Origin of the sequence: Stenotrophomonas maltophilia group sp. msm4, from assembly GCF_032025605.1 — a bacterium.
GTDB classification, from domain to species: domain Bacteria; phylum Pseudomonadota; class Gammaproteobacteria; order Xanthomonadales; family Xanthomonadaceae; genus Stenotrophomonas; species Stenotrophomonas sepilia.
In genome coordinates this window covers 307672-761763 of sequence record NZ_JAVSKK010000003.1, presented here as the reverse complement: position 1 = coordinate 761763, position 454092 = coordinate 307672, and the positions used below count along the sequence as shown (strand labels likewise).

Genomic DNA, 454092 nt, shown 5'->3' with positions numbered 1-454092 from the left:
CCAACGAGGTTGCCGTGGGATTTGCCGGTCGCGTCTCGCGCATCGCACTGATTCATCAGGAAGGCCGTGCCGACGCCGTGAGCAAGGGTGGTCCCCGCGTGACCTATGCCCGCCGAAAGCTGCTGGGCTTCTCCCCAGCCGACGAACAGCTGGTGCGTGATCTGATCCTCGACCATCTGCGCGAGCCGTAGCGTAATCACCACCGCTACACGGCCTGCGCGATGACCACGCGCGCGCGCGATGGGAAGCTGCAACCACGCTCCCAGCCGATGCCGCCGTGTCTACTTTTACTGCCGTTGACCTGTCCCGACTGCCGCTGCCTGCGGTGTTTGAACCGCTACAGTTCGAGCAGCTGCTCGCCCGGCGCGTGGCCGAGTTCAAGCGGTACATGCCCGACTACGACGCCTTGGTCGAATCCGATCCGGTCTACAAGGTACTGCAGGCCAGCGCCTACCGCGAACTGGTGCTGCGCGAGCAGTTCAACCAGCGTGCACGTGGCCTGTTCCTGGCCTATGCGATGGGCGCAAATCTGGACAACCTCGCTGCCCCGTTCGGTGTCACCCGCAAACAGCTGGCCCCTGCCGATCCCGAAGCCGGGACGCCGGCCGTGTTCGAGACAGATACCGAGTTTCGACGCCGCATCCAGCTGGCGCCCGAAGGGCTGTCGGTGGCCGGGCCAGAGGGTGCCTACATCTTCCACACGCTTTCTGCCGACACCGCCGTGCTCGATGCCAGCGCCACCAGCCCGGCGCCGGGGGAGGTCGTGGTAACCGTACTCGGACGGGAGGGCGACGGGACGCCTTCGGCCGCGCTGCTGGCCAGGGTCAATGACCGACTCCAGAGCGGCGAAGTCCGGCCGCTTACCGATCTTGTGACCGTCGCGCCGGCGCAGATCGTCCGCTACACCGTCGATGCGGACCTAACCACCTTTGACGGCCCGGATGCGGCCGTGGTGATCGCCGAGGCCAGACGACGGCTGGCTGCTTACATGAGCGAGGCGCACCGTCTCGGCCGCGATATCGCCGTATCGGCCATCTATGCCCAGCTGCACACAGAGGGCGTGCAACGCGTTCGCCTGCGCAGTCCCACGGCGGATCTGAGCATCAGCCGCACGCAGGCCGCGTATTGCGCCTCGGTCACGGTGAACCACGTGGGCACCGATGAGTAGCGCCAGCCTGCTACCGCCCAACGCAACGCCGTTGGAGCGCGCCTTGGAAGCGGCAGACGCCACGGTGCTGACCATGCCCATGCGGCACGGCCAAATCAAAGACCCGTGGACGTGCCCGGCCGAGTTCCTGCCGTGGCTGGCGTGGGAAATGTCGCTCGATACCTGGGACAGCGCCTGGCCTGAGCACATCAAGCGGCAGCGCATTGCCAGCGCCATCAATATCCAGCGTCACAAGGGCACCGCCGGCAGCGTACGTGAGGTGATCGAATCATTCGGCGGATCTGTGGTCATCCGTGAGTGGTGGCAGCAGGAGCCGCGCGGCGTGCCCCACACCTTCGAGCTGGTGCTGACCCTCTCTGGCCGTCCCGGCGCAGATCCATCGGCCAAGTACGTTGAGGACGTAATCGCCGAGGTCACCCGGACAAAGCCAGTGCGCTCCCATTTCACCTTTACCCAAGGCACCGAGTTCGCAGGAAAGCTCGGGCTGGTCGCGGCCCTTCAAGCCACCTCCTACCGACGTCTGCAGATGACCACTGAGGATTGATCCCATGCGATTGAAGTTCACCACCCGTGGCCGCGCTGCCCTGGTCAATGCCGCGCACACCGGCACCAAGGCCGTCACCGTGACGCAGATCGGCGTGACCGATCGATCGTTCACGCCAGACCCTGCAGGTGGCGACCTGGTACTGCCAGGCGAGCGCAAGCGGCTGACCACCTTCGGTGGCAAGGCCGTTGCCGATGACGTGGTTCACCTGACGGTGCGCGATGAATCGGACGATTCCTACCCCTTGCGCGGAATCGCCGTCTATCTGGAAGACGGCACCCTGCTGGCCCTGTACGGGGGCTCGGAGGTGATCCTCGAAAAGTCCTCGCAGGCCATGATGCTGCTGGCCCTCGACTGGCTCCTGGCCGACATGGACGCCAACCAGATCCAGTTCGGCAATACCGATTTCCTCAATCCCCCTGCGACAACCGAGGTGCAGGGCGTGGTCGAGCTGGCAACGGCGGAAGAGGCCATCACCGGCAAGGACAGCCAACGCGCAATAACCCCCAGCGCGCTACTGGCCACGCTGGACGGAAGGCTTGGGAAAGGCGCGCCATCAACGCTGGGCAAGGCGATGATGGGCCGAGGCGACGCCGCAGAGGTGCGTGCTGATCTCGGGCTCAGGGGCGCTGCACTCAAGGATGAGGGAAGTGGTAAGGGTCTTGATGCTGACAGCGTGGACGGCAAGCACGCCGACGACTTCGCATCCAAGAGCCATATGCACAAGCTGGCCGATATCACCGACCTCTCGCTGACCCAACTCGTTCCGCCAGGCATCGTCGGGCATTTCGCCATGGATACCCCCCCGGAAGGCTGGCTGCGTTGCAACGGCGCCGACGTGAGCCGCACCACCTATGCGGCCCTGTTCGCTGCCATCGGTACGCGGTTTGGAAGTGCCAACGGATCGACCTTCCGCCTTCCTGACCTTCGCGGAGAGTTCATCAGGGGGTGGGATGCTGGACGGGGCATCGATCCTTCACGTGCCTTCGGATCGACCCAATCGGACTCGATTCGGACCCACGAACATCCTCTGTATGCAGCAGCCGGTGGAGGCGACCGATGGCGCCTCAGCAAGGATCTTGCCGGCGCCGTCGGCGTTGTCTCCTCAGATGGCAGCACTGTTGACGACTACGGGCTCTACCTTGGCACTGCACGCGGGACCCTTGGCGACGAAACGCGTCCGCGTAACGTGGCGCTACTGGCCGCGATCAAGTATTAGGAGAGGCGATGAAGACCAAGACTGTGTGGCAGTGCGATCCGAACGGCTACCTTGTCGGCCCAACAGTGGCAGATGAAAGCCCTCTCGAATCCGGTACCTACCTTATCCCCGCAGGTGCGGTGGCTATGAAGCCTCCCCACCTGCTGACCAGCAAGCAAGAATGGCGATGGGATGGCAAGGCGTGGCAGGCCGTGGACGCTCGCCCGCCGGTTCCTGTGTTGACACCGGCAGAGCGCCTGGCCGCGTTCTTGAAAGCCAACCCTGATGTAAGCGCGCTGATTTCCGGCTGACACCGTGTAGGCGCGGGAGTTACGCAGCACGCTACGTGCGCGCGCGAACGCTGCCGGCGAGCATGGCCACATGGATAGCGGCCTGCCACAGAAAGTAAGCAACCTGATGCGCGACGGCGTGGTGACCGAGGTCGATCACGCCGCCGCGCTCTGCCGTGTGCGCAGCGGTGAACTGGAAACCGCGTTCATCCCATGGCTGACGCCCGCCGCAGGCAGGGTCCGGGTGTGGCTACCGCCGAGCCGCGGCGAGCAGGTCCAGCTGCTCTGCATCGACGGTGACCTGGCCAACGCGGTCGCCGTGCCCGGAATGTTCAGCAATGCGTTCCCAGCGCCGTCCAGCAACCCGGATCTGGTGCTGATCCAGTTTGCAGACGCCGCCACCGTGGCCTATGACAGCGCCGCCCACGCCCTCGCAGCCAACCTGCCCGCCGGCGGCACCGTCAGCATCGTGGCCAACGGCGGCGTGCATATCACCGGGCCGGTCACCATTGATGGCAACGTCTCCATCACCGGCAAGGCCGATGCCAGCGAGGATGTGATCGCCGGCGGCGTCAGCCTCAAGCAGCACAAGCACCGCGACGTGCAGCCCGGCGGCGGTACTTCGGGACCGCCGGCGTGATCGGCATGGATGCCATCAACGGTGGCAGCGCCGAGGGCACTGCACACCTGGTGCAGTCCATCCGCGATGTGCTGACCACCCCACTCGGTTCGCGCATCCAACGCCGTGAGTACGGTTCGCTGCTGCCGGAACTGATCGACCAGCCGTTCAACGATCACACCCGTCTGCAGCTGTTCGGTGCTACCGCCACCGCCCTGATGCGGTGGGAGCCACGGATACGGCTCACCCGCGTTGCGCTCGCCCAAGGCGATGCCCCCGGCGTCTTTGTGCTCGACCTGGACTACCAGCACGCGGGTAGCCGCCAACCACAGCGCGCCACCGTCCCACTTCGCTTCCAAACCCCATAACCGCAGGAGTTACTCATGGCTCAGGACTATCACCATGGCGTGCGCGTCATCGAACTCGATGGCGGCATCCGTCCCATCCGCACCGTCGCCACTGCCATCGTCGGCATCGTCTGCACCAGCCAGGATGCAGACGATGCAACCTTCCCCATCGACACCCCGGTACTGCTGACCGATGTGCGTGGCGCCATCGCCAAGGCGGGCACCAAGGGCACGCTCGCAGGTGTGCTGAGCGCCATTGCCGACCAGTCCAACCCGGTAACCGTGGTGGTGCGCGTGGATGAAGGCGAGGATGCTGCGACCACGACCAGCAATGTCATCGGCACCGTTGCAGGTGGTCGCTACACCGGCCTGCAGGCGCTGTTGGTGGCCGAGAGCAAGCTGGGCGTGAAGCCGCGCATCATCGCCGCACCGGGGTTGGACACCGAGGCGGTCACCACCAGCATCGCCTCGATCTGCAAGAAGCTGCGCGCCATCGCCTATGTCGGCGTGGGCGAGGCCAAGACCGTCTCGGAAATCCTGCTCTACCGCAAGAAGTTCGGCGACCGCGAACTGATGATGATGTGGCCCGACTTCCTGACCTGGGACACCACGGCCAAGAAGGAAGCCGTGAGCTACGCCACGGCCCGCGCCCTCGGCCTGCGCGCCCTGATCGATCAGCAGACCGGCTGGCACAAGACCCTGTCCAACGTGAAGGTGCAGGGCGTTACCGGCATCAGCGCCGACGTGACCTGGGATCTGCAAGACCCGCAGACCGACGCCGGGCTGCTCAATGCCGCTGCGGTGACCACCCTCATCAACAGCCAAGGGTATCGCTTCTGGGGTTCGCGCACCTGCAGTGATGATCCGCTGTTCGCCTTCGAGTCGGCCACGCGCACTGCGCAGATCCTGGCCGACACCATCGCCGAGGCGCAGATGATCTACATCGACAAGCCGCTTCACCCGTCGCTGGTGAAGGACATGATCGAGACGATCAACGCCAAGTTCCGCGAGTTGAAGAACGGCGGCTACGTGATCGATGCCAACGCCTGGTACGACGAAGCGGCCAACCTGCCTACGCAGCTCTCCAGCGGCCAGCTGGCCATCGACTACGACTACACCCCGGTACCGCCGCTGGAAAGCCTGAATCTTCGCCAGCGCATCACCGACCGCTACTTCGCCGACTTCGCCACCCGCATCAACACCTGATGCACTGAGGAACCACTCCCATGTCCCTGCCCAGCAAACTGAAAAACCTCAACCTGTTCAACGATGGCGCCAGCTATCTCGGCCAGGTTGTCGAGGTGAAGCTGCCCACCCTGACCCGCAAGATGGAAGAGTTCCGCGCCGGCGGCATGGTCGGCCCCATCGATATCGACCTCGGCCAGGAGAAGATCGAACTGGAATGGAAGTGCGGCGGCCTGATGCGCGACGTGCTGCGCCAGTATGGCGCCGTTCGCCACAACGCCGTGCAGCTGCGCTTCGCTGGTGCCTACCAGCGCGAAGACAGCGCCGAGGTCGATTCGGTGGAGATCGTCGTCCGTGGTCGCCACACCGAGATCGACGCCGGTACCGGCAAGGTCGGCGACGACACCGAGTTCAGCACCAAGACCTCGGCCAGCTACTACAAGCTGAGCATCAACGGCCGCACCGAGATCGAAATCGACATGGTCGGCATGGTGTTCATCGTCAACGGCGTGGACTTGCTCGCCGCCCAGCGCCGCGCCATCGGCGCCTGATCCCCCCAAGCGCCGAGCCGCTCCCAAGGCCCGGCCGCCCCCCTTCCTGAGAGAGACGCACCATGACCGCCAAGACCAACACCGCCATCGCCCCGAACACCATCGCGCTCGACTATCCCATCCAGCGCGGCGAGCAGACCATCGACACCATCACGCTGCGCAAGCCCAATGCCGGCGAGCTGCGCGGCATCAAGCTGGTGGATCTGCTGCAGATGGACGTGGGCGCGGTGGCCACGCTGCTGCCGCGCATCACCGAGCCGACCCTGACCGCTGCTGATGTGAACAAGCTGGACCCCGCCGACCTGGTCGCCATCGGCACCGCGACGGCAGGTTTTTTCTTGCCGAAGGCGCAGCAGGAATTCCTCGGTGTGTAGAGGATTACATGGCCGATATCGCGGTGATCTTTCCGTTCACGCTCACCGAATTATCGGCCCTTTCGCTGTTTGAACTGATCGAATGGCGCGAGCGCGCCCGTGTAAGAAGTGGAGCCGAGCCGTGATACCGTCCACCCATGGTCACCGTGATCGCCATCGTTGTTGCGCTGCTCCTGCTCGGGTTCGTCCTGGCGCTGCTGGTGTGGGCGTTGAGCGCGCTCTGCCGCCTGCTGGCCGCGTTCGCTCCCGATCCGTCCGATACCACGCCGCCGTAGGTGGCGCGCCGGTTGTCGTCGCATGAGCGGCGGCAACCTTCGCCTGCAGGTAGTCCTGCAGGCACTCGATCAGGCCACAGCGCCATTCCGCAAGGTCATGGCCGGCAGCAAGGGGCTGGCCGGCGCCCTGCAGGAGCAGCAGGCCACGCTGCGCCGGCTCAATAGCGCCCAGCGCGATGTGAGCGCGTACCGCCAGCAGCAACAGGCTATGCGGTCGACCCAGCAGCGCTATCAAGAGGCCCAGGTCCGCGTCGCCGCCCTGGCCCGGCAGATGGCCGCCGCTGGCACACCGACCCGCAAACTCAGCCGTGAGTTCGCTCAGGCCAAGACCGCCGCCGCCCAGCTGAAGAACCAGCATCAGCAGCAGGCCGTCGAGCTGCAGCGTCTGCGCTCCGGTCTGGACCGCGCAGGCATCAGCACGCGCCAGCTCGGCGCCCATGAGCGCAAGCTACGCACCGATATCGCTGCCGCCTCGCAGCAGATGGAACAACAGCGCACTCGCCTGGCCGCACTCGACGCGGCCAAGGCGCGTAGCCAGAAGATCCACAGCGCCGGCATGAGCGCAGCAGCCCACGGCGCTGGCGTCGCACTGGCCGCATTCGGTGCGCTGCGCGCCCAGGGTCTGCCCATCGCTCAGGCCATGGAGTTCGAGTCCGCCATGGCCGACGTCAAGAAGGTGGTCGACTTCGACACACCCGACGGCTTCGAGAAGATGGGCAACGATATTCAGGAACTGTCCCGGCGCCTGCCAATGGTGCCCACCGACATTGCCAAGATCGTCGCTGCTGCCGGTCAGGCCGGCATCGCCAGTAACGAGCTGACCCGCTTCGCTGAGGACGCCGCGAAGATGGGTGTGGCCTTCGACACCACCGCCGAAGACGCCGGCCAGACGATGGCCACCTGGCGCACCGCCTTCCGCATGGGCCAGGATGACGTTGTCGTGCTGGCCGACAAGATCAACTACCTGGGCAACACCGGCCCGGCCAGTGTCCAGAAGATCAGCGAGGTGGTGAACCGTATCGGTGCGCTCGGTGAGGTCGCCGGCCTCGGTAGCGGCCCGCTGGCGGCGCTGGGCGCCACGGTGGCCGGTATGGGCATCGAGTCGGAAGTGTCTGCCACCGGCATCAAGAACATGCTGCTCACTCTGTCCTCGGGCGAGGCGGCAACAGCCCGTCAGGTGGGATCGTTCGACAAGCTCGGCCTCAAGGCGGGTGACCTGGCCAAGGCGATGCAGGACGACGCCGGCGGCGCCATCCTCGACGTCCTGGAAAAGCTCAAGCAGCTGCCCAAAGCCGAGCAGGCCGCGACCATGACGCAGCTGTTCGGACGTGAGTCCATTGGCGCCATCGCCCCGCTGCTCACCAACCTGGACCTGCTGAAAGAGAACTTCGGCAAAGTGGCCGATGAGCAGAAGTACGGCGGCTCAATGAACGCTGAGTACGCCGCCCGCGTCGGCACCGCCGAGAACGGCCTGATCCTGCTCAAGAACAGCGCCATCGTGCTGTCACAGCGGATCGGCAAGACCCTGCTGCCCACGGTGAAGGAACTGGCCGCGCGCGTGGCCAAGGTCGCCGACCGCATGGCCGAGTGGGTCAAGAACAATCCGCAGTTGGTCGCCACCATCGCCAAGCTGGTCATCGGCGGCACCGCCTTGGCCGTGGCGCTGGGTGGCCTGCTGGTCGCCGGGGGCGTGGGAGCGATGGCGCTGACGCAGATCCACAAGGCCGTGACGCTGCTCAGCGGTGGCGGTGGCCTGGGCAAGCTGGTGGGCCAGGTGCTCTCACTCGGTGGCCGCGCTTTCCCGATGCTATTCAACGTCGGCCGCATGCTGCTGCCGCTGCTGGGCGGCATCAGCCTTCCGGTGCTGGCCATCGGCGCTGCCATCGGCGTGGTGGCTGCGCTGGTTTGGAAATACTGGGAGCCGATCAAGGCATTCATGATCGGCACGTGGCAGGGCATCCTCGACGTGGTCAATCCGATCATGGATGAACTGGCCAAGGCGCTCGAACCGCTCGGCCCGGTGTGGGACATGGTGTCCGGCGCCATGAGCAAGGCATGGGATTGGGTCAAGAAACTGTTCGCCCCGTTCGAGGCCACCAGCGAGCAGCTGCAGGGCGCCACTGATGCCGGCCGGGGCTTCGGCCACATCCTGGGCAACGTGTTGACTGTAAACCTGCGCATGGCGGTGAAGGCCATCGGTTGGCTGGTCAGTGTGTTCACCACGATTCTCCCCGCGATCCAGAACGCCATAGGCGGCGCATGGACCTACCTGCAGGGCGCATGGAATCTGATCGTGGGCCTGTTCACCGGCAATGGCGAGAAGATCCGCTCGGGCCTGAGTGCGATGTGGGCAGGTGTGAACCAGATCCTGCTCGGCTGGCCGGCGCAGATGATGCAGGCCGGCATCGACATGGTGCAGGGCCTGGTCAACGGCATCGTGTCCAAGGGTGGTGCTGCCATGGAGGCCGTCGCCGGCATCGCCTCGGGAGTGGTGGGCAAGTTCAAGGGCATGCTCGGTATCCACAGTCCGTCGCGCGTATTCGCACAGTTCGGCGACTTCACCATGCAAGGTCTGGCCGGTGGCCTCGACCGCAGCCAAGGCGAGCCGCTGCAGCAGGTAGCCAGCCTGGGCGACCGCATGAAACAGGCCGGCGCAGGCATCGCGCTGGGCGCGGCTGCAATGCCCGTTATGGCCGGCGGCGCGCCGGTGATCGCCCCAAGCGCTGCAGCGGCCGCAGCGGGCGGCTCAGGCGCTTCCAGCTACACCATCAACATCACCGCGCCGTCAGGCACCGATGGCCAGGGCATTGCGGCCCTGGTGCGCGCCGAGATCGAGAAGATCGAGCGCGACAAGGCGGGCCGGCGCTCCTCCCGTCTGACTGACTGAGATCCATCGCCATGATGATGACCTACGGCACCTTTGTGTTTTCCCTGCCTACAGCTGCCTACGATCAGCTGCAACGGCAAATGAGCTGGCGGCATGCCAGCAGCGAACGACTGCACGCGCGCCCTGCACGCCAGTATGTCGGCCTGGGCGAGGACACCATCAACCTGCAAGGCGTGATCGCGGGCGAATTGGCATCGAATCTGCACGTGCTGGATGATCTGCGCGCCCTGGCCGACGAAGGCAAACCGCAAGCGCTGGTTGAGGGCACGGGGCTGGTCTACGGCGCCTATGTACTGGTTGGCCTCAACGAGACACGCAAGGAGCTGTTCGCCGATGGCACGCCGCGCCTGATCGAGTTTCAGATGCAGCTCGAACGCGACGATGACGGCGCCGCCGCCGAGGTACCGGCATGAGGGCCCTTCCGTATCCCGTTCCGGCTTGGCGCGTGGTGCTCGATGGCGTGGACCTAACCAGCCGCCTTGCCCCGCGCCTGCTCGACCTGTCGCTGTCGGAGAGCCGTGGCGACGAAGCGGACCAGATCGACCTGCGCCTGCATGACCACGACGGACGCCTGGCGCTGCCGCGTCGCGGTGTGGAGCTGCAGGTGGCCATCGGCTGGGAGGGCGGCGGCCTGTTCGATAAGGGAACGTTCGTGGTCGATGACGTGGAGCACAGCGGGGCACCCGATATTCTGAGCATCCGTGCGCGTTCGGCGAACCTGACCGGTGCGGTGCGCAGCCGCCGCGAACGCAGCTGGCACGAAAGCACCCTGGGCGACATTCTCGGGGCGATTGCCGGCGAGCATTCCCTGCGGCTGGCGGTGGCCGCGGATCTGGCGCGCCAGCCCATTCCCCACCTCGACCAGGCCAACGAGAGCGACATCAACCTACTCACCCGGCTGGGCAAGCGCTTCGACGCGGTGGCCACGATCAAGGCCGGCACATTGATCTTCTCGCCCATCGGCGCCGGCACCACGGCAAGCGGCGAGCCGCTGCCAGGCGTTCAGATCACCCGCGCCAGTGGTGACCAGCACCGCTACAGCGTAGCCGACCGGGAGAAGTACTCCGGTGTGCGCGCGTACTGGGGCGACCGCAAGGGCGCCCGCCGCACAGGCGTGCTGGTGGGCACCTCGGAGAATGAGAAGAAGCTGCAGGCCACCTACGCCAACGCCGACGAAGCGCGTCAGCAGGCGGAGGCTGAGTTCAAACGGCTGGATCGCGGTACGGCCCAGCTGAGCTACACGCTCGCGCTGGGCCGCGCCGATATCTACCCTGAGCAGACGGTCACCGTCAGCGGCTTCAAGCCGGAGATTGATGGCACCGACTGGCTGGTGTCGAAGGTGACCCACAGCATTGAAGGCAGCAGCGGGTTCACAACCAGCCTCGAACTTGAGCGAGGCAGCTCGCCTACTCAGACGCCCATAGCATGAGCTGCCGGAATTGTCGGTACCGGACCGCTCTGTAGGCCTTGGAATGGTAGTCCTTCCACAGCGAATCCTGCACTTTCGCAACGATCCGCCCATCCGCGCTATTTCTCATCACTTCAAGCACGGCCGCATCCGGCAGTATGCACTTGTAGGATGCGTGGGGCTCCACAAAAACGGGACAGCCGGTATCCACGTCGCGGCTGCTAGGGAACCAAATTTGCCAGCTTGGATAGGGATAGCGCCGTCTGTACCGCAGTACATCAATTAGCCGGCGCCATGCGGGCACACGTGCTGGTCGGTACAGCAAGGTGATCGTCTCGATACGTACCCTGAGTGATGACACATTGCGCGCGTAGATATACATGCAGGGTCGGTCGTTCTCGAAACCCGCAACTAGGTTCACTTTCAATCGTGGCCGTGCCCTTACTACCGTCATGGCAAAGGTCAACGTCGACAGTACGGCACCCCATACGGCTAGCAAGTCAGTCAATTTCAGGCCTGACCAGTTCACTTCGCTCCCCTCGAATGTCGGTTGTGAGTAACCCTCGCAAGCAGGCGCAGCGCGTGTGACCTGAAGTAGCGCGTGAGAACACCCGCTACCAGGAACATCAGTGCATGTGCCACTGAAGAGCCGAGTGCGCCATCCATGCCGTCAGGTGCATAGACTGCCTGCCAGATTGCTAGCGCGATCAATGCGGTGGACAGCGGGCAACCGGTCTCTCTGGTTTCTCTCACGGATTCCTGTCGCGCCGTAGCTTGCTGCACCGCGTATGGACACTGCATCCGCACGTCACCCGTGAACAACTGGCCAATCGCGGCCCCCTCGAACACGGTAGTACCGCTGCACACACACACCGCCTCACCACGCTCTGCCACACCGCTGCACGCCATAGTCCCTCACTTCGGATTCCGCGCCGTACCGGCGCCCTTACGCGCGAGTTAGCGGCCTGAATGCGATGCGAGGTAAGCCTCAGCGTGCGGTCTTCTTCGATCCTTTCGGCGCCTTGACAACGATCTTTTGACCGCGCAGATCCACATCGCCGCTGATTTGCTGACCGATGCTGGTGTTCTCGAAGGAGGTACGTGGTGCGGCCGCTGCTGCGGGAGTTACGCCGCACAGTGCCGCCATCACGGCCGCGCGTGCCGAAGCCGACGCATTGCGCCAGGCATTGAGCAGGTCCGTGTCAGATTCGGACAAGCGCTCGCGCGTGCCGGTCAGCAGATACACCACATCGACGCCGAGTTCATAGGCGGCAGTGAGGTAAGCCGCACTCGCACCCACGCTGTCCATCTCATAGAAGATCTGTGTGCGCTTGGTCACTCCACACGCGACACCCATGGCCTCCTGGGTAAGGCCCAGACGCTTCCTTTCTTCCTTCAGCCTAAGACCCACACTCACGCTCAAACCTCCTTGACAGGTGAAACATGCTTCACTGAAGATAGTGAAAGATCTTTCACTGCTCGCTTAACACGGGGAATCGGAATGACCGCCATACGACGCACGACGCCCAAACTGCGTACGCCGGAGGAAGCTCGCCAGCACCTGCGCGACATGGGCATCACCGTGGTCGCATTTGCTCGGCAGAACAACCTCGACCGTCACGCGGTCAACGATGCGCTGCGCGGCGTTGGCAAAGGCAATTTCGGTAAATCGCATGAAGCGGCCATCGCGCTTGGCATCAAGCGCGACCCCAATTCTTGCACAGTTCCCGCCAATTCCCGTCAGTCGCCCACGCTGCGTGGCAAGAGTGGTAAAGCCACGACCAAGAACGCCGTCGCCAAGAAGGCGTCCAAGGCTCGAGGCAAGGCATGAGTGCCGCCGTTGGCCAGCGCGCAGTGTTCTGCTGTCCAGCCTGCAATTCGCGGCTGGTGAAGCGCACCAGCGCACTGCAGCACCAGTTCCTGCGCACCGATGCCTATGTGTGCCCGAACCCCATGTGTGGGGCGACATACACCGGCAATTCGGAGCTGACCAGCGTTGCCAGCCCGAGCGGCCTCCCCACTGCGCCTGCCTGCGAACTTCCACCGACGCCCGGTTATCAGCGCGTTTTGCTGCAGAACCGCTGGAAGCAAGACCAAGGCGAGGTGCAGCTCGACTGGATCGACGCGATAGACGAAATGCCCCACGGCGAGGGCGACCTGCCCGCCGTCTGATTCACCTTTCCCCTTCCACAACGAACTGACCTGGCGGCTGCGGCCGCCGGCTAGGGAGTGCTGTGCATGATGCGACACAAAACCCAGCGTGACGGATGGTCTACCGCCACTGCACCGAACTTCGTCAGCAGCCCCAGCGGCGTTGAATATGTTCCGTACAGCGAGAAGGCCCGAAAGGCCGCCGAGCTGCGCGCCCTGGTCGAAGCCCACATCGCCGCCGGTGGCGACTACCAGCAGCTGCCGTCCAGTGCCGCCGAACAGGTGTCCGTATGAACCCGTCCGCTGCTGAATCACGTTTCCACACTTTCCGCCATTTCCCCTTGACTTCGCCGGACAGGGAGAGCATTGTCTGCCGCAAGGAGCGTCGAAACTCCGAGGATACAGCGGCAACCGCGCCCGTCAGCATCGCGGTTTTTTTGCGCCTGCAAAGCTGGTGCACCGACGTTTTCTACGTCGGGAGGGCGGCAGTCATACAACACCCGCAAGGGGAAAGCTGCCCGCCGGTCTGTATCCCGGTTTCGAACCTCCCGACACCCTCGGTGCGACGCGTCGAAACGTCTCGCCGAGGCCATACCTCGGATACAGGAGACGTCTCCATGCCTCATGGCGCCCCTTCCACGCCCGGCAATCCTTCCGCGCGTCAAATCTCGCTCGCCTTCGGCCTGATCGCCGACACCCTCGAATGGCCCAACGATGCCTACCAGGCGTTCATTGCGCGCCTGATCGCCGTCGGCGTGTGCCCGCTCGCCATCACCCTGGGCGACATTCTCGCCGCCTACACCGCTACCCGTGACGCCAACGGCGGCGCGCCTGGCACCGACGACAAGGCGGTGCACTGATGGCGGGTGCCTCCAACGTGGTGATCCCTGATGCCGCCATGCGTCCGGTGATCGTGCTGGAAACTCAGGTGCCTGGCTTTGGCCTGCGCGCGTCCTTCGACCAACGCGGCGTGCTGTATCTGGCGTTGATACACGTCGAATCGGACGCGGCCGCTACCGTCTCCGCGCACAAGTCCAAGGATGTGCAGCGCGCCGCTACCGAAGGCATCCAGACCGGAACTGTGGTCTACCTGCTCGCCAGGGGCGAGGCCGACCGCTTCTTCCAGTGGCTGCGCACCGGCGACAGCTATCCGGGCGGGGTGAACTGATGGGAAGCCACAACGGCCACCTGCCGCCGCACCGCAATCCGCCGCCGCCTCATGCCGACCCGCACAGGCACCTGATCAGCGCCGATGATCTGACGCGCCTCTGGCGAATCTCTTACGCCGTCGAGCTGATCGCTGTCCTGCCTGCAGAGGCGGCAAAGGTGCTGGGCATCACAGCCGACCACACCTCAGCCGTGGCCGAGTACATCACCGATGACCTGCGCGGAATCCTTGCCCGCTCCAAGCCTGCAGACGAATAGCCCACCACCGCCCATGGCGGCGCACCACCGCCGCCGTGGGTAGCCAGGAGAGAGCCATGCACGCCCTCGGGCCGCCAGCCAGTACGACGTAGACCGACCACACCCGCATCCCCGGCGGCGCACCACCGCCGCCGGGGATGCCAGGAGAGAACCATGCACCACCACCACGCCGCATCTGCGGCTCGCCAAGGCTGAACCGGCATGCAGGAAGAAATCCGCCAGCAGGTACTGTCGCGCGTCGAGCGCGACTACGGCCTGAAACACCGCGCCGGTACGCCGTACATGCGCGGGGGCAAGTGCCCCCACTGCGGCAAGAAGGAGCTGTACACCAGCCACCTCACGCCATGGGTGCTGCGCTGCGGCCGTCAGGCCAAGTGCGGCCAAGAGGTGCGCGTACGCGACCTCTACGACGATCTGTTCGACGACTATTCCAAGTCCAACCCGCAGACGAAGGACGCGCCGCACGCGGCCGCTGATGCGTACCTGGCCACGGGCCGCGGCTTCAATGTCAAGGCGCTGAAAGGCCTGTATACGCAAGAGTCCTACTACGACCGCGCCAAGCGCGAAGGCACCGCTACGGTTCGCTTCCCACTGGTGAAGGGTGGTTGGTGGGAACGCCTGATCGATCGCCCCCACCGCTTCGGAAAGATGAAGGCGCGATTTGCTCCCGGCGAGAGCTATGCCGGGGTGTGGTGGAGCGCGGGCGCGAAGGATCAACTGCGTACCGCGCGCCAGGTGTGGATTGTGGAGGGCATCTTCGACGCCATCGCGCTACTGCAGCGCGGTGTCTGTGCCGTCGCGGCCATGTCCAGCAATGCCTACCCCGAGCTTTCGCTCAAGGAACTGCGCGACGCCCGCCCCAACGACCTGCCGACGCTGGTGTGGGGTCTGGACAACGAACCGAGCGCCCGCGCCTACACCGTCAAGCACGTGCGCCGGGCCGAGAAGCTGGGCTTTACCTGCAAAGCAGCACAGATCGAACAGCAGGGCGAAAAGAAGACCGATTGGAATGACCTGCACTTGCGCGCCCAAGCTGCGGAGGACGGCGATGCTGTCTGGCAGGCGGACGTGGACCTGGCTCTGCACAACGGCGCGCTGCTGCTGGCCAAGACTGCCATGGAGAAGGGCCTGATCATCTACGGGCGCGAGCAGCGCACGCAGTTTCACCTGGACCACCGCAACCGGCTCTACTGGTTTGAATTCGACCCGGTGCGGTTCGACAAGCTGTGCCGCGAGCAGGCCACCCGCAAGGAAGACATCGAGGAAGACCTGGACGAAGAACAGGTGGAGAAGATCCGCCGCGCCTGCTGCAACGTGCGCGAGATCGCCAACTGCTTCCCCAAGGCGCTGTACTACCAGCGCAACGAAGTCACCGACGATGCCTGGTACTACTTCCGCGTGGAGTTCCCGCACGATGGGGCCGCTGCCACCGGCACGTTCACGTCGTCGCAGGCGCTCAACGCACCGTCCTTCCGCGACCGCCTCGGCCACATTGCGCGTGGTGCCATCTTCGACGGCACCGCTGGCCAGCTGCTGCAGATCATGAAAATCCAGCTGGACAACATCAAAGAAGTCCATACGGTCGACTTCGTGGGCTACACCCCCGACCACCAGGCATACATCTTTGGCGACCTGGCCGTGCGCCACGGCGAGATTGCCCAAGCCAATGCTGAGGACTACTTCGACTTCAAGAAGCTGCGCATCAAGACGACCCAGCGCTCCATCCGCATGGACATCCAGCGCGACCACGACAGCTATCGCACCGATTGGTTGCAGTGGTTGTGGACCTGCTTTGGCACCAACGGCATGGTCGCCTTGGTGTTCTGGTTCGGTTCGCTGTTCGCCAACCAGATCCGCACCACGCACAAGTCCTTCCCGTTCTTGGAGGCCACCGGTGAGGCCGGTGCCGGCAAGACCACGCTGCTGACCTTCCTGTGGAAGCTGCTGGCCCGCAGCGACTACGAGGGCTTCGACCCGGCCAAGTCATCCAAGGCCGGCCGCGCCCGCGCTATGGGCCAGACCTCGGGGATGCCAGTGGTGCTGCTGGAAGCCGACCGCGACACGCCGGACAAAGCGCATGCCAGGTCGTTTGAGTGGGATGAATTGAAGGACTACTACGGCGGCGGCACCCTGGCCACCCGTGGTGTCCGCAACGGCGGCAACGAGACCTATGAGCCACCCTTCCGGGGAACCATCGTGATCAGCCAGAACGCGGCAGTCGATGCCAGCGAGGCGATCATGACCCGTATCGTCAAGCTGCATTTCCGCAAGCCGCACGCCACCACCGAGAGCCGCCAGGCGGCCGATAATCTCAACGCGCTGCAGGTCGAGGATCTGAGCTACTTCCTCATCAAGGCCGTGCGCGCCGAGGCCAAGGTGCTGAAAAAGTTCGGCGAGCGCGTGCGCTTCTACGAAGCGAAGCTGCGCGAGAACAAGGATCTGCGCATGGAGCGCCTCATCAAGAACCACTCGCAGATGCTGGCGCTGCTTGATGGGCTGCGCCTGGTGGTCGACATTCCAAAGGAGATGGTCGAAGAAACCCGCCAGAAGCTGGTGGAAATGGCCTTGGAACGTCAGTCGGCGATCAGCGCTGACCATCCCCTGGTCAACGAGTTCTGGGAAACCTACGAGTACCTGGAAAGCACCGGCAACGGAGAGCGGCCGGTGGTCAACCACTCGCGCGACTCTCAACGCATCGCTATCAACCTAAACGACTTCCTGGCCAAGGCTGCGCACCACAGCCAGCCCGTGCCGGACCTCAAGTTGCTGCGCACGTACTTGCGTGACTCGCGGCGCCACAAGCTGCTGGACCCCAATCTGACCGTCAACAGCAGCATCAAAACCAACATGAGCGGAGCCGGCGTAGCCGTTCGCTGTTGGGTGTTCCAGAAGTAAGAGAAAAAGCGGCCCGGCGGGCAGAGCACCACCTCTAACCCCAAGGCCATCCACCAACAAAGTTCAGGAGAGAACCATGCACGACATGATCAGCAAGACCGACCACACCAGGGCAAATACGAAGGTTTCCGGCACCGGACCAGAGGCGAAGGCTATCACGAGTGACGGACTGTGTGGATTTGACCCCGGCGACGCCAAGGGCTGCAGCGCAACCCTGACAATGCACATCACCCATAACAAGGTGATCGTCACCGCACAGTTGGATATGGGGGGCAACAAGACCGCCCAGCAGGTGCTTGAGCGCCGCCGGGGCAACGCGGCCGGCTGGGTGCAGACCATTGGCAGCGAAGACTTCGCCGTCGAGGCAGAGTGGATCTCCGCTGAGCTAGCCGAGCTGGCCAACCGCCTGCCTTTCCCCTTCGAGGTAGCCAACATGCTGCCGAGCGCCAAGGCCAGCCACAGCGCCGTGGCCGCTGCCGCGCAGGAGGTGGCCCATGGCTAAGCACCGCAAGCACCAGGCCATCCTGGGCCCGCAGGAACCCACCGCACCTCTGTCCAAAGTCCTTTACGGCCCCCAGGGCAGCGGGAAGACGCTGCACGGCCAGGTAATTGCCGCCAACCTGGGCTTGCGCCATGTCCGCGACCTGGACGATGTCCAGCTCACAGGCGACCGCCTGCAGCGCCACGGCTACCTGTACCTGGCCAACTGCCGGGACTACGGCCAGCGGGCGGCGCAGCTGCTCGGGAGCCGACTGCTGCACATCGACCAGGTGCTGGCCGCGATCGGCATTCGCCGCCAGGGGGTGCGCAATGCTTGAGCTGGTCCTTCTCTGCGTGGCCCCCGCATCTGCCGGCGCTGTCCTGCACAAGCTGTGGATCACCCGCCCCACTCGGCGGCGCCACAGCGGCCTGGCCGTGGGCCAGATCCCTCAGGCGCTGCGCCGCCGCGCCCCCATGGCCGTTCGCCGCACCGGAGGTGCTGCATGAGTGCGTGCGATTGCATGGACAAGGTCGACCAGCGTCTGGCTGAGGCTGGCGCCAACACACAGCTGTCCCGTTCCTTCTTCCTAGGCGCCGCCGTCAGTTCCACGGTGACCATCGCTACCAAGGCAGTGGAGAAGAAGCGCGGCCATTCGCCCTGGGCTGTAGCGCCCACGTTCTGCCCGTTCTGTGGCGTGAAGCTGTCTAGCGAGGTGACCAATGGCTGAGCAACTACTCCTCTTCCCTGGCACAACCACCGATGTAGAAGCTGCTATCCAGAAGATCCTGACCCTGCGCCGCAAGTGCTGCTGCAGCGGACAGGCTGGCGAAGACATTGATCTGATCAGAGCCGCTCTGATGCAGGAGGCCGCATGACACAGCTGCAGAAGACTGCGCCGCGCGCCCTCCCCGCCTGCCCGGATGGCCACCCGGCGCGGTACATCCATGATCTACGCCGCGCGGGCGCGGGCGGTGGCCACCTCATCGAATGCCGTTGCAGCACCACCGCGAAACACCCGTCGTTCGATCTTGCGTGGGCGCACTGGCACAAGCAACACGGCCTGCAGCCGACCGCCGCGGCAGTGGAGGAACCCTTGCCGAGCAACGTGTTGCAGATGAAATTGTTCGCCGCAGGGAGGGCTTGAGCATGGCGCAGATCCTGCACTTCACAGACCTGCAGCGGATCTGCGCTCCCGAAGGCCCGCCCCCACGGGCCGTCACCGTCCGCCGCTGGGCAGACAGGGAGGGCATCCGCTACAAGTACGACCGCCAGGGTGGAATCTGGACGACCCTCGACGCGGTGAACGCGGCGCTGGGCTTGATCGACCCGCAGCACGAAGACGTAAGAGAAGAGGACAACATCTGATGGCACGCGGCAGAAAGAGGAAGTTCAACCCGGACATTCCGGCGCACATCGAGCAGAACGCGCTGCCGCGAGGGATCTACTGGCACGACAACCGTTGGTATGTCCTTGAGGACCACGCGGAGGGTGGCCGTCGCGTCAAGCGCACGGTGGCCCACGCGACTGCGCGTTTGTCGGAACTACATGCCATCGTGGAGTCACTGACGACCGGCCAAGAACGAGGGACGGTTCGCTATCTGTTCGACCGATTCCACGAATCCAGCGAGTTCAAGGAACTTTCACTGGACACCCAGGATGACTACAAGCGATATGCCGATAGCCTGGCCAACTACGTGCGCAAGTGCGGCACCCCGTTTGGGCGCATGCAGGTGGACAGGATCACCACACCGGTGGTGCAGCGGTTGGTGGAGGTATTCGCCAGGGGACGACCGGCTACTAAGACTCAGCCCGCACTGCCGGCATTCCCTAGTAAAGCCAACCACCAGTTCCGCTACCTGCGCCGCACGTTGGCGTGGGGCGTCCGGCACGGCTACTGCAAGAGCAACCCGGCACAAGGCGTCAGACAGGCGAAGGAAGCACGCGAGCACAGGATGCCTACCCCCGATGCTTTCGCGAAGGTGCTTGCCTTCGCGCGCGAGCGTGGCGCCCGGCGTCCCCATACAAAGGGCAGCTGTCCCGCATACATCGCCCCAGCGATGGTGCTCGCATTCAGTGCGCGCCTGCGCGGTATTGAGGTCTGCACCCTTACTGATGCCCACCGGCTGGATCGTGGCGTGCATGGCGAGCGACGGAAGGGATCGCGCGCATCAGTCACGGAATGGAACGAGGAGATGGTCGAGGCATGGGAGGCGCTGGTTACTCGACGTAACGGGATCTGGAACCGCAAGGGTCGCAACTTCCCTGTGCCGATCAGGCCGGAGCAGCGCTTCCTCTTGGTGGAACAGACAGGCAACCCCATCGCCCGGTCCTCAATGTCCAGTGCCTGGCAACGCTTCATTCGCATGGCAATGAGCGAAGGAGTGATCGAGGAAGACGAGCGGTTCTCGATGCACGGTCTCAAGCACCGGGGTATTACCGACACCGAGGGCAATCGTGGCGACAAGCAGGACGCGGCCGGGCACAAATCGCCGACGACGACGGGCCGCTACGATCACGACATGCCCATCGTGAAACCACCGCGCAAGCGCTGAATTTTCCCGGCAATTTTCCCGGCAGCGCAAAATAGGCACTTGGGCGTAAGCCTAAGTGCCTGATTTAACTGGTGGGCCCATCAGGATTCGAACCTGAAACCAAGGGATTATGAGTCCCCTGCTCTAACCGTTGAGCTATAGGCCCTGCGCAGCGTCACAGTGTAGTGGAGGCCGCGCTCGATCGGCTACCCGGCAGCAGCAAGAGCCTCAGCAACACGCCCCAACCGCTTCTCCGCCGCTTCCGCGAACCACATCTGCCGCCGCAGATGTGCCTGGAACAGCGCCACCGTCCGCCCGGCCTCTTCCAGTCCCTTCTGGTTGCCGCCGTCAAAGCCCTCGACCAGTTCCGCACCAGACAACGTCAGCAACGCCAACGTCGCTCGTCGTGCGAACCCCAATGGGTCCTCGCGCTCATCACGCAGCACATCGTCCCAGTCCAACAACGGGGGAAAGTCGCAGCCACGCGTATCCGAGACACCCCAGCCGCACCCACCGCCAATCTCCGTCAGCCCCATACTCACTCTCCTACGATTCGTCGAACCTCTTCCGCCTCCTGTTGAGAGAGGCGACCGGGTGCTTCAACACGGTCGTAGGGCCGCCCGCAGCTTTTCCCCTTGCGGGGTCTTGTATGGCTGCGCGCCACCCGGCCAGAAACCCTTGGCTCACCGGAATGGCGAGTGTTGCGGATTGACCTTGGATTGCCTGCTGTTGCGGCAGACAGTCCGCCTACGACGGTGTGTTGAGCACCTGCGGAGGACTGTGTGGAAGAGAAGGTAGTGGCTTCAATTGGCGATTGCGACAGCGTCTGCGCGCAGCACTCGAAGCTGGGTACTTGGATCATTGAGCCACTTGGACTTCGGCCGGGTGACGGTCTCCTGCGACGATGAATCGCGGCGAAGGGTTCAACAATTCTCAGGCCAGTTGCGTCACAAGGTGCGGCAAGCAACCGACACCTGTTGAGAAGATCTGCCGGATACGTCATCGCGAACAGCAGCCGAGCATGGCTCGGCTCTACAGAAAAGCAGGAAGGGCAAGCGCAACGCCCAGAAAAGAAAAACCCCGCACCAGGCGGGGTTTCTCTCAACGCTTCAACAGCCGCTGGCTATCAATCGATATCCAGGAAGCTGCGCAGCTGCTCCGAACGGCTCGGGTGACGCAGCTTGCGCAGGGCCTTCGCTTCGATCTGGCGGATGCGCTCGCGGGTCACGTCGAACTGCTTGCCGACCTCTTCCAGCGTGTGGTCGGTGTTCATGTCGATGCCGAAGCGCATGCGCAGCACCTTGGCTTCCCTCGGGGTGAGGCCGGCCAGCACGTCGCGAACGGTTTCGGACAAGTTGATGTTGGTGGTGTTCTCGATCGGGGACTCCACGTTGGTGTCCTCGATGAAGTCGCCCAGATGGGAATCCTCGTCGTCGCCGATCGGGGTTTCCATCGAGATCGGCTCCTTGGCGATCTTCATCACCTTGCGGATCTTGTCTTCCGGCATGTCCATTTCCTTGGCAAGCTCCTCCGGCGTAGCCTCGCGGCCATACTGCTGGAGCATCTGGCGGGAAATGCGGTTCAACTTGTTGATCGTCTCGATCATGTGCACCGGAATACGGATGGTGCGCGCCTGGTCGGCGATCGAGCGGGTGATCGCCTGGCGGATCCACCAGGTGGCGTAGGTCGAGAACTTGTAGCCGCGGCGGTACTCGAACTTGTCCACGGCCTTCATCAGGCCGATGTTGCCTTCCTGGATCAGGTCGAGGAACTGCAGGCCACGGTTGGTGTACTTCTTGGCAATCGAGATCACCAGGCGCAGGTTGGCCTCGACCATTTCCTTCTTGGCCTTGCGCGCCTTGGCTTCACCGTAGGCCATGGCACGGCTGATTTCCTTCAGCTCTTCCAGGTCCAGCTGGGTCAGCTTCTCGATGTCGATCGTCGCCTGCTGTTCGGCGATGATCTGGTCCTTCACTTCGCGCAGGGCCGACGACCACTTCTGCTTGCGCTTCAGTGCGTCTTCCACCCACTCCAGGTTGGTCTGGTTGCCTTCCCAGGAACGGATGAAGTCCTTGCGCGGCATGCGCGCGGTGACGGTGGCCAGGTTCAGCACACGGCGCTCATGCGACTTGATGTCGGCCATGGTGTCGCGCAACTGCTTGGTCAGCACGTCGGTCAGCGGCAGCGGCAGCTTCAGGGTGACGAACACCGCCGACATCTCTTCGCGCAGGCGCGGCAGGTTCTTCTTGTCGCCCTTGGTCGCGGCCTTCTTGAAAGCGTTGAAGGCATCGCTCAGTGCCTGCATGCGCGCGGCGACTTCCTCCGGATCCGGACCGGTCGGTGCGGCTTCTTCATCGCCACCGTCGACATCGTCGTCCTCGTCCTCGTCGCCTTCGGCGTCCGCATCGGCGCTGTCATCGGCAACGACCGCCGGCGGTGCCGGCTCTTCGTCGACCAGGTCGTTGAAGCCGACGATCACTTCGGCCAGGCGCTTCTTGCCTTCCTTGTGGGCTTCGTAGTCGTTCAGCAGCGACTCGACCGAAACCGGGAACTGGCCCAGGGCCGCCTGGACCTGCGAAAGGCCTTCCTCGATGCGCTTGGCGATGGCGATTTCGCCTTCGCGGGTCAGCAGCTCGACGGTGCCCATTTCGCGCATGTACATGCGCACCGGGTCGGTGGTACGGCCACCTTCGGTGTCGAGCGCGCTCAGCGCGGCGGCAGCTTCTTCAGCCGCAGTGTCATCGACTTCGCGGTTGCCGGTGTTGCCATCGTTGAGAAGCAGGGTTTCCACATCCGGCGCAACTTCATGGACATCAATGCCCATGCCGTTGATCATGCCGATGATGTCTTCGATCTGTTCCGGGTCGACCATGTCGTCCGGCAGATGGTCATTGACTTCGGCGTAGGTCAGGTAGCCCTGTTCCAGGCCCTTGCTGATCAGTTGCTTGATTTCGGATTGGGCAGGACGTTCGTTGGCCATGTAGTGCTCGCGCCACCGGCTAGGGAGAAATAGGGAACGTAGCATTATACCAGCCCGGGGCCCCGCCTGCCGGGCGGTGGTCCCGCAGGCTCAGGGCCTGAGAAGGAAGGTCACGGGACCGTCATTGACCAGGCTGACGACCATATGGGCACCAAATCGGCCCGTTTCCACCCCGGGCGCGTGATTTTCACGACAGATCTCGACAAATCGATTGAACCCGCGTTCAGCCTCGTCCGGCGGTGCGGCGGTCGTGAAACTGGGGCGCATGCCCGAACGGGTATCGGCGGCCAGGGTGAACTGGCTGACCAGCAGCAGGCCGCCGCCGGTGTCGCGCAGCGACCGGTTCATCTTCCCGGCCTCGTCGGCGAACACCCGGTAGCCCAGCAGGCGCTCGGCCATCCGTCGCAGCTGGGCCTCGGTATCGCCCGGTTCCATGCCGACCAGGGCTAGCAGGCCGGGGCCGATCTGCCCCACCACTTCCTGGTCGACGTGGACGGCGGCCTGGCTGACGCGCTGGATCAGGACGAGCATCGTGGGCTTCCAATGAACAGGGCCGGCCACGATAGCAGCGCCCTTGGCTAAACTGGCGCCGATGAATCCGCAACGCAAAGCCCGGCTGGTCTACCGCGCCACCACCCTGTTCGCCCGCCTGCCCTGGCCAGTGCTGCGGGGATTCGCGCATGCCCTGGCGTGGACGTGGGTCCGTCTCAACGCTCGCGAGAGCCGCGTCACCCGGCGCAACCTGGAACTGGCCTACCCGGAACTGGACGGTCCGGCGCGCGACCGCCTGCACCGCGAGCTGCTGCGCTCCACCGCCCTGCAGGCCATCGAGACGCTGCGGCTGTGGAGCCAGAGGCCCGCCGACAACCTGCGCCTGCACCTGAAGCAGCGCCACGGCGAAGCCCTGTACGACGCGGCGCTGGCCAGCGGCAAGGGCGTGATCGTGGCCGCACCCCACTTCGGCAACTGGGAGCTGCTGAACCAGTGGCTGGCCTCGCGCGGGCACATCGCCATCGTCTACAAGCCACCGGAGGACGAGGCCAGCGACGCCTTCCTGCAGCTGGTGCGGGGCGGCCAGAACGTGCAGCAGGTGCGCGCCGAGGGCCCCGCCGTGCGCCAGCTGTTCAAGGTGCTCAAGGACGGCGGTGCCACCGGCATCCTGCCCGACCAGCAACCCAAGGCCGGCGACGGCGTGTTCGTGCCGTTCTTCGGCGTGCAGGCACTGACCATGACCCTGGTCAACCGGCTGGCCGAGCGCACCGGCGCCACCGTGCTGTATGGCTGGTGCGAGCGCATCGGGCCGGACATGGAATTCGCCCTGCACATCGAGCCGACCGACCCCGCCGTGGCCGACCCGGACCCGCAGGTGGCGGCCACCGCGCTCAACGCCGGCATCGAGCGCATCGCCCGCCGCGACCCGACGCAGTACCAGTGGACCTACAAGCGCTATACGCTGCGGCCACCGGGCAGCGGCGAGGAAGACCCGTACGCGACCGAAGAGCATCCGCACTGACGGTCGCACCACGCGGGCCCGTCCGGCCCCTGCGACCGGCGGCCGCACCACGTTGAATACGACGCCGTCGCCCCCATAGAGACTGCGATGTCCGCCTCCCCCGGTCCTGCCATGCCTGCTGCCTCTTCCCTGTTCGGCGACCCCGCCGCGATCCGCTGCGAACGCGCGGTGGCCGAACTGCGTGCCGGTCGCCCGGTACTGCTCCACGATGGCCAGCGCCAGCGCCTGGCGGTGATTGCACTGGACAGCGCCACTGCCAGCAGCTTTGCCACGTTCGCCGGTGCCGCGCGCGAGCGCCACTACCTGTTCCTGACCGCGACCCGCGCCCGCGTGCTCGGCGTGGAAGCACCGGAAGGCGCGCGCCTGCCGCTGGCTGGCATTGCCTTCGATACCCTGCCCTCGCTGGGTTACCTGCGCGAGCCCGGCCCCATGCCCGACGGCTGGGCAGCCGGCGACGCCTTCGATGCCGGCGCGGTGGAGCTGGCCCGCCTGGGCCTGCTGCTGCCGGCGATGGTCGCGGTGCGCCTGGACGTGGATGACCACACGTTCGACGGTGCCGCCGAGGTGGCCCTGTGCGACCTGGCCGAAGGCGCAGCACATGCGGCCCACGACTACGAACTGGTGGCGCGTTCGCCGGTACCGCTGCGCGACGTCGGCATGACCACCTTCGCGGTGTTCCGCGGCGGCGTGGCCCAGCGCGACCAGGTCGCGATCATCGTCGGCGAACCGGACCTGTCGTCGGTGGTACCGGTACGCGTGCACTCCTCGTGCCTGACCGGCGACCTGTTCGGCTCGCTCAAGTGCGACTGCGGCGACCAGCTGCGGCGCGGGCTGCGCAAGCTGAAGGAACTGGGCGGTGGCGTGCTGCTGTACCTGGACCAGGAAGGCCGCGGCACCGGCATCGCCGCCAAGATGCGCGCCTATGGCTACCAGCACGACGGCCTGGACACCATCGACGCCGATGCGCAGCTGGGCTTCGGTGCCGACGAACGCCGCTACGGCAGTGCGGTGGCGATGCTGCATGGCCTGGGCATTTCGCGCGTGGCTCTGCTCAGCAACAACCCGACCAAGGCACAGCGCCTGCGCAATGCCGGCATCGAGGTGCTGGACTGCATTCCGGTCACCGGCGAGATCACCGCCGAAAACGAACACTACCTGCGCACCAAGGCCGATCGTGCTGGTCACCTGCTGGATGTCGATGCGCTGATCCAGGCTGCCCAGTAACACAGCCGACCTGCTACCGTCTGCGCGGTGCGGCCACCGCCGCCGCCGCTCGCCCTGCCACCTGACGGAGCCCGCGTGACCGACGTCGCCCCTATCGCCCCGACCACCGAAGCCTGGCAATCGCTGCCGCAACGTGCCGCCCGCCTGGCCGCACTGGAAGGCGCCTTCGGCGGACTGTTCGTACCGGGTCTGCCACTGGCCGCAGCTGCCTGGTTCTTCGATCTGCCCGGCGGCCTGTGGACTGCCGCCCTGGGGCTGCTGATCGGCATCCTCTTCGGCGCCTGGCTCGGCCGCCGGCGACTGACCCGCACCCGCTGGCGCCTGGATGACCAGGGCCTGGGCCTGCGCCGCGACCTGATGTGGCAGCTGGAAACCCGGATTCCCATTTCGCGCGTACAGCACCTGGACCTGCGCCGGGGCCCGTTGGAGCGCCGTGCCGGCCTGGCCACGCTGATCGTGCACACTGCCGGCACCCGCATGAGCGCGGTCACCGTCAACGGCCTGGATGAAGCCGACGCCGAGCGCCTGCGCGACACCCTCTCGCACCAGCTCGACCAGGACGCCGACGCCCTGTGAGCCTGCCGCCGCCCCTGCCCGCATCGCTGCCTGCCGGTGGCGAGGACCATCGCCTGCACCCGTGGTCGTGGTTGTTCGTGCTGCTGATGCAGCTGCGACACTACTTCCTGCCGCTGGTCGCGCTGCTGGTGTTCGGCCAGCGTGGCGAGCGCGACCCGATGTGGGCGCAGTTGATTCCACTGTCGGCGATCGCGGCACTGGTGCTGGTCTCGGTGCTGCAGTACCTCAGCTACCGCTACCGCATCGGCAGCGATGCCATCACCGTGCGCAGCGGGCTGCTGGCGCGCAACCGCCGTGAGATCCCGTTCGCCCGCATCCACAACGTGGAAGTGCGGCAGAACCCGTTGCACCGGCTGTTCGGTGTGGCCGAGCTGCGCCTGGAATCGGCCGGCGGCGTGCGGCCGGAAGCCGAGATGCGGGTACTGAGGCTGGACCAGGCGCTGGCGCTGGAACGGCTGGTGCGCCAGCGTGGGCAGGCACCGCAGCCCGCCGGCGTCGTCGCCACGCCCTCGATCACCGGGACCGACACCGAACAGGTGCTGCTGCGCCTGTCGAGCTGGGACGTGGTGCGCATGGGCCTGCTCTCCAACCGCGGATGGGCACTGGCGATCGCCGCCTTCGGCGTGCTGTTCCAGACCGTGCCGCGGCCGGTGATGGACGCGGCCATCCAGCGTGGCGGCAGGGAGGCCTTCGGCTACGCAAGCCACCTGCATCCCGGCGTGGCCGGCGCCTTCCTGCTGCTGGCCGCAGCCCTGCTGCTGGGCTGGCTGGCGCTGCGGGCGTTGTCGGTGGTGCTGACCCTGCTGCGCTATCACGGCTTCACTCTCAGCGAGCAGGATCGCCGGCTGACCGTCTCGGCTGGCCTGGTCAGCCGAACCCGCAGCAGTGTCGCGCGTCGCCGCATCCAGGCCTGGACGCTGTACGAGACCACCCTGCATCGCTGGTTCGGCCTGCGCCAGCTGCGCGTCGACAGCGCCGCCGGCGGCCCTTCGCGGGATCAGGACCGCGCTCTGCGCGAGCTGGCACCGCTGGCCCCGGCAATGCGCTGCGAGCAGCTGGTGCAGCACCTGTTGCCTCAACTGCAGTGGCCGCCGGCGCAATGGCAGTCCATTCCGCAGCGTGGCTGGTGGCGGCTGTGCCTGGGCGCGCTGCTGCTGGTTCCCCTGCTGGCCGCCGCCGCGTACTGGCGCTGGGGATCATGGGGCCTGATCGTGCTGGCCTGGCTGCCGCTGGCGCTGCTTGTGGCCCACCGGCAGATGGCGCGCATGGGCTGGTATCTGGATGACCACTACGTCGCCGTGCGCGGCGGCTGGTGGAAGCGCTGGTGGCGCTGGGCCGAGCTGGACAAGGTGCAGGGCCTGCGCCTGCTGCGCTCGCCACTGGACAAGCTGCTGGGCACCAGCAGCCTGCAGCTGGATACCGCCGGCGCGCATGGCGATGTGGCATTGATCCTGCACTACCTGCCGCAGGCGCAGGCGCAACAGGTGATGGATCAACTGGCGGCCGCGCTGGCGCGGCGCAAGCTGCGCTGGTAGGTAGTGCCGGCCGCTGGCCGGCAACCGCAGACATCCCCGAGGTTGCCGGCCAGCGGCCGGCACTACCGCGGCCGGGGGCCGCGCATCCACGCATGGCGTGGATCTACTGTAGAGCCGAGCCCACGCTCGGCTTACCGCTGCGACGGCCCCCAATACCCCAGGTCCTTGCGGATCTGCAGGTCGCGCACCCAGCTGCCGAACGGCTTGCGCCGCAGCACGCCCATTTCACCGGACAGGAAATCCTCGGTAGCCGCAATCACGCGCTCGCTGGACAGGCCATCGCGGTACGGATGGATGGCATCGGCGTAGCGCACGATCTCCGCCTGCAGCGCGGCGTCGGGATGCAGCGCGCGCTGCAGCATCGCCGGCAGCTGCACCGGGTCGTCGAAGTCGATCATGTGCGGCTTGGGCACCCGGTTGCGGAAGGTCACCACCGGCTTGTGCTGGACGATGAACTCCGAAACGATCGAGGACGTATCGGACACCAGCACATCGGCGGCGCGCTGTGCGGCCATCACCTGCTCCGGCTCGATGAAGCGTGCATTGGCACCGGCCAGCGCGCGGTAGCGTTCGAACAATTCCGGTGGGCACTTCGGGTGCAGGGTCAGCAGCCAGTAGCGGTTGCCCTCGGCGATGTCGGCAGCAATCTGCGCATGCAGGTGCGGGGCTGCGCTCAGGCGTTCGGTGAAGGTCGAACCGAACAGGATCACCGGGCGTCCTCCAGCGGCGGCGCGCAGCGCGGCGCTCTCGCCACCATCGTCGCGGAACAGCGGATCCAGCTTCGGCCAGCCGGTCTCGGCCACCGCGAAGTGGCCCTGCAGGGCCGCGATCTCACGGAACGGCCCGGTGGTGGCCGGCCCCTGCGTGCAGTACAGGTCGAACATGCCGCGCACCCGGAAGTGGCCGCGCGCACTGTCCCGCTTCTCCACGTTGAAGCCATGGAACAGCTGCACCTTGGCTCCCGAAAGGAAGGTCGGCACCCAGTTGGCGGCGCTGAAAACCGCCCGCGGCCGCATTGCCAGCGCCTGCTTGAGGCCGATGTTGGGCACGCCCGGCAGCTGGCTGCCGGCCGCGCCGCCCTCGAACCAGGCCGCCACCTCCTGCCCGGAGGCGTGCAAGGCCTGCGCCAACGGGGCGAGAATAGGCAGCGCATAGCGCTCCGTCGCAAACAACAGGTACCCGGCCATCATGTCCTCCACGACCGCTCCCATCGAACGGCCTCGCATCTCGGCCTGCATTATCGCGTTCAACGAGGCCGGCCGCATCGGCGACTGCCTGGCCTCGCTGGCCTTCTGCGATGAGATCGTCGTCGTGGACTCCTACTCCACCGATGCCACCGTGGCCATCGCCGAGGCCGCAGGCGCCCGCGTGCTGCAGCGCCCGTTCGACGGCTTCCGCAGCCAGAAGGCGTACTGCGTCGAGCAGGCCGGCCACGACTGGGTGCTGTGCCTGGACGCCGATGAGCGGATCAGCCCGGAACTGCGTGAGGCCATCGAACAGGCCCGCGACGGTGGCTTCGCTGGCCATGCCGGCTATCGCTTCGCACGCCTGTCGGAGTACTTCGGCAAGTTCCTGCGCCATGGCAATGCCTACCCGGACCGGGTGATGCGCCTGTTCGACCGCCGCCGTGGCGGCTGGCGCGGCAAGCGCGAGATCCACGAGGCCGCCAGCGTCGATGGCAGTGTCGGTACCCTGCGCGGCGACCTGGTCCACTATCCCTACCGCTCCTTGCAGCAGCAGCTGGCCAAGACCGAGAAGTACGCGCGGATGATGGCCGAGCACGAGTTCGCGCGCGGCAAGCGGGCCACGCTGGGCAAGCTGGTGCTGGCACCGGCCTGGCGGTTCTGGCGCGGCTTCGTGTTCCGTGGCGGCTTCCGCGACGGCTGGCATGGCCTGGTCTACGCTTATGTGCGCGCCAACTACGTGCGCCAGAAGACCATCATGCTGTGGATGCTGGGCAACGGCCAGGCCGTGGCCGACCCGCCGAACCCCTGATCGCCGGGCCCTGCCCGGCGCGCCGATGCGTCACGCCCCGGTGACTGCCCGGTGGCGCGCGCCTTCGACGATCGACAGGCCGGTCAGCAGGCCGACCAGGGTCACATAGAAACTGGCCGTCATCTGGTGCGCGAACATCGACTGGGTCAGGCCGCACAGCGCATAGGTGATCACCAGCATGATGCCGGCTGCGGCCGGCCCCCGGAAGGTCGTCCGTCCGCTGCGGCGATGAAGCCGCACGAACACCCCTAGCGGGATGCCATACACCGCCAGCAACAGCAGCAGGCCCGGTACGCCCTGGGTCGCTGCCCATTCGGCAACATCGTTGTGTGCATGCCCCAGGTGGCAACGCAACTCTTCCGGATTCTCACGGCAGACCGGCACGCGCAGCATCGCGCTGTCGAAATGCCCGATGCCAACGCCCACCAGCGGGTGATCGAGGAAGGTCTCCCAGGCCACCTGCAGGCGTTCCACGCGGGCACCGGCGGAAGAATCACTGTCGCCCAGTTCCATCCGCTGCACGTCACTGTGAAGCTCGCTCAGGCGCACCTGGTGACGCAGCTCCGGTACCGACAGCAGCAGGGTCGCACCGATCGCCAGCATGCCGGCCAGCACCGACAGGCGCGCCGCACCGGTGCGCCAGCGCAGGCTCAGTGCCAGCACCACCAGCAGCGCCAGGAGGGCGGCGAACACGCCGCGGCTGCCGGTCAGCACGATGGTGCCGCAGCCGGCGGCCATGCCGAGGATCACCAGCGACCAGCGCCGCGACGGGCGACAGAACACCAGCAGCACCATCAACACCATCACGATGTCGGCCAGCACGATGGCGTTGGTGAACAACTCTGCGCGCGCGGCGCCACCCAGCACCTGCCACAGCGACATCGCGAAGGTGGCGAGCAGGCCTGTCAATGATCCGTACCAGAGCCACCGCAGGTTGGGACGCAGCGCGCAGACCCAGAGCGCGATCCACGGGATCACCACGAATCGCGAGCGGTTGTCGACGTCACGCAGGCCCTGCTCGAACAACACCACCGACAGTACGCCGAGCGCCAGCACCGCCAGCATCAGCCAGGCCAGCACTTTCACCGGCTGACCGGCCATGCCGCGCGCGCGCCACAGCAGCTCCGGCGCCAGCAGCGTGCTGAGCAGCAGCAGCAGGCCATACGGCAGCAGGTTGATCGGCACGGTCAGCACCAGTGCCGGCAGGCAGAACAGGCCCAGCTGGGCCAGGCCGCGGGCCACCCCGTGACGCCCGCCGGCGGGAACGCCCAGCGGGTCGCCGGCCAAGGGGTTCAGGTTGTCCGGTGAAGCTGGCACGTCGGGAAGTATCGCTGCAATCTGCGGGAAGAACGGGAAGGACCAACGGGGGCCGTCCCAGCCTGCTGTTTTACTGCCTTTGGGCCCGCTTGGGCAGACTGGACAAGCCGGAATCGTGGTGGCTAGTCATGTTCCTGCAAACGCCGTTCACGTTCGCGCTCCTCTGCAGTGACCACGCAGGGCACCTTCACCGCTGCTGCCGGCACCAGCCACCAGCGCCGCCGGTTGGCCACGCCGGCCAGTTCAGAACGGTTGCGGTCGACGCACGACAGCATCGCGTATTCGTGCACCAGCAACCAGCGGCGTCCGGGCGCCAGCCGCTGCCAGCGCGTGGCCGCAATCAGCTGCTCGTCCCAGTCCGTCTCGAAACCGAAGGTCGCTGCAGGACGGTCGGCCAGCAGCAGATGCTGCTCCTTCCAGGCCACCAGCCCCAATTCGGCATCCGGGCCCAGACGGCTACCAACCGTGCGCATCAGGCCGCGGGCGGAACTGGAATCGTTCAGCAGCGGATAGCCGACCAGGCTGTACAGCACCCAGACCATCCCCAGGGTCGACACCAGCGCCAGATGCCGGCGACGGCCGCAGGCCAGCAGGCTCAATCCGCCCCACACGCCCATCGCCAGGATCGTCCAGGCCAGTGCGTCGACAGCGCCGGGCGCCAGCCCGCGGCTGTGGGTCAGGCGCAGCTCGAAGGCCGGCTCGCCCAGCACCGCCATCGCACCGGCCAGGGCCAGGCCCAGTGACAGCAGGCCGGTGAACACCCCCACCACGGCCTGAACGTCGCGCCGCCTCAGCAATCCAGGCAACAGCGGCGCCAGCACCAGGCAGAACATCGGCAGCGCCGGCAGGATGTACACATCGCGCTTGCCGGCCGGAATCGAGAAGAACAGCACCACCATCAGCCACCAGGCCAGCGGCAGCAGGTAGCGCGGGTCGCGACGGCGCAGCCGGCGGCGCCACGCCGGAATCGCCCAGGGCAGGGCCAGGAACGCCGGGATCCACATCAGCGGCATCGTCGCCAGGAAGTACCAGGCGGGCTGGTGGTGGTCCCAGGAATGGGCGTAGCGCCGCGCCGTCTGCTGGAACAGGATGTCGTCCATGTAGGCCCGGTACTCGTCCGAGCCGGTGGCAAAGCCGGCCAGCAGCATCGGCGCCAGCCACAACGACACCGCCAGCAGGAAGGCCAGCGGCGCCAGCCAGAAACGCGCGTCGCGCGCATGCAGTCCCACCCGTGGCCACTGCAGCGCCGCGGCGATCGCCGCAGGCACGAGCATCAGCAGCGCCAGCATCCCCACGCCCTTGGTGATCACGCCGATGCCAGCAAAGAACCAGCCCAGCCACCACCAGCGCCAGCTGGGTCCCAGCAGAAGGTGGCGCAGCAGGCCGTAGTTGGCCAGGGTGATGAACAGCAGCAGCAGTGGGTCGATCTGCGCCTTCTTCGCCTGGAAGGTGAACTGCAGCGCGAACAGCAGCGCCCAGCCGGCGTACAGCCCCACCCGCCGCGTCCACAGGCGCCGCCCCAGGTCGACCACGCACCACAGCGTGCCCAGGGCCGCCAGCAGCGACGGCAGCAGGAAGGCCACGCGCCACTGCCCGACCAGGCTGTACAGCGTGGCCTGCCACCACATCAGCATCGGCGGCTTGTCCGAGTACAGCTCGGTGCCGCGATGCGGGAACAGCCACTGCCCGCTGTCGAACATCTGCTTGGCCACCAGCGCGAAGCGCGGTTCGTCCGACGGCCACGGATCACGAAGGCCCAGCCCGGCCCCCAGCACCAGCAGGGCCATCACCACGAACAACCACGTCTCGCGCGACGCGCGGGATTTCAGCATGGGACTCGGAACGTCAGCGGGGTCAGGCTGTTTTTAGCAGACGCGCGTAAAAGAAACCGTCAGCATCGTTGCCACCCGGCAGGCGCTGGCGCGCAATCCCCTCGCAATCGAGGCCGAATGTGTCATCCAGAGGCTGTGCCGCTGCGTCCGGATGCCACTTCAGGAAGGCTCGCACCTGATCGACGTTCTCGGCGCGCAGGATCGAACAGGTGGCGTACAGCAGCACGCCTCCCGGGCGCAGCATCGACCAGCAGGCCTCCAGCAGGCGGGCCTGCACGCCGACCAGCGCATCGATGTCCTCGGCGCGGCGGTGGAACATCACGTCCGGCTGGCGGCGGATCACGCCGGTGGCCGAGCACGGGGCATCCAGCAGGATGGCGTCGAACGGCGTGCCGTCCCACCAGGCCCCGGGATCGCTGGCATCGGCCACCCGGGTCTGCGCGCCCTCGCCCACACCGGTGCGGGTGTAGGTATCGCGGGCGCGCGCGAGGCGACGCGCATCGATATCGAGCGCCAGCAGGCGCAGACTGGGGTCACGTTCCAGCAGGTGCGCCGACTTGCCACCGGGCGCCGCACAGGCGTCCAGCACGCGGGCGCCGGTCGCGGGCGCCAGCGCGTCGGCTGCGCATTGCGCCGACAGGTCCTGTACCGACAGTGCACCGTCGGCAAAACCCGGCAGCTGGTTCACCGCAACGGGGGCTGCCAGGCGCAATGCATCGGCGCAGAGCGCGCTGGGTTCGGCGGCAATGCCCGCCTCGGCCAGTGCCGCCAGTGCCTTGTCACGGCCACCGTGCTGGCGGTTGGCACGCAGCCACAACGGTGCCGGTTGCAGGCTGGCGCTGAAGATCGCGTCGGCCTGTGCCGGCCAATCGCGCTCCACCGCATCGGCCAGCCATTCCGGGAAGGCATCGCGCGCCGGCTGCTCCGGGAAACCTTCGCGCTGCGCGCGGCGCAGGATCGCATTGACCAGGCCGGCCTGGCGCTCACGGCCCAGCGCACGCGCGGCATCGACCGTGGCCGACAGCGCAGCATGCGCCGGCAGTTCCAGCACGTCCAGCTGGGCAAAGCCCACCATCAACAGGGTGCGCAGGTCGGCGTCGCGCGCCGACAGCGGCTTCTGCATCCACGACTGCAAGGCAGCGTCATAGGTGCTGCGGCGACGCAGGACCGCAAAGCACAGCGCTTCCAGCAAGGCACGATCGCGGCTGTCGGCCAGCTTCGGCAGCGCCCAGGCCAGTTCGGCCTTCAATGAACGGCCCCGGGTGAACACCTGTGCCAGCACACGCGCGGCCAGCATGCGCGTGGCCGCGCCCGGCGCCGCCTTGGCCACGGAGAAATCGTTCTGCTTCGACACCGCTTATGCTCCCACGCGCAGATCACGGCGGGCGTTGAGGTAGTCGGCGGCGGTGATCGCCTTGCCGCCTTCGCGCTGCAGCGTACGCAAGCGCAGTGCGCCCTGGCCACAGGCGATGTCGATGCCATCGCGGCTGGCCGCCAGCACCGTGCCCGGCGCTTGGCCGTGGGCCTCATCCAGCGCCACCGCGCCATGGATGCGCACGCGTTCGCCAGCCAGCGTCGCTTCGGCGATCGGCCACGGATTGAAGGCACGCACGGTACGCGCCAGCACATCGGCGCCCTGCGCCCAGTCCAGACGGGCTTCGGCCTTGTCCAGCTTGTGCGCATAGGTCACGCCCTGCTCCGGCTGCGGCCGCGCGATCGGCTTGATGCCGGCCCGCAGCAGGCCCAGGCCGTCGGACAGGACCTGTGCACCCAGCTCGGCCAGCTTGTCATGCAGCTGGCCACCGGTATCGGTCGCAGCGATCGGCAGTTCCTGGTGCAGCAGCACCGGGCCGGTATCCAGGCCCGCTTCCATCTGCATCAGGCACACACCGGTCTTTGCGTCACCGGCCTGGATCGCGCGCTGGATCGGCGCAGCACCGCGCCAGCGTGGCAGCAGCGAGGCATGCACGTTCCAGCAGCCGTGGGTCGGGATCGCCAGTACCGCCTTGGGCAGGAGCAGGCCGTAGGCCACCACCACCATCAGGTCCGGCTGCAGGTCGCGCAGCTGCTGCTGTGCAGCCTCGTCCTTCAGTGATTCGGGCTGGTAGACCGGAATGCCACGGGCCACGGCCTCGAGCTTGACCGGCGACGGTGCCAGGCCACGGCCACGGCCGGCCGGCCGGTCAGGCTGGGTATAGACGGCCACGACCTCGTGGTGGCGCGCCGCGGCGCGCAGCGACGACACCGCGAATTCCGGCGTACCGGCAAAGACAATCCTCATGGCTACCCCACTTGCAGGATGGATTCGTGCAGGAAAGAAAACGGCGCCGTCGGCCGGCGCCGTGCAGCCCGCGCGCGTCGCGCAGGCACGGGCCACCCGAAGGGCGGCCCGGATGGGCGATCACGCCACGTGCTTGCGCTGCTTGGCCAGCTTCTTGCGGACCATCTCGCGCTTGAGCGGCGACAGGTAGTCAATGAACAGCTTGCCGTCCAGGTGGTCCATCTCATGCTGGATGCAGGTGGCCAGCACTTCACCGGCCTCCAGCTGCTGTTCCTGGCCGTTGCGGTCCAGGTACTTCACGGTGATGGTGTCGGCGCGGGTGACGTCGGCGAAGATGCCCGGGACCGACAGGCAGCCCTCCTGGTACACCCGGCCCCCGTCCCTGGCGACGATTTCCGGGTTGATGAACACATGCGGTTCATTCTTTTCTTCGCTGACATCGATGACCATGAAGCGCTTGTGCACGTCCACCTGGGTGGCCGCCAGGCCGATGCCCGGGGCGTCGTACATGGTCTGGAACATGTTGTCGATCAGTTCCTGGAAGGCCGGCGTGGTGACTTCGGCGGCGTCGATCAACGCAGCCTTGGTACGCAGGCGCGGATCGGGGAACTCGAGAATGGGGAGAAGGGCCATGGCTGTTTCCGGATAGGGGGCCGGCACGCCGGCATACGTCGCAGATTCTAGCTCCAACGCTTGCCTTGCGCCCCGGTTTCTGGACTATAGTGCGCGGACCTGTTGGGGAATCAGGGCTTCACACCTATGTTGCTTCGTTTTCGTACGGTCGTCGCCGCGGCGATGCTGACCGTGGCTGCCTATGCTACCGCCGTGGAAGTGAATGGCGGGCACCCGGACACCTATGTGGTCCGAAAAGGGGATACGCTGTGGGATATCGCCGCACGTTTCCTGCAGAAGCCTTGGCTGTGGCCGGAGATCTGGCAAGCCAATCCGCAGATCGCCAACCCGCACCTGATCTATCCAGGTGACGTGCTGAGCCTGGCCTACCTGGACCGGGTGACCGTATCCCAGGCCGGCCCGCGCCAGGAGGCCCCGATCGACGCCATTCCGCTGGCCCAGGTCGAGCCGTTCCTGAAGCAGCTGAGCGTTGTCGACAGCATCAAGCAGCTGCCCTACGTGGTCGGCCTGGAGGACAGCCGCCTGCGCGTGTCCGGCGGTGACACCGTCTACGTGCGCCTGGCCGATGCCCAGGTGGGCCAGCGCTGGGCCGTGGTACGCCCGACCGTGCGGTACGCCCAGCCCAAGCCGACCGAAGACCTGACCGCCAATGGCGACGTGACCCCGGGCAGCGGCAACCTGTGGAAGGCCTACAACGCGCCCAACGCCCGCCGTGGCGTGCTCGGCTACGAGCTGGCCCAGGTCGCTACCGGCACCATCACCCAGATTGCCGGCGGCAAGGTCGAGGCCTCCACGCTGGTGCTGGACAAGAACGACGGCGGCCGCGAAGTGCGCGCCGGTGACCGCCTGGTGCCGGTCGAAGCCAAGCCGTACGACCTGCAGTTCATCCCTCATGTACCCGCTGCCGGTGTCGAGGGTGTGGACGTGCGCGTGCTGGCCGTCACCGACATGTTCAACGCCGGTGGCCCGCGCGACGTGATCGCGATCTCGGCCGGCCGTGCCCAGGGCGTGGACAACGGTACCGTGTTCTCGCTGTGGCGCCCGGGCCGCCATGTGGCGCACCGCATGAAGTACCCGGGCTCCTCGCGCATGGACGACTCGCTCAGCACCGGCGCGGGCCGGGTCTCGCTGCCGGACGAGTATGCCGCGCACGCGATGGTGTTCCGTACCTTCGACAACGTCAGCTACGCGCTGGTGATGCAGGGCGTGAAGCCGGTGCAGGTGGGTTACAACGCGCTGCACCCGGACGCAAAGTAACCGTTGCCGGGCGTGCCGGCCGCTGCCCGGCAGGCGTCTGCGGGAAAACCTGACGATCACATGCGAAGGCGCCCTAGGGCGCCTTTGTTGCGTGCGGCCGATAGTGGGGGATGACCACGCATGCATATGAGGCGCTGCTGCGCCTGTTGATGGCGGGAGGCGCACTGGCGCCACGACGGGCCCTGCTGCAGGCCGCGGGCGGTGCGCAAGCCGCCATCGCGCAAGGCCCGGCGAACTGGCGCGCGCACGGCTGCACGCCGGAGCAATGCGCCGCGCTGGAACGTCCCGACGCCCGGGCGTGTGCATCCGCCCTGCGCTGGCTGGAACAGGACAACCATCACCTGCTGCCCTGCACCGATCCGGCCTTTCCACCCTCGTTGCTGGAGGTGCCCAACCCGCCGCTGGCGCTGTTCGTCGCCGGAGACCCCAGCCTGGCCTGGCGCCCGTCGGTGGCGCTGGTCGGCAGCCGTTCCCCCACCCCGGGCGGGCGCGCACTGGCCGCGCGTTTTGCCGGCTGTTTCGTCGAGGCGGGCCTGGCGGTGACCAGCGGCCTGGCCGCAGGCATCGATGCGGCTGCGCACCAGGCCACGCTGGAGGCCGGTGGCTGCACCGTGGCGGTGATCGGCACGGGCCCTGACCGCGCCTATCCGGACAGCCACGCCCGGCTGCAGGCGCGCATCGCCGCCGAGGGCGTGGTGCTCAGTGAGTACCTGCCGGGTACGGCGGCCCGCCCAGGCCACTTCCCCGCGCGCAACCGGCTGGTAGCCGGGCTGGCGCTGGCCACCGTGGTGGTCGAGGCCGCGCAGCGATCGGGAGCGCTGATCACCGCGCGCCTGGCCGCCGAGGCAGGCCGCGAGGTCTGTGCCCTGCCCGGATCGGTGCTCAACCCGCGCGCGGCGGGCTGCCACCGCCTGATCCGCGAGGGCGCGGCGCTGGTCGAGCGCCCCGAGGAGGTTCTGGAACTGCTCGCCCCCGCCCTTCGCCAGCAGCTGCCGGGCTTGCAATCGCGGCTGGTCACCCCCACTGAACAGGCACTGCCGGCCCTCCTGCCGGCGCGCTGGGCCGACGACCCTGACTACCAGTGCTTGTGGCGAGCCCTGGACCACAACCCAAGCGGTATGGATTCACTGATCACGCGCTGTGGATTGACGGCGTCCCAGGTGTCCTCCATGCTGCTTGCCATGGAACTGGCGGGAATCGTGGTGTGCGTACACGGCCGCTACTGTCGAACTCCCTAGTTTCTTCACCTCCACAGCGTCGCGCGACGCAGGCCGAGGGGCAATGAAAGAGAGCATCCTGGATGTACTGCTGTACCTGTTTGAACACTATTTCAGCGAAGATGCGGACCTGATCCGTGACCGCGATTCGCTGCAGAACGGCCTGATCCAGGCCGGTTTCAGCCCCACCGAGATCAACAAGGCGTTCGACTGGCTCGATGCCCTGGCCGCCCAGCGGCCGAGCGTGGCCCAGGCGCGGGTCGACGGCCCCGTGCGCATCTACCATGGCCCCGAGCTGGACAAGCTGGATGTGGAATGCCGCGGCTTCCTGCTGTACCTGGAACAGCACGGCATCCTCGACGCCGACCAGCGCGAGCTGGTGCTGGACCGGGCGATGGCCCTGGACCAGGACGAACTGGACCTGGACGACCTGAAATGGGTCGTGCTGATGGTGCTGTTCAACCAGCCCGGCTCCGAAGCGGCCTATGCCTGGATGGAGACGCAGATGTTCATGGACGAGCCAGAACCCCTTCACTGACCGTACACTTGGGGGCATAGCGCATTCAGGAGCGTCCCCGTGAGCGAGTGGTTCCATGCAGAAGGCAACCGGCAGCAAGGCCCGCTGCCGGCGGAACAGTTGGTCGAGTTGTTCCGAAACAACCAGATCTCCCTGGACACCCTGGTCTGGCGCGACGGCCTGCCGCAATGGCAGCCGTTGCGTACCGTGGTCGACGAGCTGGGCCTGATCGTGCCGGCACTGGACGTTGCTGCGCCGGCCCAGCAACCCGAGCCGGAACCGGAACCGGTGGCCCCCCCTCCGCCGCAGCCGCCTGTGCTGCCGCCGTCCACGCCCTATGCCACCCAAGCGGCAGCCGGGGTTCTGCCACCGCCGAAGAAGAAGCTCTCCGGTTGCGCCCTGACCGCGATCATCGGCGGCGGCCTGCTGCTGGTACTGGTACCGATCATGGCCATCCTCGCGGCGATCGCCCTGCCCGCATACAACGACTACACCGTGCGTGCCAGGATCGCGACCGCGGTCAATGCCCTGCAGCCGCTGAAACAGCAGGTGCAGCACTTCGCCGACGATGAAGGCCGCTGCCCCGGCGCCAACGATGCCGGTTTCCCGGCCCCGGGTGACTTCACCCAGGCCGGCCTGTCGGCGGTGAACATCGGCCGCTTCAACAACGGTCACTGTGGCATCGAAGCAACGCTGGCCGTGCCCGGCAAGAGCCTCGATGGCGACCTGCTGTGGCTGGAATATGATCGCGACAGCGGCCGCTGGGAATGCAGCGGTGAAAGCGACGACAAGTACCTGCCGACGTCGTGCCGCGGCTAAGCCACGCGCACGGCAGCACCTCCAAGGACGATCCAACAGGGAACATGCAATGACTGAGTGGTACTACGCCGTAGGACAGCAACGCCAGGGCCCGCTGTCGGTCCAGGAGATCCGCCAGCGCTTCCAGCGCGGCGAACTGAACCTGGACACCCTGGTCTGGCGCGAAGGCATGGCCCAGTGGGCTGCACTGCGCCAGGTGGTCGATGAACTGGGCCTGCAGACGCTGGCCGACGCCAGCACCGCCACTGCCAGTGGCGGCTTCGACCTGCGCAGCGACTACGCCGCCATCGACAACGGCACTGCGCCGCTGCCTGGCACGGGCGCGCTCAGCAGCTCGCCCTACAACGCCCCGGCCGCCGCCGCTGCCGGTGGCGCGCGGCCGGTGATCGGCGGCGAGGTGGTCTACGCCGGCTTCTGGAAGCGCGTCGCGGCCTACATGATCGACTACTTCGTGCTGGCCGTGCCGGGCGGCATCATCGGCGCCATCATCGGCGTGGTGCTTGGCGCCAGCATGGGCGCGGTGGGCAGTGGCGAAACCTCCATCGAAATCGTCGCGCAGCTGGCCAGCGCGCTGATCAACATGGCCATCGGCGTGGCCTACTACACCTGGTTCCATTCCTCGCCGGGCGGCGCCACGCTGGGCAAGATGGCGGTCGGCATCAAGGTCGTGCGCAGCAACGGTGACCGCCTGACCCGGGGCCGCGCCTTCGGTCGCTACTGGGCCATGCTGCTGAGCAGCTTCACCCTGGGCATCGGCTTCCTGATGGCCGCCTTCACCGAGCGCAAGCAGGGCCTGCACGACATGATCTGCGACACCCTGGTGGTCGACCGCTGGGCCTATACCGACCAGCCGCAGCTGCAGCGCCATGAGCTGGGTACGGTCACCATCGTGATCCTGGTACTGACCGGCCTGCTGACGGTGGCGGGCCTGGTGCTGCTGGTGGCTGCGGTCGGCTTCATCGCCAAGATGGCCTCATGAACGGCCATCCTCACGTCTGGCTGCTTGACAGGGGCTGGCCGGGCGTGATTCCTCTAATAAGGTGAAACCTGAACGCCCGGCACACTACCGGGCGTTCAGCGTATTGATTTGTCCGTGGCCGCTTCACTAATGCGGCCGTTTGCTCCACCCTAGCGGCCCCTTCCCTGCGGCTCGCCCCACAGACACTGCTGCCATGCCCAAGCACCTGCTCATCGTCGAATCGCCGGCCAAGGCCAAGACGATCAACAAATACCTCGGCAAGGACTACACCGTCCTGGCCTCGTATGGGCATGTGCGTGACCTGATTCCGAAGGAAGGCGCGGTCGACCCGGACAACGGGTTCGCCATGCACTACGACGTGATCGACAAGAACGAGAAGCATGTCGATGCGATCGCCAAGGCCGCCAAGGGCGCCGACGACATCCTGCTGGCAACCGACCCGGATCGCGAGGGTGAAGCGATCAGCTGGCATATCGCCGAGATCCTGAAGGAGCGCGGGCTGGTCAAGGACAAGCCGATGCAGCGCGTGGTGTTCACCGAGATCACCCCGCGCGCCATCAAGGAAGCGATCAGCCAGCCGCGCGCGATCGCCAGCGACCTCGTCGACGCCCAGCAGGCCCGCCGCGCGCTGGACTACCTGGTCGGCTTCAACCTGTCGCCGGTGCTCTGGCGCAAGGTGCAGCGCGGCCTGTCCGCCGGCCGCGTGCAGAGCCCGGCGCTGCGCATGATCGTCGAGCGCGAGGAAGAGATCGAAGCCTTCATCGCCCGCGAGTACTGGTCGATCGCTGCCGAGTGCGCGCACCCGTCCCAGCACTTCAATGCCAAGCTGGTCAAGCTGGACGGGCAGAAGTTCGAGCAGTTCACCGTCACCGATGGCGACACCGCTGAAGCGGCGCGCATGCGCATCCAGCAGGCCGCGCAGGGTTCGCTGCACGTCACCGACGTCGCCAGCAAGGAGCGCAAGCGCCGCCCGGCGCCGCCGTTCACCACCTCCACCCTGCAGCAGGAAGCCTCGCGCAAGCTCGGCTTCACCACCCGCAAGACCATGCAGGTGGCGCAGAAGCTGTATGAGGGCGTGGCCATCGGCGACGAAGGCACCGTCGGCCTGATTTCGTACATGCGTACCGACTCGGTGAACCTGTCGCAGGACGCGCTGGCGGAAATCCGCGACGTGATCGCCCGCGACTACGGCATCGCCTCGCTGCCGGACCAGCCCAACACCTACCAGACCAAGTCGAAGAACGCCCAGGAAGCGCACGAAGCGGTGCGCCCGACCTCGGCCCTGCGCACGCCGTCGCAGGTCGCCCGCTTCCTTACCGACGACGAGCGGCGCCTGTACGAGCTGATCTGGAAGCGTGCGGTGGCCTGCCAGATGATCCCGGCCACGCTCAACACCGTCAGCGTCGACCTGTCGGCCGGCAGCGAACACGTGTTCCGCGCCAGCGGCACCACCGTGGTCGTGCCCGGCTTCCTGGCCGTGTACGAGGAAGGCAAGGACAACAAGAGCGCCGAGGACGAAGATGAGGGCCGCAAGCTGCCCGCGATGAAGCCGGGCGACCGCATCCCGCTGGAACGCATCCTGGCCGAACAGCATTTCACCCAGCCACCGCCGCGCTACACCGAAGCGGCGCTGGTGAAGGCGCTGGAAGAGTACGGCATCGGCCGTCCCTCGACCTACGCCTCGATCATCCAGACCCTGCTGTTCCGCAAGTATGTGGAAATGGAAGGCCGCAGCTTCCGCCCGTCCGACGTGGGCCGCGCGGTGTCCAAGTTCCTGTCCAGCCACTTCACCCAGTACGTGGATTACGACTTCACCGCCAGGCTTGAGGACGAGCTCGATGCCGTCTCGCGCGGTGAGGAAGAATGGATCCCGCTGATGGCCCGTTTCTGGGAGCCGTTCAAGGAACTGGTCGAAGACAAGAAGGAATCGGTCGACCGCGCCGAGGCCAGTGGCGCGCGCGAGCTCGGCACCGACCCCAAGACCGGCAAGCCGGTCAGCGTGCGGCTGGGTCGTTTCGGGCCGTATGCCGCCATCGGCAGCACCGCCGAGGACGCCGAGGAAAAGCCGAAGTTCGCCTCGTTGCGCCCCGGCCAGTCGATGCACACCATCTCGTTGGAAGACGCGCTGGAACTGTTCCTGATGCCGCGCGCGCTGGGCGAGGACAATGGTGAGCCGGTCAGCGTCGGCATCGGCCGCTTCGGCCCGTTCGCCAAGCGCGGCAGCACCTACGCCTCACTGAAGAAGGAAGACGACCCGTACACCATCGACCTGGCCCGCGCCGTATTCCTGATCGAAGAGAAGGAAGAGATCGCGCGCAACCGGATCATCAAGGAGTTCGAGGGCAGCGACATCCAGGTGCTGAACGGCCGCTTCGGCCCGTACATCAGCGATGGAAAGATGAACGGCAAGATCCCCAAGGATCGCGAGCCGGCCTCGCTGACCCTGGCCGAAGTGCAACAGCTGATGGAAGAAACCGGCAAGCCGGTGCGCAAGGGCTTCGGCGCCAAGAAAGCCGCCGCGAAGAAGGCGCCGGCCAAGAAGGCTGCAGTGAAGAAGGAAGCAGCGCCGAAGAAGGCCACGGCCAGGAAAGTGCCGGCCAAGAAGGCGGTGAAGAAAGCTGCCGCAAAGAAGGCACCGGCGAAGAAGGCCGTCAAGAAGACCGCTGCAAAGAAGTAGGTCCACGCCATGCGCGGATGAGAGGCGGTGCCGTCCGTTGGCCGGCAACACCTGGAAGCCTCGGATGCCGGCCAGCGGCCGGCACTACCGAGCGGGCGCGTTCCACCCCTTCTGCACGCAGCGGAGGGATAATGGAGGCCCACGCCGGGCCGGTCGCCGTCATGAAAGAACTCACCCTGAACTCTGCTGTCGCCACGCTCCGCGCCGGTGGCGTGATCGCCTATCCGACCGAAGCGGTCTGGGGCCTGGGCTGCGATCCGTCACATGAAGCCGCGGTGCACGCGGTGCTGCGGCTGAAACAGCGCCCGATCGAGAAGGGCATGATCCTGGTCGCCGCCGAACTGTCGCAGCTGGAGGGCTGGGTCCGCCTGCAGGCGCTGCCCGACGCCCGCCAGCGCGCGGTTCTGGCCAGCTGGCCGGGCGCCAACACCTGGATCCTGCCGGCCGGTCCGCACGCGCAGCCCTGGGTCACCGGCGAACACAGCGGTATCGCGGTGCGCATCAGCGCCCACCCGCTGGTCGCCGCCCTGTGCCGCGCCTGGGGTGGCCCGCTGGTCTCCACCAGCGCCAACCTGGCCGGTGAGCCACCGGCCCGCAGCCGTGCCGAGCTCGATCCGCGCCTGCTGCGCCTGCTCGATGGCCTCCTCGACGGCGAGACCGGCGGCCTGGCCCAGCCAACCCCGATCCGCGACGCGCTCAGCGGCAACGTGCTGCGCTCCTGAACCGACGATTGCACTGCCGCGGACAATCACGCACCCTGCCGCCATGAACCTGCTGCGCACCGCCCTGGGCCTGTGCCTGTTGCTGCCGTGGACCGCACCCGCCGCCGAGGACGTGCGCGTATACCGCTGTGTCGCCAGCAACGGCGCCGTGGCCCTGCAGGACAAGCCATGCAGCAGTGGCCGGCAGGAAGTGCGTGACCTGCAGCGCCCGCGCGACCCGGCCCCCCGGGTGGTGCGCAGCGACGCGGCACCCGCCCGGCCGGACGAGGTTCCGGTGATGCGGGATCGTGAGGTCCGCCACGTCTACCTCCAGCCACCACAACCGTTGTACGAGTGCGTAAGCGACGACGGTCGCCGCTACACCAGCGACAACAACGAGGGCAATCCGCGCTGGGTGCCGTTGTGGACCAGCGTCTGGCTCCCGCATGGGCACCACGGCCCGGTCCATCCCGGCCCACGCCCGGCCTTCGGCACGCCGGTCGGCGCCCCCATCGGTGAAGGAACCGGCTACCGGCCGCCAGCGGTGGGTGTCGGTGTACAGGTTCCGGCCGGCAGCGTGCTGGTCCGCGACAGCTGCCATGCGCTGCCGCCACAGGAAGTCTGCGCGCGCCTGCGCGACCGCCGCTGGGAACTGGACCGCCGCTACAACAGCGCGCTGCAGAGTGAACGCACCGCCATCAGCAACGAACAGCGTGGTATCGACGCGCGCCTGTCGCGCGACTGCGAACGCTGAGCGCAGCACCTGCCGTGGCATGTACGCTGTGCGCATGAAGAACCTGATCTGGCTGGCCCTGGGCCTGTTCGCCGGCAACGCAGAGGCCGACGACGGGGTGATCTACCGCTGCACCTCCAGCAACAGCGATGTGCCCACCCTGCAACGTACGCCCTGCCCTGCCGGCAGCAAGCAGCAGGTGGTGCGGATTCCGGCCGCTGCCAGTGCGCCGCCCACGCCGGCCCCTGTGCCGTCGCCACCCGAACCGGCGGCGGCGGGTATGCCGCCGGCTTCCGCGCCCAGCCCCCGCCGCCCCGGCGAAGGACGCACGATCATGGAAGCCGGCATGGTCGAACGCGAAGGCGGCGATCTGATACTCGACAGTGCATCGCTGCCACGCCAGGCCGATGCCGCGCCGGACAGCAATGCGCCGCCGAAGCCGCCGCTGCCGCCCATCTTCCAGTGCACCGACGGCCAGGGCGGTGGCTACCTGCACGAATACGAGGCTGCCCCCGGCCGCTGCGAACTGATGACCGTGCAGGGCCTGGGCGGCGCCACACCGGTCAACGCTGCAGGCTGCGAAGTGGTGCGCGACCGCTGCGAGGAACTGCCGGACGCGCAGCGCTGCAGCAGCTGGCAGCAACGCTTCCGCGACGCACGTGGCCGCGAGCGGTTCGCCTCGCCGGAGAACCGCGACAAGGCCCGGGGCGAACGCGAACGGTTGCAGGGCGTGCTGGAGGCCAGCAACTGCCCGGTACCGGGGTGACTGCCATGCGGTAGTGCCGGCCGCTGGCCGGCAACTGCAATCACCTGAAGATCCCGTGGTTGCCGGCCAGCGGCCGGCACTACCACCGCATGATCAGAACCCGTAGCGCAGGAAGCCGCCATCCACTGCGATGCATTCGCCGGTGACATAGCTGGCCGCCGGCAGGCACAGGAAGCCTACCGCGGCAGCCACTTCCTCCGGCTCGCCGATGCGACGCATCGGCGTGCGATTGATGACTTCTTCGTAGTAGTCCGGGTCCGACAACGGACCGGACGTGCGCCGCGTGCGGATGTACCAGGGCGCCACCGCGTTGACCCGGATGCCATCCTCCGCCCACTCGACGGCCAGGTTGCGGGTCATCTGGTGCATCGCGGCCTTGGTCATGCCATAGACCACGCCACTGCGCACGTGGGTCAGGCCGGACACGCTGCCGACGTTGACGATGGACGACGACGCATGCCGCGCCAACAGCGGATGCGCGTAGCGCGACAGCTCGAAGGCCGAGAACAGGTTGGTCTCGAAGATCTTGCGCCATTCGTCCTCGGAATACTCCGTGGCCGCCTTGGTGACGTTGCCACCAGCGTTGTTGACCAGGATGTGCAGGCCATCGCTGTGGTCTTCCACCCAGTCCAGGATCTGCCGGCGGTCCTCGTCATCGGAGACATCGGCAGCCAGCGCGTGCACCTGGTGCTGCGGATACACGTCCAGCAGTTCGTCGCGCGCCGTCTCCAGCATATCGATGTCACGGCCCACGATCATCAGGTCGGCGCCGAGGCCGGCCAGTTCGTGCGCGATGGCCAGGCCGATGCCGGCGCTGGCGCCCGTAATCAGGGCAGTCTGGCCGTCCAGGCGCCACCGTTGCTGGGTCATGTGTCCTCCGGGGCCGCGCCCGCTGTGTTTCGATGCCGCAAGGATACGCGCTCACGGCAGGGCGTTGCCGGAGATGCGACACTGCGCGAACGCCCACCGCGGAGTACCGCCATGCGCATCCTGATCCTGTCGTTGTCCCTGCTGGCCATCGTGCTGCTGGTGGCCTGCCAGCGTCCGCCGACGCCGAACCCGGAGAAGCCACCGGTACCCAAAGCGATGTCGCGTGCGATGCAGGAGCCGCTGGACCGCGCCAAGGGCGCGCAGAAGGCCGTGGACGAAGCCGCCGCACGCGAGCGCAAGGCCGAGGCCGAGGCCGACGCGGCGCGATGACGAGTGGCCTATGGGGTCAGAGCCCTTTGCGAAGCCAAGGGATCCGACCCATGAACGAGAACGCCCGGCCAAGGCCGGGCGTTTCGCTGTCCAGTAGTTCCACGCCTTGCGTGGATGGCTTCCGTCAGAACCCGCAGAAGCAGTAAGCAAGCGCCTTCACCGGTGCGCCATTGCCCTTCTCGCGGGCCGCGTTCTCGACAAAGCGCAGCTGCGTATCCACTTCCGGCATCGTGCGTGCCAGCATCATCCGTGCCATGCCCGAATCGGACAGCATCCAGGCACCGGCGCGGCTGCCGGCGAAACCGCTGACGAACTGTGCGAACGGCGTGGCCGCCTTCTCGATGTAGCGCACGCGATAAGCGTCGGCCTTGCCCAGCTTGGCACGGCTGGCAGCGTCGGCCACGGCATCCTTCAGGCCACCGAAGGCATCGACCAGGCCGCGTTCCTTGGCCTGCGCACCGCTCCACACGCGGCCGCGAGCCACCTCGTCCACCGCCTCGACCGGCTTCTTGCGGGCGTCGGCGACGCGGCCGGTGAAGTCGGCGTAGCCCTTGTTGATCACCGACTGGATGACCTGGCCCACGGCCGGATCCATCGGGCGGGTGACATCGAATGCACCGGCGAAACGGGTGGTGCCGACACCATCGGTGTGCACGCCGATCTTGTCCAGCGCGCGGCTGAAGTTCGGCACCATGCCGAAGATGCCGATCGAACCGGTGATGGTCGACGGATCGGCGTAGATGCGATCGGCATTCATGCTGATCCAGTAGCCACCGGAGGCAGCCAGGTCGCCCATCGACACCACCACCGGCTTGCCGGCAGCCTGCAGCGCCACCACTTCACGGCGGATCTGCTCGGAGGCGAACACCTCGCCGCCCGGCGAATCGACGCGCAGCACCACGGCCTTCACGTTGTCGTCGTCGCGCGCGGCGCGCAACAGCGCTGAGGTCGACTCGCCGCCGATGCGGCCGGCCGGCAGGTCGCCACCGCTGATCTCGCCGGCAGCCACCACCACGGCCACCTGCGGACGCGAGTCCACCGGGTTGCGGCGCGCGTCGAGCAGGGCCAGGTAACGCCCGAAGTCGACGTTGCGGAAACCACCGTCGGCGTCTTCGTCGGCCACGCCGCGCTCGATCATCAGATCCTCGAACTCCTCGCGGGTCTTCAGCGCGGTCACCAGCTTCTGCTGCAGCGCGAACTTGGCCAGGTCGCCACCGGCGGCGGCAATGCCTTCCGGCAGCGTGTCGATGCCGGCAGCCAGCTGCGCCGGATCCAGGCGGCGCGCCTTGGCGATGTCGCCCAGATAGCGCTGCCACACATCGTTCATCCAGAACAGGTCGGCTTCCTTGGAGGCCGGCGACGCGGCGTCGAGCACGTACGGTTCGGCCGCGGACTTGTACTCGCCCACCTTGAACAGGTGCACGTCCACGCCCAGCTTGTCCTGCAGGCCGGTGCGGAAGTACTGGCGGTAGCGGCCGAGGCCTTCGAGCACGACCGAACCCATCGGGTCCAGGTAGACCTCGTCGGCCTGCGCGGCCAGCAGGTACTGCGACTGGCCCATGCTCTCGCTGTAGGCCACCAGCTGCTTGCCGGAGGCACGCAGATCCTGCAGCGCGGCGGCCACTTCGCGCAGCGAAGCGAAGCCGGACGGCTGCAGCTTGTCCAGCTCCAGCACCACGCGCTCGATCTTCTTGTCGTCCTTGGCCGACTCGATCACCCGCAGCAGATCGCGCAGCTGGATCTCTTCGGCACCGTTGTCACCCACTGCCTTGGCCAGTGCGCGGCTGACCGGATCGGCACTGAACTGCTCGACCAGGCGGCCCTCCGGCGCGATCACCAGGGTGGTGCGGTCCTGCAGCGACTTGCTGGCACCGGCGCCCATGCCGGCGGCGATGACGAACATCACCAGCAGCAGGAACAGCAGGCCGAAGAACACCAGGTTGAGGATCAACCGGCGGGTGAAGTTCATGACGTCCCACAGCCCGATGAAGAAACTGGCGACGGGGTTGCGACGCGCCGGGGGCAGCGGGGGCACGGGTTGATTCATGGAACGCTCCGGATGGCTTCTTGCCGTGGTACCAGCATAGCCGGTGCCGCGTGATGCAGCATCGGACACAAGTCAGGGGATCGCCCGTCACGGGTGAACGTGGCGGGCACGAAGATCAGGACAGCGCGGACTGCCCGATGCGCTGGCTGCTGCGGCGCAGGCGCCAGCCCATCAGGATGGCAGCGGCAGTCAGGCCGACGATCAGGCCGATCCACATGCCCTGCGGGCCCATGCCCAGCCCCAGGCCGAGCCCGGCGCCGAGCGGCATGCCCAGGCCCCAGTACGCGAACATGGCGATGAACATCGGCACGCGGGTGTCCTTGAGGCCGCGCAGCGCGCCCGCCGACAGCACCTGGATGCCGTCCGGGAACTGGAAGGTGGCCGCGTACAGCAGCAGGGTCGAGGCCAGGCCGGCCACTGCCAGGTCGTTGGTGTACACACCGACGATGGCATCGTGGCCGAACAGCAGCACCGCCGCTGACAACGTCTGCGTGCCCATGATGATCGCGTAGCCGGCCCAGGCCGCACGCCGCACGCCGAAGCCGTCACCACGGCCGACCGCATGGCCGACGCGCACGGTGGTGGCCTCGGCCACGCCCATCGGGATCATGAAGCACAGCTGCGCGACGTTGATCGCGATCTGGTGTGCCGCCGCTTCATTGGCGCCCAGGCGGCCGATCAGCAAGGCGGTGACGATGAACAGGCCGCCTTCCATCAGCACGGTGATGCCGATCGGCAGGCCGGTGCGCAGCAGCTCCCAGATCGCCTTCCAGCGCGGTCCCTCGAAGTGCGAGAACAGCTGCAGATGGGCGAAGCGCTTGGTCCGCCACAGATACAGGGCGAATGCGGTTGCCTGCAGCCACATCATCACCGCCGAAGCGATGCCCAGGCCCTCGGCCCCCAACTCCGGGAAGCCGAGCTTGCCATTGGCCAGCACGTAGCCCATCGGTGCCAGCACCAGCAGGCCACCGAAGCCGAGCAGCATGGTCGGCAACGTCCAGTGCATGCCCTCGCTGAGATAACGCATGCAGAAGTACAGGGTCAGCGCCGGGCCACCCCAGCGCACCGCATGCAGGAACGCGGTCGCCCCCGGCACGATGTCCGGCGCGATGCCGAAGGCCGGCAGCAGCGGCGGCACCACGGTGAGGAAGGTGAACATGATCAGCCCCAGCCCCAGCGCCAGCCACAGTGCCTGGCGGAACAGCGGGCCGATCTCGCGCTCGCGGCCGGCGCCGTGCAGCTGCGACACCGAAGCGGTGAGCGAGATCAGGGTGCCGATCGGAATCAACATCGGCAGCCACAACAGCGCCGTACCGATGGTGACTGCGGCAAGGGTCGCCGTAGCGTGGTGGCCGGCAATCACGTTGTCGACGAAGGAGATCAGACCGGTGGACACATGGCCCAGCACGAGCGGCAGGGCGAGCAGACCGGTGGCGCCGACTTCCTTGCTGAAGCGCGGCGTGGAGGTTGCAGTAGACATAAGGTGCTTGACGCGAACTGCGGTTGCGCGCGAAGGGCACAGGCACCGGGTTGCGGGCGCTCATCTTACGCGGGCGGCGCCTGCATTCCCATGACATGGCGTGAATGCTGGGTTTCAGCCGCCCCACACAAAAAAGGGGACGGAGGGGATTAAGTCGTATCAGGCCAGTCAGTGCCGAATGCGACTTAATCCCCTCCGTCCCCTTTTCTACTGGCCGGCCTGGCGCTTCAGCCAGCTGTCGCGCTCGGCGGTGGGCACGGCGAGGAAGGCGCTGCGTACCGTGTCGCGTTCCTGCGGCGGCGTGCGCTGCGCGACCAGGGCCAGCTGGGCCAGCTGCGCCGGGTTGAGCTGGCGCAGCACGGCCAGCGCGGTCTCGCGTTGCTCCGGTGGCACGAATCCGAACAGTCCGTGCAGCTTGGGGAATTCCAGGCCCAGCTGCGGGCCCAGCCGCCATCCGTCGCGGAACGCCTGATCCTGCGCCTGGAATTGCTGCCGCATGCGCTGCTGTTGATCGGCCGGCAGCGAATTGAAGCGCGCAGCCGCCTGACGGATGCGCTCGCGCTCTGCTTCCGGCAATGCGCGCCAGGCGGCGTAGTCGGCACGGCGCTGTCGCTGCTGCTGCGTATCCAGCTGGGCGAATTCCGCAGGTGCTGTTGCAGCGGCCGACGCCGGCGTGGCCGGCGAACTGCCCGGAACTGGTGGCGGCAACGGCACACTCAACGGCTGCGGTGCGGCGGACAGCGACAGCGGCAGGGCCAGCAGCAGGCTGGCGAGCACGGACTTATTCATCGGCGGCAGCCGTTTCCAGCGTGGCACTGGCCGGCTCCGGCCGGCTCGGCTTGGCTTGCGATTCATCCACCGGCAGCGGGCCGCCCGCGGCAATCCACGCGTACAGGTCGGCATCGGCGACCAGCGGGTAGTCGCGGTCTGCCAGCATCGCTGCGTCATCATTGGCTTGCGCCTGGCCCGCGTCCGGTGTGGCGTCGACCTTGCTCGGTGGCAGGGCTTCCACGGTCACCGGACCGGCTTCGCCCACCACGCCCTCCGGCAAGGGTGCATCGCTGCCGAACGAATGTCCCTGCAGGTAGCGCCAACCCAGCGCCGCGGCCAGCAGCACCGCCACGGTCGCCAACAGGATCAGCGGACCGCGCCAGCGCGGCTTGGCACTCGCCCGACGGCGCTTGGCGTTGGCGGCCGCACGCTCGTCCCGCTGCGGTGCGCGCCAGCTGGAGGCCGGTGCTTCATTGTGGGTGGTGGGTGCGGCCGGCTGCTGCAGTTGCTGCAGGCGCGCGGCCGGCAGGTCACGGACACGCGCCTGTACCTGCTCGGCCAACTGGCGCCAGGCCACGGCATCGGGCCGGCCCTGGGCGTCACGCGGGCAGGCATCGGCCAGCAGGTGCTGGTAGCCGGCCTCGTCCTGGTCGAGCACGCGCATGGCGATGCCCTCGTCCAGGCTGCCGCCCACCCGCAGCAGCAGCGCCAGTCGTGGAAGTGGCGGCATCGCGCCCAACGCGGCCAACGACGGCGCCCACTGCCCGCCCGCCGGCTCGCGCAGCGCCTGGCGCTGGCCCAGCAGGGTCCAGAAGCGGGTCGGCCATTGCGCCATCGGCAGGTCGCTGGCGACCGCCGCAAACGCGCGCATCACTGCCACCAGGGTCTGCTCGGCACGCGCGGCATCGCCGCACTGCAGTTCAGCCACCACCAGGGCGCGGCGTTCGACGCCACGCAGGAACGCCGACAGCGCGCCGGCCGCGGTCGAGGAAACAGGGGCGGGCACAGCCGTCATCGGTCACTCCAAAGGTCTGCCGGCATGATAGCGGCAGCCCATCGGCACCCGTAGGACTTGCGCCCACAGGCACTTCGTGCTGCAGGTTGTGCACAGCACCACGCTCCCCGCGCGGGAAATTGCGGCATGCAGCTGAATTCACTCTGTTTCAGCAATGTTTCACACTCAAGTTGTTGATTTTGAATGCCTTTCAAGTGTGGCGATTTTTTGACCAACACAAGCGTGAGCTCGTCGCCATCGGCCTCCTGGGTTGCCGTCGACCGGTAACGCACAACGTTATCCACAGAACATGTGGATAAGACTGAATCTCCAATGGACACCGATATTTAGGTGACATTTATGATTCAGCGGTCGTCGCCCGGGCACGTCTCCCCTGCCATTCGCGCGCGCATGGCCCGTTACACTGGCCCGATGCTTTCGCCCATTCCGACCCTGCAGGTCGCCCTGCCCGTCCCCCTGCCGCGCCTGTTCGACTACCTGTCGCCGGAGGGCGATGGCCCCACGGCCGCGGTCGGCTGCCGCCTGAAGGTGCCGTTCGGCAACCGCGAGCTGGTCGGCGTGGTGGCTGGCCACGGCCAGACCGACGACGGCCAGGGACTGCGCCAGGCGCTGGCCTGGTGCGACCGGCAGCCGCTGCTGCAGGGCGAACTCTGGCAGAGCCTGCAGTGGCTGGCGCGCTACACCCATGCGCCGCTGGGTGAGGTGCTGAGCACCGCCCTGCCCGGACCGCTGCGCCATGGCGAGGCCCTGCCCGACACACATCACTGGGGTTGGCAGCTGACCACCGAAGGCCACGCCCAGCGCGAAAAGCTGCGCGCCGGCAGCCGTCCGCGGCAGCTGGCCGAGCTGCTGGCCGGAGCGATCGTGGATGAGGACGTGCTCGGCGAACGCATGGCCGACTGGCGCACCGCTGCACGCAGCCTGGCCAAGCGCGCGCTGGCCGAGCGCGTGGCGATGACGGTGGCACCGCAGCATGCGCAGCCGCTGCCCGGCCCCACGCTCAACCCGGACCAGGCCGGGGCGGTGGCTGCGATCAACGCTGCCGACGGCTTCCAGCCGTTCCTGCTGGACGGCGTGACCGGCAGCGGCAAGACCGAGGTCTACCTGCAGGCGATCATCCATTGCCTGGCGCAGGGCAGGCAGGCGCTGGTACTGGTGCCGGAAATCGGCCTGACCCCGCAGACCCTGGCACGTTTCCGCGGCCGCCTGGGCATCGCCGTGCACGCCTTGCATTCGGGGTTGAACGACAACGAGCGCGCGCGCGTCTGGGCGGCCGCCTCGCGTGGCGAAGCACGGGTCATCGTCGGCACCCGCTCGGCGGTGTTCACGCCATTGCCGCAGGCTGGCCTGCTGATCGTCGACGAGGAACACGACGGCAGCTACAAGCAACAGGACGGCATCCGTTACCACGCGCGCGATTTCGCCCTGGTCCGGGCCAAGGCACTGGGCATTCCGGTGCTGCTCGGCAGTGCCACCCCTTCGCTGGAAACGCTGCATAACGCCTACGCCGGGCGCTACACGCACCTGCGCCTGAAGCAGCGCGCCGGCGATGCACGGCCACCGCGCGTGCGCATCCTCGATGTACGCAAGCGGCCGCTGCACGATGGCCTCTCGGCCGATGTGCTGGCCGGCATCGGCGAACACCTGCAGCGTGGCCAGCAGGTGCTGGTGTTCAAGAACCGCCGCGGCTATGCACCGGTGCTGCTGTGCCACGACTGCGGCTGGACCGCGCCGTGCCAGCGCTGCGATGCGCCGATGACCGTGCATGGTGGCGGCCGACGCCTGCAGTGCCACCACTGTGGCGCGCGCCAACCGGCGCCGTTGGCATGCCCGGCCTGCGGCAGCCTGGCGCTGCAGCCGCAGGGCATCGGCACCGAACGCCTGGAAGAACACCTCACCGCCGCCTTCGCCGATTTCCCGGTGGTGCGCATCGACCGTGGCACCACCTCACGCCGCGATGCGCTGGAACAGCAGCTGGCGAAACTGGGCGACCAGCCCGGCATCCTGGTCGGCACGCAGATCCTGGCCAAGGGCCACGACCTGCCGAAGCTGACCCTGGTGGTGGTGGTCGGCATCGACGAAGGCCTGTTCTCCGCCGACTTCCGCGCCAGCGAGAAGCTGGCGCAGCAGCTGATCCAGGTGGCCGGTCGTGCAGGACGTGCGCGTGACCCCGGCGAGGTCTGGCTGCAGACCCATCACCCGGGTCACCCGCTGCTGGAAACCCTGGTGAGCGGTGGCTACCACCCGTTCGCGCAGGCCGAGTTGAACCAGCGGCAAGCCGCAGGGTTCCCCCCGTTCGCGCACCTGGCGTTGATGCGCGCCGAAGCGCAGCAGGTGGAGCATGCCAATGCGTTCCTGCTGGCTGCGCGGCAGCTGCTGGGCGAGCAGAACGTGGTGGAGGCGTACGGCCCGATGCCAGCGCCGATGCCGCGGCGCGCGGGCTACCAGCGCACACAGCTGCTGCTGTCGGCGCCGCAGCGGCCACCCTTGCATGGCGTGCTCGCGCAGCTGGTGCCGCAGCTTTATGCGCTGCCGGAAGCGCGCAAGGTGCGCTGGTCGCTGGATGTGGATCCAACGGACCTGTATTGATCCCGTAGAGCACTGCCGAGCATGGCTCGGCACTACCTTAGAGCCGAGCCGTGCTCGGCTGCGTTTCAGTACCGGGCAGTGCTTACGTCAGCGGCGACATCACGCCGCGCTGGTAGGCCGGCCGCTCGCGCAGGCGCGCATACCAATCCGCCAGGTGCGGAAGCTCCGGTCGCTGGATCGGCAGTTCGAACCAGGCATAGACCAGCGAGCCCAGCGGGATGTCGCCCATCGCGAACGTCTCGCCCGACAGCCACGGCTGCCTGGCCAGGGTGGCGTCGGCCATCGCCAGGTAGTCACCGGCGCGCACGATGGCGGCATTGATCCGCGCTTCGTCGCGGTCGGCCGGCGCGGTGCGCATGATGCCCCAGACCAGGTCGCTGTACAGCGGCGCCATCCGCGAAGTGCTCCAGTCCATCCACTTCTCGGCCTGGGCGCGTTCCATCGGGTCCTCGGCGTACAGGGTGCCCAGCGCGTAGCGGGCGCTCAGGTAGCGCACGATGGCGTTCGATTCCCACAGCGGCAGGCCGTGGTCTTCGATCACCGGCACCAGGCCGTTGGGATTCATCGCCTGGTACTCCGGCGTCTGCGTGCCGCCGTGGCTGCCACCGACCTCGATGGATTCGTACGGCAGGCCGATTTCCTCAGCACACCACAGCACCTTGCGGACGTTGCTGGAATTGCGGCGGCCCCAGATCTTCAACATGCGGGTTTCCTTTGCTGGCAATGCGAGCGGCAACGATACGCCTGATCGTTACGGGTGTGTGCGTGCCGGATGCGGGATCTTGCGTCTGTAGCATGCCGGCCAGCGGCCGGCACTACCGGTTCTTTTGCCGGCACTACCGGTTCTTTTTTGGCAGCGCGCGCACGTAGGAGGACTTGCCATCCTTCTTCAGCTCGAACAGGCCGATCGCCGCCAGCAGGTCGCTGAGCTTGCCGTAGCCATAGTTGCGCGGATCGAACGAAGCCTGGTTGCCGATCTGGCTGCCGACCGGGCCGAGGTGCGACCAGCCATCCTCACCCTCGGCCGCGGACACCGCACGGCGCAGCATCTTCACCAGCCGGGTGTCACTGCGCATTTCCGCACCGCTCTTGCGCGGACGCGCATCGTCGTTGGCCACCGGCTCGTTCGAGGCCTGCTCGCTGGACGCCTGTTCGGCATCCGGCACGCTGGCATGGGTCTGGCCCAGTGCCTCCAGGTAGGTGAACTTCGAGCACGCATTGACGAATGGCTCGGGCGTCTTCTTCTCGCCGAAGCCATATACCTTCACGCCATCGGTCAGCAGGCGCATCACCATCGGGGTGAAGTCCGCATCGCTGGAGACGATGGCGAAGCCATCAAGGTTGCGCGCGTACAGCAGATCCATGGCATCGATCACCATCGCCATGTCCGAAGCGTTCTTGCCCTTGCTGTAGGCGAACTGCTGGATCGGGCGGATCGCATACTCATGCAGCACCGCTTCCCACCCCTTCAGTCGCGGGCTCTTCCAGTTGCCGTAGGCACGGCGCACGTTGGCCACGCCGTAGCGGGCGACTTCCGCCAGGACCTCGTCGATCTTCGAGGCCGGCGCATTGTCGGCGTCGATCAACAGGGCGATGCGCTTTTCCGGTTCGCTCATGGGCTCCTCACGGGCCGTTGCCTGAACCCGAGTATCGCCGATCCGGGCCGGCGCTGACGTGACAGGTGGCCGCCGTGCGAAGATGCCAGGCGCTTCCCCCGATGCCCCCACTGGAGTGAGTCGATGAGTCGCGAACGCGTTCCCCACCTGGTCGTTGTCGGCGGCGGTTTTGCCGGTCTCTGGGCCACCCGTGCCCTGGCCCGCGAGCGCATACGCATCACCCTGGTCGATCGCCGCAACCATCACCTGTTCCAGCCGCTGTTGTACCAGGTGGCCACCGCCGGCCTGTCCGCGCCGGATATCGCCGCACCGCTGCGCCACATCCTCGGCCACCAGCGCAATGTGGAAGTCCGCCTCGGCGAAGTGGTGGCCATCGACAAGCAGGCGCGGCAGATCCGCATGGCCGATGGCAGCACGCTGGACTACGACAGCCTGCTGCTGGCCACCGGCGCCACCCACGCCTACTTCGGCAACGATCAGTGGGCCGATGATGCGCCCGGCCTGAAGACGCTGGACGATGCCATCGCGCTGCGCCGCAAGCTGCTGCTGGCGTTCGAACGCGCCGAGGCTGAACCGGATCCGGCGAAGAAGGCGGCGTGGCTGAGTTTCGCCATCGTCGGTGGTGGTCCCACCGGTGTCGAACTGGCCGGCACCCTGGCCGAGATCGCGCGCCACACGCTGCGCAACGAATTCCGCCACATCGACCCGGCCAGCGCCAGGGTGCGGCTGGTCGAGGCTGGGCCGCGCGTGCTGTCCTCGTTCCCGGATGTGCTTTCGCTGAAGGCGCGCCGCCAACTGGAAAAGCTGGGCGTGGAAGTGCTGACCGGAACCCCGGTGAGCGACATCGACAGCCAGGGCTTCAAGCTCGGCGAACAGTTCATACCGGCGCGCACCGTGGTCTGGGCCGCCGGCGTGGCCGCTTCACCGCTGGCGCGCACGCTGGACGTGCCACTGGACCGCGCCGGACGCGTGCCGGTGCAACCGGACCTGACCCTGCCCGATCACCCGGAGCTGTTCGTGGCCGGCGACCTGGCCGCACTGAGCCAGGCCGACGGCAAGCCGGTTCCCGGTGTGGCACCGGCCGCCAAGCAGATGGGCAAATACGTGGCCGAGGTGATCCGCGCACGGCTGCACGGCAAGCCCGAGCCCGGTCCGTTCAAGTACGCCGACTACGGCAACCTCGCCACCATCGGCCGCATGGCCGCGATCGTGCACCTGGGCCGCCTGCAGTTGTCGGGTGTGCTGGCGTGGTGGTTCTGGCTGGCCGCGCATGTGTTCTTCCTGATCGGCTTCCGCAACCGCATCGTGGTGCTGCTGAACTGGGCGGTCGCGTACTGGAGCTACCAGCGCAGTGCGCGCATCATCTTCGGTGATGACCGCGACGACCGGCGGCCAAGGCGGTAGGGCTGCACGCAACGGGGTCGGATCCCTTTCCGCAGGAAAGGGCTCTGACCTCGTCAACACCCTCCACGCATGGCGTGGATCTACTGGTTCATCGGGCCACCGGACACCCGCCGTTTCGACCAGGTCCGGCAGAAGTCCTCCTTCCTCGCGGTGTCGGCAATCTGCGCGGTACTCCAATGCCGGGTGATCCAGATCGTCAATGCGGTACTGCTGAGATGCCAGCGCAGCATGCCGCGCTGCGGTTGCCGCCACAGGTGGCGCCGGGCAATCCAGAAGGCCTCCCGCTCCACTTCGGGCATCTTCTTCATTCCGTCCTTGTCAAAAGACTCAGCGGTGAAGTGCCAGGGATTCATCGGTTGGAATCCCGCCCGTGGTTCGCTGCTGCACGCTGCCACACCACTGGGCGCGCGTTCGGCCGGCTTCGGCCGACCGCCTGCCAATGCCAGCCCGAGCAGGTACAGCAGGCCAGGCAACAGCGCGATGCCGGCGACCAGCACGACGACGGAGATCCATGCTTTGCCGGCGGCACGCATCGCTCACTGTGCCTTCGGCTTTGGATACCACAACGCGTTGACGATGACCCAGCGCTGGTCGAAGCGCCCCATATGGAAGTAATCGACGAACCACGGGGTCTCCAGCCGCACCGAGGCCGCGTTGCCGGTCACGTCCAGCACCGTGCAGAGACGATCCCATTGATCCTTCGGGGTCTTCAACGCGCCCTGCTTCGTCAGCGAGACCAGTTCTTCCTTCGACATCCGGCGCAGGCCCAGGCGTTCGTCGGGTGTATCGCCGAGCACAGCGCGCTTGGCCAGGTCCGGGTGCAGGGAACGGGCGACGCGCTGTGGGTCCGCCTCCAGCTGGCCATCGACGTAGTCATGGCAGGTGGCTTCGATGGCCGCGAGGGTGGCCGGGTCGGCGGCAGGGCTCGTTGCTGCGGAAAGAGCGAACAGCAGGGCGATCGTCGACATCCGGGTCTCCAGCTCTGGGCGCGGGGCGATCATCGCATGGGCCGGGTAGCCCATCCACGCGTGGCGTGGATCTACTGTAGAGCCGAGCCCATGCTCGGCTTCACCATCAGGCAGCAGCAACAACAGCCGAGCGTGGGCTCGGCTCTACAGAAGCGCAGGATCCAACGCCTGCAGCCAGGCCAGCTTGCGTTCGCGGGGCTGCTGCTTGAGTTGCCACTCGGCGCGTGAGGCGGCGGCCCGGTCCGGGTATTCGCGCACGGCCAGCACGCGCAGCGGTGGCCGGGCCCGGGTGTAGCGCGCGCCCTTGCCGGCCTGGTGGGCGGCGAAACGCGCGTCCACGTCGGTGCTGATGCCGGCGTAATAGCTGCCATCGCGGCATTCGAGCAGGTACAGGAACCACGGGCGGGCGGAAGGGGCCATGCCTGGATTATGCCGTGCTGCACTGCAGCGGATATACTGGCGCCCGAATGCAGGAGAGAGGCGCCGCGCTGGCGCCCGCCGAAGGCGCAGGCTCCCATGATCGCTCAGGCCGGTGGGCTGGAATCCCACCAACCATGCATTCGACTCGCCGAGCTGGAGAGAGGTCACCGGGCATGCCCGGGACGATCCGCCGAAGGGGCACGCGGCCAACGCCGCTGAACTCTCAGGCAAAAGGACAGCGGGAGCGGCACCGGTCATCGTCATCCCGTCATTGCGCAGGCAGTGGTGGCAGTTGCGCATGGCCGGCCCCACCGCGCCCGGAGCCTGTTCCATGCTGCTGTCCATCATCTACCTGATTGCCATTTCCGCCGAAGCCATGACCGGTGCACTGTCTGCCGGCCGCCGCCGCATGGACCTGTTCGGTGTGGTCATGATCGCCTGTGTCACTGCCCTCGGTGGTGGATCACTGCGCGACATCCTGCTCGGCCACTACCCGCTGGGCTGGGTGAAGCATCCCGAGTACCTGGGGTTCACCGTATGCGCGGCGCTGATCGCCACTTGGGTGGCACGCTGGATGCACCACTTCCGCCGCACCTTCCTGGTACTCGACGGACTGGGCCTGATCGCCTTCACCCTGATCGGCTGCTCGATCGCGCGCGAAGCCGGCCATGCGATGCCGATCGTGCTGATCGCCGGCATGCTGACCGGGGCGTTCGGCGGCGTGCTGCGCGACATCCTCTGCAACGAGGTGCCGCTGATCTTCCAGAAGGAGCTGTACGCGATCATCGCGCTGCTGACCGGCGCGGCGTATCTGTTGCTGCTGCAGTGGGGCGTGGCCGACGCCACCGCGATCCTGTGCTGCCTCGGCGGCGGCTTCGCGCTGCGCCTGATGGCGATCCACTACCGCTGGGAAATGCCGAAGTTCGTGTACCACGACGAAGTGCATTGAGGTTCGCGTTCGCCTGGGGTTCCATGCTGGGCGCGGATCGACTGCACCACCCCGGCGATGTACCTGGCGCTGTCGCTCATGCGCAGCGCCAGGCGCATCGCCGGTGCAGATGGGCCGGTCTCCAACTCCGGCCGGCCCTGATCGCGGCCGCACCCCCGCAGGCGCTGGCCGCCATCCACACACGTGCCGCCATCAGGCGGCTTCATTCACGCCGCTTCGGACACCTTCACTTCACGACGGGCACGCACGGCCGCAGCCAGTCGCTCCAGCACGGTCACGGTGGTGTCCCAGTCGATGCAGCCATCGGTGATGCTCTGCCCGTAGACCAGCGGCTGGCCTTCCACCAGTTCCTGGCGGCCCCCGACCAGATGGCTCTCGATCATCACGCCCACGATGCGCTGTTCGCCGTCTTCCATCTGAGCGGCGATGTCGTCGATCACCTTCGGCTGGTTCTCGGGGTTCTTCAGGCTGTTGGCATGGCTGGCATCGATCATCAGGCGCGCCGGCAGCTTGGCCTTGGCCAGCACCTGGCAGGCCTCAGCCACGCTGCCAGCGTCGTAGTTCGGTTGCTTGCCACCGCGCAGGATCACATGGCAATCCGGGTTGCCGGTGGTCGACACGATGGCAGTGCCACCCTGCTTGGTGACCGACAGGAAATGATGCGGGTTGGATGCCGCACCCACCGCGTCGGCGGCGATCTTCACGTTGCCATCGGTGCCGTTCTTGAAGCCGACGGGGCACGACAGCCCCGAAGCCAGCTCGCGATGCACCTGGCTTTCGGTGGTGCGTGCGCCGATCGCGCCCCATGCCACTAGGTCGGCGATGTACTGCGGCGAGATCACATCGAGGAATTCAACACCGGCCGGCAGGCCGAGCTTGTTGATGTCGCGCAGGAGGCCACGGGCGACGCGCAGGCCCTTGTCGATCCTGAAGCTGCCGTCCAGGTCCGGGTCGTTGATCAGGCCCTTCCAGCCCACCGTGGTGCGCGGCTTCTCGAAGTACACGCGCATGACGATTTCCAGCTCGCCAGCCAGCGCGTCGCGCAGCGGCTTCAGGCGCTGGGCGTACTCGATGGCGGCCTTCGGGTCGTGGATCGAGCACGGGCCCACCACCACCGCCAGGCGGTCGTCACGGCCGTGCAGGATCTGGTGCAGGGCCGCGCGCGAGGCGCTGACGGTGTCGGAAGCCTCATCGTCACAGGGCAGCATCGCCAGCAGCTGGGCGGGCGGTGTCAGCGGTTCGATGGTGCGGATACGCAGGTCGTCGGTGTGCGGGGGCATTGCAGGAGATCTCCGGAACGTTGGGGGTCCCCAGCGTGGCGGCATGAAAAAAGCCGCCAGGTTCGCTGGCGGCTTTCGGGAATGCGTCTGAAGCTTTCTTCAGGGTGAGCGCAGTCCTTCCTCCGCCAGTGGCTTCGGAAAGTAATACCAGTAAAAGCGGGTGGCGGCTGCGTTCATGGGATCTATTGATAGCACAGCTTTTGCGCAGTGCAAAATGTTTCATCCGCAACTGGGCGCGCGGTTCAGTGATGCGCCTGACCGCGCAGCCCACGCGGTGGCCGCCGTGCAAGGTCGCTCATCTGCCATGCACTTCCACGTCCAGCAGCAGGCCTTCGTGGATGTCGGCCCAGCGCTCCAGCACGCGGTCCAGCTCCTGCCGGGCCTCGTCCAGCTGCTCGGGATTGAGCAGGGAACGGGTGGTGTAGAGATCGGACACCAGCCGGCGCAGTACCGCTTCCGGGATGGCCACCGAGGGCCCTTCCATCTGCGGCAGCTGCAGTGCCGGCGTATCGCCCTGCGGGCCGTACAGCGTTACCTGGAGCGTGCTCTGCATGATCAACTTCCCTGCGGATGGACATGGGCAATGTCCTGTTTACCGCGTCCGGGTGACAGACGCATGTGCCGTGCGCCTCCGGAGGCGCTGTTACAAGGTGGCCAGAGCGGTGTAGAGCTCGATGAGGGTGTAGGACATGGAAGGCCTTCCTTGAGGTTGATGAGGTTGCCGGCCAGCGGCCGGCACTACCGCAACGAGCGCATGGCGCGTTTGCGGATGTAGGCATTGGCATCGCCAGGGTGCTGCTGTTGCCATCGTGCGCACAGCTCACGCAGCCACTGCGGTTGAGTCTTGCCGGCATCGTTGAGCCAGTTCCCGACCGAGTCCTGCACGTAGCGCTCCGGGTCGTTGGCCATTGCTTCCAGCATCGGCAACGCGAGTTCTGGATGCTGCTTGAACAGCGCGATATGCGTGGACCACACGCCTCGTGGGCGCAGCGCTTCGCAGGCGAAGCGGCGCAGGTAAGGCGATGCTTCCTGCGTCCACACCTGCAGGTACTCAAGCGCCTGCAACGGTGCGGCAACGATGTCGCTGCGCAGCGCCAGCCATGCCCATTCGCGCACGCCGAAGTGCGGGTCGTCAGCCAGCGGACGCATCGCCCGCAGCTTGGCCGGCAGCGCCGCGCTGGCATCGCTGCCAATCAGGTAGCAGGCCCAGCCACGCACGGTGTCTGATGCGTGTGCCTGCCAGTGCGCGGGATCACCCTGGCCGGCTTCGTGCAGCAACCGCGCCGCCAGCGCCATGCGCTGGGTGATGCCCTTGCCGGAGGCGTCGCGCATACGTTGCAGCGCTTCCGGCTCGAGCACAGGTGCCACCCCCTGCAACAGCGCGGCGAAATCCACTGCCAGGCATTCGGCCAGATGCGTGGCAGCGGCACCACCGCTGTTGAGTGCACGCAGCCGTTCCGCGGGAATGGGCGTGCTCATGCGGCGGCTTCCCGCCCGGTGTCCGTGTGCTGCCAGACCTTGTGCAGCAGTTGTGACAGCTGCTGCCGTTCATCAGCATCCAGGCCGTTGAACAGGCCGCTGATCCATTGAGTGTGCCGCTCGAACAGCGACTCGGCCAAACGCTTGCCCGGTGCGGTCAACACGATCTGCAGACGACGGCCATCCTCGTCATCGCTGCGACGCTGCAGCAGGCCTTCGCGCTGCAGGCCATCGAGCAGGCCGCTGATGGTGGCCCGGGTCACGCCAGCGCGCTCGGCCAGCGCGTGCGGCGCCAGTGCGCCGCCGGCCCCGTGCAGCAGGAACAGCACGATGAAGCGACCCTCGCTGAGCCCGTGCGGTGCCAACCGTGCAGCGCAGTCGCGATCGATCGACGAGGACAACGAGAGCAGCTGGAAGCACAGGCGCAGCTGCGCGATGTTGGCGTGGCCGCGCCGCTGCGCTTCCTCCAGCAACGCCTGATGCTTGGCTTCGATCATCCTTTCCTCACTTCATGATTAGGCGCCTAATCATATGGAGGAGTGGCCAGTGGAAGCAAATCGGAGTTGACTCAGGAAGTGCGTCCCAGCAGCAGCCGCGCGATCAGCCCCCCGCCCTCGCGGTGCAACAGCTGAAGTTCGCCCGCGTGGCGCTTCGCCACGTTGGCAGCCACGGCCAGTCCAAGTCCGGCGCCCCCGGTGGCGCGGCTACGCGAGCCCTCGCTGCGCTGGAACGGTTGCAGCAGGCGTGCGCGATCGATCTCGGCGATGCCAGGGCCGCGGTCCATCACGTCCAGCTGCACTCCATCACCCGCCGTGGCGACCCACAGCTCCACGGCGCCCGCGTAGCGCTCGGCGTTGTCGATGAGATTGTCGACCGCGCGCCGGAGCAGCAGCGCATCGCCATGCCACGGCAACGTATCCGGGCCCTGAAGGGAAATGTCGACCCCGCGCAGCAGCGCCGCCTGCACGCAGTCCTCCAGCAGCGCTGAAAGATCCAGCATCCGCATCTGCAACGGCTGCAGCTCACCGCGTGCGTAGTCGAGCACCTGCTCGATCATCGTATCCATGCGCTCGATGTCTGCCACCATCCTGGCGGCCTGTGGCGCGGGAGCGAACTCCGCGCGCAGGCGCAGGCCGGTCAAGGGCGTGCGCAGGTCATGCGCCACGGCCGCCAGCATATGCGTCATGTCCCGTGCCTGGGCGCGCAGACGTTCGCGACCGGTGCTGATCGCTGTGGCCAGTACCTGCACTTCGCGTGGACCGTCATCAGGCAATGGCGTTTCGGCCTGCAGGTCGACCCGTGCGCTGGCTTCAGCCAGGCGTCGCAGCGGGCGCCCCAACCGGATCGACGCCCACGCCGCCAGAGGGGCCAGCAGGATCGCACCGCCCAGCAGGGCGAGCATCACCTGGCGGCGCCAGGCCGCCAGGTCACTGTGGTCGCTGCCGACCACCCGCCATCGGCCATCGGCTTGCCGCATCCCCAGTTCGAACGGCGGCCACTGCATGGCGGTCAGCAACGCGGCCTGCGATTTCAGCACGCCAGCACGAGCGGAGGCGTCCAGTACCGCGCCACCCTCGATGACCTGCACATCGGGCGCCCTGCCCTGCCCCGTCCACACCAGGCGTACATTTCTGGCCGGCAGGTCCATCTGCAGCGCCACCAACTGGGTGAGCCAGTCACTGGCGCTGCCCCGGGGTGGCGCGTCCTGCGTCGACATATGCAATCCCAGTGGCGCCGGCGCCAGTTCCCCACGCAGCACCTGCATCGCATAGTCCAGCCGCATCGGTGGCGGCGCGGGCCGGGGCATCCACCCCACTACCGCCACGCTGACCAGGGTTGCCAGCAGCAGGCTGGCCAAGGCCAGCATCGCGATCCAGCGGGTGGTTGACCACCGGCTGCTCACAACACCCCTACCTCCGCGTTGAAGCGGTACCCTTCGCCACGCAGTGTCTGCACAAGGGCTTCAGCGCCGGACGCGGCCTGCCCGAGCTTGCGGCGCAGGCGGCTGATCGCAAGGTCGACGGCACGGTCCACGCTGTCGCTGGCTTCGCCGCGACTCAACTGCAGCAGCTGTTCGCGCGCCAGCACCCGCCCGGGACGTTCAGCCAGTGCCAGCAGCAGGGAGAATTCACCGCGGCTCAGCACCAGTTCGGCGCCATCCGGCGCGAACAGGCGACGCTGGTCAGGCAGCAATCGCCAGCCATCAAACCGCAGCTCGCTGGCCACCTGTGCGCGCAGCTTGTCCTGCCTGCGCATCAGCGCGCGTACCCGCGCCAACAGCTCGCGCGGGTCAAACGGCTTGGCCAGGTAGTCGTCCGCGCCCATCTCCAGGCCGATCACGCGATCCGGCGCGGCCCCCATCGCCGACAGCATCAGGATCGGGATCGCCCGCGCCTGCAGCCGGCGGCATACCGACAGGCCATCCTCACCGGGCATCATCCAGTCGAGGATGATCAGGTCAGGACGTTCAACCTGCAGCAACACGTCCAGCGCCGTTGCATCCGCCGCCACACGCACCTGGTAGCCGTGCAGCAGCAGGTGGTCGGCGATGGCGTCACGAATGCTGGCATCGTCATCGACGACGATGACGCGGATGGGAGTGTTCATTGCCTCAGTATCCCGCACCTTTGTATCAGGACGGTATCAATGCCGATATCGCAGTGATACGCCGCTGCGCGCCAATGGCCGCCCACGATCACTGCGGAGTCTCCCCTTGCGCCTGTTCCTGCTGCCCCTGTTCGCCATCCCCTTGCCGGCGCTCGCCTCCGATGCCGCCGAGCACGTCCTGCCGATGTGGATGCAGGGCGGTCATCCGGCAGTGGCCGTCTCGCTGGACGGGCGTTCAGAGCCGCTGCGCTTCGTGGTCGACAGTGCCGCCGGGGCAACCCTGGTCGATGCACGCGTAGTGCGGCGCTACGGTTTGCAGGATGCGGAAGCGGCAGTGTCGCAGGCCCAGGGCGCGAGCGCGAAGGCGGCGCAGTTGCAGCGCATGCGCAGCACAGCGTGGCAGCTGGGCAGCTGGCAATTGAAGGCCAGCGGCATGCAGGTCGACCTGTCATCGCTGGCGAAGGGCGATGATCCGGCCATTGACGGCTTGATCGGCAACGACCTGACCGGGCGCTGGGACACCCGTTGGGACTTCGGCCGCAATCAACTGGCGCTGTGGACACCCGGCGGCTTGGACCTGGAAGGGCCGGGTTGCCAACCCAATGCGCTGCCCGGCCGCGATGACGGCCTGCGCCAGTTCGGCTTCATCACGCTTGCCTTGGGTACGCCCGGCGTGGACGCCATCGCCGTGGTCGACACCGGTGCCGCGCAGACCGTCCTCAACGCCGAAGCAGCCCGCGCACTGGGCCTGCGCACTGACGGCAGCGATGCTCGGGTGCGTGCACGTGAAGAGGGCACCGAGGGGCTGGGTGGCGGTGCGCAGGCAACCTGGCTGTACACCCTGCCCGGCATGACCGGCGGCAACTGGCAGCACCCGCCGATGGAGGTCCGGATCAGCGAACTGCCGGTGTTCAGGGCGATCGGCCTGGAGGCGCGACCGGCCTTAATCCTCGGTGCCGACGCGATGCGCGGTGGCCAGGTGGACATCGGTGCGGGTGCCGCGCGGATCTGCCTGCGCCGACCCGGCTGACATCCGGCGCATGACGGCGGGAGCTGGCAGGCGTAGCATCGCGCCACGTCCCGCCAGGAGTTCCACGCATGCGCCGTGCTGTCCTGCTGTTGCTGACGCTGCTCCCGCCGGCCGTGCTGGCCGCGCCGCCGCTACCCTCGCCCGCGCGCATCGATGCCGAAGCACAGCGGCTGATGCAGGCTGCGCATGCGCGCGGGATGGCGCTGGCGGTGATCGATGGCGGCAAGGTGGTACACGTGGCCGCCTACGGCGAACGCAACGCCGCAGGCGAGCCACTGCGCACCGATACCGTGATGTACGCCGCCTCGCTGACCAAGATGGCGTTCGGCCACCTGGTCGCACAGCTTGCCCAGGACGCGCGGATCGAGCTGGACGCCAGCATCGCCACGGCGCTGGACAAGCCGCTGCCGGACTACCCGCCAGAGCCGAAGAAGTACGCCGACTACAGCGTACTGGCCGATGATGCGCGCTGGCGCCAGCTCACCCCGCGCCTGCTGCTCAACCATTCCAGTGGCTTCGCCAACTTCGGCTTTCTCGAACCGGATGGCCGCCTGAAGTTCCACTTCGATCCGGGCAGTCGTTATGGGTATTCCGGCGAAGGGCTGATCCTGTTGCAGTTCGTGATCGAGCGTGGACGGCTGGGCCAGGACGTGGGTGCATTGATGCAGCGGCAGGTATTCGACCGCTTCGGCATGGTCCGCACCAGCATGATGTGGCGTGAGGATTTCGCCGCCAACCTGGCCGATGGCTGGACAGCGGAAGGCACGGCCGAGCCGCACGATGAACGCAGCCGCGTGCGTGCGGCCGGTTCGATGGATACCACCATCGCCGACATGGCGCGCTTCGCCGCCGGCTATGTCCGCGGCGATGGGCTGTCGCCTGCAATGCGCAGGGAACTGGTGCGGCCGCAGCTGCCGATCACCACCGCCAGCCAGTTCCCCACGCTGCAGCCGGAGCTGCCCGTGGCGCAGCAACGCAAGGATCTGGCCGCGGGTTTGGGCGTGGTGACGTTCCGCGGCCCGCAGGGCGCAGGTTTCTACAAGGGCGGCCACGACGATGCGGTCGGCAACACGCTGGTGTGCATCGAACGGTATAAACGCTGCGTGGTGATTCTGGGCAACGATGTACGGGCGGAAGCTGCGTTCCCGGCACTGGTGGCATTCGTACTGGGCGATACCGGCGTGCCGTGGCAGTGGGAGTATGGCGCGGCGAAGGCATTCGTCGAATGAGGGTGCGATGACGCCTGCATGGCGAACGCGGCTGGGAGAGGAGCATCCACGCCAAGCGTGGATGGCACTCTTCAACGCGCCTGCTCGAAGAACATCAGGTATACCAGCCGGCCATTCTCCGGTCGATCACCGAACGCTGGCCCGGCGGTGTGCCAGAACCAGGGCCGCAGCAGCACCAGCCGGTTGAAGCGCATCGGAATGCGCATGGTCATTTCCCACTGGCTGTCGTCGTTGCTGTCGCGCTCGATGATGTCGCGATGCATGTCGCCGCCGTTGGCGTAGCCCAATGCGGCCAGCTCCGCCGCGTCCAGGGCCATGCGCTCGGTGCCGGTACGGCGATGGCGGAAGAACTCGGTGCCGCCCTCGCAGTGCTCCGGTGCACTCAGGTAGAGAATGCCCGACCAGTGCGAGTGGTCGGCGTGTACCTTGGCGCGGCCGATGTCGCCGGCGAGGGTAAGGCGGAACTTGCCGTGCGACTGCAGCGGGTTGACCGGCCGCAGCGGTTCGTTGACCAGTCGCGAGACCGCACCGGACAGTCCCTCCAACTCCAGCCGCTGCTGTGAATTGCGGCCGGGGAATGCGCCCTCCTGGACGGGATAGTCCAGGCCCAGTGCCGCCTGGCGCAACCCCTGCGCATCGGCGGGAGAAAGGAAGTCGTCAACGACGATGAACGAGGTAGGCATGGTTACCGAGCGTAGCGATGCACTGCGGCGACGGCAACCGGGCAACGAAAAACCCCGCCTTGCGGCGGGGTTCTTCTTTACATCACATCGGGAAGGCGTGCCGACCGAGGCCGGCAACGACCGCCGGAGGCGTGGACTTAGAAGTCCATGCCGCCCATGCCGCCCATGCCACCCATGCCACCAGCGCCGCCCATGGCCGGCTCGTCCTTCTTCGGAGCTTCGGCAACCATGGCTTCGGTGGTGATCATCAGGCCGGCGATCGAGGCCGCGTTCTGCAGGGCCGAACGGGTCACCTTGGTCGGGTCCAGGATGCCGAACTGCAGCATGTCGCCGAACTCGCCGGTGGCCGCGTTGTAGCCGAAGCTGCCGGTGCCTTCCTTGACCTTGTTGATGATGACCGACGGCTCGTCGCCAGCGTTGGCCACGATCTCGCGCAGCGGGGCTTCCATCGCACGCAGGGCAATCTGGATGCCGTGGTTCTGGTCTTCGTTGGCACCCTTCAGGCCGGCCAGCGCGGTGATCGCGCGGACCAGGGCAACGCCGCCGCCCGGGACCACGCCTTCTTCAACGGCTGCACGGGTGGCGTGCAGGGCGTCGTCGACGCGATCCTTCTTTTCCTTCATTTCGATTTCGGTCGAGGCGCCGACCTTGATCACGGCAACGCCGCCGGCCAGCTTGGCCACGCGTTCCTGCAGCTTCTCGCGATCGTAATCCGAGGAGGTGTCCTGGATCTGGGTCTTGATCTGCGCCACGCGTGCATCAACGTTGGCCTTGTCGCCGACGCCGTCGATGATGGTGGTGTTCTCCTTGGAGACCTGCACCTTCTTGGCGCGGCCCAGGTCCTTGATGGTGGCCTTTTCCAGCGACAGGCCGACTTCTTCGGAGATCACGGTGCCGCCGGTCAGCACGGCCATGTCTTCCAGCATCGCCTTGCGACGGTCGCCGAAGCCCGGGGCCTTGACGGCCACGACCTTGACGATGCCACGGATGGTGTTGACCACCAGGGTCGCCAGCGCTTCGCCTTCAACTTCCTCGGCCACGATCAGCAGCGGCTTGCCGGCCTTGGCGACGCCTTCCAGCACCGGCAGCAGGTCACGGACGTTGGAGATCTTCTTGTCGTGCAGCAGGATGAACGGGTCATCCAGGTCAGCGGTCTGCGACTGCTGGTTGTTGATGAAGTACGGCGACAGGTAGCCGCGGTCGAACTGCATGCCCTTGACCACGTCCAGCTCGTTGTCCAGGCCCGAGCCTTCTTCAACGGTGATGACGCCTTCCTTGCCGACTTCCTTCATCGCGTCAGCGATGATCTGGCCGATCGACTCATCCGAGTTGGCCGAGATGGTACCGACCTGGGCAATCGCCTTGTCGTCGGCGGTCGGCTTGGAGATGTTCTTCAGCTCGGCGACGGCAGCCGAAACGGCCTTGTCGATACCGCGCTTGAGGTCCATCGGATTCATGCCGGCGGCAACGGCCTTGGCGCCTTCGCGGATCAGGGCCTGGGCCAGCACGGTGGCGGTGGTGGTGCCGTCGCCGGCATCGTCGTTGGTGCGCGACGCGACTTCCTTCACCATCTGCGCGCCCATGTTCTCGAACTTGTCAGCCAGTTCGATTTCCTTGGCGACGGAGACGCCGTCCTTGGTGATGGTCGGGGCGCCGAAGCTCTTTTCCAGCACGACGTTGCGGCCCTTCGGGCCCAGGGTGGCCTTGACGGCATTGGCGAGAACATTGACGCCGCGCACCATGCGCGAACGGGCGTCTTCACCGAAACGAATATCCTTGGCAGCCATTGCATTTACCTCATTGGTAGCGCCGGACGATGCCCGGCGGCTGGGAGTTTGGGATCAGGTTGAAACAGGTCGCGCCGGGGCTCAGCCGATGACGGCGAGCACGTCGTCTTCGCGCAGGACCTTGTATTCGACGCCTTCGCTCTTGTACGAGCTGCCGGCGTACTGGCCGTAGATGACCTTGTCGCCGACCTTCAGCGACGGCGCGCGCACGTTGCCGTTGTCCAGCGGCTTGCCGGGGCCGACGGCCACGACCTCACCCTTGGTGGACTTTTCCTTGGCCGAGTCGGGGATGACGATGCCACCGGCGGAGATTTCGTCGGCTTCGATCGGCTTGACCACAACGCGGTCGTGCAGCGGCTTGATGCTCATAGGAGACCTCTTAAGTGATTGATTGGTCTAAAAAAGTCCGGCGATGTTAGCACTCACCCCAGGCGAGTGCCAGAACCGCACGTGAAGAAACCCGACAACGTCGGGAGCAGGGCAGAGATGGAGCCCTGCCGCCCCCTTTCAAGGGCGGAATGAAAAAATTTTTTCGCCCGCGCGCCTCGGCCAGGGCGTCGGTCCAGATCAATTTCGGTGACAAGCGTCGCACTGTCAGATATCTGACGTTCATTTACGACAAAGTGTCACTGGATCGGCCTTAGGCTCGGTCAGGCATTCCCAATCACAAGGAGTAGTCGATGCGATTGCTGTCCCCGCTTGCCGCCGCCTGCCTGCTGGCGCTGGCCGCTGCGCCGGTCCAGGCCGAGGTCTTCATCAATGAACTGCACTACGACGACAGCACCGCCGCCGGTGACGTCGGCGAAGCGATCGAGGTCGTAGCCACTGCCGGTGAGGACCTGTCCGGCTACCGCCTGTACCTCTACAACGGCAGCAACCCGTCGGCCGCCACCGTCTACGCCAACAATCCGGTCCCGGCCGGCACCGCCGCCGGCTGCGGCAGCGCCACCATCGCCGTGGTCAACTATCCGACCAACGGCCTCCAGAATGGTCCGAACGACGGCATCGCCCTGGTCGATGCCAGCGGCAAGGTGGTCCAGTTCCTCAGCTACGAGGGCGCCATCACCGCCTCCGGTGGCCCTGCCGCGGGCATGACCAGCCAGAACATCCCGGTGGCCGAAAGCAACAGCACCGCGCCGGGCACCTCGCTGCAGCTGACCGGCAGCGGCAGCCAGTACGCCCACTTCACCTGGGCCGAATCGGCCGGCCAGACGTTCGGCAGCTGCAACAACGGCCAGACCTTCAGCGGCGGCGGCACGCCAGGCCCTAACACGCCGCCGTCAGTCTCCACCACCACCCCGGCGCAGGGCAGCAGCACCTTCCCGGCTGCCGCCGACCTGGAAGTGGTGTTCAGCGAGACGGTGAACCTGGCCAGTGGCGCCTTCGCCCTGAGCTGCGGCACCTCCGGCACCGTGCCGCTGACCTTCCCGGCCAGCGGCCGCAGCGTGAAGCTGTCCACCAACACCGCGCTGGTGGCCGGTGAAGCCTGCCGCTTCGACATCCGCGCTGCGCGCATCACCGACCTGCAGGGCGCGCATCCGGCCGCCGACAGCCGCATCGCCTTCACCGTGGCCAGCACCGGCGGCAATCCGGACCCAGGCAACCCGGGCGTGCCGGCCGGCTACTACTCCAGGGTCAACACCAGCAGCCCCAGCCAGCTGCGCTGCTCGCTGCACGCCACCATCAAGGGCCATACCGCCTACCCGTACAGCGGCTCGGGCACCAGCTCCTGGACCATCCTGGAAATCGCCGACGAGGATCCGAACAACCCGAACCGCATCCTCGATGCCTACCGCAACCGCAGCTACGCCAAGGTCAGTGATCGTGCGGGCACCGGCAGCGGCCTGACCTACAACCGCGAGCACACTTGGCCGAACTCGCTGGGCTTTGCCACCACCACCGGTGACAAGGGCCTGCCCTACGCGCCGTACACCGACACCCACATGCTGTACCTGACCGACGCGCAGTGGAACGCCGACCGTGGCAACAAGCCGTTCGCCAAGTGCGATGCCAGCTGCGGCGAGCGTGCCACCGAAGCCAACAATGGGCAGGGCGGCGGCAGCGGTGGCTACCCGGGCAATTCCAACTGGGTGCGCACGCCGGACGGCAACACCGGCACCTTCGAGGTGTGGGGCAAGCGCAAGGGCGACATGGCGCGTGCGGTGATGTACATGGCGATCCGCTATGAGGGCGGCAAGGATGCGGCCACCGGCCAGTCCGAGCCGGACCTGGAGCTGACCGACGACCGCAGCAAGATCGTCAAGACCAGCAGTTCGCCGGCCTACATGGGCCTGCTGTCGACGCTGATCGACTGGCACCTGTCCGATCCGCCGGATGATGCCGAGCGTGCCCGCAATGACGTGGTCTACAGCTTCCAGGGCAATCGCAACCCGTTCATCGACCACCCCGAGTGGGCGACCCCGGCCCTGTTCACCTCGGCCAAGCCAGCCACCTGCCAGCTGGCCAACTGACCGCGCAACGCAGCGGTCCACTGCCGCCGCCGGCCCCGCCCCGGCGGCGGCCCTATACTCGGCGGTCATGCCGATCGTCGATCCCGTCCTGCTGCTGTTGACCACCTGCCCGGACCGGGCCAGTGCAGAGCGCATTGCGCACGCGCTGGTCGGCGAGCGCCTGGCCGCGTGCGTGACCCGCCTTGATGGCGCGCAGTCCACCTACCGCTGGCAGGGCGAGGTGACCACCGATGCCGAGCTGCAGCTGCTGGTAAAGACCACCGCGAGCCGCATCGATGACGCAATCGCCCGGATCGTCGAACTGCATCCGTATGAACTCCCGGAGTGCATCGCGGTCGAAACCCGGGCCGGCCTGCCGGCGTATCTGGACTGGATCCGGGCACAGACCCGGGAGGACACTGATTGAAGACTCTGTTTGCGCGTGGCGCTGCCTTGTGCGCCCTGTTGTGGCTCTCGCTGCCCGCCTTGGCCCTGGATGAGAAGGACCTGCTGCCGGTGGACCAGGCGTTCGCGCTGACCGCCACGGCCCCCGAACGGGGCCAGGTGCAACTGCAGTTCAAGATCGCACCGGGCTACTACCTGTATCGCCACCGCACCAGCGTCAAGGCGGATCCGGCATTCAATGCCGGCACGCTGCAGATGCCCAAGGGTGACAGGCACCACGATGATTTCTTCGGCGAGGTCGAAACCTATCGGGAGCGCCTGCAGGCCACCCTGCCCGGCACGCCGACGGACGCCGCCGGCACCATCAGCCTGGAAGTCCGCTACCAGGGCTGCGCCGATGCCGGCGTCTGCTACCCGCCGCAGAAGCGCGTGGTGCAGGTCACCCTGCCGGGTGCCGGTGCGGCGGCCGCGGTGCCTGCCGCGCGTACCGGTGCCGCCAGTCCGTTCAACAACCCGCTGGCCGGTGCCGGCAACAGCGGTGGCCTGCGCCTGCCGGGCGCGGCCAACAACAGCCAGGCGCTGCCGCTGCCGTCGGAACAGGCGTTCGGCTTCGATGCCATCGCCAGCGACGGCAACACCCTGCTGCTGCGCTTCAGCCCGGCACCCGGCTACTACCTGTACCGCGACCGCACTTCGCTGAAGCTGGAAGGCAGCGCCGGCGTGCTCGCCGACAAGCCGCGCTGGCCGGCCGCGCAGTCGCATCGCGACGAGCACTTCGGCGATGTCTCGGTGTACTTCAACCAGGTGGAAGTGCCGCTGCCGCTGCGCCGCACTGTTACTGATGCGGTCGACAGCACCCTGGTGGTGACCTTCCAGGGCTGCCAGACCGATGGTATCTGCTACCCGCCGATGACCCGTCGGGTGAAGCTGTCGATTCCGGCCGGCAAGCTCACCGCCGGCACCGGCCAGGCGCCAGTGCGCGAGGAAGCCGTCAATGCGCTGCACGCTGCCGGTGCGCCGCGTGAATCCGCCAATGGCGTACCGCTGCGCCTGCTGCCGACCGTACCCAACGACGGCAACGCCACTCCCGCCGCCACGGGCGGCCAGGGCGCAGGCAACGCGTTCGCCACCGACGCGCGTGGTGACAATGCGCTTCGCACGCGTCCGCCGGCGACCACCCCGAACCCGGACCGTTCGTTCGTCTGGGTGCTGCTGCTGGCGCTGGCCGGTGGACTGGTGCTGAACCTGATGCCCTGCGTGCTGCCGATCCTGTCGCTGAAGGTGCTGAGCCTGGCGCAGAGCGGCGAAAGCCCGCAGCGCGCCCGCAGCCACGCGCTCTGGTACACGTTGGGCGTGCTGGTCGCGTTCGCCGTGATCGGCGCATTGATGGTCAGCCTGCGCGCGATCGGCAACGCCGTCGGCATCGGCTTCCAGTTGCAGCACCCGGGCGTGGTGGCGGCACTGGCCTACATCATGTTCGCGGTGGGCCTGAGCCTGTCCGGCGTGTTCACCCTCGGCGGCGGCATCGGCAACCTTGGCCAGTCGCTGGCCAGCCGCAGCGGCCCGGCCGGTGACTTCTTCACCGGTGCGCTGGCCTGCGTGGTCGGCAGTGCCTGCGTCGGCCCGTTCATGGGCGGTGCGATCGCCTACGCCTTCATTGCCCCGCCGCTGAAGGCGATGACCGTGTTCCTGTTCCTCGGCCTGGGCCTGGCGCTGCCGTTCCTGCTGATCGGCTTCGTGCCAGCGCTGGCACGCCGCCTGCCCAAGCCCGGCCCGTGGATGGAAACGCTCAAGCACGTGCTGGCCTTCCCGATGTACGCCACTGCGCTGTGGCTGCTGTGGGTGCTGGGCAAGCAGCGCGGCGTGGACGGCATGGCGCTGGTGCTGGGTGGCCTGCTGCTGTTTGCGTTCGGCCTGTGGCTGTTTGAACGCAACCGCTGGACCGGCTCGCGTGCGGGGACCCTGCTCGGCGTGCTGCTGGCGATCGGTGCACTGGTTCCGGCCTGGGGCGTGACCCAGCTGGCACCGCCGGCGAGGGCCGCACAGGCCGCCAGCGACAACGTGGTCGAGTATTCGCCGCAGCTGCTGGACCGCCTGCGCGCCGACAACCGCGTGGTGTTCGTCAACATGACCGCCGACTGGTGCGTGAGCTGCAAGGCCAACGAACGTGCGGTGCTGTCACGGCCGGAGTTCAAGGAACTGCTCAAGCGCACCAATGCGGTGTACATGCGCGGTGACTACACCAACGTCGACCCGCAGATCACCACGTTCCTGGAAGAGCACAAGGCGGTTGGCGTACCACTGTACGTGGTGTACGGCCCCGGCGCGCCGCCGACCGTGCTGCCGACCCTGCTGACCCAGGCGGTGGTCGAGGAAGCGCTGCTGCGCACCGCACGATGAAGTGGCAACGGCCAGCGCTGCTGTGGACAGCGATGCTGGCCGCCGGCCTCGGCCTGTGGGCCGGGCATCGTCTGTCACCCGGCACATCAGCACCTGCCGCGCCAGCAACGGCTTCCAGGGCGACGGCCGTGAAGCCCACGCTGCAGGTGGGCGATCAGTTGCCCGCGCTGACACTGCCGGACCTGGCGGGTCAGCCATTGGTCCTGCGCGATCACTTCGCCGGCCGGCCGCTGCTGATCAACGTCTGGGCCAGCTGGTGTGCGCCCTGCGTGGAAGAGATGCCCGAACTGGCGCGCTTCGCCGGTGCCCAGGGCGACAACGGTGTGCAGGTGCTGGGTCTGGCGCTGGACACCACGGACGACGTGCGCGGTTTCCTGCAGCAGGTGCCAGTGGACTACCCGATCGTGATCGAGACACCGGGCCCGCGCGATGCCAGCGTGCAGCTCGGCAACGCGCAAGGCCTGCTGCCCTACAGCGTGTTGTTCGATGCGCAGGGGCGAATGGTAAAAGCGAAGCTGGGACCGTTCGCCCACGGCGAGATCGACAGCTGGGTGAAGTGAGGGTGTTTTTTGCAGGGCTTGCAGCCCTGCACCCGGCTCAATGCAACGCCAACAGCCAAAGCGGGCATTCCGCGGGTTGGCGGGGCGATGTCGGAGTGCGGGGACGCTGCAAGTACGTCCCTGTAAGCTTGGCAGCCGCTTGCTCGTGTGCGCTGTCCTGCGCACACGTCAAGACCGGGGTTGGGCGTCCTGCCCAACCCGCCCGAGGCATGCCTCGGGCCCATGCGGCTGACACCCCGCACTCCGACACCGCCCCACCTCTGACAGATCTTCGCGGCTGTTGGTAGGTGTCGACCTTGGTCGACACATCTGTCAGATATCGATATTCAGAACGGAATCAGACCCCGTGCCGACCAACGGTCGGCACCCACCAAAGCAGAACGCCGTTCCGACAGATCGCAGGAAACTGTCGAAGGCGGGGTGGCTCCGGTTGAGGGGGTGTCCGCGGCATGGATGCCGTGACCAAGGCTACAGGGACGTACTTGCGCCGTCCCCCGCAACCGCCCCCCCCCGCCTCCTCACAGGAAACCCGCTGTTGCTTCGGCTGTTGCTTCTGAGGTTGCCGGCCAGCGGCCGGCACTACCGCGGGTGCCGGGTGCCGCCCGGCCGGTACCTCCAGCTTGACCGCAGCCGGGGCGCCACGGAGAATTACGCGACTAATTCTCATTTGCTGTTGCGCAGGATGCGGGCGGCAGCCTCCCGGGCCCCTCTCCTTCGATGTTCAAGAACGTCCTGTTCCAACTGCACTGGCTGCTGGGCATCACCGCAGGTGCCGTCCTGGCCGTGATGGGCCTCAGCGGCGCCGTGCTGTCCTTCGAGGACGAGCTGCTGCGCGCTGCCAATCCCGGCTTTGCCGAGATCGCCGAGCACCATGCCGACGGGCAGCCTCCCCTTGCACTCAGTGAACTGGTGCCGCTGCTGCAGGCCGGCAGCGAACGCCCCCTGCAACGCCTGCGTATCGATGCCACCGGACAGCGGCCGTCGGTCGCGCGCTTTGCCGGCGGCAAGGACCACTGGGTGTACTTCGACCCGTACAGCGGTGAGCGCTTCAGCGCCCTGCGCGGCCAGGCGTTCTTTGACTTCGTCGAGGACCTGCATCGCCACCTTGCCGCGGGCGAACGCGGCAAGTGGATCACCGGCAGCTGTGCCATCGCCCTGCTGTTCTTCACCCTGTCCGGCCTCTACCTGCGCTGGCCACGACGCTGGTGGCACTGGCGCAGCTGGCTGGCAGTGGAGTGGAAACGCAGCGGGCGCGGCTTCCTGTGGAGCCTGCACTCGGTAGTCGGCACCTGGGTGCTGCTGATCTACCTGATGAGTGCGCTGACCGGCCTGTGGTGGTCGTTCGACGGGTATCGCAGTGCGGCCAGCACGCTGCTGGGCGTCCCACCGGCGGCCAAGCACCAGGTTGCCACCGATGCGTCGCTGGACCTGCACCGCATTGAAGCCACGCTGTACGCGCTGCCGGGCGTGCGCGCCGGCTTCATTGACCTGCGCCTGCCGGAGAAGCCCGGGCAGGCGCTGAACGTGCGGGTGATGGCCGGTGATCCGTCGCAGCGCGGCGGCCACCACGATCGTGCGCATGACCTGCTGCAGCTCGATCCGGCCAGCGGTGCGGTTCTCGATGCCCGCCCGTACGCACGCCAGGGCGCGGGCGGACAGCTGGCCACCAGCGTGTTCGCGCTGCATTCGGGCAGCTACTTCGGTGTACCCGGGCGCGTGGTGGTGATGCTCAGCAGCCTGGGCATGAGCCTGTTCTTCATCACCGGCTGGATGCTGTACCTGGACCGCCGCCGCAGCCAGCGTGCCGCGCGCGGGCTGCGCCAGGCGCTACCGATGCCGGCCAGCGACGCCGGCAACGCAGCGTGGCTGGTGGTGCATGCCAGCCAGAGCGGACTGGGCGAACAGCTGGCGTGGCGCGCGGCGGCCCAGCTGCAGGCGGCCGGCCATGCGGTGCAGGTGCTGCCGCTGGCGCGCATCGATGCCGCGCTCCTGCTGCGTGCATCGAGCGCGCTGTTCGTGCTGAGCACCTTCGGCGACGGCGAGCCGCCCGATGCCGCCCGGCGCGCAGCGCGGCAGTTGCTTGCACAAGCGCTGGACCTTTCGGGCCTGCAGTTCGGCCTGCTCGCGCTGGGTGACCGCCAGTACCCGCACTACTGCGGCTTCGGCCGCCGGGTCGATGGCTGGTTGATCGGAAACGGCGCGCGTGCACTGTTCGAGCGCGTCGACGTCGATGCCGCCTCGGTCCCGGCGCTGCGCCGGTGGCAGCAGGAGCTGGGTGCGCTCACCGGCATCGTCACCGATGACAGCGTGCTGCCTGCGGCTACGCAGATGCATGAGTGGCGCCTGCTCGGCCGCGACCGCCTCAACCCTGGCAGCGTCGGCGGAGCCATCTGGCGTATCCGTCTTGCCGCACCGGCCGACGTGCAGTGGCAGGCGGGTGACATCCTGCACATCGCGCCCCGCCACAATGCCCAGCACGCCGGTGCCGTGTTGAAGGCGCATGGGCTGGATCCGCTGCAGCCCCTGCTGGTCGATGGCCATCCGCGCACGCTGCTGGCGCTGGCCAGTGAACGCGAGCTGCCCGAGGCCGATGCTGCGCTGGCGGTGCAGGATGCCTGCCTGTGGCTGGCCGGGCTGCCGCTGCTGCCCAGTCGCGAGTATTCGATCGCCTCCTGCACGGATGATGGCATGGTGGAGCTGGTGGTGCGGCTGGTGCATGACGCCTCCGGTCGAGCCGGGTTGGGCTCGGGCTGGCTGTCGTTGCATGCGCCGATCGATGCCGGCATCGTCGCCCGCGTGCATCGCAACCCCGGTTTCCATCGCGTCATTGGCGCGCCGATGGTGCTGATCGGCAACGGCACCGGCATCGCCGGGCTGCGCAGCCTGTTGCGCGAAGCCGCCCGTGCAGGCGAACACGGGCACTGGCTGTTGTTCGGCGAACGCCAGCGTGCACACGATTTCCTGTTCGCCGACGAGATCGAAGCGTGGCAGGCCGATGGCCATCTCGCCCGGGTGGACCTGGCGTTCTCGCGCGATGGCGAAGGCGGTTATGTGCAGGACCGCCTGCAGGCGGCCACCGGAACGCTGCGCGACTGGGTGCAGCGCGGTGCGGTGATCCATGTCTGCGGGTCACTGAAGGGCATGGCCGAAGGCGTGGACCAGGTGCTGCGAACCGCGCTGGGTGATGAAGCGGTGGAAACGCTGCTGGAAAACGGGCGCTACCGCCGCGACGTGTATTGATTCCTGCCGCCGAACGCTGGTGTGAGCCGAGCATGGGCTCGGCTCTACAGTGTTCCTGCAGCCGATGTAGCGCCGAGCCTACGCTCGGCTGACCAGGCCGCCGCGGCGCGCGCCTGCGGCATCGACTGCAACCGGAACGCGCCCACCGCGTCGGCCAGGGCACGCACCTGGACCTGCATCTGCGCCGTGGAGGCACCGGCCTCTTCCACCAGGCTGGCGTTGCGTTGGGTACTGGCTTCCATCTGCACGATGGTCTGGTTCACCTGTGCGATGCCGGCATGCTGGTCCTGCGACGCACTGCGGATACCCGCCAGCAGCTCGGCCAGCTGCTGCACGCTGCCGACGATCTCGCCCATCGTGATGCCGGCCTGTTCGGCCTGCTGGTTGCCCTGTCCCACACGCGCCACCGAATCCTCGATCAGGCCCTTGATCTGCTTGGCCGCCTCTGCGCTGCGTTGTGCAAGCAGGCGCACTTCCGCGGCCACCACGGCGAAACTGCGGCCCTGCTCACCGGCACGCGCCGCTTCCACCGCAGCATTCAGCGCCAGGATGTTGGTCTGGAAGGCGATGCCGTCGATCAGCTGGGTGATGTCGCCGATGCGGCGTGATGCCTCGCTGATGCCCTGCATGGTCGCCACCACCTGGCCGACAGCCTCGCCGCCGCGCTGCGCCACCGCAGCCGCACCCTTGACCAGCGCGTCGGCACGGCCTGCGGCATCAGCATTGCGACCGACCGTATCGGTCAGTTCGTGCATGGAAGCGGCGGTCTCTTCCAGGTTGGCGGCCTGCTGCTCGGTGCGCTGTGACAGATCTTGATGACCGGCAACGATCTCGCCAACGCCGGTATCGATACTGGAGGTGGCGTGCTGGATGCGGGTGACGATGCGGCCCAGCTGCGCGACCGTCGCGTTGGCATCATCGCGCATGCGCGCGAACACGCCCTGCAGCTCACCCTCCATGCGCACACTGAGGTCACCACGGGCCAGCGCGGCCAGCAATGCCTGCAGGTCGCCGAGGTTGGTTTCAAACGTCGCCAGCAGGCGGTTGATGCTGGTCGACAACGTGCGCACGAAGCCCTGCTTGCCCTCCAGCGCGATGCGACCGTGCAGGTCGCCGTGTGCTGCAGCATCGACCAGCGCAGCGACCTCGGTTTCCAGCAGGGTCTCCAGCGCACGACTGCGCCATTCCACCGCTACGCCGAGGAATTGCCCTTCATCGATGACGGGGTTGGCAATCAGCTGGTAACGCGTGCCAGCATGGCCGATCTCGCGCTCTTCGCGCTGGCGCACGCCGGCCAGGCTGGCCAACGCCGGATGCAGGCGTACCGCGTCGCTGCCCACCAGCGCTTCGTTCCGCAGGTCAAGCAGCTGCAGCAGTGCCGGGTTGGCGTAGGCGACCTGCCCTTCCGCATCGATCACCATCAAACCGGTCTGCGCACTGTCCAATGCCTGGCGCACCCGGGTGTTGCCGCGCGCCACGGCACGCTCGGTCTCGATACGCGCGCGCAGGCGCTGCTGCATGTCGACCAGGCGCTGCGCCAGCTGGCCGATCTCGTCGTTGGCGTTGTAGACGCGCAGGGTGGTGTCCAGGCGGTCGTCGGCGATGTCGCTGGCGAAGTGCAGGGTGTCCTGGATCGGCTGGCGCACTGCACGCAGCACCAGCACGAGGCTGGTGATCAGCACACCGGCGACCAGCAGCACGGTCAATGCAAACAGCACGCTCATCGTGCGCGCACCAGCCTGCTGGCGGGTCTGGGCACGGGCCAGTGCCGCGGCTTGTGCCTGCTGGAATGCGGCCAGCGCAGGCGCTACGCCCGCAGCGGTATCCAGCAGCGACTGCGCTTCCACATCCAGGCCGACACGGGCAGCGGTATACCCCAGCAATGCGGTCTGATACGCCTCCATTCCGGTGCGCAGGGTGTCCTGCGCATCCGCGGGCAGGCCCGCCAGCGCGAGATCGAACGGCAGCTTTTCTTCGCTGGCGCGGTCGGCGTGGGTGGAATCACCGTCGAGCAGCAGCAGTGCCTCCTGCCGCCGCATCTTCTGCAGGGACAACGCCAGCGCATCCCGCTGCTGCGCATCCACCTGCCCCTGCAGCGTGTCTGCAGCCTGTTGCAGCTGCGCGGCGAGGCCGGCCTCACCACGGCCCATCTCGTCGACCCGTTCGAACAGGGCGGCAACACCCTGCGAGAACGCGCCTGCAGCTTCGGTCAGCGCCTGCAGGGCCTTGCGCCGGCCTGCATCCATCGGCATCGTGCGCAGCGCCCGCAGATCGTCCTGCAGCGCCTTTTGCGTGGCAAGCAGCTGCGCGCGGTCGGCATCATCGAAACTGCGTGCATACTGGATCTGCAGGCGGCGCGCTTCGGCCACCCGCGTGGCCAGGCGCGCGGCGAGGTCACTGCCGCGCTGGTAGCTGGCCTGGCTGCGCGCAGCCTGCGTGCTGGCATGCCCGGTCCAGGCGTAGACGGCTGCGATTGCGACCAGTCCCAGGCCACAGACCCACAAGGTCGCCTTGAGCTTGTTGGCTACGCTCAGCCGATGCGGTTGCAGCCACAGCAGCAGGCCGGAGGACGCCGGGCGCAGCGCCGCAAGCCGCGTGCGCAGGGACCGGAGGTGGGAGACAACGGCCGACATGACAGGCTCCAGGTAGAGGGACGCACCTGTATCGGCCGTATGCGAAGAAACTTTAGGTCCAATCTTCTTCCTCGCGGATCCGATCTCGCTTCTTGTACCGGCAACAAGCGACGATGCGATGACAGAGAACATCTCCATTTCTCATCTCCTGAGAATCCCGACTGATAGAACTACGTTTCACACAATTACCTCGGAGCAACTGCAGCCATGCTCATCAGCACGGTACCGAGTCAGATTCAGACGCTTGGCATCCCTGTCGGGATCGGTACTGTCATAGTGGTCCTCGCAACCATCGTGCGCTGGTTCTTCGGACCTCCTATGGACAGCTTCCACCGCTGGAGAGAGTCAAAGCATCGGGATCGCGAGTACTTGCTGAAGATCGCGGATCATTCAGAGGATGATCTGGAAGCAAGCTGGGTAAAGGAGTCCACATTGCAGGAGGCATTTCGAGGGCGCTATGGCCTCCTGGTCGGGCGCGAGGAGCGCCGGGCCTACTTCAGCCTCATGCGCTGCTACTCGCCAAGCATCAAATGGCGCCATATCAGGGGCATAAGTACACTGGCACGGCGCAGCATGGATGGCACCAGCATTGAATTTCACATGCCCAAGCGAGAGCGCCGCTGGCGATACGCCGCCGGTGCTACTGGCATGATCTTCTATCTGTTCGGCAGCATGCTTTGGGTTGAAGGCCTGCTTTCCGCCATGCATGGCTCTTGGGCGGGAATCGTTCTGGGGGTTCCGGTCGCAGTACTTGGCGCTTTCACAACGCGCGTATCCCTGTTCCCTCTGCAGAGCTACGATGCAATTGGGAAAGTTATCCAGCCTAACGAGCGTAATGAGTTTCTTTTGATCCCAATCCCCGAGGCAAAAAACCAGAGCCCCTCCTCTCTCAAGCCGGCATCAATTGACGCTATGCCGCGCCGCCGCGCTTGACCTCAACCCCGGTTGGGGGAGCACAGTGGACGTTCCTCCCCGCCCGGTGCCGCCATGACGACGCTCGATGTCCCCCGCTACCTGCAGCGCCTGCAGCTGGATGCACCGCCACCGCGGACGCTGGCCGGCCTGACCCTGCTGCAGCAGCGCCACAACGCAGTGCTGCCGTTCGAGACCCTCAGCTGCCTGCTGCGCGATGCGGTACCGATCGACCTGGACAGCGTGCAGCGCAAGCTGCTGGACGAGCGCCGTGGCGGGTACTGCTTCGAACTCAATGGGGGCCTGCTGTCGCTGCTGCAGGCGCTGGGCTTCGATGCGCAGCCATTGACCGCGCGCGTGCTGCTGGCTGCCCAGGACGGCGAACTGACCGCACGGACCCACCTGCTGCTGCGCGTGCAGGTGGACGGCGATGACTGGCTGGTGGATGCCGGTTTCGGCAGCCTGACCCCGACCGTGCCGCTGCGGCTGCATGATCCGCAGCCGCAGGCCACGCCGCACGAACGCTATCTGCTGCAGCGGCTGCCTGGCGAGGGGGATTTCGTGCTGTACGCCGAATCCGGTGACGGCTGGCGGGCGATGTACCGTTTCGACCTGCACGTGCCCGCACCGATCGACAACGTGGTGGGCAACTGGTACGTGTGCACCCATCCCGACTCCAGCTTCCCTGGCCAACTGCGCGCGTCGCTGACCGGGCCGGACTGGCGACGCACCATCGGCAGCGGCAACTACACCGAGTACCGCCCCGGCCAGGCACCGGACAAGCGTCCGCTGCACGATGTTGCCGACGTGCGCGACGTGCTGCAGCAACGCTTCGGCATGCAGTTGCCCGAAGACCCGCGGCTCGATCCGGCGATCAACGACTGGCTGCAGCGCTCACGCGCCGCGACCTTGTAGAGCCGAGCCCATGCCCGGCTGAGCTTGGGCGGCTGGGTCAACAGCAGCCGAGCATGGGCTCGGCTCTACGGAACCGTGCGCGCCTGCAACGCAATCCGGTTGCCTTCACTTTCGCAGATCTCGGCCACGCTCCAGGCTCACCTCCAAGTCCATGCCCACACCTGCGGCCTCGTCGGCAAACGGAAGGTAGGCCATCCTGCAGTCGTGCAGCATGACACTCCTTGCAGGGCAGCGCTGGCATGCTGGGTGCCCCTTTCCTCGCGGAGTCCTGCATGTCCCTGGCCGATCACCAAAGTGCGCTGGCACCGCAGGGCTTCCTGCGCGTGGCGATCAACCTGGGCAACCCGGTGCTGGCGCAGGGCGATGCGCACTCGCCGCGCGGACCGTCGGTGGAGCTGGCCGCGATATTGGCGCAGCGCCTGGGTGTGCAGGCACGCTTCACCTGTCACGATGCCGCAGCCTCGGTGGTCGCTGCGGCAGGCGAAGACGGCTGGGATCTGGCCTTCCTGGCCATCGATCCGGCACGTGCCGACCGCATCGCCTTCAGTGCTCCGTACGTGGAGATCGAAGGCACCTATCTGGTGCGCGAGGACAGTCCCGCGCAGCAGGTGACCGACCTCGACCGCGAGGGGCTGCGCATCGCGGTGGGCCGCGGTGCAGCCTACGATCTGTTTCTCAGCCGCGAACTGCGCCACGCCACGATCGAACGGGCCGAGACGTCGGCGGCTGCGATCACCCTGTTCGATCTGCAGCGCCTGGATGCCGCCGCCGGCGTGCGCCAGCCGCTGCAAGCATGGGCGCGGGCGCATCCCGGCCACCGCGTGCTGGCTGACCGTTTCACCGCGATCCAGCAGGCGGTGGCGGCGCCGGCATCCCGCCCCGCCGACGCGCTGCAGGCGCTGTTCGAAGAAGTGGAGGCGATCAAGGCCGGCTCGCTGCTGGAGGAGGCATTCGCGCGCGCCGGGCAGGCGGTCACGCTGGTGCGATGAGTGTAGCGTCCGCCATGTGCCGCACGTGTTCGGCAGCCTGCGCGTGCAGCCAGTCGCGGAAGGCAAGAAAGCCGCGGTGGCGGGCCGAACGCTGCGGGTAGACCAGCCAATGCGGCCAGGCGGTTTTCAGGCGCAGGTTGGACAGCGCAACCAGTTGGCCGGAATCCAGCAACAAGCGCGCCCGCGTCACCCGCCCCAGCGCCACGCCCACCCCGTCCAGCGCCGCACGGTGGTGTGCCTCCGAATCATCCAGCACCGCTACGAAGCGCGACGGCGGGGTCTGCCCGCTCAACGCGAACCAGGCCCCCCACGCGCCATCGGGGTCCCCCAGCAGTGGCCACTGGTTCAGTGGCACCCGGTCGATCCCTCCCATGCGTTCGATCAGCGCCGGGCTCGCCATTGGCAGCAGCCACTCGTCGAACAGCGGCTCAACCACCAGGCCCGGCCACTGCCCGCTGCCCAGCCGCAGCGCGGCGTCGAACTGGCGCTGCCGCTCGAAATCAATCAGGCGCTCACTCGACTGCAGGTTGATCTCGATCTGTGGGTGCTCAGCCACGAAATGCCCCAGGCGCGGCACCAGCCACGCCGACGCCATCGACGGCACCGCACTGATCGTCAGCACGTGCTCGGCGCGGGCCGCATAGGGCTGGAAGGCTTCGTTGATCGCATCCAGATGCGGGCCGACCTGGTCGAGCAGGCGCTGCCCCTCCAGGGTGAGGGCGACGCCACGCGGTTGGCGGACCAGCAGTGGCTGCCCGAGCCGCTCTTCCAGCTGGCGCATCTGATGGCTGAGCGCACTGACGGTCAGGTTCATCGATGCCGCTGCCCGTGACAGGTTGCCCAGCCGCGCGGCGGCCACGAAACCCTGCAGGGCATGAAGGGGCGGACGGGACATCAGGCTTGAATTCCTCTCAAGGCATGCTTGCGGAAATGTCGCTTTTTGCCCGCCCATGCTGCCCGTATCGTGCAATCCACTCAAGTGGAGGCACGCTCATGAACATCTTCGGCAGCCTGTTGTTCCTGCACGGCCATGTGGCCAACGCCGAGCTGGCACGCCAGCTGGCCAGTCCGTCCACCGACTCCCCTGCGTGCGCGGCGCAACCGGCCGCGCCGGTTCAGCAGCCGGGGACCCGTTGAACGCGGCTCAACCTGTGTACCAGCGTTGGACGTATTCAGGCAGCCAGGGCATTGGATCGATATCCAGTGCCCGGCAACCGTCGAGCGTGTCACGCAGCACGCCCTCGCCGGGGCCACCGGAAATCCGCAGTCCTTCCTCTTCCGGAAGCTGCACCACAGCCCAGTCGTGCAGCCGGTCCATGCGCAGGCGCATCGCCACCTGCAGCCACGCCTTCAGCGGGTAACAGCGATAGCCTTGTTCACCCAACGCAGCAATTGCGAGCGACAAGGCCTGGTTGGCACCACGTACCCATTCAGTACGACCCCCAGCCTTGTGCTGGATCGTCATCGGTGCCGGTGCGCGGTGCGCCTTGAACGGCGAACGCAGCTGCAGCTCCAGATCACGTGCATCACGCTCGCCCTCCGCTTCCACCAGCGCACCGGCATCGAGGTCGAAGAACTCGAACCAGCGCCGATGCAATGCGCTGATGCGTCCGAGCGGATCACGTGAAAAGCCGATCTTCGCGTAGTCCTCCCACGCACACGGGAAGACGTAGGTAAAGACACGACCATCGATGCGGATATCCGATTGCATGTGCGCAGGCTGCCTCCACCTCAGCCCGGGCGCAACCGGGCGCTACCGTGCACGCTGCAGCGCACCGGCAGTGCGGCTTCGTGCAGCCGGCACGAACTATTCTTGCTGACTGTCGCTGCCATCTCCGCCCGCCATGCCGTCTGCTGCGCCCGCCCCCCTACCGATTTCATCCATCACCCTGGAAGCGGCAACCTCTGCGGTGATTCACCAGCACAACGCTGAAACCGCGCGGCAACCGGCATCGCTGACCAAGCTGATGACCGCCTACGCCGCCTATGCGTGCGTCGAAGAGAACGGACGCTCGTGGGACGACCCGGTCACCATCGCCGCCGACGATGTGCATGCCGTGGCCGATGATGAAACGCGCATGGGCCTGGCGCCCGGCGAGACAATCACCCTGGCGCGCCTGCTGGAAGGGTTGATGGTGGTGTCCGGCAATGACGCTGCATTGGCGATCGCGCGCCACCTGGACGGATCGCAGGCCGCATTCCTGGAACGCATGAACCGGCACGCACGCCAGCTCGGGCTGCGCAGCACCTGGTTTGCCAGCGTGTCCGGCATCACCACACCGCACCATGTCTCCAGCGCGCGCGACATGGCGGTGCTGGCCGCCCGCCTGTTGAACGATCATCCGCAGATCCTGGCGATCACCGCGCAGCGCGCGTTCGCCCATGGCAGCTTCAACCGCAGCAACCAGAACGCCCTGCTCGGCGAAGACGGCGTGGACGGCTTGAAGACCGGCTACACCCAGGCCGCAGGCTTCTGCCTGGCCGCCACCGCGTGCCGGCCAGTACCCGGGCGGGACCAGCCGGTACGGCTGATCACCGTGGTGTTGGGCTCTGCAAGCCGCGACGCGCGCGACGCACTGGTGCGCGACCAGTTGGCCGCGGGATTCGCCGCCCTGGCCGGCGGCTGACCGCTCGTGCGGCTCAGCGCCGCTTGACCGTCGCCACGATCAGCCGCTGCAGCTCGGCCACGGCACCGGCCTTGTCCAGCGCGCCGGCAGCCACACCCTCTGAAAGGGCTTCAGCCGCACCGAGGATGGCCCAGCGCCCGGCCAGCGACACCGTGCCGTCGGCCGCGAACGGGCCCAGCCAGACCTGGCAGTTGTCGATGAAATCCTGCTGGTAGCGCCGCCGCACCTCATGCAGTTCCGGCGCCCCCACCAGCGCGGCGAGGATGCCTTGCACTTCACTGCCCTGGCTGAGGACGCAGTCGATGTAGCCGGAGGCGATAGCCGCCGCCCGATCGACCAGTTGCGCCCGGGCGCGACCGATACGCTCGTGGAAGACCACGGTCTGGCGTCCGTCATAGTCATCGTAGAGCGCCGCCAGCAAGCCATTGCGGGTCACGAAGTGATCATAGGCCACAGGCTTGGTCACGCCCGCCGCTTCGGCCAGCCGCCCCAGCGTCAACGCTCCGGTACCTTCTTCGCGGACCAGTGCCCAGGCCACATCCAGCAACTGGCGGGTGCGTTGCTCCCGGGTCATTCGGCGGCGCGTGGGGGTGGCGTTGGCGGGCATCGGCGGAGCACGGCGATCAGCGCATCGGAACACCAATTTTACGGCCGATCGCCAGCGCGGTCTGCAGATGCGCTTCAGCGGCACCGGTATCGGCGTCCAACAGCAGGTGGGACGACAGCACGCGCGCGCCGCAATAGTCGAAGATGCCCATGTCGATCTGGGTCCTCATTGCCGCGTCGTAGCCACGACGTTCGACCATGGCTGCGTCGGCGCCGCCCAAGCCGACCAGATGCACATTCAGGCGCTGCAGCTTCTTCACCAGCCTGCCCTGCGCATCCTGTGCGTAGGCCCAGTCGTTGGTGAACACACGGTCGATCCAGCCTTTCAGCAGCGCCGGGAACGACCACCAGTACAACGGGAACACCAGCACCAGGGTATCGGTGGCATCCAGCCGCGCGTGCTCGGCAGCGACATCGGCCGGTACCGCGCCGGTGCTGCGGAACAACGCCTGGTCCTGCGGGTTGAAGCGCGGATCGAAGCCTTCGGCCATCAGGTCGGCATAGGCCACGGTGTTGCCGGTGTCGGCCGCGGCAATGGCATCACCGATGCGACGCGCCATCGCGTGGGTCAGCGAACCGGGCTCAGGGTGGGCGATGACAATGAGGCTGTGCATGGAGATCTCCAGGAATCGATACTTACTAATGGTAAGTAGCGATTCCGGGGAAACCAGCGCCACCGGTGGGACGCTGTTTTCGCGTCCAACGTATAGTGCAACGATGCCCTGTGGGACATCCGGACATGGATCGACGCCTGCCCCTGGCGATACTGACGCTGCTGCTGTCGCTGTTGCTGCCATCCGTCTTCGCGGGTGAACTCAGTCCCAGTGACGCGAAAGCCCTGCGCGAAGATGTGCGCGCCCTGATGACTGCCTACGCCCGCGGGGATGCGGACTTCCTCATCGAGCGCACGCATCCCAGCCTCAAGCGGCTGGCCGGCGGCGATGAGGCCTTCCAGGCGATCACCCGCGATGCGTTGAAGAAGCAGCACAGCGGCGGCGTGGTGGTCATCAGCGAGGACGTCGGTGTGCCGACCCGGACCTATGCGGCCGGGGAGGAAGAAGTCTGCTTCGTGCCACGCCAATCCCTGGTACGGGTGCGTGAAACCCCGATGCGCAGCACCACGTTCATGGTGGCCGTGCGCCGCATTGGCGGTTCCGGGTGGACATATCTGGACGGCACGGGGCTGCAGGACAATCCACGCCTGCTTCGCCAACTGCTGCCAGCGTTGGAACCCGGCGTGATCCTGCCCAAGCGGGAGATCGAGGCGTTGTAGTCGCCGGCCCTTCCCGCCATGCAGGGCGCGGGGCTACTGGAACAACGCGTTCAAGGCCGCCCCGGACGCCGCCTGCTGCAGGCCATCGAAGCGTCCGTCCTGCACGATCGGCTGGGTCGCCTGCATCAGTCCAGCCCACGCGGCACGCGCCAGCGCACCGCCCAGGCTGACCCGGCGAACGCCAAGTGCGGCGATGTCCTGCAGGCTCAGTGCTGTGGGGCCAGCGACCAGCAGGTTCACCGGCTTGGAGCCCGCGGCGGCGACCACCGCACTGATCTGCTCGCGCGTACTGATGCCCGGTGCATACAGCACATCGGCTCCGGCCTCGGCATAGGCACGCAGGCGCCGCAGGGTGTCCTGCAGATCCGGTACGCCCACGAAGAAGTTCTCCGCTCGCCCGACCAGCAGCACGTCGCCGCCCGCGCGGTCGATGGCCGCACGCGCCGCGCGCAATCGCTCGACCGCCTGCTCGATGGGCCTCAGTGGTGCATCGGCCAGGCCGCTGGCGTCCTCGATCGACAACGCCGCGATGCCGGTATCGAGCGCCGCGGTCACCGCCTCCTCCACCGCCTGTGGCGTAGCGCCGAAACCATCACCGAAGTCGGCATTCAATGGCAACGGGGTCGCCGCCGCCATCAGTCGCAGGTGCTCCAGCGTGGCCTGCAGCGATACCGCGCCGTCCGGCCGCCCCTCACTCCAGGCGCAGCCGGCACTGGTCGTGGCCAAGGCCTGGAAGCCCTGCCGTTGCAGATAGCGCGCACTGCCGACGTCCCACGGATTGGGCAGCACGAAGCATCCTGCTGCATGCAACTGGCGGAAGCTGGCGCGCTTGCGCAGGGTGTCGGCATCAGGCGAGGCCATGGCGGGCTCCGGGGCGGCAAACCTGCACCCTAGCCCGCCGTTCGGTCGCGCTCAAGGCGACGAAGGCAGCCGTGCATGAAGTGATGCCGGCTGCTTATTGGACGCCACCGGCAGCCGTGCCCGAGCGTGGACGCCTGCCCCCCCAATGCCGCCACGGAGCACCTCATGCACCCGGACCCGCAGCCCCTCATCGACCCGGGCGACGATGACGCCCACTGGGCCGACGTGCTTTCGCCCGCCCGCCGGCGCCTGATCGCGTCGGCCGGCCTGGCCGCCGGCGGCCTGGCCAGCGCGTCCACCGCCACCGCCGCCGCGCGCGTCGGCAGCGCCGTGAACACCACCGAGCCCGGACGACCCGGCTTCCGCGCCATCGTTCCGCCAGCGTCCAAGGGCCGCAGCCCCTGGGGCCAGGCCACGGCCAGCGAACCGACCCCGCGCCCGGCCAGCGTGCGCCCCGGCGAGGCCACGTTGCCCACCGCCCCGCGCGCCTACACCGACATCAAGAGCTACCACGCCCATATCTATTTCGATGAGGACAGCTTCGAGAAGGCAGCCCTGCTGCGGCGCTGGGCCGCCGAGCGCTTCCCGGTGGAGCTGGGCAACTGGAACCTGGAGCCGCGTGGCCCGCACGTCACCCCCTCTTTCTACTTCGGCTTCACCAACGACCTGCTGCCGGTGCTGGTGCCCTGGCTGCAGCTCAACAGCCTGGGGCTGACCATCCTGATCCACCCCAATACCGGCGACGGTCGCGCCGATCACCTGTACTACGCGTTGTGGGTGAACCGCGCTCAGCCGGTGAACGCCTACAACTGGCCGGCGCCGCAGCCGGGGGAACAGGAGCCGTTGGAGGAGGTATTCCCGAACGTGGTGCCGACGGTACCGTTGGAGACCTGAGCGATCAGCTGACAGGCAACTCCCTGGTAAGGGCACAGCGGCTGCGCCCTACGCCTCCTCATCCACGCAGGGTGTGGCTCTGCCGATGAGCGGCCCGGGCGTGATCGTCGGCCTACGTGCTCGCAACCACCGCAAGCACGCCGTTCAGCGCGCCTTGATCCAGCGCCCGCCGTACGGCGACAAGCCCTGCGGCGAATTTCAAACGGACGATTGAAACGCTGCAAACTTCGCCGAACTGGACAGCATCCGCCGGTTCCGCCAGACTGCCGCCCTTTCCCGTCTTCCGGATCCCATGGCGAAGCTGCTGGTCCTGCACGGCCCCAACCTCAACCTGCTCGGCACCCGCGAGCCGGAGGTGTACGGCCACACCACGCTGGCCGACATCGACCAAGCCCTGGCCGCGCAGGCATCCGCTGCCGGGCACGCCGTGGAGAGCCTGCAGTCCAATGCCGAGCATGTGCTGGTCGACCGCGTGCAGGCTGTGCGCAACGACGGAACCGCTTTCATCCTGATCAACCCCGCCGCCTTCACCCACACCTCGGTGGCCCTGCGCGATGCGCTGGCAGCGGTGGCGGTGCCGTTCATCGAGATCCATCTGTCCAACCCGCATACCCGCGAACCCTTCCGCCAGCACAGCTACTTCAGTGACAAGGCGGTGGGCGTGGTGTGCGGCTTCGGTGCCGACAGCTACCGCTACGCGATGGACGCGGCGCTGCTGCGCGTATCCGCCACCTGATTGTCGACCCGGGCGCCCACGGCGCTCTCCTCACCTAGATAGAAACCAAAGAGGCCCTCATGGATCTGCGCAAAATCAAGAAGCTGATCGACCTGCTGGAAGAGTCGAACCTGGCTGAAATCGAAATCAAGGAAGGCGAAGAGTCGGTGCGCCTGTCGCGCGCTCCGGTCGCTGGTTATGCCGCGCCGGTCGCAGCTCCGGTGTACGCCGCCCCGGCGGCGCCGGCGGCGCAGGCGATGCCGATGCAGTCGCCGACCGAAGCGTCCACCGGCGGCACCGCCAAGCCGGGCCCGGCGCTGCCGGAAGGCCATGTGCTGCGCTCGCCGATGGTCGGCACGTTCTATGCCTCGTCCGCCCCGGACAAGCCGGCCTTCGTCACCGTGGGCCAGCAGGTCAAGGAAGGCGAAACCCTGGCCATCATCGAAGCGATGAAGATGTTCAACCCGATCGAAGCCGACACCTCCGGCACCATCGTCGCCATCCTCGGCGAGAACGGCCAGCCGGTGGAGTTCGACCAGCCGCTGTTCGTGATCGGCTGAGGGGCGCGCCATGCTCGACAAAGTCGTCATCGCCAACCGAGGGGAGATCGCGCTGCGCATCCTGCGCGCGTGCCACACCCTCGGCATCCGCACGGTGGCCGTGCATTCCACGGTCGACCGCAACCTCAAGCACGTGGCCATGGCCGACGAGTCGGTCTGCATCGGTCCGGCGCCGTCGCCGCAGAGCTACCTCAACATCCCGGCACTGATCGCCGCCGCTGAAGTCACCGACGCCCAGGCCATCCACCCGGGCTACGGCTTCCTGTCGGAGAACGCCGACTTCGCCGAGCGCGTGGAAGAGTCGGGCTTCATCTTCATCGGCCCCAAGGCTGACACCATCCGCATGATGGGTGACAAGGTCGAAGCCATCCGCGCGATGAAGGCCGCTGGCGTGCCGTGCGTGCCCGGCTCGGGCGGCCCGCTGGGCGACGACATCGTCGCCAACACCAAGATCGCCCGTGAGATCGGTTATCCGGTCATCATCAAGGCGGCCGGCGGCGGTGGTGGCCGTGGCATGCGCGTCGTGCACGCCGAAGCTTCGCTGAAGACCTCGATCGAAACCACCAAGAGCGAGGCCAAGGCCGCGTTCGGCAATGGCGAGGTCTACATGGAGAAGTTCCTGGAGAACCCGCGCCACGTGGAGATCCAGGTGCTGGCCGACGGCCAGGGCAACGCCATCCACCTCGGCGAACGCGACTGCTCGATGCAGCGCCGCCACCAGAAGGTGGTGGAAGAAGCACCGGCACCGGGCATCACCGCCGAACAGCGCGAGCAGATCGGCAAGGTGTGCGTGGAAGCCTGCATCCGCATCGGTTATCGCGGCGCCGGCACCTTCGAGTTCCTGTACGAGGACGGCCGCTTCTACTTCATCGAAATGAACACCCGCATCCAGGTGGAGCATCCGGTCACCGAAATGGTCACCGGCATCGACCTGGTGGCCGAGCAGCTGAAGATCGCCGCTGGCCAGAAGCTGTCGATCAAGCAGAGCGACGTGGTGCTGACCGGCCATGCCATCGAATGCCGCATCAACGCCGAAGACGCTGAGACCTTCGTGCCGAGCCCGGGCACCATCACCGGCTTCCATCCGCCGGGGGGCCCCGGCGTGCGCGTGGATACCCATATCTACAGTGGCTATCGCGTGCCGTCCAACTACGACTCGATGATCGGCAAGCTGATCGTGCACGGCCCGGACCGCGAAACCGCCATCGCCCGCATGCGGGTGGCGCTGAGCGAGATGGTGGTCGATGGCATCAAGACCAACATCGCCCTGCAGCAGCGGATCATGCGCGACAAGGGCTTCCAGGCCGGTGGACAGAACATCCACTACCTGGAAAAGCGCCTTGCCGAGCGCAAGAACAAGCCGATCGCGCTGACCTGATCGTCAGCCGATGCTGGACAAGGAAAGGGCGGGGATATCCCCGCCCTTTTCTGTTTTCCTTCCGGCAGCGCCGAGCCGTTCCCGGCTTGCGGGCGAGTGCAGCCGAGCATGGCTCGGCTCTACTGATGCTGCTTCAGCGCGCGTCCGCCGCCGTCGCCGGAATCTGCGAATTGGCCAGCGGCCGCACGCCATTGGGCGAGGCTGGATCGACGATCACCATGGTCTCGGTCGAGCCATCCGGCCACACTACCTGGAAGGTGCTGCCAGCCGGCAGTGAAGCGAACGGCATGCCCGTCTGCGCGCGATAGACCGCAGCGACCTGGCTGGCGCCGGCGCGGCGCACGTCTTCCTGCGCCTTCACCGTGGTCAGTTCCACCTTCGACAGATGCCGGTACCGATCCTCGTAGGTATCGATCATCAGCAGGCCGACCGCACCGGCAGAGTAGGCCACGAACAGCGCCACCCAGAACCAGAACTTGGCCCCATGCAGGAATCGACGGTAATTCATCGCCCGTCCCTCTTTCCAATCAATCGCTTGATCCATTCCTTCATTTTCCCAGCACCTTGCCGCGATACCGCAGCGTCATACACGAAATCCCGGAAATCCTGCGCTCCATCCTGCGAACAGATCCCTCCGTTCGCACAAAAACTGTTGACCAGCACGCTGTCCGCTCCACACGGTAGACCGAGTTCGCAGGCCGCAAGCCGCCATGCAAGCTCACTGAGCTGTTCGCCCGCCACCAGGCCGTCGAGTGCGCTGTCACCGGCGGCACGCACGCCCATGCCCGGCGCGATCGCCATATAGGCCTCCGGATCACGCGAAGTGCGCACGCGCTCGACCAGGTCGCGGCGGTACTCGGCACTGTCATGCAACGGCTCACCCTCGGCGAACAGCGATGCTTCTGCGGCCAGATTGCCCTGCGCGGCCGCCTTGCGGCGTTCGGCCAGCACCAGCGCAGCGCCCAGCTTGTCGCCCGGAACGAAGCCGCCACACCGCTGCGCCACGCGCTCGCGGGCCTCGATCATCGCCGGCGCCGCGGTCAGGCCCAACCCGCTCAACACGTTGTTGTCCAAGCGGTAGCCACCCGGATCGAGCGCGTACTGCGCGCAATAGTCATACACGCGGCTGAGCATCCAGCGCGCTTCATGGTTGCCGGTATCGGCCTGTACGCGCAGGCGCTGGGCGAAGGCATACAGATCGCTGGCGTCTTCGATGTCGGCGCGGAGGTCCAGCGGCAGGCCCGACGGCAGCGTGTTGCCGCGCTCGACGGTGGCCAGCCGGCGCGCCAGGGCTTCCGGCACCACCGGCAACGCCGCTCCGCTGTCGCGGCTGGGCACGACGGTCGGCAGGTCCGGCGACGGTGATGCCACGCCCGCCGCATGGCCGCTGGCCCGGTACCCGGCCACGCCCAGCACGGCCACCGCCGGCAGCACGAGCAACCAAGTTTTCAGGGTCGGGGCGAAGGCCATCGGCGGCGGTGAGCGTTCACGGCGCACAGGAAAGTGTCGAGTTTAGCAAGGCCCGGCAGGCCTGTCTGAACTGCCCCCGTTCATCTCAAGATGGCATCTCACGCGATACGGAGACGCTCCGATGGTCTAGCATGGCCCCCTTTCCCGTGATTGCCCCCACCGCCATGCCGTTCCTGGAACTGACCCTGCGCTGCACCGAAGCCACCCAGCCCCGCTATGAAAATGCGCTGGAGGACGTCGGCGCACTGGCTGTGACCCTGCTCGATGCCGAAGCCGACACCAGCAACGAACAGGCCATCCTCGAACCCGGCGTGGGTGAAACGCCGCTGTGGGACACCCTGGTGCTGAGCGCACTGTTCCCCGCCGACAGCAATGCGCTTTTGCTGCTGGCCGCGCTGGAATCGTTCGATCCGGAACTGGACTGGAGCAACGGCAGCTTCCGCGCCGTCGAGGATGAAGACTGGGAACGCGCCTGGCTGGACCAGTTCCAGCCGATGGATTTCGGCAGCCGTACCTGGATCGTGCCGTGGAACCATGAACTGCCGGACGCCGCGCAGGCCGCCGATGCCGCCGTGGTGCGGCTGGACCCGGGCCTGGCCTTCGGCTCGGGCACCCACCCGACCACCGCCCTGTGCCTGCGCTGGCTGGACCAGCTGGCCGTGGACGGCCAGTTGCAGGGCCAGCGCGTGCTCGACTTCGGCTGCGGCTCGGGCATCCTCGCCCTGGCCGCGCTGAAGCTGGGTGCCGCCGAAGCGGTCGGCGTGGACAACGATCCACAGGCGCTGGTCGCCACCGCCGACAATGCCGAGCGCAACGGCGAGCAGGCGCGCATGCACGTGTACCTGCCGCAGGACGAACCGGTCGCCACCTACCCGATCGTGGTCGCCAACATCCTTGCCTCGGCACTGGACGCGTTGGCCGAGCTGCTGGCCGCGCGCGTCGCTGCCGGCGGCCGCATCGCCCTGTCCGGCATCCTGCATGGCCAGGAAGGCGAACTGTTGCAGCGCTACGCCGCGTGGTTCGACGACCTGCAGGCGACCCAGGATGGCGACTGGATGCGCATCACCGGCATACGCCGCGCCTGATCGTGATTGAATGACCGCTGGATCCGAGCCCGCACCCTGAGCATGTCCGAGCCGAACCCGCCGCGCCGCCCCTTGGCCACCTTCCTGCGCCCCACGTCGGAAGGCGAGGCTGCACCTGCGACCGATTCACGCACGCCCGACCCGGCGATGCAGGACATCCCGCCAGCCCAAGCCCGCGCCCCCCTCGAAGCGGCGCTGCCACCGATGGCGGAAACGCGACCGAGCGATGACATCGTCAACCCCGACGAAGCGGCCGTGATCGAACCCGTCCTTGCCGTTCCGGCCCCGCAGGCCGTGGCTGGGGATGCACCGAGTTTCCTGGGCACCTCGCGGCCACGCGCACTGCCGACGCCACGCTGGCACTGGGGGCTGGTCGCCGGACTGGCACTGCTGCTGGTCCTGCAGAGCGTGCTGGCCGATCGAGCGCGACTGGCCGCCGACGCCGGCAACCGCGCCTGGCTGGGCGCACTGTGCGGCGTATTGCGCTGCAACCTGCCGGCCTGGCATGAACCCACCGCGTTCACCATGACCAGCCGCGAGATCCGCCCCCTGCCGGGCCAGGCCGGCGTACTGCAGGTGCAGGCCAGCATCCGCAACGATGCACGCTGGGCACAGGCCTGGCCGGATCTGCGCCTGTCGCTGTCCGATGCCGATGGCCGGGTGATCGGCAGTGGCGTGTTCGCACCGGCGCAGTACCTTGGCGAAAACCCCGGCGCGGCCGTGCTGGAACCGGGCCAGAGTGCACGCATTGCGTTCCGCGTGCAGGAACCCGCCGCATCCACCGTCGCATTCACCTTCGACTTCCTCTGAGCAGGATAGAGGCGACCAGCCGTGGCAGGTCGGGCACGCTCGCGCTAGACTGGCCGCCACCACCTCGTCCGGCCGCGCGCTCCGCGCGCACGGGCCAACCGAATCGGGAACCCCCTTGAACGCTGTCCTCTCTCGTCCTGACAACAGTCGTGGCGCTCCCCGGCCACCGCTGCGTGAACACGTCGCCCAGTCCGTGCGCCGCTACCTGCGTGACCTTGATGGCTGCGACGCGGACGATGTCTACGAGATCGTGCTGCGCGAGATGGAAATCCCGCTGTTCGTGGAAGTGCTCAACCACTGCGAAGGCAACCAGAGCCGCGCCGCGGCGATGCTGGGCATCCACCGCGCCACCCTGCGCAAGAAGCTGAAGGAATACGGCATCAGCGCGTAAGCGCGCGTGGGTCGTGCCGGCCGCTGGCCGGCAACCCCATGAACGATGGCAGGACCGGTAGATCCACGCCATGCGTGGATCGAAGCCCGGCAGAATCATCCGCCTCCGCCCGCCTTCCAGTAGTACCTCACTACATGGAAGAACACGGGCGCGGCGAAGCACACCGAATCCAGCCGGTCGAGCATGCCGCCATGGCCCTCGATCATGTGGCCCCAGTCCTTGATGCCACGGTCGCGCTTGATCGCCGACATCACCAGCCCCCCCCAGAACCCCATCAGGTTGATCAGCAGCGACAGGCCGAACGCCTGCAGCGGCGTGAACGGGGTGATCCACCACAGTGCCGCACCCAGCGCACTGGCACTCAGCACGCCGCCCACGAAGCCCTCCACCGTCTTCGACGGCGACAGCTTCGGCGCGACCAGGTGCCTGCCCAGCAGCTTGCCCCAGATGTACTGCAGCACGTCCGAGGACTGCACCACGATCACCAGGAACGCGAACAGCAGCACGTTGCGCGACGGGTCATGGCCAGGCACGTGCAGGTTCAGCAGCAGCGGCACGTGCGAGATGCAGAACACGCAGATCATCAGCCCCCACTGCACCTTCGCGGTGCGCTCCAGGTAGTGCGTGGTGTCACCACCGATGGTCGACAGGATCGGCAGGAACAGGAATGCGTAGACCGGAATCAGCAGCGTGTACATGCCGTACCAGTCGATCCACACCAGGTAGTACTGCCACGGCAGCACGATGTAGAACGCGGCCAGCAGCGCGTAGTAGTCGCCCGAGCGGGTCGGTGCCAGAGTGATGAACTCGCGCAGCGCGAACAGCGAGATGATCGCAAACAGTACGATCACCCCCGGGCGACCGAAGAACAGCGCCAGCCCGACCACGATCGCCATCACCCACCAGGCGCGGATGCGCGACACCAGGTTGGCGATCACTGCACTGGGCTGCCCACGCTGCCGCCAGCGCAGGGTCTCGGCCACCAGCGTGGCCAGCACCAGCACCGCGCCGACGCCGGCAAACAGCAGGCCGGTCTGCTGGCCCACGCTGCGCGCGGCCAGGTCACCGGACACGTCCATCAGATAGCTCATGCGCGCCCTCCATTCGGCGCCAGGTCCAGCAGCGCCTGCCGGCTGCGGGCCAGGAATGCGGCCTTGTCCTCGTCGGCCTGCAGCCGCAGCGGCGTGCCGAACGTAGCCGTGCACAGCAGCGGCAGCGGCAGGAACCGGCCCTTCGGCATCACCCGCTTCAGGTTGTCGATCCACACCGGCACGAACTCCAGCTCCGGCCGTTGCCGCGCCAGGTGGTAGATGCCGCTCTTGAACGGCAGCAGCGGCTCATCGCCCACATTGCGCGTGCCTTCCGGGAACAGGATCAGCGAGCACTCTTCGTCGACCGCATCGCGCAGCACCTGCAACGGGTCCTGCTGGCGATGCCCGGCCTCACGCTCTACCAGTACACCGTTGAATACCGCATCGATCAGGTAGCGGCGCAGGCGGTCGCGCTGCCAGTATTCGGCGGCGGCCACCGGGCGTACCTGTCGCCGCAGCGCGGGCGGCATCGACGACCAGATCAGCACGAAGTCACCATGGCTGGCGTGGTTGCCGTAGTACACGCGGCGCTCGCTGGACGGCGCACAGCCGATCCACAGCGCACGGGCGCCGGTCACCACGTGGATCGCGCCACTGCAGGCGCGTGCAATCAGTTCGGCGAACATCGGCCCCTCCCGTTCACGTCTGCGGCCACACTACGGCCAGCACCAGTAGTGCGGCCTGCACTGCTGTCAGCAGGTACTGGCGCAGCAGCAGCCGGCGCATGCCGGCCCAACGCACGTCCCAGCCGCGCAGCGGCGCATCGGCCGGTGTGCGGCGCAGGCCACTGTCCTGCAGCAGCTGGTCGGTAAGGCGTGCAGCGGCTTCGCCATCCAGGCCTTCATCGCACAACAGCTGCAGCAGGCTCGCGTCCAGCCCGACCCGCCATGCATGGTAGGCCTGCATGAGCCCAGCGCCCACACTGAGCAGCAACAGCCCGGCGGCGATCATCGCCAACCCCGCTTCGATGCCCAGCAGCAGCAGCGCTACCAGCAGCAGCCCGAGTGACAGCAGCGCGGGCCAGCGTCCCTGGCGCAGCAGCAGCTGCATGGTCGCCAGTTCGGGAACGGCACTCATGCGCGCCCTCCAGCCGCTGCGGTGATGGCTTGCAGATGCTCCGGGCCCAGCACGATGCCGGGGCGTGCCGCACGCACGATGGCGACCGCCGCCTCGACTTCCGCGGCACGGCCCGTGCGCAGCAGCCACGTCGCCACGCTGGCGGCACTGCGTGAGTAACCCAATGCGCAGCACACCAGCAGCGGTCCCTGTACCCGCAGCCGTTCGATGGCCTCGGCGGCCTCGCACAACTGGTGCGGCGTGGGCACCACCAGATCCAGCATCGGCACGCTGGCATACGCCGCGCCCGGCGCGCGGCAGGACAGCTCGGCGCAGGCATCGATCACGCCCACCAAAGGTGCCGGCAATACCGTGCAGGGAATCCGGCCCAGCCACACGCCGTCCAGCACCGGCACCGGCTGCGGCGCACGCCGTGTCCACAGCCGCGAGTTGATCCAGGCGGCGCCCAGGTACGGTGCCAGCAGCCAGCGTGCCGCCATGGTCAGGCGACCATCGGCGCGCTTCTGGAACACCGCCGTACCCAGACCGGCATACGCCAGCGCCACCAGCAGCAGCGACACCACCGGCCACAGCAGCCACAACGCCGTACCCCGCAGCAGGACCACCGGCACCAGCAGCACAGCGGCCCCCAGCAGGTACAGCGCAGCCAATCGCCACCGCTTGGCATGCCGCACGATGCGCCAGGCACGCAGCGGTGGCGTGCCCTGCTCCGGCCACAACCACACGCACAGCCAGCCGGCCAGCAGGCCGGTCGGGATGTCGATGAAATGATGCTGGAACGTGGTCAGCACCGAGACGCCGATCAGCAGCGCCCACACATGCAGTACCCAGCGCCCGGCACCGTGCAGGTACTGCGCGAACTTCACCCACAGCACGATCAGCAGCACGATGTGCAGCGATGGCGCCTGGTTGAACGGCTTGTCGAAACCCAGCAGCACATCGAACAGCCAGCCGAACACACCGCCGATCTCCGGCCGCTCGAAACTGAAGCGCAGCGGCCACAGCAGGAAGCAGCTCACGGCGATCAGCTGTGCACTGAACAGCCGCAATGCGTGCCGGTCCAGTTCGAGGCGCTGCCGGCACAGGAAGAAGGAGACCGCGTAGAACAGGTCGATCGACCAGTACGGCACGATCGTCCATGGCACGAACGGAATCTGCGTTTCCCAGCCGAACGCCATCACCGGCAGTTCGGCGTGGCGGCCGGCCATCCAGTTGGCGAAGCCGTAGCTGGCAAAGAAGAACGGGCCCAGCAGGGCCAGCCACAGCAGCGCGCGCCGCCAGGGGCGCCCCGCCGTGGCAAGCGGAGTTGCAGCCAGCGTCGCCATCACGCGGTCCGGCGTGCCAGCGACACAGTGAAGATGCCGAAGTCATCGATGCGCTGCGTCACTTTCTCGAACCCGGCCAGGCGCACCAGTTCATCCATTTCCTGCTGGGTGCGGCGGCGCATCACCCAAGCAGCGCCACCACGATGACTGGTCAGCGCGCGGGCGATGAACTCCAGCTGCGGGTGCCAGGGCTGGCCGGTGTAGGCCAGGTAGCCACCCATCGGCACCGTTGCGGCGATGCCCTGCAGCGAGCGCAGCACGGCGTCGTTGTCGGGGAACAGTTCGTACAGGCCCGATACCACCGCCAGCGTCGGCGCCGGGTCGACCTGCGCCAGCTGCACCGGATCGAACGCATCGCCCTGTTCGAAACGGGCGATGTCGGACGCACCGAGGCGCTCGATCAACGCCTGGCCCTGGGTCACGTTCAGACCGCTGAAGTCGCGCAGCACGATGCGCTCGGCGCGTTGCTCGCCCTGGCCCAGCGCTTCCAGTACATAACGGCCATGGCCAGCGGCCACGTCCAGCACGCGCACCGGCATGCCCTGCCCACGCAGGCGCTGGGCGGCATCGCGCAGCAGTTCCTGCAGGTGCCGACCGCGAATGCGGATGCCGCGCCAGCCGATCGCATCCAGGTAGTTGCGGTCGACCAGGCGACCCAACGGGCCTTTGCCACGTGCTTCGTCGCGATAGATGTAGTCCAGCGTGCTGCCCGAATCGAAACCGGTCTGCAGGCCCAGTGCAATGCCTTCGGACAGTCTGCCGCCAAAGCGCAGGCCACCGCGCACCACGCGCCAGCGAAGATCGGCCAGGCTGTTGCGCTCGGGCGGCCAGGCCAGGATTTCAGACTCTTCAAATGTCGGCCCATGGCGGTGCGCATCGCGGCGCGACAGCTCGCGCAACGGCTCGGCGAAACGCGCCTGGATGAAGCTGCGGATGCGCGCCAGTGCCGGTGCCCGATCACGCTCGCCCAGCGTGTCGTGGAAGAAGCCCGGCAGATGCACGCGCTCCTTGATCGGGCTGGACAGGCGCTCGTAGAAGCGGTCCTGCGGGCCACGGTGCACGACGAAGTCCGAGCCGGACACCAGCAGCTGCACCGGCACGCTGATCGCCTGCGCATCGGCGACGATGCGATCGGCCGCCTCGTACAGGCCCAGCAGCACCCGCACCGAGATTGGCCGGGTGATCAGTGGATCGGTGCGGTAGCTTTCCACCCGCGCCGGATCGTGGGTCAGCCATTGCGGCTTGACGTAACTGTTGACGAAGAAGTTGCCGCGCAGCTTCTGCATCAAGGCCAGGCCCGGGCGTGCGAACGGCACGTACAGCTTCACCTTGAACGCCGGCGAGGCCATCACCAGCGCGCGCAGGCGTGGCGCGTAGTCGTGCACCCAGGTGGCGGCGACCACGGCACCCACGCTCTGCGCGATCACCACGATGTCTTCCACCGCGATGCCATGCTCGGCGCCGATGTGGGCGATGAAGCTGTCCAGGTCGCGCACCAGCGCCGGAAAGCCCGGTGCATCGCCACGCGCGCCCGGCGAACGGCCATTGCCGCGCGCATCCCAGGCGAAGAAGGCGGTGTCAGGCAGGTCCAGCTCATCGACCAGATGGGTAACACGCCCGGAGTGCTCGTGCCCGCGGTGCAGCAGCACGATGGCCCGGGTGGCCGGGGTGGCGGTGGTGCCGGCCCAGTACCGGTAGAACAGCGGTACCTGGTCGAAGCTGTGGAATTCCCGTTCCTGCGCCTGACGCATGCAATCTCCTGATTGTCTTTTTCTATCTGCTTGATTAATTTGGCGAAACTGCGGTTTCCCGCAGTCCGCGACGGACCCGGTTGATCATCGTCAGCACGCACAGCACCGCCATGGCCGCGGCCACGCCCGTGACCGTCATCGCGCCAACCCACTCAAACGCCAGCAGCAGGCCCAGCGCACCGATCACGAAGGCGCGGTCGCTCTTGCCCATCGGACCGTCATAGCGGCGGCTGGCGCCGACCATCAGCCCCAGCACGCCGGCGTATTCGCTCAGCGCCGCGGTCCAGGCCAGCAGCCACAGCGGCTCCGGGCGCACGCCCGGCACGCTGAGCAGGCTCAGGTACAGCGCCGCATCGGCGATCACATCGCACAATTCATTCAGATAGGCACCCAGCCGCGACTGCTGGCCGAATTCGCGGGCCAGCATGCCGTCCACCGCGTTGAGCGCCATACGCAGCAGCATCCACAGCGGCAGCAGCAGGTACAGCCACGGCTGGGCCGGCGCGCAGCACCAGACGGCGCCGGCCACCAGCAGCGAGACCACGGCAGCGACCACGGTCACCGCATTGGCGGTGATCCCCACGCGGTACAGGCCGCGTACGGCCGGACGCAGGAGGTCCTGAAAACGTCCTTTCAATGCATAGATCGACACGATCCGAACCCGCTGATCCTTGGCAGTTCCCGCACAGCCTACCCGATTGGGGCAGCGCGCCCCATCGAATTGATTGCGGCCCCCCCGGCCAGACGGTGCTGAAGGCGGCCACAGGCCATCGGTGCGGGTTGATTACCACCACCAGCGCCCGCCACCGGCCCCCACCGCCTACAATATCGGCCCCGCTCCGCTGCCGATTCCGTCCCATGACTGCTGATCTGTTGCCCGTCCGCCGGGCCCTCCTCTCCGTTTCCGACAAGACCGGTCTGGTCGAGCTGGCCACTGCGCTGGCGGCACGCGGCGTGGAGCTGCTGTCCACCGGCGGCACCGCCAAGGCGATCCGCGAGGCGGGCCTGGCGGTGAAGGACGTGGCCGAGGTCACCGGTTTCCCGGAAATGATGGACGGCCGGGTCAAGACCCTGCACCCGATGGTGCACGGCGGCCTGCTGGGCCGCTCCGGCCTGGATGACGCGGTGATGGCCGAGCACGGCATCGGCGCCATCGACCTGCTGGTGCTGAACCTGTACCCGTTCGAATCGGTCACCGCCAAGGCCGACTGCACCCTGGCCGACGCGGTCGAGAACATCGACATCGGCGGCCCGGCCATGCTGCGTTCGGCGGCCAAGAACTTCGCCCGCGTGGCAGTGGCCACCGACCCGTCGCAGTACCCCGAGCTGCTGGCCTCGCTGGAGGCCAACAGCGGCCAGCTGACGGCTGCCACCCGCTTCGCGTTCTCGGTGGCCGCGTTCAACCGCGTCGCCCAGTACGATGCGGCGATCAGCAACTACCTGTCGGCGGTCACCGCCACCGACGCCGCCGTGCCGGCCCGTGCCGAATACCCGGCGCAGATGAACTCCACCTTCGTGAAGGTGATGGACCTGCGCTACGGCGAGAACCCGCACCAGAGCGGCGCGTTCTACCGCGACCTGTACCCGGTCCCGGGCACGCTGGCCACCTTCCAGCAGCTGCAGGGCAAGGAGCTGAGCTACAACAACCTGGCCGATGCCGATGCGGCGTGGGAATGCGTGCGCCAGTTCGATGCGCCGGCCTGCGTCATCGTCAAGCACGCCAACCCGTGCGGCGTGGCCGTCGGCGCCGGCAACGGCGATGCCTACGAGCTGGCCTACGCCACCGACCCGACCAGCGCCTTCGGCGGCATCATCGCCTTCAACACGCCGCTGGACGCCGCCACCGCCAAGGTGATCCTGGACCGCCAGTTCGTGGAGGTGCTGATTGCCCCGGACTACGAGCCGGCCGCGCTGGAGTACGCGCAGAAGAAGGCCAACGTACGCGTGCTGCGCATCCCGCATGGCGACGGTCTGAACAACTTCGACAGCAAGCGCGTCGGCTCGGGCCTGCTGCTGCAGTCGTCAGACAACCGCGGCATGACCCGCGACGAGCTGAAGGTGGTCAGCAAGCTGGCGCCGACCGACAAGCAGTTCACCGACCTGCTGTTTGCCTGGAAGGTAGCCAAGTTCGTGAAGTCCAACGCGATCGTCTACGCCAAGGACAACCGCACCATCGGTGTCGGCGCCGGCCAGATGAGCCGCGTGTACTCGGCCCGCATCGCCGGCATCAAGGCCGCCGACGCGAACCTGGTGGTCGAGGGTTCGGTGATGGCCTCCGATGCGTTCTTCCCGTTCCGCGACGGCATCGATGCCGCCGCTGCCGCCGGCATCAAGGCGGTTATCCAGCCGGGCGGTTCGATGCGCGATGCCGAAGTGATCGCCGCCGCCGACGAACATGGCCTGGCCATGGTGTTCACCGGCGTGCGCCACTTCCGCCACTGATCCGCATCACCAAGCCGGGCCCTGCCCGGCTTTTCTTTTCCGTATCCGAGAACCCTGTCCCATGAAGATCCTCGTCATCGGCTCCGGCGGCCGCGAACACGCCCTGGCATGGAAGCTGGCCCAGTCCTCCCGTGTCACCGACGTGATCGTGGCGCCCGGCAACGCCGGTACCGCCAGCGAAGACAAGTGCCGCAACGTGGCGGTGAAGGTGACCGATATCGACGGCCTGCTGGCGCTGGCCCAGGCTGAAGGCGTGGCGTTGACCGTGGTCGGCCCGGAAGTACCGCTGGTGGCCGGTGTGGTCGACCGCTTCCGCGCCGCCGGCCTGCGCATCTTCGGGCCGACCGCCGCCGCCGCGCAGCTGGAAGGCAGCAAGGCCTACGCCAAGGACTTCCTGGCCCGCCACAACATCCCCACCGCGTTCTATGCCGTGCACACCGACGTGGACGCTGCCCTGGCCTACATCCGCGAGAAGGGTGCACCGATCGTGGTCAAGGCCGATGGCCTGGCCGCCGGCAAGGGCGTGATCGTCGCAATGACGTTGGCCGAGGCCGAAGACGCGGTGCGTGACATGCTCTCCGGCAACGCGTTCGGCGATGCCGGCGCCCGCGTGGTGATCGAGGAATTCCTCGATGGCGAGGAAGCCAGCTTCATTTCGATGGTGGACGGCGTGCATGCGCTGCCGATGGCCACCTCGCAGGACCACAAGCGCGTCGGCGACGGCGACACCGGCCCCAACACGGGTGGCATGGGCGCGTACTCGCCAGCGCCGGTAGTGACGCCGGGGGTGCATGCACGCGTGATGCGCGAAGTGGTGAACCCGACCGTGCAGGGCATGATCGCCGACGGCATCCCGTTCACCGGTTTCCTCTACGCCGGCCTGATGATCGATGCCAGCGGCGCGCCGAAGGTAATTGAATTCAACGTGCGCTTCGGCGATCCGGAAACCCAGCCGGTGATGCTGCGCCTGCAGTCCGATCTGGTCGAACTGGTCGAAGCGGCCATCGAGGGCCGCCTGGACCAGGTAGAAGCGCAGTGGGATGCGCGCCCGTCACTGGGCGTGGTGCTGGCCGCGAAGCCCTACCCGGAAGCGCCGATCACCGGTGACGTGATTTCCGGCCTGGGCGACGTGCCGGCCAGCGCCAAGGTGTTCCATGCCGGTACGGCATTGGATGCGCAGGGCCAGGTGGTCAGTGCCGGTGGCCGCGTGCTGTGCGTGGCCGCACTGGGCGACAGCGTGCGCGACGCACAGGCCAATGCCTATGCCGGCGTGGCCAAGGTGACCTGGGCCAACGCGTTCCACCGCACCGACATCGGCTGGCGCGCGATCGCACGCGAGGGCTGAGGCCGCGCCGCGGCCACGCATGGCGTGGCTCTACTGACACTGGGTAGATCCACGCCATGCGTGGATGGGAACGCCACCAAAAAGAAAAGGCCCGGCAATGCCGGGCCTTTTCCTGGCTTCAACGCCATCCCGCCTTACGCGGTGAACAGCGCCTTCATCTTCTTCAGCGCGTTCGCCTCGACCTGGCGGATGCGCTCGGCGGACACGCCGTACTCGTCGGCCAGCTCCTGCAGCGTCACCTTGCTGTCGGCATCCAGCCAGCGACGACGGATGATGTCGCGCGAACGCGCATCCAGTTCGGCCAGGCCTTCGCGCAGCAGCTGCATCTGGTTGTCTTCGCTGTCCTCGCGCTCGTAGGCCATCGACGGGTCTTCGTCATCGGCAACCAGGAACGCAGCCGGCGACGGCGGGGCGTGCTCGTTGTCCTCGTCGGTCGGCGCATCGAAACCGATATCGCGACCGGACAGGCGCGATTCCATTTCCATGACCTCGCGCTCGGACACGTTCAGGTCCTTGGCCACCGCGCTGACTTCCGCCGCGTTCATCCAGCCCAGGCGCGTCTTCGACTTGCGCAGGTTGAAGAACAGCTTGCGCTGCGCCTTGGTGGTGGCGACCTTCACGATGCGCCAGTTCTTCAGGATGAACTCGTGCATTTCGGCACGGATCCAGTGCACGGCGAAGGAGACCAGGCGCACGCCCATGTCCGGGTCGAAGCGCTTGACCGCCTTCATCAGGCCGATGTTGCCTTCCTGGATCAGGTCGCCCAGCGCGAGGCCGTAGCCGTTGTAGCCGCGGGCCACGTGCACCACGAAGCGCAGGTGCGAATGCACCAGCTCGCGGGCGGCGTCCAGATCGTTGCCGTCGCGGAAGCGACGGGCCAGGTCCTGTTCGTCATCGACCGACAGCACCGGGATCTGGTGCACGGCACCGATGTAGGCGTCCAGCGAACCGAGCGCACTGGGAATCGGGAGATTGTTTGCCACAAGGGCAGTAGAGGTGTTCTGGCTCATAGGCACCCATCTTAGCAGTCCGGGATTTGGACTGCTAAAGGAGGAAAAAGTTCCAGCATCCTATTGATGCAACACTGGTCCCAAACAGAGCCCTACCGTAACGCGATTTGATGACAGTGGCGAGCACGCTTTTCGGGATTCACAATCCCTTTGAATTCAGGCAATTACCCGGCAGAAACCTGCCGATTTCAGTCAAGCGGAGCTGAACGGGCCGTTCTGAAGGCCCATTCAGGCCCGGAGACGTTGCCCGGTGTTCAGGCCCGGCAGCCCGCCGGTGCTCAGAGCGCCGAACGCGGCGGCAGCGACCAGTCGATCGGGGCCTGGCCGCGGCGCTGCAGGTACTCGTTGGCCATCGAGAAATGCCGGCAGCCGAGGAAGCCACGATGGGCCGACAGCGGCGACGGGTGCGGCGACTTCAGCACGCGATGGCGACGGGTGTCGATGACCTTGCCCTTCTGCTGCGCATAGGCGCCCCACAGCATGAACACCAGGCCTTCGCGTTCGCGGTTGAGCACGTCCACCACGTGATCGGTGAAGCCCTCCCAGCCACGCCCCTGGTGGGCACCAGCCTTGCCCTCTTCCACCGTCAGCACGGCATTGAGCAGCAGCACCCCACGTTGCGCCCACGGAATCAGGCAGCCGTGGTCCGGGCGCGGGATGCCGAGATCGCTCTCGATCTCCTTGTAGATGTTCAGCAGCGACGGCGGCACCGGCACGCCCGGCGGCACCGAGAAACTCAGGCCATGCGCCTGGCCGCGGCCGTGATACGGGTCCTGCCCGAGGATCACCACCTTCACCTGCTCGAACGGCGTGGCGTCGAACGCGGCGAAGATCTGCGGGCCGGGCGGGAACACCGCCGCGCCACTGGCCTTGCGCTGGCGCAGGAAGCTGGACAGCTCGCGCATCTGCGGCTGCAGCAGGTAATCGCCGACATGCTGCTTCCAGCTCGGTTCCAGCTGGATCGTCGGGGTGTCGGCTACTTCATCCATCATCGGATCAGGGGTCCATCGTTCAATCGGGCCAGGCGCAGCTGGAACAGCACCTTGGTGACCAGCAGCCGCTCTTCGATCGGCTTGAGCACCAGGTCGTTGGCACCGGACTGCAGCAGCCCGGTCTGGTTGTGCGGGTTGCCGTCACCGGTCATCACCAGCACCGGCAGGCGGCGCTTGCCGTAACCGAAGTCCACGCGCACGCGCTGCACCACGTCGCGCCCGCTCAGTTCGCCCTTCAGGGTGACATCGGTCAGCACCAGGTCGATGCGGTGGCGGCTGCGGCCCAGCGACTCGGCAGTGAGCAGGGTGAATGCCTCTTCGGCGCTGACCACGTGCAGTACGTTCAACTGCTGGCGCTCGAGCATGCGCTTGGTGGCCTCGGCCACCACGCGGCTGTCTTCGATATAGAGGATGGTGGCGCCGGGGATGGTCTGCGGCTGCACATAGCCACGGATGAAGGTCGCCAGTGCCTCATGGCCCAGCGCCTTGTCGAAATAGTCGGTGACGTACTCGGTGAAGCGTCGCTGCTCCAGGTGCTGCTGGGCATCGCCGGACACAACGATCACCGGCACATAGGCCTGGCCGGCGGCTTCGCGCACCATCCGCGCCAGCGCCAGGCCGTCGCCATCGCGCAGGGTCAGCGAGGTCGTCACCAGGTCCACCGGGCCCTGCGCCAGCGCCTGCTGCGCATCCTCGATGCTGTCGCAGCCGATCACCTCCACGCCCGGCAGGTCACGCTGCAGGACATCGGCGATCAGTTTGCGGACCAGCTTCGAACCATCGACCACCATCACCCGCGTCGCGGGCCCTTCAAGGTGCTTCAGCGCTTGCGGTTGCATGCCGGTCTCAGGTGTCGGTCGGACGGGTCTGGCGGAGGAAGTGGCCGGTCACCAGCCAGGCGCCCAGCCAGCCCAGCAGCAGCGTGCCGACCAGGACCAGGCCGCCGTGCAGCAGGTCCAGGCCATGCAGCACGAACGGGCTGCCGTAGCTGCGCGAGAGTTCGGCCAGCGGCACGCGCAGGGCGGCACCGGCGGCGCCGATCAGGGCCAGCGCTACCGCGCCGGCGCCCAGCCCGTACCACGCGCCCAGGTACAGGAACGGGCGGCGGATGAAGCCATCGCTCGCGCCGAGCAGCTGCAGCACGCCGATCTCTTCGCGACGGGCCTGGATGTCAAGGCGCACCGTGTTGCCGACCACCAGCGCGGCGCCCACGCCGAGCAGCACCGACAGCACCTGCACCAGACGTGCACCGAACGCCAGCCAGGCGTCCAGGCGCTGGCGCCACAGCGCATCGTGCTGCACCAGATCGGCCTCGGGCAGGCTTTCCAGCGCGCGTGCCAGGCGTGCGTCGTCCTTGCCCTGGCCCGGGGTGATCACCAGCAGCGAGGGCAACGGATTGTCGTTGAGCGCATCGATCGCCTCACCGAGGCCGGCATCACGCAGTTCCTGCAGGCCCTGCTCGGGTGTGCGCACATTCACTTCGGCCACGTCATCGCGGTCGCGCAGCTGGCCGGCCAGGCGAAGCGCACCGGGACCATCGATGTTGCCCTTCAGGAACACGTTGATGTCGCGCGACTGCTGCACGCTGCCGGCGAACTGCTTGAGGTTGTCCAGCGCGATCGACAGCCCCAGCGGCAACGCCAGGGCCAGCGCCATGACCATCACGGTCAGCAGGGTCGCCCACGGCTTGCGGCAGGCGCGGCCCAGGCTGAACACCACGCTGTGCACGTGGTGCTGGAACCAGACGCCCACGCGCGACGGGGCGGCGGCTTCGCTGTTTTCGTTCTTCGCCATCGGTTACTCCGCCAGGTCCTGCGGCGAGATGTCATCCACCAGCCGGCCGTGGTCGAGGATCAATACGCGCTTGCGCATGCGGCGCAGCAGCGGCAGGTCGTGGCTGACCACCAGCACGCTGGTGCCGCGCGAGGGCAGCTCGGCGAACAGGGCCATGATCTCCGCTGCCAGGGTCGGGTCGAGATTGCCGGTCGGCTCATCGGCCACCAGCAGCTTGGGCTCGCCGACGATGGCGCGGGCGATGCCGACGCGCTGCTGCTCGCCGGCCGACAGCTGCGAGGGCAGTGCCTTCTCACGATGGCCCAGGCCCATGCGCTCGAGCACTGAACGCACGCGCTTGTTGATGTCGCCACGGCGGGTACCACGCAGGATCAGCGGCAGCGCCACGTTCTCGGCAATCGAGCGGTCCATCAGCAGGCGGTGGTCCTGGTAGACCGCCCCCACCGCGCGTCGGTGGCGCGGCACGTCGCCGCCGCGCACCTTCAGCAGGTTGCGCTCGTCGAACACCACCGCGCCACGGCTGGGCCGCTCGTCGAGGTGGATCAACTTGAGCAGCGTACTTTTACCCGCACCGGAATGGCCGGTGACGAACAGCATCTCGCCCGGCGCGACCTCGAAGCTGACATCGGTCAGTGCCTCGTGGCCACCGGCGTACTGTTTGCTGACATTGTCGAAGCGCAGGACACTCATGCCCCGATTATGCAGGACCGGCGCGACGGCGTGGAGATGGTGGGGCGATTGGTGGTAGCCGCAGGAGCAGCCGAGCGTAGGCTCGGCTCTACAGGGCGGCATGGGGGCTGTAGAGCCGAGCCCATGCTCGGCTCAGTGCGGACTGAGGACCGCACGCACCATCGGCGGCTTAGTTGCCCGACAGCATCCGGCGGATCTTGCGGCCGATGCGGGTCAGGAACGAATCGCCGGTATCGGCGGCGGTACGCACCGGCTTGGCCACCACCTGCACCGGGGTCACCGGGCTCGCGCCGTTGCCGGCGTTGGCCTGCACGCCCTCGGCACCCTCTACCGGACGGCCATGGCGACGACGACGGCGCTTGCGCGGCTTGTGTTCACCATCCACGGCACCTTCCGGTGCGCCTTCGGCGCGCGGCGGGCGCGGCGGACGCGGGGCCTGGGCAGCGGCGCCTTCAGCACCGGCGACCGGGGCAGCAGCGCCCTGCTCGCCTTCCACGCGCGGCTTGCGCGGGCCGCGCGAACGGCGTTCGCCGCTGCGCTCGCCGTCACGGCCACCACGACCACCACCACTGCCGGAGCGACCGCCACTGCGGCCGCCGCCCCGACGCTCTTCCTCGGCGGCGCGGGCTTCGCGCGCTTCACGGAAGATCTGGCCGACGCTTTCGTTGTCCTCGCCTTCCTCGCCTGCAGCCGGGGCCGGGCGTTCCGGGCGCGGCAGCGGCGTCAGCAGTTCCTTGGTGACCGGCTCGGAGGGAATCTTCTGCTCGATGTAGGCCTCGATGTCCGGCAGGCCCATCGCGTAGCGTTCGCAGGCGAAGCTGATCGCATCACCTTCTTCACCCAGGCGCGCGGTACGGCCGATGCGGTGCACGTAGTCTTCGGCATCGAACGGCAGGTCGTAGTTGTAGACGTACTTGATGCCGTCGATGTGCAGGCCGCGCGCGGCGACGTCGGTGGCCACCAGGATTTCCAGCTGGCCCTTCTGGAAGCGGTTGAGCAGGCTCTCGCGCTTCTTCTGCGGCACGTCGCCGGACAGCACGCCGACGCGATAGCCGGCCTTTTCCAGCGAGCGGGCAACGCGCTCGACGAACACCTTGGTGTTGACGAACACCATGGTCCGCGCGCCTTCGCTGCGCGACAGCAGGCCCAGCAGCAGCGGGATCTTCTCGTCGTCGGCCGGGAAGTAGATGCGCTGGCGCACGCGGGCAGCGGTGATGGTCTCGGCTTCGACCACCAGCTTCTGCGGCTCGTTCATGTGCTCGTAGGCCAGCTCCAGCACGCGATGGCTGAGGGTGGCGCTGAACAGCAGGGTCTGGCGGATGGTGCGTTCCGGCATGCGGCGCAGCAGGAAGCGGATGTCCTTGATGAAGCCCAGATCGAACATGCGGTCGGCTTCGTCCAGCACGCAGATCTCGCAGGCATGCAGCGAAACCACCTTGTGCTGCTTGACGTAGTCGATCAGGCGGCCCGGGGTGGCGATGATCACGTCCACGCCCTGCTGCAGCAGCTCGCGCTGCTTGTCGTAATCCACGCCACCGTAGACCAGCGCGAAACGCAGGCCCAGGTCGGAACCGAACTTCACCGCATCCTTGTGGATCTGGATGGCCAGTTCGCGGGTCGGGGCGAGGATCAGGGCGCGGGGGTCTTCCGGCTTGCGGTCGGCCAGCGCCGGACGGGTCAGCAGGCGGTTCACGACAGCGACCAGGAAGGCCAGGGTCTTGCCGGTACCGGTCTGGGCCTGGCCGGCAACATCACCACCGGGCAGCGCGACCGGCAGGGCCAGCGCCTGGATCGGGGTGCATCGGGTGAATCCGGCTCCTTCAAGGCCGGCCTGCAGGGCCGGGTGCAGCTCGAAGGAGGAGAAGGTCAAATCGGTCAGCGGTTTGTCGCTCATGAGTCCGTCTTGGTATGGCCGCCGGCCCTTGGGGCGGCTGGCACTTCAGCGTCTAGGGGAACCGTCGCAAACTGCGGCCCCTGCGGCGGGTTGGCAGGCCGGGACCCCTCGGTCCGTGCGCCGCACAATGTCCCAGTTTAACGCACTCGGGCAGGCAAACCGGAATGCGACGTCTCATGGCATCCAGAGACGTGACCTTCACCCAGCCACACCGGACTTGAACGGCCTGCACGGAGGCGCTGGTGTCGCCCACTGCCAGCCCCATCTTCAGGAAGACAGTGAAATCCGACACATACCGGCCATCGAAGCGATCACGATACGCTGGGTTCCAGACGGCGCCTGTCCCTGCCCCGCGATAGGGGTACACTGCCGGCCGTGAGCGTCCAGGCATCCCGCCGAACGCACCGCGGCAGTGCGCCGCGAGGCAACGACGAGGGTCGCGCCACCGGGCAAGGCCCAGTTCACCCACCTCCGGCATGGCCGGGTGCAATCCAAGACGAGAAACCAAGATGAGCGACAAGGTTGTACATGTCGGCGACGCCGACTTTGATAGCGCAGTGCTGAATTCCAAGGAACCGGTGCTGGTCGATTTCTGGGCCGAGTGGTGTGGCCCCTGCAAGATGATCGCCCCGGCGCTGGACGAGCTGGCCGATGCCTACCAGGGCCGCGCCAAGATCGCCAAGGTCAACGTTGACCACAACCGTGCGCTGGCCGCGAAGTACCACGTGCGTTCGATTCCGTACCTGGTCGTGTTCAAGGATGGCGAGAAGGTCGGCGAGCAGATCGGTGCGGTGGGCAAGGCCCAGCTGGCCGGCCTGCTGGACAAGGCCTTGGCCTGATCCTGCCGGTCTCCGGCAGCCGCCGCGCGCGGCGGCCGGCGGGCGCACCACGCCCATGATGAATGCTGTTCCCGGCGACCCTTGCATGGCGCCGCAGGCCGATGATAGTGTCGGCATATCCGGCCGCGTTCGCGTGCCGCACCCTCTGGACGCAGTTTCTTCCAGACCCATTCCCAACGTTCGCCGCCCCAGCCGGGCGCTCGCACCGTCAAGCGAGGAATAACGCTCTTGTCCGATAACACTTCCGAAACCGGCAGCGCTGATGCGCCCGCCGAAAAGCGCGTGCGCAAGCCCCGCGTGAGCAAGGCCGCCGCCCCGGCAGCCGCAGAAACCAGCGCCGCTCCGGCGCAGCCGACCCTGCCGCTGGCCGCCGCGCCCGAAGCACCGGCGCCGGCCGCAGCACCTGCGCCGAGCGCGCCCGCCGCCGAGGCCCCTGCCAGCAGTGGCGGTGGCGAGGGTGGCGAGGGCCGCGAATCCGGCCAGCCGCGGCAGCAGAATCACCAGGGGGGTGGCCAGAACCAGGGCCAGAACCCGTACAACCAGAACGGCCAGCAGGGCCAGGGGCAAGGTCAGGGCAACCGCCGCGACCGCTTCCGCAACCGCCGCGACCGTGACCGCAACAACCGCTTCCGCGACGATGGCATGTCCAATGACGGCGGCGAACAGCAGCCGTTCGTGCCGCGCCCGCACGCCAACGTGCCCGAGGGCTTCCCGGTGTACTCGCTGAGCGACCTCAAGCGCATGCCGGCACAGAAGCTGCTGGAAATCGCCGAGCAGCTGCAGATCTCCGAAGGCGTGGCCCGTGCCCGCAAGCAGGACGTGATCTTCGCCCTGCTGAAGGTGCTGACCCGCCACGGTGACGGCGTCGCCGCCGATGGTGTGCTGGAAATCCTGCCGGATGGCTTCGGTTTCCTGCGCGCGGCCGAAGCCAGCTACCTGGCCGGCCCTGACGACACCTACATCTCGCCCAGCCAGATCCGCCGCTTCAACCTGCGCACCGGCGACCACATCTCCGGCCGCATCCGCTTCCCGAAGGACGGCGAGCGCTACTTCGCGCTGAACATCGTCGACACCATCAACGGCGAGCCGATCGAAGCGTCGAAGAACAAGGTGCTGTTCGAGAACCTGACCGCACTGTTCCCGCGCCGCCGCTTCACCCTTGAGCGTGGCAACGGTTCGTCGGAAGACATCACCGGCCGCATCCTCGACCTGATGGCGCCGCAGGGCAAGGGCCAGCGCTCGCTCATCGTGTCGCAGCCCAAGGCCGGCAAGACGATGATGATGCAGCAGGTCGCCACCGCCATCACCACCAACCATCCGGACGTGCACCTGATCGTGCTGCTGATCGACGAGCGCCCGGAAGAAGTGACCGAAATGCAGCGCACCGTGCGCGGCGAGGTCATCAGCTCGACCTTCGACGAGCCGGCCGCGCGCCACGTGCAGGTGGCCGAAATGGTCATCGAGCGCGCCAAGCGCCTGGTCGAGCACAAGAAGGATGTGGTGATCCTGCTCGACTCGATCACCCGCCTGGCCCGCGCCTACAACAACGTGGTGCCGAGCTCGGGCAAGGTGCTGACCGGTGGTGTGGACGCCAACGCCCTGCACCGCCCGAAGCGCTTCTTCGGTGCCGCGCGCAACGTGGAAGAAGGCGGCAGCCTGACCATCATCGCCACCGCGCTGGTCGACACCGGCTCGAAGATGGACGAGGTGATCTACGAAGAGTTCAAGGGCACCGGCAACAGCGAAGTGCACCTGAGCCGTCGTATCGCTGAAAAGCGCGTGTTCCCGGCCATCGACATCAACCGTTCCGGTACCCGCCGCGAAGACCTGCTGATCGAACCGGAACTGCTGCAGAAGATCTGGATCCTGCGCAAGCTGCTGCATCCGATGGATGAAATGGCCGCGATGGAATTCCTGCTCGACAAGATGAAGAACACCAAGTCCAACGACGAGTTCTTCGGTTCGATGAAGCGCTGATCCGCGCCATTGCATCGAAAAGAACCTGCCGCCCGCTGCGGCAGGTTTTTTTTTTGCCTGCAGGGCGACCTGCTTCACTTTGCCGCCGCTGACTTTTGGCGATAATTCGCCCCATACCCTGCCCGGCCCCAAGGGCGTGGCCACCGATTCCCGCTGTCGCCCCTTCCGGAGAACCGGTCGGGTCCAGCCTCCTGCCGGATCCGTCGACGCATGCGAACGCTGTCCCCCCGCCTCAACCTGGGCAAGCTGATCCTCGCCCTGGCCCTGCTCAGCGCCATCATTGCCCTGGCCAATACCCTGCTGGCCAGTTACCGCGTGCAGCGCGACCAGCTGGTCGGCAACACGCTGGAGGCCAACCGCGTCTATGCCACCAAGCTGGCCGAGACCACCCAGAACTTCCTGCTGGCCGCGCAGCAGGAGCTGGCCTACGCCGCCACCCGGCTCGGCCAGAATGATCTCGATCCGGCACAGGCCCAGGATGAAGCCAGCCGGCTGCAGCTGCAGACCAACAGCTTCAACTCCTCGCTGGTGGTCGACGCCGACGGCCTGGTGATCGCCACCTCGCCGCAGACCCTGCAGCTGCAGGGCGAGATCCTGCACAGCGCCGGCAACAACGCCGCACTGGCCGCGCGCCAGCCGATGATCAGCGATCCCTACCAGTCGACCACCGGCAAGCTGCTGGTCTCGCTGTCGCACCCGATCTTCGATCGCCAGGGCCGCTATCGCGGCTACGTCAGCGGCACCCTCTACCTGCGCCAGCGCAGTGCGCTGCACACGCTGCTGGGCAAGCACTACTACCGCGACGGCTCGTACCTGTACGTGGTGGACCGCAATGGCCGCCTGCTGTACCACGCCGATGGCAAGCGGGTCGGCGACTACGTGGTCGGCAACCCGGCGGTGAAGGCAGTCGTGCGCGGTGAACGCGGTGCGCAGCAGGTCCGCAACAACCTGGGCGTATCGATGCTGGCTGGCTATGCACCGGTGCCGGCCACCGGCTGGGGCATCATCGCCCAGCGGCCGACCGAGGCCACGCTGCAGCCATTGTCACGGTTGATGACCGCGGTGATCTGGAATGCGATCCCGCTCGGCCTGCTGTCACTGCTGGTCACCTGGTGGTTCGCCCGTCGCATCTCGATGCCGCTGTGGCAGCTGGCGCGAAACGTGCAGGGTGGCGAGGACACCGGCAACGCGATCAGCCACGTCAGCGGCATCCGCGCCTGGTACTTCGAGGTGGCCCAGCTCAAGCAGGCGGTGCTGCACAGCTTCAACGCGCTGCAGGACCGCATCGGCACGCTCAGCCGCGCCAACCGTACCGATCCGCTGACCGGCCTGCTCAATCGCCGCGGCCTGCAGCAGGCGCTGGATGCGCTGCAGGTGCAGGGCATTCCGTTCGCGATCCTGGCGCTGGACATCGATCGCTTCAAATCGATCAACGACAGCCACGGCCATGACGTCGGTGACGCCGCCATCGTCCATATCGCCGACCAGATGCGCCGCTACTCGCGCGACAGCGACATCCTCTGCCGCGCCGGCGGCGAGGAATTCCTGCTGCTGTTGCCGGGCATCAGCACCGACTCGGCGCGCCAAGCTGGCGAGCGCCTGCGCCAGCACATCGCCGATCACCCGTTCGAGCCGGTCGGCACCATCACCGTGTCACTGGGCGTGGCCCACTTCCCCAGCTTCCATGTCGATGCCGAGCAGGCGCTGCGGCTGGCCGACAAGGCCCTGTACATGGCCAAGGAACAGGGCCGCAACCGGGTGGTGGTCTACCCGTACGCGGACTGAAAAGCGGCCGGCCTGGCCGACCGCTTCACCGCGCCGGGCTCAGCGCTGCGCCAACGGTGTCAGCAGGCGCAGGCCGCGCTGGGTGCCATCGACCATGTACACGCCCCCGGCCGGCAGCAGATCACTGCCCGCCTGTTCGACGGCATCCGGCCTGCGCCACGGTGCGGCCTGGCGCGGGCCGGGGATGTAGGCACGCCAGCGGCCATAGCGCTCCGGCTGGGCATTGCCGTTGCTGCCGGTGTCGCTGTTCAGGGCGAAGTTCACCGGCACGCGCACGGTCCAGAAGTCGCGCGTGCTGTTCTCGCCGGTGGTCGGCGGGATGAAGGTCCACTTGCGCGCGCCGCTGATGCTGGCCTTGGCGAGCAGGTCACGCATCTTGGCCAGGGTCCGCTCCGGCGCGACCACGGTCATGTTCACCTGTTCGGCAATGACGTCGGCCACGGTCCCATCGCGGGCTACCTTGACCAGCAGCAGCACATCACCCTGCCCACCACTGCGGAAGACATCCTCGGGGTAGCGCGGTGGCGGCATGCTCTTCCGGGTCACCGAATCGGTAGCCTTCGGGTCATACTCACTGAAGTCGACACTGGTCATGCTGACTTGGTAGCTGCCGTCCTCCTGCTGCTTGCCACGCAGGCGCACCCGCAGTGGTGCGTGGACCGCCACCGGCTTGCCATCGCGCAGCGTCGGCTCGAACTGCCAGCCACGGATGGTGCCCTCCACGAATGAGGCGATACCCGGTGCGAGCATCGCCTGCTGGTCCAGGACCAGCGCGCTGACCGAACCATCGGCCGCCACGTCGATACTGCCCGACAGCGCCATGCTCATCTCGGCGGTGGCACGCACGGCGCGCGCGTTCTGGGCGACGGCCTCGGCTGGCAGCAGGGGGGCACCGGCGGAGAACGCCAGGGCCAGGGCAAGGAACAGGGGGGAACGCATCATTGCCGGATCCGTGGTGATGAAGTGAGCACCGAGCGTACCGCAGTCCTGACCGGACCGGCACGTGCTTCACGCCACGCCGTTCAGGCCAGGCGATGGGCCGCCGCGTAGGGCGGCGTATCCGGATAGTTCCCCTCGGCGAAGCGCGCCTGCAGGTCCTGCCACCACGCCGGATCGAACAGGTGCCGGTAGTGCTCCCTCACCGCCGCCAGTTCGCTGGCGGGCAGGCCCATGAACGGGCCGAAGCGCTCGGGAAACACGTCGCGTGGACCGACATGGAACCAGGGTTCATCGGCCATGGCTTCCTCCGGCGTACGCGGCTGCGGCCAGGCGCGGAACACGCAGTCGCTGACCAGGCACAGCTCGTCGTAGTCGTAGAACACGGCCCGGCCATGCCGCGATACGCCGAAGTTCTTCGGCAGCATGTCGCCGGGGAAGATGTTGTTGCGCGCCATGTCGGTGATCGCCTGCGCGTAGTCGAGTACCGCTGCGCGCACCGCCTCGCCCCCCTGCTCGCGCAGGTACAGGTTCAATGGACGGAAGCGACGCTGTACGTAGCAAAGTGCGACTTCCACATGGTCGCCATCGACCCGCACGGTCTGCGCGCATTGCTGCAGCAGCTCCTCCAGCAAGGCCGGCGCGAAGCGGTCGCGCGGGAAGCGCAGGTGGCGATACGGCTGCGCATCTAGCAGGCGGCCGACGCGGTCGAGGTTGAACACCAGCGCGTACTTCTCTTCCACCTGCTGCCGCGACATCGCCTTGGGCCACGCGAAGCGGTCGCGGATCAGCTTGAACACCAGCGGATAGCTGGGCAGGGTGAACACTGCCATGACCATGCCAGGTGTGCCTTCGGCGGGCACCAGCCGCTCCTGCGGATGCTCGTTGAAGTGGCGGAAGAAGGTCCGGTAGCGCTCGGTCTTGCCCTGCTTGGCACGGCCCAGAACGGTGTAGATCTCATCGATGGGCTTGCTTGGCAGCAGGCTGCGCAGGAACACCACCGCATCGCCCACCGTGGCGAGGTCGGCCTGGAAATAACTGCGCGACACGCCGAACAGGTGGGCGACGTCGCGGCGCCGGGTGAGCACCGCGTCGGCACGCAAGCCACGCTCATCGTTGACCAGCGCGATCACGCAGGGTGAGAAGCGGTGCTCGCCGAACACGCGGCCCACCAGGTAGGCACGGCGCTCGCGATAGAACACGGTGTCCAGCAGCTCGATGCTGCGCACCGGCGTATCGCCCCAGTGGGCCAGATCATCCTGCAGGCGCACGGCGATGGCCGCCGCGCAGCGCAACTGGTGCGCATACGGAATGTCGAAGCGGTAATCGGCCAACACGCGCTGCAGGGCCTCCACCGGCCGCGTCGGTGAAACCGCGTAGGTATGCCGCGCGACCGGATGGGTGATCGCATCGGACGGCTCGACGTCAAAGGCGATGAACTCCAGCGCCGGATCCACGCCACGGGTGGAGAACAAGCGCCGCGACAGGGTGTTGTAGAACGTCTTGTACAGTTCGGCGTCGATCAGCCCCCGCAGCAATTCGCTGTAGCGTGCATGCACCTGCAGCCACAGTGCGCGCTCCCCGATCGCTTCGCCGGCAAGGCGCCGCAGTGCATCCATCTGTTCGGCAATGCACAGGTCGTACAACGCGATGCGCTCGACTGCATCCCGGCGTGCGCCCGCCCAGTCGCGCTGCTCGAAACGCTGCCGCGCGCGGGCGGTGATCGCCGCAAAGCGGGCGTGGTACTGCTCGAAGCCAGCGTGGATGGCACCAGCGATGCGCGACGCCAGCTCGGCATCGATATCAGGCTCGGACATGCAGGACTCAGCCGGGAGGACCGGCTTCACCATACGCTGGCGTGTGCAATGGCGTCGAGTGCGAAGGTAGTGCCGGCCGCTGGCCGGCAGCACCTGGACCGTCGATGGATCGATGCAGACGCCGGCCAGCGGCCGGCACTACCGGCTCAGATCGCCAGTTCGGCCTCTACGTCCTGCACCTTGCGTCGGGCCAGTGCAAGGTTGGACTTGGTCCGGTCCAGCACGATGTAGAAGAACAGGCCCTTCTTCTTCGCGACCGGTCGCATGATGTGGTACGCCTTGCCCAGCGAGATCAGGATATCCTCGATGCTGTCATTGAGGTTCAACGAGGCAGCGGTCTTCATCTTGGCCCGGATCACTTCGGTGTTGCCGGCGGCGGCCACTTCCATGTCCATGCCGGCACCGGCTTCGCCCAGCAGCATGCCGCTTTCGTAGTCGACCAGCGCCACTGCCTGCGCGCCGTCGATGCCCATCAGTGCGTTCAACGATTCATTCAATCCAGCCACGTCGCACCCCTTGTCGATGTTGGTTCGAGCCCCTCGTTCCCCTGCGGCCGGGCTCACGATCCGCCGAGTTCGGCCAGGATCGCCTGGCCACATTCCCTGCTCTGCCACAGCACCTGCCCGATCACGCTGCGCTGGTCGCAGGCCGCCATCAGCAGCAGCGGCGCACGCCCTTCGGCCTGGATCGCCAGCATCAGCACCTTCCCGCCCATCGCTTCCAGCATCAGCGTCTGCAGATCGCCCAGCACCAGTTCGCGCCCCACCGCTGCGGCCAACGCCAGCATCGCGCTGGTCATCGCCGCCAGCCGTTCGCCGCGCCCGTCGGCACCGGCGCTGACCAGGGCAAAGCCATCGACGCTGGCCAGCACCACCGTGCGCACGCCTTCCACCCGCTGCTGCAGGTCCTGCAGCAGCGGCTGCAGGCGCTCACGCTGGCCCGCGTCGGGCAGTACCGCCATCTGCCCGTCACCCATGCGCAGCCACCAGTGCGTGCGCTTCCATTTCGCTCATCAGTACATCCATCAGCAGCAGTCCCTGTTCGCGGTCACGGGCATCGACGGCCAGCAACGGCAGTGGCTGGTCGTCAAGGCAGGCGTGCGTGGCCCAGTCATCCAGCGCCGCCTGTGGTGCCTGGTCCAGGTGGCTGACGGCCACGACCAGTGCCAGGGATGATGCGAACGGCTGCAGCACCTGCAGGTAGTCCTGCAGCTCGCTGGCAATGCCGGCGCGCCGTGCGTCCAGCAGCAGCACCGCGCCCCGTGCACCCTGCAGCAGGATCGGCCACAGGAAATCGAAACGCTGCTGGCCGGGCGTTCCGTACAGACGCAGGCGTTCTCCGTTGGGCAGGTCGATGTCTGCATAGTCCAGCGCGACGGTGGTGGAGGCCTTGTCGGCACCGAGGCGATCACTGTTGGCCACATCGGTGTCGACTACCGCGCCGGCCGCGATGCTGCGCACCAGCGTCGACTTGCCGCTGCCCATGCCGCCCAGCACCACCACCTTGTGCTCACGCATTGCGCTCACTCCCGCGCAAGTGCCGCCACAGGCGGGCAAGCAGTCCGTTGTCGGTGCGGGTGCCACCGGTCGCCATCATCGGCGTCGCCGGGGCGGCCTGCAGCTGCGCGTAGCCACACAGGTAGGCCGCGTGGATGAAATCGCGAACGGCCGACGCCGGCAGCTCAAGCAGCATCGCGCATTCTTCAACCGTGCACGCGCGCTTGAGCAGCAACGAGCAAAGGCGGAATCCATCGTGGTCGTGTCCCAGTACGCGGAAATCCGGCCAGCGCAGCAGCTTCACCGAAGCGCCGCGCAGGCGTTCGTCCAGTGCCTGCCAGTGGCGGCTGCGTTGCGCCCATTGCCACAACAGCGGCCGCAGCGGCTGGCGTGTTCGCTCACCAGCCAGCGCCTGCAGGCGCATTGGCGTCAGTGCATCCAGCTGCAGGCGTTCGAAAGCATCGGCCAGGCGCTCCACCAGCGCGCTCGCGGGTTCCTGCAACAGCACGGCCTGGTCGTGCTCCAGATCCATCAGCAGCAAAGGCTCGCCCGCATCACTCAACAGTGCCTGGCCATGGCGCAGCGGCAACCGCTCGCGCAGCAGGCGGGTAATGGCGTGTGCGCCATCGGCCAGACGTATCAGCGCGGGTGCGGGCATGGCCAGGGGCTCCGGTGCCAACTGCATGCGACGCAGCGCGCGGCCGATGGCACCGTCGTCGAGAACATCCTGGTGTCCGTCGCCGTCGCGCAGTTGGCCGCCGTTGTCCTCGATCCAGCATTGCAGGCGCGGTCGCTGCTGGCGCATGCGCTGGGCCGCGTTGCGCAGTGCCGGGGTATCGCGGATGACCAGCAGGTCGCAATCGTCCAGGTCCCGGCTGCGGCGGACCTGGCCGTCCGGCAGTGCCGACGCCAGGCGCAGCCGTTGCAGCAGGGCCTGCTCGCCCTGGATATCGGTTCCCACTACCAGCACGCGTGCCATCCGTGTCCCCGGGCGACCACCTCCCCGGTGGTCTCGCGTCGCCAAGGCTAGGATATAGCCGACGAAGACCGTCGTGATCGACTACTCAGATTGAAGGCGGTTGCACGCCCCCTTCTGTCGGTTCTGCGACAGCCATCGCGGGCAAGTTTCATGCCCCGTTGACGGCAGTCCGACAGCTGACGGATGTCACGGTTTCATCGCCTGGGGTCAGATCCCTTTTGCGCGCAAAAGGGATCTGACCCCCCACGGCCCCGGAAAAAGAAAACCCGCGCCGAAGCGCGGGTTTCCATGTTGCAGCAGGCGAACGGCGCAGGATCAGCCGCGCAGCTGCTCCAGCGCGGCGTTGAAGGTCGCGCTCGGGCGCATTGCCTTGCTGGCCTTGGCCAGGTCCGGGCGGTAGTAGCCACCGATGTCCACGGCCTTGCCCTGCACCGCGATCAGCTCGTCGACGATCTTCTGCTCGTTGTCGGTCAGCGCCTTGGCCAGCGGGGCGAAGCGTGCCTTCAGTGCAGCATCCTCGTCCTGCGCGGCCAGGGCCTGCGCCCAGTACAACGCGATGTAGAAGTGGCTGCCACGGTTGTCGATGCCGCCGAGCTTGCGCGACGGCGACTTGTCGTTGTCCAGGAACTGGCCGTTGGCTTCGTCCAGCGCCTTGGCCAGCACGCGGGCGGCGGCGTTGTCATAGCGGTTGCCCAGGTGTTCCAGCGACGCGGCCAGGGCCAGGAACTCACCCAGCGAATCCCAGCGCAGGTAGTCCTCTTCGACGAACTGCTGCACGTGCTTCGGGGCCGAACCACCGGCGCCGGTCTCGAACAGGCCACCACCGGCCATCAGCGGCACGATCGACAGCATCTTGGCGCTGGTGCCCAGCTCCATGATCGGGAACAGGTCGGTCAGGTAGTCGCGCAGCACGTTGCCGGTCACCGAGATGGTGTCCTCGCCCTTGCGGATGCGGTCCAGCGAGAACGCGGTCGCTTCCACCGGCGGCAGGATGCGGATGTCCAGGCCGTTGGTGTCGTGGTCCTTCAGATACTGCTCGACCTTGGCGATGACCTGCGCGTCGTGGGCGCGGGCGGCATCCAGCCAGAACACGGCCGGGGTGCTGCTCAGGCGGGCACGCTCGACGGCCAGCTTGACCCAGTCCTGGATCGGCGCGTCCTTGGTCTGGCACATGCGCCAGATGTCACCGGCTTCCACGGCGTGCTCGAACACCACGGTGCCGGCATCGTCGGTGACCTTGACCACGCCATCGGCAGCGATCTGGAAGGTCTTGTCGTGCGAGCCGTACTCCTCGGCCTTCTGTGCCATCAGGCCGACGTTGGGCACCGAACCCATGGTGGCCGGGTCGAAGGCGCCGTGCGCCTTGCAGTCGTCGATGACGGCCTGGTACACGCCGGCGTAGCAGCGGTCCGGAATGACGGCCTTGGTGTCCTGCAGCTTGCCTTCGGCGTTCCACATCTTGCCGGAGTCGCGGATCATCGCCGGCATCGAGGCGTCGACGATGACGTCGCTCGGCACGTGCAGGTTGGTGATGCCCTTGTCCGAGTTGACCATGGCCACGCCCGGGCGCTGTGCGTACTCGGCAGCCAGGTCGGCTTCGATCGCAGCACGGGTGGCTTCCGGCAGCGACGGCAGGCGCGCAGCCAGGTCACCGATGCCGTTGTTGGCGTCGAAACCGGCCTGCTTGAGTACGTCGGCGTGCTTGGCCAGCACGTCCTTGTAGAACTCATTGACCGCCACGCCGAACATGATCGGGTCGGAGACCTTCATCATGGTCGCCTTCAGGTGCAGCGAGAACAGCACGCCCTGGGCCTTGGCATCGGCGATCTGCTCACCGAGGAACGCGGCCAGTGCCTTGCGGCTCATCACGGCGGCGTCGACGATCTCGCCGGCCTTGACCGCGGTCTTTTCCTTCAGCACGACGGCGCTGCCGTCCTTGCCGTGGAAGGTGATCTTCAGCGAACCGGCGTTGGCCAGGGTGGCCGACTTTTCGCTGCCGTAGAAATCGCCGGCGGCCATGTGCGCGACGTGCGACTTCGAATCGGCCGACCAGGCGCCCATGCGGTGCGGGTGCTTGCGCGCGTAGTTCTTCACCGACAGCGGTGCACGGCGGTCGGAGTTGCCTTCGCGCAGCACCGGGTTCACCGCGCTGCCCTTGACCTTGTCGTAGCGCGCCTTGTAGTCGCGCTGCTGGTCGTCGGCCGGGGTTTCCGGGTAATCCGGCAGCGGGTAGCCCTGGTCCTGCAGTTCCTTGATGGCCGCCTTCAGCTGCGGCACCGAGGCGGAAATGTTCGGCAGCTTGATGATGTTGGCGTCCGGGGTGGTCGCCAGCTGGCCCAGCTCGGCCAGGTCGTCGCTGACCTTCTGCGCGTCGGACAGCAGTTCCGGGAACTGCGACAGGATGCGGCCGGACAGCGAGATGTCACGGGTTTCCACCACGATGCCGGCCGTGGCGGTGTAGGCGTCAACGATCGGCAGCAGCGACTGGGTGGCCAGGAACGGTGCTTCGTCGGTCAGCGTGTAGAGGATCTTGGACATGGGGGACTTGGACTCTGTAGCAATGCTCAGGGGAAGGCCGGCGCCAGCGCCGGGCCACGTGCAACCGTGTCGCGCGCGAGGCGGGGCCCCACGCTTTCCCCCGTCGCCGTCAGGGTGGGCGCGCGGCGGGGAAACCCCTGCATTGTCGCGTTTTCAGTCGCGCGGGGCAAAGCCACGCCATACGCGGCGGTACTGGATGCCGGCAACGCTGTGATCCATCGACGCCTGGATGAAGCCAACCATCGCCCAACAAAAAAGGACGCAGCCTCGCGGCTGCGTCCATCGTGAGCCCTGCCGGGAGAGAGTCGGCTGGACTTACTTGACCTCGAACTCCTGCGGCGTTCCGGCCGCCTTGCCATCGACGGTGACTTCGGCGCGGTACTTGCCGGCCGGCCAGCCCTTTGCGTTCTTGAAGGTGACGTTGGTGGTTTCCGCACCGCTGGTGTTCAGCGTGGCATTCTGTTCGCCGGCCACCTGGCCGTCCTGGTAGGTCAGCTTCGCGCCAACGGCGACGTTGTTGGCAGCACCGTCGGTCTTGACCGAGACGATGATGTCGTCCTTCGGCGCGAACAAAGCCGTCGTCGCAACCGACTTGTCGGCGGCTGCGGTCTTGCCGACCGTGACCGACGAGACGCTGACAGCAGCGGCTTCGGCCATCGGCGGCGGCGCGCCGGTCATCGGGGCCGGTGCTGCCGGTTCGGCCGGAGCAGTCGCTGCCGGAGCGGCGTTGTTGTCGGTCGACTCTTCTTTCTTCTTGCAACCGACCAGGGCGACGCTGCCCAGCAGGGCGGCGATCAGGGCGGTCTGGAGCGGGGTGGTCTTGATCATTCGGGGTTCCTCCCAGGGATTGTTGGACGGCACTCTGGCCGGCTTACTTCGGCGGCAGTTTCAGGGTCTGGCCCGGGAAGATCTTGTCCGGGTCATCAAGCACATCGCGGTTGGCTTCGAAGATCTTCTTCCAGGCATTGGCGTCGCCCAGATGCTGCTTGGCGATCTTCGACAGCGAGTCACCCTTCTGCACGGTATAGGTGCCGCCGCTGACAACGTCTGCGGTGCTGTCCACCGAAGCGCTGACGCCGGAGAAGTCCGCCTTCGGTGCCTGTTCGGCGGTACTGTCGACGCTGCTGCTGACGCCGGAGAAATCGGCTTTCTTCTCGGTACTCATCCACAACTCCCGTCTGCATGACTACGTGATTGGCACGGTGCCATGGCGGTTGTTAAATGGGGATGGTGCAGATGTGAAGCCGCCCCCGGGGCGGCTGAACAATCGGGGGAATGGACGCCCGGTAGTGCCGTCCGCTGGCCGGCGCTCGCCGGGCATGGCCCGGCACAACGGGTATCCGACTGCGGCGGTTACTGCCGCAGCTCGCGGTAGGTCGCAGCCGGGGCGGCGATGCCGGGGCTGGCACGCCAAGGGTTGATGTCCAGGCCACCACGGCGGGTGTAGCGGGCCTCAACCTCGAGCCAGTGCGGCCGGCAGCGCGCGGACACCTCGCTGAAGATCCGCTCAACGCACTGCTCGTGGAACTCCGCATGCTCGCGGTAGCTGACCAGATAGCGCAGCAGGCCCGCGCGATCGATCTTCGGCCCGCGGTAACGCAAGCTGACCGTGGCCCAGTCCGGCTGGCCGGTGACCGGGCAGTTGGACTTCAGCAGCGCCGAGACCAGGGTCTCCTCCACCACCTCGCCCGCATCGGCGGCGAGGAAGTCGGCCTGCGGCGGGCCGTAGCAGTCGATCTCCACGTCCAGCCCGTCGATGGATTCGCCGAGCGGCGTCTCTCGCAGCTCCGGCAGGCCGAACTCGACCTGGACCGGCGCACCAGCGCAGGCCGACAGATCCGCCACGATGCGCGCGCGCAGCGCCTCGGCGCTGTCGATGCGGGTGCTGTTGAGGGAGTTGAGGTACAGCTTGAACGACTTCGATTCGATCAACTGCGGCGAGGTGCACGGCACCAGCACGGTGGCGACGGCCGCCTGCGGCTTGCCGCGCGGATCGAGCCAGCTCAGCTCGAAGGCGTGCCAGCGGTCGTGGCCGACGAACGGCAGCGCTGCGTCATCGAGGCCGATCTCGGCGCGGGCGCCGCTGCGCGGGATGGGAAACAGCAGGCCGGGGTCGTACTGCGACGGGTAACTGACCTCGCGACCGAGGCTGGAATCCTGTGGGGTGTTCATGGTGGGCATTGTATCGCGCGGACGGCGGGCCTTCGGCCGGGCCGGCCAACGGCGGAGCCCCTCCGTGGTGGGGTGTTGGGTCGTCGAAAGCCTGGATTCCCGGGAGTGGGCCGGGCGGATGGGGCTGGCGGGGACGCCGTGAATCCGTCCCTGGAGGTTTAGCCGCGCCATCCATGGCGCGGATACCCCGCCAGCCCCACCCGCCCGGCCCCCCGACACATTTCTGCCGCCGATCCACCACGGGAAAGATCAGAAAATCAAAATCCGATCCTTCGGACATTTTCGATGTCTGCCATCCACGCATGGCGTGGATCTACCGGCAAGCCACGGGATCGGGTCTGGAGGAAAGCCCCCTGAGTCAGGGGGCGGCCGCGAAGCGGCAGGGGTCTGGAAGCTGGTAAGGGGGGCCCACCGTTCGCGCAGCGAACTGTGGGAGCGACAGCGCGCATGCGATGTCGCGTACCCAGGGCTGCAAGCCCTGCCGGCAACCCTCACCCCGCAGGCGAGCCGGCACCGTGCAGGTAATCCAGGCTCACCTGCAGCAACGCCCGCAGTCCCACATCCAGCGCCTTCTCATCCAGCAGGAACTTCGGCGAATGGTTGGCCGGCGCCGTCGCCGGGTCGATGCCCACGCTGGTGGATCCAACGAAGAAGAACATGCCCGGCACTTCCTTCGCGTACAGCGAGAAATCCTCCGCGCCCATCTGCAACGGCGGCTCGTACACGTTGTCCTTGCCCACGACCGCCTGCAGGCTCGGCAGCATCTTCGCGGTCAGCGTCGGGTCGTTCACCGTGGCCGGATTGCCTTCCGATTCGTAGATGTCGGTCACCGCCTTCGCACCGTGCGCGGCGGCGGTGTGTTCGGCCACGTTGCGCAGGTCGGCAAAGATCTGCTGGCGCATGCCTTCGTCGAAGGTGCGGATGGTGCCGACCATCTCCACTTCATCAGGAATGATGTTGTAGCGGATGCCGCCGTTGATCGCGCCGAAGGTCAGCACCGCCGGTTGCTTGGACAGGTTGGCGCGGCGGCTGACGATGGTCTGCGCGGTGCCGACCAGATCAGCGGTGGCGACGATCGGGTCAACACCGTTCCACGGTGCCGAGCCGTGCGTCTGGCGACCGATCACCTTGATCCCGAAGCGATCCGAGGCGGCCATCAATGGGCCGCCGCGCACCGCGATCTGGCCGGCCTGCACGCTGGAGAACACATGCAGGCCGAACACTGCCTCCGGCTTGAAGTCGGCAAACAGCCCTTCCTTCAGCATCAGTGCCGCACCGCCCTCTTCCGGCGGCGGCGCGCCTTCCTCGGCCGGCTGGAAGATCAGCATCACCTGGCCCGGCAGGTCCTTCTTCATTGATACCAGCGCTTCGGCCACGCCGAGCAGGGTGGCGGTATGCGCGTCGTGGCCACAGGCATGCATCACGCCCACGGTCTGCCCGCGGTACTGGTCGGTGGCCTTGGAGGCGAACGGCAGGCCGGTCTGCTCGGTCACCGGCAACGCGTCCATGTCTGCACGCAATGCGATCTTCGGACCCGGCTTGCCGCCTTCGATGATCGCCACCACGCCATGGTGGGCGATGCCGGTCTTCGGCTTCAGGCCCATCGCACGCAGGCGCTTGGCGACCTCGGCCGAGGTGCGCGCCTCGCGGTTGGACAGCTCCGGGTGCTGGTGGAAATCACGGCGCCATTCGACCACCCGGGCCTGCAGCCGCTGCGCGGCGGCGGTCACTTCCGGGCGTTGCCCGTCCTGGGCATGGGCAAGCGCCGGCAGGGCCAGCAGCAGGGCGGACAGCAGCAGCGAACGGCGCATCGCAATCTCCACAGCAAGAGGGTTCCAGCTGAATGTAGGGCAACACCGGCGCCACGGGAACCTCCGGCGCCGCATCCGGTCTTAGCGCCCGTCCCATCCGTCATGCAGGAAACGTGATGTGGCACAGGTATGCTTTGCGCATTGTCCCGGCGTCCCGTCCGGTCCAGCCCTCTCGGAGTCCTCGTAATGTCACGTGTTTGGAAGATCGTGCTGCTGGTCGTGGCGATCCTGGTGCTGGCCGTGGTCGGCCTGCGCGTCATCGGCGGGGGCAAGGACAAGGCTGGAAAACCTGCTGCGGGCGCGCGCCAGGGCGGCGAAGATCCGAATGCCGGTCCAGTGCCGGTGACCGTGGTGGAGGCCACGCGCCAGGACGTGCCGGTGTATGCCAGCGCGCTGGGTACGGTGACCGCGATGAACACCGTCACTGTCAGCCCGCAGGTCGGCGGCCAGCTGATGAGCCTGAATTTCCGTGAAGGCCAGGAAGTGAAGCAGGGTGATGTGCTGGCGGTGATCGATCCGCGCACCGCCCAGGCCAGCTACGACCAGGCCGCGGCAGCCAAGCGCCAGAACGAGGCCCTGCTGGCCACCGCGCGCTCCAACTACCAGCGCTCGAACGCGCCGGAGTATCGCCAGTACGTCGCCAAGACCGATCTGGATACACAGCGAAACCAAGTGGCACAGTACGAAAGCGCCGTGGCCGCCAACGAGGCAAGCATGCGCTCGGCGCAGGTGCAGCTGCAGTACACCCGGGTCACCGCGCCGATCTCAGGCATCGCCGGCATCCGTGCGGTCGACGCCGGCAACGTGGTCAGCGCCGGTACCGCGCTGGTCACGCTGACCCAGATCCATCCGATCCACGTGCTGTTCAACCTGCCCGAGCGCCAGCTCGGCGATGTGCGCCAGGCGCAGGCCGCCGGCACGGTGCCGGTGGCGGCGCTGGACCGCGCCGATTCGCACGTGCTGTCCGGCGACGGCAAGCTCGATGTGGTCGACAACCTGATCAGTGCCGACAGCGGCACGTTCAAGGCGCGCGCCGTATTCGACAACACCGACAACGGCCTGTGGCCGGGCCAGTTCGTCAACGTGCGCATGCAGCTGCGCACCATCGGCGGCGGCGTGGTCATTCCGACCCAGGCGGTGCTGCGTGGCCCGGACGGCGAGTACGTCTATGTCGTGCAGGGCGACAACACGGTGAAGATGCAGACCGTGCGCAGCGGCGTGGAAGTGGGCGACAGCCAGGTGCAGATCGCCGAAGGCCTGAAGGGCGGCGAGCGGGTGGTCAGTGAAGGCCAGTTCCGCCTGAAGCCGGGCAGCAAGGTCACCGCACTGAAGCCGGGCGAGACCCCGGCCGCACCGACCGAGGCCGAACTGAAGGCAGCCGAGCAGAAGAACGCAGGCGGCGGTGGCCGTCGCGGTGGTGGCCCGCGCTGAGCGCAGGCCACTGATCTCCCTCGCGCCGGCGGACCTGCCGGCGCCGACATTGAAGTGCCAGCAAGGATCAGTCCGTGGGCTTTTCGACGATCTTCATCCGCCGCCCGATCGCCACCTCGCTGTTGATGGCGGGCCTGTTGCTGCTGGGCATCCTCGGTTACCGCAAGCTGCCGGTGTCGGCGCTGCCAGAAATCGATGCGCCCAGCCTGGTGGTCACCACCCAGTACCCCGGTGCGAACGCCACCACCATGGCCTCGCTGGTCACCACCCCGCTGGAGCGCCAATTCGGGCAGATTTCCGGGCTGGAGCTGATGACCTCCGACTCGTCGGCCGGGTTGTCGACGATCATCCTGCAGTTCTCGATGGACCGCGACATCGACATCGCCGCGCAGGACGTGCAGGCGGCGATCCGCCAGGCCACCCTGCCCTCGTCGCTGCCCTACCAGCCGGTCTACAACCGGGTGAACCCGGCCGACGCGGCCATCGTCACCCTGAAACTGACCTCTGACACGCGCCCGCTGCGCGACGTCAACAATTACGCCGATTCCATCCTGGCCCAGCGCCTGTCGCAGGTGCAGGGCGTGGGCCTGGTCTCGATTGCCGGCAACGTGCGGCCCGCCGTGCGTATCCAGGTCAATCCGGCGCAGCTGTCGAACATGGGGCTGACCCTGGAACAGCTGCGCAGCGCGCTGACCCAGGCCAACGTCAACGCGCCGAAGGGTTCGTTGAACGGCAAGACCCAGTCCTACAGCATCGGCACCAACGACCAGCTGGCCAGCGCCGCCGAGTACCGCGACACCATCATCAGCTACAAGAACGGCCGCCCGGTGCGGCTGTCGGACGTGGCCGAGGTGATCGATGGCGTGGAGAACGACCAGTTGGCCGCCTGGGCCGATGGCAAGCCGGCGGTGCTGCTGGAAGTGCGCCGCCAGCCGGGCGCCAACATCGTGCAGACCGTTGAGCGCATCCGCGCGATCCTGCCGCAGCTGCAGGGCGTGCTGCCGGCCGACGTGCACCTGGAAATCTTCAACGATCGCACCGAGACCATCCGCGCCTCGGTGCATGAGGTGCAGTTCACCCTGATCCTCACCATCGGCCTGGTGGTGGCGGTGATCTTCGTGTTCCTGCGCCGCCTGTGGGCCACGATCATCCCGTCGGTGGCAGTACCGCTCTCGCTGGCCGGTACCTTCGCGGTGATGGCCTTCGCCGGCATGTCGCTGGACAACCTCTCGCTGATGGCGCTGGTGGTGGCCACCGGCTTCGTGGTCGACGATGCGATCGTGATGATCGAGAACATCGTGCGCTACATCGAGCAGGGCAAGAGCGGCAAGGAAGCGGCCGAGATCGGCGCACGCCAGATCGGCTTCACCGTGCTGTCGCTGACGGTCTCGCTGGTGGCGGTGTTCCTGCCGCTGCTGCTGATGCCCGGCGTCACCGGCCGCCTGTTCCACGAGTTCGCGTGGGTGCTGAGCATCGCCGTGGTGCTGTCGATGCTGATCTCGCTGACGCTCACCCCGATGATGTGCGCCTACCTGCTCAAGCCCGACGCCCTGCCCGAGGGCGAGGACGCGCATGAGCGCGCGGCAGCGGCCGGCAAGCAGAACCTGTGGACGCGCACCGTCGGCCTCTACGAGCACAGCCTGGACTGGGTGCTGGGCCACCAGCGCCTGACCCTGGCCGTGGCCGGTGGCGCGCTGGTGCTGACCGTGCTGCTGTACGTGCTGATCCCCAAGGGCCTGCTGCCCGAACAGGACACCGGCCTGATCACCGGCGTGGTGCAGGCCGACCAGAACATCGCCTTCCCGCAGATGGAGCAGCGCACCAGGCAGGTGGCCGAAGCGCTGCGCCAGGACCCGGATGTGACCGGCGTGTCGGCCTTCATTGGCGCGGGCAGCATGAATCCCACGCTCAACCAGGGCCAGCTGTCGATCGTGCTGAAGGAACGCGGCGAGCGCGATGGCCTGGATGAGATCCTGCCGCGCCTGCAGAAGGCGGTGGCGGGCATTCCGGGCGTGGCGCTGTACCTGAAGCCGGTACAGGACGTGACCCTGGATACCCGCGTGGCCGCCACCGAGTACCAGTACTCGCTGTCGGACGTGGATTCGGCGACGGTGGCGACCCAGGCCACGCGCCTGACCGAAGCGCTGCGCAAGCGCCCGGAACTGGCCGACGTCGACAACAACCTGTCCAACCAGGGCCGCGCCCTGGAGCTGAACATCGACCGCGACAAGGCCAGCGTGCTGGGCGTGCCGATGCAGACCATCGACGACACGCTCTACGATGCGTTCGGCCAGCGCCAGATCTCGACCATCTTCACCGAGCTCAACCAGTATCGCGTGGTGCTGGAAGTGGCACCGGAGTTCCGCACCAGCACCGCGCTGATGGAACAGCTGGCGGTCGCCTCCAACGGCGCCGGCGCATTGACCGGCACCAATGCCACCAGCTTCGGCCAGGTCACCTCCTCCAACTCGTCCACCGCCACCGGCATCGGCGCGCAGAACACCGGCATCACCGTCGGCGCCGGCAACATCATTCCGCTGTCGGCGCTGGCCGAAGGCAAGGTGAGCAGCGCACCGCTGGTGGTCAGCCACCAGCAGCAGCTGCCGGCGGTGACGGTGTCGTTCAACGTGGCGCCGGACTATTCGCTGTCCGAAGCGGTGCGAGCGATCCAGGAGACCAAGGACAGCCTGGACATGCCGGCACACCTGCATGCCGAATTCATCGGCAAGGCCGCTGAATTCACCGGCAGCCAGACCGATGTGGTGTGGCTGCTGCTGGCCTCGCTGGTGGTGATCTACATCGTGCTGGGCGTGCTCTACGAGAGCTACATCCACCCGATCACGATCATCTCCACCCTGCCGCCGGCCGGTGTCGGCGCGCTGCTGGCGCTGATGCTGTGCGGGCTGAGCCTGTCGGTGGATGGCATCGTCGGCATCGTGCTGCTGATCGGCATCGTCAAGAAGAACGGCATCATGATGGTCGACTTCGCCATCGAAGCCCGCCGCGCCGGCGCCAACGCGCACGAGGCGATCCGCCGCGCCTGCCTGCTGCGCTTCCGCCCGATCATGATGACCACCGCCGCGGCCATGCTTGGCGCGCTGCCGCTGGCGCTGGGCACCGGCATCGGTTCGGAGCTGCGCCGCCCGCTGGGTATCGCCATCGTTGGCGGCCTGCTGCTGTCGCAGTTGGTGACCCTGTACACCACGCCGGTGATCTACCTGTACATGGAGCGCTTCTCCGAGTGGCTGGCGCGCCGCCGCGAACAGCGTGCGCTGCGCGACGGTTCGCTGCAGGAGCCGCAGGCATGATCCACGCCCCGCTGCCGTGGGGGGCCGCACGATGAACCTGTCCGGCCCCTTCATCCGCCGCCCGATCGGCACCGCACTGCTGGCCATCGGCTTGTTCATGGTCGGCCTGATCTGCTACCTGCGCCTGGGCGTATCGGCGCTGCCGAACATCGAGATCCCGGTGATCTTCGTGCATGCCAGCCAGTCCGGCGCCGACGCGGCGACCATGGCCTCGACGGTCACCGCGCCGCTGGAACGCCATCTCGGCCAGCTGCCGGGCATCGATCGCATGCGCTCGTCGAGCTCGGAAGGCAGCTCGCTGGTGTTCATGATCTTCCAGAGCGGCCACAACATCGATTCGGCGGCACTGGATGTACAAACGGCGATCAACTCGGCTCAGGCCGACCTGCCCTCGGGCATGGGCTCGCCGATGTACCAGAAGGCGAACCCGAACGACGACCCGGTGATCGCCATCGCGCTGACCTCGCAGACGCAGTCGGCCGACGAGCTCTACAACGTGGCCGACTCGCTGCTGGCGCAGCGCATCCGCCAGATCAGCGGCGTCGCCTCGGTCGACATCGCTGGCGCGTCGACGCCAGCGGTGCGCGTGGACGTCAACCTGCGCCTGATGAACGCGTTGGGCCTGACCGCCGATGACCTGCGCAACGCAGTGCGCGCGGCCAACGTGACCTCGCCCACCGGCTTCCTCAGCGATGGCAACACCACCACGGCGATCATCGCCAACGACTCGGTGGCGCGCGCCGCCGACTTCGCCGACCTGGTGGTCAAGACCCAGGGCGACGGCCGGGTGATCCGGCTGAAGGACATCGCCAACGTCTACGACGGCCAGCAGGATGCCTACCAGGCGGCGTGGTTCGACCACAAGCCGGCGGTGGTGATGTACGTGTTCACCCGCGCCGGCGCCAACATCGTGGAGACCGTAGACCGGGTCAAGGCGCAGATCCCGGCCCTGCGCGACTACCTGCAGCCGGGCACCACGATGACGCCGTACTTCGACCGTACGCCGACCATCCGTTCGTCGCTGCATGAAGTGCAGGTCACCCTGCTGATCAGCCTGGCGATGGTGGTGCTGACCATGGCGCTGTTCCTGCGCCGGCTGGCCCCCACCCTGATCGCGGCGGTGACCGTGCCGCTGTCGCTGGCCGGCGCCGCGCTGGTGATGTACGTGATGGGCTTCACCCTGAACAATCTGAGCCTGCTGGCGCTGGTGATCGCGATCGGCTTCGTGGTCGACGATGCGATTGTGGTGATCGAGAACATCATGCGCCACCTCGACGAAGGCATGCCGCGCATGCAGGCGGCGTTGACCGGTGCGCGCGAGATCGGCTTCACCATCGTCTCGATCACCGCCTCGCTGGTGGCGGTGTTCATCCCGCTGCTGTTCGCCAGTGGCATGATGGGCGCGTTCTTCCGCGAGTTCACCGTCACCCTGGTGGCGGCCATCGTGGTTTCGATGATCGTCTCGCTGACGTTGACCCCGGCGCTGTGCAGCCGCTTCCTCAGCGCGCACGACCACAGCGCGCCGCCGTCGCGTTTCGGCCGCTGGCTGGACGCCGGCCACGAGCGGATGCTGCGCATCTACACCGTGTTCCTCGATTTCTCGCTGCGCCACGCGCTGCTGCTGTCGCTGACGCCACTGATCCTGATCGGCGTCACCATCTTCCTGTTCGGCGCGGTGAAGAAGGGCGCGTTCCCGCCGCAGGACACCGGCCTGATCTGGGGCCGCGCCAACTCCAGTGCCACCGTGTCGTTCGAGGACATGGTCGCGCGCCAGCGCCGCATCACCGACATGCTGATGGCCGACCCGGCGGTGAAGACGGTGGGTGTACGCCTGGGCAGCGGCCGCCAGGGCTCCAGTGCACAGTTCAACATCGAGCTGAAATCACGCAGCGACGGCCGCCGCGAAACCACCGCGCATGCGTTGGCGCGCCTCAGCGCCAAGGCCGATCGCTATCCCGACCTGCAGCTGCGCCTGCGCGCGATCCAGGACCTGCCCAGCAACGATGGCGGCGGCTCCAGCCAGGGCGCGCAGTACCGCATTTCGCTGCAGGGCAACGACCTGGCCGCACTGCAGGAATGGCTGCCCAAGCTGCAGGCGGAACTGAAGAAGAACCCGAAGCTGCGCGACGTCGGCACCGACGTGGACAATGCCGGCCTGCGCCAGAACATCCAGATCGACCGCGCAAAGGCCGCGCGCCTGGGCATCACGGTGGGCGCCATCGACGGCGCGCTGTACGGTGCGTTCGGCCAGCGCCAGATCTCCACCATCTATTCGGACATCAACCAGTACAGCGTGGTGGTCAATGCCCTGCCCTCGCAGACCGCCACCCCGGCGGCGCTGGATGAGGTGTACGTGCGTGCGCGCAACGGCGACATGGTGCCGATCACCGCGGTGGCCACGCAGATGCCTGGCCTGGCCCCATCGCAGATCACCCACGAGAACCAGTACACGACGATGGACCTCAGCTACAACCTGGCTCCCAACGTGAGCATGGGCGAGGCCAAGGCGATCATCGACGCGACCGTGGCCGGCATGCGCATGCCCGGCGACATCCGCCTGGCCGACGATGCGGGCTTCGGCTTCAACTCCGATCCCAGCGACATGCTGATCCTGGTGTTCGCCGCAATCCTGACCGTGTACCTGGTACTGGGCATGCTCTACGAGAGCCTGATCCACCCGGTCACCATCCTGTCCACGCTGCCGGCGGCCGGTGTCGGTGCGCTGCTGGCCCTGTTCGGCACCAACACCGAGCTGTCGGTGATCTCGATGATCGCGCTGGTGCTGCTGATCGGCATCGTCAAGAAGAACGCGATCATGATGATCGACTTCGCACTGGTGGCGCAGCGCGAGCATGGGCTGGCGCCGCGCGATGCCGCACGCGAGGCCAGCATCGTGCGCTTCCGCCCGATCATGATGACCACGATGGTCGCGATCCTGGCCGCAGTGCCGCTGGCGATCGGCCTGGGTGAAGGGTCCGAGCTGCGCCGCCCGCTGGGCATCGCGATGATCGGCGGCCTGCTGTTCTCGCAGAGCCTGACCCTGCTCAGTACGCCGGCACTGTACGTGATCTTCTCCTGCCTGGCCGAGCGCTGGCGCGCCCGTCGCGCGCGCAGGCGCGAAGCGAAGCTGCTCAAGCGCGCGCAGCAGGCGTAGCAGAGCCCATCCACGCATGGCGTGGATCTACGGGTAGAGCCCCCCCCCCCCCGCCCCCACCCCCCCCCCCCCCCCCCCGGCGGGGCCGCCCGCCCCCCCCCCCCCCGCGCGGGGGGGGGGGGGGGGGGCCGCCCCCCCCCCCCCCCCGCCTCCGGGTTTGACGTGCTGTAACGAAAAGAGAACAATTCCCCTCCAGCCATGGTCCTGCGCCCCTTCGCGGCGCCCCGCTGCCCTCTCCGGCAAGCCTGCGTGATCCCAGCCATCAACCTTTCCCCCCATGCGGGCGGATGGCGCGTGGCCGTTCGCCGAGGATGACTGAACCATGTTCCTGCACCCACTCTGCCGCCCGGCCCTGCTTGCCGTTTCCCTGTCACTGGCCTGTGCCGCGCATGCCCAGTCCGTACCCGAGCGCACCAATCGGAACCGCAGTGCCACCGATCTGGATGCGGTGAAGGTCACCGCCGAACGCACCCACGCCGATACCGGCGCTCTTGGTGATCGCGTGCCGCGTGATACCCCGTTCGCGATCACCGCCGTGGGCCGCGAGCAGATCGAGCAGCGCCAAGTGGTCTCGCTGGGCGAAGCGTTCCTGCTCGACCCTTCGGTCACCACCCAGGTCAGCGCCTATGCCAGTGGCTGGAGTTCGCCGATCCGCAACCGTGGCATCGACCTGAACTTCGACAGCTATCGCGTCAATGGCCTGCAGGTTTCCTCGTGGGGTACCGAGTGGCCGCTGGAAGTGATGGAACAGGTCGATCTGCTGAAAGGCCCGGGTGGATTCCTTTATGGTTTCGGTGCCCCCGGTGGCATCGTCGACTACATCACCAAGAAGCCGACCGATACGCCCACCTTCTCCACCCAGCTGGGCTGGCGCGAGCAGGGCATCGTCAGTGCCGGGATGGACGTCGGCGGCCGCTTCGGCAACGAGCAGATGTTCGGTTATCGCTTCAATGCTTTCGAGGAAAAGGGTGAGACCTTCAATGGTGGCCACGTCGATCGCAAGGTGGGCGCACTGTCGCTGGACGCGCGCCTGAGCGACGCACTGATCTGGACCTTCGACGGCGTGTTCCAGTCACGCGACCTGCGCGAGGAATCGCCGCAGTACTACTTCCGCGGACTGACCTCGTTGCCGCGACCGATCGCCGGGAATACCGGCAACAGTGTCCCCGGCACCTACTACGACACTCGTTCCAGCCTGTTGTCGACCCGCTTGGACTGGCAGATCAACAGCGACTGGAAAACCAGCCTGAGTTACGGCGTCACCACCTCGTGGAATGACGTCAACAAGATCTTCGCCTACATCGATTCGCCCAATGGCGACTATGACGTCAACGTCTATGAACTGGGTGGCAAGAGCGAGTGGAGGCTGGCCCAGGCGATGCTGCAGGGCAGCTTCCGCACCGGTCCGCTGCAGCATCAGGTGGTGGCAGGCATCAGTCACCAGACCGGGCTGGGCTGGGACCGTCCCTACGAATGGAGCCTGATCGGCCGCGCCAACCTGTACCAGCGCCATGCCATCCGCCATGACGCCGTCGGTTCACGGGTGATGACCCGCGGCGACGAGACCGTGCAGCAGGCCGTGTTCGCAAGCGATACCGTCGATCTCGGCAGCGGCTGGTCGGTGCTGGCGGGCTGGCGGGCTGGCGCTACAACGATTACGAGACCAAGGGCCGCTACCACACCTATCCGGTCACACCGACCTATGCCGTGATGTTCAAGCCCAGCGAGGCGGTCACCCTCTACGCCAGCTACATCGAATCGCTGGAAGCGGGCAGCCGCGTAGGCAACAACTACATCAACGCCGGTGATGTGCTCGACCCGACCCTCAGCAAGCAGTACGAGATCGGCGCGAAGGCCGAGGCCGCGCGCTGGAACGCGAACGTGGCGGTGTTCCGGCTGGAGCGTGGCGCCAACATCGATGAATTCACACCGGCCGGCAAGCGCCTGGTGCAGGACGGCATCACGCTGTACGAAGGCATCGAGGCCAGTGCCGACCTGCACCTCAGCGATGTCCTCACGATTGGCGGAGGCGTCACCTGGCTGGACCCGACCTACGACAGGCTGTCCCCGGCCAGCGCTGCACAGGAGGGCAACCGTACCGCCGGTGCGGCACGCTGGAGCGGGGTCGTGCACGCCACCTACCAGCTGCCGTGGGTGGATGGCCTGGAAACATACGCCGCGGTGCGCTACTACGGCGATGTCTGGTACGACGCCGACAACACCCTGAAGCTGCCCGATTACACGCTGGTCAATGCAGGCATCGGCTACCGCCTGCTCGCCTCCGGTCATCCGGTGACCGTGCGCGCCAGCGTCGAGAACCTGGCCAACCGGAAGTACTGGTCCAACGCCGGCACAGGCCTGCCACGCACGTTCGCTGTGAGCGTGCGGTTCGACATGTAGGGCCCGGCAGCACCGTGGGTGCGGACCGTTGGTCCGCCCTCCATATTTCACGCGCAGCCCGCAATAATGGTGGAAGACCCTTCCACCGAGCCTGCATGTCCGCCCGCCAATCCCGCCTCAGCCGCCTGTGGGCCCACGAAAAGGCCAGCTACGGCCTGCGCGTGTTCATCGCGCTGACCGCGGCCGTGGCCGTGTGCTGGCAGTTCGACGCGCTGACCGCCCTGCCCGGCGTATTCCTCGGCATCATCGCAAGCGCCATCGCAGAAACGGACGACAACTGGTGGGGCCGGATCAAGGCCGTGGTGTTGTCACTGTTGTGCTTCTGCATTGCGGCAGCCTCGGTGATCTGGCTGTTCCCGTGGCCGTGGATCTTCATCGGCGCGCTGGCACTGTCCACCTTCGGCCTGACCCTGCTTGGCGCGCTCGGTGAGCGCTACGCATCCATTGCCCAGGCCACGGTGACGCTGGCGATCTACACCATGATCGGCTTGGAGCAGCATGGCGCCAGCGACCTGCACAGCGCGCTGGACGCGGTCAGCCATCTGCTGGCCGGTGCAGCCTGGTACGGGCTGCTGTCGATCCTGTGGACTGCGCTGTTCGCCAACCGGCCGGTGCGCGAACGCGTGGCGCGGCTGTACGTTGAGCTGGGCCGCTACCTGCAGCTGAAGGCTGCGCTGTTCGAGCCGGTGCGCGAAGCCGACCTGCAACGTCGCCAGCTCGACCTGGCGGAACAGAACCGGCGCGTGGTCGGTGCGTTGAACGAGGCCAAGACCGCGATCCTGGCCCGCTTCGGCCGTTCCGGGCGGCCGGGCGTGAACTCCGGCCTGTACCTGCGCCTGTATTACATGGCACAGGATTTCCACGAGCGCGCCAGTTCCTCGCACTACCCGTATGGCGCGCTGGTGGACGCCTTCTTCCACAGCGATGTGCTTTACCGCTGCCAGCGCCTGCTCGACCTGCAGGGCCAGGCCTGTGCCCGCCTGGGCGAGGCGATCCGGCTGCGTCGTCCGTTCGTATACGGCGAAAGCAACCAGCAGGCCGGGCGCGACCTGGCCGACGCGCTCGCCTACCTGCGTGACCAGCAGCGCCCGCAGTGGCAGCGCCTGCTCGGCTCGCTGGACCTGCTGGTTCACAACCTGCGCAGCATCGAGCGCCGCCTGCTGGATGCCGAACGTTCCGAAGCCAGCCTGGACAACGTCGACACCCGCCTGCGCGACAGCAACCCGCATACCCTGCGCGAGATGGGCGTGCGCATCCGCCAGCAGCTCACGCCCGGCTCGGTGCTGTTCCGCCATGGCCTGCGCATGGCACTGGCACTGATCGCCGGCTTTGCAGCGATCCGGCTGTTCAATGCGCAGAACGGTTCATGGGTACTGCTGACCATCGTGTTCGTGTGCCGGCCCAACTTCGGCGCCACCCGCCAGCGCCTGGCACAGCGCATCGTCGGCACCGTCGCCGGACTGGTGCTGACCTGGGCACTGCTGCAGCTGTTCCCGCAGCTGCACGTACAGCTGCTGATCGCACTGCTGTCGGCACTGTTGTTCTTCTTCACCCGCACCGACCGCTACCTGGTGGCATCAGCCGCGATCACCGTGATGGCGCTGACCTGCTTCAACCTGATCGGCGATGGCTTCGTGCTGATCGTACCGCGCATGGTCGATACGCTGTTGGGCTGCGCGATCGCAGCGGCGGCAGCGTTCCTGATCCTGCCCGACTGGCAGGGCCGCCAGTTGCATCTCGTCCTGGCACGCGTGCTGGACACTGCCGCTCGCTACCTGGATTCGGTGCTGGGCCAGTACCGCAGCGGCATGCGCGACGACCTGGCCTACCGCATCGCCCGCCGCGACATGCACAACGCCGACGCCGCGCTGTCCACCGCACTGTCGAACATGCTGCGCGAACCCGGCCACGTGCGCCGCAACCTGGATGCCGGCTTCCGCTTCCTGGCGCTGTCCAACACGCTGCTGGGGCATCTGTCGGCGCTGGGTGCGCACCGCGACCAGGTGGACAGCTACGCAGGCGATCCACTGGCGCTGGCCGCGGGCGATCGCGTGCGCAAGGCACTTCAGCAGCTGGCGACGGCGCTGACCGCGCGGCAACCCGTCGCGGACGATGACAACGACGCCGACCGCGCGGTGGCTGCCGAGCTGGAGCAGATCGACGAGGCGATGCCACCGAAACTGCAGTTGATCCGTACCCAGATGGCGCTGGTACTGCGCATGCTGCCGAAGGTGCGTGCCGCGGCCAATGAGGCGGTGACCAACCTGACCTGATCCCTCATCGCTGATCGGGCATCCCATCCACGCATGGCGTGGATCTGCTGCGCCGCGTGCAACGGCGCGTTGCACCGGGCGATGCAGTTCGATCACGCCGCCACGCGGATACTGGGCAGCTCCCGCCCCGGATCATCACCATGAAAATCGAACTCAGCGGCCGCACCGCGCTGGTCACCGCCTCCACCGCCGGCATCGGCCTGGCCATCGCCCAAGGCCTGGCCAGCGCTGGTGCGCGGGTCATTGTCAATGGCCGCAGCACCAGCAGCGTCGAGCGCGCCCGCCAGCATCTGCTCGCGGCCGTGCCGGGAGCCGACGTATTGGGTGTCGCCGCCGACCTCTCCGATGCGGCCGGTGTCGATACGCTGCTGGCTGGGCTGCCGAGGGTCGACATCCTGGTCAACAACGCTGGCATCTTCGGCCCAGAGGATTTCTTCCAGACCGATGACGCCACCTGGGAGCGCTACTGGCAGACCAACGTGATGTCCGGCGTACGCCTGTCGCGTGCGCTGCTGCCAGCGATGGTCGATGCCGGCTGGGGCCGCGTGCTGTTCATTTCGTCCGAATCGGCGCGCAACATCCCGGTCGACATGATCCATTACGGGGTCAGCAAGATCGCGCAGCTGTCACTGTCGCGCGGCCTGGCCAAGCGCGTGGCCGGCAGCGGCGTCACCGTCAACGCGGTGCTGCCTGGCCCGACCCTGTCCGATGGCTTCGCGGCGATGTTCGAGGATGAACGCCGGCGCAGCGGCAAGCCGCTGGAGCAGATCGGCCGCGAGTTCGTGATGGCACACCGGCCGTCCTCGGTGATCCAGCGCACTGCCACGGTCGAGGAAGTGGCCAACATGGTGGTGTACCTGGCGTCGCCGCAGGCTTCGGCCACGTCCGGTGCGGCACTGCGCGTGGATGGTGGCGTGGTCGACGATATCGTCTGAGTCCGACGGCAGGTGTGCGGACCAACGGTCCGCACCCACAGGTCCGCACCCACAGCGGATGGGCAGGAATGCTAGGCTGCGCCGGTCAAGGAGGTTCCATGTCCGGTCACAACCAGTTTGCCCTGCTCCGCCAGCGCCGTTTCCTGCCGTTCTTCGTGGTACAGGCGCTCGGTGCTTTCAACGACAACGTGTACCGGCAAGCGATCATCAGCATGTTGCTGTTCATGGCCGTGCCAGAGGAGGAACTCGGGCTGTACGCCACGTTGGCACCGGCCATCTTCATCCTGCCGTATTTCCTGTTCTCGGCGCTGGCCGGGCAGATCGCCGACAAACTGGAAAAATCGCGGTTGATCGTGATCACCACCACCATGGAGATCGTGATCATGTCGCTGGCGGCGGCCGGCTTCCTCACCCAGAGCCTGCCGGTGTTGCTGGTCGCCCTGTTCTGCACCGGCATGCAATCGACCCTGTTCGGCCCGGTGAAGTATTCGGTGCTGCCGTCGGTGCTCAGGCCCGAGGAACTGACCGGCGGCAACGGCCTGGTCGAGATGGGGACCTCGATGTCGATCCTCTCCGGCATGATCGTCGGCGGCCTGGTGTTCACCGTGGCCGGGAGCCACGGCACGGTGGTGGCTGCGTGCGCGATCATCGCCCTGGCGATCTGCGGCAACATCGCCGCGCGCCTGATTCCCAGGGTCGATGCAGGCGACCCGACCCTGAAGATCAACTGGAACCCGTTGCCGGAATCGCTCGCGGTACTGCGCATGGCGCGCCAGCAGAAGGCCGTGCGCAACTCGATCCTGGGCGTGTCCTGGTTCTGGTTCGTTGGCACCGTGCTGACCTCGCAGCTACCGGCCTACGCGGTGACCAACCTGGGCGGCGAGCCGACCCTGTACATCTTCGCGCTGGCCCTGTTCTCGGTGGGCACCGGCGTCGGCTCGCTGCTGTGCGAGAAGCTGTCAGCCCGTACGGTGGAAATCGGCCTGGTACCGCTGGGGGCGTTCGGCATGACCGCGTTCCTGCTCGACCTGTACTTCGCCCGCAGCGGCGAAGCGACGGTGCACGGACTGACCATCGCGCCGTTCCTGCAGCAGCCCGGCAGCATCCGCATCGTCATCGACCTGGTCGGCATCGGCCTGTTCACCGGCATCTTCGTGGTGCCACTGTTCGCACTGATCCAGAGCCGCACGCCGAAGGCGCAGATGTCGCGCGTGTTCGCCGCACTGAACATCCAGAACTCGGGCTTCATCGTCGCTGCGGCGTTGCTGTCGCTGGCCGCGCACACGCTGCTGCACTGGACCATTCCGCAGCAGTTCCTGGCGCTGGCCATCGCCAACGCGCTGGTGGCGATCTACATCTTCACCATCGTCCCCGAATTCCTGATGCGCTTCCTCAGCTGGCTGATGGTGCGCACCCTGTACCGGCTGCGCCCGCACGGCATCGAGGCCAACGTGCCCGACGAAGGCGCCGCGCTGCTGGTCTGCAACCACGTCAGCTACATGGACGCGCTGATCCTGTCGGCGACGATTCCGCGCCCGGTGCGCTTCGTCATGTACTACAGGATCTTCAACATCCCGGTAATGCGCTGGATCTTCCGGACCGCCAAGGCAATCCCGATCGCCGGTGCGCGCGAAGACCCGGCACTGATGCAGCGGGCGTTCGACGAGATCGACGCTGCGCTGGCCGAAGGCGAACTGGTCTGCATCTTCCCCGAGGGTGCGCTGACCCGCGACGGGGAGATGGCGCCGTTCAAGTCCGGCGTCGAGAAGATCCTCGAGCGCCGGCCGGTGCCGGTGGTGCCGATGGCGCTGCGCGGCATGTGGTCGAGCATGTGGAGTCGCCGCGACAGCCGCCTCGGCCGCATGCGGGTGCCGCGCCGTTTCCGCGCTACCGTCGAGGTCGTGGCGGCACCGGCCGTCGATGGCCACGCCACCCGCGCCCCGGTGCTGGAGGCGCAGGTGCGGGCCCTGCGTGGCGATCACGCCTGATCGGCCCGGCGGCCGTCGGTAGCGCTTCCAGGCGATAGCCCCAATCCCCGGAATGACGGCCTCTGTCTCATGACATAGGCCCGTCAAATAGCGCCCAGTCAAGGGCCACACACACCACCATCTGACTGTAAACGCATACATGCAGCGCAGGTTGAGGTAGATTACGCACCCACAGGGGGGAGGTTCGGCCAATGCACCAAGGCCGGCCACCAAGGAATGGAGTCTTGCTTTGAATCAACCGCCACCGCTCAGCCGTCCCGTCTACATCCCCAACCATCTGGTCTGGGCGATCCTGACGACGCTGTTCTGCTGCCTGCCGTTGGGCGTGGTGTCGATCGTCTATGCCTCCCAGGTCGATGGCCGCCGCGCGGCCGGCGACCTGCCGGGGGCCTACAGCGCGTCGCGCAAGGCGGGCTGGTGGGCGGTGGCTTCGGCCGTGGCCCTGCCGGTCCTGTTGCTGTTGTGGTTCGGGCTGTTCGGCGGCTTGGCCGTACTGGGCGCTCTTTCCGACCAATGATTCACCACCACCACCCATCAAGGAGCTTGAACCCATGAATACCGCCACTCCGCAGGTCCCGAACAATCTGGTCTGGGCCATCCTGAGCACCCTGTTCTGCTGCCTGCCGGCCGGCATCGTGTCGATCGTCTACGCCGCCCAGGTCAACGGCAAGCTGGCCGCTGGCGACATCGCCGGTGCCCAGGAATCCTCGGCCAAGGCCAAGAAGTGGGCCATCTGGTCGGCCATTGCCGCCGTCGTGGTCGGCGTGCTGTACGGCATCCTGATCGTCGCTCTCGGCGGCATGGGTGCGATGAGCAACAGCGGCTACTGATCCGCGTGGACGGATCCGGCGCCTGCGCCGGATCCGTTGCTGCATGTCCGCCCTGCCCACCCGATCCCGAATGGCCCGCTGGGCACCACTGCTGGCCGCCACCGGCCTGGCCGCCGGTGCCGCACTGGTGCTGCGCAACGTCAATCCGTATGCCGCCGGCAATCCCTTGCCGAGCTGCCCGCTGTACGCGCTGACCGGCCTGTACTGCCCGGGCTGTGGCAGCACCCGCTGCCTGTATTCGCTGGTCCATTTCGACCTGCCCGGCGCGATGGCGATGAACCCGCTGCTGGTCATCAGCCTGCCCTTCCTCCTGCTGATGCTGCTGAACGTCGCCGGCATCCGTCCGCGCCTGCTGGACCCGCTGATGCGGGTGCTGGCCAATCCCACGTTCTGGCTCTTGGTACTGCCTGGGTATGCGCTGCTGCGTAACCTGCCGTGGGCACCGTTCACGGCGCTGGCACCGGTCTAGTTTCCAACCAACGGCGCAGCCCCTCGTGGTGGGCGGCGTTTGAAGGCAGAAGCCTTGGGGTCGGCCGGGCGGGATGGGTTTGCGGGGGACGCCGTGAATCCGTCCGTGGAGGCTTGGCCGCGGCATCCATGCCGCGGACACCCCCGCAAACCCATCCCGCCCGGCCACGGACAGTTTCCGTGTGCGTCCACCACGGAAAAGAAAGAGAAGATCAAAAGCGGAAGCGGATCGCTTCGCTCTGCATCCACGCATGGCGTGGATCTACCGTGTCGACCAAGGTCGACACCCACCGGCAGTCGCAGTTGACCCACCGTCATCGGGAAACTGTCGGGGGTGGGGCGGCGTGGGGCTGCAGGACCGTTGGCGCCATGGATGGCGCCATCGAGCCCCCAGGGGTGAGGGCGCTTTGCTTGCGAAGCACTGCTTCGCAAGCGCCCGAACGCACAGCCGCCAGCGGCTGGGCCGGTTTGGGGGTTTACGGCGTGTCCTGCAGCCCCACACCTCCCCGCCCAACCGTCAGCAACCCAGAGCCGCTGTTGCTGTTGCCTCTGCAGGTGCAGGGCTGCAAGCCCTGCAACAGCAACTACGTCACCCTGCCCGCAATCACCAGCAGGGCGAGGATCGCCAGCCACAGCAGCAGCATCCGCCACACCAGGCTCATCGCATCACGCAGGTCCGGCAGCCGCTGCCACACCGGCAACAGCCCCGCCTCGGTGTAATCGTGCGCGTCCTCGCGCAGCTCGGCGTTGACGCTGGCCCGCGCCACCGCGCCCAGAAACCCGATGGTGCCGACCAGGCGTTCGCCATGGGCCTGGCGCCAGGCCTTCCACGCCGTATCGAAGTTGCCGACCAGCGCCATCGAGAACGCCATCAGCTGCGCTACCGGCCACTCGATCCAGCCCAGCAGGCGCTGCGCCAGCGCCAGCGGCTCCACCGGCACGCGTGCACGCATCGGGCTTTCCGCCATCAGCGCCAGCAAGCGGTAGCCCAGCGCACCGGCCGGGCCCAGCAGCAGGAACCAGAACAGCACCGCGAACCAGCGACGCAGCGCATTGAGCACGGTCGCTTCGACCAGCGACGGCACGTCTTCGCGCAGGCTGCCACCGGCGGCCTGCAGGTTGCGTACGGCTGCCTGCCGCGTCGCGGCGTCGTCCGCATCGATGATGGCTTCGATATCGCGATCCAGGTCGCGCGGCCCCCAGCACCAGGCCAGCACGGCCACACCCAGCAGCAGCGACGGCAGGCCGAACAGCACTCCGCGCAGCAGCCACGCCAGCAGCCCCATCAGCAGCAACGGCGGCAGCAGCGCCAGCGCCACTCCAGCCGGTCCCTGCCAGGCCTTGCCACCACGCGCGTCCAGCCAGCCCAGCCAGCGCCGGAAGCCGTCGAAACGGCGCATCGAGGCGGCAGCGGCCGGGGCAACGTGGCCCAGGGCCAGCGCCACCAGCACGGCGGCCAGAGTGGTGAACATGGCAGGTCTCCCTACGAAACAGAACGCTCGGCGCCGCTACCTTACCTGTCGCAGCGGTGCCCTCGCGGGTGAACCGGACTGTAACCCGGGCCGTGTTCAGGTGGCGGCAATACAGCTGCCACGACCGGCCCGGCCGAAACGCCGACTCAGCCCCGCTGCTGGCGGTACCAGTGTTCGATCAGGCTCCGCGAAATCGAGATCGGTGGCGACAGGCGGATGCCGTGGCCGTCGTCCTCCACATCGCGCGCCAACGCGGCGCCGACCTCGTCGGCACTGAACCAGCGCGCGTCTTCCAGCTCGCCATCCACGGTCGGCAGGTCGTCATGCGCCTGTGCACGGAAGCCGACCATCAGCGCGCCGGGGAACGGCCACGGCTGCGAACCGAGGTACTGGCAGGCGGTCACCCGCACCTTGCTCTCCTCATGGACTTCGCGCACCACGGTCTGCTCGAAGGTCTCGCCAGGTTCGACGAAGCCGGCCAGCACCGAGTAACGGCGCGGGGCCCAGTTCGACTGTCGGCCCAGCAGCAGCCGGCCCTGGTTTTCCACGGCGACGATCACCGCCGGATCGACGCGCGGATAGTGTTCGGTGGAACACTGCGCGCAACGGCCGACGAAGCCGCCACGGGCAAACGCCACCGCGCCGCCGCATACGCCGCAGAAGCGGGTGCGCGAGTGCCAGTAGGACATGCCACGGGCATAGCTGAAAGCGGTGGCATCGGCCATCGGCCACAACAATGCAGCCTGGCGCAGATCGAGTCGGCGTGGCGCGCTCACGGTGACATGGGTGGCTTCGACCGAGAACCATGCCTGATCACCGCGAAGCCCCAGGAAAACTGCGGCGCCCGGGCCACCGCCGACGTCGGCGCCGGTCAGCGCCAGCGGCTGGTCGTCATCGCCGGTGAAGGCGCTGCCATCGTGATCGAGGACGAGGATGCGCGCGCCCGGCCACAGGCGCGCCAGTGCATCGGCATCTTCGCGCAGGGCATCGGCGCGCTCCAACGGTTCGCCGACGAAGGCAAAACCGGAAAGCGGCGAAGGAGTATTGGGCATCCGCCAAGCGTGCCGCCAATCGATGCAGGTGGCAAGCCGCAGGCTTTGCGGAAACCGTCTGTGGGTGTGGAGCTTGCTCCACACACCTTGTCGCGCGGGACACAGGCCCCGCGCCCTGCTTACATGCTGAAACTGCTGCCGCAGCCGCAGGTGGTCTTTGCGTTCGGGTTGCGGATCACGAACTGGGCACCCGTCAGGCTCTCGGTGTAATCCACCTCCGCGCCCATCAGGTACTGCAGGCTCAGCGGGTCGACCAGCAGGGTCACCCCGCTGGTCTGTACCGCCAGGTCATCCTCGGCACGGTTCTCGTCGAACTCGAACCCGTACTGGAAGCCCGAACAGCCGCCTCCCTCGATGTACACACGCAGGGCCAGGTCGGGGTTGCCCTCTTCCTGGATCAGGGATTTGACCTTGGCGGCCGCCGACTCGGTGAAGTTCAGCGGGCGCTCCAGCGATTGGTAATCGGGCGCGGCAACCGGGGTGGCGCCGGGCAGGGAGACTAGCGTGCTCATGCTGCGAGCATGGGGGTGCCGACGACGGCTTTCAAGCCATCGCCTCGGCCAGCTTGCGACGCGCGGCGGTATCGCCCTTGCCATCATGGGCGTCTTCGCCTTCCGGCGCCGGCAAGGCTGCCATCGGGGCGCTGGCATGGATCAGGCGGCCGTTCAGCTGCGCGCCCGCGTTCATCTCCACCACCTGGTAATGGACGTTGCCATTGACCCGTGCGCTCGGGGTCAACTCGACCTTCTCGGTAGCGTGTACATCGCCGTCCAGGCGGCCACTGATGACCACCACCTGGGCCCGGATCTCACCTTCGATCACGCCGTGCTCGGCAACCGTCAGGGTCGCACCACTGGCGCCTTCGGCGGCGATCACCTTGCCGTGGATGCGGCCTTCCACATACAGGCCCCCACTGAATTCCACATCACCGCGGATCACCACCTGGTTGCCGATCAGGGCATCCACCACCAGCTGGCCTTCACGGTTGGATTTGCTGCTTCCGAACATCTGCCTACTCCCCTTTGCTGGCCGGCGCACCGGCCTGTTTCCAGTCGAATACCTGGGTGGTACCCCCCGTACCACTCCCCAATGTCACCCGCACGCGTTGCGGGGTGAAGTCAGCCGGCAGCATCACGCTGCCGGTGAGCTGCTGGAAGTACCGGAACGAGTAGTCCTGTCCCGGCACCTTGCTGCGCTGGTGCAGATCATCCCAGCTGATCGTGGCCAGCTTGCCGTTCTTCACGCCTTCCACGGTGAAGCGCATCTGCCCCTGGCTGATGGCCCCGCGGTTGAGGTTCTGGGTCAGCACGGCGGTGTACTGCCAGGTGCCGGCCGCTTCCGGGCTGAACTCGATCGAATGGGTGTTCAGGCCCTTGCGCTGGCTGGTCGAGCCGACCAGCCGCTCATAGAAGGCAACATCGGCGCGCAGCCCGGCGATTTCCTCATCGCGCTCGGCCAACGAGGACTGCACCTCGGTATTGGCGGCACGGCTGATGCGGTCGGAGGCTTCCAGCGTGGCCTGCTTCTGGCGCAGCTCGGTCAGCTGCGCCTGCAGCGCCTCGGCACGCTTCTCGGCGGCCTGCAGGCGCTGGCCCTGGGCATCGCGCGGGGTGGCCATCCAGCAGCCGCCAAGCACCGCCAGCACCAGGCTGAGCAGCCAGATGCCGCCGATCACCAGCAGGCGGCGACGGTCGGCAGGCGGTTGCGGCGCGCCGGGCAGGCGGACCTGCACGCGCATGGGAGGACGGTTGGTCATGGGTGGTTTCCGGGGTATCGCAAGGGCGACACCGGTACGGCCCCTGTGGCAAACGACGGGCTAGTGTATGACAGGACGGGTGGGTTTCCTGCGCCGTGGCCGGCCACGGTCGGTGGCGTTCAGGCACGCCATCGTCGATAGTGTGGCCCCCTGCACAGTTCCGTCGCCGGAGCACCGCCATGACCGAAGCCCACCTGTTCGTGATCGGCATCCTGCTGGCCTGGCTGGCCGGTATCCGCGTCTACCTCACCGTGTTCGGTGTCGGCCTGGCCGGGCTGCTTGGCTGGGTCGACCTGCCCCCCGCCCTGCAGGCCACCGAATCCTGGTGGGTGCTGGGCACCTCGGCGACGCTGGCGGTGGCCGAGTTCTTCGCCGACAAGATCCCTGGCGTGGATTCGGTGTGGGACCTGGTGCAGACGCTCGCGCGCGTACCCGCCGGCGCATTCCTTGCGGCGGCCACGCTGTCGCCGGATGGCCAGCTGGGCACCGGTGCGCTCGCCGCCGGTGCCGGCGTCGCCCTGGCCAGCCATGGCCTGAAGGCCGGTACCCGCGCCCTGCTCAACACCTCGCCGGAACCGGCCAGCAACTGGGTCGCCTCTGCGGCCGAAGACACCGTCGTGATCGGTGGCCTGGCCCTCGCCCTGGCACACCCGTGGATCGCGCTGATCGTGGTGCTGGCCTGCAGCCTGGCCGGTGCGCTGCTGGTGTGGCTGGTCTGGCGCGCCCTGTGGAAGGGCGTGCGCTGGCTGGCGCGCGGTGCATCGGCAGCACCGCCAGGGCACACCGGTACCGGCTGAGCGCCGGGCTTGTCGCATAATGGACGCGAACACCAGGAGCACCGATGGCCGCAAACGAATCCCCCGCGGGCGCCCGCCCGGGACGCGCTGAAACCCCTCCGGCCGACCATTGGCAACGCTGGGCCCCCGAGACGGCGTCTCCGGCCGTGGTCCCACCGATGGCGGCGAGCCGATCCCCTGTCGCGGCCGATGCGTCCACGCCGGCCAACAGCGCGCCGCCGCCGCTGCCCGGCCCGGTCGCACTGGCCGACGCCGGCAACAACGATCTGGCCCCGTCGCCATCGGACTCGCCCTACCGCGTGCTGATCGTTGAAGACGATCGCGCGCAGGCCCTGTTCGCGCAGAGCGTGCTGCACGGCGCCGGCATGCAGGCGATCGTCCACAACGATGCCGATGCCGCGCTGCAGGCCATCAAGGAGCACCGCCCCGACCTGATCCTGATGGATCTTCACCTGCCCGGCCTGGACGGCATGCGCCTGACCGCGCTGATCCGCCAGCAGCCCGGCCTGCAGCTGCTTCCGATCGTGTTCCTCAGCGGTGATCCGGATCCGGAGCGCCAGTTCGAAGTCCTCGACAGCGGCGCGGACGACTACCTGAGCAAGCCGATCCGGCCCCGCCACCTGATCGCAGCGGTGGCCAACCGCATCCGCCGCGCACGAGCCCAGGCCGCGACCCTGCCCGGCGCCACCGGCGCACCGGCCACCAGCAATCCGGAAACCGGCCTGCCGACGCGCCACCACGTGCTGCAGCAGCTCAACACCGCACTCGCCCACCGCGATCAGGGCGGCGTGTTCTTCATCGAAGTGGCCAGCGCGCTGGGCCTGCGCGAACGCTATGGCTATGCCGCGTTTGAACGGCTGATGGTGCAGGCCGGGCAGCGTCTGGCCGAAGCCGGCCATCCGCACCTGCTGGCACGCCTGAACGACAACAGCTTCCTGCTGCTGGCCCGCAGCGCCGACGAGGACGCCCTTGACAGCATCGCTGCCAGCCTGCGCGAGCAGCTGTCGGCACGTGCCTTCGTGATCCGCGACGACGAATCCGTGCACCTGCGCGGCGTAGTCGGCTATGCACCGCTGTCACCAGGCTTCGACGATGCCAGCAGTGCGTTGGAAGCCGTCGAGCGCACCACCCTGCAGGCGCGCCTGCTCAGCGCCGGGGTGGCCGGCCATGTGCACCGCCAGGCAGTTACCGAACAGGAACACCTGGCGCTGCTGGAAGGACAGCTGGAACTGGCCTATCAGCCGATCGTCGCTGTTGCCGGCGGCAACACCGCGCAGTACCAGTTGCTGTTGCGCCTTCGCCAGGCCGACGGCACCGTGCTGGCGGCCGGGCAGGTGATCCCGGCCGCGGAAGCCGCAGGCCGCATCGCCGATCTCGACCAGCAGGTGATGGATCACGCGCTGGGGCTGCTGGACCTGTACCGCCACGCGACGCAGCCACTGAACCTGTTCGTCTCGCAGTCGCTGCGCACCCTGCAGCGCGACGCCTTCGCCGACTGGCTGCTGGAATCACTGCAGCAGCGCGACCTGCCGGGCAGTGCACTGGTGATCGACGTGCGCCTGCCGGACGCACTGATCCACACCGTGCCGCTGCAGCAGTTCTGCCAGCGCATGGCCAGTGCCGGGGTGCGCTTCTGCCTGAGCCAGTTCGAACCCAGCGGCGAGGCCGATGCCCTGCTGAACCAGCTGCCGCTGTCGTTCGTGCGCATGGCTGCGCGCTTTTCCAGCAGCCACGCCAATCCGGCCACGCGCGAGGAGCTGCGCAAGGCGATCGATCAGGCCCATGCCGCCGGGCTGCAGATCATCGGCCAGCAGATCGAGGATCCGCAGGCTGCGGCGGCGATGTGGGTCGGCGGCGTCGACTACATCCAGGGCAACATGGTGCAGTCGGCCGGCAGCGACCTGAACTTCGACTTCCACAACGCGGTGCTCTGACGTGCCGCTGTGGGGCGTGCTGCTGGTTGCCCTCGCCGCGGCCACCATCGCGCTGATGGTGCTGGGCCTGCGGCTTCGTGCGCGCGACCGTGCGCTGGCGCAGCTGCAGCGCACGCACGGCGCGCTGGCCGCTGAACGGGACCAGCTACGCCATACCACTGAACGCCAGGGCCAGCTGGAACAACAGCTGCTGCAGGCCAAGCAGGCCGCCGAGGCGGCCGTGCTTGCCAAGGGCGAGTTTCTGGCCACGATGAGCCACGAGATCCGCACCCCGCTCAATGGCATCCTGCCGATGCTGGAGCTGATCGCACGCGGGCCACTGGGCGAGGACCAGCGGCAGATGCTGGCCACCGCCTCGGCCAGCTCGCAGCAGCTGCTGCGCATCGTCGACGACATCCTCGACTACTCCCGGCTGGAAGCACAGGCGCTGGAGCTGGAAATCACCAGCTTCAACCTGCGCGATCTGCTCGACGGCGTGGTGCAGCTGATGCAGCGCGCCGCCGACGCCAAGGGCCTGGCACTGGGCCTGCAGCTGGATCCATCGGTGCGCCTGCCGGTGCGCGGCGACCCGGTGCGCCTGCGCCAGGTGCTGAGCAACCTGCTGGCCAATGCGATCAAGTTCACCGCCCGCGGCCAGGTGCAGCTGCGTGTGCTGCGCCTGGGCGAAGGTGCCGCGCAGCACCAGCTGCGCTTCGAGATCATCGATACCGGCATCGGCATCGACGACGCGCTGCAGGCACGCCTGTTCCAGTCTTTCAGCCAGGCCGACGCATCCACCACGCGCATCTACGGCGGCACCGGCCTGGGCCTGGCCATCTGCAAGCGCATCATCGACCTGATGCACGGGCGTATTGGTGTGCAGTCCACGCCCGGCCAGGGTGCTACGTTCTGGTTCGAGATCCCGCTGCTGAAGGTTCCTGGCGACCTGCCGGCGATGACGCGCGCGCCGGCACCGCTGCTGCTGTTCAGTGCCGATGCAACGCTGCAGGCACGCATCGAGCGCATCGCTGCCCACCATGGACTGCAGGTGCAGGTGCTGGCGCAACTGGACAGCGTGGTCGAGCGCCTGCGCGCTCCGGCGCGGCCCGGAAAACCGGCACCCGCCTGGCTGCTGGTCGATGCGCGCGCACGCCGCAACGGCGAGGCCACGCTGCAGCTCGCACTGGGGGAACGCGGCGACGACGATGCACTGCAGGTACTGTGGCTGCAGGAGGATGCGATTGCGCAACGCCCCCGCCAGCGCCAGCTGCCCTCCCACTTCGACGACGCCACCCTGCATGCACTGCTGGCGGCACCGGTCGCCTCTGCCCGCCCCGCTGCGCTGCTGGCCAGCGCGGAACACGAGCAACCGGCTGCCACGCTGCCGCCGCTGCATCTGCGCGTGCTGGTGGTGGAGGACAATACGGTGAACCGGATGGTGGCCGAGCAGCTGCTGCGGGTGTTCCAGTGCGAGGTGCGCAACGCCGCCGATGGCGAACAGGCCTTGGCCGCCCTCCGCGAAGGCGGGCTGGACATCGTGCTGATGGATTGCCAGATGCCGGTGCTGGACGGCTACGCCGCCACGCGCCGCTGGCGCGCCGAAGAAGCGGAAACCGGGCGTGCGCGACTGCCGATCATCGCGATGACCGCCAATGCGATGGCCGGCGACCGCGAGCGCTGCCTGCAGGCCGGCATGGACGATTACCTGTCCAAGCCGATCGCGCGCGCAACGCTGCATGCGCTGCTGCAGCGCTGGGGTGGCGGTAAAGCGGCATCACCTGCACGGCCTTCTGTAGAGCCGGGCCATGCCCGGCTGACGGCCAATTGCAGTCGCACGCCATCAGCCGAGCATGGCCCGGCTCTACAGAATCCGGAAAAGCAGGTGGCGCCAGCACCACAACCGGTGCTCGACCGCGATGTGCTGGATGAACTGCATGCGGTGATCGGCGATGCTGCCACCCAGATCGTCACGGTATTTCTTGAAGATGCGCCGGCGATGGTGCAGCAGTTGCAGCTGGCCGCGCGGAACAGCGATGAACCGCGCATGCAGGCCGTCGCGCACAGCCTGAAATCATCAAGCGCGAACGTGGGGGCGTTGTCGCTGTCGGCGATCGCGCAGCGGATCGAGCACGAGACCCGTAGTGGCAGCCTGCAGCGCCCCGCAGTGGCGGTAGCGCTGCTGGTTGCGGAATTCGCCCGGGCGCGCGTTGCACTGACGGGCTACCTGGCACAGCATCGCGCTGGCCAGGTCCGCTGATTCACTCTTCCAGCTTGCTCAGCAGGTACTTCGGCTCGCCGATGCGCTCGATCAGGTCGAGCTGGGTTTCCAGCCAGTCGATGTGTTCTTCCTCCGAGTCGAGGATCTTCACGAACAGCTGGCGGCTGACATAGTCGCCAACCGAATCGGAATAGGCCACCGCCTCGCGCAGGGTGACCACGCCATCGCGTTCCAGCGACAGGTCGCACTGCAGGATTTCGGTGGGGTTCTCGCCGATGCGCAGCTTGCCCAGCGCCTGGAAGTTCGGCAGGCCTTCGAGGAACAGGATGCGGTCGGCGAGCATGTCGGCATGCTTCATCTCGTCGATCGATTCCTTGTACTCGTGTTCGGCCAGTTCCTTGATGCCCCAGTTCTTCAGCATCTTGGCGTGCAGGAAGTACTGGTTGATCGCGGTCAGCTCGTTGTAGAGGACCTTGTTGAGGAATTCGATGACCTTGGTGTCGCCCTTCATGGGGATGCTCCTGCACGCTGAAAACGCAGGCACTGTAACGCCTTGCGTGCGGTGGTGAAGGAACGCGAATCGTGCGCATTGGCCTGCGCGGTTGCAGGTGAAGGACGCGAAAGCGCGGCGTCAACAGGCCGCGAGGAAACGATCAGGCGACCTGGGCGAGGCCCAATACCGGCAGCGGCAGATCGTGCGTCGCGCGTGCCTTGGCCAGCAGGTCGCCGGCCATGTCCAGGCACGAACCGCAGGTGGCACCGCAACCGGTACGCATGGTCAGTTCCGCCACCGTGCTGACGCCATGGCTGGCGGCTTCGCGGATCTGGTGGTCGGTGACTCCGTTGCAGATGCAGACGTACACAGGCGGGGACCGGGCTGACAGGCCAGAAGCGGCCTGTTGCGTATTCCAATGGAAACGAGAATGGTTGTCAATCAGAGACCTGAACCATTCTCGATACCGTTCAGAGTCGGATTGACCGGCCCGGCGGGCAGCCAGGTCCTGCTGGAAACAGCCGGGGGGGACGCGTTGTGACGAATCGGCCCACAGCCTGCGTGGCCTCCCATTCAAACCGCCCCGGACTCCCCCTTGGCCTTGCGCGGCCAGTAGCCGCCGCGCTTGGGCGTGCGCTTCCGGGGCCTGTCGTGGCCGGCTGCGTGGCCCGGCATCCAGGCCTCGGCGGCACTCTTGGGCATGGCGCTGACGCCCTGCCCGGCCACCCCACGCGCCAACGGCGCCAGGTGTCGCAGCGCGCGCGCATAGACGCCACGCTTGAACATCACCACGTGCTCCACCGGGTACCAGAAGTCCACCCACCGCCAGTGGTCGAACTCGGGCGAGTCGGTATGGTCCAGCTGCACATGCGATTCATCGCCGGTCAGGCGCAGCAGGAACCAGACCTGCTTCTGCCCGATGCAGACCTGCCGCTCATTGCGGCGGATGGCCCGTGCCGGCAGCTTGTAGCGCAGCCAGCCGGGCGTCGCCCCGAGCACTTCCACGTGCTCAGGCAGCAGGCCGGTCTCTTCCTGCAGTTCACGATACATGGCCTCGACAGGCGTCTCGTCGGTGTTCATGCCACCCTGCGGGAACTGCCAGCCGTCCCGGCGCACGCGTCGTGCCCAGAACACCTGGCCGTCCTGCCGCATCAGCACGATGCCGACGTTCGGTCGATAGCCGTCCGGATCGATCACGATGCGGACTCCTAAGAAAATCTACTGGTCGGGACTATCCCATGCCCTCTGTCGGCCCACAAGCGCGGCACAAAAGTGTTGACAGGGCCGATACACATCCGCAGAATAGCGAGCTCACCAAGGCTATGTAGCTCAGCCGGTTAGAGCACAGCACTCATAATGCTGGGGTCGGTGGTTCGAGTCCACCCATAGCCACCACGCTGAAAATCAAGTTGTTTTTCAGTGTGAAAAGTGAGAAAATAGTTGCACGTTTTGCCCCGTCGCCAAGCGGTAAGGCACCTGACTCTGACTCAGGCATTCGGTGGTTCGAATCCATCCGGGGCAGCCAAATTAAAAGCAAAAGGCCAGATCGAAAGATCTGGCCTTTTGCTTTTGATTTGGTCGCGCATTCCACCTTATCCCCGCGCCTGTCGGCGCGCCCCCCTTGAACAACAAGGGGGCTCTTCTCCAGAGAGAGGCCCGGGGTCGGATCCTTTTCCCAAGGAAAGGGCTCTGACCCCACCCCTTCCGAGATGCGAAACCATGGGTAGTGCCGGCCGCTGGCCGGCAACCCGGAAATGCATCCCCCCCGAAACGACAAAAGCCCGGCCGAAGCCGGGCTTTTGCTTTCCCATCCAGCGGGCTCCTGAAGGAGCCCAACCAGGCGCGGTAGATCAGCGCTTGGAGAACTGGGTGGCGCGGCGGGCCTTGTGCAGACCAACCTTCTTACGCTCGACTTCACGGGCGTCACGGGTCATGAAGCCAGCCTTGCGCAGCTCGGACTTCAGGGTTTCGTCGTACTCGACCAGAGCACGGGCGATGCCCAGACGGATCGCACCGGCCTGGCCGGTGGTGCCGCCGCCAGCGGCGGTGACCAGGATGTCAAAGCTTTCGGTGTTCTTGGTCAGCTCGAGCGGCTGGCGCACGATCATGCGCGCGGTCTCACGACCAAAGAACTCGTCCAGCGGACGACCGTTGACGGTGATGTTGCCCGAACCCTTGCGCAGGAACACGCGAGCGGTGGAGGACTTGCGGCGGCCAGTGCCGTAGTTTTGAGTGATAGCCATGATTAGATATCCAGAACCTGCGGCTGCTGTGCGGCGTGCGGATGCTCAGTGCCGGCGTAGACCTTGAGCTTGCGGTACATCTGGCGACCCAGCGGGCCCTTCGGCAGCATGCCCTTGACGGCGATCTCGATCACGCGCTCCGGGTGGCGCTCCAGCGCCTGGGCCAGGGACTCGGTCTTCAGGTTGCCGATGTAACCGGTGAAACGGTGATACATCTTGTCCTGCAGCTTCTTGCCGGTGACGGCAATCTTTTCTGCATTGATGACGACCAGGTAGTCGCCGGTATCAACGTGCGGGGTGTAGACCGGCTTGTGCTTGCCACGCAGACGGCGGGCCAGCTCGGTGGCGAGACGGCCCAGGGTCTTGCCCTCGGCGTCGACGAGGTACCAGTCGCGCTGGACGGTCTCGTTCTTGGCAGTGAAAGTGCTCATGAAGAACTCTATGTTAGGTCGGGCTCATTGCGGCGAACGGCTCGCCGGAACTCTGCCACGCGTTGTGAAAGGTGAAGCGTAAGAGGCGGGATTGTACGCAGGTCAAGCCCCCGGTGCAAGCCGGCCATGTCCCGGGTTGGCAGGGGGCCGGAGCCGGGGGAGAATCGAGGGGTCTTCCGTCCCACCGCGTACCGCCATGACCGTGCTCCGCCAGACCACACCGCTGGACCACCTGCTGACCGAAGCGCAGCGCGCCTTGGACACGGTGTTCGGCAACCCGCCGGCGGCCCGCCCCTACCCGGCCGCGGACACCAGCGAGCCGGGCATGGACAACGCTGAACGCCGCCACGCGGCCGGGCTGATGCGGATCAACCACGTCGGCGAAGTCTGCGCACAGGGCCTGTATTTCGGCCAGGCCGCCGTGGCCCGCGACCCTGCCACGCGTGAACACCTGCTGGAAGCGGCCCAGGAAGAGACCGACCACCTGGCGTGGTGCGCCACCCGGCTGGGCGAGCTGGGCAGCCGCCCGAGCCTGTTCAACCCGTTGTGGTACGCCGGCAGCTACACCATCGGCACCCTGGCCGGGCTGCGCGGCGACGGCTGGAACCTCGGTTTCGTGGTCGAAACCGAGCGCCAGGTGGAAGCCCATCTGGACGAGCACCTGGTCGACCTGCCGGCCGGCGACCTGCGCAGCCGTGCGGTCATCCAGGTGATGAAGGAAGACGAAGCCCGCCATGCGGAGCACGCCGAGCAGGCCGGCGCACGCCGCCTGCCGTTCCCGATCCCGGGCGTGATGGCGCTGGCCTCCAGGGTGATGAAGACCATCGCCTACCGCATTTGAAGGGTCGCCCGCACCAACGGGGGGGGCCTACCAGGAGGTGCGGGGGGCGACGGTGGGGCCCGACCGTTGGTCGGGCCATCCATCAGTTGGGCGACACCAGCTTCAGGCCGATCACGCCGGCCACGATCAGGCCCACGCAGGCCAGGCGGGCCGGCGACGCACTGTCATTGAACAGGTAGATGCCGAGCACAGCCACGCCCATGGCACCGATGCCGGTCCAGATCGCATAGGCGGTGCCGACCGGGATGCTCTTCATCGCCTGGCTCATCAGGTACAGGCTGATCAGGGCCGATACCACCGTGGCAACGGTGGGCAGGGGTTTGCTGAAGCCTTCGGAGTACTTCATTCCGAGGGCGAAACCGATCTCGAACAGGCCGGCCAGCAGCAGGTAGATCCAGGGCATGGGTGGGGGCTCCTTACCTTTCTTGAGAAAAACGAAACGGCCCGGTGTTTTCACACCGGGCCGTGGGTCGGTACATCACCGTGGAACTGTAACGTGTGTGGGGCACTGGTTCCACGGGGCGGGTCGTCCCGCCTGGGTGGCGATGCCTGCGGGCATCGCACATGGGACTTACTCGGACAGGTTCCGGCCGTGGAACAGCTCTTCGATCTCGCGCTTGAGCAGCGCTTCGATCTTCATGCGTTCCTTGAACGACAGGTTCTTGGCCTTTTCCTCGAACAGGTACTGGTCCAGGTCGAAGTCCTTCAGGTGCATCTTCGTGTGGAAGATGTTCTCCTGGTAGACGTTGACGTCGAACATCTCGTAACGCGACTTGATGTTCTTGGCCAGGAAGTTCTGGATCGAGTTGATCTTGTGGTCGATGAAGTGCTTCTTGCCCTTCACATCGCGGGTGAAGCCACGGACGCGGTAGTCCATGATCACGATGTCCGACTCGAGGCTCTCGATCAGGTAGTTCAGGGCCTTCAGCGGGGAAATGACGCCACAGGTGGCCACGTCGATGTCCGCGCGGAACGTGGCGATACCTTCCTGTGGATGGGTTTCCGGGTAGGTATGGACCGTGATGTGGCTCTTGTCCATGTGCGCGACCACGGCGTCGGAGATCAGCTCCTTGCCGGCCAGCTTCTTGTCGATCACCGGTTCTTCGGAGATCAGGATGGTCACCGAGGCACCCTGCGGATCGTAGTCCTGGCGGGACACGTTCAGGATGTTGGCGCCGATGATCTCGGCGACATCGGTCAAGATCTGAGTCAGCCTGTCGGCGTTGTACTCTTCATCGATGTATTCAATGTAACGCTGACGCTCCTCTTCGGTGCGCGCGTAACACACGTCATAGATGTTGAAGCTCAGCGCCTTGGTGAGGTTGTTGAAACCCTGCAGCCTCAGGCGAGGCAACGGCTTGACCACGGCGGTCGATTCCTGTGTAAGAAGGGAAAGGGGGAATTATGGGGCAAACTGCCCCCGGGGGGAACGTGAAGACGCAAGAGTTCTGGCACACTGTTTGCCCTTAACAATTGCGCTGGTTAAGCTCCGCTATCGACCCCGTGAATCCGTTCATGCGCAGAGGGAGCGCTCCTATCGTGTCAACCGTGCGCCTAGCTAGCAGTCCACTGGCCCTGGATATCGCCACAATCGATCGTTTCCTGGCGCACAGCCACAGGCGGCGATATCCCACCCGTACCGACGTCTTCCGGCCCGGAGACCCGGCGGGAACCCTGTATTACGTCATCAGCGGCTCGGTTTCGATCATGGCCGAGGAAGATGACGATCGCGAGCTTGTGCTGGGCTACTTCGGTGCCGGCGAGTTCGTCGGCGAGATGGGCCTGTTCGTCGAATCGGACCGCCGCGAGGTGATCCTGCGGACCCGTACCGCCTGCGAGCTGGCTGAAATCAGCTACGAGCGCCTGCATCAGCTGTTCCTCGGCCCGCTGTCGGCCGATGCCCCGCGCCTGCTGTATGCGCTGGGCCAGCAGATTTCCAAGCGCCTGCTCGACACCAGCCGCAAGGCCAGCCGCCTGGCATTCCTGGACGTTACCGACCGGATCGTGCGCACCCTGCACGACCTGGCGCAGGAACCGGAGGCGATGAGCCACCCGCAGGGCAGCCAGCTGCGCGTCTCGCGACAGGAACTGGCGCGACTGGTCGGCTGCTCGCGCGAAATGGCCGGCCGCGTGTTGAAGAAGCTGCAGACCGACGGCCTGCTGCATGCCCGCGGCAAGACCGTGGTGCTGTACGGCACCCGTTGATTGCAAGGCAACCCAACGCTGCCGGAGCCATCCTGTAGAGCCGAGCCGACGCTCGGCTGCGGTACGTCAAAGGCAGCCGCGCAAGGGCTCGGCTCTACACGGCCCCTGCGCGGCCCGCTGAGCTAGGCTCGGTACATGGAGCTGAGCAGCGAATTCTGGTGGTTCATCCTCATCGGCCTCGGCGCACAGCTGGTGGACGGTGCATTGGGCATGGCCTTCGGCCTGGTGTCCTCGTCGGTGATGCTCAGCATGGGCCTGCCCCCGGCACAGGTCAGCGCCAGCATCCACACCGCTGAAGTGTTCACCACTGGCGCCTCGGGGGTGTCGCACCTCGCAGCCGGAAATGTCGATAAACGCCTGTTCGTGCGCCTGGCCCTGCCCGGCGCAGTGGGCGGTGCCGTGGGCGCGTACGTGCTCACGCAGCTCCCGGGCGAGATCATCCGGCCACTGATCTACCTGTACCTGCTGGTGCTGGCGATCATCATCCTGGCCCGCGCCGCTGGGCGCTTTATGCCCAAGGGCGAGATCCGCCGGGTGCCGGTGCTGGGCTTCTTCGCCGGCCTGCTCGACGCCAGCGGCGGCGGTGGCTGGGGGCCGATCGCGACGTCCACCCTGCTCGCCCGCGGCGGCCAGGCGCGCACCACCATCGGAACAGTCAACGCAGCCGAGTTCGTGGTCACGTTGACGGTGTCAGCGACCTTCCTGTTGTCGATGGGCGTGCAGCATCTGCAGATCGTCGCCGGCCTGCTGATCGGCGGCATGATGGCCGCGCCGGTGGCGGCGATCCTGGTCAAGCGGGTGAAGGAGCGCTGGGTGCTGGTGGCCGTCGGCGTGCTGGTGCTGGGCATCAGCCTGTTCCAGATCGGGCATGCGGTGTACGGGCACCTCTACCGCTGAAGCATCCCCTGTAGAGCCGAGCCATGCTCGGCTGAGGACACACGGATCCCGCAACGAAGAGCAGCCGAGCATGGCTCGGCTCTACAACAGGCGCGGGTCAGGCCTTGTCGCCGCCGCGATCCACGCATCCCCAGTTGAGGATGCGGGTGCCGGCCGGCAGCACGCGGCGGAAAAACGCCACCCGCCCCGGCTTCGGGTTCACCACCACCGGCGCCTTGGCCGCCAGCAGCAGCGGCAGGTCGGCGGTGCTGTCGGAGTAGGCGATATCGATGTCGCCATAGCCGCGTTCGCGCAGCATGCGCATCTTCTCTTCGTTGTGGCAGTGCCGGGTCGGGCCAACACCGCCCAGCCGCGGGCCGACCTCGGTACCGATCACCGGTACGTCCTGATGGGCGACGAAGGCCAGGATCGCGCGGGCCAGCTCCGGCGGCGCGCCGGTGGCAACCACCACGCGATCGCCCTTGGCGCGGTGCGCGGCGAACACCTCCAGCGCCTGCGGCAGCAGCTTGGCGCGCATCTGCGCCTGGTTGCGCAGCACGTAGGCGTCGATCACCTTGTTGAAATCGCGCGCACGGTGCAGGCCGAAGCTGCCGATCCACACATAGACCGAGATGCCCGCGCGACGGGTCGGCAGCATCGCCACCATCGGCCCGGCAATCGGCGTGACCAGCAGCGCCGCCAGCATGCGCAACGGGTTGCGCTTGATCAGCGAGGCGAACAGGTGGGTACCCGAATCGCCGTCGTAGAGGGTGTGGTCGAAGTCGAAGACCACCAGCGGCGCATCCTCGCGCGGCGTCGGATAGTGCGTTGTCATGTTGCGAAGAATAGCTGACGCAGGCCCTCGCCCGGCTCTTCCACGCGCATGAAGGCCTCGCCGACCAGGAAGGCATGGATGCCTGCATCGCGCATCAGCGCCACGTCCTGCGGGCCGAGGATGCCGCTCTCGGTGACCAGCAGGCGGTCACGCGGCACCGCCTGCTGCATGTCCAGCGTGGTCTGCAGCGACACCTCGAAGGTGCGCAGGTTGCGGTTGTTGATGCCGATCATCGGCGCCGGCACCTGCAGCGCGCGCTCCAGCTCGTCGATGTCGTGCACTTCCACCAGCACGTCCATGCCCAGCGACAGCGCCAGTTCCGACAGCGTGGCCAGCTGGGTGTCGTCCAGCGCGGCGACGATCAGCAGGATGCAGTCGGCGCCCAGCACGCGCGCCTCGTACACCTGGTAGGCGTCGATCACGAAGTCCTTGCGCAGCACCGGCAGCGTGCAGGCTTCACGGGCCTGCTGCAGGTAGGTATCGGCGCCCTGGAAGAAGTCCACGTCGGTCAGCACCGACAGGCAGCTGGCACCACCGAACTCGTAGCTGACCGCGATATCGGCCGGTCGGAAATCGGGGCGGATGACGCCCTTGGACGGGCTGGCCTTCTTCACCTCGGCAATCACCGCCGGGTCGCCGTTGGCCACGGCCGCCTGCAACGCGCGTACGAAGCCACGTACCGGCGGGGCGCTGGCCACGGCGGCCTGCAGCTCCTCGAGCGGGCGCTGGGCGCGGCGCTGGGCCACTTCTTCGGCCTTGCGGGCCAGGATCGTCTGCAGGATGTCGCTCATCGTCTTCGATTCGGTGCGGGGGCGCTGAGGACGGCCATTATCGGCCATCGACGGGGTCAGGCTGAACCGCGCGCTCAGGCAACCAGCGCGCGGGTGGTCTCCACATACTGTTGCAGGCGCTGGCGGGCGCTGCCATTGGCGATGGCAGCACGGGCACGGGCCAGGCCATCACCGATGTCGCTGGCCACGCCGGCCACGTACAGCGCGGCGCCGGCATTGAGCGCGACGATGTCCAGCGCCGGGCCGGGCTCGTTGTCCAGCACCGCGCGCAGCATCTGGATGGACTGCTCCGGGCTGTCCACGCGCAGGTTGCGGCTGGCCGACATGGCGATGCCGAAGTCCTCCGGGTGGATCTCGTACTCGCGCACCTTGCCGTCGCGCAACTCGCCCACCAGGGTGCCGGCGCCGAGCGAGATCTCATCCATGTTGTCGCGGCCCCAGACCACCATGGCGCGCTCGGTGCCCAGCTCGCGCAGCACGCGCGCCTGGATACCCACCAGATCAGGATGGAACACGCCCATCAGCACCGACGGCGCGCTGGCGGGGTTGGTCAGCGGACCAAGGATGTTGAAGATGGTGCGCACGCCCATCTCGCGGCGGACCGGCGCGACGACCTTCATCGACGGATGATGGATCGGCGCGAACATGAAGCCGATGCCGGTCTGCTCGATGGCAGCGGCCACCTGCGCTGGCTGCAGCTCGATGGCCGCGCCCAGCGCCTCGACCGCATCGGCGCTGCCGGACTTGGACGACACGCTGCGGTTGCCGTGCTTGGCCACGCGCGCACCGGCCGCAGCCGCCACGAACATCGCGCAGGTGGAGATGTTGAAGGTGTGCGAGCCATCGCCACCGGTGCCGACGATGTCGACCAGGTGGGTGCTGTCGGCCACCGGCACCGCCAGCGCGAATTCGCGCATGACCGTGGCGGCGGCGGCGATCTCGTCGATGGTCTCCTTCTTCACCCGCAGGCCGGTGAGGATGGCGGCGGTCATCATCGGCGACACGTCGCCGCGCATGATCTGCCGCATCAGGTCGACCATCTCGTCGAAGAAGATCTCGCGGTGCTCGATGGTGCGTTGCAGGGCTTCCTGGGGGGAGAAGCTCATGGGAATGCTCCTTGGATCAGGCCGCCGGGCGCTGCAGGAAATTGCGCAGCAGGGCGTGGCCGTGTTCGGTGAGGATGGATTCGGGGTGGAACTGCACGCCTTCCACCGGGAACTGGCGGTGGCGCAGGCCCATGATCTCTTCGATCGAGCCGTCCTCGTTCTCGGTCCAGGCGGTCACTTCCAGGCAGTCCGGCAGACTGTTCTTGTCCACCACCAGCGAGTGGTAGCGGGTGGCCTGGTAGCGGTCCGGCAGGCCGGCGAACACGCCCTTGCCTTCGTGGCGGATCGGCGAGGTCTTGCCGTGCATGATGTTGCCGGCGCGGATCACGGTGCCGCCGTAGACCTGGCCGATGCCCTGGTGGCCCAGGCACACGCCGAGGATCGGCGTGGTCGGGCCCAGCCGCTGGATCAGCTCCAGCGACACGCCCGCTTCGTTGGGCGTGCACGGGCCGGGTGAGATGACGATGCGCTCGGGCTTCTGCGCGACGATCTCGTCCACGCTCATTGCATCGTTGCGCACCACCTTCACTTCAGCGCCCAGCGTCTGCAGGTACTGCACGAGGTTGTAGGTGAAGCTGTCGTAGTTGTCGATCATCCACAACATGGTCAGGTTCCGTCGCTTATCAGGAAAATGGCGTACACGTTTTCGGTGTAGGTGATGGGGCCGGCTTCGACCGACTCGGGCAGGCGGGAGCCCGTGGTCTCGATGCTGTTCATCGGTGCCTCGGGCGCGGGCGGCGAAGGCGGCGTCACCAGATCCCCACTGCTCGGCCAACTGCCGGCCTGGATGCCATAGGCAAAGTTCGGCGCTACGTCGGAAATGCTGTACAGGCCGCGCAGCCGGGTGCCGTAGGCCTTGGCCAGGCCCTGCGCGGACTCGCGGGTCCGGGCCGCCGCCTCACCCTTGAGTTCGCGGCGCAGCGCCACTTCACCCGAATAGGTTGGCGCCAGGCTGCTCACCTGTACGTTCTCGTCGGCCTTCAACGCACCCAGCACATCCTGCATCGCCTTCACGCTGGCGAAGCTCGCACGCAGCTGGCGCGATACGCGGGTACCGATGAAGACCTGCCGGTTCTGCTCATAGCGCGTCGCCGGGCCGATCCGCAGGTTGTCCGCACGCACGCTGCCGTCCACCGCCTTGTGCTGCTTGAACAGCGCCAGCGCGCGCGCCACGTTGTCCTGCACGCGGCGGCGCGCGGCGTCGGCGTCCATGTCGGTCTCTTCGATGTTCAACTGCAGGCCGAACCGGTCCGGCATCACCACCCGACGCGCCTCGCCCTTCACCAGCAGGTGCGGCTGCGACGGAATGGTATTGGCCTGCGCCCACGCAGACGGGGCCATCGTGGCCAGCAGCGACGACCACAGCAATGCGCTCAGCAGCTTCATGCGGTACTCCTTGTCTTCAACGGGAACAGCGGAAGATGCCGCGGCGCAGGCCACGGCACGGGGAGCGTCACAGGCCCTTGGCGGCCTGGGCGACGGCGCGGAACAGCGCACGGCCCTTGTTCATCGTCTCGTCCCATTCCTTGTCCGGGTCCGAGTCGTAGACGATGCCGGCGCCGGCCTGCACGTACAGGCGGCCATCCTTGATGACCGCAGTGCGGATCGCGATCGCGGTATCGGCATCGCCGTGCCAGCCGATGTAGCCGATGCTGCCGGCGTAGACGTTGCGCTTGATCGGTTCCAGCTCGCGGATCACTTCCAGCGCGCGGATCTTCGGCGCGCCACTGACCGTGCCGGCCGGGAACGTGGCACGCAGCACGTCGGCGTAGCTCAGGCCCGGCTGCAGCTGCCCGGTCACTTCGCTGACGATGTGCATGACATGGCTGTAGCGTTCGATCACGAACTGCTCGCCCACTTCCACGGTGCCGGCCTTCGAGACACGGCCGGCATCGTTGCGGCCGAGGTCGATCAGCATCAGGTGCTCGGCGCGTTCCTTCGGATCGGCCAGCAGCTCGGCTTCCAGTGCCAGGTCCAGCTCGGGCGTGGCGCCACGCGGGCGGGTGCCGGCGATCGGGCGCACGGTGACTTCGCCATCCTGAAGGCGTACCAGGATCTCCGGCGAGGAACCGACCACCTGCAGGTCGCCGACATCGAGGAAATACATGTACGGCGAGGGATTCAACGCGCGCAGCGCGCGGTACACATCCACCGGGCGCGCCTTGAACGGCACGCTCAGGCGCTGGCTGAGCACCACCTGGAAGATGTCACCGGCGCGGATGTATTCCTTGCTGCGCTGGACCGCATCGACGAAGCCTTCGCGGGTGAAGCCGGAGACGAAATCCGATTCGTCCAGCACGTCGCTGTTGAGCGGTGCCGGATAGCCGGCGCCCGGTGCACGCAGCTTCGCAGTCAGTGCGTCCAGGCGCGCCTGCGCCTGTTCGAAGGCACCGTCGACACGCGGGTCGGCGTGCACGATCAGGTACAGCCGGCCCTTGAGATTGTCGAATACCGCCAGCTCGTTGGAGTCCAGCAGCAGGATGTCCGGCGTGCCCAGCTCATCACGGCCGGCCGGCGGGGCCAGGCGCGGCTCGATGTAGCCGATGCACTCGAAGCCAAACCAGCCGACCAGGCCGCCGGTGAAGCCCGGCAGGCCTTCCAGCTTGGGCACCGAGTGGGCGCTGCGCAGCGCCTCGACTTCGGCGAAGGGATCGGCTACCTCGCGGGTGTCCACCACCTGGCCGTCTTCGCGCACGGTCAGCGTATGGCCGTGGAAGGCATACACGCGGCGCGCCGGCAGGCCGATGATCGAGTAACGACCAAAGCGCTCGCCGCCTTCGACGGATTCAAACAGGTAGGTATTGGGGCCGTCGGCGAGCTTCAGATAGACCGAAAGCGGCGTGTCCAGGTCGGACAGCACTTCGCGGACGACGGGAATGTGGGTGTGGCCTTCAGCGGCCTGCTGCTGAAACTGAGCGTGCGAGTTCAAGACGACTTTCCTTCCGGGACACAGCGTTATGGGGGCGGACGACGGCAACGGGCCACCATCGCCACCAACGGCGTGCGGAAGAAAGAGTATGCGGGGTCGTCAGGCTGGACACCCCTTGACTGTATCGCAGCTTGCGCGGCAGGGGAACCCTGGGAAACTGAACCACCGGACGCCCGCAGTGGCCACGGGGACCGATGACTCTACCCCTGCCCGTCCAGCAACGGGCATCCGGTCGGCAGATGCATCCGCACCCTGCCCGGCACGCACTCGACGCGAAAGCGACGGGCCTGCACCGGTTCGCCGTCCAGGTTGAGCGTCAACGGACGCTCGGATTCCACCTGCAGCCACGGCAACCGCGCCCGTGTGGCCAGCTGTTCCAGTGCGGCCTGGGTACCGGACTTCAGCATCTGGCCGAGGGTGGCGGTGACCTCCCCTTCCAGTTCCGGAAGCACGGTCACATCCAGCAGTCCATCATCGATCAGTGCCTGCGGGCACAGCTGCTGGCCGCCACCGGCCTGGCGCCCGTTGCCGATGCCCAGCGCGATGAAGTCACCTTCCCAGGCGAAGTCCGGGCCGGACAGCCGCGCGGCGATCGGCTCGATGCGGCCCAGCTTGGCGATGCCGGTGATCACGTAGGCCAGCCCACCGAGCATCTTCTTCAAGCCGGCATCGGTCTCCACCGTCACCTGCGTGCCGAAGCCACCACTGGCGAGGTTGGCGCACCACCAGGGCGTGCCATCGGCATCCACGCGCAACAGGTCGATGGGCCGTGCCGGCACCTGGCCGATCAGCGCGAGGGCATCGCCGGGCTCGGTGGGAATGCCTGCCGACGTGGCGAAGTCGTTGGCGGTCCCCATCGGAATCAACGCCAGCGAAGGCAGCGCTTCTGCCGGTTCCTCACGATGGGCCAGCGTCTCGGCCACCGCGCTGAGCGTGCCATCGCCACCGGCCGCCACGATCACGTCCACGCCATGATGGATGGCCTCGGCAACGTAGCGTTCAGCGTCACCGTCTTCCCAGGTCACCCGCACCTCCAGCTGCACGCCCTGCCCGCGCCAATGGCCCACGGCGTCGCGCAACTCTTCGTTGCCTGCGGATTTGCCATTGAGGATCAGGCGCCAGCGCGGGGTGGTCATGCGGTACTTCCAGGTCAGGGCGGCACAGGCTAGCAATGCACTGTTTGCCCGCAGTGAATGTCACGCAGGTGTCATTCAGCTGCTGGAGAATGGAAGGCCATAGCAGGGACGACGGATGGAGGCAGGATCAGCCTCCCACGCATGCAGCGAGGCCACGCCAGTGATTGGCGTGGCTTTTTTTTTGGGGGGGGGGGACGCAGGGAGTGCGAACCAAGGTTCGCACCCACCGGGTTGCGGTTCGCACCCACCACACGCCTCACCCGTTGGCGAAATCGTGCAGCGCCTGCCCCTGCAGCCGGTACACGGTCCACTCGTCCTGCGGTTTGGCACCGGCGGCGGTGTAGAACTCGATGGCCGGAGTGTTCCAGTCCAGCACCGACCATTCGAAACGGCCGCAGCCTTCGGCCACGGCCTGGCGTGCGATGTACTTCAGCAACGCTTTGCCGGCACCGGCACCGCGCTTTTCCTGGCTGACGTACAGGTCTTCCAGGTAGATGCCCGTGCGGCCCAGCCAGGTGGAGTAGTTGTAGAAGTACACCGCATAGCCGATGGCCTCGCCGTCGGCCTCGCAGATCAGCGCGCGGGCGGTGGCATCGGCGCCGAACAGGCTCTCGGCGATGCCGATCTCATCGGTCTGCACCGAATGCTCGGCCTTCTCGTAGATCGCCAGCTCGCGGATGAAATGCAGGATCAGGCCAGCATCGGCCACGGTGGCCGGGCGAATGTTCAACACGGCCACCGTACTCGTGGCTCAGCCCCGTGCCGCAGCGACGTTGGCGCGCATCTGCGCGATCACGTCCTGGTAGCTGGTCCTGGCGTTGAAAATGGCCGAACCGGCAACGAAGGTGTCGGCGCCGGCGGCGGCGATCTCACCGATGTTGTCGGCCTTCACGCCACCGTCGATCTCCAGGCGGATGTCCTTGCCGCTGGCATCGATCATCTTGCGCACCACCTTCAGCTTGTCCAGCGCCGAGGGGATGAAGGCCTGGCCGCCGAAGCCCGGGTTGACCGACATCAGCAGCACCAGGTCCAGGTCATCCAGCACCCAGTCGAGGATGTCCACCGGTGTGGCCGGATTGAGCACGATGCCCGGCTTGCAGCCCAGCGAGCGGATCAGCTGGATGGTGCGGTGCACGTGCCGGCTCGCCTCCGGGTGGAAGCTGATGTAGGTGGCACCGGCCTCGGCGAAGTCCGGGATGATGCGGTCCACCGGCTCGACCATCAGGTGCACGTCGATCGGCGCGGTGACGCCGTGCTTGCGCAGGGCCTGGCAGACCATCGGGCCGATGGTCAGGTTCGGCACGTAGTGGTTGTCCATCACGTCGAAGTGGACCCAGTCCGCACCGGCAGCGAGGACGTTGTCGACTTCCTCGCCGAGGCGGGCGAAGTTGGCGGACAGGATGGAGGGGGCGATGAGGCAGTGGGACATGGCCGGGCCTTGCAACGAGGGGAAAGTGGGTCAGCGCTTGCGCAGGGTCTTGATGCGGTCGTAGGCGGCATTGATCCGCCGCGACTTCTGCTCGGCCTGCTGCTGCAGCTCGGGGGCGGCGCCGCCAAGCTTGTCGGGGTGGTACTGCGAGATCAGCTTGCGGTAGGCGCGCTCGATCTCGGCATCGGTGGCCTCGGAGGTCAGCCCCAGCTCCCGGTACGGGTTCTCCTTGTTCAGGCGGAACCAGTCCGAATCGAAGGCGTGGCCAATCAGCAGGCCGACCACCGCGCCGAACAGCGGATTGGGCCGGAACAGCAGGGCGCCGGCGATGAATCCGAGCAGTTTTCCGTACCAGCGCATGGCGCTCCGGGGTCGACCGACGAAATGGACGCTCATTTTACGTCACAGCGGGCCCGGACGGCTTTACACTAGGCCGCCCGCTGGTCAGCGGGCCCGCCGGGTCCGTTGGGCAGCAGCCGTATCGACAACGCCCCAGGAGTGCCCGTGCCAACCACGCTGTTGCAATCCGATCTCCCCGGCCTGCCCTTGCGCCATCGCGGCAAGGTGCGTGATGTGTTCGATATCCCGCGCGAGCGGCTGCCAGCCGGAACCCCGCCGGGCGACTACCTGCTGATGGTGGCCACCGATCGCCTGTCGGCGTTCGACGTGGTCCTGCCCGACCCGATCCCGGGCAAGGGCGAGATGCTCTGCCAGGTCTCCAACTTCTGGTTTGCCAAGACCGCGCACCTGATGCCCAACCACCTGACCGGCATCGACGTGGCCAGCGTGCTGCCCGAAGGCGTGGACCCGGCGCTGTACGCCAAGCGCGCGGTGGTCACCCGCAAGCTGAAGCCGGTGCCGGTGGAAGCGATCGCCCGCGGCTACCTGATCGGCAGCGGCTGGAAGGATTACCAGCGCACCGGCAAGGTCAGCGGCATCGACCTGCCCGACGGCCTGCGCCAGGCCGAACAGCTGCCCGAGCCGATCTTCACACCCTCGACCAAGGCCGCGGTCGGCGACCATGACGAGAACATCGATTTCGACGCGATGGTGAAGCAGGTCGGTGCGGAACTGGCCGAGCGGGTGCGCGACGCCACCCTGCGCATCTACAAGTTCGCCGCCGATTACGCCCGCGAGCGCGGCATCATACTGGCCGACACCAAGTTCGAGTTCGGTACCGACGCCGATGGCCGGCTGTACATCATGGACGAGATGCTGACGCCGGATTCCTCGCGTTACTGGCCGGCCGACGAGTACGAAGTGGGCACCAGCCCGCCGAGCTATGACAAGCAGTTCGTGCGCGATTACCTGGAGACGCTGGACTGGGGCAAGACCGCCCCGGGTCCGAACATCCCGGCCGACATCATCGAGCGCACCCGCGCCAAGTACGCCGAGGCGCTGCAGCGCCTAGCCGGGATCAGCGTCGACTGATCCGCCTGCGCCCCTGGCCGGAAAGGCGGGGGGCGCGTTCGGTAGTGCCGGCCGCTGGCCGGCGCTTCGGTGAACCTGCAACCAGGCATGGCCTGGTCCTGGTAGTGCCGGCCGCTGGCCGGCGACGTCGCGAACTCGGCTATGCTCTGGTTTGCCGGCCAGCGGCCGGCACTACCGTTGTCCGAGGAAGCGACGCAGCATGCAGACATCCACCGAGCTTGCGCGGCCGATCGACCGCTATTTCGCCAGCTACTCCGACGACCACCGCAACGTGATCAACCAGCGCATCCACGTGGTGGCGGTGCCGGCGATCCTGTGGTCGGTGGTGGCCCTGCTGTGGTGCCTGCCGCCGCTGATCACCTGGTTCCAGTACGGCATCTGGTCGGCGTTCGCGATGTTCAGCGCCTGGTGCTTCTACAACAAGCTGTCGCGCCCCCTGGGCATCGGCATGCTCGTCCAGTTCTTCGTATTCGGCTGCCTGTGCCGCCTGCTGGAGGCCGAGATCGGCCTGCAGGGGCTGCGCTGGCTGGCGGTAGGGGTGTTCGTGGTGGCCTGGATCGCGCAGTTCATCGGCCACACGTTCGAGGGCCGCAAGCCCAGCTTCCTGACCGACCTGACCTACCTGCTGATCGGCCCGGCCTGGGTGATGGCCAAGTTCTATCGCAAGCTCGACTGGCGCTACTGATCGCCGGCGGCCGACAGCGGCTGTCGTTTCCTGAACGGGCGAATTCCATCACCCACACTCCACGGCGGCCCTGCCAGCCTGCGCCGGTGACTCGCTCCCCGCTTCCCGTCCGTTGACGGCAGCCCCTGTGCGACAGGGCCTGCGGTCTCCCTGCGTGGGCGTAGGGTGTCCCCCGAGGGCAACCGGGAGGGACCGCAGGAACGTGATGTTGCGCCGCGGAAAAAATGAATCAGCGAACGTTACATGCAATTGATCGCTGTTTGATGGGTTTCGGCGACATTTCGCAGCCTGTTATTCTCCCTGACCTGCTCGTGAATCATGGATTCCCTGCATGCTCTCCAGCCTGCCCCTGCTGCTGGCCCTGCCGTTCCTGATGGCAGCGGCTGTTGCGGCCTTCCCCCGTAGTTCGCGCTCGGCTGCTGCCTGGCTGGCGGCACTGGCGCCGTTGGGCGGGCTGGCCATCCTCGGCTGGCTGACCCCGGCGGTGCTCGATGGCCAGGTGGTCCGCACCCTGGTCCCCTGGCTTCCACAGATCGGCCTGGACTTCACCCTGCGCCTGGACGGGCTGGCCTGGATGTTCGCCGGGCTGGTGCTGGGCATCGGCGCCCTGGTGGTGCTGTATGCGCGCTACTACCTGAGCCAGCAGGACAACGCGCACCGCTTCTACTGCTACCTGCTGCTGTTCATGGGCGCGATGCTGGGGATGGTGCTGTCGGGCAACCTGCTGTTGCTGATGATCTTCTGGGAAATGACCAGCATCAGCTCGTTCCTGCTGATCGGCTTCTGGTCGCACCGCCAGGACGCACGCGAAGGCGCGCGCATGGCGCTGGTGATCACCGGCGGCGGCGGCCTGGCCCTGCTCGGTGGCGTGCTGTTGATCGGCCGTATCGTCGGCAGTTTCGACCTGGATGTGGTGCTGGCCGCCGGCGAGCAGATCCGCGCCAGCACGCTGTATCCGTACGCCCTGTTCCTGGTGCTGGCCGGCATCTTCACCAAGAGCGCGCAGTTCCCGTTCCACTTCTGGCTGCCGCACGCGATGGCAGCGCCGACCCCGGTCTCGGCCTACCTGCACTCGGCCACCATGGTGAAGGCCGGCGTGTTCCTGCTGGCGCGGCTGCATCCGGCGCTGGCCGGCAGCGACCTGTTCTTCTATACGGTCAGCGGCATCGGCGCGCTGACCCTGCTGATCGGTGCCTGGAACGCGATCTTCCAGCACGACCTGAAAGGCCTGCTGGCGTACTCGACCATTTCCCACCTGGGCCTGATCACCCTGCTGTTCGGCCTGTCCACGCCGATGGCGGTGGTCGCCGGCGTGTTCCACATCCTCAACCACGCCACCTTCAAGGCCTCGCTGTTCATGGCCGCCGGCATCATCGACCACGAAACCGGCACCCGCGACATGCGCAAACTGGGGGGGCTGCGCAGGCTGATGCCGTTCACCAGCGCGCTGGCGATCATCGCCTCGCTGGCGATGGCCGGGATCCCGCTGCTCAACGGCTTCCTGTCCAAGGAAATGCTGTTCGCCGAAGCGATTACGGCCGGCGGCCCGGGCATCATGCGCACGGCGGTGTCGATCGCTGCGTTGCTGGCAGGCGTGTTCGGCGTGGCGTACAGCCTGCGCTTCGTGCACGACACCTTCTTCGGCACTGGCCCGCACGACCTGGACCGCGTGCCCCACGAGCCGCCGCGCTGGATGAAGGTGCCGGTGGAGCTGCTGGTGGTGATCTGTGTGGCGGTGGGCGTGGCACCCGCACTGACCGTCGCGCCGGTGCTGCACGCCGCTGCGGCCTCGATCCTCGGCACCGCCATGCCCGAATACAGCCTGGCGGTGTGGCACGGCTTCAACCTGCCGCTGGCGATGAGCGCGATCGGCGTGGTCGGTGGCGTGGCGCTGTACTTCGGCCTGCGCAGGCTGATCAACCTGCATGCCGTGACCAATGTCAGCACGGGCCGCAATGTGTTCCACGCCCAGCTGGACGCCGTGTCCGCGCTGGCCATGCGCCTGACCAGCGGCATCGCCAATGGCAGCCTGCAGCGCATGCTGCTGGGCCTGGTGCTGGTGGCGATCGTGGTTGCCGCTGCGCCGTTCGTGGCCAACCCAGCCTCGCCGAACTGGACCGCGCCGCAGCCGATTCCGCTGCTGGGCTGGGTCCTGTGGCTGGTGATGATGGCCTGCGCGGTCGCCACCCTGCGCATCTACAAGCAGCGCCTGCTGGCGGTGCTGCTGGTCGGCGGCGTCGGCCTGATGGTGGCGCTGACCTTCGTGTTCCTGTCCGCGCCCGACCTGGCCCTCACCCAGCTGCTGGTGGAGATGGTGACGCTGGTGCTGATGCTGCTGGGCATGAATTACCTGCCCGCGCAGTCCGGGCCTGAGCGGCCGCGCTGGCGCAAGCGCCGCGACGCGGTGATCGCGATCATCGCCGGTGCCGGGCTTGGCGCGCTGGCCTATTCGGCGATGACCCTGCCGCCGAACACCATGGCCGGCGAGCTGCTCGCCCGCGCGTTGCCCGAGGCCTACGGCCAGAACGTGGTCAACGTGATCCTGGTCGACTTCCGCGGCTTCGATACCTTCGGCGAGATCACCGTGTTCGGCATCGCCGCGCTGGTGGTGCATGCGCTGCTGCGGCGTACGCGGATGGCACCGGAGCAGATCATGCCCGGCCCGCCGATCAAGCTGCCGGTGCCGGCCGACCTGGCGCAGATCATGTTCCCGCTGACCCTGACCGTGTCGATCTTCCTGTTCCTGCGCGGGCACAACGCACCGGGTGGCGGCTTCATCGCCGGCCTGGTATTGGCAGTGCCGCTGCTGATCCAGTACGTGATCCAGGGCACTGCATCGGTGGAGTCGCGCTTCGGCTTCGACTACATCCGCTGCATCGGCATGGGCCTGCTGATCGCCCTGCTCAGCGGCAGCGCCTCGATGCTGTTCGGCGTGCCGTTCCTGACCAGCGGCCATCTCGACCTGCACCTGCCGCTGATCGGCGACGTACCGCTGGCCAGCGCGATCGGCTTTGACATCGGCGTCTATCTGGTGGTGTTCGGCGGTGCCATGCTGATGCTGTCGATGATGGGCACGATCAAGCCGTCGCGAACCCGCACCGCCCGCAAGGGTGAGATCGACCTGCAACGCCGCTCGGCACGCACCGGGGAGATGCACTGATGGAACTGGCCCTGGCTACCGCGATCGGCGTGCTGACCGCCATCGGCATCTACCTGCTGCTGCGTGCGCGCAGCTTCGATGTGATCCTCGGCATGACCTTCCTGTCCTACGCCACCAACCTGCTGATCTTCGCCGGCGGCCGCGTGGTACTGGGCAAGGCGCCGGTGCTGCAGGAAGGCGTGGACAGCCACCTGGGCAACTACACCGACCCGCTGCCACAGGCGCTGGTGCTGACCGCTATCGTGATCGCCTTTGCGATGACCGCGGTGAGCATTGTGCTGGCCATGCGCAGCCGCAGCGACAACCACAGCGACCACGTGGATGCCCACGAGCCGGATGACGACCTGCAGGATGAGCGCGTGCCGCCGCGCCGGGGCGAGGACCGCGCATGAACCACCTGGTGATCCTGCCGATCCTGATTCCGCTGCTGGGTGCGGCGCTGTCGCTGTTCGTCGAACACCGCCGCTATGGCCCCAGGGTGCAGCGGGCGGTGGCCTGGACCGCGCTGTCGGCGCTGGCGCTGGCGGTCGGGCTGCTGTTTGCCACCACGGCCAGTGGTGAAATCAACGTCTACCTGCTTGGCGACTGGCCGTCGCGGCTGGGCATCGCACTGGTGGCCGACCGGCTGTCGGCGTGGATGCTGCTGACCACCCTGCTGCTGGCCATTCCCTGCCTGCTGCACGCCTGCTCGGGCTGGGACCGCCGCGCGCCGCACTTCCATGCGCTGTTCCAGTTCCAGCTGGTCGGCCTCAACGGCGCGTTCCTGACCGGCGACATCTTCAACCTGTTTGTGTTCTTCGAGGTGATGCTGATCGCCTCCTACGGCCTGCTGCTCAGTGGCGGCCGCGGCCTGCGCATGCGCATCGGCCTGCACTACGTGGTGTTCAACGTCACCGCCTCGACCCTGTTCCTGGTCGCGCTGGGCCTGCTGTATGCCTCGCTGGGCTCATTGAACATGGCCGAGCTGTCGCAGCGCATCGCCGAGGTACCGCCGGCACAGCTGACCCTGGTGAAGGCGACCATGGGCCTGTTGCTGCTGGTGTTCTGCGCCAAGGCCGCGCTGATGCCGCTGTACCTGTGGCTGCCGGAAGCCTATTCGCGCGCACCGGCGGCCGTGGCTGCGCTGTTCGCGATCATGACCAAGGTCGGCCTGTACTCGGTGCTGCGCATCCAGATGCTGTGGTTCGGCGACGATGCCGGCGCGATGGCCGGCTATGGCCGCGACTGGATGTTGTGGGCGGGCGTCGCGACGCTGGTGCTGGGCGGCCTCGGCGCACTGGCCGCCACCCGCCTGCGCGTGCTGATCTCCTACCTGGTGATCGTGTCGGCGGCCACGCTGTTCATCGCCTTCTCGGTGGGCACGCCCCAGGTGCTCTCGGCTGGCCTGTACTACCTGCCGCACAGCAGCTTCGTCGCTGCCGCGCTGTTCCTGGTTGCCGATCTGATCCGCCGCCGTCGCGGTAGCGCCAGCGACCGCAAGGAAGTGGTCGCGCCGATGCCGGGCAAGGAGACGCCCGCCGTGTTGTTCCTGATCGGCGCGGTGTCGGTGGCCGGCCTGCCGCCGCTGTCCGGCTTCCTGGCCAAGGCTGCGCTGCTGGCCGGCATGCCGGTGCAGTACACCGCCCCGGTCTGGACCGCTGTGCTGGTCAGCAGCCTGCTGGTGATCATGGGCCTGACCCGGGGGGGCATCCGCCTGTTCTGGCGCGTGCCGCCGGTCGATCCGGAAGCGCCGGTACCGCGCAAGGCGCGGCTGCGCCGGGTCGAGCTGTACGCGGCCTGCATCCTGCTGGCCTACGGCATCGGCATGACCCTGGCCGCAGCACCGCTGATGCGCTACACCGACGCCACCGCCGCGCAGCTGCTGCACCCCAGCGAGTACGTGCAGCAGCTGCGTGCGACTGCACCGGAGATCCGCCAGCCATGACCGCCCAGCGCTCCCTGTTCCGTCGCCTGATTCCGTCGCCGATGCTGAGCATCATGGTGGTGGCGTTCTGGCTGCTGATGTCCGACAGCTTCACCCTCGGCCAGATCGTGCTGGGCCTGCTGCTGGGCGTGGTGGTGCCGCTGTTCGCCGCACGCCTGGACCGCGAGTTCGCCCGCATCGGCACCCTGCGCCCGTTGCCGAAACTGCTGTGCGTGACCCTGTGGGACATCCTGATGTCCAACATCCGTGTCGCCCTGCAGGTACTGGGGCCGGAGAAGAACATCCACCCCGGTTTCATCTGGCTGCCGCTGGACATCGCCAACATCCATGGCATCGCTGCGCTGACCAGCATGATCACGCTGACCCCGGGCACGGTCTCGGCCGCGCTCAGCGACGACCGCAAGTACCTGCTGGTGCACGTGCTGCACCTGGAGGACCCGCAGGACCTGATCGATACGATCAAGCGCCGTTACGAGGCGCCGTTGATGGAGATCTTCCCATGACCGGTTTTGAAGTCATCCAGACCACCCTGGTGGTGTGCATGCACGTGGTCGGCCTGGCGATGCTGCTGGCCACCTGGCGGCTGTTGCGCGGGCCGACCGTGCCCGACCGCATCCTCGCGCTGGACACGCTGTCGGTGACCGCGATCGCTGAGCTGATGCTGTTCGGCATGTACCTCAACTCACCGATCTACTTCGAGGCGGCGCTGATCATCGCCATGCTCGGCTTCGGCAGCACCGTGGTGCTGAGCAAGTTCGTGCTGCGCCGGGACATCGTCGAATGATCACCGCGATCCAGATCGTCCTGTCGATCCTGCTGCTGTTCGGCTGCTTCTTCATCCTGGTCGGCGCACTGGGCCTGGTGAAGCTGTCCACCTTCTTCAAGCGCCTGCACGCACCGACCAAGGCCAGCACGCTGGGCGTGGGCTGCGTGCTGGTGTGCTCGGTGTGCTACCACATCTTCCTCGGCCAGGACCCGCAGCCACGCGAGCTGCTGATCACCGTGTTCCTGTTCATCACCGCACCGATCAGCGCGCACATGATGGCCAAGGCGGCGTTGTCGCTGCTGATGGAGACCCGCCCCAGCCTGCCGGGCAACGAGCCGGCCGCCGAGGAGCAGCTGCCGCCGCCGGAACCGGTGCGGGAAGAAGAAACCACGCAGAACCGGTAGTGCCGGCCGCTGGCCGGCAATGTGACGCCCGGTAGGTGCCGACCGCTGGTCGGCACGAACAGCAGCCGAGCATGGGCTCGGCTCTACAGCGCCGGTGCGCCGACCAGCAGCAGCTCCAGCACGAACCAGCCTACGAACGCGACCAGCAGGATCCCGCCTTCTCCACGACTGATCTTCAGGTCGCCGCGCAGCATCGGGTACAGCACCAGCGCAAACGCCAACAGCGCCGGCAGTTCCAGGCGCACGAACGAGGCCGGCAAGGCCAACGGCTGCAACACCGCCATCGCACCGATCACCAGCAGCAGGTTGACCACGCTGGAACCCAGTACGTGGCCGAGCACCATGTCACCATGCCCGCGACGCGAGGCGGCAATGGCGGTGGCCACCTCGGGCAGTGCGGTGCCGATCGCCACCGGCAACAGGCCGACCAGCAACGGCGTCCAGCCCAGTGCGGCACCGAAGTCGGCCGCAGCACCCACCACCAGGCGCGCGCCCCAGTACAGGGTTAGTGCGGCGATCAGCACGCGCAGCACGTTCAACGGCAGGCTGGTGCGGCTCAGCGCGGATTCGGCGATGGCTGCCTGCACCTCGGCGCTCTCGACGCGGCCGCGGCGCAGCAGCAGCACCTGCATGACGATGAAGCCCGCCACCAGCACGCCGCCTTCCCAGCGCACCAGGCGACCATCCAGGCCGAACAGGATCAGCAGCACGCCGGCCGCCAGCAGCGACCACCACAGCACCGCCTGCAGGCGCGCGCGCAGCAGCAGGGGGGCGGCGATGGCGGCCACCGCCAGGGTCAAGCCCAGATTGACGATGCTGCTGCCCACTGCATTGCCCAGCGCCAGCTCCGGTTGGCCGACCGCCAGCGCACGTGCGTTGACCGCCAGTTCCGGCAACGAGGTGGTCACGCCGAGCAGCAGCAACCCGGCAGTGAACGGGCTGGCCCCGAAGCGCTGGGCCAGGCCAGAGACGGCCTTGACGATGGAGTCCCCGCCCAGTGCCAGCAGCAGCAGGCCGAGCAGGAACCAGGCAATGGCAATGGCGATCATCGAGCACTTCCCAGCAGTGGTGGCGCGATTCTACGCTTGGCCCGAGCGCATGGCTGGGCGGTGGATCAAGGATCAGCCACAGCCTTCCGCATAGTCGACCTGCGGGGTCTGCCCGACCCGCCAGGCCCCCACCCGGCCATCGGCACCGAGCGCGAAGTCGATCACTGCCCCGCCCTCCTGCACCGGCCGCACGCGCAGGTGCTGGGCCTTCTCGTCGTACTTGTCGGGACCGACGTCAGCGCGCTCGGGATACAGCACCTGCAGCTCGCCCAGGGTCATGCCGACCTTGCCGCCGCCCGGTGCAGTGATGGCGGCGCTGCGCACGTCGTAGCGCACCAGCTTGCGGCCTTCGATCATCAACCGCGGGTCCTCGGCATCCTGCGGGCGCAGGAAGTAGCAGCCGTCGTTGCCGTCGTCCGCGGGCAGCGGCTTGCCGGCGGCATCGGTGCCCAGCCCCTGCAGCGGCGTGCCGAAGCCGCTGCGGACCTCGGCGATGCTGGCGCCCAGCGTGACGCCGCCGAAGCCATCCAGGCGCGCCGGGCTGTCCTTGCGGAGGTCGTTCGCCGGGCGGGCCGCCAGATCAGGATCCGTCGATTGGGCCGGACCGGTCGCCGAGGCGGTTTCCGCCGGGGTATCGCTGCCGCTGCCGGCGGCGCCCTGCTTGTCGGGGCCGCCACTGCAGGCGGCGAGCGAAAGGAGCAACAGACCAGCAATCGGGAGGTGCTTCATCGGTGCGGTTCCCTGGCACGAAGGTAGCTGCACGCTAGCGCAGCGCGCGTGCAGACGCTGCATTGTCATCGCGGTTTCATCGCCCTCGTTCAGGCTCGGCGTGCACCGACCTGGCTGTCCCTTCCATGCAACCGCGCAAGACCGAACTCGCCCGAACCGCGCTGCAGGCCCATCGCGCGCCGCTGGACATGCGCCAGCGCCGGTTGCTGATCCTGTGCGACGGCCAACGCAGCATCACCGACCTGACCGGCCTGCTCGGCCAGGATGCGCCCGCGATGGTCATCCAGCTGGTGCAGGCCGGCTACCTGAGCACCGGTACCGGTGCCGCAGCCCCGCCACCGCCGCCGGCAGCCACGGTAGCGCCGCAGCCCGCAACACCTGCCGCAGCCGCGGCCACAGCAGTCGAACGCCGCCGCTCGCTGGTGGCTGCGCGCATCTACGTGCTGGGCATCCTGGAAATGCAACGCCACCCGCAGGCGGCGGCCTTGTTCCGCGACCTGCAGCAGGCCCGCGCGGAAAGCGACGTACTGCAGGTGCTGCACTCGGCGATGCAGATGCTGCCCGGCCTGACTTCGGTGGGCTATTGCCAGCGTGTACGCCAACGCCTGCTGGAGGCGCTGCCGTTGGAGCACTGCGACGCGTTCGCCGAGGTGGCCTGAAGAAAAAGGGGACGGAGGGGATTAAGTCGCAATCAGCACACGTGTGCTTGAAACGACTTAATCCCCTCCGTCCCCTTTTTCGGGTCAGCGGAAGTTGTTGCGCAGGCCGTTCCAGCACTGCTGGTAGTCGCCCTGACGGTGGCCGGCGGCCAGGGCCTGTGCGGTCGGGCGGATCACCGCGCGGGTCTCGAACATGAAGGCCATCGTGTCCTTGATCACGTCCGCCTTGGACAGATCGGCATTGGACGCCTTGTCGAAGGTCGGTGCGTCCGGGCCGTGGCCGCTCATGCAGTTGTGCAGCGATGCGCCGCCCGGCACGAAGCCTTCGGCCTTGGCATCGTAGGCACCGTGCACCAGGCCCATGAATTCGCTGGCGATGTTGCGGTGGAACCACGGCGGGCGGAACGTGTTCTGCGCCACCAGCCAGCGCGGCGGGAAGATCGCAAAATCCATGTTGCTGGTTCCCGGCGTGTCGCTGGGCGAATGCAGCACCAGGAAGATCGACGGATCCGGGTGGTCGTAGCTGATCGAGCCAATGGTGTTGAAGCGGCGCAGGTCGTAGCGGTACGGCGCGTAGTTGCCGTGCCAGGCCACCACGTCCAGCGGCGAATGGTCGATCGGCGCACGCCACAGGCGGCCCTCGAATTTGGCGATCAGCTCGAAATCGCCATCGACATCCTCGAACGCCGCGTGCGGGGTTTCGAAGTCGCGCGGATTGGCCAGGCCGTTGGAACCGATCGGGCCAAGGTCGGGCAGCTTCAGCAGCGCACCGTAGTTCTCGCAGATGTAGCCGCGGCTCGGGCCATCGGGCAGTTCAACGCGGAACCGCACGCCGCGCGGGATCACCGCGATCTGCTGCGGCTCGATCTCGATCACGCCCAGCTCGGTCAGCAGGCGCAGCGCGCCCAGCTGCGGCACGATCAGCAGCTCACCGTCGGCATCGTAGAAGTAGCGGCCGACCATGTCGCGGTTGGCAGCGTAGAGGTGGATGCCCACGCCAGCATGCGCATCGGGCGAACCGTTGCCCCCCATCGTGTACAGGCCTTCGACGAAGTCGGTCGGCAGCTCCGGCAGCGGCAGCGGACTCCAGCGCAGCTGGTTCGGCGAGGCCGGTTGTGCGCCGAAATCACATTGCAGCTGCGACTGCGCGAACGGGGTGAACTCGCCATGGGTCACCGCCGGACGGATCCGGTACAGCCAGCTGCGGCGGTTGCTGCCGCGCGGCGCGGTGAAGGCGGTGCCGGTCAACTGTTCGGCGTACAGGCCGTGGGCCACCTTCTGCGGCGAGTTCTGCCCGACCGGCAGCGCGCCGGCGACGGCCTCGGTGGCGAATTCGTTGCCGAAGCCGGACTGGTAGCCGCGGGCGGTGAGGGCGGGGGACATGGGGGCTCCTGAAAAACGGCAAGACCGGAACGGAAAGCAGCCGAGCATGGCTCGGCTCTACAGGCAAGCAGGCGCCGGGCGTGACCCGGCGCTGCCCAGGACCTTACAGCACGCCGCGGCGGATCTGGTCGCGCTCGATGCTCTCGAACAGCGCGGTGAAGTTGCCTTCGCCGAAGCCCTCGTTGCCCTTGCGCTGGATGATCTCGAAGAAGATCGGGCCGATGCAGTTCTGGGTGAAGATCTGCAGCAGCTTGCGCTGGTGGGTTTCCGGATCGGCATCGATCAGGATCTTGTTCCTGGCCAGGCGCGGCACGTCTTCACCGTGGTTTGGCACGCGCTGGTCGATCACGTCGAAGTAGGTCTCCGGCGTGTCGAGGAAGTCCACGCCCTGCGCGCGCATCGCTTCGACCGTGTCGTAGATGTTCTCGGTGAAGCAGGCGATGTGCTGGATGCCCTCGCCCTTGTATGCGTCCAGGTACTCGTTGATCTGGCTCTTCGGGTCGGACGATTCGTTCAGCGGGATGCGCACGATGCCGTCCGGCGCGGTCATCGCCTTGGACACCAGGCCGGTCTTCAGGCCCTTGATGTCGAAGTAGCGGATCTCGCGGAAGTTGAACAGGCGCTCGTAGTAGTCCGACCACTGCTGCATGTTGCCGAAGTACAGGTTGTGGGTCAGGTGGTCGATGAAAGTCAGGCCGAAGCCCACCGGGTGCAGGTCGGCACCGGCGATCGGCTCGTAGTCGCCGTCGTAGATGCTGCCGGCCGCGCCGTAGCGATCGACCAGGTACAGCATGCAATCGCCGATCCCCTTGATGACCGGCGCGCTGACCGCCTTGCTGTCCGGCTTGAAGGCGATGGCTTCGGCGCCGTTGCCCAGCGCGGCCTGGTAGACCTCCTGGCCCGGCTTCTTGAAGCGGATGGCGAAGCCGCAGGCGCACGGACCGTGCTTTTCGGCGAAGTCGGCGGCGAACGAAGCGGGGTCTTCATTGACCAGGAAGTTGACGTCGCCCTGGCGATAGACGGTAATCGGACGCTGCTTGTGCTTGAGCACCGCGCTGAAGCCCATCTTCCGGAAGTACTCGTGCAGCTCCTGGCCACGGCCGGCCGGGGCGGCGAATTCGACGAACTCGAAGCCGTCGATGCCCATCGGGTTCTCGAAGGTGGTGACCTGCATGCCGGGGTTGGGATGCGAGGCGGTCGGGACTGCGGTATTCATGGCGTGGCTCCGAATCGGTACCGCATCGGTACAAACCAGGTGCGGGCAGGTAGGGACCCGGCGAGAATGCAGGGTCTGGACCCACCCCTTATAGTTACACTTGAAACCACCAGCAAGGTGCACCGCAACATGAGCCCCGCCGATCCTGCCTCGACCCGCCTGCGTGCCTCGCACGTCCTGCTCGACCTGGAACAGTTCCTGCCGTACCGGCTGAGCGTGCTGTCCAACCGGGTCAGCGGCAACATCGCCAAGCTATACGGCGATCGTTACGGTCTGGCGATCCCCGAGTGGCGGGTGATCACCATCCTGGCGCTGTACCCGGGCTCCTCGGCCAGCGAGGTCTCCGACCGCACGGCGATGGACAAGGTGGCGGTCAGCCGCGCCGTGGCCCGCCTGCTGGAGCGCGGCTTCATCAAGCGCGAGACGCATGGCGACGACCGCCGCCGCTCGGTATTGGCGCTGTCGGCCGCCGGTTTCGAAGTGTACGAGACCATCGCGCCGATGGTGATCGAGATCACCCGCAAGCTGATGTCGGTCCTGAGCGACGAGGAAGAGCAACTGCTGGAAAAGCTGATCCTGCGCCTGGCCGGCGAAGGTCTGGAGCGGATGGGCGAAGGGGTGTGAACGAAAAAGGGGACGGAGGTGATTAAGTCGTAATGAGCACAGGTGTGCCTGAAACGACTTAATCCCCTCCGTCCCCTTTTTTCAGCTCAAGTGCTTGCGCCGTGCGTGGATCCACGGCACGGCCAGTGCTGCGATGGCGCCGCCGGCGAAGCCCAGCGAGGCGGCAACCGTGGCGGCTTCGACGGCCCCGGGCAGCGCCAGCGCCGCAGCCACCAGCAGCAGCGACGGCAGGCCGACGAAGGTGCCCAGGAAGAAATGCCAGCGCGGTGACCAGGTATTGAGCTGCAGCAGGCTGACCGGTTGCCAGGCGTCGGACGCGGCATCCTCGGCGATCTTCGCCACCACCTTGCCCAGATCCACTTCCGGCAGCGCGCGCCCCAGGCGGGCGGTCGCCAGCAGTTCGGCCACGGCCTCCACCGGTGGGAAGCTGGACGGCCACGCCACCGGGGCCGGCACGCCGTAAGCGGTCAGCAGCGGCACGCTCAGCCACGGCGCCACCAGCGGGCGCATGCGGCGGCGGCCATGCACGCACCAGATCTGCGGCTGTCCCTGCGCGGTGACGTTGTACAGCGCCAGTTCGTTGGCGGGCGGATAACCCAGCATGGTCACCCGCGCCGCCAGACTGTCCTGGCCCATCGCACGCAGGAAGCCCGGGCGGCTGCGCCCTTCCTGCATCCACGCCAGGCCCAGCGCACCCACCAGGTACGCCTCCGCCACGTCCTTGCTGCCCGCCGTGGCGCGCTCGTCACTGGCCAGGTACCACGCCAACGACTTCGGCTCGGTGACATCCTCCAGGCCCCATCGGCTGTCATCCCCCAGCACGTGCCGCACCGGCAGACGGGCAGGCGCGGTTTCGCCACGCTCCCCGGTCTGCAGGAACGGCAGCACGCCCTGGATGAAGGTGGACAGCTCGATCGCGCGCGCGCCATGGCCCTGCCATTCCGGCGGCAGCAGCCCGGCCAGCTGGCCTTCGGCGGCCAGCGCATCAAGCCGCGCCTTCTGCTCGACCAGTTTCTGCACCGCACCCTTCAGCACCACGTTATCGGGCAGCGCGATCTGCGGCAGGCGATGGCGCGGCGGGGCCAGTTCGACGGTGTCCTCGCCGGTGCCGGCGTCGTCCAACAGGGTTTCCTGCGCCGGCAAAGTCACGCCCTCGCCTGCCCCACCCTCGGCCAGGTGGCTGGCAGGTTCGGGCAATCGTTCGGCGTGGTCGCTGTGCATGGGCGTTCCGGTAGGTAGCATCGACGGGATGTCGACTGAGGTCCTTGCCGGTAACGGCGAGCGCGTTGCGAAGTTGAGATGCCGATTCAGGGAGTGTGACGGCGCGCGCAGTAGAGCCACGCCATGCGTGGATGCGACCCGGCATCAGTGCCGGCCAGCGGCCGGCCCCTCCCCACCCTGCCGGCCCGCGGCCGGCACTACCGGTCAGGTGCCCACTGCTTGAGGAACGCGCTCACCCGCGCAGGCTGGAAGGCTTCGCCCTTGCGCAGCTCAGCAGTGGCCTGCGAGACCAGCAGGCTGCCATCGGCGTCCAGTACCAGCAGGTGCGGGTAGTCGCGCTCCATCACCGGGAACTGGGCGAAGAAGGCGGTGTTGGGCTGTTCGTCGCTGGCGTTGACCTTCACCCACACGTAGTGGGCGTCGCGGAAGCGGCGCAGGTCGCCGTTGCCTTCCACCACATCATCCAGCGCCCGGCAGCGCTCACAGGCGGCGTTGCCGATCTCGAGCAGGATGCGCTTCTTGCCGCGCTGGGCTTCCACCTTGGCGGTGGCCAGGTCATCGGCGGGGTTGCGGGCCGGGTCGAACTGCGCACCGAGCCCGGCGATGGCGGCGATATCTGCCGCCACCGGGGTGTTGCCCGAGGCCACCGGTTCGCTGGGGTCAGCGACCGGTGGCTCGGTGGGTCGGGTATCCAGCGGCTGCGTGGGCTCGGCGGTGGCAGGCGGTTGCGGTTGGGAACAGGCGCCGATCAGCGCCGCACAGACCACCACCATTGCACCACCGAGCTTGCTACGCATGCCTTCTACCCTCTCATCATTACTTGACGCCGTGCATCAGCTTGTTGATCAGCGGGGCGATCAGGAACAGCACCACGCCGGAGCCGATCAGGGCCCAGAACCCGAAGGTATACCCCTTCAGGGCCGACTCGACCGTCATGCCGCCTTCACCACTGACCACGCCAGCGAAGATGCCCGACAGGTTGTTGCCGATGCCGGTGGACAGGAACCAGCCACCCATGCCGAAGCCGACCAGGCGCACCGGGGCCAGCTTGGTCACCATCGACAGGCCGATCGGCGACAGGCACAGCTCACCCACGGACTGGATGACGTAGACCATGAACAGGGTCCAGAACGGGATCTTGCCGTCCACGACCATCTGCGACAGGGCGAACATCAGCAGCGCGAAGGCGGCGCCGTTGAACAGCAGGCCCAGGCCGAACTTGCGCGGAATGGACGGATTGGCGCGGCCCATCGCCACCCAGATCCAGGCGATGACCGGGGCCAGGGTGATGATGGCCACCGAGTTGACCGACTGGAACCACGCGGTCGGGAAGGTCCAGTCGCCGAACTGGCGGTTGACGATGTTCTCGGCCAGGAAGGTGAACGAGCTGCCGGCCTGTTCGAAGAACATCCAGAACATCACGTTGAAGGCGAAGATGATCAGCATCGCGATCACGCGGTCGCGCTGCACCTTGCCCTCGCGGATGCCCTCGACCAGCAGCAGCACGGCCAGGGCCGTGAACATCGCGCCCAGGATCCAGGCCAGCGCGGTGGCGCCGGTGGCCAGCAGGAAGTACGCGACCGGGATGGCGACCACGGCACCGGCCAGCACCATGATGATGCGGCCGAAGCCTTCAGCGCCGGCCGGCGGTGCGCCGATGCCCTTCAGGCCGGCACGACCGATGTAGAACCACACCAGCGAGATCAGCATGCCCACGCCCGAGGCGATGAACACGACCTTGTAGGACGGCATCGCATCGGTACCGAACACCTTGCGGGCCAGGTACTCGGTCAGCACCGGGGCGATCATCGCGCCGATGTTGATGCCCATGTAGAAGATGGTGAAGCCCGAATCGCGGCGCTCGTCCTTCAGGCCGTACAGCTTGCCGACCATGGTCGAGATGTTGGGCTTGAACAGGCCGTTGCCGACGATGATCGTGGCCAGGCCGAGCTTGAAGATGTGCTCCTGCGGCAGCGAGATCATGAACAGGCCGGCGGCCATGATGATCGCGCCGGTCAGGATCGAGCGCTGGTAGCCCAGTACCCGGTCGGCCACGTAGCCGCCGAAGATGGCCGCGGCGTACACCAGGGCCAGGTAGGCGCCATAGATGCGGCTGGCGTCGCCTTCACCGGCAGCGCTGCCGTTGTAGAACTGGGCAACGATGTAGAGCACCAACGCCCAGCGGATGCCGTAGAACGCAAAGCGTTCCCAGAACTCGGTCATGAACAGCATCCACAACGGGCGCGGGTGGCCCAGCGTGGTCTTGAAGTCCGGCAGTGCCGGCTCTGGGGTGTTCGCAGTGGCGTTTACGCTCATGCGGATTTCCTGGTTCGGTGGATGACGAGCACGTCCGCTGTGCAGTTGGAGCAACGCGCGAGGATCACCGACTTCTGGCGTTCACGTCAAATACACGCCGTTTGAGGCAGGTGGCAGCCTGCTCCCTGAACTTGCATCTGAAACGATCCAGCCGCGGGCCGGGAACCAAGCTGAATGGGGATCAGCCCAGCGCTGCCGGGGGCGCGGCCTGCAGGCTGGTGCGCACCTGGAACAGCTCGGGGAAGAAGGTCAGTTCCAGCGCCTTGGCCAGGAAGCCCACGCCGGACGAACCGCCGGTGCCACGCTTGAAGCCGATCACCCGCATCACGGTGCGCATGTGTCGGAATCGCCACAGCTGGAAGGCCGTCTCCAGATCCACCAGGTCCTCGCACAGCGCATACTCGCGCCAGTAGCGGTCGGTGTCCTGGTAGATGCGCTCGAAGACCGGCTGCAATGCGTCGTCGGCCACGTGTGGCTGGGTCCAGTCGTGGGCCTCGTAGACCGCCGGCACGGCATGGCCGAAGCGGGCCAGGTACTTCAGGAATTCCTCGTACAGGCTGGGCGCCTCCAGCACGGTGCGCAGCTGCGCCTGCCCGGCCGGGTCATGCTCGAACACCTGCAGCATCTGCGCGTTCTTGTTGCCCAGCAGGAATTCGATGTAGCGGTACTGCAGCGACTGGAAGCCCGACGACGGGCCCAGCACGTCGCGGAAGCCCATGTACTCGGACGGGGTCAGCGTTTCCAGCACCGACCATTGCTCGGTCAGCTGGCGCAGCACCTGCTTGCTGCGCGCCAGCACCTTGCGGCACTGCCAGACTTCATCGCGCTGCAGGAAGCCGATTGCGGCACGCAGCTCATGGCCCAGCAGCTTCAGCCACAGCTCCGAGGTCTGGTGCTGGATGATGAAGAGCATCTCGTCATGGTGCGGCGGGCTGGACAGCGGCTGCTGCGCGCTGAGCAGCTGGTCCAGCCGCAGGTAGCCGCCGTAGGTCAGGCGTCCCTGCAGGTCGGTGTGGATGCCGGCTTCGAGATCGCGTTGGTTGTTGTCGACGGACATGGGCGGGACCAGATCGGGGGCGGCAAGGGTAGCGCGTTGCCGCCGCGCTGGCAGCCGCCCGGTCCATACCGGGGCGTGCGGCTGGCCGTGGAGCATCGGCCGATGCCGGGCCTGCGCGTGGAACCGTCTGCGCCGTTGTACGGGCGGTCAGCCAGAGGCGTATTCTGATGCTTTGCAGCAACGACTGAATACGTTGTTGTTATTGGCCCCCCACCCGCCGGCAGGGGTAAAACGGGGAATCTCCGTGTTGCGGCGCAGGAAGGCTATTCCGTACGCGTTCCTTAACATGGCGATTCATATCATTTGTAACTTCTCTGTCGAAGGTGCAGTACGCAATGACGGTTGCCGCTGAATTCAATATCGAATACCTGCAGTACCTGGACACGGACGGCACGCTCGTCCGTGACGACCTGCCCGCGTCGCTGCGCGACCCCAAGGTGCTGGTACCGCTGTTCAAGCAGATGCTGTTCGTACGTACGTTCGACAGCAAATCCATCGCGCTGCAGCGCACCGGCAAGCTCGGCACGTATGCCGCCTGCCTGGGCCATGAAGCCGCGCACGTGGGTATCGGCGCGGCGATGCAGAAGGACGACGTGTTCGCGCCTTCGTACCGCGAGTATGGCGCGATGTTCATGCGTGGCGTGCGCCCGCACGACGTGCTGATGTACTGGGGCGGCGACGAACGCGGCAACGATTACGGCGGCAACGCGGCCAGGGACTTCCCGTTCTGCGTGCCGATTTCCACCCAGTGCCTGCATGCGGCAGGTGCTGCGCTGAAGTTCAAGCTCAACAAGGAACCGCAGATCGCCGTGGCGGTGTGCGGCGACGGCGGCAGCTCCAAGACCGACTTCTACGCGGCACTGAACTCGGCCGGCGCCTACAAGCTGCCGCTGATCCTGTGCATCGTCAACAACGGCTGGGCCATCTCGGTGCCGCGCTCGGCCCAGACCGGTGCCGAAACGCTGGCGCAGAAGGGCCTGGCGGGCGGCCTGCACTGCCTGCAGGTGGACGGCAACGACCTGATCGCGGTGCTGGCGGCAATGGAACAGGCGCGCGAACGTGCGCTGGCCGGCGACGGTGGCACCGTGCTGGAACTGATGACCTACCGCCTGTCCGACCACACCACCGCCGATGACGCGCGCCGCTACCGCGACGACGCCGAAGTGAAGGATGCCTGGCAGCGCGAGCCGATGCTGCGCCTGCGCAAGTACCTGATCAACGCCGGCGTTTGGAGCGAAGAAGAGGAAACCGCCTGGGTCGCCGAGTGCGGCACGCGCGTGGACGAGGAAGTGAACCTGTACCTCAACACGCCGGTGCAGCCGGTCGAGGCGATGTTCGACTTCCTGTATGCCGATCCGCCGCCGGACCTGCTGGCCCAGCGTGCCCAGGCGATCGCCCTGGAGAAGCGCCATGGATGAGATCAAGAACGGCGCGCCCGGCGCGCACACCAACGCCGCCGACAGCGCTGCGGTCGCGCGCGGAGATGACAGCATGACCACCACCCCGATCACCCTCATCGAAGCCATCACCCAGGCGCTGGCCTGGGAACTGGAACACGATCCGTCGGTGCTGGTGCTGGGCGAGGACGTGGGCGTCAACGGCGGCGTGTTCCGCGCCACTGCCGGCCTGCAGCAGCGCTTCGGCTCGGACCGCATCCTCGACACCCCGCTGGACGAAACCACCATCGCCGGCCTGACCATCGGCCTGGCCGCACAGGGCATGAAGCCGGTGGCCGAAGCCCAGTTCGATGGCTTCATGTACCCGATGGTCGACCATATCGTCTGCCACGCCGCACGCCTGCGTTACCGCACGCGAGGCCGCCTGCACTGCCCGATGGTGCTGCGCGTGCCGTGGGGCGGTGGCATCCGCGCGCCGGAACACCACAGCGAAGCCAACGAGGCGATCTTCACCAACGTGCCGGGCCTGCGCGTGGTGCTGCCGTCGTCGCCGCAGCGTGCCTACGGCCTGCTGCTGGCTGCGATCCGCGAGCCGGATCCGGTGATCTACATGGAGCCCAAGCGCATCTATCGCCAGTACAAGGAAGTGGTCGTCAACGACGGCGAAGCGTTGCCGCTGGACGTCTGCTTCGTGCTGCGCGACGGCACCGACGTGACCCTGGTGACCTGGGGCGCGCAGGTGAAGGAAGCCCTGGAAGCGGCCGACAAGCTGGCCGGGGAAGGCATCAGTGCCGAAGTCATCGACGTGGCCACGCTGCGCCCGCTGGACTTCGCCACCATCGCCGAATCGGTGGCCAAGACCGGCCGCTGCGTGATCGTGCAGGAGGCCCCGAAGACCGCGGGCTTCGGCGCCGAGATCGCCGCGCGCCTGGCCGAGGAATCGATCTACGACCTGCTGGCCCCGGTCGAGCGCGTCACTGGCTACGACACCCACATTCCGCTGTTCCGCCTGGAAATGAAGTACCTGCCGAGCGTTGAGCGGATCGTGGCGGCGGCCAAGCGCGCGGTGGCGGCCGGCTGACATGCGGGCCCGCCTTCTGGGGGCTTACCGCAGCCAGTATCCCAACCCGCTCCGGTTCCACACCGGCCAGATCGTCGAAGTAGGTGTACGTGACGAGGAATGGCCGGCGTTTGCCTGGGTACGCACCAACGATGGGCGCGCTGGATGGGCGCCCATCGCCTGGTTGCAGCTGCTGGACGAGGGTCGCGCCGAAGCCCTGTGCGACTACGACGCCCGCGAGCTGGATGTGGAAAGCGGCGAGATGGTGAAGCTTCATCACGAACACGGCGGGTGGTGGTGGTCCGAGCGCGCCAATGGCGCGACGGGTTGGCTGCCGGCCCGCGAACTGGAACTGCTGGAAGAGAACTGCAAATGAGCCAGACCAAGAACTTCAACCTGCCCGACCTGGGCGAAGGCCTGCCGGACGCGACCATCGTCGAGTGGTTCGTCAAGGAAGGCGATGTGATCAAGCTGGACGAGCCGCTGGTGTCGATGGAGACCGCCAAGGCCGTGGTGGAAGTGCCCTCGCCGTTCTCCGGCAAGGTGCTGAAGCTGTCCGGCGGCGCCGGCGACATCATCCCGACCGGCTCGGTGCTGGCCAGCTTCGAACTGGACCCGAACCTGCCGCAGCGTGCCGATGGCCAGGACACCGGCCACAGCCATGGCCACGCCGCACCGGCGGCGCCGACCCCGCCGCCGCTGCCTGCCGCAGCCGCACCGGTGGTCGCGGAAGAAGCCAAGCCCGCCGCTGCCGAGCGTGACGACGCCGGTACCGTGGTCGGCGCGATGCAGAGCTCCAATGCCGTGCACGCCGAGCAGGCGCTGGCCGTCGGTGGCGTCAAGGCCGTGCCGGCCGTGCGTGCGATGGCGCGCAAGCTGGGCGTGGACCTGAGCCGCGTGGCCGCTACCGGCACCGATGGTGCGGTGACCATGGCCGACGTCAAGCAGGCCGCCGCCAACGGCACCGCCAAACTCGGCGCCGCCCCGGCACCGGTTGCCGCCGCGTATGCCGCGCCCACCCCGGCGCAGGTGTCTGCCCCGGTGCAGAGCGAAGCCCGCACCCCGCTGTCTGCGGCCGGCAAGCCGATGCGCACCCAGCCGCCGGGCGTGGTCGCCAAGGGCCAGCCGGAACCGCTGAAGGGCGTGCGCCGCAACATGGCCCGCGTCATGGCCGATGCGCACAGCAAGGTCGTGCCGACCACGCTGAACGACGACGCCGACATCCACGCCTGGCTGCCGGGCAACGACGTCACCGCCCGCCTGGTGCGCGCCATTGTCGTTGCCGCGCAGAAGGTGCCGGCCATGAACGCCTGGTTCGACGGTGAAGCACTGACCCGCACCCTGCACGCGCAGGTGGACATCGGCATCGCCGTGGACACCGACGACGGCCTGTTCGTGCCGGCCCTGCGCAATGCCGACATCCTCGACGCGCGTGGCATCCGCGAAGGCGTCAACCGCCTGCGCGAGCAGGTGGAATCGCGTTCGATCGCCGCCTCGGAACTGAGTGGCTACACCATCTCGCTGTCCAACTTCGGCATGTTCGCCGGCCGCTACGCGACCCCGGTCGTGGTGCCGCCGTGCGTGGCCATCGTCGGTGCCGGCCGTGCCCGCCACCAGATGACCCCGGTGATGGGCGGCGTGGAAGCGCACAAGGTAATCCCGCTGTCGGTCACCTTCGACCACCGCGCGGCGACCGGCGGCGAAGCCGCCCGCTTCCTGCGCGCGATGATGGACGACCTGGCGCTGGTCAGCTGATCGGCCACCTGACCGGTAGGTGCCAACCGTTGGTTGGCACATGACTTGGAGAAAACGCCGGGCAATGCCCGGCGTTTTTTTGTGCCGCTCTACTGTAGAGCCGAGCCATGCTCGGCTGCGTTGCAATGTATCCACGTCATGCGTGGATGAAGGCAAGAAGCAAGCCGAGCATGGGCTCGGCTACAGATCGCCTGCGATCAATCGCGCGCGACCATACCCTCGGCACGGCTGTACACACGCAGGCGATGACCATCCGGATCGGCGCCGACGAAGGTGTGGCCGAATTCCAGCGTTGTTGGTGCCTGCAGGATCTGCACGCCCAGTGCGCGCCACGCATCGTGCATCTGCTGCACGGCGTCGGGGTTGGAGACCACCATCGCCAGTTCGGCGGCACCGGCCTGCGCGGACACCGGAGGCTGCACGTCATCGCGCTGCCACAGGCCGAGTGCGGCACCATCACCGAGCAGGAACAGCGCAAAGCCGGGCGACTGTTCAACCGGTGGTTTGCCGAGGATGCCACTGTAGAAGGTTGCGCTGGTGGCGACGTCGTGCACGTACTGCAGCAGGGTGCTGGGTGTGAACATGGGGAAGCTCCGTTGTTGGGAGCATTCATGGTGGTATGGGCCTGCTGACACATTCTGTCAGTAGAGGGGACTACCGGTAGAGTCGACTCTACCCCCCGCTCTCGGCTGTTGCTGTGGTTATGAGCGATCCAGCCAGTCCGGCGCGATGCCCTGGGCCTTCTGCCAGCGCCGCAGCAGGGTGGCGCGCGGCACGCGGTAGCAGTCCTCCAGCACACGCACCTGGCGGATGCGATCCAGCCGGAAATGGCGGAAATCCTCGCGGCTCTCGCACCACGCCGCCAGCATCGGCACCTCATCGAAGTAGCCCAGCGCGAACGGCCAGACGACGCGCGCGCTGCGCTGGCCGTGCGCATCCTCGTAAGCGAACTTCAGGCGCTGCTGCGATCCCACGGCTTCGCGCACAGCCTGCAGGCGTGCTGCCGGCACCTTGGCCGCAGCACGCGAAGGTCCCACGCGCAGGCCACTGTCACGCAATGCCTCGCGGCGTGCCGCAGGCAACACATGGGCGATACGCGCCAGGGCATCACGTGCGGCCTCGGCCAGCGCCGGCTCGGTGCGCGCGGCGACCCAGCGCAGGCCCAGCACCAGCGCGTCGATCTCGGCCGGTGGCAGGGTCATGGGAGGCAAGGTATCGCTGGGTGCCAGCTGGTAACCGACGCCGGCCTCGCCACGCAGGTCGGCGCCCTGCTCGCGCAGGGTCTCGATATCGCGGTACAGCGTGCGCAGGCTGATGCCCAGCGCTTCGGCCAGCGCCTGCCCGGCCACCGGCCGTCGATGACGGCGCAGCAGCTGCAGCAGCTGGGTCAGGCGCAGCGCTCGCGACATCAGCCGACCAGCGTGCGCGACGCCACCACGTGCTCGCCCGGCTGCGGGGCCAACGCAGCCTCGACCAGCGCCCTGGCAATCTCGGTGGCCGGATTGATCCGCCACGCACGCGGCAAGACCGGCCCCAAAGCGCCCAGCACCGTCAGCGCCAGGCGCTCGCCACGACGCACCTCGTTGCGCTCGCCCCCGATCAGCCCTGGGCGGACCAGGGTCAACGAATTGAAGCCCAGCGCGCGCAGGTCCCGCTCCAGCTCCCCCTTCACCCGGCTGTAGAAGATCGACGACTGTGGGTTGGCGCCGGCTGCGGAATTCAGCACATAGGTCTGCGCCCCCTGTGCTTTTGCCAGGCGTGCGAACGCCAACGGGTAGTCATGATCGATGCGATGGAAGGCCTCGCGGCTGCCGGCCTGGGCGATGGTGCTGCCCAGCGCGCAGATGACCGCGTCAACGCGCGCCCATTCTGGCGAAGTGGGCAACGCTTCGAATGCCAGCACCGGGTTCTCCAGCTTCCCGTGAGTCAACGCCAGGGGGCGGCGGGTCGGGGCAACCACGGCGCCGCAGCGCGGGTCGTCCAGCAGCCTGCGCAGGGTCAGCCCACCGACCAGGCCGGTCGCCCCCAGCAACATCACGCGCATCACCACCTCCACTGCGGCATCCTGTCGCCCATCCTAGCCGTTCAAGCCCTCGGCGGCCGCGCCGATATGCTGGAACCAGTCCCTGCCAGCCCCAGGATTCGCTCCATGACGGACCAGCCCGACCACCGCCCTGCCCCCGGTACCGCCCTTGGGCCGCCGGCACGCGTGCGCGCGGTCGTGGACGATGGGCGGGGTGACCGCGTGGTGCTGCAGGGCGGCGGTGGCGTGGCCCTGCAGCAGCTGTTCGCGGGCGCCGATGCGCCGGAACCGCTGCTGGCGGCGTTCGCCAACGGCATGGCCACCCTGCCCGGCGAACTGGGCGACATGGGCGACCGCCTGCAGTCGGCACAGGCCAGCGCCGATTGGCCGCGCTATGGGCGCGCGATGCGGCAGCTGATCGACAAGTACATCCGTACCATCGAGCAGCATTCGCCGGACGGGCAGCCGGAAAGCCTGCGCCTGTCCGAGCAGCTGCGGCTGCTGCTGGGCGGTGCGGTGGTGGCCCTGCTGCAGCACGACCCGGACCTGCGCGAGCAGGCGCAGGCGCTGGCCCTGCGCCTGCGCCAATGGCAGCCGGGCACGGCCCTGGAACCAATCGAACAGGGCGTGCGCGAACTTGGCCACCAGGTCGGCGTGCGTGCCGAAAGCTGGCAGGAGCAGCAGGCGCTGCTGCTGGAGCTGTTCGCGCTGCTGCTGGAGAACGTCAGCGAGCTGCTGGATGACCGCAGCTGGCTGCAGGGCCAGATCGCGGCGGTGCGCCAGTTGCTGGACGGTCCGTTGGAAGCCGAGGCAGTCGAGCGCACCCGCGCCGAGTTGCGCGAAGTGATCTACAAGCAGGGTCTGCTGCGCCAGGGCATCGACGATTCGAAGGCGGCGATGCGTGGGCTGATGGGCGAGTTCATCGAGCGCATGGACGGCATGGCGACCAGTACCGGCGAGTATCACGACCGCATTGGCAGCTACGCATTGCAGCTGCGCGAGGCGCGCAGCATCGCCGACCTCAACCAGCTGCTGCAGGAGGTGATGCGCGATACCGGCAAAGTGCAGCAGCAGGCCGCACAGGCCCGCGATCACCTGGCCAATGCGCGGCAGGAAGTGGAGCGTGCAGAGCAGCGCATTGCCGAGCTGGAGCAGGAACTGCGCGCCGCTGGTGACCTGGCACGCATCGATCCACTGACCCAGGCGCTGAACCGCCGTGGCCTGGACGAACTGCTGGAGCGCGAGCTGGCCCGAGCCGCGCGCAACAACTCACCGCTGGGCGTAGCGGTGATCGACCTGGATGATTTCCACCAGACCAACGACGCGCACGGGCATGCCGGTGGCGATGCGTTGCTGCAGCACCTGGTGGCCGTGTGCAAGCTGCTGCTGCGCGCCACCGACGGCATCGCACGGCTGGGCGGCGACGAGTTCGTGCTGGTGCTGCCGGAAACCCAGGGCGCCGACAGCATGGCCACCGTGCAGCGCCTGCAGCGCTCGCTGGCACATCGCGTGCTGACCGTGCAGGAGCAGCGCGTGCCGGTGCATTTCAGCGCCGGGCTGGCGCAGTGGCAGCCCGGTGACGATACCGAAACCCTGCTGCGGCGCGCCGATGACGCGCTGTATGCGGCCAAGCGGCAGGGCAAGAACCGCGTGCAGGCGGGCTGATGATCCAGCGTGCAGACGCTGTAGCGCCCGAGCCCATGCTCAGGCGGCGGCGCGCAGCGCCGTAGAGCAGCCGAGCGTGGGCTCGGCTCTACAGATCATTTCCCGCGCAGCTTCTGGAACCCGGTCACCGCTGCCAGCACGATGGCGCCGGCGATGATGCCGACCACCATGTTGCCCACCGCGCTCACCAGCCAGCCCCACTGCCCTTCGCCGCCCAGCGCCTGCACCGCGTGGTGCAGGGCCGGCACGTTGTGCACCAGGATGCCGCCGCCGACCAGGAACATGGCGATGGTGCCGGCCACCGACAGGAACTTCATCAGCCACGGCGCCGACGCCACCAGCCCGCGACCGAAGGCGGCAATGGCACCGCCCTTGCGCGACAGGTACAGCCCAACGTCATCGAGCTTGACGATGCCCGCCACCAGCCCATAGACGAACACGGTCATCGCCAGTGCGACCACGCTCAGCGTGAGGATCTGGTTGGTGAACGACGCAGTGGCGACCACGCCCAGGGTGAGCACGATGATCTCGGCCGAAAGGATGAAGTCGGTGCGGATCGCGCCCTTCACCTTGTCCTTCTCCCACGCGACCATGTCCACCTGCGCGTCAGCCAGCGCCTTGCGGCGTTCGGCCTGGCGCTCGGCATCGTCATCGGAGGAATGCAGGAAGCGGTGCGCCAGCTTCTCCACGCCTTCGAAGCACAGGAAGGCACCGCCGATCATCATCAGCGGCACGATCAGCGGCACGTTCCAGCCGCGGCTGTGCAGCCAGGCTTCCAGCGCACTGATCGCCAGCGCCGCCGGCACCAGGATGACCTTGTTGACCAGCGAGCCCTTGGCCACCGCCCAGACCACCGGCAGTTCGCGGTTGGCGTTGACTCCGGTCACCTGCTGCGCGTTCAGCGCCAGATCGTCGCCCAGCACACCGGCGGTCTTCTTCGCCGCGACCTTGGTCAGGACCGAGACATCGTCGAGCAGGGAGGCGATATCGTCGAGCAGGGCAAACAGGCTGGCACCGGCCATGGGGCGTCCAAGAATGGGAATGAGCGGATTCTGACCGATCCGCCGGCCTCTGCGATAGCTGCGGGGTTCACCGCATGCCCACCTTCCCCCGGCGACACTGCCGAATCCGGACATAGCCGGCCAGCGGCCGGCACTACCGTCCTTGCCGCATGGGAGTTCCGCTTGAGCAATCCGCCCACCGCCAATGGCAATCCTCCGCTGGTCAAAGGCATGAACCGGCGCAGCCAGATCCTGCGCCTGCTGCTGCGCTACCGCCATTCGGGCGTGTTCTCCGGCATGAACCTGGACGCCGCCAGCAACCAGGCCGACGTGCCCGCCGATGGCAACCCGGAACAGTTCGTCAGTGACCTGGAGGCCCTGGGGCCGACCTTCGTCAAGCTGGGCCAGATGCTGTCCACCCGCCCGGACATGGTGCCGGTGGAGTTCGCCACCGCCCTGGAGCGCATGCAGGAGAAGGTGGCGCCGATCCCGGTAGAGCGCATCCACGCCATCATCGAGCAGGAGCTGGGGGTGGGGGTGAACAAGCTGTTTGCCTCGTTCGATCCCGAGCCGTTGGGTTGTGCGTCGATCGCGCAGGTACATCGCGCGGTGCTGCACGATGGCCGCCAGGTGGCAGTGAAAGTGCAGAAGCCTGAAGTGGCAGCGCAGCTGCGCTCGGATCTGGAGGCGCTGCGCAGCTTCGCGCTGGCCGCCGATCATCTGACCCAGGTGGGCCGCCGCGTGCGCCTGCGCGACTGGCTCAACGAGTTCGCCAAGACCCTGATGCAGGAGCTGGACTACCACACCGAGGCCGAGAACCTGGCCCGCTTCGGACGGCATCTGCGGCCCTTCCGCCGCCTGTGGGTACCGCAGCCGATCTGGGACTACAGCAGCCAGCGCGTGCTGACCATGGAGCTCGCCACCGGCGTGCGTGTGGATGCGATCTCTGGCGTGCGCCGCACCGAGCAGGACATGGATCCGCTGGCAGCGGCGCTGATCCGCGGCTACCTGGACCAGATCTTCGTGCATGGCGAGATCCATGCCGACCCGCACCCGGGCAACCTGCGGGTGATGCCCGATGGCCGGCTGGCGATCTTCGACCTGGGCATGGTCGCGCACATGCCGCCGCGCCTGCGCGAGCGGCTGCTGAAGATCCTGTTCGCCGCCGTCGATGGCCGCGGCGAAGAAGTGGCCGACGATCTGATCAGCATCAGTACGCGGCTGGAGGCCTTCGACGAAGAGCGCTACCTGCGCGAGACCGGCCAGCTGATCGCGCGCTACGCCGCCAGTGGCAGCTTCTCGGAAGGCCGCGTGGTGCTGGACATGGTGCGCATCGCCACTGCCTGCGGGCTGCGCACGCCGCCGGAACTGAGCCTGCTGGGCAAGGCCCTGCTCAACCTGGAAACCGTGTGCCGGCTGCTGGCGCCGGAGCTGGACACGCGGCGCATCGTCGAGCGCCAGCTGCAGCACGTGATGCGCGCGCGCCTGAAGAAATCCCTGTCGGCGGCCAACATCGCCAGCGAGGCGATGGAGCTGCAGCAGCTGCTGCGCGACGGGCCGCGCAAGCTGTCGGACATCATGGCGCTGCTGGCCGAGAACCGCCTGCAGATGAAGGTGACCGGGCTGGAAGAATCACGCCTGATGGAGAACCTGCAGAAGATCGCCAACCGCGTGGCGGCCGGCATCATCAGCGCCGCGTTGATCATGGCTGCGGCAATGATGATGAAGATCGACACCGGCTGGCACCTGTTCGGCTATCCCCTCATCGCACTGTTACTGCTGTTGATCGGCGTGGTGCTGGGGCTGGGCATCGTTACCAGTGCATTGCTGTTCGATCGTCGCGCACGGGCGCGCGAGGAACGCGGGCACCGCTGATGCTTTGGCGAAAAGCCGCGTATTCATGCGGTTTTTTAATGCAATCCAACGAAGCCTTTCACGCTCGTTTTACCTTCGCGGCGTGATTGCACGCGCGTCCTTTCAACAAACATTTCAGTCAGCTTCGTGCATGCACTATCGGGTCATCGGCCTGTCATGTGGATGTGCTTGCAGCAGCGCCGGTCGGATGGACACGCGTCGGTACGACGTCCATCGCCACCACCCCGTCACTGCCGAAGCTGCCTATGCTCTGGATACTGCTGTTGTCGCTGTTGCTGCTGTGCTGGCTGTTCCTCGCGTCCGACAAGTGGGTGTGGTGGAAGGCCGGTGCATTCTCGCTGCTGTTGCTGATGCTCAGCACGTGGTGGCTGATCGACAAGCTGTCCGGTGATGGGCTCAACGCCGCCACGCTCTATCACCTCGGCGCCGACATGGAAGGCGCTGGTGTCTCCGACTTCAAGGGCTACATCGCCGGCTTCATCGTGCTGGCGCTGGTCTCGCTGCTGCCACTGTTTGCCACGCGGGTGAAGCGCTGGCGCCGGCCCGGCCACGGTGGTGCGCTGTTCGCCGGTTTCGCGACCGTGTGGGTGGCCACGATCCTGATCAGCCCGCTGGCCCGTGACGGCCAACGCCTCTACCAGCAGCTGCGCCCGGTCGATTTCGCTCGCATCGCCCCCGAATACCAGGTGCCGACGCAGCCGCTGCAGCGCCCGCGCAACATCGTATGGATCTACGGCGAAAGCCTGGAACGCACCTATCTGGACGAGGCCGTGTTTCCCGGCCTGATGCCCAACCTCAACCGCCTGGCGTCCAAGTCGCTTGACGTGCGTGGCCTGGCCTCGGCCGAAGGCAGCGGTTGGACCATCGCCGGCCTGGTGTCGTCAATGTGCGGCGTGCCGCTGACCACCTCGCAGGGCGACGAGAACAGCATGGACCGCATGGGCAGTTTCCTGCCCAAGGCGGTGTGCCTGGGCGACTACCTGAAGCAGCAGGGCTACACCAACCATTACCTGGGCGGCGCCAACGGCCAGTTCGCCGGCAAGGGCCAGTTCCTGGCCAGCCATGGCTTTGACGAAGTGCATGACCTGGCCTGGTTCAAGCAGCAGAAGAAGATCGGCCGCATCCACTACTCGGCCTGGGGCGTGCACGACGACGTGCTGCTGGACACCGCCTACCAGCGCTTCGAGCAGCTCTCGCGCGCCGGTTCACCGTTCATGCTGACCACGCTGACCATGGACACCCACCACCCGGCGGGCCACCTGCCGGTGTCGTGCAAGGGCGAGCGCTACCGGAGCGGGTACGGCAACATCGGCCTGCTCAATGCACTCAAGTGCACCGACCGCCTGATCTCACAGCTGGTCGAGCGAATCCAGGCCAGCCCGTATGGGAAGGACACGCTGATCGTGATCGCCTCCGACCACCTGGCGATGCCCAACGATCTCAGCCACGTGCTGGCCAAGCAGAAGCGCGAGAACCTGCTGCTGTTCCTTGGCGACGGCATTGCCCCGCAGCAGCTCAGTGCCGACGCTGGCACCACCCTGGATTCCGGTGCGACCCTGCTCAGCCTGCTGGACCCGAACCTGAAGACGATGGGCTTTGGCCGTTCGCTGATCGACCCGCAGCGCGCGCCCAGCGCCAGCGTGGCCGCACGCCGCGATGATGGCCGCGACTACCCGCAGTACCTGGCCTTCGCCCGTTCGCTGTGGCTGGGCCAGCCGACCCGCGAGTTGAAGATCGATGGCGATGACCAGGTGGTCGTTGGCCTGCAGCACGTGCAACCGCCGGTGCTGCTGGAGTACGACAAGGACTGGGGCCTGAAGTCCGTGTATCTGGAAAACACCTCGCGCCAGTTCGATGATGCCAACCCGGACAACACCCTGGCCTACGTCGACCGTTGCACCGCGTTCGAGGACGGCTCGGCCGACGGCGACTGGTGCGCCCTGCTCGTCAACCGCGACAACGGCATCAAGCTGTACCGCGACAACGACCTGCGCGGTGGCATCGCGGTGGATGCACCGCTGGATACGCTCCAGGGCCCGCGCCCGAGCGTGCGCCAGGCACACATGATCACCCAGAAGGGACGCCGTACGCGTGCCGGCCAGTACATGCTGCAACTGGTGGCGAGCACTCGCCCGGACCGCGGCTTCTGGATCGAAGCGGTGTCCTCGCAGCGCAAGGTGGTGCTGGCCCAGCAGTGGGTGCAGCCCGATGCCAACGGCAAGATCAACGTGTCGTTCGGGCTGGATCACGAAGTGGACGATCTGGAGATCCGCGCGTGGTTGAACCACGCCGAGAAGCTGGCGGTGGATACGTTCGCACTGGTGCCCTCGCGCAGCCGACCGCAGGGGTAGGGCTATTTGCAGGGCTGCGCCCTGCCACCCGTGGTAGTGCCGGCCGCTGGCCGGCAACCTCAGAAGCAACAGCAACAGCTGGCATTCCGTGGGATGGCGGGGCGGTGTGGGTTGGCAGGACACGCCGTAAACCCGTCCATGAAGTGACCCCCGGGAGTTGGACATCAGATCCGACCCCGAGGGATACATGAACAGATACGACGCGCGTTTCAAACTGCAGGTCGCCAAACAGGCCTGCAAGACCTCCACATCGGTCAAAGCCGTTGCTCGTCGCTACGGCCTGGAGTTCTCCACGGTCAGGCGCTGGGTGGCGACCTATCGGCTGCATGGTTGGCGGGGATTTCATCGCCAGTCCCAGTCCTATGACCTCGCATTCAAGCTGGCTGTCCTGAAGAAGATGGGCCAGGACGGCATGTCCGGGCGGGAGGCCACCACTTACTTTCAAATTGGCGATGCCGGCGCGGTGGGTCGGTGGCGTCGCCTGTATGCTCAAGGCGGCGCCCAAGCGCTGGCACCACCTCCGCCGCCGCCCCGAAAGCCGATGAAAAAGACCCGTTCGTCCAAGCCACCTGAGGAAATGAGCCGCGATGAGCTGCTCAAGGAAGTTGCCTATCTGCGTGCGGAGACCGACTACCTAAAAAAACTCGATGCCTTGATCCGGGAAGAGCAGGCGGCGCAGGACGCAAAGCGCAAGCCATCCAAGGATTGAGGCAGGTTCATCCGCTGTCGCTTCTGCTCGAAGCGGCAGAGCTGTCACGCAGTACGTTCTATTACCAGAACCATGTCCTGGCCCATCCGGATCAGGATGAGGCAGCCCTGTGCGAGCGCATCCGGGCAATCTACGATCAAAGCCAAGGGCGCTATGGGTATCGCACGGTGACGCTGGAACTGGCCAATCAGGGCCATCGGACCAATCACAAGCGGGTACAGCGCCTGATGGGGGAGATGGGCCTGAAATCACGGGTACGCGTGAAGCGCTACCGGTCCTTCAAAGGGGCCGCCAATGTTGTGGTTGGCAATGACCTCAATCGCCAGTTCCATGCCGAGCGGCCCAACCAGAAGTGGGTGACTGACGTCACCGAGTTCAAGGTGCAAGGCATGAAGCTGTACCTGTCGCCGATCATGGACCTCTACAACGGTGAAATCGTGGCTTATCAGATCAAGCGCCAGCCTGTGTTCGATCTGGTAGGTCAGATGCTGGAGGAGGCCATCAAGAAGCTTTCGCCGGATGAGCGGCCAATGATCCACTCCGACCAGGGCTGGCAGTACCAGCATGAGAACTACCGGCACATGCTGGAAAAGCACTCGTTGAAGCAAAGCATGTCCCGACGTGGCAACTGCTTGGACAATGCGGCAATGGAAAGCTTCTTCGGGACGCTGAAGTCGGAGTTCTTCTACCTGAACAGCTTTGACAGCATCGAAAGCCTGGAGGCCGGGCTGGTGGAGTACATCAAGTACTACAACCAAGAGCGAATCAGATTGAAATTGAAGGGGCTAAGCCCGGTAAAGTACCGGGAACAGGCCCAAGCAGCCGCCTGACCCCACCGTCCAAGTCTCGGGGGTCACTTCACCATGGGGGCTCGATGGCGCCATCCATGGCGCCAACGGTCCTGCCAACCCACACCGCCCCACCTTTGACAGATTCCGTGTGCTGTCGGTAGGTGTCGACCTTGGTCGACACTTTTGTCAGATATCGAAATCAATCTGGGGTCAGATCCGTTTTCCTCCGGAAAACGGATCTGACCCCAAAAGCAATTCCAACAGATCGCGGAAATCTGTCGAAGGCGGGGCGGTGCCGGAGTGTGGGGTGTCAGCCGCATGGATGCGGCTGCCAAGCCTCCATGGAAGGATTCACGGCGTCCCCGCACTCCGGCACCGCCCCGCCATCCCACGGAATGCACGCTGTTGCTGTTGCTGTTGCTGTTGCTGCTGAGCTTGCCGGCCAGCGGCCGGCACTACTGCGGATCGCGGATGATGTGGATGTCGGTCGGGGTCGACAGCGGAATGTTCCGCTCGGCCAGGATCTGCAGCAGGCTGAAGTACAGGTCGCTGCGGGTGGCGTACACCTGCCGCGGGCTGGCAACGTAAGCGAAGCTGTTGATGGTGATCTGGCCACCGGCAATGCTGTCGATGTAGACCGTCGGTGCCGGCTGTTTCAGCACGTTCGTGTGCGCGGTGTACGCATCCAGCAGCGCCTGCCGCAGATTGCCGACATCCGTGCTGGGCGGCACCGCGAACTGGATCTGGATGCGGCCCTGGTTGTTGCCCATCGTCATGTTGCGCACGGTCTTGGTGACCAGCTCGGAGTTGGGCACGATCAACGTCGACTTGTCGCCCACCTGGATCTCGGTCGAACGCAGGCTGATGCGGCGGATGTCGCCCTCCTGGTCACCCAGCTTCACCCAGTCACCGATCTTCACCGGCCGCTCGGCCAGCAGGATCAGGCCGGAGACGAAGTTCTGGGTGATCACCTGCAGGCCGAAACCGATACCCACCGACAGCGCGCTGACCAGCAGGGCCAGCTTGCTCAGCTGCAGCCCCATCGCGCTCAGCGCCCAGATCACCGCGATGATGATCCCCACATAGCGGGCAACGGTACTCACCGAATTGCGCGCGCCCAGGTCCAGCTCGGTCTTGGGCAGGTAGGTGTCGGTCAGCCAGCGCTGTACCAGCTGGGTAACGGCCAGGCCAGCCAGCAGCACCAGCACCGCCAGCACGATGCGCACCGGCTCCAGCTTGGTTCCGCCAATGTCGAATCCAGACGTGAACAGCGAGGAGAAGCGCTCCACCACCGCGCCGATGTTGCCGAACGGTGCCACCAACGCCAGCAGCGCGATCAGTACGACGATGGTGCGCAACGCCGCCGACAGCAGCACGCCCGCCTGTTCCAGCCGCGATACGCTCAGGCCGGTGCTGAGCAGGATGGTCTGGCCGACCTTGCTGTCGGCGTTGAGCATCCAGGTGCTCAGGTCATCGACGAACTTGAACAGCAGGGTTGCGGCCAGCACTACGATGCTGCCGCCGATCAGCTGCTGGTTCACGAACTTGGCGAAATTCAGGTAGCCCAGCAACGTGGCAACGATGGCGGCCACCACCGCGATGTTGCCCGCTACCCGGGCCAGTACCAGCCAGCTGCTGCGGCGCACGGGCGTGGTTGCTCCCACGCCATCGGCCTGTGCTTCCAGCTTGGCCTCGGCCTCGGCGGTCTGCCGCCGATGCAGGCGCGCCAGGGTCACCAGCATGGCCATGATCAGGCCGAGGTAGGTCAGGGCAATCAGGCCGTCCAACGCCACCGTGGTGACGTCGCTGGTGCGCGTAGCCTGGTCGAGGGCCACCAGCACCGTGCTCAGCCAGGCCAGCACCGCCGCGCCCCAGGCATACTTGCGCAGCTTCAGCGCGGCGGTGTCGTCCAGGTTCAACAGCCGCCATGACGGGCGCTTGGGCACCAGCAGGCAGGCGCTGAGCGCGGCAATGAAGGCCGCACGGAAGGTGGCGGTCTCCAGGCCGTCAGCCACCACCTGCAGGCGCGGCGCGATGGCATCGATCGCATCCAGCGCCGCCATCAGCACCACTACCGCATAACCGGGCAGCAGCGTGCCCACCAGCAGCAGCCACATCGCCAGGCCAGACCGGCGCAGTCGTCCATCAGGCGCGCGCTCGGACGCGGCGAACTGCCGCCCCAGCCTGCGCAGCCACAACCTCAGCGGGAACATCATCACCAGCGCGGCCAGCAGGCCCAGCAACGGCGTGCCCCAGCCATGGGCGCGGATGCCGGCGACCAGCGCGTCACGCCCCTGCTCGGCCAACGGCGCAACGCGCGCGATATCGATCGGCAGACGCTCGGCCACCTTGCTCCACAACGCAGGCGACAGCGGCGAGGCGACCTTCTGGCCCAGTTCTTCCGTGCGTTGTGCGGTGCGCTGCTGTTCGATGTCGGTCGCCAGCTGCTGTGCACGCACGGCACTGGCCTTGGCCTGGGCCACCGACGCGGCCAGCCCGTCGCGCTGCTTGGTTATGGCCCGTCGCTGCGCTGCCAGCTCCGGCGGCTCCGTGGTGCCCTCGGCAGGCGTTCCCAGCTGCGCCAGCTGCTCGTTGATGCGATCCAGCTGGGGCTGCAGTGCCTTTTCCAGTGCCTCGGCGTCACGCCGTGCCTGCGAGGCATTCTCGGACAGCATCGCCAGCGTCTCGGTGGCTTCCGCATCGCCACGCTTGCGCTCGACATCCTTCAACCGCGAATCGATGTCCGCCAGCTGCTGCTTGGGCGTGGGGTCCTCATCCTGTGCCAGCACCGGCGCGGACAGCAGGAAGGCAGTGCACAGCAGCAGGACCCACCAGGGCCCCCGTGCACGGATCGATCGCAGGAAAGAAGACACGCAGCCACACCGGTTCGCGCGGACCACCGCGCCTGCGCGCGACTATACGGCACAGGCGGTAAACGGCGGATGGGGGACGTGCAGCAGTATCAGTACTTCAGGCGCAGCTCTTCCACGGTCGGCTGCTGCAGCGCGTACCAGTCCTGGAACTCTTCCTCGGTGATCTCATCGGGCGCATATACCGCCACCGGGTGCCACTCGTGGTCGGTCGGCAGTGGCTGGCGCGGGCCGGCTCGCAGGCTGTAGCTGACGCCCTCGTAGTCGACCAGGTCGTCGACCTGCGGCCACTGTTCGCGCGCGAACGCGGATTCACTCTTCAACAGGATCACCTGGTACATCGGCACCTCCACCTCGGTTGGATCAGGAAAACACGGCGCTGGCGGCAGGATACCGCCATGCCGGTGACAACAGGCACGTCGCATCGGCGACGGATCGTTCTGGACGCGGCCATCGCCCCGGCTTCACCCGCCCATGGCGAGCCCATCGGCATCGTGGAGGCCCGCCCCTGCCACGATGACCGATGACCGAGCACCCGCCGCTGAAGACCGTCGCCGACCTCAAGCTGCCGCGCTACCTGGGCACCTGGTACGAGATCGCGCGCCTGCCGATGCGCCACGAGCCGGAAGGCTGCACCGATGTATCGGCGCACTACACCCTGCTCGACAACGGCAACGTCGGCGTCACCAACCGCTGCCGCATGGATGGCGAGATCGAAGAGGCCACCGGCGAGGCCTGCGCCGTCGACAACGACAGCGCGCGCCTGGAAGTCAGCTTCCTGCCCAAGGGCCTGCGCTGGCTGCCGTTCGCCAAGGGCGACTACTGGGTGATCCAGGTCGCCCCGGACTACAGCGTCTCGCTGGTCGGCAGCCCGGATCGCAAGTACCTGTGGCTGCTGGCGCGCGAGCCACGCCTGGACGCGACCGTGCAGGACCATTATCTGGCCGCGGCCCGCCTGCAGGGCTTCGATCTGTCCGAACTGATCCAGACCCCGCATACCGGCCACCCCACCGCCTGAGCACGACCACGCATGGACCTGAAAAGTGGCTACCCCTGGTGGGCAGTGCGCAACGGACTGCTGCAGGCGTTTCCCCCGCTGGAGCAGGATCTGCGCTGCGACGTGCTGGTGTTCGGTGGCGGCATCACCGGTGCGCTGATCGCCGACGAACTGTCCGCCCACGGCCACGAGGTGGCGGTGATCGAGCAGCGCGACATCGGCTGGGGCAGCACGGCGGCCAGCACCGCGCTGCTGCAGTACGAGATCGATACCCATCTGCTGGAACTGGCCGAGCGCTATGGCAACGATGCCGCCGCCTTGGCCTACCTTGCCTGTGCCGACGCGATCCCGGCACTGGCTGAAGTGGCACGCGGGCTGAAGGAGGTGGACTTCCGCCAGATGGACAGCCTGTACCTGGCCAGCCGACGGCGCGACGTGCCGCGCCTGATGGCCGAAGGAGCTGCACGCCGCGATATTGGACTGGACGCGCGTTGGCTGGACCGCGAAGCCCTGCGCGAACGCTTCGACGTGGATGCCGGCGGCGCCCTGTTGACCCGCCAGGCGGCGCGGGTCGATCCCTACTGCCTCACCTACGGCCTGCTCAAACGAGTGCGCCGTCGCGGCGGCCATGTGCACGACCGCACCGTGCTGCACACGCTGAAGCCTGGCGCGCAGGGCGTAACCGCGATGACCGAGGCCGGCGCCACGGTCCGTGCCCGCCACGTGGTCCTGGCCATGGGCTACGCCAACCAGCGTTGGCTTGAACAGCGGGTTGCGCGCAACCGCAGCAGCTACGCCTTCATCACCGACCCGATCGATGCGGACACGCTGGGCCGGCTGCAGCGCACGATGGTGTGGGAGAGCGCACGCCCGTACCTGTACCTGCGCGCCACCGGCGACCGCCGCCTGCTGGTGGGTGGCCTGGACGACGCCATCGATATCCCGGCGCGGCGCGACCGGCGCGTGCAGCGCAAGGCCGACAAGCTGATGGATCAGCTCCTGCACTGGTTCCCGCGCCTAGACCCGGTGCCCGCCTTTTCCTGGGCCGGCACCTTCGCCGAAACCGCCGACGGCCTGCCCTTCTTCGGCCCGCACCCGCAGTGGGGCCCGCGGGTGCATTTCGCCATGGCCTACGGTGGCAACGGCATCACCTATTCGATGATCGGCGCCCAGCTGCTGCGGGCCCGGATCGAGCGGCGCAAGCATGCGCTGGAAGGGCTGTTCGGGTTCGGGCGGTTGTGACCTGCAGCCGGCCGCGGCCGGCTCTACCCCAATCCGGCGCCGACAGGCATCATTCAAGCAACCCCTGCTAGCGTCGGCCTGTACCGCCGCGTGTTGCGTGGCCACCTGTCCGCTGGAGCGCCGTCATGATCCGCCCCCTGACCCTGCTGCTGTGCCTGGCCCTGCCGGGAACCGTGCTGGCCCAGTCCGCCGCTGGCGCCACCGCGCCGCAGGCTGCCGGCCTGGACCTGACGCTGCCGCAGGCGCCGCTGCGCTACCTCAACGACCCGGCCCTGCAGCAGGACCCGCCCGGCACCTATTACGGTGACAAGAGCGGCCCACGCGTGCACGACGACGCCAAGATCGCCGACGTCACCGACGACAAGGTCAAGGTGTCGGGCAGCTTCACCACTGGCATCGGCTATTCCAAGAACGGCGGCAACAGCCACTACAACGCGGCCACGCTGAATTTGAGCAAGAACTACACCACCGATGAGGGCAAGACCCACGGGGTCAACCTCAACATCCATGTGAGCGAGGGCAAGGGCCCGGGCTTCTTCGGCCCGTATGGCGGCTACTACGGCCGCGGCCCGGGCTATTGGGACTACCCGCCGCCGTACGGCTGGTAGGCCAGCCTCTGTAGAGCCGAGCCCATGCTCGGCTACGGTTGGCCGCAAAGCCGAGCATGGGCTCGGCTCTACAGAGGCCAACGTCAATCCAGCCAGCCATCGCGCTCGCTGTGCAGGATGCGGCCGTCGTAACCGCTCAGGCGCACCTCCACCTTCTGGTTGCGGGCATTGCGGGCTTCCAGCGACCAGGTCGCCCCATCGCGTTCCAGCGAATGGATCTCGCGCAGGCCATGCGACTGCGCCCGTGCCAGCACCTGCTCGGTGGTCAGCAGCGCGCGGCCGCTGTGCTCATCGAAGATCTCGCCGGTCTTCGGGTCCACGTAGACTTCGCTGAAGCGGCCATCGGCGCGGCTCACGTCGGCTTCCCACAGGCCGTCATCGCGTTCGATCTCGTGGATCTGGGTGTAGCCGGCCTTGCGCAGGGTCTGTTCGACCTGGGCCATGCCCAGCGGTGCGGCCTGTGCGGCCGGTGCAATGGCCAGCAGGGCAACGGTGGCGAGGGTGAGCGACTTCAACATGGGGGTTCTCCTGTTCGTGTTCGTGGCCGGACCATCCCGGCAACGCCACGATGCATGCCTCGGTTAACAGCGCCTTAGCCATGGCTGTTAGCCGGCTGTTAGTCATCCCCGGCACACTCGCGCCTGAACCCCTCCTTCTTTCTTTCTGCACCCGCATGCTTCCCACCCTGCCCCTGCTGCTGGCCCTGGCCGGCTCCCCGATCGCCGCCGCGCCCGTACAGGACCCGGCGCAGCAGGTCGCGCGCCGTGCCGTGCAGCAGGGCCGCTACGTGCCGCTGGAAAGCGTGGTGCGCGATGCGCTCAAGCGCTACCCGGGCCAGCTCCTGGAAGTGGAGCTGGACGACGGCGTCTACGAAGTGGAGATCCTGCGCGGCGACGGCGTAGTAGTGGAGCTGGACTATGATGCGCGCAGCGGAAAGCTGCTGAAGACGGAGCTCGACGACTGATGCGCATCCTGTTGGCCGAAGACGATGCCGCACTGGCACAGCGCCTGGTGCCCCTGCTGGAACAGGCCGGCTATGTGGTGGCGGTGGTCGCTGACGGCCGCGAGGCCGAGGAGATCGGCCAGGTCGAAGACCTGCAGGCCGCCATCGTCGACTTGGGCCTGCCCGGGCTGGACGGACTGAGCATGATCGAGCGCTGGCGCGGCAATGGCCGCAGCTTTCCGGTGCTGGTGCTGACCGCGCGGGCGCGCTGGCACGACAAGCTGGCTGGCTTCGATGCCGGCGCCGACGACTACCTGACCAAACCGTTCCAGGCCGACGAACTGGTGCTGCGGCTGCGTGCACTGATCCGTCGCAGCCATGGCCACGCCAGCCCGCGCCTGCACTGCGGCCCGCTGCAGCTGGACGTCAACGCCGGCCGCTTTGAGCTGGATGGGCAGGCGCTGCCGCTCAGTCCGCAGGAGTTCCGCCTGCTCAGCTACTTCATCCATCACAGCGGACAGGTGATCGGCCGCGACCGGCTGGGCGATCAGGTGTTCGACGGTGGCCACGACCCGGACTCCAATGCACTGGACGTGCTGCTCGGACGCGTGCGACGCAAGCTCGGCATCGACCTGATCCAGACCGTGCGCGGCCAGGGCTGGCGGCTGGCCGCGCCGTGAGCCGGCAACCATCGCTGCGACGGCGCCTGCTGCTGGCCGGCGGCGTCGGCCTGCTGCTGGTCTCGCTGCTGGCCAGCGCGTTGCTGGGCGAGCTGTTCAAGCGCAGCGCGCGCGACCGCCTCGACCACGAACTGCAGCAGGACATGCTGACCCTGCTGGCGCAGGCCGAAGTGGATGCGGACGGACAGCTGCGCCTGCGCCAGGAACCCAATGACGCACGCTTCCAGCGCGTGTTCTCCGGGGCCTACTGGCAGATCGCCGGTGCCGATGGCCGCGTGCTGCTGCAGTCACGCTCGCTGTGGGATGAAACCCTGCCGGCGCCGGTTGCCGGGCCGGCCACCCGCAACCTGCCCGGGCCGCTGCAGCAATCCCTGCGCGCACGCGTGCAGCAGGTGCGCCTGCCACGCGCCAGCGAACCGTTCGTGGCCGTGGTTGCCACTGATCGCAGTGCGTTGGATGCGGATGTCGCTGCATTCCGCAAGCGCACCGCCATCGCGCTGGGCGTGCTGGTCGCCGCCTGGCTGGCGGTGCTGGCCAGCCAGGTGCACTTCGGCCTGCGCCCACTGCATCGCCTCGGTGCGCAGCTGGAACGGGTACGGCGCGGCGATGCGCAGCGCATCGAAACCCAAGGGCTGGGCGCGGAAGTCGCACCGCTGGGGGAAGAACTCAACGCGCTGCTGGACCACCAGCAACGCATGGTCGCGCGCGCACGCACCAGTGCACAGGATCTGGCGCATGCGCTGAAAACCCCGCTGAGCGTACTGGCCACCGAAGCCGACGGCGATGGCGCGCACTGGCGGGCCACCGTGCGCGAGCAGAGTGCGCGTATGCAGGCCAGTGTCGACCGTTACCTGGCTGCAGGACTGGCCGCCGACCATCGCCAGCGGACCGGCGTGGCGGCCGTCGCTCAGGCGATGTGCCGGCTGATGGCACGCGTGCATGGCGAACGTGGCATCACGTTCACGGCGGCCGGTATCGAACCGGCGCTGCAGTTCGCCGGTGCCAGTGCGGACTTGGAGGAGATGCTGGGCAACCTGCTGGACAATGCCGGGCGCTGGGCACAGCGGCAGGTCCAGGTCAGCGCGGAAGCCGACGACGGCCAGTTGCGCATTGAGGTCCGCGACGACGGCCCCGGCCTGGCCGCAGACGCCCTGCAACGGGTCACCCAGCGTGGCGTGCGGCTGGATGAGCGCGTGGGCAGCAGTGGATTGGGGCTGGCGATCGTGGGCGATATCGCCGCCAGTTATGGCGGACGCGTGGCGCTGGAGAATGTACAGCTGGGCCTGCGCGCGACGTTGTGGCTGCCGGTGGGGTGAAACGACCAACCTGACGGTGGGTAGTGCCGGCCGCTGGCCGGCAACCACGTGGTCACCAGGAACACCCTGCGGAAGCCGGCCAGCGGCCGGCTCTACCAAGCGCCAATCCGACCGGTCGCCGTGCATCAAGCATCAACGGTGATGCATCCACCAGCAATCAATTGCGTCCAGCACGATGTGGATGATCAGACCGATGCCGAACAACCGCGTTTTCCTCGGTACGCACAGGCCCGCATAGACCGCGATGGCCGGTGCGGTGTGCAGCGGATGGAAACCAATGCTGCAGCGGTTCGGTGCATAGATCGGGTCGGCCAACAGGTGGTCCAGGTCGATGATCCAGCCCAGCAACAGCAGCAGCCACGCCGAGGCGAAGCGTTTGCGCCAGAACAGCCATGCCAGCAACGCTGGCACGGCGGCATGCAGGAACAGGTGGAAGATCGCGCGCGCGCTCATCGCAACGGTAGCGCCGGGCAAGCCCGGCGCTGTCCATCAGACCAGCGGTTCGTCGGACAAATAGGTGTAACCGGTCAGGCCGGCTTCCAACGCTTCGGACAGTTCCTGCGCGCGTTCCGGCGACAGCTGCGCTGCAGCCACGCGCTGCGCATAGGTCGCACGCAGTTCGTCCAGGCGGTAACCCACGTAGTCCAGCATCACGTCGGTGGTATCGCCACGGCGCTGCTGGGTGATGGCATAGCCATCGGCATCGGCCAGCACTTCCACCGCGTCGGTATCGCCGAACAGGTTGTGGATGTCGCCCAGGATTTCCTGGTAGGCGCCGACCATGAAGAAGCCGATGCGGTAGCTCTCGCCCGGCTTCATCTTGTGCAGCGGCAGCGAGCTGTCCAGGCTCTCGTTCTCGACATAGGTTTCCACCATGCCGTCCGAATCGCAGGTCATGTCGGCGATGATGCCGCGGCGGTCCGGGGTTTCATCCAGGCGCTCGATCGGCACGATCGGGAACACCTGGTCGATCGCCCACACGTCCGGGATCGATTCGAACACGCTGAAGTTGACGAAGTACTTGTCGACCAGGCGCTCGTTCAGTTCATCCAGTACCGGGCGATGGCTCTTCTCGTCATAGCTCAGGCGCGCACGCACGCCGTGGGCGATGGCGTAGAACAGATCGTCGATGCGCGCGCGCTGCGGCAGGTCGATCTGGCCCAGCGCGTAGCTGGCCAGGCCTTCGGCATGGAAATGCTGCGCTTCCTGGAACAGCTCCACCGCCGGGCGCACGTCCAGCTCGTCGTGGATCTCGCGCAGGTGGCGGATCGCCGCCGGCTCGTCGTCGTGCTGGTCCGGCACGCGGCCTTCCTGCGCTTCTTCCACTTCCGACACATTGGCGATCAGCACCGCGTGGTGCGCGGTCATTGCGCGGCCGCACTCGGTGACGATGCGCGGCGGGGTCAGGCCGAATTCTTCGCAGGCATTGGCCAGCGGCTGCACGATGTTGCTGGCGTAGGAATGCAGGCCGTAGTTGATCGAGCAGAAGCTGCGCGAACGGGTGCCTTCATAGTCCACGCCCAGGCCACCGCCCACATCGACGTGGGTGATCTTCGCGCCCAGGCGCGACAGCTCCACGAAGTAGCGGGTGGCTTCGCGCATGCCGTTGGCGATGTCGCGCACGTTGGAGATCTGCGAGCCCATGTGGAAGTGCAGCAGGTTCAGGCAGTCGGCGTACTCGGTGTCACGCAGCGACTTCCACAGGTCCAGCAGCTGGCGCGGCGACAGGCCGAACTTGGCCTTGTCGCCACCGCTGTTCTGCCACTTGCCGGCGCCCAGCGAGGCCAGGCGCATGCGCACGCCCAGGCCAGGCTTCACGTCCAGCGCCTTGGACTCTTCCAGCACCAGCTTCAGCTCGGACGGCTTCTCGATGACGATGAAGGTCTGCAGGCCCAGCTTGCGGCCGATCAGGGCCAGGCGGATGTACTCGCGGTCCTTGTAGCCGTTGCAGACGATCAGCCCGCCCGGGCGCGACAGCGCCAGCACGGCCATCAGCTCGGGCTTGCTGCCCGCTTCCAGGCCGAAGCCCTCGCCGTGGTGGCTGGCCAGGGTGCCGGCCACGCCGCGGGTCTGGTTGACCTTGATCGGGTACACGGCGGTGTAGCCGCCGCTGTACTCCCAGTCCTGCTGGGCCTGGGCGAAGGCCGCCTGCAGCTTGCCCAGGCGCTGGCCGAGGATGTCCGGGAAGCGCACCAGCAGCGGCAGCTTGGCGCCCGCCGCCCGCGCCGCATCGACCACCTTGGGCAGCGACACCACCGGGCCGTCCGCCCCGGTCGGTCTCACCACCATGTGCCCGGCCTGATCCACGTCGAAGTAACCGTCCGCCCAATGCGGGATCGAGTAGGTCTTGCGGGCTTGGTCGAGGGACCAATCGGTCATTTCAGTCGGCCTTGTTGGCAATAAAAGGGGGGGCATGATAACGCCTATGTGCCCACAGGTTCGTTATCATGCGCGCCCGCGCCCGTGACAGGTTCCAACCTGAACGGGCCGATCCGTCCGGATGTGGCATCTGTGCCACGCGGCCCCGCCCGCCAGCCCGGCTCCACCCCTCCGAACAGGACTGTTTTCCCATGACTGACAGCAACAACTGGTACATCGAACACTTCGAGCGCACCGGCTCGGCCATCGGCTACCGCATCACCGGCAAGCTGGACGAGGTGCAGTCGCCGTTCCAGAAGATCGAGATCTTCCAGACCACCGACTGGGGCAACCTGATGACCATCGACGGGGCCATCATGCTGACCAGCAAGGACAACTTCTTCTACCACGAGATGATCAGCCACCCGGTGCTGTTCACCCACGCCGCGCCCAAGCGCGTGGTGATCATCGGTGGTGGCGACTGCGGCACCCTGCGCGAAGTGCTCAAGCACACCGGCGTGGAGAGCGTGACCCAGTGCGATATCGACGAGCAGGTCACCGTGATGGCGCGCAAGCACTTCCCGGAACTGTGCGACTCCAACGACGACGCCCGCGCCGAGCTGCTGTTCGACGACGGCGTGGCCTACATGGCCAACTGCCCGGCCGGCAGCGTGGACGTGGTGATCGTGGACTCGACCGACCCGGTCGGCCCGGGTGAGGGCCTGTTCAACAAGGCCTTCTACGAGAGCTGCTTCAAGGCCCTGAAGGACGACGGCATCCTGGTGCAGCAGTCCGAGTCGCCGCTGATGCAGCTGGCGCTGATCAACGAAATGCGCACCGAGATGGGCAAGGCCGGCTTCGGTTCGTTCAAGACCCTGCCGTTCCCGCAGCCGTGCTACCCCACCGGCTGGTGGAGCGTGACCATGGCGCGCAAGGGCGACAGCAGCTTCGACTTCCGCCAGGCCGACTCGGCCGCCAAGACCTTCAACACCCTGTACTACACCGCCGCGCTGCACACCGGCGTGCTGGTGACCCCGCCGTTCGTGCAGGCGGCATTGAAGGGTTGATCCAAAGAAAAACCCGCGCTGGCAACAGCGCGGGTTTTCTGCTTTCTGTAGAGCCGAGCCCACGCTCGGCTGCTCTTCGGACAGGTTGCGGTAAACCAAGCCGAGCATGGGCTCGGCTCTACAGTTACAGCGCCCAGATACCCGCGATCACCGCCACCACCAAGCCCCACTTGATCAGCTGGTAGGCCACCACGCTGCGCTCGCGCAGTGCCTTGGCCTTCAGGCGCACCTTGTAGACGCTGCCGAATGCCTTGTTGACGCCACCGGTCGGGTCACCCGGCAGGTTGGGCGAGGCGCCGCCGGCCAGCAGTGTGGCCGCCACCGCGCGGTTGAACAGCCCCGGCAGGCCGAAGCGCAGCGGGCGGGCGATGTCGCAGAACAGGATCACGCGGTCCTGCTGGGTCTCGTTGTGCGCATGGTGGATGTAGGTCTCGTCGAACATCATCCACTCGCCGTCGCGCCAGCTCTTCTTGATGCCGTCCACTTCGATGTAGCAGGCATCGTCGTTGGGCGTGCTCAGGCCCAGGTGCAGGCGCAGCGAGCCGGCGAACGGGTCGCGGTGCGGGCGCAGCTCACTGCCCGGCGGCAGCTGCGCGAACATCGCCGCACGCACATCCGGGATCGACTCGATCAGCGCCGTGGTCTTCGGGCACAGCGTCTTCGCCGACGGGTGCGACGGGCCGTACCACTTCAGGTAGAAGCGCTTCCAGCCTCGGCGGAAGAACGAATTGAAGCCGGCATCGTTGAACGTGCTGGAGGCGGCGATCTTCTGCGCGTCGCGCAGCGCCAGCGCCTCGTCGCGGATCATCTGCCAGTTCTGGCGCAGCGGCTCCAGCTGCGGGAACTCCTTGCCCGGGTCCAGGAACGGCGTGGTCGGCACCTTCGAGAACATGTACATGACCACGTTGATCGGGGCCATGAAACTGGAGTGGTCCAGCAGCTGGCGCGACCAGCGCGCGCGGACCTTGCCACGGAAGTGGATGTACAGCACGCAGGCCACGAACAGCGCTGCAATGACGATTTTGATGATCAAAGCACTTTCCTCCAGCCGCGGCCGGAACGGGAAACGGGGCGATGCACGGCCAGGCGGCCAGCACCGGTGGGGAACGCGGCAGGGGACGGGGACGTGCCGGAGGGGGGCGGCCGCCGATGTCGCGGGCTAACAGCTTATGGTCGGCAGGCCGTGCGCCGGGGTCAAGTTGCCCGTGCGCCGCGTTCAGCCGGTTGTGGACGAGGCGCAGGGCTGAGCGCGCAAGCGGTTGATACTAAAGGCCAACTGGAATAAGTGAGACAGAATTGTCCGATTCTGCGCGACGAACTGTTCCAGCCACGGCCCCGACATTTCTCCGACAAATCGTGGAATAGCGAACTGGCGAGTACTAAAATTAACGAAAACTTAGTAACTCCCTGTAACACCGGTTCGCTTGACGCTTTGCGCCACCCACCGGGTCGTCCGAGACCCCGACATGCACCTTCCTGCCCTGCCATCCTCTTCCTGCGGCGATGACGCCGCCTCCCCGCTGCTGCTCAAGCGCGGCGAGCGTTTCCTGGCCCCGGATGTCTACCGCACCTGCCTGGACGGGCGCGAGGCGGTCATCAAGGACTACTCCCGCTACCGCGGCACCCCCGTTTCGCTGATCGCGCGGCTGATGGTGCGCCGTGAAGCACGCATGCTGCAGCGCCTCGGCGGCTGGAAGCATGCCCCCGCACTGCTCGGCACCCTGGGCGGCCTGGCGCTGGGCATGGAGTTCATCCCCGGCCAGACGCTCAGCACCGCGCAGGCCGTCGGCAATGAAGTGTTCGAGCAGCTGCAGCACGCGCTCAGCCGCCTGCACGCCGCCGGCATCACCCACAACGACCTGCATGGCACCAACGTGGTGGTGAGCGGAGGCGTGCCGGTGCTGCTGGACTTCACCTCGGCCTGGCGCGTACCGCGCTGGCTGCGCCGCAACCCACTCAGCCGCCAGCTCAGCCGCAGCGACATGAAGAACCTGCTGAAGATGCGCCAGCGCGTGACCGGCCAGGCCCCGAGTGCCGTGCAGGCCGCGCTGTTGGCCGACCCGGGCTGGGTGGCCGCGGTGCGCCAGGGCTGGAAGCGGTTCTACAAGTGGGCCAAGCGGCGGTAGGGGTCGAGCTCGCTCGACCGCGTTACCGCTCTTTGTAGAGCCGAGCCCGCGCTCGGCTGCTGTTCCTGCGTCGCGCGAAATGCAGCCGAGCATCGGCTCGGCTCTACAACATCCCGCCAAACGGGTTACAACGCGTCAGCGTCCAGTTCACCGGTACGAATACGCACCACGCTGCCCAGGTCGTACACGAACACCTTGCCGTCACCGATCTTGCCGGTGCCGGCGGCCTTCACGATGGCCTCAACCACCGCCTCCACCTGGTCATCGGTCACCGCCACTTCCAGCTTCACCTTCGGCAGGAAATCGACCACATACTCCGCGCCACGGTACAGCTCGGTGTGGCCCTTCTGGCGACCAAAGCCTTTAACTTCCGTCACCGTGATCCCGGTGACCCCACGCTCGGCCAGTGCTTCGCGCACGTCGTCGAGCTTGAACGGCTTGATCACCGCCATGACCATCTTCATCGTCTATCTCCTGTCTTCCGGCGTGGAGGATAGCGCCTGAACGTGGCCCGTGCGAAGCCGCTGCGGCCTGTCCGGGCAGTGGGTGCCAGCAGTATCCTTGTGTGCGAACGGCCTGCCCGCGCCGGATGCACGGGCCCACCCCCACGGAGCACCCCATGATCGACCTGAACCAAATCGATGACCTCGCCCGTCGCCTCAGCGACCTGGTGCCGCCGGGCCTGCGCGAGTCGCGCGAGGAACTGCAGGCCACCTTCAAGAGCGCGCTGCAGGCGGGGCTGGCCAAACTGGACCTGGTGACGCGCGAAGAGTTTGAAGTGCAGCGTGCTGTGTTGTTGAAGACCCGCGAGAAGTTGGATGCACTGGAAGCGACCGTGCGTGAGCTGGAAAGGCGCTCGACATCAGATTTGAGTTGACGCCACTTTCGCCAGACAGCGAGGCGAAAAGCAGACTACCGCTCATCGTCAAACGCGAAGTGCCTCACGTCCTCGAGATCGAACACGGCACGATCCTGCGTCAGCCGAATCCGGCCGGACACCTGCACGCTGGCAGAGACATTGCACAGGCCAGGACTGTTACGCTCCAGGCATATGCGCTTCTGTTCGGCGTAAAAACGTGCGACCGAACTGGCGGCCCCATGCTTGCCGATATCGAGGATTCGTGCGCCATCGCTACAGCGGGAGTTGCGCAGAACCTCTTCGTGGCGGTTATCCGTTACATATCGAGCTGACAACACGACCTCATCCCGATCATATTTGCCGGGATTCTTAGTGATGGCACACAGCACTTCTTCATGAGGATCGTCTTTTACCGCTGCCGCCCCTACACTGGCATATGCAGATAGCAGCAGGCCCAGCATGGGCACCAATGACGCAGATTTCATAGTCATTTGTCCTTCTCGGTCTTGGGCTGACGCGCTTCCCAGTTTGCAACAGAACCCTCCCCCCTTGGCCTGTTCACCCTTGCTGATGTTGATCCCAAGGCCTTTAGCAACAACCGCCTCCGTGCCGTAAGCACTCCGCTCTGTGGCACGAACCTCATCACTGGTGGCCGCGGCGCGTCCACGCTCCGCCGTATCAATATCGTGCTGATCTTCTTGGGCGATCACCTGCACCCCCGTCTTTGGGCTGTCGACCTTGCTGAGATCGACAGTGACTGTCCCCTTCTGATTGGTATTGGCGAGCGTGACTACCTGTGTTGGAAGCCCATCTGCGGCGTAACTCCAAGTCTGGCTTCCGTTCCCATCGGGGAACGTTAGCGTCGAAATCCTGTTGCGCGCATCGTACGCCCGGTCAATGACCTGTAGCCCTTTTCCTAACAAGCCCCGCCAGCCACTGCCTTTGTGCTCGAAAAGTCCTAGGGAATGGACTGAGGAAGCCATCACAAGGTTTCATGCGTGGTTTAACTCGGCGGGCTGAAGATCGAACCGGCTGTTACCCCACGGCCCCCTCCCCATGATCGACCTGAATCAACTCGATGATCTCGCCCGTCGCCTCAGCGACCTGGTGCCGCCGGGCCTGCGCGAATCGCGCGAGGAACTGCAGGCCACCTTCAAGAGCGCGCTGCACGCCGGCCTGGCCAAGCTCGACCTGGTCACCCGCGAGGAGTTCGAAGTGCAGCGCGCCGTGCTGCTGAAGACCCGCCAGAAGCTGGACGCACTGGAAACCGCCGTGCGCGAGCTGGAAGGGCGCGGCGCCGCAGAATGAAAAAAGGAGGCGCACTGCGCCTCCCGTTTACAGATTATTTCCCGGATGGGGCCTTGCAGCAAGGCCCACCGGGCGCCCTAGACTCGCCGGCCTGTCGATCCGGCAGCACAGAGAGGGGCAGCAGCGATGGCGCAGGACACCGATTGGACACCCGTTTCGCATGACACCTGCGACCAGGTCGCCGGGCCGTTCTATCACGGCACCCGCGCTGATCTGGCGGTGGGCGAGCTGCTGAGTGCGGGCTTCCGCTCCAACTATCGCGACAGCGTGGTGATGAACCACATCTACTTCACCACCATTGCCAAGGGCGCTGGGCTGGCTGCGGAGATGGCCCGCGGTGAGGGGCGGCCGCGCGTGTATGTGGTGGAGCCGACCGGGCCGTTTGAGGACGATCCGAATGTGACCAACAAGAAGTTTCCCGGGAACCCGACGCGGTCGTATCGGAGTACGCAGCCGTTGCGGATTGTGGGGGAGATTGTGGAGTGGGAGCTGTATGACGCGGAGTTCGTCCGGCAGTTGAAGGAATTTGTGGCGTCTGGAAGTGGGGAGATCATCAATTGATGGCCTGCTTGCGTTGAGCGTTGCGCATCTCTTCATCGGCTTCATGGATGTCCAGCCCGAGCTCAATGCCGCGCTCTCCCAATGCGAGCAGCGCGCGGGGTGAAAGCGAGACACCATCGTTGCTGCTGCCCATGAAGAGACCGCAGAACAGGTCAGGTCGGAAGCGTGCCAGAGACTGCCATACGGCGAGATCGCCGGTGAGCTGATCGAGGATTTCGAAGATCTGAGCGTCCAGATCTTCAGGCTCACGACGCTCCGCATCAAGTTGCCAGCTGCCAGTCCTGGCGATGCGCACGGTGCCTGATGGGTTGCCTCTGAGTTCCTGGCCCTTGTGATGCGATGCGGTTGGAGTGGATCCGAGCAAGGCACTGACTTCTTCGGGCAGGAGGTCGTCCCCGAAGAATCTGAGGGTTACCAGGGAATGATCGAATGCGGCCATTGGAATCCAGTGCGTAGGCATCGTTGATGTCAGATTACGGCCGGAACCGGATGACAGCAGCTTCAGAATAGGCCGAAGCGCGGGAATCGGCATGCGCTCAAACGGAGAGCTGGCCGGACCCTACTTGAACATATCCAACAGGTCCTTGTCTTCATGCCGCTGCTCCCCCGTGGAGAGAAAGCAAAAGCTGACCCCACTGCGCATGGCAACCCTCTGGAACGCCGCGAGCTCTTCCTTCGTGATCGGATACTCGACCGGATCAAAGTGCAGGAGCGCCCACGGCTTGAGGAGTGAGAACCCGAACGTGAGTTCCGAGAAGAGTTCCTTCAGCTTAGGCCGGATGGTGGAGAAGTCCCTGACCGGCCCCGCGCGATTGCCAAGGGCGTGGCACTGGCGGCGAATGGTTCTGTCACCACCGACCAAGCGGGCGATGAAGTGATCCTGGTGCACTTGAACGTAGAACAATTGCCGGCGAAATATCCTCATTCCCCGCATCGTCCCCCAAAAGCCCAGCCGTGCAAATCATCAAGCCCCATCCGGAAGCCGGACCTGCGCCGCGCATTCTGCCGCAACGGACCCAAGCGCTGCGCCCTTCATCCGTGAAAGTGCCGCAAGCGTACGTCGTTCATACGCCTCCGCGACGCCCGGATCTGGCTCTATGAAAGGCGATGTGCAGATATCTTCGACCTTGAATCTCCGTGCGATCAATGCCAAGACCCGCTCAGGCGCTTTGGGCAATGCATGGGCTACCGCGTAATTGATGGATAGCGAAGCGCCCGCATCTGAAAACGGCTTTAGCGCAGCCGCAACCTCAAGCCATGCTGGATCACCTGACTCGATGCCAGAGGTGACCTGCCCAAACTCCCGCTCGTGCTGCCACAGGTCCCAAAGCACCTTGCGCCCCCCTTCGTTGGCAATGCGATTGAGCACGGCCTGTGCCGAAGGGCGATCCGCCGCAACTGCAGCTGGACTGGCAAGCGCAAGCACGAGTAGGAGCGCTGTCATGTTTCCCATGGCACCTGACTCCCTGATGTATGGACCCTTGGATCCGGTCATACGACCTACCCACAAAGCAACATGTGGCGTACTTTCCCCTTATACAGCGCGATCCTAGTGCGGCTGGGGGTCGGCCATCAAGCCAGCGCATGGCCGGACCCAGGCATAGAATCAGACGCCTCGCCAATTCCACGTTCAGGACACCTGGGCCATGTCCGCTACGGGTCGCTGGCTGGTCAGTGATCCACAGGAAGTGCCCTGCGCGAGCCAATGTCCGCTCTCGGCCAGGGGTAGAAATTCGTGAACGTCATGAGTTGAGCCGCAAAGTGGCTTCAGATCGATAGAGCGCCCAAGCTCGACCAGTAGGCCTCCCTCTCGTGCGAGACCCCCTTGCTGTGCCAGTGTTTGCCGCCCCTTAAAGCTTCGTAGTGCCCAATTTCTGTGCGGGACAAAGGGCGCCAGCCAGATCCGCGGCGAAAGCCGCCTGCGACCTGGACGCCAAGGGGGAAACTGGAGAGAGCATTCTGCTGCGCTTGCGCCAGAGACTCGCCGTTGGCTCCGCCGTTGGATGTGGGGTTGGCAAGTTGTACCCCGTCATCCTCCCAGTTGCAGATCGGACATATGGCATAGGACCCGTAGAAGTCTTCCAGGGTCAGGAAGCCACATGATGGACAAGGCAGATCGATCATTGAGAACCAAGAACCTCAGGTAGACGAATCACTGGACCGGCAGGTGTCGCGCAGGGCTGAAGGGGACCAACGTCCGCTTCGGATCGAGAGCGGCCTCTAGCATTCCTGATCGCGTTGTCTGGCGCAGGCACGTTTCCTTTCAACCAAGGGCGGACATCAATCGCAAGAGCCTTCCTTATCGCGGAACTCCGGCGCGAGAGTTTGAGCTGCATCAGGCCGGCTAGATGCGCGACGCGCGGTTTTCATGCTCGGCCCTTGCCAAGCTGCTGCAAGATGATTGCAGGCTATTGGCTTTGGTCTACTCCAGCGATTCGTCACTCCCGCCCTTCCGCCTGGATATGGATAGACGAAACACCGGAAACCAAGGAATGGCTGGACCAAGCATCCAGCTCTTTCGCAATTGAACCACTCAGGTGCCATCCGCGGCCAGTGCACTGAGCCGAAGCCAGGGCAAGAACCACAAATTCAGGCCACGATTGCGCGGCATGATAGGAGCAGGCACTCACCATGAAGCCGCCCTTGTGATATGGCTCGGCGTGGAGATTGCTGACTTCAAGACCTGCTTGCTCAAACATCCGCGCCGCCACCTTGAGAGCTGCCTGCTGCGATGTGCAATTGGTGAACAAGCGCCAGTACAACTCCATGAGTCCACAATCTTCCAAAGGGCCCTCTGGGCGCGATTGCGCTACTTATAGCAGAAGGCGCGTACGACCTTTCCCCTCTTGCCACCCGGGGTGCCAGCATCAAGGAACAGATAGTTGAAGAGCGCCCACGGCTTGAACAGTGGGCACCCTGGCATGAATCCCGAGAAGATCACCTTGAGCTGGGGCCGGAGAATCGAGAAGTCCTTGATCGGCCTTCCGTGCTCCTGTCGCGCGCTCCCATCAATGCGGAAGCTGCATCTTCAGCGCGCTTGAACCCCCGCGCAGCAGATACAACGCAACCAGAAACGGCCACAACGAGTTGACCGACGAGAACAGCCGCTGTGTCAGCCCCCTGAACCCCTCCGGGTCCGCTCCCACCACGTTCAACCAGAGATAAGCGATGCCCGCGACACTCACCATAGCAGTCACGGCGTACGCCCTTCGGTTGGCAGACCACGCGCTCAATTCGATGTGCGACATCGCCGGTGCAATGATGTTTGCGATGCCGATGGCCGAGCACGCGGACGTGCGCGTGGCCCGCACGCTGCTGGAATGCTGTGCCGGGTTGGGCAATCCGCGCCTGCTACCACCCGTGGAGCGCGTGGACACGACGCCGTTGCCACTGCCCGATCTGGCCGACGTGCGCGGGCAGGCGCATGCACGGCGCGCGTTGGAAGTGGCCGCTGCCGGTGGGCACCATCTGTTGTTGATCGGCAGCCCTGGCTGCGGCAAGACATTGCTGGCGTCACGCCTGCCCAGCTTGTTGCCGGACACCGAGGAAGCCGAGGCGTTGCAGCTGGCCGCGATTGCCTCGGTAAGCGGTGAGGGGCTGGACCCGCGGCGCTGGCGACAGCGTCCGTTCCGGGCGCCGCACCACAGCGCGAGTGCGGCCGCGCTGGTGGGTGGGGGCTGTCATTAGTCACGATTGGCGCGACTAAGTCATGAAGAACGCGACTGGCTTTGACGAATACGCCTCTCTCCCTACTATGCTGCGCCCCCGCGAAAGCCAGAGAGGAGCACGAGGATCAGGGTGAGATTGAGTGCCATCGCCTGATTCAGGGTCTCGTGCATCTGGTCGGCGACCAATCTCCAGAAGGCAAGAAGAAGATTGGCTTGCCGCCGAAGGAACTTGAGGCGTACCTGCACAAGCTGGCTTCTTACCGAAAGCAGGGCGGGGGCGGAAAGGATGCAACGTGACTGGCCGTGGCCAAAAGCGGTGACAGCCTCAAGATCCTGACGAGCTCTTCGCTTGAGCAACTTCAGGAAGCTCTTCAAGAACGTGCCCGATCTCCTGCTGAGCAGCAAGATCACAGTGCCTGGCGTGGACCGACGCTTGGAAGTCGAGAAGATGACGAGCACGAACGGTGATACAAAGAAGATGATGTCGAATCCGTTTCTCCCACCCGGATGCATTCATGAGCGCATCTCTGGTCGAAATCAATTGCGAGGATGCTCGGGGTCGCAAAATTAACCTGGGTGCGATCAAGCGAGTTCTGCTGCGCGCTGTCGGGACGGAAGAGCCCAAGTAGAGCACCGCAGCACACGTTCGCTCTGCGCAAGCCCAAGCAGCCCCGCTTGCAACTTAATGGCAGGGTCTAGCACTAAGGTCATCGCCATTGGTTGTTCGTCCGACTATATTGCAGCTCCCCCTAACCAAGATCCAACTAGACAGAGAGTAATCCTTGAAAAAGAAGATGACCGCATTAGTTATCGGCAACGCTGCCTACGACGGCGACGGAAAGCTTGCCAACCCGGTGAACGACGCCACCGACATCGCCAAGAAGCTCGGCGATTACGGCTTCGACGTTGAAACGGTCACCGACGCCAACTATAAGGACATGGACAAAGCCCTGACGAGATTTAGGGCAGCTCTCGCCACCAGCGAAGTCGGCCTGTTCTTCTTCGCCGGCCATGGCATGCAGATCGATGGAGTGAATTACCTGCTGGCCATCGATACGCCGATGGACGACGAGACCGATGCCAAGCACGGATCTCTGTCTCTAGACAAAGTGATCGAGACGCTGGAGAGGTCCAAAGTCGCCACCAAGATCATCATGCTGGACGCGTGCCGCAACAATCCTTGGAAACGCGAGTGGCAGCGGTCCGCCTCCACTCTTGGCTTGGCCCCCGTGTATGCGCCAAGAGGAACCATCATCGGGTTCGCAACGTCCCCCGGCCAGTATGCGCTAGATGGCAAGGGTCGCAATGGAACCTACACCGGAGCCATCCTCCAGCACATCGATGAGGCTGACTGCTTGATCGAGACCATGTTCAAGCAAGTCCGCAATACGGTGTCGGCGGAGAGTAAGGGAAAACAGATTACTTGGGAGCACACCTCACTGTCAGGCAATTTCGCCTTCAACCAGAGCCTGAGCAAGCTCATCACCGATTACGGTCCCGAAGCGTTGGCCGATGCACTTTTCGTGATCGATCCTGCCAAGAAGTCTCACAAGGTTATCGCCGGCCTTAAGAGCCACAACTGGTACTCGCAGAACGACGCATTGGCGCTGATAACTGCAGGATCTTTGACCAAGGCGTCGAACGACAACCTGTTTGTAATGGGACGAAACATCTATCAAGCAGCATGCGGCGGCTCTCGCGCAGCCGAGGCCTTCATTAGCAACTTCATTGATAGAACAGCCCATTTCCCTGCAGAGAAGCGCAAGGCCATCTTGGACGGCATGTTGTTCGAGGTGTTCTTCGACCCCGATGGTCAACCTCGGACTGCGATCAAGGCCAACCATTTCAGCGAAGTTTTTGCCTTGAAAAAGCACAAGAACTTGCAATCGAGTTTTGATTTCATCGGATCAGCACTGGCTGCCTCCAACGCTAAACTCTACGCGATCCCAGGCAGTCCGCTTGATGTTTCTGTAACGATCACTGCAAAAGCTATCGCAAACGGCTTCCGTATTGAAGGAGTCTACGTCGATGGCGTGAACATACTCAGGCTGGAGGATGAAGCAGAAGCGTCGGACGACGAGGGGAACCCAATTTACGTACGAACTTCTGTCAGCCAGTTTGAAAAAACGTTGTCTGCCCAAATGAAGCTCCCGCCCTCTCAACTGAAATTGACCTATTCGCCGCCGGAAGCAGACGAAGCAGGTTCGCTCAGAGTGCGGGCGGGCTTTACAGTTAGCAAGTAGTGGGCCCCTACGGCTAGGCGCATCGACCAGATGATGGCTCGTACCGCTTGACACCCCCACGAGCTAGATCCCCTTACTACCGATCAGTGTCAAGCTCTCTTGCGACGTCCGCCCCCATCAGGGGGCGGAAATTTCTTACTGGACCGCGGCCACAACACGCCGCGCTGATTGACCACGAGCGAGATGCTATTCGAATGACCTGCAGAACCATGCCGAAGCCGCCTGAAAGCATGGCCTGTAAACGTTGCGTATCTCGAAAGGCGCCTATCTGACTTTGCGCCGGGATGGTTGGCTTTGCTCGGCAACGCCCTTATCGCAAATTGTCGGAGAACTCCACCAGTGCTGCATGAAGAACGCGGGCCGGATTGTCGCTCAGCGCAGCAGCAGGCGTAGCGCCATCGAGAAGAACATGGGGCGAGAGGAACCACTCCCCCCAAGCCGGTCGTGCGTCGCAGTCCATCTGGCTCTCGCTGAGATGGCCCGAAGTCGCGTAACACCGCCAGTATCTCGACGAGGTGGTCAACTGGCCTGCCGTCGGAACGAAAATGCGTTCCAACCCACCGCTTGGGAGGGATCCACCAGCCCTGTTTGGCCATGGCCTTCTTCCTGCGGGCTTAGACTTTCTGGCAACGATCTCGATTGATCGGCTTCCATCGCGCCAAGGTTGCCGCAGGCGGCACCATGCTGGAGTAGGCCATCCTCGCGACTCCAGCGACTGCGCTCAAGTGGCTGAACCTGGACAGCACCCGACCGGCCCGGTCATTGCCGTCTACTGGTAGTGTTGATGGTTGACGTTGGAGCCACAGGCATAGCAGCGCCGATAGGCACCTCCCATCCGGGCACGGCCGGCACGCTCGGGGCCGAGCGGCCCACCGCAATGAGAGCAGTCATGGCCCGCACCACGCTGCCACCTGTGCAGCCGGTAGGTAGCCGTCCCCATCAGCCCCAGGCTTGCGGCCACAAGGCCTGCAGGCACCAAGCTGGCCATGGACTTCAGACCAGCCAGCAGAGGGTTCTGGGGCCACGCTGACAGCATGGCTACACATAGCGCCGCCAGGACCAGCAGCGACGCAGCTGGACCGTACGCTCGCACCACCACCCAGTTTCCTCGTTCCATGATCCCCGCCTATCTCGTGGTTGACGGAGCGATCATCAGTATCAGGCGTCGCACAGCGTGAGATTGGACCGGCATCAGGATCGTCAGCCCAGGTTGACCATCCTCCGGCGGACGGCGCAAGGCGCACAGAGCTTCCTCGAGGCCACGCCCGCAAAAGGTCGACCTCCATCCGAGGCATCAACTCTTGGTGGTGGTCGGCTGGTGGGCTACGCCTGTGGGGAACCGCCCTACAGTCTCTGAAGGCCCAAATCTCTACCATCACAGACTCACTCTGGAACAGGGAAGTGCGACTGCATGGGTACACCGTATGAGAACCAGATCCTGGGTGCGTTCGTCTTCGCCCTTGGTGTTGAATGCGGGAAGGCAGGAGTGTTCATGCCGGCCAATCTATTCCAGCAAACCCCGTTGGACGGGACGTTCGGTGACCTAGTGGTCGGCGCGGACTGGTGTCTGGCCTTGGAGTTCAAGCGAGAGGAAGGGACCATCGACTCGGAGAAAGAGAAATGGAGCAAGGAAGCGCTCCAGGCCTTTGAGAGCGACACGCTGCTGAAAGTCGCCTCCCGCAGGGCCCACATGCTGTGTTTCAGCCGGCCCACCTCCGATGGAATCGGTCTGTTCGCTATGACCTACGCATCGGCGTTGGCACTGGGCACGTCCACGACTGAGATTGACTGCCATTGGCTGATCCAGGGTCTCGTGCGGCTGGTCGGCGACCAATCTCCAGAAGGCAAGAAGAAGATTGGCCTGCCGCCGGATGAACTTGAGGCGTACCTGCGCAAGCTCGCCTCTTATCGCAAGCAGGGCGGAGGCGGCAAGGATGCAACCTGGCTGGCCGTGGCCAAAAGCGGTGATAGCCTCAAGATCCGGACGAGCTCTTCGCTTGAGCAACTTCTCGAAGCTCTTCAAGAACGTGTCCGATCTCCTGCTCAGCAGCAAGATCACAGTTTCTGGCGCGGACCAACGCTTGGAAGTCGAGACGATGACGAGCACGAACGGTGATACATAGAAGATGATGGGGAGCCCGTTTCTCCCACAGGATGCACTCAATGAGTGCATCTCGTAGGGGGTGTCGCGAGGATGTACTGGGTCATTTTCCGCTGCCACGTGGGACCGTGAATTGGCTTGCATGACGTCCGATCCACCCGACGGCGGAAAACTTGCTGCAGCAAGTTGGCTTTCCCCTAAATAGATGGCCGATGTATCGGCATTACTATCGAGAGGAAAAATGTATGAAACAGATTCACAAACCTGGAAACGCAGTAGCGGCAGCAGCAGCCATCAAACAATTGAGCGCAACATGCTTCAGGCAGGACACCGTACTGGTTGAATGCAAGGACGCCTCAGAGCATCAAACGCTTCTCGCGCTTGCCCTGCAAGCCTTGCAGAACGGGCATGTCCGCGAGATTACGGACCACCAGAAGTCCGGATGCCTTGACATCCGCATTGAGTTCCGTCGACCTCCCATTCCAATGGAGGACGTGACGCTGCGCAACGCATGATGGTCAGCGCCCAGGTGCTGGACAAGCCAGCGCCTGGCGGCCTGTGATCAGTTCAACATGGATCAAGAAGGGATGGGCTTCCAACCACGTTGCTTGAGGTACATGATTGCCGGTGCCTTAGCGCCGTAGCGGGTTGCCATGAAGGTGCGTCCTTCACGCGACCGTGCTTCAGCCCGCCGCCTGAGTCAGCTCACAATTTCTCGTCGAGGTAGCTGTCGGTTGCCGCAACGAGATCGCAGATGAAGCGAATGTGCTTTCGCAGGTCCTCGCGATTCACGGCATGGGCCTTCGGCTGGCCTGCAGCAGGCCTGAGTGATCGATGGGCAATGTCACCACGCTTTTTTGCGATCAGGTTGAGCTGGGCCTTTGCCCTGGCAGGATCATAGTTGTTCCACGACCAGCCAGCACAGACATCGATTTGAAGGTACTTTTCGAAGATCTTGGCGACTCTGTCCGAGGTCGGGGTGTGAAAGTATTTCAGGTCGTTCTCTAAAGAGCTCAGATAAAAGGTTCTAAGCCGACCGTGGGTGCCATCTTTGCCCACGACTTGGCCCACCGCCTCGGTGATCCGGTCCTCGATGTAGGTCTCCAATGCGGCCAGTGCCATCACCAGGCTCGCACGCTTAAGTACTTCTGCGTTCTCCGGAGGGGGCTGAGCATTGATGGCATCAAAATGCCCCAGTAGGTCGACCGCATCCTGGATGATGTGATTGAACGTCTGGAATGCCTTTGATGACGTCATAGCTGAGCTCCACATGGAGGAAAACAGGTCCGAGGGACATGGCAATGGCACGGGTAAGGCGTAGTCCGCCCTTTTTGCGGGAACATAGAATGAGCGACCGCGCTGTGTCCAGCCTGAGACGCTCCGGCTGTGGAGTGGAGGGAGCGTCCGTCTGGTCCGCCGTGGCTGTTAGCTAAAGATACCTGGGCCATGCCAAGCTGATCGCACTGCAGAGAGATGCCGTAGTGTTCCCCTTAGGAAAGAACTATGCGGCGTCCTTCCCGACCCTTCACCCGTTTAGGCCGCCCGGGCAGTTGAGCAGATACGCGGGCTGCAGATCTGCCGCCGCCGCGGCCAGTCTATGGGACGTCGACCCTTGGGGCGGCCGCCCAGCAACGCCGGTGCCATGAGACAATCAAGCCTGGTTCTGAGGAGCTTGCGCAATGTCCGATCCGGCAGTCCCCAACGACCTCCACGGACCTGCTATACGCGCATTCTTCAACCTGGCTGCGGCTTGGCAGTTGACAGAGCAGGAACGGTACTCGCTTCTTGGCGAGCCCGATACGACCGATTACGAAACTTGGCGACTTGGGTTGCCAGAGCGGGTAACGCCGGAAGTGGTCTATCGAGTGAGCTACATGCTGGGCATCTACAGGGCACTCCATACAATTTTTCCAGACGCCGGCCAAGCAGACGGCTGGCTGAAGCGCCCCAATAAGGACAAGATGTTTGGAGGGCGAAGCGCGCTTGACGTCATGATCGCCGATGGCCCAGCTGGAATGATGCGGGTCCGTGATTACCTAGACACCGCAGCAGAAGCACAGGGTTAGAAGGTCGGTGACGCATCTGCTTCAGGCGCTCAAACAGATCCAATTGATGGCCGCAGATAAGGCCAGATGGCCTTCGGGTTGGGCGCACGCACAATGCTCTATAAGGAGCGCCCTGCACTGCCCTCAGATGCTCAACTACCACCGCAGTGCCAGAGCGGACCAAGGCAATCGATCTCCTTGGTCCGTTGGGTCCCTATGGGTTCCAAGTCTCGGATACCAACACGTTTCCCTGGACATCCTTCTGTATCACCGTGTTGGTCACGCGAAACCCTCTCACCGCAGTGTGCTCGGTGAACACCACAGTTCCCACCACCTTCCCATCGGCGTCTAGAACGTTGTAGTCCGAGACGTCTTCCTCGCCGGCGAAGCCTCGTGATCTCGAACTCACGAAAGCCACAGTCTCACCGTGCGCAAGCTTCAGTTTTTCCTGCATTCTTCCTCCTATGCGCTCAACTGCGGGTTCTGGCTGTCCAAGCTTCGATTAGATCCCGGCTCGGGCCAGTTAAGCAACCGGGCCAGCCTCCAAAGTGGCTCCGGTTCGATTCGCCAGCCCCACCCCCTACCAAATCTGGAGGCAGCAAGGGCCTCAACTGGTGATGGGGTGTCGCAAGTGATCGCCTGACTCTAGATGACTGCCCCTGCTATTCCACCGCTATTGGCCTAGGCACACCAGATGCCATCGGCGAACCGAGACAGGCGGTCGCGAGGTTCATCGATGCCATGCCAATTCCACTTGCAAGGGGGGGCGACCTTCAGTGTTGCCTCCATCCAGCGCCGATCTGTTCCGAGCCGTTTTATAGACTGAACGGTGTTCAATTGAAACGTTCCATGACCACTGCGGAGAAGTACCAGGATGACTGATCAGACCATCTACAGGCACACCCGATGCATTCAGTGCCTTTCAGATTCGCCACTTACTGAGGAGCACGTGTTCGCCGACGGAGCGGGGGGCACCATTACCGCCTACATCCTATGCACAACGTGCAATGGCCACTTCGGGGTGAACGTTGACTCACCGTATTTGAGGCAGCCAATGATCGAGCTGGCTCGAAACGCCTTGCGAATCGGCGGACGACGCAATGTGATTCCACAGCCGCTTAAGGGCCCTTACGTCCTCCCTGGTCCCATCGGGGAATCTATGATCAAGCTGGACATCGACTTCAAGCCTCGTGTCACGCCTCAGGTCGAAGACGTGGTGATTACCGAGGATGGAGCAATCTCGATAACCATGGTCATTGATTCGCAGGACCGCGATAAGATTCCAGGTATCGTCCGGTCAAAGTTCGAGCGATTCTTCAAGTCCGAGCGTGGGATGACCCTGGCATGGAGCGAGAAAGAGCAAGAGCACGCGATCACCTCAACCATCGACAAGTACATGCGGGCGCCTGACAACGAAACCCCCGTGGGGGTCTTGACTGGTCAAATGACGATGGACCTGGGCACGCTGTTCCTTGAGGCCGCAAAGGCGGCGTTTGAGATGGCAGCGATCGAGGATGGCGAAGCATTTGTCGATTCCCCCGAGGCTGCAAACTTCCGAGAACTTCTTGCGCGAGTGATAAAGGGAAGGATCGAGGATCTTTTCGGGTTCGTGGACATGCTTAAGGCATTCCGAGCCACTCCACTGCCCGCCGATTCGCAGGTCGCGCTCGGGATCCAGTGGCTCACCGATGGCAAGGCGATTGAGCACCATGTCGCGATATTGAATGGACGCCATGTGGTGATCTCAATGTTTGGCGACGGCTACATCTTCTCCAACCTTCGTCCCGCTTCGGGTCAGAGAGCCATCTACGTGAACAACGCGGTCACCGGAAGTATCCGCTGCATACGAGACTGACCACAGACTCGAACTGACAGGCTGCGCAATGACCATGTCCTTGTGCAGCCTGTTCTGGCAACCCTGCCTGGGCATCTTGGCTTGGGCAGACGACTCATAGATGGTATAGCCCACGCTTCCACCTCGCGCTAGGATCTTTCCCGTCCATGGGTAGCGCGATGCAGCCACAACTCGCCGGCGTACCACTTGCCTCGCCGGACAACCTCATCTTCACAACTCTTCCAAAATCTAGATTGGCGTCCAACCTAGGCGCTGCTCTATATACCGCCTGTAGTTGGTTGCGATCTGCGATGGTGCGCGGCGGATGTACTCTTCTGCTCGCTGGCGCTGCTCTCCCGTGAGCCCTGCCAGATAGGCAATGACCTGCTCCAGCTGGGCAACCTCACCATTTCGCCCATCGAACTTCGGCGGCAGCGCTGTCCAGAGTACTGCAGTGATGCCACGACGTGCTGCCCAGTGGTTTAACCCGGGAACGCCGGCAGGATCGGCCGCCCCAGGGGTCCATACCCCGATATGGCGTTCTATGTTGCGCGGTCGAACACCCTCTCGATCGCCCAGGGCCTCTCTGGCTTCCAGGATGCGCCCCTCGCCGGCGAAGGCGGTCCAGAAGGATGGAACCGGGGCTGCTTCCGGGGTGAGAACCAAGGTAAGACGTCCATTTTCTGACTGCCGAAGGAACTCTACCCGCACTGATGGCCCGTCTTCCCGCCATCCACCGGCCATTGGCAGGGCTCGCGGCTGCCACACAAGCGATCCCCATCCCAGGTACACGATCATGTCTACGTCCTCTGTCTATTTAACGCCGGGCGGGGCAATCGCCAGGCGATCCTGATCGGCTTTCCTTGAATTCCGCCGACGCCGCTACCTGATGGACCGCCAAAGTCCTGAATGCGTTCATCCCGCCTGACAGCGGCTCGCCGCACCCAGCAATGCTGTCGACTCTAACGGGTCAGAAGCGACAGCGGCTATCCAACGGTTGGAGGCGTTAGAGCCTCTCCCAACAGGGCCTCAATCAGGTCAGAAAGGGCTCTTGCAGCGCCCGGATTGGCGGCCACCAAACGAGCCATTTTGGACTCCAAGGCGGGCACCGCGTTTATTTCTCTCGCGGAGGGAGCCGTCACCAGACCATGTGCATATTTGCACACCCTTAGCGCATGACCCTCCAGCTTGACGAACCTGCCGGCGGCGATTCGCGACACCTGCGAGGCGTGGATCCCTAATGCTTTGCCTATGCTGGATCTACTGACTCCCGGCAGCGCCAGAGCTTGCTTGAGCACGCCGATACCGGTAACTTTGTCCATGCTTTGAGTATGCAAATCTGCATGCACTTATGCAAACAGAAAAGGCCCCACCCAATATGCATGGAGTTCCGATGGAGTTGGCTCCTCAGTCCGCCCAGAGTCACCCCGACCTGTGCGTCTCCTTCGATGAATGGACCCGCGGAAGGAAGATCCAATCCATTGGATCCAACGCCGGGGCCGAGCGGCTTCCCTTTCAGGGGTGGCACCACTTCAAAGAGGCCTTCGCGCCCGAAGTGATTGCCCGGGCCGTCAATGAAAGTCAGCGTGAAGTGCGCTCGTGCCTGGACCCGTTCGGCGGATCGGGCACCACCGCTCTGGCGTGCCAGTTCCTGGGCGTGGAACCGACCACCATTGAGGTCAACCCCTACCTGGCCGACCTCATTGAGGCCAAGCTCTCCAGTTACGATGCTGACGATCTGGCGCTGGATCTCTCACGAGTGGTTCGGACGACCAATGCACGTCGCCGGGGCTCCCTTTCCCGCTTTAAACACCTGCCACCTACGTTCATCGAGTCGGCCGACCAGGAACGCTGGGTCTTCAACCGTAACGTGGCTGAACGCATCGCCTGCCATATGGACGCCATCGATGAGCTGGCACGCCCTGCCCACAGGCGGCTCTTCAAGGCCATGCTGGGCGGCATGCTGATCTCCGTGAGCAATGTCCTGATCAATGGCAAGGGACGGCGCTACCGCAGCAACTGGCAGGACAGGGAAGTCTATCCCCGCTCGGTCGATCAGCTCTTCGAGGAGCGGTCACGTCAAGCTATCGACGAGATTCACGCCCATCGCATGCGCCGCCATCGCGGCTTCAACGTTCTGCGCGGCAATTGCATCGATCAGCTCGCCAACAGCTCGAAAGTGGACCTCTCGGTCTTCTCGCCGCCCTACCCGAACTCCTTCGATTACACCGACGTGTACAACGTCGAGCTCTGGATGCTAGGTCACCTGGGTGGATGGGATGCCAACCGCGATCTGCGGATGTCCACGCTCTGCTCCCACGTCCAGATCAAGCGTCAGTTTGCCCCCGCCCCCAAGGGCTCTCACCGCTTGAACCTGGTCATGGGCCAGCTGCGGAGGGTGAAGGGAGAACTGTGGTCACCGTGGATTCCGGAGATGGTGGGCGGCTACTTCCACGACATGAATCAGGTCATGGCCGGCTTGCACGGACACCTCAATGAGCACGGCGAGATCTGGGCCGTGGTGGGCGACAGCCGCTATGCCGGCGTCCGCATCCAGGTGGCCAACATCCTGGCAGACCTCGCTGCGCCCTTGGGGTTTGATGTCGTCAAGGTCGAGCCATTCCGATCAATGCGGGCATCGGCGCAGCAGGGTGGCCAGCGAGAGCTCGACGAAACACTGCTTGTGCTTCGCAAGAACTCTCGCTGACATGCCTCAGGCACGGCGAGCTTGCTGTGCCGTTGAGTAAAGCGGCCAGGCCCAAATTGCCACGTCCAGTGCTTTGGCCCGATCCAGCTCGTGCGCAATAGCGCCTGAGACATCAGGCGCTTTGCGCATGTCATAGCAACACAGCGCTGCCATTCGGCAAGAATGGTCTTTACGGTACTTGTCTGCCTGATCGAGACCATCGGTCACTGCATCGACGTTGCTTGCGGCTGGTACCGGATTGCCGCTCTCGGTAAAGCTCTTGAGGACCTTCAACTCAAGAACCGCGTGGTGAGTCCACACGGAGGGATGGACAGGATCCTGTTCCTCAAGGAAGAAGTCGTACCTCCCCATCTCGGAGGTTCCCTCCTGCCTTACAACGATAGACCCGAACCCCAGGCTCGAGGCAAGGACCGCGTGGAGAATCTTCTGAACGCCCTTCTCTGCCAAACCAATCGGGATGCTCTTACCTTTATCCTCCCAGAGATCACGAGCCAGGTCTGACGCTGTCGGGGTGATCAGCAGCCTGCTGTGCGCCCCATCCAGCATCTTCTTGATGTGCTCCAACGAAAGCTCTGATGCATTGAGCGAGAGGTCATCGAAGGTATCCGGATCAGCCAAACCGTGCGGATAGGCACGCATTACGCTGTCGTCCTGGCTGGCGTCATAGTAAATGGCAGGCCTTGAGCCCATGCCGAGCTTCTCGATGACGTAGTTGAAGCGATCAGCATCCCCACCATCTGGCAACGCAATGCCGGTCGCCCTATGCGCTTGGCTACGTAAGCGGACAGAGGTCAACGACCGTCCCGGTGAACCTGTTCCAGCAGACCCCTCTGGATGGCACATTCGGAGACCTGGTGGCAGGCTCGGAGCGCTGCCTTGCCTTGGAGTTCAAGCGAGAGAAGGGAACCGTTGAATCAGAGAAGGCCAAGTGGGCCGAGGGCAGCCTTGAACGGTTTGCAAACGACCCAGACATGATTGCAGCCTCTGAAAGGGCACATCTGCTGTGCTATGGCCAACCAGCGTTCGGCGGCACTGATATTTCAGCAATGCTCTATGTCCACGCGCTTGGCCTCACCAAGCGCGCCGAAGAGCTTCCGGCTGCAGAGATCATTGAGGGACTGTTAGCGCTTGCCGACTCGCCAGACCCGAGCAAGGGCATGGGACTGCCCCCAGACAGCCTGGAGCGCTATCTTCGCAAGCTCGCCTCGATCCGCAAGAAAGGGGGAGGTGGCAAGCGATCGACGTGGCTCGCTGCCGTGTACGTTGATGGTGGCTTGAAGATTCGCACCGCCACATCATTGTCCATGCTGCTTGGGCCAGATCCTGCGCCAGGGCGGAACCTCACACACACAAATTCGGCTTCTTCCCAGCTGGAATCGAGAAAACGCCGGGCACCGGGGCGCTAGATCACTTAGCAACAACCTGCATTGAATCGAATGCACTCGTTGAGTGTAAAGTCGCCTAGCAGCCGGGGCACGTTTCTCTGGACGGAGTTCCGTTCGTACGTTCCCAGTGCCAGTCCCTCTCTGCTGCAAGTTCGAGGTGGCAAGCGAGAACCGAGCGAGGATGCCGGGCTGTCTCCCAAGTGGATGCGCCGGCCTTGGCTTATAGCCCCTAAGGAGTACCAATGATCAGCCTACGCACCCGCTACTCTCTAGCGCAGCTCCTGGCGCTGCAGGCCCCTCATGTTTCGGCCGTGCTGTTTACCAAGTACGGGGCCGACCACGTCATGGTACTTCCGGCGCAACCGTTGGTTGGGCTGACAGCGCTCATCAACCAGGCCGATGACGCCCTGCTGATGTCGGTGATCAAGGAAGTCGTGGCCACAGCCGGGGATCTTCGCGCTCCGATCTCGCCGAAGCACCGCTTTGACGAGCGCTGGCATGACTTCACGCAGTGCCTGCTGATCGACGGCTACATCGTCGAAGGCAGGAACATGACACAAGCAGATCCATCCATCGCCGATGCCTCCCCCATGGAGGACGACCTGATCACTGCCCTGAAGAGCGCAGCGCTTCCGCGTCGCGATGCCATCGTGTCCAGGATCAATGACTCGGCTGAGGCGTTTCGCCGCAGCACGCCTGACTACAATGCTGCCCTGACCAACGCACGCGTGGCGATTGAAACGCTGGCCGGTGATGTGGCATCTGCTGTTGCTGGCGAGCAACCCCATTGGGGTCCTTACGACGCGTCCAGCTGGGGCCAGGTCATCTCTTTTCTGCGCAGAAGTGGTGAGATCACCACGGAGGAGGAGAAGGGCTTGGCGGGGGTTTTCGGATTCCTGAGCGCAGGCGCGCACCGCCCGATGGGGGTCCCGGAGAATCAAATGGCCCGTCTGGGTCGATCCTTTGCCCTCAACATGTGCTGGTTCCTCCTTCAGAACCGGTTGGCACGTGGCTCATAAAGGTCGATGGAGGATCATCAACCCGTGTCGCCACTCTTCCAACGCCCAGCACATCCGGCTGGCCAAGCAGGGCTCAAACGGAGTACGGCAAGAGACGACAACGTAACAAGGTCGTTCTTGTCACGCTTACCGGTGCTATCGGGTGCGCATAGCTAGATACTTCTAATCTTGCGCGTCGTCTGCTTGTGCTGATGCGCACCACCCACACGTTCGAGCAGGCGTTCCAAGGCGACGCTGAGTCCGTCATCATCTGGCGGATAGGGGGACCCAAACAGAGGAATCGGAACCCAGAGATGTTCCTGCCCAGGGTGAACGTAGGGATCGTGATCATCAAGCAATAGCGCCTCTCCCAGACGCGGCGATGCCTGGAGCAGGTCTTTGGTTTTTCCCTCCCACTTGATGTAGTGCAGTTCGGCGAACCAGGCAGGTGCATTTCCTTCGCCTACCAGCAGCGTAGCGATACTGCGAAAGCGATTTTCGGGAACTGTCGTGAACATCATCAACTGGTCGAAGTTCGCTTGGACAGCCTCCAGGAACTGGTAGAGCCCAGGCCTAGGAATCTGGCTGATGGCATTGGAGATGAGCGTCCCCTCAAGGTCCAGAGCCAAGATGGTGGGCTTCATAAGCTGCCTCGTACGTTGGTGCGTACTCCTACCTTGCTCCGCTGGCTGAGCGCTGTCTATCACGTGAGCCTACTGGTACGCATGGAGCGTGAGCCTACTGGTACGGCGTAACAAGCCCCTTCCCTGGTGGTGGCAGAGGATGATGCCAAGGCGGCTATAAGCATGCGGGACTCGTTGCTCGCCTTATCGAGGCGATGGGCCTGCTGAACTTGGGTAAGGCTCCTGGTGCGATCCAGTGGTATCCCACAGTTCAAACCCGCCGGCTGGTTTCAGGGCTTGTGTACCGCCGGGCCGGACCCTTCCTTCGGACAGATCAAGTGCAGTGCCATTGCCGCATTTGCGGGTTCATCCGGGACTGGGGATTCGTGGCCACCGACCGCGCATTGAAATGCGTAATACACTTGGCCCAAGGCAAGCGGCGTAGCGTCCATTTGCCCTTCTGCATCAATGCGCGCATTTGCGCGCACAACTAGCATAATTGTCCGTAACGAGCAGATTTACGCGCAAATGGAGTCGATGCCAATCCAGTCCCCTGGCGAGATTGTTGAGGCGCTGGGCCAACGCGTCAAAGCACGCCGGCTCGCGGCAAATGTCTCCCAAGCCGCTTTGGCGGACAAAGCGGGCATCTCTCGCCGGGCCTTGGTGCAGCTCGAAAGTGGTCAAGGATCCACCTTGCATACGCTCGTTAGCGTGTTTAAGGCATTGGGCTTGGATCACCAACTCAACCAGCTAGCCCCCACCCCACGGGTCAGCCCGATGGCCATGCTGAAAGCGAAGCGAACTCGTAGCCGTGCGAGCGGATCAACTTAGCCGTTGCGTTGGCCAATGCTGCCATGGCGACATCTTGTTCTGACTGGGCCCTACTAGACGCCGTTGGTCGACCTGTTTGCAGCTGGCCCTATCGGCCCCCACCGAGGGAAGCTCCTCAATTTTCGCGACTGCATGCCGCTATCAGGGCGTAACCACACCCCGCGCCAAGCATGACCGACCTCACGCACCACCCCAGCGATTCGCGCCTCTGGTTTATTCGGTGGATGGATCGGTTCAACAAGCCGCACAAGGCCTCAACGTCCACCGCAATCTGCTGCTTCCTGGCACCGCTTCCTGAACAGACGGTGGACCCGGCCGCGTTGAGCCCAGATGAGGTGGCCGGTCTTTTCGCGCAAGACACCGAGCTGTTTGAGGCGCATATCCAAGTAGGCGCGATGCCGAACTTCCGGGTGGGACAGGTCTTCCGTCAGGGCAGGCGCATCGGCGTACTGCCCGCGGTAGACCTGGATCTGGGTGAAGCAATCGCGCAGGGGGAGATGTCTGCCAAGTACGGCGCGGACCTGACACTGGACTCGGTGATCATGAGGTCATCCGGCTTTCCTATCAAAGCCGTTCCCACCCGTCAGCTCCATCTGGGGCACCGTACCCGCGCCGGCAGCCAGGTCCTGATCGTGGAGGACAAGGGTATTGAGTTCATCATCCCGCGTGCCCTGATCTTTCGTAGCTTCTACGCTCGCTCCACGTTCCTGGCTTCCGTCTTCACCTCGTCGAACTGGAACACTGCCAAGCACCGGGCGCTTCTTCTGGACAAGGAGTTTGCCGGCCATAGGACAGAGCGGAACGATGAGCTCAATACCTTCAACGTCGTTATGCAACGCGGCATGCGCCTGGAAGATGCTCACCAGATGGCGTTGCTGCACTTCTATGACTACGCTCAAGCGCAGGCCAACGCGCTGTTCAATCCCATGATCAAGGCCTTCCAGGATACCCGGCCCGGCAAGGAAACCAGCTGGTTCGCCAACGCCAGACTGCCACTAGATCCTGCACTTGGACCTTACAACGGCAAGGTCGCTGGCTACTTCCTCAAGCCTCATACCGACCATCGCCGGACACTGCGCACGTTCCTGGTGACATCACTGGTCGGGACGTCACTGCCCAATGACTTCCGGCAGCCTGGACGCATCTTGGTCAATGACGGAACACTGAAAGGAGACGTGCAAGTCACCGGCGGACCACGCCCATACGGTGGCAGTCCTGGCAATGGTGGTCGCCGCCCAGATGACATGCCTATTGCCGATACCAATAATGGCTCGACCAACCACGAATCCTACGAGGCTCCCGGTGACTCGTTTGAATGGATCCAAGCCCCTGAAGCGATAGACCTTGAGAAGCGGCACAGCAAGAAGTACCAGGGCGATCGGAACAGGAACAGTCCTCCGGACACGGAGAACGGATCGCAAGGCGACCGTGACGGATCTGAGGGATCGGACACGCCTGTCAATGGCCACGTGGCAAGCCGCCGGGATGAAGAGCACTTCAATGAGTTGGTTCGTGCGATGGAGGCGATGATTAGCCAAGGCGTCCTACGGAATTACAAGGAGCTCTACCCGGACGACTCAACCAGGGTCGCCTCCATCGGTGCCCGGTCTTGCTGGAACTTCCTTGACAAGCTACAGCGTGACACAGCGCCGGCAAAACGTCTGCGAAGAGGATGGCAGTTCCTTCACCCACCAGGTAAGAAGTCTGGCGGCCTCGAACGAGCAGCCTTGGTCCTCGTAATCACATTGCTCGATGGCAGGAAGGCCTTTTGGATTGAGATTCAGACCCGCCAAGGCGCGATGTCACCGTTACTGATCGACGATGGCTCCCACCCTCAGGAACAAGTGGGTACCGCATTGAACATCATTGCTGGTGCTCGTGGTGCAAATCTGGAGAGAGAATTCGACCGGCCAGGTGCCGCGCACTTCTTCACTCATCGATACGTAGCAAATGGAGAAGGACCTTGGGACCTCAGCTGGCTGAAGAAGTTCTTTACGGACATCAGACCACCCAGGTAGAACGCGCCTTGCTTACCAAACATGGACTGCTCGCAGCGACAACCCTTCTGCGAGCGATCGGAAATCAGGCACTCGCTCGGACAAGGCCAAGCCTGGACTTGGACCTGCACAATGGCCCTATATCTAGTCTAGTAGACCGCACGCCCTGGCCCAGTGGCTGACAACCAAGCGTAGTGCAGGTGGCACCTCCACCGGTCCGTTTGTCGTGACCAAGTCACCTGACTCTGAAAGACCGATGACTTCTCGGGCCAATTCAGGTTCGCTGAAGCCAAAAGCGAGTGCAACCGCTTGGGTCAAGAGCGTTCGGTCCGGTTCGCCCTGTCTTTCAAGCTGCTTGAGTAACCGATCCAATCGCCTGGAATCCTGCTTCAAGGCAACTGGTCCCGGTGCCTTTGGAGGCAACGTCACTGGCCAACCTAGTTCCTTCTGCACGTAAGAAACCCACGGCCCGATGTTCGTCCGAGCCCCGGGCTTGTCACTGAGGAATGCGACCAACTCAGCTTGGCCAAATGAGCCAGAGATCTGGAATCGCCGGCAGAACGCCTCTGCGGTGGTCACGTACTGGGCAACAGTACGTGGTGCGCGGCCCGACAGGCTCTGAGCATAGCCCTGAAGGTAAAGCTCCCAAGGCTCCCCCTGCGCGTCGACCAGCTTTGATGCAGTAAGTGATCTTTTCCGCTCCGCAACCCTCGCCTCGGCACTCACCAGGAATCCGTACTGCTGCTGCAGGAACGTTGATGCGTTCAGGTTTGCGCGCAGAGCCTTTGAGTCGAATACTCGTAGGAGATCATCTGCCTGCAACGGCGGCTGTGCAGTCATGTCCCTATCCAACTGCAGGAAAAAATCCAGGGAGCGCACAACATTGGCAGGAAGGCGAGGATCGCGGGGGCGGCGCATCCGACTCCACTGAGCGAAGCCGGTGAAGAGGTCGGCGACCCACTGTTGTTGGAAGTGCGGAAGGCGCAGCTCAACCTCTCTGGTCAATCGCGTTGCGATGCTGCAGGAATCGCACGTGTGTCCACCCGCACCAGGAACGGCAGCCCCGCACTCTGGACAGGAGTGCGAGACAGGCGATGCCCCCGAACAGGCCTTACACAGCGGACGGCCGCCATCCTCCGACTCAATTTTTCGGTGCTTTCGGCATCTTGAGCAGGTGGCATGCCTCTGCTTCCTTACACAGACCGGACACGCTCGAACATCCGCCGGGAGATGAGCTGCTCTACTAAGGCGAGTACTCAGCACCTCGCAGATCCCGCAGGGCTCAGGCTCACGGAAGTAAGGCACGCAGCTTGGGCAGACCGCTATGGACTGGGCGGGGCTAAGCCTGCCGTCGGTGCCCACGGGAACCTGGACCTGAACGATCAAGGCCGCCCGCGGAGTAGGACGGTGACAACGACCGCATTGGCGCTTGTCGCGCAGGCATTCCTCGCATTCTGGCTGCTCACGTTCGGCACGGTGATAACGCGTGCCGGAACCACAGGTTGGGCAGCGACCAGGCACAAAGTGCTTCTCATAGCAGGATTGGCAGTATTCAGTGCCCTTGTAGATGCGATGCGCTTTGGCAATGACCCGCTCACAGCAATCGCATGTCCTTCTGCCCTGACTATCAGTAACCATCCCGCTTTCCTGCAATATCAATGAGAATCTGAGCGCGAATGGTACGCCAACCCAAACTTCTCCCCAGTTGGGCAACCCTCGCCTGTCGCAGTCGGGTCAGACTGGGAGAGCCCAGACCGTTCATCCGGCCAAGGGGAAGCTGCCGAACCTGTTGAGCCACCCAGTCAGGGCAAGGCTGGCGAAAGCTACGCTGGGTGAGGTGAAACCGTTGAGCCATGGACAGCATCGAGTACGGCCATCGGCAGACAATCTCATCCAGAAGTTGGAGGTCCAGGTGTCGCTGATGAATCCGCCGAAGCTCGATTCGGTCTCTCGCGTGTCCAACTGCGTCCCAACACCGCACTCTTGCATCCAAGAAGGCTGAAAGCAGGAGGTGCATACCCGCCCCGTACTCCTGGCCGGTTGCCGATAGGCAAGGTTGATAGCGGTGGAGAGCAGGCAGTTGCATCGCCGCGGTGATTGCGCCCTGAGAGTCTGTTGGAATCGCAGCACGGAATGGACTGCTGGTCAGCAGCTGATGGCAATTGACACACCTGCAGATATCCAGCTGTTGCCGGTGGGGTGCCAAAGGCGCATCGCAGTGCGGACAGGCATCACGAAGCAGAAGGCCGTGAACAGGGCAAACAGTCCAATAGGACAGTCGCCAGTGCCTGTCGAAGTATCGCGTCTGATCCAGGCAAACAGGGCAGTAGCACAGGCCGTAGCGCGTCCTCGACCGATGGTAGATACCGATCGCATTGACCCACCTGCACACACCACTTCCTCCCAATGTCTCAGTTGGTCCGCCCATACCCATCAGCGTCATTTCTCTGACAGCGGTCAGCTCACAGTCCGTTGCTTGCGCAAGTCGCAGCAGAAGAGACTCGGGTGGGTTGGCATCTATGTCTCGGTTCCATACGTCCGAACCAGGAAAATTCAGCGCGACAAGACTCTGCGCGCTTAAGCCGCGAATCTGTGCCGAACGCGCCAAGTAGGAACTGAGTAGCTCATCAGGCTCCAGAGGTGGCCATCCGGCTCGCATGTCATGTGGCCGCGACCACACCCTGATAATTCTGCTTCAGGCGCTCTTCCGCCTTCAGCACGATCTCAGCGGTAATCCTCTCTTCGCCGGAGCGAATGGCCATTACCGCAGCCTCCTTGATCAAGTACACCGTCCCGCCGATGGCAACACCGCCTGCCTTGAAGATCAGCGGTGCCAACTGCTCGCTGGCAAGCTCCGAAGGCTTGGCCAGAGGCAGCAATTTTTCGTAAGTATTGAGAAAGCCACGGTAGGACCGGTCGTACTGCCACCTGGCAAGCGCAAGCGGCTTGAATCGCGATCGCATCTGGGCATCAAAGGACAGTGCGTTGATTGCAGCCTCTGTTCCAGCGGCAACAATGCTCAAGTTCAAGTCGTTGCTGAGCTTTCGAATCCCGGCCAACACGTCTGCGGCACCCTTTCGGGCATTGACCACATTGTTGAACTCGTCAATGGCCAGCACCCTGGCCTTAAGGTATCGAAGGATAGCCAGCACCTGAGCGTACTTTGACGACGCCGTGTCGCTGCGCCGATGAGTCACAGCACAGGACTCCAGAATCTCCGACCACAGCTGAGACAGGTCCGGGGTGGCTGGCATACCAATGATCACCACCGGCGCATTGGTCGTGCCATCCTCCCTCAGCAAGATGGGATGCCGAGAATGAAACTGCCGGAGGACTGCCGTCTTCCCGTTGTCGCCGCGACCCACGATCAGCCTGCACGGCGGCCGCTGGATCGTTGGGTAGGTGATGATCTGATCCAGATCGTCCAGAACATCTTTTGCGACCGGGTAAGCGATCCATCGATCGCTACGGGTGAACTCCACGCGCTCTGGTATCGAGGCCTCCATGTATCCGGCCACCTTCTCAAGCAGATGCGGATACGCGCTCATCAGCTCAGTTCTCCCACTTCAAACACGTCCACCTCGGGATCAAAAAGGTTTGCATCTGGTGCCATCGCAATAGGCGCCGCAGCTGGAAGATTAGCTGGAGATTGACCTGCATCATCGGCCTTACCGGGCTTCTTACTGGGCCGCTTAGCCACCTGACGCCGAGCTGCTTTCGTGCTAGCTGCCGAAGCATCAATGCGTTCTCGGTTGCGTTGAATGCTGCTGAAGATCCGCTCCTCGTCGACCTCCCCCTTGTTCTGCTCCTTGATCAGCCGGGTTGCCTCTCGAAGCTCGGATGCACTGATCGCTGGATGGGAAAGCGTCCTATAAGGAATCGGCGTGTATCGCTCTGCAGCAGGGTCCAGGAAGTAGATCTGGCTGATGTCGCGCGGATCTCGGGCGAACAGGAACTTGCGCTTCTGACCAGGATTGTCGGGCATGGTCGCCCCGATGTAGGGATCCAGTACCGGGTCGTAGTAGAAGACGTTCTCAAGCCGTACGCCCGATCGTTGGACCGTGATGTTGTAGTACGGCAGAAAATCCATGCGCAGTCGATCAACATCCTGAATCATAGGCGGGTAGCCGATGCCAGGTTTTCCCGCACTTCCAAGCACACCCTCACGCCAGACCTTGGAGGGTGAAGCATCGTTGAGCTGGCTATGGGGTCGCTGGTGGTAGTTGTTGACGATGAACTCCACAAGGTACTGCTCGACCTCCCTCATGGTCAGCGTCGCCTCGGCTTCGGAGTCGTAGCCTTTCCGCTGCTGGGTGTTCGAGAACGTAGCACCAGGTACCTTCTTGAGCTCTGTGGCAACTACACCCATGTAGCGCTCGATGTGCCCCCCGTAGTGCGGCTTCTTAACCGGGCGCCACTGCATGTCTATGCTGTTTGCCTGACAGCCGCGGGTCACCGCCTTACACTTGAACTCCTTGGCGTTGTCGGCATGCAGCGTTCCGATCTGGCCCCAGACAGGCCAATCGCCCTGAACCTCCAAGGAAGCCAGGTAGTCCGTCTTGGGCGTCATCGCATGAGAAATGCACATGGCCACCGAGGTAGCGGACGGTTTGTCCATGGTCACGTAGAGACCGACGACCATACGGCTGTATACGTCAATGGCCAGAGTCAGCCAGGGCCTACCCAAGGGTTGACGGTAGACACTATCCACCACCATAACATCTAGCGGCGTGTGATCGATCTGTACAACGGCCCAGGGGAAGTCTGCGCCCGGAAAAGAACCGCGGATTGGCTCGTAGTTGTCACGCGCCTTGTCGCGGTGGCCGCGGCGACGCAGAGCCATGGCGGGTGAGATCTCCTTAAGTCTGCGCCTGATAGTGCTCGGTGCCGGCGGACTGATCTTTGCCACCTTGCAACGACGCAAGACCTCCTCGACCACTTCCTTTGGCGAGTGGCGCTGCTTCTTTAGATAAATGTCCTCCACAGCGCTGCTGATCACCAGCTCCTGATCAGCAGCAAGGTGCTTCTGGCCCTTCACAGCTCCACGCTTGCGCGGTACCAAGGCCGCTACATGACCTGCATCGTGGTAAGCGGCAAGCCACTTGTAATAGGTGGCTACGTGGACGCCCGCTGCAGCGGCGAGCTTTGCTACCTCAATACGCGTTCTAACCGGGTGGTCAATCATTGGGCGCAGCGCTTCAAACCGCTTCTGCGCGACAGACCACTCTTCCTTTGAGTACTGATGGATAGGAAAGCCGCCGGCGTCAGCAGCCGACTCGGCGGCAACGATGGTCGAGAGTGTCTCAATCCGCAGCTTTGCACTCACGCCTGTGTCCAGATCCTCTGCCAGGACACTGTCGATGGAAAGCATGTGGGTGACCCGATACCTGCGAGGCCCCACGAAGACTTCAGCACCGGGTTCCACTTTGAAGAAGTTGGAGAGGGACATACTCAGGCGCCCAGTCGAATGGGAGTAGACATCGTCAGCGGCTTGTTCAGATCAGCGATGAGCTCGCCGCGCTCGATCAACTGCCAGAGGGCCGGGATAGCCATGGCCTGCTCTTCGGCTGACCAGTAAGCAGCCGCAAGCAGGGCCTGAGGCGTCGTTGGCCCAAGGACAGAGGCGGTGTACTTCAGTTGCGCCTGCCGGACCAGCAGCGGTTCCATCGAGCGGTAGCGACGAAGGAAGTTGATGTTGGCCAGCGTCGGAGTCCGGATGTGGGTCTCTGTGACGATCTTGAACTGCCAGCCCTGGCGCTTGCAGTGCGCCACCGCCGCCTTGAATCTCGGGCGAAGCTCCTGCCATTCCGCTCGAAGCTGCTCGAGCGGCTTGATCTCGTAGACGCAGGTTCGGACCCGCTTTTCCTCCCGCAGCTCTACCAGGACATCGGGCGTGTAACGCCGCCTTCCGTCCTGGGAGTCGTAGTAGATCGTGAACGGTTGCTCGCGAATTGCCTGCACCAGTGGGTTGAAATCCAGTACGCGCAGCCAGTCTCGCTCAAGCGATGACTCGAAGCCCGCCATGCCTCCATTGGCCAGATTCAGCCTTCCGGTAAGGGCGCGGCGGCTGTTTTTCAAAGGTCGAGCGGGAATGTTGGAGTTCAGTCGCGTCATTGGTGGTGATCTGGTTCGTAGTCGCGTCTATTGTGATATCTAGTCGTGCTAATTTAGGGCGAGCATGATCCAAAAGCCCTTGCACTGTAAAGAGCTAAGTCGCGGTAATCGTAGGAAATGACAGGGGCAATCCGCCCTGCCCCGGCGAGATCTCGCTGGCCCATCACGGCGTGCTGTTCCTGGATGAGCTACCAGAGTGGAACCGCAGTGCGTTGGAAACCCTGCGAGAGCCGCTGGAATCCGGCCACATCCGCATCGCCCGCGCGGCACGCAGCGTGCAGTACCCGGCGCGCTTCCAGCTGGTGGCTGCTTTTGTGAGGAATCTCACCATATAGGCATTTAGGTCGTCAGGGATGACCAATCGAGCCGACCAGTTCTTCACGGCAGACGGCAAAGAGCACCGAGCAGTCGCGACGGATACTTTATGATTGCCACAGCCCCCAAAGGGGTCACTGAGTAATCTTAGCTATTGCCGTGAGCATTCCAGGAACCAAGCCCGTCCGAAAGTACATCATTCCCCTCGCATTTCTGCTTGCCTTCGGAATGCCGCTAGTTTGCGTACTAGTAGCGAGACTGTTCGGTGATCTGTGCTGGCCGCAGAGAATCGGAGCGATTTACATCGGATTGTCAGTTCTTGTGCAGGGATACATTGCGGCTGATCAGTCAAAGGTCTGCCATGAGCTGAGCGACGGGACAACACTTCGCCAACACATCAATCAGACCGGCTTCACAATGGCCCTGTTCGGAACACTCTTCGCTGCGCTCGGGGATCTGCCCGGAAGCTACTACGGTGTTGCCATGTGCCGTGGCTAAACTCACCATCGAAATACACATTGAGGTCGCGCCCTGCTCCTCACTTTGAATGACCGTTGGACGCGAGCTTGGGCTTATCCATACAGTACTTCGTAACGTCGGAGCCCATCACAAGATGCCGACCCACGCGTCACAGCTATCGGCCGCTTTGGACCACTCAGCGTCGTCACAGCAGCTGCCCATCAATCATCGATTTCGCACTAGGTACGAGCACCCCGAAGCACGCCGGCAAAATTATTAGTCAGTTCCGCGGCCGGTGTTGCGCCGTCGAGTAGCCCATGAGGTGAAGGGAACCACTCGACCTCTCCCCCACCGGTGGTACGACGCAGACCCTACCGATCGCCAAAATGCTACCTACTATCAATCAATGGGGATACGCCCACAGCAGGTAGTTCGAGGAATCCTCGGGCACATCTGCTCCGTAGGCCGCGGAAGGAACGACGAGCGCCTCAGCAGGCACCTCTTCAACCCCGACTCCGGTCTTCCTCATGGAGTCCGCCTTAGCTACTGGGTCTACCCCTAGGCAGGACACACAGCGATTCGCGACTTCGCGCTGGGCAACTTTGCCACTGGCATTTCCAGCGTTGGGAATCTGCTCAAAAGCTACCCGCTCGCCTTCGCCAAGGCATGGAGCAAGGACTTCGTTTTGATTGGTACGCCGACATCGGGCCCGCCGACGAAGTTGATCCTCACTTGGACTTTGTGGCCCTCCTGGACAGCTATGGCCAGAGCATGTGCGAGGCAACCGCTACGCTGGCATGCACGATGAAGGAGCATTCATCGCCAAGGAGAGAAACCCCCAAAGCCTGGTGCGCAGATTGCGCCATTGTGACCGCATGCCCCAGCGGCAGGCATTCCCTTGCCAATCTACGGGATGTGTTTGGCGTAGCTACGAATGTCGAGCATCGGTACCGTTCCGAGCTCCTGCAGCCTAGCCATCAGTTCAAGCAAGAACCTTGTGGTTGCCCGCGGCCCAGCCTGCCGTTCGAGCGCGCCTTCATCGTTCATGAAGAACGTACCCGCATCTGCAATACAGCCCATATCCAGCTGTCTATTCCCGGCTTGACCAAGAACATGGTCGGCCAGGGTCTGTCCCAGCGGTGGCACCCACGGGCAGCTCAATGACAGCAACCCGGCGAGAATGCGAGCCGGCTCCTTCGCTGGTTTGGGACCATCGACTGTAGGCACCGGCATGGTGGTTCTGATCAGGCGCCTCACACTCTCTGCCTTGAATTGCGCATAGCCGATAGTCTCCGCGCTCGTTACCTGCTTGGCCTCAAAGACCGCATACACACTCTCCGCAGGAACGTAGTGCACCCCCAAGTAGGTGAACACCAATGGGGAGTATTGGCGATCGTGTATAACCACGTCGATCTGCTGACTGAAGTTCCCCTCGCTATCCACAACGTGGGCCTTGCTGACCACGTACCGCTTGGGCAAGTAGCTGCTTAGCAGATCGATCCAGACCTGTTCACTTGCATCTCCCTTGTCGGTGGGGTGATGCAACGCAAGGCGGGCAGTTCTGAGCGCGGCCTCCACCTGCTCGTGCAAGTGATCCAGAAGGTTGGGAAGTGATGGCTGATTCATTGGACGATGCTGCCCCATGTCTCTTGCGCAAGCGCAACCTGAGCGGCGCGCTCAATCGCAAGTTTGTCTGCAAACGTAAGATCATCAGAGATCGCGTTGTTCGCGTTAGCGGGGTCTGTAACCCGAGCGGCTACGAAACTATTGGCCAAGAAGCGAAGCACCACCAGAACGCGCTCGGCCAAGCTAACGGAGAAATTGAGCTGCAACGCCCGGATCACAACCAACTCAAGGTAGACCGATGGGAAGTCCAACCTGTTTTGATCCCGCCAGAGCTTGATGATCCTTGTCTCAGGCTGCATGCCGGCCGCGCGTACTACGTCAATGTGGGTTTGAACGTTGGTCTTCGTCCAAGTATCTGCCCGGCTGCGATAGAGACTATAGTCTGTGGTGAGCGCCGTTTGTTGTTTCCCAGGCACAAGATCCACATCAATCTGAGCCACCCGAATGCCCAGAGACACATCCTGCTTACGCACAACGTAGCCCGCATCTGTCAGAGCGTTGAAGAGCGTCAGGTAGATCTGCTTAAGACTATCGGGAGTCGAAGGACGCAAGGAAATAAAGAGATCCACATCAGTGCCACTCTTATTGGCTGTCCCCTTCGCGAAGGATCCGCTTGGAGTTACTGACTGCACGTACCGACCGCCCCAGGCATTGATCACCGGGGTCAGCGTTGCCCTCGCTAAGAACGCAGGGGAGAGCAAGGACGTATCGACGGCCTCTCTCGTAAGAATCGCCTTCAGGTACAGGTCTCCAGTCAAGCCCGATCTCCGTATCGTTCCTTGCCATTGTACGACTCATCCCGGCACCAGCAGCTTCATTGGTGTCCGGCTGGGCACTGTTTCGATACCTGCCATACCTGCCATACCTGCCATGCCCGCCATGCCCACCACGCCCGCCATCCATGATGGCTCTGGATCCTTCAAACCGGCGTAGCATGGCGGGAAGCGACCTTAAGGGCAGCTACCATGGGCGAACTCTCTAATGCAGAGGTGGTCAGACTTGCGGAAGCCGCTCGCCAAACCTTCCGCCAGATCGCGATGGCATGGTCCTTGACCGATCAAGAGCAAAGCGCGCTCCTTGGCAGCCGGTTGAGATCGCCTTTGCTGTCGCATATTCAAGCGCATCCGATGCTACCCGGCCAGAGACGCTTGAGCGCGTGAGCTACCTGATTGGCATTCACGCTGCACTGCACAACACTTTTCCGATCAGCGACACGCCGATGGCTGGATACGTCGGCCGAATACCGGACGTCCGTTCAATGGTGCTATCGCGCTGGCACTGATGTGCAGCGGCCAATTAATCGACCTTGCCGCGGTCCGTGAGCACTGGAGACGAACGGAATGGGGCCCCCTCTAAACTGTGCACGCACTATGCCGGCAGCCAGCTACCTTGAGTCGGCTGGTTGCGGTTGCATAGCAATGAGCATGCCGTATTGGTCGCGAGGCAACTCGAACCAGAACAGTCATTGATCAGACAAGGCCGAACGTTGGCAGCAGCTCAACCAAGAAGGTTCTTCGCTTCACAGGTGGCCCCCGCAGAAAGAGCCCACATGAATCATCTGGCTTGACGCAATCACCACCGTCGCTCGCTAGTGCCGGTCCTTAATCTGGCTGCCGCGCACGCTCTGTAGCATCTTCATGACCTGATCAGAGACCTCAGCCGGAGAGAACCCCAAGGCAGCGGCGATGAGGCAGAACTCCAATACGTCCAAGCGCCGGGCCCCAGACTCAACGGAAGAGACTCGCTGCTGAGGCCACCCCAGATGAGCGGCTAGCCGGGTTTGACTGATACCCAACGACTCACGTCGCTCGCGGAGCAGGCCGACCAACCGAAGGTACGCACTTTGGTAGATCGTCTTGGTAGCCATCAGGTCCGCCTGGAGGAGCGGAACGAAATCTATGGCCGAGCCGGGCACTACATGAAAATTGTGTAGACGACTTTCCGGTGGCTTGCTAGCATCAGAGCCGGTTGAACTGCCGGGGATCGAGTGATCTATGGTCGTGACCAACAGACCCTCATCCCTCCGTGGCCAGACCTCGATGCGCTGCTAGTATCGCTTGGGCCGTTCTACGCGTGCGCGTGGTGTGCGCTCGAGCGCTCCACTTCGATTTCCGCACCTGTGGCCGCTGACACAGCAGTTGCGCAGCACTTGCTGCTGTTCCTTCAGACAGCGGGGGTCCTAGCTGAGACGAGCTCGTCAAATGGCTCTACAAGGCGATCTCTTTACGACCCTATTAGCTGGAGCTATCGGGAGAGCAGTCAGCTGCCTGACGACCTGAGTAGTTCACTAACCCATGCACTTAGAGCATGGCGCCCCTCGCTTGGAGCACAGGACCGACAGTGGCTCTGGCGTCAGCTTTCCGACCGCGAAGCTGCTGCCTATCTCGTGTCATTGCTACGCAAGCATCGGATCCGTACTCAACACGCCGAGGAGATCCTATGTGTACAGGAAAGAGAATGGCGTGAGCTGAGTTTGGGACGCAAGCGATACGTGCTTTGGTCGTCAGTCCGGGGAGCTGCGAGTGAGTTCTTAAGCACCGGCGGCGACGAATCCGCAGCATTGACCGTGCTGAGCCGCGAGATACGCGGTCGAGCAGATTGGCTATCTCGCAAGCAAGCATCAGGAACGCTAAGCAAGTCTGACTACTGCTTTCTGCCGGACCCTGCATGGCGGCGACCGCTGATGGTCGATGTCGCGTTGGAGTGCCTACTGCCTATTGGCGACGACTACTGGCTCGCCCCTCCTATTCTGGCTCGGCAGCAAGAGGGGCCAGGACTCAGATCGCGTCTCTTACGACGCACTCAAACGTAGATAGGCTCCTATCGCATGCGCCCCAGTATCCTCGCCCTCGATCTCGAGGGAACCCTGATCTCCAATGCGGTCAGCCAAATTCCTCGACCAGGACTTCGGGATTTCCTAGATTATGCTAGAACCACCTTTGATGAGGTTGTGCTTTTCACAACGGTATCTCGGCATATGTCGCTAAGAATCGCCTTACTTCTGGCTGAGGAAGGCCATGTGCCTGGCTGGTTCACAGGGGTCCGCTACGTCGAATGGACTGGGCCTACCAAGGACCTTCGATTCGTGTCTCCACTACTTGGCCAAGCTCTGCTGCTTGACGACCACCGCCCCTACATCCACCGGGGTCAACACAAGTTCTGGGTTGAGGCCCCGCTATTCGCATCACCGTACCTTGCTGATGACAGTGGGTTGCAGGCCGCCCAGCGACGCATCGGGGAGAGAGTGTCGCTGCTTTCTAGCTCGCCTGACTAAGCATCAATCGAAGCCATCGCGCCAGAGCCGCAGACGAAGCCACGTCTAGGTTCTCTGCATGACAGAGCGCGCCATTCAATCGCCGGAGTCAGCGTGACTAGAACCAGTCTTTCCCACCCCCTTCAGATTGCGACTCTCCCGGTTGGCCATTGCGGTGGGGCCATCGGGGTGACGTTCGCGCCTGGCAAGCATCAAGTCACAGCTATGACCGGATCGTGGTCGCGAGACTTGGATATGGACCTTCAAGCTATAAGTTCATGGGGCGCAAGTCATCTCATCAGTCTAATTGAGCCTTGGGAGTTCGAGGATCTTCAGATCGCCGCTCTGCCAGAGCGTGCAGCAGACCATGGTCTACGGTGGTACGGACTGCCGATCGTGGATGGCGCCGCGCCCGATTACGGGTTCCTCCAGCGATGGAAGGAGTTGGAGACGTCCATCTGCAACGCGCTACTTAACGGCAAACGGGTTGTCGTCCATTGCAAGGGCGGACTTGGCAGAGCAGGCACTGTCGCCTGCATGCTTCTCCTCAGCACCAAGACTTCCCTGAGCAGCGAGGATGCGATCAGGCGCGTGAGAATGGTACGCCTTGGTGCCGTTGAGACATTGGAGCAAGAGGAGTTCCTGCACAACTGGGCATCTGCCTCACATCACCTCTAGGGAAGCACTGATCAGCTTCCTGTCCTTCTGATAAGACCAACCCCAACGTGTCGCTGCTGAGGATCGTCGCGTTAGGAGAGGGCGCGGCAGCAGCCGGCGCAAGTCAGTATCGGGCGACTGACCAATGCCCGGCTTCGGTCAGAGGACGATAGCCCCCTCCCCCGATAGATCTTTCTTATCCACGACTAGCCTTGAGCCTACTGGTCCCGCGGAGAAGAGAAATAAGGGGCGGGCGGATTCTGGCGTTAGCCGGATTGCCGCCAACGACCTAGATCTCTCCAAGATCCTTGAGCACGGCCTGTCCCTTCTGCAAGAACCCAGCCAGCAACCGGCCTCCCGCCACTCGCCGGCCAAGTTGCTCATTGAGGTAGCTGGCCTGCAGGCGTGCGTGGGCCAGCAGATCCTTCTGGGCCATGCTAGGAATCACGGCCCGGAGCGGTTCGCCTGGTGAGGCCAGCTGCCCCCGGATCGGCTGGACCACGCAAGGGTGCTGGCTGCCGCTCTTGGCATATGCCGTGGCCATCATCCGGTCGCTCTTCGACGACCAGCCACCAAACACCAACTCGGTCCCGAGCTGCTCGATCGGTAATCCTGCCTCGGCTGCCGCCTTCTCGTAGTTCGGCCACAGCTGGTCCACCACCAACCCCAGCTCGGCAGATAACTGTTCCATTGTGAAATCTGCGCGGTAGCTAGCCTGCAGCGCCAGCTCATAAATGCGAAGGAAGAACTGCGTAGAACCTCGCGTAGCAAACATCAGGTTGTGCTGAGGGATCAGCAGCAGCTTTGCCCCGGCGGAATGTGCCCCTGTGAGAGCATCCTCTGCCAAGGTATCCACGGCGACGACAAGGTGATCACGAGTGAGCAGAAGGTTGAGGATGCTCATGGCGGACTCGTCCAGATGTTCGCAAACTATCGCCTTCCCACCCCTTGCCTGTCCAGACTGCCATGACCTCCGAGATCACAGAAATCCTTGAGCGCCTCCACGCTTGCGAGGCCGCACTTGAGATGCACCGCGGCTACCTCAAAGCAATGGAGTATGGGTTGCGGGTTTCGTTTCTAACACACCAAGACCCGGTGATTCTGCTCGACACGTGGACCAGACTGCTCCCCTCGATCGCCCATAGCCACGAGAGGGAGGGCAGCCAGCAATTCGCCGCCGCATTCCAGCAGTCCCTGACAGTTCTCACTGAGCAGATCGGCACCGAGTGCAAGAGACCCTAAGCAGCCAAGGCGTACGGCTCAACGAGGCGGGCAATGTCCGATCTCGGCCAGAAACGGACGTCCCAGCACACGGTGCCTGCACTGCGACTTCTGCATCAATGTGGCCCGACACTTACAGCCGGGCCACATTGCCCACCGCTTACTTCTTCTTAGCGCCCGAAGCCGCCTCGGCGTCGCAACGCTCCTTCAATGCCTTGGTCTGAGAGTCATTCAGATCAACCTTGTACTTCGATCGATCAGCCAGCTGCTCGCACGTCTTTGGCTTAGCTTGTGGCGCGGCGGCCGGCACCGGATCGGCATGCAAGGCAGGATCGTGGGCAGATGCGCCTGAGGACCATGTCAGGCCGGCAACGAGGCATACAGCGAACGTATAACGCAGTTTCATGGATTGACTCCTGGGTTGGTTCCGGCGGAATGCCGGGGGTGTTACGGCTGATACAGGTCGGCCTGATAGCCATTCAGTTCGATTGTGATGATCACCGGCGAGGTACCTCGGTTCTGCCAATACCAGCCATGTGTTCCATCGAAGGGAGCGATGAAAGTCCCCTCTGCTTTCGATTGGGCGCCCTCTACGGCGTAGCTGGTCCAGGCTCCCTTCACGTCAGGTCTCTCGCCATGCATGTCCACGGCAACCGGAGCGCTGGATGTCCAGCGGAACAGCATTCCTGCACCCGTGGTCATGTGGGACTTCAGCTCCATGCCTTTGCCTGGCTCGATTTCGATGGTCATGGTGTCCTGACGCAGCGCGCCAGAACCAAAACCTACAGCCGCTGGATCAAGGGATTGCCCCTTGTTCTCTCCGAAGGCGACCTTGGCCTTCTCGGACAAGGCCGCAATGGCTTCCGGGCGCCCATTTGAGGTTTGAGGAACGGCTTCAGATGCGGAGGAATCGCCGCTCGCGGCCAGCGCATCCAAACCGAGGGCACGACCCACGCCAGTCGGGTCAATGCCGTACTCGGCGGGCAGTACGGTAGTGATCAGAATCACACCAGCGACCGCCACGGCGAGCGCGGTCGATTTGAGCAGTCGGCGAGTGCTGGGAAGTTGCTGATTGATGGAAATGGACATTGAAAGCCTCGATCAAAGGTCAGGAAACGAAGTAGCCCGTCAGTTGCATGCCCATCAGCACGAAGCCGGCACACATCAGGACGGTATTGATGCTGTAGGCCTGCCGATGGAAGGACGGCAGGCGACGCCAGAAGCCCATCAGAATCAGGATGCCGGCCAAGGCCAGCAGCTGGCCCAGCTCCACGCCGACGTTGAACGCCAGCATGTTGGGCACCAGCCCGTCAGCGGACAGGGTGAAATCCTGCAACTTCGTTGCCAATCCGAAGCCATGGAAGAAGCCGAAGATCAGCACGGCTGCTTTGGTGTTGGGCTGCACGCCGAACCAGCGCTTGAACGCCCCCATGTTGTCCAGTGCCTTGTAGACCACTGACAGTCCGATGATGGCGTCCACCACGTAGGCATTCACGTGGAAGCCACCCAACACGCCCAGCAGCAGCGTCGTGCTGTGACCAATGGCGAACAAGGTCACGTAGATGCTGACATCACGCATCCGGTACAGGAAGAAGATCACCCCGAACAGAAACAGCAGGTGGTCGTACCCTGTGACCATGTGCTTGGCACCCAGGTAGGTAAATGCAATCAGCTGGGTGCCCGTGCTGTCCTCCAGGAAGGCTTGGTCACCCTCACTGACACCGTGGGCGAACGCAGCCCAGGGAATCAACAGCGCGGCCAGCAGGAGGAGCCACGACAACGGTCTGTTCAACGGAATCAAGCGTAGGTTCCTCAACGTTGGAAAAAGGGAAAGCGTCATTCGGCTTCATCCTTGGACGTATCGCCCTCGCGATGGATGAGGCGGTAAAGCGCAGGAAGCACCAGCAGCGTCAGAAGCGTGGACGAGACGATGCCGCCGATGACCACCGTGGCGAGAGGACGCTGTACTTCAGCGCCGGCACCGACGTTCAGTGCCATGGGCAGGAAGCCCAGGCTGGCGACCAGGGCAGTCATCAGCACAGGTCGCAAGCGTCCCGCTGCCCCCTCGCTGACAGCGCGGTGGAGAGGCACACCCTGTTCCCGCAGGCTTTTGATGAAGCTGATCATCACCAGGCCGTTCAGTACCGCCACGCCCGAAAGCGCGATGAACCCGACACCGGCCGAGATGGACAGCGGAATGTCACGCAGCCACAGAGCCGCCACACCGCCGGTAAGGGCGAGCGGCACGCCGCTGAAAACGATGGCGGCATCACGTCCCGAACCAAACGCCATGAACAGCAGGCCGAAGATCATCACCAGCACTACGGGCACCACCACCATCAGCCGCTCGCTGGCCGAGATGAGCTGCTGGAACGTGCCGCCATACTCCACCCAGTAACCTTCAGGCAGCTGGACTTCATCTCCGACGGCGGCGCGCAGCTCCTCGACGAACGAGCCGAGATCGCGTCCGCGGACGTTGCTGGTGATAACCACACGCCGCTTGCCGTTCTCGCGGCTGATCTGATTCGGGCCTGGAGCCACCTCAACCTTGGCCAGCTGCCCCAGCGGAACGAAACCGCGATCAGCATCGGCCTCTGTCGAACCTGACACCGGTACAGGCAGTGATTCCAGCGTGCGCGTGTCCTGACGCAGGTTCTCGGGCAGCCGCACGACGATGTCGAAACGACGATCACCTTCGAATACTTGGCCAACGGACTCCCCACCCAATGCGACCGATACGGTCTTCTGCACATCGTCGATTGCCACGCCATAGCGCGCCAACGCGTCCAGGTCAGGCGTAATGGTCATCAACGGAAGGCCCGAGACCTGCTCCAGCTTCACGTCCGCTGCGCCGGTGATCCGGTTGGCAACGTCCTCGATCTGGCTGCCGATCTGTGCGAGTTGATCCAGATCGTCGCCATAGAGCTTGATCGCCACTTCCGCGCGCACGCCGGCGATCAGCTCATTCATGCGCATCTGCACCGGCTGAGTGAACTCGTAGTTGTTGCCGGGGATGGCTCTGACGGTCTTCTCCAGCTCGGCAATCAGCTGGGCCTTTGGTTTGCGCGGGTCCGGCCACTGGTCCCGATCCTTGAGCATGATGAAGGTGTCGGCGACCGACGGAGGCATCGGGTCGGTCGCCACCTCGGCAGTACCGATCTTGGCCACCACCTCGTCGACTTCAGGGAACTGCTTGATGGCAGCTTCCAGCTGGCGTTGCATGCCGATGGCTTGGGTAAGGCTGGTTCCGGGGATGCGCAGCGCGTGCAGGGCGATATCGCCTTCATCCAGGTTGGGGATGAACTCTGTACCCATGCGACTGGCACCGATGCCGGCCACCACGGTAAGTGCAACCGCTGCGCCGACCACCCACCTACGGGCACTGACCGCCCGCTCCAGCAGAGGGCCATACAGGCGGGTTACGCCACGCATGACCTTGGTTTCCTTCTCGGACACCTTGCCGGTGACGAACTGCGCCACGGCAGCCGGCACGAACGTCAGCGACAACGCCATGGCACCGGTGAGGGCGATTACCACGGTCAAGGCCATGGGATGGAACATCTTTCCTTCCACACCCGACAACGCGAAGATCGGGATGTACACCGCCGCGATGATGAACAGACCGAACAGGCTGGGCTTGATGACCTCGGCGCTTGCCGAAGCGGCCAGGGAGAATCGCTCCTCGCGCGTTAACAGGCGTCCCAGCGCATGCTGGCGTTCACCGAAGCGGCGCAGGCAGTTCTCCACGATGATGACCGCGCCGTCCACGATCAGGCCAAAGTCGAGCGCACCGAGGCTCATCAGGTTGGCCGATACCCGGTTCTGCACCATTCCGGAGATCGTTAGCAGCATGGTCAACGGGATGACCGCAGCGGTGATGAGCGCGGCGCGCAGATTGCCCAGCAGCAGGAACAGCACCGCGATGACCAGCAGCGCGCCCTCCAGGAGGTTCTTCTTCACCGTTTCAATGGTGCGATCCACCAGCTCGGTTCGGTCATACACCGGGTGTGCACGAACGCCCTCGGGCAGCGTGCCGTCGATCTCCTTCAGCTTGGCAGCGGTGCGCTGGGCAACGGCCCGGCTGTTCTCGCCGATCAGCATGAAGGCCGTGCCAAGCACAACTTCCTTGCCATCCTTGGTGGCGGCGCCGGTCCGCAGCTCGGTGCCTTCGTGGACATCAGCAAGATCGCCTACTCGCAGCGGCAGCCCCTCACGATTGGCCACCACGATCTTGCGCAGGCCGTCCATGTCGGCAACCTGCCCAGGCACGCGTACCAGGTATTGCTCGCCGCTCTTCTCGATGTAGCCCGCACCGACGTTCGCATTGCTGCGGGCAACGGCCTCCATGACGTCCTGCAGGGTCAGGCCATAGGCCTGCAGCTTGCGGGGGTCTGGCGTGATATGGAACTGGCGGACGTAACCGCCCACGGTGTTGACCTCGGTCACGCCCTTCAGGTGCCGCATCTGCGGGCGTACCACCCAGTCCTGCAGGGTACGCAGTGCCATTGGCGTCCAGGTTTTCTCAGCTCCTGGTTCGGCCTCCACGGTGTACATGAAGATTTCGCCCAGGCCCGTGGCAACCGGTCCCAGTGTTGGCTTCAGGCCATTGGGCAACTGGGAGGCCGCCTGCTGCAGACGCTCAGCAACCTGCTGGCGGGCGAAGTAGATATCTGTCCCATCCTCGAATACCACGGTCACCTGCGAAAGGCCGTAGCGCGAGATTGAGCGTGTGTACTCCAGACGTGCCAACCCGGCCAGTGCGGTTTCAACCGGGAAAGTCACGCGCTGCTCGGCTTCCAGTGGCGAATAGCCAGGGGCTTCGGTGTTGATCTGTACCTGTACATTGGTAATGTCAGGCACGGCGTCGATGGGAAGCTTGCTGTAGTTCCAGATGCCCAGGCCGGACAGCGCCAGCACGAGCAGCAGCACAAGCCATCGATGCGCGATGGACGCGCGAATGATTCGCTCTAGCATGGGATGCCCCTCAGTGATCGTGGCTCGCGCCAGACTTTTCGATGTCCGCGCGAATCAGGTAGCTTTGCTCGCTGACATAACGGGTACCGGGCTTGAGGCCACCGAGTACCTCGACCAGCTGCCCATCGCGCTTGCCGAGCTCAAGCATGCGCACCTCATACGTGTCGCCCACCTGTGCGAAGACCACGGTGAAGTCACGGAAGCGCTGCAGCCCGGATTCCTTGACTGCCAACGGGACCTGGGTTTCGGACAACACGACCTCGGCCGACACGGCCATACCCGGGCGCCACCGGCCGTCTTCATTGGGGATGCTGACCCGTGCGACTACGCTTTGGCCGGCACTGGCCAAGGGGAGCAGGCTCTGCACCCGTCCTTGGGTTTCATGGGCGCCAGTGGCTGAGCGAAGCGTCACCACCTGGCCTGCAGCAAGCCGCTCGGCGTCGGTGCCCAGTGCCCGCAGGTCTACCCATACCTCGGAGAGGTCGGCGATCTCGAACAACGTGTTGTCTGCCGCCACGTCCCCAACGCTGGTATTACGCGCCAACACAATTCCGCCAAACGGCGCGATGACGGCATAGCTGCGCATGCTGTCGTTGCCTTCCACCGTGGCCAGAGTCTGGCCCGCACTGACTCGCTGGCCCATCTCGACTGCAACGCTGCGCACCACGCCGGGAAAGCGTGCTTTCACTGCGGCTTGCCGCGCCGTGTTGACCGTCACGTTGCCCATCAAGGTCACTGTGTCGCGGATGCTGGCACTGCCTGCTGCTTCCACCACGATGCCCGCGTCCTTAGCTGCTTGTGGTTCGATTCGCGTACGGCCTTCATAGGAGGGGTAGTTCCAGCGATGGGACTTGCCTGCTGCGGTGGCTTCGGCCACCACATCGAACGAGTGCGGCTCAGTGACCTCCCCACTGCCGACGAGGTAGCCGTTCTCCGGCTTGAAGCTGAAGGTATTGACCTCGCCGTCCAGACGCTTGAGCTGCATGCTCGCCTGCACTTCGGAAGGCGGAATCGGTTTGTCGTTGCGATACGCGTAAAGACGGAAGTGTGGCGGCGTGTTGGTTTCGTAAACGGTGATCTCGAGGGCAAAATCGCCGTCACGCAGCATGCGCCCTCGATTCGGCCCTCGTTCGTAGTCGGCGGATGCGGCAGCTGTCTCGGTAGAGGCTTCGGTCGCGGCTTTGTCACCGCCGCAGGCGGAAAGGACCAAGGGGAACATGATCAGGAATGCGTAGCGGTTCATGGGCGGATGTCCAGAGCGGAGGCGGTGAGGCGATCTGCCTCGACCAGCAGTCGGAGATAGCGGGCGGCGGCTTCAACTTCGCGCTCGCGAAGGTCGAACAGGGTCTTCTGCGCCTGGCCCAGCGCCAGATAGGAGAATCGGCCCTCCTCGAAGCCGCGCCGGCTCTGCTTCAGTGCTGCCTCGGCCTTGGGCAGCTGGCGTTCGCGTACCGACTCGACCTCCAGCTGCGCTTGCCGCAATTGCTGGTAGATATCGAAAAGTTCCTGTTGCAGTTCAACGGCCTGCGCTTGGCGCCGGGCACTGAGGGCAGACAGCTCGTGGTCGACTTCAGAAACGGAATACGCTGATCGCTTGCGGCTGCCCAATGGGACAGAAACCGACATCACCAATCCGCTGTCTTTGGTGGCTTCCAGCCGGCGAATGCCCAGGCCCACGCTGACATCTGGCCGGGCGGCGGCAAGCGCCACGTTACGGCGCGCGGTCAGCACGCCTGCCTGGGACTCAAGAAGCTGTTGCTGAGGTGTCGAAGGCAGCTTCGCGGCCATCGCCTGGAACTGCTCAAGGGGGGGCAGCACCGAGGTATCACCAGCGACGGCGCCAAAGTCGACCGTCAACGCACCCCATGAAGCTGCGAGCGCATGGCGTGTCGACTCCAGACGCTCCAGCGCCTGATCGCGCTTGAGTTCGGCGTCGGCAACTGCGATTTCTGCCGCTCGCAGGTCGGAATCAGGATTGCGCGCCGCCGAGACCCAACGCCCGACCTCTCGCTGCAGGGCGCGCGCCATCGCGATGCGCTCCTGCGCGTGTTCCACATGCTCCTGCGCGGCCAGCACATCGATGAACCGTCCTGCGGCTCGGGTGGCGATGGTTACGCGAGTCACGTCCCCTGCCCGTTGGGCCGCGTCGATCTCCGCGCCGCCCAATGCCTGTCGCGCAGCGCGCTTGCCGCCGAGTTCCAGCAGGCGGGATACGCGGAACGTTGCCTCAGCGGCATCCATCCCTGAAACGCTGCCGCTGCCAGCAACGTTCTCCAGTTCCCCGCCCAGAATGATGGGCGCCGGCAGGCCCTCCCGGGCTGCACGGCTGCGGGTTGCCTCCAGCTGGGCGGCATCAGCTGCGGCGCTCGGATGACTGCCCAGGGCGCGGGCGACCGCTTCCTCCAGGCGCAGAACTTCGGCGGCATGGCCAGGCACGGCCATACCGCAGGCGCCGGCAATGGCCAGCGCCCACACACTACGGAATTTCACGGAAGCCTCCGGAAAGATGTTAGAACAACGCGCTGCCGCCCGCTAAGGCAGGCAGCAGAACAGGCCGCGCGGACGCGGCAGGCGTTGTCAGACGATCGGAGGCCGGAAGGGCGAGGCGGGATAACCCAAAGGCACGCGCAGCAGCCGCAATGCGGGCACGTCGGCGCTCAGTGCGAGAGCGACTACCTGGTGGTGGCCATTGAACAGGCTCCCTGCGAAGCTTGCGTCTGCCTGGTGCAGCACGCTGTGCGCACCAGAGGCGTGGTCGTCGTCGAGGTTGTCACTGGCTCCGGCCGGATGGGAATGCCCATGGTCGAACGCAGCGGCGATGTCGTGCTCCAGACCATGCAGTTCGCTCAGCTGGATCACCATCGGCCGCGCCACAACACTCAGCAGCATCAGCGCGAAAAGGCTGATGCGGGCGAGCACACGGTGGCGGGCGGAAAGACGCATGGGATCTAGGGTAAATGTGGCACGTGGCCTTGTCGAGATGGTAGGACGAATGTTTGCAGAGGAGCGTACCCGGCTGCCCCGGGCACGCCCTCCTGGCCTGGTCTTACATTTTCTTCAGCTGTTCATACTGCCCGCCCGTACGCAGCAGCAGGGTGACCGGTTCCTCGCCGCGATTGCGCCAGAACCAGCCGTGGTTGCCCGTAAAGGCGGCCAGAAGTACGCCCTGGTCGGACGCCTCACCTCGCCCCTTCTCATAGCTGATCGCACGACCACCGCCGTCACCATGGGTGTCGAAGTTCACCACCCCGCCCTGGACCGACCAAGTGTAGGTCGCACGCTCGCCTTCCTTCATGGAAAGCTTGATTTCGGTACCCTGACCGGGCGCCAGCACGACTTCGGCTTCGTCACGCCATTCCGTGGCTGCGGGCGCTGAGGCCGAAGCAGCGGCCGGCTTGGGAGTGACTTCGACTGTCTGGCGATCCCGCGTGGAGACCTGGGTGAGCACGGCGAGGCCCTCCTCGGCCCGGGCATCCATGGCCGCATCCGCTGCGGCTTCTTCGGACAGTTGCTGCTTGATCTGTCCCATCTCGGTCAGACCCAGCATTCGGCCTATACCCAACGGATCCACGGCGTGTTCCGCAGGCAGCACGACACCGATGAGAAGCACGACGGCGATGCCGGCGGCGATGAGGGTAGTGCGCGCCAGCTGGCGGCTGCTGGGGAGGTCACTTTCGAGGGGCTTGCTGTTGTACATGATGGTAGGGATCTCTCAAGGATTCAGGAAATGGCGTAGCCGGTCAGCTGCATGCCGATCAGGACGAAACCTGCGCAGAGCATTGCCGCGTTGGCGAAGTAGGCGTGCTTGAAGAAGCTGGCGGTGCGGCGCCAGTAGCCCATCACAATCAGGATGGCGCCCAGGGCAAGCATCTGCCCCATTTCCACCCCGACGTTGAAGGCGAGCAGGTTCGGAAGAAGACCATCGGGGGAGATGTCGTACTCGATGATCTTGGTGGACAGGCCAAAGCCATGGAACAGTCCGAACACCAGTGTCGCGACCTTGGTATTGGGCTGGAAGCCGAACCAACGCTGGTAGGCACCGAGGTTGTCCAGCGCCTTGTAGACCACTGACAAGCCGATGATCGCATCGATGAGATAGCTGTTGATGCCCACATTGAAGAGCACACCCAGCAGCATCGTCGTGGAATGACCGATGGCAAACAGGGTGACGTACAGCGCGACATGCTTCATCCGGTAAAGGAAGAAGATCACGCCCAGCAGGAACAGAATGTGGTCATACCCGGTGGCCATGTGCTTGGCGCCCAGGTAAGCGAAGGCGATCAGATTTACCCCTGATATCTCTTGGATGTAACCCTTGTCGCCCTCGGCGATGGCATGCGCCAGAGCACCATCGGCAGTGAAAACAAGTAGCAACATGGTTATCGCTGCGAGCAGCGTGCGCGGCCAGTGCGACGGCATGGCCATGGGATGGGTACGGGTGGATAACCCGGAATGTGGTCTGGGGATCATGATGGAGTTCTTGAGTGACATGACATGCCACGGACCTCCGCGCCGCGCCCCGCCACAGGCGCACGGCAACGCCATGCAGATGTGTGCCAGGGCACGCATGCACGTCGTTACCGCGCGGTGGCGCAGGAGTCAGCCGGATCGTGGCCGGAATACAGAGGGGAACTGCGATGCGTCTAGCCGCAAGCCAGCCGCACGCCCGCAGAAAGCAGGCAGCGCGGCAGACATGCGCCCGGCATCAGGCCGCGACGATGGGAGGCCTGAACAACGATGAGCAGTGATGGGCAATGAACGCTGCCTGGCGATGCCAGGGGTGCGCACCACGGCCGATGGCTGGATCGTGGAGTGCTACGTCCAGCAGGATGCCAAGTGACCCGCCCAGATCGGACTGGTGCAGCACGCCATGGCCGCCCGACGCGTGCAGAGGATCCCGATCTGCAGCATCACGATCGCCCGCGTGCGGATGTCCATGTTCGGCTGCGGTCTGCACCATGTGCTGCAGACCATGCAGCTCGCCAAGATGATTCAGCACCGGGCGCAGGAACATGCTCGCCACCAGCATCAGAAAGATGCTGGTGAGCAGTCGCACATTCGATATCCGGCGCAGTGATGTCATGCTCAAAGACTAGTGTGTTGCTGGATCAAAGTCGACACGAAAAAGGGGGGGTGTTCAGCGTGCGCGCGCTACTGGGCATCTCTGGTGACTCGTCGTTCATCCGGGCCAACGGGTATGGTTGTCATCGATGACAAAACGGTGCGAGTGGCCTTGTTCCGTATGCGCGTGTTCCTGCATGTGCGGGTGGTCCGCAGGGAGATCATCATGTCGGTGGGTGATTGCGTCAGGATCATTCGCAGGCCAGGTACGCCAGGCGAATAGAAGCCCCGCGCAGGCCACCACCGCGAGCGCCAGAACCGCCACCGGCATGCCCAGGCGTGCCCCCACGGTACCGGCCAGTGGGTAGGCAATCAGCCAGCAGACGTGGGAAAGCGAGAACTGCGCGGCGAACAGGAAAGGAAGGTCAGTGGACTCTGCCGAGCGCCGTAGCAGCCGGCCGCCTGGTGTCACCAAGCCGGCGTAGCTCATGCCCAGCAATGCCCAGCCGGACAGCACCAGGGGCCAGCCGATCGCGGAGGGCGTCAGCCACCACGTAACCCCCAAGGCGGTAAGCACCGCAAGCATCATGCTGGCTGCAGAGAGCATCACGCGACGGTCCGGTACGCGGTCCAGTACCTTGGGAAGAACCAACGCCATCAGCATCGAGCCGCCGCCGAACGCAGCCAGGGCCCAGGCGACCTGGGCTTCAGCACCGCCCAGCACGTTGCGCACGACCACCACCGTATTGACGAATACCATCGCACCACCCGCGGCAGCGCACAGGTTCAGCGCCAGCAGGCCTTTCAGTCGAGGCGTCTTCAGATAGATACGCATGCCACGGATGGCCCGTGCATAGGGGCCTTCCTTGCGCGGCGAGGCTGCAACGAAGGGGAATGCCGTGACCACGACCAGCAGCGCTGAGCAGACGAAGCCCACCGACGTACCGGCGAAAAGGCCATGGAAGCTGATCAGTGTCAGCAGGGCCGCCGCCAGCGCAGGGCTGAGCAGGCTTTCCAGGTCATACGCCAGCCGCGACAAGGACAATGCACGGGTGTAGTCGCGCTCTTCCTTGAGGATTTCCGGAATGGTCGATTGGAACAGCGGCGTGAAGCAGGCTGATGCCGACTGCAGAAGAGCGATGAGCAGGTACACCTGCCAGATCTGATTCACGAAAGGCAGGCACAGTGCCGCGGCCGCGCGCACCAGATCAAGCCCGATCAGGACCGGCTTACGCAGATTGGCTGGCACGACCGCGCCGGACATAGGCGCGAGCAGGACGTAGACCACCATCTTGATGGCCAGTGCCGTGCCGAGCACCTGGCCGGCCTGCGCGCCGGCCAGGTCATAGGCGAGCAGCGAAAGCGCCACGGTCGCCAAGCCAGTACCGACCAACGCAATCACCTGGGCAGCGAACAGATTCCTGAAGGTCGGAAAACGGAGAACCTCGATCATGGCTGTCCTCGGAGGAATGGAGTGCAGAAATGCCAATACCCTGCGGATCGTAGAACGATCCGCAGGGCCGGGCGTGAAACTGTGGAAGGGAACGTACTCAATCGGTTTCCGGCGCCGGCAGTGGGTCCTCGATGCCCGCTGCCTTCCTGCGCGCAGTCCTGCGCAGCACCAGCCCACACAGTGCCGGCAGGACGAACAGGGTCAGTACGGTTGCCGTGATGAGGCCGCCGATGACCACGGTCGCCAACGGCTTCTGGACTTCAGCACCCGTGCCGGTTGCGATCGCCATGGGTACAAACCCCAGTGAAGCAACCAAGGCCGTCATCAACACGGGCCGGACGCGCTCCATTGCACCCTGCTCCACCGCCTCGTTCGGCTCCATGCCGTCATGCAGACGCTTCTTGATGGCGGAGATCAACACCAGTCCGTTCAGCACCGCCACACCCGAAACAGCAATGAACCCCACTGCTGCCGAGATCGAGAACGGAATGCCACGCAAGGCCAGCGCGAAGAAGCCACCGGCCAGCGCCAGCGGTACGGCCGTCAGCACAGTGCCGGTCAACAGCCCGTTGCCGATGGCCATATACAGCACCGCGGCAATCAGGATGAAGCACAGCGGCACGATGATGGCCAAACGCTGGGTAGCTGCCTGCAGGTTCTGGAACTGCCCGCCCCACTCGATCCACGAGCCGGTCGGCAGTTGCACCTGCTGTGCGATCGCTACCTTGGCATCGTCCACGAAGCTGCCCAGATCACGCCCCACTACGTTGGCCTCTACATAGATCCGGCGCTTGCCGTTGTCACGACTCACCTCGTTCAGACCCTGCGTGAAGCGGAAGCTGACCAGCTCACGCAGCGGCACCGAAGGGCTGCCTTCCTGATTCCCCGGCGGCAGCATGACCGGCACCGCACCCAGGACGTCCAGATCACTTCGGTCGACGCGGGGCAGTCGAACCACCACATCGAAGCGGCGATCGCCCTCAAAGATCTGGCCCGCCTGGCGTCCGGCCAACGCGGCCGACACCGTATCAGCCACATCCTTAACGGTCAGGCCATAGCGGGCGATCGCTGCGCGATCAAACGCCATGTCGAAGGTCGGGAAGCCACCGGTCTGGGCCACACGCACATCCGATGCCCCGGGAATCTTCTTCAGCACAGCAGCAATTTTGTCTGCGCTGGTGGCCAAGGCCGTCAGGTCTTCGCCGTAGATCTTCACCGCCACGTCGCTGCGCACACCACCGATCAGCTCGTTGAAGCGCATCTCGATCGGCTGCGTGGCGTCGTAGTTGTTGCCCACCAGGAACGCGGTCTTCTCGCGGATGCGCTCGATGACCTGCTCTTTGGTCTTCACACCATCAGGCCACTGGTCCTTCGGTTTCAGGATGACGTAGTTGTCCGATGCGTTTGGCGGCATGGGGTCTGCGGCAAGGCTCGCCGTACCCGCCTTGGAGTAGACGGTCTGCACCTCGGGAAGCGTCAGCACAGCCTTCTCCAGGGGAAGATCGATGGCTACCGACTGTTCGATGGAGGTGGAGGGAATACGAACGGAGGACAGGTTCAGGTTCTGCTCGTCCAGTGTCGGCATGAACTCACGTCCGACGAAGGAGAACGCCACCGCGCCGGCCAGCAATACGCCCAATCCGCCGGCAAGATATGGCATCGGTTGCCGGATCGCATTGCGCAGCAACGGCTGGTAACGGCTCTTCGTGGCCGCCACTACACGCACTTCCTTCTCGGAGATGTGGCCCTTCAACATGACCGCGACCATCGCCGGAACGAATGTCAGCGAGAGGACAAAGGCCGATGCAAGCGCCAGCATCAGGGTGATCACCATCGGCGAGAACATCTTGCCTTCCACGCCCTGGAACGTCAGGCACGGAACAAAGACGAGGAAGATGACCGCCTGTCCGTAGATCGTCGGGCGGACCATCTCCTTGGAGGACGCGATGGTCTCGTGCAGGCGCTCGCTCAGAGTGAGGATTCTACCTTCGGCATGCTGACGCTCGGCCAATCGTCGCAGTGAGTTTTCGACAATGATCACAGCACCGTCGATGATCAGTCCAAAATCCAGCGCTCCCAGGCTCATCAGGTTGCCGGAGATGCCCAGCTTGTTCATGCCGATGGCGGTGATGAGCAGGGACAACGGAATTACCAGTGCAGCAATCACTGCCGCACGCCAGTTACCCAGCAACGCGAACAGGATGACCACCACCAGCAGCGCGCCCTCCGTCAGGTTCTTGGCGACGGTCTTGATGGTCGCCACCACCAACTGCGAGCGATCCAGCGTCGGGACGATGCTCACGCCCGGCGGCATGGTCTTGCTGATCTCCTTGAGCTTGTCGCCGACGGCGGCGGCCACGGTGCGGCTGTTGGCGCCCACCAGCATCAGCGCGCTGCCCACTACCGTCTCGTAGCCGTTGCGACTGGCGGCACCTCGCCGCAGCTCGCCGTCGATCACCACCCGCGCAACATCACCCACCGTGACCGGAACACCGTTGCGGTTACCCACCACGGCCCGCGCGATCTCATCCACCGAACGGATACGGGCATCAGCTCGCACCAGATAGGATTCGCCAGAGCGCTGGATGTAGTCCGCACCCACCGAAAGATTTGCATCCTGCAGCGCGTTCGCCAGGTCGGTGTAGGAGAACCCATACTCAGCAAGCTTGGCTGCATTGGGCTCGACCACATACTCCTTCACATAGCCGCCCAGGCTGTCGACGTCAGCCACGCCCGGCGTCGTGCGCAGCTGCGGGCGCACGATCCAGTCCTGTACCGTGCGCAGGTACGCTAGGCGCGCCATGTCATCGGCCAGGCGATCGCCCTGATCGGTCAGGAACGAGCCATCGCTCTGCCATCCGGGCTTGCCATCGTTGCGTGGCGCGTCCTTGCCATCGGGGTGTGTGAACTCGACGCTGTAGTGGAATACCTCGCCCAGGCCAGTGGAAACCGGCCCCATCAGCGGCTCGGCGCCTTCGGGAAGCTGCGGCCGGGCCTGGGTCAAGCGCTCGGTGACCTGCTGGCGCATGAAGTACAGATCGGCACTTTCATCGAAGATGACCGTCACCTGGCTGAAACCGTTGCGCGAGAACGAACGCGTGTTGGCAACGCCGCGCAGGCCCGCCATCGCGGTCTCGATGGGATAGGTCACCCGCTTTTCCACTTCCACCGGGCTGAGCGTGGGGATGACGGTGTTGATCTGCACCTGCTTGTTGGTGATGTCCGGGGTGACATCGATCGGCAGCATGTTCAACTGCCAGGCACCGATGACCGAGATCACCAGCGTGATGAACAACACCAGCCAGCGGTGCCGCACGGCACCTGTAAGCACCTGTTCGATCATCACTCGTCTCCGCCGGACTTGTTCATTTCCGCCTTCACCAGGAAGGCGTTGCGGGTTGCTACGCGGGTTCCTGCGGAAACACCGGAGAGGATCTGCGCCATTCCACCACTACGCACGCCTACGAACACGGGCTGGGCGTTGAACCCCTTCTCCGTGCGCACGAACAGCACGTCTTTGCCATCGATGTTCTGCACGGCTTCTTCGGGAACGGACATGCCACCGGACTGCCCGGCTGACGCCACAAGGCGCACCTGCACGCCGTCACCGACGACAAGTCCGGCGCCAGCGTTTTCCGGCGTAATCACCACGGTTGCAGCTCGAGTCAATCCTCCCACCGCCGTCGCTACAGAACGGACCTTGCCTGATACCACGGTGCCGTCAGAGCGCACGATGGTGGCAGGATCACCGGAGCGGATCCGGCTGGTATCACCCGCGCGCACCGATGCCTGCACCTCCACGCCGTTCGAGCCGGTGACGCGATAGAGGGTGGCCTGTGGTTCAACGAATACACCCAGTGTGGCCTGGGAACTGCTGATGGTCCCGGCGATGGGGCTGACCACCGAAACGCTGCCGCCGCCATCGACGTTGGCGGTGCGAGCCACCAGCGCAGCCCGTTGCGCTTCGGCCTGTGCCGACAGGTAGGCAGCTTGGCTGGCTTCGGCCTCCTGCCGGGCAAGCACCCCCTGCGCCAACAGCGACTGGTCCCGGCTGGCGTTCTTCTGCGCCAGGGAAAGACCGGCATTGGCCACGCGCAGATCTGCTGCAATGCGTGCGCCATCAGGGCTGGCGACCCGTGCAAGGACATCGCCCTTGGCGACCTTGTCGCCCACCTGGCGAAGCACCTCGGTCACGTTGCCTGCGGCCCTGGATACCACCACGGCTTCACCACCCGGAATGGCAACGACGGAGCCTGCTGCGCCAATGTTGGCTGCCACGTCGGCAGAGGTGACAGCCTCAACGGCAATACCGGCTGCTCCAAGATATGCATCGGGAATGGCAACGACCTGCACGCCGCCGTTATCTTCAGCGGCAGTGGGCGCAGCGTCTGCCGGGGCAGGCGCGCTGGAGGACTGCGAAAGGCGGGCGATGCCGAAGCCTGCGCCAAGCGCCAGCGCGGCGACGCCGAGCATGCCCAGAGTATTCACGGAAGGGGTGTTTCGCTTCATTCAACGGTCTCCGAAGACGATCTGGCCATTGGCCATTGCAAGTGATGCGTAGGCACGGACCCGGGCAAGGCGCGCATCGACCACGGTCAGCCGCGCTTCTGTCAACGTGCGGCGGCTGAGCAGCAGTTCCACCAGGGGCGTGCGGCCGGCCTCATACCCCAGACGGCCCATGCGGTAGGCCTCGGCCGCGGCTTTTTCACCCTCGGCAGCTGCCTCGAGGCCGCGTCGCGCCGCAGCCACCTGGGACAACGCGGTAGCGCGATCTGCCTGGCTCTGCAGGCGCGCAGCGTCCAATCGCGCCCTGGCCGCGTCGGTACGGGCACGGGCGGCGCTGATGCCGCCACTGTTGCGGTCGAACAGCGGTACGGACAGCGAAAGGCCCACGACCAGCGCGTCCCCACCTGCTGCAAAGCTGCGACGCCCTGCAGACACGCTCAGGTCCGGCGCACGCTTGAGCCTTTCGATACGCAGTTGGGCTTCGGTAGCGTCCACGTCCGCCTTGGCTGTCAGCACCGCCGTGGCATCGCCTGCGGTTGCGCCCACCGTTGGCCAGTCGCGCTCTAGAAGGGACTGGCCCACACCTGAGTACGTCTCGGTCTGGCCGGCCAGCACCGACAACTGCTCAAGAGCAGCCGTCGTCTCGGCATCGCGACTGGCAGCAGCCGATTGCGCCGCGCTCAGGCCGGCCTGGGCTTGGGCGGAACGAAGGCTGGCCTCTTTGCCAGCTTCCACCAGAGCCTTGGCCGCACGCAGGTCGCCCTCGGCGCGCTCCACATCCTCCTGCGCGATTGCCCGGCGAATCAGGCTGGCCTCGGCAGCGGCGTAGGCCACCGCCAGCGCTGCCGAGAACTCAACCTGCGCTTGGTGTTGCCGAGCTTCGGCCGCCTGCAGGCCCTTCTCGCCCGCCTGGATACGCGCGCTCCGCTGGCCGAAGATCTCCAGCGGCTGGGTCAGGGTGTAGGTCGTCTGGCGCTGGCTGCTGCCATTGCTTAAGGGTGCGTTGAGATTCTCGACAAGGCCGTCGATAGTGGGGTTGCGCAATGCTCTGGCCTGCCGGGCATCGCCGGCGGCCGCTGCGGTGTCGAAGCGCTTTTCCTGCAGGTAAGGCGATTGCGCCCTGCTCTGTTCCAGTAGATCTTCGTAGGTGGGCGCGTCGGCGGCCCACGCCACCGATGTGCCGAACAGCGCCAGCAGTGTCGACAAGGCAAGCAATGAGTACTTCATCCAGGGGTCCAGTGCAGTGATGCCGCATCAGCGGTCGTCTCATGCACTACGCGGCCTGTGTGCCGCTCCCCTCACATCTGGGAGATTTTTTTCTAACGACCCAACGCCGAGGCCAGTTTTGCCCGGGCGCGAAGTACGCGGCCTTCGATCGTTTTCAGGCTGATTCCCAGCGCAGCGGCCGCTTCAACCTGGGACAGACCGACGAATGCCGTCAGCACCAGTGCCTCGCGTAAGGCGGGATCGATGCTGTCGAGCACGCGCATCACGCTGGCGAGTTCAAGGCTGGAACTGGCGCTCTGTTCCGGGCCGGCCTGATCCGATACCAGCGTCCGGCCCTCTTCATCGTCGATGGGCCGGGCCTTGAATAGGAAGTAACGCACGCGGCGGAAACGCTGGGTATCGCGAACCTTGTTGATTCCGATACGCATCAACCACGGAAGCACTGGGCGAGCGGGGTCATACTCAGCCAACGCGCGCCACGCCGACACGAAAGTTTCCTGAACGACGTCGTCCACGTCGGTTTCCGGAACGCCCATGCCTCGCACCATCTGTGTGATGGCCGGCGAGTGCCTGCGCACCAGGCGCGCGAATGCCGCTGGGTCACCCGCAGCAGCTTCGACGGCCCAGTTGTTGTCTTCCTCGATCGTCACACTCAGGCCATGCTTTCAAGGGGAATCGTTGCGCAGTGCGTCCAGCAGCGCCTTGTCGTAGGCAGCGCGGTGATCGGGCTTCAGCCCTGCACGCATCTCGAAGACGTGCTCCAGCGTGATACGCTGCAGATCACCCGCCGCACGCTCGACCTCCCTGCTTGCCGCCTCTACCTGCGGACTCCAGCGAGGATCGGCCGCAATGGCATCGGCAAGTTGACGGTTGGCGATTCGCAAGCGCGCCTCGATCTCGCCCCTGCGCGTCGCAAAGAGCTGCTCTTTGGCCTGCAGGATGTCCTTCTCCGAATTGTCCAGGGGCACCACGGCGTGCAGCCGTTCATGCAGGTCGCTGTGGCCAGGGTTGAGGTAGTGCCAGCCCCAGCCGATCCCCAGGGCGCAAACCACGCCGATGACCGCGCCGGCCAAGGTCGCCAAAGGCAGGCGCATGGCGGTTCCGATAGCCATCAGCGTTCCACCAGCAGGGCGTAGGGGGACATGGCAGACGGCGCCGCGACCCAAGTGGGCCGCGGGTTGGACTGGGTGACGAGGAATGCAGAGCCCACCCCGCCACAGGTCAGCACCGCAGACAACGCAGCACAGGTCACAGCGCGGCGGAGCTCGCGGCGTCCCGCCCACTTGGCAGGTGGCGGCTCCTGGGCCAGGCGGGCCAGCAGCGCATCGGTTCCCGCGCTGGCATCTGCGCGCGTTGCGTTTGCGGCTTTTGCAAGCCAGTCATCAAGGTTGTTCATCTGCAGATCTCCTCGTCCACATACTTCATACGGCTGCCAGGGCGGCTTCCCCTCGAACACTAGCAGTTGATGAACGTGGTTTCTGAATAGGCCTTCCGGGAGCTCTGCCCCAGCGGGATTCGTCAACGATGTCTGCTTTCGGCCATAAGCGATCGTCTAACCCGGGCTAGACACCGCCCTACTCTGCCAGCGGAGCGAACGATGCTTGGCTTGGCGTCCCCATGACTTTCTGGACAAGCTCGTAACCAGAAACCTCCTCGTACCGTGAGGGTATTCTTGCCTTTAGCCCATGGAGGCGCCGGTTTGCTGTCAATGCGAGCTGGTTGTAAGTGGTCGCTGTTACCCGTCCGCGCTGGGCTCCGTTGTATTCCCGGTTATTGACAGTTGGGATATTGGATGCGACCGAATGGCCGACCACGAAGGCATGGAAGAAAGGCCCACCCTGTATGCCTCCGCTGGAGACAAGTTCATCGACATACTCTGCCGCCTGATTCATTTCTTTGCGACCGATTTCAGAACGCCCTTTTTTCAACTCGATGAGCAGGACATCGCGCATCATCACGAGCTGATCCTTGCCGGTATCAAAACTTTCCGTCCCGACGATTGAGAGAGTGGCATCGGAGAGGACGACGATGTCGGGGCGCTTCGCAGCATTAGCAAAGGTCTGATTCTGCTTTCTCGCTTTGAATAGACTGGTGGCGACTGTTCGCAGGGTGTTGTTCGATGCATACTCCGAACTGTCGAACTCCGGCCCAAATAGCCAACGCGCCTGCGTCACGAGCGGATGAAGGGTATGCAACTCGTCAGCTTCCGGGTCGCCGCTGAGCTTCTCCATGGCGGCAATGATGGACAAACGACTGTCGATCTCATCCAGAACCGTGAGCGCATCCTCCACAGTCCACTGTCCTAGCAATCGATCCAGCCCGTCGATGTCGTGCTCATCCAGCTGCATCAGCTTGTCAAGGAAACTTGAACCGCTTCGTGCCTTCTGAATCTTGATAACCGCTTTGACGACCTTGTTGAGGGTCTCCGGCGGTATCCCTGGCTGGTCATGCACCACGGTCTTTGTGAACTGGGCTACTTCAAGCATGGATCGCCTAGGTAGCGTCCGCAGATCCTCTCGATTCTTGTAGAGCGCGTCTTCTGAGTTCTCCTCGATCAGGTGGGCCGACAACTTCTCGACCATTTCCTGGGCATACCCGTTGGCCGCTTCGAAAAGGTGATCAGTTCGCTCCGTAGTCTTGAACTTCGACCAGTCTGGTTCGATTTCGGAAAGCCACTCCGATCCGCACTCAATCACGAGGGCATAGCGCTTGGCAAAGCGCACCCGCCCATCCAGAACGACCATCGGCCCAACGGTCCAACTCGGCAGCCCGACCAACCGATTGCTCACCCAAAACGCTACGCCTTGGTAGCGGGTGGATTTCGCTGTGCGTGTTGTGTCCACCACATACGCCGTGACATCAAAGCCAGGTTCGACCTGAATCTTGCGTTCCTCCAGAAGGCCCTCATGCTCAGACAGCGGGACGGACTGGCCGTTCACCGAAACGACGAACTGCGGATCGTGCAGGAAGCGTCCTGACAGGACCGTCCTGATCCGATCTGGATCTGGGCGGTGGCGTTCAACCTCCACCAACAACCGGGTGCCATGGCCCGAACGGGTGGCTGTCTCATGGCTTTGGATGTAGAACGGCGACGGCTGATTTCGGGTCCCAATCACGAAGGTAGAAAGAACGCCATTTGTCCAAGTTTCGACCGTGTAATGATCAGAAAAGCACAACAAGCCATGGCGACCAATACCGTTGCGTCCGAAGGCCATGCGTACCCAATCGTCGCGTTCGGAAGGAAACTGGACGTTCGCCCCTTGGCTTCGATGCCTGTTGTATCCCAAGGTCATCCAGCGCTTGCGAAACTGGTCCTCGGTCATCCCGTGGCCATCGTCTTCGACCGACAGCATGCCACTTGTTTCCTCCGGGATGATCACGGCAACCCTGGCAGCCCCTGCATCCCACGTGTTGGCCACCAGCTCAGTGAGCGCCATATCTGGGTCATAGCCAATCCGCCCGAGTGACCGCAGCACGTAGTCTTCCTCAAAGAGAGCTTGGTTGGCTGCCTTGCCCTTCTTGTCCATGGGAATATCCGCAAAGTACTTGATCGGTAATATGTGCAAGACTATGCCGCCTTCCGCCGAGTTTGGCAAAAAGCTAAGCCCAGCCCATCTCACCTGCCGCGACGCCAGCCGACGCGTGTGCTATTGCCGGAGCGCCGTTCAATCCCTCGCCCGCTCCGCTTGACCCACTTGGTAATCTCCGTCAGCACGCCGACCAGGAATGTGCCGTATAGACAGCCACTGAGCTAAGCGTCCGCTTTCGGCCAGAAGCGGATATCAGAGTTTCACGTCAGCAGCCCAGCTGCACCCGCTCAGCTGATGCGCTTTGGACTGGTTCCCGCGGGACGTTGAGCACAATCGGTATCGGCGCCAGCCCAAGCGCTCCTCCGGACTGTCCGGCCTCGCCCCCGCCCAAGCCGCTTTTCCAATGACCTCACCCATCCAAATAGAGTCAAATAGCGCTCCGAGAGCGGTTCGGTTCCGACCAGCAGCGCAACACGCGTGACCGAGCAATGCCTGGCCCAAGGCTCTGGGAACCTATAGCGAAGACGGTGCGGCCGACGATCAAGCACGCTACCGTTGCCCAGAATGCCTGAGCATCCAGCGGAGAGGGCACCGAGGGAAACGAGCTACACGCTCGAAGTACGACGCCAGCGAACAGCACGACCGCCAACGATTGAATTCCGGTCAGTGCAAGGGCGACTCGGAACGCGAACCATGTGCTTTCGGGCACTCACGCGCGCATCCATTATGGCTGTGAGCCCGTGTTGGTGATGCTTCGCTGGGACGCCTGGTGGGACGACCACAAGCGTGTGCATCGCATCCGCAAGGAAGAAGGCGCTTTTTACGGCGTCGCCGGCAACCGATCAAGGTGGTCACGACACCCAATACTCTGTAGGACATTCACTGTCCCCAGTGACGCCCTGTTCGATGGACGTCGCTTCCGGCTACTAGAGGTGCTGGATCGCCCGCACCACACCAACAGCAAAGGGCTCTCACCCATACCACCGGCGCCCCTGCACAAGCAGTTCATCCCAGCCCCATCCCTTGGTGGGCGAGTACACCCAGTTTCGGAGCCTTCTCAAGCTGCGAAGCAAGTGCGCTACGAACTCGGCTAAGCAGGGCTCTCCCTTCGGAGCTTTCTATCGCCGCTTCACCAAAAACCTCCAGTTCCCGGATGAGCTCGCCAATCTCCAAGGTCCCGCGGTTCTCGGCATCCGAGGCCATTTCCTGATAGGCCCAGTCAATGTAGTCCCACATGCTAGTAGGATTGGAGTGGCCGCTTAAAGAAGCCACCTGTGCGAGTACCGTTGCTGCTGCCTCAACGCCAAGAATCCCAATGTTTCGAAGCCTCTTGATCCGATCGATGACCTGAAGAGTTATGTACCTGTGTCGAAGCATATGAGCCGTAGCGCGCTCTGAAACTCCGGCAAGCGCCCGCAGATCCGAGAAAGTCTGGCTCACCGTTGCAGCAGCTAGCCTTGAACCGCTCTGAGAGCAGAAGACCCAACCCTTGTCGCGACTCCCCCGTCCGGACTTGGTATGGCGGCGCATATGCATTTCCCGTTGCACCCTGATGTACTTCATGACCTCCTGCAAAGTTAGTGCGGGAACAGGAACCAGACGTATAGGGTTCCCCCTCCTCTTCGAGGTCCGCACCTTCAGCATGCCATCACCCTTCGATGCATCAAGTACATCGGTGACCCTGATCCAAACAAGCTCTTCGCGCCTGATCCCGGTATCCGCGAGTATCAGGAGCATCGCGCGATTGCGACTCTTTACGAAGGTGCGCTTCGCGCTTCGCTCGCACTGCGCCAGGAGTCGGCGAAATACCTCAAGAGGCATTGGTCGTACGACTCGCTTTGCACCACTTGGAAGCATCGCTGCATGCCTGTCCGAGGACACCCGGTCCAGCCGTTTCGTCCTCACCACGCGCCTTTCAACCGTGATAATCGCCTGCTCACCAAGCCGGCCGATCTGGAAAGGGCCGAGACTGATACATTCGGCCCAGCCAATGAAAGCGAGAACACGTGAGAGGATACGATTGATGTGCCTTGCGCTGGACTCATCCCGAACCACCAGCCAATCAGCAAACTCGATCAGATGATCATCATCGATCTCTCTCAGCTCCAGGCGACGCAAGTACAGAAATCGTACCAGCAGGCTTAGCTCACTCGCATAGGTGGATATCGTACCTACCGTCAGCCCAAGGCGTCGGCAATGAACTAGGTACGCATTCACTTCCCAGCAAGAACGGCCGTTTGGGAAGAACACCACCTTCATGCCTCCTGCCGCGCCCCTATCGAGGAACGAGGTGACGCGTCCAACCCCCGGTAACCGGAATTGATTGCTGGCCCTCCTACACAAACCACCATCAATCTTCACTTCACTACCCGTAGGGAGCTAGAGCCGCGGTACCGATCGAAGTGTCGCTTTAGCTCATCGGCTGCGACCTCCGATCCAAGAGCCAGCCTCTTGAAGCGTTGCACGAGATCACTGTACCTAGCGGTCATGTCCAGAACAGCATCCTCCAGCCAAGCCTCATCTTCCTGCTGTGCAACAGGCTTCCTCGCGGCCCCCAGAAGCTCTCCGATGGCACGCCTAAACGCTTCCATCCCGCCTGGGTACAGCGATTCCACATTGTTCCTGAGTGTTCGAACCGACATCGGAAAGATGCCTCGAGCCTCATCATTCATCCCGGCAAGATCACTCATGCGTCTAAAGAGATCACTATGCTCTTCAAGAAGGGACCCAACTGCCACCGCCTCGTCCAGGATGGCGATGATGCCCCGAACACTCCGTTCAGCACGAAGCTGCTTGTCCCGCACACCCGCAGCTACCTGTCCTTTACTGAGCCTTGGCATCATTCCCCTCTGTGCGAAATGAGGATTGTGAACGTACTACGATCGCCGGTTGTAATCTGAATCGGCTTGACACTGATCTTTCGCTCCTCAGAGAGCATCTCCAGATACTCCAAGACATCATCATGATCGAGAACAGCGAGATCGTCGCTTCCGAAGTGCTCGAGAAGAAGCGCCTTCAATTTTTGGGCAGATTCCGAGCCATCACCTGAGTTCACAGCCGCCATCGCCAAACAGGCTTCTGCATGACTGATCTCCTTGCCCGTCATAGACTCCTTCACGTATCTCCAAGTCTCCTCGACATCATGATGACCCATGAGCCACGCGAGCGCAGGTAGAGATGACTCTTCCCCCTCCGAATGAAAGAATGTCATAGCAAAGCTCCTTCGCAGTTGATGAGGCTCAAGCACCCATCGCTTTCCGTCGGGGCCACGGAGATCAAAGTAGTCACTTATGAGCTGGAGAACGACGCGCGGATGATTCTCACTGAATGGCCTGATGCCCTGCATTCCGACGAAGAACATCACGCGATCATCCAGCAACGAATCCTCCCTGGGCATCACCCGAAGTAGTTGCGTCCTGAGATTGTTCATGATCGATATCGCCATGGCAACGATACGTGGCACAGGCTTGTCAAACCTCGGCCTCTCGTTCCCTTCCCCCCGCTTTGCCTGGTGAATCGTCAAGTGGTAGCGACCATCAGATGTCAGGAGCGCATGCAACCCCATGTCAATGATCTCGGATCTCCTTGCACAAGCAAACAAGGCCACAAGTCCAAAGCAAACACCTAGATGGATTCGGATCAGTCCGAGAACCAAAGGGAACAACCGATAGGGTTCCAAATCACAGTACCTGTCATCCCCTCTCTCCCTGAAACGCTGGGAAACGAACCTCGAACAGCGTACTAGTGGACCGGTTTCAATCAGCGCTTCCGCATCCTTCAACAATGCAGTTGGCGACCGGTGGCCAAGGTCACCACTTTGGGCGATTTCATCAATCAACCCTGCAAGGTGAGCCTCCAATGCAGGCGCCTCCTCAAGCATCCACGCACACGCTGACCTAACAAACTGCCTACAGACGGTCGGTGGCAATGTCGCCGTGCGGCCCGACTGTTCTCTGCGAAAAGGTCGGCAAGCATCGCGAACCTCGCGAACATTGCTCAAAGCCCACGCGCTTAGGGTCTGGACGGAGTGCGAGGCCTGAGCCAGTAGCGGAAAGATATCCGCATAGCCGCTGGTGGTACGAGCGCCGCGGCTTAAGTCGCGTTCTCCTCGGTACCCGTACTGGGTCAGATGGCTCCGAAATGCGGGACTACTGCGCAGCCTCTGCCAGTCCACCGATATAGCCGCGCCAATGGCGACCAAACTCAACTGGTTTGTTTCCGTCAAGCCAAAGTGGTTCCTAACCTCATCCGCGTCTAACCGTTCCAACGGAATCTCAGCCGAAAGGTAAGAGCTAAGGCGCTCAATGAACCGCCCCGTCCCGCAAGACCCCGCCTCAGCATAGGACTCCATGAATGCCTCTACGTCGTCCAGATGAGCGACTAGGAGTCCGTCACGCAGGAACTTCTCTTCGTACTTAAGGGCCAAGAACTCTGCGAAGAGAAACAGTGCGCCATGAACTGATCTGAGCGACCGGGTTGATCCACGTACCTTCGCTACGGCGATGATCAACGCCTTACATTGTTCACAGATAACTGCGTGAGATGATGTGCTCAATCGTCCCGTTGGTAGCAGTAGATCCCATCTCAGAACCTGCCCACCGCGACTCTTCTCACCGACTTGGCGCAGATCTCTCTTTCCCGTCTCAACTCTCCATACAGATTCGTGGACCGCGGATTTCAGCCACCACGGACGCACTAATGGGCTCAAACCGGTTTGGGTCCGACTGAAGAAGGACAGGACCTCCGAGGGAAGTTGAGCCATCACCGGATCTCCGGCAGCCGAATGCGAGAAATGATGACAGTCTTTCTAGCCAATGCACACTCGACAAGATCAGTGATCTCAATCAATGCCGGGGGCAATGGCGCGGTCAGCGCATCCACAAAGTCTCTCCAGAATCGCGGGGCAACTCCGGTCCGGAGATCAGGTCGATCCAGGAAGGTCGCACTGGCGCTTTCCAAGCGATCCCGGTAGAGCATTGCAACCGCCAGCGCATCAGGATCCTTACAGAGGATCAGTCCCGCGCCAGGAGAAGCGGCCTTGTACACACGGCGGGGAACCTGAGCTTCAGCAGCCTCGTCCGCGCTACCCGAGAGGAACAGGTGGAGGTCCTCAACCGTCGAGAAATCCGACACTTCAAGAAGCCGCTCGTGATCAGAAAATGCTTGAACGATCAGTCTGTTCTGGTGCCGCCTAACCTGCCTCTCAAACAAGGCGATGCGAAGGGCATTTGGGACGTAGTGCCCCAAGGTCGTCTTGACCGATCGGTGGCCAAATATCCTCGCCGCTACGACAAGATCACCATCTGCCTCAAGGAACTTTAGCACTCCGGAGTTCATTCGTAGATTCTTGTAGGTGAGCTTCTCTCTCCATGGAGCGAGCTCGGCATGGCGCTCCCCGAAGTTCGTTGCCCGGGTGACCATGCCGGCTCCCCTGACACTGCGCCAAGCTTCAGATGCACCAAGTGCATTCAGGAACGCTTTCTCCGAGAAGGCTTTCAAACGGTAGTCGAGGCTACTGATGCCAATCCAAAGATGGTTTGCATCCTTCCTTCTCCCTTCCTGGATCATCCGAGTACGTACGGGCTCGGTCCACTCGAAGACCTTCACAAGAACTCGCTGGGCAAGAGGCGAAAGCTCCACACTCTTCTCCTCGCCCGCACGCAGCTTCTCCACGCTAAAGCGGATACCCCCTTTTCCGACAAGACCATCGGAGGAGATGTAGGTTCCACCATGACGATCCCTTTCTATCCTGGCCCTGTACAACGCCACTGGGTTAAGAATCGGGTGTTCAATGAGTAGGATCAGTATGCAGACTGCCGCCTGCTTGCTACTCATGATGCCAAGGTATGGCAGGAGCTCGTTCTTTCCGAACGAAGAAACGAAGTCCCAGATTCTGCTAGACCCATCTAAGATGGATGCCTTGCTCGACTTCACATCGAATTTGCGTCGCTGCCTAGGAATCCCGCCCATATCAAAGACGCATATCCCCAAGGCAATCCTGAGACCCTTCTCATATCGCTCTTGATTCAGCAGGTGCCCCCAGTTCTCTCGGGAGAATCCGCCTCGGCGATGCGCCTTAAGCTCATGTAGTGAACCTACGTCGAAACGGCTAATTTCAGCCAAGCCTCTCTCTCGTTGAGCCACGAACTCCTCGAAGTCCTTCACTGCGCAGTGGAGAATCGTGTTTACTGCCTTCCCAAGTTTTTCCTGATAGCGATCTAGGTACTCTGCACTTCCATCAACGATTGAGATCGACTCGAAGAGATTGTCGTTGTATGAGTTCTGTGCCGAGTTCAAAGTCTTTGGGGCGTTGTTCAGGCACACTGGTGAGTTTGCAGCATGCTCCCTATCCGCAATGATGAGCGCGCGAGGCGGAGCGGAGATGGCAGCCAATTTCGATTCGACGAAGTTGATTGCACCGGTCTGAACAAGACAGGGGATGAATCGAACAAAGCTGGTCCACTGATTCGTGATCGTAGTTAGCGCGACTCCAACCGCCGCTCTGGCCGCGTAGAACTCACCCCGAAGATCAGACAGTTGCGCGACCAAGGCAGCGGAACTGATTCGACGACTTGGAGCCGGCCACCCCCTTCTTGCACCGAGGGCCTGCCAGAACTGAAGGACGCAGCGAACCGAGTACGTGTTCTGGGCCGCGACGTAGCGCCTTGATAGCTTGACAATTGCATCGACAAATGCGGCTTGACCGCGAGGTCCGATCCAACTCCGAAGAAATGTGAAGTCAATCGACGCTACTCCATGCGCCCGACCGATCGCCCTTACCGTGATCCAAAGTCCGTCCGGGCCCGTTTGGACCTCGCCGACACCCTTCTTCTTTCTAGTTGCCATGCAATGTGAGCTACCGTGGTGAGCAGAGCTAATTTGCCGCACCTTATCTTTTTTCCCAAGCACTATTCCTCACAAAACATCTGGATGAATCCTTGCCCCTGTGGCTGGGCCGGCGACCGCAGTAACCGCTGCCTGTGCAGTGATGAGCGCATCAACCGCTACCGTGCGCGGGTTTCTGGCCCGCTGCTGGACCGCATCGACCTGCATATCAGTGTGGCGCGTATGGACGCAGTGGAGTTGCGGGAGAGCACGCCACTGGGTGAGCCCAGTGCTGCGGTACGTGCACGGGTGGAAGCCGCCCATGCCCGGCAGCAGGCGCGCGGCGGGCTCAATGCGCATCTGCCGCCAGCGGCGCTGCGAGCCTGTACCCGACTCAGCGAGGCAGATCAGGACATGCTGGAGCAGGCCATCGAGCGTCTGCAGCTTTCCGCACGTGCGATGCACCGGATTCTGCGGGTGGCGCGCACGATTGCGGATCTGGCGGGTTGCGAGGTGATCCAGACCGCGCATCTGGCTGAAGCGATTGGCTATCGGCAGTTGGACCGGGGAAAGCCTTAGAAATGCCGGTCGGGTTGGCTATTGGTAGAGTCGACCGTTGGTCGACTCTCGCGCGAAGCGCGGCCTTCTGAGAGGTAGATGCGAAGAGCGGTCGACTAACAGTCGACCCCACCAAGGGCAGGCATCAGGCTGCCGAATGCACCCGTCCCCGCTTCGCCAGCAACGCCACCCGACGGCTGACCAGCGCATGGAGCTCCGCCAGCTCCGATGCCCGGCCAGCCGTCATGTTCCCGCCGAACAACACCCGCGACAACGCCGCCTCGTCGCTGTCGTGCGGGTGCTGCCAGCGGTCGCGATACACCTTCTGGCACACCAGCCAGGCCCGGCGCAGCCCACCGCCGGGCAGCGGGCGGACCACGCGTTCGTAGACGTGCCAGAACTGGTACTCGGCCTGCAGGTCGATCACAGGTGCCACGGACGGCGCCTGCCGGGGCCGTCCTGGGCCTCGGATGCCGAACAACCGGGTTGGCGGGGTCTGCTGTGCCATGCGCACAGGATGACCCAGCAACATTGTGGGAACCTTGCGTCGCCGCCAGAAAATCCCTGTTGATTGCGCAAGGCGGGGTTTGGGCGTTTCTAGGGGGTCAGAACGCCATCGAGGTACTGAACATCAGCTGCCGTGGCGCGCTGCGCTGCAGAGTCTGGTAGTCCCCCGAGAACGACGAGCCGGCGATGGTGGCGGTGCCGATGTTGTGGCGATTGAACAGGTTGCTCACGTCCAGCCGCAGCTCCAGCCCGGGCACTGGGCTGTCCGCACCGAATCGATACGCAGCATAGGTGTTGACCTGCCAGAACATGGGCACGCGGATGTCGTTCTCGTAGGTGAAGGGCTGGCGCAGGTACGAGGTGCTGGTGGCACCGAAACGCCAGTCACCGAAGTGGGCGGACAGGTCGCTGACCAGCGAGATCTGTGGGTAGCCCGGCTGGGCGTTGCCCTTGATCGGGTACACCGTGTCACCCACCGCGAAATCGCTGTCGTAGTACGAACGGGCCACGGCCACGCCCTGGTAGAACTGCAGGTGGTCGGTGAGGTCGGCGGTGGTGCCAAGGCCGGCACCGATCACGTGCATCTTCGGCATCAGCCGCACGGTGTTGATCTGCGTGAACTGTGTACCGATGGCTGCTGACAGCAGGCGGTTGCGGATGTCGTTGTAGAACACGTCGCCGGTGATCGTCAGCCGATCGAAGCGATGCGACGCGCCTACGGTGAGGTTCCAGTTCTTCTCCGGGCGCAGCGTGCCGGCCACGCGGTCGAACTCTTCCTGGTCGGTGATGGTCCAGGCCGAGGCGGTGTAGCCGATGTTGCCGCGCTGGGCCACGCGGTAGCCGTTCATGGTGTTGGCCAGGTCGATGAAGGCATCGGTGGATTCGGTCGGGCTCCAGAACAGCGAGACATGCGGCAGGAAGTTGCTCTTCGCGCGCAGCGTGCCGTTCACCGGACGATCCCTGGCATCACCGAGGCCGCCACCGCGGGTGCGGAAGTCCACGGCCTTGAAGCCAACATCCAGCTTCAGCGTGTCGTTCAACACGATGTCGTCCTGCAGGTAGAACTGGCGAGAGCGGGTTACCCAGCTCGATGCGTTGTCGGTCTTGAACGCGGGGCCGTACACATCGAACGGACCGGTGGCCTTCAGCGGCGGGCCCTCGCCCAGCAGTGGCTGCTGGTACCACTCGGTCTTGGCGGCAGCCTTGCTCTTCTCCTGCCAGAAACCGGCGGTGAAGGTGTGCGCGCCGGTCTCGAACTGCACGTTGACCATGCCGCCCAGCCGGTTGAGGCGCGGCGTCTGCACCTGTTCGGAGAACGGTGCGCCGTTGGGTGACGGTACGGTCGGGTCGGCCAGCGTGGCCTGGGTGTGGCTGTTCGCGTTGTACAGCTGCACGTTGCCGCTCAGTGCCGGGGTGATCTGGAAGCGATGGTTGATCGAGGAAACGCGGTCGCGGGTGATTTGGCCGGTGTCGTACGGAATCAGTTCGGACAGCTCACCGCAGGTGTAGGCGCCGCAGGACTGGTCCGCAGTCTCCGGTGAGGCCACGTACCAGGCCCACGCATAATCGGGATAGAAGATGTCGGCCTTCCAGCCCAGCTTGTGGATCATGTCGAAGGAGATGTTGTTGTAGCCCCAGACCTTGGCCTTGCTGTCGGACAGGAACACGGTGAAATCGCCCCAGACGACGTCCTGCTGGAGCTTCAGGTCGCCGCGCAGGAAGTTCTGCGTGCCCTCGCCCTGGTACTTGTCGGCGGACACGCGCTGCAGGTCGACCAGCACTTTCGGGCCATGCTCACCGAGCTGGCCGCTCTGCCCGGATACGGTGGTGACCGATGTGCTGTTGCCGCCCACGCCCTGCTTCACGCGCAGGCTGGGCGTGTCCTGCAGGTCGCGCAGCCGGTATTCCAGGCTGCCGCCGTTGACGCTGCTGGAGAATACGCTGACCGGTGCGCCACCGGGGCTGACCGTGATCGCGCCGATGCCATCGGGAACGCCCACGTTCACCACGCTGGTGCCGGTGAGCGAGAGGAAGCCGTTGTCGTTCAGCGGCACGCCCTCGAAGGTGATGCCCATTTCATTCATGCGGAAGCCGCGCACGAACAGGCTGGTGGCCGAGATATCCAGGCCCAGCCCGTCGGTGGCGGTGTAGCTGGCGCCCGGCACCTGCTTGAGCATGGCCAGGCCGTTGTTGCCGGTGACCATCGCGTCGAGGTCTTCGGCCTTGATGATGTAGCGGTTGGGACCGACCACCTGGGTCGGTGCCACGGCGGCGCCACGCGGCGTGGCGATGACCTGCAGGGCATTGAGCGTGGTGGGCGTGTCGTGCGCAGTGTCAGGCGACTCGGCGGCGTAGGCCGGTGTAGCAATGGCGGCGAAGATCGCAAAGGCAAGGCGCGTCGTGGGTGGGGTGTTCATGGACAGATCCAGGGTGCAGGGAGAGAGCGGCGCAGGCGCACGCCCAGCGCGTTGCAGCGCCGGTGTCGGCGCCCTGGCTGGCGATGCGATTGCGTTGAGGGAGCGACGGCGCGGTGCGCGCCGGTCAGTGGCAGAGGAAGACGATCCTCTGCCTCAGAATTCGATGGGGTGATTTCGACGTGCGGAATTCTTGCATCGCACTGCCGCACTCGCTATTGCACGGTGGTACAGCGCGGCTATACGCAGGTATCGTCCTGTCCGGTATCTTCAGATACCCGATTCCAGATTGACAGGAGCCTTGATGATCCGCTGGACCACCTGGAAAGCAATAGCCACCGTTGGCATGATGTCGCTTTCGTGCATGGAAACTGCGCTATCGCACGACAGAGTTGAAGTGCGTTCCCCACAGCGTCTGGATGTCCTGATCGACGCGCTCGTCACCACGCCGTCGCCGATCAGCCCGGCCCAGTTGCATGAGCTGGGCATCATCGCGCCGTTTTCATTTGAGAAGGATGCAGGACCGCGCATCTACCGGTCACAGCCGATGCTGACCGCCGATGGCTTTGCCATCGATAACGTGGAGTATCGCGTTATACGCGGCAAGGACGATGAAATCCGCCTTCTGTTCGTCACGTTCGTGGATACGCCATGCTTCCCACTGGAGCGGTTGGCTATGCGTTACACCCTGCAGCCATTCATCTATCCACCCAGCCATGGTGCGCCATTGATCGCGCGGAACCACGAGCAGCACCATTCGCTCACCGTAGGAGCGCAGGAGATCATCGTCCGCAGCCAGCGCGATGCTCCGCACTGCGTGCTGGGCCTGAGGCGCTGAGCGCCGCTTGGCGCCTCAACGCAATACGTAGGTCTCAATGGCGCGCGCCACGCCGTCATCAGCATTGCTGCTGGTCTCAAACCGCGCCACCGCCTTCACCGCGTCGATGGCATTGCCCATCGCCACGCTGGTGCCGGCGTACTGCAGCATGGTCAGGTCGTTCTCCTGGTCGCCGATGGCCATCACGTTGGCACGGTCGATGCCCAGGTGCTCGGCCAGCTTCTGCAGGCTCGGGCCCTTGCCGGCGCGGTGGTCGAACACTTCCAGGAAGAACGGCGCGCTCTTCAGTACCGCGAAGCGCTCGGTCAGTTCGCTGGGCAGGCGCGCGATGGCGGCATCCAGCACGTCCGGCGCGTCGATCATCATCAGCTTGATGAAGGACATCGATGGATCCATGTCCTCCACGCGGCGGTACGACAGCGGCATCCGCGAGAGATGCGAGTCGGCCACGGTGTAGTAGCTGATGTCCTGGTTGGGCGTGTACATGCGCCGGCTGTCCAGCGCCTGGAAGTGCACGCCCAGGTCGCGGGCGACCTGCTCGCAGAACAGGAAGTCGTCGAAGCTGAGCGGATACTCGACCACGGTTTCGCGCGTGCCGATGCGCTGCACCAGGCCGCCATTGCAGGCGATGCAGTAGTCGTCGTTGCCGTTGATGCCGAGCTCGTGCAGGTACGGCGCCAGGCCGGGGACCGGGCGGCCACTGGTCAGCACGATGTGCACGCCCAGTGCGCGCGCCTGCGCGATGGCCTGCCGAGCGCGTGCGGTGAGCTGGTGCGACGGGTCCAGCAGCGTGCCATCCATGTCGATGGCGACCAGTTCGATGGTCGATTGCCGGCGGCCCATGTCCATTGCGTTCAACTCGTGCGGGGCACGCCAGTTTAACCCCTCATGCCCGGTTCACCTCTTTGCCCACGTTGGCCGGGATACTGCGGGAGCCTGTGCGTCCCCCACCGCAGGACGGCCCGTTGACCGCCCTTCCTTGGAGAACCTTGCGACGCATGACCTACCGTGCCCCCGAAACCAATGACAGCGCGCCCCTGGCCCAGCAGATCGAACAGATGATCGACGAGCTGCCCGGCGACCAGGTGAGCGTCGGCACCCTGCTCAGCGCGCTGGGCGATGAGGGCCTGCTGCTGATCGTGATCCTGCTCTCGGCCATCTTCATCATTCCGGTGTCGATTCCCGGGCTGAGTACAGTGTTTGGCGCCACGATCCTGCTGATCGGCCTGAGCCGGGTGCGCAACCGCCCGCTGTGGGTGCCACAGAAGCTGGCCCGCCGCGAGATCGCCACCGACAAGCTGAAGGCCAACCTCGGCCGTGCGCTGAAATGGGTGCACCGCATGGAGCGGCTGTCGCGGCCGATGCGGCTGGCGGTGATGGTGCGCTCGAAGAAGATGATGCGCCTGAACAACCTGATGCTGGTGTTCGCGACCCTGCTGTTGATGGCGCCGGCCGGACCGATTCCCTTCAGCAACACGCTGCCGGCGCTGGCGCTGATGTCGTTTGCGATTGGCTTCATCCAGCGCGATGGTGCGGCGGTGGCGGCCGGTTACGGTTTCGTGGTGGCAACGGTGGTGTATTTCGGCGTGCTGCTGGGCGGCGTGGGATTTGCTGCGGAATCGGTGTTCAGCGGGTTCCGCAGCAGTACCGCGGAACTGTAGAGCCGAGCCCACGCTCGGCTGCTGTTCGCTCGGTGCACGGAAACCCGCGCGCTGCGCGCGTAAGCCGAGCATGGGCTCGGCTCTACAAAGGCCGGATCCACAGCAGTCGAGTGTGGCTCGACGCTACACAGCTACTTGGCCGACACCCGCCACACCACGTCGCCCACGTCGTCGGCCACCAGCAATGCGCCTTCGGCATCCATCGCCATGCCCACCGGTGCGCCCATCAGGGTCTTCTCGTCCTTCGATGCAAAGCCGCTGACCACGGTCTGCGGCCGCCCGGTCGGCTTGCCGTCCTTGAACGAGACGTAGACCACTTCATAGCCGCTCAATGGCGAGCGGTCCCAGCTGCCGTGCTCGCCGATGAAGGCACCGCCGTGGTACTGCGGCGGCAGCGCCTGGCCGGTGTAGAACAGCAGGCCCAGCGGTGCCACGTGCGAGCCGATGGCATAGTCCGGCACGATCGCCTTGGCCACCAGGTCCGGCCGCTGCGGCTGCACGCGTTCGTCCACGTGCTGGCCGTAGTAGCTGTAGGGCCAGCCGTAGAAGCCATCTTCCTTCACCGAGGTGAGGTAGTCCGGCACCAGGTCGGCACCGATCTCATCGCGCTCGTTTGCCACGGCCCACAGCTGGCCAGTGCTCGGCTCCCAGTCCAGCCCGGTCGGGTTGCGGATGCCCGACGCAAAGATGCGGCTGCCGCGGGTGGCTACGTCCACCTCCAGCACGACCGCGCGGCGGTATTCGACGGCCAGGCCATTTTCAGTAATGTTGCTGTTGGAGCCGACGCCCACGTACAGCTTGCTGCCATCGCGGCTGGCCAGCAGTTCCTTGGTCCAGTGGTGGTTGATGGTGCTGGGCAGGTCGGTGAACTCGCGGCCCTTGTCGGACATGCGGGTTTCGCCGGGCACATAGTGGTACTGCATGATGTTGCCGGTGTTGGCCACGTACAGCGTGTCGCCGATCAGCTGGATGCCGAACGGCGAATGCAGGCCCTCGATGTAGACATGCTGGGTCCAGGTGTTCGTTCCCGGCGTGCGGCGCAGCAGGGTGACCCGGTTCCCGCCCTTGCCGGCCTTGCCCGAGCGCGCTTTGACCTTGCCGGCAATCCACTGCTTGGGCGTGGTGACCGGTTCTTCGCCGGGGCCGTTGCCTTCCACCACCAGTACATCGCCATTGGGCAGGGTCAGCAGGCGCCGCGGATGCTGCAGGTTGGCGGCGATGCGCTCGATCTTCAGGCCCTCGGCCACCGTGGGGGTCTGTCCATCAGCCCAGCCGACGCCCTTGGGCACCTGCATCGGCGGCATCAGGAAGTTGGCCGGCTTGGGCAGTGGCGGTTGCGGGCCCGACTGGTCGGCGGGATGGTATTCAGCCTTGCCGGCGCAGGCCGACAGCATCACGGCCAGCGCCAGGGCGCCCATGGTGGGCAGGATGTGCTTAGCCATGACGACCTCCCTGCAGCACCGGCGGCTGCAGTGACAGCAGGATCAGGCCCAGGGCGATCAGGGCCACGGTCAGCGCCGACAGGATCGTGCCCGGCACTGCAACGGCATACGCATCACGGCTGTGCACGAAGGCATTCCAGATGGCCAGCACTACCGCGACCAGGTTGAGGAAGAAGTCAATGCGGTCGATGCGGGTGGCCGTGCCGTCGCGGCGCCAGACTGCGAACAGGTTGATCAGGCGCGGCACGATGGCGATCAGCAGGCCGAAGGTGATCAGCCAGGCGGCTGCCTTGCCCCACATCACCTCGGCGCTGTTGAGGTAGATCGCGTCGAAGATCAAGGCGCCGACGAAGAAGCCGAAGGGTATCGGGTTCAACAGGCTGAACAGTGTGGTGCCGAGGCCGCGATGGGCCTGGGCGAGCGGATTGACCATCGTCGTGCTCCGTGCGGAAGGGTGCACGGGCTGTAGTAGCACAGCGCGATGTGAGGGCGCGCGATGATGCCCCGGCGGGGCTTCCACACCCACCGGGCAGGCACCGCGCTACGCGGGCTCGTCCTCGCGCACCTCGTGGAAGGGCAGCATCGTCTCGAAGCCGAATTCGTGTTCCATGCTGGTGCGGACCAGGCCGCCGATGGCGTAGCGGCTGGTGTTGGCGTGCACGTCTATGCCACCGGGCCGCCACTCGGTGCGCAGATGCAGCGTCTCTGCGCGTCGCATGACGATCCGTTCCTCCTGCAGCAGTGCGCGACGGTATTTCTTCATCAGCAGGCGCAGCGGTTTCACCGTGGTGATGCCGAATGCTGCCAGTTCGGGCAGCAACTCGGCGATATCGGCATCGTCGCCATAGTCGTGGCTGCGCGTATGCACGGACAGCACCACCTTGCGGATGACGGCAACCGAGAGCGGAGTCTGGTCCGCGCGTGCACGGGCACGCTGGCGTGCCTTCTTCATGTGTGACTTCACCTGCATGCGATTACCCAGGTTTCCCGTACCTCGAAGCAAGCACGCGATGATGGCGTGAAGGCATTCGAGTGCCCCGTCATAACTTGACGTACTAAGCGTTTGTGACGCAATTGGCACATTCGCACATTGCGGGTGTGAAGAGGTAGGGGGTTCTTCGTTGTGTCGCGTTTGGCTCGTTGCGATGGGGCAGATCCGCCCCGCCGTCCTGCCATGCCGATTCACAACAGAAGGATTCGTGTATGAAGCGACACACGCAACGCACCGCGCCACCGCGCTCCGCGCGCCTGGCCCTCGCCACTGCCCTGGTACTGGGCAGCCTGGCCGTCACCGCCCAGGCCCAACAGGCCGATCCACTGGCGGGGATACAGTGGCACCTGCTCAACACCGGGCAGACGGTCCCGGCTGACACACTGCCGGTGGCAGGCAACGACCTGAACGTGGATGGCCTGTTCCGCAATGGCATCCGTGGCCAGGGCGTCACCATCGCCATCGTCGACGACGGCCTGCAGATCGCGCATCCGGACCTGGCGGCCAACGTGGCCGCTGTAGCCGGCAAGAACTTCACCAATGGCTCGAACAACCCCACCCCGACCAATCCCGATGTCGACAACCACGGCACCATGGTCGGTGGCATCGCCGGTGCGGTGGGCGCCAACAACCTGGGCGTGCGCGGTGTAGCCCCGGCGGCGACGTTGAAGGGCTTCAACCCGATTTCGCGCTCGGCCCTGGGCAACCAGCAGAGCAACATCGAGTACGCCTGGTGGGACGGCACGGAATCGGCCGACGTGCAGGTGTTCAACAACAGCTGGGGCGCCGGCCCGGGCAATCCGAACCTGCCGCTGGCGTACAGCGAAAACACGATTCGTTCGTATGAGCAGGCACTGTCGGGGACGCGCGGTGGCCGCGGCGGCATCTACGTGAAGTCGGCCGGCAACAACTTCAACAATGCCTCGATCAGCCAGACCCAGGATGTCTGCACCACCGACACCAAGAACCGCAACACCGGCTGCGTGCCGGCCGGCCGCGATCCGCGCAACAACCTGTTCAACGTGATCACCGTGGGCGCGGTGCGCGCCGATGGCGTGCGCTCATCGTACTCCTCCACCGGCTCGGCGCTGTGGGTGTCGGCCTTTGGCGGTGAGTACGGCCTGCAGGCCCAGTACGCGCCCGGCCTGGTGGCACGCGCGTACGACCCGGCGATCGTCACCACCGATGTGACCGGGTGCACCCAGGGCAGCAACAAGAACACCAACCGCCAGAACACACTGGACAGCAACCTGTCGGCCATCGACAGCACCTGCAACTACACCGCCAAGATGAACGGCACCTCGGCATCGGCGCCGATGGTATCGGGCGTGGCGGCACTGGTGCTGGAAGCCAATCCGAACCTGTCCTATCGCGATGTGAAGTACATCCTGGCCACCACCGCCACGCGCAACCACCCGAACCAGCCGGCGGTGACGCTGGCCGACGGGCGCACGCTGGTGCCGGGCTGGACGGTGAATGCCGCCGGCCGTGCCTACAGCAACTGGTATGGCTTCGGCGTGGTCAACGCTGCGCGTGCAGTGCAGGTGGCCGAGAACTTCCAGTCGCTGGGCCCGCTGGTCGACAGCGGCTGGCGCAACACGACGCGTACCGTGGCCATCGGCAACACCTCGGCTGCCGCCGCACGCCTGACCTTCCAGTTGGCCAACGGCGCGCGCAGCATCGAAAGCGTGCAGCTGGGCTTCCGGGTCAACCACCGCAACACGCGCCAGCTGCAGTTCGTGCTGGTGTCGCCCAGCGGCACCCGCAGCGTGGTGCAACCGGCGTTCACCGCGATCGGTTCGGGCACGGGTGGCGCGCAGAGCAACTTCACCAGCTGGGACCTGCTGTCCAGCAATGCCTTCCTGGATGAGAATGCCAGCGGCACCTGGACGCTGGAAGTCACCGACATGGGGCAGGCCGCGACCGCAGCATCGCGCGGCAACCTCGAATTCTTCAAGATCCGCGTTCTGGGGCACTGATGATGAAGACCATTCTGTTGAGCACGCTCGCCTTCGCGGCGATGACCTCCCCTGCCTGGGCGCAGAGCTCGGGGCAGATCCCTCCAGCCAGGACCCTGTCGACCGTGGATGCGCAGGAACTGAAGGCGTCCGCTACCGGCCGCACGTTCGATGTGGGCGGCACGCGATTCCAGCTGTCCCCCTCGGCCACCGTGAAGCAGGCCAGCGGCGGCCAGTTCACGATCACCCCGCAGGCGGCGGCGACCACCAGTTCGCGCACCAAGCGTTCGCTGGATGGCGCAACGGCGGCACCTGCCGATGCCGGCGCCGGCAAGTTCGCCGCAGCTGTCTCCCGTGACGGCGCGCCGGTAGTGGCGACGTCGCGGGTCAAGGTGTTCTTCACCGATGCAGCCTCGGCCCAGCGCGCGGCTACGGCCACCGGTGGCACCGTGGTGAAGGTGTCGAAGGCTTCGGGCCAGGCCATCGTGGAGTACCCGTCGGTAAACGCTGCGCTGGATGCGACCACCAAGCTGCTGTCCACCGCCGGTATCCGCGCCACCGAGCCGGACGTGGTGCAGTGGGAAGAGACCAAGTAAGGCGTTGAGTGGTGCCCCTGGCCGGTTGGCTCTCCTGGCCGGCCGGGGGATTGGTGTGCGTTGCGACTGTAGAGCTCAGACGATGTTCGGCACTACAGTTCTGCATCAACGGAAGGATTGACCGGTTGCTGTCGAACGCGCTGCCGGCGATCGAGCGGTAACCGCTGCCCGGCGGACGATTCCCCGGTGCGGTTGAAATGTGCCAACCAAGGTTGGCACCTACCAAAGCAGGGTGATGTGCCGTGCCACGGTCGGCCCCTACCCGGTCGGTAGTGCCGGCCGCTGGCCGGCGGAAGGTTTCACCGCACAGTGGGAATGTGCCAACCAAGGTTGGCACCTACCAAAGCAGGGTCAGACCAGGACCGCGAGAGCCTGCACCAGCGCATCCATCTGCGCCGGCCGGGTGAACACCGACGGTGTCACCCGCACGCAGGCGCCCGACTCCAGGCCATCGCGATGGGTGGTGAAGATCCGATGCTCATCCAGCAAGCGCTTCTGCAGTGCCTGATTCTGTTCTACCGAGGTGTGGCCGCGCAGGCGGAAGCTGGCCAATGCGCTGGCCAGCGCCGGATCAGGCGAAGACAGCACTTCGATATGCGCCATCTGCCGCGCAGGCACGGTCCAGCGCTCGCGCAGGTAGCGCAGGCGCGCCTGCTTGTTGGCCGCGCCGATGCGCTGGTGCAGCGCGATCGCTTCCGGCAGCGCCAGGTAAGCGGCGAAGTTGACCGTACCGGTGTGCACACGGCTGCCCACGCGGCCATCGTCGGTCTCGCCCATGTACGACTCCAGGTCCGCAACGCGGCCCTTGCGCACATACATCGCGCCGACGCCGACCGGTGCACCGATCCACTTGTGCAGGTTGATGCCAACGAAGTCGGCCTTGAGCTGCGGCACCGCGTAGTCGATCTGGCCAAACCCGTGTGCTGCATCAACGATCACGTCGATGCCGCGTGCGCGCGCACGTTCGGCGATTTCGGCCACCGGCAGCACCAGTCCATGGCGATGGCTGACCTGGGTCAGCAGCACCAGTTTCAGGCGTGGCAGCCGCGCGAACGCGGCCTCGTAGGCCTGCAGGATCTGCGCATGGTCGGGCACGGCCGGCAGCGCGATGCGCTCGACCTGCACGCCGCGGCGCTGCTGCAGCCAGCGCATCGCGCCGATCATGCTGTCGTAGTCGATGTCGGCGTACAGCACCTGGTCGCCAGGCTGCAGGCGGTTGTAGCCGCCGATCAGCGCCAGCATCGCCTCGGTGGCACCGCGGGTGAGTGCGATCTCGTCGGCGCCCACGCCCAGCAGTTCGGCCACCTGCCGCTGCACCGCCATGTACTGCGCCGGGAACTCACGGCGGCCATACCAGGCATTGCCTCGGTTCACTTCCGCGGTGTGGCGCTGGTAGCTGGCCAGCGTCTCGCGGCCCATCGCGCCCCAGTAGCCGTTCTCCAGATGGTTCACTTCGTCGGTGACATCGAAGTGGCTGGCCACGGCGGCCCAGTAGTTTTCATCGCGGGCCAGCACGTCCGGCGCCGCGGTCGTTGCGGGAATCTGCATGGACGCAGCGTAACGCGTCGCAGCCATGGCCGGCAGTGAAGAAAGTGCGGCTGCGGCCGGCAGCAAGGTGCCGGCACGCAACAGGGAGCGGCGGGCCGGGTCCATCAGAAGCTCAGCCGGTACTGTGCGTACAGGTTGGCACCGTCGGTGTCGTATGGCGCGTTGCGCGAGTAGACCAGGCCGCGACTGGCCTGGAAGGTGGCTTCGTCCGGATAGCGGTCGAATACGTTGTCGGCACCGACGCGCAGGCTGTGATGTTCGTTGATGCGATAGCCGACGGCCAGGTCGAGGAAGCTCATCGCGCCGAAGCGCTGGTAGATATCGCCCACTGCATTGCCGCTGGAATCGGTCCAGGCGCCGTAGTAGCGCATGCGTGCCATCAGCGACCAGGCGCCGATGTCCCAGCTGCCGGTCAGGCTGCCCTTGTGCTCGGGCAGGCGATCCTCGAACAGCACGCGCTGGGTCTCGTTGGTGGCCACCGAGGTGCTGCCGTTGTCCACGCGGGTGCGGTTGTAGTTGTAGGCCAGGGTCAGCGTCATGCGGCCCGCGCCGAGATCGCGCAGGTAGTTGCCGACCACGTCCACGCCGGTGGTGGTGGTGTCGAAGTCGTTGGTGAAGTAGTTCACCGAGGTATAGCCCAGCGGATTGGGCGTACCGGCCGGAATGGCGAAACTGGCCGACTGGCTGAAGCGGTCGGTGAGCTTGATCTGGTAGACATCCACCGAGCCGGACAGGCCCAGGTCGGTGCGCCAGGTCAGGCCCAGCGATGCGGTACGCGATTCTTCCGGCTTCAACGGCCTGGCACCGAGCAGCTGCGCCAGCGGATCGTTCGGCGACAGGCGGCCGCTGGTGAAGATCTGCAGCGTGCGCGTATCCAACCCCTGGGTGGTGCTGGTGGTGTTGAGCTGCGCCGGCGTCGGCGCGCGGAAGCCGGTGGACACGGTGCCGCGCAGGGCGACGTCCGGGGTGATCGCGAAGCGCGCCGACAGTTTGCCGTCCAGTGTGCTGCCGAAGCTGGAGAAGTCCTCGTAGCGGCTGGCCGCACCGATGCTCCAGCGCTCGCCCAGCGGCACTTCCATGTCCACGTAGGCGGCCCTGCTGCGCTGGCTCCACTGCCCGGCCTGGCTGGCCGAGAAGCCCGGCGCGCCATTGGAGTTGGCCTCCAGGCCCGCGGCCGCGCCCGGACCCACCGCGTACGAGGCCGGATCACCGGCGCGCACCTGGTAGGTCTCCTGGCGGAACTCGCCACCGAAGGCGACGTTGATCGGCTGGGACAGCGCGGCCACGTCCCACTCGTAGTTGAAGTCGGCGTTGGCGTTCTTCTCGGTCTGGGTCAGGCGGCCGAGATCGAAGTCGGTCGGGCTGGCCGGGCCGAGCGAGGCATTGATCGAGTTCTTCAGGCGATAGTCGATGGCGTTGCGGCCATACGAGGCGCTGACATCCCAGCGCAGCTTCGGCGTGATCTCGCCGCGCAGGCCACCGACCAGCTGCAGGTCGTTCTGCACGTTGCCGTACTGCGGGCTGAAGCCGACTGGATACAGCGAGCGCAGGTTCCAGCCCGGGAAGATGGCGGTGGTGCGATAGGCGCCGGTGGTGGTGTCCGGGTTGCGCCAGTTGAAATCGCTGACGCCATCGCTGTGGCTGTACAGGCCGAACGCATACAGCTCCAGCGTGTCGTTGGCATGGGCCTTCACGTTGAAGCCGACGCGGCGGCTTTCCAGTTCCGGCTGGCCCCAGCGCTGTACCGGATTGGGCACGTCCAGCTCGGGATGGGCAGCCTGGAAGGCGATCGCGTCCGGGCGCTGGCGCGTGCGCGAGGTAGCGTCGGAGTTGGACGATTCGGCGAACAGCACCAGGCTGCCATAGTCGCCTAGCGACCAACCGGTGCGCACACTGAAATCGCGCGAGGCACCGTCGCCCTGCGCGTACTGCGAATAGCCGGCGGTGATCTCGCTACCCGGGCCATCCTCGAGGATGATGTTGATGACACCGGCGATGGCATCCGAGCCGTACTGCGCCGACGCACCATCGCGCAGCACTTCGATGCGCTTGATCGCACTGGTGGGAATCTGTGCCAGATCAGCCGCCTGCGCACCGCGGTTGCCGAGCAGCGCGCTGCGATGGAAGCGGCGACCGTTGACCAGCACCAGGGTCTGGTCCGGCGACAGGCCACGCAGCGTGGCCGGACGCACGAACACCTGGCCGTCCGCCATCGGCAGGCGCTGCACCACGAACGACGGCACCAGCTGGGCCAGCACGTCCTTCAGGTCGGTGGATTCGACGGACGTGATGTCTTCCTTGCTGAACACATCCACCGGCGCCAGCGTTTCGAACTGGGTGCGGTTGGACGCGCGCGTACCGGTGACCAGCATCGCGTCGAGCTGGGTGGGCGCGGCGCGGCTGCCGCCGGCGGCATCGACGGCATCGGCCTCCGCTGCGATCGCGCCTCCTGCGCTGGCCATGCAAAGGGCAAGGAGGATGGAACGCGAAAGCTTCGAACGATGCACGGCAGGGCTCCGGGAGGGCGCGACAGGGCCAGCACCTGTGCGCACACAACAGGCCTGGACAAGGCGCGCAGTCTCGGCGCGATGTGTGAAGGAGGCATGACGTCAGTACGACAGCTTGATGCGCCAACCAAGGTTGGCCCCTGCCAGGACTCATCCGTAGATCCACGCCATGCATGGGTGGCAATGCAGACCCACGCCCCACCCCGCACACAGCGGCTAGCCGTTGGCGTCGTCGCCAAAGCCGAATCGGGCCGGCCGTGCCGTTCGCAGCGGAACGAACATCATGGCGGCGAACACCACCAAGGCGGGGGTGGACATGATCCAGATGCCCCTGTTGCGAATCCCGATCCCCATGAAGTCGACCTGCAGATCGCCGATCCATTGCAGCTGCGTCAGTATCATCACCAGCCCGCCGATAGTCGCGCACGGCAACCCACCGTGACCGGCCCCCAACAACGTCGGTGTCAGAAACCCGCCCAGCAACGCGAAGCCGACACGGTACACCCAGGGGTTGCCGCGCCACCGTGGCGCGCCGAACAACATCGGCAGCATCAGCGCCAGGGTCAACAGACTGGGAAGTACCCAGAGGGCAAGCAGCATTTCGATCATCTCGATCATCGGCCGGGCTCCGCTGGCCTGGCATCCCCCGTCGTCGATCGCATCTCCCTGCCCCCCATCACGTCCATGAAGCACGCATTGTTGCCGGTACGCAGGCAGACGCAAAGCCCCGGCAGCGCAAGAACTGCTAAACGCCGCGCCTGCCGATCCGCTACTGTGCCGGCATTGGATGCGGGGAACGGCAGGATGAGCGCGGCAGGCAAGGCGTTGTGGTACATCGAAACCCATGCGGACCAGCCATTGGCGTTGGCCGACATCGCCGCTGCGGCCGGCCTGTCGCCGTTTCATCTGTCACGCCTGTTCCAGGCCCGCACCGGCACCTCGGTGGTGCGCTACCTTCGCGGGCGCCGCCTGACCGCTGCCGCGCAGCGGTTGGCCAACGGCGCGGGCGACATCCTGCAGGTGGCGCTGGGGGCCGGCTACACCACCCATGCTGCCTTCACCCGTGCCTTCAGCGAACAGTTCGGGCAGACACCGGAACGGGTACGCGAACAGGGCACCGATGGGCTGACGCTGGTGCAGGCGATCCGCCTGGACGAGGCCCCGTCAGCCTGCATTGAAGCCCCCCGGCTGCTCGATACGCCCGCGTTCCAGCTGGCAGGCGTCGGCATGCGGCATACCCGCGACAGCAGCGGCGCGATTCCGGGCCAATGGGCCCAGCTCAACCGCGAGTGGCCGACGCCGGCACCGGTCAGCTTCGGCGTGTGCTGCAACAGTGATGACGATGGTGGCTTCGACTACATTGCGGCACTACCGGCAAGCACGGTGCCGAGCGTGCCTGCGCACTGGCGACGCGTGGACATCCCGGCGCGCCGCTACCTGGTGGCTTGGCACGGCGGACACATCTCGGCCATCCGCTCGACCTGGTTCTGGTTGCTGGATCATTATCTCCCTGCGTCCAACCTGAGCCTTGCCGATGCGCCGGACCTGGAGCGCTACGACGCCCGGTTCGACGAGCACAGCGGCAACGGCGGCGTGGAGATCTGGCTGCCGGTGGAAGAACGTCACCACTGACAAGGAGTTGAAGATGCGCATGACCGCTGCTGTGCTGGGAGGAATGCTGCTGGCGTTCGCGAGCGTCGGCGCCGCCCGCGAAAGCGGCGTCGCCGGCGAGCGCCACGGCACGACGACGCTGGCCAGCGCCGCCGTGCGCGACGCAGGGCACCGCGACGCGCTGCGCTACACGGTCTGGTATCCGGCACAGGCCGGCAGCCGCGAAAGCGCGCTGACCATCGGTCCACCCGACGCGCCGCTGTTCCACGTCGGCCGGTCGGCCAAGGATGCGCCGGTCGCGGGAGATCGCCTGCCGACCCTGCTGCTCTCGCATGGCAACGGCGGCAGCGCGCGCATGATGGGTTGGCTGGGCACGGCGCTGGCGCGGGCCGGATATCTGGTGATTGCGGTGGATCATCCAGGCAACAACGGCGTTGACACCATGACCCTGCCCGGCAGCCTTCTGACCTGGTTGCGCGCCGATGACCTGCGTGCCGCACTGGCGGCCGTGCAAGCTGATCCGGTGCTGGGCCCGCATGTCGATCCTGAGCGCCTGGGGGTCGCCGGCTTCTCGGCCGGTGGCTACACCGCGCTGCTGGCAGCCGGTGCGCGACCGGACCTGCAGCGATTGCGGGACTTCTGTACCGCACATCCGGATGACGGCGTCTGCCGGCCCCAACAGGAGGCGGCAACGCACACGATGGAGGCGCGCGTTGCCGCTGCGGCGTCGCCCGAGCTATCGCCATGGATGTCCCACGCCAACGACGCACGCGCCATTCCCGGCGTGCGCGCGGTGTTCCTGCTGGCGCCGGCAATCGTGCAGGCCTTTGCGCCCGAGCAGCTCTCCTCGCTGAAACAGCCGGTGTCGATCGTGCTGGGCCAAGCGGACACGGTCGCGCCACCACAGACCAATGGCGAGGCTGCGCGTGCGGCGATTGCGGGCGCTGCACTGCAGGTGCTGCCCGGTGTCGGCCATTACGATTTCCTCGCCGCATGCACCCCGACCGGACAACAGCGGCTGCAGGACCTGTGCAGCACATCGGTGCCGAAGGCGCAGACCCACGCGCAGGCAGTGGACGCCGCAATACGATTCTTCAACCAGTCACTGCGCTAGTGGCCGCCGGGCAGTCCCCAGCGCTACAGTGAGCGCGTCCATGGAGAATCGGTCATGCGCCTGCTTCACCTCACCCTGCCGGTGTCCGACGTCGCCACCGTCGCCGCGTATTTCCACGATGTGCTGCAGCAGCGCGTGGTCGGCAACCATGTGCACATCGGCTGGAGCACGATCGAACTGCAGGCGGCGGGTGATCACCCCGTCGGTGGCGTGCACCTGGCCTTCAACGTACCGGACAACCGCTTCGGCGAGGCGATGGCCTGGTTGCGCGAACGTACCCCGCTGCAACGTAATCCTGAGGGCCTGGATTACTTCGCGCTGGAGAGCAGCTGGCAGTCGCAGTCGGTGTACTTCACCGGCCCGGACGGCCTGATCCTTGAACTGATCGGCCGCCGTCGCTTGCCGGCCAGCGCGCGCGAAGGCGTGTTCCATGGCAGCGAGCTGACCTGCCTGAGCGAGGTTGGCCTGCCCAGCCACGATGTCGATGCGGTGCGCGAACAGTCCAGCCAGCGCTTCGGCCTGCAGCCGATCAGCCCGCCGTCGCCGCAGTTCGCGCCGATGGGCGACGACGAGGGCCTGCTGATCATCGTCGCCGCCGACCGTCGTTGGTTCCCCGAGCAGAAGGACCTGCCCAATGCGCAGGGCGTGCAGCTGCAGGTGGGTGATGTGAGCGGCAGCGGCGAGCTGCGCGATGCGGCGCTGGGCTGGCGGGTGTGGGCGGCCTGAGCTACCAGCTGCCCGAAGCGCCGCCGCCGCCGCTGCGACCACCGCCACCGGACCAGCCGCCGGAACTGCTCGAGGACGAACTCGACGACGAGGTGCTGGACGAGGAACGGTAGCCTTGGGACGACCTTTGTCCGCTGCGTGCTTTTTCGCCGGGCAGCAGGGTGAACACCCAGATGAAGTACAGGAACAGCGTGCTTGCGCAGGACACGATCGTCGCCAACACGCGTGCGTTCTCGTCGCCGGCCCGGTCGATGGCCAGCAGCGCGCCCAGCGCATAGCCGCCGGTCAACAGCACCAGCACCACCAGGCGCACGGCGAAGCTGTTGCGGTTCTTCCGCCAGCGCGCGCGGCCGGCCTGCACCAGGAAGAACACCAGCATGGCGGCAATGGCGACCGCCAGGTTCAGCAACGTGTGCAGGGCAAGGCTGGGCGGCAACTGACCACGGACCAGCATCACCATGAAGAAACCGATACTGACGGCCAACATGCCGGACAGCACGATGCGCACACCACGGCTGCGACGCCAGCACCACCCCAGCAGCGCCGCCACCGGTACGGCCGGTAACAGCACGAAGAACAGCGCAGGCAGCACATGCCGCGGCAGCAGCAGCGTCGCCGAAACCAACCCAGCGGCCATCACTGCCGTTACCAGCAACGGTCTGCCCCAGGCAGGCAATGTCGGCCAATTCGGCCTGGGCATTGCCGCATTGGCTGCCAGTGCCTTGCGCCGCCGCTCACGGCGCTTACCGCTGAACTCGGCCTCGGTCCTGGTGGCCAGCAGGCGTGGCGGTGATCGCCACAGACCGGCCAGGAACCCCACCAGCAACGTCAGGGCAACGACCGAATCCCCTGTGCGCCAATCCGCTGGCAACAGGTTGCGTGCGGATGAATCCTCCTGGGCCGGCAGCGGCTCGCCATCGATCAGCGCCACCAGCACCTTGCTGCCATCCAGCATGCCCTGGTCCAGGTCTCCTTCGCGCAGGCGCGGCACGATCGCTTTGTCGATGATGCGCGCGGCATAGGCATCGGGAATGGTGCCTTCCAGGCCATAGCCGGTCTGGATGCGTACGCGCCTGTCCTGCACCGCCACCAGCAGCAACACCCCGTCATCGACACCGGCGCGGCCCAGCTGCCACTGGTCGAAGACACGCTGTGCAAAGGCTTCGATGCCGTCATCGCCAACACTGGGCACCACCAGCACCTGCAGTTGCGCGCCTTTGCGTGCCTGCAGCTGCAATGCCTGCTCGCGCAGCGTTGCGCGGGTGCTGGCGGACAGCGCGTTGGCGGTGTCCACCACCGGGTCGTCCAGTGCCGGAATCGGGACCGCCGCCAGCACTGGCAGTGGCAACAGCCAGAGCAGCAGTGCCAGCCCTCCCCACTGCCATGCGTTGCGCCACCGCAGCACACGGCTCATGTGGACGCCGTGCCTTGCAATGGCGGTGCTGTGCATCATGCGAAACGGCATCCGTGTATGTCCTTGCCCCATGAACGGAAAAGCCGGCCGGATTACTCCGGCCGGCCTCCTTTACCACACACTTCTTCACACGCAGTGGTCAACGGCCCATGGCCACCCGCTGCTGCTCGTCCTGCACGTGTTGCTGCGAAGGCTCGTGCTTGGCCAGCATTGCAGCGCTGGTCTCCTGCAGGCTCGGTGCCGTCTGGGTCATGTCCACCGCAGTACGGAAGCCGGGAACGGTGCCCACGACGAAGGCCTTGCCATCCTGCACGGTGACGCCCTGCAGCTTTTCCGGCGAATCGATGCCGGCGGCCTTGGCCTGGGCGGTCACATGCGCGCTCATCTCGTTGCAGATCATGCCCGGCATGTGGCCGCGGATCGCATTGTGCAGCGGCGTATCCGGATGCGCCTTGTCGCCCAGTTGCGGCCCCTTCGGCGCCGCCTCGGCATGGCTGCGGCCTTCGGCCAGCTTGCCCAGCGTCGCCGGACCCGCCACGCCATCGGCGGAGAGCCCGTGCTGCTTCTGGTAGGCGATCAGTGCGTCCCTGGTATTGGCACCGAACTTGCCGTCCTCGCTCAGCGGGTTGCCTTGGCCGTCGCGCACGCCCAGGCGGTTGAGTTCCTTCTGCAGCGCAGTCACTTCCTCGCCCTTGGCCCCCTGGCGCAGCACACCGTTGTGGTCGGCGTCATGCGAATGGCCACCCTTGCCGGTTTCCTTCAGCTTGCCGTGGTCCCAGAAGTCCTGCGGGCTGATCAGCTTGCCGTGCGGATTCTTCAACTGGTAATGCACGTGCTGGGCATACTGACCCGCACCGCCCGGGCCACGGCCGCCCATGGTACCGATCGGCTCACCCGCCTTGATCGGCTGGCCTTCCTTCACCTGGGTCGACTGCAGGTGCAGGATCTCGTGCGAGTTGCCCTGTGCATCCCTGATCTTCACCGTACCATAGTCGCCACCGACGAACGTCACCGTTCCGGAGATCGGCGCGTTGACGGTCGGGTGCTGCAGATTACGGCCGTGCTGGCCGCCGACATAGTTGAAGTCGGTGCCACCGTGCGGCTTGTGCGCGCGGTGTTCGCCGAACTCACCGGTAATGTGCGGCTTGACCCCGTTTTGCGGGGGCAGCATCACCTGCATCGTCTGCTCGAAGGTGCGGGTCTGGCCTTCGGCATGCACCGCTGCCGGCTTGGCCTGCGCGTGCGTGGCCGCAGCTACGGCGGGGGCCGCGTGGCTGCCCTGGGACTGGCCGTGGGTCAGTCCCAGGCGCTGCTCCACGAACCGCTCGTACTTGTCCACGTACGGCATCACTTTCTTTTCAGACAGGGCGAGGCCGCCGTAATCACGGGTCGGGCCGTCGTGATGGTACTTGTAGATGTACTCCTCACCCTGGCCGCGCTTGTGCGCCAGCGTGCGGTTATCGATGTAATGGTCAACCAGTGCGTCGGACTGTGCGCCGACGTCGAAGCGGTTGCGGTTGTTGAGGTGGTAGTGGTTGCCGGTCTTGTCGATGAACTGGCCCAGGCCCGAGGCCGAGGTGGTGCCAGCGGCGGCATCGGGGTTGAAACCCGATTCAACGCGGGCGATGGCCAGTACGTGCGCCGTTTCGCGTGGGGTCAGTCCCTTCTCGCGCGCCGACTCGATGATCGTGTCGATCACCCGTGACTGTACTTCCGGAGTCGCATCGCCCCACCGGCGGGAGTTGCCATGCAGGCGGCCGTCGCTCTGGTCGATCGGCTCGCGGTAGTGGCTCCACGATTTGATGCGGTCACTGCTGTAGGCCGCCCCGCGGGGCTGGACCATGTCCTGGTAGATGTCTGCCATTTCTGTGCTATCCATTCTATGAAAAAGGGAATTTCCTTAAGGGGTACTGCTCCTGGTACTTCTGGTACTGCGGTACTGCAGTGCTGCGTTCACAGCGCGCGTGCGACGTCCTGCCGCTGCGCTCAGTCTTCGATGTAGTTCACCTCCGGGTGCTTGATGCCGAGCGAGTCGATCAACTTCTCGTACTCGTCGTTGTTGGGCTCCTGCTCTTCGCCTTCCGCGCCGCGCAGCGGCGGTGTGCTGTGGGTCAACTGGCGGCCACTGGCGTCGTACAGGTAGTACCACTCGCAGAAGCTGCAGCCGAACGGCAGTTCACCGTACTGCACGACGAAGTACGGCGTACCGCTGCGGTCCTGCACGCAGGCCAGGCCAACGGCGGTATAGCCGTCCATCTCCTTGGGCGCAGCAATGGCCTGGCGTGCGCCGTCCTTTTCAATTTCCAGCGTGGTCAGCCGGGAAGCGTCCGTGTCTTGGGTGGGCTGGGCCGCCAGGTGCAGGCGGGTGCCTTGGCAATCGATATGCATGCCGGTCTCGTCGCGCGTAAGAGAGGTGGAATGGTCCGCAACGGCAGCCGCAGGTGCGGCCGGCGTCGCTGCCGGGTCAGTGGAAGCAGGGGCCGCCGGTGCAGCCGCCTCAGGGCCGCTGCAGGCAGCAAGCATCAGGGCCAGTACGGGGGCAACGGGAGACAGACGCATGCGGGGCTCCTTGGGTGAATCACACGACCGCCCGCAGGCGGTTGCTCAGGGGTCAGATCGATTCGTCCTCACGCTTGACCAGTTGCCAGCACGGCTTCTGGGCAAAGGTGTAGATCTGCTGGTCGCTGGTATCGGGAGTGCGCATCTGCACCTGTACCTGGCCATCGGGCAGGCGGGTGACCTGCATCTCGCGGCCCTGGCGCTGCAGCGTGGCCGGGTCCGGCATCACCGGCCATTCGACCTTGGCAAGCGGCACCTTCTCCTCCACCTTGCGTGGCTCCGGCTCGGCTTCGCTGTCGATGTGGCTGTCCAGCAGCGGATCGGCAGTGGACGTTTCCTGCAGCGCGATCTCGTTGCCGAAATGCTTGAGGAAGTCGTCGAAGACCGGATGGGGGCAACTGGCAGACGCGTCTGCCGGGACTGCGGCAACCGGCGTGGCCGGCGCCGTGGCGGCGGCTGTGCTGGTCGGAGCCGGTACGGCGGCGTCAGCGGGGGCTGCCTGGGGCGCAGGCTTGCAGCCGGACAGCGCAAGCCCCAGGGCAAGCGCAAGCAGGGCAACGGGGCGGAGCTGGTTCACGGGATCCTCCTGATTCCGGGCGGTCGCGCGCGGTTCCGGCGCGGTAGGGAGGCAAGGATAGCCATGCCTCGGTCAATTCAGTTTCAACATCCGCTGTCAGGAATATCCCGACATGCTGAATTGAGACTAATATCACACTAATACTGAAATCAACGTCATCGCAGCAGCCGTTAGACTACGCCGCACACGCTTCGACCCTGGCCCCATGCGCGCATTCCTGCTTGCCCTCTCCCTGCTGCTGCCAACGCTGTGGCCTGGTGGTGCGGCCGCGCTGGAGGTCCGGGAAGGCGATCTGCTGTTCGTCACCGCCGGCCATGCCGGCCTGAGCGCGGCCATCGACGATGCCACCGGCAAGCAGGGCGCCCCCAGCTTCGATCACGTGGCCCTGGTCGCTGCGGCGCCAGGCGGCTGGGAGGTACTGCATGCGGACGAGAAGGGATCGCGCCGGCAGGCGCTGGATCAGTTCCGCCAGGACGCCCGAGGCAAGCAGCGGCAGGTCGTGGTCTATCGCCTGCACGCATCGCAGCAGGCTGCCATCAAGGATGCGGTCGCGACCGCACGCACGATGCTGGGAAAGCCCTACAACACGTCGTATGTGTTGAACGAGGACAGCTACTACTGTTCGGATTTCATCGAACGCGCGTTCCGTGCGCACCATGTGTTCGCACTGCAGCCGATGAACTTCCGCAACCCGCAGACCGGGCAGATCGCACAGCACTGGGTCGATCTCTACCGCGGCATGGGCATGGAGGTGCCGCAGGATCAGCCGGGCACCAATCCGAACGACATGTCGGCGGCACCGGTGCTGCACCGTATCGGCGTGCTGGAATAAGCGAAGCCCCGCACGGGGCGGGGCTTCGCGCATCACAGGAAGTGGGTGCCGAAGTCACTCTTCCTCGTCCTGCCCACCCTGCTGCTGGTTGCGCTGGTTGCGCTGCTGCTGTTCCTGCTGCTGTTGCTGCTGCTGGTCGCGGCCACGACCCTGCTGCTGATCCTGCTGGTTCTGCTGGCCCTGCTGCTTCTGGTTCGGGTTCTGGTTCTGCTGTGCCATGTCCGATCTCCAAAGCCACACGCGGAATGCGGTGGACGGGACCATCGTCTGCAGCGAAGAGTTAATCGCGCGTTGGTGGGCGGCTACATTGGTGTGTACGCGCGTGAATGAACGGGCAAAGCCCCTTGCGGCACAAGCCGATGAAGGATTCATATGGGTTCGGCATGTGCTCATGCCGTCAGCCCGACTGCGCGCATTCATGGCGTGCTCTGCTGGAAACACGCGCTGAACGGAGCTGGCGTCCTGCTCGCGCACGGACGCCAGCCCTGCACTCACGGCATCACCGGCGGCACATACGCCAGGGTCATGCCCAGCACCCATAACAGGCCCAGCACCAGCGGGATGTGCACCAGCAACTGGATGAAGGTGAAGCCCACGATGTCGCGTGCCTTCAGCCCCAGCACGCCCAGCAATGGCAGCATCCAGAACGGGTTGATCAGGTTCGGCAGCGCTTCGGCCGCGTTGTAGACCTGCACTGCCCAGCCCAGGTGCGCCTTCAGCTCGTTGGCGGCCTGCATCACGTACGGCGCCTCGATGATCCACTTGCCGCCACCGGACGGCACGAAGAAGCCCAGCACCGCCGAGTAGATGCCCATCACCAGCGCGAAGCTATCGGTGCTGGCCACGTGCACGAACAGGCTCGACAGCCGGTGCGCCAGGGTCTGCCCGTCACCACCGGCGGCGTGGGTGAGGATCATCGCGATACCGCCGTACAGCGGGAACTGGATCAGCACGCCGGTGGTGCTCGGCACCGCCTTGGCCACCGCGTTGAGGAAGCTGCGCGGGCGCCAGTGCAGCAGCAGGCCCAGCGAAATGAAAAGGAAGTTGTAGGTGTTGAGGTTGGCGATGGCAGTGACCACCGGCTTGTTGGCGAACTCGTTGAACAGCCAGCCGAACGCCAGCAGCGAGAGCAGCACGGTCAGCAGCGGGCTGTATTCCAGCCATTCGCCCGGGCGCGTGCGTCGCTGCAGCGGTTCCGGCTCGGCCTGCGCAGCGCCGGGAAATTCCTCGGCGGTACGCGCACTGCCGGCTGCAGGCGCGGTCAGCCAGGCGATCAGCAGCGAGACAAGGATCAGCACTGCGGTCAGGGCGATCGACTGCCACAGAAAGATGGTTTCGGTGAACGGCAATACGCCGGTGATCTCCACCAGGCCCGGCGGCATGCTGGCCGGGTTGGCCTGCAACTGTGCGGCCGACGAGCTCAGCCCCATCGCCCACACTGCGCCCAGGCCGAGATAGGCCGACGCACCGGCGGCGCGGTAGTCCATGCGCAGTTCGGTGCGACGGGCCAGCGCGCGGACCAGCAGGCCACCGAACACCAGCGAGAAGCCCCAGCTGAGCAGCGAGGCGAGCATGCTGACCAGGCCCACGTACACCACCGCACCGCGACCGGTGCGCGGCACCCGGGCCAGGAAGTCGATGAAGCGTGCGACCACCGGCGCGGTGGCCACGGCGTAGCCGCCGATGACCACGAAGGCCATCTGCATGGTGAAGGGAATCAGGCTCCAGAAGCCGTCACCGAAGGCGCTGGCGGTGGCCTGCGGGGTCGAACCGAAGCCCATCGCGGCCAGCGCGACAATGACCACGCCCAGCACCGCGAACACGTACGCGTCAGGGAACCACTTTTCCGCCCAGGCCGCCGAGCGCAGCGCTGCGCGCGCCATCCAGCCGTCCTGTACTGCTGCCGTCGAGGCCATCGCCTACCCTCCCAGGTTCGATGGATCGATTCTGGGCGGTGGGGTGTGGGCTGTCAGCCACCTATTGGTCGTAGGTGGCGGAAGGCCCGGCGCTGCGCGCCGCCGCCCGAGCGTAGGCTCGGGCGCTACAGAAGCACTGTCAGCTGTAGAGCCGAGCCCACGCTCGGCTGCGCTTCTCAACGCAGCGCCAGGTCCACGGCGATACCGGCGAACAGCGCGGCGCCGACCCAGTTGTTGTGCAGGAACGCCTTGAAACACGGGCCGCGCTCGCGGTTGCGGCAGATCCAGAATTCGTACACCACCAGCGCGGTGGCCACGGCCACGCCGGCCAGGTAGTAGCCACCCAGCCCGCCGCGCACGCCAACCAGCGCCATGGTGGCCAGGAACAGCGCGTACAGCACGCCCTGGATGACCAGATCGAGATCACCGAACAGGATCGCGGTGGAGTGCGAGCCCATCTTCAGGTCGTCCTCGCGGTCGACCATGGCATACCAGGTGTCGTAGGCGGTGGACCACAGGATATTGCCGGCATACAGCAGCCAGCCCAGCATCGGCACCTCGCCCTGCACGGCGGCGAACGCCATCGGGATGCCCCAGCCGAACGACATGCCCAGGTAGACCTGCGGCAGATGGGTGTAGCGCTTCAGGTACGGATAGCTGGCGGCCAGGAACACGCCGATGAAGCTCAGGCCGATGGTCAGCCCGTTCAGGGTCAGCACCAGGCCGAACGCCACCAGCATCAGCACGGCGAACAACGCCAGCGCGGCACGGCCGCTGATCGCGCCGGTGGCCAGCGGCCGCGCCTTGGTGCGCTCCACATGCGGGTCGAGCCAGCGGTCAGCGTAGTCGTTGATGACGCAACCGGCCGAGCGGGTCAGCCACACGCCGGCGGTGAACACGAACAGCGTCCACAGCGGCGGCAGGCCGCCGGCAGCCAGCCATAACGCCCACCACGTGGGCCACAGCAGCAGCAACGTGCCGATCGGGCGATCAGCGCGCATCAGACTCCAGTAATGCCGCCAACGCGGCGTCGCCGGCGACTGCGGCGAAGTGAGGGGGGTATCAGCCATGGCGATAGGATACTCCTGCCCCTCTGGCAGGGCTTTGCCGGTGGGGGGAGATTTGTTCGGCGAAACTGGATAGAATGCCCGTCCCGCACCGCTTCATGGCGGTGCGATGCCCGCCCCGGCACTGGCCGACGGCGCGGCGGTTCTACAACGCGCCCGTAGCTCAGCCGGATAGAGTAGTGGCTTCCGAAGCCATTGGTCGGGGGTTCGAATCCCTCCGGGCGCGCCATGTTCTTTCTATCCCCCCGTTCCGGTCCCTAGGGCCTGCGTCGAGCGTAGCTTCGATTCGGATCCGGCGTGGCGCGGCAGATCCGGCTGCGTGCATGCCTGATCATGCCGGGCAGCCAGCACAGCGCCGATACCAGGGCCCAGATCGCCGTCAGCCAGAACCATCGACCCAGGGTGTAGGCCCAGATCATGGGAAATACAGCCAGCATGGCGATGAACTGTGTGTACAGCAGATAGAGCGAATGCATGCCCAGGCGTGGGTCCGAGCGCAGCACCACGCCACACCCGCGGCATGCCGTCCTCGCCTGGCGTTTGCCTGCAGAGCGCAGTGGAAACCGTTGCCCGGCAGCGCCGCAGAGCGGACAGCTGAAGGTCATCCATTGCATGCGCAGCCTCCGTTCCTCTTCCTGATGGCTGCCACAGCATACGGCCGATGCAGTAACGCCGGGCATGGCCCGGCGTTGGCTTCAAAGCAGTCGAGCATGGCTCGACTCTACAAGAGCAGATCAGTACTTCCCGTCGAACGCGAAGATCGGCTTGCGCGTCTTCCACGCACCAGCAGTAAAGTCCGGGAACTCCAGCGTCTGGAAGCCGTTGGCGATCGACTGCTCGCTCAGCGGCGTGATCGCACTCCAGGTCACCGCATCATAGATGTCGATCGGCATCGGTGCCTTGGCCTTCAGTGCTTCCACAAATGCATGGATGACGAACCAGTCCATGCCGCCGTGGCCGGCGCTGGCGGCGGTGTCGGCATTCTGCTTCCACAGTGGGTGCTCGTACTCGTCCTGGTACTTCTTGAACTCTTCCCACTGGTGCGGCGGGCTGCGGCCTTCGATGTGGATCGAATGGTTCACGTCCATCCACAGGCCCTTGGTGCCCTGCACACGGAAACCCATTGAATACGGGCGCGGCAGCGAGGTGTCGTGCTGCAGCAGGATGGTCTCGCCGTTCTCGCAGGCCAGCGTGGTGGTGACGATATCGCCGAGCTTGAACTTCACCTGGGTGCTGGGGTGGGTGGTGCCACCACTCTTGGCCACGGTGTATTCGTGCAGGCCGCGTGCCTTGGTCGCGAAGGCGTTGATGTGGGTGAAGCGGTTGCCACGGTTGATGCCGGTGTACATCGCACAGGGGCCGATGCCGTGGCTGGGGTACAGCTCACCATTGCGTTCCACCGAATGCTCGGTGCGCCAGCGAGCTTCGCTCCAGCCCTTCGGACCGAACTCCACGCCGCTGTCGTAGGGCTGGTTGGGGTCGCCGGAATTGAACTTCACGCCGCGCAGGTCGTGCTGGTAGCCGGCCTGCAGATGCACCAGTTCGCCGAACAGGCCCTGGCGCACCATCTGCAGCGCGGCCATCACGTCGCGGCGGTAGCAGACGTTCTCCAGCAGCATGTACGGGGTGCCGGTGCTCAGCTGGGTCTTCAGCACGTCCCAGTGGTCCTGCAGGGTGATGCCGGCCACCACTTCACAGCCCACGGCCACGCCGGCCTGCATCGCGGCAATCGCCATCGGTGCGTGGTACTCCCACGGCGTGGCGATGATCACGCCATCGATGCCCTTCTGTTCCAGCAGGCGCTTCCACGCGTTGGTATCACGATCCTGGCCATAGGTCTTCGGCGCGGGCTTGCCGGCCTTCGCCACCATCTCTGTGGCACGGCCCAGCATGATCGGCTCGATGTCGCACAGGGCAACCACTTCGACGTCGTCGCGACGTACCAGCTCCTTCAGCAGCACCAGCCCACGCATGCCGGTACCGATCATGGCCAGGCGCACTTTGCCCCCGCGTGCCCATGCCGGGGTCTGCGGCAGCAGGCTGCTGGCGGCGACAGCGGCACTGGCCGCGATGAATTCCCTACGCTTCATGGCAAACATCTCTCCTCTTGGCAGCGTGCCGGCCGCCGCCCGCACGCCAGGTCACGCAAACGGAATTACTTGAACCGGTAGCCGATGGTCACACTGTAACCACGGCCGAAGATGGTGGCGTAGTCACTGGAGTCACCCAGGAAGCTGTTCGGATCGTAGAACGGCAGGCGGTTGAACAGGTTCTTGACGGTGAAGCTCAGGTTCCACGCATCATCCGGGCGCCAGGTGACGCTCATGTTGGCGGTCCACCACGACGGTGCACCATCGCACTTGCTCTTCTGCAGGGCCAGGTAGCCGCCGGTGCAGGTTTCCTTGTTGTTGCTCTCTTCGTCGATCTGGTCGGTGGCCCACTTGGTGCCACCCACGTAGTTGACGAACATGCTGGTGGTCACCTGCTTGTAGGTCCAGTCTGCATTGAGCGTGGCACGCAGGCGCGGGTTGTTGTAGTAGCCCACCACGTCGCCGTAGTACCAGCCGTTCTCGGCGTCCATGTAGAAGCGGTTGCGGTTGGCGATGGTGGCGGCCAGGCCGATGTTCAGGTTGCCCCAGTCGCCCAGCGAGAAGCGGCTGCGCGCGTCGATGTCGAAGCCGTCGATCAGCGTCTTGCCGCGGTTCTTGTACTGGCCGACCACGCTGGCCACGTTACCGGCGGAGTAGCCCGGCAGGGTGGCCGGGCAGCTCACGCCGCTGGCCGGATCGGCGCACATTGCCGCCAGCTGCGCCAGGTTGGCGCGGTCGCTGTCGGTGATCGGCGAGCGCGACATCGAGATGATGTCTTCCATGCGGCGATAGTCCGGCGCGACGATTTCGTTGTCACGGTAGATGAACCAGTAGTCGGCCGACACCGACAGCCAGGTTGCCGGCTCGTAGACGAAGCCGAGGGTGGCGATCTTGGCCTTTTCCGGCTTCAGGTCCTTGTTCGGCTGGGTCATGCGCGCCACGGTGCGGCTGCAGTCGACGTTCAGCAGGGTCTTGCCGAGGTCGACGTCACCCGGCCGCTGCGACTTCAGCAGCAGGTTGGCGATGGCGTTGGTCTCGCCGCAGCGCAGTTCGTCACGGAAGCCACCGAGCTGGGCGAACACGCCGCCGTTGCCGGACTCGGCCAGGCTCGGTGCGCGGAAGCCGGTGGAATAGGTGCCGCGCAGCATCAGCTGATCGAACGCCTGGTACTTGAAGCCGATCTTCGGCGCGATGTTGGCGCTGAAGTTCGGGTACTTGTCCACGCGCACCGCCGCATCCAGTTCCAGCTTGTCGGTGATCGGCGCCACGGTCTCGGCGAACAGCGCGTAGGTGTTGCGCTTGCCGTCGAACCACGAGCCGCCCTGCTGGGTGATCAGGCCATTGGCCGCATCGGCATTGCCCGGGGTGTAGAAGGTCTCACGGCTGGCGTTGAAGCCGAACGCGGCGCGCATCTCGCCCGCCGGCAGCTGGAACAGCGGTCCTTCGATCTTGCCGTCCAGGGTATGCAGGCGGGTCCACGACTGGATGTCGAAGGTCGGGAACGCTTCACGTATCAACGCGGCGTTGGCTTCGCTGATCTCGCCGAACTTGTACGCCGGGTGGTCGGAGATGATCACCCGACCGGTGCCCGGATCGATCGTGTACGGCCCGAACGCCTTCTCGAAACCCTTGGTGTTGACGTTGATCGTCTGGTAGGTGGTGGAGTGGGTACCAGCGCTGGCGAATGCGGTTTCCCAGTTCCAGTCACCCGCGTTGCCACGTGCGCCCGCCAGCACACGATAGCTCTTGTCGGTATTGCGCTGGCCGAAGTAGTTCGGGCCGGCATCCTGCAGCAGGTAGTTCAGGCCGACCACGCCGCCCATCATGGCCTTTAACTGCGGGCTGGCGTGGTTGTACTCGTTGTTCGGGCCCAGGAACGGGTACAGGAACTGGTTGACGGTGTTGCCGGTGTTGCGCGAGAACCAGCTGGTCGGGTTGCCAGTCGTGGTGCCATAGGTGCGCGGCGTACCGCCGTTGGCGCGCAGGTCGATGTCGGTATAGGTCGCCTCGGCGAAGATCTCGGTGTTGTCACCGACCAGGAAGGTGCCGTTGAGGTAGGCGGTGTTGCGCTCGGACTTGGCGCCGGCATCGATCTCGTTGTTCATCCAGGTTTCCCAGACGCAACGCGGGCCGGCCGCTTCACTGGTCAGCACGTTCCTGCAGCCCGGCGCAGCTTCCTGTACGCGGCGGCCGGTAACGGGATCGAAGGCGAAGTAGGTGCCCGGGTTGAACTCGCCCGGCTTGCTGCCCACGCCCAGGCGCAGGTTGTTGAGGTAGTTCGGGTTGTTGACGTAGTACTGGTCCGGACGCTTGTCGTAGAAATCGCTCAGCGGAATCGCGTCGCGACGGTACATGTTGACCGCGCCATAGATATTGAAGCGGTTCTCGGCCAGGTCACCGAAGCCGGCGGTGATGCTGGCTTGGCGCTCACCGTAGGAATCGATGCGCGAGGAGGTGTCGTTGGTGAAGCTGATCTCGGCACCCTGGAAGTTGCGCTTGGTGATCACGTTGATCACGCCGGCCACCGCGTCGGTACCGTACACGGCCGACGCGCCGTCGGTCAGCACTTCCATGCGCTCGATGGCCGCCGCCGGGATCGCATCGATGTTGACGAACTGGGTCTGGAAGCCGGCCGGCGCACCGTAGTACGACAGGCGGCGACCGTTCAGCAGCACCAGCGTGCCCTGTGCGCCGAGCCCGCGCAGGTTGGCCTGCGAGGCACCATCGGAACCGGTGAACAGCGAGCGCGCATCCTGCTGCGCAGGGCGTGCGGCCGGCAGGTTGTCGAGCACCTGCAGCAGCGTGCGCGCACCCATGTTCTGGATGTCCTGCTTGCTGATCACCTGCACCGGCGAGGCGGTTTCAACGTCGGTGCGGCGGATGTTGGAGCCGGTGACCTCGATGCGGGCCAGGTCGGTGGCGTTGTCCTTGCTCTCCTGGGCGAAGGCAGGAGCGGCAAGCGAGAACAGCGCGCCGGCAATGGCCAGCGTCAGCGGAGCGATCGGGCGGCAGGGGGGGCGGTGGTGGCGGGCGGGCAACATCGGGGTTCTCTCCTGGCAAGGGTGCGGCGCAACTGAGTGAGCGCGTGGGCGTTCGGCGGGCAAAACGCTCCCGGGCCACGGCCATGAGGGCCGTAGTCGGGATGGGGCGGGGGAGGAGCGGTGTTACGTGGGGGTCATGGGGCGACGATGCTGGCGGAGTCGCCCTCCTGGCCGATCAGTACGGCGTTGGCCCAGTTGGCACAGACCTGGGCGGGTTGGCTGCCCTGCGCACCCAGCGTGCGCAGGCTCAGGGTGGAAAGGCCACGGATGTCCAGCTCCGGCTTGACCACGCCGGGCGCCTTCACCAGGCCGCTGTCGTACAGCAGGCGGTTGTCGCCCCATACCTGGAACTGCAGGCCGCCGGCGTTGCGGCAGGCGTCGTCGATGCCGAGGTCGGCACGCAGCAGGTGCCAGCCGCCCTGCAGGCGCAGGTCGATGCGGCTGTTGGCGCCGACCCCCAGGCCACGGCGGAACTGCAGGCCGTTCATGCGCATGCCGGCGTCGCCTCGGAACGACTGGTCGGCGCGCACCTGGCTGGCCAGCGCGGCCGGCACCGGCAGCTCGGAGAGATAGCGCTGCCGGGCCGGTCGCTCCGGTTCCTGGTGTTCGAGGATGTGGAAGGTGGACAGTGCGATCGGGCCGACGTCGCGCGGCTGCAGTGCATCGAACGCGCGGGCGCTGCCCTGTGCGGCGGTGACCATCGGGTCGGTGCTGCTGGCGCCGTCGCCTTCAGGGTTCTGCACGCTCAGCACGCGGAAGCGCAGCAGGCGGCCGGCATGGGCCGGGAACGCGATGCGCTGCACGCCTTCCTTCAGCTGCAGGCGGCCACGGGCGATCGGCTCGCCCCACTCACCATTGCTGTCGCCCAGGTACACCTCGTAATCGCGCACCTGGCCGTGCTTCCAGTTCTTGTCGTTGCGCGGCGCGATGTCGATGCCGTCGATCATCCTGCGCTCGCCGAAGCCGATCACCCACTCGTGCGCGCCGGTGCGCACGGCCTGGTTGCGCACGCTGCGGAACCAGGTGTTGGGATCGTCATCGAAGGCGTTCTCCAGCGCATGGCCGGGCTCCTCGGCCGGGCGGTTGACCACCAGCAGGCTGTCTGCAGGCAGTTCGCGGCCGAGTACCGGCGCGGCCGGATAGGCATCGTCGGCGGCCGCAGCGGCCACCGCGAAGTCCAGCTGCAGCTGCAGCGGCTGGCGGATGTCCTGGGTAGCGGTACGCACGTGCAGCGTGCCACGGCGCTCCTTGGCATCGAAGTACCAGCCTTCAGCCGCACCGTTGAACGCCGCCGCATCGGCCAGCGCCGGCAAGGCGCGGCCATCGGCCTGCACTGCACGCGGCGCCTGCCGGCTGAGCACGCGCAGGCCATAACGACGCTGCGCCAGCTGGCCGTTGTACTGGCCCTGCACCGCGTCGATCTGCACCTGCACCGGGCCACTGCCCAGTGCAGGCGCCTGCACGCGGATCTGCTGCGTGCTCGACTCGCCCTGCTGGTAACGGCGCGTGTTGCCATCGTCTTCGTACAACGTGTACTGCGAATCGCCCTGCGGGTACAGGTCGAAGGTCACTTCATCGAGCGGCTTTTCACCATCGAACAGCATCGACGGGTACATCGGCAGGATCGCACCGGCACGCACGAACACCGGCAGCGTGGCCAGGTCCACCTGGCGGTCCAGCTGGCGGCCGTCGGCACCGGCCTGCACGCGGCGGCCGTCCCAGTAGTCGATCCACCCCCCGGCCGGCAGGTGGATGTCGCGGCGCCAGCCACGGCTGGCGGCCTGGCTGCGGTACACCGGCGCCACCAGCAGGTCGCGGCCGAGCAGGAACTGGTACTTGTAGGTCTCATCCTGTGCATGCGGGTCGCGCGGGTAGTCCCACATCAGCCCCCGCACCGGCGGTGCGCCGGTCTGCGCGGCCTCGTGCACCAGCCCGTACATGTACGGGGTCAGGCGCATCTTCAACTTCAGGTAGTCGCGGTTGATGCTGCGGTACGGCTCGTCGTACCACCACGGGTGCTTGCGCGCATTCGACGACCAGCCGCTCATGCCCATCAGCACCGGCGTGAACGCCTTCCACTGCAGGTCGCGGGTGAAGGTTTCGGCGCTGCCGCCGAAGATCGCATCCACATCGCCGCTGGCGTAGGCCATGCCGGACAGGCCGGAGCCGACCAGGGTCGGCACGTGCCAGCGGATGTAGTCCCAGCTGCTGCTCTGGTCGCCGGTCCAGGCCACGGCGTAGCGCTGGATGCCGGCCCAGCCCATCACTGTCCACAGGAACGGGCGCGAATCGGAATTGTCGAGGATGCCGTTGAACGCCTGGCGGTTGGCGTCCATCGCGAACTGGTAGCCCTTGCCGGTCCAGGCCACGTCCAGCTTCTGCACGCGGCTGCCGGCCTTGCCCACTTCCCAGGCGATCTTGTCGACGCCGTTCTCGGTCCACAGGCCGGTGCGGAAGCCGTAGCCGGCGAGCCCCTTCACCGTTTCCGGCAACTGCTTGTAGCCGCAGCCGTAGCCATCATTGGGCAGGATCCAGCCACCGGGCATGTCGTGGGCGCGGTACTGCTTGGCCACGCTGTCGATCACATCCGGCGTGGTGCCGGTCGGGCCGTCGCTCCAGCCTTCGGGCACGGTGCCGGGCTTCTTGCTGTTGTCGCTGTCGTTGTAGCAGTCGGCATCGCCGTAGGACAGCGCCCAGCGCGCCACCATGTTCGGGCGGCCGGTCAGCTGGGTGTAGCGCTCGATCAGCTTGGGCAGGTCGGCGCCGACGAAGTAGTACGCGTCGAAACGGTCTTCGCGATGCAGCAGCGTGGCCTGGTCGGGCTGGCGCAGGTCGTAGCTGCCATCGCTCCACGTATTGCGCAGCATGCCCCAGCCACGGCTGCTCAGCAGCATCGGTGCAGGACTGGGGCGGTCACCCTCTTCCCAGCCGCCGGAATAGGACACTTCCAGCTCGCGGCCCTTGAACTGGTAACGGCCATTCTGCTGGCCGCCCCCGAAATAGCCCTCATCGGCCTGCGAGGACAGCACCTGCACGCTCTGCGTGGCCTCCAGGTCCAGCGGCTGCAGTTCCTGCCACAGCGCGGTGGGTTGGCCGTTGTCCAGACGTTCCAGGCGCAGGCGCAGCGGCTGCCGCTGCACATGCAGGACCAGTGCGTCGGTACGCACGCGGATTTCCTGCGCGTCTTCTTCCAGCTGCGCCTGCACGTTCGCCTTGGGCTGCGGCAGAACGATCGGTGCGGCCTTGTCGCCGGCGCCGGTCAACGTGCCGTTGCGGCCGGCCTGCACGCGGATGATGTCGGTCGCCGGCAGTTCAATGCGGATGCGCGCGCCCATGTCGGTCTGCAGGTCCCAGCCCTGCACGCCGTCGCGGCTGGCGCTGGCGCTGACCGATCGCAGGTTGCCGACCGGCTCGGCCCGGGCCGTCATGGACGCCAGCATCAAGGCCGGCACCAGGGCCAGCATCAGCGGCGAGCGACGAACGCAGTTTTCCACGCGGACTCCCAACCCGTTCACCGGGCGTTTCGAAAGCGATTGGGCCGACTCTAGGGCAGCGATTCGAAAGATGTCAACAAATTGAAAGAAAAAAGGAAGATATATTCCATTGAAACGAAAGTTGTTGCGTCGCAATACTTTGTGTAAGCGCTTGCAGTCGCCTGTTAAGCATTGTGCGATACGGCATTTGACCCGTCCTTTCGTTTTCCTGGTTATGCCGCGACTGGGAAAGCCACTCGGCCATTTTCTTTCTTTTTACTTTCGATGTTTGACATTTCGAAAGAAAACGCAGATGGTGCGCTGGCCCAACTGGAACCTCCGAATGGACGTCACCCTGCTTTCCGATGTGTCCGCCTGGCAGCGCCTTGGCGGAGCCGACACCGCAACCGAAATCGCCCAGCAGCCTGCGCTGTGGGAAGCACTCGCACAGGACCTGTCGCGTGCCCGCGACCGCCTGCAGGCCTTCCTTGGCGACAGCCTCAACAATTCCAACCAGCGCGTGCTGTTCACCGGCGCCGGCAGTTCCGGCTTCATCGCCGAGATGGTGGCTGACGCGATCAACGCACAGTGGCCGGCCGAGGTGCGCGTGGTGCACACCACCAGCCTGCTGACCCACCCGGCGCTGTACCTGCAGCGTGACCGCCCGACCCTGCTGGTGTCGTTCGGCCGCAGTGGCTCCAGCCCGGAAAGCGTGGCAGCGGTGGATCGCGTGCGCAGCGACGTGGACGACGCGCGCTTCCTCGATATCACCTGCAACGCCGATGGCGAACTGGCCCGCCGTGGCGCCGGTCGTGCCGATACCTGCACCCTGCTGATGCCGTCGGCCAGCTGCGATCTTGCCTTCGCCATGACCAGCAGCCTGACCTGCATGCTGCTGGCCGCACTGACGGTGTTCGATCGCTCGCCGTGGGATGCGCGCGTGGCGCGCCTGAAGCAGATCGCCGCGCTGGCCCGCGAAGGGCAGGCGCAGTGGGACGCACCAGTGGCAACGCTTGCGCAGCGCCCGTTCAACCGCGTGATCTACCTTGGCAGCGGCCCGCTGGAAGCGCTGGCCCGCGAGTGTGCACTGAAGGTGCTGGAGCTGACCGCTGGCCGCGTTCTGGCGCTGGCCAACACGCCGCTGGGCTTCCGTCACGGCCCCAAGTCGACGCTGGATGGCAACACCCTGGTGGTGGTGCTGCGCAGCGTGCAGCCGCTCGCGCGCCGCTACGAGCAGGACCTGCTGGAAGAACTGCGCCGCGATGGCGTGGCCGGGCAGGTGCTGGCGATTGGTCCGCATTCGGATATCGGCGCCGATGACGATTACACCCTCACCGTACCGGCGCTGGACGATCCGTGGCTGGCACCGGTGTGGCTGGGCTTCGCGCAGCTGTTCGCGCTGCAGCGCTCGGCCGCGCTGGGACTGACCCCGGACAACCCGTTCCCGGATGGCACCGTCAACCGCGTCGTCAAGGGCGTCACCATCCACCATGGCTGAGCTGATCGCCCACGCCTGCTACGGCATCGACATCGGCGGCACCAAGATCGAGCTGGTGGCGTGCGATGCAGCGATGCAGGTCACCTGGCGCCGCCGCGTGGCCACGCCGCAGGGCGACTACGATGGTTTCCTGCAGGCCGTGGTGACGCTGGTGGCCGAGGCCGACGCCGCGCTGGGCCGGAATGATGCGGCCATCGGCATTGCCCTGCCCGGCGTGCGTGACCGCCGCAGCGGCCGCCAGCTCAGCGCGAACGTGCCCGCACTGACCGGCCAATGCGTGGCGAAGGATCTGCAGGCGCGGCTGCAACGCCCGCTGCATTTCGGCAATGACCTGCAGTGCTTTGCCCTGTCGGAAGCGCACGGCGGCGCCGCCGATGGCTACCCCAGCATGTTCGGCGCCATCCTCGGCACCGGTGCCGGCGGTGGCTTCTGCCTGCAGGGCCGGCTGCTGTCCGGCTTCAACGGCCTGGCCGGCGAGTGGGGCCACTGGAGCGTGCCCGGCCATCTGCTGCAGCGCCATGGCCTGCCGCTGCTGGACTGCGGCTGCGGCCTGCAGGGCTGCGTGGAGCGCTATGTCTCCGGCAGTGGTGTAGCAATGATCGAACGCCATCTCGGTGGCAGCGCCGCCAACGCCAGCGCGGTGATTGCCCTGGCCGAGGCCGGCGATGCGCGCGCACGCAAGGCGCTGGACATCCATCGTGACCTGCTCGGCCACAGCCTGGCCGCGCTGGTGCTGGCGCTGGACCCCCACGTGATCGTGCTCGGCGGTGGCCTGTCGCAGTACGCGCCGCTGTACCAGCAGCTGCCGGCCGCCATCGCCGCCCATCTGTTCAATGGCGTGCAGGTCCCCCCGATCGTGCCGCCACGGTTCGGCGATGCCGGTGGCGCACGTGGTGCCGCCCTGCTCGCCTGCCAACGCTCGTTTTCCTGATCTCCGGAGCCTGACCATGTCCCCGTTGCAGACCCTGCTTGCTTCCCACCGCGCCGGCGCCAATGTCGGCCTGTACAGCGTCTGCTGCAGCAACGAGCAGGTGCTGCGCGCGGCCATGCACGTCGCCCTGGCGCATGGCACCGTGCTGCTGATCGAGGCCACCTCCAACCAGGTCGACCAGTTCGGCGGCTACACCGGCATGACCCCGCCGCTGTACCGCGACTACGTGGGCACGCTGGCCGATGAGGAAGGCTTCCCGCGCGAGCGGCTGATGCTGGGCGGCGACCACCTCGGCCCGAATGCCTGGCAGAAGCGCCCGGCGGCCGAAGCGATGACCCACGCGCGCGTGCTGATCGAAGCCTACGTCGCCGCCGGTTTCCACAAGATCCATCTGGATTGCAGCATGTCCTGCGCCGATGATCCGGTGCCGCTGCCCGATGCCATCGTCGCTGCGCGCTCGGCCGAGCTGGCCGAAATCGCCGAACGCACCGCCGCCGAACATGGCCTGCCGCCGCCGGTCTACGTGATCGGTACCGAAGTGCCGATTCCCGGAGGCGAAGCCTCGCTGGCCGAGGGCCTGCAGGTGACCACGCCGGCCGCCGCCGCGCAGACCCTGGCCATCCACCGGCAGGCCTTCGATACCCCGCAGCTGCGCGATGCATGGCAGCGTGTGATCGCGATGGTGGTCCAGCCGGGCGTGGACTTCGACCACAGCAGCGTGCACGAGTACGACGCTGCCGCTGCCAGTACGCTGGCCGATTTCCTCGAACAGCAGCCACGCATCGTGTTCGAAGCGCACTCCACCGACTACCAGCGCGAGAGCGGCCTGCACGCGCTGGTGCGCGACCACTTCGCCATCCTCAAGGTCGGGCCCGCGGCCACCTTCGCCTACCGCGAAGCGCTGTTCGCGCTGGCCGCGATCGAGGCCGAACTGCTGCCGGCGGCACAGTGCTCGCGCCTGCCGCAGGTGCTGGACGAGGTGATGGTGGCGCAGCCGAAGTACTGGCAGTCCTATTACCAGGGCGATGACGCCGCGCTGCGCCTGCTGCGCAGCTACTCCTTCAGTGACCGCTGCCGCTACTACTGGGGCGAGCCCGCGCTGGTGCAGGCGGTGCAGACCCTGTTCGCCAACCTGGAACAGCACGCGCCGCCACTGGTGCTGCTCAGCCAGTACCTGCCGGAGCAGTACCGCGCCGTGCGTGAGGGCACGCTGGCCAACACCCCCACCGCGCTGGTGCAGCACCGCATCGGCCTGTGCCTGGGCGAGTACGCGCGCGCCTGCAGCGCCAACCAGGCCGGAACCCGCACGCAGAACGCACGTTCGGCTGCCGCAGTTGCTGCGAACGGCTAATCTCTACCTTTCCCCGCGAAACCGAGAATGGCCATGCGCAACACCCGCTCCCGCCGGCAACAGATCCTGCAGCTGCTGATCGAGCACGGCTCGGTGCAGGTGGCCGATCTGGTCGAGCGTTTCGGCGTGTCGGCGGTGACCATCCGTGCCGACCTGACCCACTTCGAGTCGCAGGGGCTGGCCAACCGCACCCACGGCGGCGCCACCCTGGTGCGCACGCCGCCGCAGGAACAGGACATCCATGAGAAGGACGCGCTGAACCTGCCGTTGAAGGAATCGATCGGTGCGCGCGCTGCGCGCTTGGTGCAGCCGGGCGACAACATCATCATCGATTCCGGCTCGACCACGATGACGCTGGCCCGCCACCTGCGCGCGCATCGCGACGTGACGGTGATGACCAATGGCCTGAACATCGCCTGGGAACTGGCCAATGCCGCGGGCATCACCGTGCTGCTGACCGGTGGCCTGCTGCGCCAGCAGTCGCTGTCGCTGCAGGGCAGCCAGGCCGAGGCCAGCCTCAACTCGTACAGCTTCGACACCCTGTTCCTGGGCGTGGATGGCCTGGACCTGCAGTTCGGCCTGACCACCCACGACGAGGCCGAAGCCCGCCTCAACCACCGCATGGTCGAGCGCGCGCGCCGCATCGTGGTGCTGACCGACGCCTCCAAGTTCGGCCGCGTCAGCCTGCACCGCATCGCCCGCCTCGACCAGATCCACGCCATCATCACCGACGCCGGCATCGACGACGCAACCCGCGAAGGGCTGCAGCGGCTGGGTATCGAAGTGATCATTGCCGAGCCTCCCGCATGACCGACATCCGTTCCCTGCATGGCCGCATCCTCACCCCGCTGGGCTGGCGGCGTGGCCAGGTCCACTTCGATTCACACGTGCGCCAGCTGCAGGTGGATGACCACAGTGGTGCTGACGACCTGCAGCTGCCGGTCATCCTGCCCGGCTTCATCGACCTGCATGTGCACGGTGCGGCCGGGGTGGACCTGATGCAGGGCGGCGACGTGGCGCGCACCATCGCGCGCACCCATCTGCGCTTCGGCACCACCACGCTGCTGGCAACCACCATGACCGCCGGCCTGGATGAGATCGAGCACGCGCTGCAGGGGGTGGCTGCGACGATGGCGGCGCCCGATGCCGACGCCGCCCGCATCGTCGGCGTGCATCTGGAAGGACCGTTCATCAGCCCGCAGCGGCTCGGTGCACAGCCCAACCGTACGATCGAGGCGACGCTGGCGCTGGTGCAGCAACTGCACGCACTGGCGCCGATCCGGGTAATGACGCTGGCACCGGAAATCGGCGAGCACACCGCACTGATTCCGGCGCTTTCGGCGATGGGCATCCGCGTGCAGCTCGGCCACAGCGCCGGCACCTACGAGGAAGGCGTAGCCGCGCTGCAGGCCGGCGCCTCCGGCTTCACCCATCTGTTCAATGGCATGACCGGTGTCGACCATTACCGACCCGGCATCGCCGCGGCGGCGCTGGCGCATGCACAGTACGCCGAGATCATTCCCGACCTGCAGCACATCCATCCCGGCGTGATCCGCCTGGCCGCGCGCGCGATCCCACGCCTTTACGCAGTGACCGACGCGACGGCCGCCACCGGCATGCCCGATGGCGAGTACGCCCTGGGCGAACAGCGCGTGCACAAGTGCGGCGGCTGCGTGCGCCTGGCGACCGGTTCACTGGCCGGCAGCGCCCTGACCATGGACCAGGCGCTGCGCAACCTGGTGCGCGTGGGTCTGGAGCTGGCCGACGCTTCGCAACGTGTTTCCACCTTCCCGGCCGACTACCTGGGCCTGGGCGATCGCGGCCGCATCGCGCCCGACGCCCGTGCCGACCTGGTGGTGCTGGACGCCGAACTGCGCCTGCAGCAGGTGGTGGTGAGTGGGCGCGTGGTCGATCTGAACTGACACGCGCGATGCGGCCCGGATGCCGCGCAGGCTCCCTGTAGAGCCGAGCCATGCTCGGCTCAGCGCGCGAAGCGCGGCATGGGGAACCTCGATATCGGAACGGAAAGCGGCCGAGCATGGCTCGGCTCTACAGAAAGCACTCTGCGACGAACCGCCGCCGGGCGTGGCCCGGCGCTACCACAGGAACTGCCGATGACTCCAAGCACCGCTCCGCGCTGGCCCGTACGCTACCTGCTCTTCATCGGCGGGCTGGGTGGCCTGCTGTACGGCATCGACATCGGCATCATCGCCGGCGCCCTGCCCTATCTCGAAGCAACTGCCAGCCACGCCTGGCAGCTCAGCAGCCAGCAGCTCGGCTTCGTGGTGGCCGCGGTACTGCTGGGCAGCGTGCTGTCCTCGCTGTTCGCCGGCATGATCGCCGACCTGATCGGCCGCCGCGGCGCGATGCTGCTGGCCGGCCTGCTGTTCACCGCCTCGATTCCGATCATGGCACTGGCCTCCGGTTACACGCCGCTGCTGCTGGGCCGCCTGCTGCAGGGCATCAGTGGCGGTTTGATCGGTGTAGTGATTCCGCTGTACCTGGCCGAAGTGCTCAGCCCCGAGCGACGTGGGCGCGGCGCGGCGATGTTCCAGCTGCTGCTGACCGTTGGCCTGGTGCTGGCAGCCTGATCGGCCTGTACCACGCCCACGCCGTGGATGCCGCCGCCGAAGCCGTGCGCTCGCTGCCGCTGGCACAGCAGGCGCAGGAGCTGTTCACGGTGAAGGACCACGCTTGGCGCACCATCTTCTGGACCTGCCTGGCGCCGGGCCTGCTGTTCTGCGCGGGCATCTTCTGGCTGTCCGAATCGCCACGCTGGCTGGTACGCCGGGGCCGCATCGATGAAGCCCGCCGCAGCCTGCATCGCGTACTGCCCGCTGCCGATGTGGAGCCCACCCTTGCGCAGATCCAGGCGCCGGAATCGAGCAGCAGCGACAGCAAGCGCGACCCGCTGCTCAGCCGCCGCTACGTGGTGCCGTTCCTGCTCGCCTGCGTCGTGCTGGCCTGCACCCAGGCCACCGGCATCAACTCGGTACTGGCCTACGCGGTGAACATCCTCAATCAGGCCGGCCTGTCCGGTTCAGTGGCCAACGGCGCCGACGTGGCGATCAAGCTGCTGAATGCGGTGATGACCGTGGTCGCGTTGCTGCTGGTCGACCGCAAGGGCCGCAAGTTCCTGCTGATGCTCGGCAGCGGTGGTATCTGCGTGGCCCTGCTGGCCGCGGCCACGCTGTTCTTCCAGGCCGAGCGCGGTCGCGCTGATGTGCAGCCGCAGTTGCAGGCGGCGGTCAACGGCGGTGGCCTGCAGCTTGTGCTGGATGAAGCCCAGTGGCAGCGCCTCGGTGCTGGCATCGACAGCGAGGGCCGGCCGCTGCAGCTGACCGTGTCGTACGCCTACGGCGACTTCACCAATGTGCGCGCCGTGCGCAGCGACAACCTGATTGATCGCGAACTGCGTATCGACCGCACCGGCACCGTACAGCCAGACAGCGTGATCGGCGCATTCTTCCGCAAGTTGCATCTGAACCCGTTCGCCGACCCGGCCAGTGCCGCGCAGGCGCCGCTGCGCATCGAACAGGCCCGCATCGGCCCGGTGCCGCCGCCTGCACATGGCTGGGCGGTGGCCGCCTGCATCCTGGTATTCGTCGCGTTCTTCGCGGTCGGCCCCGGCGTGTGCGTGTGGCTGGCACTGTCGGAACTGATGCCGAACCGCATCCGCTCCAACGGCATGAGCATCGCACTGCTGATCAACCAGTTCGTGTCGACCACCATCGCCGCCATCTTCCTGCCCACGGTGGGCCACTACGGCTACGCCAGCATGTTCGTGTTCTGGGCGGCCTGCACCTTCGTGTTCTTCCTGGTAGCCGCGTTCTGGCTGCCGGAGACCAAGGGCAAGTCGCTGGAGGAGATCGAGGCACGGTTCGCCCGGTAGCAGTCGACCTTGGTCGACCTCCGCGCGCAACGCGTTGGTGTTGGCGCGCCCGTCACTGACCGGTGATGTGCTTCGCCAACGCCTGCGCCTCGGGGGTGCTCGGCAATCCGCTCAGCATCATCGATTCACCGAACGGGCCTTTCACCGTCGCCACCATCAGCACGCGGCCGTCCACGCTGAGCGCCGCGCGCTGGCCCACCAGTGCTTCCGTGCCATCGTGGATGCGCTGGTGCGCTTCGTGTCGAAAGCGGATCTGCAGGCCAGGTTGCTTGTCCTGATCCAGCACGTAGCGCACATCGGCAATGTCGGCGCTGCCGGCGATCGGCGGCTCGCGCAGGGCCAGGGTTTCGCCTTGCCATTGCGCCGGCTTGCCTTTGCCGGAGGCGTCCACCGCGCTCAGGCGCACATCCACGCCAGGGCGCGGCACGTGATCCTTCCCTGCCAAGCCACCGGGCGTGGCGCCCGGCATGCAGCCGGCCAGGGTCAAGGCCACGCCCAGCAACAGCGGAAGCGCAGCCCTCACTTCAGCTTCCGCAGCTTGAATGCCACCAGCACCTGCAGCAGGCCATACAGCAGGCTGCCGATGCCGATCCACAGCGTAGTTACCGCCACGCCGGCATATGGATTCGCCGCAAACAGCAGGCCCAGCACCACCGCCAGCACGCCGCTGAGGATCAGCAACCATTCGCCCTGGATCTGCTTGCGCACGCGGATCGCGAACACGATGCGATAGATGCCGGCCACCAGCAGCCACGCCGCCAGGAACAGCACCAGCACGCTGGCGGTGGCCAGCGGATTGATCACCGCCAGGATACCGAAGCCCAGCGAGGCGATGGCATACAGTGCCAGCCAGCCACGCGAGGCGCCGCTGCCGCCGCTGACCAGTGCGAACAGGCTGATGACGCCTTCAACGATGGCCATCACGCCCAGCGTCCACGCCAATGCCATGGCGGCGGACAGCGGCCAGCCGATGGCGATGATGCCGAAGCCCAGCGCAACCAGCCCATACAGCAGCAGGATCCACCAGCTGCGACCCACCGCCGACAACAAGGGAGACAAGGGGGAATTCATGACCACTCCTTCGATCCGGAACCGGCCACATCCTATCCCCTGGCGATGAAGACAGCGATCACGGCACCCGCGCGCACACCCATACCCGCACCTCTTCAGCGCCCACGCAGCGCAGCGTTTCGGCAATCTCCATCACCGTACTGCCGGTGGTCATCACGTCGTCAACCACGGTCAATCGGGGTGGCACCGGACCGCGTACATCAAACGCATCGAACAGGTTTTCCCTGCGCTGCTCGGCCGTGCGTTCTGACTGTGGCGCCGTATGCCGCCGCCGGTACAGCCCATGCCAGACCGGCAACGGCAGCAGCCGGCACAGCTCGCCGGCCTGGTTGTAGCCGCGCTGGCGCAGGCGCCGCCCATGCAGCGGCACCGGCACCAGCGGCGCGCACGACCAGGGCGGTGGTGCGCGCTGCATCAGCTGGGCAAGCAAGCGCCCGGCCGCCAGGTCCTGGTGGAACTTGTAACGCACCAGCAGCTGATCGACGGGTGGAAGGTACAGCAGGCTGGCATGTGTGGCGGCCTGCGGCGGCGCCTCCTCGCGGCAGCTGCCGCAGACGATCAGGGCGGCGTCCGGCAACGGCAGCGCGCAACGCAGGCAGGCGCGGCCGGCCCAGGGTAGTCCGGCGAGGCAGGCGCAGCACAGGTCAAGGCCATCATGGCCTGGGTCGTCACAGACCAGGCAGCGCAATGGCAGCAGCAGGCGAAGCACGGACTGCAGGCTGCAGACGGCGCGGGGAAAGGCAGGCATACGTTGCAGCGTGAGCACCTCGATGGCGCGATGCCATCGGCGGTGTTCCCGGTGAGCCGTAGGAACTTTCACCGTTCTACCGGATCACTTCACCTCGTGGGCGCCGGCGCGGCATCCACCCGCGTGCGATACACCATGTACGGCGTCTGCCGGCGATCCACTCCACCATTGAAGCCGGCCTGTCGATGCAGCTGGTTGGCGGTGAAATACAGATAGCCGTCCGGCCCCATCGACAGCGTATCCGGCCACAGGATGCGCGGGTCGTGCACCACCGTCGTCCATCGCCCCTGCGCGTCGCGGGCATGGATGGCGTTGTGCTCGTAGTCGCTGGCATACAACCGCCCGTTGGCGTCCATCTCCATGCCATCGGAGGCGCCTTTGTCGCCCAGGTCGACCACCGCTGCCGCCAGTTCCGCTTCACTCACCTTCGGATCGCGCAGCAGCGCGGTCGGCACGCTGTACAGATGACGGCTGGACAAGGGCGTGTAGAACAGGGTGCCACCATCGGGCGACAGGGCGATGCCATCGGCGGCCACGGTGAACGGCTGCGTCGAACCATCCGCGTTGCGCAGCCGCATCTGCTGCCCTTCCGCGATCGGTACGAAGGTCGGGTCGGCTGACGTGGACACATGCCCGATCAGGCGCTTGGTGGCGCTACCGGTAGCGAGGTCGATCACGATGATGCCGCCGATACCGCTCAGCGACGAGTCGGTCACGTAGGCCACGCCCTCGCGGCCGACCCGGAAATCGAAGCGCACAGCGTTGACGTAGGTGCGCGCGTCGATGACGTTGGCCGGGAACACCAGTGTCCTGGCCACGGTATTGGTAGCCAGATCGATCGCCACCAGCTTGGCGCCACCGGCCTGCGGTGCGGAGAATCCGGGCGCTGCAGTGTCCAACACCCAAAGCCGGCCTTGGCCATCGGCCACCACGCTCTGCACGCTGATGAAGTGTGCAGCCGGGTCGGCTCCGTCCGCGCTGTTGATGCGCGCATCCGGATAGGGAACGGCGCGGCCGTCGCGCCATTCGGCCACGCTGTAGCTCACGTCATCGCCCCAGCGCGGGAAGTTGACGAAGATGCGCCCGGTTTCTGATACCGCCACGCTGGTGGGCATGGCACCTTCGAAACGCGCCACCGGTTCGAGGGTGCCGATGCTGCGCTCGCTGGGCAGCATGGGCGCGCCGGACATCGCCAGCGCGGGGGAACTGGCCAGGGCCAGGACGGCAGCCGCCAGGCTGCGGATACGGCAGTTGATCATGGTGCTCTCGATGCGGGTCCGGGTGCAGCCCCGGTGTCGATGCATCTTCAGCGGCGCGCCGCGCATGGGGTAGACGGTGCAGCGCGGAATCAGCTTCACTGCTGGAGTGAAGATTCGAGATGATTGGTCCTGTTGATCAAGGCAATCAGTGAGGCCTATCAGCTGGCTCTGTTTTCGGCACCATCAACATCTCCGCCAACCCGCGGTAGATCGGCACGCGGCACACCAGCCCGGACACGCCGCGCGCGATCAGCACCGTGGCCAGGATCGGCAGCAGCAGATCACCGCTGTCGGTCAGCTCCAGCGAGATCACCGCCGAGGTCAGCGGGGCCTGGGTGACGCCGGTCAGGTAGGCGCACATGCCCAGCAGCACGAACGCGCGCGGGTCCACGCCCGGCATCAGTACGGCCAGGTTGTGGCCAAGGCCGGCACCGACCGCCAGCGCCGGCGAGAACAGGCCGCCGGGAATACCGGCTACGTACGATGCGAGGTTCGCCAGCAGCTTCATCAGACCGAACTCGTGGCCCACCATCGCCTGCCCCTGCACCAGGCTGCGCGCCTGTTCGTAGCCGGTGCCGAATGCACCTTCTCCGAACGCCAGGGCCAGCAGCACCACCACCAGCCCGCAGCCTGCGGCCAGCAACACGGGATGCCGCTGCCGTAGTTGCCCGAGCCAACGGGGGCGCCCCGCCGCACTGGCCAGCACCGCGCGCGCGAACAATCCGCCCAGCAACCCGGCCACTACGCCGCACAGCAGGATCGCCAGCCAGCCCTGGCCGAGCGGCAGGCGCGCGCTCACATGGCCGAAATAGGTGTAGTTGCCCAGCAGGCCCAGCGACACCACGCCACCGACGATCACTGCGGTCAACAGGGTGCCGGAGAAGCGATGTTCGAAACGGCCACTGAGCTCCTCGATGGCGAACACGATGCCCGCCAGCGGTGTATTGAATGCCGCGGCGATGCCCGCTGCACCACCCGCCAGCAGGAAGTGCGAGAGTTCGCGTGGATCCTTGAAGCCGAACCAGCGGCCGAACAGATACATCAGGCTCGCGCCCACATGCACCGTGGGACCTTCGCGCCCAACCGACGCGCCGCCGAGCAGCGACAGCGAGGTCAGCAACAGCTTGCCGGCCGAAACCGCTGGGGAAAGGTTGGTTTTCCGGAACGGCTCATCGGGCTTGTCCAACGCAGCGATGACCTGCGGAATGCCGCTGCCCCGCGTGGGCTTCAGCACGCCACTGGTCAGCCAGGCCAGCAACGCGAAGATGCCGGGCGTGAGCAGCAGGGCCCACCACGGCGAGCGCGCGGTGATGCGCTGGAACAGATGGAAGGCCGCGTCGCTGGCCTTGGCGAACAGGATGGCCACCAGCGCTACGGCCACAGCCCCGCCCCAGAGCGCGGCACGGCGGCGCCAGGCCTCACTGAGAACCAGCGCGGTGATGCGGCCGCGGAGGCGATGGAGATCGGTCATGCGGGCAGTTTGGACGCTGCGGAGGAAGGCGGACAGCGGCTACTGTGGCTGAAGGCCTTGCAGGATGCGGTGAAATGCCCCGACGTACATCGCTGGACGCGCAGGCGCTCCCGCCACCGGCGCTTTTGCACCCCGCACTTCCAGTACGCCGCGCGCGACCCGTTCGCGCACACGCTGGGCGTAGAAGACATCGGCAATGCCGGGGTGGCGCTGCGGGTCCAGCGACATCGCCATCCCCTCGATGCAGGCGATGTTTCGGAACTGTCCATCGCAGTGGGAACGCAGTTGCGCATCGATCCGGGCGATTGCCTTCGTCGGTCAGCGCGGCGGTGCTTTGCCGCTACTGGTCGGTGAGAGGGACATCGCTGTCAGGGCCTTCGTCCGTATCACGCAGGCAACCGTTTATCGCCAACAAGCGAACCAAGACATAGTGACCGAATGCTTCAAGCTCCTCCTTCGGCAGCATCGCCGGATCGAGCTCCCCCGCCGGGTAGTCCTTGAAGGTCACGAAGGTGTGATTCTTCCACTGCCCCGGCGCATCGGCCTGACGCAGATCATCCAGCACCACGCGCAGGCCGCCGTCAGGTAGTTCGGCCAGGCTGCACAGCACCGCGTCGCGGCGGATCGAATAGGACTGGTAGCTGTTCATGGCATGTGTTCGCGCGTCCGTATGCAGCAATGAACTTACACCGTAACGCCCGTTCATGGCGGCCGTTCAATGTAAACCTTTACCTATAAAATTAAGTTGACAGCGCTCACCAGCCCACCCACACTGCCGCCCTCGCTCCACTCGTACCCAAGGTCCGCCATGGCTGCTGCCATCCGCCACGACTGGCAACACGACGAACTGCAGGCGCTGTTCGATCTGCCGTTCCCCGAGCTGCTGTTCCGCGCCGCTGCGGTCCACCGTGAGCACTTCGACCCGGCCCAGGTACAGGTCTCCACGCTGCTGTCGGTAAAGACCGGCGGCTGCCCTGAAGACTGCGCGTACTGCCCGCAGGCACAGCGCTACACCACCGGGGTGGACGCGCAGAAGCTGATGGACACCGACGCGGTGCTGGCCAAGGCGCGCCAGGCCAAGGCCGCCGGTGCGTCGCGCTTCTGCATGGGCGCGGCGTGGCGTTCGCCGAAGGACCGCGACATTCCGAAGGTGGCGGCGATGATCGCCGGGGTGAAGGCGCTGGGCCTGGAAACCTGCGCCACGCTGGGCATGCTCAGCGGCGAGCAGGCACGTGCGCTGAAGGACGCCGGCCTGGACTACTACAACCACAACCTCGACACCGCGCCGGACTACTACGATTCGATCATCCACACGCGCCAGTACCAGGACCGCCTGGACACGCTGGAGCACGTGCGCGAGGCCGGCCTGAAGACCTGCTGCGGCGGCATTGTCGGCATGGGCGAGACGCGCGCGCAGCGCGTCGGCCTGCTGCTGGCGCTGGCCACGCTGCCGGCGCATCCCGATTCGGTGCCGATCAACAGGCTGGTGCAGGTGGCGGGTACCCCGCTGCATGGCAGTGCCGAGCTGGACCCGTTCGAGTTCGTGCGCATGATCGCGGTGGCACGCATCGCCATGCCGCGTTCGATGGTGCGGCTGTCGGCCGGGCGCGAAGCCATGAGTGACGAACTGCAGGCGCTGTGCTTCGTGGCCGGTGCCAACTCGATCTTCTACGGCGACAAGCTGCTGACCACCGGTAACCCGGAGAGCGAGCGCGACCTGGCCCTGTTCGCGCGGTTGGGCCTGCAACCGATGGCGATGCAGGTGGACGCCGAGGGCCACGACCACGGTGGCACCGTGCACGCCGATATCAGCGCCGAAGCGCCCGGCTGTGGCTGTGCTCACGCGGCCTGAGACAGGCCGCAAGCAGGCGTCGCGGCAACGCGCTACCCTAGCCGCCCCGTCGCCGCATTCAGCCGCCATGGCCCGCCCCGACCTGACCGCCCGCCTCCACGCCCAGCGCGCCCTGCGCGATGCCCAGGGCCGTCGCCGCACGCGGCGCACGGTCAACCGCCGTGATGGCGTGCGCCTGGAAGTGGACGGCCAGTGGCTGACCGGCTTCTGCAGCAATGATTATCTGGGCCTGGCCCAGCAGTTCAGCGTGGTCAACGCGCTGCAGGATGCCGCCGCACGCGAAGGCACCGGCGCGGGTGCATCGCACCTGGTCTGCGGCCACCACGCCCTGCATGACGCGCTGGAGCGCGAAGTGGCGGAGTGGCTGGGCTACCCGCGCGCGCTGCTGTTTAGTAGTGGCTTCGCCGCCAACCTGGCCGTGCAGCAGGCACTGCTGAGCGAAGAGAACGACGTCTGCGTGCAGGACAAGCTCAACCACGCCAGCCTCTTGGATGCGACGCGGCTGGCCGGTGCGCGCCTGCGCCGTTATCCGCACCTTGATGCCGAAGGCGCGATGCGCCAGCTCAAGCACGCGCCCGACGGCGCGGCGATGCTGGCCACCGATGGTGTCTTCAGCATGGATGGCGACATCGCACCGCTGCGTGCATTGTCGCTTGTGGCACGCCTGCAGCAGGCGCTGTTCTATGTGGACGATGCGCACGGCGTAGGCGTGGTCGGTGACGGCCGTGGTGCCGTGGCCGCCGCCGGGCTGGGCGTGGACGATGTGCCGCTTCAGCTGGTCACGCTGGGCAAGGCACTGGGCGGTTCCGGCGCGCTGGTGCTGGGCCGCGACGATCTGGTCGAGCACCTGGCCGAAACCGCACGCCCCTACATCTACACCACGGCGATGCCGCCACCGCTGGCCGCCGCTGCACTGGAAGCGGTGCGCCTGGCACGCCGTGACAACTTGCGCCGCTCGAAACTGAACGACCTGATCGCGCTGTTCCGCAGCGAGGCACGCCGCCATGGCCTGGACCTGATGGCTTCGGAAACGCCGATCCAGCCGCTGCTGTGTGGTGACGATCACCGCGCTGTGGCGATGTCCAAGGCACTGGAACAGGCCGGTTGGCTGGTCGGCGCGATCCGTCCGCCCACGGTGCCCGAAGGCAAGGCGCGCCTGCGTGTCACCCTGTCCGCCCTGCACACGCCGGAACAGGTGCGTGGCCTGGTGGACGCGGTCGCCAGCGCGCGCGATCGCGTGGATCTGGCGGTGCGTGACGCCGCGCCACCGCCGTTGCCTGTCTTTGCCTGAGCCAGCTGTCGTTTTCCCATGCATATCGACGTCACCGGCCAGGGGCCGGACCTGGTACTGATTCATGGCTGGGCCCTGCAGGGCGGTGTGTTCGCACCCTTGGTGCAGCGCCTGGCCGAGCGGTTCACCCTGCATCTGGTTGATCTGCCGGGCCATGGCCACAGCCGCGAAGACACCACACCGTTGCGCCTGCCATTTGTGGTCAACGCCATTGCCGCGGCCACGCCGCCGGCGGTGTGGTGCGGCTGGTCACTGGGCGGGCTGTTCGCACTGCACGCCGCCGCGACGCTGCCGAAGGTGCGCGGGCTGGCGATGATCGCGGCCACGCCGCGCTTCGTGCGTGGCGACGACTGGCCGCATGCGGTGGAGCCGGCGGTGTTCGAGCAGTTCGGGCGCGCGCTGGCGACCGATTTCGGTGGCACCCTGGAGCGTTTCCTGGCGCTGGACGTGATGGGCTCGGCGCACGCCCGCGAGGAGCTGCGCACGCTGCGTCAGCGCCTGGTCGAGCGCGGCGCGCCCACCGAACGCGCTCTGCTGGAAGGCCTGCGCCTGCTGGAAAGCACCGACCTGCGCGGCGCACTGCCGACGCTGGCCAGGCCCAGCCTGTGGATCGCCGGCCAGCGCGACCGGCTGGTGTCTCCGGCGGCGATGCAGGCCGCTGCGGCATTGGCCCCGGGTGCGCAGGCGCTGACCATCGCCCATGGCGGCCACGCGCCCTTCCTCGGCCATGCCGACGAGGTGGCCAGCGCCCTGCAACACTTCGTTGCCGGCCTGTCACCGGCCGATGGCGGACAATGAGCGCCTTCCTCATTCCACGGGATTGACGCATGGATCTGGGTATCAACGGCCGCTGGGCACTGGTCTGCGGCGCAAGCAAGGGCTTGGGCCTGGGCTGCGCGCGTGCGCTGGTGCGCGAGGGCGTCAACGTGGTGATCGTGGCCCGTGGCGAGGAGGCACTGCAGGTTGCCGCCGCGGAGCTGAGCGCCCTGCCCGGTGCCGCTGAGGTGCGCGCGGTCGCCGCCGACGTCACCACCGACGCCGGTCGTGCCGCGGCGCTGGCCGCGTGCCCGCAGGTGGACATCCTGGTCACCAATGCCGGTGGCCCGCCGCCAGGCGACTTCCGCACTTTCGAGCGCGACGACTGGATTGCCGCGCTGGACGCCAACATGCTGGCGCCGATCGCGCTGATCCGCGCCACCGTGGACGCAATGATCGCGCGTGGCTTCGGCCGCATCGTCAACATCACCTCGTCGGCGGTGAAAGCCCCGATCGACATCCTGGCGCTGTCCAATGGCGCGCGCAGCGGCCTGACCGGGTTCGTCGCCGGCCTGTCGCGCCGCACCGTGGCGCACAACGTCACGATCAACAACCTGCTGCCCGGCCAGTTCGACACCGACCGCCTGCGCGCCAACTTCGCCCACACTGCGGGCAAGGACGGCGATGCCGGCGCAGTGGCCGAACGCCGCCGCCAGCAGATTCCCGCCGGCCGCTTCGGCACGGCGGACGAATTCGGCGCCGCCTGCGCCTTCCTGTGCAGTGCACACGCCGGTTACCTCACCGGGCAGAACCTGCTGATCGACGGCGGCGCCTACCCCGGTACGTTCTAAGAGACTTTCGCAATGCCGTCCCACTTCGATGCCCGCCATGTCCGCCGCGCGTTCGCCCGCGCCGCCACCAGCTACGACGCCGCCGCCGCCCTGCAGCGCGAGGTGCAGGCGCGGCTGGTGGAATCGCTGGACTACCTGGAAGCACGCAAGCCCGAGGTGGTGCTGGACATTGGCGCCGGAACCGGCCACGCCAGTGCGCTGATGAAGAAGCGCTGGCCGAAGGCGCAGGTGATCGCGCTGGACGTGGCACTGCCGATGCTGGACCAGGCCAAGCGCCAGGCCGGTTGGTGGAAGCCGTTCCAGCGCCTGTGCGGCGACGCCGCCGCGCTGCCGCTGGCCGACAACAGCGTGGACGTGATCTTCAGCAACCTGTGCCTGCAGTGGGTGGACGATCTGCCGGCGGTGTTCGCTGGCTTCCGTCGCGTGCTCAAGCCCGGTGGCCTGCTGCTGTGTTCCACCTTCGGCCCGGAAACCCTGATCGAACTCAACGAGGCCTTCGCCGCCGCCGATGACCGCCCGCACGTGAGCCGCTTCGCGCAGATCGCCCAGTTCGGCGATGCGTTGATGATGGCGGGCTTCCGCGACCCGGTGCTGGACCGCGATCTGTTCACCCTGACCTACGACGACCTGCCCTCGTTGATGCGCGAGCTGCGCGCGATGGGCGCGACCAATGCGCGGGTGGATCGCCGCCACACGCTGACCGGGCGTGGCCGTTTCGCTGCGGCGGCAGCAGCGTATGAACCGATGCGCCGCGCCGACGGCAAGCTGCCCAGCAGCTGGGAAGTGATCTATGCCCATGCCTGGGCACCGGACCGGGGCGCACCGATCCGCGAAGGCGGGCATGACGTGGCCTCAGTGCCGGTTTCGGCGATTCCGATCCGGCGCAAGCAGACCTGATCGCCTGGTAGTGCCGGCCGCTGGCCGGCAACCTCACGTTTCCATGATGGGCATCTGCCGGCCAGCGGCCGGCACTACCGAATGGTAGCCGCCCAAATCAGGCTCCCGCCTCAGGTGTTGGCCGGCGAACTCAGCGGCGGCCGCACCAGGTCGCGGTGGAAGAAATAGATTTCCTGCACCAGGAAACGCCAACTGGTGTGGAAGCTGCGGAAGCGCGTGCTGGGCGTGGACGAGGCCAGTGCATCGATGCCCAGCGCCTTGCTCAGGCGCAGCGCACGCGCCATGTGCAGTGGGTCGCTGACGATGATCACCCGGTGCAGGTTGCGCTGGTCCATCAGCCGCTTGGCTTCCACCAGGTTCTGCACGGTGTTGCGCGAGGCAGTCTCGATCAGGATCGCATCGTCCGGCACGCCGTGCTTGAGCGCATAGCGCCGCGCCACCTGTGACTCGGAAAAGCGCGCGCCGGTACCACCATAGCCGCCGGTGAAGATCAGCAGTGGCGCGAACCGGGCCTCATAGAGATCCAGCCCATGACGGATGCGTTCTTCGAATACCGGCGACGGCTTGGCGTCATAGGCCGCCGCACCGAGCACGATGATGGCGTCGGCCTTGGCCGCCTGGTCACGCTCGCCGACCCAGACGATCCAGGCAGTCACGCCCAGCAGCCAGATCACCAGCAGGACAAACAACCGCCACAGCCAGCCCAGCAGGCCAGTGCGATGCCGGTGCCGGTCGCGGCTCACGGCGCGCCCCAGCGCAGTGCGGGCAGGTCGACGTTGCCGCCGGACAGCACCAGGCCCACGCGCAGGCCGGCAAAACGCTGCGGCTGCGCCAGCACCGCGGCGAGCACGGTCGCCGATGACGGCTCGACCACCTGCTTGAGGACCTCCCACAGCAAGCGCATCGCCGCCACCGTCGCCGCGTCATCGACCACGATCACCTCGGCGTTGGCCGCGCGCAGCAGCTCGAAGTTGGGCGCGCCGATCAGGGTGCGCAGACCGTCGCAGATCGTGTCCGGGGTGAACGGCCCCTGGCGCTCGCCAGCGGCCAACGAGCGCGCGGTGTCGTCCGCGCCGGCCGGCTCGGCCAGCACCAGCCGGGTCTGCGGGCTGGCGAGCTGCAGGGCCCGGGCGGTACCGCTGGCCAGGCCACCGCCGCCCACCGGTACCACCAGCACGTCGAACGGGCCGTCGCTATGCAGCAGCTCCAGTGCTGCGGTGCCCTGCCCGGCCATCACCGCCGGGTTCGCATAAGGATGGACCAGGGTCGCGCCGGTATCAGCCTGTACTTTGGCGCAACTGGCCTCGCGGTCAGCGACGGTCGGCGGGCAGCGCCAGAGCGTGGCGCCATGGCGGGCGATGTTGGCCAGCTTGGCCGCCACTGCACCTTCGGGCACCACCACGTGGCAGGGAATGCCACGGGTGCGCGCGGCCAGGGCCAGGGCGGCGCCGTGGTTGCCGGAGGAATGGGTGACCACGCCAGCGCCGGCGCGATCGGCATCCAGCGACCACACCGCATTGCAGGCGCCGCGGAACTTGAATGCGCCACCGCGCTGCAGATGCTCGGCCTTGAACGCCAGCTGCGCGCCGGCCAGCGCATCCAGCGTGCGCGAGCGCAGCACCGGGGTCACGCTGGCGTGCGGCGCGATCCGCGCAGCGGCAGCCAGGACATCATCGGCACGGGGCAACAGTGAATCGCTCATGACGCAAGATTAACGTATGGCTCCCTGCTGGCGACCCCGGCACAGGTCATGCCAGCATGGCAGCCTTCACCTCCATTCATCCTGGACAGTGAAGTTAAGGGCCGATTCAACGCCTGCGCATGAAGCTCACTGTACAACCCGTCCTCTGGGGGGACCCACGATGAAAACGCGCCTGATGCTTGCCGGTGGCCTGATGCTGGCCCTGACCGGCTGCACCACCTACGACTATGTCGGCGGTGGCCGCAGCGGCAGCTACTACCACGGTGCGCCGTCGGTGGAGTACCGCTACCCCGCCGGCTATCCCTACAACTACGGCTACCCGTACTACGGCGGCTATGGCGGCTACTACGGCGGCTATGGCAATCCGTACTACTCGCGCCCGATCTACCGCCCGCCGCACAACCACCGCCCGCCACCGCGCCCACCCGGCAACGGCGGCGAGAACCGCCCGCCGCCGCCGTCGCGGCCGTCGTACAACGGCGGTTCGCCGTGGCGGAACATGGACTCGATGCGCCGCCCGCCGCAATCGAACAGCCAGCCCTCTGCGCCCCCGCCGCCGGCCCGTCCGGCTCCGGCGCCGAGTGCGCCAAGAATGAACGGTTCCCCCTGGCGCAACATGGATCGTGGGACGCAGCGCACAGTTGAGCGCTGAACCGTATTGCATTTCACACGGTCCAAGCCGCACTCTACGGGGCCAGTGACGGCCCGCGTCACAAAGTGACAAAAACGACACGGGCCGCCGCAAAAAGCTCTACGTCGATATCCGACAGGAACATCTGGATCCCCCCTGTTCCGGCCCTGTCGGATGTCGGCACCTCTGAAGGCAGACGGCCCCGCAGTGCGGGGCCGTTTGTTTTTGGGGCACGTTGTTCTGGTGCCGCCGCCACGGCATCCACGCATGCGTGGATCTACCCAAGGCCCGTCATCAGTAGATCCACGCCATGCGTGGATGGAGCTCTCCCGATAGCCTCCAGAAAAAAACAGGGCCGCGCAGTCCCCCGACTGCCGGCCCCCTGCTCCCCCACCGTGCGCCTGTACCGGCCCCTGTTCCAATTCCGGTCACGGGCGCCTGCGGCGCCAGCCACGGTGGGTGCTATTGGGTTATCTGCAAAAATCCTGCCAACTTTAGGGCTGATTTCGACGGAAGCCGGCCGGCGCCGACGTCGCGGCCCCGAATGGCGCTAAAATCGCCACCCCGGTGCCGCCCCGGCCGCGCCCGCCCCCAGCTGAACAGCCCCATGAACCCGTCCTTCCATCGTTACGACGTCATCGTCATCGGCGGTGGCCACGCCGGCACCGAAGCCGCGCTGGCCGCGGCCCGTACCGGCGTGCGCACCCTGCTGCTGACCCACAACATCGAAACAGTGGGCGCGATGAGCTGCAACCCGGCCATCGGCGGCATCGGCAAGGGCCATCTGGTCAAGGAAATCGACGCCCTGGGCGGTGCGATGGCGCATGCCGCCGACCGCGCCGGCATCCAGTGGCGCACGCTCAACGCCTCCAAGGGCCCAGCCGTGCGCGCCACCCGCTGCCAGGCCGACCGCAACCTGTATCGCATGGCGATCCGCGCCATCGTCGAAGGCCAGGCCAACCTGACCGTGTTCCAGGCCGCCGTCGATGACCTGGTCATTGAAGGCGACGCCGTGCGCGGGGTCATGACCCAGACCGGCCTGCGCTTCGACGCCGGTGCCGTGGTGCTGACCGCCGGCACCTTCCTGGCCGGCAAGATCCATGTCGGCCCGACCCAGTACGCCGCCGGCCGCATGGGCGACCCGCCGGCCACCACGCTGGCGGCGCGCCTGCGCGAGCGTCCTTTCCAGGTGGACCGCCTGAAGACCGGCACGCCGCCGCGCATCGATGGCCGCTCGCTGGACTACAGCGTGATGGACGAGCAGCCGGGCGATTCGCCGCGGCCGGTGATGTCCTTCCTCGGCTCGGTGGACGAGCATCCGCAGCAGGTCAGCTGCTGGATCACCCACACCACCGAGCAGACCCACCAGATCATCCGCGACGCGCTGCACCGATCGCCGCTGTACAGCGGCCAGATCGAAGGCATCGGCCCGCGCTACTGCCCGTCCATCGAGGACAAGGTGGTGCGCTTCGCCGAAAAGGCCAGCCACCAGATCTTCGTCGAACCCGAAGGCCTGGGCATCGTCGAGATCTACCCCAACGGCATTTCCACCTCGCTGCCGTTCGACGTGCAGCTGGAGATGGTGCGCAGCATCCGTGGCTTCGAGAACGCGCACATCACCCGCCCAGGCTACGCCATCGAGTACGACTTCTTCGATCCGCGCGGGCTGAAGGCGTCGCTGGAGACCAAGCTGGTCAACGGCCTGTTCTTCGCTGGCCAGATCAACGGCACCACCGGCTATGAAGAAGCCGCCGCGCAGGGCCTGCTGGCCGGCCTCAACGCCGCACGCCAGGTGCGTGGGCTGGACGGCTGGTGCCCGCGCCGCGACGAGGCCTACCTGGGCGTGCTCGTGGATGACCTGATCACCCACGGCACCAACGAGCCGTACCGCATGTTCACCAGCCGCGCCGAGTACCGCCTGCAGCTGCGCGAGGACAATGCGGACCAGCGCCTGACCCCGACCGGCCGCGAGATGGGCCTGGTGGATGACCGTCGCTGGGGTGCGTTCGAGACCAAGCAGGCCGCTGTTGCTGCCGAGCGCGCACGCCTGGGCGCGCTGTGGGCGACCCCGGCCAATGCGCTGGGCCGCGAAGTGCAGGACACGCTGGGCGTGGCGGTCAGCCGCGAGACCAACGTGCTGGACCTGATCAAGCGCCCCGAGCTGGATTACGCGCAGCTGATGCAGGTGCCATCGCTGGGGCCGGCCGTGGCCGACGCCAAGGTGGCCGAGCAGGTGGAGATCGGCGTGAAGTACGCCGGCTACCTGGACCGCCAGCGCGAGGAGATCGAGCGCCAGCAGCGGCACGAAGCCACGCCGATCGCCGAAGCCTTCGATTACGCGACGGTACGCGGGCTGTCGGCCGAAGCACTGCAGAAACTGGAGCGGGTGCGCCCGCAGACCATCGGCCAGGCGCAGCGTATTCCGGGCATGACCCCGGCAGCGATCTCACTGCTGCTGGTGCACCTGGAGCGCGCGCGCCGCGGCCGCGTGGCGTAACGCGGGACCGTCCGCTTCTGGTGGGTGCCGGCCTCGGCCGGCACGAATCATCCGATAGCGATACTCCGTGCATGTGTGCCGACCAAGGTCGGCACCCACCGGAGCGGAACACGCACCCACCTTGGCGAACGCGCTACCGTGCGTCGGCACCGCCGCCCAGCACCTTGAACAACGTCACCCGGTTGCCCGCTTCCTGCTGCTGCAGCGCGATCAGGTCCTGCTGTGCGGCAAACAGGCTGCGCTGCGCATCCAATGCCTGCAGATAGCCGTCCAGCCCGGTGCGGTAACGCGCATCGGCCAGCGTGTAGCTGCGCTGGCTGGCGGCCACCAGCGCGCGCTGTGCGTCCATCTGCGTGGCCAGGTGATCACGCGTGGCCAGCGCATCGGCTACTTCACTGAAGGCCTGCTGGATCGCTTTCTCGTACTGCGCAATGCCGATGTCCTTGCCGATCTTCGAGGCATCCAGCGAGGCCTTCAGCGCACCGGCGTGGAAGATCGGCGCGGTGATGCTGGGCGCGAACGACCAGCCACGGGTGCCGGCCGAGAACAGCGTCGACAACGCGGTGGAGCTGTGGCCGTAGTTGGCGGTCAAGGTCAGCGTCGGGAAGAATGCGGCGCGCGCGGCACCGATATCGGCATTGGCCGCCTGTAGTGCGTGTTCGGCGGACAACACGTCCGGGCGCTGCAGCAGCACGCTGGACGGCAGGTTGGCCGGCAGCGGCGCCAGTGCCACGCTGCCATCCAGCGCCTGCGCGGTTGGCAGCAGGGCCGCATCCAGCGGCGCCCCCACCAGCAACTGCAATGCATCGCGATCCTGCGCCTGCTGCGTGTGCAGCTTGGCCAGCGCACCGCGCGCGGCTTCGACGCTGGTCTGTACCTGCGAGACATCCAGCCCCGAGGCCAGCCCCTGTGCATGACGGGCTTCGGTGCGCTGCAGGGTCTGCTGCTGGCTGTCCAGGGTCTGCCGGGTGAACGCCAGTGACTGCTCGTCCGCTGCCAGCGCCAGCCACGCCGCGGCCACTTCGGCCACCAGGCTGGTGCGCGCGGCGCGCTGGTTCTCGGCGCTGGCCAGCCAGTTCTGCAGGGTCTCGTTCTTCAGGCTGCGGATGCGTCCAAACAGATCCAGTTCCCAACTGCTGATACCCACCTGCACGGCATCGGATTCAGTCACCTGGGTGGCACCGGTCTCGCTGTTGGCATCGCTTACCCGCGAGCGGGTGACACTGCCGCTGGCATCCACCGACGGCAGCAGCGCCGCGCGCTGGATGCGGTACTGCGCCCGCTCCTTCTCCACCTGCAGCACGGCCACGCGCAGGTCGCGGTTGTTCTGCAGCGCCAGCGCGATCACCTGCTGCAGGCGTGGCTCAAGGAAGACTTCGCGCCAGGCTGGCACCGCCAGTGCTGGCTCGGCCTCGCCCGTGGCGGCATTGCCGAATTGTGCCGGCACCGGTGCCTCGGGCCGCTGGTAATGCGGCGCCATGCTCACGCAACCACCCAGCACCGTGGTGATCATTGCGGCCGCCAGGGCGCGCAGCAGCATCGGCTTCATGGGCTTGCCTCCGGGGCAGCGGCGTGGGCCGGCGCGCGGCCCGGGAACAGGCGGCGCACGAGCAGGTAGAACAACGGCACGAAGAACATGCCCAGCACCATCGAGGCGACCGTGCCGCCGGCCACGCCGGTACCCAGCGAGCGGCGCGCGGCCGAGCCGGCGCCGGTGGCGAACACCAGCGGCAGCACGCCCATCAGGAACGCCAGCGAGGTCATCACGATCGGCCGCAGGCGCAGATAGACGGCCTGCAGGATCGCCTCGCGGGTGCTCCTGCCCTGCTGTTCAAGGATGCGCGCGAACTCGACGATCAGGATGCCGTTCTTGGCCGCCAGGCCAATCGTGGTCAGCAGGCCGACCTGGAAGTACACGTCGTTGTTGAGGCCACGCAGATTCATCATGAGCACCGCACCAAACACGCCCACCGGCACCGCCAGCATCACCGCGAGCGGCACCGCCCAGCTTTCATACAGCGCGGCCAGGCACAGGAACACGAACAGCAGCGAGATGGCGTACAGCATTGGCGCCTGATTGCCCGACAGCTGTTCCTGGTAGGCCATGTCCGACCAGGCATGGCTGAAGCCTTCCGGCAGTTTGTCGGCCAGGCGCGCGATCTCGGCCATCGCCTCGCCGGAACTGACGCCGGGCGCGGGCTGGCCGGTGATCTCCATCGCCGAGATGCCGTTGTAGCGTTGCAGCGCGGCCGGCGCGCTGGACCAGTGCGCGCTGACCAGCGACGACAGCGGCACCATCTGCCCTGCCTGGTTGCGCACGCTCCAGCGCTCGATGTCCTGCGGCTGCATGCGCGCTTCGGCCGTGCCCTGGATGAACACCTTCTTGATGCGGCCCTTGTAGATGAAGTTGTTGACGAAGTCGCCACCCAAGGCCGCATTCAAGGTGTCATTGATGTCCTGCGGATTCACGCCCATCGCCTGCGCCTTGGCGTCGTCCACCTTCACTGCATACACCGGCGCGTCTTCCAGGCTGGCGTAGCGCACGTTGACCAGCTTCGGATCCCTGGCGGCCTCCTTCAACAGCGTGTTGCGCGCGGCCACGGCGGCGGCATGGCCGGCGCCGCCTTCGTCCTGCAGTTCCAGGGTGAAGCCGCCCGCGTCACCCAGGCCAAGGATGGCCGGTGGCGAGGTGATGAACACCTGCGCATCGGGCACGCTGGCCGTGGCCGCGGTCAACCGCGCGGCAATGGTGTCGGCGTCATCCTTGCGGTCATCCCAGTCCTTCAGGCGGATGAAGGCCTGGCCGACGTTCTGGCCGCTGCCGGTGACACTGAAACCAGCGGTGGCCTGGATCGACAGCACGCCGTCGTCCTTCACCGCGGCGGCACTCAGGCGATCCATCACCGCGCGGGTCTGCTCCAGGGTGGCACCGGCCGGCAGCTTCACCAGCGCGTTGAGCATGCCCTGGTCCTCGTCGGGCAGGAACGCGCCGGGCAGGTGCCACAGCAGCAGGCCGGTGGCCACGCTCAGCGCCAGGTAGAACAGTACGCCCAGCGTGCGCCGGCCAAGGAAGCCATCCACCCGGCGACGCAGGCCGTTGGACGTGCGCTCGAAACGGTGGTTGAACCAGATGAAGAACTTGCCCAGCAGGCTCGGCTCGCCGCCGTGGTCGCCATGCGGATGGCCGCCCTTGGGAATCTGGTGCAGGATGCTGCCGCACAGCGCCGGGGTGATGGTCATCGCCACCAGCACCGACAGGACCATCGCGGCGGCAATCGTCACCGAGAACTGGCGATAGATCACGCCGGTGACACCGCTGAAGAACGCCATCGGCAGGAACACCGCGGTCAGCACCAGCACGATGCCCACCAGCGCGCCGGTGATCTGGCCCATCGCCTTCAGCGTGGCCGGCTTCGGCGCCAGCCCTTCGAAGGTCATCACCCGCTCCACGTTCTCCACCACCACGATGGCATCGTCCACCAGCAGGCCGATGGCCAGTACCAGCGCGAACATGGTCAGCGTGTTGATCGAATAACCGAACGCGGCCAGCACGCCGAAGGTGCCCAGCAGCACCACCGGCACTGCGATGGTCGGGATCAGGGTGGCGCGCCAGTTCTGCAGGAACAGGTACATCACCAGCACCACCAGGATGACCGCCTCGATCAGGGTGATCACCACTTCCTTCAGCGAGATCGTCACGAACGGCGTGGTGGTGAACGCCACGTGGTAGGTGTAGCCGTGCGGCCAGTGCTTCTGCAACTGCTGCAGGCGGGTCTCGATGGCCTTGGACACGGCGATGGCATTGGCACCCGCATTGAGCTCGATGCCCAGCGACGCCGACGGCTTGCCGTTGAAGGTGCTGATGCTGTCGTAGCTCTCCGGGCCCAGGCCGATCGTCGCCACGTCACCCAGGTGCACCACGCTGCCGCTGGCATCGGCTTTCAGCACCACCCGCGCGAACTGTTCGGGCGTGTGCAGGCGGCTGCGCGCGGTGACCGTGGCGTCCAGCTGCTGGCCCTTCAGCGCCGGCTGGCCACCCAGCTCACCGGCCGAAACGTCGGTGTTCTGCGCCTGCAGTGCGGTCTCGATGTCCGATGGCATCAGTGCGTACTGGCGCATCTTCTCCGGGTCCAGCCAGATGCGCATGGCGTATTCCTGGCCGATCGGTTGGATGTTGCCGACACCACTGACGCGGCTGATCTGGTCGTCGATGCGCGCTTCCATGAAGTTGGCGACATCGAAGTTGTCCATGCTGCCGTCCTCGCTGGTGAACGACAGCACCTCGAAGATCGAACCACTGGACTTGGTGATGGTCAGGCCGTTCTGCTGCACCGCCTGCGGCAGCGTCGCCATCGCCGCCTGCAGTTGGTTCTGCACCTGCACCTGCGCGGTGTCCGGATTGGTGCCGGTGGCAAACACCAGGTTGACCTGCGCCGAACCATCGGAGGCGCTGGTGGAGGTCATGTACATCAGGTGGTCCAGGCTCTGCTGGGACTGCTCGATGACCTGGGTCACCGCGTTTTCCACGGTCTGCGACGAGGCACCGGTGTAGGTGGCGCGGATGGTGATGGTGGGTGGGGCGATCTGCGGGTAGCGGTCCACCGGCAGGATCAGGATCGCGAGCAGGCCGAGCAGGCTGACCGCGATGGCGATCACCCAGGCGAAGATCGGCCGGTCGATGAAGAAACGAACCATGCGCGGCAGGCCTCAGTGCGACGTTTCGTCGGTGTTGCCGGTCGGGTCGATCGCCGGCATTGCGGCCAGCTGCGCGGTGGTGGCCGCCACCGCCTGCACCTGCTGGCCAAGCGCTACCGCGCTGCCGTTGCTGACGATCACCCGTTCGCCAGCCTTCAGCCCCTGCGTGATCTGCCACTGGTTGCCCACTACCTGGCCGGTGCTGACCCGGCGCTCGACCACGCGATCCTTTGCGTCGAGCAGGCGCAGCAGCGGCTCGCCACGTTCATTGCGCAGCACCGCCTTCTGCGGCACCAGCAGGGCACGCGCATCGGTGGCCATCGGCAGCACCGCCTTGAGGTACATGCCCGGCAGCAGCAGGCCCTCCGGGTTCGGAATGACCGCGCGCAGCACCACGTTGCCGGTGCCCGGGTCGACTGCGCTGCCGACGAACTCCAGGGTGCCTTCATGCGCATAGGTGCTGCCGTCCTCCAGCAGCACCTTCACCTGTGCCTTGCCGTCGATGGCTTTCACCAGGCCGGCATCGAGCTGCTTGCGCAGCGCCAGCATCTGCGTGCTGGACTGGGTGACATCCAGATAGACCGGGTCCAACCGCTGGATGGTCGCCAGCGCCGCGTCCTGGCCGGCGGCGACCAGCGCGCCAGCGGTCACGCTGGAGGTGCCGATGCGGCCGTCGATGGGGGCGGTCACCCGGGTGTAGTCGAGGTTGATGCGGGCCGCCTGCAGCGCAGCGCGCGCGGCGATCACATTGGCCTGGGCCTGCTTCAGCGCCGAGGTGGCGTCGTCGGCGTCCTGCTTGCTCGCCGCATCCATGCCCAGCAGCGTGCGGGTGCGCTCGGCCTTCGGCTGCGCCGACAACACAGTGGCCTCGGCCTGCGCCAGCTGGCCACGCGCGGTATCGAAGGCGGCCTGGTACGGCGCCGGATCGATCTGGTAAAGCAGCTGGCCGGCCTTGACCTGCTGGCCTTCGGTGAACAACCGCTGGCGGATCAACCCACCGACCTGCGGGCGCACCTCGGACACCTCGAACGGCACGGCGCGGCCGGGCAGCGTCTGCTGTAGTGCCAGCGGCTGCGCGCTGGCCGTGATGACGCCCACTTCGGGCATGGCCGGTGCTTCAGTCCTGCCCGCCGAACAGGCCGCCAGGGCCAGCAGCAGGGGCAGCAGCAGGGGACGCGGGGAACGGGACAGCGGGCGCAGGAGTGACATGAGGGGGCGTGGGGCCTTGCGTTGACCCGTGCACGCTGCCGTGGAACTGTGCAGAGAATATGGAGATTGTGCGACCGGCTCAGCGGGCGCTTGCTTTCGGCGCCGCATGCGCCGCTAATGGCCCCGCGATGGCGAAGATTCGACTCAAATTCGGCCTGACCGCGAAGACCTTCCTCGCGATCTTCACCGCCTGCCTGCTGGTGCTGGCAGTGAACGGCGTTGCCAGCCGAGTGGCGTTCCAGACCGGCTTCCTGGACTACCTCAATGACCAGGGCGATGTGCGCATGCAGCGGGTGATGCCGCACCTGCAGCGCGAGTACAGCGCGCACGGCGGCTGGGAGCATCTGCGCGGCGACAGTGACCGCTGGGCGCGGCTGCTGCGCCCGGACCTGGCCCATGGGCACGAGGGGCCCGTGCCACCGCTGTCCGACCAGACCGGCGTTCCCTCCCGCCTGGGCCTGTTCGATGCACAGCATCTGTTCGTAGCCGGCAACCCCGACGCCACCAGCGACGACGAGCCGCACGCCGTGCAGGTGGACGGGCACACGGTCGGCTGGCTGGGCATGGTGCCGTTCCAGACCGTCATCGCCACCAACGACCTGAACTTCTACAACACCCAGATGCGCGCGTGGTGGGTGATCGGCATCGCGCTGCTGCTGGTGACGGTACTGCTGGCCTGGCTGGTATCGCGCGCGCTGCGCCAGCGCCTGGCCAAACTGGCGGCGGCCACCCACCGGCTCGCCGCCGGTGACTACGCCACCCGCATCGAGCGCACCAGCGATGACGAGCTGGATGCACTGGTCAACGACTTCAACCGGATGGCGCAGGCGCTGGACGACACCGAGCGCAACCGCCGTGCCTTCATCGCCGACATCTCGCACGAACTGCGCACGCCGCTGGCGGTGGTTCGTGCCGAACTGGAAGCCATCGAGGACGGCATCCGCCCGCTGGACCGCGCCAACCTCGGTGCCCTGCAGGGCGAGATCCGCCAACTGGGCAAGTTGATCGACGACCTGCACGACCTGTCGATGACCCAGTCCGGCGGCCTGGCCTACCGCTTCGCGCCGCTGGACCTGGCGGCGCTGCTGCGCAGCGAGCTCAATGGCATGCGCGTGCGCTTCTCCACGGCGGGGCTGGCGCTGGAGGAGGACCTGCCCGCCACACCGCTGCAGGTATCCGGTGACGAACGGCGCCTGCAGCAGGTGCTGGCCAACCTGCTGGAGAACGCATTGCGCTACACCCACGCCGGGGGCCGCGTACGCGTGCAGGCAGCGCGCGTGCCTGCCGGTGTGCAGCTGATCGTGGAAGACACCGCGCCAGGCGTGCCGGCCGACAAGTGCGCGCTTCTGTTCGAGCGCTTCTACCGGGTGGAGAGCTCGCGCAACCGGGCCAGCGGCGGCAGCGGGCTGGGCCTGGCCATCAGCCACAACATCATCCTCGCCCACCACGGCCTCATCCACGCCGAGCCCTCGCCGCTGGGCGGGCTGCGCGTGGTCATTACCCTGCCGGAGCCTGCATGAGCCCGTCCCCCGCCGCGTCCGCGAAGATCCTGATCGTCGAGGATGAGCCACGCCTGGCCTCGGTGCTGCGCGACTACCTGGCCGCCGCCGGGATGACCAGCGAATGGGTGGACGATGGCGGCCAGGTGATCGACGCATTCGCGCGCTACCAGCCCGACCTGGTGCTGCTGGACCTGATGCTGCCACAGCGCGATGGCGTGGACCTGTGCCGCGAACTGCGCGCCAGCAGCGATGTACCGGTGATCATGGTCACCGCACGGGTGGAAGAGATCGACCGCCTGCTGGGCCTGGAAGTCGGTGCCGACGACTACATCTGCAAGCCGTTCAGTCCTCGCGAAGTGGTCGCACGGGTGATGGCGGTGCTGCGTCGCTACCGCCCGGACCCCGCTGCGCGGGCCAACAGCGGGCTGCATATCGACGAACCGGCAGCCCGCGCCACCTGGAACGGCAAGGGCCTGGACCTGACCCCGGTCGAATACCGCCTGCTGCGCACGCTGCTGGCCACGCCGGGCCGGATCTGGGCGCGCGACGAGCTGCTCGACCGCCTCTATCTGGACCATCGCGTGGTGGTCGACCGCACCGTCGACAGCCACGTGCGCAACCTGCGCCGCAAGCTGGCCGACGCCGGCATGGAAGGCGAACCGATCCGTTCGGTGTATGGCATGGGCTACAGCTACGAACCCTAGCCGGTAGTGCCGGCCGCTGGCCGGCAGCCTCGTGGCACGCCTGGATTTCCGTGGTTGCCAGCCAGCGGCCGGCACTACCCGTGCGCACCTGCGTTACAGTCGAGCACGCTCGACATTACGAACACGACTGCATGGACGACATTCATCCGATCGCGCCGGACAAGCGCGCCGCCATCCTTTCCACCCTGGCCGACATCGAACAGCGCTACGACGTACGCGTGCTGCTGGCCTGCGAGTCGGGTAGCCGTGGCTGGGGCTTTTCCTCCCCGGACAGCGACTACGACGCACGCTTCATCTACGTGCATCGCCAGCCGTGGTATCTCAGCGTCAACGAGAGCACCGGTCCCGGCGAAGCGCAGCGCGATGTGATCGAACTGCCGATCGACGATGAGCTCGACGTCAGCGGCTGGGACCTGCGCAAGGCACTGCGGCTGGTCTCAAAATCCAATCCGACACTGATCGAATGGCTGCGTTCGCCGATCGTGTACCGGCAGGACGACGCCGCCGTGGCGCAGCTGTGGGAGGCCGCAAAGTCCTTCTATTCGCCGCTGGGCACGTGGTGGCACTACTTCAGCATGGCACGCTCGAACCATCGCGGGTACCTGCGTGGCGAGATGGTACGCACCAAGAAGTACCTGTACGTGCTGCGCCCACTGCTGGCCTGCCAGTGGATCGAGCACGAGCAGACACCTCCGCCGATGGCCTTCGAGGATCTGCTGGATCGACTGCTGCCGCATGGCCCGGTGCGTGACGCCATCGATGCCCTGCTGGTAGTGAAACGCGCCAGTGCCGAGGTCAATGCCGGACCACGCATCGCGGCGATCAGCGATTTCATCGATCGTGAGCTGGCCACCCGGACTGCGCAGGCGCCACAGCTGCCCGTTGGACGCGGTGATGCGGCGTGGCTGGATGAGCTGTTCCGGCAGGTGCTGGCCAGGCACGCGCCGGCATGAAGAGCCGCAGCTGCTTCCGGTCGTGCCGGCCGCTGGCCGGCAACCGCGCGGCACGCCTGGATTTCCGTGGTTGCCGGCCAGCGGCCGGCACTACCACACGGGTATCATCGTCGCGAACGCCCTGATTTCCGGAGACACCGATGAACCCGCTGCGCCCCTTCCGCGACAAGATGCCCGTCCTCGGCGAGCGCGTGTACATCGATCCTGCCTGCACCGTCATCGGTGACGTGGAGCTGGCCGAGGACGTATCGGTGTGGCCGGGCACGGTCATCCGCGGTGATGTCAATCACGTGCGCATCGGCGCGCGCACCAACGTGCAGGATGGCACCATCATCCACGTCAGCCACCACAGCCCCTACAACAAGGCCGGCTACCCGACCCTGATCGGCGAAGGCGTGACCGTCGGCCACGGCTGCATCATCCATGCCTGCACGATCGGCGACTACAGCCTGATCGGCATGGGCGCCTGCATCCTCGACGGTGCGCGCGTCGAGCGCCATGGCTTCGTCGGCGCCGGTGCGGTGGTCGGCCCGGGCAAGGTGGTCGGCGAAGGCGAGCTGTGGGTGGGCAATCCGGCCCGCCCGGCGCGCACGCTGAGCGACAAGGAGATCGAGTCGCTGCACTACTCGGCCGACCACTACGTGCGGCTGAAGGACGAATACCTGGGCTGAGCAGCCAACGCCGCCATGCGGCTCTGCTAAAGTCTGGGCCCGACCAGGACCTGTCGAGACCCCCATGCCTGTGGCTGCCTGCCGGAGAGGACTCCGGCGCCCACAACGAAGGCTATCGCACTGATGGCCGCACCGATGCTCGATACCTACCGCGAGGTGGTGACGCCGGAGGGTGTGCCGCTGCAGCTGCCGGCAGCCGGCCCGGTGCCACGGGCGATGGCGTGGCTGGTGGATCTGGGCGTGCGCATCGCGGTGCTGGTGGTGATGTCGATTCCACTGGCACTGCTGGATTCGTTCGGCTCCGGGCTCGGCCTGGTGCTGATGTTCCTGGTGTACTGGGCCTACCCGATCGTCTGCGAAGCGCTGTGGGGCCGTACCCTCGGCAAGCGCGCGCTGGGCCTGCGCGTGCTTGCGCGCGATGGCGCGCCGGTAGGCTGGATGGCTGCCATCACCCGCAACCTGCTGCGCACCGTGGACATGCTGCCGTTCGGCTATGCACTGGGCCTGATCAGCAGCCTGTTCGATCCCCATGGCCGTCGCCTGGGCGATCTGGTGGCCGGCACCGTGGTGGTGCATGCGCCCGCGCTGTACCTGCCGCCTCCGCCCACCATCGACAGCGTGCTGGCCCCGCCGCAGCCGCTGCGACCGGAAGAGCAGGCCGCGCTGATGGCCTTCGCCGAGCGCGCGCCACGGCTGTCGGCGGCCCGCCAGCAGGAACTGGCCGGCATCGCCGAACCGCTGACCGGCACCCACGGCCAGGTCGGCGTACTGCGCCTGTATGCCATGGCCAACTGGCTGTTGGGGCGGCGATGAAGCAGGAACAGTTCGTCGCCCGCTACCAGCAGGAATGGCAGGACCTGGAACACTGGCTGCTGCTGCGTGCTGGTGCTGCGCGCCGCACGCGGCGCAAGGCCAGCGCGCTGGCAGTGGACGACGCCGCCTTCCCGCAGCGCTACCGGCGCCTATGCCAGCAGCTGGCACTGGCCCGCGAGCGCGGCTACAGCCCGCAGCTGGTGCAGCGCCTGCAGCAGTTGATGCAGCAGGGCCACAGTGTGCTGTACCGCACGCCGCCGACGCGCTGGCGCGGTGCACTTGAATTCCTGATGGCCGACTTCCCGCTGCTGGTGCGCAGCCAGGCGCGCAGCATGTGGGTGGCACTGGCGATGTTCGCGCTGCCGGCGGTGGCCTGCTTCGTGCTGGCGCAGCTCGACCCGGACCTGATCCACATGGTGATGGACAACCGCCAGATCGCCGAGATGGAGCGCATGTACGATCCAGCGGCCGAACGCCTCGGGCGTGACAGCGGCACGGACTGGATGATGTTCGGCCACTACATCCTGAACAACATCAGCATCGCCCTGCGTACCTTCGCCAGTGGCCTGCTGGCCGGCCTGGGCACGCTGCTGGTGCTGCTGTTCAACGGCGTGATCATCGGTTCAGTGGCCGGCCACCTGCAGCACATCGGCCATGGCGATCCGTTCTGGCGCTTCGTCGCAGGCCATGGTGCGTTCGAGCTGACCGCGATCGTGATCGCCGGCGGTGCCGGCCTGCAGCTGGGCATGAAACTGCTGGCCCCCGGCCGGCGCAGCCGCCTGGATGCCCTGGTCGAAGGCGGCCGCATCGGGGCCCGGCTGTGCCTGGGCGTGGCGTTCATGCTGCTGGTGGCCGCGTTCATCGAAGCGTTCTGGTCGTCGATTGCCGAAGTGCCGGCGTGGGGCAAGTTCAGCGTGGCCGGCGTGCTGTGGGCCGGCGTGCTGCTGTGGCTGTGGCGCGGCGGGCGCGGAGGCGGCAATGCGCATTGACCGCCTGGACGTGGCGCTGCGCGCGCGCAGTGGCTGGGAAGCAATGGAGCTGGGCAGCGCCCTGTCGCGCCGCCACGCACGTGCGGTATGGGGCAGCTGGCTGCTGGCCAGTGCGCCGCTGTTCGTGATCTTCAACGCGTTGGGCTGGTGGCTGGATGCGTTCGGCTGGGCCTGGCTGGCGATGTGGTGGTGCAAGCCGCTGTTCGAGCGCGCACCGCTGTACGTGCTGTCGCGCGGCATCTTCGGTGAGCCGTTGGGCGCGCTGGCAGCGCTGCGTGCGCAGCGCAGCTGGGGCAATGCAGGCTTCTGGGGCTACCTGGGCTGGCGCCGCTTCAGCGTGCTGCGCAGCCTGTGCCTGCCGGTGAACCTGCTGGAAGGCAGCGCGCCGGCCCAGCGCGGTGCACGCCGCCGCGCCGTGGCGGCCGGTGCCGCGGGCGCCGCCGTCGTGCTGACCGTGGCCTGCATGGCCTTTGAAGGCGTGCTGGTGTCCGGCGCGATCGGCGCGGTGTTCATGTTCATGCCACTGGAGCTGATGTCCGAATCATGGCGTGCCGCATGGGACATGATCGGCCAGGACACGCCTGCCTGGGCGCAGCTGGGCTTCAACCTGGCGTGCTGGCTGGCATCGGTGCTGATCGGACCGTTCTATGTCGGCGCCGGCTTCGGCCTGTACTTGAACCGGCGTACGCAGATGGAAGCGTGGGATGTGGAGATCGCCCTGCGCCGCCTGCGCGAGCGGCTGCTGCCGGCAGCATCGACGCTGGCGCTGCTGCTGTGCCTTGCCCTGCCGCTGGCCTCCGCGCCAGTGCATGCGCAGGACGCGCAGACAGTCGCTGAGCAGGCCGACGGTGCCAAAGAGGACGAGGACCGTGCGGAAGAACCCGCCACTGCGGCCAACGATCCGGCCAATACGCCGACGATGATCTTCGGTGCGGCGCCGGTGGACACCGCCGGTTTCCGCCAGGCGGTGAACCGCGCCTATGAGGATCCGCTGCAGCGCCCGACCCGCCAGGTCACGCGCTGGAAGCCGATCGAACAGGCCGAGGAAAAAAAGAAGGAAGACAAGACGCTGCAGAGCGACCGCAGCAGCAAGGGCGAGCGCAGCAACCGCAAGGCCGGCATTGCCTGGCTGGCGCGCCTGGCCGAGTGGGGCCTGTGGGGCCTGCTGGGCGTCCTGCTGCTGGTGCTGTTGTTGACCGCCCGTCTGTGGCTGCCGTGGCTGCGCGGCAGTGGCCGGCGCAAGGCCGAGGCTGCACCACAGGTAGTGGTGGAACAGGTGGAGTTGCCGGTCGTGCTGCCGCCGGACGTGGCCACCCAGGCCGGCCTGCTGTGGGACCAGGGCCGGCCACGTCAGGCGCTGGCCCTGCTGTACCGCGCCAGCGTACGCACCGTGGGCGAGCGCAGCGGCATCGCGCTTCCGCCCGGTGCCACCGAAGCGCAATGCCTGCGCGCGTCGCGGCGCATGCCCGATGCCACCGACCGTGACCTGTTCGCGCGCATCGTGCGCATGTGGCAGTACGCCGCCTACGGTGGCCGCCTGCCCAGCCGCGCCGATTTCGATGCACTGGCCGACACGCTGCGCCAGCAATACCGGTGGCTGGCATGAGCCCGCGCCTGTTCTGGTCGCTGTTGCTGGGCGGGCTGGTGCTGCTCGGCGTACCGCTGACGATCCTCTTTCTGCGCACGCATGAGCGGGTGACCGAGACCGTGCAGCTGCCGCCGCAGGGCGAAGCTGGCTACAACCCGCTGTACGTGCTTGGCCAGGCACTGCGCGCCGATGGCATCGACGTGCACTCGCGGCCGCGGCTGGACCTGCAGCAGATGGCGCTGGGTCCGCGCGATACGGTGGTGCTGCTACAGGACAGCAGCGAACTGCCGGCACCGGCGGCCAGGGCCCTGCTGGCCTGGGTCGATGGTGGTGGCCATCTGCTGGTTCGTACGCCGCCACCCGCAGAGGACGACGCCAGCAGTACGCAGGGACCGCTGCTGGACCAGCTCGGCGTGGACAGCCTGTACCAGCAGAGCGACTGCCAGCCGTTCCACGTCATCGACGATCCCAGCCATGTGGAGTTCTGCGGTGGTCGCCGCTTCACGCTGGGCTTTGCCGCCCGTACACAAGCCGAACGGCGTTGGGGCAACGAGCGCAACCTGGTGTTCGCGCGACTGCGCCACGGGCAGGGCAAGGTGAGCGTGCTGGCCGACATGGAGTTCATGCGCGGCGAGGTGGATTCGCCGGCAGCACGCCTGGCGTCGGCTGCGGGCAAGGCCAGCGACGGCCTGCACGATCTCTCGCACCGCGACCTGACCCGTTATCTGCTCGATCCGAACTACGGCAAGGGTACTTTCTGGCTGGTCTACGCCAGCCGCCCGCCGTCGCTGTGGGCGCGCCTGTTCTACCAGGGCTGGCCGGTGTGGGCGCCGCTGCTGCTGGCCCTGCTGGGCTGGCTGTGGGGCCGTTCGCAACGCTTCGGCAGCCGCCTGCCGTCGCCGGTGCTGGAACGCCGCTCGCTGCTGGAACACGTGCGGGCCAGCGGCGAGCTGCTGCTGCGCTTCGGCCACGGCGCGCGCCTGTACCACGCCGTGCTCGCCCTGTTCCTGCATCGCCTGCGCCTGCGCGCACCGGTGGCTGCAGCACTGGAGGGCGCCCCCCGCGAACAGGCCATCGCCGAACTGCTGAAGTGGCCGCAAGACCGCGTTGCCAGCGCGCTCACGCCCCCTCCGCCGCACGATTCCTCCGCCCTGCGCGAGCGCATCCGCTTGCTGCTCCAGATGAGATCCCTGCTATGACCGAAGTCCCCGAGCTGCCGGCGGCCGCCAACGCCCGCCTGATCGAACGCGTCGATGCCATCCGCGATGCCGTCGGCCACGCCTTCATTGGCCAGGCCGATGTACTGGACCAGATCCTGGTGGCGCTGCTGGCCGGTGGCCACGTGCTGATCGAGGGCGTGCCCGGGCTGGGCAAGACCCTGCTGGTGCGCGCACTGGCACAGGCCCTGGAACTGGATTACGGCCGCGTGCAGTTCACCCCCGACCTGATGCCCAGCGACGTCAGTGGCCATGCGGTGTACGACCCGAAGAGCGAGAGCTTCAGGATCCGCCGTGGCCCGGTGTTCACCAACCTGCTGTTGGCCGACGAGATCAACCGTGCGCCGGCCAAGACCCAGTCGGCACTGCTGGAAGTGATGCAGGAAGGCCAGGTGACCATCGAAGGCAAGGCGTTCACCCTGGCGCCGCCGTTCATGGCGCTGGCCACGCAGAACCCGCTGGAGCAGGAAGGCACCTACCCGCTGCCAGAGGCACAGCTGGACCGCTTCCTGCTGAAGGTGCTGATCGACTACCCGCAACTGGAGGACGAGAAGCGCATGGTGACCGCGATCACCAGTGGCCGTGCCGCCAGCGACTTCGACCTGAGCCAGGTGCCGCGTGTACTGGGGGCTGGCGAGCTGCTGGAACTGCAACGTGCGACCGCGGCGATCACCGTCGATGACGAAGTGATCGACTACGCGGTGCGGATTGTGGCGGCGACCCGGCAGTGGCCGGGCGTCGCGGTCGGCGCCGGCCCACGCGGCAGCATCGCGCTGGTGCGTGCCTCGCGTGCGCAGGCGGTGCTGGCCGGCCGTGACTTCGTCACGCCCGACGACGTGCGCGACATCGCACGCCCGGCGCTGCGCCACCGCATTGCACTGGCCCCGGAGCTGCAGATCGAAGGCCAGGACGCCGACGACGTGCTGGGCGCACTGTTGGCCAAGGTGGAAGCACCGCGCCGATGAGGCCTGCCCCGCTGCTGCTGGCGCTGCTGCTGGCCTGGGCCGCCCTGGGCGGCCTGGTGCTGGGCGGGTTGCTTCCGCGCTGGAGCTGGGCGCTGGCCGCGGCGGCCATCGCGTTGCCTGCGCTGTTCGACCTGTGGCGGCAATCGCGGCGTCCGTCGCCTCAGGTACAGCGCGAACTGCCCGAAGCGCTGGCGCTGGGCGTGCGCCGCGAGGCGGCGCTGCGGCTGCAGGCCGAGCAAGCGATGACGGTGCAGGTGTTCGACCTGGTCCCCGGCGGCTGGCCGCTGGAATCGCTGCCACAGCGCGTGCGCCTGCGGGCCGGTAGCGCCTCCACGCTGCACTATCACCTGCAGCCGCTGCAGCGCGGGCACTTCCGCTTCGAAGGCGTGCACCTGCGCATGCGCTCGCCGTGGCGCCTGTGGTGGCAGCAACGCACGCTGCCGCCCGTACTGGACGTGCGGGTCTATCCGAACTTCGTCCCGCTCACGCGCTTTGCGTTGTTCAGTGCCGACCAGGCCTCGCGGCTGGTCGGTGCACACGTGAAGCGCCGCCGTGGTGAAGGCACCGACTTCCACCAGATGCGCGAGTATCGCGTCGGCGACAGCCTGCGCCAGCTGGACTGGAAGGCCACCGCGCGTGCGCGCAAGCTGATCTCGCGCGAGTACCAGGACGAGAAGAACCAGCAGTTGCTGCTGATGCTCGACAGTGGCCGGCGCATGCTGGCCAGCGAAGGCGGGCTCTCGCATTTCGACCATGCCTTGAATGCCTCGCTGGTTGTGGCCTACCTGGCGCTGCGCCAGGGCGATGCCGCCGGCCTGTTCGCTGCCGGTGGCGAACGCCGCTGGGTCGCGCCGCAGCGCGGCATGGGCACGGTCGAGCACCTGCTGCGCGCAAGCTACGACCTGCAGCCACGCGCGGTGGCCACCGATTACCTGGCCGCTGCCACCGAGGTGTCGCTGCGCCAGCGCCGGCGAGCACTGGTGATGCTGGTCAGCAACGTGCGCGACGAGGACATCGAAGACCTGCTGGCGGCGGTGCGCCTGCTGCAGCGGCGCCACCTGGTGTGCGTGGCCAGCCTGCGCGAGCGCGAGCTGGACGGCGTGCTGGAGGGCGAAGTGCAGACACTGGAAGACGCCACCCAGGCCGGTGCCGCCGCGCTGTACCTGCAGCAGCGCGCGAAGGCGCACGAAGCGCTGCGCAGCGAGAAGGTGATGGTGCTGGACGTCACCGCCGACGCCCTGCCCGGCGCGCTGGTGGAGCGCTACCTGGCGGTGAAGCGCGAAGGGCGGCTCTGAGCCGAGCGCGGGCTCGGCTCTACAAGAATCGGGTTGTCTGTAGCGCCGAGCCCATGCTCGGCTGCCGGCCAGCGGCCGGCACTACCTACCCCTGCAGCAAGCGCCGCTGCAACCGCTCCACCGCACGCTGCAGCAGCACCCGGTTGCGGGCCAGCTTCATCCACTGCGGCAGGCGCGAGAACATGGATCGATGATGGCCGCGGCCCTCGCGCAGCGTCGCGCCCGCGTATTCGTGCAGTGCCTGCAGATGTTCGGCGTTGTAGGCCCACAGCAGGCCCGCGCGGGTCGATTCGACCAGGCGCAGCGGCAGACCGAAATGCGGATCGGCAGGCTCGGCGTCACGCAGGGGACGCGTCAACACCGTGACCTCGGTGCTGCGATCGCACTGTGCGCATCGGGCGGGGAAGGATGCAGGCGCGGGGATGCCGGCGGGAATCGGCCGACACACATGCAGCCACTGATGCCCGCAGAATCCACAGGGCTGGCGGCCCAGAATGCGGACTGCACCCACCCAGTCGCCGCTGTCCAATGCAGCGCTGCAAGCGGTGCAGCGGAAACGCGCGGTCCATCGATAGGGTTCCCAGCGGGCGATCACCCAACCGGGGGCATCGCAGCGGTGGCAACGCACCGCGACGCGGTCCGCGAAGGCCTGCAGGCTGCGCCCGTCATCGAAATGCCGGCCCGGCGCGGGCGTGGCACGCCCATGCCGGCCAGGCCAACGCCGCACCGTCATCAGACGTAGATCCGCGTCGGCGCCTCGTCGACGATCGCGTGCGGCACGAACCGCGCACTGTCGCGGGTGATCGCGCTGTCGTCCTCGCGGATGCCGATGCCGCAGGCGTGGTCACCCACCACCCAGCTGCCGATCAGCGGGTAACCGCCTTCGAAGCGGGTCAACGGATGGGCGCGCTGGATGATCGCCGGGCCGTCGTAGGGACCGTCGCTGCGCTGGGTGCTGCCATCGGCCAGGTGCATCTCGATGTTGGCACCTTCGCGCGAGAACAGCGGCTTGCGCACCCAGCCCGACGCCAGCGCGCTGCCGTCATCGAAGTGCGCCTCCAGCAGGTTCGGATGGCCCACGTTGCGCTGCCACAGCAGCGGCAGGATGCCCTTGTTGCTCAGCACCGCCTTCCACGCCGGCTCCAGCAGCTGCACGCCCGAACCGGGCAGCGCGCGGCCGAATTCCTCGGCCATCAGGTCTTCCAGCGGATACAGCTTGAACAGCGTGCCGATCACCGAATCATCCAGCGCGGTGAAGCGGCCATCCTCGGACAGGCCGATGTCCTCGATCGCGATGGCCTGGCCATGCAGGCCGGCCTGCGACGCGCAGTCGCGCAGGTACTCGACCGTGCCGCGGTCTTCTTCCGAGCTTCCCACCGCGCTGAAGTACAGCGGCGGCGGCAGCTGCGTGGCCAGTTCGCCGAAGCGCTCGACCAGTGCCTCATGGATCGCATTGAACTGGTCGGCATGCTGCGGCAGGCGGCCGGCGTTGCGCTGGTCTTCCAGCCACTGCCACTGGAAGAAGCTGGCCTCGAACAGCGAGGTCGGCGTGTCGTAGTTCAGCTCGTACAGCTTGGCCGGACCGGTGCCGTCGTAGGCCAGGTCCAGGCGGCCGTAAAGGTGCGGCTGGCGCTGGCGCCAGCTGTCGGCGATCCAGTCGCGGTAATGCGACGGAATCGCCAGCTGGTCCATCAACCGCTCGCTGCCGATGACATCACCGACCAGATCCAGCGCCATCTGGTGCAGCTCGGCACTGGGGTCTTCGATGTCCTGTTCGATCTGGCGCAGGGTGAACGCGTAGTACGCGCTTTCATCCCAGTAGGGCTGGCCATCGATGGTATGGAAACGGAAACCCGCTTCCTCCGCGCGTGCCCGCCACTGGGCACGCTCGGCAATCCGGATGCGCTGCATGGGTCGATCAGCCGCCGTAGCTGCCGCTGGTGCTGCGGCGTGCGCTGGTGTTGCCGAAGCCACCACGGCTGGCAGTGACCGCACGGTTCGGCTCGCTGGTGACCGGCGCCAGGCCGGCCTTGCCGGCACCGATGCCGCTGGCGGTGTTCAGGCCACCGGTGCCGCCCGGTGCCGGGCGCGCCCAGCCAGCGTTCTTGTCCTGGTAAGCCGGTGCCGACGCCGGCGCCTGCGGGGCGAGGCCGCCGCGGTTGCTCAGCATCTGCGACATGAAGAAGCCCATCATCATCGGGCCGATGAACGAGGTGCCGGCCGAGGTGTGCTGCTGCACGCACTGCTCCGGCTTGTAATCCTTCTCGCAGGCTTCCTTGCTGGCGTACTTCGGCGCCGCATCGGCGGCCTGCTTCTGCGCTTCGGCAAAGGCATTGCGGCACGACGACGGATCACCGGTGGCCTCGGTGCAGGCCTCGACCGAGGTGTACAGGCCTTCCTGCACCTTCACCTCCGGCTCCTTCTGGCAGGCGGTGAACAGCAGCGGCGCAGCGCTCATCAGCAGCAGCGCGGTGGTGCGGGAACGTTTCATGGCCTCATGCCCTGTATACGGATCAATGCCCAATGATGCCAAATCCTCACCAACAACCGGAATCGGCAAAGTGGGAAAGATGAACGGAATTTCATTTTCGTCGTTCCCCATCAGCCACGCATGACGTGGATCCATCGTGTCGACCAAGGTCGACACCTACCAAGGGCAGAGCGCCGGCCCCAACAGATCGCAGCAAACTGTCGAAGGCGGGGTGGGTCCGGTTGCGGGGGCGTGAGCGCCATGGATGGCGCGACCGAGGCTACATGGATGTACTTGCGCCGTCCCCGCAACCGGACCCACCCCGCTGTCCCACGGAATGCCCGCCTTTGACGTTGACGTTGCCTCTGCGGGTGCCGGGCGCAGCCCGGCCGGACCATCTCCGGTGGTTGCAGCAGCAACCGAAAAAATTGGCCATGATCGGCTGACCCCCACGTCGTACGGCCCGCCCGTTCCGCCCGCCATGCCCGAATACCGTTCCCGCACCTCCACCGCCGGCCGCAACATGGCCGGCGCCCGCGCCCTGTGGCGTGCCACCGGCATGAAGGACGGCGACTTCCACAAGCCGATCATTGCCATCGCCAACTCCTTCACCCAGTTCGTGCCCGGCCACGTGCACCTGAAGGACCTCGGCCAGCTGGTCGCGCGCGAAATCGAACAGGTCGGTGGCGTCGCCAAGGAATTCAACACCATCGCCGTGGACGACGGCATCGCGATGGGCCACGACGGGATGCTGTATTCGCTGCCCAGCCGCGAGATCATCGCCGACGCCGTGGAGTACATGGTCAACGCGCACTGCGCCGACGCGCTGGTGTGCATCAGCAACTGCGACAAGATCACCCCCGGCATGCTGATGGCTGCGCTGCGCCTGGACATCCCGGTGGTGTTCGTCTCCGGCGGGCCGATGGAAGCGGGCAAGACAAAGCTGTCCGAGCACAAGCTGGACCTGGTCGATGCGATGGTGGTGGCCGCCGATGACAGCGCCTCCGACGAGAAAGTCGCCGCGTTCGAGCGCAGCGCCTGCCCCACCTGCGGCTCCTGCTCGGGCATGTTCACCGCCAACTCGATGAACTGCCTGACCGAAGCGCTGGGCCTGTCGCTGCCCGGCAACGGCACTACGCTGGCCACCCATGCCGACCGCGAGGCGCTGTTCCGCCGCGCCGGCCGCCTGATCGTCGAGCTCTGCCATCGCTGGTACGGCGGCGAAGACCCGAGCGCGCTGCCGCGCGGGATCGCCACCCAGGCCGCGTTCGCCAACGCGATGACCCTGGACATCGCCATGGGCGGCTCCACCAACACCATCCTGCATCTGCTGGCCGCAGCGCAGGAAGCGGAGGTCGACTTCGACCTGACCCACATCGACGCGCTGTCGCGACGCGTCCCGCAGCTGTGCAAGGTGGCGCCGAACACACCGAAGTACCACATCGAGGACGTGCACCGCGCCGGCGGCGTGTTCGGCATCCTCGGTGAGCTGGATCGCGCCGGCCTGCTCGATACCACAGTGCCGACCGTGCACAGCGCCAGCCTGGCCGAGGCGCTGGAGCGCTGGGACGTGGTGCGCAGTGACAACGACACCCTGCACACTTTCTTCAAGGCCGGTCCGGCCGGCATCCCCACCCAGGAGGCCTTCAGCCAGGCCACGCGCTGGCCCGCGCTGGACCTGGACCGCGCCGAGGGCTGCATCCGCTCGCTGCAACATGCGTATTCGCTGGAAGGTGGCCTGGCTGTGCTGCGCGGCAATCTGGCCGTCGATGGCTGCGTGGTGAAAACCGCCGGCGTGGACGAATCGATCCATGTGTTCGAAGGCCCCGCACGCGTCTACGAAAGCCAGGACGCCGCCGTCGCCGGCATCCTCGCCGACGAGGTGCAGCCGGGCGAGGTGGTGGTGATCCGCTACGAAGGGCCGAAGGGCGGCCCGGGCATGCAGGAGATGCTGTACCCGACCAGCTACCTGAAGTCGAAGGGACTGGGCAAGCAGTGCGCGCTGCTCACCGATGGCCGCTTCTCCGGTGGCACCTCGGGGTTGTCGATCGGCCACGTTTCGCCGGAAGCGGCCAGTGGCGGCGCGATCGGGCTTGTGGAAGACGGTGACCGCATCCGCATCGACATCCCGGCCCGCCGCATCGACCTGTTGCTGGATGAGACCACGCTGGTCCAGCGCCGCAGCGAGGCCGATGCACGCGGCTGGAAACCGCGTGCGCCGCGCCCGCGCAAGGTCACCAGCGCGTTGAAGGCCTACGCCCTGCTCGCCACCAGTGCCGACAAGGGCGCCGTACGCAACACCGCCCTGCTCGGCGATTGATCCCGATCCGGTAGTGCCGGCCGCTGGCCGGCATCTTAAAGAAAGGGACGGAGGGGATTAAGTCGTTTGTGCCTCAAACGACTTAATCCCCTCCGTCCCCTTTTTTCAGCCGATCACGCGCTTGAACGGCGGCAGCGCGTCGATGATGCGCTTGCCGTAGCGGCGGGTCAGCAGCCGCGAATCGAGGATGATCACGCGGCCGGTGTCGGTGGAGGTGCGGATCAGGCGGCCGGCGAACTGGGTCAGCGTGCGCAGCGCATGCGGAATGGCGATCAGGTTGAAGGCATTCAGCCCACGCCCCTCGAACCATTCGCTGAGCGTGGCGGTCTGCGGATCAGTCGGCACCGCGAACGGTACCTGGGTGATCACCACCGTGGTGCAGGCTTCGCCGGGCAGGTCGAGGCCTTCGCCGAACGAGTTCAGGCCGAACAGTACCGAGCCTTCGCCGGCAGCGACGCGGCGCAGGTGCTCTTCGATCAGCCGGGTCTTGGACATCTCGCCCTGCACCAGCACCTGCTTGCGCCGCGCGGCCGGCATCAGGCCGGCCACCTTTTCCATCTTCCAGCGTGAGGTGAACAGCACCATCGAGCCCTTGGCCCAGTCCAACTCGGTGTCCAGGTAGCGCGCCACTTCGCGGGGATGGCCTTCGCGATCGTCGGGGGTGACCGGAAACTTCGGCACGATCAGCTCGGCCTGGTTGGGCAGGTCGAACGGCGACGACAGCGAGACCATCTCGGCCTCCTCGGGGATGCCGTTGTCGATCGCCAGCGACTGGAAATCGCCACCACCGGTCAGCGTCGCCGAGGTCATCACCACCGAATCCACTTCATCCCACAGCAGCTTGCGCAGCACGTGCGCGGCCGACACCGGCGAGCCGTGCAGCACCAGGTCGCCGTCGCGGGTGGCGGTGACCCAGCGCGCCATCGGCGGCGCGCCGTCCTTGTCCTCGCGGCGCCACGCCTGCCACAGGTTGTACTGTTGCTCGATCATTTCCAGCGCCATGCCCAGGTTGCGCTGCAGGCGCTCGCGCGCGGCATCGTCCGGCTTGCCCTTGGCCACCTGCGCGGTGGCGGCATGCGCCCAGTTGTAGAGGCTGCGGGTCTCGTCGGCCAGTGCCTCGATCGGCTCGCGCCAGGCCTCGGGCAGGCGTCCATTGGCCGCACGCCACATCGGCTCCTCGTCCGCCGGCGCCGGCATCCACACCCGCTCGATGTGATCGCGGAACGCGCGCAGCTGCTTGGCGACGTTGCTGGCCACCTCGATCGCTTCGTTCGGCAGCAGGTTGCCGAGGCGGTCCTTGTCGACCGCGCGGTAGGCACCGGCAATCAGGATCTGCAGGCGGCCTGTACGCTTGGCCATTTCATCCAGCGCCAGGCTGGCCGCGCCCTGGTCGATCGCCACGTTGCCGATGTGATGGCCTTCGTCCAGCACCAGCAGCATGTCCGACGGCGGCGCGATCAACGGCTGACCGTTGTCGCTGTCGCCGATCGACAGCGCCGACAGCAGCAGCGCGTGGTTGGTGACCACGATCTGCGCATCGCGCACGGTATTGCGCGAACGCAGCACCGCGCACTGCGCCGAATACGCACAACGGCGCCCGGCGCAGCCCGAAGCCGGCGTGGTGATGCGGCTGCGCAGGCCGGGGCTGATGGTCTCCGGCGCATTGTCGATATCGCCGTCCCAGCTGCCGCCGGTAAAGGCATCGGTCAGGCGCTTGGCGATGTCCATCTCGATCGGCGCCAGCGGCCGGTCGAACAGTGGTGCATCCTCCTCGAACATGCCGCCCTGCGAGCCCTCGCCCTGTGCTTCGGCCGCGTTGCGCGTGCACAGGTAGCGGGTACGTCCCTTGGCCAGCGCCACGGTTGCTTCCAGGCCGGTGGCCTTGAGGAAATTCGGGATATCCCGCTCGACCAGCTGCGACTGCAGCGCCACGGTGCCGGTGCTGATCACCAGCTTCTTCCTGGTGGCCAGCGCAATCGGTACGCCCGCGGTGAGGTAACCCAGGCTCTTGCCGACGCCGGTCGGCGCCTCGACCACGCCAACGCCGCCGCTCTTCGACAGCGCGCGCGACACCACGCCGATCATCTGGCTCTGCGAACGGCGGGTGGAGAAGCCGGGAGTATTGGCCTGCAGCGTCGTGTACGCCTTGCGGATCGCGTCCTTCAAGGTGTCATCGAGCGTGCGCGGAGCGGCGACGGTTTCGGTCACGCCGGGAATTACCGTGGCTGGATCGGGCCGGTCATTGTCGCATGGCCGGCCATGTCCGCCGCCGCTGGCTGCCTGAACGGGGCAGCGGCGACGCCCGGCTGCTGGATGAACACACCGTACGCTGCTGGCGACGGCCCTGGGCCGTCACCGGGGTGTCACTGCACCGCGTTGCCGCGCAGCCGCAGCAGGCGCACCAGCGCCCACACCAGCAGCACCACGCCGATGGCCTCGACCATCGCCAGCGCGAAGTGCAGTACGCCGAAGATGGCGCTCATGCCCGAGATGGCGCTGAAGTTGCCACTGCTGACCAGCCACATCGGCAGGACACCCGCGGCCAGGTCGCCCAGGCTGGACAACAGCAACAGCAGCAGGCCGACCAGCGCACCGGTGCGGGTCGCATCGCGCGGCGCGCCGACCACCCAGACCAGGCCGACGCACAGCGCGATCAGCACCGGCAGGCGCACACCGACCATGCTCAGCACGGTCACCATCAGGGTCGTGCCGTCCATCGATCAGTCCTCGCCGGCCAACACAGCCGGGCCCTGGCGCAGCGCCTGGTAGACCTCGTCGGTCTGCGGGCGTACGCCGTGCCACTGCAGGAAGCTCTCGGCAGCCTGCTCGACCAGCATGCCCAGGCCGTCGACGGTGTTGCGGCACTGCGCCGCACGGGCCCAGGCCAGGAAGGCGATGGCTGCCTCGCCGTAGTTCAGGTCGACGGCGGTGGTCATCGAGTTGACCAGCGACAGCGGCAGCTTGAACTCGACGTCGCGGTCGCGCCCGGCGGAGGTGGCGTTGACGATCAGTTCGAAGTCGCCCAGCTCGCGCAGGTCTTCCCAGTATCGGCTGATCGCGCGGCCCGGTTCGCCCATGGCATCGATCAGTTCGTCGGCGCGCTCCGGCGTGCGGTTGACCACCACCAGTTCGGTGATGCCGGCATCGAGCAGCGCCGGGGCGACGCTGCGCGCCGAGCCACCGGCACCGATCATCAGCACGCGGCGGCCGCGCAGGTCCAGGCCGTGGCGGTCGGTCAGGTCGCGCACCAGGCCGATGCCATCGGTGGTGTCGCCGTGCCAGCGGTCGCCCTTGCGCAGCAGCGTGTTGACCGAGCCGGCGCGGCGCGCCCGTGCGGTCAGCGTGGTGCACACCGAGAACGCGGCTTCCTTGTGTGGCAGGGTGACGTTGGCGCCGACACCGCCCTCGGCAGCGAAGGCCTCCAGGCCGGCCAGGAACGCCTCCGGGACCAGGTCGATCGCGCGATAGTCGATGGCGACGCCTTCCTGGCGACCGAACGTCGCATGGATCTGCGGCGACTTCGAATGGGCGACGGGGTGTCCGAAGACGGCGTAACGGTCGGTCATGGAATCCTCAAGCTGGCTAGACTGATGCTCTGTTCGTGCATGGAACCGGATGATGCGCATCACCCCGCCCCTGCTGGTGCTTGCCGCCAGTCTACTCTCTGCCCCCGTGGCGATGGCGTTGAACGAGTACGGCATCGAAGGCATGGGCGTGGTCTCGACCCGCGCCGACGAGGGCCGCGCCACGATCAGCGCCGATGGCCAGCGCATCGTGTTCGCCCGCCGCGGCGAAACCGGCTGGGGCCTGTGGGAGGCACGCGTGGTCGACGGTCGTTGGCAGCAGGCACAGGCACTGCCGGTCGGCGTGGCCGGTGAAGCCCGCGATCCCTACTTCAGCCGTGACGGCCGCTGGCTGCTGTTCGCGGCCGGTCGCGAGGGCGCGCTGGCGCTGTACCGCGCTGCGCTGGCCACTGATGGCCGGCTGGGCCCGGCGCAGCCGCTGGCCGGTGACGGCGGGCGCCGGGAAGAGCGCGGACCGGCCCTGAGCGCGGATGGCAAGCAGCTGTTGTTTGCCCGCCAGCAGGGCCATGGCGCCGGCTGGGACCTGTTCGTGGCGACGCTGGATGCGCAGGGCGTGCGTGGCCCGGCCACCGCACTGAGCGCGTTGAACAGCGCCGACGACGAGACCGACGGCGACTGGCTGGGCCATGACGGCGCCGTGGTGTTCAGCCGCAGCCACGGCAGTACCGCGCAGGTCTGGAGCAGCGGCTGTGCGTGGAGCGGTGTGGCGCTGCAGCCGCTGGGGCTGTCGTTCAACCAGGCCGGCGGCTGGACCGGCGCGCCGGTGATCGACAACGCCAAGCCCGGCGAGATGATGGTGGCCAGCAGCGCGGCAAAGGCGCCGCGCGCCGGTGGCGTGGACGTGTACCGGTTGGCGGTGCCGAAGGTAGCGGCGGTGGCCGGGTGCGTGCGGTAGATCCACGCCGCGCGTGGATGGCGCCCGCGAAGGGGTCAGAGCCCTTTCCTGCGGAAAGGGATCCGACCCCGGGCATTGCCCGTCAGCGCGACAGCACCTTGGCGCGCAACTGCTCGTACTCCATCTCGCTCAGCTGGCCGTTGTCCTTGCGCTGGTTCAACGCAGCCAGCTCGGCCTGCACGCTGTCCGGAAGGGCCTGCTCACGGGCCACGTGGCGGGCGGCGGAAAGCTGCTCCGGTGGGCGCTTGCCCGCGCGCCATGCGGCGATGAAGACACCGACGATGAGGGCACCGAACACCAGGACACCGGTACCCCAGATCAGCCATTGCATCCATCCCAGTTCGGGTCCCATCGCGCAGTCCTCCGTCTATCGTGGCGCTATTGTCAGCGCTCGCGCAGCCATCGCGCCACCTGCGGCGCGAAATAGGTCAGCACGCCATCGGCACCGGCCCGCTTGAAGCCCAGCAGCGACTCCAGCACGCAGGCGCGCTCGTCCAGCCAGCCGTTGGCGAAGGCGGCCTTCATCATCGCGTACTCGCCACTGACCTGGTAGGCGAAGGTCGGCACGCCGAACGTCTCCTTCACCCGGCGCACCAGGTCCAGGTACGGCATGCCCGGCTTGACCATCACCATGTCGGCGCCCTCTTCCAGGTCCAGCGCGATCTCGCGCAGGGCCTCGTCGCCGTTGGCCGGGTCCATCTGGTAGGTCTTCTTGTCGGCCTTGCCGAGGCTGGCCGCGCTGCCCACCGCATCACGGAACGGGCCGTAGAACGCCGAGGCGTACTTGGCCGAGTAGGCCATGATGCGCACGTTGATGTGGTTGTCGGCATCCAGCGCACGGCGGATCGCGCCGATGCGGCCGTCCATCATGTCCGACGGCGAGACGATGTCCACACCGGCCTCGGCGTGCGACACCGACTGCTTGACCAGCGCTTCGACCGTGATGTCGTTCAGCACATAGCCCTTGTCGTCGATGATGCCGTCCTGGCCGTGGGTGGTGTACGGGTCCAGCGCCACGTCGGTCATCACGCCCAGTTCCGGGAAGCGCGACTTCAGCGCGCGGATCGCACGCTGCGCCAGGCCGTCCTCGGCCCACGCCGCCGACGCGTCCAGCGACTTCAGCGACGGGTCGATCACCGGGAACAGGTCGATCACCGGAATGCCCAGTTCCAGCGCTTCTTCGGCCACCTTCAGCAGCTCTTCGATCGACAGCCGCTCCACGCCCGGCATCGACGGCACTGCGGTGCGGCCCGCCAGTTCGTGCACGAACACCGGGTAGATCAGGTCGTCGGTGGTCAGCGTGTTCTCGCGCATCAGGCGGCGCGAGAACTCGTCGTGGCGCATGCGGCGCGGGCGGTAAAGCGGATGGGACATGGCAGGCTCCGAGGAGTGGCTATTGCAACAGGTAACCCTGCGGCAGCAGGGGTTCGGGCAAGGGGCGTTCGCCGAGCGCGTCGAGCTGGTCGATCTCGATCGTGCGCACCAGCGCGTCCAGCGGCAGGTCGTTCGGCTCCAGGCCGAACGGGTCTTCCATTTCTTCGCCCAGCTGGTCCAGGCCGAAGAAGGCATAGGCCAGCACCGCCGACAGCACCGGCGTGCCCCAGCCCAGCGAACTGGCCAGGCCGAACGGCAGCAGCACGCAGAACATCCACGCGCAGCGATGCAGCAGTAGGGTGTAGGCGAACGGCAGCGGCGTGGTGAGGATGCGCTCGCAGCCGGCCTGGATCGACGACATCGCGTGCAGGCGCTCCTCCAGCTGGGTGTAGAGAATCGGATCGAGCTCGCCGGCGCGCAGCGCCTGGGCCAGCTCGGCAGCGATCATCGACAGCAATGCATCCGGCACGTTCTCGCGCTGGCCCAGCTGCTCGCGCTGCGGCTTGTCCAGCCATGGCAAGGCGGCCAGGGCCACGATGCGTCCACGCAGGCGCGCGGCCAGCGCATGGGCGAACGCGGTGGTGAGGTACGCGATGCGGCGACGGCGGCCGCCGTCATCGGCCAGCAGCAGGTGCACCTGGCGGGCCAGCGAACGTGATTCGTAGACCAGCTGGCCCCACAGCTTGCGGCCTTCCCACCAGCGGTCATAGCAGGCGCTGTTGCGGAAGCTGAGGAAGATCGACAGGACCAGGCCGAGCAGGGTGAACGGCGTGACCGACACGCGTTCGATGCCGGTCGGCGGGGCCAGTTCCACCACGGCCGCCACGGCAATGGACAGGATCAGGATGGCCAGCACCTTCGGCGCGATCGCTTTGACGATCGAGCCGCGCAGGATGTACAGCAGTTGCCAGCCGTGGGGACGGGGTCGGATGATCATCGGGCAGCCGCGCCAGGCGCGGAATCACAGGCACGCGGGGGGCTCGCGCAGCCGCTCATTGTACGCCCCTGCCCGGCCACCGGCCGTGCGCCTGCGACGCCCTGTCGCACCCGGCGCCGGGATTCAGATCACGCCGCCGCCCAGGCCCAGGCGCAGGATGCCGACCACCACCACGATGCCGTTCAGCACCAGCCCGGCCCAGGCCCGACCGCGCTTGGTCGGGTGGGTAAACAGGATGCCCAGCGCGGCGATCACCGCGCCGACGGCGGCGAACGGGATCAGGAACCAGTTGCCCCAGCCAAGCAGCGGAATCAGCGCCAGGATCATCCACAACAGCGCCAGTACGCCCCACAAAAGACTGATCACGCCCATTCCGCTCTCCCGCAGTTGGTTCCTGTCTGTCCACCATAGTCGTTCACGCGGTCGCCGCCTACTGCCGTTGGCGGGGCTGTCACCCGACGCGTGCTAGCGTGCTGCCGTGGGTGCCCGGGCCCGGGTGTTGGCGCCGATTCAGAGTGGCCCACCGAAGATCGCAACCAGTCCTACAGGGGTCGTGCCATGAACATCCGTTGGGCCGCGCTGGCGGCCATCCTGCTGGTCGCCGCCGGTTGTGCCAGCACCTCCAAGGTCATGCTGGGGCGCGCCCGCGCGCCGATCGATCCGGCACTGGTGCAGATCTATTCCACGCCACCGGCCGGCTCGCAGGAAATCGCGCAGCTGGAATCGGCATCTGCCGTGGGCTTCGGCACGCAGGGCCAGACCGATGCCGCGGTGGCACGCCTGAAGCGTGAAGCGGCGGCACTGGGCGCCAATGGCGTGGTGCTGATGGGCGTGGGCAGCAGCGGCTCACCGGTGGGCATGTCGGTGGGCGCCGGCACCTTCGGCTCGCATGTGGGGGGTGGCGTCGGCATCGGTATTCCGACCACGCAGAAGCGCGCCGCCGGCGTGGCGATCTGGGTACCCAATCCGGAACCGCCGGCACGGTTGCCGACCCAGGTGATCACGCCGCAACCGCAGCGGTGACCGACGCGGATCACCACAGGTAGTGCCGGCCACTGGCCGGCAACCTCAGAAATGCTCCCTGCCCCAAGGGAATGCCGGCCAGCGGCCGGCACTACCGGAGGGGTTCAGCGCTTGTACTTCGGCACGAACACCTTGTTCACCGCGTCGGCCAGCTGGTCCGGCGGCAGCAGGCCCTGGTCGAGCAGGAAGTTGTTGAACGCCAGGCGGTCGAACTTCGCGCCCAGTGCCAGCTCGGTCTGCATGCGCAGTTCGAGGATGCGGGTGTAGCCATAGAAGTAGCTGCCCGCCTGGCCCGGCATACGCACCATGTAACGGTCCAGTTCCTGGGTGGCCATCGCCTTGGACAGGCCGACCTGCTCCATCAGCACACGTTCGCCGTTGGCGCGGTCGGTCAGGCCGAGGTTGAGCATCGGGTCAAGCATTGCGCGTGCGGCCCGCAGCAGGCGGAACTGCAGGGCGATCATCTGCCCGTCCAGCGGCTCGTACGGCACCATCTCGGCCTCGGCATACAGGGCCCAGCCTTCAACATTCACCGAATTGAACGCGAACATGGTGCGTGCCAGCGAGACACCACGCTCGACCATCGCGGTGAACTGCAGCTCGTGGCCGGGGCGGCCTTCATGCGCGCTCAGCGTCCATGCCGCCGCACCGAAGTTGAAATCGTCGTATTGTGCGCCCGCGCCCGCCGCCGGGTTGCCCAGCGGCAGCACGAAGGTACCCTGCTGCCCGGTGTTGTTGACCAGCGGCGCCGGCAGGAAATGCGGGGCCGGGCTGGCCGCGCTCTCGGCGGCCGAACCCAGCCGCATCTGCATGGCGCGCTTGGGCACGTCGACGATGGCATGCTCGCGGATCAGCGGATCGATTGCATCGATCACCCTGCGGTAGTGCCCTTCCAGCTGGTCGTCGGCGATCTTGTCGGCCTTCAGCGCGCGGATCACCGCCACCGGGTCACTCGGGTCGGCCACCTTCAGACCCTTGTCCTTCACCACCAGCGGCGCCAACTGCTGCATCGCCGAGCGGGTTTCCATGAACTCCAGCTGCGCGCGCTGCATCAGCAGCTTCGGATCGATATCGATACCGACCTGCTTGAGCTGGTAGGCGTACAGCGGCGCCGGCAGGCGCGCGTCGGTGCGTGCCTTTGGCAGCACGGTCGTGCGCGTCCAGCTGGCGTAATCCTTCATCTGCCCGGCCAGGGCCTTCATTGCCTCATCGGCGCCGGCGATCTGGTACTTCTTCAGCAGCGACTCGATGCCGGTGATGTACGTCTCGACGTTGTCCAGCGATTGCTGCACTTCGATCTTCGTCGGCTGCAGCAGGCTGCCGTCCTTCAAGCGCTCTTCGTAACGCTGGCGGGCCAGCGTGGTGAACGCGGTGCCACCCGGCTGCAGCCCGGCGTAGGCCTTGAGGCGGTCGATCGCCTTGGCCCGGCGCTCGGCCGGCACCTGGTCGGACAGCAGCAGGTTGAGGCCGCTGAAGATGGTCTGCGGCGCGTCACTCCATGGCAGCAGGTACTTCTCGTTGAGCTCACTGCCTTCGATGTTCTGGTTGGCGGCGTGGATCATGATCTCCAGGTCCTGGCGGACGTTGGGATCCTGCTCGGTGGCCAGCTTCGCCTTCAGTTCGTCGCGCGCCTTGGCCATCGCCGCGCGGTAGCGCTTGCCGTTGTCCGCACCGAGGTCGGCCACCTTGTCGTCATAGCCGGGCACGCCGAAGAAGCCGGTTTCTTCCGGCTGGAACGGGCCCTGCGCATCGAGCAGGATCTGCGCCAATGCGTTGCTGCGGGCCACCCAGGCCGGGCTGGCCGGAGTAGCGGCCTTGGTGGCGGGTGCCGCCAGCGCCGGCGGTGCGGACATCAGCGGGGCGGCAGTCAGGGCCAGGGCAACGGCCAACGCGATCGGCTTCATGGTGCACTCCAGGACAGGGTTGCCCGCACCCTACGCGCTCAGCGCTGTGGCGACAATCGGCCGGAGGTCACAACGCCGCGGCCAGCGGGCATTCGCCGCGTTCGCGGCAGGCCTGCAGCTCGCATTCCTGCGCGGCCTCATCATCATCCAGCGCGGTCAGGTCGAACGTCTGCTTGTTCTCGCCCAGCACATACATCACCGGATAGTCCCAGACGTCGTCGCTGCGGGTGCCCTTCACGAAAAGCCGGCCGTGCGCGCGCGGGCCTTCCAGGGCCACGGTCAGGCCGACGTCGCGCTGGCCATTGATCGCGGTCTGCATGCTGCCCAGCGGCATCGATTCGGCACGCAGCGGCTCGCCGAAGGCTTCCACCAGTTCGATGCTGCATCCGGCGCGGCGCATCGCCTCGCGCATCGGCGGGCTCTCGCGTGCCGCCTCGCTCCAGCGCAGCACGCTCCAGGCCACCACGCCACCGGCACCGGCCAACACCAGCAGCACGGCCAGCGGCATCGCCCAGCGCCAGTGACGGGACCACCAGCCGGCAGGCTTCGGGCCATGGGTGGGAATCGGCGGCGGCAGTGTCATCGGCGGGCTCCTTCCCGTTTGTGCATCAGGGCTTCAGGCAGCGTCCCAGGAAGGCTTCGGCCACACGGTAGCGATGCAGGGCATCGGCGCCGGACAGGCCATGCTTGGCACCCGGATAGGTCATCAGCTCGAACGGCTGCCCGCGCTTCTGCAGCGCGCTCATCAGGCTGGTCGAGTTGGTGAACAGCACGTTGTCATCGGCCATGCCGTGGATCAGCAGCAACGGCGAACGCAGGCCGTCGATATGGGTCAGCACGCGCGCTTCGCGGTACCCCGCTTCGTTGCGCGCCGGCAGGTCCATGTAGCGTTCGGTGTAGTGGCTGTCATACAGGCCCCAATCGGTGACCGGTGCGCCGGCCACGCCACAGGCGTACTGGTTCGATGCCTTGGCCAGCAGCATCAGGGTCATGTAACCGCCGTTGGACCAGCCCTGCACGCCGATGCGCGCCGGGTCCACCCACGGCTGCTGCTTCAGCCAGGCCACGCCGCGCAGCTGGTCGGTCACTTCCACCGTGCCCTGCTTCCCGTACAGCGCACCACCGAAGTCGCGGCCGCGGCGCGGGGTGCCGCGGTTGTCCAGCGAGAACACCACGTAGCCCTGCTGGGCCAGGTACTGGTTGAACAGATGGTCGCCACGGCCGGGCCAGCTGTCAGTGACGGTCTGGCTGGCCGGGCCGCCGTAGACGTACACCGCCACCGGGTAGCGCTTGGACGGATCGAAGCCGGCCGGCTTGATCAGGCTGTAGTTCAACGGGGTCTTGCCGTCGGCAGCCATCAACGTGCCGAACTCGACCGGGCGCTGCGCATCGCGGTAGCGCGCATACGGGTGCTTGGGATCGGCCAGGTCGTTCTCGACCAGCGTGGCGATCTTCTCGCCGTTGGCGCGGAACAGTTCGATCTGCGGCGGCGTGGTGCTGTTGGACCAGCTGTCCACGTAGACGCTGGCATTGCGGGCGAAGCTGGCGCTGTGCATGCCCGGCGCCTTCGACAGGCGCTGCGGCTCACCGCCCTGCAGCGACACCGCGTAGATCTGGCTTTCGCGCGAGGTCTCGATGCCAGCACGGAAGTAGGCCTTGCCGGCCTTCTCATCGACCGCCAGCAGTTCGTCCACCGGCCAGTTGCCATGGGTAAGCGCAGTGGCCTTGCCCTTGCTGTCGATGCGGTACAGGTGCTGGAAGCCGGTGCGCTCGGACGACCACAGCACGCTGCCATCTTCAAGGAAGCGCAGGCTGTTGTGCAGCGGCACCCAGGTCGGGCTGGTCTCGTGTACGAGCACGCGCTGGCGGTTGGAGTCGAGCGCCACTTCGACCAGGTCCAGCTGCTTCTGGTCACGCGACTGGCGCTGGAAACTCAGGTGCTGCGCATCGCGCCAATCGACGCGGGCCAGGTAGATGTCCTGTTCCTTGCCCAGGTCGATCCAGCGCGGCTGCGCATCGGCGGCCGGTGCGATCACGCCCAGCTGCACGCGAACGTTGGCGTCGCCGGCGGCCGGGTAACGCTGTTCGATCACATCGGTGCGGTCGGCGTAGACCTCGTAGCGCTTCTGCACCGGCACCGGCGCCTCGTCGATGCGGGCGAAGGCGATGGCCGAATCATCCGGCGCCCACCAGTAACCGGTATGGCGATCCATTTCCTCGTCGGCGACGAACTCGGCCACGCCGTTGCCGATGGTGGTGCTGCCGTCGCGGGTCAGCTGCAGCTGCTTGCCACTGACCAGATCGATCACCCACAGGTTGCGGCCGCGGATGAAGCTGACGAAACCGCCCTTGGGCGACAGCTTGGCGTCGGTGGCGAAGCCTTCACCGTGGGTCAGCTGGCGCACGGCCGCCTGGCCCTGCTGCTTGAGGTCGTACAGGTAGAGTTCGCCGCCCAACGGGAACAGCAGTCGTTGCGCGTCCGGCGACCACTGGTAATCGACGATGCCGGTCATCGCGGCGATGCGCTGGCGCTCGCGTCGGGCCTTTTCCTCATCGCTGAGGGTCTCGGTGCCGGGCAGCACCACCTTGGAATCAACCAGCAGGCGGGTCTGGCCGCTGCCGATGTCGTAGGTCCACAGGTCCAGCTGGTTGCGGTCGCTGTCCTTGCCGCGCAGGAAGCTGACCTGCGAACCGTCCGGCGCCACCTTGGGCTTCATCAGGGTCGGGCCGGACAGCGGCAGCGGGCCGGTGATGGCTTCCAGGGTCAGCTTTTCGGCGTGGGCGGCGGTACTGGTGGCGAGCATGAGGGCGAGCGAAGCGAACAGATGGCGCATGGAGGATCCCGGCAAACGGCAGGTCCGCCTCCACGCGGGGCGCGGGACGGTCGTCCCTCATCCTAACCAAGCCCGTGCGGGAAGGCAGCATGACCTTCTGCCCATAAGCAGTGCGGACGAGTGCCGACCAACGGTCGGCACCCACCTTCAGATGCCGGGGTCAGCGCTGGCCGAACAGATGCTTGCGCTCTTCGTCGCTGAGCGGCTTGCCGGCGTTCGGGTTCACCTGCTGGCGCAGCGCATAGGCGCGCTGGGTGGCCGGGCGCGCGGCGATGGCCTCGTGCCAGCGCTTGAGGTTGGGGAACGCGGCGAAGTCCACCGGCAGCGTGTCGTAGGCGCCGACCCACGGGTAGCTGGCCATGTCGGCGATGGTGTACGCGTCGCCGGCCAGGAAGGCGTGCTGGGCCAGGCGCTTGTCCATCACCCCGTGCAGGCGGCGCACTTCGTTGTCATAGCGCTCGATCGCATACGGGATCTTTTCCGGAGCATACACATTGAAATGCCCCATCTGGCCGCTCATCGGGCCCAGGCCCGCCATCTGCCAGAACAGCCATTCCAGTGTGGTGACGCGGCCGCGCGGATCGCTGGGCAGGAAGCGGCCGGTCTTCTCGGCCAGGTACAGCAGGATCGCACCGGACTCGAACACGCTCTGCGGGGCGCCGCCGTCGGCCGGGGCGTGGTCGACGATGGCCGGCATCTTGTTGTTGGGCGAAATGGCGAGGAATTCCGGCTTGAACTGGTCACCCGAGCCGATGTTGACCGGGTGGATGCGGTATTCCAAGCCGGTTTCCTCCAACAGCAGGGTCACTTTATGGCCGTTCGGGGTGGGCCAGTAATACAGGTCGATCATGGCGTCGGCTCGGGGTGTGGAAAGGAACCTGAAGTCTAGTGCGTGAGTTGGGTTGGCACCGTCATGGCGGGCCGGTAACCTCGCCTCTCCCCCGAAACGCAGCATCCCCCGCATGAGTGCAAACCGCCCGCCGCTCTCCCCGTTGTCCACGCTGATCTTCGCCTCGCGCTGGCTGCAGCTGCCGCTGTACCTGGGCCTGATCGTGGCGCAGTGCGTCTACGTGTTCCTGTTCGGCAAGGAACTGTGGCACCTGATCTCGCATTCGGTGTCGATGGGCGAGCAGCAGATCATGCTGATCGTGCTGGGCCTGATCGACGTGGTGATGATCTCCAACCTGCTGGTGATGGTGATCGTCGGCGGCTACGAGACCTTCGTCTCGCGCCTGCGCCTGGAAGGCCACCCGGACCAGCCGGAATGGCTGAGCCACGTCAACGCCAGCGTGCTGAAGGTGAAGCTGGCGATGGCGATCATCGGCATCTCCTCGATCCACCTGCTGAAGACCTTCATCGCCAGTGGCGCACTGAATGGCATCCCGCTGTGCACGCCGGAGCAGATGAGCGTGGCCGCCGCCAACATCGGTGTCGCCCGCTGCTCGATGCTGACTCAGGAAGGCGTGCTGTGGCAGACCATCATCCACTGCGTGTTCATCCTGTCGGCGATCGGCATCGCCTGGACCGACAAGCTGATGTCCAACGGCCACAGCAAGTCGCACGACAAGGCGCACGACCACTGAGGTCGGCGCCGGCAACGGCACGGCCGCCGTTGCCCATCCCGGCCACTGCTCTTGTACGCGGCGGCGGCCGGGATGCTAGATTGCACCCTCGCCGTTGCCGGCGGTGGCGTCGGGAAACGTCACCCTGCCGCGCCCGGACCGCAGGTCCCGGCCATGCATATCAATGATTTACGTCACGTCGTCTTCTAGAGGGGAGCAGGATGTCGCACGTCTCAACGATCACCGCCGCGCGCCGGTGGCTGCCGGTTGCCCTGGCACTGGCACTGGCTGCCTGCTCGGGCAAGGAGGAAACCGCCGCACCGGCCCCGGCCGCCGCACCCACCGCCGCTGCACCGGCCGCACCGGTGGTTGCCGCCAAGGTGCAGTCGATGGGCACCGAGCAGCTGCGTGAGTCGGCCAGCCAGGCCCTGCGCGAGAACCGCATGTACGCGCCGGCCGGCGACAACGCCATCGAGTACTACCTCGCCCTGCGCGACAAGACGCCGGACGACGCCTCGGTGAAGAGCGCGCTGACCGACCTGCTGCCCTACACCCTGATCGCCGCCGAACAGAACCTGGGCCGCGAGGACTACACCGAAGCGCAGCGCCTGGTGGCACTGATCGAGAAGGTGGACGCCTCTGCGCCGGCGTTGCCGCGCCTGAAGGACGGCCTGGCCAAGGGCGTGCAGAACGCGGCCAAGCGCACCGAGGCCGAAGCCGAGAAAGCGAAGAAGGACGCCGAGGACCGCAGCAAGCAGCAGACCGAACAGCAGCGCCTGGCCGAGCAGCGTGCCAAGGAAGCCGACGCAGCCAAGCAGATCGCTGCCCAACAGGACGCTGCCCGCCGGGACAACGAGCGCCAGGAAGCCGAGCGCCAGGCTGCGGCCCGCCGCGAAGCCGAGCAGAAGCAGCAGCAGGCTGCCGCCCAGCAGGCCAGCGCCGCACGCCAGGCTGCAGCTCCGGCGGCCGCTGCGGCGCCCAACCTGCGCCCGGTCAGCACACCGGCGCCGCGCTATCCGTCCGAGGCGCTGCGTGCAGGCACCTCCGGCGAGGTGCTGGTGGAGATCACCGTCGGCACCGACGGTTCGGTGACCAACGCCCGTGTGCTGCGCGCAACACCGTCGCGCGTCTTCGATCGCGAGGCCATGAACGCGGTCAAGCGCTGGCGCTTCGAGCCGGTCAGCGCACCGGTCACCACCCGCCGCACCCTGGTGTTCGCCCCGGGCGGCAGCTGACCACGAAAAGGGGACGGAGGGGATTAAGTCGTTTCCGCCCCGCAATGACCACACGGCCCGGCATGTCCGGGCCGTGTTCGTTTCAGGAGAGGCTGTCGATCAGGCGTTGCAGTGCCGGATCACGCGCGGCCAACACCTGGAACAGGCCCAGCGCATGCAGGCCCGGCAGCAGCGCACGCAGGTCGGCTTCGGCGGTGGCGCGGGTGGCGTCATCGCTGGCGGGGTCCTGCCAGTCACGGACGCTGGCGAGGAAGGCGCCGACGCTGCCCTTGCGCACGGTGAGGCCGTTCACCTGCACCTCGTTCTGATGGTCGGGAAGGATGTCGTGTGGCTGCATGGGTGATGCTCCTGTGGGATCGGGAGCCCAGTGTGCCGCCCAGCCAGCGGCACTTCTGCCGTATAACTGCCAATGGATATGGCAGATCAGACATCACCCGCGTTGATTGACCCCGCTTTGGCGAACGCCGAAGACGGTCCCCTCATCCTGGCCTCGCAGCTGCGGGTGCCGGGACGGCGCCGCACCGCACGCCACCAGCACGTGCGCGGCCAAGTGCTGGGTGCCCACCACGGCCTGCTGCGGATCGAGGCCGGCGATCTGCACTGGTTGCTGCCGGCGGGGCACGTTGCCTGGATACCGCCCTTGCTGCCCCACGCCCTGGTAGGGGCAGAGGCATTCGATGGCTGGAGCCTGTACTTCAACGCCGAAGCCTGTCTGGAGCTGCCCGCCGTGCCGCGCATTTTCCAGCCGAACGTGCTGTTGCAGGCGGCGATGATGCGCGCACTGAGTTGGCCACATCAGGCGCTGGACGCCGCGCAGGCACGCCTGGCCGGCGTGATCACCGATGAGATCGCCGCCAGCACGCCTTCGCCGCTTGCCTTGCCACAACCGCAGGATCGACGGTTGCGGCGGATCGCGGCGGCGCTGGCACGGTCGCCGGACGACCTTCGCAGCGTCGAAGCGTGGGCAGCCGCCAACGGACTGTCCGGCCGCAGCCTCGCCCGCCGGTGGCAGGCCGAAACAGGCATGACCCTGGGCCATTGGCGGCAGCGCCTGCGCGTGCTGCTGTCGCTGCCACGCCTGCTGGCCGGCGAGCCGGTGATCAGCGTTGCGCTGTCGATGGGCTACGACACCCCGAGCGCGTTCATCACCGTGTTCAAGCGCGAGATGGGGGTGACGCCTGCGCGGTACGCAAAAGACGCAAAAGGGGACGGAGGGGATTAAGTCGCTTCTGACTCATCCGACGCGGCTTCGCGGCTTTGCCTGATGTCCGGCTTCGCGGCCGCAATGACAGGCTGAAACCCCGTCCAGTCTCCAGATCCCATGCCCCGACAAGCACGCCTGATGCTGGCAGGCCAGGCCTATCACGTGATCCAGCGCGGCGTGAACAAGGGCGCGATCTTCATCGACGACGTCGACCGCCAACTGTTCCTGCATCTGTTGCACAGCGCATTCCTCAAGCACCACGTCGCACTGCATGCCTATGTCCTGATGGGCAACCACATCCATCTGCTCGCCACGCCGTCCACACAGCAGGGACTGGCGGGCGCAATGCGCATGCAGGGCAACAACTACGTGCAGGCGTTCAACCAGCGGCACGGACGCAGTGGGCCGCTGTGGCAGGGTCGCTTCCATTCCTCGATGATCGACAGCGATGCCTATCTTCTCAGCGTATACCGCTACATCGAACGCAATCCGGTTCGTGCCGGAATTGCGGTCAGCGCCGAAGATCATCCGTGGTCCAGCGTGCACGGCAACCTTCAACGACGCGATGATCCGATGCTGACACCGCATCCTGCGTTCAAAGCACTGGCAGCGACCGCTCGGAAAAGGGCGTCGTTGTATGCCGAGTTCCTGCGCGACGTGAATGCATCCGCCGACGTACCTGCGATCCGCAACCACAGTGCCAGGCAAAGCCCAATGGGGGACGCTGCATTCCTGCGGATGGTGGAACAGACGCTGGGACGCCCCGTGGTGATGCGCAGACGAGGGCGCCCGCGCAAGCAGGGGACGGGAGAGGCAGAAACGACTTAATCCCCTCCGTCCCCTTTTTGGTCAGCCAGAGATGGCCAGGCGCTCGTTGTGATAGCGGCGCACGGCGGCGAACCACAGCACGGCGGCCAGGCCGAGGCTGGCGCCGAGGTAGATCGCCCAGACCGCCGGGGTGATGATCTCGTGGCGGATCACTTTCAGCAGCATCTGGTTCTGCGACAGGAACGGCACGGCGTACTGCCACAGCTCGCTCTTCAGCGGATAGGCCACCAGTGCGTAGCCGGGCAGCATCGGCAGCAGCATCAGCCAGGTCATGTGGCTCTGCGCTTCCTTCATGCTCTTGGCCGCGGCCGACAGGAAGGTCAGCAGCGAGGTGCCGATCAGCAGCATCGGCAACATCACCAGCAGCATCTGCAGCATCGAGCCGACGTTCATGTTGAACTGGCGGCCGATGTTGCCGGGTGCGATCTGCGCGCTCACCTTGAACGCGACCAGGGTCAGCAGCAGCGACACGAAACCGACCACGCAGGCGGCGGCGATCTTGCCGCTGACGATCGCGCTGCGCGAACCCGGCGTGGCCAGCAGGGGTTCCAGCGACTGCCGCTCGCGCTCGCCGGCGGTGGCGTCCATCACCAGGTAGGCGCCACCGATGAACGAGGTCAGCGTCAGCAGTACCGGCAGCAGCATCGACAGGATCATGCCGCGCTTGGCCTCGGCACTGGCCAGGTCCTGGCGCGCCACGTCCAGCGGGCGTGCCACCTGTGCGTCGATGCCACGCGCCATCAGGCGCAGTGCACCGACCTGGCCGTTGTAGGTGGCCAGCGCCGCCTCCAGGCGAGCACTGGGTACTTCAGCCGCGCGACGCGTGCTGTCCTTGATCACCTCCACCAGCGCCGGCTTGCCCTCGGCCCAGTCCTTGCCGAAATCATCGCTGATGCGCAGCGCCACATCGATGTCCTGGGTGCGGATGGCCTCGGCCAGGTCCTTCGGTGCCGGTGCGGCATTGAGGCCCTGTGCGGCGAGGAAGCGCACCAGGTTCGGCGCGTTCCCGGCGCCGATGGTCGGGATCTGCAACGGCTCTTCGATCTGGGTGCGTACCCGGCTCTCGGCCAGCTTGCCCATGCCCAGCAGCAGCACCGGGTACAGCAGCGGCCCGAACAGCAGGGTCAGCAGCAGCGTGCGGCGGTCACGCGACAGGTCGCGCAGTTCCTTGCGCATCACCGTCATCAGGGTCGACATCATGCTCATGCGTGCAGGCCCTCTTCGCTGCCGATCAGTTTCACGAACGCGTCCTCAAGATTGGCTTCGCCGGCCTGCGCACGCAGCTCGTCGGCGCTGCCGGCAGCCATCACCGTGCCCTTGGCGATGATCACGATGTGGTCACACAACGCGCCCACCTCCTGCATGATGTGGCTGGACAGGATCACGCAGCGCCCCTCTTCGCGCAGGCCCAGCAGGAAGCGGCGCAGCGCGCGCGTGGTCATCACATCCAGGCCGTTGGTCGGTTCGTCGAGGATGACGTTGCGCGGGTCGTGCACCAGCGCGCGGGCAATCGCGGTCTTGGTGCGCTGGCCCTGCGAGAAACCATCGGTCTGCCGGTCGAGGATGTCCCCCATGTCCAGCGCGTGCGACAGCACCTCGATGCGTTCGCGGATGCGCTCGGCAGACAGGCCATGCAGTTCGCCGAAGTAGGCGATGTTCTCGCGCGCGGTCAGGCGCTTGTAGACGCCACGCGCATCGGGCAGCACGCCCAGGTGGCGGCGCACCTCCACCGGATTGAGGGCGGCATCGATGCCATCGACAGTGATGCTGCCCTGGTCGGGCGTCATCAGTGTGTACAGCATGCGCATGGTGGTGGTCTTGCCGGCACCATTGGGGCCGAGCAGGCCGGTGATCTGCCCATCCCCGGCGCGGAAGCCGACGTTGGCGACCGCCTGGATGCGGCCCGTGCGGATATCGAAGGCCTTGTGCAGGTTGTCGGCGACGATCATGGTTCCCATCCGTTGAACGAGGTGAACGCCGGCACGTAGCTCAGCGTGTCCAGGCAGCCGGCATCCAGCGCCTTGGCATCGGTCTTGTCGATGAACTGGCCGAGCAGCCGCGGCATGCAGCCGGCGGTCAACGTGCCATGGCCCTGGCCACGGGCGACCAGCGCACGGCCGTTGGGCAGGCCCTTGAGCACCTGTGCGGCGTAGCGCGGCGGCGTCACCGGGTCCAGCTCACCGGACAGCAGCAGTGCCGGCACGTCGCTGCGCAGCGGCACGGCATCGGTTGCCGGCGCCGGACGGTGCGGCCACACCGGGCAGGCCGCGAAGAACGCACTGGCCACTTCGTTGCCGAACAGCCGCTCGGGATCCTCGGCCGGCGCGTGGTAGCGCGGCGCATCCTCGCTGCAGATCACCGACCATTGCATGCCGCGGTTGATCTGGAAATCCATGCTGCGGTTCGCGCCGCGCGCCAGCGATGCCAACGGGGCATAGCGCCCCTGTGCGGCTTCATCCAGCACCAGTGGCAGCAGCGAGGAATACTGCGGCACGTAGGAGAAGGCGAAGGCAAGGCCGACCACGCTGTCCGGGGTCAGGACATCCTGCCGGGGTGCGTTGGTACCCGGGTCGCGATACTCGACCGAGACCGGTGCACGGCGCAGGGTGTCGACCACGCTGCGCAGCTGCGCGCGGGTATCGGTCGGGAAACGCTTGCTGCACGCGGCATCCTTGCGGCACTGCGCCGACTGCAGGGCGATCGCATCCTCGAAGGTGGTTGCGAAGTCGCCACCGACCACCAGCTCGTTCGGTACCACGCCATCGATGACGATGCTGCGGGTGTGCTGCGGGTAGGCCCCGGCATAGCGCTGGGCCACGCGGGTCCCGTAGGAGCCGCCAACCAGGTTGAGCTGGTCCACACCGAGCGCCGCACGCACCGCATCCAGATCGGCGATCGCCTCGGCGGTTGTGTAGAAGCGTGCATCGGCGCGCCCCTGCAGCGACGCGGCACAGCGCTGGGCGTAATCGCGCAGCGAGGCCTCGGAAGGCGCGGCATCCTCGTCCACCTGCAGCGGCTTGCCGTCCGCGCCCAGGCAGCTGAGCGGGTTGGAGCCGCCGGTGCCGCGCTGGTCGATCAGGAACACGTCGCGCTGTTTGCGCACCTGGCGCAGTGCAGTGTCGACGATGACCGCCACCTCGCTGGCCGCCTGGCCGGGGCCGCCGGCCAGGAAGAACACCGGGTCCGGCTGGCTGGCGCCGCTGCTGCCCGATTCCAGCCAGGCGATACGCAGGCCGATCCGGCGACCGCCGGGCTGGGCCCGGTCCTCCGGCACCTGCAGGGTGGCGCACTGCGCCTCCACGTTGGCGCTGGCGCCTTCGGTAGACAGCGTGCAGGGCTGGAAGTCGATCGTGCCGAAGCGGCGGCTGGGTGCATCGCTGGCGCTTCCGGCGGCGGCCGGCGGCGGCTGGCTGCACCCGGCAAGCATCAGGCTGGCCAGCATCCCGGCCAGCGCGAGGTGGTGTCTTTGCATCGTGCTCGTTTCCCCTGGAGGTCGTTCCTGTCGACCACGACGGGCTGCCGCGGAAGATGTGACCCAACTTACACGGGCAGCGCGCCGACGGCGATGGGCAATGACGAATCCGCCGCCGACGGCGCGCAGACCAGGCGGTCCCGCCCCTCGGCCTCGGCCGGCACAGGGCGGCATCGGCGGCGGACCGCAGCGCCCCATGGGCCAGTGCCCCGGCCCGACGGCGATGCGGGGTCTGAAAACGGCGAGCACGGCCGCCGGCGCACGCGCAGAATCCGCCGCAGACCCAGGAGACGCCCATGCACACGTGGTACCTCGGTGGCATCGACCATCGCCCCTTCCTGCACCTGTTCGAGATGAGCGACAGCGCGCTCGCCGCGCTCGGCATCCAGCGTCGCTGGGCCGGCGCCAACGGCGGACATCCCTGCCGGATCAGCCTGAGCGATCCCGCGCCTGGCAGCGAGCTGCTCCTGCTGTCCCACGTCCACCTGCCGCTGCATTCGCCGTACCGCGCCGCCGGCCCGATCTTCGTGCAGCGCGGCGTGACCCGTTGCGTGCTGACGCCGGGCGAGGTGTCCCCGTATGTGCAGCGCCGGATGATTTCGATGCGTGCCTATGACCACGCCGCGCTGATGTGCGGTGCCCAGGTCTGTGCGGGCACCGAGGTGGCCGACCATCTGGATGCACTGTTTGCCGACCCGTCGGTGGCGTTCGTCCAGCTGCACAACGCGGCGCATGGCTGTTTCTCGTGCCAGGCAGATCGGGTGGGTACCGGGACCGCGTAGCGTGGTCTCCATGACGTGATCGATGCCACGCCGATCACGTGACATACAGCGCATCTGTTCAGTCCTGCGTGAAGCCTGCGGGAAGGGCTTCACATGCGCAGTCACGGATCGGCACTTCGATGGTTCCGTCGCCTGCATCGCGACTCGATACTCGCCGTGGTGCCGCCGGAAGTCCGCCGCGCAGCGCAGCGCCTGCGGTCACCGTTCCCTTTCGACGACCACAAGGATGCGCCATGTCATTCCGATCCACACCGCTGTTGCTGGCCACCTCGTTCGTGGCTGCGGGCCTGTGCCTGGCCGGCAACGCGTTCGCCCACGGCACCATGACCACGCCGGTCAGCCGCGTCTACGCCTGTTTCCAGGGCAACCCCGAGAACCCGACCAACCCGGCCTGTGCCGCCGCCAAGGCCATCGGCGGTTCGCAGGCGTTCTACGACTGGAACGGCATCAACCAGGCCAATGCCAATGGCAACCACCAGGCCGTGGTACCCGACGGCAAGCTGTGCAGCGGCAACAACCCGACCTTCCGCGGGCTGGATGTGAACCGCAGTGACTGGCAGACCACGCCGATCCAGCCCGATGCCAATGGCAGGTTCACCTTCGTGTTCAAGGCGACCGCACCGCACGCCACCCGTGACTGGCGCTTCTTCGTCACCCGCGAAGGCTGGCAGCCGGGCAGCCCGCTGCGCTGGGCCGACCTGCAGGAGTTCTGCACGCTGGGCAATACACCGCTGTCGGCCGATGGCACCTACAAGCTGCAATGCACGTTGCCGCAGCGCAGCGGCCAGCATGTGATCTACAACACCTGGCAGCGCTCGGATTCGACCGAGGCGTTCTATACCTGCATGGACGTGCGCTTCCAGGGCGGCGGCGGAACGGCACCGGCAACGCAGTGGCAGGATGCCGGCCCGGTCACCGCGCGCGGCGAGCTGCCGGTCGGCACCACGTTGGCGCTGCGCGTGTTCAATGCCAACGGCAATGATGTCGAACGCGTGGAAGCCACGCTGGCCAGCGGCCAGACTGCCGCCGCACAGTGGCCTCTGGTGCTGGCACGCAAGGTCAATGCCAGTGCGCAGCACGCACGCGTGGGCGTGCTCAGCAACGGCGTGATCACGCCGGCGGCCTCGGCCACCGACAACCGGGTGTACCTGAAGGACGGCAACCGCTTCCAGCTCGACACCCGGGTGCCGGACGCGGGCACGCCGTCGCCGGGCGGTGATTTCGACCACGTGTACCCCGCAGGCATTGGCGGCTACGTCCCCGGCCAGACCGTGGTAAAGGGCACCGACGGCAAGCTGTACGCCTGCCGCCCATTCCCGGAAGGGGCGTGGTGCAACGTCAATGCCGAGGCATATCGCCCCGGTATGGGCAGTGCATGGCGCGATGCTTGGGTGCCCTACTGACCCGTTGTAGAAGGCGGTGCGCATCGCGCCGCCTTCTGCCTGAGCCGCAGTGCTTTGAGCAGCGTGCTGCAGATCAGGCACGACAGCCACTGAAATCAAACTTGTCCGATATTGCCGGCCTGTCTGCATGTGAAGACTTCATGGGGTTTCCCATACCTCGCAAAGGAGTCTCTGCATGCACCTGTCCCATCGGGCAGTCCTCGCACTGTCCGTCGTTGCCGGCCTGGCCCTGTCCGGCAGCGCCTTCGCCCACGGCACCATGACCAAGCCGCTCAGCCGCGTGAAGCAGTGCCACGAGGGCAATCCGGAAAACCCGACCAACCCGGCCTGCGCCGCCGCCAAGGCCATCGGTGGTTCGCAGCCGTTCTACGACTGGAGCGCGATTGCCCACGGCAATGCCAATGGCAACCATCGCGAACTGGTGCGCGATGGCGAACTGTGCAGTGCCAGCATTCCCAAGTACCGCGGGCTCGACCTGAACCGCACGGACTGGCCGACCACGCCGATCCGCGCCGACGCCCGTGGCCGTTACACCTTCGAGTTCCGCGCGCCGGCGCCGCACGCCACCCGCGAATGGAAGTTCTACGTCACCCGCGATGGCTGGCAGCCGGGCAGCCCGCTGCGTTGGGCCGACCTGCAGGAATTCTGCACGCTGGGCAACACGCCGCTGTCCGAAGGCGGTGTCTACAAGCTGGACTGCCCGCTGCCCAAGCGCAGTGGCCAGCACATCATCTACAACACCTGGCAGCGCTCGGATTCGCAGGAGGCGTTCTATACCTGCATGGACGTGCGCTTCGAAGGCGGCGATGGCGTGGTTCCGCCGCCGCAGTGGCAGGATGCCGGCGCTGTGACCGCCAACGGTGCACTGGACGTGGACAGCACCGTGACCCTGCGTGTGTTCAATGCCAACGGCAATGACCTGGAGCGCGTGGAGACCACGCTGGCGGCCGGCCAGACCGCTCCCGCACAGTGGCCGTTGGCGCTGGCCCGCAAGGTCAATGCCAGTGCGCAGCACGCCCGCGTCGGTGTGATGAAGAACGGCGTGATCACGCCGGTCGCATCGGCCACCGAAAACCGCGTGTACCTGAAGCCGGGCAATCGCTTCCAGCTGGAAACCCAGGTGCCGGACCCGGTTGATCCGGTCGACCCGCCGGGTGGCGATTTCGACTTCGTGTATCCGGCCGGCCTCGGCAGCTACACGCCGGGCGAGACCGTGGTGAAGGGCACCGACGGCAAGCTGTACGCCTGCCGCCCGTTCCCGGAAGGCGCGTGGTGCAACATCAATGCCGATGCCTATCGCCCGGGCACCGGCTATGCCTGGCGTGATGCCTGGGTCGCGTACTGAGGCAGGCACCGGGGGCGGCAGGGTGCCGCCTCCGGTTCGCGGGGTTGCCGGCCAGCGGTCGGCACGCCCCGCCTACTTGCTGCTGACGTACTTCTCGCGGCGGATCTGCGGGTTGCCCAGGCCGGCGGCCTTCAGCAGCTCGGCGCAGGCATCGACCATGTCCGGGTTGCCGCACAGGTAGGCGATGTCGGTGGCCGGGTCCGGCGTGAAGCCGGCCAGCGCCTGCTGCACGTAGCCGTGCTGTACGTCCGGGTGCGGATCAGCCGGGAGTTCACGCGACAGGCACGGAACATAGCGGAAGTTCGCGTGCTTTTCGGCGAAGCTGTAGAAATCTTCGCTGTACAGCAGCTCGCCGGGGCTGCGCGCGCCCTGCAGCAGCACGATCTGCACGCCGCGTTCGGCCATGGCCTTCTCCAGCAGCGGCAGCATGGAGCGGTACGGGGTAACACCGGTACCGGTGGCGATCAGCAGGTAACGGGCGTTGTGGTCACCGGGATTCAGGCAGAGCCGGCCATAGGGGCCGGACGCACTGATCTGGCTGCCCTGCTCCAGCGCCTCGAACAGGGCCGTGGCGGCGCCGCCGGGCACGAAACTGACCGCGATGTCCACCGCCTCGCCCGGGCCCAGCGCATGGTCGTGGATGGTCGCCAGCGAGTAGCTGCGCTTGGTTTCGGTGCCGTCGGCGTAGCTGAAATGGACCTGGATGAACTGGCCGGGCTGGAAATCCAGCGGCTGCCCATCGTCACGCACGAACTGGTAATGGCCGACGGTCGGGGCCAGCATGCGGCAGCCGACCAGCTTGAGGGGGAATTGAACAGGCACGACTTTTCGGGACAGTGTGTAGCCGGGGCAAGCCCTCGGGGTCTTCTATAATAGCCCCTCCCCGCCCCTCTCCAGCGCCAGCCCATGGGCGCGAAGGCTTCGAGCTTGGCATCCCAGAACGATACGGCGCCCGCCCTGCGCGTGCGCGACCTGCGCAAGACCTATGACAACGGCACCCAGGCCCTGAAGGGCGTTTCCCTGGAAGTGGCCCCGGGCGACTTCTTCGCCCTGCTCGGCCCCAACGGGGCGGGCAAGTCGACCCTGATCGGCATCATCAGCTCCCTGGTCAACCTCAGCGAGGGCCAGGTGGAAGTGTTCGGCAGCGACCTGGTGCGCAACCGCAGCGCCACCATGCGCCTGATCGGCCTGGTGCCGCAGGAGATCAATTTCAACCTGTTCGAAAAGCCCTTCGACATCCTGGTGAACTACGCCGGTTTCTACGGCGTGCCGCGCGAGGAAGCCGAGCAGCGCGCCGAAGAAGAACTGAAGCGCGCGCACCTGTGGGAAAAGGCGCAGGTGATGAGCCGCACGCTGTCCGGCGGCATGAAGCGCCGGCTGATGATCGCCCGCGCGATGATGACCCGCCCGCGGCTGCTGATCCTGGACGAACCCACCGCCGGCGTGGACATCGAGATCCGCCGCGACATGTGGCGCGTGCTGAAGGAGATCAACGGTGCCGGCACCACGATCATCCTCACCACCCACTACCTGGAAGAGGCCGAGTACCTGTGCCGCCACCTGGCGATCATCAACCATGGCCAGATCGTCGAGCAGGGGCCGATGCGCACCCTGCTGGCCAAGCTGGACGTGGAAGGCTTCCTGCTGGACATCGACGGTGACCTGCCGGCGCAGCTGCCGGTGATCGAGGGCGCGACGCTGACCGCGCCGGACCCGCACACGCTGGACATCGACATGCCACGCGCGATGGACCTCAACCGCGTGTTCGCCACGCTGAACGAGGCGGGTATCCGCGTGCGTTCGATGCGTACCAAGAGCAACCGCCTGGAGGAGCTGTTCGTGCGCCTCACCGGCAACATGGAGAAGCCTGCATGAGCACCACCGAGCTGACCGACGGCCAGCGCAACCGCATCGCGCTGATGACCATCGTGCGCCGCGAAGTCGCCCGCATCATGCGCATCTGGGGCCAGACCCTGGTGCCGCCGGCGATCACCATGACCCTGTACTTCCTGATCTTCGGCAACCTGATCGGGTCGCGCGTGGGTGACATGGGCGGCTACACCTACATGCAGTTCATCGTGCCGGGCCTGGTGATGATGAGCGTGATCCAGAACAGCTACGGCAACATCAGTTCCTCGTTCTTCGGTGCCAAGTTCGGCCGCCACGTCGAAGAACTGCTGGTCAGCCCGATGCCGAACTGGGTGATCCTGTGGGGCTACGTGGCCGGTGCCGTGCTGCGCGGCCTGATGGTCGGCGTGATCGTGCTGATCATCGCGATGTTCTTCACCCCGGTGCGAATCCCGCATCCGATCGTGATGCTGACCACGGTGATCCTCGGCGCGACGATCTTCTCGCTGGCCGGATTCATCAATGCGGTGTATGCGAAGAAGTTCGATGACGTGGCGATCGTGCCGACCTTCATCCTGACCCCGCTGACCTACCTGGGTGGCGTGTTCTATTCGGTGAAGCTGCTGCCGGGCTGGGCCGAAGCGGCCACGCACGCGAACCCGATCTTCTACATGGTCAACGCGTTCCGCTATGGCCTGCTGGGTAGCAGCGATGTACCGCTGCCGGTGGCCTACGGCCTGATGATCGGTTTCGTGGTGGTGCTGACGGCGCTGGCCCTGTGGCTGCTGCGCCGTGGTGTGGGCATGCGCAGCTGAGACCTGCGTGGTAGTGCCGGCCGCGGGCCGGCAACACCAGATCCACGCCATGCGTGGATGCAGCAGTCTGTAGAGCCGAGCCTATGCTCGGCTCTTTTTTGCCTGCAATCTCCGGCACAATCGCAGTTCTGATTCCCCCCAGAAAACGGTGAACGTGCAATGCGCATCCTGATCCTCGGCGCCGGCGGTACCGGCGGTTACTTCGGTGGCCGCCTGGCCCAGGCCGGCGTGGACGTGACCTTCCTCGTGCGCCCCGCGCGCGCCGCGCAGCTGGACCATGATGGCCTGGTCATGCGCAGCCCACTGGGTGATGCGCGTTTCCCGGTTCAGCACGTCACTGCTGATGCACTGCCCGCACTGGCCGCGCAGAAGCCCTTCGATCTGGTCATCCTCAGCTGCAAGGCCTACGACCTGGACAGTTCGATCGATGCCATCGCCCCGGCAGTCGGAGCGAACACCACCGTGCTGCCGATCCTCAACGGTCTGCACCACTACAACGCACTGGATATGCGCTTTGGCCGCGACGCGGTGCTCGGCGGCCTGTGCTTCATCAGCGCCACCAAGGCGCCCGATGGCGCGGTGCTGCATCTGGGCAAGCCGGCCAAGCTCACCTTCGGCGAGCGCGACGGCGGCGCGATCTCCGCGCGCGTGCGCGCCTTGGCTGCGGTCTGCGCGAAGGCCAACCTTGATCACCTTGCCAGCGAACGTATCGGCCAGGAACAGTGGATCAAGTACACCTTCCTGACCGCGCTGGCCGCAGCCACCTGCCTGCTGCGTGCGGATATCGGCACCATCGTCGCCACCGATGATGGCGAGGCGATCGTACGTGGCCTTTACGACGAGTGCCTGGCCGTCGCCGAAGCCGCCGGTGAACCGGTTCCGGAGGCAGCGCAGGACACTGCGCGCGGCACGCTGACCCAGGCCGGCTCGGCGTTGAAGGCCTCGATGCTGCGTGATCTGGAGGCCGGCCAGCAGGTGGAGGCCGAACAGATTGTTGGCGACATGCTGGTGCGTGCGCGCAGGGCTGATCAGGAAGCCCTGCTGCTGCAGGTTGCCTACAGCAGTCTGCAGGCCTACAAGGCACTGCGGGTCGCGTGAGTCCCGCCTTGCAGGCCAGCCCATTGCCCGCGCGGGTACTGATTCTCGGGCTGGGCTGGAGCGGACGCGTGCTGGCCGCGCAGCTGCAGGCGCACGGCATAGGCGTGGCCGGCACGGTGCGCGATCCCTCGTTCGCGCCGGACGATGGCCTGCCACGGCATCAGCTGCACGCCGACACGCCACCGTCGCCTGCCCTGCTCGATGTGATCGCGCAGGCCGATGCCGTGCTGTGCAGCGTGCCGCCCGACGCGGAGGGCGACCCGGCACTGCGCCTGCTGCTGCCCGCGCTGCAGGCCAGCCCGGCATTGCGCTGGGTCGGCTATCTGTCGTCGACCTCGGTGTATGCCGACCGCGCCGGCGGTTGGATCGACGAGCGCAGCGCGGCCGACGCCACTGAAGCGGCTGGCGTGCAGCGCCTGCTCGCGGAAGCCCAGTGGCGCGCACTGGCCGGACAACGCGGCATCGCCTCGGCGGTATTCCGCCTGCCCGGCCTGTACGGGCCGGGTCGCAATGCGCTGGTGCAGTTGGCGCAGGGGCGTGCGCGCCACGTGGTTCGCCCGGGCCAGGTGTTCAACCGACTGCACGTGGATGACCTGGCAACCGTCATCATCGCCGCAATGCGGCGCCCGGCCCGGCAGGGTCTCTACCTGCCCAGCGACGACGAACCGGCGCCGCCGCAGGATGTGCTGGCCTTCGCCGCGAAGCTGGGCGGGTTTGCGCTGCCGCCCGCCGTGGCCTGGGATGACCCGGTACTGAGCCCGACGCTGCGGCGCTTCTACGAGAGCAACAAGCGCATCGACAGCCGTGGCACGCGTGAAGCGCTGGGGTGGCAGCCGCGCTTCCCGAGTTACCGTGAAGGCCTGACGGACCTTGCCGCTTCGCTCGCCGGGCATGGCCCGGCGCTACCGGACAGCGCTTTGTAGAGCCGAGCCCATGCTCGGCTGCTCTTTGCGTCTTTCGCGCTGCGCGCGATAAGCCGAGCATGGGCTCGGCTCTACGGATCAACCCGCGTCGGGCAGGCGGAAGAACGCGCGGGCGGCCGCCGTGGCATTGGCCGCGGTCACCGCAACGTCCTCGCCACGGTCACGTGCCAGCTCTTCCACGATGTGCGACAGGAACATCGGCTCGTTGCGCCGGTCCTTCGGCATCGGCTTCAGCGTGCGCGGCAGCAGGTACGGCGCGTCGGTCTCGATCATCAGGCGGTTGGCCGGGATGTTCTTCACCAGTTCGCGCAGGTGCGCGCCACGGCGCTCGTCGCACAGCCAGCCGGTGATGCCGATGTACCAATCCTGGTCCAGGTAATCGAACAGCTCACCGCGTTCGCCGGTGAAGCAATGCACCACCGCCGGACCGATGCGACCTTCGAAGTTCTTCATCTGTGCCATGAAGTCGGCATGCGCATCACGCTGGTGCAGGAACAGTGGCTTGCCGTTGTCTGCCGCCAGCTGCAGCTGGCGCTCGAACGCGCGGTGCTGGGCCGGGCGCGGCGAGAAATCACGGAAGTAGTCCAACCCGCACTCACCCACCGCCACCACTTCCGGGTGGGCATGCAGCGCGCGCATCTCGGCATCGCATTCTTCGGTGTATTCCACCGCGTGGTGCGGGTGCACGCCGGCCGTTGCGTACAGGAAGCCCGGATGCTGCTGGGCCAGCTGCACCGCCAACGGCGAGTGCTCGCGGCTGGCGCCGGTGATGACCATCTGCACCACGCCGGCCTGGCGCGCGCGGTCCAGCACGGCATCGCGGTCGCGGTCGAAGGAGTCGTGGGTCAGGTTGGCGCCGATATCGATCAGGAGCATGGTCATCGCGGGGGAAAAGTGCCCGCGCATTGTACCTGCGCCCGCCGTGGCCCCTTATCCTTTGCACATGAACGCCCCGCTCTTCCCGATTTCCCCGCTGCTGCCGCAGATCCAGCAACATCTGGCCGCGCATCAGCGACTGGTGCTGGAGGCCCCGCCCGGTGCCGGCAAGACCACCCAGGTGCCACTGGCACTGCTCGACGCACCGTGGCTGCAGGGCCGCAAGATCATCCTGCTGGAACCACGGCGGGTCGCAGCCCGCAGCGCCGCGCTGTTCATGGCGCGGCAGCTGGGCGAGGAGGTCGGTGGCACGGTCGGCTACCGCATCCGCTTCGAAAACAAGGTTTCGGCGCGCACGCGCATCGAGGTCGTCACCGAAGGCATCCTGACCCGCGTGCTGCAGGACGACCCGATGCTGGAAGAGGTCGGTGCGATCCTGTTCGACGAATTCCACGAGCGCCATCTCAGCGGCGACCTCGGCCTGGCGCTGGCGCTGGATGTGCAGGCGCAGCTGCGCGATGACCTGCGCCTGGTGGTGATGTCGGCCACGCTGGACGGCGAGCGGCTGGCACGTTTTCTCGATGCGCCGCGGCTGAGCAGCGAGGGCCGCAGCTACCCGGTGGCGATCAGCCATTTCCCGGCGCGCCGCGATGAGGCGCTGGAACTGCAGGTGCGCCGCGCGGTGCAGCAGGCCCTGGCCGAGCACCCTGGTGACCTGCTGGTGTTCCTGCCCGGCCAGCGCGAGATCGCGCGGGTGCAGGCGGGCCTGCAGGAATCGCTCAATGGCGATGTCGAGGTCCTGGCGCTGCACGGTGAACTGCCGGTGGAACAACAGGCGCGCGTACTTCAGGTGGCCAGCGATGGCCGCCGGCGCGTGGTGCTGGCGACCAACGTCGCCGAGTCGTCGGTGACGTTGCCCGGCGTGCGCGTGGTGATCGACAGCGGCCAGGCACGCGAACCGCGCTACGACCCCAACAGTGGTTTCACCCGGCTGGACGTGGTGGCCATCGCGCAGGCATCGGCCGACCAGCGCGCGGGCCGCGCCGGCCGCGTCGCCGAGGGCGTGGCCTGGCGGCTGTGGCCACAGTCGCAGCGGCTGGAACCGCAGCGCCGCGCCGAGATCGACCAGGTGGAACTGGCCGGACTGGCACTGGAGCTGGCGGCCTGGGGCAGCAGCGATCTGCGCTTCCTCGATCCGCCACCGGCCGGCCCGATGGGTGCCGCGCGCGAACTGCTGCAGCGGCTCGGCGCCCTGTCCAGCAGTGGCGCGATCACCGAACTGGGCCGGCGTGTGCTGGCGCTGGGCACGCATCCACGGATGGCGGCGATGCTGCTGGCAGCGCCCGATGCCCGCGCCCAGGCGCTGGCTGCCGACCTGGCCGCGCTGCTGGAGGCGCGCGACCCGTTGCGCCAGGGCGGCGACGCGCTGGCGGCCCGCTGGCGCGCACTGGCCGCGTTCCGCAATGGCCGCACACCGGGCGATGCCAACCGCAGCGGGCTGGCCGCGATCGATGCCGCCGCCAAGCAGTGGCGTAGCCGCCTGCGCTGCGAAGCCACGCCGCCGGCCAGCATCGAGGCCCATGAGCTGGGCGACCTGCTCGCTCATGCCTTCCCTGACCGGATTGGCTTCCAGCATCCCAGCGATCCTCTGCGCTACCTGCTGGCCAATGGCCGCAGCGCGCGCCTGCACGAGCTGAGCGACCTGCGCGGTGAGCCGTGGCTGGTGGCCAGCGAACTGCGCTTCGAGGCGCGCGATGCACTGCTGCTGCGCGCCGCACCGGTGGACGAGGATCGGCTGCGCAAGGCGTGGCCGGAGCGCTTCGTCACTGAAGACGTGGTGCGCTGGGACAGCGAACGACGCGCCCTGGTGGCGCTGCGCGAGACCCGTTTCGACCGCATCGTGCTGGACAGCCGCTCGGCCGGCCGGGTCGATCCGCAGCACGCCGCGCAGGCACTGACCGACGCGGTGGCTGAACTCGGTCTGCAGGCGCTGCCGTGGACCGAGGGCCTGCGCCAGTGGCAGGCGCGCGTCGAGTCACTGCGGCGCTGGATGCCGGAGCTGGACCTGCCCGACTGCAGCGACGCGGCCCTGCTGGCCAATCTCACGCAGTGGCTGCAACCCGCGTTCGCCGGCAAGAGCCGCTTGGACGCGCTGGATGAGGCCAGTTTCGGCGAGGCACTGAAGTCGCCGCTGGAATGGTCACAACGGCAGCTGGTCGAGCGCAATGCGCCGACCCGCATCACCGTGCCGTCCGGGCTGGAGCGGCCGATCACCTACGCGTTGGACAGCGAGAGTGGTGATCCGCTGCCGCCAGTGCTGGCGGTGAAACTGCAGGAACTGTTCGGCCTGGCCGACACGCCGCGCATCGCCGATGGCCGCGTGCCGCTGACCCTGCACCTGCTCTCCCCCGGCGGCCGCCCGCTGCAGGTCACCCAGGACCTGCGCAACTTCTGGGAAAACACCTACGCCGAAGTGAAAAAGGAAATGAAGGGCCGTTACCCGCGCCATCCGTGGCCGGACGATCCGTGGACCGCGACAGCCACGCACCGCGCCAAGCCGCGTGGAACCTGACGGGTAGTGCCGGCCGCTGGCCGGCAATGCATTCCACAGGGTGCCCGGGACTGCCGGCCAGCGGCCGGCTACCGGTTTGGGACCCTGCCTGATCCTGAATGGCTGCGGTAGAGTCACACCACGTGCGTCCCCGACTGACATACCGTTTACGGGCAACGCGCGACACTGGACTTCGACCCGAGGCAAAGGACCCCCGCATGAGCAAGCTGACCGTAATCACCGACCGCGCTCTGGAGCGCGCCCTGGAGCTGGCCCACACCGCTGGCGATGGCCTGAAGAGCGCCGGTGGCAGCCTGCGCAACGCGGATTGGATCAAGACCGGCGCCGCCCTCGGCGCAGTGAAGACCGGCGGCAAGGTCGCCACCAAGTTCGTGCGCCGCAATCCGGCCGTGGCCGTGGCCGCTGCTGCGGTGGGTGTCGGCCTGCTCGGCTATGCGCTGTACCGCAAGCAGCAGAAGAAGAAGGCTGCCAATGGCCATGTGGTGAATGGGCAGGCGCAGCGCATCAGCGCGCGTGACCGCCGCAACGACACCGTCGTGGACGAGCACAGCGATATCGGCAGCGACGCCTGAGCCTGCCGGGGTCGGATCCCTTCCACAGGAAGGGCTCTGACCCCAAGGCACTCCATGAGGGCCGGATGCCGAGAGGCCTCCGGCCCTTTCTGTTTCAACCGATCTGCCGCCACTGTCCGGGCTGCAGGTCCTCCAGCCGGTACGGTCCCATCGACACCCGCACCAGCCGCAACGTCGGCAGGTTCACTGCCGCTGTCATCCGCCGCACCTGGCGGTTGCGGCCTTCGCGGATCGTGATCGCCAACCAGCTGTCCGGCACGGTCTTGCGGAAGCGTACCGGCGGATCGCGCGTCCACAGCAATGGTGCTGGATCGAGGCGCTCGATCTTCGCCGGCAGGGTCGGCCCATCGTTGAGTACCACGCCGTCGCGCAGCTGTTGCAGCTGCTCGTCACTGGGCGTGCCTTCCACCTGCACCCAGTAGGTCTTGTCGGCCTTGTGCCTGGGGTCGGTGAGCTTGTGCGCCAGCGTGCCGTTGTCGGTCAGCAGCAGCAGGCCCTCGCTGTCATGGTCGAGCCGGCCAGCGGCGTACACGCGCGGCGGCAGGCCGAACCCGGCCAGGGTCGGCCGCGGCGGCACGCTGCGGTCGGTGAACTGGCAGAGCACGTTGAAGGGCTTGTTGAAGGCGATCAGCATTGCAGGCACGGCGGGCGGCGGGTGGGGCATTGTCCCACGCCTCGCGCCCAGGCAACTGTAGAACCGGAGGCAGCGGCAGGAGCCGCTGCCAACGTCGCGTGCGACGGTCCGAAGGGTGCCGGTCAGGACGGCCGGCATTGCCCGCGCTCGGCTGCTGTTGTACTCCGTCGCGCTGCGCGCAATGAGCCGAGCATCGGCTCGGCTCTACGGGGCACTCCGCGCTGGCAACAGGGCGTGCCGGCTTACGGCTTGATGAAACGCAGGGTCATGCGGTCGCTTTCGCCGATCGCCTGGTACTTCGCATCATCGGCCTTGTCGTGCTGGTTGGTCGGCGGCAGCGTCCACACGCCGTTGGGGTGGTCCTTGGTGTCGCGCGGGTTGGCGTTGACCTCACTGCGCGCATCCAGCTTGAAACCGGCGGCCTCGGCCATCGCGATCACCTGCTGCTGGCCGACATAGCCGGTGTCATCGTCGTCGGCCACGTCGGTCTTGGCGCGATGCTCGACCACGCCCAGCACGCCACCCGGCTTGAGCACGTTGAAGAAGCCCTGGAACATGCCCTGCGCCTGGCCGGCCTTGCGCCAGTTGTGCACGTTGCGGAAGGTCAGCACCACGTCGGCTGAATTGGCCGGGCCGAACACCGGCTTGGCCGGATCGTAGGCGACCACGGCGGTCTTGCCGAACTGCGCGGGTGCACCGGCGTACTTCTTTTCCAGGCTGTCGCGGCTGCGCTGCTGGTAGTCACGGCCACGGCCTTCGGGCACCGCCATCGGATCGACCACCGCAGCGACGTAGTGGCCCTTGTCATGCAGCAGCGGCGCCAGGATTTCCGAATACCATCCGTTGCCGGGGGTGATCTCGATGACGGTCTTTTCCGGCGCTACCTTGAAGAACGACAGCGTCTGCGCCGGATGGCGGAAGCCATCGCGCTTGACGTTGTTGGCATCGCGGGTGGGCGCCTTCACCGCCGCGTCGATGGCCGGCAAGACCTCGATCTTCGCCGGTGCCACCGTGGCCGGTGCGGCGAACGCGGGAACAGCAGCAAGCAGGGCCGAAGCAAGCAGCAGTCGGCAACCACGCAGGGACGAAGCAGGCATCATCGGGACGACTCCAGCGGAAGATGCGGCGAGACTAGCAGTCGCAGCGTCCCAGGTGTTCACAAAACGTTAGCGGCGTGCGCGTCGCGGAACACTGTTTTGTGGTCGTCGCCGCAGCACGGTCACACATCGCGTTCTATTCTGGAACACTTCCCCCAAGGAGTCCGTGCCCATGACGGCAACCCGCGAACTGGGCCGTTCCGGCCTGCATGTACGTCCGCTCGCCTTCGGTGGCAACGTGTTCGGCTGGAGCGCCGATGAGAAGGCCAGCTTCGCCCTGCTCGATGCCTTCGTCGATGCCGGCTTCAACCTGGTCGACACCGCCGACGTTTACTCGGCCTGGGTGCCGGGCAATTCGGGCGGGGAATCGGAAACGCTGATCGGCAAGTGGTTCGCCCGCAGCGGCAAGCGCGACAAGGTGGTGCTGGCGACCAAGGTGGCCAAGTGGGCCGAACGCCCCGGCCTGACCCCGGACAACATCAATGCGGCGGTCGAGGATTCGCTGCGCCGGCTGCAGACCGACGTGATCGATCTGTACCAGGCCCACGAGGATGACGAGTCGACGCCGCTGGAAGCCACGCTGGCCGCGTTCGGTCGCCTGATCGAGGCCGGCAAGGTGCGTGCGATCGGTGCTTCCAACTACAGCGCCACGCGCCTGGCCGATGCGCTGAAGGTGTCCACCGACTACAAGTTGCCGCGTTACGAAACCCTGCAACCGGAGTACAACCTGTATGACCGCGCCGGCTACGAAAAGGAACTGGAACCGCTGGTGCAGCGCGAGCAGATCGGCGTGATCGGCTACTACGCGCTGGCCAGTGGCTTCCTCAGTGGCAAGTACCGCACGCCGGCCGATGCAGCCAAGAGCCCGGCACGTGGCGAGACGGTGGTGAAGCGCTATCTGAACCCGCGCGGCCTGCGCATCCTGCAGGCGCTGGATGACGTAGCCAGCAAGCACAGCGCCAGCGCTGCGCAGATCGCACTGGCCTGGCAGATCGCGCGGCCGTCGATCACCGCGCCGATCGTCAGCGCTACCAGCGTCGAACAGCTGCACGACCTGCTGGCCGCAGCCAACGTATCGCTGAGCGTGCAGGATGTCGCGCAGCTGGATGCCGCCAGCGCCGAATCATGAGACCCGGTTGTGCCGGCCGCTGGCCGGCATGACACGTACATCGAAGAAAATAATTCAACAAAATGGTTGCACGCGACTAAATCGTGGTTTATCGTGCGCACCTCGTTTCAACACCCACTGGAAACTTCCCTTGAACGCGCATTCCGTCGCCATCGCCAAACTGCTGCCATGCCTGCGCATGGACCGGCCGGCGCGCGCGTTCGGCAAGGAAGACCAGCTGACAACGGCCTGATACCCGCCCTGCGGAGATCGGCCACCCCGATCTCCGAGGCCTGACGACGCCCTCGGAACGCAAGTCCCGGGGGCGTTTTCGTTTGCGTCGGCACAAGGACCCGCGATGCCAGAACTGCACCCCGCGCGGCAACCCGCCGCTCACTGATCCAGGTTTTTCTGCCGCGCCGGAGGATTTTCTCCGCGTGCACGGCAACGCCTGGACATTATCTGCATTGCAGCCAAACATTGTCGCTCGCCGATAATGTCGGTGGCCTGCACCCTCGATTCTCCAACGGTCCCGTTTCCACCACGGGCTGGTGCGCGCGGCGTTGCCGTGGCGTATGCCGGAGGTCGCGGACAAGCCATCGCCTGGATCGCCTGCTGGAGGCAGGCGCCGGTTCGCCGGTACGCGGTTCGATTCCGCGCGGTTCACCACTGGATAGCTCAGTCGGGTAGAGCAACGGATCCTGATTCCGTCTGTCGTGGGTTCGACTCCCACTCCAACCACATGACCTGTCACGTCATGAATTGAAGCAACACCCGGGGCGCAAGCCCCAGCGGCCATCGTCGCCGTCCACGGTCACTGCCTTCGGGCGGGGGCGTGGAAGGCAGCGGACCGCACGCCGGGCCTCGGCCCGCCGTCACTGCCAGCCACGTTCCGCCCCGGTGCTGCCTGCCGGGAACGACGATGGCAGCACTGCCGGTGCACCGAAGGCTCCGCGCGCGGACCGTCCGCCGATGGCCGCCCTCTTCCGCTGCCTGCACGTGGTGTGCAGGCGGCCTCGCCACGACCTGATCGACCCGGGTCATGGTGATTCATCCGCAACGGGTCGAACCACCAGAGCCATACAAGGAGAGACTCCCATGTTCTGGACCATCAAGGTCGTGATCGGCGACGGCGAGCGCGGCCTGGTGTATCGCAACCGTCGTTTCCAGCAGATCCTGCTGCCGGGCGTGCACCGCCTGTCGCCGTTCGGCGGCCGCCCGCAGGTGGACATCCACACCGCATCGAAGGGCGCGGCCTACACCGGCAGCGACCAGGACAGCCTGATCGAAGCACTGGGCGCGCAGTTGGAGACGCACTTCGTGCTGGCCAACGTCGGCGCCAGCGAAGTTGGCCTGTTGCTGCGCAATGGCCGCATCGATGAAGTGCTGCCGCCGGGCAGCCGTCGCCTGTACTGGCGCGGTTCGGTCGACACCCAGGTGCGCGTGATGGCGCTGGGTGACGAGCCGCGCATTCCGGCGGACGTGCAGCAGCGCCTGGGCCAGCTGGGCGTGCTGCCGCGTGTGGCGGTGATCAGCAGCGTGCCGAGCGAGTCGGTGGGCCTGCTGTTCATCGATGGCACGCTGCGGCAGACGCTGGACGCCGGCCTGCACGCGTTCTGGAACTTCAACGGCAACGTGTCGGTGGAGCGTGTGGAACTGCGTGCACGGTCACTGGACGTATCCGGCCAGGAGCTGCTCAGCCGCGACAAGGTGACCCTGCGGGTGAACCTGGCCGCGACCGTGCAGGTGGTCGACCCGGTGCGGGCACACCGCAAGCTCAGCAATGCCGATGAGTTTGTCTACCGGCAGCTGCAGTTCGGCCTGCGCCAGGCGATTGCCGCGCGCAGCCTGGACGAGCTGCTGGGCGACAAGGCAGCACTGGACGGTGAGATCGCCGCCCATGTGCAGGCGGCGATCGAGGGCCACGGTGTACGTCTGCTTGGCGTGGGCATCAAGGACGTGATCCTGCCGGGCGAGATGAAGGAGATCCTCAACGGCGTGGTGCTGGCCGAGAAGCAGGCCCAGGCCAGCGTGATCCGCCGCCGCGAGGAGGCCAATGCCACCCGTTCGCAGCTCAACACCGCAAAGCTGATCGAGGACAACCCGGTGCTGATGCGCTTGAAGGAGCTGGAGGCGCTGGAGAAGGTCACCGAGAAGATCGACACGCTCACCGTGTTCGGCGGCCTGGACGGCGTGCTGAAGCAGCTGGTGACGATCAGGTAGGGGGTCGCGGTGGCGCAGGGACGCGCCGCCGGCCCATCAAGGACATACACGAAGACATGGACACTCAACACAATTATCAATGGCTGCATGCCGAGGGCAGCACGCCGATCAAGGGCTGGGTCAACGGCGTGCCACTGGAGGCGCAGGCGCATGAGCAGCTGCGCAACATCGCCGCGATCCCGTTCGTCGGGCCGTGGGTGGCGGTGATGCCGGACGTGCACCTGGGCAAGGGCGCGACCGTCGGCTCGGTGATCCCGACCCGCGGTGCAATCATCCCGGCGGCGGTCGGCGTCGACATCGGCTGCGGCATGGCGGCCGTGCGCACCACGCTGCGCGCCAACGACCTGCCCGATGACCTGCGGCAGCTGCGCAACAGCATCGAGCGCAGCATCCCGGTCGGCAACGGGCGCGGCGGCGAGCATCAGCGCATGCCCGACAGCATCCATACCCGGCTGGTGCAGTCCGGGCTGGCCGCCGGCCTGGAGAAGATCAAGGACAGGCACCGCAGGATCCGTACCGACAAGCTCGACCGCCAGCTCGGGACGCTGGGTGGTGGCAACCACTTCATCGAACTGTGCCTGGACGAGACCGACACGGTGTGGGTGATGCTGCACAGCGGGTCGCGCGGCACCGGCAACCTGATCGGTACCTACTTCATCGAGAAGGCGCGCGAGGAACTGGCCCGGCGCGTGCTCGGCTTCCACCTGCCGGACAAGGACCTGGCGTTCTTCATGGAAGGCGAGCCGCTGTTCGATGACTACGTCGAAGCCGTGTCGTGGGCGCAGGACTACGCCCGGCAGAACCGCGAGGCGATGATGTCGCGCGTGCTGGCCGAGATGCGCCACCGGCTGCCGAAGTTCCAGCTGGCGGCGATGGCAGTGAACTGCCACCACAACTACGTGCAGAAGGAAACGCACCACGGGCAGGAGCTGCTGGTGACGCGCAAGGGGGCCGTCAGTGCCCGCGAGGGTGAGCTGGGCATCATTCCCGGCAGCATGGGCACGCGCAGCTACATCGTGCGTGGCAAGGGCAACGCGGACAGTTTCCACAGCTGCAGCCACGGTGCCGGCCGGGTGATGAGCCGTGGCGCCGCGCGCCAGCAGATCACGCTGGCCCAGCACCGCGAGGCCACCGCGCACGTGGAATGCCGCAAGGACAGCGGCGTGCTGGACGAGTCACCGGCCGCGTACAAGTCGATCGACGATGTGATGGCCGCGCAGCTGGACCTGGTCGACGTGGTGCACACCCTGCGCCAGGTGTTGTGCGTGAAGGGGTAAATGGGGCGGGGCCGGCCAAGGCCGGCACCCACCGCACCCAATTGCAGTAGATCCACGCCATGCGTGGATGGAACGGCGCCGACCAGGGTCGGCCTCTACCTGTGCAACGTTCAGCGCACGACGCTGTCTTCGGCCACCAGCGCGTGGTGCACGCCGATGCCCGCGCGCACGCCTTCGGCCATGGCCAGGGTGATGTTGCCGACCGTCGTCGCATCGCCTGCGGCATACACGTTCGGCACCGAGGTCTGCTTCATCATGTCGACCTCGATCAACTCGCCCAGCGGGCTCTCGGCCAATGTGCAACCCAGCTGCTGCACCAGCGGCGTGGCCATCACCTGGGTGGCCGGCACGAACAGCGCCCGCTGGGCGATGCGGCGGCCATCGGCCAGCTCCACTTCCAGCCAGGTCGGCTGGTCGCCCTGCACGCCCAGCACCGGCGACGTCTCGATCCGCACGCCGCGCTGCTGCATGGCAGCCCGTTCCTCATCGGTGATCGGCAGGCCCTGGCTGAAGAAGGTGACATTGCCCCAGTCGGCAAACAGCGGCGCCTTGCTGGCGGACATCGGATGGCCACCAAGCAGGCCGATGGCGCCGCCACCCACTTCGTAACCGTGGCAGTAGGGGCAGTGCAGCACGGTGCTGCCCCAGCGCTCGGCCAGACCCGGCAGCGCCGGCAGCTGGTCGGCGATGCCGCTGGCCAGCAGCAGCTTGCGCGCGGCCAGCACCTGGCCATCGGCGGTACGTACTTCCACGGCCTCTGCGCTGGCGTTGGCCTGCACGGCCTCGGCATGCACCCAGCGCACGCTGGGGTAGTCCAGCAGCTGCTGGCGCGCGGCCTTCAGCAGCTCGGCACCGCTGATGCCATCCAGCCCCAGCACCCCGTGCGAATGGCTGGCGAAACGATTGCGCGGCAAACCGGCGTCGATGACGGTGACCGCGCGGCGGGCACGGGCCAGGATCAGGCCCGCAGCAATGCCGGCATAGCTGCCGCCGACGATGAGCACATCAGGATTCATGGTGACCTTCCAGGGAACGGTGATGGGCGAGATGGCGGGCGAAGTCGGCGCCGAGCTTGTCCAGCGTGGTCGCCCGCAGGCGCTGTTCGAGCAGGCGCTGTGCTTCGCGTGCACCCTCCAGCAAAGCGCTGTTGACCAGCTGCTGGATCGGGCAGCCACCGCCGGAATCACGGGTACCGACCTGCACCAGCGACGGTGCGCCCACCGCCAGGTAGACGTCATGCAGGGTGATGGCTGCGGCATCGCGGGCCAACTGGCTGCCACCGCCATGACCACGGGCGCTGTGAACCAGGCCCGCCCTGTGCAGCTGCGCCAGCAGGCGGCGGATCACCACCGGATGGGTCGGCAGGCAGGACGCCAGCTGCTCGGAGGTGCGCGGGCCGTCCTGACCGACCAGGTGCGCCATCACATGCAGGGCGTCAGAGAGCAGGTTCGCGGATTTCATGTAACTACATTAGTTACATTTATATCCCCTGTCCAGGGTCCGTATTCGTTCCATATGGACACATTTGTCCTATGAAACACTTTCTTCACATCACTAAACGAAACGCTAATGTGATGTTCGTCGCACTTCAGCGGGAGCTTGGCGGGTCGATACCGCATTGCCCCTTCCCGAGAGTGCTTCCCGATGAATGCGTCTGTCCGTGCTCCGCGCCTGCAGTCCAAGCTGCTCGGCGCGGTTTCTGTTGGCTTGGCCGTGGTCCTGCTGTGCGCGCTGGCTGGCCTGGCCTCCGCCTGGTTCAAGTTGTCCACCGAGGTTCCACCCGAAGTCGCGCACAGCCGCGACGCCGAACGCCTGCAGCGTGAGTTCCGCGGCCAGGTGCAGGAATGGAAGAACGTGCTGCTGCGTGGTCACGACGACGCGTTGCGTCAGCGCCATCTGGACGCCTTCGACAACGAAGGCCGCCTGGTCGAACGGCTGGCCAAGGGCCTGGTGACCAGCCCGGACGCGCGCACGCGTGAACTGGCGCAGGCGTTCATCGGCCTGCACGCGCAGCTGCAGCAGGACTATCACGCGGCGCTGCAGGCATTTGCCGCGGCCGGCTACGATCCCGCCGTCGGCGACACCCTCGTGCGCGGCAAGGATCGCGCGGTGGCGACCGCACTGGATGCATTGAGCAGGCATGCCACGCAGGTGGCCGAAGCGGCGCTGGCGGCACGTTCGCAGCAGGCGCGGCAGACCCTGCTGCTGTGCGCGTCACTGACGGTGCTGGCCGCCGTGCTGTTGCTGATCGGCCTGTCCTGGTGGCTGCGGCGCGCCGTGGTGCAGCCGGTACTGGCGGTGGAAGCCGCTGCACGCGCAGTGGCTGCCGGCGACCTGCAGCACGTGGTACAGGTGCGCAGCCGCGACGAGATCGGACGCCTCGCCCAGGCGATGCAGGCGTTGCAGTCCACGCTGCGCGGCGTGCTGGATGCGCAGGCCGCGATGGCCCAGGCGCACGAGGCCGGCACCATCAGCCATCGCATGGACGCCGCTGCCTTCCCGGGCGCGTTCGGCACCATGGTGGCCGACTGCAACACGCTGGTCGACGCGCACATCCGGGTGAAGATGCGCGCGATCTCGATCATGGGCCGCTACGCCGTCGGCGACCTCAGCCAGGACATGGAACGCCTGCCCGGCGAAAAGGCAGTGATCACCGAAGCGCTGGATGCGGTCAAGCACAACCTCGGGGCGATCAACGGCGAAATCCGCCGCCTGGCCGAAGCGGCGGCCGCCGGTGACTTCAGCCAGCGCGGCGACAGCGCGCGCTTCGAGCATGACTTCCGCGCGATGGTCGATGGCCTGAACCGCCTGATGCAGACCACAGAACTGAACCTCGGCGAAGTCTCGACGATGCTGCGCGCGATCGCCGATGGCCGCCTCGGTGCACGCATGCACGGTGATTTCCAGGGTGTGTTCGCGCGTATCGCCGGCGATGCCAATACCACCGCCACGCAGCTGGCGACCATCGTCACCGACATCAAGCACGCCTCCGGCAACATCCACACCGCCGCCGCGGAGATCGCCGCCGGCAACAATGACCTGTCGCGCCGTACCGAGCAGCAGGCCGCCAATCTGGAAGAGACCGCGGCATCCATGGAAGAGCTGACCTCCACCGTGCGCCAGAACGCCGAACACGCGCGCCAGGCCAACCAGCTGGCGATCGGTGCACAGGGTGTCGCCTCACACGGTGGCAGCGTGGTCGGGCAGGTGGTGGCGACCATGGGTGCGATCGAAACGTCGTCGCGGCAGATCGCCGACATCATCAGCGTGATCGATGGCATCGCGTTCCAGACCAACATCCTGGCGCTGAACGCGGCGGTGGAAGCGGCACGCGCCGGTGAGCAGGGCCGCGGATTCGCGGTTGTCGCCAGCGAAGTGCGCACGCTGGCGCAGCGCTCTGCGGCGGCGGCAAAGGAGATCAAGTCGCTGATCGAGGCGTCGGTGGAACAGGTCGGTGAGGGTGCGCAGCGCGTGCGCGAGGCCGGCGACACCATGGCCGAGATCGTCGCCTCGGTGCAGCGCGTGACCGACATCATGGCCGAGATCTCTGCGGCGTCGCAGGAGCAGAGCGCAGGCATCGAACAGGTCAGCCAGACGGTGATCCAGATGGACGGCACCACCCAGCAGAACGCCGCGCTGGTGGAGGAAGCCAGCGCCGCGGCGCGCAGCCTGGAACAGCAGGCGAACCGGTTGATCGATGCGGTCGATGTGTTCGACCTGTCGGCCACGGCGACAGCGAAGGACGCGTTGGCGCGCGCGGCCTGAGGGATCCGGTTGCCGGCCAGCGGCCGGCACCACCGTGGAGCGCGGACTGGGGTAGTGCCGGCCGCTGGCCGGCAGCGTCCAACGCTACATGGGTGGCGGCATGAACAGTGCGGACCAACGTTCCGCACTCATTACGGCCTGTGGTCGTACACGGCAGTGCAATGCACCGTTGCCGGCATGCACACGGCCGCTGGCCTACCCTTTCGTGGATAGTCCCGTCTCCCTCCCCCACTGCTGGAGCCCCTCATGACAGTCCCCGCCTTCGGTCTTGGCACTTTCCGCCTCAAAGACCAGACCGTGATCGATTCCGTGCGCAACGCGCTGGAGGTCGGCTACCGCGCCATCGATACCGCGCAGATCTACGGCAACGAAGCCGAAGTCGGCCAGGCCATCGCCGATTCCGGCGTGCCGCGCGATGAGATCTACCTGACCACCAAGATCTGGATCACCGAGTTCAAGCGCGAAGCGCTGCTGGCCAGCCTGCGTACCAGTCTGGAAAAGCTGCGCACCGATCATGTGGACCTGACGCTGATCCACTGGCCGTCGCCGAACGACAAGGTCGACGTGCCGATGGAGGAGTACCTGACCGCACTGGCCGAGGCCAAGGCACAGGGCCTGACGAAGGAGATCGGCATCTCCAACTTCACCATCGCGCAGACCCGCAAGGCGATCGGCATCCTGGGTGCCGGCGCCATCGCCACCAACCAGATCGAGATCCACCCGTACCTGCAGAACCGCCTGCTGGTGAAATTCCTGCAGGACAACGGCATCCACATCACCGCCTACATGAGCCTGGCCTATGGTGAGGTAATCAAGGACCCGGTGATCCAGGCCATTGCCGGCCGCCACCAGGCCACGCCGGCGCAGGTCGCGCTGGCCTGGGCGCTGCAGCAGGGCTTCTCGGTCATTCCGTCCTCGACCAGGCGCGAGAACCTGGCCAGCAACCTGGAAGCGGCAGCGATCCGCCTGACCGACGAAGACATGGGACAGATCGCCAAGCTCGACCGCGGCCATCGCCTGGCCAACCCGGAAGGCATCGCGCCGGCCTGGGATTGATTCCAACGACGGCGCGCAACTGCTCTGGTAGACGCCGACCCTGGTCGGCGCAGACGTCTGACCGATCGATGAAACGCCGTGCCGACCAAGGTCGGCACCTACCAGAACGCGGGGATCATCCCCTGCCCTGCAACAACCACCGACGCATTGCCGCACTGACCTCGTCCGGTTTCTCCATCGGCGCCAGGTGCCCGCAATCGGGCACCACCACCAGCTGCGAGTGCGGCACCATCGCGTGCATTTCCTCGCTCACCGCGAGTGGCGTAATGCGGTCGTTGGCGCCACATACGATCAGCAGCGGATCGCGGTAACCGGCCAGCACATCATGGCCATCGCGGCGTTCCAGTGCGCTCTGGCGCAGGAACACTTCCGCGCCCAGGCGAGCGGTCATGTCGCGCACGCGCTGCACCAGCACGTAGTCGTCCAGCCGCGAGGCGTCGATGTAGCTGCGCATCAGCACATCGCCGAAGCCGTGGAACTTCCCCGGCAGACGCACGCTGGCGCGCTGGCTGCGCCGCTGCTCGGCGCGCTCCGGCGAGTCGGCGTGGATCGAGGTGTCAATCAGCGCCAGCTGCAGCACCCGTTCCGGCGCGATGCGCAGGATCTGCTGGGCCACGAAGCCGCCCAGCGAGAACCCGGCCAGCGCAAAGCGCTCCGGTGCCTGCGCCAGCACGTCTTCGGCCACCGCCTGCAGGGTCTCGCCACGGGTCTGGTCGCCCACGGTGCAGTCGGCGATATCGGCCAGGTCGGCCAGCTGCGCGCGCCACAGCTCGGCATCGTTGAGCAGGCCGGGCAGCAGCAACAGGGGGATACGGTCGGTCATGGGGATATTGTCGCGCCAGCACGGTGACGGAACCATGCCGCAACGGGCGATTGCGTTGTAGAGTCGCGCCATGCTCGACTGCAGCACAGCCCGTCGAGCATGGCTCGACTCTACAGAAGGCAGCGACACGGACGCGACCATGGCAGCCCCCTACAACAGCGGCACCCCTTCCCCGCCGGCACTGCGCTTCGACGATGCGCTGGTCACCACCGCCTTCGAGCTGCCCGGCCATCGCGTCGTGCGCAACCTCGGCGTGGTGCGCGGTATCACCGTGCGCTCGCGTTCGATCGTCGGCAACTTCCTGGGCGGTATCCAGACGCTCTTCGGTGGCAACATCACCATCTACACCGAGCTGTGCGAACAGGCTCGCGAGGAAACCTACCGCGACATGGTCAAGCACGCGCGGCAGCTGGGTGCCAACGCGATCATCGGCATGCGCTACGACGCCACCGATGTGATGACCGGGCTGACCGAAGTGCTGTGCTATGGCACGGCGGTGGTGGTAGAGCCGGTGCGGTGATGCAGCCGCCAAGCCTACGCAAAAGCAGCCGAGCGTAGGCTCGGTTCTACAGGAATTACGCCACCGGCGGCACGTCGGGCACCTCGACCTGCTGCACCGGCAAGGTCACCATCATCACCGTCGGGTCGTCCGGGTCCAGCCTGGTCTTGAATCCCAGGCTCTGGCACATCGCCAGCATGGTGCTGTTCTCGCGCAGCACCTGGCCTTCGACCACGTCCAGGCCCAGCCACTTCGCGTACTCGATCATGATCGCCATCAGCCGCCAGCCGATGCCGTGGCCCTTCAGGTCCGAGCGGATCAGGATGCCGTACTCGCCACGGTGGTAATCGGCATCGGCGTGCAGGCGCACTGCGCCCAGCATCTCGCCGCTGCGCGGTTCGATCGCTACCAGCGCGATCGAGCGCGCGTAGTCGAGCTGGGTCAGGCGCGCGATGAATTCGTGGCTGAAGTGCTTCACCGACTGGAAGAAGCGCAGGCGCAGGTCCTCGTCGCTGACACGGGCGAAGAACGCACGGAACAGCGCGTCATCCTCCGGCCGCACCGGGCGCACGAAGGCCCGGCCGCCATCGGACAGTTCGATGGTGCGCTCCCACTCCTTCGGATACGGAAACACCGAAAAGCGCGGATGGCCACGGCCCTTGTGCAGGATGCGCGACGGTGCCACTGCCACGCGCGCGTCGAGGGCGAGGATGCCCTTGCTGTCGACCAGCAGCGGGTTGATGTCCAGCGTGCGCACTTCGGGAATATCGGCGGCCAGCTGTGCCAGCTTGACCAGCGCCAGCGCCAGTGCGCGCTCGTCGGCGGCGGGCACATCGCCGTAGGCCTTGAGGATGCGCGAAGCGCGGGTCTGGCCGATCAGCTCGTGGGCCAGGCGCAGGTCCAGCGGCGGCAGGGCCAGCGCCTTGTCGTTGATCACTTCGACGGCGGTGCCGCCACGGCCGACCACGATCACCGGGCCGAACGTCGCGTCATCGGCGATGCCGACAATCAGTTCGCGCGCCTTCGGGCGGACGATGGTCGGCTGCACCAGCAGGCCATCGATGCGCGCATCCGGCCGCAGCTGGCGCGCACGCGACAGGATCGCGTTGGCCGCGCTCTGCACCGCCGGCAGCGTGGACAGGTTCAGGCGCACGCCGTCCACTTCCGACTTGTGCGGGATGTCCGGTGACAGGATCTTCAACGCGACCGTGGCACCGCGTTCCAGCAGCGGCTGCGCCAGGTCCATCGCCTCGTGCGCATCACGCGCGTGCATCACCGGCGCGGACGGGATGCCGTAGGCCTTGAGCAGCTCATGCGTGGCCAGCGGGTCCAACCACTGCTGACCATTGGCCAGCGCAGCATCAACCAACGCTCGCGCGGCCGCCGCATCGACATTGAAGTCCTGCGGCAGGCTGGGTGGCGTTTCCATCAACGCGCGCTGTGCTTCGCGGTAGCGCACCAGATGCTGGAAGCCACGCACGGCCTCCGCCTCGGTCGGATAGGTCGGCACCCGCGCCGCGTTGAGCGTGGCGGTGGCCTGGTCGTCGTTGCCCAGCCACACGGCGAACACCGGCTTGTCGCGATGATGGCGCGGGCGCAGGCCGAGCGTGCGGGTGAGGGCCTGCGCCGCGTCGGCGGACGAGGTAAACGCGGTGGGCACGTTGACCACCATCACCGCGTCGTTCTCGTTGTCGGCCAGCAGCGCTTCGATGGCCGCGGCATAGCGCTCGCCATCGGCATCGACCACGATGTCGACCGGATTGCTGCGCGACCAGCCCTGCGGCAATACCAAATCGAGCTTCTGCACCGTGCTGTCGGACAGGGTGGCCAGCGTGCCACGCAGCGCGATCAGCTGGTCCACGGCCAGGCGGCCGACACCGCCGCCATTGCTGAGAATGGCCAGGCGGCGACCGGGGAAGGTACCCAGCCGCCCCAGCGATTCGGCGGCGGTGAACAGCTCGTCCAGCGCGCCGACGCGCAGCAGGCCGGCGCGGTTGAAGGCCGCGCCGTACACATCATCGGCACGCGCCAGGGCCTGCACATGGGTGTCGCGGCTGCCCGGCTGCACGCGCTCGGCGCGGCCGGACTTCACCACCACCACCGGCTTGGCGCGGGCGGCGGCACGCGCGGCCGACATGAATTTGCGCGCGTCCTTGATCTGCTCGACATAGAGCAGGATGGCGCGGGTGCGGTAGTCGGTGGCGAAGTAATCGAGCAGGTCGCCGAAGTCGACGTCCATCGTGTCGCCCAGCGAGACCACGGCGGAGAACCCGACCGAGCGCGCCACGCCCCACTCCACCAGCGCGGCGGCGATCGCCGAGGATTCGGAAATCAGGGCGAGGTCGCCTGCCTGCGGGAAATGTGCGGCGATACTGGCATTCAGTCGCGCGTGCGGCGCGATCACGCCCAGGCAGTGCGGCCCGAGGATGCGCAGGCCATGCTTGCGCGCCACCGCCTCTACCTGTGCGGACAACGAACCCGGGCCTTCGCCCAGGTGCGCGGTGAGGATGATCGCCGCCTGCACGCCGCGCTCGGCGGCGGTACGCACCACCTGCGGCACGATCGCCGCCGGTGCGGTGATGACGACCAGGTCCGGTACCCAGTCCAGATCCTTCAAGCGCTTGACCGTGCGGATGCCATCGATTTCGGCGTGCCGCGGGTTGATCCACGCCACCTTGCCGGGGAAACCGGTGCCGCGCAGGTTACGCATCACCGCGCGGCCGGCCGAACGCTCACGCGGACTGCCGCCGATCACCGCGACCGACTGCGGACGGAACACAGACTGCAGGTGGTAGGTACTCATGCGCCTACGGTACCCAAAAAAGGGGACGGAGGGGATTAAGTCGTTTGTGCACAAACGACTTAATCCCCTCCGTCCCCTTTTTCTGTTACAACAACGTGCCGTGCAGGATCAGCGCGGCGATGCTGAAGTAGATCACCAGGCCGGTCACATCCACCAGGGTGGCCACGAACGGCGCCGAGGCGCTGGCCGGGTCGAAGCCGAGCCGCTTCAGGACGAAGGGCAGCATCGAGCCGGACAGCGAACCGAAGGTGACGATGCCGACCAGCGCGGCACCGATGGTGATCGCCAGCAGGATCCAGTGCTCGCCGTAGTCATGCAGGCCACCCAGCTGCCAGATCACGATGCGCACGATCGCCAGGCAGCCGAGGATGGCACCCAGCACCATGCCGGTCGGGATCTCGCGGATGGCCACCTTCCACCAGTCGCGCAGGCGCAGTTCGCGCAGCGCCAGGCTGCGGATCAGCAGCGAGGTGGCCTGCGAGCCGGAATTGCCGCCCGAACTCATGATCAACGGGATGAACAGGGTCAGCACCACCGCGCGCGCCAGTTCGTCCTCGTAGTGCTGCATCGCGCTGGCGGTCAGCATCTCGCCCAGGAACAGCACGCTCAGCCAGCCGGCGCGCTTGCGCAGCATCTCGAAGAAGCCGATCTGCATGTACGGCTTGTCCAGCGCTTCCATGCCGCCGAACTTGTGCGCGTCCTCGGTGGATTCCTCGATCAGCGCATCGAGCACGTCGTCCACGGTGACGATGCCGAGCATCTGCTGCTGCGCGTCGACCACCGGGATCGCCAGCAGGTCGTGGCGGCGGATCAGCCGCGCCACTTCTTCCTGGTCCATCAGCGCGTCCACCGTCACCGGCGGATTGACCTGGGCCACGTCCAGGATCGATTCCTCGGGCAGGCCGGTGATCAGCCGGCGCATGGTCACCACCTGCTGCAACTGCTGGCTGGCCGGCTCCAGCACGTAGATCGCATACACCGTCTCGCGGGTACGCTCGACCTGGCGGATGTGCTGCAGGGTCTGCGCCACGGTCCAGCTGGCGGGTACCGCCACGTACTCGGTGGTCATCAGCGCGCCGGCGGTGTTCGGCGGATAGCTCAGCAGCTTCTGGATGGCCTGGCGGGCGTCGGTGCCCAGCAGCGGGATCAGCCGCGCGCGTTCTTCCTCATCCAGCTCGTGGACGATGTCGGTGGCGCGATCGTCAGCCATCAGCCCGAGCAGGGCAGCGGCGCGTGCCGGCGGCAGCGCGGCCACCAGCTCACCGCTGCGGTGCAGTTCCGGCGCTTCCAGCATCTTCACTGCACGCGGCAACGGCAGCGCGGCCAGCGTTTCCGCAGCGCGGGCCAGTTCCAGTGTGTTGAGGAATTCCACCGCATCGGCGGTGTTGTAGTTCGCCAGCGGTGCGGCCAATGCGGCGGCATCGGCCACCGGGCGCAGCAATTGCTTCTGGTTCATCGGTTTTGCCTTGTGGGGGTGCGACCTCGCGCAACGCCAACGCAGGCAAACCGTCCCGATGTCAGGCGGTGGCCATCGCTGGCGTCGAACGAGGTCGACTTCTACTGTCGCTGGACATGGGTTGGGGACTCCGGGATGCGTGTGCCGGCGGACGCGCCGCCAGCGGCGGGCAGTCTGGACCCGCGGGCCATGCAGGTCAACCCGGCATCCCTGCGCCGGGCGCCGGCCGGCCGGTTGTTCTCGTGCATACACCGACCGGCGCGCATAATGGCCGGGTGGCGCTCGCCACGCTTTCCCCACCCGAACGGACGCACTGCGGGCTTCCCCGATGACCAGGTATTCCCATGCATAGCGGCGGTCTGGAACTGGCCCTGGTGCTGCTGCTGGCGGCGGTCATTGCCGTGCCGGTGTTCAAGAAGTTCGGCTTCGGCGCGGTGCTGGGCTACCTGGCGGCCGGCGTGGTGCTGGGCCCGGACGGGCTGGGCTTCGTGCAGGACGCCGACCGCATCCTCGGCGCGGCCGAGATCGGCGTGGTGATGCTGCTGTTCGTGATCGGCCTGGAGCTGTCGCCGGCACGCCTGAAGGTGATGCGGCGCTCGGTGTTCGGCGCGGGCGCGGCGCAGGTGGCGATGTCCGGGCTGGTGCTGGGCGGCCTGCTGCTGCTCGACCACTTCCAGTGGAAGAGCGCGCTGGTGGTCGGTGTTGCGCTGGCGCTGTCATCCACCGCGGTAGGCCTGCAGCTGCTGTCCGAGCACAAGGCGATCAACAGCGACCATGGCCGGCTGGGTTTTGCCATCCTGCTGTTCCAGGACCTGATCGCGATCCCGCTGCTGGCGGCCATCCCGCTGCTGGGCGGGGCGAAGAACGAGACCCTGCGCTGGGAAGACGCCGCCGTGGCCCTCGGCGCGCTGGCCGTGGTGATCCTGTGCGGGCGACCGGTGCTGCGCAAGGTGTTCAGCATCATCGCGCGCACCCGTAGCCCGGAAGTGTTCACCGCCACCGCTCTGCTGGTGGTGCTGGGCACTGCCTGGTTCATGCAGGAAGCGGGCCTCAGCCCCAGCCTGGGCGCGTTCCTGGCCGGGGTGCTGCTGTCCGATTCGGAGTTCCGGCACGAACTGGAAGCGCAGATCGAGCCGTTCAAGGGCCTGCTGCTGGGGCTGTTCTTCATCGCGGTGGGCATGGGCATCGATCTCGACCGCATCGCCGCAGAGCCGTGGCTGATCGCCGCCGGCGTGGCGATCCTGCTGGTGGTCAAGTTCAGCCTGCTGTATGTGATTGGCCGTATTGCAAAGCTCAGTCCGCGGCAGTCGCTGCTGCTGGGCAGCGTGCTGTGGCTGGGGGGCGAGTTCGCCTTCGTGGTGTTCAACGAAGCGCAGCGCGCGCACCTGCTCGGCAACGCCAATCACGATCGACTGGTGGCGATCGTCGGCCTGTCGATGGCGATCACGCCACTGCTGATGATCGCGCTGCTCAAGCTGCTCGGCCAGGAGAAGGCTCCACCGCGCGGGACCGCCGAGGCCGACAAGGTGGCACCGGACAACCGGCCCAAGGTGCTGATCGCCGGCATGGGCCGCTTCGGCCAGGTGATCGCACGCCTGCTGACCGCACAGAAGGTGCCGTTCGTGGCGCTGGAGGCGAACCCGGACACCGTGGCCGACCTGCGCCGCTTCGGCAACCAGCTGTACTACGGCGACCCGACCCGCCCGGAGATGCTGCGTGCAGCGGGTGGCGAACACATCGATGTGTTCGTCATCACCGTGGACGACCCGGAGACCAACCTGCGCGCGGTGCGCATGGTGCGCCGGCTGTACCCGGACGCGAAGGTGCTGGCGCGTGCACGCAACCGCCAGCATGCCTGGCGACTGATGGACATGTCGGCCGAGCCGTTCCGCGAAGTGTTCGGCACCAGTCTGGAAATGAGCGGGCGCGTGCTGACCGCATTGGGCGTGGCACCGGACGTGGCCGAGCGCCATGTGCAGCGTTTCCGTGAGCATGATGAACAGCTGCTGCGCGACCAGTACCTGGTGTACGACGACGAGGCCGCGGTGATCCAGACCTCGCGTGATGCACGCAACGACCTGATGCACCTGTTCGAAGCTGACGCGGAAAGCGACGGCGAGTAGGTGTGCCGGCCAACGGTCGGCATCCACCTGATCGATGGCGGACCCGGTAGTGCCGGCTGCTGGCCGGCAATCCCGTGATCCCGGAGATGTCATGAGGTAGCCGGCCAGCGGCCGGCACTACCCTTTTCCAGGGATCAGCCGTTGTCGCGCAGGAACCGGGCCATCGAGGAGACGCCCGGCACGCGCGGCTCGAACTCGCCAGCCACGTCGATGAAGCCGCGCATCACTGCGATCTCGCGCGGACTGCGGTTGAGGCTGTCGCGCGCTTCAGGATCGGCGCCGGCGCGCAGCAGGCGCTGCACCAGCAACGGCAGGCCATGCAGCGCGGCCAGGTGCAGCGGGCCGAAGCCGCGCGGGTCGCGTACGTCCAGGCTTACGTCCTCGTCCAGCAGGCGCTCCACTGCGGCCATCACCACCTGCTCGTCGCAGGCGGTACCCGGCTCGGCGCGCGCGCCCAGCAGCAGCAGCAGCGGCGTGACAGCACCAGCGGCGGCCTGGTCCGGTTCGGCACCGGCCAGCAGCAGGGTGTCGAGCAGGGCCAGCAGGCGCGAGCGGTCGCGGGCACTGAAACCGTACAGCGCGGCACAGTGCAGCGGACCCAGCTGCTGCGCGTCACCGGCATGCACGTCGGCACCCGCCGTGAGCAGGCGCGCGACGATGTCCGGAAGGCCCAGCGCGGAGGCCAGCATCAGTACCGTCACGCCACCCGGCAGGCGGTGTTCCAGCTTGGCGCCAGCGTCGAGCAGGGCCGAAACGATGTCCACCTGGCGCATGCTGACCGCCGCCGACAGCGGCGTCGCGCCACTGGCCGCCGCGTGCTGCGGATCGGCGCCGCGCGCCAGCAGCAGGTCGGTTACCGCCAGGTGGCCGCCACCGGCAGCACGCAGCAGCGCGGTGCAGCCCTGTGCGTCGACCGCGTCGACGGCGAAGCCCAGATCGATGAGGCGGCGCACTGCATCGACGTCACCGGCCATTGCGGCGGCCGGCAGATCGGCCTCGCGCAGGGTCCGGCGCGGCAACGGCCACACCCGCCAATCGAGCCAGTCGGCCAGATCGCGGCGACCGATCGACAGCGCCACGCCCAGCGGTGTCTGGCCGTCGGCGGCACGTGCTTCGGGCGAGGCACCATGCTGCACCAGCAGCTTAAGCGCGCCTTCGCGGGCCAATGCGGTGGCCAGGTGCAGCGCGGTCATGCCGTGGCTGTCGCGTGCTTCGCGATCAACGCCGGCCTTGAGCAGGGCCTGCTGCAGCCGCAGCCACCCCAGGCGCACCGCCAGCGACAGCGGCGGATCGCCCGCCGGCGAGGCGGCGAACGGATCGGCGCCACGCTCAAGCAGTTCCAGTGCCAGCTGTTCCAGGCCACGCGCGGCCTGGTCGTGCTGTGCGCAGGCAGCAAGGAAGCGCGCCAGGCCACCGCGGCCGGCCGGCGACAGGCCACGCTGCAGCATCACCTGCAACGCCGGCACCGCATCGATGCCGCGCGACAACAGCGCGAACATCGGCGTATCGGAGCAGGCATCACGCACATAGGGATCGGCGCCGTGGCCCAGCAGCCAGTCCACCGCACGCGGTTCCAGCGCCAACTCCGGATCGAGCAGCAGCCCGCCCAGTTCCTCCGGCTGGCACAGCCTGGCCAGCGCCGCCATGCCGTCGGTATTGCCGAAGCCCAGGGCCTCGCGCAGCAGGGTCAGCGGCGGACGATCCGGCAGCAGGCCGCTGGCACTGGCCGCTTCGCCACGATCGGCCAGGCCATCACTGACCGCGGCCGGCAACGGATAGGACGGGTCCAGCAGGGCTACGATCGCCCAGCGGCCGGCCTCGGCGGCGTAGTCCACCGCACGGCGGCCGAGCGGATCGGTGGCATCGGCCGCGATGCCCAGTTCGACCAGGCGCTTGATCAGCAGCGGCGAGACATCCTCGGCCATCGCCGCCAGCTGCACCGCATTGCGGCCTTCGCCGTCCACCGCGACCAGGTCCGGCTTGTGCGGCAGCAGGTGCTCGATCACGGCGGCACGACCGGCACGGGCCGCTTCCAGCCACGGCGTACGCCCCAGTGCGTCGCGCGCCTCCAGATTGGCGCCCGCGCCGAGCAGCACGCCGATGATCTCGACATGGCCGGCCAGGGCCGCCTCATGCAACGCACTGCGGCGCTGGCGATCGCGGGCGTCGGCCCGTGCCTTGTGCTTGAGCAGCAGCTGCACGCCCGCCGGATCATCATCCTCGGTGGCGGCGGCGGCCAGCAGCACCGGGGTGCCATCGGCCGGTTCGCAGCGTGCACCGCGTTCGAGCAGGAAGCGGGCCAGACGCCAGTTGCCCACCTGGCAGGCCACCGCCAGCGGCGACCAGCCATCACGGTTCAGCGCATCGACTTCGGCAGCGGCATCGCGCAGCAGCGCGGCCACCCCCGGGTCGGAACTGCGTGCGGCATGGTGCAGCGGGGTGTTGCCATCACTGTCGGTGGCACGCGAGTCGGCGCCGTTGGCGAGCAGGGTCATCACCGCTTCGGGGCGGCCATGCCAGCTGTCGCGGGTCGCCGCCAGCAGCGGGGTCATGCCCCGGTGCGGCGCATTCACATCGACGCCGCGGGCAATCAGTTCGCGCAGCAGGCGCAGGTCCGGCAGCACCGCGGCCAGCACCGCCAGGCTGCGCTGGTCACGCCAGTTCGGGTCCGGCAGCGCATACGGATCGGCACCGGCCTGCAGCAGCTGCAGGCCCCGGTCGATGCGGCCCTGGCGGGCGGCTTCATACAGCGCCGGTGTCAGTTCCTGCGGCGCCATCGCCTCCAGCGGCACGGTTTCGGCCGCCGCTGCGAACATCGGTTCGGGTTCAGCGCTGGACGCCGCCAACGGGCTGGAGCGCAGCGACACCAGCGGCGCAGGCGCGACCCGCTGCAGCAGCAGGTGCAGCACCGGCGACAGCAGTACGACCGCCAGTGCGGCGGGCCAGCGCGCGCTTTCCGGCAACAGGCCCGGCCAGGCCGGCAGCACCACCAGCGCGGCCAGCGCAATGACCAGCGCGGCCACGCCGAGGCCACGCCAGGCAGTCAGGTCGCGCCCCGCCAGCGCCTGCCAGTGCTGGGCCAGGCTGCCATCCAGGCGTTCGACATCGTTCCACAATGGCCAGGTGCGCCAGGCCGCCAACAGGCCGGCACTGACCAGTACGCTCAGGCCAAGCACTGCCGCCAGGCTGCCGCTGTCACGCAGTGCTGCGAGCGGCCAGGCCAGCAGCAGCGCCAGCAACAGCGGGGCGGCTGCCCACAAGGCCAGCAGCGCCGGCAGGTCCTGGCGTGCGACCACCTTCAGCGGCAGCAGCGCGCGGCTGCGGCGCCACCACGATATCGCCAACGCGAACGCGGGCTGCGCCAGTGCGGCAAGGACCGCACCCGGAACGCCGCCCACGGCGGCGCCCAGCGCCAGCACGGCGCCCGCGGCGAAGGCAATTGACAGAATGCGCGGACGGGAGGCGTCAGTCATAGTGGCGCGGCATCAGGCTGGCCACCGACGGCGGCACCTGCAGGTAGAACCCGCGCTCGCTCATTTCGCTGCGGACCTTTTCCGGGTCAGCCTGTGCCAGGCGGCGCTGGGCATCCAGGGCCACCTCCAGCACGAAGGCGAGCGTCCCCAGCGAGGTGAGCAGCGGCGCGGGCAGCGCGCTGAAATCATCGCGTCGGGGAACGTAGACGTAGGTGTCCGGCTTGAGTTGGCTTTTATAGACGTAGGCGTGCATGTCCGCGGGACGATAACCCGGGAAGAGCCATGATTGTGTCGGAAAGCCGACACCGGGGAAAGCCGTCAGCCGACGATGGCGGCGCGATCGGCGGCGTTTCGCCTGCGGGGTTCAGCAATGTGGCGGCGACGTTCAGGCTGCGCCGCCGCCACACGGGCGCTTACTTGACCTTGGCGTAGGTGCCCTTCAGCGCGACACCCGCGAGGATGGCACCGGCGTAGCACTCGTAGTTGGTGCTGCTCTTGAACTCGTTCTTCTTGTAATAGCTGACGATGTCGACCACGGCGTTGGCGCCGCGCGACTTGGCACCGTCCTGCAGCGCGCGCAGTGCCGACAGCGCAACCCAGCGGCAGGCCTCGGCATCGCTCTTGTTGGCGGCGTTGGTCTTCTTGTTGGTCACGTCTTCGCCCAGGCGCTGCTGCACGCTGACCGGCTGGCCGGCCAGATAGAAGCGCACGCTGCCGTCGATGCCGGCGTCCTTGGCGGCCTGCGAATTGACCAGTTCCTGCAGGGACTGTTCGACACGCGTGTCGCGGGCGGAAGCGGTGGAAGTCAGGGCCAGCAGCGCGGTAGCCGTGGCGATCATGAGAGTGCGGCGCATCGGAACATCTCCTTGTCGAGGGTGCGGGGGTAACGGGAACGGTGTGTTGGCGCAGTGGATCACTCGCTCCAGCGGCGGAACACCAGCGAGGTGTTGATGCCGCCGAAGGCGAAGTTGTTGCTCATCACGTACTCGGCCTGCAGTTCGCGGCCCTGCCCGGCGATGAAGTCGAGCTGGCCACAGCGCGGGTCGACCTCGGCCAGGTTCAGGGTGGGCGCGAACCAGCCGGCACGCATCATCTGGATGCTCACCCAGGCCTCGAACGCGCCACAGGCACCCAGCATGTGGCCGACGTAGCTCTTCAGCGAGCTGATCGGCACGCGGCTGCCGAACACCTGTGCGGTAGCCTGGCTCTCGGCGATGTCGCCGTGGTCGGTGGCGGTGCCATGGGCGTTGACGTAGTCGATCTGCGCCGCGTCCAGGCCGGCGTCCTCCAATGCCAGGCGCATGGCCTGGGCCATGGTGTCGGCACTGGGCTGGGTGACGTGCTGGCCATCGCTGTTGGTGCCGTAGCCGACCACCTCTGCAAGGATGGTGGCGCCGCGCGCCTGCGCGTGTTCCAGGTCTTCCAGGATCAGCGTGCAGGCGCCCTCGCCCAGCACCAGGCCATCGCGGCCGGCATCGAACGGGCGAGGCGTGGTCTGCGGCGCGTCATTGCGCACGCTGGTGGCGAACAGCGTGTCGAACACCGCTGCAGCGGTGGCATCGAGCTGCTCGGCACCGCCGGCCACCATCACCGTCTGCTTGCCGCTGCGGATGGCTTCATAGGCCGCGCCCACACCCTGGCTGCCCGACGTGCAGGCGCTGGAGGTGGTGTACACGCGCCCGGACAGGCCGAAGAACACGCCGATGTTGACCGGCGCGGTGTGGCTCATCATCTTCAGGTAGGTGGTGGCGCTGATGCCATCCGTGGTGAATTCGTTGAGCATGCGCCCGAATTCGCCGGTGGCCTCGTGGCTGCCGGACGAGGAGCCATAGGCCACCCCGGTACGGCCACTGCGCAGCACCGGATGCTCATGCAGGCCGGCCTCGCGCAGCGCCACCTCGGTGGCGCGCACCGACATGATCGCGACCTTGCCCATCGAGCGGGTGGTCTTGCGGTTGTAGTTCGGCGGCAGCTCGAAGTCCTGCGCCGGCGCGGCCAGCTTGGTGTTCAGCCCGGCATAGACATCCCACTCGGGCATCGCACGCACCGCGTTGCGGCAGCTGCGCAGGTGTGCCTCGATGGTCGGCCAGTCGTGGCCGAGTGGACTGATGGCGGCGGCGCCGGTGACCACCACGCGACGATCGGCGGCCATCAGAGCATGCCTCCGTTCACCGAGATCACCTGCCGGGTGATGTAGCCGGCCGGTTCGGACAGCAGGAACGCCACGGTAGCCGCCACTTCGTCCGGGCGGCCAACGCGGCCGGCGGGAATCAGCTTGAGCGCGTGTTCAACCACTTCGTCATTGAGCATTTCGGTCTCGATCAGGCCCGGGGCCACGCAGTTGACGGTGATCTGGCGGCTGGCCAGTTCCAGCGCCAGGGCCTTGGTGGCGCCGATGATGCCGGCCTTGGCGGCACTGTAGTTGACCTGCCCGCGGTTGCCGGCCAGTCCGGAGACCGACGACAGGGTGACGATGCGGCCCGGCTTGCGCCGCCGCACCATCGGCATGATCAGCGGATGCAGCACGTTGTAGAAGCCATCCAGGTTGGTGTGGATGACCTGGTCCCAATCGTCCGCTGACAGCGCCGGGAAGGCGCCATCGCGGGCGATGCCGGCATTGCAGACCACGCCGTAGTACGCGCCGTGCGCTTCGACATCGGCCTCCAGGGCGGCCCGCGCAGACGCGCGGTCGGCCACGTCGAACACCAGCACGCGGGCCTGCTGGCCCAGTGCCTGGATCTCGGCGACCACCGCCTGTGCTTCATCCACGCGGCTGCGGCAATGCACCACCACGTCGAAGCCATCGCGCGCGATGCGCAGCGCGATGGCCCGGCCGATGCCCCGGCTGGCGCCGGTCACCAGCACGCTTCGATTCCCTGTCATGCCTGTCCACTCTCCAGATAGGCCATCGCGTCGGCCGGTTCGAACACCGAGACGTTGGCTGTCGCCCATTCTTCCTCGCCTGCCAGGATGCGGCAGGCGAACATCCCCAATCCATTGTCACCCAACAGCTCGCAGCGCGCCTGTATGCGCAGCCGCGAACCGCTGGGGAAGCTGCTGCGCGCGCTGCTGTAGCGGCGGCTGCCGAGCAGGAAGCCCAGCTGCGGTGGCCTGCCGGCCGCACGCGCGCGGCAACCGGCCCAGGCCGCGATGGCCTGCGCCATGTACTCGATGCCGACCCATGCCGGCACCTGGTCATCCTCGACGAACAGGCCGGCCTCGGGCACCACCAGTTCGGCCTCGATGGCGTCCTGGTCCCACTGCGTGATGCGCTCCAGCAGGCACATGTCCTGGCGGTGCGGCACCACGTCTTCGATCGCGTACAGCGTGTTCATCGACGCTCCAGTGCCAGCACGGCATTGCTGCCGCCGAAGGCGAACGAATTGCTCAGCACCCGCCGTGGCGGCTGCGCAAGGCGCGTGCCCGGTGCGACCAGCGGCAGCACCGGCAGTGCCGGGTCGGCCACGCCGTCCCACCAGTGCGGCGGCAGCAGCTGCTGCGGGTTCTCGGCCAGCACGATCCAGCACAGCGCCGCCTCGATGGCACCCGAGGCACCCAGAGTGTGGCCGGTCAACGGCTTGGTCGAACTGGCCGGCACGTGGCAGCCCAGCACCTGCGACACGGCCAGGCTTTCCATCGCATCGTTGTGGCCGGTCGCGGTCCCATGCAGGTTCACATAGTCCACTTCTCCGGCGGCCCAGCCAGCACGCTGCAGCGCCTGCTGCAGGGCATCGATGGCGCCCAGGCCCTGCGGGTCAGGGGCGGACATGTGGTGGGCGTCGGCCGACTCGCCCCACCCCGCCAGGCATACCGGGCCGGGTTCGCGGGTGAGCAGGAACAGCGCGGCGCCTTCGCCGATGTTGATACCGGTACGATGCTGCGAGAACGGATTGCAGCGTTGGGCCGAGACCGATTCCAGCGCGCTGAAGCCGGCCACGGTGAAGCGGCACAGCGAATCGGCGCCACCGGCGATCACCGCATCGACGATGCCGGCGCGCAGCATGCGTGCAGCCGACATCAGCGCCTTGGCACTGGACGAGCAGGCAGTGGACAGGGTCCATGCCGGCCCCTGTGCGCCACTGCGCTGGCGCACGAACTGCGCGGCGGTGCCCATTTCCTGCTGGGCGTAGTCAAAGCCCTGCGGCCACTGGCCCTGTTCGGCATGGCTGCGCAATGCCTGCTCGGATTCACCAATGCCCGAGGTGCTGGTGCCCAGCACCACCGCCACGCGCTCGGCGCCATGGCGGGCGATCGCCGCGGCCACTGCCGGCGCGATCTGAGCCAATGCCACGTCCAGCAGGGCATTGTTTCGCCCGCGCAGGGCCACCGGCAGATCATCCAGCGCCGGCAGCGGCGTGCGTACTTCTCCCAGCGCCAGGGTGCGCCCCGGCAACAGGCTGTCGTTGTCGCTGAGCCCGCCCGGCGCGTCGGCGAACAGTGCCGACGTCACTGCGGCGCGGCCAGCGCCGAGTGCACAGACCACACCCAGGTCGTTCAGGTAGATCGGTGCGCTCATCGGTCCGGCCCGGCCATGTCGATCGATTCGATGCGCAGCGCATAGCCTTCGGCGCGGTTGTCCAGCTGCACGCTGCCATCGTCCAGCCGCTGCAGGTGCAGCCACACGGTGCCCTCACGCGACAGGCTGCGCTGATGGCCATCATCACTGACCTGCCAGCCCGCCGGCAGCACGGCGGCAATGGCCGCGGTCGGCCACAGCGCGAACTGCAGGTCATCCAGCACGCGCTCGGCGCGCACCTGCGGTGGCAGCCATGGCGCGCGCTGCTGGGTCAGCTGCTGGCCGTCCCATTGCAGGCGCACGCCGGTCTGGCCCATCGCCTGCACAGCCAGCTGCACCTGCTGGGCGTCGGCTTCCAGCAGCGCGTCGAGATCGCGCTCATGCGTGCCGAAGCGGAAATGCAGCTGCTGCTGCAGCGCCAGCGGCGCCGGCAGGCTGGCTGGCGCCAGGCGCAGCGGCGGCAGTTCCACCTGCGGTTTCGGCATGCGGCCGGCACAGGCGGCCAGCAGCAGGCACAGCAGCAGGGCCGCAGTACGGAAGATCAGGCGCTGCACAATTCCTCCAGCACGCGCATGCGGCGACCACTTTCATCGGCCACATACGGATTCTTGGTGTCCCAGGCGTAACCGGCCAGGATGGAGCTGATCATGTCGCGCACTTCGGGCTGCTGCTGCGGGTGGTAGATGATCTTCTGGAAGCCGCCCTGGTACCAGCTTTCGACGAAGCGGCGGAAGGTCTTCACGCCCGCGCGCAGCGGGATCGAGAACTCGGCCTCCCAGTCCACGGCCTGGCCGGCATAGCGGCGCTTGAGGCATTCACTGGCGAGCTGCGCGGACTTGAAGGCAATGGTCACGCCGGAGGAGAACACCGGATCGAGGAACTCGCCGGCGTTGCCCAGCAACGCGTAGCCGGGCCCCCACAGCGAACTGACGTTGGCCGAATAGCCGGTGATCCGGCGCACCGGCAGCACCGCCCATTCGGCGTTGGCCAGCAGGCGGGTCAGGTTGGGGTCCTCGCCGACGATGGCCTGCAGCTTCTGCAGGTCGTCACCCTCGTAGCGCTCGAAGAACGACGGCTCGGCGACCACGCCCAGCGAACAGCAGCCATTGGAGAACGGGATCGTCCAGTACCAGACGTCGATGTGCTCGGGGTGGGTGGTGATCAGGATCTTGTTGCGATCGAAGTCCGCTTCGGCCGGAATGTTGTCGCGCACGTGGCAGAAGATCGCGCCGCGCACCGGGAAGTTGGACGGCGACTCCAGCTGCAGCAGCCGCGGCAGCAGCCGCGCGAAGCCGGAGGCATCGAGGATGAAATCGGCCTCGATGCGGTATTCACTGCCGTCCGGGCGACGTACCGTCACCGCCGGTTGATCGCCCGGCTCGACCGCAAGCACTTCGTCGCCGAAGCGCAGCGTGGTGCCCATGCGCTCGGCGCCGCGTGCCAGCACGTTGTCGAAGTCGGCGCGCTGCACCTGGTAGGTGGTGCCCCAACCCGGCGAGAACTTCTTCCTGAAATCGAACGCCGTACGCGCTTCGCCGTGCACGAAGGCGGCACCGTTCTTGTACTGGAAGCCCGCCTCGACCACGTCCTGCAGCAGGCCGGCCGCCTCGATGTACTCCATGCTCTGCGGCAGCAGGCTTTCGCCGATGGAGAAGCGCGGGAACTGCTGGCGCTCCAGCATCAGGACCTGGCGGCCCTGCTGGCGCAGCATCGCCGCGGCCACGGAACCGGCCGGGCCGGCGCCGATGATCAGGATTTCAGTGCGTTCGACAGCATCCACAGCAGTGTTCATCGGTGCGTCCTTGTTGCTCGATCAAATGGAAAGAAGGAAGTCGGAAAACAGGCTCAGGCCGGCGGCAGATCGTGCGGCGGCGGGCGGAACAGCGGCGAGATCAGCCAGACCAGGCCGATGCCGAACAGCAGGGTCAGGCCGAACGCGCGCAACGCCGGGGTCTGCGACAGGCCCAGCAAGCCGAACGACAGCCAGGTGCTGGCCGCGCCCACGCACACGGCCAGCCAGGCACTGGCGTCGCCGCGGTGCTCGATCAGGAAAATGCCGTAGTCGATGCCCATGCCCAGCAGCAGCATCAGTGCCAGCACGTTGAACAGCTGCAGCGGCTGGCCGAACAGGCCCAGCAGGCCCAAGGTCAATGCGCCGGCAATCAGGGTCGGCGCGAACACGCGCCAGGCCTGGCGGCGGTAGCGCAGCCACAGCGCGCCGAACACCAGCACGATGCCGACCAGCAGCAGCCCGCCCATCAGCTTGCGGTAGTGGCCCAGCAGCTGCGAGAAGTCGGCGGTGCGATCCACCCAGCGAACGCCGGGCAGGCCTTCGGCGGCACCGCGCAGGGTGGCCAGCGTATCCGCGCGCGACAGGTCATCGACCATCACCACGCTGATCATCTGCCCGCCGACCTCGCCCACCCACAGGTGCCGGAACGGCTGCGAGGCCGGCGAGGCCAGGAACGCTTCGGCGGTGAGTGGCGCGTCCGCGAACGGCGGTCGTTGCAGTGGCTCTCCCACGGCCTCGGACACGGCCGCAAGCACACCCGGTTCAACCTTCGCAGTCAGCGCCGCGTCGGCCTGCTGGCGCGCCGGCGACGGAAGCCAATCGCTGATCGCGCGATAGCCCCCAATGCGCTTCTGGTTGGCCAGTACGCGCAGGCGTTCGGTCAACGCTTCCTCACGCTGCAGCAACTGCGCCGCGTCGGTGCCCTGTACCAGGTAGAACTGTGCCGGGCTGGGCATGCCCAGCAGCTGGCTCAGGCGGATCTGCTGCGCCATCAGCGCGGGCGGCGACGATTGCAGGCTGCGCAGGTCGTCGTTGCTGTGCAGGCGGGCGATACCGATTGCAGCCAGTGCCAGCGTGATCACCACGAACACCGTCACCGGGCGACGGCCATGCAGGCGCGGGAAGCGCTCCAGCGTGTTGCCCAGCCACTGCGAGAAACGGGTCTGGCGGATCTCTCCGCCATCCAGCCACGGGAACCAGAAAATCACCGTGAGGAAGGCGGCGGCCAGGCCGACCACCGAGAACAATGCCATCTGGCGCAGGCCCGGGAACGGGGCCAGGCCCAGTGCCAGGTAGGCCAGCGCACTGGTCAGCAGGGCCAGCCACAGGCCGGGCAGCAGGTGCCGCAGCAGTTTCCAGCGACGATCAGCCGGTTCGGCCTGGCGCGAAGCGAACCAGTGGATGCCGTAGTCCTCGGCCACGCCCACCAGCGACGCACCAAACACCAGGGTCAGCACATGCACCTTGCCAAACACCAGCACGGTCACCGCCAGCGCCACGCCACAGCCGATCAGCAGTGAGGCGGCAACCAGCAGGATCGGTCGCAGCGAACGGAACGCCAGCCACACCAGCAGCAGCACCGCGGCCAGCGAGCCCCAGCCGATCGTGTTGATCTCCTGGTTGGCCTGCACCGCCGCCGCTTCGGCGTGCAGCGGCACACCCGCATGCAGGATTTCCAGTTCTGGCGCCGCCGCCCTGGCGGCCAGCCCGGCACGTTCCAGCAGGCCGTCGAGATGGCGCTCGCCGTCAAGCTGGAACGCCGACCCCGGCGTATCGAACTGCAGTACGGCCCAATGCCTGCCCTCGGCTTCGAGCAGGCCGTCATCGCCCAGCCGCAACCCCGACCCCTGCGCCTGCTGCTGCCACCATTGCGGCCACAGCGAGAGCGGGTCTTGCCGCCAATCGGTCAGGCGCGGTGCGCCCATCGGACCGTACAGCGCAGCCAACGCCTGCTCGGCCAACGCGCCCGGCTCGCTGCCCTGCAGCTGCTCGCGCTGGGCCGGGGTCAGCAGGCGGTCGCGGTACGGCGCGTAGAACGCGCGCGCCTCGTCGAACCAGCCTTCGATCGAACCGCTGGGCACCAGCAACGCGCTGTCGGCATCCGCCGCCATCGCCGCAGCGAACGCCGCCTGTGCGCGCTTGGCGGCGGCGCCATCCTTGCTGCCCAGCAGCACCACCACCTGGCGCGAGCTGCCGTCGGCGATGCGCCGGGTGACGTCACTCAACAGGCGGTCATGCGCGTCCTGCGGCAGCAGGGCGAGGATGTCGGTGTCGATCCGCGACTGCTGGCTCCACAGGCGCCATTGCTGCGCACCCAACACCAGCAGGAGCACCAGCCAGGCGATGCCCAGCCAGTGCCACCAGCGCCGCAACCGGTCCGGCCCGTTCGATGCTGCACCCTCACTCAAAGCGGCGTGCCTCGTCGGCGGTGAGCGTGGCCGGCGCTTCGCTCAGTGCACTGAACTGGATCTGCGTGCGGTCCTTGTTGGCCTCGACGATCTCGACCTGGCGCACGTAGCGGTCACCTTGCAGGGTCAGCGACTGGAACGCCTTGGCCAGCATCGCCGACTTCGGCGTCAGCCGCAGCCGCCAGCCCTGCCCTTCACGGCTGGCCGCCACGTTGAACTGGCCGGACAGCGCCTGCACGTCGCCACTCATCAGCGCGAACATGATCGCGTTCACCGAACGCATCGCCGGCTGCTGCCGTGCATCGAGCTCGACACGGGTGCTGCCATCGCGCTGGCGGCTGAGGATGCGGTCGGCGGTGACCACCACTTCGGAGGGGAACGGCTTGAGCGTGGTCCAGATCACGCCATGCTGGCGCGCGACCACGAAGCGGCCCTGCGAGCGCAGCGGGTTCTTGAAGCCGCTGACCTGCTTTTCCTGGCTGAACTGGCCACGCAGCACGTCCGGCCGCGCCACCGCCTGGGTGATCACATCGATGGCGGGGTCGGCGGCCTGCACCTGCGGTGCGGCAATGAACATCAGCGCGCACAGCAGCACGCTGGAAAGACGGACAAGCATGTTCACGGCGCAGGCACTCCCAGGCGTTCCCACAGTACCGGCGGGCACTGGTACAGCATTTCCCTGCTGGTCGCGTCCACCGCGACCTGGATGGTCATCGCACGGGTCAGCACCTGGCCGCTTTCCGCATCAAGGATCTCGTACTCGATCTTCAGCCGGTTCTCCCATTCCACGATGCGCGCAATCACGCGCAGCGCCTGGTTGAACAGCAGCGGGCGCACGTACTTCACCCGCGCATCGACCACCGGCCACAGGTAGCCCGATTCGAGCATCTGCGGATAGTCGTAGTCGTAGCGCCCAAACAGCGCGCAGCGCGCGATCTCGAAGTACTTGAAGTAGTTGCCATGCCAGACCACGTTCATCGGATCGCAGTCATGGAAGGCGGGGGTCAACGCAATTTCGCCAACCCGTTCAATAGCCTCATTCACCGGCATACAGCTCCCAACGTTGCGCGCGGATCTCCACCAGCAGTTCCCGCAGTTCGCGATCCAGCGCGCGGTCTTCTTCAACCAGGGCGATGCGCTGCCCCAGATCGGCGTACATGCCGGCCAGACTGCCATGCAGCTGCGCGTTCAGGCCAACCCGTTCGCGCAGCGCAAGGCCCTGGCGGGCGGCGATCAGCATTGCGGCCACCACCTGCTCGGTCAGCTCGATCACGCGCAGGCAGTCGCGCGCGGCGATGGTGCCCATGCTGACCTTGTCCTGGTTATGGCACTCGGTGGAACGCGAGAACACGCTGGCCGGCAGGGTCTGCTTCAGTGCTTCTGCGGTCCAGGCCGACACGCTGATCTGCAGCGCCTTCAGGCCATGGTTGATGGCCGCGCGCGGGCCGGTGGCCGCTGACAGGTTGGCCGGCAGGCCATGGTTGTAACGGGCATCCACCACCAGCGCCAGCTGCCGGTCGAGCAGGTCGGCAACGTTGGCCACGGTGTTCTTCAGGGTGTCCATCGCCAGCGCGATGTGGCCGCCGTAGAAGTGGCCGCCATGCAGGATGCGCTCGCCGTCGGCATCGATCAGCGGATTGTCGTTGGCGCTGTTCAGTTCGGTTTCGATCAGCTGGCGCAGGAACGGCAGGCTGTCCTCCAGCACGCCGATCACGTGCGGTGCGCAGCGCAGCGAATAGCGGTCCTGCAGGCGCTGTTCATTGCGTGGCGGACGCTCGCTGTGCAGGTCGCTGCGCAGGCGCGCGGCGATGCGGCCCTGGCCCGGGTGCGGCTTGGCCGCGAACAGGGTTTCGTCGAAGTGGTGCGCGTTGCCGTCGCTGGCCAGCACGTTGAACGCGGTCAGGCGCGTGGCCATCCGTGCCAGGTAGTCGGCGCGCTGCCAGGCCAGGCAGGCCAGGCCGGTCATCACCGCGGTGCCGTTCATGATCGCCAGGCCTTCCTTCGGCCGCAGCTTCAGCGGGGTCATGCCGATCTTCGCCAGCACCTCGGCAGCAGGCTGCACGCGGCCATCGTGCAGCACCTCGCGCTCGCCGCACAGCACCGCCGCCACGTAGGACAGCGGGGTCAGGTCACCACTGGCCCCCACCGAGCCTTCGGCCGGGATCATCGGCAGCACGTCGTGCTGCAGCAGCGTGGCCAGGCCTTCCAGCAGCGGCACGCTGACACCGGACATGCCACGCACCAGCGACGCCAGGCGCGCGGCCAGCACCGCACGGGTCTCGACCGGGTCCAGGTAACGGCCCAGGCCGCAGCCATGGTAGGTGTACAGGTGGTGCGGCAGTTCAGCCACCAGTGCCGGCGGGATGTTCACCGTGCACGAATCGCCATAGCCGGTGGTCACACCGTAGATCACGCCATCTTCGCGCAGCAGGCGGTCAAGGAAGTCGGCACCGCGCTGGATGTGCGCGCGGAACGCCGGCGCGTCGCTCAGTGCGGCCTCGCACTGGCGCTGGGCCAGGGCAACCACGTCTTCGATGGTCAACGGTGCATCGCCAAAGCGGCACACGGGTACGGCGTCAGTCGTCATGCGGAGCCTGATCCCAGAAGGGGAAGAAATTGAACCAGTCCAACGGGGACTGGATGACCTGGAGTTCCAGCCAGCGCGCGAAGCGCTGTGCCTGTTCGGCAAGTGCCGCGTCGCGCGAGCCACGCGGCAGCACGATGCGTTCGGCGAACTGTTCAAAAGCCACGCGGTAGCCCTCGCCCTGGTGCAGGCAGGCCATGGTGTAGACCGGGCAGCCCAGCGCCGCAGCCAGCACGTAAGCGCCGATAGGGAACGGTGCGCGGTGGCCGAGGAAATCGGCGGTGACACTGCGACCGCCCTGCACCGGCGTGCGGTCGCCGACGATGGCGACGAAGCCACCCGCCGCCACGCGCTCGGCCAGCATCATCGCTGTGGCCGGCCCCATTCCGGTCACCTGCACCAGCTCCACCGCCGCCAGCGGGTCCAGCCGCTGCAGCAGGCGGTTGAAGCGCTGCGCATGCGCGGTGTGCACCAGCACGGTGATGCGGAACCCCGGCACCTGTTCGGCCAGCACCTGGCACAGTTCCAGGCAGCCGATGTGCGCGGTGAGGATCAGACCGCCTTCGCGGCGCGCGATCTTCTGCAGCACCAGGTCGCGGTGCAGGTGGATACGGTTGGCCGGGTAGCGCCCGCCCAGGCCGAGGATCTTGTCCAGCATCGTGTCGGCGAAGGCGAAGAAGTGGCGCAGGCTGTCGCGCCGGGTTGGCGCGCGGCCGAGCACGCCGCTGTATGCCTGCAGCCGCTGCAGGTACTGCATCGAGGCCTGTCGCCCCACACGGTTACCCAGCCAATGGCAGGCCACCACCGGCCACGCGCACAGGCGGAATGGCCAGCGCCCGAACCAGCGGTGCACCCAGCACAGGAACAGCACGCCGGCCACCGACGTCGATTCGCCGATGTCGGCCCAGTGCGGGGCGTCCTGCGCGGTCGCCATCTCAGCGCTGCCCCTGCAGGCGGCGCCACAGCAGCCGCGGTGCGCGCCAGAGCATGCCGAAGAACAGGCGGGTGTGCATGCGGCTGATGCGCACGTTGTCGCGCCACACATCGAAGTGCGACACGCCATCGGCGGGATAGGTCACGCGCGTGGCCAGGTGCTCGACCGGCAGCTGGCGCCAGTACAGGCGCACCATCACTTCAGTATCGAAATCCATGCGCCGGCCGATGGTCTCTTCACCGATCAGGCGCAGCACCGGTGGCAGGGGATACACCCGGAATCCGCACATGGTGTCGCGCAGGTGCAGCGACAGCGTGTTGATCCAGACCCAGACGTGGGTGGCGTAACGGCCATACAGGCGTGCCTTGGGAACACTGGCGTCGTAGGCCGGAATGCCGCAGATCACCGCGTCGGGATGCACACGCGCGGCCTCGATGAAGCGTGGCAGGTCAGCGGTATCGTGCTGGCCGTCTGCGTCGATCTGCAGCACGTGGCTGTAGCCACGCGCGCCGGCTTCAGCAAAACCGGCCAGCATCGCCCCACCCTTGCCCTGGTTGGCGTCCAGGCGCAGCAGGTCGACGCCCTGGCGCTGTGCCAGCGTGCGCAGCACCGCCGCGCACGCCTCATGCGAACCATCGTCGACCAACAGGCAAGGCAGGCCAGCGGCCTGCACACCGTCGACCACCGCCACGATGGCGTGCTCGTGGTCGTAGACGGGAATCACCACCAGTGGCGCGAACGCGGCACCGGCAACGGCCGGGTCAGTCCGCATCGGCGAAAACCACCTTGCCGCTGGCATGCACACCGTGGCTGGAGGTATAGCGGAAGGCCAGCACGTTGCGTGCGGCATCCCAGTCCAGCTGCAGGGTCAACTCATCGCCGGGGCGGGCCACGTGCTGGAACTTCACCGCGTCCATGCGCAGGAACGCGCGCGGTATCGCAAATGCCTGGCGGCCGAAACGCATCGCCCAGTCCAGCTGCGCCACACCGGGCAGGATCGCCGCCTGCGGGAAGTGGCCCTGGAACGGCCGCAGCGCCGGGTCGAGGGTCATGCGCAGCGTGGCGCTGGCGGCGTCGCGGCGGTCCCAGACCGGCACCGGCATCAGTGGCTGGAACAGCGCCGCCAATGCCGCCTGGGTCACCTTGCCCTGCGCGTTGATCGGCAACGCCTGCACCAGGCGCCAACGGCGCGGCCGGGTCACCGCGTCATGCGCATGCGCCAGGCGCGCGCCCAGGCGTTGGCCCAGCGCACGGCGCGCGGCGTCGCCGCCCTCCAGCAGCGCCGGATCGGCCGGAACCACCACGGCGGCCAGCTGCTCGCGCTGCCCGGGCAGCACCAGCACGCGCACGTCATCCACTTCGGTGTCTTCGCGCAGCGCGCGTTCCAGCGCATCCAGCGAGACGCGGCGCTCTTCGATCTTGACGATGCGGTCGGCGCGGCCCAGCAGCCGGAAACGGCCATCGGCCAAGGCTTCCACGCGGTCCTGGGTGCGCCACCAGCCGGGAGTTTCCAGATGCGCCGAGGCCACCGCCAGGCAGCCGTCGTCGATCCGCCATTGCACACCCGGCAGCGGCTGCCACGGCGGCAGGTCGGTGTCCCAGCGGCGCCAGGCGATACCGCCGGTCTCGCTGCTGCCATAGACCTCGGTCGGCGCCACACCCAACCACTGCCGCACCTGTCGCGCCGCGTCCTCCGGCAGCGGGCCACCGGAGGAGAACACCGCGCGCAGGCGGCCATGCAGGCTGGCCCAGTCGAGCTGCTCGGGCAGGCGCTTGAGATGGGCCGGCGTCGCCACCAGCACCGTGTCGGTACCGGCCAGCGCACCCACCAGGTCTTCGTGGAAGAACCGACGCGGATGGATCAGGCGGCCGGCGGCCAGCGGCCACAGCACGCGGAACAGCAGCCCGTAGATGTGCTGGTGGGACACCGTGCCGTGCACCTGCGCGCCATCCAGCTGCGCAGCGAACGCGGCCTGCAGCGCTTCCACCTCGCGCGCCAGCTGGTCCAGGCGCTTGCCGATCGCACTGGGCTGGCCGGTGCTGCCGGAGGTGAACACGCACAGCTCGCAGGCGCGCTCGTCCAGCGCCTGCAGTTCGTCGTCCAGTGTGGCGTCCAGCGCCGCCAGCGGGCGGTAGTCGTCCGGTACGTCGCCCGCGAAACCGCTCACCTGCGGCTGCAGCGCCTGCAGTGTGGCCGGCAGGTTGTCAGCGGCCAGGAACACCCGCTTGCCGGCATGCCAGGCGCCGAACAGCGCCGCAGCGAAGGCCACGGCGTCATCGAAATACAGGGCCCAGTCGCGGCCTTCAGCCGCCGCAAAGGCGGCGCGCCAGCCCCGTACGCGCTGGCGGAAGCAGGCGTGGTCAACCATGTCTCCGTCGCACAGGCCGACGCTGCGCTGCGGCCGCGCCTCCAGCAGCAGCCGGTCCAGGGCAATCCACTCAGCCATGCGCGTGCGCCGCCTTCACCCGCCGCCGCACCAGCCACTCACCTGCGAACAACACGCCCATCATCACGTACGCCAACAATCCGTTGTAGAGCATCCAGGCCCGGTCCGACGCGTACAGCGCGGTCAGCAGGGCCAGGCTGCCGTTGAGAACGAAGAAGCCGCACCACACCTGGGTGACGCGGCGGGTATAGGCCACCGCGAACGGGGGCAGGTCCGGCTCCTGCAGCCGCGCCAGGCGCTCCACCAACGGCGGCCCGAAGCGCAGGCTGGTGCCGAACACCGCCAGCATCACCGCATTGACCAGCGCCGGATATAGCTTCAGCGGCAGGGCCTGGTTGAGCACGGTGGCCAGCACCGCCAGCAGGCCGGTGCCGGCGGCGGCGGCCCACCACAACGGCTGGCGCGTGCTCAGCGCACGCAGCAGGGCCAGGGTGAACAGCAGCAGCGACAGCCAGCGCGGCTCGAAGCGGCCCATCGCCAGGTACACCAGCAGCGGGTAGGCAAGCGAAATCGCTGCCACCACGACGGTACGTGCGCGAGCCATGGCGAAGCCGCCGGCGCTGCGGTCAGGCGGCTGCCTGGTCCGGCAGCAGTCCATGCACGACATCGACGATGTCCTGCACGGTGCGCACGGCCTTGAACGCTTCCGGCTGCAGGTTGCGGCCGAGCAGTGGCTTGAGCTGCACGATCAGGTCGACCGCATCGATGCTGTCGATGTCCAGAACGTCGCGTAAATCTCGGGAAGGCGCGACTCATACACCACGACCCGAACTTCGCGGGCGCCATCGGCGAGCAGACCGGCCGCTTCCAGGCAGGCGGTTTCGACCGTGGCCTGGCCGGCGGCCAGCGCCAGGTAGTTGCCACGGTGGCCGCGCGCGATCGAGTACAACGCAGCGATCGCGTTGTGCACCGACAGGCCGAACCCCGTTGGTGACAAGGGCTGATCATTGGACAGCGCCCCCAGCAGCTCCATCGAACGGGCCACGTCGCCGTGGCGGCTGGCGAACACCAGCGGGACCTGGTTGTCCGCCCCCTGCCCCTCCTCGCACCAGCAGGCAGCCTGGATCGCCATCCGGCCCAGCCGCTCGATGCGGCGGCGCTGCATTGCCGGGATCTCGGCCAGCGCCGGCGTGTCTTCGCCAACCGGCGGATACGGCGCATCGGCCCAGCCCAGCCACTGGCTACGCTCGCTCAGGCCGGGCGCCCAGGCAGCCCAGTCGACGATGGAGAATTCGATCATTTAGCGAAGGTGCTTCAACGGGAGAACAATAGGCACGAGCCATTACGGCGACGCGCGGCGGCCCCCCATTCCTGCAGCCGTGCGTCCGTCCAGGACGTCGCCGGCCGCCCCCCTGGCTGCCGGAAAGGAGCGCACGCTAGCACGTCCTGCACGGGGTGTGCAGGTTTCACATTCCCCAACACGGGAGCCGGCACCGGCGGCCCCCGCTTCAATCGATCAGTGGTAACCGGTATCGGCGTGCACCTTGCCACGGAACACCCGGTACGACCACGCCGTGTAGCCGAGGATGACCGGCAGCAGAATGACCAGCCCGACCAGGGTGAAGCCCAGCGAGGAGGCCGGCGCGGCGGCCTGCCACAGGGTCATCGACGGTGGCAGCAGGTAGGGCCACATCCCCAGCACCAGGCCGAGGAAGCCGAGCACGAACAGGGCCAGGCTGAGCAGGAACGGCGGCAGGTCACGGCGCGGGTGGGTGGCACTGCGCCACAGCGCAGCGGCTACCGCCAGGGTCAGCAGCGGCACCGGCGACAGCCACCAGAAGTTGCCGTCGCTGAACCAGCGCGCCATCAACCGCGAATCGAGGAACGGCAGCCAGCTGCTGACCAGGCCCATCGCCGCGATCACCGCCACCACCAGCGGCCGGGTCATCTGCCGCGCCAGCGCCTGCACGCGTCCCTCTGTCTTCAGGATCAGCCAGGTGCTGCCCAGCAGCGCATAGCCGGCCACCAGCGCGGCACCGGTCAGCATCGCGAACGGGCTGAACCAGGCGAACGGCCCGCCCTGATAGACACCGTCCACCAGCGGGATGCCCTGCACCAGCGTGCCCAGGATCACGCCCTGGGCGAACGTCGCCAGCAGCGAACCGAGGCCGAAGGCCACGCTCCACAGCCGGCGTGACCGATGTGCCTTGAAGCGGAATTCAAAGGCCACGCCACGGAACACCAGCGCCACCACCAGCACCAGCACCGGCAGGTACAGCGCCGACAACAGCACCGCATAGGCCTTGGGGAAGGCCGCCAGCAGGCCGGCACCCCCCAGCACCAGCCAGGTCTCGTTGCCGTCCCAGATCGGCGCGGCGGTGTTCATCATCAGGTCCAGCTGCTCCTCGTCCTCGGCGAAGGGGGCGAGGATGTCGATGCCAAGAACGAAGCCGTCCAGCACCACGTACATCAGCACGCCGAAGCCGATCACCGCGAACCACGCCACCGGCAGCCAGGTCATCAGGTCCATGTCAGCGCTCCTCCAGCGGTTCGTCGGCTGCCGACAGCGGGCGCGCCGGGGTGTGGCTGCCGTGGTCCAGCGACGGCCCTTCGGCGTAGGGCTGCGGTCCGTGGCGCAGGATCTTCACCAGGTACCAGATGCCCCAGCCGAACACGAAGGCGTAGCCAACCACGTAGACGCCCAGCGACAGCGCGGTCATCCACGCGCTCTGCGGGCCGACCGCATCGGCGGTGCGCAGCAGGCCATACACCACCCACGGCTGGCGCCCCATCTCGGTGACGAACCACCCCGACAGCAGCGCGATGAAACCGCTGGGCAGCATCCAGTTCCAGCCGCGCAGCAGCCATGGCGAATCGAGCAGCTTGTTGCGCCACAGCTGGAAGGCCGACACCCAGGCCAGCAGCAGCATCAGCGTGCCCAGCCCGACCATGATGCGGAAGGCAAAGAACACCGGCGTCACCGGCGGCCGCTCGCTGGCCGGTACCGAGGTCAGCGGGTCGAAGGTGCCGTCCAAGCTGTGGGTCAGGATCACGCTGCCCAGCTTCGGGATGGCCACTTCGAAATCGTTGCGCTCCTCCTTCTCGTTGGGTAGCGCGAACACCACCAGCGGTACGCCCTCGCCTTCCCGGGTCTCATGCCAATGCGCTTCCACCGCCGCGATCTTCATCGGCTGGTGCTTGAGCGTGTTCAGGCCGTGCATGTCGCCGACGAAGATCTGCACCGGCACGGTCAGCGCGGCGAATGCCACGGCGGCGATCAGCATGCGCCGGCCCGCTTCCACGTGCGTGCCCTTGCGCAGGTACCACGCGCCCACGCCACCAATCACGAAACAGGTGGTAATGAACGAGCCCAGCGCCATGTGCGCGAGGCGGTAGGGGAACGAAGGGTTGAACACCACCTGCCACCAGTCCACCGGATGCACGATGCCGTTGACCATCTCGTAGCCGGCCGGCGTGTGCAGCCAGCTGTTGGACGACAGGATCCAGAACGTGGAGAACAGCGTGCCCAGCGCCACCATGCAGGTGGACAGGAAATGCAGGCGCGGCGAGACCCGGCCCCAGCCGAACATCATCACGCCGAGGAAGCTGGCTTCCAGGAAGAACGCGGTCAGCACCTCGTAGGTCAGCAGCGGGCCGATGACCGTGCCGGCCACCTCGCTCAGCCGCGGCCAGTTGGTGCCGAACTGGAAGGCCATGACGATGCCACTGACCACGCCCATGCCGAACGACACCGCGAAGATCTTCTGCCAGAAGAAGTACAGCTCGCGCCACACGGGCAACTTCGTGCGCAGCCAGCGCCACTCGATGAAGGCCAGCCAGCTGGCCGTGCCGATGGTGAAGGCGGGGAACAGCACGTGGAAACTGATGACGAATCCGAACTGGATCCGGGACAACAACAACGCGTCCAAGGGACGCCTCCTGCCTGCGACCGGTGGGATACCGGACCACTTTAGGAGGATTTCGTTAAAACGGGATGCGACCGGGTGACGCGCTGCTTCACTTTGTCGCAGGGGTCAACCGTTCTGGTAGCTGCCAACCTTGGTTGGCACACACGCCCAAACGCCGACCCAGGTCGGCCTCTACCCACCGCGATTGGAGCGGCCCCTTGCCCGGCGGGTGCCTCAGTGCCAGAAATACCAGGCCGCCGCAGCCAGCAGGGCGCCAAACAACAGCACCTGCACCACCACATAACCCACGCCACCGTCGCGCGACTCAGCGGCAATGCGCTTCTGCAGCGCCTCGCTCACATCCGGCGTGTCTTCCTGCTGTGCCTGCTCACGCAACGCCTGTGCCAGCGCGCGCGCTTCCGCATCGCGAGGGTCGGTCGGTGGATTCACAGCAGCTCTCCGGCGGTGGCATGCCGCGTCAGTTCCTGCTTCAGGATCTGGCGCGCGCGGTGCAGATGGCTCTTGATGGTACCGCGCGCCAGCCCGGTCACCTGTTCGATCTCGGCCAGATCGAAATCCTCCAGGTAATGCAGGCCGACGATCAGGCGCTGCGGCGGACTCAGCCGTTCCAGTGCCGCGCCGAGCTGGCGCCCGGCCTGCAGCGCCTCGCTCAACTCGGCCGGCCCGGGGCCTTCATCGCCGATCCCCAGATCCTCCGGCACCTCCACCGCCACCATCCACTGCGCCTCCAGCCGCCGCCGGCGCAGGTGCTGCAACGCCGTGGTGTAGGCGATCCGGGAAACCCAGGTGCGCAGCGAGCATTCAAAACGAAACCGATGCAGCTGGCGGAACACGGCAAGGAAAGTTTCCTGCAGCAGGTCGGCGACCTGGTCGCGGTCGCCCACCATGCGTCCGATCACATGCGCGCAGGTGCGCTGGTGGGTCTCCACCAGCTGCGCGAAGGCCGACTGCGAGCCATCGATGATGGCCCGCACCAGGGCCTGGTCCGCGTCCAGCGCTTTGGCGGGGGCCGCCGTCGCCGCCGTATCCTCGCGGCGACGGCCCCGCAGTGCCGACAGCGCTTCGCCGAGCAGGCTCATGCGCGGGGCGCCCCCTGTGCCCGTGGCATGCCTGCCTCAGCCCTTGCGTGCGGCAGGCCGGGTGAAGTGCCAGGCCAGCAGCTGGCCGAGGCCGGCACTGCCGACCAGCGCGGCGGCGGCGCCAAAGGTCAGGTCACGGGCCCCGATGGCTTCCAGCATGGCCATGGCCAGGGCCAGGCAGACCAGGCTGATGCCCCAGCGCAACGCACCCTGGCGGCGGCGCTCTTCTTCCAGCACAGCCAGCGAGCGGATCACTTCCTCCGGTACGTGCGGGGCCACCAGCTTGCTGCGCGCGCGCGCATCTGCAATGGCATGGATCGCGTAGGCGATGCAGATGAAGAGGGTGATCGGGATCAGTTCCTGCATGGTCGGGCTCCTGTTCGGTGGATGATGCGGGTTCAGGAGAATGGATGCGCGACCACGGCAACCGGTTGCGCCACTTTGCCAATGCCGCTGCCATGACCTGTGGCCCCTGCCCCCGGCCCGGACGGCTGCTACCCTTGCCCGGTTTCCTCTTCTGGTGCCGTCCGCCCATGTCCCGAGTGCTGCCCCTGTCCCTCCTGCTGTCGGCCGTGCTGGCCGCACCGGCCGCGCATGCCGCGCCGACGCCGATCACCATCGAACAGGCCATGGCCGACCCGGACTGGATCGGTCCGCCGGTCGAGAAGGCCTGGTGGTCGTGGAACAGCCAGCAGGTGGAATACCAGCTCAAGCGCAACGGCAGCCCGGTGCGCGACACCTTCCGCCAGCCGGTGGCCGGCGGCGTGGCCGCGCAGGTGGCCGATGACCAGCGCGGTACCCTGGACGTCGCCGATCCGGTCTACGACCGCAGCCGCAGCCGCAGCGCCTTCGTGCGCAATGGCGATGTGTTCGTGCGCGACCTGCGCAGCGGCGCGCTGACCCAGCTGACCCGCAGCAACGAGCGCGCGGGCAACGTGAACTTTGCCGCAGACAACGGCGTGATCTGGCGCGTCGGCCAGAACTGGTTCCACTGGACCGCCGCCAGCGGCGTGCAGCAGGTGGCCAGCCTGAAGGCCGAGAAGGACCCGCGCACGCCGCCGAAGGCCGACGTGCTCCGCGACCAGCAGCTGCGCACGCTGGAAACCCTGCGCCGCGACCGCGAGCAGCGCGAGGCATTGAAGGACCAGGACCAGCGCTGGCGCCAGGCGGATCCGACCCGCGCACCGGGCCCGGTCTACCTGGGCGCCGACGTCGAGATCGGTGACAGCGTGCTGTCGCCGGACCTGACCCACCTGATCGTGGTGACCAAGCCGAAGGACTTCGACGACGGCCGCACCAGCAAGATGCCGCTGTACGTGACCGAGTCGGGCTACGAGGAAACCGAGGACACCCGCACCCGCGTCGGCCGTAACGGCTTCGAGCCACACACCCTGTGGTACGTGGATGTGCGCACCGGCAAGGCCGAGAAGGTCTCGCTGTCCGGCCTGCCGGGCATCAGCACCGACCCGCTGGCCGAACTGCGCCGCAAGGCCGGCAAGGATGCGCTGAAGGGCGAGCGCAGCGTGCAGGTGATGAGCGACTTCATGGGCGGCGGCATCCGCTGGAGCGCCGACGGCCAGCAGGCCGCGGTGATGCTGCGCGCCAACGACAACAAGGACCGCTGGATCATCAGCGTCAATGCTGCCGACGGCCGCGTGCAGAACCGCCACCGCCTGACCGACAACGCCTGGATCAACTGGGGCTTCAACGATTTCGGCTGGATGGCCGATGGCCGCACGCTGTGGCTGTTGTCCGAGGAATCGGGCTTCTCGCACCTGTACACCCAGGCCGGCACCGCCAAGCCGCAGGCGCTGACCAGCGGCAAGTGGGAAACCTCGGCGCCGGTGCCGTCGGCCGATGGCAAGGGCTTCTACTTCCTGTGCAACCAGCAGGCGCCGCATGACTACGAAGTCTGCGCGGTCGACACCGGCAGCCGCCAGGTGCGCGAGCTGACCAGCCTCAACGGCGTGGAGGATTTCTCGCTGTCGCCGGACGGCCAGCAGCTGCTGGTGCGCTACTCCGGCGCCTACCTGCCGCCGCAGCTGGCGGTGCTGCCCAGTGCCGGTGGCCAGGCGCGCGTGCTGACCGACACCCGCACCGCCGACTACAAGGCACGCCAGTGGATCCAGCCGAAGCTGGTGGCAGTGCCGTCCAAGCATGGTGCCGGCGTGGTCTGGGCCAAGTACTACGAACCGGAAAACAAGGAACCGGGCCGCAAGTACCCGATCGTGATGTTCGTGCACGGCGCCGGCTACCTGCAGAACGTGCACCAGCGCTACCCGGCCTATTTCCGCGAGCAGATGTTCCACAACCTGCTGGTGCAGAAGGGCTACATCGTGCTGGACATGGACTACCGCGGCAGCGAGGGCTACGGCCGCGACTGGCGCACGGCCATCTACCGCAACATGGGCCACCCGGAACTGGAAGACTACAAGGACGGCCTGGACTGGCTGGTCGACACCCAGCAGGGTGACCGCGACCACGCCGGCATCTACGGCGGTTCCTATGGCGGCTTCATGACCTTCATGGCGCTGTTCCGTGCGCCGGGCACCTTCAAGGCCGGCGCCGCGCTGCGCCCGGTGGTGGACTGGCACAACTACAACCACGGCTACACCAGCAACATCCTCAACACCCCGGACATCGACCCGGAGGCGTACCGCGTGTCCTCGCCGATCGAGTACGCGCAGAACCTGCAGGACAACCTGCTGATCGCCCACGGCATGATGGATGACAACGTGTTCTTCCAGGATTCGGTGAACCTCACCCAGCGCCTGATCGAACTGCACAAGGACAACTGGTCGATCGCCCCGTACCCGCTGGAACGCCACGGCTATGTGCGTGCCGATTCCTGGCTGGACCAGTACAAGCGCATCCTCAAGCTGTTCGAGCAGAACCTGAAGTGAGCAACGCCGCAGCCACGATCCGGATCGTGGCTGCGGTCATCCTGGATGACCGCGGCCGGGCGCTGGTGGTGCGCAAGCAGGGTGCGCGCCGCTTCATCCAGCCCGGTGGCAAGCCCGAACCCGGCGAGGCGCCCCTGCAGGCGCTGGCCCGCGAGCTGGACGAGGAACTGGGCGTGCAGCTGCGCGCCGATGCCGCCATCGCGCTGGGCACGTTCGAGGACTGGGCTGTGAACGAGCCCGGCCACCGCGTGCAGGCACAGGCGTGGTGGGTGCAGGTGGACGGTGCGCCGCAGGCGCGCGCCGAAATTGCCGAACTGGCCTGGGTGCCGCTGCAACCGCCGCATGGCCTGCCCTTGGCACCCTTGAGCGAACACCATATCCTGCCGGCCGTCGCCACCCGGGCGACGGCCCGCTGAGCAGGCGGGCGCCGACTGCAAGGACATCGGATGTCAATGTCGATCCCGTCGATCCCCTCGCCGCTTTCCCCGGCCTATCACGCCTGGGTGCGCCCGGTCGCACAGGCTTCGTTCTGGCTGTCACTGCTGCTGACGATCTACTTCGTGCTGCAGGGACTGGTGCTGTGGCCGCTGCAGAACCTCAGGCTGTGGCGCCTGGTGGAAAGCGAAGTGCAGCAACAGCAGCTGCACAGCCTGGTCTGGCTGCTGGCGCACCCGGTGGCCGCGTCAATGGTCGTCGCGCTGTTGTGCCTGGCCTCGACCGTGTCCAGCTGGGGCCTGCTGCGTGAACGTCGCTGGGGCCTGTGGAGCTTCGTGGTACTGCTGCTGCTGAGTGCCCTGACCAACTTCGCAGCCGCCTGGTGGCTGGACCTGTTCATGGGCGACCTCATTCCGCTGCTGGCCGATGACCCGGCCCTGCTGCAGGAGCTGCAGCTGAAACGCTGGCTGATCACGCTGACCGTGGTCGGCATGTCGTTCGTGCTTCTCGGCCTGCAGGGCTGGCTGGCCTGGCGACTGCTGCGTCCCGACGTGCGCGCGCGCTTCCACTGAGTTCTTCCGGGCGTGGGCCAGGGCCTCCGGCAGCACCCGGCGTTTTGCCTTTGATCGTCAAGGAGACGACATGCTCTCACTCGCACCGTACCGCCACTGGCTGGCCTGGGCGTTGCTGCTGGCCACGCCGGTGGCCGCGGCACAGTCACCGCAATGCGGCCTGTTCAAGGCCGACGAAGGCAGCAGCACGCTGCGCGTCAGCTCATCCAACCGTGGCGAGCAGAAGCACTTCGGCAGCGCACCGACCCCGGTCGCGTTCCAGCAGATCGAAGGCAAGCTGCAGCTGGTGAATCTGGAATATGGCCTGCCCAGCGCGCTGCAGGTGCGCGACCGTGGCCGCACCCTCGAGGTGGACGGCACGGTCTACAGCCTGCAGGCCCCTGCACAGTGCGCCGCAGCCGCCGCGCCGGCTGCGGGCAGCTGCCTGGCCGATGCGGCGGCCTGCCTGGACAACCGCCACGAGGCGACCCCCACCGCGCTGGCAGCGGCGTGCCGGGAAGGCGTGCCCGGCATGTGCCTGCAGCTGGCCGATCGCTGGCATGACGAGGCCAGGGCGCCGGCCACGCCGGATGAGGCGCAGCAACAGGCCATCCTCGATACCGCACTGGCCGGCATCGAACTGCCTGTGCCGTGCCGGAATGGCGGCTTCAGCAACGAGACACCGGCCTGTGCAGCGGCGCTGGAAGCGGATCCGGCGCTGCAGGAGCAGATCGTCAAGGCCGCGATGGGTGCGGCGATGGTCGAAGCCGTGAGCTCCGTGCTGTCACCCTCCACGCCGGTGGTGGTGCCGGCCGCGCAGCGCCAGCAGCTGTTGCAGTTGTGCCAGCAGGTCGGCCATGGCGGCTTCTGCAGCCGCGTGGCCGAGCTCTCGTGGGAATCCGGCGACCCCTTGCAGGCGGTGCAGGCACTGGCCACAGCGTGCGCGCCCGGCAATGACAGCGCCGCCTGTGAGCGCCTGCCTGCGTTGCAGGCGCTGGGCGCCTCGTTGCGGCCGCAGCCGGCTACGGCGCTGCCCTGCGGCACCTTCCGCGCCGCAGGTGGCCTGGTGGATACGCTGGACTTCGGCGATGCAGGACGGGTCGGCATCGGCTGGGACAGCCAGCTGCGTGCCCGTGTCGAAGACGGCGACGTCCGCATCCGCCACGACAAGGGCGGCGACTTCGTGCTGCGGCCGTTGCCCGGCGGCCAGCTGCTGGGCCTGGACACGTGGACACGCTTCCAGGTGTTCGTGCCGACCGGCGGGGGCGCGAGCACCTGCAGCCCGCCGAAACACTACACGGTGCTGCCGCTGCCGCAGGACTGCCCGCAGGCGCTGGCCAGCGGCGGTGCCGAAGCCTGCTGCGCGCAGGGCAAGCTGCAGGGCTGCAACATTCTTGGCAACCGTCTTGCGCTGTCCGGGCAGTGGCGACAGGCGGCAGAGCACTACACCACCGTGTGCCGTGCCGGCGTGCGCGAGGGCTGCGAGAACCTGGTCGCAGCGCAGGGCCGCAGCAGCGACGTCGACGCCCATGCGACGCTGGAGCGGCTGTGCGCCGCCGACCGCAGCGGGCGCCACGTCGCCTGCGATGTGCTGGACACCGGAAACTGGAGCGCCCTGGAGCTGGGTCGCGTCCTGCAGGAGGCGGTGGACGAAGCGACGGCCGAGGACGCTCCGGCGCCGCGCACTTCCAATCGCAAGCGCTGAGCCTGCCAGGGCCTGTCCGCAGCGTTGGCCGGGCCCTGCGGTAAAGTACGCGCCATGAACGAATTCGAGCGCGTTCGCGCCTACCTCACCGAGCTGCAGGACCGCATCTGTGCGGCGATCGAGGCCGTCGATGGCCGGGCCCGCTTCCAGGAAGACCTGTGGCAGCGTGCCGAGGGCGGTGGCGGGCGTACCCGCGTGCTGCGCGACGGTGCGGTGTTCGAGCAGGCCGGCATCGGCTTCTCCGACGTCGCTGGCAGCCGCCTGCCGCCGTCGGCCTCGGCCAACCGCCCGGAACTGGCGGGCGCCTCCTGGCGCGCCACCGGCGTGTCGCTGGTGTTCCACCCGCTCAACCCGTACGTGCCGACCACCCATGCCAACGTGCGCTTCTTCCAGGCGCAGCGCGACGGTGAAGTGGTAGCCAGCTGGTTCGGCGGCGGCTTCGACCTGACCCCGTTCTATCCGTTCGACGAGGACGTGCAGCACTGGCACCGGGTCGCACGCGATCTGTGTGCGCCGTTCGGCGACGAACGCTACGCCGCGCACAAGCGCTGGTGCGACGAATACTTCTTCCTGCGTCATCGCAACGAAACGCGCGGCGTCGGCGGTCTGTTCTTCGACGACCTGCACGGCGATTTCGAGCGCGATTTCGATTATCTGCGCGCGGTCGGCGACGGCTTCCTCGATGCGTACCTGCCGATCGTGCAGCAGCGCAAGGACACCCCGCATGGCGAACGCGAACGCGAGTTCCAGCTGTACCGCCGCGGCCGCTACGTGGAATTCAACCTGGTCTACGACCGCGGCACCCTGTTCGGGCTGCAGAGCGGTGGCCGCAGCGAAAGCATCCTGATGAGCCTGCCGCCGCGGGTGCGCTGGGAATACGGCTTCTCGCCTGAACCCGGCAGTGCCGAATCGCGCCTGGCCGACTACCTGGTGCCACGCGACTGGCTGTGAGGGGCGGCCTGGTCGTGCCGGCCCTGGGCTCGGCGCTACACGTCAGGTGCTCTTCCGCGCGATGATCGTGATGTGCCCGGTCGTCTCCAGCAGGGCGATCTTCACGTCCTCGATCTGCAGCCCGCCCTGCTGGCGCAGCGCGGCGTCGAAATCTGCACGGCTGATCAGTTCGCGGCGGAGAACGCCCTCCAACAGCCGGCCATCACGCGCGATCACGGTGGGCTCTCCTTCGATCATCCGCTCCATGCGCCGATTCCGGGTGGTCAACCAGCCCACCCCATAGTTCAGCACGATCAGGGTGGCCGCCAGCAGCAGGCCACCGCCCAGCGAGGTGTCAGTGCCCAGCAGCGCGTTCTGCACCGCGTTGCCCAGCAGCACGATCAGCAGCACGTCGAAGGGCGTGATCTGCCCCAGAGCCCGCTTGCCGCCCAGCCGGACCATGCCCAGCACCACCACATAGACCACCACCGCGCGCAGGATGAATTCCCACCACGGCATCGCCAGTGCGAACAGATCGGGCATCGTCTTCCCCTGCGGAGCGGTGGCCCCAGCCTAGCACCTGGGGTCAGATCCCTTTGCCCGTCGGGCAAAGGGATCTGACCCCATCCGAGGTTCCGGCGACACAAATAAAAAGCCCCGCTGACCAGGGGGAGGTCAACGGGGCCGGGGAACGGGCACTTGGGGAGGAGTCCCCGTTCCGAGATCTGCTCCAGGGGATGGGAGAGATCCACAACAGGCATTGCGCCTGTCGGGAGTTATAGAAGCACTCCGAACACTAACGGTTCGTGAAGGGGCCCCATTTAATGAAATTCAATCGGGGCAACATTCATGGTCGAGTCAGAAACCCCCGACTCATGAACACATTCACGTCGTTTTCGGCCTGAAATGCCGTCAGTGCGCTTCGTCCCAGTTGTTGCCGACGCCCGTGTCGACCACCAGAGGCACCCGCAGTTTCGCCGCTTGCGACATGCGCTCCACCACCTGCAAACGCAAGTCTTCCACGAAACTGCTTTCGGTTTCGAACACCAGTTCATCGTGCACCTGCAGGATCATCCGTGCCGGTGCCCCGCTGTCGCGCAGCCACTGGTCCACATTCACCATTGCACGCTTGATGATGTCGGCGGCGGTGCCCTGCATCGGCGCGTTGATCGCGGCGCGCTCGGCCCCGGCACGCAGGCCCTGGTTGCGGGCGTGGATGTCGTTCAGGTACAGGCGGCGGCCGAACAGGGTTTCCACATAGCCCTGGTCACGGGCCTGCTGGCGCATCCGCTCCATGAAGTCGCGCACGCCCGGGTAGCGGCTGAAGTACAGCGCCACATAGTCCTGCGCCTGGCCCCGGTCGATGCCCAGGTTGCGGGCCAGGCCGAAGGCGCTCATGCCGTACATCAGGCCGAAGTTGATCGCCTTGGCGGCGCGGCGCTCGTTCGGGGTCACCTCCTCCAGCGTGCGCCCGAACACCTCGGCGGCGGTGGCACGGTGCACGTCGGCGCCCTGCTCGAAGGCGCGCACCAGGCCCGGATCCTCGGACAGGTGCGCCATGATCCGCAGCTCGATCTGCGAATAGTCAGCGGCCAGCAGCTGGCAGCCTTCCGGCGCCACGAACGCGCGACGGATGCGGCGGCCGTCCTCGGTGCGGATCGGGATGTTCTGCAGGTTCGGGTCCGACGAGGACAGGCGGCCGGTAGCGGCGCCGGACTGGTGGTAGCTGGTGTGCACCCGACCCGTGTCCGGATTGACCATCTCCGGCAGCTTGTCGGTGTAGGTGCTGCGCAGCTTGGCCAACCCGCGGTAGTCGAGGATCACCCGCGGCAGTTCGTGCTGGTCGGCAATCGCTTCCAGCGCCTCTTCGTTGGTGCTGGGCTGGCCCTTCGGGGTCTTCACCACCGCCGGCAGCTTCAGCTCGTCGAACAGCACCGCCTGCAGCTGCTTGGGCGAATCCAGGTTGAAGCTGCGCCCGGCCAGCTCGGTGGCCTTCTGCTGCGCGGCCAGCATGCGCGAGGACAGGTCCTGGCTCTGGCGGCGCAGTTCGTCGGTGTCGATCCGCACGCCGTTGGCTTCGATCGTGGTCAGCACCGGCACCAGCGGCATCTCGATGGTGCGGTACACGCTGTCCAGCGCCGGCTCGGCCAGCAGCTGCGGCTGCAGCGCGCGATGCAGGCGCAGGGTGATGTCGGCGTCCTCCGCCGCATAGCGGCTGGCTTCGTCGATGCCCACCTGCGAGAACGGAATCTGCTTGGCACCCTTGCCGGCCACGTCCTCGAACTTGAGGGTGCTGTAGCCCAGGTAACGCAGGGCCAGCGAATCCATGTCGTGGCGGGTGGCGGTGGAGTTGAGCACGAAGCTCTCGAGCATGGTGTCGTCGTGGTAGCCCTGCACCTCCACGCCGTGGCGGCGCAGCACATGCAGGTCGTACTTGCCATGCTGGCCCAGCTTCTTCTTCGCCGGGTCCTGCAGCACCGGGCGCAGCGCATCCAGCACCTGCTGCATCGGCAGCTGGGCCGGCGCGCCGGGGTAATCGTGGCCGACCGGAATGTAGGCCGCCCTGCCCGGCTCGACCGCCAGGCTGATGCCGACCAGGCGCGCGCGCATCGCATCCAGTGCGTCGGTCTCGGTGTCGAAGCTGATCAGCTCGGCCTGCTGCAGGCGTTCGATCCAGGCCTGCAGCTGCCCGCTGGTCAGCACGGTCTCGTATTCACCCGGCGCGGACAGTGCCGGATCCAGCGTGCCGGCGGCGGGCGCCTCGACGCTGCCACGCGCGAAGCCGGCCGCAGTGCCGCGCAAGCTCGGGGTTGCCTCGCTGGCCGCTGCCGGCGCCGGCACAGGCGCGCCCAGCTCCTTCAGGGCCTGGGTGAAACCGTAACGCGTATACAGCTCGGTCAGCGCCGGCACATCCTGCTCGCGCAGCGCCAGCGTGGTCGGGCTGGCCTCCAGTTCCACATCGGTGCGGATCGTCACCAACTCGCGGTTCAGCGGCAGGCGTTCCAGTGCAGCGCGCAGGTTCTCGCCGATCTTGCCCTTCATGGTCGGCGCGGCCGCCATCACCCCGTCCAGGTGCTGGTACTCGGCCAGCCACTTGGCGGCGGTCTTCGGCCCGCACTTCTCCACGCCCGGCACGTTGTCGACCGCGTCGCCCATCAGCGCCAGCAGGTCGATGATCTGATCGGCGCGCACGCCGAACTTGTCCATCACCGCCGCGTCGGAATCCATGCGGCTGCCGGTCATGGTGTTGACCAGCTCGATGCCCGGCCGCACCAGCTGGGCGAAGTCCTTGTCGCCGGTGGAGATGGTCACCTTCAGGTCCTGCGCCAGGCCCTGCAGCGCAAGCGTGCCGATCACATCGTCGGCTTCCACGCCGGGGATGCGCAGGATGCTGATGCCCAGCGCTTCGACGATGCGGCACATCGGCTCGACCTGGCTGCGCAGTTCATCGGGCATCGGCGGGCGGTTGGCCTTGTACTGGTCGTACAGGTCATCACGGAAGGTCTTGCCGGGCGCATCGACCACGAACGCGACGTAGGCCGGGCGCTCCTTCAGCGTCGAACGCAGCATGTTGACCACGCCGAACAGCGCGCCGGTGGGTTCACCCTGTGCATTGGACAGGGGCGGCAGCGCGTGGAACGCGCGGTACAGGTAACTGGACCCGTCGATCAGGACTAATCTGCTCATGCGCCGATTCTACGCGCCCGTGCCTGCACCGCGGCGACACGGCGCGCACACCGCGATGGGGCATAATCAGGGCTCTTTCCAGGCAAAGGCCCCCGCCGATGAAGACCCTGATGCTGGCTTCCCTGCTCCTGCTCGCTGGCTGCGCCAGCATGGGTGGCGCGGGTGCTCCCCCGGTGGACGTCAAGGGCGCGGATGTGTCCAGGCGTACCATGGACAACGGCGATGTCATCGAGGAATACCGTGTGTCCGGCCAGCTGCGCATGGTCAAGGTGACCCCGTCGCGCGGTGCCCCGTTCTACATGTACGACAAGAACGGCGATGGCCGATTCGACAACGACAAGGATGGCGTGTCGCCGGTCTACTGGAAGCTGTACAGCTGGTGAGGTGACCGGGTCGGATCCCTGCGATCCAGTAGATCCACGCCATGCGTGGATTCACCCCAGCCCCCTACAAAAAACAACGCCGGCACGCATCCTGCGCACCGGCGTCGGGTCCCCTCCCCGGGGAACGCTTCAATCAGCGGGTATGGATCAGCGGATGACCAGTACCGGCAGCGTGCTGCGTGCCAGCACCTCGGCAGTCTGGCTGCCCAGCAGTACACGGGTCACGCCACGGCGGCCGTGCGAGGTCATCACGATCAGGTCGCTGTTGCGCTCGGCCGCCGTCTCGATGATGCCGTCGGCCGCGTAGCGGTCCAGCACGTGCACCGGGTTGGCCGTGATGCCCTGCTCGGCGGCCTTGGCCAGCGCCGGCTGCAGCACCTTCTGCGCGCCCTCCTCGCGGTCAGCCTTGTATTCCGGGCTGTTCATGTAGCCCACGCTCCAGCCCATGGCGTCATACATGCCCACGGCCCACGGCTCGGACACGGTCACGATATCGACCTCGGCATTGAGGTCCTTGGCCAGCTCCAGGCCCTTGGCCAGGCCCTTGTCGGCCAGCTCGGACCCGTCGGTGGCAATCAGGATGCGCTTGTACATGGTGGGGCTCCGTGGCGGTCTGCCAGATGGGAACGCCACCATTGCACACCGGATGTGGAGGCGGCGCCTTGAGCAGGATCAATCCGGCGCCGTGCAGCGGCCCGTGCGCGCCACTCGCTTGCCCGCCCCCCTTCTGTAGAGCCGAGCCCATGCTCGGCTTCGGATGCATGAGCCGAGCATGACTCGGCTCCACATTTTCCGCCCTCAGGCGATCTGCACCACGCGTGCGTTCTGGCACAGGGGGTAGCTGCCCACGAATTCAGCGATCGCATCGCGCATCGCCTCGAACGATTGGCCGTACATGTACAGCGCGGTCTCGCTCGGGCCCTGCCACCAGCTGCAGATCTCGCCAAGGCCATCAATGCGCTCGGACAGCTGCTCGAACACGTGGTTGGAATCGCACTGTTCGTAGACCTCGTCCGGCAGGTTCAGGCCATCCAGGTAGATGCCCAGGCCCGCGGTCACGCCGAAGCTGCGATCGGCTTCGCCTGCCCCCTGGATCTTCGACCCCTTCGGCGCACCCAGCTGCTCCAGCAGGTCGATCAGCTTGGGCACGCCATCGGCATCGACCAGCGCCACTTCGATATCGCCGTATTCGACCTCACCCAGATCGGACATCGCCGTGCCGCCGCCGGTGATCTCGCCGACATTGGCCGCCTGCAGCAGCGCATCGAGTGGGTCCTCGAACAGTTCGTGGCGATGTTCGGGCTGCAGCCGGGCATTCAACGTCACGGTGACGTGCAGCGCGGGTTCGGTCATGGGAGCGTTCCTGAAAGAAGTGCCGCCTATTGTAGAGCCGAGCCCATGCTCGGCTGCTTTCCCGCCAGAAGCAGCCGAGCATGGGCTCGGCTCCACAACAGCCCGTCAGCGCAGGTACGGGGTCACCTTGCGCTTGAGCAGCTCCACCAGCACCGGGTCCATGTACTCGTAGTCATCCGGGATATCCAGGCAGATCACTCGCTTCTCCTTCAGCCACGGCTTGTAGCGGCTGGACAGCCGGTTGCGGTGCGCCTTCTCCATCACGAACACCAGGTCGGCCCACTGCAGCAGCTCGGGGCTGAGCACTTCCTCGGCGTCGGCCAGCAACCCGGCTGAGGCGGTCTCGATGCCCGGCCAATCGGCGAAGACCTGCTCGGCGGTGGGGCTGCGCAGGCGGTTCTGGCTGCAGAGGAAGAGCACGTTGCGGGTCATGAGCGCAGCCTAATCGGGGTCGGATCCCTTTTCCAACGGAAAGGGATCCGACCCCTCGGCGGTGATCAGATCACCGTCAGGTTGGCGTAGGCCATCACCAGCCACTTGCTGCCGACGTCGGCGAATTCGACCTGCACGCGGGCGTGGGCGCCGTTGCCTTCGTAGTCGGTCACCATGCCTTCGCCGAACTTGGGATGGGTGACCAGTGCGCCGAGCTTGATCGGTGGCAACTCGATGGAGGCATGGCCCATCACCCGGCTGCTGCCCAGCGAGGCCGGTCGCGAGACCTGCACCTTCGGGCGCACTTCGTGCAGCAGCTCGCGCGGAATCTCGCGCAGGAAGCGCGACGGCAGGCTGTAGTTGTCCTGGCCGTGGATGCGGCGCGATTCGGCATAGCTCAGCACTAGTTTCTGGCGCGCGCGGGTAATGCCCACGTAGGCCAGCCGACGCTCTTCTTCCAGACGCCCACTTTCCTCCAGCGAACGTGCGCTGGGGAACAGGCCTTCCTCCAGGCCGGCCAGGAACACCAGCGGGAATTCCAGGCCCTTGGCCGAGTGCAGGGTCATCAGCTGCACACCATCCTCGCCGGCCTGCGCCTGGCCTTCACCGGCCTCCAGCGCGGCATAGGCCAGGAACGCGACCAGCTCGTCCATGTCCTCGCCCACTTCCTCGATGTCGTCGGCGCGGCGCACGAAGCGCGAGGCGACCGAGACCAGTTCGTCGAGGTTGTCGGTGCGCGATTCGGAGTCCAGCGCGTTGCGGCTTTCCTTGCTCCAGTGCTCGCGCAGCTGCGAGCGGGCCAGCACGTGGTCCACGCGCTCGGCCAGGGTCATGTGCACGGTCTGCGCCTGCAGCTCGTTGACCAGCCCCAGGAAGCCGGCCAGCGCATTGCGCGCGCGTGCGGCCAGCGCGTTGCCCTGGGTGACCAGCATGGTCGCTTCCCACAACGAAATGCCCTGCGCGCGCGCCTCGCGGCGCACTTCGTCCAGCGTGCGGTCGCCGATGCCACGTGTCGGGGTGTTGACCGCGCGCTCGAAGGCGGCGTCATCGTTGCGGTTGGACAGCAGGCGCAGGTAGGCCAGCGCATCCTTGATTTCGGCGCGCTCGAAGAAGCGCATGCCGCCATACACGCGGTACGGCACCTGTTCGCTCAGCAGCGCTTCTTCCAGCGCGCGCGACTGCGCGTTGCTGCGATAGAGCACGGCCACTTCGGTGTAACTGCCACCGTCGCGCACCCACTGGCGGGCGCGCTCGACGATGTAGCGCGCCTCGTCCATCTCGTTGTACGCGGCGTACAGGTCGATCGGCTCGCCGTCACCGCTGTCGGTCCACAGCTGCTTGCCGATGCGATCCGGGTTGTGCGCGATCACCGCGTTGGCGGCGCCGAGGATGTTGGCGGTGGAGCGGTAGTTCTGCTCCAGGCGGATGGTCTGTGCGCCCGGGAAGTCGCGCAGGAAGCCCTGCACGTTCTCGACCTTGGCACCGCGCCAGCCGTAGATGGCCTGGTCATCGTCGCCGACCACGAACACGTGGCCGGAATCGCCGGCCAGCACGCGCACGAAGGCGTACTGGATGGCGTTGGTGTCCTGGAACTCGTCCACCAGGATTTCGCGGAAGCGCGCGCGGTAATGCGCCAGCAGGGCCGGGTTGTCGCGCAGCAGTTCATGCGCGCGCAGCAGCAGCTCGGCGAAGTCGACCAGGCCAGCGCGGTCGCAGCGTGCCTGGTACTCGATGTAGGCCTGGCGCATGGTTTCCAGCCACGCATCGTGCGGTTCGGGCTGGATGTGCTGCGGGCGGCGGCCTTCGTCCTTCTGCGCGTTGATCCACCACGCGATCTGCTTGGGCGGGTACTTGCCGTCGTCCAGCTCCAGCGCCTGCACCACGCGCTTGACAAGCCGCAGCTGGTCGTCCGAGTCCATCACCTGGAAGCCTTCTGGCAGCTTGGCGTCCTGCCAGTGCAGGCGCAGCAGGCGGTTGGCCAGTCCGTGGAAGGTACCGATCCACATGCCACGGCTGCCATGGGGCAGCTGGGCGTCGATGCGGTGGCGCATTTCGCCGGCCGCCTTGTTGGTGAAGGTCACCGCGAAAATGCCGTGGGTCGGCACGCCATCGACTTCATGCAGCCAGGCGATGCGGTGGGTGAGTACGCGGGTCTTGCCGGAACCGGCACCGGCCAGCACCAGGTGGTGGCCGGGGGGAGCGGAGACGGCTTCGCGCTGGGCCGGGTTCAGGCCATCAAGCAGGTGGGAGACATCCATGCCTCCATTTTACGGCATCGCCGTCGCGGCTCCTGCGACCACCTGGCTGGCCAGCGCCTGCGCCTGCTGACGCAGTTCAGGCACCGCCAGGCTTTCCCACAGGCTGCCGATGCGCAGGCTGCCGAGCACGCCCAGCCGTGCCTGCGGCTGGCCACCGGCAGCACGCAGGCGGTCGCCCGGCACCGTGCTGTCCAGGCCCAGCCCATGCGGCCCGGGGCGGGCCAGGCCCTCGGCCTGCAGCTGCTGCAGCAACGGATTGCGCAGCGCACTGGCGCGGGTTTCCACGCCGGTGGCGTTGACCACGCCGCCGATCGTCCAGTGCTGTTCATTGCCGTTGGCATCGCGACCCGACAGCCGCAGGGCATCGCCTTCGCGGCCGACGCGTTGCAGGCGGGACCGGTGAATGCGCAGTTGGCCGCTTTCGATCAGCGCCTGCAGCTGTGCGTCGACCTCTTCGGCGATGCGGTGGCGGTGCACGTCCCAGTAGCGCACCACATGGCGCAGGAAGCGGCGCTGGTCGGCCGCGTCAAGGCTGCACCACAGCGCCTGCCCGTGCGGACGGATGCGGTCCATCACGCCCTGCCACGGCAGGCCGTCGGCCTGCGCCTGGCGCGCGAACCCGCGCAACGCGCGCAGGCGCTGGCGCAGGCTCATCGGCAGCAGCGCAGCCGGGTCGAACGTGGGCAGGCCACCATGCGCATGCGGAAGCGGCAGCAGGCCATGGCGCGAGATCACGTGCAGCGGGCCGGTGTGGCCGGCGGCAACCAGCGCCAGCACGGTGTCGGCCATGCTCAGGCCGGAGCCGACGATGGCCACGGCCTGCTCACCGGCCAGGGTACGCACGCCGTCGTAGTCCCAGGCCTCGATCACATCATCGGCGGGCAGTGCCTCGGCACCGGCCACCGGCAGCGGCCGCATGCTGTTGCCGGTGGCGAGCACCGCCTGCACGGCGTGCAGCGTCTGGGCATCGCCAAGTGTCAGCCGGTAGCCATGGTCATCCGGCTGCAGGCCCAGCACCGGCTGCGCGATCACCTGCAGCTGCGCCGGGCTGGCCGCAGCGGCCTCCTGCAGGCGCTGCTGCAGGTAGGCCGCAAAGTAGTGGCGGCATACGTAACGCTCGCCCAGCACCTCGCGCGCCTCGCCCGGGTAGGCGTTGGCGGCCATCAGGTAGTCGAGGAAATCGCCAGGCTGGTCGGCAAACGCACTCATCTTCGCCGCCGGCACGTTCAGCAGGTGCTCCGGCCACGGCGTGGCATAGGCGATGCCCTGGGCCAGCTGCGAGGCGGGTTCGAAGATGGCAATCGCCAGCGGCGCCTGGGCCTGGCGCAACACCTGGATCGCCACCAGCACCCCGGCCGCACCACCGCCGATGATTGCCAGGTCCAGTTCGCCATTACGCGGTGAATCAGTCATGCGCCGATTGTAGGCCATCGGCGATGACGGGCCGGGTTGCCGAAGCGGGCGATTGCCGCCATCTCACATCAACGCATCGGCCAGACGTGCGATGCCTTCGCGGCTGCGCCGCCACGTGGGGCGGCTGCGCCATTGCTGCAGGTCCAGCTGCCGCGACTCGCGCAGGTAGCCATCCTCGATCGCACACAGCTGCTGCACCAGCGCGCGGTCGTAGCAGACCAGGCCGATTTCGGCATTCAGCGCGAATGAGCGGATGTCCATGTTGATCGAGCCGAGCACGGCGATGTCCTCGTCCACGCTCATGTGCTTGGCATGCAGGAACTGCGGCTCGTACAGCGCGATGCGCACGCCACAGCGCAGCAGCTCGTCGTAGTAGGCCTCCTGCGCCCACGACGTCAGCCGCTGGTTGTTGCTGGCCGAGAGGATCAGCTGCACCTGCACGCCGGACAAGGCCGCAATGCGCAACGCACTGAGCGTGGCTTCGTCAGGCACGAAATACGGCGTGACCATCACCAGCCGTCGCCGTGCCAGGTGGATCAGCGCCGCCACCGCATCACGCGCGTTGCTGTACGGATAGGCCGGGCCGCTGGGCAGCAGCTGGGTGGCGATGTCGTCGCTGCACTCGGGCACATCGGCGATGACGTCCAGGCGCTGGCCGGTTTCCATGTACCAGTCGCTGGCGAAGACCGCTTCCAGGTGCGCCACTGCCGGGCCACGCACGCGCGCCACCAGCTCGCGGTTCGGGTGGCCGGGCACGAACTGCGGGCCGGCCAGGTTCTGCGAACCGACATAGGCCACTTCGTTGTCGATCACCGCGATCTTGCGATGGTTGCGCAGATCCATACGCCCGCTGCGGCGCCAGCGCAGGCCACCGGGCAGCATCGCGCGTACCTCGATGTCGCGCGCCTGCAGGCGCTTGCGATAGGCGCGCAGGCCGCGCTT

423 protein-coding genes, 5 tRNA genes, 6 pseudogenes and 2 riboswitches (2 of these 436 cut by a window edge) are annotated in these 454092 nt (G+C 66.4%); of the genes and pseudogenes, 198 read left to right on the top strand and 236 right to left on the bottom strand.

Annotated features, from left to right (window positions below; translation table 11 throughout):
• From ROV93_RS17820 to ROV93_RS17750, 15 genes are all read left to right on the top strand, one after another.
• Positions 1-191, top strand: the 3' end of a protein-coding gene (locus tag ROV93_RS17820) for a phage virion morphogenesis protein (protein ID WP_099561485.1). The gene continues 271 nt to the left of window position 1, outside the view; 191 of the gene's 462 nt are visible here — the last part of the coding sequence; its start codon lies beyond the left edge, outside the window; its stop codon occupies positions 189-191.
• A gap of 86 nt (positions 192-277) precedes the next feature.
• A complete protein-coding gene (locus tag ROV93_RS17815; protein ID WP_312540565.1) occupies positions 278-1168 on the top strand; it encodes a baseplate J/gp47 family protein in 891 nt (296 codons plus the stop codon).
• Positions 1161-1712, top strand: a complete 552-nt coding sequence (locus ROV93_RS17810) for a phage tail protein I (RefSeq protein ID WP_312540563.1) — start codon at positions 1161-1163, stop codon at positions 1710-1712. The genes ROV93_RS17815 and ROV93_RS17810 overlap by 8 nt, the downstream gene beginning before the upstream one ends.
• A 4-nt stretch (positions 1713-1716) precedes the next feature.
• Positions 1717-2931, top strand: a complete 1215-nt coding sequence (locus ROV93_RS17805) for a phage tail protein (protein WP_312540561.1) — start codon at positions 1717-1719, stop codon at positions 2929-2931.
• Positions 2932-2939: 8 nt separating this feature from the next.
• The gene (locus tag ROV93_RS17800; RefSeq protein ID WP_312540560.1) at positions 2940-3221 is read left to right on the top strand and encodes a hypothetical protein; all 282 of its coding nucleotides are present in this window, start codon (positions 2940-2942) and stop codon (positions 3219-3221) included.
• 70 nt (positions 3222-3291) lie between these two features.
• A complete protein-coding gene (locus ROV93_RS17795; protein WP_312540559.1) occupies positions 3292-3840 on the top strand; it encodes a phage baseplate assembly protein V in 549 nt (182 codons plus the stop codon).
• A complete protein-coding gene (locus tag ROV93_RS17790) occupies positions 3837-4187 on the top strand; it encodes a GPW/gp25 family protein (protein ID WP_024956190.1) in 351 nt (116 codons plus the stop codon). Before ROV93_RS17795 ends, ROV93_RS17790 begins: the two co-directional genes overlap by 4 nt.
• A gap of 15 nt (positions 4188-4202) precedes the next feature.
• Complete coding sequence (locus tag ROV93_RS17785; protein WP_312540556.1) at positions 4203-5372, top strand: phage tail sheath protein; 1170 nt, start codon at positions 4203-4205, stop codon at positions 5370-5372.
• A 20-nt stretch (positions 5373-5392) separates the two neighbouring features.
• The gene (locus ROV93_RS17780) at positions 5393-5902 is read left to right on the top strand and encodes a phage major tail tube protein (RefSeq protein WP_024956192.1); all 510 of its coding nucleotides are present in this window, start codon (positions 5393-5395) and stop codon (positions 5900-5902) included.
• A gap of 62 nt (positions 5903-5964) precedes the next feature.
• On the top strand, positions 5965-6276 hold the full coding sequence (locus tag ROV93_RS17775; protein WP_312540550.1) for a phage tail assembly protein: 312 nt from the start codon (positions 5965-5967) through the stop codon (positions 6274-6276).
• 8 nt (positions 6277-6284) lie between these two features.
• A complete protein-coding gene (locus ROV93_RS17770) occupies positions 6285-6401 on the top strand; it encodes a GpE family phage tail protein (RefSeq protein ID WP_014648142.1) in 117 nt (38 codons plus the stop codon).
• A gap of 12 nt (positions 6402-6413) precedes the next feature.
• Positions 6414-6551, top strand: coding sequence for a hypothetical protein (locus ROV93_RS17765; RefSeq protein ID WP_172986112.1), 138 nt, complete (start codon positions 6414-6416; stop codon positions 6549-6551).
• Between the two features lie 22 nt (positions 6552-6573).
• Positions 6574-9438: a phage tail tape measure protein gene (locus tag ROV93_RS17760; protein WP_312540544.1), complete on the top strand. Its 2865-nt coding sequence runs from the start codon at positions 6574-6576 to the stop codon at positions 9436-9438.
• An 11-nt stretch (positions 9439-9449) separates the two neighbouring features.
• On the top strand, positions 9450-9851 hold the full coding sequence (locus tag ROV93_RS17755; RefSeq protein ID WP_312540541.1) for a phage tail protein: 402 nt from the start codon (positions 9450-9452) through the stop codon (positions 9849-9851).
• Positions 9848-10867, top strand: a complete 1020-nt coding sequence (locus ROV93_RS17750) for a phage late control D family protein (RefSeq protein ID WP_312540539.1) — start codon at positions 9848-9850, stop codon at positions 10865-10867. The genes ROV93_RS17755 and ROV93_RS17750 overlap by 4 nt, the downstream gene beginning before the upstream one ends.
• Before the next feature lie 967 nt (positions 10868-11834).
• On the opposite strand, the gene ROV93_RS17745 is transcribed toward ROV93_RS17750, so the two are convergent.
• A complete protein-coding gene (locus tag ROV93_RS17745; protein ID WP_239508695.1) occupies positions 11835-12263 on the bottom strand; it encodes a helix-turn-helix transcriptional regulator in 429 nt (142 codons plus the stop codon).
• 84 nt (positions 12264-12347) lie between these two features.
• Between ROV93_RS17745 and ROV93_RS17740 the strand changes: the two genes are divergently transcribed.
• The 13 genes from ROV93_RS17740 (at position 12348) to ROV93_RS17680 (ending at position 20350) form a co-directional block, all read left to right on the top strand.
• Positions 12348-12677 carry a DNA-binding protein gene (locus ROV93_RS17740; protein WP_312540532.1) on the top strand — a complete coding sequence of 110 codons (330 nt, stop codon included), beginning with the start codon at positions 12348-12350 and terminating at the stop codon, positions 12675-12677.
• The gene (locus ROV93_RS17735) at positions 12674-13018 is read left to right on the top strand and encodes an ogr/Delta-like zinc finger family protein (protein WP_312540531.1); all 345 of its coding nucleotides are present in this window, start codon (positions 12674-12676) and stop codon (positions 13016-13018) included. The genes ROV93_RS17740 and ROV93_RS17735 overlap by 4 nt, the downstream gene beginning before the upstream one ends.
• A gap of 66 nt (positions 13019-13084) precedes the next feature.
• Positions 13085-13291: a hypothetical protein gene (locus ROV93_RS17730; RefSeq protein WP_312540529.1), complete on the top strand. Its 207-nt coding sequence runs from the start codon at positions 13085-13087 to the stop codon at positions 13289-13291.
• Positions 13292-13614: 323 nt separating this feature from the next.
• Positions 13615-13857 (top strand): hypothetical protein, encoded by a 243-nt coding sequence (locus ROV93_RS17725; RefSeq protein ID WP_312540527.1) that lies wholly within the window; start codon positions 13615-13617, stop codon positions 13855-13857.
• On the top strand, positions 13857-14165 hold the full coding sequence (locus ROV93_RS17720) for a hypothetical protein (protein WP_312540525.1): 309 nt from the start codon (positions 13857-13859) through the stop codon (positions 14163-14165). Before ROV93_RS17725 ends, ROV93_RS17720 begins: the two co-directional genes overlap by 1 nt.
• On the top strand, positions 14165-14422 hold the full coding sequence (locus ROV93_RS17715; RefSeq protein ID WP_312540522.1) for a hypothetical protein: 258 nt from the start codon (positions 14165-14167) through the stop codon (positions 14420-14422). Before ROV93_RS17720 ends, ROV93_RS17715 begins: the two co-directional genes overlap by 1 nt.
• Positions 14423-14623: 201 nt before the next feature.
• Complete coding sequence (locus ROV93_RS17710) at positions 14624-17317, top strand: toprim domain-containing protein (protein WP_312540520.1); 2694 nt, start codon at positions 14624-14626, stop codon at positions 17315-17317.
• A 76-nt stretch (positions 17318-17393) separates the two neighbouring features.
• On the top strand, positions 17394-17819 hold the full coding sequence (locus ROV93_RS17705; RefSeq protein WP_312540518.1) for a hypothetical protein: 426 nt from the start codon (positions 17394-17396) through the stop codon (positions 17817-17819).
• Complete coding sequence (locus tag ROV93_RS17700; RefSeq protein WP_099561466.1) at positions 17812-18135, top strand: hypothetical protein; 324 nt, start codon at positions 17812-17814, stop codon at positions 18133-18135. Before ROV93_RS17705 ends, ROV93_RS17700 begins: the two co-directional genes overlap by 8 nt.
• 165 nt (positions 18136-18300) lie before the next feature.
• Positions 18301-18525, top strand: coding sequence for a hypothetical protein (locus ROV93_RS17695; RefSeq protein WP_143597382.1), 225 nt, complete (start codon positions 18301-18303; stop codon positions 18523-18525).
• Positions 18526-18669: 144 nt separating this feature from the next.
• Positions 18670-18942 (top strand): hypothetical protein, encoded by a 273-nt coding sequence (locus tag ROV93_RS17690; RefSeq protein WP_312540508.1) that lies wholly within the window; start codon positions 18670-18672, stop codon positions 18940-18942.
• 2 nt (positions 18943-18944) lie between these two features.
• Positions 18945-19163 (top strand): hypothetical protein, encoded by a 219-nt coding sequence (locus tag ROV93_RS17685; RefSeq protein WP_099561463.1) that lies wholly within the window; start codon positions 18945-18947, stop codon positions 19161-19163.
• A complete protein-coding gene (locus ROV93_RS17680) occupies positions 19163-20350 on the top strand; it encodes an integrase (RefSeq protein ID WP_312540505.1) in 1188 nt (395 codons plus the stop codon). Before ROV93_RS17685 ends, ROV93_RS17680 begins: the two co-directional genes overlap by 1 nt.
• A 69-nt stretch (positions 20351-20419) precedes the next feature.
• Here ROV93_RS17680 and ROV93_RS17675 read toward each other — a convergent pair.
• From ROV93_RS17675 to dtd, 4 genes are all read right to left on the bottom strand, one after another.
• A tRNA-Ile gene (locus tag ROV93_RS17675) sits at positions 20420-20495 on the bottom strand.
• A gap of 40 nt (positions 20496-20535) precedes the next feature.
• Positions 20536-20865 (bottom strand): hypothetical protein, encoded by a 330-nt coding sequence (locus ROV93_RS17670; protein ID WP_072167250.1) that lies wholly within the window; start codon positions 20863-20865, stop codon positions 20536-20538.
• 590 nt (positions 20866-21455) lie between these two features.
• Positions 21456-23309, bottom strand: a complete 1854-nt coding sequence (gene rpoD, locus ROV93_RS17665) for an RNA polymerase sigma factor RpoD (RefSeq protein ID WP_005419586.1) — start codon at positions 23307-23309, stop codon at positions 21456-21458.
• Positions 23310-23399: 90 nt separating this feature from the next.
• Positions 23400-23840, bottom strand: a complete 441-nt coding sequence (dtd, locus tag ROV93_RS17660) for a D-aminoacyl-tRNA deacylase (RefSeq protein WP_005419588.1) — start codon at positions 23838-23840, stop codon at positions 23400-23402.
• A gap of 61 nt (positions 23841-23901) precedes the next feature.
• Here dtd and ROV93_RS17655 point away from each other — a divergent pair, with 61 nt between their 5' ends.
• From ROV93_RS17655 to ROV93_RS17640, 4 genes are all read left to right on the top strand, one after another.
• On the top strand, positions 23902-24822 hold the full coding sequence (locus tag ROV93_RS17655) for a lauroyl acyltransferase (protein WP_005419590.1): 921 nt from the start codon (positions 23902-23904) through the stop codon (positions 24820-24822).
• Between the two features lie 87 nt (positions 24823-24909).
• Complete coding sequence (gene ribA / locus ROV93_RS17650) at positions 24910-26046, top strand: GTP cyclohydrolase II RibA (RefSeq protein ID WP_072167251.1); 1137 nt, start codon at positions 24910-24912, stop codon at positions 26044-26046.
• A 75-nt stretch (positions 26047-26121) separates the two neighbouring features.
• Positions 26122-26622 carry a PH domain-containing protein gene (locus ROV93_RS17645; protein ID WP_005419594.1) on the top strand — a complete coding sequence of 167 codons (501 nt, stop codon included), beginning with the start codon at positions 26122-26124 and terminating at the stop codon, positions 26620-26622.
• Positions 26619-28157: a PH domain-containing protein gene (locus ROV93_RS17640; protein WP_072167252.1), complete on the top strand. Its 1539-nt coding sequence runs from the start codon at positions 26619-26621 to the stop codon at positions 28155-28157. Before ROV93_RS17645 ends, ROV93_RS17640 begins: the two co-directional genes overlap by 4 nt.
• Positions 28158-28288: 131 nt before the next feature.
• Here ROV93_RS17640 and ROV93_RS17635 read toward each other — a convergent pair whose 3' ends face one another.
• The gene (locus ROV93_RS17635; protein ID WP_072167253.1) at positions 28289-29347 is read right to left on the bottom strand and encodes a CDP-glycerol glycerophosphotransferase family protein; all 1059 of its coding nucleotides are present in this window, start codon (positions 29345-29347) and stop codon (positions 28289-28291) included.
• Here ROV93_RS17635 and ROV93_RS17630 point away from each other — a divergent pair.
• Positions 29346-30152: a glycosyltransferase family 2 protein gene (locus tag ROV93_RS17630; protein ID WP_061478126.1), complete on the top strand. Its 807-nt coding sequence runs from the start codon at positions 29346-29348 to the stop codon at positions 30150-30152. The genes ROV93_RS17635 and ROV93_RS17630 overlap by 2 nt on opposite strands.
• A gap of 30 nt (positions 30153-30182) precedes the next feature.
• Here ROV93_RS17630 and ROV93_RS17625 read toward each other — a convergent pair whose 3' ends face one another.
• The 5 genes from ROV93_RS17625 to def all read right to left on the bottom strand — a co-directional run bounded on the left by ROV93_RS17625 (position 30183) and on the right by def (position 36215).
• Positions 30183-31439: an O-antigen ligase gene (locus ROV93_RS17625; protein WP_072167254.1), complete on the bottom strand. Its 1257-nt coding sequence runs from the start codon at positions 31437-31439 to the stop codon at positions 30183-30185.
• A 152-nt stretch (positions 31440-31591) separates the two neighbouring features.
• A complete protein-coding gene (locus tag ROV93_RS17620; protein ID WP_072167255.1) occupies positions 31592-33301 on the bottom strand; it encodes a glycosyltransferase family 39 protein in 1710 nt (569 codons plus the stop codon).
• A gap of 22 nt (positions 33302-33323) precedes the next feature.
• Positions 33324-34655, bottom strand: coding sequence for a 16S rRNA (cytosine(967)-C(5))-methyltransferase RsmB (rsmB, locus tag ROV93_RS17615; RefSeq protein ID WP_180890722.1), 1332 nt, complete (start codon positions 34653-34655; stop codon positions 33324-33326).
• A 3-nt stretch (positions 34656-34658) separates the two neighbouring features.
• Positions 34659-35582, bottom strand: a complete 924-nt coding sequence (gene fmt, locus ROV93_RS17610; protein ID WP_072167257.1) for a methionyl-tRNA formyltransferase — start codon at positions 35580-35582, stop codon at positions 34659-34661.
• 120 nt (positions 35583-35702) lie between these two features.
• The gene (def, locus tag ROV93_RS17605) at positions 35703-36215 is read right to left on the bottom strand and encodes a peptide deformylase (protein WP_005419619.1); all 513 of its coding nucleotides are present in this window, start codon (positions 36213-36215) and stop codon (positions 35703-35705) included.
• A 126-nt stretch (positions 36216-36341) separates the two neighbouring features.
• Here def and ROV93_RS17600 point away from each other — a divergent pair, with 126 nt between their 5' ends.
• The 9 genes from ROV93_RS17600 (at position 36342) to ROV93_RS17560 (ending at position 45881) form a co-directional block, all read left to right on the top strand.
• The gene (locus ROV93_RS17600) at positions 36342-37472 is read left to right on the top strand and encodes a LysM peptidoglycan-binding domain-containing protein (RefSeq protein ID WP_072167258.1); all 1131 of its coding nucleotides are present in this window, start codon (positions 36342-36344) and stop codon (positions 37470-37472) included.
• A 110-nt stretch (positions 37473-37582) separates the two neighbouring features.
• Positions 37583-38710: a DNA-processing protein DprA gene (dprA, locus tag ROV93_RS17595; RefSeq protein WP_072167259.1), complete on the top strand. Its 1128-nt coding sequence runs from the start codon at positions 37583-37585 to the stop codon at positions 38708-38710.
• 43 nt (positions 38711-38753) lie between these two features.
• Positions 38754-39227 carry a DUF494 family protein gene (locus tag ROV93_RS17590; protein ID WP_005419622.1) on the top strand — a complete coding sequence of 158 codons (474 nt, stop codon included), beginning with the start codon at positions 38754-38756 and terminating at the stop codon, positions 39225-39227.
• Positions 39228-39266: 39 nt separating this feature from the next.
• Positions 39267-40025, top strand: coding sequence for a pilin (locus tag ROV93_RS17585; RefSeq protein WP_053496977.1), 759 nt, complete (start codon positions 39267-39269; stop codon positions 40023-40025).
• 49 nt (positions 40026-40074) lie between these two features.
• Positions 40075-41004, top strand: a complete 930-nt coding sequence (locus tag ROV93_RS17580; protein WP_061478133.1) for an RDD family protein — start codon at positions 40075-40077, stop codon at positions 41002-41004.
• Between the two features lie 193 nt (positions 41005-41197).
• Entirely contained in the window at positions 41198-43681 is a 2484-nt protein-coding gene (locus tag ROV93_RS17575; RefSeq protein ID WP_072167260.1) for a DNA topoisomerase I, read from the top strand.
• 131 nt (positions 43682-43812) lie between these two features.
• A complete protein-coding gene (locus ROV93_RS17570) occupies positions 43813-44403 on the top strand; it encodes a Sua5/YciO/YrdC/YwlC family protein (protein ID WP_005419629.1) in 591 nt (196 codons plus the stop codon).
• A gap of 43 nt (positions 44404-44446) precedes the next feature.
• Positions 44447-45136: a hypothetical protein gene (locus ROV93_RS17565; protein ID WP_072167261.1), complete on the top strand. Its 690-nt coding sequence runs from the start codon at positions 44447-44449 to the stop codon at positions 45134-45136.
• A 34-nt stretch (positions 45137-45170) separates the two neighbouring features.
• Positions 45171-45881, top strand: coding sequence for a hypothetical protein (locus ROV93_RS17560; RefSeq protein WP_072167301.1), 711 nt, complete (start codon positions 45171-45173; stop codon positions 45879-45881).
• Between the two features lie 93 nt (positions 45882-45974).
• Here ROV93_RS17560 and ROV93_RS17555 read toward each other — a convergent pair whose 3' ends face one another.
• A complete protein-coding gene (locus ROV93_RS17555) occupies positions 45975-46751 on the bottom strand; it encodes an SDR family oxidoreductase (protein ID WP_014038643.1) in 777 nt (258 codons plus the stop codon).
• Positions 46752-46862: 111 nt separating this feature from the next.
• Here ROV93_RS17555 and ROV93_RS17550 point away from each other — a divergent pair, with 111 nt between their 5' ends.
• Entirely contained in the window at positions 46863-47081 is a 219-nt protein-coding gene (locus ROV93_RS17550) for a hypothetical protein (protein ID WP_072167262.1), read from the top strand.
• A 124-nt stretch (positions 47082-47205) separates the two neighbouring features.
• Here ROV93_RS17550 and sppA read toward each other — a convergent pair whose 3' ends face one another.
• The 4 genes from sppA to ROV93_RS17530 form a co-directional block, all read right to left on the bottom strand.
• Entirely contained in the window at positions 47206-49128 is a 1923-nt protein-coding gene (gene sppA, locus ROV93_RS17545) for a signal peptide peptidase SppA (protein WP_061478137.1), read from the bottom strand.
• A gap of 115 nt (positions 49129-49243) precedes the next feature.
• Positions 49244-50608 carry an MATE family efflux transporter gene (locus ROV93_RS17540; RefSeq protein WP_005419642.1) on the bottom strand — a complete coding sequence of 455 codons (1365 nt, stop codon included), beginning with the start codon at positions 50606-50608 and terminating at the stop codon, positions 49244-49246.
• A 207-nt stretch (positions 50609-50815) separates the two neighbouring features.
• Positions 50816-51397 carry a DUF3106 domain-containing protein gene (locus ROV93_RS17535; protein WP_312540477.1) on the bottom strand — a complete coding sequence of 194 codons (582 nt, stop codon included), beginning with the start codon at positions 51395-51397 and terminating at the stop codon, positions 50816-50818.
• Positions 51390-52394, bottom strand: coding sequence for a hypothetical protein (locus ROV93_RS17530; protein WP_072167264.1), 1005 nt, complete (start codon positions 52392-52394; stop codon positions 51390-51392). Before ROV93_RS17530 ends, ROV93_RS17535 begins: the two co-directional genes overlap by 8 nt.
• 411 nt (positions 52395-52805) lie before the next feature.
• Here ROV93_RS17530 and ROV93_RS17525 point away from each other — a divergent pair, with 411 nt between their 5' ends.
• Positions 52806-54983: a primosomal protein N' gene (locus ROV93_RS17525; RefSeq protein ID WP_072167302.1), complete on the top strand. Its 2178-nt coding sequence runs from the start codon at positions 52806-52808 to the stop codon at positions 54981-54983.
• Between the two features lie 82 nt (positions 54984-55065).
• Here ROV93_RS17525 and ROV93_RS17520 read toward each other — a convergent pair whose 3' ends face one another.
• Together ROV93_RS17520 and ROV93_RS17515 are read right to left on the bottom strand one after the other, a co-directional pair.
• Entirely contained in the window at positions 55066-55686 is a 621-nt protein-coding gene (locus ROV93_RS17520; RefSeq protein WP_072167265.1) for a glutathione S-transferase, read from the bottom strand.
• A gap of 133 nt (positions 55687-55819) precedes the next feature.
• Positions 55820-56599 carry an NYN domain-containing protein gene (locus tag ROV93_RS17515; RefSeq protein WP_049470953.1) on the bottom strand — a complete coding sequence of 260 codons (780 nt, stop codon included), beginning with the start codon at positions 56597-56599 and terminating at the stop codon, positions 55820-55822.
• Positions 56600-56722: 123 nt separating this feature from the next.
• Here ROV93_RS17515 and ROV93_RS17510 point away from each other — a divergent pair, with 123 nt between their 5' ends.
• On the top strand, positions 56723-58003 hold the full coding sequence (locus ROV93_RS17510; RefSeq protein ID WP_180868880.1) for an NAD(P)/FAD-dependent oxidoreductase: 1281 nt from the start codon (positions 56723-56725) through the stop codon (positions 58001-58003).
• An 80-nt stretch (positions 58004-58083) separates the two neighbouring features.
• Here ROV93_RS17510 and ROV93_RS17505 read toward each other — a convergent pair whose 3' ends face one another.
• The 3 genes from ROV93_RS17505 to ROV93_RS17495 all read right to left on the bottom strand — a co-directional run bounded on the left by ROV93_RS17505 (position 58084) and on the right by ROV93_RS17495 (position 59391).
• The gene (locus ROV93_RS17505; RefSeq protein ID WP_072167267.1) at positions 58084-58536 is read right to left on the bottom strand and encodes a hypothetical protein; all 453 of its coding nucleotides are present in this window, start codon (positions 58534-58536) and stop codon (positions 58084-58086) included.
• Positions 58537-58539: 3 nt separating this feature from the next.
• Entirely contained in the window at positions 58540-58971 is a 432-nt protein-coding gene (locus ROV93_RS17500; protein ID WP_072167268.1) for a nuclear transport factor 2 family protein, read from the bottom strand.
• Between the two features lie 144 nt (positions 58972-59115).
• Positions 59116-59391 (bottom strand): GIY-YIG nuclease family protein, encoded by a 276-nt coding sequence (locus ROV93_RS17495; RefSeq protein ID WP_072167269.1) that lies wholly within the window; start codon positions 59389-59391, stop codon positions 59116-59118.
• Positions 59392-59431: 40 nt separating this feature from the next.
• Positions 59432-59521: riboswitch (glycine riboswitch) on the top strand.
• Positions 59522-59534: 13 nt separating this feature from the next.
• A riboswitch (glycine riboswitch) is annotated at positions 59535-59638 on the top strand.
• Positions 59639-59722: 84 nt separating this feature from the next.
• Between ROV93_RS17495 and ROV93_RS17490 the strand changes: the two genes are divergently transcribed.
• The gene (locus ROV93_RS17490; protein WP_072167270.1) at positions 59723-60340 is read left to right on the top strand and encodes a trimeric intracellular cation channel family protein; all 618 of its coding nucleotides are present in this window, start codon (positions 59723-59725) and stop codon (positions 60338-60340) included.
• 206 nt (positions 60341-60546) lie between these two features.
• Here ROV93_RS17490 and ROV93_RS17485 read toward each other — a convergent pair whose 3' ends face one another.
• From ROV93_RS17485 to ROV93_RS17460, 6 genes are all read right to left on the bottom strand, one after another.
• Positions 60547-61620: a 3-deoxy-7-phosphoheptulonate synthase gene (locus tag ROV93_RS17485; RefSeq protein ID WP_072167272.1), complete on the bottom strand. Its 1074-nt coding sequence runs from the start codon at positions 61618-61620 to the stop codon at positions 60547-60549.
• Between the two features lie 295 nt (positions 61621-61915).
• Positions 61916-62173, bottom strand: a complete 258-nt coding sequence (locus ROV93_RS17480) for a hypothetical protein (RefSeq protein WP_005419663.1) — start codon at positions 62171-62173, stop codon at positions 61916-61918.
• Between the two features lie 185 nt (positions 62174-62358).
• On the bottom strand, positions 62359-63099 hold the full coding sequence (locus ROV93_RS17475; RefSeq protein WP_072167273.1) for a DNA alkylation repair protein: 741 nt from the start codon (positions 63097-63099) through the stop codon (positions 62359-62361).
• On the bottom strand, positions 63096-63596 hold the full coding sequence (locus ROV93_RS17470) for a MarR family transcriptional regulator (protein WP_072167274.1): 501 nt from the start codon (positions 63594-63596) through the stop codon (positions 63096-63098). The genes ROV93_RS17475 and ROV93_RS17470 overlap by 4 nt, the downstream gene beginning before the upstream one ends.
• A 71-nt stretch (positions 63597-63667) precedes the next feature.
• Positions 63668-64966 (bottom strand): HAMP domain-containing sensor histidine kinase, encoded by a 1299-nt coding sequence (locus ROV93_RS17465; protein ID WP_312540462.1) that lies wholly within the window; start codon positions 64964-64966, stop codon positions 63668-63670.
• Positions 64967-64998: 32 nt separating this feature from the next.
• Positions 64999-65706 carry a response regulator transcription factor gene (locus tag ROV93_RS17460; RefSeq protein WP_065178812.1) on the bottom strand — a complete coding sequence of 236 codons (708 nt, stop codon included), beginning with the start codon at positions 65704-65706 and terminating at the stop codon, positions 64999-65001.
• A gap of 106 nt (positions 65707-65812) precedes the next feature.
• Between ROV93_RS17460 and ROV93_RS17455 the strand changes: the two genes are divergently transcribed.
• Together ROV93_RS17455 and ROV93_RS17450 are read left to right on the top strand one after the other, a co-directional pair.
• On the top strand, positions 65813-66736 hold the full coding sequence (locus ROV93_RS17455; RefSeq protein WP_069139652.1) for an aspartyl protease family protein: 924 nt from the start codon (positions 65813-65815) through the stop codon (positions 66734-66736).
• A gap of 68 nt (positions 66737-66804) precedes the next feature.
• Entirely contained in the window at positions 66805-67965 is a 1161-nt protein-coding gene (locus tag ROV93_RS17450; RefSeq protein WP_072167276.1) for a serine hydrolase domain-containing protein, read from the top strand.
• Positions 67966-68036: 71 nt separating this feature from the next.
• Here the strand turns inward: ROV93_RS17450 and ROV93_RS17445 are convergent, their stop codons facing one another.
• From ROV93_RS17445 to ROV93_RS17435, 3 genes are all read right to left on the bottom strand, one after another.
• Entirely contained in the window at positions 68037-68648 is a 612-nt protein-coding gene (locus ROV93_RS17445; protein WP_061478148.1) for a DUF6445 family protein, read from the bottom strand.
• A 137-nt stretch (positions 68649-68785) separates the two neighbouring features.
• Complete coding sequence (gene groL, locus ROV93_RS17440; protein WP_005411226.1) at positions 68786-70435, bottom strand: chaperonin GroEL; 1650 nt, start codon at positions 70433-70435, stop codon at positions 68786-68788.
• A gap of 81 nt (positions 70436-70516) precedes the next feature.
• Complete coding sequence (locus tag ROV93_RS17435; protein ID WP_005411227.1) at positions 70517-70804, bottom strand: co-chaperone GroES; 288 nt, start codon at positions 70802-70804, stop codon at positions 70517-70519.
• A gap of 311 nt (positions 70805-71115) precedes the next feature.
• On the opposite strand from ROV93_RS17435, the gene ROV93_RS17430 reads away from it, so the two are divergent.
• The 5 genes from ROV93_RS17430 (at position 71116) to ROV93_RS17410 (ending at position 79490) form a co-directional block, all read left to right on the top strand.
• Positions 71116-72906, top strand: a complete 1791-nt coding sequence (locus ROV93_RS17430; RefSeq protein WP_312540453.1) for an endonuclease — start codon at positions 71116-71118, stop codon at positions 72904-72906.
• Positions 72907-72973: 67 nt separating this feature from the next.
• On the top strand, positions 72974-73312 hold the full coding sequence (cutA, locus tag ROV93_RS17425; RefSeq protein WP_065196842.1) for a divalent-cation tolerance protein CutA: 339 nt from the start codon (positions 72974-72976) through the stop codon (positions 73310-73312).
• Positions 73309-75690 carry a protein-disulfide reductase DsbD gene (locus ROV93_RS17420; RefSeq protein ID WP_072167278.1) on the top strand — a complete coding sequence of 794 codons (2382 nt, stop codon included), beginning with the start codon at positions 73309-73311 and terminating at the stop codon, positions 75688-75690. Before cutA ends, ROV93_RS17420 begins: the two co-directional genes overlap by 4 nt.
• Positions 75687-76250 carry a TlpA disulfide reductase family protein gene (locus tag ROV93_RS17415; protein WP_180890726.1) on the top strand — a complete coding sequence of 188 codons (564 nt, stop codon included), beginning with the start codon at positions 75687-75689 and terminating at the stop codon, positions 76248-76250. Before ROV93_RS17420 ends, ROV93_RS17415 begins: the two co-directional genes overlap by 4 nt.
• A gap of 717 nt (positions 76251-76967) precedes the next feature.
• Complete coding sequence (locus tag ROV93_RS17410) at positions 76968-79490, top strand: sulfite reductase flavoprotein subunit alpha (protein WP_072167279.1); 2523 nt, start codon at positions 76968-76970, stop codon at positions 79488-79490.
• 44 nt (positions 79491-79534) lie between these two features.
• On the opposite strand, the gene ROV93_RS17405 is transcribed toward ROV93_RS17410, so the two are convergent.
• The gene (locus tag ROV93_RS17405) at positions 79535-82123 is read right to left on the bottom strand and encodes a methyl-accepting chemotaxis protein (RefSeq protein ID WP_072167280.1); all 2589 of its coding nucleotides are present in this window, start codon (positions 82121-82123) and stop codon (positions 79535-79537) included.
• Between the two features lie 207 nt (positions 82124-82330).
• Here ROV93_RS17405 and ROV93_RS17400 point away from each other — a divergent pair, with 207 nt between their 5' ends.
• The 3 genes from ROV93_RS17400 (at position 82331) to ROV93_RS17390 (ending at position 84939) form a co-directional block, all read left to right on the top strand.
• Positions 82331-83056 (top strand): hypothetical protein, encoded by a 726-nt coding sequence (locus ROV93_RS17400; RefSeq protein WP_072167281.1) that lies wholly within the window; start codon positions 82331-82333, stop codon positions 83054-83056.
• Positions 83057-83110: 54 nt separating this feature from the next.
• The gene (locus ROV93_RS17395; protein WP_072167282.1) at positions 83111-83950 is read left to right on the top strand and encodes an arylamine N-acetyltransferase; all 840 of its coding nucleotides are present in this window, start codon (positions 83111-83113) and stop codon (positions 83948-83950) included.
• A 272-nt stretch (positions 83951-84222) separates the two neighbouring features.
• Entirely contained in the window at positions 84223-84939 is a 717-nt protein-coding gene (locus tag ROV93_RS17390; RefSeq protein ID WP_061478210.1) for an ABC transporter substrate-binding protein, read from the top strand.
• Here ROV93_RS17390 and ROV93_RS17385 read toward each other — a convergent pair.
• A complete protein-coding gene (locus ROV93_RS17385; RefSeq protein WP_032954576.1) occupies positions 84923-85834 on the bottom strand; it encodes a LysR substrate-binding domain-containing protein in 912 nt (303 codons plus the stop codon). The genes ROV93_RS17390 and ROV93_RS17385 overlap by 17 nt on opposite strands.
• A 98-nt stretch (positions 85835-85932) precedes the next feature.
• Here ROV93_RS17385 and ROV93_RS17380 point away from each other — a divergent pair, with 98 nt between their 5' ends.
• Positions 85933-86076 carry a hypothetical protein gene (locus ROV93_RS17380; protein WP_176698770.1) on the top strand — a complete coding sequence of 48 codons (144 nt, stop codon included), beginning with the start codon at positions 85933-85935 and terminating at the stop codon, positions 86074-86076.
• A 7-nt stretch (positions 86077-86083) separates the two neighbouring features.
• On the opposite strand, the gene ROV93_RS17375 is transcribed toward ROV93_RS17380, so the two are convergent.
• Positions 86084-86650 carry a GIY-YIG nuclease family protein gene (locus ROV93_RS17375; RefSeq protein ID WP_072167283.1) on the bottom strand — a complete coding sequence of 189 codons (567 nt, stop codon included), beginning with the start codon at positions 86648-86650 and terminating at the stop codon, positions 86084-86086.
• A 133-nt stretch (positions 86651-86783) separates the two neighbouring features.
• Here ROV93_RS17375 and ROV93_RS17370 point away from each other — a divergent pair, with 133 nt between their 5' ends.
• Positions 86784-87566: a D-alanyl-D-alanine carboxypeptidase family protein gene (locus ROV93_RS17370; RefSeq protein ID WP_072167284.1), complete on the top strand. Its 783-nt coding sequence runs from the start codon at positions 86784-86786 to the stop codon at positions 87564-87566.
• Between the two features lie 13 nt (positions 87567-87579).
• Here the strand turns inward: ROV93_RS17370 and ROV93_RS17365 are convergent, their stop codons facing one another.
• Positions 87580-88173, bottom strand: coding sequence for a TetR/AcrR family transcriptional regulator (locus ROV93_RS17365; RefSeq protein ID WP_065178823.1), 594 nt, complete (start codon positions 88171-88173; stop codon positions 87580-87582).
• A gap of 16 nt (positions 88174-88189) precedes the next feature.
• The gene (locus tag ROV93_RS17360) at positions 88190-88786 is read right to left on the bottom strand and encodes an NAD(P)H-dependent oxidoreductase (RefSeq protein WP_072167285.1); all 597 of its coding nucleotides are present in this window, start codon (positions 88784-88786) and stop codon (positions 88190-88192) included.
• A 125-nt stretch (positions 88787-88911) separates the two neighbouring features.
• Between ROV93_RS17360 and ROV93_RS17355 the strand changes: the two genes are divergently transcribed.
• On the top strand, positions 88912-89445 hold the full coding sequence (locus ROV93_RS17355; RefSeq protein ID WP_072167286.1) for a hypothetical protein: 534 nt from the start codon (positions 88912-88914) through the stop codon (positions 89443-89445).
• Between the two features lie 33 nt (positions 89446-89478).
• Here the strand turns inward: ROV93_RS17355 and ROV93_RS17350 are convergent, their stop codons facing one another.
• Positions 89479-90306, bottom strand: a complete 828-nt coding sequence (locus ROV93_RS17350; protein ID WP_072167287.1) for an isocitrate lyase/phosphoenolpyruvate mutase family protein — start codon at positions 90304-90306, stop codon at positions 89479-89481.
• A gap of 165 nt (positions 90307-90471) precedes the next feature.
• Between ROV93_RS17350 and ROV93_RS17345 the strand changes: the two genes are divergently transcribed.
• From ROV93_RS17345 to accC, 4 genes are all read left to right on the top strand, one after another.
• Positions 90472-91200 carry a DOPA 4,5-dioxygenase family protein gene (locus ROV93_RS17345; RefSeq protein WP_180890728.1) on the top strand — a complete coding sequence of 243 codons (729 nt, stop codon included), beginning with the start codon at positions 90472-90474 and terminating at the stop codon, positions 91198-91200.
• A gap of 292 nt (positions 91201-91492) precedes the next feature.
• Complete coding sequence (gene aroQ, locus ROV93_RS17340; protein ID WP_053498267.1) at positions 91493-91936, top strand: type II 3-dehydroquinate dehydratase; 444 nt, start codon at positions 91493-91495, stop codon at positions 91934-91936.
• 59 nt (positions 91937-91995) lie between these two features.
• Entirely contained in the window at positions 91996-92475 is a 480-nt protein-coding gene (gene accB / locus ROV93_RS17335; RefSeq protein WP_019660824.1) for an acetyl-CoA carboxylase biotin carboxyl carrier protein, read from the top strand.
• Between the two features lie 10 nt (positions 92476-92485).
• On the top strand, positions 92486-93853 hold the full coding sequence (accC, locus tag ROV93_RS17330; protein ID WP_065178826.1) for an acetyl-CoA carboxylase biotin carboxylase subunit: 1368 nt from the start codon (positions 92486-92488) through the stop codon (positions 93851-93853).
• Between the two features lie 133 nt (positions 93854-93986).
• Here accC and ROV93_RS17325 read toward each other — a convergent pair whose 3' ends face one another.
• Positions 93987-94361: a hypothetical protein gene (locus ROV93_RS17325; protein WP_072167288.1), complete on the bottom strand. Its 375-nt coding sequence runs from the start codon at positions 94359-94361 to the stop codon at positions 93987-93989.
• The gene (locus ROV93_RS17320; protein ID WP_072167289.1) at positions 94358-95323 is read right to left on the bottom strand and encodes a hypothetical protein; all 966 of its coding nucleotides are present in this window, start codon (positions 95321-95323) and stop codon (positions 94358-94360) included. The genes ROV93_RS17325 and ROV93_RS17320 overlap by 4 nt, the downstream gene beginning before the upstream one ends.
• A gap of 164 nt (positions 95324-95487) precedes the next feature.
• On the opposite strand from ROV93_RS17320, the gene prmA reads away from it, so the two are divergent.
• The 3 genes from prmA (at position 95488) to fis (ending at position 97609) form a co-directional block, all read left to right on the top strand.
• On the top strand, positions 95488-96408 hold the full coding sequence (gene prmA / locus ROV93_RS17315) for a 50S ribosomal protein L11 methyltransferase (RefSeq protein WP_072167303.1): 921 nt from the start codon (positions 95488-95490) through the stop codon (positions 96406-96408).
• 42 nt (positions 96409-96450) lie between these two features.
• Positions 96451-97218 carry a DUF3426 domain-containing protein gene (locus tag ROV93_RS17310; RefSeq protein WP_072167290.1) on the top strand — a complete coding sequence of 256 codons (768 nt, stop codon included), beginning with the start codon at positions 96451-96453 and terminating at the stop codon, positions 97216-97218.
• 115 nt (positions 97219-97333) lie between these two features.
• Entirely contained in the window at positions 97334-97609 is a 276-nt protein-coding gene (gene fis, locus ROV93_RS17305; protein ID WP_005419706.1) for a DNA-binding transcriptional regulator Fis, read from the top strand.
• Between the two features lie 95 nt (positions 97610-97704).
• On the opposite strand, the gene ROV93_RS17300 is transcribed toward fis, so the two are convergent.
• Genes ROV93_RS17300 through ROV93_RS17275 form a run of 6 tightly spaced genes read right to left on the bottom strand, consistent with a single transcriptional unit; the run spans position 97705 to position 103505 of the window.
• Positions 97705-98700 (bottom strand): phosphatidate cytidylyltransferase, encoded by a 996-nt coding sequence (locus tag ROV93_RS17300; RefSeq protein ID WP_072167291.1) that lies wholly within the window; start codon positions 98698-98700, stop codon positions 97705-97707.
• Positions 98697-99326 carry a lysophospholipid acyltransferase family protein gene (locus tag ROV93_RS17295; RefSeq protein ID WP_072167292.1) on the bottom strand — a complete coding sequence of 210 codons (630 nt, stop codon included), beginning with the start codon at positions 99324-99326 and terminating at the stop codon, positions 98697-98699. The genes ROV93_RS17300 and ROV93_RS17295 overlap by 4 nt, the downstream gene beginning before the upstream one ends.
• Positions 99327-99339: 13 nt before the next feature.
• The gene (locus ROV93_RS17290) at positions 99340-99777 is read right to left on the bottom strand and encodes a hypothetical protein (RefSeq protein ID WP_072167293.1); all 438 of its coding nucleotides are present in this window, start codon (positions 99775-99777) and stop codon (positions 99340-99342) included.
• Positions 99774-101102, bottom strand: coding sequence for a phosphatase PAP2/dual specificity phosphatase family protein (locus tag ROV93_RS17285; RefSeq protein ID WP_072167294.1), 1329 nt, complete (start codon positions 101100-101102; stop codon positions 99774-99776). The genes ROV93_RS17290 and ROV93_RS17285 overlap by 4 nt, the downstream gene beginning before the upstream one ends.
• Entirely contained in the window at positions 101102-102853 is a 1752-nt protein-coding gene (locus tag ROV93_RS17280) for a bifunctional alpha/beta hydrolase/class I SAM-dependent methyltransferase (protein ID WP_072167295.1), read from the bottom strand. The genes ROV93_RS17285 and ROV93_RS17280 overlap by 1 nt, the downstream gene beginning before the upstream one ends.
• Positions 102854-102887: 34 nt before the next feature.
• The gene (locus ROV93_RS17275; RefSeq protein WP_072167296.1) at positions 102888-103505 is read right to left on the bottom strand and encodes a CDP-alcohol phosphatidyltransferase family protein; all 618 of its coding nucleotides are present in this window, start codon (positions 103503-103505) and stop codon (positions 102888-102890) included.
• Positions 103506-103711: 206 nt separating this feature from the next.
• Between ROV93_RS17275 and purH the strand changes: the two genes are divergently transcribed.
• Together purH and purD are read left to right on the top strand one after the other, a co-directional pair.
• A complete protein-coding gene (gene purH / locus ROV93_RS17270; protein ID WP_072167297.1) occupies positions 103712-105295 on the top strand; it encodes a bifunctional phosphoribosylaminoimidazolecarboxamide formyltransferase/IMP cyclohydrolase in 1584 nt (527 codons plus the stop codon).
• 61 nt (positions 105296-105356) lie between these two features.
• A complete protein-coding gene (gene purD, locus ROV93_RS17265; RefSeq protein WP_072167298.1) occupies positions 105357-106640 on the top strand; it encodes a phosphoribosylamine--glycine ligase in 1284 nt (427 codons plus the stop codon).
• A 134-nt stretch (positions 106641-106774) separates the two neighbouring features.
• Here the strand turns inward: purD and rpoH are convergent, their stop codons facing one another.
• The 6 genes from rpoH to rhlB form a co-directional block, all read right to left on the bottom strand.
• On the bottom strand, positions 106775-107650 hold the full coding sequence (gene rpoH / locus ROV93_RS17260; RefSeq protein ID WP_005411269.1) for an RNA polymerase sigma factor RpoH: 876 nt from the start codon (positions 107648-107650) through the stop codon (positions 106775-106777).
• 278 nt (positions 107651-107928) lie between these two features.
• Entirely contained in the window at positions 107929-108642 is a 714-nt protein-coding gene (ung, locus tag ROV93_RS17255) for a uracil-DNA glycosylase (RefSeq protein ID WP_005419723.1), read from the bottom strand.
• On the bottom strand, positions 108639-109481 hold the full coding sequence (locus tag ROV93_RS17250; protein ID WP_005411271.1) for a response regulator: 843 nt from the start codon (positions 109479-109481) through the stop codon (positions 108639-108641). Before ROV93_RS17250 ends, ung begins: the two co-directional genes overlap by 4 nt.
• A gap of 7 nt (positions 109482-109488) precedes the next feature.
• Complete coding sequence (gene ftsX / locus ROV93_RS17245) at positions 109489-110436, bottom strand: permease-like cell division protein FtsX (RefSeq protein WP_005419726.1); 948 nt, start codon at positions 110434-110436, stop codon at positions 109489-109491.
• 3 nt (positions 110437-110439) lie between these two features.
• Positions 110440-111126, bottom strand: a complete 687-nt coding sequence (ftsE, locus tag ROV93_RS17240) for a cell division ATP-binding protein FtsE (protein WP_005419728.1) — start codon at positions 111124-111126, stop codon at positions 110440-110442.
• A 169-nt stretch (positions 111127-111295) separates the two neighbouring features.
• Positions 111296-113020: an ATP-dependent RNA helicase RhlB gene (gene rhlB / locus ROV93_RS17235; protein WP_312540423.1), complete on the bottom strand. Its 1725-nt coding sequence runs from the start codon at positions 113018-113020 to the stop codon at positions 111296-111298.
• Positions 113021-113529: 509 nt separating this feature from the next.
• Here rhlB and trxA point away from each other — a divergent pair.
• From trxA to ROV93_RS17220, 3 genes are all read left to right on the top strand, one after another.
• Positions 113530-113859 carry a thioredoxin gene (gene trxA / locus ROV93_RS17230; RefSeq protein WP_005411275.1) on the top strand — a complete coding sequence of 110 codons (330 nt, stop codon included), beginning with the start codon at positions 113530-113532 and terminating at the stop codon, positions 113857-113859.
• Positions 113860-114087: 228 nt separating this feature from the next.
• Entirely contained in the window at positions 114088-115836 is a 1749-nt protein-coding gene (gene rho / locus ROV93_RS17225; protein ID WP_053498291.1) for a transcription termination factor Rho, read from the top strand.
• A 210-nt stretch (positions 115837-116046) separates the two neighbouring features.
• Positions 116047-117621: a sensor domain-containing diguanylate cyclase gene (locus tag ROV93_RS17220; RefSeq protein WP_005419756.1), complete on the top strand. Its 1575-nt coding sequence runs from the start codon at positions 116047-116049 to the stop codon at positions 117619-117621.
• Between the two features lie 39 nt (positions 117622-117660).
• Here ROV93_RS17220 and ROV93_RS17215 read toward each other — a convergent pair whose 3' ends face one another.
• From ROV93_RS17215 to ROV93_RS17165, 11 genes are all read right to left on the bottom strand, one after another.
• Positions 117661-118563, bottom strand: a complete 903-nt coding sequence (locus ROV93_RS17215; protein WP_072169177.1) for a TonB-dependent receptor — start codon at positions 118561-118563, stop codon at positions 117661-117663.
• Between the two features lie 80 nt (positions 118564-118643).
• The gene (gene aceK / locus ROV93_RS17210; RefSeq protein WP_072169178.1) at positions 118644-120374 is read right to left on the bottom strand and encodes a bifunctional isocitrate dehydrogenase kinase/phosphatase; all 1731 of its coding nucleotides are present in this window, start codon (positions 120372-120374) and stop codon (positions 118644-118646) included.
• A gap of 146 nt (positions 120375-120520) precedes the next feature.
• Positions 120521-120880, bottom strand: coding sequence for a hypothetical protein (locus ROV93_RS17205; protein ID WP_005419760.1), 360 nt, complete (start codon positions 120878-120880; stop codon positions 120521-120523).
• Between the two features lie 53 nt (positions 120881-120933).
• The gene (locus tag ROV93_RS17200; RefSeq protein ID WP_061478181.1) at positions 120934-121350 is read right to left on the bottom strand and encodes a roadblock/LC7 domain-containing protein; all 417 of its coding nucleotides are present in this window, start codon (positions 121348-121350) and stop codon (positions 120934-120936) included.
• On the bottom strand, positions 121343-121891 hold the full coding sequence (locus ROV93_RS17195) for an ATP/GTP-binding protein (RefSeq protein WP_072169179.1): 549 nt from the start codon (positions 121889-121891) through the stop codon (positions 121343-121345). The genes ROV93_RS17200 and ROV93_RS17195 overlap by 8 nt, the downstream gene beginning before the upstream one ends.
• Positions 121884-122849: a hypothetical protein gene (locus ROV93_RS17190; RefSeq protein WP_072169180.1), complete on the bottom strand. Its 966-nt coding sequence runs from the start codon at positions 122847-122849 to the stop codon at positions 121884-121886. The genes ROV93_RS17195 and ROV93_RS17190 overlap by 8 nt, the downstream gene beginning before the upstream one ends.
• A 315-nt stretch (positions 122850-123164) precedes the next feature.
• Entirely contained in the window at positions 123165-125387 is a 2223-nt protein-coding gene (locus tag ROV93_RS17185; RefSeq protein ID WP_072169181.1) for an NADP-dependent isocitrate dehydrogenase, read from the bottom strand.
• Positions 125388-125702: 315 nt separating this feature from the next.
• Positions 125703-126215, bottom strand: a complete 513-nt coding sequence (locus tag ROV93_RS17180) for a hypothetical protein (protein ID WP_072169182.1) — start codon at positions 126213-126215, stop codon at positions 125703-125705.
• A 43-nt stretch (positions 126216-126258) separates the two neighbouring features.
• Complete coding sequence (locus ROV93_RS17175) at positions 126259-126552, bottom strand: LysM peptidoglycan-binding domain-containing protein (RefSeq protein WP_049410686.1); 294 nt, start codon at positions 126550-126552, stop codon at positions 126259-126261.
• Between the two features lie 188 nt (positions 126553-126740).
• Entirely contained in the window at positions 126741-127559 is an 819-nt protein-coding gene (gene queF / locus ROV93_RS17170; protein WP_072169183.1) for an NADPH-dependent 7-cyano-7-deazaguanine reductase QueF, read from the bottom strand.
• Positions 127560-128050: 491 nt separating this feature from the next.
• On the bottom strand, positions 128051-129370 hold the full coding sequence (locus ROV93_RS17165; RefSeq protein WP_072168926.1) for a M20 family metallopeptidase: 1320 nt from the start codon (positions 129368-129370) through the stop codon (positions 128051-128053).
• A 186-nt stretch (positions 129371-129556) separates the two neighbouring features.
• Here ROV93_RS17165 and ROV93_RS17160 point away from each other — a divergent pair, with 186 nt between their 5' ends.
• From ROV93_RS17160 to ROV93_RS17110, 11 genes are all read left to right on the top strand, one after another.
• Positions 129557-130801: an efflux RND transporter periplasmic adaptor subunit gene (locus ROV93_RS17160; RefSeq protein ID WP_069140039.1), complete on the top strand. Its 1245-nt coding sequence runs from the start codon at positions 129557-129559 to the stop codon at positions 130799-130801.
• A gap of 74 nt (positions 130802-130875) precedes the next feature.
• Positions 130876-134109, top strand: a complete 3234-nt coding sequence (locus ROV93_RS17155; protein ID WP_180890748.1) for an efflux RND transporter permease subunit — start codon at positions 130876-130878, stop codon at positions 134107-134109.
• A gap of 31 nt (positions 134110-134140) precedes the next feature.
• The gene (locus ROV93_RS17150) at positions 134141-137263 is read left to right on the top strand and encodes an efflux RND transporter permease subunit (protein WP_072168923.1); all 3123 of its coding nucleotides are present in this window, start codon (positions 134141-134143) and stop codon (positions 137261-137263) included.
• Between the two features lie 322 nt (positions 137264-137585).
• Entirely contained in the window at positions 137586-138974 is a 1389-nt protein-coding gene (locus ROV93_RS17145) for a TonB-dependent receptor plug domain-containing protein (RefSeq protein ID WP_312540420.1), read from the top strand.
• Positions 138878-139663 carry a TonB-dependent receptor gene (locus tag ROV93_RS17140; RefSeq protein ID WP_312540711.1) on the top strand — a complete coding sequence of 262 codons (786 nt, stop codon included), beginning with the start codon at positions 138878-138880 and terminating at the stop codon, positions 139661-139663. Before ROV93_RS17145 ends, ROV93_RS17140 begins: the two co-directional genes overlap by 97 nt.
• Positions 139664-139758: 95 nt before the next feature.
• Positions 139759-141936, top strand: coding sequence for a YccS family putative transporter (gene yccS / locus ROV93_RS17135; protein WP_072168920.1), 2178 nt, complete (start codon positions 139759-139761; stop codon positions 141934-141936).
• Positions 141937-142076: 140 nt separating this feature from the next.
• On the top strand, positions 142077-142871 hold the full coding sequence (locus tag ROV93_RS17130) for an SDR family oxidoreductase (protein ID WP_072168919.1): 795 nt from the start codon (positions 142077-142079) through the stop codon (positions 142869-142871).
• 98 nt (positions 142872-142969) lie between these two features.
• Positions 142970-144859 carry an MFS transporter gene (locus ROV93_RS17125; RefSeq protein WP_072168918.1) on the top strand — a complete coding sequence of 630 codons (1890 nt, stop codon included), beginning with the start codon at positions 142970-142972 and terminating at the stop codon, positions 144857-144859.
• A gap of 229 nt (positions 144860-145088) precedes the next feature.
• Positions 145089-145376, top strand: a complete 288-nt coding sequence (locus tag ROV93_RS17120; protein ID WP_005419784.1) for a CD225/dispanin family protein — start codon at positions 145089-145091, stop codon at positions 145374-145376.
• Between the two features lie 34 nt (positions 145377-145410).
• On the top strand, positions 145411-145689 hold the full coding sequence (locus ROV93_RS17115) for a CD225/dispanin family protein (protein WP_005419785.1): 279 nt from the start codon (positions 145411-145413) through the stop codon (positions 145687-145689).
• Positions 145690-145732: 43 nt separating this feature from the next.
• Entirely contained in the window at positions 145733-146158 is a 426-nt protein-coding gene (locus ROV93_RS17110; RefSeq protein ID WP_072168917.1) for a DUF2752 domain-containing protein, read from the top strand.
• A gap of 583 nt (positions 146159-146741) precedes the next feature.
• Here the strand turns inward: ROV93_RS17110 and ampE are convergent.
• From ampE to ROV93_RS17085, 5 genes are all read right to left on the bottom strand, one after another.
• Positions 146742-147629: a regulatory signaling modulator protein AmpE gene (gene ampE, locus ROV93_RS17105; protein ID WP_312540417.1), complete on the bottom strand. Its 888-nt coding sequence runs from the start codon at positions 147627-147629 to the stop codon at positions 146742-146744.
• Between the two features lie 146 nt (positions 147630-147775).
• The gene (nudC, locus tag ROV93_RS17100) at positions 147776-148681 is read right to left on the bottom strand and encodes an NAD(+) diphosphatase (RefSeq protein ID WP_072168915.1); all 906 of its coding nucleotides are present in this window, start codon (positions 148679-148681) and stop codon (positions 147776-147778) included.
• Positions 148682-148800: 119 nt separating this feature from the next.
• On the bottom strand, positions 148801-149193 hold the full coding sequence (erpA, locus tag ROV93_RS17095) for an iron-sulfur cluster insertion protein ErpA (RefSeq protein WP_005419789.1): 393 nt from the start codon (positions 149191-149193) through the stop codon (positions 148801-148803).
• A gap of 31 nt (positions 149194-149224) precedes the next feature.
• Positions 149225-149689 carry a polymer-forming cytoskeletal protein gene (locus tag ROV93_RS17090; RefSeq protein ID WP_053497672.1) on the bottom strand — a complete coding sequence of 155 codons (465 nt, stop codon included), beginning with the start codon at positions 149687-149689 and terminating at the stop codon, positions 149225-149227.
• 4 nt (positions 149690-149693) lie between these two features.
• Positions 149694-150437 carry a DUF6776 family protein gene (locus ROV93_RS17085; RefSeq protein WP_005419791.1) on the bottom strand — a complete coding sequence of 248 codons (744 nt, stop codon included), beginning with the start codon at positions 150435-150437 and terminating at the stop codon, positions 149694-149696.
• A gap of 179 nt (positions 150438-150616) precedes the next feature.
• Between ROV93_RS17085 and ROV93_RS17080 the strand changes: the two genes are divergently transcribed.
• The 3 genes from ROV93_RS17080 to ROV93_RS17070 are packed head-to-tail and all read left to right on the top strand — an operon-like array spanning position 150617 to position 155404.
• Positions 150617-151234 carry a DUF4126 domain-containing protein gene (locus ROV93_RS17080; protein ID WP_061478194.1) on the top strand — a complete coding sequence of 206 codons (618 nt, stop codon included), beginning with the start codon at positions 150617-150619 and terminating at the stop codon, positions 151232-151234.
• Between the two features lie 44 nt (positions 151235-151278).
• Positions 151279-153168, top strand: coding sequence for an EAL domain-containing protein (locus ROV93_RS17075; protein WP_072168914.1), 1890 nt, complete (start codon positions 151279-151281; stop codon positions 153166-153168).
• Between the two features lies 1 nt (position 153169).
• Positions 153170-155404: an ATP-binding protein gene (locus ROV93_RS17070; RefSeq protein WP_072168913.1), complete on the top strand. Its 2235-nt coding sequence runs from the start codon at positions 153170-153172 to the stop codon at positions 155402-155404.
• 1 nt (position 155405) lies between these two features.
• Here the strand turns inward: ROV93_RS17070 and bfr are convergent, their stop codons facing one another.
• The 3 genes from bfr to ROV93_RS17055 form a co-directional block, all read right to left on the bottom strand.
• On the bottom strand, positions 155406-155876 hold the full coding sequence (bfr, locus tag ROV93_RS17065) for a bacterioferritin (protein WP_005419804.1): 471 nt from the start codon (positions 155874-155876) through the stop codon (positions 155406-155408).
• Positions 155877-156018: 142 nt separating this feature from the next.
• Positions 156019-156228 carry a bacterioferritin-associated ferredoxin gene (locus ROV93_RS17060; RefSeq protein WP_005411309.1) on the bottom strand — a complete coding sequence of 70 codons (210 nt, stop codon included), beginning with the start codon at positions 156226-156228 and terminating at the stop codon, positions 156019-156021.
• Between the two features lie 203 nt (positions 156229-156431).
• On the bottom strand, positions 156432-157055 hold the full coding sequence (locus ROV93_RS17055) for an RNA pyrophosphohydrolase (RefSeq protein ID WP_005419809.1): 624 nt from the start codon (positions 157053-157055) through the stop codon (positions 156432-156434).
• 121 nt (positions 157056-157176) lie between these two features.
• On the opposite strand from ROV93_RS17055, the gene ROV93_RS17050 reads away from it, so the two are divergent.
• Positions 157177-157253, top strand: a tRNA-Met gene (locus tag ROV93_RS17050).
• Between the two features lie 55 nt (positions 157254-157308).
• Positions 157309-157383, top strand: a tRNA-Gln gene (locus ROV93_RS17045).
• Positions 157384-157708: 325 nt separating this feature from the next.
• On the opposite strand, the gene rpsI is transcribed toward ROV93_RS17045, so the two are convergent.
• Entirely contained in the window at positions 157709-158101 is a 393-nt protein-coding gene (gene rpsI / locus ROV93_RS17040) for a 30S ribosomal protein S9 (protein WP_005411311.1), read from the bottom strand.
• A 2-nt stretch (positions 158102-158103) separates the two neighbouring features.
• Complete coding sequence (rplM, locus tag ROV93_RS17035; protein ID WP_005414692.1) at positions 158104-158532, bottom strand: 50S ribosomal protein L13; 429 nt, start codon at positions 158530-158532, stop codon at positions 158104-158106.
• A 196-nt stretch (positions 158533-158728) separates the two neighbouring features.
• On the opposite strand from rplM, the gene coq7 reads away from it, so the two are divergent.
• The gene (gene coq7 / locus ROV93_RS17030; RefSeq protein ID WP_072168912.1) at positions 158729-159373 is read left to right on the top strand and encodes a 2-polyprenyl-3-methyl-6-methoxy-1,4-benzoquinone monooxygenase; all 645 of its coding nucleotides are present in this window, start codon (positions 158729-158731) and stop codon (positions 159371-159373) included.
• 82 nt (positions 159374-159455) lie between these two features.
• Here coq7 and sugE read toward each other — a convergent pair whose 3' ends face one another.
• Together sugE and speD are read right to left on the bottom strand one after the other, a co-directional pair.
• A complete protein-coding gene (sugE, locus tag ROV93_RS17025; protein WP_005419816.1) occupies positions 159456-159776 on the bottom strand; it encodes a quaternary ammonium compound efflux SMR transporter SugE in 321 nt (106 codons plus the stop codon).
• Between the two features lie 168 nt (positions 159777-159944).
• Positions 159945-160739, bottom strand: a complete 795-nt coding sequence (gene speD, locus ROV93_RS17020; RefSeq protein ID WP_312540416.1) for an adenosylmethionine decarboxylase — start codon at positions 160737-160739, stop codon at positions 159945-159947.
• 149 nt (positions 160740-160888) lie between these two features.
• Here speD and crp point away from each other — a divergent pair, with 149 nt between their 5' ends.
• On the top strand, positions 160889-161578 hold the full coding sequence (gene crp / locus ROV93_RS17015) for a cAMP-activated global transcriptional regulator CRP (RefSeq protein WP_010482649.1): 690 nt from the start codon (positions 160889-160891) through the stop codon (positions 161576-161578).
• 135 nt (positions 161579-161713) lie between these two features.
• Positions 161714-162475, top strand: coding sequence for a sulfite exporter TauE/SafE family protein (locus ROV93_RS17010; protein ID WP_072168911.1), 762 nt, complete (start codon positions 161714-161716; stop codon positions 162473-162475).
• Positions 162476-162572: 97 nt separating this feature from the next.
• Here ROV93_RS17010 and ROV93_RS17005 read toward each other — a convergent pair whose 3' ends face one another.
• From ROV93_RS17005 to ROV93_RS16960, 10 genes are all read right to left on the bottom strand, one after another.
• A complete protein-coding gene (locus ROV93_RS17005; protein ID WP_005419826.1) occupies positions 162573-163289 on the bottom strand; it encodes a haloacid dehalogenase-like hydrolase in 717 nt (238 codons plus the stop codon).
• On the bottom strand, positions 163286-164080 hold the full coding sequence (gene trpC, locus ROV93_RS17000; RefSeq protein ID WP_005419828.1) for an indole-3-glycerol phosphate synthase TrpC: 795 nt from the start codon (positions 164078-164080) through the stop codon (positions 163286-163288). Before trpC ends, ROV93_RS17005 begins: the two co-directional genes overlap by 4 nt.
• A gap of 74 nt (positions 164081-164154) precedes the next feature.
• Positions 164155-165186, bottom strand: a complete 1032-nt coding sequence (trpD, locus tag ROV93_RS16995) for an anthranilate phosphoribosyltransferase (protein ID WP_049443905.1) — start codon at positions 165184-165186, stop codon at positions 164155-164157.
• Positions 165187-165202: 16 nt separating this feature from the next.
• Entirely contained in the window at positions 165203-165790 is a 588-nt protein-coding gene (locus tag ROV93_RS16990) for an aminodeoxychorismate/anthranilate synthase component II (protein WP_065178878.1), read from the bottom strand.
• Positions 165791-165792: 2 nt separating this feature from the next.
• On the bottom strand, positions 165793-166572 hold the full coding sequence (locus tag ROV93_RS16985) for an SIMPL domain-containing protein (RefSeq protein ID WP_065197061.1): 780 nt from the start codon (positions 166570-166572) through the stop codon (positions 165793-165795).
• Positions 166573-166639: 67 nt separating this feature from the next.
• A complete protein-coding gene (gene trpE / locus ROV93_RS16980; RefSeq protein WP_012481441.1) occupies positions 166640-168115 on the bottom strand; it encodes an anthranilate synthase component I in 1476 nt (491 codons plus the stop codon).
• 200 nt (positions 168116-168315) lie between these two features.
• Positions 168316-169251: a lipid kinase YegS gene (yegS, locus tag ROV93_RS16975; RefSeq protein WP_072168910.1), complete on the bottom strand. Its 936-nt coding sequence runs from the start codon at positions 169249-169251 to the stop codon at positions 168316-168318.
• A 256-nt stretch (positions 169252-169507) separates the two neighbouring features.
• Positions 169508-169990, bottom strand: coding sequence for a GNAT family N-acetyltransferase (locus ROV93_RS16970; protein ID WP_180890749.1), 483 nt, complete (start codon positions 169988-169990; stop codon positions 169508-169510).
• A gap of 12 nt (positions 169991-170002) precedes the next feature.
• Positions 170003-170680 (bottom strand): ribulose-phosphate 3-epimerase, encoded by a 678-nt coding sequence (gene rpe / locus ROV93_RS16965; RefSeq protein ID WP_072168909.1) that lies wholly within the window; start codon positions 170678-170680, stop codon positions 170003-170005.
• Positions 170681-170710: 30 nt separating this feature from the next.
• On the bottom strand, positions 170711-171040 hold the full coding sequence (locus tag ROV93_RS16960) for a DnaJ domain-containing protein (protein ID WP_008265098.1): 330 nt from the start codon (positions 171038-171040) through the stop codon (positions 170711-170713).
• A gap of 144 nt (positions 171041-171184) precedes the next feature.
• Here ROV93_RS16960 and ROV93_RS16955 point away from each other — a divergent pair, with 144 nt between their 5' ends.
• From ROV93_RS16955 to ROV93_RS16920, 8 genes are all read left to right on the top strand, one after another.
• Positions 171185-172111, top strand: a complete 927-nt coding sequence (locus ROV93_RS16955) for a phosphoribosylaminoimidazolesuccinocarboxamide synthase (RefSeq protein WP_032954595.1) — start codon at positions 171185-171187, stop codon at positions 172109-172111.
• A 199-nt stretch (positions 172112-172310) separates the two neighbouring features.
• Positions 172311-172796 carry an Mpo1-like protein gene (locus ROV93_RS16950; protein ID WP_072168908.1) on the top strand — a complete coding sequence of 162 codons (486 nt, stop codon included), beginning with the start codon at positions 172311-172313 and terminating at the stop codon, positions 172794-172796.
• A 331-nt stretch (positions 172797-173127) separates the two neighbouring features.
• Entirely contained in the window at positions 173128-175956 is a 2829-nt protein-coding gene (locus ROV93_RS16945) for a monovalent cation/H+ antiporter subunit A (RefSeq protein WP_312540413.1), read from the top strand.
• Positions 175956-176348 carry a Na+/H+ antiporter subunit C gene (locus ROV93_RS16940; protein WP_072168906.1) on the top strand — a complete coding sequence of 131 codons (393 nt, stop codon included), beginning with the start codon at positions 175956-175958 and terminating at the stop codon, positions 176346-176348. Before ROV93_RS16945 ends, ROV93_RS16940 begins: the two co-directional genes overlap by 1 nt.
• Entirely contained in the window at positions 176345-177880 is a 1536-nt protein-coding gene (locus ROV93_RS16935) for a monovalent cation/H+ antiporter subunit D (RefSeq protein WP_072168905.1), read from the top strand. Before ROV93_RS16940 ends, ROV93_RS16935 begins: the two co-directional genes overlap by 4 nt.
• Positions 177877-178383, top strand: coding sequence for a Na+/H+ antiporter subunit E (locus ROV93_RS16930; protein ID WP_005419867.1), 507 nt, complete (start codon positions 177877-177879; stop codon positions 178381-178383). The genes ROV93_RS16935 and ROV93_RS16930 overlap by 4 nt, the downstream gene beginning before the upstream one ends.
• Entirely contained in the window at positions 178380-178664 is a 285-nt protein-coding gene (locus ROV93_RS16925) for a K+/H+ antiporter subunit F (RefSeq protein ID WP_005411334.1), read from the top strand. Before ROV93_RS16930 ends, ROV93_RS16925 begins: the two co-directional genes overlap by 4 nt.
• Complete coding sequence (locus tag ROV93_RS16920; protein ID WP_005419868.1) at positions 178661-179050, top strand: Na+/H+ antiporter subunit G; 390 nt, start codon at positions 178661-178663, stop codon at positions 179048-179050. The genes ROV93_RS16925 and ROV93_RS16920 overlap by 4 nt, the downstream gene beginning before the upstream one ends.
• Before the next feature lie 83 nt (positions 179051-179133).
• On the opposite strand, the gene ROV93_RS16915 is transcribed toward ROV93_RS16920, so the two are convergent.
• Both ROV93_RS16915 and ROV93_RS16910 read right to left on the bottom strand, forming a co-directional pair.
• A complete protein-coding gene (locus ROV93_RS16915; protein WP_049415459.1) occupies positions 179134-180099 on the bottom strand; it encodes a sodium:calcium antiporter in 966 nt (321 codons plus the stop codon).
• A 72-nt stretch (positions 180100-180171) separates the two neighbouring features.
• A complete protein-coding gene (locus tag ROV93_RS16910; RefSeq protein ID WP_072168904.1) occupies positions 180172-180828 on the bottom strand; it encodes a hypothetical protein in 657 nt (218 codons plus the stop codon).
• 125 nt (positions 180829-180953) lie between these two features.
• Between ROV93_RS16910 and ROV93_RS16905 the strand changes: the two genes are divergently transcribed.
• Complete coding sequence (locus tag ROV93_RS16905; RefSeq protein ID WP_072168903.1) at positions 180954-181487, top strand: hypothetical protein; 534 nt, start codon at positions 180954-180956, stop codon at positions 181485-181487.
• Between the two features lie 84 nt (positions 181488-181571).
• On the opposite strand, the gene hmgA is transcribed toward ROV93_RS16905, so the two are convergent.
• Positions 181572-182870: a homogentisate 1,2-dioxygenase gene (gene hmgA / locus ROV93_RS16900; RefSeq protein WP_072168902.1), complete on the bottom strand. Its 1299-nt coding sequence runs from the start codon at positions 182868-182870 to the stop codon at positions 181572-181574.
• Positions 182871-182973: 103 nt separating this feature from the next.
• Positions 182974-184086, bottom strand: a complete 1113-nt coding sequence (gene hppD, locus ROV93_RS16895) for a 4-hydroxyphenylpyruvate dioxygenase (protein WP_172412146.1) — start codon at positions 184084-184086, stop codon at positions 182974-182976.
• Positions 184087-184215: 129 nt separating this feature from the next.
• Here hppD and ROV93_RS16890 point away from each other — a divergent pair, with 129 nt between their 5' ends.
• Positions 184216-184710, top strand: coding sequence for a MarR family winged helix-turn-helix transcriptional regulator (locus ROV93_RS16890; RefSeq protein WP_072168901.1), 495 nt, complete (start codon positions 184216-184218; stop codon positions 184708-184710).
• Positions 184711-184791: 81 nt separating this feature from the next.
• On the opposite strand, the gene ROV93_RS16885 is transcribed toward ROV93_RS16890, so the two are convergent.
• From ROV93_RS16885 to ROV93_RS16870, 4 genes are all read right to left on the bottom strand, one after another.
• The gene (locus ROV93_RS16885) at positions 184792-185931 is read right to left on the bottom strand and encodes a hypothetical protein (RefSeq protein WP_072168900.1); all 1140 of its coding nucleotides are present in this window, start codon (positions 185929-185931) and stop codon (positions 184792-184794) included.
• 197 nt (positions 185932-186128) lie between these two features.
• Positions 186129-186728, bottom strand: a complete 600-nt coding sequence (locus ROV93_RS16880; protein WP_072168899.1) for a thioredoxin family protein — start codon at positions 186726-186728, stop codon at positions 186129-186131.
• 19 nt (positions 186729-186747) lie between these two features.
• The gene (locus ROV93_RS16875) at positions 186748-188247 is read right to left on the bottom strand and encodes an oligopeptide:H+ symporter (protein WP_005411345.1); all 1500 of its coding nucleotides are present in this window, start codon (positions 188245-188247) and stop codon (positions 186748-186750) included.
• 181 nt (positions 188248-188428) lie between these two features.
• Positions 188429-189304 (bottom strand): tryptophan 2,3-dioxygenase family protein, encoded by an 876-nt coding sequence (locus ROV93_RS16870; protein ID WP_005419892.1) that lies wholly within the window; start codon positions 189302-189304, stop codon positions 188429-188431.
• A gap of 335 nt (positions 189305-189639) precedes the next feature.
• On the opposite strand from ROV93_RS16870, the gene pdhA reads away from it, so the two are divergent.
• The 4 genes from pdhA to ROV93_RS16850 are packed head-to-tail and all read left to right on the top strand — an operon-like array spanning position 189640 to position 193516.
• A complete protein-coding gene (gene pdhA, locus ROV93_RS16865) occupies positions 189640-190722 on the top strand; it encodes a pyruvate dehydrogenase (acetyl-transferring) E1 component subunit alpha (RefSeq protein ID WP_312540409.1) in 1083 nt (360 codons plus the stop codon).
• Positions 190715-191782 (top strand): alpha-ketoacid dehydrogenase subunit beta, encoded by a 1068-nt coding sequence (locus ROV93_RS16860; RefSeq protein WP_005419896.1) that lies wholly within the window; start codon positions 190715-190717, stop codon positions 191780-191782. The genes pdhA and ROV93_RS16860 overlap by 8 nt, the downstream gene beginning before the upstream one ends.
• 1 nt (position 191783) lies before the next feature.
• Positions 191784-192137, top strand: a complete 354-nt coding sequence (locus tag ROV93_RS16855) for an SH3 domain-containing protein (RefSeq protein WP_005411349.1) — start codon at positions 191784-191786, stop codon at positions 192135-192137.
• Positions 192134-193516 carry a dihydrolipoamide acetyltransferase family protein gene (locus tag ROV93_RS16850; protein ID WP_072168898.1) on the top strand — a complete coding sequence of 461 codons (1383 nt, stop codon included), beginning with the start codon at positions 192134-192136 and terminating at the stop codon, positions 193514-193516. Before ROV93_RS16855 ends, ROV93_RS16850 begins: the two co-directional genes overlap by 4 nt.
• 197 nt (positions 193517-193713) lie before the next feature.
• Here ROV93_RS16850 and ROV93_RS16845 read toward each other — a convergent pair whose 3' ends face one another.
• The 3 genes from ROV93_RS16845 to ROV93_RS16835 form a co-directional block, all read right to left on the bottom strand.
• Positions 193714-194100, bottom strand: a complete 387-nt coding sequence (locus tag ROV93_RS16845; protein ID WP_072168897.1) for a VOC family protein — start codon at positions 194098-194100, stop codon at positions 193714-193716.
• Positions 194101-194217: 117 nt separating this feature from the next.
• Complete coding sequence (locus tag ROV93_RS16840) at positions 194218-194925, bottom strand: YafY family protein (RefSeq protein WP_072168896.1); 708 nt, start codon at positions 194923-194925, stop codon at positions 194218-194220.
• Complete coding sequence (locus ROV93_RS16835) at positions 194925-195560, bottom strand: NAD-dependent dehydratase (protein ID WP_172412147.1); 636 nt, start codon at positions 195558-195560, stop codon at positions 194925-194927. The genes ROV93_RS16840 and ROV93_RS16835 overlap by 1 nt, the downstream gene beginning before the upstream one ends.
• Positions 195561-195665: 105 nt before the next feature.
• On the opposite strand from ROV93_RS16835, the gene ROV93_RS16830 reads away from it, so the two are divergent.
• Entirely contained in the window at positions 195666-197204 is a 1539-nt protein-coding gene (locus ROV93_RS16830; protein ID WP_072168894.1) for a GGDEF domain-containing protein, read from the top strand.
• Between the two features lie 95 nt (positions 197205-197299).
• Here the strand turns inward: ROV93_RS16830 and ROV93_RS16825 are convergent, their stop codons facing one another.
• On the bottom strand, positions 197300-198226 hold the full coding sequence (locus tag ROV93_RS16825; protein ID WP_061480242.1) for a DUF808 domain-containing protein: 927 nt from the start codon (positions 198224-198226) through the stop codon (positions 197300-197302).
• 162 nt (positions 198227-198388) lie between these two features.
• Here ROV93_RS16825 and ROV93_RS16820 point away from each other — a divergent pair, with 162 nt between their 5' ends.
• The 3 genes from ROV93_RS16820 to ROV93_RS16810 all read left to right on the top strand — a co-directional run bounded on the left by ROV93_RS16820 (position 198389) and on the right by ROV93_RS16810 (position 203970).
• Positions 198389-200080 carry an AarF/UbiB family protein gene (locus ROV93_RS16820; RefSeq protein ID WP_072168893.1) on the top strand — a complete coding sequence of 564 codons (1692 nt, stop codon included), beginning with the start codon at positions 198389-198391 and terminating at the stop codon, positions 200078-200080.
• Between the two features lie 245 nt (positions 200081-200325).
• Positions 200326-202431 (top strand): phosphoglycerol transferase I, encoded by a 2106-nt coding sequence (locus ROV93_RS16815; RefSeq protein ID WP_072168892.1) that lies wholly within the window; start codon positions 200326-200328, stop codon positions 202429-202431.
• Between the two features lie 187 nt (positions 202432-202618).
• A protein-coding gene (locus ROV93_RS16810) for an IS3 family transposase (RefSeq protein ID WP_312538352.1) occupies positions 202619-203970 on the top strand; the annotation gives its coding sequence in 2 pieces (ribosomal slippage) (positions 202619-203066 and positions 203066-203970; 1353 coding nt in all).
• 416 nt (positions 203971-204386) lie between these two features.
• Here ROV93_RS16810 and ROV93_RS16805 read toward each other — a convergent pair.
• Positions 204387-206804 carry a DUF3772 domain-containing protein gene (locus tag ROV93_RS16805; RefSeq protein ID WP_180890734.1) on the bottom strand — a complete coding sequence of 806 codons (2418 nt, stop codon included), beginning with the start codon at positions 206802-206804 and terminating at the stop codon, positions 204387-204389.
• Between the two features lie 89 nt (positions 206805-206893).
• Positions 206894-207142: a hypothetical protein gene (locus tag ROV93_RS16800; RefSeq protein WP_005419952.1), complete on the bottom strand. Its 249-nt coding sequence runs from the start codon at positions 207140-207142 to the stop codon at positions 206894-206896.
• Positions 207143-207324: 182 nt separating this feature from the next.
• On the opposite strand from ROV93_RS16800, the gene ROV93_RS16795 reads away from it, so the two are divergent.
• From ROV93_RS16795 to ROV93_RS16785, 3 genes are all read left to right on the top strand, one after another.
• A complete protein-coding gene (locus ROV93_RS16795; RefSeq protein WP_005419954.1) occupies positions 207325-207819 on the top strand; it encodes a lipocalin family protein in 495 nt (164 codons plus the stop codon).
• Between the two features lie 12 nt (positions 207820-207831).
• Positions 207832-209040: an FAD-dependent oxidoreductase gene (locus ROV93_RS16790; protein ID WP_312540404.1), complete on the top strand. Its 1209-nt coding sequence runs from the start codon at positions 207832-207834 to the stop codon at positions 209038-209040.
• A 125-nt stretch (positions 209041-209165) separates the two neighbouring features.
• Positions 209166-209648: a hypothetical protein gene (locus ROV93_RS16785; RefSeq protein ID WP_061480247.1), complete on the top strand. Its 483-nt coding sequence runs from the start codon at positions 209166-209168 to the stop codon at positions 209646-209648.
• Between the two features lie 83 nt (positions 209649-209731).
• Here the strand turns inward: ROV93_RS16785 and ROV93_RS16780 are convergent, their stop codons facing one another.
• Positions 209732-210166, bottom strand: coding sequence for a PepSY domain-containing protein (locus tag ROV93_RS16780; RefSeq protein ID WP_072167930.1), 435 nt, complete (start codon positions 210164-210166; stop codon positions 209732-209734).
• 155 nt (positions 210167-210321) lie between these two features.
• Between ROV93_RS16780 and ROV93_RS16775 the strand changes: the two genes are divergently transcribed.
• The 3 genes from ROV93_RS16775 to ROV93_RS16765 are packed head-to-tail and all read left to right on the top strand — an operon-like array spanning position 210322 to position 212587.
• On the top strand, positions 210322-210612 hold the full coding sequence (locus ROV93_RS16775) for a PepSY domain-containing protein (RefSeq protein ID WP_072167931.1): 291 nt from the start codon (positions 210322-210324) through the stop codon (positions 210610-210612).
• Positions 210612-211271 (top strand): response regulator transcription factor, encoded by a 660-nt coding sequence (locus ROV93_RS16770; RefSeq protein ID WP_072167932.1) that lies wholly within the window; start codon positions 210612-210614, stop codon positions 211269-211271. Before ROV93_RS16775 ends, ROV93_RS16770 begins: the two co-directional genes overlap by 1 nt.
• A complete protein-coding gene (locus ROV93_RS16765; protein ID WP_072167933.1) occupies positions 211268-212587 on the top strand; it encodes a sensor histidine kinase in 1320 nt (439 codons plus the stop codon). Before ROV93_RS16770 ends, ROV93_RS16765 begins: the two co-directional genes overlap by 4 nt.
• Positions 212588-212719: 132 nt before the next feature.
• Here ROV93_RS16765 and ROV93_RS16760 read toward each other — a convergent pair whose 3' ends face one another.
• A complete protein-coding gene (locus ROV93_RS16760; protein WP_072167935.1) occupies positions 212720-213040 on the bottom strand; it encodes a DUF6122 family protein in 321 nt (106 codons plus the stop codon).
• A 36-nt stretch (positions 213041-213076) separates the two neighbouring features.
• On the bottom strand, positions 213077-214966 hold the full coding sequence (gene speA, locus ROV93_RS16755; RefSeq protein ID WP_049417051.1) for an arginine decarboxylase: 1890 nt from the start codon (positions 214964-214966) through the stop codon (positions 213077-213079).
• Between the two features lie 191 nt (positions 214967-215157).
• Here speA and speE point away from each other — a divergent pair, with 191 nt between their 5' ends.
• Entirely contained in the window at positions 215158-216012 is an 855-nt protein-coding gene (gene speE / locus ROV93_RS16750; RefSeq protein ID WP_072167936.1) for a polyamine aminopropyltransferase, read from the top strand.
• A 124-nt stretch (positions 216013-216136) separates the two neighbouring features.
• Here speE and ROV93_RS16745 read toward each other — a convergent pair whose 3' ends face one another.
• On the bottom strand, positions 216137-217042 hold the full coding sequence (locus tag ROV93_RS16745) for an aspartyl/asparaginyl beta-hydroxylase domain-containing protein (RefSeq protein WP_032954620.1): 906 nt from the start codon (positions 217040-217042) through the stop codon (positions 216137-216139).
• A 436-nt stretch (positions 217043-217478) separates the two neighbouring features.
• Between ROV93_RS16745 and ROV93_RS16740 the strand changes: the two genes are divergently transcribed.
• Positions 217479-218138: an RIO1 family regulatory kinase/ATPase gene (locus tag ROV93_RS16740; RefSeq protein ID WP_072167937.1), complete on the top strand. Its 660-nt coding sequence runs from the start codon at positions 217479-217481 to the stop codon at positions 218136-218138.
• Between the two features lie 125 nt (positions 218139-218263).
• Here ROV93_RS16740 and ROV93_RS16735 read toward each other — a convergent pair whose 3' ends face one another.
• Positions 218264-218602: a P-II family nitrogen regulator gene (locus ROV93_RS16735; protein ID WP_005411374.1), complete on the bottom strand. Its 339-nt coding sequence runs from the start codon at positions 218600-218602 to the stop codon at positions 218264-218266.
• Between the two features lie 155 nt (positions 218603-218757).
• On the opposite strand from ROV93_RS16735, the gene ROV93_RS16730 reads away from it, so the two are divergent.
• Positions 218758-219015, top strand: coding sequence for an accessory factor UbiK family protein (locus tag ROV93_RS16730; RefSeq protein ID WP_069138732.1), 258 nt, complete (start codon positions 218758-218760; stop codon positions 219013-219015).
• A gap of 35 nt (positions 219016-219050) precedes the next feature.
• Here ROV93_RS16730 and ROV93_RS16725 read toward each other — a convergent pair whose 3' ends face one another.
• A complete protein-coding gene (locus ROV93_RS16725; RefSeq protein WP_069138733.1) occupies positions 219051-219980 on the bottom strand; it encodes a hypothetical protein in 930 nt (309 codons plus the stop codon).
• Positions 219981-220053: 73 nt separating this feature from the next.
• Here ROV93_RS16725 and ROV93_RS16720 point away from each other — a divergent pair, with 73 nt between their 5' ends.
• Together ROV93_RS16720 and arr are read left to right on the top strand one after the other, a co-directional pair.
• A complete protein-coding gene (locus ROV93_RS16720; RefSeq protein WP_072167938.1) occupies positions 220054-220305 on the top strand; it encodes an accessory factor UbiK family protein in 252 nt (83 codons plus the stop codon).
• A 126-nt stretch (positions 220306-220431) separates the two neighbouring features.
• Positions 220432-220866 (top strand): NAD(+)--rifampin ADP-ribosyltransferase, encoded by a 435-nt coding sequence (gene arr, locus ROV93_RS16715; protein ID WP_072167939.1) that lies wholly within the window; start codon positions 220432-220434, stop codon positions 220864-220866.
• Here the strand turns inward: arr and ROV93_RS16710 are convergent.
• From ROV93_RS16710 to ROV93_RS16685, 6 genes and pseudogenes are all read right to left on the bottom strand, one after another.
• Positions 220859-221305 (bottom strand): DUF4279 domain-containing protein, encoded by a 447-nt coding sequence (locus ROV93_RS16710; RefSeq protein WP_072167940.1) that lies wholly within the window; start codon positions 221303-221305, stop codon positions 220859-220861. The two genes, arr and ROV93_RS16710, sit on opposite strands and share 8 nt — an antisense overlap.
• A 120-nt stretch (positions 221306-221425) precedes the next feature.
• Entirely contained in the window at positions 221426-221791 is a 366-nt protein-coding gene (locus ROV93_RS16705) for a hypothetical protein (protein WP_072168063.1), read from the bottom strand.
• Between the two features lie 39 nt (positions 221792-221830).
• Positions 221831-222319: a hypothetical protein gene (locus tag ROV93_RS16700; RefSeq protein WP_072167941.1), complete on the bottom strand. Its 489-nt coding sequence runs from the start codon at positions 222317-222319 to the stop codon at positions 221831-221833.
• 314 nt (positions 222320-222633) lie between these two features.
• Positions 222634-222990, bottom strand: a complete 357-nt coding sequence (locus tag ROV93_RS16695) for a CPCC family cysteine-rich protein (RefSeq protein ID WP_005419991.1) — start codon at positions 222988-222990, stop codon at positions 222634-222636.
• Positions 222991-223304: 314 nt separating this feature from the next.
• Complete coding sequence (locus ROV93_RS16690; RefSeq protein ID WP_005419993.1) at positions 223305-223634, bottom strand: hypothetical protein; 330 nt, start codon at positions 223632-223634, stop codon at positions 223305-223307.
• Positions 223635-223874: 240 nt separating this feature from the next.
• Positions 223875-224144: pseudogene (locus tag ROV93_RS16685) on the bottom strand (DUF998 domain-containing protein); the annotation flags it as partial.
• Here ROV93_RS16685 and ROV93_RS16680 point away from each other — a divergent pair.
• Positions 224143-224544, top strand: a pseudogene (locus tag ROV93_RS16680) (ATP-binding protein); the annotation flags it as partial. The pseudogenes ROV93_RS16685 and ROV93_RS16680 overlap by 2 nt on opposite strands.
• A gap of 74 nt (positions 224545-224618) precedes the next feature.
• Here the strand turns inward: ROV93_RS16680 and ROV93_RS16675 are convergent.
• Positions 224619-224909 carry a hypothetical protein gene (locus ROV93_RS16675; RefSeq protein ID WP_312540400.1) on the bottom strand — a complete coding sequence of 97 codons (291 nt, stop codon included), beginning with the start codon at positions 224907-224909 and terminating at the stop codon, positions 224619-224621.
• Positions 224910-225316: 407 nt separating this feature from the next.
• Here ROV93_RS16675 and ROV93_RS16670 point away from each other — a divergent pair, with 407 nt between their 5' ends.
• From ROV93_RS16670 to ROV93_RS16660, 3 genes are all read left to right on the top strand, one after another.
• On the top strand, positions 225317-226777 hold the full coding sequence (locus ROV93_RS16670; protein WP_312540399.1) for a caspase family protein: 1461 nt from the start codon (positions 225317-225319) through the stop codon (positions 226775-226777).
• A 1411-nt stretch (positions 226778-228188) separates the two neighbouring features.
• Positions 228189-228893: a hypothetical protein gene (locus ROV93_RS16665; protein ID WP_049462546.1), complete on the top strand. Its 705-nt coding sequence runs from the start codon at positions 228189-228191 to the stop codon at positions 228891-228893.
• 230 nt (positions 228894-229123) lie between these two features.
• Positions 229124-229393 carry a hypothetical protein gene (locus ROV93_RS16660; RefSeq protein ID WP_152911150.1) on the top strand — a complete coding sequence of 90 codons (270 nt, stop codon included), beginning with the start codon at positions 229124-229126 and terminating at the stop codon, positions 229391-229393.
• A 190-nt stretch (positions 229394-229583) separates the two neighbouring features.
• On the opposite strand, the gene ROV93_RS16655 is transcribed toward ROV93_RS16660, so the two are convergent.
• Positions 229584-230135, bottom strand: a complete 552-nt coding sequence (locus tag ROV93_RS16655; RefSeq protein WP_312540398.1) for a HEPN domain-containing protein — start codon at positions 230133-230135, stop codon at positions 229584-229586.
• A gap of 422 nt (positions 230136-230557) precedes the next feature.
• On the opposite strand from ROV93_RS16655, the gene ROV93_RS16650 reads away from it, so the two are divergent.
• Positions 230558-230944, top strand: coding sequence for an MbcA/ParS/Xre antitoxin family protein (locus ROV93_RS16650; protein WP_049462549.1), 387 nt, complete (start codon positions 230558-230560; stop codon positions 230942-230944).
• Between the two features lie 193 nt (positions 230945-231137).
• Here the strand turns inward: ROV93_RS16650 and ROV93_RS16645 are convergent, their stop codons facing one another.
• Positions 231138-231377: a hypothetical protein gene (locus ROV93_RS16645; RefSeq protein WP_049462550.1), complete on the bottom strand. Its 240-nt coding sequence runs from the start codon at positions 231375-231377 to the stop codon at positions 231138-231140.
• Between the two features lie 600 nt (positions 231378-231977).
• On the opposite strand from ROV93_RS16645, the gene ROV93_RS16640 reads away from it, so the two are divergent.
• Positions 231978-232778, top strand: a complete 801-nt coding sequence (locus ROV93_RS16640; RefSeq protein WP_312540397.1) for a hypothetical protein — start codon at positions 231978-231980, stop codon at positions 232776-232778.
• Between the two features lie 228 nt (positions 232779-233006).
• Here ROV93_RS16640 and ROV93_RS16635 read toward each other — a convergent pair whose 3' ends face one another.
• Together ROV93_RS16635 and ROV93_RS16630 are read right to left on the bottom strand one after the other, a co-directional pair.
• Entirely contained in the window at positions 233007-233555 is a 549-nt protein-coding gene (locus ROV93_RS16635; RefSeq protein WP_152911152.1) for a hypothetical protein, read from the bottom strand.
• 188 nt (positions 233556-233743) lie between these two features.
• Positions 233744-234079: a hypothetical protein gene (locus ROV93_RS16630; protein WP_139319647.1), complete on the bottom strand. Its 336-nt coding sequence runs from the start codon at positions 234077-234079 to the stop codon at positions 233744-233746.
• 71 nt (positions 234080-234150) lie between these two features.
• Here ROV93_RS16630 and ROV93_RS16625 point away from each other — a divergent pair, with 71 nt between their 5' ends.
• Positions 234151-235464, top strand: coding sequence for a DNA methyltransferase (locus ROV93_RS16625; protein ID WP_312540395.1), 1314 nt, complete (start codon positions 234151-234153; stop codon positions 235462-235464).
• Between the two features lie 6 nt (positions 235465-235470).
• Here the strand turns inward: ROV93_RS16625 and ROV93_RS16620 are convergent, their stop codons facing one another.
• Positions 235471-236259, bottom strand: coding sequence for a hypothetical protein (locus tag ROV93_RS16620; RefSeq protein ID WP_312540394.1), 789 nt, complete (start codon positions 236257-236259; stop codon positions 235471-235473).
• Positions 236260-236270: 11 nt separating this feature from the next.
• Between ROV93_RS16620 and ROV93_RS16615 the strand changes: the two genes are divergently transcribed.
• Both ROV93_RS16615 and ROV93_RS16610 read left to right on the top strand, forming a co-directional pair.
• The gene (locus ROV93_RS16615) at positions 236271-236870 is read left to right on the top strand and encodes a hypothetical protein (protein ID WP_312540393.1); all 600 of its coding nucleotides are present in this window, start codon (positions 236271-236273) and stop codon (positions 236868-236870) included.
• A 221-nt stretch (positions 236871-237091) separates the two neighbouring features.
• The gene (locus tag ROV93_RS16610; RefSeq protein ID WP_049462561.1) at positions 237092-237868 is read left to right on the top strand and encodes a hypothetical protein; all 777 of its coding nucleotides are present in this window, start codon (positions 237092-237094) and stop codon (positions 237866-237868) included.
• A gap of 152 nt (positions 237869-238020) precedes the next feature.
• Here the strand turns inward: ROV93_RS16610 and ROV93_RS16605 are convergent, their stop codons facing one another.
• On the bottom strand, positions 238021-238491 hold the full coding sequence (locus ROV93_RS16605) for an NIF family HAD-type phosphatase (RefSeq protein ID WP_049462562.1): 471 nt from the start codon (positions 238489-238491) through the stop codon (positions 238021-238023).
• 447 nt (positions 238492-238938) lie between these two features.
• Here ROV93_RS16605 and ROV93_RS16600 point away from each other — a divergent pair, with 447 nt between their 5' ends.
• Entirely contained in the window at positions 238939-239301 is a 363-nt protein-coding gene (locus ROV93_RS16600; RefSeq protein ID WP_312540392.1) for a helix-turn-helix transcriptional regulator, read from the top strand.
• 170 nt (positions 239302-239471) lie between these two features.
• Positions 239472-241319 carry a hypothetical protein gene (locus ROV93_RS16595; RefSeq protein ID WP_312540391.1) on the top strand — a complete coding sequence of 616 codons (1848 nt, stop codon included), beginning with the start codon at positions 239472-239474 and terminating at the stop codon, positions 241317-241319.
• 123 nt (positions 241320-241442) lie between these two features.
• On the opposite strand, the gene ROV93_RS16590 is transcribed toward ROV93_RS16595, so the two are convergent.
• Positions 241443-242138 carry a hypothetical protein gene (locus ROV93_RS16590; protein WP_312540390.1) on the bottom strand — a complete coding sequence of 232 codons (696 nt, stop codon included), beginning with the start codon at positions 242136-242138 and terminating at the stop codon, positions 241443-241445.
• Positions 242139-242705: 567 nt separating this feature from the next.
• Here ROV93_RS16590 and ROV93_RS16585 point away from each other — a divergent pair.
• Complete coding sequence (locus ROV93_RS16585; protein ID WP_162292260.1) at positions 242706-242960, top strand: hypothetical protein; 255 nt, start codon at positions 242706-242708, stop codon at positions 242958-242960.
• 998 nt (positions 242961-243958) lie between these two features.
• Here the strand turns inward: ROV93_RS16585 and ROV93_RS16580 are convergent.
• From ROV93_RS16580 to ROV93_RS16570, 3 genes are read right to left on the bottom strand one after another with little or no spacing between them, the layout of a single operon-like run.
• Positions 243959-244846, bottom strand: a complete 888-nt coding sequence (locus ROV93_RS16580) for a TniB family NTP-binding protein (RefSeq protein ID WP_049462565.1) — start codon at positions 244844-244846, stop codon at positions 243959-243961.
• Positions 244846-246747 (bottom strand): Mu transposase C-terminal domain-containing protein, encoded by a 1902-nt coding sequence (locus ROV93_RS16575; protein WP_049462566.1) that lies wholly within the window; start codon positions 246745-246747, stop codon positions 244846-244848. The genes ROV93_RS16580 and ROV93_RS16575 overlap by 1 nt, the downstream gene beginning before the upstream one ends.
• 2 nt (positions 246748-246749) lie before the next feature.
• A complete protein-coding gene (locus ROV93_RS16570; RefSeq protein WP_049462574.1) occupies positions 246750-247343 on the bottom strand; it encodes a heteromeric transposase endonuclease subunit TnsA in 594 nt (197 codons plus the stop codon).
• Positions 247344-247504: 161 nt separating this feature from the next.
• Here ROV93_RS16570 and ROV93_RS16565 point away from each other — a divergent pair.
• Positions 247505-247723 (top strand): annotated as a pseudogene (locus tag ROV93_RS16565) (ATP-binding protein); the annotation flags it as partial.
• A 1369-nt stretch (positions 247724-249092) separates the two neighbouring features.
• Here ROV93_RS16565 and ROV93_RS16560 read toward each other — a convergent pair.
• From ROV93_RS16560 to ROV93_RS16550, 3 genes are all read right to left on the bottom strand, one after another.
• Positions 249093-249812, bottom strand: coding sequence for a DUF6602 domain-containing protein (locus ROV93_RS16560; protein ID WP_046984188.1), 720 nt, complete (start codon positions 249810-249812; stop codon positions 249093-249095).
• Positions 249809-250570, bottom strand: coding sequence for a nucleotidyltransferase domain-containing protein (locus ROV93_RS16555; RefSeq protein ID WP_046984187.1), 762 nt, complete (start codon positions 250568-250570; stop codon positions 249809-249811). Before ROV93_RS16555 ends, ROV93_RS16560 begins: the two co-directional genes overlap by 4 nt.
• 830 nt (positions 250571-251400) lie before the next feature.
• Positions 251401-251679, bottom strand: coding sequence for a helix-turn-helix transcriptional regulator (locus ROV93_RS16550; RefSeq protein WP_046984211.1), 279 nt, complete (start codon positions 251677-251679; stop codon positions 251401-251403).
• A 1500-nt stretch (positions 251680-253179) separates the two neighbouring features.
• Between ROV93_RS16550 and ROV93_RS16540 the strand changes: the two genes are divergently transcribed.
• The gene (locus ROV93_RS16540) at positions 253180-253743 is read left to right on the top strand and encodes a cyclin-dependent kinase inhibitor 3 family protein (RefSeq protein WP_049441974.1); all 564 of its coding nucleotides are present in this window, start codon (positions 253180-253182) and stop codon (positions 253741-253743) included.
• Positions 253744-254011: 268 nt separating this feature from the next.
• Here the strand turns inward: ROV93_RS16540 and ROV93_RS16535 are convergent, their stop codons facing one another.
• On the bottom strand, positions 254012-254626 hold the full coding sequence (locus ROV93_RS16535; RefSeq protein WP_046984185.1) for a hypothetical protein: 615 nt from the start codon (positions 254624-254626) through the stop codon (positions 254012-254014).
• A 62-nt stretch (positions 254627-254688) separates the two neighbouring features.
• Here ROV93_RS16535 and ROV93_RS16530 point away from each other — a divergent pair, with 62 nt between their 5' ends.
• A complete protein-coding gene (locus ROV93_RS16530) occupies positions 254689-254964 on the top strand; it encodes a hypothetical protein (protein WP_046984184.1) in 276 nt (91 codons plus the stop codon).
• Positions 254965-255103: 139 nt separating this feature from the next.
• Here ROV93_RS16530 and ROV93_RS16525 read toward each other — a convergent pair whose 3' ends face one another.
• The 22 genes from ROV93_RS16525 to ROV93_RS16420 form a co-directional block, all read right to left on the bottom strand.
• On the bottom strand, positions 255104-255349 hold the full coding sequence (locus ROV93_RS16525; RefSeq protein WP_046984183.1) for a hypothetical protein: 246 nt from the start codon (positions 255347-255349) through the stop codon (positions 255104-255106).
• Between the two features lie 41 nt (positions 255350-255390).
• Positions 255391-256032: a hypothetical protein gene (locus ROV93_RS16520; protein WP_046984182.1), complete on the bottom strand. Its 642-nt coding sequence runs from the start codon at positions 256030-256032 to the stop codon at positions 255391-255393.
• 19 nt (positions 256033-256051) lie between these two features.
• Entirely contained in the window at positions 256052-256723 is a 672-nt protein-coding gene (locus ROV93_RS16515) for a HupE/UreJ family protein (protein WP_197593495.1), read from the bottom strand.
• A gap of 56 nt (positions 256724-256779) precedes the next feature.
• On the bottom strand, positions 256780-259917 hold the full coding sequence (locus ROV93_RS16510) for a CusA/CzcA family heavy metal efflux RND transporter (RefSeq protein WP_046984180.1): 3138 nt from the start codon (positions 259915-259917) through the stop codon (positions 256780-256782).
• A 10-nt stretch (positions 259918-259927) separates the two neighbouring features.
• Positions 259928-261160, bottom strand: coding sequence for an efflux RND transporter periplasmic adaptor subunit (locus ROV93_RS16505; RefSeq protein WP_046984179.1), 1233 nt, complete (start codon positions 261158-261160; stop codon positions 259928-259930).
• The gene (locus tag ROV93_RS16500; RefSeq protein WP_176422360.1) at positions 261157-262407 is read right to left on the bottom strand and encodes a TolC family protein; all 1251 of its coding nucleotides are present in this window, start codon (positions 262405-262407) and stop codon (positions 261157-261159) included. The genes ROV93_RS16505 and ROV93_RS16500 overlap by 4 nt, the downstream gene beginning before the upstream one ends.
• 87 nt (positions 262408-262494) lie before the next feature.
• Positions 262495-262860 (bottom strand): hypothetical protein, encoded by a 366-nt coding sequence (locus ROV93_RS16495; protein WP_046984178.1) that lies wholly within the window; start codon positions 262858-262860, stop codon positions 262495-262497.
• A gap of 103 nt (positions 262861-262963) precedes the next feature.
• Positions 262964-263614, bottom strand: a complete 651-nt coding sequence (locus ROV93_RS16490; protein WP_046984177.1) for a hypothetical protein — start codon at positions 263612-263614, stop codon at positions 262964-262966.
• Between the two features lie 23 nt (positions 263615-263637).
• Entirely contained in the window at positions 263638-264294 is a 657-nt protein-coding gene (locus ROV93_RS16485) for a HupE/UreJ family protein (protein WP_229301257.1), read from the bottom strand.
• Between the two features lie 328 nt (positions 264295-264622).
• Entirely contained in the window at positions 264623-264973 is a 351-nt protein-coding gene (locus tag ROV93_RS16480) for a hypothetical protein (RefSeq protein WP_049444365.1), read from the bottom strand.
• A 123-nt stretch (positions 264974-265096) separates the two neighbouring features.
• The gene (locus ROV93_RS16475) at positions 265097-266431 is read right to left on the bottom strand and encodes an MFS transporter (RefSeq protein WP_046984174.1); all 1335 of its coding nucleotides are present in this window, start codon (positions 266429-266431) and stop codon (positions 265097-265099) included.
• A 97-nt stretch (positions 266432-266528) separates the two neighbouring features.
• Entirely contained in the window at positions 266529-269774 is a 3246-nt protein-coding gene (locus ROV93_RS16470) for a CusA/CzcA family heavy metal efflux RND transporter (protein ID WP_046984173.1), read from the bottom strand.
• Complete coding sequence (locus ROV93_RS16465; RefSeq protein ID WP_046984172.1) at positions 269774-270940, bottom strand: efflux RND transporter periplasmic adaptor subunit; 1167 nt, start codon at positions 270938-270940, stop codon at positions 269774-269776. The genes ROV93_RS16470 and ROV93_RS16465 overlap by 1 nt, the downstream gene beginning before the upstream one ends.
• A complete protein-coding gene (locus ROV93_RS16460; RefSeq protein WP_160314165.1) occupies positions 270941-272143 on the bottom strand; it encodes a TolC family protein in 1203 nt (400 codons plus the stop codon).
• A gap of 113 nt (positions 272144-272256) precedes the next feature.
• A complete protein-coding gene (locus ROV93_RS16455) occupies positions 272257-272814 on the bottom strand; it encodes a sigma-70 family RNA polymerase sigma factor (protein WP_049441978.1) in 558 nt (185 codons plus the stop codon).
• Between the two features lie 15 nt (positions 272815-272829).
• Positions 272830-273276 (bottom strand): periplasmic heavy metal sensor, encoded by a 447-nt coding sequence (locus ROV93_RS16450; protein ID WP_046984169.1) that lies wholly within the window; start codon positions 273274-273276, stop codon positions 272830-272832.
• A complete protein-coding gene (locus ROV93_RS16445) occupies positions 273276-273560 on the bottom strand; it encodes a CnrY/NccY family anti-sigma factor (RefSeq protein WP_046984168.1) in 285 nt (94 codons plus the stop codon). Before ROV93_RS16445 ends, ROV93_RS16450 begins: the two co-directional genes overlap by 1 nt.
• A gap of 178 nt (positions 273561-273738) precedes the next feature.
• Positions 273739-275691: an ATP-binding protein gene (locus ROV93_RS16440; RefSeq protein ID WP_046984209.1), complete on the bottom strand. Its 1953-nt coding sequence runs from the start codon at positions 275689-275691 to the stop codon at positions 273739-273741.
• Between the two features lie 1008 nt (positions 275692-276699).
• The gene (locus tag ROV93_RS16435) at positions 276700-277953 is read right to left on the bottom strand and encodes a site-specific integrase (protein WP_049441981.1); all 1254 of its coding nucleotides are present in this window, start codon (positions 277951-277953) and stop codon (positions 276700-276702) included.
• Positions 277954-278051: 98 nt separating this feature from the next.
• Positions 278052-278498, bottom strand: a complete 447-nt coding sequence (locus ROV93_RS16430) for a hypothetical protein (protein ID WP_046984166.1) — start codon at positions 278496-278498, stop codon at positions 278052-278054.
• 35 nt (positions 278499-278533) lie between these two features.
• Positions 278534-279574 carry a tyrosine-type recombinase/integrase gene (locus tag ROV93_RS16425; RefSeq protein WP_160314167.1) on the bottom strand — a complete coding sequence of 347 codons (1041 nt, stop codon included), beginning with the start codon at positions 279572-279574 and terminating at the stop codon, positions 278534-278536.
• An 881-nt stretch (positions 279575-280455) separates the two neighbouring features.
• Entirely contained in the window at positions 280456-282243 is a 1788-nt protein-coding gene (locus tag ROV93_RS16420; RefSeq protein WP_049444361.1) for a hypothetical protein, read from the bottom strand.
• Positions 282244-282624: 381 nt separating this feature from the next.
• On the opposite strand from ROV93_RS16420, the pseudogene ROV93_RS16415 reads away from it, so the two are divergent.
• A pseudogene (locus ROV93_RS16415) lies at positions 282625-283098 on the top strand (ATP-binding protein); the annotation flags it as partial.
• A 124-nt stretch (positions 283099-283222) separates the two neighbouring features.
• Here ROV93_RS16415 and ROV93_RS16410 read toward each other — a convergent pair.
• Together ROV93_RS16410 and ROV93_RS16405 are read right to left on the bottom strand one after the other, a co-directional pair.
• Positions 283223-283609, bottom strand: coding sequence for a hypothetical protein (locus ROV93_RS16410; RefSeq protein WP_072167970.1), 387 nt, complete (start codon positions 283607-283609; stop codon positions 283223-283225).
• Between the two features lie 73 nt (positions 283610-283682).
• Positions 283683-286001 carry a TonB-dependent receptor gene (locus ROV93_RS16405; RefSeq protein WP_072167971.1) on the bottom strand — a complete coding sequence of 773 codons (2319 nt, stop codon included), beginning with the start codon at positions 285999-286001 and terminating at the stop codon, positions 283683-283685.
• A gap of 301 nt (positions 286002-286302) precedes the next feature.
• Between ROV93_RS16405 and ROV93_RS16400 the strand changes: the two genes are divergently transcribed.
• On the top strand, positions 286303-286836 hold the full coding sequence (locus tag ROV93_RS16400; RefSeq protein ID WP_227836801.1) for a hypothetical protein: 534 nt from the start codon (positions 286303-286305) through the stop codon (positions 286834-286836).
• Positions 286837-286851: 15 nt separating this feature from the next.
• Here the strand turns inward: ROV93_RS16400 and yidA are convergent, their stop codons facing one another.
• Positions 286852-287685, bottom strand: a complete 834-nt coding sequence (gene yidA / locus ROV93_RS16395) for a sugar-phosphatase (RefSeq protein ID WP_072167972.1) — start codon at positions 287683-287685, stop codon at positions 286852-286854.
• Between the two features lie 149 nt (positions 287686-287834).
• Between yidA and ROV93_RS16390 the strand changes: the two genes are divergently transcribed.
• The gene (locus ROV93_RS16390; protein WP_072167973.1) at positions 287835-288497 is read left to right on the top strand and encodes an exopolysaccharide biosynthesis protein; all 663 of its coding nucleotides are present in this window, start codon (positions 287835-287837) and stop codon (positions 288495-288497) included.
• A 131-nt stretch (positions 288498-288628) separates the two neighbouring features.
• Here ROV93_RS16390 and ROV93_RS16385 read toward each other — a convergent pair whose 3' ends face one another.
• From ROV93_RS16385 to ROV93_RS16375, 3 genes are all read right to left on the bottom strand, one after another.
• Positions 288629-289939, bottom strand: coding sequence for a sorbosone dehydrogenase family protein (locus ROV93_RS16385; RefSeq protein ID WP_072167974.1), 1311 nt, complete (start codon positions 289937-289939; stop codon positions 288629-288631).
• On the bottom strand, positions 289932-290372 hold the full coding sequence (locus ROV93_RS16380; RefSeq protein ID WP_072167975.1) for a DUF2231 domain-containing protein: 441 nt from the start codon (positions 290370-290372) through the stop codon (positions 289932-289934). The genes ROV93_RS16385 and ROV93_RS16380 overlap by 8 nt, the downstream gene beginning before the upstream one ends.
• Before the next feature lie 108 nt (positions 290373-290480).
• On the bottom strand, positions 290481-290891 hold the full coding sequence (locus ROV93_RS16375; RefSeq protein WP_227836799.1) for a hypothetical protein: 411 nt from the start codon (positions 290889-290891) through the stop codon (positions 290481-290483).
• A 251-nt stretch (positions 290892-291142) separates the two neighbouring features.
• Between ROV93_RS16375 and ROV93_RS16370 the strand changes: the two genes are divergently transcribed.
• Both ROV93_RS16370 and ROV93_RS16365 read left to right on the top strand, forming a co-directional pair.
• The gene (locus ROV93_RS16370) at positions 291143-292909 is read left to right on the top strand and encodes a S8 family serine peptidase (RefSeq protein ID WP_072167977.1); all 1767 of its coding nucleotides are present in this window, start codon (positions 291143-291145) and stop codon (positions 292907-292909) included.
• Entirely contained in the window at positions 292906-293484 is a 579-nt protein-coding gene (locus ROV93_RS16365; protein WP_072167978.1) for a DNA breaking-rejoining protein, read from the top strand. The genes ROV93_RS16370 and ROV93_RS16365 overlap by 4 nt, the downstream gene beginning before the upstream one ends.
• 351 nt (positions 293485-293835) lie before the next feature.
• Here ROV93_RS16365 and ROV93_RS16360 read toward each other — a convergent pair whose 3' ends face one another.
• From ROV93_RS16360 to ROV93_RS16350, 3 genes are all read right to left on the bottom strand, one after another.
• The gene (locus tag ROV93_RS16360; protein WP_072167979.1) at positions 293836-295137 is read right to left on the bottom strand and encodes an aminotransferase class V-fold PLP-dependent enzyme; all 1302 of its coding nucleotides are present in this window, start codon (positions 295135-295137) and stop codon (positions 293836-293838) included.
• A complete protein-coding gene (locus ROV93_RS16355) occupies positions 295137-297539 on the bottom strand; it encodes a TonB-dependent receptor (RefSeq protein ID WP_080376937.1) in 2403 nt (800 codons plus the stop codon). The genes ROV93_RS16360 and ROV93_RS16355 overlap by 1 nt, the downstream gene beginning before the upstream one ends.
• Positions 297540-297755: 216 nt before the next feature.
• Positions 297756-298157 carry a hypothetical protein gene (locus tag ROV93_RS16350; RefSeq protein WP_072167981.1) on the bottom strand — a complete coding sequence of 134 codons (402 nt, stop codon included), beginning with the start codon at positions 298155-298157 and terminating at the stop codon, positions 297756-297758.
• Positions 298158-298343: 186 nt separating this feature from the next.
• Here ROV93_RS16350 and ROV93_RS16345 point away from each other — a divergent pair, with 186 nt between their 5' ends.
• The 3 genes from ROV93_RS16345 to ROV93_RS16335 are packed head-to-tail and all read left to right on the top strand — an operon-like array spanning position 298344 to position 300990.
• Complete coding sequence (locus tag ROV93_RS16345) at positions 298344-299171, top strand: AraC family transcriptional regulator (protein WP_072167982.1); 828 nt, start codon at positions 298344-298346, stop codon at positions 299169-299171.
• Positions 299172-299184: 13 nt separating this feature from the next.
• Positions 299185-300264, top strand: coding sequence for an alpha/beta hydrolase (locus tag ROV93_RS16340; protein WP_180890737.1), 1080 nt, complete (start codon positions 299185-299187; stop codon positions 300262-300264).
• A 54-nt stretch (positions 300265-300318) separates the two neighbouring features.
• Positions 300319-300990, top strand: a complete 672-nt coding sequence (locus ROV93_RS16335; RefSeq protein WP_072167984.1) for a VOC family protein — start codon at positions 300319-300321, stop codon at positions 300988-300990.
• A gap of 1 nt (position 300991) precedes the next feature.
• Here ROV93_RS16335 and ROV93_RS16330 read toward each other — a convergent pair whose 3' ends face one another.
• The 4 genes from ROV93_RS16330 to ROV93_RS16315 form a co-directional block, all read right to left on the bottom strand.
• Positions 300992-302404: a TPM domain-containing protein gene (locus ROV93_RS16330; protein WP_180890738.1), complete on the bottom strand. Its 1413-nt coding sequence runs from the start codon at positions 302402-302404 to the stop codon at positions 300992-300994.
• Positions 302405-302543: 139 nt separating this feature from the next.
• Positions 302544-304268 carry a peptidoglycan-binding protein gene (locus ROV93_RS16325; RefSeq protein WP_072167985.1) on the bottom strand — a complete coding sequence of 575 codons (1725 nt, stop codon included), beginning with the start codon at positions 304266-304268 and terminating at the stop codon, positions 302544-302546.
• A 122-nt stretch (positions 304269-304390) separates the two neighbouring features.
• Positions 304391-304963 carry a hypothetical protein gene (locus tag ROV93_RS16320; RefSeq protein WP_227836791.1) on the bottom strand — a complete coding sequence of 191 codons (573 nt, stop codon included), beginning with the start codon at positions 304961-304963 and terminating at the stop codon, positions 304391-304393.
• Between the two features lie 52 nt (positions 304964-305015).
• Positions 305016-305540: a hypothetical protein gene (locus ROV93_RS16315; protein WP_072167986.1), complete on the bottom strand. Its 525-nt coding sequence runs from the start codon at positions 305538-305540 to the stop codon at positions 305016-305018.
• Between the two features lie 205 nt (positions 305541-305745).
• Here ROV93_RS16315 and ROV93_RS16310 point away from each other — a divergent pair, with 205 nt between their 5' ends.
• Positions 305746-306372 carry a YiiX/YebB-like N1pC/P60 family cysteine hydrolase gene (locus ROV93_RS16310; RefSeq protein WP_072167987.1) on the top strand — a complete coding sequence of 209 codons (627 nt, stop codon included), beginning with the start codon at positions 305746-305748 and terminating at the stop codon, positions 306370-306372.
• Between the two features lie 54 nt (positions 306373-306426).
• Here the strand turns inward: ROV93_RS16310 and ROV93_RS16305 are convergent, their stop codons facing one another.
• The 3 genes from ROV93_RS16305 to ubiA form a co-directional block, all read right to left on the bottom strand.
• Positions 306427-306591, bottom strand: coding sequence for a hypothetical protein (locus tag ROV93_RS16305; protein WP_005414774.1), 165 nt, complete (start codon positions 306589-306591; stop codon positions 306427-306429).
• 272 nt (positions 306592-306863) lie between these two features.
• Positions 306864-308288, bottom strand: a complete 1425-nt coding sequence (locus ROV93_RS16300) for a TIGR00366 family protein (protein WP_176698787.1) — start codon at positions 308286-308288, stop codon at positions 306864-306866.
• A 176-nt stretch (positions 308289-308464) separates the two neighbouring features.
• The gene (gene ubiA / locus ROV93_RS16295; protein WP_005411493.1) at positions 308465-309358 is read right to left on the bottom strand and encodes a 4-hydroxybenzoate octaprenyltransferase; all 894 of its coding nucleotides are present in this window, start codon (positions 309356-309358) and stop codon (positions 308465-308467) included.
• A 149-nt stretch (positions 309359-309507) separates the two neighbouring features.
• On the opposite strand from ubiA, the gene ROV93_RS16290 reads away from it, so the two are divergent.
• Positions 309508-309584: transfer RNA gene (locus ROV93_RS16290), tRNA-Arg, on the top strand.
• Between the two features lie 28 nt (positions 309585-309612).
• Here the strand turns inward: ROV93_RS16290 and ROV93_RS16285 are convergent.
• From ROV93_RS16285 to ROV93_RS16270, 4 genes are all read right to left on the bottom strand, one after another.
• Entirely contained in the window at positions 309613-309969 is a 357-nt protein-coding gene (locus tag ROV93_RS16285) for a hypothetical protein (RefSeq protein ID WP_072167989.1), read from the bottom strand.
• Between the two features lie 120 nt (positions 309970-310089).
• The gene (locus ROV93_RS16280) at positions 310090-311445 is read right to left on the bottom strand and encodes a Gfo/Idh/MocA family oxidoreductase (protein WP_072168069.1); all 1356 of its coding nucleotides are present in this window, start codon (positions 311443-311445) and stop codon (positions 310090-310092) included.
• 65 nt (positions 311446-311510) lie between these two features.
• Positions 311511-314486, bottom strand: coding sequence for a TonB-dependent receptor (locus tag ROV93_RS16275; RefSeq protein WP_072167990.1), 2976 nt, complete (start codon positions 314484-314486; stop codon positions 311511-311513).
• Positions 314487-314620: 134 nt separating this feature from the next.
• On the bottom strand, positions 314621-317980 hold the full coding sequence (locus ROV93_RS16270; RefSeq protein WP_072167991.1) for a TIM-barrel domain-containing protein: 3360 nt from the start codon (positions 317978-317980) through the stop codon (positions 314621-314623).
• 322 nt (positions 317981-318302) lie between these two features.
• On the opposite strand from ROV93_RS16270, the gene ROV93_RS16265 reads away from it, so the two are divergent.
• The 6 genes and pseudogenes from ROV93_RS16265 to ROV93_RS16240 all read left to right on the top strand — a co-directional run bounded on the left by ROV93_RS16265 (position 318303) and on the right by ROV93_RS16240 (position 325631).
• Positions 318303-319457, top strand: a complete 1155-nt coding sequence (locus tag ROV93_RS16265) for an SIS domain-containing protein (protein WP_072167992.1) — start codon at positions 318303-318305, stop codon at positions 319455-319457.
• Positions 319450-320388: an ROK family protein gene (locus ROV93_RS16260; RefSeq protein ID WP_072167993.1), complete on the top strand. Its 939-nt coding sequence runs from the start codon at positions 319450-319452 to the stop codon at positions 320386-320388. The genes ROV93_RS16265 and ROV93_RS16260 overlap by 8 nt, the downstream gene beginning before the upstream one ends.
• Positions 320389-320404: 16 nt before the next feature.
• Entirely contained in the window at positions 320405-321739 is a 1335-nt protein-coding gene (locus ROV93_RS16255; RefSeq protein WP_072167994.1) for a D-tagatose-bisphosphate aldolase, class II, non-catalytic subunit, read from the top strand.
• A 33-nt stretch (positions 321740-321772) separates the two neighbouring features.
• Positions 321773-322549: a DeoR family transcriptional regulator gene (locus tag ROV93_RS16250; RefSeq protein ID WP_049417055.1), complete on the top strand. Its 777-nt coding sequence runs from the start codon at positions 321773-321775 to the stop codon at positions 322547-322549.
• Entirely contained in the window at positions 322546-323661 is a 1116-nt protein-coding gene (nagA, locus tag ROV93_RS16245) for an N-acetylglucosamine-6-phosphate deacetylase (protein ID WP_072167995.1), read from the top strand. Before ROV93_RS16250 ends, nagA begins: the two co-directional genes overlap by 4 nt.
• A 192-nt stretch (positions 323662-323853) precedes the next feature.
• Positions 323854-325631 (top strand): annotated as a pseudogene (locus ROV93_RS16240) (MFS transporter).
• Between the two features lie 52 nt (positions 325632-325683).
• On the opposite strand, the gene ROV93_RS16235 reads toward ROV93_RS16240, so the two are convergent.
• From ROV93_RS16235 to ROV93_RS16215, 5 genes are all read right to left on the bottom strand, one after another.
• The gene (locus tag ROV93_RS16235; RefSeq protein ID WP_088496591.1) at positions 325684-326154 is read right to left on the bottom strand and encodes a hypothetical protein; all 471 of its coding nucleotides are present in this window, start codon (positions 326152-326154) and stop codon (positions 325684-325686) included.
• Entirely contained in the window at positions 326151-326702 is a 552-nt protein-coding gene (locus ROV93_RS16230) for an HdeD family acid-resistance protein (protein WP_049400854.1), read from the bottom strand. Before ROV93_RS16230 ends, ROV93_RS16235 begins: the two co-directional genes overlap by 4 nt.
• A 58-nt stretch (positions 326703-326760) precedes the next feature.
• Positions 326761-327450 carry a ComF family protein gene (locus ROV93_RS16225; protein ID WP_072167998.1) on the bottom strand — a complete coding sequence of 230 codons (690 nt, stop codon included), beginning with the start codon at positions 327448-327450 and terminating at the stop codon, positions 326761-326763.
• A gap of 89 nt (positions 327451-327539) precedes the next feature.
• The gene (locus tag ROV93_RS16220) at positions 327540-328709 is read right to left on the bottom strand and encodes an L-dopachrome tautomerase-related protein (protein WP_072168070.1); all 1170 of its coding nucleotides are present in this window, start codon (positions 328707-328709) and stop codon (positions 327540-327542) included.
• A 145-nt stretch (positions 328710-328854) separates the two neighbouring features.
• On the bottom strand, positions 328855-330180 hold the full coding sequence (locus ROV93_RS16215; protein WP_072167999.1) for a chloride channel protein: 1326 nt from the start codon (positions 330178-330180) through the stop codon (positions 328855-328857).
• Between ROV93_RS16215 and ROV93_RS16210 the strand changes: the two genes are divergently transcribed.
• Positions 330166-330534 carry a hypothetical protein gene (locus ROV93_RS16210; RefSeq protein ID WP_180890741.1) on the top strand — a complete coding sequence of 123 codons (369 nt, stop codon included), beginning with the start codon at positions 330166-330168 and terminating at the stop codon, positions 330532-330534. The genes ROV93_RS16215 and ROV93_RS16210 overlap by 15 nt on opposite strands.
• Here ROV93_RS16210 and ROV93_RS16205 read toward each other — a convergent pair.
• Positions 330521-330829 carry a hypothetical protein gene (locus ROV93_RS16205; protein ID WP_072168001.1) on the bottom strand — a complete coding sequence of 103 codons (309 nt, stop codon included), beginning with the start codon at positions 330827-330829 and terminating at the stop codon, positions 330521-330523. The two genes, ROV93_RS16210 and ROV93_RS16205, sit on opposite strands and share 14 nt — an antisense overlap.
• 159 nt (positions 330830-330988) lie before the next feature.
• Here ROV93_RS16205 and bioB point away from each other — a divergent pair, with 159 nt between their 5' ends.
• From bioB to bioC, 5 genes are all read left to right on the top strand, one after another.
• Complete coding sequence (gene bioB, locus ROV93_RS16200) at positions 330989-332032, top strand: biotin synthase BioB (RefSeq protein WP_072168002.1); 1044 nt, start codon at positions 330989-330991, stop codon at positions 332030-332032.
• Positions 332033-332099: 67 nt separating this feature from the next.
• Complete coding sequence (gene bioF / locus ROV93_RS16195; RefSeq protein WP_312540373.1) at positions 332100-333323, top strand: 8-amino-7-oxononanoate synthase; 1224 nt, start codon at positions 332100-332102, stop codon at positions 333321-333323.
• Between the two features lie 18 nt (positions 333324-333341).
• Positions 333342-334121 carry a pimeloyl-ACP methyl ester esterase BioH gene (bioH, locus tag ROV93_RS16190; protein WP_072168004.1) on the top strand — a complete coding sequence of 260 codons (780 nt, stop codon included), beginning with the start codon at positions 333342-333344 and terminating at the stop codon, positions 334119-334121.
• Positions 334122-334150: 29 nt separating this feature from the next.
• Positions 334151-334930 carry an SDR family oxidoreductase gene (locus tag ROV93_RS16185; RefSeq protein WP_072168005.1) on the top strand — a complete coding sequence of 260 codons (780 nt, stop codon included), beginning with the start codon at positions 334151-334153 and terminating at the stop codon, positions 334928-334930.
• A 12-nt stretch (positions 334931-334942) separates the two neighbouring features.
• On the top strand, positions 334943-335827 hold the full coding sequence (gene bioC / locus ROV93_RS16180; protein ID WP_072168006.1) for a malonyl-ACP O-methyltransferase BioC: 885 nt from the start codon (positions 334943-334945) through the stop codon (positions 335825-335827).
• Positions 335828-335937: 110 nt separating this feature from the next.
• Here bioC and ROV93_RS16175 read toward each other — a convergent pair whose 3' ends face one another.
• Positions 335938-336570: a YdcF family protein gene (locus tag ROV93_RS16175; RefSeq protein ID WP_080376938.1), complete on the bottom strand. Its 633-nt coding sequence runs from the start codon at positions 336568-336570 to the stop codon at positions 335938-335940.
• On the bottom strand, positions 336567-337529 hold the full coding sequence (locus tag ROV93_RS16170; protein ID WP_072168007.1) for a pyridoxal-phosphate dependent enzyme: 963 nt from the start codon (positions 337527-337529) through the stop codon (positions 336567-336569). The genes ROV93_RS16175 and ROV93_RS16170 overlap by 4 nt, the downstream gene beginning before the upstream one ends.
• Before the next feature lie 160 nt (positions 337530-337689).
• On the opposite strand from ROV93_RS16170, the gene ROV93_RS16165 reads away from it, so the two are divergent.
• Both ROV93_RS16165 and mnmG read left to right on the top strand, forming a co-directional pair.
• The gene (locus tag ROV93_RS16165; RefSeq protein ID WP_072168008.1) at positions 337690-338181 is read left to right on the top strand and encodes a hypothetical protein; all 492 of its coding nucleotides are present in this window, start codon (positions 337690-337692) and stop codon (positions 338179-338181) included.
• Positions 338182-338767: 586 nt separating this feature from the next.
• Positions 338768-340657, top strand: a complete 1890-nt coding sequence (gene mnmG, locus ROV93_RS16160; protein WP_005420137.1) for a tRNA uridine-5-carboxymethylaminomethyl(34) synthesis enzyme MnmG — start codon at positions 338768-338770, stop codon at positions 340655-340657.
• 133 nt (positions 340658-340790) lie between these two features.
• Here the strand turns inward: mnmG and smeC are convergent, their stop codons facing one another.
• Genes smeC through smeA form a run of 3 tightly spaced genes read right to left on the bottom strand, consistent with a single transcriptional unit; the run spans position 340791 to position 346561 of the window.
• Complete coding sequence (gene smeC / locus ROV93_RS16155; RefSeq protein ID WP_072168010.1) at positions 340791-342206, bottom strand: multidrug efflux transporter outer membrane subunit SmeC; 1416 nt, start codon at positions 342204-342206, stop codon at positions 340791-340793.
• Complete coding sequence (smeB, locus tag ROV93_RS16150) at positions 342203-345352, bottom strand: multidrug efflux RND transporter permease subunit SmeB (RefSeq protein WP_072168011.1); 3150 nt, start codon at positions 345350-345352, stop codon at positions 342203-342205. The genes smeC and smeB overlap by 4 nt, the downstream gene beginning before the upstream one ends.
• A gap of 12 nt (positions 345353-345364) precedes the next feature.
• The gene (smeA, locus tag ROV93_RS16145) at positions 345365-346561 is read right to left on the bottom strand and encodes a multidrug efflux RND transporter periplasmic adaptor subunit SmeA (RefSeq protein WP_072168012.1); all 1197 of its coding nucleotides are present in this window, start codon (positions 346559-346561) and stop codon (positions 345365-345367) included.
• A 128-nt stretch (positions 346562-346689) separates the two neighbouring features.
• Between smeA and baeS the strand changes: the two genes are divergently transcribed.
• The 10 genes from baeS (at position 346690) to ROV93_RS16095 (ending at position 357258) form a co-directional block, all read left to right on the top strand.
• Positions 346690-348081, top strand: a complete 1392-nt coding sequence (gene baeS / locus ROV93_RS16140) for a sensor histidine kinase efflux regulator BaeS (protein WP_072168013.1) — start codon at positions 346690-346692, stop codon at positions 348079-348081.
• Complete coding sequence (locus tag ROV93_RS16135) at positions 348078-348767, top strand: response regulator (protein ID WP_072168014.1); 690 nt, start codon at positions 348078-348080, stop codon at positions 348765-348767. Before baeS ends, ROV93_RS16135 begins: the two co-directional genes overlap by 4 nt.
• Before the next feature lie 131 nt (positions 348768-348898).
• Positions 348899-349720, top strand: coding sequence for a nucleotidyltransferase domain-containing protein (locus ROV93_RS16130; RefSeq protein ID WP_072168015.1), 822 nt, complete (start codon positions 348899-348901; stop codon positions 349718-349720).
• Positions 349721-349860: 140 nt separating this feature from the next.
• Positions 349861-350391, top strand: a complete 531-nt coding sequence (locus ROV93_RS16125) for a gamma carbonic anhydrase family protein (RefSeq protein WP_061479018.1) — start codon at positions 349861-349863, stop codon at positions 350389-350391.
• Positions 350392-350514: 123 nt separating this feature from the next.
• Positions 350515-351204 (top strand): RDD family protein, encoded by a 690-nt coding sequence (locus ROV93_RS16120; protein ID WP_072168016.1) that lies wholly within the window; start codon positions 350515-350517, stop codon positions 351202-351204.
• Positions 351201-352193: a stage II sporulation protein M gene (locus tag ROV93_RS16115; protein ID WP_072168017.1), complete on the top strand. Its 993-nt coding sequence runs from the start codon at positions 351201-351203 to the stop codon at positions 352191-352193. Before ROV93_RS16120 ends, ROV93_RS16115 begins: the two co-directional genes overlap by 4 nt.
• Positions 352183-353799 carry a DUF4129 domain-containing protein gene (locus ROV93_RS16110; protein ID WP_072168018.1) on the top strand — a complete coding sequence of 539 codons (1617 nt, stop codon included), beginning with the start codon at positions 352183-352185 and terminating at the stop codon, positions 353797-353799. The genes ROV93_RS16115 and ROV93_RS16110 overlap by 11 nt, the downstream gene beginning before the upstream one ends.
• A complete protein-coding gene (locus tag ROV93_RS16105; RefSeq protein WP_072168019.1) occupies positions 353796-354980 on the top strand; it encodes a DUF4350 domain-containing protein in 1185 nt (394 codons plus the stop codon). The genes ROV93_RS16110 and ROV93_RS16105 overlap by 4 nt, the downstream gene beginning before the upstream one ends.
• Positions 354977-355963, top strand: a complete 987-nt coding sequence (locus tag ROV93_RS16100) for a MoxR family ATPase (protein WP_072168020.1) — start codon at positions 354977-354979, stop codon at positions 355961-355963. The genes ROV93_RS16105 and ROV93_RS16100 overlap by 4 nt, the downstream gene beginning before the upstream one ends.
• Positions 355960-357258 carry a DUF58 domain-containing protein gene (locus tag ROV93_RS16095; protein ID WP_072168021.1) on the top strand — a complete coding sequence of 433 codons (1299 nt, stop codon included), beginning with the start codon at positions 355960-355962 and terminating at the stop codon, positions 357256-357258. Before ROV93_RS16100 ends, ROV93_RS16095 begins: the two co-directional genes overlap by 4 nt.
• Positions 357259-357343: 85 nt before the next feature.
• Here the strand turns inward: ROV93_RS16095 and ROV93_RS16090 are convergent, their stop codons facing one another.
• The 3 genes from ROV93_RS16090 to ROV93_RS16080 are packed head-to-tail and all read right to left on the bottom strand — an operon-like array spanning position 357344 to position 359749.
• Positions 357344-357991 carry a hypothetical protein gene (locus ROV93_RS16090; RefSeq protein ID WP_072168022.1) on the bottom strand — a complete coding sequence of 216 codons (648 nt, stop codon included), beginning with the start codon at positions 357989-357991 and terminating at the stop codon, positions 357344-357346.
• Complete coding sequence (locus ROV93_RS16085) at positions 357991-359169, bottom strand: glutathionylspermidine synthase family protein (protein WP_061479010.1); 1179 nt, start codon at positions 359167-359169, stop codon at positions 357991-357993. The genes ROV93_RS16090 and ROV93_RS16085 overlap by 1 nt, the downstream gene beginning before the upstream one ends.
• Before the next feature lie 7 nt (positions 359170-359176).
• Positions 359177-359749, bottom strand: coding sequence for a DUF1190 domain-containing protein (locus ROV93_RS16080; RefSeq protein WP_005420172.1), 573 nt, complete (start codon positions 359747-359749; stop codon positions 359177-359179).
• A gap of 460 nt (positions 359750-360209) precedes the next feature.
• On the opposite strand from ROV93_RS16080, the gene ilvD reads away from it, so the two are divergent.
• On the top strand, positions 360210-362048 hold the full coding sequence (ilvD, locus tag ROV93_RS16075) for a dihydroxy-acid dehydratase (RefSeq protein WP_072168023.1): 1839 nt from the start codon (positions 360210-360212) through the stop codon (positions 362046-362048).
• A gap of 105 nt (positions 362049-362153) precedes the next feature.
• Here the strand turns inward: ilvD and dinG are convergent, their stop codons facing one another.
• The 3 genes from dinG to aroE form a co-directional block, all read right to left on the bottom strand.
• Complete coding sequence (gene dinG, locus ROV93_RS16070; RefSeq protein ID WP_072168024.1) at positions 362154-364256, bottom strand: ATP-dependent DNA helicase DinG; 2103 nt, start codon at positions 364254-364256, stop codon at positions 362154-362156.
• 155 nt (positions 364257-364411) lie between these two features.
• On the bottom strand, positions 364412-364765 hold the full coding sequence (locus ROV93_RS16065; RefSeq protein ID WP_072168025.1) for a hypothetical protein: 354 nt from the start codon (positions 364763-364765) through the stop codon (positions 364412-364414).
• A 3-nt stretch (positions 364766-364768) separates the two neighbouring features.
• Positions 364769-365614 (bottom strand): shikimate dehydrogenase, encoded by an 846-nt coding sequence (gene aroE / locus ROV93_RS16060; RefSeq protein WP_072168026.1) that lies wholly within the window; start codon positions 365612-365614, stop codon positions 364769-364771.
• Between the two features lie 49 nt (positions 365615-365663).
• On the opposite strand from aroE, the gene ROV93_RS16055 reads away from it, so the two are divergent.
• Positions 365664-366527: a PD40 domain-containing protein gene (locus ROV93_RS16055; RefSeq protein ID WP_072168027.1), complete on the top strand. Its 864-nt coding sequence runs from the start codon at positions 365664-365666 to the stop codon at positions 366525-366527.
• Between the two features lie 82 nt (positions 366528-366609).
• Here ROV93_RS16055 and ROV93_RS16050 read toward each other — a convergent pair whose 3' ends face one another.
• The 4 genes from ROV93_RS16050 to ROV93_RS16035 all read right to left on the bottom strand — a co-directional run bounded on the left by ROV93_RS16050 (position 366610) and on the right by ROV93_RS16035 (position 369210).
• Positions 366610-366879, bottom strand: coding sequence for a hypothetical protein (locus ROV93_RS16050; protein ID WP_072168028.1), 270 nt, complete (start codon positions 366877-366879; stop codon positions 366610-366612).
• A gap of 32 nt (positions 366880-366911) precedes the next feature.
• Positions 366912-367901: a porphobilinogen synthase gene (gene hemB, locus ROV93_RS16045; RefSeq protein ID WP_006400669.1), complete on the bottom strand. Its 990-nt coding sequence runs from the start codon at positions 367899-367901 to the stop codon at positions 366912-366914.
• A gap of 19 nt (positions 367902-367920) precedes the next feature.
• Positions 367921-368838: a bestrophin family ion channel gene (locus ROV93_RS16040; protein ID WP_069138806.1), complete on the bottom strand. Its 918-nt coding sequence runs from the start codon at positions 368836-368838 to the stop codon at positions 367921-367923.
• A 123-nt stretch (positions 368839-368961) separates the two neighbouring features.
• Complete coding sequence (locus ROV93_RS16035) at positions 368962-369210, bottom strand: hypothetical protein (RefSeq protein ID WP_005420185.1); 249 nt, start codon at positions 369208-369210, stop codon at positions 368962-368964.
• Positions 369211-369396: 186 nt separating this feature from the next.
• Here ROV93_RS16035 and ROV93_RS16030 point away from each other — a divergent pair, with 186 nt between their 5' ends.
• Entirely contained in the window at positions 369397-369861 is a 465-nt protein-coding gene (locus tag ROV93_RS16030; RefSeq protein ID WP_049439393.1) for a hypothetical protein, read from the top strand.
• A 104-nt stretch (positions 369862-369965) separates the two neighbouring features.
• Here ROV93_RS16030 and ROV93_RS16025 read toward each other — a convergent pair whose 3' ends face one another.
• From ROV93_RS16025 to ROV93_RS16010, 4 genes are all read right to left on the bottom strand, one after another.
• Positions 369966-371765, bottom strand: a complete 1800-nt coding sequence (locus ROV93_RS16025; protein WP_072168029.1) for a DUF885 domain-containing protein — start codon at positions 371763-371765, stop codon at positions 369966-369968.
• Between the two features lie 67 nt (positions 371766-371832).
• Entirely contained in the window at positions 371833-372348 is a 516-nt protein-coding gene (locus tag ROV93_RS16020) for a cytochrome c oxidase assembly factor Coa1 family protein (RefSeq protein WP_049414402.1), read from the bottom strand.
• 25 nt (positions 372349-372373) lie between these two features.
• Positions 372374-374599: a S9 family peptidase gene (locus ROV93_RS16015; protein WP_072168030.1), complete on the bottom strand. Its 2226-nt coding sequence runs from the start codon at positions 374597-374599 to the stop codon at positions 372374-372376.
• Between the two features lie 160 nt (positions 374600-374759).
• Complete coding sequence (locus tag ROV93_RS16010; RefSeq protein WP_061479000.1) at positions 374760-375449, bottom strand: glutathione binding-like protein; 690 nt, start codon at positions 375447-375449, stop codon at positions 374760-374762.
• Between the two features lie 112 nt (positions 375450-375561).
• Between ROV93_RS16010 and ROV93_RS16005 the strand changes: the two genes are divergently transcribed.
• On the top strand, positions 375562-376182 hold the full coding sequence (locus ROV93_RS16005; RefSeq protein ID WP_065177871.1) for a TIGR00645 family protein: 621 nt from the start codon (positions 375562-375564) through the stop codon (positions 376180-376182).
• 200 nt (positions 376183-376382) lie between these two features.
• Entirely contained in the window at positions 376383-377396 is a 1014-nt protein-coding gene (locus tag ROV93_RS16000; protein ID WP_072168031.1) for an energy transducer TonB, read from the top strand.
• 82 nt (positions 377397-377478) lie between these two features.
• On the opposite strand, the gene ROV93_RS15995 is transcribed toward ROV93_RS16000, so the two are convergent.
• Positions 377479-377733, bottom strand: coding sequence for a hypothetical protein (locus tag ROV93_RS15995; protein ID WP_061478998.1), 255 nt, complete (start codon positions 377731-377733; stop codon positions 377479-377481).
• A 78-nt stretch (positions 377734-377811) separates the two neighbouring features.
• On the opposite strand from ROV93_RS15995, the gene ROV93_RS15990 reads away from it, so the two are divergent.
• Together ROV93_RS15990 and ROV93_RS15985 are read left to right on the top strand one after the other, a co-directional pair.
• Entirely contained in the window at positions 377812-378618 is an 807-nt protein-coding gene (locus ROV93_RS15990; RefSeq protein WP_312540366.1) for a helix-turn-helix transcriptional regulator, read from the top strand.
• A gap of 99 nt (positions 378619-378717) precedes the next feature.
• The gene (locus ROV93_RS15985; RefSeq protein ID WP_072168033.1) at positions 378718-379428 is read left to right on the top strand and encodes a transposase; all 711 of its coding nucleotides are present in this window, start codon (positions 378718-378720) and stop codon (positions 379426-379428) included.
• A 21-nt stretch (positions 379429-379449) separates the two neighbouring features.
• Here the strand turns inward: ROV93_RS15985 and ROV93_RS15980 are convergent, their stop codons facing one another.
• Genes ROV93_RS15980 through ROV93_RS15970 form a run of 3 tightly spaced genes read right to left on the bottom strand, consistent with a single transcriptional unit; the run spans position 379450 to position 382900 of the window.
• Entirely contained in the window at positions 379450-380634 is a 1185-nt protein-coding gene (locus ROV93_RS15980) for an ABC transporter permease (protein ID WP_069138817.1), read from the bottom strand.
• Positions 380631-381377, bottom strand: a complete 747-nt coding sequence (locus ROV93_RS15975) for an ATP-binding cassette domain-containing protein (protein ID WP_312540365.1) — start codon at positions 381375-381377, stop codon at positions 380631-380633. Before ROV93_RS15975 ends, ROV93_RS15980 begins: the two co-directional genes overlap by 4 nt.
• Positions 381374-382900 carry an alpha/beta hydrolase gene (locus ROV93_RS15970; RefSeq protein ID WP_072168035.1) on the bottom strand — a complete coding sequence of 509 codons (1527 nt, stop codon included), beginning with the start codon at positions 382898-382900 and terminating at the stop codon, positions 381374-381376. Before ROV93_RS15970 ends, ROV93_RS15975 begins: the two co-directional genes overlap by 4 nt.
• Positions 382901-383196: 296 nt before the next feature.
• Between ROV93_RS15970 and ROV93_RS15965 the strand changes: the two genes are divergently transcribed.
• The 3 genes from ROV93_RS15965 to ROV93_RS15955 all read left to right on the top strand — a co-directional run bounded on the left by ROV93_RS15965 (position 383197) and on the right by ROV93_RS15955 (position 386430).
• On the top strand, positions 383197-383682 hold the full coding sequence (locus ROV93_RS15965) for a DUF1203 domain-containing protein (RefSeq protein WP_072168036.1): 486 nt from the start codon (positions 383197-383199) through the stop codon (positions 383680-383682).
• A 233-nt stretch (positions 383683-383915) separates the two neighbouring features.
• Positions 383916-385085, top strand: a complete 1170-nt coding sequence (locus ROV93_RS15960; RefSeq protein ID WP_072168037.1) for a lytic polysaccharide monooxygenase — start codon at positions 383916-383918, stop codon at positions 385083-385085.
• Positions 385086-385260: 175 nt separating this feature from the next.
• Entirely contained in the window at positions 385261-386430 is a 1170-nt protein-coding gene (locus ROV93_RS15955) for a lytic polysaccharide monooxygenase (protein ID WP_312540364.1), read from the top strand.
• A 72-nt stretch (positions 386431-386502) separates the two neighbouring features.
• Here ROV93_RS15955 and ROV93_RS15950 read toward each other — a convergent pair whose 3' ends face one another.
• A complete protein-coding gene (locus ROV93_RS15950; protein ID WP_180890614.1) occupies positions 386503-387252 on the bottom strand; it encodes a ferredoxin--NADP reductase in 750 nt (249 codons plus the stop codon).
• An 84-nt stretch (positions 387253-387336) separates the two neighbouring features.
• On the opposite strand from ROV93_RS15950, the gene ROV93_RS15945 reads away from it, so the two are divergent.
• The 4 genes from ROV93_RS15945 (at position 387337) to ROV93_RS15930 (ending at position 391114) form a co-directional block, all read left to right on the top strand.
• Complete coding sequence (locus ROV93_RS15945; RefSeq protein WP_072168040.1) at positions 387337-388305, top strand: ABC transporter ATP-binding protein; 969 nt, start codon at positions 387337-387339, stop codon at positions 388303-388305.
• On the top strand, positions 388302-389093 hold the full coding sequence (locus ROV93_RS15940) for an ABC transporter permease (protein WP_005420226.1): 792 nt from the start codon (positions 388302-388304) through the stop codon (positions 389091-389093). Before ROV93_RS15945 ends, ROV93_RS15940 begins: the two co-directional genes overlap by 4 nt.
• Positions 389094-389252: 159 nt before the next feature.
• Positions 389253-390191 (top strand): 2-dehydropantoate 2-reductase, encoded by a 939-nt coding sequence (gene panE, locus ROV93_RS15935; protein WP_072168041.1) that lies wholly within the window; start codon positions 389253-389255, stop codon positions 390189-390191.
• Positions 390188-391114, top strand: coding sequence for an NAD-dependent epimerase/dehydratase family protein (locus ROV93_RS15930; protein WP_072168042.1), 927 nt, complete (start codon positions 390188-390190; stop codon positions 391112-391114). The genes panE and ROV93_RS15930 overlap by 4 nt, the downstream gene beginning before the upstream one ends.
• A 78-nt stretch (positions 391115-391192) precedes the next feature.
• Here ROV93_RS15930 and ROV93_RS15925 read toward each other — a convergent pair whose 3' ends face one another.
• Complete coding sequence (locus tag ROV93_RS15925; RefSeq protein WP_072168072.1) at positions 391193-391990, bottom strand: TatD family hydrolase; 798 nt, start codon at positions 391988-391990, stop codon at positions 391193-391195.
• Positions 391991-392057: 67 nt separating this feature from the next.
• Between ROV93_RS15925 and hrpB the strand changes: the two genes are divergently transcribed.
• Together hrpB and ROV93_RS15915 are read left to right on the top strand one after the other, a co-directional pair.
• Positions 392058-394562: an ATP-dependent helicase HrpB gene (gene hrpB, locus ROV93_RS15920; RefSeq protein WP_072168043.1), complete on the top strand. Its 2505-nt coding sequence runs from the start codon at positions 392058-392060 to the stop codon at positions 394560-394562.
• A 197-nt stretch (positions 394563-394759) separates the two neighbouring features.
• On the top strand, positions 394760-395134 hold the full coding sequence (locus tag ROV93_RS15915) for a hypothetical protein (protein WP_061478985.1): 375 nt from the start codon (positions 394760-394762) through the stop codon (positions 395132-395134).
• 94 nt (positions 395135-395228) lie between these two features.
• Here the strand turns inward: ROV93_RS15915 and ROV93_RS15910 are convergent, their stop codons facing one another.
• Together ROV93_RS15910 and ROV93_RS15905 are read right to left on the bottom strand one after the other, a co-directional pair.
• Positions 395229-395768 carry a pseudouridine synthase gene (locus ROV93_RS15910; RefSeq protein WP_072168044.1) on the bottom strand — a complete coding sequence of 180 codons (540 nt, stop codon included), beginning with the start codon at positions 395766-395768 and terminating at the stop codon, positions 395229-395231.
• A gap of 242 nt (positions 395769-396010) precedes the next feature.
• Positions 396011-396868 carry a class I SAM-dependent methyltransferase gene (locus tag ROV93_RS15905; protein ID WP_061478983.1) on the bottom strand — a complete coding sequence of 286 codons (858 nt, stop codon included), beginning with the start codon at positions 396866-396868 and terminating at the stop codon, positions 396011-396013.
• 169 nt (positions 396869-397037) lie between these two features.
• Between ROV93_RS15905 and ROV93_RS15900 the strand changes: the two genes are divergently transcribed.
• From ROV93_RS15900 to ROV93_RS15885, 4 genes are all read left to right on the top strand, one after another.
• Positions 397038-397994 (top strand): aldo/keto reductase, encoded by a 957-nt coding sequence (locus tag ROV93_RS15900; RefSeq protein ID WP_053496774.1) that lies wholly within the window; start codon positions 397038-397040, stop codon positions 397992-397994.
• Between the two features lie 649 nt (positions 397995-398643).
• Positions 398644-398714, top strand: a tRNA-Gln gene (locus ROV93_RS15895).
• Between the two features lie 357 nt (positions 398715-399071).
• Positions 399072-400196, top strand: a complete 1125-nt coding sequence (locus tag ROV93_RS15890; protein WP_072168045.1) for a slipin family protein — start codon at positions 399072-399074, stop codon at positions 400194-400196.
• 56 nt (positions 400197-400252) lie between these two features.
• The gene (locus ROV93_RS15885; RefSeq protein WP_005420260.1) at positions 400253-401473 is read left to right on the top strand and encodes an RtcB family protein; all 1221 of its coding nucleotides are present in this window, start codon (positions 400253-400255) and stop codon (positions 401471-401473) included.
• A 110-nt stretch (positions 401474-401583) separates the two neighbouring features.
• On the opposite strand, the gene ROV93_RS15880 is transcribed toward ROV93_RS15885, so the two are convergent.
• Positions 401584-402489, bottom strand: a complete 906-nt coding sequence (locus tag ROV93_RS15880; RefSeq protein WP_072168046.1) for an NAD(P)/FAD-dependent oxidoreductase — start codon at positions 402487-402489, stop codon at positions 401584-401586.
• Complete coding sequence (locus ROV93_RS15875; protein ID WP_072168047.1) at positions 402479-402934, bottom strand: Rrf2 family transcriptional regulator; 456 nt, start codon at positions 402932-402934, stop codon at positions 402479-402481. The genes ROV93_RS15880 and ROV93_RS15875 overlap by 11 nt, the downstream gene beginning before the upstream one ends.
• A 183-nt stretch (positions 402935-403117) precedes the next feature.
• On the opposite strand from ROV93_RS15875, the gene ROV93_RS15870 reads away from it, so the two are divergent.
• Both ROV93_RS15870 and dkgB read left to right on the top strand, forming a co-directional pair.
• Complete coding sequence (locus ROV93_RS15870; protein WP_072168048.1) at positions 403118-405238, top strand: methyl-accepting chemotaxis protein; 2121 nt, start codon at positions 403118-403120, stop codon at positions 405236-405238.
• A gap of 246 nt (positions 405239-405484) precedes the next feature.
• Complete coding sequence (gene dkgB, locus ROV93_RS15865) at positions 405485-406294, top strand: 2,5-didehydrogluconate reductase DkgB (RefSeq protein WP_072168049.1); 810 nt, start codon at positions 405485-405487, stop codon at positions 406292-406294.
• Positions 406295-406409: 115 nt separating this feature from the next.
• Here dkgB and ROV93_RS15860 read toward each other — a convergent pair whose 3' ends face one another.
• Positions 406410-407117 carry an alpha/beta hydrolase gene (locus ROV93_RS15860; protein ID WP_072168050.1) on the bottom strand — a complete coding sequence of 236 codons (708 nt, stop codon included), beginning with the start codon at positions 407115-407117 and terminating at the stop codon, positions 406410-406412.
• Positions 407118-407256: 139 nt separating this feature from the next.
• Here ROV93_RS15860 and ROV93_RS15855 point away from each other — a divergent pair, with 139 nt between their 5' ends.
• A complete protein-coding gene (locus tag ROV93_RS15855; protein WP_072168051.1) occupies positions 407257-407637 on the top strand; it encodes a YbjQ family protein in 381 nt (126 codons plus the stop codon).
• A gap of 55 nt (positions 407638-407692) precedes the next feature.
• Here the strand turns inward: ROV93_RS15855 and ROV93_RS15850 are convergent, their stop codons facing one another.
• Positions 407693-410419, bottom strand: coding sequence for a bifunctional acetate--CoA ligase family protein/GNAT family N-acetyltransferase (locus ROV93_RS15850; RefSeq protein ID WP_312540356.1), 2727 nt, complete (start codon positions 410417-410419; stop codon positions 407693-407695).
• Positions 410420-410504: 85 nt separating this feature from the next.
• Positions 410505-411875, bottom strand: a complete 1371-nt coding sequence (gene mgtE, locus ROV93_RS15845) for a magnesium transporter (RefSeq protein ID WP_072168052.1) — start codon at positions 411873-411875, stop codon at positions 410505-410507.
• A gap of 344 nt (positions 411876-412219) precedes the next feature.
• Between mgtE and ROV93_RS15840 the strand changes: the two genes are divergently transcribed.
• A complete protein-coding gene (locus ROV93_RS15840; protein WP_072168053.1) occupies positions 412220-413998 on the top strand; it encodes a monovalent cation:proton antiporter-2 (CPA2) family protein in 1779 nt (592 codons plus the stop codon).
• A gap of 134 nt (positions 413999-414132) precedes the next feature.
• Here ROV93_RS15840 and ROV93_RS15835 read toward each other — a convergent pair whose 3' ends face one another.
• The 24 genes and pseudogenes from ROV93_RS15835 to ROV93_RS15720 form a co-directional block, all read right to left on the bottom strand.
• The gene (locus tag ROV93_RS15835; RefSeq protein WP_072168054.1) at positions 414133-417471 is read right to left on the bottom strand and encodes an ankyrin repeat domain-containing protein; all 3339 of its coding nucleotides are present in this window, start codon (positions 417469-417471) and stop codon (positions 414133-414135) included.
• Complete coding sequence (locus ROV93_RS15830) at positions 417464-417724, bottom strand: YcgL domain-containing protein (RefSeq protein ID WP_014648833.1); 261 nt, start codon at positions 417722-417724, stop codon at positions 417464-417466. The genes ROV93_RS15835 and ROV93_RS15830 overlap by 8 nt, the downstream gene beginning before the upstream one ends.
• 160 nt (positions 417725-417884) lie before the next feature.
• Positions 417885-418325 carry a hypothetical protein gene (locus ROV93_RS15825; RefSeq protein ID WP_005420284.1) on the bottom strand — a complete coding sequence of 147 codons (441 nt, stop codon included), beginning with the start codon at positions 418323-418325 and terminating at the stop codon, positions 417885-417887.
• Between the two features lie 59 nt (positions 418326-418384).
• Positions 418385-419623, bottom strand: coding sequence for a beta-ketoacyl-ACP synthase (locus tag ROV93_RS15820; RefSeq protein ID WP_072168055.1), 1239 nt, complete (start codon positions 419621-419623; stop codon positions 418385-418387).
• Positions 419623-420354 (bottom strand): 3-ketoacyl-ACP reductase FabG2, encoded by a 732-nt coding sequence (locus tag ROV93_RS15815; RefSeq protein WP_049416034.1) that lies wholly within the window; start codon positions 420352-420354, stop codon positions 419623-419625. Before ROV93_RS15815 ends, ROV93_RS15820 begins: the two co-directional genes overlap by 1 nt.
• Complete coding sequence (locus ROV93_RS15810; RefSeq protein ID WP_072168056.1) at positions 420351-420806, bottom strand: hypothetical protein; 456 nt, start codon at positions 420804-420806, stop codon at positions 420351-420353. The genes ROV93_RS15815 and ROV93_RS15810 overlap by 4 nt, the downstream gene beginning before the upstream one ends.
• The gene (locus ROV93_RS15805) at positions 420803-421987 is read right to left on the bottom strand and encodes a beta-ketoacyl-ACP synthase (RefSeq protein WP_072168057.1); all 1185 of its coding nucleotides are present in this window, start codon (positions 421985-421987) and stop codon (positions 420803-420805) included. Before ROV93_RS15805 ends, ROV93_RS15810 begins: the two co-directional genes overlap by 4 nt.
• Positions 421984-422541 (bottom strand): DUF3261 domain-containing protein, encoded by a 558-nt coding sequence (locus ROV93_RS15800; RefSeq protein ID WP_065177844.1) that lies wholly within the window; start codon positions 422539-422541, stop codon positions 421984-421986. Before ROV93_RS15800 ends, ROV93_RS15805 begins: the two co-directional genes overlap by 4 nt.
• Positions 422529-423779 carry an NAD(P)/FAD-dependent oxidoreductase gene (locus ROV93_RS15795; RefSeq protein WP_072168058.1) on the bottom strand — a complete coding sequence of 417 codons (1251 nt, stop codon included), beginning with the start codon at positions 423777-423779 and terminating at the stop codon, positions 422529-422531. Before ROV93_RS15795 ends, ROV93_RS15800 begins: the two co-directional genes overlap by 13 nt.
• A gap of 53 nt (positions 423780-423832) precedes the next feature.
• Complete coding sequence (locus ROV93_RS15790; protein WP_180890617.1) at positions 423833-426187, bottom strand: MMPL family transporter; 2355 nt, start codon at positions 426185-426187, stop codon at positions 423833-423835.
• Entirely contained in the window at positions 426180-426803 is a 624-nt protein-coding gene (locus tag ROV93_RS15785; RefSeq protein WP_172412127.1) for an outer membrane lipoprotein carrier protein LolA, read from the bottom strand. The genes ROV93_RS15790 and ROV93_RS15785 overlap by 8 nt, the downstream gene beginning before the upstream one ends.
• Before the next feature lie 2 nt (positions 426804-426805).
• On the bottom strand, positions 426806-427237 hold the full coding sequence (locus ROV93_RS15780) for an acyl-CoA thioesterase (protein WP_180890618.1): 432 nt from the start codon (positions 427235-427237) through the stop codon (positions 426806-426808).
• Positions 427224-428774, bottom strand: coding sequence for an aromatic amino acid ammonia-lyase (locus tag ROV93_RS15775; RefSeq protein WP_072168061.1), 1551 nt, complete (start codon positions 428772-428774; stop codon positions 427224-427226). Before ROV93_RS15775 ends, ROV93_RS15780 begins: the two co-directional genes overlap by 14 nt.
• A complete protein-coding gene (locus tag ROV93_RS15770) occupies positions 428764-429705 on the bottom strand; it encodes an acyltransferase (RefSeq protein WP_088497001.1) in 942 nt (313 codons plus the stop codon). Before ROV93_RS15770 ends, ROV93_RS15775 begins: the two co-directional genes overlap by 11 nt.
• 1 nt (position 429706) lies before the next feature.
• Entirely contained in the window at positions 429707-430477 is a 771-nt protein-coding gene (locus tag ROV93_RS15765; RefSeq protein WP_065196793.1) for a glycosyltransferase family 2 protein, read from the bottom strand.
• Positions 430467-432152 (bottom strand): AMP-binding protein, encoded by a 1686-nt coding sequence (locus ROV93_RS15760; protein WP_312540352.1) that lies wholly within the window; start codon positions 432150-432152, stop codon positions 430467-430469. Before ROV93_RS15760 ends, ROV93_RS15765 begins: the two co-directional genes overlap by 11 nt.
• On the bottom strand, positions 432145-432696 hold the full coding sequence (locus ROV93_RS15755; RefSeq protein WP_049416044.1) for a membrane protein: 552 nt from the start codon (positions 432694-432696) through the stop codon (positions 432145-432147). The genes ROV93_RS15760 and ROV93_RS15755 overlap by 8 nt, the downstream gene beginning before the upstream one ends.
• 22 nt (positions 432697-432718) lie before the next feature.
• The gene (locus tag ROV93_RS15750) at positions 432719-432841 is read right to left on the bottom strand and encodes a hypothetical protein (RefSeq protein WP_312540706.1); all 123 of its coding nucleotides are present in this window, start codon (positions 432839-432841) and stop codon (positions 432719-432721) included.
• A gap of 32 nt (positions 432842-432873) precedes the next feature.
• Positions 432874-433392: pseudogene (locus ROV93_RS15745) on the bottom strand (beta-ketoacyl synthase chain length factor); the annotation flags it as partial.
• A 216-nt stretch (positions 433393-433608) separates the two neighbouring features.
• The gene (cydB, locus tag ROV93_RS15740; protein WP_312540351.1) at positions 433609-434622 is read right to left on the bottom strand and encodes a cytochrome d ubiquinol oxidase subunit II; all 1014 of its coding nucleotides are present in this window, start codon (positions 434620-434622) and stop codon (positions 433609-433611) included.
• A 1-nt stretch (position 434623) separates the two neighbouring features.
• Positions 434624-436021, bottom strand: a complete 1398-nt coding sequence (locus ROV93_RS15735; RefSeq protein ID WP_072167807.1) for a cytochrome ubiquinol oxidase subunit I — start codon at positions 436019-436021, stop codon at positions 434624-434626.
• Between the two features lie 213 nt (positions 436022-436234).
• Positions 436235-436450, bottom strand: a complete 216-nt coding sequence (locus ROV93_RS15730; protein ID WP_053498343.1) for a hypothetical protein — start codon at positions 436448-436450, stop codon at positions 436235-436237.
• Positions 436447-437100 carry a sigma-70 family RNA polymerase sigma factor gene (locus ROV93_RS15725; RefSeq protein ID WP_088496996.1) on the bottom strand — a complete coding sequence of 218 codons (654 nt, stop codon included), beginning with the start codon at positions 437098-437100 and terminating at the stop codon, positions 436447-436449. The genes ROV93_RS15730 and ROV93_RS15725 overlap by 4 nt, the downstream gene beginning before the upstream one ends.
• Positions 437101-437136: 36 nt before the next feature.
• Positions 437137-437466 carry a hypothetical protein gene (locus ROV93_RS15720; protein WP_072167805.1) on the bottom strand — a complete coding sequence of 110 codons (330 nt, stop codon included), beginning with the start codon at positions 437464-437466 and terminating at the stop codon, positions 437137-437139.
• 167 nt (positions 437467-437633) lie between these two features.
• On the opposite strand from ROV93_RS15720, the gene ROV93_RS15715 reads away from it, so the two are divergent.
• The 5 genes from ROV93_RS15715 to hemF all read left to right on the top strand — a co-directional run bounded on the left by ROV93_RS15715 (position 437634) and on the right by hemF (position 443645).
• Positions 437634-440003 (top strand): S9 family peptidase, encoded by a 2370-nt coding sequence (locus tag ROV93_RS15715; protein ID WP_072167804.1) that lies wholly within the window; start codon positions 437634-437636, stop codon positions 440001-440003.
• The gene (locus tag ROV93_RS15710; RefSeq protein ID WP_005420325.1) at positions 440000-440419 is read left to right on the top strand and encodes an NUDIX domain-containing protein; all 420 of its coding nucleotides are present in this window, start codon (positions 440000-440002) and stop codon (positions 440417-440419) included. Before ROV93_RS15715 ends, ROV93_RS15710 begins: the two co-directional genes overlap by 4 nt.
• 30 nt (positions 440420-440449) lie before the next feature.
• Positions 440450-441010, top strand: a complete 561-nt coding sequence (locus ROV93_RS15705) for a hypothetical protein (RefSeq protein WP_072167803.1) — start codon at positions 440450-440452, stop codon at positions 441008-441010.
• Between the two features lie 70 nt (positions 441011-441080).
• Positions 441081-442694: a hypothetical protein gene (locus tag ROV93_RS15700; RefSeq protein WP_072167802.1), complete on the top strand. Its 1614-nt coding sequence runs from the start codon at positions 441081-441083 to the stop codon at positions 442692-442694.
• A 54-nt stretch (positions 442695-442748) separates the two neighbouring features.
• Positions 442749-443645 carry an oxygen-dependent coproporphyrinogen oxidase gene (gene hemF / locus ROV93_RS15695; protein WP_072167801.1) on the top strand — a complete coding sequence of 299 codons (897 nt, stop codon included), beginning with the start codon at positions 442749-442751 and terminating at the stop codon, positions 443643-443645.
• Positions 443646-443687: 42 nt separating this feature from the next.
• On the opposite strand, the gene ROV93_RS15690 is transcribed toward hemF, so the two are convergent.
• Entirely contained in the window at positions 443688-444167 is a 480-nt protein-coding gene (locus ROV93_RS15690) for a YetF domain-containing protein (protein ID WP_072167800.1), read from the bottom strand.
• A 369-nt stretch (positions 444168-444536) separates the two neighbouring features.
• Positions 444537-447311 (bottom strand): DNA polymerase I, encoded by a 2775-nt coding sequence (polA, locus tag ROV93_RS15685; protein ID WP_072167799.1) that lies wholly within the window; start codon positions 447309-447311, stop codon positions 444537-444539.
• A 98-nt stretch (positions 447312-447409) separates the two neighbouring features.
• Between polA and ROV93_RS15680 the strand changes: the two genes are divergently transcribed.
• A complete protein-coding gene (locus tag ROV93_RS15680) occupies positions 447410-447694 on the top strand; it encodes a DUF2782 domain-containing protein (RefSeq protein ID WP_049443782.1) in 285 nt (94 codons plus the stop codon).
• A gap of 147 nt (positions 447695-447841) precedes the next feature.
• On the opposite strand, the gene ROV93_RS15675 is transcribed toward ROV93_RS15680, so the two are convergent.
• The 6 genes from ROV93_RS15675 to cls all read right to left on the bottom strand — a co-directional run.
• Positions 447842-448288: a universal stress protein gene (locus ROV93_RS15675; protein ID WP_005420335.1), complete on the bottom strand. Its 447-nt coding sequence runs from the start codon at positions 448286-448288 to the stop codon at positions 447842-447844.
• Positions 448289-448492: 204 nt separating this feature from the next.
• Positions 448493-449047 (bottom strand): hypothetical protein, encoded by a 555-nt coding sequence (locus tag ROV93_RS15670; protein ID WP_072167798.1) that lies wholly within the window; start codon positions 449045-449047, stop codon positions 448493-448495.
• A 105-nt stretch (positions 449048-449152) separates the two neighbouring features.
• Entirely contained in the window at positions 449153-449479 is a 327-nt protein-coding gene (locus ROV93_RS15665; RefSeq protein ID WP_072167797.1) for a low molecular weight protein tyrosine phosphatase family protein, read from the bottom strand.
• Positions 449480-449544: 65 nt separating this feature from the next.
• Positions 449545-451737, bottom strand: coding sequence for a DNA helicase II (gene uvrD / locus ROV93_RS15660; protein WP_180890621.1), 2193 nt, complete (start codon positions 451735-451737; stop codon positions 449545-449547).
• Positions 451738-451746: 9 nt separating this feature from the next.
• A complete protein-coding gene (locus ROV93_RS15655; RefSeq protein WP_072167796.1) occupies positions 451747-453168 on the bottom strand; it encodes an FAD/NAD(P)-binding protein in 1422 nt (473 codons plus the stop codon).
• Between the two features lie 45 nt (positions 453169-453213).
• Positions 453214-454092, bottom strand: partial view of a cardiolipin synthase gene (cls, locus tag ROV93_RS15650; RefSeq protein ID WP_014648869.1) — the 3' portion only. It continues 540 nt past the right edge of the window; the window shows 879 of its 1419 coding nt (coding positions 541-1419); its start codon lies off the right edge, out of view — the gene reads right to left on this strand; the stop codon is at positions 453214-453216.

What these genes read in the sequence shown, in the direction of transcription:
- ROV93_RS16325 (WP_072167985.1), bottom strand. Translation starts at nt 304,268, where the DNA reads ATGGCAGACATCTACCAGGACATGGTCCAGCCCCGCGGGGCGGCCTAC.
- ROV93_RS16780 (WP_072167930.1), bottom strand. Translation starts at nt 210,166, where the DNA reads ATGTTGAAGTCGCTCACCCTCGCCACCGTTGCCCTGCTGGCCATTGCA.
- ROV93_RS17310 (WP_072167290.1), top strand. Translation starts at nt 96,451, where the DNA reads ATGTCCGAGCCGAACCCGCCGCGCCGCCCCTTGGCCACCTTCCTGCGC.
- ROV93_RS17575 (WP_072167260.1), top strand. Translation starts at nt 41,198, where the DNA reads ATGCCCAAGCACCTGCTCATCGTCGAATCGCCGGCCAAGGCCAAGACG.
- ROV93_RS15680 (WP_049443782.1), top strand. Translation starts at nt 447,410, where the DNA reads ATGAAGACCCTGATGCTGGCTTCCCTGCTCCTGCTCGCTGGCTGCGCC.
- ROV93_RS16795 (WP_005419954.1), top strand. Translation starts at nt 207,325, where the DNA reads ATGACCGAGCACCCGCCGCTGAAGACCGTCGCCGACCTCAAGCTGCCG.
- ROV93_RS17400 (WP_072167281.1), top strand. Translation starts at nt 82,331, where the DNA reads ATGCTCATCAGCACGGTACCGAGTCAGATTCAGACGCTTGGCATCCCT.
- ROV93_RS16015 (WP_072168030.1), bottom strand. Translation starts at nt 374,599, where the DNA reads ATGCGCCATCTGTTCGCTTCGCTCGCCCTCATGCTCGCCACCAGTACC.
- ROV93_RS17535 (WP_312540477.1), bottom strand. Translation starts at nt 51,397, where the DNA reads ATGAATAAGTCCGTGCTCGCCAGCCTGCTGCTGGCCCTGCCGCTGTCG.
- ROV93_RS16445 (WP_046984168.1), bottom strand. Translation starts at nt 273,560, where the DNA reads ATGAACAACCTTGATGACTGGCTTGCAAAAGCCGCAAACGCAACGCGC.
- ROV93_RS15965 (WP_072168036.1), top strand. Translation starts at nt 383,197, where the DNA reads ATGCACACGTGGTACCTCGGTGGCATCGACCATCGCCCCTTCCTGCAC.
- hmgA (WP_072168902.1), bottom strand. Translation starts at nt 182,870, where the DNA reads ATGTCCCCCGCCCTCACCGCCCGCGGCTACCAGTCCGGCTTCGGCAAC.
- ROV93_RS15810 (WP_072168056.1), bottom strand. Translation starts at nt 420,806, where the DNA reads ATGAACACGCTGTACGCGATCGAAGACGTGGTGCCGCACCGCCAGGAC.
- ROV93_RS15700 (WP_072167802.1), top strand. Translation starts at nt 441,081, where the DNA reads ATGCTCTCACTCGCACCGTACCGCCACTGGCTGGCCTGGGCGTTGCTG.
- ROV93_RS16550 (WP_046984211.1), bottom strand. Translation starts at nt 251,679, where the DNA reads ATGGCTACCAAGACGATCTACCAAAGTGCGTACCTTCGGTTGGTCGGC.
- ROV93_RS15880 (WP_072168046.1), bottom strand. Translation starts at nt 402,489, where the DNA reads ATGAATCCTGATGTGCTCATCGTCGGCGGCAGCTATGCCGGCATTGCT.
- ROV93_RS15815 (WP_049416034.1), bottom strand. Translation starts at nt 420,354, where the DNA reads ATGACAGGGAATCGAAGCGTGCTGGTGACCGGCGCCAGCCGGGGCATC.
- ROV93_RS16950 (WP_072168908.1), top strand. Translation starts at nt 172,311, where the DNA reads ATGCAGACATCCACCGAGCTTGCGCGGCCGATCGACCGCTATTTCGCC.
- smeC (WP_072168010.1), bottom strand. Translation starts at nt 342,206, where the DNA reads ATGAAGCCGATGCTGCTGCGCGCCCTGGCGGCCGCAATGATCACCACG.
- ROV93_RS16845 (WP_072168897.1), bottom strand. Translation starts at nt 194,100, where the DNA reads ATGTTCACACCCAGCACCCTGCTGCAGTACGTGCACGACGTCGCCACC.
- ROV93_RS16940 (WP_072168906.1), top strand. Translation starts at nt 175,956, where the DNA reads ATGGAACTGGCCCTGGCTACCGCGATCGGCGTGCTGACCGCCATCGGC.
- ROV93_RS17520 (WP_072167265.1), bottom strand. Translation starts at nt 55,686, where the DNA reads ATGTTGAAGATCTGGGGCCGCCGCAATTCCAGCAACGTCCGCAAGGTG.
- ROV93_RS16250 (WP_049417055.1), top strand. Translation starts at nt 321,773, where the DNA reads ATGCGCAACACCCGCTCCCGCCGGCAACAGATCCTGCAGCTGCTGATC.
- ROV93_RS16800 (WP_005419952.1), bottom strand. Translation starts at nt 207,142, where the DNA reads ATGTACCAGGTGATCCTGTTGAAGAGTGAATCCGCGTTCGCGCGCGAA.
- ROV93_RS16080 (WP_005420172.1), bottom strand. Translation starts at nt 359,749, where the DNA reads ATGAAACGTTCCCGCACCACCGCGCTGCTGCTGATGAGCGCTGCGCCG.
- ROV93_RS15940 (WP_005420226.1), top strand. Translation starts at nt 388,302, where the DNA reads ATGAGCACCACCGAGCTGACCGACGGCCAGCGCAACCGCATCGCGCTG.
- ROV93_RS16530 (WP_046984184.1), top strand. Translation starts at nt 254,689, where the DNA reads ATGACCTCCGAGATCACAGAAATCCTTGAGCGCCTCCACGCTTGCGAG.
- ROV93_RS16825 (WP_061480242.1), bottom strand. Translation starts at nt 198,226, where the DNA reads ATGGCCGGTGCCAGCCTGTTTGCCCTGCTCGACGATATCGCCTCCCTG.
- trpC (WP_005419828.1), bottom strand. Translation starts at nt 164,080, where the DNA reads ATGAGCGACATCCTGCAGACGATCCTGGCCCGCAAGGCCGAAGAAGTG.
- accB (WP_019660824.1), top strand. Translation starts at nt 91,996, where the DNA reads ATGGATCTGCGCAAAATCAAGAAGCTGATCGACCTGCTGGAAGAGTCG.
- ROV93_RS16435 (WP_049441981.1), bottom strand. Translation starts at nt 277,953, where the DNA reads ATGAAGGTGGTGTTCTTCCCAAACGGCCGTTCTTGCTGGGAAGTGAAT.
- rpsI (WP_005411311.1), bottom strand. Translation starts at nt 158,101, where the DNA reads ATGGCTATCACTCAAAACTACGGCACTGGCCGCCGCAAGTCCTCCACC.
- yegS (WP_072168910.1), bottom strand. Translation starts at nt 169,251, where the DNA reads ATGACCACCCCGCGCTGGCGCCTGATCCTCAATGGCAAATCCGCAGGC.
- ROV93_RS16775 (WP_072167931.1), top strand. Translation starts at nt 210,322, where the DNA reads ATGCTTCCCACCCTGCCCCTGCTGCTGGCCCTGGCCGGCTCCCCGATC.
- ROV93_RS17565 (WP_072167261.1), top strand. Translation starts at nt 44,447, where the DNA reads ATGAACCTGCTGCGCACCGCCCTGGGCCTGTGCCTGTTGCTGCCGTGG.
- ROV93_RS16575 (WP_049462566.1), bottom strand. Translation starts at nt 246,747, where the DNA reads ATGTCCCTCTCCAACTTCTTCAAAGTGGAACCCGGTGCTGAAGTCTTC.
- ROV93_RS17750 (WP_312540539.1), top strand. Translation starts at nt 9,848, where the DNA reads ATGAGGGCCCTTCCGTATCCCGTTCCGGCTTGGCGCGTGGTGCTCGAT.
- ROV93_RS15995 (WP_061478998.1), bottom strand. Translation starts at nt 377,733, where the DNA reads ATGCAGCCACACGACATCCTTCCCGACCATCAGAACGAGGTGCAGGTG.
- ROV93_RS16305 (WP_005414774.1), bottom strand. Translation starts at nt 306,591, where the DNA reads ATGGCACAGCAGAACCAGAACCCGAACCAGAAGCAGCAGGGCCAGCAG.
- yidA (WP_072167972.1), bottom strand. Translation starts at nt 287,685, where the DNA reads ATGGACATGGGCCGCCGGCAATCGACCATCGAACTGGTCGCCATCGAC.
- ROV93_RS17390 (WP_061478210.1), top strand. Translation starts at nt 84,223, where the DNA reads ATGTCCCTGGCCGATCACCAAAGTGCGCTGGCACCGCAGGGCTTCCTG.
- ROV93_RS16815 (WP_072168892.1), top strand. Translation starts at nt 200,326, where the DNA reads ATGCTCTGGATACTGCTGTTGTCGCTGTTGCTGCTGTGCTGGCTGTTC.
- ROV93_RS17290 (WP_072167293.1), bottom strand. Translation starts at nt 99,777, where the DNA reads ATGAGTGCCGTTCCCGAACTGGCGACCATGCAGCTGCTGCTGCGCCAG.
- ROV93_RS17385 (WP_032954576.1), bottom strand. Translation starts at nt 85,834, where the DNA reads ATGTCCCGTCCGCCCCTTCATGCCCTGCAGGGTTTCGTGGCCGCCGCG.
- ROV93_RS17010 (WP_072168911.1), top strand. Translation starts at nt 161,714, where the DNA reads ATGGAGCTGAGCAGCGAATTCTGGTGGTTCATCCTCATCGGCCTCGGC.
- ROV93_RS16655 (WP_312540398.1), bottom strand. Translation starts at nt 230,135, where the DNA reads ATGACGTCATCAAAGGCATTCCAGACGTTCAATCACATCATCCAGGAT.
- ROV93_RS15795 (WP_072168058.1), bottom strand. Translation starts at nt 423,779, where the DNA reads ATGAACACTGCTGTGGATGCTGTCGAACGCACTGAAATCCTGATCATC.
- ROV93_RS16400 (WP_227836801.1), top strand. Translation starts at nt 286,303, where the DNA reads ATGATCCGCTGGACCACCTGGAAAGCAATAGCCACCGTTGGCATGATG.
- ROV93_RS15875 (WP_072168047.1), bottom strand. Translation starts at nt 402,934, where the DNA reads ATGAAATCCGCGAACCTGCTCTCTGACGCCCTGCATGTGATGGCGCAC.
- ROV93_RS15890 (WP_072168045.1), top strand. Translation starts at nt 399,072, where the DNA reads ATGTTCTGGACCATCAAGGTCGTGATCGGCGACGGCGAGCGCGGCCTG.
- ung (WP_005419723.1), bottom strand. Translation starts at nt 108,642, where the DNA reads ATGATGGATGAAGTAGCCGACACCCCGACGATCCAGCTGGAACCGAGC.
- ROV93_RS16215 (WP_072167999.1), bottom strand. Translation starts at nt 330,180, where the DNA reads ATGACCGATCTCCATCGCCTCCGCGGCCGCATCACCGCGCTGGTTCTC.
- ROV93_RS15675 (WP_005420335.1), bottom strand. Translation starts at nt 448,288, where the DNA reads ATGTACAAGCGCATCCTGATTGCCACCGACGGGTCCGAGCTGGCCGAC.
- ROV93_RS15770 (WP_088497001.1), bottom strand. Translation starts at nt 429,705, where the DNA reads ATGGCGACCGCGCAGGACGCCCCGCACTGGGCCGACATCGGCGAATCG.
- ROV93_RS17505 (WP_072167267.1), bottom strand. Translation starts at nt 58,536, where the DNA reads ATGCGTGCCGCCGGCAAAGCATGGATCTCCGTCGTCGTGCTGGTCGCC.
- ftsX (WP_005419726.1), bottom strand. Translation starts at nt 110,436, where the DNA reads ATGGCGAAGAACGAAAACAGCGAAGCCGCCGCCCCGTCGCGCGTGGGC.
- ftsE (WP_005419728.1), bottom strand. Translation starts at nt 111,126, where the DNA reads ATGAGTGTCCTGCGCTTCGACAATGTCAGCAAACAGTACGCCGGTGGC.
- ROV93_RS16340 (WP_180890737.1), top strand. Translation starts at nt 299,185, where the DNA reads ATGCGCATGACCGCTGCTGTGCTGGGAGGAATGCTGCTGGCGTTCGCG.
- ROV93_RS17770 (WP_014648142.1), top strand. Translation starts at nt 6,285, where the DNA reads ATGGCCGATATCGCGGTGATCTTTCCGTTCACGCTCACCGAATTATCG.
- ROV93_RS16610 (WP_049462561.1), top strand. Translation starts at nt 237,092, where the DNA reads ATGATCAGCCTACGCACCCGCTACTCTCTAGCGCAGCTCCTGGCGCTG.
- ROV93_RS16165 (WP_072168008.1), top strand. Translation starts at nt 337,690, where the DNA reads ATGAAAACGCGCCTGATGCTTGCCGGTGGCCTGATGCTGGCCCTGACC.
- ROV93_RS17280 (WP_072167295.1), bottom strand. Translation starts at nt 102,853, where the DNA reads ATGCGTCAGGCGCAGGAACGGGAATTCCACAGCTTCGACCAGGTACCG.
- smeB (WP_072168011.1), bottom strand. Translation starts at nt 345,352, where the DNA reads ATGGTTCGTTTCTTCATCGACCGGCCGATCTTCGCCTGGGTGATCGCC.
- sppA (WP_061478137.1), bottom strand. Translation starts at nt 49,128, where the DNA reads ATGAATCAACCCGTGCCCCCGCTGCCCCCGGCGCGTCGCAACCCCGTC.
- ROV93_RS17550 (WP_072167262.1), top strand. Translation starts at nt 46,863, where the DNA reads ATGCGCATCCTGATCCTGTCGTTGTCCCTGCTGGCCATCGTGCTGCTG.
- ROV93_RS15760 (WP_312540352.1), bottom strand. Translation starts at nt 432,152, where the DNA reads ATGGCTGAGTGGATTGCCCTGGACCGGCTGCTGCTGGAGGCGCGGCCG.
- ROV93_RS17735 (WP_312540531.1), top strand. Translation starts at nt 12,674, where the DNA reads ATGAGTGCCGCCGTTGGCCAGCGCGCAGTGTTCTGCTGTCCAGCCTGC.
- ROV93_RS17740 (WP_312540532.1), top strand. Translation starts at nt 12,348, where the DNA reads ATGACCGCCATACGACGCACGACGCCCAAACTGCGTACGCCGGAGGAA.
- ROV93_RS15915 (WP_061478985.1), top strand. Translation starts at nt 394,760, where the DNA reads ATGAGCAAGCTGACCGTAATCACCGACCGCGCTCTGGAGCGCGCCCTG.
- ROV93_RS16115 (WP_072168017.1), top strand. Translation starts at nt 351,201, where the DNA reads ATGAAGCAGGAACAGTTCGTCGCCCGCTACCAGCAGGAATGGCAGGAC.
- ubiA (WP_005411493.1), bottom strand. Translation starts at nt 309,358, where the DNA reads ATGGCTGATACCCCCCTCACTTCGCCGCAGTCGCCGGCGACGCCGCGT.
- dprA (WP_072167259.1), top strand. Translation starts at nt 37,583, where the DNA reads ATGACCACGCATGCATATGAGGCGCTGCTGCGCCTGTTGATGGCGGGA.
- ROV93_RS16490 (WP_046984177.1), bottom strand. Translation starts at nt 263,614, where the DNA reads ATGTACAACAGCAAGCCCCTCGAAAGTGACCTCCCCAGCAGCCGCCAG.
- dtd (WP_005419588.1), bottom strand. Translation starts at nt 23,840, where the DNA reads ATGCTCGTCCTGATCCAGCGCGTCAGCCAGGCCGCCGTCCACGTCGAC.
- ROV93_RS17695 (WP_143597382.1), top strand. Translation starts at nt 18,301, where the DNA reads ATGAGTGCGTGCGATTGCATGGACAAGGTCGACCAGCGTCTGGCTGAG.
- sugE (WP_005419816.1), bottom strand. Translation starts at nt 159,776, where the DNA reads ATGCCCTGGATCTACCTGCTGCTGGCCGGCCTGTTCGAGATCGGTTTC.
- hemF (WP_072167801.1), top strand. Translation starts at nt 442,749, where the DNA reads ATGAACGAATTCGAGCGCGTTCGCGCCTACCTCACCGAGCTGCAGGAC.
- ROV93_RS16890 (WP_072168901.1), top strand. Translation starts at nt 184,216, where the DNA reads ATGAGCCCCGCCGATCCTGCCTCGACCCGCCTGCGTGCCTCGCACGTC.
- ROV93_RS17470 (WP_072167274.1), bottom strand. Translation starts at nt 63,596, where the DNA reads ATGATCGAAGCCAAGCATCAGGCGTTGCTGGAGGAAGCGCAGCGGCGC.
- ROV93_RS17580 (WP_061478133.1), top strand. Translation starts at nt 40,075, where the DNA reads ATGACTGAGTGGTACTACGCCGTAGGACAGCAACGCCAGGGCCCGCTG.
- ROV93_RS17080 (WP_061478194.1), top strand. Translation starts at nt 150,617, where the DNA reads ATGACCGAAGCCCACCTGTTCGTGATCGGCATCCTGCTGGCCTGGCTG.
- bioH (WP_072168004.1), top strand. Translation starts at nt 333,342, where the DNA reads ATGCATATCGACGTCACCGGCCAGGGGCCGGACCTGGTACTGATTCAT.
- speA (WP_049417051.1), bottom strand. Translation starts at nt 214,966, where the DNA reads ATGACCGATTGGTCCCTCGACCAAGCCCGCAAGACCTACTCGATCCCG.
- ROV93_RS16105 (WP_072168019.1), top strand. Translation starts at nt 353,796, where the DNA reads ATGAGCCCGCGCCTGTTCTGGTCGCTGTTGCTGGGCGGGCTGGTGCTG.
- ROV93_RS15690 (WP_072167800.1), bottom strand. Translation starts at nt 444,167, where the DNA reads ATGCCCGATCTGTTCGCACTGGCGATGCCGTGGTGGGAATTCATCCTG.
- ROV93_RS17125 (WP_072168918.1), top strand. Translation starts at nt 142,970, where the DNA reads ATGTCCGGTCACAACCAGTTTGCCCTGCTCCGCCAGCGCCGTTTCCTG.
- ROV93_RS16905 (WP_072168903.1), top strand. Translation starts at nt 180,954, where the DNA reads ATGCAACCGCGCAAGACCGAACTCGCCCGAACCGCGCTGCAGGCCCAT.
- ROV93_RS16510 (WP_046984180.1), bottom strand. Translation starts at nt 259,917, where the DNA reads ATGCTAGAGCGAATCATTCGCGCGTCCATCGCGCATCGATGGCTTGTG.
- ROV93_RS16730 (WP_069138732.1), top strand. Translation starts at nt 218,758, where the DNA reads ATGATCGACCTGAACCAAATCGATGACCTCGCCCGTCGCCTCAGCGAC.
- ROV93_RS15780 (WP_180890618.1), bottom strand. Translation starts at nt 427,237, where the DNA reads ATGCCGGTGAATGAGGCTATTGAACGGGTTGGCGAAATTGCGTTGACC.
- ROV93_RS16110 (WP_072168018.1), top strand. Translation starts at nt 352,183, where the DNA reads ATGCGCATTGACCGCCTGGACGTGGCGCTGCGCGCGCGCAGTGGCTGG.
- rplM (WP_005414692.1), bottom strand. Translation starts at nt 158,532, where the DNA reads ATGAGCACTTTCACTGCCAAGAACGAGACCGTCCAGCGCGACTGGTAC.
- ROV93_RS16225 (WP_072167998.1), bottom strand. Translation starts at nt 327,450, where the DNA reads ATGCCTGCCTTTCCCCGCGCCGTCTGCAGCCTGCAGTCCGTGCTTCGC.
- ROV93_RS16065 (WP_072168025.1), bottom strand. Translation starts at nt 364,765, where the DNA reads ATGGACGGCACGACCCTGATGGTGACCGTGCTGAGCATGGTCGGTGTG.
- ROV93_RS17435 (WP_005411227.1), bottom strand. Translation starts at nt 70,804, where the DNA reads ATGAGCATCAAGCCGCTGCACGACCGCGTTGTGGTCAAGCCGATCGAA.
- ROV93_RS16830 (WP_072168894.1), top strand. Translation starts at nt 195,666, where the DNA reads ATGACGGACCAGCCCGACCACCGCCCTGCCCCCGGTACCGCCCTTGGG.
- ROV93_RS16025 (WP_072168029.1), bottom strand. Translation starts at nt 371,765, where the DNA reads ATGAAGCCGATCGCGTTGGCCGTTGCCCTGGCCCTGACTGCCGCCCCG.
- ROV93_RS17085 (WP_005419791.1), bottom strand. Translation starts at nt 150,437, where the DNA reads ATGACCAACCGTCCTCCCATGCGCGTGCAGGTCCGCCTGCCCGGCGCG.
- ROV93_RS16695 (WP_005419991.1), bottom strand. Translation starts at nt 222,990, where the DNA reads ATGATCGATCTGCCTTGTCCATCATGTGGCTTCCTGACCCTGGAAGAC.
- aroE (WP_072168026.1), bottom strand. Translation starts at nt 365,614, where the DNA reads ATGACCGACCGTTACGCCGTCTTCGGACACCCCGTCGCCCATTCGAAG.
- ROV93_RS15670 (WP_072167798.1), bottom strand. Translation starts at nt 449,047, where the DNA reads ATGACCGAACCCGCGCTGCACGTCACCGTGACGTTGAATGCCCGGCTG.
- ROV93_RS17620 (WP_072167255.1), bottom strand. Translation starts at nt 33,301, where the DNA reads ATGCTGAAATCCCGCGCGTCGCGCGAGACGTGGTTGTTCGTGGTGATG.
- ROV93_RS15905 (WP_061478983.1), bottom strand. Translation starts at nt 396,868, where the DNA reads ATGATGCCTGCTTCGTCCCTGCGTGGTTGCCGACTGCTGCTTGCTTCG.
- ROV93_RS16560 (WP_046984188.1), bottom strand. Translation starts at nt 249,812, where the DNA reads ATGAATCAGCCATCACTTCCCAACCTTCTGGATCACTTGCACGAGCAG.
- ROV93_RS16835 (WP_172412147.1), bottom strand. Translation starts at nt 195,560, where the DNA reads ATGCGCGTGATGTTGCTGGGGGCGACCGGCCTGGTCGGTGGGCTGACC.
- ROV93_RS15955 (WP_312540364.1), top strand. Translation starts at nt 385,261, where the DNA reads ATGCACCTGTCCCATCGGGCAGTCCTCGCACTGTCCGTCGTTGCCGGC.
- ROV93_RS16335 (WP_072167984.1), top strand. Translation starts at nt 300,319, where the DNA reads ATGCGCCTGCTTCACCTCACCCTGCCGGTGTCCGACGTCGCCACCGTC.
- ROV93_RS16410 (WP_072167970.1), bottom strand. Translation starts at nt 283,609, where the DNA reads ATGTTGCTGGGTCATCCTGTGCGCATGGCACAGCAGACCCCGCCAACC.
- ROV93_RS17325 (WP_072167288.1), bottom strand. Translation starts at nt 94,361, where the DNA reads ATGAATTACCGTCGATTCCTGCATGGGGCCAAGTTCTGGTTCTGGGTG.
- ROV93_RS16380 (WP_072167975.1), bottom strand. Translation starts at nt 290,372, where the DNA reads ATGGTCAATCCGCTCGCCCAGGCCCATCGCGGCCTCGGCACCACACTG.
- ROV93_RS17115 (WP_005419785.1), top strand. Translation starts at nt 145,411, where the DNA reads ATGAATACCGCCACTCCGCAGGTCCCGAACAATCTGGTCTGGGCCATC.
- ROV93_RS17760 (WP_312540544.1), top strand. Translation starts at nt 6,574, where the DNA reads ATGAGCGGCGGCAACCTTCGCCTGCAGGTAGTCCTGCAGGCACTCGAT.
- ROV93_RS15820 (WP_072168055.1), bottom strand. Translation starts at nt 419,623, where the DNA reads ATGGCCGCCGATCGTCGCGTGGTGGTCACCGGCGCCGCCGCCATCAGT.
- ROV93_RS16660 (WP_152911150.1), top strand. Translation starts at nt 229,124, where the DNA reads ATGAAACAGATTCACAAACCTGGAAACGCAGTAGCGGCAGCAGCAGCC.
- ROV93_RS16945 (WP_312540413.1), top strand. Translation starts at nt 173,128, where the DNA reads ATGCTCTCCAGCCTGCCCCTGCTGCTGGCCCTGCCGTTCCTGATGGCA.
- ROV93_RS17345 (WP_180890728.1), top strand. Translation starts at nt 90,472, where the DNA reads ATGCACCCGGACCCGCAGCCCCTCATCGACCCGGGCGACGATGACGCC.
- ROV93_RS17185 (WP_072169181.1), bottom strand. Translation starts at nt 125,387, where the DNA reads ATGTCCAAGATCCTCTACACGCTGACCGACGAAGCACCGTTCCTGGCC.
- ROV93_RS15975 (WP_312540365.1), bottom strand. Translation starts at nt 381,377, where the DNA reads ATGATCGTCGCCGACAACCTGCACAAGGCCTTCGATATCCGCACGGGC.
- purD (WP_072167298.1), top strand. Translation starts at nt 105,357, where the DNA reads ATGAAGATCCTCGTCATCGGCTCCGGCGGCCGCGAACACGCCCTGGCA.
- ROV93_RS15775 (WP_072168061.1), bottom strand. Translation starts at nt 428,774, where the DNA reads ATGACGACTGACGCCGTACCCGTGTGCCGCTTTGGCGATGCACCGTTG.
- ROV93_RS17475 (WP_072167273.1), bottom strand. Translation starts at nt 63,099, where the DNA reads ATGAGCACGCCCATTCCCGCGGAACGGCTGCGTGCACTCAACAGCGGT.
- mnmG (WP_005420137.1), top strand. Translation starts at nt 338,768, where the DNA reads ATGAACCCGTCCTTCCATCGTTACGACGTCATCGTCATCGGCGGTGGC.
- ROV93_RS16665 (WP_049462546.1), top strand. Translation starts at nt 228,189, where the DNA reads ATGGGTACACCGTATGAGAACCAGATCCTGGGTGCGTTCGTCTTCGCC.
- ROV93_RS17300 (WP_072167291.1), bottom strand. Translation starts at nt 98,700, where the DNA reads ATGAGCTATCTGATGGACGTGTCCGGTGACCTGGCCGCGCGCAGCGTG.
- ROV93_RS16360 (WP_072167979.1), bottom strand. Translation starts at nt 295,137, where the DNA reads ATGGACCCGGCCCGCCGCTCCCTGTTGCGTGCCGGCACCTTGCTGCCG.
- ROV93_RS16020 (WP_049414402.1), bottom strand. Translation starts at nt 372,348, where the DNA reads ATGACACTGCCGCCGCCGATTCCCACCCATGGCCCGAAGCCTGCCGGC.
- ROV93_RS16000 (WP_072168031.1), top strand. Translation starts at nt 376,383, where the DNA reads ATGTCGCACGTCTCAACGATCACCGCCGCGCGCCGGTGGCTGCCGGTT.
- ROV93_RS16300 (WP_176698787.1), bottom strand. Translation starts at nt 308,288, where the DNA reads ATGGCCTCGACGGCAGCAGTACAGGACGGCTGGATGGCGCGCGCAGCG.
- ROV93_RS15910 (WP_072168044.1), bottom strand. Translation starts at nt 395,768, where the DNA reads ATGCTGATCGCCTTCAACAAGCCCTTCAACGTGCTCTGCCAGTTCACC.
- ROV93_RS16930 (WP_005419867.1), top strand. Translation starts at nt 177,877, where the DNA reads ATGACCGCCCAGCGCTCCCTGTTCCGTCGCCTGATTCCGTCGCCGATG.
- hemB (WP_006400669.1), bottom strand. Translation starts at nt 367,901, where the DNA reads ATGTCCCATCCGCTTTACCGCCCGCGCCGCATGCGCCACGACGAGTTC.
- pdhA (WP_312540409.1), top strand. Translation starts at nt 189,640, where the DNA reads ATGACGGTTGCCGCTGAATTCAATATCGAATACCTGCAGTACCTGGAC.
- ROV93_RS16925 (WP_005411334.1), top strand. Translation starts at nt 178,380, where the DNA reads ATGACCGGTTTTGAAGTCATCCAGACCACCCTGGTGGTGTGCATGCAC.
- ROV93_RS16595 (WP_312540391.1), top strand. Translation starts at nt 239,472, where the DNA reads ATGACCGACCTCACGCACCACCCCAGCGATTCGCGCCTCTGGTTTATT.
- groL (WP_005411226.1), bottom strand. Translation starts at nt 70,435, where the DNA reads ATGGCTGCCAAGGATATTCGTTTCGGTGAAGACGCCCGTTCGCGCATG.
- ROV93_RS17200 (WP_061478181.1), bottom strand. Translation starts at nt 121,350, where the DNA reads ATGGGTGACGGGCAGATGGCGGTACTGCCCGACGCGGGCCAGCGTGAG.
- ROV93_RS17710 (WP_312540520.1), top strand. Translation starts at nt 14,624, where the DNA reads ATGCAGGAAGAAATCCGCCAGCAGGTACTGTCGCGCGTCGAGCGCGAC.
- ROV93_RS16910 (WP_072168904.1), bottom strand. Translation starts at nt 180,828, where the DNA reads ATGAAGCACCTCCCGATTGCTGGTCTGTTGCTCCTTTCGCTCGCCGCC.
- ROV93_RS17355 (WP_072167286.1), top strand. Translation starts at nt 88,912, where the DNA reads ATGGATCGACGCCTGCCCCTGGCGATACTGACGCTGCTGCTGTCGCTG.
- ROV93_RS16085 (WP_061479010.1), bottom strand. Translation starts at nt 359,169, where the DNA reads ATGCAGCGCATCCGGATTGCCGAGCGTGCCCAGTGGCGGGCACGCGCG.
- ROV93_RS16035 (WP_005420185.1), bottom strand. Translation starts at nt 369,210, where the DNA reads ATGGGCGTGATCAGTCTTTTGTGGGGCGTACTGGCGCTGTTGTGGATG.
- ROV93_RS15990 (WP_312540366.1), top strand. Translation starts at nt 377,812, where the DNA reads ATGGCAGATCAGACATCACCCGCGTTGATTGACCCCGCTTTGGCGAAC.
- ROV93_RS17800 (WP_312540560.1), top strand. Translation starts at nt 2,940, where the DNA reads ATGAAGACCAAGACTGTGTGGCAGTGCGATCCGAACGGCTACCTTGTC.
- ROV93_RS17500 (WP_072167268.1), bottom strand. Translation starts at nt 58,971, where the DNA reads ATGTCGACGATCGCCCTGCTGTTCGCTCTTTCCGCAGCAACGAGCCCT.
- ilvD (WP_072168023.1), top strand. Translation starts at nt 360,210, where the DNA reads ATGCCCGAATACCGTTCCCGCACCTCCACCGCCGGCCGCAACATGGCC.
- erpA (WP_005419789.1), bottom strand. Translation starts at nt 149,193, where the DNA reads ATGAGCACGCTAGTCTCCCTGCCCGGCGCCACCCCGGTTGCCGCGCCC.
- ROV93_RS17680 (WP_312540505.1), top strand. Translation starts at nt 19,163, where the DNA reads ATGGCACGCGGCAGAAAGAGGAAGTTCAACCCGGACATTCCGGCGCAC.
- ROV93_RS17635 (WP_072167253.1), bottom strand. Translation starts at nt 29,347, where the DNA reads ATGATGGCCGGGTACCTGTTGTTTGCGACGGAGCGCTATGCGCTGCCT.
- ROV93_RS15840 (WP_072168053.1), top strand. Translation starts at nt 412,220, where the DNA reads ATGCATAGCGGCGGTCTGGAACTGGCCCTGGTGCTGCTGCTGGCGGCG.
- hppD (WP_172412146.1), bottom strand. Translation starts at nt 184,086, where the DNA reads ATGAATACCGCAGTCCCGACCGCCTCGCATCCCAACCCCGGCATGCAG.
- ROV93_RS15725 (WP_088496996.1), bottom strand. Translation starts at nt 437,100, where the DNA reads ATGAGCCTGCTCGGCGAAGCGCTGTCGGCACTGCGGGGCCGTCGCCGC.
- ROV93_RS17450 (WP_072167276.1), top strand. Translation starts at nt 66,805, where the DNA reads ATGCGCCGTGCTGTCCTGCTGTTGCTGACGCTGCTCCCGCCGGCCGTG.
- ROV93_RS16770 (WP_072167932.1), top strand. Translation starts at nt 210,612, where the DNA reads ATGCGCATCCTGTTGGCCGAAGACGATGCCGCACTGGCACAGCGCCTG.
- ROV93_RS15785 (WP_172412127.1), bottom strand. Translation starts at nt 426,803, where the DNA reads ATGCTTGTCCGTCTTTCCAGCGTGCTGCTGTGCGCGCTGATGTTCATT.
- ROV93_RS16870 (WP_005419892.1), bottom strand. Translation starts at nt 189,304, where the DNA reads ATGTCCGTCGACAACAACCAACGCGATCTCGAAGCCGGCATCCACACC.
- ROV93_RS16855 (WP_005411349.1), top strand. Translation starts at nt 191,784, where the DNA reads ATGCGGGCCCGCCTTCTGGGGGCTTACCGCAGCCAGTATCCCAACCCG.
- ROV93_RS16915 (WP_049415459.1), bottom strand. Translation starts at nt 180,099, where the DNA reads ATGATCGCCATTGCCATTGCCTGGTTCCTGCTCGGCCTGCTGCTGCTG.
- ROV93_RS16720 (WP_072167938.1), top strand. Translation starts at nt 220,054, where the DNA reads ATGATCGACCTGAATCAACTCGATGATCTCGCCCGTCGCCTCAGCGAC.
- ROV93_RS17785 (WP_312540556.1), top strand. Translation starts at nt 4,203, where the DNA reads ATGGCTCAGGACTATCACCATGGCGTGCGCGTCATCGAACTCGATGGC.
- ROV93_RS17430 (WP_312540453.1), top strand. Translation starts at nt 71,116, where the DNA reads ATGCGATTGCTGTCCCCGCTTGCCGCCGCCTGCCTGCTGGCGCTGGCC.
- ROV93_RS16885 (WP_072168900.1), bottom strand. Translation starts at nt 185,931, where the DNA reads ATGCACAGCGACCACGCCGAACGATTGCCCGAACCTGCCAGCCACCTG.
- bfr (WP_005419804.1), bottom strand. Translation starts at nt 155,876, where the DNA reads ATGAAGGGCGACACCAAGGTCATCGAATTCCTCAACAAGGTCCTCTAC.
- aroQ (WP_053498267.1), top strand. Translation starts at nt 91,493, where the DNA reads ATGGCGAAGCTGCTGGTCCTGCACGGCCCCAACCTCAACCTGCTCGGC.
- ROV93_RS17145 (WP_312540420.1), top strand. Translation starts at nt 137,586, where the DNA reads ATGTTCCTGCACCCACTCTGCCGCCCGGCCCTGCTTGCCGTTTCCCTG.
- ribA (WP_072167251.1), top strand. Translation starts at nt 24,910, where the DNA reads ATGTCCGCCTCCCCCGGTCCTGCCATGCCTGCTGCCTCTTCCCTGTTC.
- ROV93_RS16465 (WP_046984172.1), bottom strand. Translation starts at nt 270,940, where the DNA reads ATGAAGCGAAACACCCCTTCCGTGAATACTCTGGGCATGCTCGGCGTC.
- ROV93_RS16505 (WP_046984179.1), bottom strand. Translation starts at nt 261,160, where the DNA reads ATGAACCGCTACGCATTCCTGATCATGTTCCCCTTGGTCCTTTCCGCC.
- arr (WP_072167939.1), top strand. Translation starts at nt 220,432, where the DNA reads ATGGCGCAGGACACCGATTGGACACCCGTTTCGCATGACACCTGCGAC.
- ROV93_RS16580 (WP_049462565.1), bottom strand. Translation starts at nt 244,846, where the DNA reads ATGAGCGCGTATCCGCATCTGCTTGAGAAGGTGGCCGGATACATGGAG.
- ROV93_RS16100 (WP_072168020.1), top strand. Translation starts at nt 354,977, where the DNA reads ATGACCGAAGTCCCCGAGCTGCCGGCGGCCGCCAACGCCCGCCTGATC.
- ROV93_RS15925 (WP_072168072.1), bottom strand. Translation starts at nt 391,990, where the DNA reads ATGCTCCTGATCGATATCGGCGCCAACCTGACCCACGACTCCTTCGAC.
- ROV93_RS17515 (WP_049470953.1), bottom strand. Translation starts at nt 56,599, where the DNA reads ATGAGCGAACCGGAAAAGCGCATCGCCCTGTTGATCGACGCCGACAAT.
- accC (WP_065178826.1), top strand. Translation starts at nt 92,486, where the DNA reads ATGCTCGACAAAGTCGTCATCGCCAACCGAGGGGAGATCGCGCTGCGC.
- rpoD (WP_005419586.1), bottom strand. Translation starts at nt 23,309, where the DNA reads ATGGCCAACGAACGTCCTGCCCAATCCGAAATCAAGCAACTGATCAGC.
- ROV93_RS17360 (WP_072167285.1), bottom strand. Translation starts at nt 88,786, where the DNA reads ATGCACAGCCTCATTGTCATCGCCCACCCTGAGCCCGGTTCGCTGACC.
- ROV93_RS15885 (WP_005420260.1), top strand. Translation starts at nt 400,253, where the DNA reads ATGGACACTCAACACAATTATCAATGGCTGCATGCCGAGGGCAGCACG.
- ROV93_RS16010 (WP_061479000.1), bottom strand. Translation starts at nt 375,449, where the DNA reads ATGATCGACCTGTATTACTGGCCCACCCCGAACGGCCATAAAGTGACC.
- ROV93_RS16275 (WP_072167990.1), bottom strand. Translation starts at nt 314,486, where the DNA reads ATGTTGCCCGCCCGCCACCACCGCCCCCCCTGCCGCCCGATCGCTCCG.
- ROV93_RS16310 (WP_072167987.1), top strand. Translation starts at nt 305,746, where the DNA reads ATGCGCGCATTCCTGCTTGCCCTCTCCCTGCTGCTGCCAACGCTGTGG.
- ROV93_RS16625 (WP_312540395.1), top strand. Translation starts at nt 234,151, where the DNA reads ATGGAGTTGGCTCCTCAGTCCGCCCAGAGTCACCCCGACCTGTGCGTC.
- ROV93_RS16880 (WP_072168899.1), bottom strand. Translation starts at nt 186,728, where the DNA reads ATGCGTAGCAAGCTCGGTGGTGCAATGGTGGTGGTCTGTGCGGCGCTG.
- ROV93_RS17285 (WP_072167294.1), bottom strand. Translation starts at nt 101,102, where the DNA reads ATGGCGACGCTGGCTGCAACTCCGCTTGCCACGGCGGGGCGCCCCTGG.
- ROV93_RS16330 (WP_180890738.1), bottom strand. Translation starts at nt 302,404, where the DNA reads ATGAGCCGTGTGCTGCGGTGGCGCAACGCATGGCAGTGGGGAGGGCTG.
- ROV93_RS16645 (WP_049462550.1), bottom strand. Translation starts at nt 231,377, where the DNA reads ATGCAGGAAAAACTGAAGCTTGCGCACGGTGAGACTGTGGCTTTCGTG.
- ROV93_RS17480 (WP_005419663.1), bottom strand. Translation starts at nt 62,173, where the DNA reads ATGCAGAGCACGCTCCAGGTAACGCTGTACGGCCCGCAGGGCGATACG.
- ROV93_RS17250 (WP_005411271.1), bottom strand. Translation starts at nt 109,481, where the DNA reads ATGCAACCGCAAGCGCTGAAGCACCTTGAAGGGCCCGCGACGCGGGTG.
- ROV93_RS15835 (WP_072168054.1), bottom strand. Translation starts at nt 417,471, where the DNA reads ATGACTGACGCCTCCCGTCCGCGCATTCTGTCAATTGCCTTCGCCGCG.
- bioB (WP_072168002.1), top strand. Translation starts at nt 330,989, where the DNA reads ATGGCTGCTGCCATCCGCCACGACTGGCAACACGACGAACTGCAGGCG.
- ROV93_RS16450 (WP_046984169.1), bottom strand. Translation starts at nt 273,276, where the DNA reads ATGGCTATCGGAACCGCCATGCGCCTGCCTTTGGCGACCTTGGCCGGC.
- ROV93_RS16185 (WP_072168005.1), top strand. Translation starts at nt 334,151, where the DNA reads ATGGATCTGGGTATCAACGGCCGCTGGGCACTGGTCTGCGGCGCAAGC.
- ROV93_RS17410 (WP_072167279.1), top strand. Translation starts at nt 76,968, where the DNA reads ATGTTCAAGAACGTCCTGTTCCAACTGCACTGGCTGCTGGGCATCACC.
- yccS (WP_072168920.1), top strand. Translation starts at nt 139,759, where the DNA reads ATGTCCGCCCGCCAATCCCGCCTCAGCCGCCTGTGGGCCCACGAAAAG.
- ROV93_RS17570 (WP_005419629.1), top strand. Translation starts at nt 43,813, where the DNA reads ATGGAGGCCCACGCCGGGCCGGTCGCCGTCATGAAAGAACTCACCCTG.
- rpe (WP_072168909.1), bottom strand. Translation starts at nt 170,680, where the DNA reads ATGTCCCACTGCCTCATCGCCCCCTCCATCCTGTCCGCCAACTTCGCC.
- ROV93_RS17715 (WP_312540522.1), top strand. Translation starts at nt 14,165, where the DNA reads ATGGGAAGCCACAACGGCCACCTGCCGCCGCACCGCAATCCGCCGCCG.
- ROV93_RS17525 (WP_072167302.1), top strand. Translation starts at nt 52,806, where the DNA reads ATGCTTTCGCCCATTCCGACCCTGCAGGTCGCCCTGCCCGTCCCCCTG.
- ROV93_RS17375 (WP_072167283.1), bottom strand. Translation starts at nt 86,650, where the DNA reads ATGCAATCGGATATCCGCATCGATGGTCGTGTCTTTACCTACGTCTTC.
- ROV93_RS16990 (WP_065178878.1), bottom strand. Translation starts at nt 165,790, where the DNA reads ATGTTGTGGATGATCGACAACTACGACAGCTTCACCTACAACCTCGTG.
- ROV93_RS17465 (WP_312540462.1), bottom strand. Translation starts at nt 64,966, where the DNA reads ATGCTGGCCTTGGCCAGCCTGCTGCTGGCAACCCTGGTCAGCGTGGCG.
- ROV93_RS16705 (WP_072168063.1), bottom strand. Translation starts at nt 221,791, where the DNA reads ATGAGGATATTTCGCCGGCAATTGTTCTACGTTCAAGTGCACCAGGAT.
- ROV93_RS16230 (WP_049400854.1), bottom strand. Translation starts at nt 326,702, where the DNA reads ATGAATTCCCCCTTGTCTCCCTTGTTGTCGGCGGTGGGTCGCAGCTGG.
- ROV93_RS16525 (WP_046984183.1), bottom strand. Translation starts at nt 255,349, where the DNA reads ATGAAACTGCGTTATACGTTCGCTGTATGCCTCGTTGCCGGCCTGACA.
- ROV93_RS17370 (WP_072167284.1), top strand. Translation starts at nt 86,784, where the DNA reads ATGCCGTCTGCTGCGCCCGCCCCCCTACCGATTTCATCCATCACCCTG.
- ROV93_RS17220 (WP_005419756.1), top strand. Translation starts at nt 116,047, where the DNA reads ATGCGAACGCTGTCCCCCCGCCTCAACCTGGGCAAGCTGATCCTCGCC.
- ROV93_RS15980 (WP_069138817.1), bottom strand. Translation starts at nt 380,634, where the DNA reads ATGAGCATGATGTCGACCCTGATGACGGTGATGCGCAAGGAACTGCGC.
- fmt (WP_072167257.1), bottom strand. Translation starts at nt 35,582, where the DNA reads ATGAGGATTGTCTTTGCCGGTACGCCGGAATTCGCGGTGTCGTCGCTG.
- ROV93_RS17160 (WP_069140039.1), top strand. Translation starts at nt 129,557, where the DNA reads ATGTCACGTGTTTGGAAGATCGTGCTGCTGGTCGTGGCGATCCTGGTG.
- ROV93_RS15830 (WP_014648833.1), bottom strand. Translation starts at nt 417,724, where the DNA reads ATGCACGCCTACGTCTATAAAAGCCAACTCAAGCCGGACACCTACGTC.
- ROV93_RS17805 (WP_312540561.1), top strand. Translation starts at nt 1,717, where the DNA reads ATGCGATTGAAGTTCACCACCCGTGGCCGCGCTGCCCTGGTCAATGCC.
- ROV93_RS16170 (WP_072168007.1), bottom strand. Translation starts at nt 337,529, where the DNA reads ATGAGCGATTCACTGTTGCCCCGTGCCGATGATGTCCTGGCTGCCGCT.
- ROV93_RS16425 (WP_160314167.1), bottom strand. Translation starts at nt 279,574, where the DNA reads ATGCTTGAGGAGGCGCCTGCATTGGAGGCTCACCTTGCAGGGTTGATT.
- ROV93_RS17075 (WP_072168914.1), top strand. Translation starts at nt 151,279, where the DNA reads ATGGCCGCAAACGAATCCCCCGCGGGCGCCCGCCCGGGACGCGCTGAA.
- ROV93_RS17560 (WP_072167301.1), top strand. Translation starts at nt 45,171, where the DNA reads ATGAAGAACCTGATCTGGCTGGCCCTGGGCCTGTTCGCCGGCAACGCA.
- ROV93_RS16590 (WP_312540390.1), bottom strand. Translation starts at nt 242,138, where the DNA reads ATGACTGCACAGCCGCCGTTGCAGGCAGATGATCTCCTACGAGTATTC.
- ROV93_RS16520 (WP_046984182.1), bottom strand. Translation starts at nt 256,032, where the DNA reads ATGTCCATTTCCATCAATCAGCAACTTCCCAGCACTCGCCGACTGCTC.
- ROV93_RS16690 (WP_005419993.1), bottom strand. Translation starts at nt 223,634, where the DNA reads ATGGAGTTGTACTGGCGCTTGTTCACCAATTGCACATCGCAGCAGGCA.
- ROV93_RS17005 (WP_005419826.1), bottom strand. Translation starts at nt 163,289, where the DNA reads ATGACAACGCACTATCCGACGCCGCGCGAGGATGCGCCGCTGGTGGTC.
- ROV93_RS15825 (WP_005420284.1), bottom strand. Translation starts at nt 418,325, where the DNA reads ATGCGCCGCACTCTCATGATCGCCACGGCTACCGCGCTGCTGGCCCTG.
- ROV93_RS17395 (WP_072167282.1), top strand. Translation starts at nt 83,111, where the DNA reads ATGACGACGCTCGATGTCCCCCGCTACCTGCAGCGCCTGCAGCTGGAT.
- ROV93_RS16650 (WP_049462549.1), top strand. Translation starts at nt 230,558, where the DNA reads ATGTCCGATCCGGCAGTCCCCAACGACCTCCACGGACCTGCTATACGC.
- ROV93_RS17415 (WP_180890726.1), top strand. Translation starts at nt 75,687, where the DNA reads ATGAAGTGGCAACGGCCAGCGCTGCTGTGGACAGCGATGCTGGCCGCC.
- ROV93_RS17175 (WP_049410686.1), bottom strand. Translation starts at nt 126,552, where the DNA reads ATGAGTACCGAGAAGAAAGCCGATTTCTCCGGCGTCAGCAGCAGCGTC.
- trxA (WP_005411275.1), top strand. Translation starts at nt 113,530, where the DNA reads ATGAGCGACAAGGTTGTACATGTCGGCGACGCCGACTTTGATAGCGCA.
- ROV93_RS16095 (WP_072168021.1), top strand. Translation starts at nt 355,960, where the DNA reads ATGAGGCCTGCCCCGCTGCTGCTGGCGCTGCTGCTGGCCTGGGCCGCC.
- ROV93_RS17350 (WP_072167287.1), bottom strand. Translation starts at nt 90,306, where the DNA reads ATGGCCTCGCCTGATGCCGACACCCTGCGCAAGCGCGCCAGCTTCCGC.
- ROV93_RS17150 (WP_072168923.1), top strand. Translation starts at nt 134,141, where the DNA reads ATGAACCTGTCCGGCCCCTTCATCCGCCGCCCGATCGGCACCGCACTG.
- ROV93_RS16760 (WP_072167935.1), bottom strand. Translation starts at nt 213,040, where the DNA reads ATGAGCGCGCGCGCGATCTTCCACCTGTTCCTGCATGCCGCCGTGCCA.
- coq7 (WP_072168912.1), top strand. Translation starts at nt 158,729, where the DNA reads ATGACCGTGCTCCGCCAGACCACACCGCTGGACCACCTGCTGACCGAA.
- cydB (WP_312540351.1), bottom strand. Translation starts at nt 434,622, where the DNA reads ATGGACCTGATGACCTGGCTGCCGGTGGCGTGGTTCGCGGTGATCGGC.
- ROV93_RS15985 (WP_072168033.1), top strand. Translation starts at nt 378,718, where the DNA reads ATGCCCCGACAAGCACGCCTGATGCTGGCAGGCCAGGCCTATCACGTG.
- ROV93_RS17530 (WP_072167264.1), bottom strand. Translation starts at nt 52,394, where the DNA reads ATGACGGCTGTGCCCGCCCCTGTTTCCTCGACCGCGGCCGGCGCGCTG.
- ROV93_RS16495 (WP_046984178.1), bottom strand. Translation starts at nt 262,860, where the DNA reads ATGCGTCTTTCCGCCCGCCACCGTGTGCTCGCCCGCATCAGCCTTTTC.
- ROV93_RS16370 (WP_072167977.1), top strand. Translation starts at nt 291,143, where the DNA reads ATGAAGCGACACACGCAACGCACCGCGCCACCGCGCTCCGCGCGCCTG.
- rpoH (WP_005411269.1), bottom strand. Translation starts at nt 107,650, where the DNA reads ATGAGCCAGAACACCTCTACTGCCCTTGTGGCAAACAATCTCCCGATT.
- panE (WP_072168041.1), top strand. Translation starts at nt 389,253, where the DNA reads ATGCGCATCCTGATCCTCGGCGCCGGCGGTACCGGCGGTTACTTCGGT.
- ROV93_RS17320 (WP_072167289.1), bottom strand. Translation starts at nt 95,323, where the DNA reads ATGGCCTTCGCCCCGACCCTGAAAACTTGGTTGCTCGTGCTGCCGGCG.
- ROV93_RS16470 (WP_046984173.1), bottom strand. Translation starts at nt 269,774, where the DNA reads ATGATCGAACAGGTGCTTACAGGTGCCGTGCGGCACCGCTGGCTGGTG.
- ROV93_RS16790 (WP_312540404.1), top strand. Translation starts at nt 207,832, where the DNA reads ATGGACCTGAAAAGTGGCTACCCCTGGTGGGCAGTGCGCAACGGACTG.
- ROV93_RS15870 (WP_072168048.1), top strand. Translation starts at nt 403,118, where the DNA reads ATGAATGCGTCTGTCCGTGCTCCGCGCCTGCAGTCCAAGCTGCTCGGC.
- uvrD (WP_180890621.1), bottom strand. Translation starts at nt 451,737, where the DNA reads ATGGATGTCTCCCACCTGCTTGATGGCCTGAACCCGGCCCAGCGCGAA.
- ROV93_RS16725 (WP_069138733.1), bottom strand. Translation starts at nt 219,980, where the DNA reads ATGGCTTCCTCAGTCCATTCCCTAGGACTTTTCGAGCACAAAGGCAGT.
- ROV93_RS17730 (WP_312540529.1), top strand. Translation starts at nt 13,085, where the DNA reads ATGATGCGACACAAAACCCAGCGTGACGGATGGTCTACCGCCACTGCA.
- ROV93_RS16485 (WP_229301257.1), bottom strand. Translation starts at nt 264,294, where the DNA reads ATGTTGCTACTTGTTTTCACTGCCGATGGTGCTCTGGCGCATGCCATC.
- ROV93_RS17495 (WP_072167269.1), bottom strand. Translation starts at nt 59,391, where the DNA reads ATGGCCCCTTCCGCCCGCCCGTGGTTCCTGTACCTGCTCGAATGCCGC.
- ROV93_RS17540 (WP_005419642.1), bottom strand. Translation starts at nt 50,608, where the DNA reads ATGTCTACTGCAACCTCCACGCCGCGCTTCAGCAAGGAAGTCGGCGCC.
- ROV93_RS15960 (WP_072168037.1), top strand. Translation starts at nt 383,916, where the DNA reads ATGTCATTCCGATCCACACCGCTGTTGCTGGCCACCTCGTTCGTGGCT.
- ROV93_RS17090 (WP_053497672.1), bottom strand. Translation starts at nt 149,689, where the DNA reads ATGTTCGGAAGCAGCAAATCCAACCGTGAAGGCCAGCTGGTGGTGGAT.
- ROV93_RS17795 (WP_312540559.1), top strand. Translation starts at nt 3,292, where the DNA reads ATGGATAGCGGCCTGCCACAGAAAGTAAGCAACCTGATGCGCGACGGC.
- ROV93_RS15855 (WP_072168051.1), top strand. Translation starts at nt 407,257, where the DNA reads ATGGCAGCCCCCTACAACAGCGGCACCCCTTCCCCGCCGGCACTGCGC.
- ROV93_RS16535 (WP_046984185.1), bottom strand. Translation starts at nt 254,626, where the DNA reads ATGAGCATCCTCAACCTTCTGCTCACTCGTGATCACCTTGTCGTCGCC.
- ROV93_RS17295 (WP_072167292.1), bottom strand. Translation starts at nt 99,326, where the DNA reads ATGTTCGCCGAACTGATTGCACGCGCCTGCAGTGGCGCGATCCACGTG.
- ROV93_RS16320 (WP_227836791.1), bottom strand. Translation starts at nt 304,963, where the DNA reads ATGCGTCTGTCTCCCGTTGCCCCCGTACTGGCCCTGATGCTTGCTGCC.
- ROV93_RS16120 (WP_072168016.1), top strand. Translation starts at nt 350,515, where the DNA reads ATGGCCGCACCGATGCTCGATACCTACCGCGAGGTGGTGACGCCGGAG.
- ROV93_RS16475 (WP_046984174.1), bottom strand. Translation starts at nt 266,431, where the DNA reads ATGATCGAGGTTCTCCGTTTTCCGACCTTCAGGAATCTGTTCGCTGCC.
- ROV93_RS15860 (WP_072168050.1), bottom strand. Translation starts at nt 407,117, where the DNA reads ATGACCGACCGTATCCCCCTGTTGCTGCTGCCCGGCCTGCTCAACGAT.
- ROV93_RS16125 (WP_061479018.1), top strand. Translation starts at nt 349,861, where the DNA reads ATGAACCCGCTGCGCCCCTTCCGCGACAAGATGCCCGTCCTCGGCGAG.
- cutA (WP_065196842.1), top strand. Translation starts at nt 72,974, where the DNA reads ATGCCGATCGTCGATCCCGTCCTGCTGCTGTTGACCACCTGCCCGGAC.
- ROV93_RS16260 (WP_072167993.1), top strand. Translation starts at nt 319,450, where the DNA reads ATGGCTGAGCTGATCGCCCACGCCTGCTACGGCATCGACATCGGCGGC.
- ROV93_RS16605 (WP_049462562.1), bottom strand. Translation starts at nt 238,491, where the DNA reads ATGAAGCCCACCATCTTGGCTCTGGACCTTGAGGGGACGCTCATCTCC.
- ROV93_RS16920 (WP_005419868.1), top strand. Translation starts at nt 178,661, where the DNA reads ATGATCACCGCGATCCAGATCGTCCTGTCGATCCTGCTGCTGTTCGGC.
- ROV93_RS17180 (WP_072169182.1), bottom strand. Translation starts at nt 126,215, where the DNA reads ATGATCAAGACCACCCCGCTCCAGACCGCCCTGATCGCCGCCCTGCTG.
- prmA (WP_072167303.1), top strand. Translation starts at nt 95,488, where the DNA reads ATGCCGTTCCTGGAACTGACCCTGCGCTGCACCGAAGCCACCCAGCCC.
- ROV93_RS16205 (WP_072168001.1), bottom strand. Translation starts at nt 330,829, where the DNA reads ATGAACAGCTACCAGTCCTATTCGATCCGCCGCGACGCGGTGCTGTGC.
- ROV93_RS16135 (WP_072168014.1), top strand. Translation starts at nt 348,078, where the DNA reads ATGAGCCCGTCCCCCGCCGCGTCCGCGAAGATCCTGATCGTCGAGGAT.
- ROV93_RS17110 (WP_072168917.1), top strand. Translation starts at nt 145,733, where the DNA reads ATGTCCGCCCTGCCCACCCGATCCCGAATGGCCCGCTGGGCACCACTG.
- ROV93_RS16280 (WP_072168069.1), bottom strand. Translation starts at nt 311,445, where the DNA reads ATGAAGCGTAGGGAATTCATCGCGGCCAGTGCCGCTGTCGCCGCCAGC.
- ROV93_RS16390 (WP_072167973.1), top strand. Translation starts at nt 287,835, where the DNA reads ATGACCTACCGTGCCCCCGAAACCAATGACAGCGCGCCCCTGGCCCAG.
- ROV93_RS16785 (WP_061480247.1), top strand. Translation starts at nt 209,166, where the DNA reads ATGATCCGCCCCCTGACCCTGCTGCTGTGCCTGGCCCTGCCGGGAACC.
- ROV93_RS17215 (WP_072169177.1), bottom strand. Translation starts at nt 118,563, where the DNA reads ATGATGCGTTCCCCCCTGTTCCTTGCCCTGGCCCTGGCGTTCTCCGCC.
- ROV93_RS15655 (WP_072167796.1), bottom strand. Translation starts at nt 453,168, where the DNA reads ATGGCCTACAATCGGCGCATGACTGATTCACCGCGTAATGGCGAACTG.
- ROV93_RS16860 (WP_005419896.1), top strand. Translation starts at nt 190,715, where the DNA reads ATGGATGAGATCAAGAACGGCGCGCCCGGCGCGCACACCAACGCCGCC.
- trpD (WP_049443905.1), bottom strand. Translation starts at nt 165,186, where the DNA reads ATGAGCTTCTCCCCCCAGGAAGCCCTGCAACGCACCATCGAGCACCGC.
- ROV93_RS17405 (WP_072167280.1), bottom strand. Translation starts at nt 82,123, where the DNA reads ATGTCGGCCGTTGTCTCCCACCTCCGGTCCCTGCGCACGCGGCTTGCG.
- ROV93_RS16405 (WP_072167971.1), bottom strand. Translation starts at nt 286,001, where the DNA reads ATGAACACCCCACCCACGACGCGCCTTGCCTTTGCGATCTTCGCCGCC.
- ROV93_RS17600 (WP_072167258.1), top strand. Translation starts at nt 36,342, where the DNA reads ATGTTGCTTCGTTTTCGTACGGTCGTCGCCGCGGCGATGCTGACCGTG.
- ROV93_RS16710 (WP_072167940.1), bottom strand. Translation starts at nt 221,305, where the DNA reads ATGGCCGCATTCGATCATTCCCTGGTAACCCTCAGATTCTTCGGGGAC.
- purH (WP_072167297.1), top strand. Translation starts at nt 103,712, where the DNA reads ATGACTGCTGATCTGTTGCCCGTCCGCCGGGCCCTCCTCTCCGTTTCC.
- ROV93_RS16375 (WP_227836799.1), bottom strand. Translation starts at nt 290,891, where the DNA reads ATGAAGAAGGCACGCCAGCGTGCCCGTGCACGCGCGGACCAGACTCCG.
- ROV93_RS16640 (WP_312540397.1), top strand. Translation starts at nt 231,978, where the DNA reads ATGATCGAGCTGGCTCGAAACGCCTTGCGAATCGGCGGACGACGCAAT.
- dkgB (WP_072168049.1), top strand. Translation starts at nt 405,485, where the DNA reads ATGACAGTCCCCGCCTTCGGTCTTGGCACTTTCCGCCTCAAAGACCAG.
- hrpB (WP_072168043.1), top strand. Translation starts at nt 392,058, where the DNA reads ATGAACGCCCCGCTCTTCCCGATTTCCCCGCTGCTGCCGCAGATCCAG.
- ROV93_RS15755 (WP_049416044.1), bottom strand. Translation starts at nt 432,696, where the DNA reads ATGGCTCGCGCACGTACCGTCGTGGTGGCAGCGATTTCGCTTGCCTAC.
- ROV93_RS17810 (WP_312540563.1), top strand. Translation starts at nt 1,161, where the DNA reads ATGAGTAGCGCCAGCCTGCTACCGCCCAACGCAACGCCGTTGGAGCGC.
- ROV93_RS17130 (WP_072168919.1), top strand. Translation starts at nt 142,077, where the DNA reads ATGAAAATCGAACTCAGCGGCCGCACCGCGCTGGTCACCGCCTCCACC.
- queF (WP_072169183.1), bottom strand. Translation starts at nt 127,559, where the DNA reads ATGAACACCCCACAGGATTCCAGCCTCGGTCGCGAGGTCAGTTACCCG.
- aceK (WP_072169178.1), bottom strand. Translation starts at nt 120,374, where the DNA reads ATGTCCGAGCCTGATATCGATGCCGAGCTGGCGTCGCGCATCGCTGGT.
- ROV93_RS17725 (WP_312540527.1), top strand. Translation starts at nt 13,615, where the DNA reads ATGCCTCATGGCGCCCCTTCCACGCCCGGCAATCCTTCCGCGCGTCAA.
- ROV93_RS16285 (WP_072167989.1), bottom strand. Translation starts at nt 309,969, where the DNA reads ATGCAATGGATGACCTTCAGCTGTCCGCTCTGCGGCGCTGCCGGGCAA.
- ROV93_RS17780 (WP_024956192.1), top strand. Translation starts at nt 5,393, where the DNA reads ATGTCCCTGCCCAGCAAACTGAAAAACCTCAACCTGTTCAACGATGGC.
- ROV93_RS17775 (WP_312540550.1), top strand. Translation starts at nt 5,965, where the DNA reads ATGACCGCCAAGACCAACACCGCCATCGCCCCGAACACCATCGCGCTC.
- ROV93_RS17755 (WP_312540541.1), top strand. Translation starts at nt 9,450, where the DNA reads ATGATGATGACCTACGGCACCTTTGTGTTTTCCCTGCCTACAGCTGCC.
- ROV93_RS16840 (WP_072168896.1), bottom strand. Translation starts at nt 194,925, where the DNA reads ATGTCGCGAGCGCTGCGCCTGACCCAGCTGCTGCAGCTGCTGCGCCGT.
- ROV93_RS16740 (WP_072167937.1), top strand. Translation starts at nt 217,479, where the DNA reads ATGCACCTTCCTGCCCTGCCATCCTCTTCCTGCGGCGATGACGCCGCC.
- ROV93_RS17590 (WP_005419622.1), top strand. Translation starts at nt 38,754, where the DNA reads ATGAAAGAGAGCATCCTGGATGTACTGCTGTACCTGTTTGAACACTAT.
- ROV93_RS15715 (WP_072167804.1), top strand. Translation starts at nt 437,634, where the DNA reads ATGTCCCGAGTGCTGCCCCTGTCCCTCCTGCTGTCGGCCGTGCTGGCC.
- crp (WP_010482649.1), top strand. Translation starts at nt 160,889, where the DNA reads ATGCGCAGAGGGAGCGCTCCTATCGTGTCAACCGTGCGCCTAGCTAGC.
- ROV93_RS16265 (WP_072167992.1), top strand. Translation starts at nt 318,303, where the DNA reads ATGGACGTCACCCTGCTTTCCGATGTGTCCGCCTGGCAGCGCCTTGGC.
- ROV93_RS16630 (WP_139319647.1), bottom strand. Translation starts at nt 234,079, where the DNA reads ATGGACAAAGTTACCGGTATCGGCGTGCTCAAGCAAGCTCTGGCGCTG.
- ROV93_RS16040 (WP_069138806.1), bottom strand. Translation starts at nt 368,838, where the DNA reads ATGATCATCCGACCCCGTCCCCACGGCTGGCAACTGCTGTACATCCTG.
- ROV93_RS16210 (WP_180890741.1), top strand. Translation starts at nt 330,166, where the DNA reads ATGGAGATCGGTCATGCGGGCAGTTTGGACGCTGCGGAGGAAGGCGGA.
- ROV93_RS17195 (WP_072169179.1), bottom strand. Translation starts at nt 121,891, where the DNA reads ATGCGTGAGCACAAGGTGGTGGTGCTGGGCGGCATGGGCAGCGGCAAG.
- ROV93_RS16600 (WP_312540392.1), top strand. Translation starts at nt 238,939, where the DNA reads ATGCGCGCATTTGCGCGCACAACTAGCATAATTGTCCGTAACGAGCAG.
- def (WP_005419619.1), bottom strand. Translation starts at nt 36,215, where the DNA reads ATGGCCCTTCTCCCCATTCTCGAGTTCCCCGATCCGCGCCTGCGTACC.
- ROV93_RS16700 (WP_072167941.1), bottom strand. Translation starts at nt 222,319, where the DNA reads ATGGGAAACATGACAGCGCTCCTACTCGTGCTTGCGCTTGCCAGTCCA.
- ROV93_RS16875 (WP_005411345.1), bottom strand. Translation starts at nt 188,247, where the DNA reads ATGAGCGTAAACGCCACTGCGAACACCCCAGAGCCGGCACTGCCGGAC.
- ROV93_RS17490 (WP_072167270.1), top strand. Translation starts at nt 59,723, where the DNA reads ATGCTGCTGTCCATCATCTACCTGATTGCCATTTCCGCCGAAGCCATG.
- ROV93_RS17165 (WP_072168926.1), bottom strand. Translation starts at nt 129,370, where the DNA reads ATGCGCCGTTCGCTGCTGCTGTCCGCCCTGCTGCTGGCCCTGCCGGCG.
- ampE (WP_312540417.1), bottom strand. Translation starts at nt 147,629, where the DNA reads ATGTTCACCACTCTGGCCGCCGTGCTGGTGGCGCTGGCCCTGGGCCAC.
- ROV93_RS16055 (WP_072168027.1), top strand. Translation starts at nt 365,664, where the DNA reads ATGATGCGCATCACCCCGCCCCTGCTGGTGCTTGCCGCCAGTCTACTC.
- ROV93_RS17190 (WP_072169180.1), bottom strand. Translation starts at nt 122,849, where the DNA reads ATGGCACGCGTGCTGGTAGTGGGAACCGATATCCAGGGCGAGCAGGCC.
- ROV93_RS16050 (WP_072168028.1), bottom strand. Translation starts at nt 366,879, where the DNA reads ATGGGACCCGAACTGGGATGGATGCAATGGCTGATCTGGGGTACCGGT.
- ROV93_RS17655 (WP_005419590.1), top strand. Translation starts at nt 23,902, where the DNA reads ATGAATCCGCAACGCAAAGCCCGGCTGGTCTACCGCGCCACCACCCTG.
- ROV93_RS16385 (WP_072167974.1), bottom strand. Translation starts at nt 289,939, where the DNA reads ATGGCTAAGCACATCCTGCCCACCATGGGCGCCCTGGCGCTGGCCGTG.
- rhlB (WP_312540423.1), bottom strand. Translation starts at nt 113,020, where the DNA reads ATGAGCGACAAACCGCTGACCGATTTGACCTTCTCCTCCTTCGAGCTG.
- ROV93_RS16350 (WP_072167981.1), bottom strand. Translation starts at nt 298,157, where the DNA reads ATGATCGAGATGATCGAAATGCTGCTTGCCCTCTGGGTACTTCCCAGT.
- ROV93_RS17705 (WP_312540518.1), top strand. Translation starts at nt 17,394, where the DNA reads ATGCACGACATGATCAGCAAGACCGACCACACCAGGGCAAATACGAAG.
- ROV93_RS17630 (WP_061478126.1), top strand. Translation starts at nt 29,346, where the DNA reads ATGTCCTCCACGACCGCTCCCATCGAACGGCCTCGCATCTCGGCCTGC.
- ROV93_RS16960 (WP_008265098.1), bottom strand. Translation starts at nt 171,040, where the DNA reads ATGCGCTGGTACGGAAAACTGCTCGGATTCATCGCCGGCGCCCTGCTG.
- smeA (WP_072168012.1), bottom strand. Translation starts at nt 346,561, where the DNA reads ATGTCACTCCTGCGCCCGCTGTCCCGTTCCCCGCGTCCCCTGCTGCTG.
- ROV93_RS17685 (WP_099561463.1), top strand. Translation starts at nt 18,945, where the DNA reads ATGGCGCAGATCCTGCACTTCACAGACCTGCAGCGGATCTGCGCTCCC.
- polA (WP_072167799.1), bottom strand. Translation starts at nt 447,311, where the DNA reads ATGAGCAGATTAGTCCTGATCGACGGGTCCAGTTACCTGTACCGCGCG.
- ROV93_RS16090 (WP_072168022.1), bottom strand. Translation starts at nt 357,991, where the DNA reads ATGACGGTGCGGCGTTGGCCTGGCCGGCATGGGCGTGCCACGCCCGCG.
- speE (WP_072167936.1), top strand. Translation starts at nt 215,158, where the DNA reads ATGACTGACAGCAACAACTGGTACATCGAACACTTCGAGCGCACCGGC.
- ROV93_RS16735 (WP_005411374.1), bottom strand. Translation starts at nt 218,602, where the DNA reads ATGAAGATGGTCATGGCGGTGATCAAGCCGTTCAAGCTCGACGACGTG.
- ROV93_RS17700 (WP_099561466.1), top strand. Translation starts at nt 17,812, where the DNA reads ATGGCTAAGCACCGCAAGCACCAGGCCATCCTGGGCCCGCAGGAACCC.
- ROV93_RS17690 (WP_312540508.1), top strand. Translation starts at nt 18,670, where the DNA reads ATGACACAGCTGCAGAAGACTGCGCCGCGCGCCCTCCCCGCCTGCCCG.
- ROV93_RS16130 (WP_072168015.1), top strand. Translation starts at nt 348,899, where the DNA reads ATGGACGACATTCATCCGATCGCGCCGGACAAGCGCGCCGCCATCCTT.
- ROV93_RS15945 (WP_072168040.1), top strand. Translation starts at nt 387,337, where the DNA reads ATGGGCGCGAAGGCTTCGAGCTTGGCATCCCAGAACGATACGGCGCCC.
- ROV93_RS17765 (WP_172986112.1), top strand. Translation starts at nt 6,414, where the DNA reads ATGGTCACCGTGATCGCCATCGTTGTTGCGCTGCTCCTGCTCGGGTTC.
- ROV93_RS16440 (WP_046984209.1), bottom strand. Translation starts at nt 275,691, where the DNA reads ATGGACAAGAAGGGCAAGGCAGCCAACCAAGCTCTCTTTGAGGAAGAC.
- ROV93_RS17510 (WP_180868880.1), top strand. Translation starts at nt 56,723, where the DNA reads ATGAGTCGCGAACGCGTTCCCCACCTGGTCGTTGTCGGCGGCGGTTTT.
- ROV93_RS15665 (WP_072167797.1), bottom strand. Translation starts at nt 449,479, where the DNA reads ATGACCCGCAACGTGCTCTTCCTCTGCAGCCAGAACCGCCTGCGCAGC.
- ROV93_RS16030 (WP_049439393.1), top strand. Translation starts at nt 369,397, where the DNA reads ATGAACATCCGTTGGGCCGCGCTGGCGGCCATCCTGCTGGTCGCCGCC.
- ROV93_RS16635 (WP_152911152.1), bottom strand. Translation starts at nt 233,555, where the DNA reads ATGATCGTGTACCTGGGATGGGGATCGCTTGTGTGGCAGCCGCGAGCC.
- ROV93_RS16935 (WP_072168905.1), top strand. Translation starts at nt 176,345, where the DNA reads ATGAACCACCTGGTGATCCTGCCGATCCTGATTCCGCTGCTGGGTGCG.
- ROV93_RS16850 (WP_072168898.1), top strand. Translation starts at nt 192,134, where the DNA reads ATGAGCCAGACCAAGAACTTCAACCTGCCCGACCTGGGCGAAGGCCTG.
- ROV93_RS15850 (WP_312540356.1), bottom strand. Translation starts at nt 410,419, where the DNA reads ATGAGTACCTACCACCTGCAGTCTGTGTTCCGTCCGCAGTCGGTCGCG.
- ROV93_RS16255 (WP_072167994.1), top strand. Translation starts at nt 320,405, where the DNA reads ATGTCCCCGTTGCAGACCCTGCTTGCTTCCCACCGCGCCGGCGCCAAT.
- nagA (WP_072167995.1), top strand. Translation starts at nt 322,546, where the DNA reads ATGACCGACATCCGTTCCCTGCATGGCCGCATCCTCACCCCGCTGGGC.
- ROV93_RS16220 (WP_072168070.1), bottom strand. Translation starts at nt 328,709, where the DNA reads ATGATCAACTGCCGTATCCGCAGCCTGGCGGCTGCCGTCCTGGCCCTG.
- ROV93_RS17445 (WP_061478148.1), bottom strand. Translation starts at nt 68,648, where the DNA reads ATGCCTACCTCGTTCATCGTCGTTGACGACTTCCTTTCTCCCGCCGAT.
- ROV93_RS15765 (WP_065196793.1), bottom strand. Translation starts at nt 430,477, where the DNA reads ATGCGGACTGACCCGGCCGTTGCCGGTGCCGCGTTCGCGCCACTGGTG.
- ROV93_RS15705 (WP_072167803.1), top strand. Translation starts at nt 440,450, where the DNA reads ATGTCAATGTCGATCCCGTCGATCCCCTCGCCGCTTTCCCCGGCCTAT.
- ROV93_RS15720 (WP_072167805.1), bottom strand. Translation starts at nt 437,466, where the DNA reads ATGCAGGAACTGATCCCGATCACCCTCTTCATCTGCATCGCCTACGCG.
- baeS (WP_072168013.1), top strand. Translation starts at nt 346,690, where the DNA reads ATGGCGAAGATTCGACTCAAATTCGGCCTGACCGCGAAGACCTTCCTC.
- ROV93_RS16345 (WP_072167982.1), top strand. Translation starts at nt 298,344, where the DNA reads ATGAGCGCGGCAGGCAAGGCGTTGTGGTACATCGAAACCCATGCGGAC.
- ROV93_RS17380 (WP_176698770.1), top strand. Translation starts at nt 85,933, where the DNA reads ATGAACATCTTCGGCAGCCTGTTGTTCCTGCACGGCCATGTGGCCAAC.
- ROV93_RS16985 (WP_065197061.1), bottom strand. Translation starts at nt 166,572, where the DNA reads ATGAAGCTGCTGAGCGCATTGCTGTGGTCGTCGCTGCTGGCCACGATG.
- ROV93_RS15805 (WP_072168057.1), bottom strand. Translation starts at nt 421,987, where the DNA reads ATGAGCGCACCGATCTACCTGAACGACCTGGGTGTGGTCTGTGCACTC.
- ROV93_RS17720 (WP_312540525.1), top strand. Translation starts at nt 13,857, where the DNA reads ATGGCGGGTGCCTCCAACGTGGTGATCCCTGATGCCGCCATGCGTCCG.
- mgtE (WP_072168052.1), bottom strand. Translation starts at nt 411,875, where the DNA reads ATGAACCAGAAGCAATTGCTGCGCCCGGTGGCCGATGCCGCCGCATTG.
- ROV93_RS15900 (WP_053496774.1), top strand. Translation starts at nt 397,038, where the DNA reads ATGACGGCAACCCGCGAACTGGGCCGTTCCGGCCTGCATGTACGTCCG.
- ROV93_RS17485 (WP_072167272.1), bottom strand. Translation starts at nt 61,620, where the DNA reads ATGCCCCCGCACACCGACGACCTGCGTATCCGCACCATCGAACCGCTG.
- ROV93_RS16005 (WP_065177871.1), top strand. Translation starts at nt 375,562, where the DNA reads ATGAGTGCAAACCGCCCGCCGCTCTCCCCGTTGTCCACGCTGATCTTC.
- ROV93_RS17555 (WP_014038643.1), bottom strand. Translation starts at nt 46,751, where the DNA reads ATGACCCAGCAACGGTGGCGCCTGGACGGCCAGACTGCCCTGATTACG.
- ROV93_RS17670 (WP_072167250.1), bottom strand. Translation starts at nt 20,865, where the DNA reads ATGGGGCTGACGGAGATTGGCGGTGGGTGCGGCTGGGGTGTCTCGGAT.
- nudC (WP_072168915.1), bottom strand. Translation starts at nt 148,681, where the DNA reads ATGCCCAATACTCCTTCGCCGCTTTCCGGTTTTGCCTTCGTCGGCGAA.
- ROV93_RS17365 (WP_065178823.1), bottom strand. Translation starts at nt 88,173, where the DNA reads ATGCCCGCCAACGCCACCCCCACGCGCCGCCGAATGACCCGGGAGCAA.
- ROV93_RS15970 (WP_072168035.1), bottom strand. Translation starts at nt 382,900, where the DNA reads ATGCAAAGACACCACCTCGCGCTGGCCGGGATGCTGGCCAGCCTGATG.
- bioC (WP_072168006.1), top strand. Translation starts at nt 334,943, where the DNA reads ATGCCGTCCCACTTCGATGCCCGCCATGTCCGCCGCGCGTTCGCCCGC.
- ROV93_RS17460 (WP_065178812.1), bottom strand. Translation starts at nt 65,706, where the DNA reads ATGAACACTCCCATCCGCGTCATCGTCGTCGATGACGATGCCAGCATT.
- bioF (WP_312540373.1), top strand. Translation starts at nt 332,100, where the DNA reads ATGGCCCGCCCCGACCTGACCGCCCGCCTCCACGCCCAGCGCGCCCTG.